The organism is Herbaspirillum sp. FG34, assembly GCF_057809315.1.
The window spans coordinates 56,844-389,626 of sequence record NZ_JBMDJS010000004.1 but is presented as its reverse complement, the minus strand read 5'-3'; the positions used below and the strand labels follow the sequence as shown (position 1 = coordinate 389,626).

The window sequence follows — 332,783 nt, the reverse complement described above, 5'->3', positions numbered from 1 at the left end:
ACTACCTTGACATGGTAGGGGTCGTTGGTTCGAGTCCAATCGTGCCTACCAATTCTTCCGGTTCCGTTCGGGATGGTGGGGTTGGGCGAAGCAAAGAAAAGGAGGCGCGTTCTCGGCTTCCTTTTTTGTTTTATCAAGTTCTGTAATCTTCGATAGGCGCGTAGCTCAGCTGGTTAGAGCACTACCTTGACATGGTAGGGGTCGTTGGTTCGAGTCCAATCGTGCCTACCAATTCGTTTGCTTCCTGATGGAGCAAGAGGGTTGGGTGAAGCAAACCGCAGAAATTCACAAAAGGAAGCGCATTGGCGGCTTCCTTTTTGTTTTTCTGCGCCGGCTTTTTCATTGTTTCATTTCTTCCCGTTCCTTCCGTTGCTCTTGCCGCCGCCCCATGGCGTTGCTGCGGGTCAAATGCCGCCGCAAAAATGCGCCCTGACTGAAGCAATGGGGCAGATGTTTCGCGGAAGCATCTCAAAATGCTTTACACTTGCGTCGAATTTTTTCGGCAGCAACATCTCCAATCCTCATTTTTACGGTTCAGCGAATTTTCCTATGGCAGCAGATGATCAGTATTTCCTCGTGGTTGACGACTTTTCGACGATGCGTCGCATTGTCAGTGGCCTGCTGAAGGAGCTTGAGTACACCAAGATGGTGGAAGCCGATGATGGCTCTTCGGCACTGAAAATCCTGGAGGCGGGCGCCTTGCCGGTGACCTTCGTGCTGACCGACTGGAACATGCCGGGCATGGATGGCTTGACCCTGCTCAAGAAGATCCGCGCCACGCCCTCGCTGGCGCATCTGCCGGTGTTGATGATCACGGCCGAGGCCAAGAAGGAAAACATCGTCGTGGCCGCACAGTCGGGTGCTGATGGCTATATCGTCAAGCCCTTTACGGCCGCTACCCTGAAAGAAAAGATCGAGAAGATCCTGGCACGGCGTGCCTCGATGGCAAATGCCTGAGGAGCGGGCGAGTCCGCTTGCTTGAGCTTGGCTGCGGCATGCCCGGATGCCGTTTCGGTTTTTGGCGTTGGACTTCATCTCGATGTTGCTCGAAGTGAAGAAGCTTGTTGATCATCGCTGTTTGCGCCTGGCACGTTGGCCTGACAGCGCCGCGTAGTCCGGGATGCAGGATGGTGCTGTACGGGACGCCTGCCGATGTTCGGGCAAAGTTTGCTATAATGCGGGCCTTTGGTCTGGTCTGTCCTTGCTGGCAGCGATCCCGAGACTGCATACCCCTCATCTGTAAGAGCGAGAAAGGCAAACCGGTTATGACACCGCGAACTACCACCGAGGTTTTCACGCGACGCTAGTCGGGTTCTTTTTCGTCCATTGAAAAAGCGCGGCTGGTCCGCGTTTTTTTTCGTCCGTCTTTTCGACATTACCCTCAACAGGCAAGGCAGCAAGGCTGCCGACATGGAGTGCACAATGGTTTCAGTTCGTCTTCCCGATGGTTCGCAACGCCAGTTCGACAACCCGGTCACCGTGGCACAGGTTGCCGCCAACATCGGCACCGGCCTGGCCAAGGCGGCCCTGGCTGGTCGCGTCGATGGCAAGCTGGTCGATACCTCTTATCTGATCGACAAGGATGCTGACCTCGCCATCATCACCGACAAGGATCCGGACGGCCTGGAAGTGATTCGCCACTCCACCGCCCACTTGCTGGCCTACGCGGTCAAAGAGCTGTTCCCGGAGGCGCAAGTGACCATCGGTCCGGTCATCGACAACGGCTTTTATTACGACTTCTCGTACAAGCGCCCCTTCACCCCCGAAGACCTGCAAGCCATCGAGAAGAAGATGGCCGAGCTGGCCAAGAAGGATGAGCTGGTCACCCGCAAGGTGCTGCCGCGTGATGAGGCCGTGGCGTACTTCAAGTCCATCGGCGAAGACTACAAGGCCGAGATCATCGCCTCCATTCCGCAGAACGAGGACGTCTCGCTCTACACTGAAGGAAACTTCACCGACCTCTGCCGTGGCCCGCACGTGCCCTCGACCGGCAAGCTGAAGGTGTTCAAGCTGATGAAGCTGGCTGGCGCCTACTGGCGTGGCGATTCCAACAACGAGATGCTGCAGCGTGTCTACGGTACTGCCTGGGCCAAGAAGGAAGATCAGGAAGCCTACCTGCACATGCTGGAAGAGGCCGAAAAGCGCGACCACCGCAAGCTGGGTCGCGCGCTGGACTTGTTCCACTTCCAGGACGAGGCGCCGGGTCTGATCTTCTGGCATCCCAAGGGCTGGACCATCTGGCAGCAGGTGGAGCAGTACATGCGCCGCGTCTACCAGGACAACGGCTACCAGGAGGTGAAGGCGCCGCAGATCCTGGATCGCTCGCTGTGGGAAAAGACCGGCCACTGGGAAAACTATCGTGAAAATATGTTCACGACCGAGTCGGAAAACCGCGCCTATGCGTTGAAGCCCATGAACTGCCCGGGCCACATCCAGATCTTCAATTCCGGCCTGCACAGCTACCGCGACCTGCCGCTGCGCTACGGCGAATTCGGCCAGTGCCACCGTAACGAGCCCTCCGGTGCGCTCCACGGAATGATGCGCGTGCGCGGCTTTACCCAGGATGACGGCCACATCTTCTGTACCGAAGACCAGATCCAGGAAGAAGTCGCCGCCTTCAACCGCGTGGTGCGTGAAGTCTATGACTGCTTCGGCTTCAAGGACGTGGCCGTGAAGCTGGCCCTGCGTCCGGAAAAACGCATCGGCGCCGAGGAAGTCTGGGACAAGGCCGAGAACGCCCTGCGCGAAGCCATCCGCGCCTCCGGTTCGGAATGGGAAGAGCTGCCGGGCGAGGGCGCCTTCTATGGCCCGAAGATCGAATACCACCTGAAGGATTCCATCGGCCGTTCCTGGCAGTGCGGCACCATGCAGGTGGACTTCTCCATGCCGGCGCGCCTGGGCGCGGAATATGTCACGGAAGACAACAACCGCAAGGTGCCCGTGATGTTGCACCGGGCCATCGTCGGCTCGCTGGAGCGCTTCATCGCCATCCTGATCGAAAACCACGCCGGCGCGATGCCGCTTTGGTTGGCGCCAACGCAAGTTGTCATCCTGAATATTTCCGACGCACAGGCGGATTATGTGCAGAACGTTGCACAAACGCTGAAAAAACAAGGGTTTAGGGTCGAGACCGATTTGCGCAACGAGAAGATTACCTATAAAATACGGCAGCATTCCATTCAGAAGCCGCCCTATATCCTGGTTGTCGGCGATAAAGAACGGGATGCCAACACTGTGGCCGTGCGTGCGCGGGGCAATGTCGATCTGGGCGTCATGTCCATCGACACCTTGGTGGAACGCCTCAAGGATGAGGTGGCCGCCAAAGCCTGAGATGGGGAAGCCTGGGGCTTCCTCCCAGCGCAAGAGCACGGCTTAATTCATTGGATTTTAAAAGGAAACTGCAATAGCTACTGACAAGTCGCATCGCCTCAACCGCGAGATCACTGCGCCGGAAGTGCGCCTTTCGGGTGTTGAAAACGAGCCTCTGGGCATCGTCAGCCTGGCTGAAGCCTTACGTCTTTCTGAAGAGGCTGAAGTCGATCTGGTCGAGATTGCGCCCACCGCGCAACCTCCTGTCTGCCGTCTGATGGATTACGGCAAGTTCAAGTACCAGGAGCAGAAGAAGGCGCACGAGGCCAAGCTCAAGCAGAAGGTCATCCAGGTCAAGGAAGTCAAGTTCCGCCCGGGTACCGATGATGGCGATTACAACATCAAGCTGCGCAACCTGACGAAGTTCCTGGAAGAGGGTGACAAGACCAAGATCACGTTGCGTTTCCGCGGTCGTGAAATGGCTCACCAGGAAATCGGCATGCGCGTGCTGGAGCGCCTGAAGGCTGATCTGGAACCGTATGGCCAGGTCGAGCAGTTTCCCAAGATGGAAGGTCGCCAGATGATCATGGTGCTGGCGCCCAAGAAAAAGAAATAAATCGTTTATATCTTTTTCGGTTTTCCTGGTTTCAAGCAGTTAGCCGTATCGGGACGACATCTCCCCGGTGTCGTCCATGCCGCAGTCATTGCGGCAGCGTAGGGCCGACAAAGGATTTGCAGGGTGCAGGCGACTGTGCCAGGCAAAAGCAGCGGGTTCACCCGCTGTCAAATAAGTGAGAGCAGGCATCCAAGAGCAGCGAGCGTGCTGCCACCTGCAATCATCAAAAAATGGAGCTGTCCGAAAGGACAGAGTTGCTATGCCTAAGATGAAATCGAAGAGCAGCGCGAAGAAGCGTTTTCGCGTCCGCCCGGGCGGTACCGTCAAGCGCGGTCAAGCCTTCAAGCGTCACATCCTGACCAAGAAGACCACCAAGAACAAGCGTCAACTGCGCGGTACCGAGGGCGTCCATGAGACGAACCTGAATTCCGTTCGCGCGATGCTGCCGTTCGCTTAACCTCACCAATACACTAAGGAGCTACTATGCCTAGAGTCAAACGTGGGGTAACAGCACGTGCCCGCCACAAGAAAGTCCTCGCACTCGCCAAGGGTTACCGCGGCCGTCGTAAAAACGTCTACCGTATCGCCAAGCAAGCAGTCATGCGCGCTGGTCAGTACGCGTACCGTGACCGTCGTAACAAGAAGCGCGTGTTCCGCGCACTGTGGATCGCCCGTATCAACGCCGCTGCGCGTTCGCACGGCGTGACCTACAGCGTGTTCATGAACGGCCTGAAGAAGGCTGCGATCGAACTGGATCGTAAGGTCCTGGCCGATATGGCTGTCACCGACAAGGCTGCTTTCGCTGCCATCGTCAACCAGGTGAAGGCCAACATCGCTGCCGCCTAAATCGACAGCGTGTTTGCGGTAGCCGGCCGCAACATCGGACGCAAGTCAGACGAGCAGCCGGCGCTGCAAAATCCTGCGGGGCAGAGGTGATACACCGATGCCCCGTATGTTTTTGATCCACGGTTTCGTGGATTTTTTTGGTTCACCTTCCGTGAATCCCTTCTTTTCGACTTCGTCGTCGGATTTTCGATTGGAGCGAGACTTACCGCATGAATCCCCTAGACCAACTCCTGGGCCAACTGGTCACGCAGGCGCAGGCTGATTTCGCCGCCGCGCCCGACGCCGCCGCACTGGAAAACGCCAAGGCCAAGTACCTCGGCAAGACCGGTCAGATCACCGAGCAGATGAAGGGACTGGGCAAGCTGGCGCCGGAAGAGCGCAAGGTACAAGGGGCGATCATCAACGTCGCCAAGGAACAGATCGAAACCGCGCTGACCGCCCGTCGCGATGCTTTGGCCCACGCCCAGATGCAGGCGCGCCTGAATGCGGAAGCCATCGATGTCACCTTGCCGGGCCGTGGCCGTGGCGTGGGCGGCATCCATCCCGTGATGCGCTCGTGGCAGCGCGTCGAGGAAATCTTCCGCTCCATCGGATTTGATGTCGCCGACGGTCCCGAGATCGAGACCGACTGGACCAATTTCACTGCATTGAACAGCCCCGAGAACCACCCGGCGCGCTCGATGCAGGACACCTTCTACATCGAAGGCAACGACACCCAGGGCAAGCCGCTGCTGCTGCGTACCCACACCAGTCCGATGCAGGTGCGCTACGCCCGCATGAACAAGCCGCCCATCAAGGTCATCGCCCCGGGCCGCACCTATCGCGTCGACAGCGATGCCACCCACTCGCCGATGTTCCATCAGGTCGAAGGCCTGTGGATCGCCGAGGACATCAGCTTCGCCGACCTGAAGGGCGTGTACCTCAACTTCGTCAAGGCCTTCTTCGAGACCGACGACCTGCAGGTGCGCTTCCGTCCCTCGTATTTCCCCTTCACCGAACCTTCGGCCGAGATCGATATCGCCTTCGGTAGCGGTCCGCTCAAGGGCCGCTGGCTGGAAGTCTCCGGCGCCGGCCAGGTGCATCCGACCGTGGTGCGCAACATGGGCCTGGACCCCGAGCAGTACATCGGTTTCGCCTTCGGCTCGGGCCTGGAGCGCCTGACCATGCTGCGCTATGGCATCAATGACCTGCGCCTTTTCTACGAAGGCGACCTGCGCTTCCTGAAGCAATTCAATTAATTCGATCACGCGGGGCGCCGCGCCGTCGCGGCGCGCCTCTGGCTCATCGCCGATAGCTGAAAGTCTGAATCATGCAATTCTCTGAAAACTGGCTGCGTACCATGGTCAATCCGACCATGACCTCGGATGAACTGTCGCACCTGCTGACCATGTCCGGCCTGGAAGTCGAGGAAGTCGAACCGGTCGCGCCTCCCTTCACCAACGTGGTCGTGGGTGAGGTGCTGGAAGTGACCAAGCATCCGGATGCGGACCGCCTGAACGTCTGCCGCGTGAATGTTCATACCGGCACCATCCTCAACATCGTCTGCGGCGCGCCCAATGTGCGCGCGGGCCTGAAGGTGCCTTGCGCCATGGTCGGTGCGGTGCTGCCGCCGGGGGCCGATGGCAAGCCTTTCGAGATCAAGGTCGGCAAGCTGCGTGGTGTGGAATCGCAGGGCATGCTGTGCTCGGCACGCGAACTGAAGCTGTCGGAAGATCACGGTGGCCTGCTGGAACTGCCCGATGATGCACCGGTAGGCCAGAATTTCCGCGACTACTTGCAATTGAATGACCTGAAGTTCACCATCAAGCTCACTCCCAACAAGGCCGACTGCCTGTCGGTGCTGGGCGTGGCGCGCGAAGTCTCGGCGCTGACCGGTGCACCGCTGAAGGCTCCGGTCTATCAAGCCGCTGCCGTCAACCTGGACGAGAAACTGCCCGTACGCATTTCCGCGCCTGATCTGTGCGGCCGCTTTGCCGGCCGCGTGATCCGTGGCCTCAACGCCAAGGCCGCCACCCCGCAATGGATGAAGCAGCGCCTGGAGCGCAGCGGCCAGCGCTCGATCTCGGCCTTGGTGGACATCTCCAATTACGTGATGCTGGAGCTGGGCCGTCCCTCGCACGTGTTCGACCTCGACAAGATCCATGGTGGCCTCGACGTACGCTGGGGCCGCAAGGGTGAATCGCTGAAGCTCCTCAACGGCAACACCGTGGAAGTCGATGAATGGGTCGGCGTGATCTCCGACGACAAGGAAATCGAATCCCTGGCCGGCATCATGGGTGGCGATGCGACTGCGGTCTCGCTGGAGACCACCAACATCTACCTGGAAGCTGCCTTCTGGTTCCCGCAGGCGATCCAGGGGCGTGCGCGCCGCTACAACTTCTCGACCGATGCCGCGCATCGTTTCGAACGTGGTGTGGACTTCGCCACCGTGGTCGATCACATCGAACGCATCACCGCGCTGCTGCTGGAAATCTGCGGCACGCCCGAGACCCGTGTCGGTCCCGTGGACGACCAGATCGTCAACCTGCCCAAGCGCGAACCGGTCTCGCTGCGCACCGCTCGTGCAGCCAAGGTGATTGGTGTGGAGATCACCGACGAGATGGTGTCGGACATCTTCAAGCGTCTCGGCCTGTCCTTCGACTACCAGCCTGGCCTGTTCTCGGTGACCCCTCCGTCTTATCGCTTCGACATCGAGATCGAGGAAGACCTGATCGAGGAAGTTGCGCGCGTCTACGGTTTCGAGAACATCCCGGCGCTGCCCCCGGTGGCCGCCAATGCGATGCGCATCGCGCCCGAGAATACCCGTTCGCTGTTCGCCATCCGCCGCCTGCTGGCTGATCAGGACTACCAGGAAGTGGTCAACTTCAGCTTCGTGGAGAGCGCCTGGGAAGCCGACTTCGCTGGCAATGCCGATCCCATCAAGCTGTTGAACCCCATCGCCAGCCAGATGAGCGTGATGCGCTCCTCGCTGATCGCCGGCCTGGTGGCCAATGCCCGCTACAACGTCAACCGCAAGGCGGCGCGCATTCGCGTCTTCGAGGTGGGTGCCGTGTTCAGCAAGAACGCTGCCATCGCTGATGGCCCGCTGGCCGTGGCCGGTTTCGAACAACCCAAGCGCATCGCCGCGCTGGCCTACGGCCCGGTGGCCGAAGAACAGTGGGGCCAGACCACCCGCAATGTCGATTACTTCGACGTCAAGGCCGATCTGGAAGCCCTGTTCGCCCCGCGGGCGCTGCGTTTTGTCAAGGCCGAACATCCGGCCCTGCATCCGGGACGCACTGCGCACGTACTGCTGGGCGAGAAGATCGTCGGCGTGATTGGTGAACTGCATCCCAAGTGGCAGCAGAAGTACGACCTGCCGCTGGCTCCCGTGGTCTTCGAGGTGGACGCCGAGGCACTGCAGCAGCGTGACCTGCCGTCCTACATGGAAATCTCCAAGTTCCCGGCAGTCAGCCGTGATATCGCGCTGGTGGTGAAGCAGTCGGTCGGCGCCCAGCAATTGCTGGACGTTTTCGCGGCTGAAAAGCAGGCCAATCCGGACTGCACCATCTTGCAAGCCCTTGTTTTATTTGATGAATATCAAGGAAAGGGATTGGAAGCGGACGAAAAAAGCCTTGCGTTCCGCTGCACCTTGCAAGATACTCAAAACACCCTTCAGGATGACAAGGTTGACCTTGCGGTGAATGCACTGGTGGCCGCTGCGAGCGCCAAGCTCGGCGCCAGACTGCGTGCCTGATGTGATGTCCGAGAGCGAAAATAATTACAGACCGGAATCGGTTGAGGCCCAGTCATTCATCGCCATGAACAACGTGAATTCGAACGAATTTCAATCCGTGCTGGACGCCGACCTGCATCGTGCCGTGCTGGAGTCGCAGGCACGTTCGCAGGCCGACAAGAACCTGCCCACGCTGACCAAGGCCGAGCTGGCCGAACTTTTGTTCGAGCAGGTCGGTCTGAACAAGCGCGAAGCCAAGGACATGGTAGAAACCTTCTTCGACGAGATTCGCAACGCGCTCGAACGTGGCGAGGCCGTCAAGCTGTCCGGCTTCGGTAACTTCCAGCTGCGCGACAAGCCGCAACGGCCTGGTCGCAATCCCAAGACTGGCGAGGAGATCCCGATCACCGCGCGGCGCGTCGTGACCTTCCATGCCAGCCAGAAATTGAAGGAAATGGTGGAACTCTCCAGCGGCAGCCCCGTTGAAATGTCCGTCTAATTTATGAACGATCGTGTCAACAAACCGGCGGCCATCGTCTTGCCGCCCATCCCGGCCAAGCGTTATTTCACCATCGGTGAGGTCAGTGAACTGTGTGGCGTGAAGCCGCATGTGCTGCGCTACTGGGAGCAGGAATTCACCCAGCTCAAACCGGTCAAGCGACGCGGTAACCGGCGCTATTACCAGCACCACGAAGTCCTGCTGATCCGCCGCATCCGCGAGCTGCTGTATGAGCAGGGCTTCACTATCAGCGGTGCCCGCAACAAGCTCGATGGAACGCATGAAGCTGAACAACCGCAGGAGCCGCAGCGTCCCCTCATCAGCCTGGATGAGGCGGCCATCGATGCACTGCGTGCGGAGTTGCAGGCGGTACTGGAAACCCTGAAGCCGGGGGCGACCGCCTGATCGACATGCACGGATAGTTGCCGGGCCGGGGTCGCTGGATCTCACCGGGTTCACCAAGGCTGCCAGTCTGGCATCGATCCCGCTGTTTCATTATTTACGCGCCACACGCTGGCCCTCATGGGTCGCCGTGTGGCGTTTTCATTTCAGAGTCCCATCAGCAAGGAGAACTCCATGAGTCATTACCAATGGCGCCCCATGCGCGCGACTGATCTGCCTCGCGTGATGGTGATTGCCGCCGATGTTCACGTCGGCTACTTCGAAGCAGAAGAAGTTTTTGCGGAACGGCTGGCCCTGTTTGCGCCCGGCTGTCTGATTGCCGTGCGTAGCGCCCTGGCGGGCGAGGGCGAGGAAGTCATCGGCTATGCCTTCATGCACCCTGGCCGTCATGGCGTTCCTCCCGCGCTCAACACCCTGTTGCAAGCCCTGGATCCGGCCGCTGATTGTCTGCATCTGCACGACGTTGCGCTGCTGCCCTCTGCGCGCGGCTCGGGCTTGGGGCGTGCGCTGGTGGAACAATTGCTGCAACTGTGCAGACGGGCAGGATTGCCCAGGGCTACCCTGGTCGCGGTGCATGCCTCCAGCACCTATTGGCAGTCGGCCGGATTTGTCGAGGACACCCAGGCGCTGCTGCACGGGCAGGACAGCCTGGCGAGCTATGGCGGCGATGCACGCTACATGTCCAGGCGACTGCCGTGATCGCAACGCGCGTGGACAGAAGCTTGATTATTATCAATGTGGCAAAAAAATGACGTTCGTGAATTGACGAGATTTTTACTTGATCAATCGACAACTGTTAGCATAAAATTAATAAAAACTTTACAACAATTTGTGTCGATTTGCGTCTGTTGGCGCCATCAATTCACTGCTGCCCCCTGACCCGACGTACAGGCGGCATCCGTTATAGGGGTAACTTTCCATGTCACGTCTTTCGAAGTCGGTCCTGGCTGGTTTTGCGGTCCTGCCTTTCCTGTCGCTCGGTGTCAGCGCTGCCGCTCAGGCGGCGACGGTGTCGCTCACCGGTGCCGAGGCGCTGCAGCAGTTCAATCTGGTGGTGCTGGGCGACGCCAGCTCCAACTCCCACGTGGATGGTCGGGCCTGGATCGGAGGATCGCTCACGGGCGGGGATTACGTGCAGCATGTCGGCAGTACGCCGGCCTCGAGCTATGCCGGCCTGACCGTGATGGGCAGTGCGAGCAACGTGCATGTAAACGGACTGGGCTCCTATATCGGTGGCTCCTTCACCAATTCGACCGTCAACAGCGGATCGAGCTATATCGCCGGTGCGGTGAGCAACAGCAATCTCAATGGATCGGCCTATGTGACGGGCAGCACCAGCGGGACCAACTTCAACGGTGGCCGCCCCTCCACGCCCAGCACGCTGATGCAGACCAATGCGGATGCCGCGACGTCGACCAATTTCGGCAGCACGCTCGGTACCTTGTCCAATACGCTCAAGAGTGCCACCGCCAACAGCACGGTGTCGATCACCGGCAACAAGGCCACCTTCACGGCTGTGGCCAACAGCAACGGGGTAGCGGTATTCAATCTGGATAACACCACCAGCGCCTCGGTGTTTTCGGCGGGCGAGTTTTCTTTTGCCGCCAACGGTGCCAGCACCATCATCATCAATTCCAGCGTCAGTTCTGCGGTCATCGGTGCCAACTTCCTGGGCGGACAGGCACAGTCGCTGGGCAGCTCCATCCTCTGGAACTTCTACAACGCGACCAGCCTGACCATCAACAACCAGTTTGGCGGCTCCATTCTCGCGACCCACGCCAGCCTGACCAACAACCAGAACATCGAAGGCGGCGTCTTCGTCAGCAGCCTCACCCAGAATGGCGAACTGCACCTGCAGTCCTTCACCGGCAACCTCTCTGCCGTGGCTCCCGTGCCCGAGCCAGAAGAGTATCTATTGATGGTGGCCGGCCTGATCGTGGTGGTGGGAGTAGCCGCGTTGCGCCGTCGTCGCCTTGCTGCGCCGGCCATGCTGGCCGCTTGAGCCAGGGAGCGCTCGCGCGGGCGTGACCGAGAATGCCGTTCAGCGCCAAGCTGAACGGCATTTTTCATGGAAGCGGAAAAGGGAATCAGAGCGCTTCATGGCGCATGTAGACCTCGGCGCGGCCGGAGAGCTGCTTGGCCAGTTCCTGCAGGAAGCTCTGGGTCGGCGCCGGCTTGTTGAAGCCGGTCATCATCAGGGCCGCCGCCAGGCCCAGGGGCAACAGCAGATGGCGCAAGGGTGGCGCCGACTGCCGTAGTGACAGGCCAAAGCCCCAGGCTGCGCCGGCGCCGACCAGCAGGCCGAGCAGGACTTCGGATTCGGAGTGGACCTTGATCATCAGACGTGACAGTCCCACCGAGGTGACCAGGAGCGCGGTCAGTGTCAGTACCAGGGCGCGACGCAGGCCAGTGGTGTCCTGGGTGAGCAGCAGGGCAATCGACAGATAAAGAGCGCTGGAAGAGGCGGTATGGCCGCTCAAGCCGGTGAAGTTGAGCATCGGCAAGCTGATATCCCAGCCCATGAAAAGCAGCTTGCTGATGACGACGATCATCATCGCGGTGCCGAAAGCGAGCAGCCAGGCGAACATCTGACGCCACATGCGATTGACCCCCAGCCAGAGTGCCAGGATGCAGGCACCCGGAATGGTCATGGTGCTGTCGCCGAGGAAGGTGAGGGTGTGCCAGTTCATTGAATCAGATGAAAGAAGAGAGAGGGGCGCAAGAGATCCCGGCAGGCCATATTAGCGGCTCGGGAGGCGTGGAGAAAGCGCTGTGACTCTTGTCGCAAGATAAACGTTCAGTTTTTGTTGCAATGCGATATAAATAGTTTATGTGATTTTGCGATTTTGTTGCCAAATTACAAATTTGCCGTTTGTCCTACAAGGCCATGCTCGCTTGTCTGATTGCCGCGAATTCAGGGGCGCGTATCCTTGTCGCATTCTTTTCTGGGTGGCAATGTTGTACATATTTTTTTGCCTAAATTTCAAAAATGCTGCATGATTACTAGTAAATTTTCGTGTGTTGCGGTGCAGCAATACAGACGCCAAACATTGCCATTGTTTCAAAAGTAAAACTAAAAAAGAAAGGGCTCTGATTCGTGATGCCACGGCAGTTTCGCAATAGCAGCAAGCGCAAGGCCCGGGTGCGAATATGCGCTCTGATGGTGTCGGCAGCTTGCCCTCTTGCATACGCGGCAGACCCCGGTCAGGTGGTTGTTCCGTATGTGCAGTATTCGTATTTGCATGATGATAATTTGTTGCGCTTGAGTGGTCCGGATGCTGCGCGCACGGCGTTGGGATCGCCCCAGCTGTCGGACAACGTGCAGAGTCGGCAGGGCGGAATTCGTATCGACAAAATGCTCAGTCAGCAGCATATCCAGTTGGATGCAAGCGCGACCAAGAATACCTTTGATCATTTCAGTCAGTTCAACAATGACTCGCGTGATCTGAAAGCCGATTGGGGCTGGGTGCTTGGAGAGCGCCTCTCCGGCAATCTCGGTTATGTCTATTCGAGATCGCTGACGCCCTTCCAGAATTTCCGGTCGCTTGAGCCCAACATCCGAACGATGAGTACCAAGTATTTCAACCTGGCCTGGCAACTGCATCCTGACTGGACGGTGCGCGCACAGGCATCGAGGTTCGGGCTCGGGTATGACTTGCAGACGCAGCAGTCCAATAACTTCACGCAGAACATCGCGGAGCTTGGTCTCGATTACACCCCCCGCAGCGGCAGTATTGCTGGCGTACAGGTGCGCAGGACGACGGGCAACTATCCGTTTGATTCCGTGATCGGCACCAGTACGATCAACAACTCCTTCACCCAGGAGGACTACAAGGCCAAGATCGTCTGGTTGTACAGCGCCAAGACCAAGTTGCAATTTCTCGGTGGTGTCACCCAGCGTGAACGCAATTCGGCGGCGAGCGGGTCTGGTTATCGCGGGTTCAATGCTCGCCTCATCGGTGACTGGGCGGCAACCGCCAAGACTGGTTTCAAAGCGAACCTGTGGCGTGAAATCGGTGGCGTCAATGATGTCGATGCCAATTTTGCGTTGACCACTGGCGCCAGTCTGGCCGCCACTTATTTGCCGACGGCGAAGCTACGCGTAGACGGGCTGGTGGACTACGAGCGTCGCAACTACAACGGTGCAGCGATCATCACTGGCGTGACGCCTTCCAATCGTCGCGATACCTACGAAAAGGCCAGCCTGAGCTTGACCTATTCGCCTACGACCTCCTTGTCTCTGATGCTGGCGGTCTATCGCGAGAATCTGCAGTCCAATCTGAACAGCTTTAGTTATTTGTCCAACGGTATTTCTCTGACATCGCGCTATGAATTCTGAGGCACCGAAAATGAGCGACCTGCATGATGGCTTGCCATTGGCCAACGTCAAGCCCAATGCCATGACCATGGTATTCAAGCGCTTTGTCGAGCCGGCGTTGATCGTGGCTTATTTATGGGTGCTGGTCCGGTTGAGTGGTCATTTCTTCAGTGGAGACTACTGGGTGCTGGCCATCATGGCCTTTTTCCTGTCTTCCTATTTCTTTACGGAATTCCACGAGCGTCGTCTGCGCCGCAATCCGAAAGGCGTATCGGCTTTCGCGCCGGTACTGGACTGGATTGCCGTGGCCGCGGTGCTGGTCGTGGTGGCCTACATCTGCGAGTTCTACCAGCACTTTTCCCTGCGTGCGATTTTTTTCTGGGTCGTCACCACGCCTGTTGGCCTGATCATTTCCCAGCATGTGCAGTCGCGCGTGATGCGTGACCTGCATACCAAGGGTGAAGTGCGCAAGGCCATCATCATCGGTGTCAACCCGGCCGCATTGAAACTGGCCGATCGCATGGAGAAGTATCCCTCCCTGATGATCAAGCTGATGGGGTTCTTCGATGACCGCGAGCTCAATCGTCAGCCGCCTGGCACCTACACGCCCTTGCACGGCAAGATGTCGGAAGTGGCGGCCTACGTGCGTGAGAACAACATCAACATGGTCTACATCAGCATGCCGATCTCCGCGCAGCCTCGCGTGCTGCAGATGATCGACGAGTTGCAGGACACCACTGCCTCGATCTACTTCATCCCGGACATCTACATCTTCAATCTGATCCAGGCTCGCTTTGATTACGTTGGCGGCATGGCCGTGATGGCCATCTGCGAGACCCCCTTTACCGGGACCAACAATGTCGTCAAGCGCGTCAGTGACCTGATTCTGGCGTCCTGCATCCTCCTGATGTTGCTGCCGGTGATGATGGTCATTGCCATCTGCGTCAAGCTGACCTCTCCTGGTCCGATCATCTTCAAGCAGCGCCGCTACGGTCTGGATGGCGAAGAGATCGTGGTCTACAAATTCCGCTCGATGACTGTCATGGAAGACGGTGGCAAGGTCACTCAGGCTACCAAGGGCGATATGCGGCTGACCAAGATCGGTGGTTTCCTGCGATCCAGTTCCCTGGATGAATTGCCACAGTTCTTCAATGTGCTGCAGGGACGCATGAGCATCGTCGGCCCGCGTCCGCACGCGGTGGCTCACAACGAGCTCTATCGCAAGCAGATCAAGGGTTACATGCTGCGCCACAAGGTCAAACCGGGTATTACTGGTTGGGCGCAGGTCAATGGTCTGCGTGGCGAGACCGAGACCCTCGACAAGATGAAAGCCCGTATCGAATTCGACCTGGAATATCTGCGCCGCTGGTCGCTGGTCTTTGATCTGTGGATCATCTTCCAGACCGTGCGCATGGTGATCAAGCGCGACAACGCTTACTGACGGTTCTGCCCTGCACCAGGGTAAAGGCCACGCGAACCAGCCATTGCCGCTGGCAACAAGGGACACAGAAAAAGAAAGCTTGCACAAATGAAAATCGGGAAGGAAGCAGTTCGGCGGCATCATCCAATGGCAGCAAAGGCGCTCGTATCGGCCATGCTGCTGCTGACGCTGGTGGCGTGTGGCGAGAAGAAGTCAGCCTCCTCCAGCCAGGTGGTGGCCAATGTGGACGGGCAGGAAATTACCATTCACCAGGTCAACAACGAACTGGCGAAGACAGGTGGCAGCCAGGTCACCAAGCAGTTGCTCGAGGGCCTGGTGGCACGACAATTGCTGGTCAATGCTGCCAAGAAGGACAAGCTGGATACCGATCCGGCAGTGCTGGCCGATATGGAGCGAGCACGTAACCTGGTACTGGCGCAGAGCTATGTGGCGAGCAAGGTGAAGGCGCCCACTCGGCCGCTGGATCAGGAGATCGAGGATCTCTACCGCAAGAACCCGGACTGGTTTGCGCAGCGCAAGCAATATGAATTTGGTCAACTGGTCATCGCGCGCAACAATCTGACGCCCGAGCTCAATGCGCTGATGAATCAACCGGGCAAGCGCATGGATGAGGTCGCAGCGTGGCTGGATTCGCATCGCATCCAGTACGCGCGGCAACAGGTGGTCAAGACTTCGGCCGATCTGCCGCCGCAGATGAATACCAGTCTCAAGACGATGGACCGTGGTGCCCTGTTCGTCGTGCTGGAAGGTCAGACGGCGATCCTGACGTCCCTGCAGGATGTGAAGAATGCACCCTTGTCTCTGGCGGTGGCAACGCCCCAGATCATCCAGTACCTGGTGACCCAGAAGCAGAATCAGGCATCTGAGCAGCTGGTGGAGCGTCTCAAGGGTGAGGCCAAGATCGAATACTCGGAGCAGGCCAAGTCCTTCGCGGATCTTTCTGCACCGACCAATGGCGCAGAGGCCTCTACTGGGAAAGACCAGGCCAAGGATCCCGAGAGTGTGAACAAGGGCGTGATCTCGCGTGGTGTAGCTGGATTCAAATAAACAAGTCTGAACGAACAACGGGCGTCTTCACGCCTGAACCAAGAACCTGATGTGATGCGGAGTAATGACAATGACGAGAAAAATTGTGTTCCTGTTGATTGGCCTGATGCTTGCCAGCTGGAGTTTGTATGCCAAGGCCGATGACATCCTGCTGGGCGCCGGTGACGTGATTCGCGTCAAGGTGTATGGCAGCGATGACTTGACTCTGGAAACCCGTATCAGTGAGGCGGGTGTGATCAGTTATCCGCTGGTGGGCGAGGTCAAGATCGGCGGGCTCTCTACTGCCCAGGCGGAGAGCAAGATCGCAGGTCTGCTCAAGAATGGCGGTTACCTGAACAATCCGCAGGTCAACATTCTGGTTACTGTTCCGCAAAGTCAGATGGTCTCGGTGCTGGGGCAGGTGACCAAGCCTGGACGCTATTCGCTGGACGGACGGCGCAATGTCGCCGATGTCATTGCCCTGGCGGGAGGCGTTACCCCCGATGGTGGTGACGCCGTCACCATCGTGCACAACGATGGCAAGGGAGGCGTGACCAAGCAACTGGTCGACATCTATGCCATCACGCACAACGGCGATACCACGACCCTGCCCGAAGTCGTCGCCAACGACGTTGTCTATGTTGAGCGCGCCCTGCGTTTTTACATTTACGGCGAAGTGCAGCGTCCCGGTGTCTACAAGCTGGAACGCGGTACGACCGTTCTGCAGGCATTGTCGGTGGGCGGTGGTCTGACGCAGCGTGGTACCGAGCGCGGCCTCACGGTCAAGCGCCGCGATGCGGATGGCAACCTGCAGGAAATCCCGGTCAAGAAAGATGATCTGCTGCAGGCCGATGACATCGTCTACGTCAAGGAAAGCTGGTTCTGACATTGTCGGCCGCGGTAACGGCGGCCCCGTGATTTTTATTTTAGCTAGCGTACAACGCCAACCAGGAGGCGTGACCCCATGAATCTATCTCAATTTATTCTGATCCTTCAGGCGCATCGCAAGATCATCTTGCTCATTCTCTCGATTACGGTGGCAGTGGCGCTCGTGGTCAGTCTGGTGTTGCCCAAGCAATACCGGGCAACGTCCTCCGTCGTGCTCAACTACAAGGCATCGGATCCGGTCACCGGCCTGGTCGTTTCACCGCAGGCATTGCCCGGATTCATGCCGACGCAGGTAGCCATCATCAATAGCCCGTCGGTGGCTCTGGCCGTTGTCGACAGCCTCAAACTGGCTGACCAGCAAGAAGTCAAGGATGCCTACAATGCCGATAATCATGGCGACCTCGATATTCGCAACTGGCTCGCCGGAATTTTGCTGCACAAGCTCGATGCCGTTGCATCCAAGGAAAGCAGTGTCATCGATATCACCTTCAAGGCCGAAGATCCGCAATTTGCCGCACTGGTTGCCAACGCCTTTGCAGCGGCTTACCAGAAGGTGAGCATGCAGCTCAAGCTCGATCCCACGCGCAAGGCATCTTCCTACTTCAATGATCAGGTAAAGGTCTTGCGCGACGCCTATGAGCAGGCACAGGTCAAGCTGTCGAAGTATCAGGAAGAGCATGGCATCACCAACATCGATAATCGTACCGATGTGGAGACCAATCGCCTCAACGATCTGTCGACGCAACTGGTGATGGCCCAAGCGGCGCTGTCTGAAGCCGAATCGCGTCGCCGTCAGGCCGCTGGTGGCGGAGCGGGCGAGTCGCCCGATGTCAATGCCAATGCGCTCATTCAGACGCTCAAGTCCAATCTGGCCGCCTCTGAAGCTCGCTTCGAACAAGCCGCCAAGCGTTTGGGCGTGAACCACCCGGATTATCAGGCAGCCAAGGCCGAGCGAGATGGCTTGCGTGCGCAACTGGCCGCTGCGACCAGTTCCATTTCGGCGTCAGTGGGCAGCAATGCAACGATTCTGGCAAAACGCGAAGCAGAGATCCGTGCTGAATTTGAAGCGCAAAAGCGCAAAGTGCTGGAGATGAATCGTACGCGCGATGAACTCGCGGTGCTGAGCCGTGAGCTGGAGAGTGCCCAGCGCGCCTACGAGCTCACTAGCCAGCGTTTCGCCCAGACCAACCTGGAAGGACAGTCGAACCAGTCGGACATTTCACTGCTGTCGGCTGCCGTGCCGCCGCCATATCCCTCCAGCCCGCGCATCCTGGTCAATCTGGTTTTGGCGATCTTCGTCGGCACCATTCTGGGTGTGATGGCGGCACTGGGTCTGGAGCTGACCAATCGTCGCGTGCGTTCCGAACATGATCTGGTGGAGGAGCTGGGACTGCCGGTACTGGGTGCCATTTCCGGGCCTGCCACAGCAAGCAGTCGTCGACGCTTCGGTTTCGGACGTTCCAAGCCGGCCTGATGCCACTCAGCTTCTACCGTCAATAAAAATATGATTTCCCGGGAATAACATGACTACTGCAACGTTGACCTTCAATGAAGGTGCATCCCTGCCGAACCGTTCCATCGGTGCGATTCTGGTGGATAGCGGCAAGCTCTCCCCCGAGAACGCCGAGCGCATTCTGCGCTTGCAGCGCGAGCGTGGTCTGCGCTTCGGAGATGCTGCAATCCAGTTGGGCTTGCTGAGCCAGTCCGATATTGACCAGGCACTGTCACGCCAATTCGACTATCCCTACCTGCTCAAGGGGGAAAGCAAGGTCAGTGAGAAGGTGGTCGCTGCCTACAATCCCTTCAGCAAGCAGGTTGAGGCACTGCGCGCGCTGCGCAGCCAGTTGATGGTGCGCTGGTTCGATGTCGATGCCAAGCACAAGGCATTGGCTATCGTCAGCCCGGAGAGCGGGGAAGGGCGCAGCTTCATCGCTTCCAACCTGGCGGTGGTGTTCTCGCAGCTCGGTGAGCGTACCCTGCTGATCGATGCCGATATGCGCAAGCCTTGCCAGCATGAGCTGTTCGGTCTGGATAATCGCAACGGATTGTCCGGCGTAATTGCCGGTCGTTGCACCGTGGCCGATGCCTTGCAGCGTGTGCCGGACCTGCTCGACCTGACGGTCTTGCCCGCTGGCCCGACGCCGCCCAACCCACAAGAACTGCTGGGGCGCCCCAATTTTACGCAGATGCTCACGGACTTCGCTCAGGATTTCGATGTCATCCTGATAGATACCCCGTCCGGCACCCAATACGCCGACGGCAACATGATTTCCGCACGCGCTGGCGCCAGCCTGATGGTAGTGCGTACTCACGTCACCCATATTTCGGCAGTACGTACCCTGGCCGAACATATGACCAGTGCGCATGTCGCAGTTGTCGGCAGTGTCGTCAACGAGTTCTGAGCCTTCTTGAACCGCCAGAAAGAGTCCGATGACCGCCGATACCTTCCGTCCGACGTCTGAGCAACGTTTCTCCGGCATACCTTGGATCGTCATGGCGGCGGGCCTGGCGGCGATGTACATCCCCAGTTTCATCGACCTCTTTCACGGTGCGTGGGGGACCGAACGTAACGCACACGGTCCTATTGTCCTGGCCGTGGCCTGCTGCTACATGTTCGTGCGCGTCAGGCAATTGCTGGAGGAGGGGCTCATCGAGCGCCGACCGGCGCCGGTGCCCGGGATTTTCTTCTTGGCGCTGGGCCTGCTGTGCTTTGTGCTGGGTCGCTCTCAGACCGTGCTGTTCATGGAGGCCGGTTCGCTCATTCCGATCCTGATGGGGATCGTGCTGCTGCAGTTCGGGGTTCGTACCTGCAGCCGTCTGTGGTTTGCATTCTTCTTCATGCTCTTCATGGTGCCTCTGCCGGCATCGGTCGTGGACCTGCTCACGCAGCCACTCAAGATTGGCGTGTCCTACGTGTCGGAGCATGTGTTGCGCCTGCTGGGATACCCGGTCGCCCGCAGTGGCGTCATTCTCTACATCGGGCCGTATCAGCTGCTGGTTGCCGATGCTTGTGCTGGGCTGAATTCACTATTCACCCTGGAGGCGCTGGGCCTGCTTTACATGAATCTGGTGCGCCATCAATCACTGCTGCGCAATGTGCTGCTGGCAGTGCTGATCGTTCCCATTTCCTTTACCGCCAACACGGTGCGGGTGATGGTGCTCGCGCTCATTACCTTCTACATGGGCGATGCCGCCGGACAGGGATTCCTCCACGGTTTTGCCGGCATGCTGCTGTTTCTGGTAGCGCTGGGCCTGATCATCGCGCTGGATGGATTGCTCCGCTGGATCGCGGTACGTTATGCCAACTTCCGAGGGCATGCAGTCCCGGTTGCGGTACAGCGGGCCCGCTCGGCCACGCACAACAGTGGCCGCGAAAAATTCACCATGAATATCCGGCTGGCCATTCCGGTAGCAATTGTCATGGCTTTGTCTGTGGTGGTGGCAGGGATGCTGGTTCCGCATATGACGCCGGTAGTGAAGACTGCCAAGTTCTCGTTGATCGTGCCGACGCAGTTCGGCCAGTGGCGCGAGGTGCCGTCGCCGTTCTTGCAGGTCAATGTCGGGTTGGACGATGGAACTGGACGCAATGCGGATCAGCCCTACGATGATGTGCTTGGTCGGACCTACGTCAACCGGCAAGGCGAAATGGTCATGCTGGCACTGGCCTATGCCGCCGAGCAGAGTCAGGACGTCAAGATCCACCTGCCGGAGGTGTGCTACGTGGCCCAGGGTTTCACCCTGACAGATGGGCGTCCGATGACCATGCAGACACGCGCTGACGGGCCGCAGATCGTCGGTTCACGTTTTGTTGCCAGCAACAAGGGGCGGCAAGAGGCGGTCAGTTACTGGGTGCGCATTGGTGATGGTTTTCCCAGCGGTGGACTGGCCGCACGGTGGAAGATATTCAAGGACGGCATGAGCGGACGCGTATCGGATGGCATTCTGGTCCGTGCATCAAGCCTCTTGCAGGATCCGGACGACCAGGCGCATGCCTTTGCGTTGCAAGAACAATTCTTGAAGGATCTGGACCGCGTCATGCACGACACGCATCCGGGATTGCTGACTCCCACGTAAGCCCAAGCCAGCGTATATCGATGATTCGCGGTGGTGCGGGATGGGCTTGTATCGAATGGACAGGGGCGAAACACCGTCTGTCTTGATCGCCCAAGCTACGCCGTGCTCACCGAGCAGGGATATTGCGGCTGTTTGAAAGGTGAAAATTGCGGTCATACTGACCGAGGAAAAATGATGAGAAGAATCAACCTGCAATCTTCACAGATCGTACTTTTGCTCGTCGCCTGCGCAATCGCGGTGGTATTCGGTTTGGTGCTCCCGGTACTGGCAGCTGCGCTCGATGGCAGCTTTGCCAAGTTGGCGGCGTTGCCGGTATTGCTGCTGCTGGGAGGACTGTTCCTGTTCAACAAACGCTTGTTGCTGCTGTGCGTACTGTTGTTGCGCGCCTCTGGTGATATTGTTCTCGAGTCCACACGGGTAGGATCTGGCGGTGGATTTTCCCTGGGCCTGGGCGGTGCGATCAACGCCTTGATCATACTGATCGCCTTTCTCTTCGTGGTTGAAAAGCCCAAACTTCTTCCTCGCAAGGCGTGGATGCCTTGGCTGATATTGCTGGGCATCGCAACAATTGGAATGGTGGTCTCACCTGACAGAGGCGCGGCACTGAAGATCGTCCTGGGCCTGTGCTCGTATTTCGCAGTCTTTGTGTGTGCTTTCTATGTGGTACGCACACCAGAGCAATTCCGCTCCATGATTCTGCTGGTGGTTGCATCGTCACTCATTCCTGCCACCTACGGAATCATAAGCACAGTCTTGAATGCGCGCGGTGGCCTCAGCGGTTTCCGACTGCAAAGTACATTTGGTCATCCAAACATCTTCGCGTTCTATCTGACGCTGGTCATCGCGCTTGGACTCTATGTCATCAAGAGTGCTCAATTTAAGTTGGACCAATTCCAGCGCTTTACGCTGGCGGGTTATCTTGGCGTTTTATTTGTATTGCTCCTGCTGACCCAGACGCGTAGTGCTTGGGTGGCCTGTTTCCTGATCTTCCTGCTGTATGGGATCAAGTATGAACGGCGCTATCTGGTCTACATGCTGGTACTGGCGACGCTCGCGATGTTGGTCCCCAGCGTGCAGGAGCGTATCCTGCAGCTCGACAGCGGTAATACCGTAACCACTTATGCCAAGCTCAATTCCTTTGCATGGCGGACCTATCTCTGGAGTTCCGGGCTGAACTGGATGAGCCCCTCACGCTATCTGTTCGGCTACGGTGTTGAAGCATTTCCTTTCTATTCGCCGTTATTCTTCCCGCTGGCTGGCGGGGTCAATTGGGGCGCACACAGCGTGTTCGTTCAGTGGTTCTTTGATACCGGGGTGGTAGGCATGGTGGCCTACCTTGCCATCTTCTACCAGGTGTTGCGGGTATTGATCCGCTATCAGAAACATGACTCTCTGGGCGGCGTCATTCTCATCTGTACCCTGATCGAATATCTCGTCGTTTCAGCCTCTGACAACATGCTGTCCTATCTGGCCTTCAACTGGTATTTCTGGCTGGTGATGGGGATGGGCTGGTCGCTCTATCTCAATAGTGAAGAGGGTCGACAGGAATCTATCGTGAAAAAGAATCAGCGTCGGGAATCGTCGTCACTTTCCCGCTCGACGTCAGCCTGAAACGGCCGTATCGAGGATAGCTCCATCGTCTTCTTCCCGCAGACAAGGCGGGAAGGATATTGCTCACCCAACGCAGCCATGACAAAAAAAATCGCCTACTTCATCAATCAGTATCCGAAAGTCAGTCACAGCTTCATCCGCCGCGAAATCGCGGCGGTCGAAGCGCAAGGCTTTGACATTGATCGCATCGCGCTGCGCGGATGGGATGCCGAGATTGTCGATGACGACGACCGCAGCGAACGCGACCGCACCCGCTACATCCTCAAGAAGGGCGTTGGCGGCTTGCTGGCACCCCTGATCCGCCAGATGGTGATCAATCCCAAGGGCTTTCTCTCCGCCTTGGGGTTGGCCTTCAAGATGGCTCGGCGCGGTGAACGCGGCCTGATCTATCACCTGGTCTACCTCATGGAGGCCGCACAGGTGGTGGAATGGACACGTGCATTTGGCGCTACCCATATCCACGCGCACTTCGGAACCAATTCCACCGAGATCGTCATGCTGGCCCACTGCCTGGGGGGGGCTCCCTACAGTTTTACGGTGCACGGTCCCGAGGAGTTTGACAAGCCGTTGGCCTTGGGGCTGGATGAAAAGATCCGCCGTTCCGCATTTACGGTTGCCATTACCTCCTTCTGTCAAAGCCAGTTGTATCGCTGGGTGGAACAGAGCGCCTGGTCCAAGGTGGCGATCGTGCATTGCGGCCTGGATCGCGGCTTCTATGCGGATGCGCCGCTGCAGCCACAGTCGGCAGCGCGTCTGGTCTGCGTGGGCCGCCTCTGCGAGCAGAAAGGACAACTGCTGCTGGTAGAGGCTGCAGCCGAGTTGTCACGCAAGGGTATCGAATTTGAACTGGTGCTGGCTGGCGACGGTGAGATGCGCGCGCAGATCGAAGAGCGTATTGCGCATTACGGCTTGCAGGGCAAGATCCGCATCACAGGTTGGATCAGCAGTCGCCAGGTCCGGGAGGAATTGCTGGCGGCACGTGCCATGGTCTTGCCCAGCTTTGCAGAAGGTCTGCCGGTGGTTGTGATGGAGGCCATGGCGCTGCGCCGTCCGGTATTGACCACCTTCATCGCCGGCATCCCTGAACTGGTTCTGGATGGGCAGAATGGCTGGCTCTTTCCCGCCGGCGACATCGGGCGTCTGGTGGAGTCAATGCAAGCCTGCCTGAGCGCCACGCCTGAACAACTGCAGCGTATGGGAGAGAACGCACATGTGCGAGCGGTAGCAAGACACTCCATTGATACCGAGGCGACCAAGCTGGCTCAACTATTCTCAGTTCCGACGAGCGCGCATCGCCCCGCATCGGAGACCGCAGTATGAGCATGGTGCATACCAAGCACCAGGATATCGCCTCCCTGGATGGCTGGCGGGCAGTCGCGATCCTGATCGTAGCAGCCAGCCACGCGGGGATGGGCAAGCTCGTGCCGGGTGGCCTGGGCGTGACCATCTTTTTCTTCCTGAGCGGCTATCTCATCACCACCTTGCTGCTGCGCGAATATGCCAGTACCGCCACCATCAACATCAGGCACTTCTATCTGCGTCGCCTGCTGCGCTTGACGCCGCCGTTGTTGCTTGTGTTGGTTGCCACCTATGGGTTGACCCATCTAGGCATCTTCAAAGGCTATGCCACTTGGCCAGGTTTCCTCGCGCAGCTATTTTATTTTGCCAATTACTATGGACTGTTCTTCGACGCCGCCCATACGGTGCCGCAGGGGACTGGTGTATTTTGGTCGCTGGCGGTAGAGGAGCATTTCTACTTCTTCTTCCCGGCCTTGCTGCTGCTGTCACTGCGCAAGGCGCAGCGGCAGCGCTTGCCGTTGTACCTGGGCCTGGCATGCCTGGTGTTTCTGGCATGGCGCTGTTATCTGGTGCTGAGCGTCGGCGTGGGCACAGAGCGTACTTACTATGCCACTGATACACGCATCGATTCCATGCTCTATGGATGTATTCTGGCGACCTTGCCGCAGACGTCGCAATGGCATCGGAAGCTGCAAAGCCCGAGCTTGCGTATTACCGCGATCTTGGCAGGCGGGCTGCTGTTGTTGAGTACCCTGGTCGTGCGCGGCGAGATATTCCGCGAGACCTTGCGTTATTCGCTGCAAGGCGTCGCACTCATGCCGCTGTTCTATTACTCCGTGACCAATCCGGAACTCTGGCCATTTCGTTGGCTCAATGTAGCCTGGATCAGGCGCATCGGCATTTATTCCTATTCCATTTATCTCGCCCACTACGTGATGCTGAACAATGTGGATGGGCTAACCCCGTATGCGCCGCTCAATATCCTGATGGCACTGGTCGTTTCCTGGTGCTTTGCCGTGTTGGTGGATCGACTCATTGATACGCCCTTGCGGGTGGTCAGGGCGCGACTCCGCTAGCAAGGCGCTTGCTCGAAAAATTCTGAAAATGGCCCCAATCCAGAAACATATCCTCCCTGCGAACGGCGCACCTGGTGTTTCGCCGCTTGCACCTGCGGCCGGCCCGGACGTTCCCCAGCTGCATCCAAAATATCGTCCCGATATTGACGGCCTGCGCTCGATCGCAGTCGGTTCGGTGGTGATTTTTCATGCCTTCCCGGAGTGGTTCAAAGGCGGCTTCATCGGCGTCGACATCTTTTTTGTCATCTCTGGGTTCCTGATTTCGCTGATCATTTTCAACAACCTCGAGCATGAGCGGTTCAGCATCCTCGATTTCTATGTTCGCCGGGTCAAGCGTATTTTCCCTGCCCTGATGACGGTGATGATCGTATGCGCCGTGGCTGGTGGCGTCATTCTCTTTGCCGATGAGTATGGGCAGCTGGGCAAGCATTTGCTGGGTGGTTCTACGTTCATTTCCAATATCCTGTTCTGGCGTGAAAGCGGTTACTTCGATAACTCCGCCGAGACCAAGCCCTTGCTGCATCTCTGGAGCCTGGCCATCGAAGAGCAGTTCTATCTTTTTTGGCCGCTGCTGCTGGCCTTCGTGTGGAAGCGCAAGTGGGGCTTCCTGCGCATTGTCGGCATGATTGCGCTGGTGTCCTTCGTCATCAATCTGCACTTGGTCGACCATGACCAGACCGCTGCTTTCTATTCCCCTTTCGCACGATTCTGGGAGCTGATGGTGGGCGGGACGCTGGCCTACATCAATCTGCACCGTCCTGATCTCAATGCGCGCGGCAAGCAGTTGCAGTCCTGGATGGGCTTGGCCTTGCTGGTGACCGGGTTCGTACTGCTCAACGGCGACCGCAGTTTCCCCGGATGGTGGGCACTGCTGCCTTGTGTCGGGACATTTCTGCTGTTGTCTGCAGGGCCGGGTGCCTGGTTCAATCGCAAGGTGCTGGCCAGCAAGCCCATGGTCGGCATCGGGCTGATCAGCTATCCGCTGTATCTTTGGCACTGGCCGCTACTGTCATTTGCGACCATCATTGCCGGGCAGACTGCACCCCAGCAATGGCGTCTGCTGGCGGTCGTGGTGGCAGTGTTGCTGGCGTGGGGCACCTTCCTGTTCATCGAGCGTCCCCTGCGTCACGCCCGTGGCGTACGCATCGTGTGGACGCTGCTGGTGGTCAATGTCGTCGTGGGACTGGCCGGTGGTGTCATCTATCACAACGGAGGATTCCCGCAACGTCCCATCAACGAGAAGCTGGATTACCTGGCCCGTTCTGATGTATTCAATGGCTCACGCAATTCCGATGGCAGCTGCACTCGTCTCAACCACCTCGATCCGGTCAACGAAGAGGTCTGCCTTTCCAATTCGGCAACACCGCAGATTCTGTTCGTGGGCGATAGCCATGTGATGGCGCTGCATTCGGCGATCTTCAGCCGGCAGCTGGCACTGCCTTCCATCATGGTGGCCGGTCATGCCTGCCGTGTCTATCCCAATCTACCCTACAAGCCGGCCAATGTGCGGCGCTGGTCGAACAACTGTACCGCGATTGCCCAACAGGCGATTGCTGTCGGCCAGCAGTTCCCGTCTATCCGTATCGTAGTGATTAGCGGTGCGTATCCACGGGGCAATCTCGATCTGCCTTCCCAGTACAAGGTCAACGACCATGCCTTGAGTCAGCGCGAGGCATTCTTGTCGGGCTATGGGGCCCTGATCGAGAGTTTTCTTGCACAAGGCAAGCAGGTGGTGTTCGTCGCCGATGTACCGTTCTTGAAGCTGGATCCGCATGCCTGTGTCAATCGCTTCGGCGCAGGTCCGATGCGAGAGTGTGCCTTCAGTCGGGCAGAGCATGATGAGATTCGTAAAGCCTATGATGCCGCCGTGAATGAACTGCGTCAGCTGCATCCGAAGGCGACGGTATTTGATCCGGTTGAGCTGTTTTGTTCGGCAACTCAGTGCCAGGCCAAGATCGACGGTGCATATCTGTACAACGACGATCAGCACATTAGCCTGGCGGCTTCGAAATACCTCTTGCAGTCGATGCAGCGAGACGGATTGCTGCCGTTCCGTTCGGGGCAATAAAAAAGCCGCAGTCCAAGACTGCGGCTTGTTCGCGGCCCGACGGTGTCAGTCAGCCTTGAGCAATTCTCCGCCAACTGCAGACTTGCTGCCCACGCCGCTTTGCGCGTAGAGCACAAGGCGAGGCGAACTGGCGCTCCAGGTAAAAGTCTTGCTTTCGCCATTGCCCAGGTAGCCGCTGTCGAACACTACCTTGCCGACCAACTGGTCGTAGATGCTCATGCGTAGTTTGCCGCCGTTGGTGGTGCGGGCGGTCAGTTTGTAGGTGGCACCGTTGACCGGCTTGGCCCAGGTCACCGCGTTCATGCCGCGGTTGCTGTAATTGACCACTTCGGAAGTCGAGCTGGTCGCGGGGAACACGACGGCCTGGTCCCACGAGCTGAACTGGCCCAGCACGCTGCCGGATTGCTGGGTCCAGTTGCCCCGCATGGAGAGCAGGTTCAGGTTCTGGTTGGGCGTAAAGGTCTTGCCATTGCCGTCAATCCAGCTTTGCGCGCTGACAACCCGGCGCAGTGCTGCGCGGATCGACTGCATTTCGTTGGCGACCGTATTGTTCCATCCGCCGGGTGAAGGGTTGGCATCTGCACCGATCTCGGCATAGATGACGAAGGGCGTGCCGATATTGGCATCGACGATATATGCGCCATAGCGCTTGAGTGTCTCGGCAATGCGGCGAACCTCTGCATTGGTGATCTTGCTGGTATCGAAGTCCGGAGGCAGCATCACCAGGCTTCCTTCGGGAATGCGGCCCTTGTTGCGAATGGCGGCTTCGGTATCTGCAGAGGTAGCGGGGAACACGTAGGCCGGGTTGGGACTCAAGCCGGAATAGGTCAGTGACATCGCCAGCGCGTGCGGATAGTACTGGGGCTTCTGTGCAGCCTCATGGATTCGGATGATGCCCGCTGCCGCCGGTACGCCGGTAGCGCGTGCGCCCTGATAGTAGTGGCCCGGGTCTGGCCAGCCGCGGCCATCGATCTTGGTCCAGGCATACATGGCGGCGGTCCACTTCGTGCCTTCCTGCTTGAGCTTGAAGAGCGAGTGAACGATGCCGGTGGTCGGATCGACGATGTCGGCGTGGCCGTCCGTACCGGGCGCTGCGTGTGCTGCTGCGGGCCAGTGAGGAATGGTGATGTCGTGGTAATTCTCGTCATCGGTGTGGAACAGGCCCTTGCTCCCAGTCAGTCCGGTGATGGTCACCGGCGGATCCTCTGGCGAGGCCAGGAAGATACCGGTTGAATAGGTGTTGTTGGTCACCGTCGGGAAATAGCTGTCGGTAGGGATGACGAAGGAATCAAACACCGGATTGACCGGGCGACTGTTCCAGAGCGAATCGGCAGCAAAGGGCTTGAGATACGTACCCCATTCCTGGGCCCAGCCGGGCGCCGCAGAAAGCAGTGCGGTCAATCCCAGGGTCAGTTGAAAGCGTCGTAGTGTGGTGGGGGGCCGTAGCATGAGCAACTCCTGTTGGTGTGGATTAGCGATGATCGGGGCAGACGGATTAAGTTCTACGCATCACCGAGAATGTAAGTAATTTTTTTGAGCTTGCGGAAAGTATATCGATCATTGTGCGCTGGTACGGGTCTCATGGATCAAATAGGGACGCTCGTCTCCGTCAAGCTTGTTCATAGAGGCGAGCTGTGGGGTGAGAAATATTGTTGATGCGACGCAGCATCTGGCATTGGGACTGTCGCATAATGGAGGATGGCAGGGCGTAGTGCACGGCAAGCGGTATGTATGCTGCGCTCCCGCATACTCATCAAAGGAGGCGGCAGCGTTAGCCTTGGTGGCGCGAGTGCCGGACAGAAATCTTGCGACAGGGCATTATTAAATGCGAGTAGTGGAGTGGAGTCTGGCTGCGGTGGCAGTCAAAAGGAAATGAATATGGCGATGATCATCTCGGTTGTGCAAGTGGTATTGCTGCTGGGTCTGGCGCTGCTGGCGGTGCCGGTGCTGGTGCTTCTGGTGCAGGTGGTTTCGGCACGTCGGCGTGTTTCCAGCGTGATTGACCTGAGCCCGCAACGGCCCAGAATCGCGGTGCTAGTGCCGGCTCATAACGAAGCGGGCGGCATCAGCGAAGTCGTTCATGGCATTGTCCGGCAGTTGGGCAGTGCCGACCGGGTGTTGGTGGTGGCAGACAATTGTTCAGATGAGACGGCCAAGATCGCACGGGCTGCCGGTGCAGAGGTCACAGAACGCTTTCATGATGAATTGCGTGGCAAAGGCTATGCGCTCGACCACGGGGTAGCCCATCTGGCCGCCGATGCGCCGGAAGTGGTCATCATTGTGGATGCCGATTGCTATCTCGGTGAACAGGCACTCGACACTTTGGCGCGCCGGTGTGCCTGGACCGGCCGTCCGGTACAGGCGCTCTATCTGATGCACACGCCTGAGGGTGCCGGTCCGATGCGCAAGATCGCCGAGTTCGCCTGGCTGGTGAAGAACTGGGTACGACCGCTGGGATTTCATCAACTCGGTCTGCCCTGTCAGTTGATGGGTACCGGCATGGCCTTTACCTGGCAGCAGATCGGCCGTGCCGATCTGGCCACCGGGCACATCGTCGAAGACATGAAGCTGGGTGTGGATCTTGCTGAAGCAGGGGAGCCCGCGCTGTTTTGTCCGCAAGCGATGGTCTACAGTTACTTTCCTTCCAGCGATAGCGGTATCGAGACACAGAGAACGCGTTGGGAGCATGGCCATTTGAGTGTCATCCAGTCTTACGTGCCGCGTTTGCTTGGTGGCGCCCTCCGCCGTGGCAGTGCGGCGCTGGCCGGATTGGCACTGGACCTGAGCGTACCCCCGCTGGCATTGCTGGTGATGTTGGTGGCCTCGGCATGGTTGCTCACGGCCCTGTTCTGGGTAGGGCTGGGCACGGTGCTGCCAGTGCTGGTCGCCAGCGTGCTGGTGGCGTGTATCGCAGGCGCGGTGTTGCTGGCATGGAGCGGATATGGTCGCGAGGTCATCACATTGGGTGAGCTGATGGGTGCCTTCGGCTATGTTGCGCGCAAGCTGCCGCTGTATTTCAAATTCTTGTTCAATCGCCAAGTGGCGTGGGTAAGGTCAAAACGTGATTCAGAATAATGCTCACCAACTCTCTTCGGCAGCCCTTGCCGTCGCGCAGGAGCCAACGGTATCCATGCTTCCCGACTTCAGCCGCGAGGTATTCTGCATTCTCGGTTTGCCGTTCGACCGGGTCAGCCTGGCCGAGGCTGTCCAACGTACACGGCACGCCGCCGCTCAGGGTCAACGCTGCTTTCTTTCCACGCCCAACCTGAACTTTGCCATCGCCTGCCTTGACGACCCGCAGTTCCGCTTGTCGGTGATCCAGAGTGACCTTTCCATTGCCGATGGTATGCCGCTGATTTGGGTTGCGCGGGCGACGGGCCTGCCAGTCAACGAGCGTGTGGCCGGCTCCAGCCTCTTCCAGGCCTTGCGCCAGGCTGTCCAGCCGACTCACAGCAAGCCTTTGCGCGTGTATTTTTTTGGTGGTCCTCCGGGTGTGGCACAACGCGCCAGCGAACAGCTCAATGCTTCGCCATCGGGCATGTGTGCAGTGGGTTTCGATAGCCCGGGCTTTGGCAGCATCGAAGAAATGAGCGAGGAGTCCACCCTGGAACGCATCAATGCCAGTGGCGCCGACTTCCTGGTGGTGGCGCTGGGCGCCAAGAAGGGCCAGGCATGGATCCAGCATAACCTGCCACGCCTGCGTGTGCCGTTGGTCAGCCACCTTGGCGCCGTCGTCAATTTCGTGGCGGGAACCGTGTCGCGTGCGCCCGTGTGGGCCCAGAAGACTGGTATGGAATGGCTGTGGCGCATCAAGGAGGAGCCCAAGCTTTGGCGGCGCTATTGGCAGGACGGTATCGGCCTGCTGGATTTGCTGCTCCATCGGGTCATGCCACTTGTGCTGGCGCAGCGGCGGGCCGGACCTGCTGCAATCGAGTTCGACAAGGCGATCATGGATGTCCGGGAGCAGGAGGGTGACTGCATCCTGACTCTCACCGGGGCCATTGGATTGCCCAATATCGGGCTTCTGCGTACGCGCCTGCCGGCGGCGGCCGGTTCGCCACATTCATTGTTGGTGGACTGCTCCGGATTGGTTCATATCGACAGCGCGGCTCTGGCATCCCTGATGCTGTTGTACGGCGCATGTCACGCCGCCGGTCGCCCGTGGGCGATGCTGGGTGTCTCGGCTGCGCTGCGCCGGCAGTTCGAGCTGCACTGCGCACAATATTTGCTTGATCCCCTGGCTTGAATGCGGCAGTGACCTGATCTTCAGGGGAAGCAATTTCCGTTCAAACATCGACGATAGAAGAGGTACTCATGAAAGCAATGATTCTGGCAGCGGGCAAGGGGACCCGCGTACGGCCCCTGACTTATGCGCTGCCCAAGCCGATGATTCCCATCCTGGGCAAGCCGGTGATGGAGTACCTGATCGAACACCTGGTCAAGTTCGGCATTCAGGACATCATGGTCAACGTCAGCTATCTGCACGACCGCATCGAGAATTACTTCGGCGAAGGTCAGCGCTTTGGCGCGCGCATCGGTTATTCCTTCGAAGGCTACGTGGATGATGATGGACAGGTCTTCCCCGACCCGATCGGCTCGGCCGGCGGCATGAAGAAGATCCAGGAATTCGGCGGCTTCTTCGATGAGACCACGCTGGTCATCTGCGGTGATGCCCTGATTGATCTGGACATTCATTCGGCCTTGTTCGAACATCGTCGCAAGGGCGCGCTGGTGAGCGTGATCACCAAGGAAGTGCCGATGGAGCAGGTCTCCAGCTACGGCATCGTGGTCGCCGAGAAGGATGGCAAGGTCAAGTCCTTCCAGGAAAAACCCAAGCAGGAAGAAGCACTCTCCAACCTCGCCAGCACCGGCATCTACATCATGGAGCCGGCGGCACTGGAGCTGATTCCCAAGGACAAATTCTTCGACATCGGTGCCGACCTGTTCCCGTTGCTGGTGGAAAAACAATTGCCGTTCTATGCCCAGAAGCGCTTCTTCAACTGGATCGACATCGGCAATGTCACCGATTTCTGGTCGGTCCTGCAAAGCGTGCTCAAGGGCGAAGTAGCACAGATGTACGTGCCGGGCACCCAGATCCAGGAGGGCGTATGGGTGGGCCTGAATACCCGCATCGAATGGGAAGGTACCACCATCGAAGGTCCGGTCTATATCGGCGCCGGCTCCCACGTGGCAGCAGGCTCCACCATCGTTGGCCCGGCCTGGATTGGCCATGGCAGCCATATCTGCAGCGGTGCAAAGGTGATTCGCAGCGTACTATTCGAATATACTCGCGTGGCCAGTGGGACGACCTTTGAAAACAGTGTTGTCTATGGCGCCTACAGCGTCACCCATGAGGGTGAAATGAAACATACGTCCGATCAGCCGGACGAGCAATGGAACGATGCACGGGATCGCCGTCTCAAACCGCGCAGTGCGATTCAGTAAACCAGGAGTGCTTAATGTCTAGTCCCAAAATCTATCCCGTCATCCTCTCCGGTGGTTCGGGCACCCGCTTGTGGCCGCTTTCGCGTGCGGCCTATCCGAAGCAGTTTCTTCCGCTGGTCAGCGAGCAGACCATGCTGCAGGAAACCGTTGCGCGGGTGAGCACTTGGCCGGAAGTGCAGGCACCGCTGGTAGTGTGCGGCAATGAACACCGCTTCATGATCGCCGAGCAGATGCGCGAGATCGGTGTGCGCCCGCTGGGCATCATGCTCGAACCCCAAGGGCGCAATACCGCGCCCGCCGTGGCCGCTGCTGCCTTGCACCTGCAACGACTGGATCCGGAAGCGGTGATGCTGGTGTTGCCTGCCGATCACGTCATCACCGATGTGTTGTCTTTCCATGCAGCGGTGCGTCGTGCGCTGGCCTCTGTGGAAAAAGGTGCGCTGGCCACTTTCGGTATCGAGCCGAACCAGCCCGAGACCGGCTACGGCTATATCCTGCGCGGTGCTGCCGATAGCGCCGGAAGCGGCAACTTCCTGGTCGAGCGATTTGTCGAGAAGCCGGACCTGGCCACGGCCACGGGCTTCCTGCAGCAGGGCGGTTACTACTGGAACAGCGGCATGTTCCTCTTCAAGGCGCGTGACTACCTGAACGAGCTGGAGACACACCGTCCGCTGATCGGTGCGGCGGTCAAGGAAGCCGTGGCCAAGGCCTACAACGATCTCGATTTCTGCCGTCTGGATGAGACCGCCTTTGCAGCCTCGCCGTCGGAGTCGATCGACTATGCCGTCATGGAGAACACGACCCGCGCCGTCGTCGTGCCAGCCAGCATCGGCTGGAGCGATGTGGGCTCATGGAGCGCGCTGCATGAAGTGCTGCCGGCCGATGCCGATGGCAACGTGGTACGTGGCGACGTGCACCTGAACCAGGTGAAGAACACCATGGTGCGTGCGGAGAGTCGTCTGGTCGCGGTGCTGGGCGTGGAAGATCTGGTGGTGGTGGAAACGGATGATGCCGTGCTGGTGGCTCATCGCGACAAGGTCCAGGACGTCAAGGTCTTCGTCGACAAGTTGAAGCAAGCCAAGCGAACCGAACACGTTCATCACAAACGCGTCTTCCGTCCCTGGGGCAGCTACGAGAGTGTCGACGCGGGCGAGCGCTTCCAGGTCAAGCGCATCATCGTCAAGCCGGGCGAGAAGCTGTCGCTGCAGATGCACTACCATCGGGCAGAGCACTGGGTGGTGGTCAGCGGCTCGGCCCTGGTCACGCGTGGCGAGGAGGTGACCTTGTTGAGCGAGAACGAATCGATCTATCTGCCCATCGGGGTCACCCATCGCCTGGAGAATCCGGGCAAGTTGCCGCTGCATTTGATCGAGGTACAGTCGGGCAGCTATCTCGGCGAGGATGACATCGTGCGCTTTGACGACGTCTACAAGCGCGCCTGAGACTGCGAAGTCTCCATGAAAAAAGGAAGGAGAGCTTGCAGGCTCTCCTTTTTTTTATTGCCGGGGCCGCTGTCTCAGACGTTGCCAATGCGCTGATGCGACGTTGCGTGCGCCGTGATGGCTGCCTTGCTGCTGCGGGCGTGCAATGCCAGCAGTCTTTCTGCCAGCGCCGGTCCGGCCTGGAGGCAGGCGGGATGCTTCCAGGTGCCTTTGACGAAAAGAGTCCGGTCCAGGGCATCAAGAAAATCGTCGATACGTGCGGACATCTGCTCATCCACACCTGCTGCCGCGCGCTGCACGGTTGCATCGAGCTGGTCCAGGCGCTTGACCACGAAGGCGATCTCCGGCTTGGAGTAGAACGATTCACCCAGTACCACCGTCGGCTTCTTGCGGCGAATCGCTTGCAGGCCCACCGATGAATTGATGACGAAGACCATGGTGGCGCGATCCAGCAGGAGTTCGACGTCGAACTTGCGCAGCCACAGGACATCCGGATATTTCTGGCGCAACTGGCTGTAGTCGTAGCGGCCCAGGTCTTCAGGGTGCTCCTTGACGATGATGGGGTAGTCCGGTCCGCAGGTGCGGCGGATCGCGGCATGGACGGTTTCGAAGAACTCTTCCACCGAGTGCACCAGCTTCGAATTGAGCAGCACCTGGGTATCGTCGTGCACCTGGAGCGGGATGAAGGCAAACTGCGCCGGCAGCGTAGCCTCATCGTTGGCGATGGCGGCGCGCTGGCGCTTGATCTTCCAGGTCTTGATCCGGCTGAAGCCCCGTTGCTCGGGATATTGCGCGTAGTAGGACAGGTTGGCGCGGTGCGCCAGCGCGATCGCAGCCAGTTGCGTACGGGTCAGGGGACGCAGGTGCAAGGAGGGCGCCGCCTTCTCTGCCGCCACGGCAGCTGTTTGCGATCGCGCCTGTGCCAGCACCGCGTCGAAGTCCATGGAGGCCAGTGTGGCCGAAGCGTTGACCCCGCCCAGGTCGGCCTGCAAGGTGTTGGCGAAGTAGCCGTTCTCCAGATAGACCACGGTAATGCCACGGCGACGGCACAAGACGGTGATGATCTGTCCGATATGGTCCTGCCCGTTCCAGACCACGAACAGCTCGGGCTGTTGCTCTTCAAGGAAGCGATGTACATAGCGCGCCACCGTATTGACGCGACCATGCCATTCATTGAGGCTCCCGCCGTGCTTGGTCTGCATGAAGCCGACCATTTCCTTCACTTCGTCCGGGGAGAACAGGGTGCTGGCCTCCTCTTTGCTGCCATCGAGCGTTTCCAGATTGCGCGGGTAGAGCTGGTCGGTATTGCTGGCCAGCAGCTTGTGATCGTGGGGCAGGAAGTTCAGGTAGCGTACCTGATGACCATGGTGCTGCTCCAGGCAACTGCCGGTACTGAGCATGAGCGGCACGAACATGTCGGCCAGGACGAAGATGGCGATTTTCATGGAGAGGTCGCTTAGTAATACTTGGAGTTGATGTCCGGTTTCTTGAAGCGTGCCTTGCACAGTCCCATCGCAACCCTGAAGCGATGTCCGGCCTTGGCCTTGTCACCGCGGAAGCAGATCGACCAGATCGACTTGAGCAGCCACGTCAGAATGGCCGGTAGCCCTTTGCGGCGGGTATCGACGAAGCTGGCCAAGGCCATTTCTTCATTGTATTTTTTCTTGTAGCTGAAATGCTTGTTGAGATAGTCGATCTGGCCGGTTTCGACGACGGTCAGGCTACCAGCCTTGATGGCCAGGAAGCGCTTGGTCCATTCCTGATCTTCCGAAGCGAACACCTCTTCCCGGAACGGCAATTCACGCAGCAAGGCCGTCGGCGCGAAGCTGCACGAATTGGTCAGTCCGTTGACGCCGGTGAAGCTGGCATTGTTCACCTGGCGCACCAGCCAGGCCTGGGACTTGTTGGAAATGACCGACCCGACACGATCGCCCTTGCTGGCCAGCTCGGCGAAGAAGCGCTCCATGACGTCCTGCTCACGCAACACCACGTGAGAGGAAATGATCAGTACGTTCTCCAGCGTGGCAGCCTGTACTCCCAAGTTGATTGAGCGAGAGTAGTTGAAAGCTTGGCCCGATACATCCAGCCAGACATCTACCAGCGCACGCAGCGCCTGTGCCTGCCCCGGATCGGAGCCGCTATCGACAGCCATGATGGCCGTTGGCGGGCAGGTCTGCATGCGCAGGCAGCCAATGACTTCTTCGACCAGGGGAAGACTGTTGAACGTGCGGATCAGCGCAAGGTATTCCATAGGTTTTCTGTCGCCGGACGACTTCATTTTTTGAGGCGACGGAAGGCAAGCTGGATGAACTCGCCCGCTTCCCGCCGTTGGAAAAGTCCCACCGTGAGAGCCCAGAACAGGATGCCCCCGCCCACCAGCATGGCGAAGAGCAGATGGCCCGAATACTGCGGCAACTGCTTGCGGGCAAGCTGCAGCAACAGCGCCATGGCCAGTCCGCTGAGCGCCGATGGCATCAGGCTACGGAAGAAATCCCTAAACCTGATCGACAAGGCCTTGCCTGCCAGATAGAAGCCCGGTAGCGCCATCATGATGGCAGCCACCAGATAGGCTATCGCCAGGCCCCGGGCACCATCGATCCAGGCGCCGGTGACATAGGCGACGATGTGCAGTGGGGTACCCACCATGGACATGCGGAACAGCCAGTCGGATTTGCCCAGTGCCATCAGCACCGGGCTGGCGATGCTGGAAATGACCTGCACGTAGCCGACCATCGCAAGGAAGGTGAGGATGCCGCCCACCAGATACCACTTGGGACCCAGGAAGCTGTCGACGAACAGATCCGAGACGCCGGCCACGCCGAACATGATCGGGGCCGAAATGAACGAAACCAGTTTCAGGGAGCGTAGCGTCAGCGCGGCCATGTAGGGCTTGTCATCCTGTCGTCGGCTCATCACGGGGAACAGCGAGCGTACCGCGACCCAGGAAATGTTCTGGACCGGAAACAGCATGAGCTTGTAGGCCAGCGAATAGTTGCCCAGTACGGTGATGCCGAGCATCTTGCCAACGATGAAGCTGTCTGCATTGCGGAAGAGGTAGCTGGCCAACTGATGACCGGCCATGGAACCGCTGAACTTGAAGACGCCGCGCAGTGCCTCCCTGTCAAATACCGCCTTGGGACGGAAGGGCGAGAACCACCACATCAGCACCGTGGTGCAAGCCGCCATCAGCAGCGCCTGCGCGATCAGGCTCCATACCCCCAGGCCACGGTAGGCCAGCACCAGGGCGATCACCAGGGCCATCAACGAGGAGGCGGACTCAATTCCGGCGACCAGCCGGAAGCGCGAAACGCGTTCCAGCAGCGCCTGGTGCACGGTCGAACTGGCCGCAATCGGGAACGACAACGACAGTATCCACAGCACTTCGGTCAGACGTGGTTCGTGGAACGTTCCTGCCAGCAAGGGGGCAGTGGCTAACAGCAAAACCATCAGCAGAGTTCCGCCAGCCACGTTCAGCCAGAACACCGAGGAGGTATCGGCCTCGCTGATTTCGGCTTTCTGGATGATGGCCGCAGCGGTGCCCATGTCGCGCAGCACGAAGGCCAGGTTGGTCGCCACCCCGGCCATGGCCATGAGACCATATTCGGAAGGGGCGATCAGCCGGGTCAACACAAACATGTTGACCAGCTGGGATACGATCTTGACGACCTGCGTCAGGGCGATCCAGCGGGCGTTGGCGGCGGCGCTCACGGGCGTCCTCGCAGTGCGGTCGGGTGCGTCTGGGTCGATGTGGCCATGCTCAATGCGTATCCAGCTCAGGCAGGCTCTTGACCAGGTCATCGACGGCCTTGACCTGTTCCAGGAACGCCTTGAGCTGCGACAGCCGCAATGCACTCGGACCATCGCACAAGGCCTTGGTCGGATCCGGGTGCGCCTCCAGGAACAGACCGGCCAGACCCAGTGCCATGCCGGCACGGGCCAGTTCGGTCACCTGGCCGCGACGTCCACCCGATGCGGCGGCACCGGATTCGCGCTGTTGCAGCGCGTGCGTCACATCAAAGATCACCGGCTTGTTGCCGCTGACCTGCTTCATCACGCCAAAGCCCAGCATGTCCACCACCAGGTTGTCATAGCCGAACTGCGCGCCACGGTCACACAGCATCACATTGGTGTTGCCGCCTTCTTCGAATTTCTCGACGATGTTCTTCATCTGCGGCGGGCTGACGAATTGCGGCTTCTTGATGTTGATGACCTTGCCGGTCTTGGCCAGTGCGATCACCAGGTCGGTCTGGCGCGCCAGGAAGGCGGGCAGTTGCAGCACGTCGCAGACGCTGGCCACTTCGGCGGCCTGGTAGGGCTCGTGCACGTCGGTCAGCACCGGCACGCCGTGGGCTTTCTTGACGGCTTCAAAGATCTTCAGGCCGGCTTCCAGACCGGGACCCCGGTAGCTCTTGATGGAAGAACGGTTGGCCTTGTCGAAGGACGCCTTGAAGACATAGGGAATGCCCAGTTCCTTGGTGATGCGCACGTATTCACCGCAGACATCCACGGCGAATTGTTCGGATTCCAGGACGTTGATGCCGCCGAAAAGGACGAAGGGCAGTTCGTTACCAACCTGAATCTCATTGATCTTGATCATGTTCCGTTTCCTCATGCAGGAGGTTATTTTCAAATTCCGGCGCCTGTGCATCGGCGCCCGGAGGGGAGAATACGTGGTTTTGCGCCGCAATCACAGCCGCTTGGCATCCAGCAGCTTGAGTACGCCCACCACATGCTGCTGTTCGTTCAGCGCGACCAGGGCGGTGATGTTCAATTCCAGCATCTTGGCTTCGGCATCGACGAACATCTCGTTTTCCGACACGGTCTTGGGCGAGCTGTTCATCAGGTCGGCAGCGGTGATGTGATAGATGTCCTTGCGCGCGGCCAGGGCACGGCGCAAATCGCCGTCGGTGATCACACCGCACAGCGCCTGGCGGTTGCCATCGGCGCTCACCAGCGCCATGCCCAGGCCGCCTTCGGTCATCTGGCTGATCACGTCGACGATGGCGGTATCGCGCATGACCCACGGCAACTGGGTGTGCATCACATCCTTGACGCGGGTGAGCAGGCGCTTGCCCAGGCTGCCACCGGGATGGAAACGGGCGAAGTCGTTGGGCTTGAAATCGCGCTTTTCGATCAGCGCCACGGCCAGCGCATCACCCATCACCAGCGTGGCGGTAGTGGAAGTGGTGGGCGCCAGGTTGTTGGGGCAGGCTTCGCGCGGCACCGAGACATCCAGCACCACGTCGGCGTTCTTGCCCAGCGTGGAAGCGCGCTTGCCGACGATGGCGATGATGCGCAGTCCGAAATGCTTCAGGGAGGGGATCAGGCGGATGACCTCTTCGGTCTCGCCGCTGTAGGAGATCAGGATGGCCGTATCGGCCTCGGTGAACATGCCCAGGTCGCCGTGATAGGCCTCGCCCGGATGCACGAAGAAGGAGGACGTCCCCGTGGAGGCGAGGGTGGCCGCGATCTTGCTGCCGATGATGCCGGACTTGCCCATGCCGGAGACGATCACGCGCCCCCGGGTGTGGTACATCAAGTCGACGGCCTGCTCGAATTCATTGGCCAGGCGTTCGGCGATCATGTTCAAGGCTTGCGCCTGTTCGTGGAAGACCCGGATTCCGGTTGTTCTCATGCTGTGCTCACTTTGTTGTAGGGCAGTTCACTGCGTCATGCGGCTCATGGCCTGGGCATAACCAGCGACGCTGTCATAGATGGCAGAACGGTTCTGCGCGTTCAATACGCTGTCGGAAAATTCACGGAAGGCACCGTGGCCGCCGGCCTTGGCCAGCACCACGCGAGCGTGACGTTTGACGTAATCCGGTGCGTCACCCACGGCCACCGGCCAGCCGCAGGCGGCAAAGCCGGGCAGGTCGATGCTGTCGTCGCCGATCATGGCGGTGGCGTGCGGGCTGACCTGATAGTGCTCCATGATGGCCCGGCAAGCTGCTGCCTTGTCCTTGGCACCCAGGTGGAACACGGTAATGCCCAGGTCCGCCAGACGGCGGCGCAGGGTGGCCGAGTCGCGCCCGGAAATGACGGCGACGTTGACACCGGCTTCCTGCAGCATCTTGATGCCCATGCCATCGCGCACATGGAAACGCTTCAGACACTCGCCGCTGTCGTCGTACCAGATGCCGCCATCGGTAAGCACGCCATCGATGTCGGTGATGACCAGCCTGACATCGGCCAGGCTGCCGGCCTCGAGCGCCGGATCGGGCTGCCCGGACATGAGCGCGCGCACCCGCTCCAGGCAAGCCGGGGTATCGACGCCGGGAGCAGCGTGATCGACTTCGATCACCCGGATCTGCCAGCCGGCATCCATGATGCGCAGCTGTTCCAGCATCTCGGCACCTTCCAGTTCGCTCGGCGGCAGGCCGGGGAAGGCGGCCAGCAGTTCGGCGCGATAGGCGTAGACGCCAATGTGCTTGAAATAGCGCGTCCTGCCGGTGGACTCGCGTTCGAACGGGATACGGGCACGGCTGAAATACAGGGCGTCGCCGGCGCGATTGCGCACCACCTTGACGGTATTGGGGTTCTCGGCCTCGCTTGCACTGATCGGGTGGCACAGCGTGCCAGCCTGTACCTGTGGTGCTGCCAGCATGGCCTGGAGCAGGCTGCGCAGGTGGGCCGGATTGACCAGCGGCTCGTCGCCCTGGACGTTCAGATAAAGGTCTGCCGGATGATGCTGCATGACCTCGCGCAGACGGTCGGTGCCCGAAGGGTGATCGGGCGAGGTCAGCAGGGCCTTGCCACCAAAGGAGCTCACGGCCGCCACAATACGCTCATCATCGGTGGCCACCACCACATCGGCCAGTTCATCGATGCTTTTGACGCGCTCGTAGACGTGCTGGATCATGGGTTTGCCCAGGATGTCGGCCAGCGGTTTGCCCGGCAGGCGGCTGGAGCCGAATCGGGCGGGAATGACGGCGATACAGCGCATGGCGGGGCTCACGCGCAGATACCGCAATGCGCAGAGGCAATGCGGCCTGTCTGGGCAGCATCAAGCGCGCGACAAGGGGCAAGAAGACCAAGAGGAAGAAGAGCGCGAACTAGCGCGGCGATGAAGGCAATGCAGGTGATGCTCAGGAAGAGGGATGTCTCGGGCCAGTTCGATACCGTGGTCATGGAAGCGCTTTCAGATGAGAGGGAATGCCTTGCGGAAGCACCGGTCGCCGCCTTCATCGGGATTGCCGATGATGCCGGCCGGCCACCCGGATTCGATTGTTCAGGTCTCAGCCGCCTTCGTAACAACGCTCAAAGAACCCATGGGCCAAGCTCCCTGCATCGTTCTTCTGGTCCGGCGTGACGGCATTTGCTCTTATCATGAATCGAAGTCGGAGCCGCTTCCTCAGCGTGCCATCCCTGGGGTGCCACAGTGAGGAATTGTGATGCTTCGTGAAGCCAGCTGCACGGATCAGAAGCTGAACGAAAAGTTCCGTGACGATTTTCCGATCGGAAATTTTTCGCCGCAATTACTCGCAGTTGCTGGCTTGTTCGGCAAATTTATCATATTGTTGCGCTGCACAGTCGTCTTTTGACGCAAAAAACCGTTGTGAAGCGCTGCGAAGTTTTTGTTGTCTGTATGTGAAGTTTTTGACCTTCATGATGACAAGGCGACAAGATCGCGGCTGATGCTGATAAAAGCTTGATCAATGACCGATTTTGAAAGGAACATGGATGTCGCGGGATCCTGACTGGAGGGCTGATCTGGAGCGCTACAACCTGCGCCGCCCGTTCTTGAAAGAACAATCGATCTGGGCCATCTGGGTCTATCGCTGGGGGCGGCGCATCGAGGCCCGACCGGCCGGATGGGTGCGCAAGTTGCACAATGTATTTTATTGGCCGGTATTTCGCCTCACTGAAACCGCATTCGGCATCAGCCTGCCGCGGGGGGCCAGGATTGGCCCCGGACTGCGGATCTGGCACTTCGGCAATATCTTCGTCAATGAACAGGCGGTCATCGGTGCACGTTGCACGCTGCGGCAGGGGGTGACCATCGGCAATCGCCATGCGGACGGGCCTTCGCCGGTCATTGGCGATGATGTCGAACTGGGAGCCTATGCCCAGGTGCTCGGGGGGATTCATCTAGGAGATGGTTGCAAGATCGGGGCAATGTCGGTGGTATTGCACGACGTTCCCGCCGGAGCCACGGCAGTGGGGGCGCCTGCCAGGATCGTGGCAATGCCGTCGGCGGATTCGCCGGCATAAGCGGTTTTTGGAATAAAGCTTCACCTGTCCGCAAGGGGGTGTAATTGTGCAGGGGCAGTGGCTGCACATCCGGTAGCGCTACGCTGCCGGTCCCGCCTCTATATCGCGGACGTAAAAAAGCCCGAGCACTTTGTGCCCGGGCTTTTTTATTCATATCGGCCGAATGGCGGCTCAGGCGGCAGTCATGCCCATGGGCATCGACAGCTTCTGTTCGCCACGGCGACGACGCCACGCCATCATGCCCACGAAGACCAGGCCGCCCAGCATCATGGCGGTGGTGGAGACTTCGGGGACCGACGAGGTCAGGGTCAGGTTGCCGCCGTAGGTGCCCTTGCCGGTGATGTTGAGCGAGTAGTTGCCGGCGCTCAGGCGCGAGGCGTCCACGCTGAAGGTGATGATGGTGTTCTTGCCCGCCGTGGAGCTCGACGACACGCCCGTGGCGATGGTCGCGTTGGTGGTGGTGTTGACCAGGTTATAGCTGGTCAGGCCGCCGCCATTGGTGGAAACGAAGGTCGCCGTCACCGCCGACGAGATGTCGGTCAGGCTGGAGATGGTGAAGGTGTAGCTATCGGTAAAAGACTGGTTGGCCAGGTACTTGGGCGAGCTGATGGACGCGGTGCCACCCGTGGTGTCCAGTACGAAGGAGGTGGCGTGGGCCGCAGTGCCGGCCATCGACAGTGCCAGGGCAACTGCGGAAGTGGCGAGAAGTTTTTTCATGGGATCAATCCTTAAGTTTGTAACTATGTGTGATGAGGATTGCGCGTGGCGCTCTCCATTCAAAAGCAGATCAACTCACTTTGCTGCCGGATTGCCCTCGGACACTTGCGTCGTGGCCAATCTTTTTATTGCCTGAAATCAATCGATTCCTGACAAATTCTGACGAATGTTACAAAAAATGTGCTGATGTCGGAACTATAACATTCTGACCCCAGCTGAGCAATGAAATTTGGGCTGAAAATTCACTTTTCCTGATTTTTTTCATCGGGCGGAAACCCGCTCCAGTAAAGGATTTCAACAATTTCTGCCGGGCACTAATGCAGAATTGTGCACTGCGGAAACTAAGAAATCCGTATGGCAATTATTTTGTCCTATTGATAACGATTTTAGCAGATTTAGTTAATTAAATAACATCTAAAATTGCATTTTAAATAATGTCTAAATGAAAACTAAATAGAGGCGATCTTTACCAGTATCAGGATTGTCAGAATGACATCCAAATTGCATTGAGAGAGGCGGGGTGTTGTTTTATTGATAAAGCATCCGTACGTCGATTTCTCCGCTGGCATTCAGCGCAGAAGAGCGGGCTTAGATCGTCGGGCCGGAAGATGCGAACGCATTCCCGATGGAGGCAGGGAGCGTTGAGGTGAGGAGGGGGAGGTGGGCGGTACCAGGGCAGACCGGTCGGTCTGCCCTGGTACCGCCAGAGCGGCTCAAGCTTATTGGTCGGCGCTGGCGTGCCACAGGCGCGCCAGTTGTTCGCCGCTGTCCTTGAGCAGGTCAGGCGCCTGTGCAATGGCTTCTTGCAGGCTCATGGGACCGAAGGCAATCGAAAAGCAGCCGGAGAAGCTGGTCTGCAGTTTTTCCAGTGACTTGCGGTCGATCCCGCCGGAGAGCAGAGTCGTTGGAACTCCGGCGCGGCGCGCTCGCTGGCTGGCAATGAAGGGGGCCTTGCCGTGCAGGGTTTGGGCGTCGCTGCGGCCTTCGCCGGTAATGAGCCAGTCTGCACCGGCCAGGGCCTGATCCAGTCCGATGTGGTCGGCCACGGTCTCTGCACCTGAGCGGAATTGCGCGCCCAGCATCAGCAAGGCGTAGCCCAGGCCGCCTGCAGCCCCGGCACCCGGCCGGGTGGCCGCCTGGTGGCCCAGTGCAGCCTCCAGCACGCGGGCGAAATGGGCGAGGGCGCGGTCGATCACGGGCACCTGTTCCGGCTGTACGCCTTTTTGCGGACCAAACACGGCGGTCGCACCTTCTTCACCGCAGAGGGGATTGTCGACATCCGACATGGCCACGAATTGCGCCTGCTTCACCCGCGGATCCAGCAAGGAAGCATCTACCCGGGCAATGCGCTGTAGCTGTGCCGGAACCGGAGGCACAGGCTCGCCGGCAGCATCCAGGAATTTCACGCCGAGCGCTGCCAGCAAGCCGGCGCCACCATCATTGGTGCTGCTCCCGCCCAGGGCCACCAGGAAATGACGGGCACCGCGATCGAGCAGGCTGAGGATGGCATCCCCCACCCCCAGGGTGGTGCGCTCATCGACGGCCAGCGCGGTGCCGGCCGCATCGGTCAGGCCGACGATGGCCGCCGATTCCACGACTGCACTGCCATTGTTGAGGATGCCCACTGGCGCCGTGAAGGGGTCTCCTGCCGCATTGCGGCAGGTTACGGTCAGGCGCTCGCCACCGGCGTGCATGAGCGCATCCAGCGTGCCTTCGCCGCCATCGGCAATCGGGCATAGCCGGACCTCGGCATCAGGGATGGCGCGCTTGATGCCCGCGCCGATGGCGGCGGCCACCTCTTGAGCCGAGAGTGAACCTTTGAACGAATCGGGAGCGATGACGACAACGGGGGCGCGGTGGGAGGAGGCTGGCATGGTCATGTTGAGCGGCTTGTTCTGAAGCGCGGCACCGTGCAGGGCAAGGCGCGCGGAGGTCTCGTTTTATGATGGCGCCGCACTGGCGTGCGGCATGGCTTGTTGCTGCGCCATTATATAAGTTGCGTGATCCTGCATTATGGTTGCGCGGGTATAGGCAGTAAAAACACCTGGTGAAGATCCGTTTGCCTGCCGACATGTTCATATACCGACAGGTAGAGCGCGTAACAAAGGGTAAGCGTGATGGCTGCGCCGGGGCCGCTGGGCGATAGTGTCACGTTGGCGCTGCAGCGCCTGAGGAGCCATTCATATGAAGCATCTTTCGCGTCTTGCGCTCTTGTCGTGTGCATTGCCGACGGTTCTGCTGCTCGGTGGTTGCGTGGCAGTCCCTGCAAGCCCGTACAGCGGTGCGGCGATTTATCCGGCGCAGCCGGTCTATTCTCCTTATTACGGCTATCCCGCTTATCCTGCCTACCCGGCTTACAGTTATCCCTCTTCGTCCTTCTATTTTGGGTACAGCAGTGGTTGGGGTGGTCACCGACGCTGGCGTTAGGGAGGGCGAGGTGCTTGTTCGCAATGTTGTCCGGTTCCCATGACAAAACCGGCTAAAATGGCGCCTTTGCCGATGGGCATGCAGGACAGGGCAAGAGCGGGACGAGGCGCATGGGGCGTTCGTATCCGAGCTCTGCGGCACTGATTGCAGGCCGTTGCGCCGCAGCCGTCTTCACACCGTATGAGTTTTTCCGTTTCGTCGACCCGAACAGAGGTGATTTCCCGATCCCGGCGCCGCACTGCGCTGGGCATTGCCTCGTCGGTGCTGGTCCACGCAGCACTGTTCATGTTCGTGCGCGCCAAGCTGAATGAAGCGCCCCCGAGATTTGATGCGCCCGGCCGACCGGATGCGCCATTGCAGGTCACGTTCGTCAGGCCTGCGGCTCCGGTGGTCCAGCCTGAGCCTCCCAAGCCTGTGCCGGAGCCGAAAAAGCCCGAGCCGGTCCACAAGAAGCCGGTTTCCAGGCCGGCTCCGCGCCACAGCGCGCCAGCGGTGCGCCATTCTGTGCCGCAGCGTACGCCGCTGCCGGTGAAGCAGGCGCCCGGCAGTCAAGCCGCGGCAGCGCCTGCAGCGCCGGCGGAAGACTTCATGACGTCGATCAACCGCAATCGTCAGAAGCGCGAGGAGGCCGAGCAGGCCGCTGCCCAGGAAAATGCAGCCGCGCGGGCGGCGGAAAACCCGTCTGCCAACGATATTGCGCGCGCCAACATCGCCTTCCAGGATCGGCGTGGTCGCGGCACCAATGGCGTTTTCCAGATCATCAGCATGGGCCCGCGCGTGGCGCAATACAGCTTCCGTGGCTGGACGACCGACCAGCGGCGCAGCCAGAACCAGTTGATCGAGGTGGACGCCGGTTTTGGCGGTAACGTGCAGCTGGCGGTGGTCAACAGCATGATCGCGTTGATCCGTCGGTACTATCAGGGTGATTTCAATTTCGATTCACAGAAGCTGGGGCGGGTGGTGACCTTGTCGGCCAGACTGGAAGATACCAAGGGATTGCAGAATTTCCTGCTCAATGAATTCTTTGGCGAGCGGTGAGTATTTGAGTCTTGTGGAAGGGGAGAGCGTGCGGACAGATGCGCGCGAGTCCTCCCGGTAAATGATTAAAAATGTTTTGCAGAAACAGTTGATTTAATAACACAGGCGCTCTATAATCTTTATCTTCAGTCGGGGCGTAGCGCAGCCTGGTAGCGTACTTGCATGGGGTGCAAGGGGTCGTGTGTTCGAATCACACCGTCCCGACCAACAGATGAAATGGCGTCAGCAATATCGGCGCACAAAAAAGCGGCATCACGAATTTCGTGGTGCCGCTTTTTTTTTGCGATCGCACTGCTCGCTCTGCTTATTTCAGCTGTGCGCTGGAAGGGGTCGCCGACCATGCTCGCGCGCGTTCTCCGATGACCTTGCGAACGGGCGCGTCATAGAAGTAATGCAGCACCCATGCGATCCCGATCAGGAGGGCAAGAAACATGATCCCAGCCCACGGGGCAAATTCGGACACCTGGCGACCGCTCGCGAAGATCGGGAAGGCGTGTCTGATCAGTTCGGCCAGTGGACTATGGATGATATAGATCGGATAGGAAATCACGCCGAGGAACTGGCAGATCCGGGCCAGACTGCCCGATGGCTGGTACCGCATTCCCGCATAGACCAGGAGCGGGAAGATGAGGCACACCGCCACCACATCGTAGAAGGGGACAATACCAGCGGAGGGTGATGCCATCAGCGTCAAGGTCACCGCGATAATGGCCAGGCCCGCTCTGCCATTGCCGAGCACGGCGCGATGGTTGACGCGTACAAGCCAGCGGTACAGCAGAACGCCCGCCGCAAAAGAAAATCCCACACGTAACAGGCTGACATGGTAAGTGCGTCGATGGAAGCCGGCGTCCAGGCTATGTTGTGAAGACATGGCCACAAAAAGAATCATTCCGGCCAAGCAAGTCAGCATCAGTGCCGCCAAGGCGCGGTCGTTGAGCCGGCGCACTTTCCAGCCATAGATGAAGTTGGCGATCATTTCCGAGGACAGCGACCAGGCCGGGCCATTCAGTGGAAAGAGCAGGCTGGAGTACAGTGCTGGCAGCATGAGCAGGCCCGCCATGGCCGCAATCGGCAGTTTCCCCTGGAAGGCTGACAAACCGGTCAGTACCGCCAAGATGCCGATGCAGATTCCGAGAAAGTACAGCGGATAGAGCCGTAGCAGGCGAATCCACATGAACCGGGGCAGATTCATGTCAGTCTTGAGGCGCTGCTCATAGGAGCGCGCCACCACTGCGCCACTGAGCAAAAAGAAAAGATCGACGGCCAGATAGCTTGAAAAGAATGGGTTGTCACCGAAATACGCAGTGGTATGACGGAGAACCACGAGAATGGCAGCAATGCCCCGGAAACCGTCCAGGGTGAGGAAGTGATCTTTGTGGGTCATGCTCAGCTCGCGGTTCTTGTTCAATTGCCCTGACTTGACTGCGCGGCGCTGAGCCGGGCGTCGAAGCTGCTGGCAATTTGAGCAATGCTGGCCGAGTAGTTCCCTGATGAGCTCGGGTATATTTTTACGGCGTTGCTTGACGCGTTACACAAACACACAATTTGGCGTCCTCTGCCGAATGCTTGAGCTCGTTACCTGATCACCACCCCCAAGTGGTTCCGGCGCCTTCGGGCGCCGGCCCTTTCCGCCAAACAAAATCAGGAGCAAGCCCATGAAATCCCTCGTATTGATACCGGCGTTGGCCGCGGCCTTCGGCCTGAGCGGCTGCGTCGTGGCCCCGCCCACGGTGCGACCGGCCTATGTGGCCGAGCCGGCTTACGTGGCACCGCCCGGCGTAGTGTACGTGCAGCCCACCTATGCCTCGCCCGGTCCCGGCTGGGTCTGGGAATATCACGCCCACTATGGCTGGGGCTGGCATCATCCGCGCTACGGCTGGCATCGCGGCTGGCGCTGAACCTGAGCCCAACGGATGGGCCAGACGCAACAACAGCGGCCTCGGCCGCTGTTTTTTCTTGATCCCTCCCGGCACCCGGTGCCACCTGTTTATCGGGCTTGATGCAGTTCCAGTGTCAGGTGGCGCAGCTCGGTCACGGTCGCCAGTTTCTGGCGCAGTTGCGCCTCCGTCATGACCTGCCTGGCCGATACGCTGACAATGGCCGCCCGCGCCGCAGGACCGATGCGCCAGACATGCAGGTCCTCGATCTGCACCGGCGCATCGGCCAGCGCCCGCTCGATCCGCGTCGCCACCTGCGCATCGGTCACGTCCAGCAGCACTGCCGCACTGGAGCGCAACAGGCTCCACGACCAACGTGCAATCACCACCGCGCCCACCACCCCCATCAACGGATCCAGCCAGGTCCAGCCCAGATAGAGCCCCGCCAGCAGAGCGGCAATGGCCAGCACCGAAGTGAGGGCGTCGGCCACCACGTGCAGATAGGCCGAACGCAGGTTGTTGTCCTGCCCTTCGTGATGATGGCCGTGATGATCGTGCCCATGCCCGTGGTGATCCTCGTGAGCGGGATGTGCATGCGCCGCTTCATGAGCATGCGCATGATCGTGCCCATGCCCCTGCATCAGCAACAGGGCACTGACGATGTTGACGATCAGGCCGACGACCGCAATCGGAATCGCCTCGCCAAAATCCACCACGCTGGGACTGGCCAGTCGCCACAGCGATTCGCCGCCGATACCGATGGCGATGACCGCCAGTACCAGCGCCGAAGCAAAGCCGGCCAGGTCGCCGACCTTGCCGGTGCCAAAGCTGAATCGCTCGTCGTGCGCATGTCGACGGGCAAACACGTAGGCGCCGGCGGCAATGGCCAGCGCCCCCGTGTGGGTGGCCATGTGGAAGCCATCAGCCAGCAGGGCCATGGAGCCGGTCAGGTAGCCCACTGCGATTTCGGCCACCATCATTACCGCCGTCAGGGCGACCACCCACAGCGTGCGGCGGGTGTTGCGGTCATGGTTGGCGCCCAGATAGTTGTGGTCGTGGCGGTAAGTGGCGTGGCTGTTCATGCTGTCTCCTTTGATCTCATTTGGCATAGCGGCGGATCGCTTCCAGGAGCTCTTCCAGCCCCTGTTGGCGTTCTTCGTCGCTCAGACCCGATCGGGCCACGTGTTCGCGAGCATGCGATTCGATCAGTTCATCCATCAGGCCGTGCACGGCACCGCGAATGGCCGCCGCCAGGTGCAAGGTCCTGGCGCAGTCGGCTTGACCTTCCAGCGCGCGCTCCAGCGCCTGCAACTGACCACCGATGCGACGCACACGATTGAGCAGGGCATCCGTGTGCTGTGTCAGATGAGCCATATACCATACCCCCCTATCCTATAAAGTGAGGCGATTATAGTCGTACCGGAGAAAAAGTGTTGGGTGCCGGGTGCGCGAGGTATCGGGCCTGTTATGATGTGGCAATATGGGATATGAAGATTTGTTCGTTCAGTTAGGCGTAAGCTGGCCGCTATAGCCTCTGGAAACTGCGGTGTATTTGGTCCGCACCCAAACCTGTGTGGGAACAGGTGAAGAAAAGCGGAAAAATCCGCGAGGAGACAAGAATGGGGAAGATCACGGAGACCGGCGCATCCGCCCGGACATGGAGCGGCGCATTGCCCTGGATGGCGGGCCTGGTGCTGGGCGGCGCAACGGCGCTGGCGCTGCATGCTGCCGGTGCGGCGCAGTGGCTGAGCGCGCCAGGCTGCAGCGGCGTAGCTGTCCTGCTGGGCCTGTTGGCGTTTTCGCTGGCGCAGCGGCGCGGGCAGACCGGGGATGGGCAACTGGTGGACAAGATCGGTGGGGAGATCGATCACATCATGATCGGGGCGGCCGAGACGTCCTTCTTTGTCGATACCATCAAGACCAAGATCAGCAAGGACGTGGTCGCTGCCGACCGCATCACGGCCAGTGCCGAGCAGAACGCGACCACCACCGAACAGATTGCGGCCAATGCCGAGCGCGCCTCGGCCATTGCGGCAGAAGTCCGTACCGAAAGCGTCAGCGGCCGTTCCGAGGTCGACCGAGGGCTGGAGCAGATTGGGCAGGCGCGTACGGATGCCTTGTCGGCGTCGTCGATGATGGCGCAGTTGCAGGAAAAGTCGCGACGCATCCATGGCATCACCGAAGTGATCAGCGAGATTGCCGCCCGCACCAACCTGCTGGCCTTGAACGCGGCCATCGAAGCGGCCCGTGCCGGCGAGCAGGGGCGCGGGTTTGCCGTGGTGGCCGGGGAGGTGCGCCAGCTGGCCCAGCGCACCAAGGAAGCCACCGACGACATCGGCGTGATGGTGCGCGCCATCACCGAAGAAGCCGAGCGTGCCGCCACGGGCATGAATTCGCTCAGCAGCCGCGTGCTGGAGGCGGCGCAGAACGTGGAAAAGGTGCATGGGCTGCTCAACAGCATCGAACGTTCCGCCAGCCAGTCGCAGGAACAGATCGAGGAAATCGCGGTAGCCTCGCGCGAACACGTGCAGACTACCCAGGAGATCGCCGAGGCCATCACCGACATTCGCAACGGCATGCTGCAGACTGATCACGAACTGCCGCGCGTGGCGGCGTCGGCCATGCTGCTCTCGGAGCGGGCCGAGGCCGTGTTCGAGGCCATCATCGATGGCGGCGCGCGCAGCGGACACGACGCCATTCGTCTGGCAGCAAGCGGTGCCGCGCAGGCGGTGGGCAAGCTCTTCGAGGCCTCGATCCGGTCCGGTCAGATCAGCGAAGCAGCCCTGTTCGACCGCAGCTACAAGCCCATTCCCAACACCTCGCCACAAAAGCATTCCAGCCAGTTCGACGGTTTTACCGACCGCGTCCTGCCGGCGATCCAGGAAGCACTGCTGGCCAGCATGCCGCAACTGGCCTATGCGGGTGCCGTCGACAATAACGGTTACTTTCCAACCCACAACAAGAAGTTCTCCCAGCCCCTGACCGGTGACTACGACACCGACCTGGTCAACAACCGCACCAAGCGCATCTTCAGCGACCGCACCGGCAAGCGCTGCGGGGCCAACACCAGACCCTTCCTGTTGCAGACCTATAGACGCGATACCGGCGAGGTGATGCACGACCTGTCGGTGCCGATCTACGTCAACGGCAAGCACTGGGGCGGGTTCCGGGTAGGGTATCGGTCCAGCCATACTCCGGCGCAGTCTTCCGCACCGGCTCCAGAGGCTGCGGCTCCGGTCAGCAAGGCCGCAGCACGCTCGCCGGGGAGTGGGCGTCCCGCGCGGCCGGTGAGGATTTCCAAGATTTGAGAAGCCTATGCACGTCGGCCCCTGATTGACTTGCCGCAATAGGGGGGTAAAACCGTTTCATTTCCACGGCTGATTCGCTTGACCCCGCCAGACGGCTGATAGATTATGCGCCAAGGGGGTGTCCGTCCTGATAGGGCGGGCGATAGACAGCAAGCAGCGTCTCAAGGGGCGCTGCGCCAGGGAAGGAAAGACAGTGAAGCCGACGGTACCAGGCAAGGGCGAATCATCCGGCAAGGAGTTCGATTTCAACAGCCGTGATTTCGAGCGTGTGCGTGGCCTCATCTACCAGCGGGCCGGCATCGCGCTGGCCGACAGCAAGCAGGAAATGGTTTACAGCCGCCTGGCGCGGCGCCTGCGGGCCACCGGCATCACCTCCTTCCAGCAATACCTGGACATGCTGGAGCGCACCCACGACTCCGACGAGTGGGAAGCCTTCACCAATGCGCTGACCACCAATCTGACCTCGTTCTTCCGCGAGGCGCATCACTTCCCGATCCTGGCCGATTTCCTCAAGACCCTGAAGGAACCCGCGACCATCTGGTGTTCGGCGGCCTCCACCGGAGAAGAGCCCTATACCATCGCCATGACCGCCTGCGAAGCCTATGGCTCGATGACGCCACCGGTACAGATCGTGGCCACCGACATCGATACCAATGTGCTGGCCACCGGCGCCAATGGCGTCTACCCCATGGAGCGCATCGAGAAGATGTCGCCCGAGCGGGTCAAGAAATTCTTCCTGCGCGGCAAGGGTAGCCATGAGGGCTACGTACGCGTACGTCCTGAACTGCGCAAGCTGATTACCTTCAAGCAGCTCAATCTGCTGGGCGACGGCTGGCCCCTGAGCGGTCAGTTCGACGTGATCTTCTGCCGCAACGTGATGATCTATTTCGATAAACCGACCCAGAGCAAGATCCTGTCCCGATTCGTCCCCTTGATGAAGCCTCATGCCCTGCTGTTCGCCGGCCATTCGGAGAACTTCCTGTATGTCTCCGATGCCCTCAAGCTCAAGGGCAAGACGGTCTATGAACTCAATGCCACGCAGCGCGTCGCAAGGACCAAGCCATGAGCCAGGCCTCGGAGCAGATTGCCACCAATCTCTATTACGATCGCACCTTCGATTGCGATGCGGCCAAGATCTTGCCGGGCGAGTACTACTTCACCACCAAGGACATGATGATCGTCACCGTGCTGGGCTCCTGCGTGTCGGCCTGCATCCGTGATCGCGTCTCCGGCATCGGCGGCATGAACCACTTCATGCTGCCCGACGGCGGCGGCGACGACGGCAGCCCGGTCTCGGCCTCGGCACGTTACGGTACCTATGCCATGGAAGTGCTGATCAACGACGTGCTCAAGTCCGGCGCGCGACGCGAGAACCTGGAAGCCAAGGTATTTGGTGGCGGCAATGTGCTGCGGGGCTTCTCGGCCATCAATGTGGGCGAGCGCAATGCCGAATTCGTGCGGCGCTACCTCAAAGCGGAAAACATCCGCGTGGTCGCGGAAGATCTCAACGACATCTATCCGCGCAAAGTCTATTTTTTCCCGCGGACCGGCAAGGTGCTGGTCAAGAAACTGAAACAGATGCACAACGACACGCTGGTCAATCGCGAAAAAGCCTACGCCAGCAAGCTGGTCACCAAGCCGGTCGGTGGCGAGGTGGATCTGTTCTGACGGGGTGGGGCGGGCACTGCCCGGCCGTAACCGGGGCAACCTGCAATATTGAGTTTGAGTGACTGAGTGATGAAAATTAAAGTTCTTATCGTCGACGATTCGGCACTGATCCGCAGTGTCATGCGCGAAATCATCGGCAGCCAGCCGGACATGGAAGTGGTCGGCGTGGCGCCGGACCCGATCATTGCGCGCGAGCTGATCAAGCAGACCAATCCGGACGTGCTCACGCTGGACGTGGAAATGCCGCGCATGGATGGCCTGGATTTCCTGGAAAAGCTCATGCGTCTGCGCCCCATGCCGGTGGTGATGGTGTCTTCGCTGACCGAGCGCGGCTCCGAAATCACCCTGCGCGCGCTGGAGCTGGGGGCGATCGATTTCGTGACCAAGCCCAAGATCTCGATCCAGAGCGGCATGCAGGAGTATGCCGACATGATCGCCGAGAAGATCCGCGCCGCCGCCAAGGCGCGCGTACGCGCCCGTCCGTCGCGCGCGGCCGAGCAGGCCGCCACGCCCGGCGAGGCCTTGCCGCAGATTCGCAATCCGCTCACCAGTAGCGAAAAGTTGATCATCATTGGCGCCTCCACCGGCGGCACCGAAGCCATCAAGGAATTCCTGATCCGCATGCCCTCCGACTGCCCGGGTATCCTCATCACCCAGCATATGCCGGAGGGTTTTACGCGTTCCTTCGCCCAGCGTCTGAACAACCTGTGCAAGATCTCGGTGGTGGAGTCGGCCGGCAATGAACGCGTGCTGCCCGGCCATGCCTATATCGCACCGGGCCACTCGCACCTCAAGCTGGTGCGCAGCGGCGCCAACTACATGACCCAGCTCGATCAGGGACCGCCGGTGAACCGTCATCGCCCCTCGGTGGACGTGCTGTTCCAGTCGGCCGCCACCTGTGCCGGCAAGAATGCGGTGGGCGTGATCCTGACCGGCATGGGCAAGGATGGTGCCCAGGGCATGCTGGAGATGCGCAATGCCGGTGCCTACAACTTTGCCCAGGATGAAGCGTCCTGTGTGGTCTTCGGCATGCCGCGCGAAGCCATCGCCATCGGTGCCGCGCACGAAGTCCTGTCGCTGCAGGCCATGCCGGGCAGGGTGCTGGCGTGGCTGGCGGAACACGGAAGTCGCGCACTGCGCGTCTGAAGCGGGTTTCGGCGCGGATTGTTCTGCCGATTTTGTTTTGCTGCACTACAATGCGAGGCAGATGAGGGGCAGCACGGGCGCTCAGCCCGTGCTGAGGTGAAAAGAGGTATCGGTTCAAGTTGGCTCATGCACTTGCCGATAACCAAGAATTCAATTGTTCAGATGGAGTCTTAGCATGTCGGGTCCCAATACCAAGTTCTTAGTCGTCGACGATTTTTCGACCATGCGCCGCATCGTGCGCAACCTGCTCAAGGAATTGGGCTATACCAACGTGGATGAGGCCGAAGATGGCGTGCAGGCGTTGCAGAAGCTGCGCAGCGACCAGTTCGACTTCGTCGTCTCCGACTGGAACATGCCCAACATGGACGGCCTGACCATGCTGCAGGAAATCCGCAAGGATCCGGCCCTCTCCAAGCTGCCCGTGCTGATGGTGACCGCCGAAGCCAAGAAGGAGAACATCGTCGCCGCCGCCCAGGCCGGTGCCAACGGCTACGTGGTCAAGCCTTTCACCGCCGCCACGCTGGATGAAAAGCTGGGCAAGATCTTCGAAAAGATGGCCGCAGGTGGCTGAGGTGGACAACGCTGCCAATCCTGCCCGTACCGCTTCCGGCGAGGGTGCCGGGGTCAACGACGAGGTGCTGGTCCGCATCGGCCACATGACGCGCAACCTGCACGACAGCTTGCGCGGTCTGGGTTTTGACCGGCTTCTGGAGAAGGCCGCCAGCGACATGCCCGACGCGCGTGACCGCTTGGAATACGTGGCCCGCATGACCGAGCAGGCGGCCCAGCGCGTGCTCAATGCCACCGAACTGGCCAGTCCGCTGCAGGAGCGCATCAATGAGGGTGCCAGCGAACTCAAGGCGCAATGGGATGCAGCGGTCACCGGCAGCTTTGCCGAAGCCGATGTCCGCGCCCTGGCGGCAAAGACTTCGGCCTTCCTGGCCCAGACCAGCGAGGACAGCAGCCTCACCAAGCAGCAACTGCTGGACATCATGATGGCCCAGGACTTCCAGGACCTGACCGGCCAGGTCATCAAGCGCGTCACCAAGCTGGCGCATGACTTGGAGTCGCAACTGGTGCAACTGCTGGTGGACTATGCCCCGTCCGAGACCAAGCGCGAAGATACCGGCCTGCTCAACGGTCCGCAGATCGATCCGGCCGGCAAGGATGTCATCGCCAACCAGGGCCAGGTGGACGACCTGTTGGAGAGCCTGGGCTTCTGAAGTCGTTCTCTTCCTGCCGTTTTACCCGCAAACGCTCCGTGACTTGCCATTGAGGCAACTTCGGAGCGTTTTGTCTTGATGTGGCCTGTACGCCACGCGGGACCTGCCTTCCGGGCCGGGCAGGTGGCCGCGAGGGCCCGTCCGGCTTGACTTTCTTCATCTATTGCTGAATCGATACGCAGCGTTTTGTCGCAGGCAGACCCTTGGGTTTTTGCCTAGTCCGAAATGGGGCAGCTTTTCGCCCTTATTCCCCTGATGCTCGGGGCGCTTGCTCGCCAATAATCCTAGCCTATTGTTCTAGAAATCCGTCCAGCGCGTGCAGTGCTGGAGGAAAAGCGGTTTAGCAGGGGGATACGGCGGATGGCCGAAGACAGCGACATGGAGCGGACCGAACCCGCCACGGGCAAACGCATTGAGCGTGCCCGTGAGCAGGGGGATGTCCCGCGTTCGCGTGAATTGGCCACGACCTTGATGCTGCTGGTTGGTGGCAGCTGTGTCTGGCTCTTCAGTGGTTCGGTGGTCACCAGCCTGGATCGCGTGCTGGTGGCGACCATGAGTTTTGAGCGGGCGGCCGCTTTCGATCCGGTGGTGATGTTCGACATGCTCGCCGCGCACCTGCTGGATGTGGCCATCGCGCTCATTCCCATCGCCTTCATGATGGTGCTGGCGACCATCGCGGCCCCGCTGATGCTGGGGGGCTGGCTGTTCAATGTCGAGTCGCTGGCGCCCAAATTCAGCAAGCTCAACCCCATCAGCGGCCTGTCCAACATGTTTTCGGTCAATTCGCTGGTGGAGCTGGGCAAGGCCGTGCTCAAGACTCTCTTGGTGGGAATCGTGGCCTGGATGGCCATTCGCAGCCAGCTCGATGCCGTGCTGGGGCTGGGGGTGGAGTCGCTCAAGACCGCCGGCGCGCATTCGGCGCAGTTGCTGTGGTTCAGCTTCATCACCATGGTCTCGGCGCTGATCCTCATCGCCGTGCTGGATGTGCCTTACCAGATCTGGAATTACGGCCGCAAGCTGCGCATGACGCGCGAAGAGGTCAAGCAGGAGCACAAGGAATCCGAAGGCGACCCGCACATCAAGGGCAAGATCCGCGCGATGCAGCGCGCCATGGCCCGTCGCCGCATGATGGCTGAAGTGCCCACTGCCGACGTGGTGGTCACCAACCCGACCCATTATGCGGTGGCCCTGAAGTACGCCGAAGGCAAGATGGGCGCCCCCAAGGTCGTGGCCAAAGGTGCCGATGACATCGCCGCCAAGATCCGCGAACTGGCCCGCGAGCACAAGGTCCCGCTGCTGGAAGCGCCGCCCCTGGCGCGTGCGCTGCACACTCATACCGAGATCGGCGACGAGATCCCCGAGGCGCTCTACACCGCCGTGGCAGAAGTGCTGGCCTATGTCTTCCAGCTGCGTACCTATGGGCAGTTCGGCGGCAATCGTCCGGTCGAACCGACCGATCTGGCCGTGCCCAGAGAGCTCGATCCGGCGACCGCGCCCAAGAAACCGCGCGGACCCAAGAATAGAAACAGACGGTAACAATGGCAACCAAACTCAACACCATGAAAATCCCGGCCTGGGTCCCGATCAAGAATGGTCGGGCGCTGGCGGCGCCCATCCTCATCATCATGATGCTGGCGATGATGGTGCTGCCCTTGCCGGCCTTCATGCTGGATCTGCTGTTCAGCTTCAACATCTCGCTGTCGGTGATCGTGCTGATGACTGCGCTCTACACCGTCAAGCCACTGGACTTCATCGCCTTCCCGGCGGTGCTGCTGGTGTCGACCATGCTGCGCCTGTCGCTCAACGTGGCCTCCACCCGTATCGTGCTCACCGAAGGACATACCGGCCCGGATGCGGCCGGCAAGGTGATCGAGGCCTTCGGTCACTTCCTCATCGGTGGCAATTACACCGTCGGTATCGTGGTGTTCGTGATCCTGACCATCATCAACTTCATGGTGGTGACCAAGGGTGCCGGTCGTATCGCCGAAGTGGGCGCACGCTTCACCCTGGACGCCATGCCCGGCAAGCAGATGGCCATCGACGCCGACCTCAACGCCGGCCTCATCGGTGAGCCCGAGGCGCGCGCCCGCCGCAAGGAAGTGGCGCAGGAGTCCGAGTTCTACGGCGCCATGGACGGTGCCTCCAAGTATGTGCGCGGTGACGCCATCGCCGGCATCATCGTGACCGTGGTCAACATCGTCGGCGGCCTGGTGGTGGGCATGGTGCAGCATGACCTGGCCTTCGATGCAGCCCTGAAGAACTACACGTTGCTGGCCATCGGTGACGGCCTGGTGGCGCAGATTCCCTCGCTGATCATCTCGACGGCCGCCGGTGTGGTGGTCTCGCGCGTGGCCAACGATCAGGACGTGGGCGGACAGCTGATCAATCAGCTCTTCGCCAAGCCGGAGGTACTCTACATCACCGCCATCATCATCGGCGGCATGGGCATGATCCCGGGCATGCCGCACATTGCCTTCCTGCTGCTGGCGGCGGCCATGGGGGGCGGCGCTTATGCCATCGGCAAGCGTACCGAAAAGGCCAAGACCGAGGCTGCTGCGTCGGCGCCCCAGGCAGCGGCTTCGGCCGCCGCGCCCTCCGAGGCCGAGGAGGCCACCTGGAACGACGTCATGCCGGTCGATACCCTGGGCCTGGAAGTGGGTTATCGCCTCATTCCGCTGGTGGACAAGGGGCAGGGCGGGGAACTGCTCAAGCGCATCAAGGGTATCCGCAAGAAGTTCGCCCAGGAGGTCGGTTTCCTGTCGCCGCCGATTCATATCCGCGACAACCTGGAACTAAAACCCTCGGCCTATCGCATCACCTTGAAGGGCGTGGAAGTGGGCAATGGCGAGGCGCATGCCGGCCAGTACCTGGCCATCAATCCCGGCATGGTGACCGGTCCGCTGCCGGGCATGATGACCTCGGACCCGGCCTTCGGCCTGCCGGCCGTGTGGATCGACAGCGGCCTGCGCGAACAGGCTTCCACCATGGGTTATACCGTGGTCGATGCCGGCACCGTGGTGGCGACCCACCTCAATCACCTCATCACCACCCATGCCGCCGAGCTGCTGGGCCGCCAGGAAGTGCAGAGCCTGCTGGACCACCTGGCCAAGGAAGCCCCCAAGCTGGTGGAAGACCTGGTGCCCAAGATGCTGCCGCTGGGCACCCTGCAGAAGGTCTTGCAAAACCTCTTGCTGGAAGGGGTGCATATCCGCGATATGCGCACTATCATCGAAACATTGGCCGAGCATGCCGCGCGCATTCAGGACCCGACCGACCTCACGGCGATTGTGCGGATTGCCTTGGGCCGGGCCATCGTGCAACAGATTTTCCCGGGCGAGAACGAGCTGGCCGTCATGGCCCTCGATTCCAAGCTCGAACGCCTGCTCATGCAGGCACTGCAAGCCAGCGGCGAGACCGGCGGTATCGAGCCGGGCCTGGCCGATTCGCTGGTACAGCAGACCGAGATGGCCGCGCAACGCCAGGAACAGATGGGCCTGGCGCCGGTGCTGCTGGTCGGCGCACCGCTGCGGACCTTGCTGGCGCGCTTCTTGCGCCGCGCCATGCCGCAGTTGCGCGTGCTGTCGCACGCTGAAGTCCCCGAGTCGAAAACGATTAAAGTTACCAGCCTAGTTGGAGGGCAAGCATGAACGTCAAGAAATTTATCGCCAATTCTTCTCGCGAGGCCTGGCGCCAGGTTCGCGAGGCGCTTGGTCCGGATGCCGTCATTCTCTCCAACCGCAACATTCCTGACGGGGTGGAGATCCTGGCCATGGCCAACGAGGACATGACCACCCTGGTGGCGCCGACCGGCGCGCGCGATCCGAACGGACGTGCCCAGGCGGCTTCGCTGCAGCAGCAGTCGGGCTTGCCCAGCGCCCAGCAGCCGCGGCGTCCGGCCCTGCTGTCCTCCCCGGTGGCGCAGCAGCCCACTCGCGCAGCACGCCCCGAGAACGCGCCACTACTGGATCAGCCCGCCCAGGCGCGTACCCCGGCGCGCGCGGCAGAACCTGCATCGGCCAGCGACGCCCGCGTCTGGCGCAGCCGCCGCGCCGAGCAGGCCGCTGGCGGCCGGGCAGCGACCTCGGCGCAGCAGGCGCAGGAGTCCGGCGAGCAGGATATGCGCCCGCGCTCGGCGCTGCCCGAATTCGATGGCAAGGACTATGATGAAATCCTGTCCGAGGTCATGAGTGAAATCCGCTCCATGCGCGGTGTACTGGAAACCCAGTTGGCCGAGATTTCCTGGGGCGGCACGCAGAAGCGCGACCCGCTCAAGGGTGTGGTCCTCAAGGAAATGCTGGCGGCCGGTTTTTCGGCCAGCCTGTCGCGTCTGATTACCGAAAACCTGCCCGCCAACTCGAAGTCGCAGGACATCATGTTCTGGGTCAAGTCGGTGCTGGCACGCAATCTCAACACCCTGGCCAACGAAAACGAGCTGCTCGAAAACGGCGGCGTCTTCGCCCTGGTCGGCCCCACCGGCGTGGGCAAGACCACCACCACCGCCAAGCTGGCGGCGCGCTGCGTGATGCGCCACGGCTCCGGCAAGCTGGCCCTGATCACCACCGACGGCTACCGCATCGGCGGTTACGAACAACTGCGCATCTACGGCAAGATCCTGGGCGTGATGGTCCACTCGGTCAAGGATGAGACCGACCTGCGCATCGCTCTGGAAGAGTTGAAAGGCAAGCACACCGTGCTGATCGACACCGCCGGCGTGGGCCAGCGCGATCAGATGGTGGCCGAGCAGGACGCCATGCTGGCCGGTGCCGGCGTGGACATCAAGCGCCTGCTGTGCCTGAACGCCACCGCCACCGGCGGGACCCTGAACGAAGTAGTGCATGCCTATTCCAGCTCCGGTCTGGCCGGCTGCATCATCACCAAACTCGATGAAGCCGCCACCATCGGCAATGTGCTCGATGTGGTGATCCGCCACAAGCTCAACCTGCATTACGTGGCCAATGGCCAGCGCGTGCCGGAAGACCTGCACGTGGCCAACAAGCTGTATCTGGCCGACCGCGCCTTCAAGCAGAAGCGCGAAACCGCGCCCTTCGAGTTCCAGGAGGGCGAGTTGCCGGGCGTGATCGGGCCGACCGCGATGTCGATGAATGACAAGGGCCTGCGCGAGGTGAGCTTTGGCTAGTTACGACATCGACCAGGCAGCAGGACTGCGCCGGATGCTGGAAAGGCCGGTGCCGCGACTGTTTACCTTCTTCTCCGTCCTCGGCGAGGAAGAGAAGAGCGCCATGCTCATCAACCTGGCGGCCTCGCTGTCCCAGGCCAAGCACAGTGTGCTGGTCGTGGATGGCGACGTGGCCAGTACCGGACTGTTGACGCGCATCGGCTTGCGCCATGACGTGGCCACGCTGCAGGAGGTGGCGCGCATGGAGCGTCCCTTGATCGAGGCTACTCGTCTGCTGCCGGAAGGATTTTCGATGGCGCGCATCGCCCGCCGCAGCGTTCCTTCGGCCACCGACCCGCACGCAGGACGGCTGGCCGAGATCTTCGACAGCCTGATCGGCCAGGCCGAGATCACCCTGGTCAATGGCGTGCTGGCGCGCGACCTGTCGCTGCCGGTGCCGACCATGGAAATGGGTGAGATCGTGATTCAGGTGTCGACCACGGCCTCGTCGATCAAATCGGCCTATGTGCTCCTGAAGAGCCTGAGCGACCGTATCGGTCGCCGTCCCTTCAGTCTCATCGTCAACGATGCCACCGAAGCCGAAGCCCGCACCGTCTATGCCAACATGGCCCAGGCTGCCAGCCGCTACCTGGCGGCGCAATTGAATTTCATGGGGTCGATTCCGGCCGATGACCATATCCGCCGGGCCACCGGGCAGGGCCGGGCAGTGATGGACGTGTTTCCCTTCGCCGGGGCGGCGCTGGCGTTCCAGCGCCTCTCCAAGCGCTTTACGGCGACCCCGGACGCGACCGGCAGCAGCTACCGCATGGCCACCGACGGTGCCAGCCTGGGAGTGTGACGTGCATGTATAACGTCAAGGGAAAAAAGGGCAAGAACGACGTGCTGGAGCAGCATGCGCCGCTGGTCAGGAAGCTGGCGCATCAGCTCAAGGCCAAGCTGCCCCCCAGCGTAGAGGTGGACGACCTGATCCAGGCCGGCATGATGGGCCTGCTCGACGCCGTCAACCGCTATGAGGAAACCCATGGCGCGCAGTTTGAGACCTATGCCGTGCAGCGTATCCGTGGCGCCATGCTCGACGAACTGCGCAGCAGCGACTGGCTGCCGCGCAGCATCCGCCAGAATGCGCGCAAGGTGGAAGAGGCCATGCAGACCCTGCTGCAGCAACTGGGCCGCCAGCCGCAGGAGGCGGAAGTGGCGCAGCACATGAAGATCAGTCTGAGCGATTACCAGGCCCTGCTGACCGACTGTGGTGGCCATCAACTGATTTATTACGAGGACTTTCACGACGACGAGGGCGGTCATGAGCACTTCCTGGACCGCTATCAGACCGGCGAGGGTGAGGATGATCCGCTGCAGAGCCTGATCAACGGCGGTTTCCGTGAAGCAGTGGTGGATTCCATCAAGGCCCTGCCCGAGCGTGAGCAGCTCCTCATGGCGCTGTACTACGAGCAGGAAATGAACCTCAAGGAAATCGGTGCGGTCATGGGTGTCTCCGAATCGCGCGTATGCCAGCTGCACAGCCAGGCGATTTCGCGCATGCGTACCTATCTGCGCGAGCATTCCTGGAGCGGGGTGGCCTGAGTCCGCAGTACGACAATGAGCAGCATGCCGTATTTGCCGATGCCACATTTGCAGACACGTTAACGACAAAGCCCGGCCATGCCGGGCTTTTTGCTGGTCACCGCGCCTGAGCGGGAAGCGTTACACCACACCCAGTCGACGGCCCGAGGATTTGATGCTGTTCTGACCGTCGGGGCCATAGAAATTGCCAGTGCCGGTCTTGCCTTGCAGAATCGTGAGTGCGCTCTGGTTGATGGAGAGCTTCTTGCCGATCAGCAGGCCATTGACGCGGTTCAGTTCCTTGGCATCCTGGGCCAGTTCGAAGAGGCCGGCCCAGAGATCGCGGTCGGCCTCGCTGGCCTGTTCATTCATCCACTTCTGCATGCCGGCTTCATCTGCGCTGTAGCCCAGCGTACCCAGCAAGGCATGACGGTTGCCAGCCAGGGTGGACATTTCAGCAACGATGGCAGCTTTTTCGGAAATGATGTCGGTCAGCCCTTCCGCAGTGGCTTCGGCCAGCAGAGCCTGTTCCTGGGTCAGTTTTTCCACCAGGCGCGACATGGCAGCGTGTTCCTGGGACAGTTTGCTGGCCGGATTCATGCGAAAGATCCTCTGCAAAAACGAAAGGTGATCAGGCCGGGCGGGCGCTGATGAGGGTCTTGACGGTATCGATCAGGCCATTGGCGACCTTCTCGGGATCGATCTGGAAGGTGCCATTGGCAATGGCGGCCTTGATCTCGGCCACTTTCTTGGCGTCAAAGCTGCTGCTCTTGCTGTCGCCCTTGGTTTCCAGCGCCTGGTAGGTGCTGGACAGGCGCACGCTGTCCGAGGTGGCGGCGGTGGCAGCCGCGCCGTTGCCGGCGGCAGCGCCGCCCTGGGCGGTGGTGCGGGCTTGCGTCTGCGTCTGCTCGGTGTTGAGGGCAGCGGATTTGAGGGCGTCGTTAACGTTCACGGCAGTATTCCTTGTAGGGTGGGGGCGCAGCGCACCCGCCTGTCGTATGGATTATCGACCAGTTCTGGGCAAACTTTAACATTCCCGCACCTGAAATCAGCGCATTTCGGGTACTTTTCTTCACATTCCTGCCAGGGCGATCCGCTGCGTTCCGCCTGGGCGTTGCTCTCCGGGAAATTGCTTCATATCAATAAAGAAACCGGCCTGGCCGGCTCAATAATTGATTTCCAGGATCCCGCCGGCCTTGGCAATGCCGCTGACGACCTGGCCGGTTGCCGTGCGGGCCTGGGCCATCTGGCCTTCGTTGGCATTGGTCAGGGCGCGTGCTTCGGTGGAGATCTGGAAACCCGGTCCCGTCGAAACCACACGCACCGCCTGGCCCTGCTGCACTACGCGCTGGTTGCGGATGGCATCCAGGCGCAGGGGCGTGCCGGCGCGCAGAGACATGTTGGCCACCCGGCCGACCACTTGCGATTCTTCGGTGACGACCCCGCTGGGCAGGGTCGACATGTCACCGTGGATGCGGGTGACGTCACTGGCGCTGATGGTCTGGCCCTGGGCCAGCGGTACGGCGGCGACCAGGTAATCCGAGATCACCTGGACGTTGGCGCGCAGGTAAATGGTCCAAGGGGAGGGCGCCACGCACTTGACGCCGACCGTGGTGCGGCCGAACAGGCGGCCGCCATTGGGCATGAAGGCTTGCGGTTCGAGGCAGGCCGCCAGTGTGAGGCGTGTATCGACCGGGTCGATGGTGACCGTGACGCTGCCGGGCAGGCCCGAGGTCTGGCCTTTCAGGAATTCTTCTGCCACTTGTTGCAAGGCTGATAAGTCCTGCTTTTGCGGCGTATTGGGAGTATTGGCCGTGCTGGCGCCGTTGGCGCTGATCTGGGCGTGTGCGGGCGCAAGCGTCGCCAGGCCGGCTGCCAGCAGGGCCAGGGCGGCGAAGGTGCGGCGCAGGGCGCGCAAGGGGTGGTTCAGGTGTTTCATGTTGTGCAACTTGCCGGCAGGGCGTAGGCGAATCTTGGCAGTGATGTTACTTCGCGCGCGCGAGGTCAAAAGCGCAAACAGGGGAGGCTTTTCTCTCTTTATCGCCCCTTAGAGTCCGGGGACCGAACGTATGATCAAGCCTACGTAATTCCATCATCGGCGCAGTCCGCAAGCGGCCAGGCAAGGGCAGGCGAGAGCGGCGCAGCGACGGTATTTCCGGAGGACCCGATGGTCTCTAAGCTCGACGATTTTTTCCGTTTCAACGAGATGGCGCTGAACCTGCGGGCCCAGCGCCAGCAAGTGCTGGCGTCCAACATCGCCAATGCGGACACGCCCAACTACAAGGCGCGTGACGTCAACTTTGCCGATGCGCTCAAGAATGCGCTGGATAGCAAGAGCACCACCCTGCCGCCCCTGCAGCTGGAGCGCACTGCCGCGGCCCACGTGGCCGGTACCGCGCCCGACAATGGCCCGGGCAGCATCGGCGGTTCGCCCTTGCAGTACCGTACGCCGGCCCAGGGCAGCGTGGACGGCAACACGGTCGATCTGGACGTGGAACGCAATGAATTCGTCGACAACGGCCTTCGCTACGAAGCCGGCGTCACTGCCGTGAACGGCCAGATCAAGGCCATGTTGAACGCCATCCAACCGGGTTGATAAACCATGTCTCTTTCCAACATCTTCAACGTGGCCGGCTCGGCCATGAGCGCCCAGGCCCAGCGGCTCAATGCCACGGCCAGCAACATCGCCAACGCCGACAGTGCCACCAGCCCCGACGGAACGCCCTACAAGGCCAAGCAGGTGGTGTTCGAAGCCATTCCCGTGGGCGGGGTCAAGGACAGCGGCGTGAAGGTCGCGGCCGTGGTCGAGGACCAGGCCCCGCCCAAGCTGGTCTATGACCCCAAGCATCCCATGGCCGATGGCAATGGCTACGTGGCCATGCCCAACGTCAATCCGGTCGAGGAAATGGTCAACATGATCTCGGCTTCGCGCTCTTACCAGACCAATGTGGAAACGATGAACACGGCCAAGGCCATGCTCGTCAAGACCCTTACCATCGGCCAATAACCAGGACCTGAATCATGGCAATCGTCTCCAGTGACCTGCTCACCGCAATGAATGGTACGAGCAGCAGCTCGTCCACCACCACCAGCTCTTCCAGTCTGGACGACAACAGCCCGGACGCGATCCAGAATCGCTTCCTGACGCTGCTGATCGCGCAGATGAAGAACCAGGATCCCAGCAACCCGATGGACAACTCGCAGCTCACCACCCAGATGGCGCAGCTCTCGACCGTCTCGGGTATCAGCCAGTTGAACAACTCGCTGTCCACGCTGATGGGCAATCTCAATTCCTCGCAGGCACTGTCCACGGCCAACATGATCGGTCACAGCGTGCTGGCCCCGGGCAACAGCATCCAGCTGACCTCCGATACCACCAAGGACAGCAGCGGCAATGATGTCACCAGCCAGAAGGCCGTCTTCGGCGTGAACCTCTCCGGTACCGCTTCCTCGGTGGTGGTGACCATCAAGGATTCCACCGGCGCCGTGGTGCATACCACCGATCTCGGTACCCAGGCGGCCGGCGTGGTGCCGGTGATCTGGGATGGCACCAACAACACCGGCGGCAAGGTGGCCGATGGCAACTACACCTTCACGGTCAGCGCCTCCAACAACGGTACGGCGGTGAGTGCCTCGACCTTGTCCTTCGGCACCGTATCAAGCGTCTCGACTGCGTCGGACGGCGTCAAGCTCAACGTCTCCAACATCGGCACCATCAAGCCGACCGACGTCGTGCAAATTCTTTAATCGTCATTACCGACAACATTCGGAACAAGGGGATATCTCATGAGTTTTCAACAAGGTCTGAGCGGACTGAACGGCGCAGCCAAGAGCCTGGACGTCATCGGTAATAACGTGGCCAACGCCAGCACGGTGGGTTTCAAGCAGTCGCAGACGCAGTTTGCCGATATGTATGCCAATTCGATGAACCGTTCCGGCAATTCGCCGGTGGGCATCGGCGTGACCGTCGCCAACGTGGCACAACAGTTCACCCAGGGCAACATCAGTTCGTCCAACAATCCGCTGGATATCGCCATCAATGGCGACGGCTTCTTCCAGGTGGCTCCCTCGCTGACCGACCTGTCGCCGATGTACGGCCGCAACGGCCAGTTCCAGCTGGACAAGAATGGCTACATCGTCAATCCCAGCATGAACGGCGCTTACCTGATGGGCTGGGCGGCCGGTACCTCGGGAGGGGACCCGGTTGCGCTGCAGATCGATACCTCGGCCATTCCGGCCACCACGACGACTTCCATCACCACCAAGGTGAACCTGGATTCGCGCCTCGATACGCCGACCACCACGCCGTTCAATGCGGCCGATCCGACGACCTACAACAATTCCACGGGCGTGACCATCTACGACAGCCTGGGTAATCCGTACAGCGTCCAGACCTACTACGTCAAGCACGACCCGGACACCACCGTGACGCCGCCCACCACCAGCTGGGACGTCTACGCCAAGGTGGGTGACAAGACCCTGGTGACCACCAGCGGCGGTTCGGTCCCGCTGTCCCTGGGCACGATGACATTCGATTCCACCGGTGCGCTCATCAGCGGCGGCACGATGAGCATCGACCTCACCGCGACCGGCGCGAACTCCGATGTGGCTGCCGGCGGCGGCAACTTTGCCAGCGCCATCTCGCTCAGCTATACCGGCTCGACCCAGACCGGTTCGGCCTTCGTGAACCTGGCGCAGAGCCAGAACGGCATGCCGCCCGGCACCCTGTCCAGTTTCTCGATCGACAAGGACGGTTCCATCGTCGGCTCCTACAGCAATCAGCAGACCAAGAACCTGGGTACCGTGGTGCTGGTGAACTTCGCCAACCCGAACGGCCTGCAACCGCTGGGCAACAACCTGTACCAGGCTACCGGCGCAGCCGGCAGCGCGCTGGTGGGCAAGCCGACCACCGGTACCTTCGGCACTCTGCAGGCGCGTGCGGTGGAAGACTCCAACGTCGACCTGACCGCCGAGCTGGTCAACATGATCGTGGCCCAGCGCGTCTACCAGGCCAACTCGCAGACCATCAAGGTGCAGGACACCGTGCTGCAGACCCTGGTCAGCCTGCGCTGATAAGTTTCACAGGATGTACCCGGCGCGCCGTGCGGCGCGCCTGCTTCAAGGCTGCCGGCGTCGTCGGTGGCCGGTTTGAACCGATGGCGCCAGGGATGGACGCCATTACTAAGGGGTGATATGGATCGTCTGATCTATACAGCGATGTCGGGTGCCAAGCACACGCTTGAGCAGCAAGCCAGCGCCAGCAACAACCTGGCCAATGCCACGACCACGGGTTTTCGCGCCCAATTGAATACCTTCCGTTCGGCGCCGGTGGTGGGCCCGGGCCTGCCCACGCGCGCCTTCGTGGTGGATTCCACGGCCGGCAACGATTTTTCCCAGGGGCCGATTCAGGATACTGGCCGTGCTCTGGATGTGGCGGTGCAGGGCCGTGGCTGGATCGCGGTGCAGACCGCTGACGGTGGCGAAGCCTACACCCGCAACGGCAGCTTCAAGATCAACGAGAACGGCATCCTGCAGACCCAGAACGGTCAGTCCGTACAGGGTGACGCCGGTCCGATCACGATTCCGCCGGATACCACCGTGGCCATTGCTGCCGACGGCACGGTGTCCTCGATCCCGACCAACGGCATTCCCAATGCGGTCAACGTGCTGGGTCGTATCAAGCTGGTCAACCCGGACGACAAGAATCTCCAGCGTGGTGATGACGGCCTGTTTCGCACCATCACCGGTGCCGCCCAGCCCGACGCCAACGTGCGCCTGGCCAGCGGTGCGCTGGAGGGCAGCAACGTGAACGTGGTGGAAGCGATGGTCAACATGATCAACCTGTCGCGCCAGTTCGAAATGAACATGAAAGTGATCCAGACCGCCGAGAGCGATGCGACCAAGGCGACCTCGATCCTGACGCTGTCCTGATGCTGGTCACGCACTTGACCTCAATGATGTACCCGCAGCGCAAGCGCTGATTACCGGAGAAACAAATGATTCGTTCCCTGTGGATTTCCAAGACCGGCCTGGATGCGCAACAGACGCAGCTGGACGTGATTTCCAACAACCTGGCCAACGTCAGCACCAATGGTTTCAAGCGTTCGCGCGCCGTCTTCGAAGATCTGCTGTACCAGACCGTGCGCCAGCCCGGTGCCCAGTCTTCGCAGCAGACGCAATTGCCCTCGGGCCTGCAGATCGGTACCGGTGTGCGTCCGGTGGCCACCGAGCGCATCTTCACCCAGGGTAACGTCAACCAGACCAACAATGACAAGGACCTGGCGATCCAGGGCAATGGCTTCTTCCAGATCCTGCTGCCCGACGGCACCACCGCCTACACCCGCGATGGCTCCTTCCAGACCGACAGCCAGGGCCAGATGGTGACCTCCAGCGGCTACACCCTGCAGCCGCCGATCACCATTCCGCTCAACACCACCAAGCTGACCGTGGGCCGTGACGGTACCGTCTCGATCATGCAGGCCGGTTCCACCGCTACCACGCAGATCGGTACCATCCAGGTCGCCACCTTCATCAACCCGGCTGGCCTGGAAAGCCGTGGCGAGAACCTGTACGTCGAAACCGCCGCTTCCGGTACGCCCAACCCGAACACCCCGGGGACCAACGGTGCCGGTGCCCTGTGGCAGGGTTACGTGGAAACTTCCAACGTGAACGTGGTGGAAGAGCTGGTCAACATGATCCAGACACAGCGCGCCTATGAAATCAACAGCAAGGCCATCACCACGTCCGACCAGATGCTGGCCAAGCTTTCGCAGCTGTAAGGCTTCGCGCAGTGGATGTTGAACAAGGTAGTCGGTAGCAGAAGAAGGACGAGGCAGAGATGAAGAGCATGCTGAAATTGGTCACCATGGCGGGCGTGTTGAGCGTGAGTGCTTGCACCACCGTTCCCGACAGTATCGTGACAGGCCCCAAGACGGCGCGTCCGCAGCCGGCGTCCTACGCGCCGCCGACCTCGGGTGCGATTTTCCAGTCGGCGGTCTATCGCCCCTTGCTGGAAGACCGTCGCGCGCGTTTGGTCGGTGACACGCTCACCATCATCATCAACGAGAAGACCAGTGCCGCCAAGTCCGCCGCGAGTTCGGCCAGCAAGACCGGCGAAGTGGCCTCGCCCGCACCGACCATCTTCGGCACCTCGATCAAGGAATTGTCGGCCTCCGGCAGTTCCTCCTCCAAGTTCGATGACAAGGGCGCCACGACCGCCAGCAATACCTTCACCGGTACCATCGGCGTGACGGTGGTGGAGGTGCTGCCCAACGGCAACCTGGTGGTCTCGGGCGAAAAGCAGGTGTCACTGGACAAGGGCGTGGAATACGTGCGCTTCTCCGGCACCGTCAGCCCCGACAACATCCAGACCGGCAACACCGTTTCCTCCACGCTGGTGGCGGATGCGAAAGTCGAATACCGTACCAACACCCGCGTGGACATGGCTGACTTCATGTCTTCGCTGGGCCGATTCTTCTTCAGCGTTTCTCCTTTCTGATGTGGAGTAGTGCAATGACCCGGAAAGGATTTTTCGCCATGGACATGATCAGGATGGGCAGCAAGCTGCTTTCGGCGGCAGCCGTTGCAGCGCTGTGCCTGGCAGCGGCCATGCCGGCCCATGCCGAGCGTCTCAAGGACCTGGCCAGCATCCAGGGCGTGCGCCAGAACCAGCTGGTCGGTTATGGCCTGGTCGTGGGTCTGGATGGCAGTGGCGACCAGACCACGCAGACGCCGTTTACGGTGCAGAGCGTCATCAGCATGCTGCAGCAGCTGGGCGTGAACGTGCCCTCCGGCACCAGCAGCAACATGCAGTTGAAGAACGTGGCTGCCGCCATGGTCACGGCCACCTTGCCAGCCTTCGCCCAGCCGGGCCAGTTGATCGACGTGACGGTGTCCTCCATCGGCAATGCCAAGAGCCTGCGTGGCGGCACGCTGCTGATGGCCCCCCTGAAGGGTGCTGACGGCCAGATCTACGCCATCGCCCAGGGCAACATCGTCATCGGCGGTGCGGGCGGTTCGGCTGCCGGCAGCAGCACCATCGTCAACCAGCTGTCGGCAGGCCGCATTTCCGGCGGAGCGACCGTGGAACGGGCCGTGCCCAGTTCGCTCGGCGGCGGCGACGCAGTCGTGCTGGAGCTCAATGACTATGATTTCTCGACTGCCAGCCGGGTGGTCGATGCGCTCAACAAGCGTTTCGGCAGCGATACCGCCGTGGCTCAGGATGGCCGTGTGATCCGCGTGCGCGCGCCCATTTCCAGTGGCGACCGGGTAGCCTTCCTCGGTGCCCTGGAAAACGTGGATGTCACCCCCGGCAAGCTGGCGGCCAAGGTGATCTTGAATGCCCGTACCGGCTCGGTGGTGATGAACCAGAGCGTGATGCTGGAGACCTGCGCGGTCTCGCACGGCAACCTGTCGGTAGTGATCCAGGCCGACAATGCGGTCAGCCAGCCCAATGCCCTGGCCGGTGGCCAGACGGCGGGGGTGCAGAATGCCCAGGTCTCCATCAACAAGGAGCCGGGCAAGGTCATGCTGTTGAAGGGCGGTGCTTCGCTGTCGGACGTGGTCAAGGCGCTCAACGCCATCGGCGCCACGCCCCAGGACTTGCTGGCGATCCTGCAGGCCATGAAGGCGGCCGGCTCCTTGCGCGCCGAACTCGAAGTGATCTGACGCTGCGGGTCGATCCAACATCCAACGCTTTCCACCAAGGTCATCCATGCTCAACAAGATCAACCCATCCAATCCGACCGAGAGTCTTGCCGTCGATGCGAATGGGCTGAATGGCCTGCGCGAGGCCGCCAAGCAGAATTCACCGGAATCCATCAAGGGCGCCGCCAAGCAGTTCGAGGCCATGTTCCTGAACATGGTGATGAAGAGCATGCGGGATGCCACGCCGCAGGATGGGCCGTTCGACAACGAGCAGACCAAGATGTTTACCTCCATGCTGGACCAGCAACTGAGCCAGAGCCTGGCCCAGCGTGGGGTCGGGCTGGCCGATGTGCTCACGCGCCAGCTCTCGGCCTCGCTGCCCAAGAAGCTGCCTGATGCCCAGGATCTGGACGGCAATACCGCTGCGGGCGATGATGGCCTGCCGATGGGCATCCCGCTGGTCAAGGAAATGAGCGATGCCGACCGCGCCAAGTTCATCCAGAGCTTCGCCAGCCAGCAGACCGCCGAGAGGACGGACCAGGACGGTCGCAACAAGCAGCGCCGCAGTTCCAACAAGCCGGCCCATGTGGAAGCCTTCCAGAACCGTTTGCAGGCCGATGCCGAACTGGCCAGCAAGATGACCGGCATCCCGGCCAAGTTCATGCTGGCGCAGGCGGCGCTGGAAACCGGCTGGGGCAAGAAGGAAATCGTCACCCGCGACGGTCGTTCCGCCCACAACCTGTTCGGTATCAAGGCGACCGGCAACTGGACCGGCAAGGTGGTCGAGGCCACCACCATCGAATACATCAACGGCAAGCCGCAGAAACGCGTGGAAAAATTCCGCGCCTATGATTCCTATGCGGATGCCTTCAAGGATTACGCCAACTTGCTGCGCAGCAATCCGCGCTACGAGAAGGTCCTGGCCAGCGCCCAGGATGCCCACGGTTTCGCATACGGCCTGCAGCGCGCCGGTTATGCCACCGATCCGCACTATGCGGAAAAGCTCTCGCGCATCATCCGTACCTCACTGTCGGCCTGATCCCGCGCCGCCGCAGGGCATGATCGCGCGGCAAGCTCATCGGTTCCGACCGGAAACAAATTCGGGCCGGAGCCGCTAAAGTTTTGGTCAATCCTGCCGTTGACTTGGTTATTCCGCTAAAAGCTTTCAGGGACGACAACCTAGCATGGCAACTAACATCTTCAGTATCGGGCAAAGCGCGTTGCAGGCGGCCATGGCGGCGCAGGCCACCACCAGCCACAACATCTCCAACGCCACCACTCCCGGCTACAACCGCCAGGAAGTCGTGCAAAGCTCGGCCGGCGGCATCAACTATGGCTACGGCTTCGTCGGCCAGGGTGCCCAGGTCACCCAGATCAAGCGCATCTACAACGATTTCCTGACCAAGCAGGCACTGGCCTCGCAGAGCTCGGCGAGCTCGCTGGATTCGTATTACTCGGAGATCTCGCAGATCAACAACACGGTGGCCGACACCAAGGCCGGTCTGTCGCCGGCCCTGCAGGATTTCTTTGCGGCCGTGCAGAATCTGGCCTCCAACCCGAATACCCAGGCCTCGCGCCAGTCGGTGCTGTCGCAGGCGTCGACCCTGGTGGCGCGCGTGTCCAGCATCAACGACCAGCTCGCCCAGAGCAGCGCCAGCGTCAACAGTCAGATCACCTCGACGGTGACCACCATCAACTCCTACGCGCAACAGCTCGCCCAGTTGAACCAGGCCATCGTCAATGCCGTGGGGACCGGCGGCGGGCAGCAGCCCAACGATCTGCTGGATCAGCGCGACCAGTTGGTGGCGGAGCTCAACAAGTACGTCAAGATCACCACCGTGCCGCAGGATACCGGGGCGGTGAGCGTGTTCATCGGCACCGGCCAGTCGCTGGTGACCGGTGACCAGGTGACCCAGCTGGCGGTGACCAATTCGCCCACCGATGTCTCTCGTCTGCAGGTCGGCCAGGTGCTGCCCGGTGGCGGCACGGCGACCATTCCCGACAGCTTCTTCTATGACGGTGGCAGTCTGGGTGGCCTGCTGAAGTACCGTACGGAAACCCTGGATCCGACCCAGAACGCCCTGGGCCGCATCGCCATCGCCATGGGGACCGCGTTCAATGAACAGCAAAAGCTGGGGCTGGACCAGAACGGTAACGCGGGCACCGACATGTTCAACGTCAGTTCGCCCAACCTGATCGGCTATCCGACCAATACCGGCACCACCAACCTGACGACGACCATCAGCGATCCCTCGGCGCTGAGCACGAGTGACTACACGCTGACCTACGACGGCACCAACTACACCTTTACGCGTCTGTCGGACAACACCAAGACCGTCAAGGCCGCCGGCGACTTTCCGGTCACGCTCGACGGCGTGACCTACTCCGACGGTGGCTCCCCGGCGGGCGCGCCGACCATGGCCAGCGGCAATATCTACAAGATCCAGCCGACGGCCAACGGTGCTGCGGCCTTCTCGCTGCTGCTGAGCAATACCCAACTGCTGGCCACGGCCGCGCCGATCTCGACCTCGATCAACGCGACCAACAACGTCAACGCCAGTACCGGCGCCAGCAACACCGGCAACGCGATCATTTCCAACACCTCGCTGGATCCGAGCTCGTTCAAGCAGGGTTCGTCGGTATCGTTCAGCACTACACTCGATACCACGGTGACGCCGAACCAGCTCCAGCTGGCCGCCACCTGGACCAACAATACGCCTGCGCCGGACGTGACCTATACCAACCCGGACGGGACCACCGGTACGGCCACGGGCGGGGCCGCGTTCAATTACACGCCGGGCATGACCATCAGCAGCGGCGGCGTGACCTATACGCTGACCGGTACGCCCAGCACCGGTGACACGTTCAATTTTGCCCCGGTGGCGGCCAACAAGGGCACGGCGACCATCAGTACCGGTTCGGTGACGGCGGACTACCTGACCACGACCACGCCGCTGACCAAGCCCACCACGCTGAGCTACGACAGCACGGCCACGCCCCCGGTGTTCGTCATGTCGCCGGCAGCGCCAGGTACAGGCACCATTACCCATCTGGACGGCACGACCACCACGATCAATGCGGGTGATACCAACATCCCGTACAAGGCCGGCGATACCTACGAGATCAGCGGTGTGAAGTTCCAGATCTCCGGCCAGCCCTCCAATGGCGACCAGTTCACCATCTCGGCCAACACCAATGCGGCGTCGGACAATCGCAATGCGCTGGCCATGGCCAACCTGCAGACGGCCAACACCATCAATGGCACCAGCTTCCAGGGTTCCTACTCGCAGCTGGTGGCCACCATCGGCAACAAGACCAACGAGATCAACGTCACCAATACGGCCGAGAAATCGCGCCTGACGGCGATCCAGACCCAGCAGCAGTCCGAGTCCGGCGTCAACCAGGACGAGGAACTGGCCAACATGATCCGCAACCAGCAGCAGTACCAGGCTGCGGCCAAGATCATCCAGGCCGCCAGCGACATGATCAATGTCCTGCTCACCCTGGGCAGCTAATCAGTTAAAGGAAGATGACCATGCGTATCAGCACCCAGATGCTCTATCAGTCGAGCAACAATGACCTGACCAGCATGCAGGGCCAGATCCTGAAGCTGACCCAGCAGGTGACGGCGCAGCAGAAGGTCTTGCTGCCCTCGGACGACCCGGTGGCCGCCGCCCGCGCCCTGGACATGACCCAGACCTCGGCCCTGAACGACCAGTACAAGACCAATCGCCAGAACGCCAACAGCGCCCTGTCGACCGTGCAGGGGACCCTGGACAGCCTGACCAACATGCTGACCAAGCTCAAGTCCAATGTCATCACTGCAGGCAATGCCTCGTATTCGAATGCCGAGCGCATCAACATGGCTTCCGAGATCAAGGGCAACCTCAACGAAGTGCTGGGCTATGCCAATGCCCAGGACGGCCAGGGCAATTACATCTTCGCCGGTTTCAAGAGCACCACCCAGCCCTTCACCCTGGACGGCACCGGCGGCGTGGTCTACAACGGCGACCAGGGCGCCATGACGCTGCAGGTCGACTCGACCCGCCAGATGGATATCAGCGCCTCGGGCCAGACGGTGTTCCAGGGCAATGGTCAGGATATCTTCAAGACCATGACCAACATGATCAATGTGCTGTCCGTGCCGGTGACCGAAGCGGCCAACACTGCCGACGAGACCGCTGCCAACAATTTCGTGTATCCGGCCGGCTCCGGCCAGACCCCGATTGCCGCCTACAAGACGGCACAATCTGAACTGGATGCCCTCAAGCCGGACGATCCGACCTATCAGGCCAAGTTCACCGAAACGGCAGCGCTCAAGCTGCAGGCCGATGCTGCCGATGCGGCGCGTACGCCGGTGGCGGGCAGCCAGGCAGCGCTGTCGCGCAACCTGGCCAAGTTCAATACCCAGATTGACTCGATTGCCAGCAGCGTCTCCACCGTCAAGGCGTCCATCGGTGCCCGCCAGAACGAGCTGGACAACCTGGATGCGGCCGGTGAGGTCAACAAGGAAAACTACACCCAGACCATCAACAACCTGCTGGGCCGCAATCTTTCCGATACCAGCGAGCTGATCAGCGACCTCACGCTCAAGCAGACCTATCTGTCGGCAGCCCAGAAGGTCTTCGTCACCACCAGTGGCCTGACTTTGCTGAATTACCTCAAATAATGAAGTTACCTTCACAGCGACGGCGTTGCAGGCCGATCGCAGTGAAGGAAAATGCAAAAAGGCGAACCCGCGGGTTCGCCTTTTTGCTTGGGGCCATCGCGTTTCACCGGGGAGGAGTCGCGCGGGCATCGCCACCCAGGGCCTGGTATAGCGTCATCTGGTTCTTCAACTGGTTCAGCCGCACCTGGGCCAGGGTGTCCTCGGCGCTGCGGCGCTTGTCCTGCTGGTCCAGCCAGGCTTGCAAGGTGGCCGAGCCGGCCCGGTAACGCAGCGCGTAGAGCTGCTCGGCCGCGCGTGCCACCTCGACGTTGCGGGCCTGCAGCGCCTGCTGCCGGGCATATTGCTCGCGCGCCGACAGGGCGTTTTCGACATCGCTGAAGGCGGCGTACAGGGTCTGGCGGAACTGCGTGAGGGCACTGTCGTAGTCGGCCTGGGAGACGCCGACCTTGAGCTTCATCTGGGTCTGTTGCAGGAAGGGCAGGGTCAGTTGCGCGGCCAGCGAAGCCACCGGATTCTGCACCAGACGCAGCAGGGCATCGCTGCTGGTGCCGAGCGAGCCGGTCAGGCTCAGCTGCGGATAAAAGCCGGTCCGTGTCAGGTCGACATTGGCCAGGGCTTCGCGCAGTCGCAATTCGGCTGCCCGCAGATCCGGACGTCGTCCCAGCAGTTCGGCCGGCAGGCCCGCCGCCAGGGACGGCAAGGGCTGCTCCGGCAGGGCCGGCGGTAGTTGGCGACGCTGGCCGGGCGGACTGTCGAACAGGATGGCCAGGGCATTGTCATTTTCTACCCGCTGCTGCACCAGTTCGGTATAGCTGGATTGCTGGCTCAGCAGGTTTTGTCGGGCCGTGAGCACCTCCAGGGATGACACCGCACCGGCACGGTACTGGGTATTGACCAGGTCCAGCGTCTTTTGCGCGTAGGCGATGCTTTGTTCGGCGTTCTGGATGCGCTGGTTCAGGTAGGCGCCGGTCCAGTAGAGGTTGGCGGTGGTGCCGACCAGGGCCAGGGCAGTGGCGGCGCGGTCCTGCTCGGTGGCCAGGGCTTCCCAGCGGGCCACGTCGTAGTTGGCGCCCAGGCGGCCCCACAGGTCGACTTCATAGGACAGACTCACCGAATTCTGGCTGGCGCGGGTGGTCTGGCCGTTGCCATCGAGCGCTTTGCCGGCACTGCTGCCGAGCTGGGCGCTGAGGGCCGGGACGAAGGCATCGTTGGCGATCCCGGCCTGCAATTGGGCGCGCCTGAGCTTGATGGTCGCCACCGCCAGGTCGTTGTTCTTGCGCAGGGCCTCATCGATGAGGCCGTTGAGGGTCTGGTCGCCGAAGGCTTGCCACCATTGGCTGGCGTTGACGCCAGCGGCCGGGTCACCCTGTTGCCAGGCCGCAGGGGTCCGGGTCGCCGGTGCGGTGTAGGGAGTGCGCACCAGGCTGCTGCAGCCGCCCAGCAGGGCCAGTGCCAGCAACAGCGTCAGGCGGGAAAGTGAAGGGAAATTCGGGAGCTTGGACATGGCGTGCAATTTCATTCGCGGGCGAGGGCGTCCACCGGATTGAGGCGCGCGGCATTGCGCGCCGGCAGGAAACCGAACACCACGCCGATCAGGGTGGAGCAGGCAAAGGCGCTGACGATGGAGACAGTCGAATAGATCAGGTGGAAACTGCTGACGAAGTGGGCAAACACCGCGCCAAAGGACAGCGCCACCAGCACGCCCAGCAGTCCGCCGGCCAGGCAGACCAGCACCGCTTCGATGAGGAACTGCTGCATGATGTCGCCCTGGCGCGCGCCCACGGCCATGCGCACGCCGATCTCGCGGGTACGCTCGGTCACCGAGACCAGCATGATGTTCATCACGCCAATGCCGCCCACCACCAGCGAGATCAGCGCAATCATGGACACCAGCAGGGTCAGCGTGGCGGTGGCCTTCTCGATGGTCTGGCGGATGCTGTCGGTGTTGAAGATGTAGAAGTCCTTGGTGCGATGGCGCAGCGTCATCAGTTGCGTAATGCCCTGCTCGGCGGCCGCGCTGGGGACCTTGTCGCTGACCCGCACGGTGATGCCGCTCAGGTAACGCTGGCCGATCACGCGGGTCATGGCGGTGGTGTAGGGCACCCAGACATTGAGGGCGCTGTTGTTGCCGAAGCCGTTCTCGCGCTTCTGCGTCACGCCGATCACGCGGCATGGCACGCTGCCCAGGAAGATCACTTCGCCCAGTGCATTGCCGCCGTTGGGGAAGAGCTTCTTGTAGGTATTGGCATCGATCACCACTTCCTGCGCCTGGCGGCGGATGCCGTCGTTGTCGAAGCTCATGCCCTGCGCCATCTTCAGCCCGCGTACGCGGAAATATTGCTCGCCCACGCCGTTGATGGTGGCGCTGACCGAGATGTTGCCATAGCGTGCGGAGGAGGCCGTGGACACGCTGGGTGTGACACTGTCGACATAGTTCTGCTCGGCCAGGGCGGCGGCATCTGCGGGCGTGAGGGTGCGGATGGCGGCTGATTTCATGTCGCCGAAATCGGTGCCGGGGAAGATGTCGATGGTATTGGTGCCCATGGCGCTGATGTCCGACAGGATCTGCGCGCGCGAACCGCTGCCCAGGGCGACCACCGATACCACCGAGGCGATGCCGATGATGATGCCCAGCATGGTCAGGAAGCTGCGCAGGCGGTGCGCATTCATGGCCAGCAAGGACATGCGCAGCGCTTCCTTGAAGCGATCCAGTCCGGCGCGCCAGGCGCTGGCCTGTCGGCTCTGCTGGCCTTGCTGCTTGTGCGCGCTGCTCACCGCTGCCGCTGCGGGTACCTGGTTGCGGCGATCCGCAACGATCACGCCGTCCTTGATCTCGATGATGCGCTGGGCATTGCCGGCCACCTGCATGTCATGCGTGACGATGATGATGGTGTGGCCTTCGGCATGCAGTTCCTTGAGGATGTTCATCACCTCGTGACCGCTGTGGCTGTCCAGCGCGCCGGTCGGTTCGTCGGCCAGGATCACGTCGCCGCCATTCATCAGCGCGCGCGCAATCGAGACGCGCTGCTGCTGCCCGCCCGAGAGCTGGCCCGGCTTGTGGTGGCCGCGCTCGGCCAGGCCCAGTCGCGCCAGCAGTTGCGCGGCGCGCTGGCGGCGCTGGGCCGGTTCCTGACCGGCATAGACCGCCGGTACTTCCACGTTGGCCGTGGCATCCAGGTCCGAGAGCAGGTGGTAGCGCTGGAAGATGAAGCCGAAATGCTCGCGCCGCAATTGCGCCAGTTCGTCCGGCTCCAGCTTGCCGGTCTCGCGTCCGGCGACCAGGTAGCTGCCGGCACTGGGCTTGTCCAGGCAGCCGAGGATATTCATCAGAGTCGACTTGCCCGAGCCGGAAGCGCCGACGATGGCGACCATCTCGCCGGCAGCGATGTCGAGGTTGATGTCGTTGAGCACGGTGATGGTGTCATCACCGGCGGGAAAGTCGCGGCGCAGTCCGCGCAGTTGCAACAGGGGCGTCGTCATGGCCGCCTTACATGCGCGGCGGCGGGCCACGGCGCTCGCTGCTGCTGTCGGCGCTGCCCGCCAGGGCGGTGCCGGTCACCACGCGCTCACCGGCCTTGAGTCCTTCGATGATCTGTACCTGGGCATTGGTGTTGATGCCGATGCGCACTTGGCGCTCCTGTGCCTGGCCTTGCGCATCCAGCACTCGCACGGTGTAACGGCCCTGCGCATCCTTGGCCCCCAGTGCGGTGGAGGGCACCACCAGCGCATCCTTGGCCTCGGCCAGCACGATGTTGACCTGCGTGGTCATGGAGATGCGCAGCTTGCCATCCGGGTTGGGCAGGTCCAGCAGGCCGTTGTAGTAGATCGCCGTGGAGCTGGAACTGCTGCTGGTACTGGTGGTGGTGCTGGTACTGGTGTCGTCCTGCAGGATCGAATCCGGGGCCGGCTCGATGGCGCGCAGGGTGGTGCGATAGCGGTGGTCGGGGTCGCCCAGGATGGTGAAGTACACCGGCAGGCCAGGCTTGACGCGGACTACGTCCGCTTCCGAGATCTGCGCCTTGACCGTCACGGTATCCATGCGGGCCACCTTGATGATGGTCGGAGTGGACTGGTTGGCGTTCACGGTCTGGCCTTCCTGCGCCACGATGGCCACCACTTCGCCGTCGATGGGGGCGGTGATGCGGGTATAGCCCAGGTTCAGGCGGGCGGTATCGACCTTGATGGCGCCGTCCCTGATCTGCGCCTGCAGGGCGGCGATGTCGGCGCGGGTGGAGTTCAGGGTCGCCTCGGCGCTCTCGAAGTTCTCGCGCGAGCTGGCCTCACCGGCCAGCATCATCTGCTGGCGCGCATAGGCCAGTTGCGCCTGCTTCAAGGTGGCTTGCTTGGAACGCAACTGGGCCTGCAGGTTCTGCAGCGAGTATTCGGCGCTGGCCAGCGCATTGGCCTGGGTCAGGGAATCGATCTCGGCCACCAGTTGGCCCTTCTTGACGTGGTCTCCGAGCGCGACCTTGAGTGACTTGATCTGGCCCGACACCTGGGCTCCCACGCTGACCTGCTTGTAGGCCTTGACGGTACCGCTGGCCAGGACCACGTCCTGGATGTCGGCGATGGCCGCGGTGGCGGTAAGGTAGGCGGGCGGCGGCGGCGGGGTGAAGGCCCGGTACCCCAGATAGCCTGCGAGCAGCAGGATGGCAAGCGCGGCGAAGATGATCTTGGGACGGCGGAAATAGGCGATGTTCATGCGTCAGAAGGCAGTGCGAAGGAAGGCCCTGCGGACCTGGCCGCAGAGGCGACAGTGTGAGGCAATTCGGCCGGAGTGCACGTCAGGAGACGTAAATTTTGTGCAAGCGGAGGTTGCCGGCCTCAGGGCCTGGGCAAGGCATTGACCGGCGGTACGCTGCCCAGCAGCCGCACCATCTCCACGCCCTCGACCAGGAAGCGCTGCAAGGGGGTGAGCATGTAGGGCAGGGCCAAGGCGATCAGGACGAAGCCAGCCAGCATGGTAATCGAAAACCCGATGCCGAACAGATTCAGTTGGGGAGCCGCACGGGTAAGGATACCCAGGGCAAAGTTGGTGATGAGCAGGGCGATGAGCAGCGGTAGCGACAATTGCACCCCCATGCTGAATACCTTGGCGCCCCACAGGCCCAGTTGATGGAAGCCTTCGGTGGTGATCGGTACGCCGGTGATGGGCAGGGTGTGAAAGCTTTCGGCCATCACCTGCAGCAACACCAGGTGGCCATTCAGGCTCAGGAAGACCATGGTCGCCAGCAGCGAGAAAACCTGGCCAATGACGGCTGTACGCCCCTGTGTCTGGGGATCGAAGAAGGCCGCGAAGGACAAGCCCATGGTCGAGCTGGTCAGCTCCCCGGCGGCCTCCACGGCGGCAAAGACGATACGCATGGCAAAGCCCATGGACAGACCGATCAGCAGTTGCTGCAACAGGATCAGCAGGCCCGTCATCGACATCGGATCGATGGCCGGCGGCACCGGCACATCCGGTGCCAGCACCGCGCCGATGGCAATGCCCAGCAGCACCTTCACCAGCATGGGGACACTGGTGCTGCCGAAAGGCGGCGCAATGGAGAGCAATCCTAGGATGCGCGTGGTCGGCCAGATGAACATGGCGACCCAGGCATAGAGCTGCTGGCTGGAGAAGGTGAGCATGGTCGGCAAGCGCAGGGCGGCGGCCCCGCGCGCGGGCGTGCTACTGGACCATGGCGGGGATGCCGCTGAACATGGTGTGCATGTAATCGAGGATGATGGTCAGCATCCAGGGACCGGCGATGATCATGGCCAGGAACACGCCGACCAGCTTGGGGATGAAGGCCAGGGTCTGCTCGTTGATCTGGGTCGCGGCCTGGAAGATGCTCACCAGCAGTCCGATGAACAGGGCAGTGAGCAGCATCGGGGCCGCGACCAGGAGGGTGACTTCGATGGCCTGGCGGCCCATGGTCATGACGCTTTCGGGTGTCATAGTGATCCTTGCCTTGGTCGGCGACTAGTAGAAACTCTGGGCCAGGGAGCCGATCAGCAACTGCCATCCGTCCACCAGCACGAACAGCATCAGCTTGAAGGGCAGCGAGACGATGGCCGGGGACATCATCATCATGCCCATCGACATCAGGATGCTGGCCACCACCATGTCGATGATGAGGAAGGGAATGAAGATGGCAAAGCCGATCTGGAAAGCGGTCTTCAGTTCACTGGTAACGAAGGCCGGTACCAGCAGGCGCAGCGGCACGTCTTCCGGGCCTTGCAGGGCCGGTCCGCGCGAGAGCTTCACATACAGTGCCAGGTCGGCCTGGCGGGTCTGCTTGAGCATGAATTCCTTGAGCGGTGCGGCCCCCTTGTCGAGCGCTTCCATCATCTGGATCTTGTTTTCCGAGAAGGGCTGGTAGGCCTCGGTGTAGATGCGGTCGAACACCGGACTCATCACGAAGAAGGTCAGGAACAGCGACAACCCGACCAGCACCTGCGTGGGTGGCGTGGACTGGGTGCCCAGTGCCTGGCGCAGCAAGGACAGCACGATCACGATGCGGGTGAACGAGGTCATCATCAGCATCGCCGCCGGAATGAACGACAGCGAAGTGAGCAACAGCATGGTCTGGATCGGCAGCGAATAATTCGTGCCGCCGCCTGGGGCGGGCATGCTGTTGAGCGCGGGCAGGCCCTGCTGGGCCGAGGCCGCCAGCGGCAGGCACAGCAGCGCCAGCCACCAGTAGGGGCTGCGCAGCAACGCGGCGGTGCGGTGGCGCAGGAAAGAGAGTGTGCCTCGCGGCTTAGGATGTGCTGCCATCATTACCCGGACGGTCGCCGTTGCCGGTACCGCCATTTCGTTTGTCCATGGTGTGCTTGAGCCAGGTGGCAAAGGCCGGTCCGGCCGTGACCGGTTGGGCCGCCACGCCTTCCTGGCGCGGCAGGGTGGCCAGGGCATTGACCCGACCGGGAGCCACACCGACCACGATCCACTGGTCGCCGACTTCGACCACCATCACCCGCTCGCGGGTACCCACCGACACGCCGCCGACGACCTTGGCCACGGCGTTGCCGCTCATGCCGCTGGCCAGGCCGAAGCGCTTGAACAGCCAGGCGACTGCGGCCATCACGGCCAGTACCGCGACCAGCCCCAAGAGCATGGTCAAGACACTGCCGGTGGAGGAGGGAAGAGCGCCGGCTGCTGCCGGTGCCGGGACAGCGACGCTGCCGGCGGTGGTGTTGTCGGCCCGGCTTTGGGCCGTGACAGCCAGACTGCCGCCCAGAAAGATCAGGGCGGACACCAGGTCCGCCCGGGACTGACGCAAGGCTTGTCTCATCGATGCTGCGTAAATACGTCTCATGAAACGGAAGTCATTGCGCTCAGCGGTTGAGCTTGCGAATGCGTTCGGCCGGCGTGATGATGTCGGTCAGGCGGATACCGAACTTGTCGTTGACCACCACCACTTCGCCTTGTGCGATCAGGCAGCCGTTGACCAGTACGTCCATCGGTTCACCGGCCATGCCATCGAGTTCCACCACCGAGCCCTGCGCCAGTTGCAGCAGGTTCTTGATGGCGATCTTGGTGCGGCCCAGTTCCACGGTGAGTTGTACCGGGATATCGAGGATGAAGTCGATGTCGTTGGGGGTATTGGTCTTGATATCGGCCGCACTCAGGTCCTTGAAGACGGTGGCCATCGCAGGGGCTGCGGTGATGCCTTTCTCGTCTTCCATCTCGCCTTTTTTCTGCGCCTCTTCGGCCTCGCTCTGCTCGGCCATGGCCGCGCCCCACGGATCGTCTTCCGCTGCGCCTGCGCCTGCTACGTTCTCATCAGCCATTGCTAATCTCCTTGAAAGCTTTCCGGTGTTTCTTGATGGGTGATGGACAGCAGTTTCTCCACGCGCAGGGCGTATTGACCATTGGACTGGCCATAGCTGCATTCCATCACCGGTACGCCGTCAACCTGTGCCTCGACGGTCGTATTGGTCTGCAGCGCGATGACGTCGCCGACCTGCATGTTCAGCAGATCGGTGAAATTGACTCGGGCAGTACCGAAATTGACGATCAGTTCGACCTCGGCGGTCTGGATCTGCTGCTTCATCAGGCGGATCCAGCGCTTGTCCACTTCCAGCGCTTCGCCCTGCATGCTGCTGGTGAGACGGTCACGCACCGGCTCGATCATCGAGTAGGGCGTGCAGATGTGGATCTCGCCCGACACCGGCCCCAGCTCGACGGTGAAGGTGGTCGAGACCACCACTTCGTTGGGCGTGGCGATGTTGGCGAACTGGGTATTCATTTCCGAGCGGATGAATTCGAATTCGATCGGATAGATCGGTTCCCACGACTTGGCGTAGGTCTCGAAGGTGATCTCCAGCACGCGCATGATGATGCGCTGCTCGGTGGGCGTGAATTCGCGGCCTTCGATGCGGGTATGGAAGCGACCATCGCCGCCGAACATGTTGTCCACCAGCATGAACACGAACTGCGGGTCGAACACCACCAGCCCGATGCCACGGAAGGGCTTGATGTGGACCAGGTTCAGGTTGGTCGGGACCACCAGGTTGCGGATGAATTCACTGTACTTGGACACCTTCACCGGACCGACCGAGATCTCGGCGGTACGGTGAATGAAGTTGAACAAGCCGATGCGGAACAGACGCGCGAAACGCTCGTTGATGATTTCCAGCGTGGGCATGCGCCCACGCACGATGCGTTCCTGCGTGGCCAGGTTGTAGGTACGTACCGTACCAGGAGCTTCTTCGACGATTTTTTCTTCGTCTTCATCTCCCGTCACGCCCTTCAAAAGGGCATCGACTTCTTCCTGTGATAGAAAATGCTCGGCCATGGTCGACGATCTCTGACTTCGATACGGTGTTACTGCTGTTGGATCACGAACGAGGTGTAGAACACGTCGGTGATCTGCGGTCCCTTGCCCTTGCCCGAGAACGGCTCGCCCAGTTGGTCGATGATCTCGTCGGTCAGACGGCGCTTGCCTTCGCTGGTGAGCAGTTCGGACGCCTTCTTGCTGGAGAGCACCATCAGCAGGCGGCTGCGCACCTGGGGCATGTACAGCTTGAGGGCTTCGGCGGTCTGGCTGTCGGGCACCTGCAGGGTCATGGCCACTTGCAGGTACTGGTCGCCGGTTTCCTGCTGCAGGTTCACCACAAAGGGTTCGATCACCACGAAGGTCGGCGCCTTGGCCTCGACCTTTTCTTCGGCATGATCCTCACCCTTCTTGCCCTTGCCACCCATCATGAAGAAAGCTGCTGCACCACCGATCACCAGTACCAGCACGACACCGATGATGATGAAGAGCATCTTCTTGCTGGATTTTGCCGGTGCTGCTTCTGCTTCAGCTCCCTTGGCCGGGGCTTTTCCTTTTGTTGCCATCTACTATTCCTTTCAGTTCGTCAGCGCGGGTTGAGGGCTTATCTGCTTATCGGCAGCCAAATCGCATTGTTGAGTCCCGCACGGACGAAAATTGCATGTTTTTTAAGGTTTCCGGTCTCGGCGCTTACACGAAGGTATCGACCAGGCCCAGTCCACTGGAGGTTGCGGCTGCCGTGACGCTGCCGCTGAGGGCGACGTCGCCCTCCTGTTCCTTGCCGAAGCTGGAGGAGGACCCGCTGCGCGCCTGCTGCTGGCCATTGCCTGCCCCCTGATGCTGGTTGGGCATGCCGGTCTGGACATTGGCCTGGCCGAGCTGGATGCCGGCCTGGTCCATCATTTCGCGCAGCTTGGGCAGGGCCGCTTCCAGCGCCTGCTTCACTTCCGGCTGGGCGGTGATGAAGGTGGCATCGGCTTGTTGGTTGTGCACGTTCAGGACCACCTGCATCGGGCCCAGGTCCGGCGGGTTCAGGCTCAGCGAGGCACTCTGCATGCCGGCGGTGGCCATCCAGGTGATCTTGGTGCCCAGGGCCTGGTTCCAGCCGGCGCTGCCGACGTTGGACTGGATCTTGTCGCTGTAGGCCGGGGCGAACACGGCCTGCGTCTGGTTGGCCGCAGCGGTTTGCTGCATGACGGGCAGGGCCAGCGGCTGCGGGGCCGCCTGGGCCTGGTCCTGTCGGGCAGGCGCTGCCATCTCGGGCGCGGTCTTGTTCAGCTGGGCACGTGCGGCCAGGGCGCTGGCATCTTCCTTGGGCTCGGCCTTGGCGGCGGCGCTGAGGTCGATGGCTGGCTTGCCGTCCTTGCCGTGGCCGTTTTGCTGGGGCGGGTTGGCCTCGGCGTTGCTCTTGCCGGCCAGTTCGCCGGCGGCGGCACCCTGCTTGCCTCTGGCGGCAGCCAGGGCATCCTGCAGGGCGGTCGGATCGAGCTTGCCTTGCTTGTCTTCGGCCAGGGCTTGCTGCTGATCCGCCAGGGACAGCTTGCCACCGCCGCGCTTGGCCTGGGCCAGCAGGTCGGCCTCGCTGCTCTCGCCCTTGGCCTTGCCATCGCCGGGCTTGACGGCGTTCTGGGCGATGTTGGCCACCAGGGCCAGCAGTTCGGCCGAGGCCTGGGTGGTGGTGTCGCTGCCGTCTTCGTCCTTGTCCTTGTCGCTGACCTGGCTGCTCTCGTCACTGCCGTCGCTCTTGCCGGCGTGACTGGCGCTGTTGGCGGCGTTGGGGGATTGCTGGCTGGCAGCCGATTGACTGGCGGCCGCCTGTTTGGCCGCAGCCTGGGCATTGGCGGCCTGGTTGTCGGCGTTCTGCTGGGCCTGGCGCGCCTGGGCCTGGTTGTCCTGCACGCGCGTGCTGACCTGGCTGTTGAGCACCTGGTTGAAGGGGACATCGGCCGAGAAGCTGTCGGCAGGATTGCCCGAGCGCGCGCCTGTGGCGGCCTGGGAGCCGGTAATCACGTTCAACAACGGCAGGGAAGTGTTCATGATGGTGGGCCTGTCGGTAAGTGCTGTCTGCTGCTCTAGGATGCGGGTTGTGGTGCGTTGCGTACGGTTTCGGTATTGCGTGGCCGGGCGTTTGAGCGCTCAGCGCTTGTAGAAACTGATGCGGGCGGCATGCTCGTCCATGGACTTCTGGTCGCGCTTGTTTTCCTTGCGCTGCTCCTGGTCCCGGGCGCGGGTGGCCAGGGTGTCATAGGACATGCGCTTGCGCTCGCAGGCCTGCCATGCTGCACGGGCTTCGGCCACACGCTGCTGGCTGCTTTGTACCACGTTGACCTGGCCGTCGATGGCGTTGTCGATCTTTTCCAGGAACAACTGGAAATTGCGATAGGCCAGCGCAGTCAGGCCATTGGTCAGTGTTTCCTGGAAGCGCGCGGCGTAATCGTCGCGGTATTGCTGCAGGATGCCCAGCTTCTGCTGTGCTTCTTCACTCACGCGAATAGCCCGACCGAGGCGCTTGGTCGCTTCGTCGGTCTCTTTGGTCGCCAATTCAATCAGCGTATCAAGTGCGGAGGGAGTAGCCATGATCGCTCTGATTATATTTTTGAGGATGCGCGCTCAATCACCCGAATAGAGCGGTAAGTTGCCTCAAGCTCTCTGATACATCGGCTTGCTCATGGATGCCTTGCTGCAAAAAGGCTTCCATTCTTGGCAACAAGGCAATGGCTTCATCCAGGATCGGATCGCTGCCGGCGGCATAGGCGCCCACGCTGATGAGGTCGCGGTTGCGCTGGAAACGTGAATACAATTGCTTCAGATGGCGTGAACGGCGCTGATGGTCGGCGTCGGTAATGCTGTGCATGGCACGGCTGATGGATTGCTCGATGTCGATGGCCGGATAGTGGCCGGCTTCGGCCAGCTGGCGGTTGAGCACGATGTGGCCGTCCAGGATGGCGCGGGCGGCATCGGCGATCGGGTCCTGCTGGTCGTCGCCTTCGGTCAGCACGGTGTAGAAGGCGGTGATGGAGCCGCCTCCCTCATCGCCATTGCCGGCGCGTTCCACCAGGGCCGGCAGCTTGGCGAAGACCGAGGGCGGGTAGCCCTTGGTGGCCGGCGGCTCGCCGATGGCCAGGGCAATTTCGCGCTGCGCCATGGCGTAACGGGTCAGCGAATCCATGATCAGCAGCACATCCTTGCCCTGGTCGCGGAAATACTCGGCAATGGAAGTGCAATACGCGGCGCCCTGCAGGCGCATGAGCGGCGGGGTGTCGGCCGGTGCAGCCACCACCACCGAGCGTGCCAGGCCCTCGGCACCGAGGATCTGTTCGATGAATTCCTTCACTTCGCGGCCGCGCTCACCGATCAGCCCGACCACGATCACATCGGCGCTGGTATAGCGCGCCATCATGCCCAGCAGCACGCTCTTGCCTACGCCGGAGCCGGCGAACAGGCCCATGCGCTGGCCCCGTCCCACGGTAAGCATGGTGTTGATGGCGCGAATGCCGGTGTCCAGGATGTCGCGGATCGGTGCGCGTCCCAGCGGGTTGGCGGCGCGCACGGCCAGCGGGGCCGAGCGTTCGGTATGCAGGGGGCCCAGATTGTCCAGCGGCCGACCGGCACCGTCGAGCACGCGGCCCAGCAGTTCGTCACCGACCGGCAGGCGGCGGCTGTGCTCGTCGGCGCGGCGCGGGGTGAAGCTGATGGGGCCGGTGCGCGGCGGTGGACGCACCGGTTCGACGGGATAGACGCGGGTGCCGGGAACGATGCCTTCGACATCGCTCTGCGGCATCAGGAACAAACGTTCATCTTGAAAACCGACGACTTCGGCTTCGATCATCGTGCCGTTGGGCAGCGGCACATTGCAGGGGCTGCCCACAGGAAGCTTCAGTCCGACCGCTTCCATCACCAGTCCGGCCACGCGCGTGATGCGCCCGGCTGTGCGGGTAGGCTCGGCCATGGCCACCAGGCTGCGACAGTTGTGCAGATAGGCTTGCCACAGGCTGCTATGGGATGGCATCGGGGAGTTCATGCGGGTCTCCCGTTCAGGTCGGTATCACGGCGGACACCTCATTCCAGCCAGTCGAGCTGCTTGGACAGCGACTCGCCCAGACGCTGCCAGCGCGTCTGGGTGGTGGCATCGATCTGGTTGGTGCGGGTTTCGACACGGCAGCCGCCGCGGTCGAGCAGGGCGTCTTCCTCGATCTTCCAGCCTTGCTGGGCCAGTTCTTCGCCCAGGTGCTTGCGCACCAGCGCGGCATCGTCCGGGTGCAGTGTCAGGCTGGCCGGCAGTTGCAGCACGGGCAGGGCGTGGATGGCGGCACTCACCGTCGGCAGGATCAGTTCGGGGCGCACGTTCAAGGCCGTCTTCAACATGGACTTGGCCAGGTCCAGTGCCAGGTCCAGCAGTTCGGGGGCCATCTTTTCGCTGCACTGGGAGACTTCGGTGCTGAAGTTGACGGCGATCTGGCGGAAGTGCTGGATGACTTCGTTGACTTCCTGCTGGCCTTGCTGCAATCCGGCCATATAGCCCTCCGAGCGGCCGGCCTGCAGGCCGTGCCCGCGGCCTTCGGCAAAGCCCTCCTGGCGTGCGGCCTCGCGGATGGCGTCGAGCTGCTCGGCCGTCAGTTGGGGGACTGGCGGCGGTTCTTCCAGAAACTCTTCCTCTTCCGGCAGCGGTTCCGGCTCCGGTTCGGGCTCTTCGTTGAAGGACGCCAGCTCCCAGCGCTGGTAGGGCGTCATCTCTTCCTTGGGTATGATCTTTGCACGCATGGCTTCTTTGACTCCTCAGGCCGGCATGCCGACAGCATCCTGCATGGACCGCTTCAAGTGCATCAGATGAACGCGTCCTCGCCCTTGGCACCCAGCACGATCTGGCCTTCGTCGGCCAGGCGGCGCACGATCTGCAGAATGGCCTTCTGTTGCGCATCTACTTCGGACAGGCGCACCGGTCCCTTGGACTCCAGGTCTTCCTTCATCATCTCGGCCGCACGCTGCGACATGTTGGCGAAGATCTTGTCGCGCAGGCCTTGCGAGGCACCCTTGAGGGCCACGATCAGCGACTCGGACTGGACTTCGCGCAGCAGCAGCTGGATGCCGCGGCCGTCGATATCGATGATGTTCTCGAAGACGAACATCTCGTCCATGATCTTCTGCGCCATGTCCTCGTCGTAGGAGCGCAGGTTGTTCATCACCGAGGTCTCGTTCTCGCCCGACATGAAGTTGAGGATCTCGGCCGCAGTACGGATGCCGCCCATCTGTTGCTTCTTGAGGCTTTCGTTGCCGGTCAGCAGCTTGGTCAACACGTCATTGAGTTCGCGCAACGCGGCCGGCTGCACGCCGTCCAGAGTTGCAATACGAAGGATGACGTCGTTGCGCAAACGTTCCGTGAAATTGTTGATGATGCCGCAGGCATGGTCGCGCTCCAGGTGGACCAGGATGGTGGCGATGATCTGCGGGTGTTCGTTGCGGATGAGCTCGGCCACCGACTGCGCGTCCATCCACTTGAGGCTTTCGATGCCGGACGCATCGCGTCCGCCCAGGATGCGGTTGAGCAGGGAGGTGGCCTTGTCGTCGCCCAGGGCCTTGGTCAGCACGCTACGGATGTATTCGTCCGAATCCAGTCCCAGCGAGGAGGCCTGGCCGGTCTCGGCGACGAAGGCTTCCAGCACTTCGTTGATTTCTTCGAAGCTGACATTGCGCAGGGCCGACATGGCCGCGCCCAGCTTCTGGACCTCTTTCGGACCCAGATATTTCATGACTTCGGCGGCCTCATCCTCGCCCAGGGCGAGCATCAGGATGGCGCCTTTTTGAACGCCGTCGTTACTCATTGTTCACCCATGACTTGATGATGCTTGCCACCAGTTTCGGATCATTCTTGGCCCACTGCTTGGCGGTTTCCAGATTGGCCTTGTACTGGGCACGTTCGTCCACTGCCGGCTCGCCGGAGAGGTTGACGATGGCGTCCGGATCGTCCGGATCGAAGCCGGCGGCAACCGCTGCGGCAGCGGCGGCGGCTTCGGCCTCGGCCTTTTCCTTGGCCAGACGTTCGCGTTCTTCGCGGCCCGACAGCTTCCAGACGATGGGGCGCAGCACGCGGAAGTAGAGGAACAGCAGGACCGCGGCCACCAGCACGTACTTGCCGATTTCCTTGGCCAGTTCGATCATGCCCGGCTGCTTCCACAGCGGCACTTCCGGTTCCATGTCGGTGCTGAACTGGGTGTTGACCACGTTGAGCGAGTCGCCGCGATCCTTGTTGTAACCCATCGCCTCCTTGACCAGATCGGTGATCTGGTTGCGCTCGGCTTCGGTCAGCGGGCGCATGACGATCTTGCCGGTGTTGTCCAGGGTGCGCTTGTAGTTCACCACCACGGCCACCGTCAGGCGACGCACGCCACCCATGGGTTGCTGGGTGTAGCGCACCGTCTTGTCGACCTCGTAGTTGATGGTCTCATCTTTGCGCGAATTGCCGCTGGCCGCAGGAGTCGGTGCTGCGCCATTGGGCGTGGCCGCAGTATTCTGGTTGGCTGCACCATTGGCGGCCGCCGGATTGACGATCTGGGCGGTGGCCGGGGCAGGGGGCTGGTTGGTCAGCGCGCCGGGTACGCCCGACGTGCCGGAGGTGGCGCTGTTGGACTCGCTGCTCTGCTTGCTGCGAACGGCGGCGGTGTCGCGGGTCTGATTGGGCTTGTAGGCTTCGGAAGCCTGCTCGGAGCGGGAGAAGTCCACATCGGCCGTGGCCTCGGCACGCACGTTGCCGTTACCGACGATGGGTGCAATGATGGATTCGACGCGCTTGACGATGTCCTGCTGCAGATCCTGGACATACTTCAGCTGGGTCGGATCGAGGGTGTTGGTCTGGCCTTGCTTGGTGGTGTCGGAGAGCAGATTGCCGTTCTGGTCGACGATGGTCACGGCCTTGGGCGAGAGCTCGGGGACGCTGCTGGCGACCAGGTGCACGACGGCACTGACCTGTTGCTGATCGAGGTAGCGGCCCGGATAGAGGCTCAGGATCACCGAGGCGGTCGGCTTTTGCTGGTCGCGCACGAACACCGAGGCTTTGGGCAGGGCCAGGTGCACACGGGCGGTCTGGACCGGCGCCAGGGATTCTACCGAGCGCGCCAGTTCGCCTTCCAGGGCGCGCTGGAAATTGACTTGTTCCAGGAACTGGGAAATGCCCAGCTTCTGGTTCTCCATCAGCTCGAAGCCGACATTGCCACCCTTGGGCAGGCCCTGGGCGGCCAGTTTCAGGCGCGCGTCATGCACCATGTTTTCGGGCACCAGGATGGCCGTGCCGCCTTCGGAATACTTGTAGGGCACGTTCATCTGCTGCAACGAGGCCACGATGGCGCCACCGTCGCGGTCATTGAAGTTGGCGAACAGGACGCGATACTCGACCTTCTGGCTCCACAGCCAGATGCCGGCCATCAGCGCCAGAGTCGCGGCGGCGGCAATGATGAGCAGAATACGCTTGCCCTGGGGCGAACGGGCGTAGCCCATCATGCCGCCCTGGGCGGACTGCCCCTGGGGCATGCCCTCGTTGTTGCCGAGTTCGCCCGAATTGTTGGTCTCGCCGGTCATCGTGCCGTCGGCTGCTACCGCCATGATTTCCCCTCTGGCGTTCCCTCGATTGCCAGCTTGATGAATACTTTGATCACTGCCTACCTTTGTGAGGTTTTTTGCTCAGTGTGGATTGTCCGTTGGTAGCGGGAATTTGATCGGCCGAACAGAATGGCAAATTCCCCGCTTATTGGTGCGATTTGTCAATGCAGCAGTGTTAAGGTGCTGCTGTAGATGGCGAAGGTGCGCGTGGTACTTTTGCCAGGCGGCAAAATGAACTCAAGAGGTGGGAAATGGCAATTGACAGCGTGATCGACACCAGCAAGATCGAAGCAATGGTAGCCCAGCTGAAGGCGGCAGCGGCCCGCGCCCAAGGGGGTGTGGACCCGGTTCAGAGCAGCGTGGCAGCCGAAAAACCGGCCCAGCGGGTGGATTTTGCCGACGTGCTCAAGGGCGCGATCGACCAGGTCAACGATTCTCAGCAGAAGGCGGCCAAGATGTCGCAGGCCTTCGCCATGGGGGATGACAACGTGAACCTGTCGGATGTGATGATCGCTTCGCAGAAAGCCAACATTTCCTTCCAGACCAGTATCCAGGTGCGCAACAAGCTGGTCTCGGCTTACCGTGACATCATGACCATGCAGGTGTGAAGTTTTCTGCTTGAGGTCGCCCCTGGCAAGGGGCGGTCGTGCATGACAAAACACCCCAGAACCGGTGATCCGGTTGCTGGGGTGTTTTGTCACTGGCGCGCCCGGCGGGGCGCACCGGCTTACATCATGCCTGAGGCCTTGGCGTTCTGTTCGCGTTCCAGCTTGGTGATGAAGCGCTGGATCGCGGCCAGTACCGTACGCGGGATGTCGATGAACTGCAGACCGAAGCGATTGACCACCTTGCCATTGGTCATCTTGAATTCCTTGCAGTCGCGCACCTGCAGCTTGACCGATACCAGGGTGTTGTCACCCAGTTCCAGTTGGCAATCTTCGTAGGTCACGCCCGGAGTGGTGGGGAGCAGCTTCTTTTCGTCGGTGATGCCCACGCCGCCGGCGCTGATATTGTTGAGCAGCGTAACGACCGTGATGAAGGAGCCATCCGGCTGGGTGATGCGGAAAGTGCAGCGCAGCGGCTTGGCGATCGGCGTGGGGATGCGGAAATACTCGCGGCGCTGCAGGCGCACCAGGCTTTCGGGGATATCGACCCGCAACGCCGGGCGGCTCTGGTATTCGACCTGGCGTGCGCCGTCGACGGCAAAGGTAATGCGGATGCTGTTGTAGAGCGCCTCGAAATTGATGCGCTTGCTCGATACGATGCTCTCGTTGAGCATGGCGCTGGGGGCGGCGTCGATGATGAGCGAGTCGTCATCGTCATCGACTTCCAGAATGGAAGTGATCACGGACTCGGATCCGCCCTTGATCAGCAGGCTCAGGAGCTGGTTCTTCTCCATCATGCTGGTCAGCAGGGCAATGATCTCCCTCCGTGAATGAACCCGGTATGGGCTGTCGTCGTCGATCTCGTCGTGGTTAGCCATCTGTGCGTCTTGTACGTGTGAATTCAGCGAGTGGGATCGCTTTCCCCTGAGGATTTGTTGGAATAATTTAACCCCGTATCATACATCACTGACCCGCTTAATTGCATATTTTCAATACGATATAGCCAGGCCAGCAATTCCGCCACGGTGCGGTACAGGGCAGGGGGGATCTGCTGGTCCAGTTCGACCTGCATCAGCAGTGAGACCAGCTCCTTGGATTCATGGACATAGACGCCCGCATCGCGCGCCCGCGCAATGATGGCTTCGGCCACCAGGCCGCGGCCCTTGGCCACCACCTGCGGGGCTGCCTGGCTGGCGTTGTAGGCCAGGGCCACGGCGTTTTGCAGGGGGATATTAGGTTTCTCCATCGGCTTGCTTGACAATCAGTGAGTCCAGGGAGGTGCCGGCAGCCGCCATGGCACCGGAAAACAGCGCGCTGTTGCCGCGCAGGGCAGCGGCGGCGGCTTCGTTGTCGGCTTTCACCTGTACGTGGATCTGCTGACCAATCAACCGGATCGAGGCCGAGACGCTGCCCAGGTGGGCAAAGTTGAAGCGCACCACGCTATGCCAGGTGGGCGTGTTCTCGTCCTCGGCGCCGGCTTGTTCGCGGCTGTTCTGGCCCTGTTCCTGATTGATTTCCCATTCCATCTTCTGGCCGGGCCAGACTTCGCCGTGCCAGACCACGCGCTGCTGTTCCAGGGCGTTGAGCTGGAGGTTGATGATTTGTCCCAGCTGATTCTGGGAGGGATCGCTGTCGCTGAGCAGATTGATGTCGCCACCCTGTCGCGCAGCGACCTGGGCTTGCGGTTCCTTCATCAGGTCTGCGGCCGGACGCTGGCCGGCGGCCCAGGCGGCCACGTGCGACTCGTAGAAGACGCCGCTGTTGGCAATGGCATCCTTCAAGGCTGCGGCCATCTGTTCGGGGGCGACCCCGGCCTTGGGCAGCAAGGGGGTGGCCGCATTGATGTGATCGGCCACGTCGCCCTGTTGGGATGCGTGCAACAGCGTGTCGATCAGACGGCCGGCATGGCTGAGCGTGGTGGTGGTACTGGCGGGAGCGCCCGATTGCCCCTGGCGTGGGCCCTTGGCCTGGGCATCGGCAGCGATATCCTCGTTCTGCGCGATCTGTCCCGCACCGCTTTCGTCGCGGGTAACGAACTGCAGCGACTTCAGATCCTTCTGCATCGCGCGCCCGGCACTGCTCAAGGCCACGGAGGCGCTTTCCTCGTCAGGGTGGATGCTGCCTTCGTTGACCGAGAAAGTCGGGCGGGGATCCTTCGAGACCAGCGTCAGGGTCAGGGTATCGCCTACCTTGGCGCTGTTGGGCAGCACCATGCGCGCGGCCGTATTGGCGATGCGCACCAGGAAGGTGCCGTCGTTGAAATTGGAGAGGATGCGGCCCGACATCTGCTGGCCCACCGCAATCTGGGCCAGGCGACTGAAGGCTTCCTGCCGCGCATCGGCAACCGAAACGACGGCGGTCGCCGCTTCGACAGGATTGACGGGCTGGACGGCGCTGGCAATATCGGCCCGCGGCAACATGGTCAACTACCCATGCCGTAGGTATTGAGGAGCTTCTGTTCGGTCTGGTTGCTCTGGATCATTGCCGACAGTTTGCGCAATCCCGGTTCGGTGAGGTTGCGGATGTCGCGGTCGTCTTCGAGGATCTTCTTGATGATGTCGACCTTGCGATGGCGCAGCGGCTCGGGCAGGGCGACATGTTCCTCGCTGTCGCGCAGGCTGGCGATGTGCTTGCCGCACTGGGCTTCGAGTGCGGCCAGCAAGTCCCAGTCACCGGCACGGGCGGCCGACAGCATCTCGTTGGTCAGCTTCGAGATGGACTCGTAGAGCGCGATGACGTCGTCACCGTTCATGTCAGTCATGCCTTTGCAAAGCTGGAGAGAGGGACGTCTTGCACCATGGCCATCGGCGCAGCGGGCTGCGCTGCATTCGGACCGATCTGTTCCCACGCGGAACGGATATCCTCAAGCAGTCCGTGGATCTCGTCGAGGATGGCCGGGTTGTTGGTCGCGTTGGCCTCGAACAGGCGGCGGCTCATGTATTCATAGAGCGAATCGAGATTGAGCGCCAGTTCGCCGCCGACTTCCTTGTTCAGGCTGGCGCGCAGGCCGTTGTCGATGATCAGGATGGCCTTGGTGATGGATTCGCCCTTGTCCTTGATGTTGCCCTCGCCCATGGACTTCCTGCCCAGTGCGATGGCCACCAGTGCCCCGTCGAAGAGCATGGTGATGAGCTTGTGCGGGCTGGCCGCAACCACCCCGGTTTCCACGCCGATATTTGCGTAGGCGTTGGCCCCGCGTTTCATGGTTCCGAACATGACGTTCTCCTATGTTCGCGGTGTCACTTCAACCGCTCTTGGCCAGGCTGGCCAATTGCTGGGTCAGGTAGCTCTGGGTGGACTGCATGCTGGCCAGCGTGACGTTGAGGCGGTTGAACTGATTGGTATAGTCGTCTTTGAGGTTCGACAGACGGGTCTGCACCGCGGTCTGGCGATCCTGGTTGATCTTCAGACTGGCTTGCAGTCCGTTGGTCTTGGAGGCAATGATGCCGGTATCGCTGAGCAGATTGGTCATCAACGTCTGCAACTTGGTGACGATACCATTTTTGGACGATGTGGTGTTGGTCGGATCCGGATCAGTGGCAGTGAACAGATTGGCAATGCCCGCGAAGTTGTTGGTGGTCGCCGTCGACAGCTTGGTCGCATCCAGTGCCAGTGTGCCGTCCTTCTGGAAGGCGATACCGATGTCGGAGAGGGTGCTGATGCCGTTGCCGCCATCCACGCTGGAGAACAGGGTGTTGCGCAACTGGCTCATGATGGTCTGCACCGATGACTCGCTGGCCAGCGGTGCAGACGTATTGGCCTCGCCCAGGGTGGTCGAGGGTGTCTGCGAGGTCATGCTGGCCACGGCCTTGGCCAGGGTGTTGTAGGCCGATACGAAACTGTTGGCCGCCGTGGTGATGCCGGAGGTGTCGTTGCTGATGTTGAGCGTGAAGCTGTCGGACGAGGTGGTGACCTTGGACAGGTTCAGCGTCACGCCCGAAATGACGTTTTCGACCTTGTTGCTGGTGCTGGTCACGGTCACGCCGTCGATGGACAGCTTGGCATCCTGTGCCTTGAGCAATTGGCCCATGCCGCTCATGGTCAGCCCGGAATAATCACCGGTCCCGGTCAGTGAAACAGCCGCCGTCGCGCTGCTGCCGGTGGGTGTGAGCACCAGGTGGTCGTTGCTGCCATCGTTGCTGATGGAGGCGGTCACGCCCGCGCTGGCGCTGTTGATGGCGCTCATGACCTGGTTCAGGTCGATGTTGCCGCTGCCGTTGGCAGTGGGGTTGATGGCCACGGTGGTGTCGCCCACCTTCAGGTTCAGCGTGCCGGAACTGTAGGTCTGGCTGGTGCTGACGTTGGGTGAGATCACCGTGCCGCTGGGGTCCGAGCTGAACACCGAATAATTGCCGGTGCCGGTGATCTTGATGGTGTTGGCCGCACCGCTGTCCTTGGCCGTGATGACCAGGTGGTCGTTGGTACCGTCGCTGACAATGGTGGCGTTCACGCCGGCATCGCTGCTGTTGATGGCATCACGCACGCCGGTCAGGCTATTGGTGGCAGGCTGGATGATGGTAGTCGAGCCGGTGCCGGTCTTGATGGCCAGGATGCCACTGTCGAAGGTGGTGCCGGGGGCGATGCTGGCCGAACTCAGCTTTTGAGTTTGTGCCAGCTGCGACACGCTGACCGAATAAGTGCCCGAGGCCGCCTTGGTGGCGTCACGCGGCGCCTGGGTCTGGGTCATGGTGCTCGGTGTCGAGCTGGACGGGTCGTAAGCGAAGGCGGACAGGCTGTTGTTGGCGCTCACCTTGATGGTGTTGGCCGTGCCGCCGGTGTTGGACTCCAGCACCAGGTGATCGCCGCTGCCATCGGTGACGACGGAGGCGGTCACGCCAGCCTTGGCGGCATTGATCGCGTCGCGTACGCCGGCCAGGGTGGCGTTGGCCTTGAGGGTGATGAAGGTCGGTGAACCCGTGCCGATCTTGATCGCAATCGAATCCCCGGCATTGTAGGTGGTGCCGCTGCTCACGCCGGCCGACTGGATCTTCTGCGCCAGGATCTTGGTGGAGTCGTCGCCGTTGATATCGGCGGTGAACGGATCGGTGGTCAGAGTGGACCCGGTACCGGCGTTGTTGACTGTGCTTTTCTGCGAACTGAAGCTGGCCGACGTGAGCGACTTGATCGCCGACTGGTAGCTCGACAATGCACTCTTGAGGCTTCCATACGCGGAGATGAGCGTGTTGTAGCTGCTCGCCTGGGTGGTCAGCGGGGTCAGTTGCGATTGACTCTCGGCCGAAACCAGCTGGCTTACGAGAGTGGCTACATCAAGCGGGCCTGCCGATGTGGAAATGGTGCCGGTGGAAGTCGCCACGGTTCAACTCCTGATACTTTGCGTGAAGCACAGCGCTGTGCAGTTTCCAGCGCGGTCAAGAGGAGACGGGCTCTCGAGTACGGCGTCGGGGAAAGAGGGACGCTGTGCGGGATGACTATCTGAATCCGTTATGAACTAGAGTAGTCGAATCCGACATGCGCAATGAACGAGCATTGACGCATGCGGTTATTCGAGCCACTGCAGTTCGTACCAGACTCGAGCTGACACTCAAGCCTTGTCCTTGATCAACAGGCCTTGCATCTTGTCGATGGACTTTGCGATGGCAATCGCTTCTTCGCTGGGAATCTGGCGAATCACGGTGTCAGTGGCAGTATCAACGACCTTGATGATGGTCTTGCCGGTATCCTGGTCCTTGGAGAAATTCAAGGCGGCGGCATTGGCGGCGGCAAAATCGTTGAGTTTGCCGACGGCATCATTGACTTCGCTTTCGGTTGCGCGGCGGGCTTCCGGAGTGGCCGCCGGTGCGACCGTCGATACCACGGGATTGGGCTTGTCGGCAGCCTTCGGTGCTGCATATGCAGTACCGGAGTCGCCAGCAGCAGTGATGTTAAGTGGGGCAATCGACATGGTACTACTCCCTTCCTTAAAGGAACGTGCGGAGAATAAGGTCTATCCCCCGCACGTCATCCTACCTAGCTATCAGGCTTATTTCAACAGCGACAGCACTTGCTGGGGTGCCGAGTTCGCCTGCGACAGCATGGCGGTACCAGCTTGTTGCAGGATCTGCGCACGGGTCAGGTTCGCGGTTTCCTGCGCGTAGTCGGTATCCATGATACGGCTGCGCGACGAGGTGATGTTCTCGCTCGACACTTGCAGGTTGCTGATGACGGCGCTGAAGCGGTTCTGCACTGCACCGAACTCTGCACGCTTGGAGGAGATCAGGCTGATGGCCTTGTCCAGGTTCTTGATCGCCTTCTGGGCATCGCTCTGTGCCGACGGAGCAGCCACTGCCTTGTCCAGGGACAGCTTGGCGCTGTCCACGGCCTTCTGCAGGGTCACAGCCGAAGCAGCCAGGGCGCTGGCCGACAGCGAGGAGCCGGTGGCGAACAGGTTGTCCAGGGCAGCCTTGGCCGAGGTGTAGGTGGTTTGAGCAGCGCTCACGCCGGAGGTGTCGCCCAGACCGATCAGACCCTTGGCGCTGGTGCCGATGACGTCGGCCATGGTGCCGTTGTTGGACAGGTCATCCAGAGTGATGGTGATCTGGTCGTTGAGCTTGTTGTCCGACACGTTGGCGCCGACCTGGAAGGACAGGGTCAGCGAAGCCTTGACGTTGGCCGACGAAGAGCCCACGCCAGCCGAAGCACCTTGACCGACACCGGTGAACAGGTTCTGGCCGTTGAAGCTGGTGCCGTTCAGAACGCGGAACACTTCCTGCGACAGCTGGGTGTATTCGTCGTTGAGGGTCTTGCGGTCTTGTGCGCTGTTGGTGCCGTTGGCAGCCTGCACAGCCAACTCACGCATACGTTGCAGGTTGTCGCCGACGGTCGACAGAGCGCCTTCAGCGGTCTGCGCCATCGAGATGCCGTCGTTGGCGTTACGCTGTGCAACTGCCAGGCCCTTGATCTGGGCGTTCATGCGGTCGGCAATGGCCAGACCGGCGGCGTCGTCCTTGGCGCTGTTGACGCGCAGGCCCGACGACAGACGTTGGATCGAGGTGTTCAGCGACGCTTGCGACGAATTCAGATTGCGCTGGGTGTTGAGCGACGCAATGTTGGTATTAATGACTGCTGCCATGTTAATTCTCCTAAGATTTGAGACCGATGATCCGAGTTTCAGTGCTTAACTTTGGTCTTCTACCCATGAGCCCCAGGCGTTTCAACCGCTGTTGATTGCTTTATCGGGCAGTCTTGGAAAAAGTTTAGGGTTTGCTGCAAAAAAATCTTTTTCAAGGCTTTCCGACCTAAAACTACGTGCTTTGAAACTCCAAGCACATGTTTTTCGACGGCACTTCAGAAAACTTTAGCGATTTTTTGTTGAAACTGAGAAATTTTGTCCGCCGCTGACAAAAAGCCCCGCTGGTGCTGCGCACAAAGCGGGGCGGTCTCTGGAGAGGGGCGTCTTATCCCTGCATTTTTTTCTGTTGCAAGATGACCAATTCGTCGGCAAGCCGGGTCAGGACCGAGTCCCAGTCGCTGATGGCGGGCTGGCGGAACAGGCGCATGCTCGGATACCAAGGGGAGTCGTCGCGATTCTGGAGCCAGCGCCAATCCGGTACATGTGGCACCAGGGCCCAGGTCGGATGGCCCAGGGCACCGGCCAGGTGAACCACGGAGGTGTCGACGCTGATCATCAGGTCCATATTGTGGATGGCTGCGGCGGTATCGGCGAAGTCCGTGCACAGATCGCCCAGGTTGTGAACCTTCTGTTCTGGCGGCAGGGTGCGCAGCCCTTCGGTGGGCTTGCCTTTCTGTAAAGAGTAGAACTCGATGTTCGGCAGGCTGAACAATCTGGCAAATTTGTTCAGGCTGATGGAGCGATGGCGGTCGTTGCCGTGTTCCGGATTGCCGGCCCAGACTACGCCCACACGCAGCTTGCCGGGTGCCGCGCCGCCCATGGCGGCGATGCGCTCGCGCCAGACCTCGACCAGGGTCGGATCGGCTGCCAGATAGCTCGGGAATGCCGGGATGTCTTCCACCGTATCGGTTCCCAGTGCGTAGGGCAGGCTCATGAGCACATAGGCGCAGTCGCAGGGTGGCAGCGGATCGCTTTCGCGGATGAGCGTGATTTCCGGGGTGAAGGACTGGAACAACCGGTACAGAGGATTCTTGACGTGCAGCGCTACCCGCGCGCCCTGTGCGACCAGCAGCCGGACATAACGGAGGAACTGGATGCTGTCGCCGAAGCCTTGCTCGTGCATCAGGAGGATGTACTTCCCGGCCAGCGAGGACTTTCCATCCCATTTCGGGATGATGCCGAAGAGCTTGTGGATCAACTTGTAGACATGGGCGCGCTCGCGCGTGATCAGACGGCTTTCGTGGCAGGCCCAGCCTTCCTTGAGTTCGCCGTGCAGCAACAGGCTCAAGGCCAGGTTGTGTTGCGCCGTCGGATAGTTGGGGCGCAGCGTCAATGCCTTGCGGAAGTTGGCTACGGCCTCATGGGTGTCGCCGTGATCATGCAGGACCGCGCCCATGTTGTTGTAAGTCAGCGCCTGCCTGGGATCCAGTTCGAGGGCCTTGTTGAAGAGCTGCATGGCATCCTCGAAGCGGTCCTGGGTCGCAAAGAGGCTGGAAGCAAGGCGGATGTAGCTGTTGGGATCCCTGGGGGCAATCTCGATGATGCGTTGCAGGTGCTCGTGCGCTTCGCTGATTTTCTCCAGTTTCAGATAGGCATCGGCGATCTTGATCTGGGCATAGGTGTCTTGAGGGTCGAGCAGGATGGCCGTCTTGAGCGATTCCAGTGCTTCCTTGTACATCTCCATGCCGTAAAACGCCTCGCCCAAGGCGGTATGTCCGGGTGCGAAACTGATGTCCAGTTCCAGCGATTTGAGAATCGTGGCCACCGCCTCCTGGTAGCGTTTGGCCTCGACCAGGGCGCGACCGAGGTGGGACAGGGGGCCGGGAGCATCCGGCTCCCGTTTGACTGCGTCCTCGAAGTAGGCAATGGAGGCTTCCGGGTCATTCTTTTCGTGCAGCGCATTGGCCAGGCCGATGCGTGCTGCCCGGTTTTCCCGGTCTAGCGAAATGGCCTGCTCGTACAGCTTGATGGCCTCGTCCACCCGGTCCTGTGCCAGCACGGCGGCGGCCAGGTTGCTGAGGTATTCGGCATTGGCGGGATCGGCCGCAAAGGCCTTGCGCAAATAGTGCTCAGCCTCCGGGTGCAGTCCCTCCTGGGTGGCGATCAGGCCGCGCGCGTGATTGGCGAAAACCAGTTCCGGGTCGCGTTTGAGAACGGCCACGCAGATGGCCTTGGCTTGTTCGGTCTGGCGACTGTCCAGCAGATCGAGACTCTTGCGGACATCCAGCAGATCCTGCAGGTTGGCCTTGGCGGCGGCCGGGGCCGGAACGGGTTTGCCGTGCTTGTTGCTGCTCTTGCGCGTCGACATCGAAAGGGGTCCTCTTGGTTGGGCGCATCGCTGGCGCCGGACATAGCTATCCAGCAGGCATGATATGCGCAACCCGTCACTTGCGAAGAGCTGAATAGAAAGCAAAAAACCTCCGTTTTAGGCGGAGGTTGATGCAGCAAGAGACGGCGCGCAGCCTGCTGGAGCGGCTTGCGGCCTGCTCGCCTGGTGCGGGGCGGTGGGCTGCCCCGGGGATCAGTTCCAGCTGCGCAGCAATCCGACGGCCAGTCCTTCGAGGGCGAACTGGTCTTCTTCCGGCTTGACGATGATGGGTTCGAATTCCGGATTCTCGGGGAAGAGGGTGATGACGCTGCCGGTCTTCTGATAGCGCTTGACCGTGACTTCATCGGCCAGGCGGGCCACCACGATCTGGCCGTTGCGCGCCTGATCGGCGCGGCGCACTGCCAGCAGATCGCCGTCGAGGATGCCGGCGTCGCGCATGGACATGCCGCGCACCTTGAGCAGGTAATCCGGCTTGGCCGGGAACATGGCCGGGTCGACCTGGTAGGTCTTTTCCACATGTTCCTGGGCGAGGATGGGCGAACCCGCCGCCACCCGTCCGATCAGTGGCAGGCTCAGCTGCATCAGCGCCGGATGGGGCAGGGCCATTTGTCGCGCTGCCACGGATCCTGGGAGCGCGCCGGACTCGCGCAGGCGGATGCCGCGCGAGGTGCCGGGAGAAATCTCGATGGCCCCCTTGCGGGCCAGGGCCTGCAGATGCTCTTCGGCCGCATTGGCGGAGCGAAAGCCCAATTCGGCGGCGATCTCTGCGCGCGTGGGAGGGAAGCCGGTGTTCTCGATGGCGTTCTTGATCAGGTTCAGGATCTGTTCCTGGCGCGCAGTCAGTTTGAGCATGGGGGTGGCCTTTCTCGGAGGGAAGGCTGTCTGGATGAACAGTCTGTATTTTTATACAGGTACAATCCTTGTGTCAACGGCAACATGCACTTTGCGAGGCGGAAAAGGCAATCTTTCTCCTGCATATATATAGGCAGACACATGAGATTTGATGCCGCCAAGTCGGAAAGTGTGGCGCGCTGACCGCTCGATCTCACCGCCGGGGCGGCGTTTGTGGGCTCAGACATTGCCCTGGTGGGCGAAAGCTAGTATGATCTCGGGTTTTCCTCTTCCCACACCCGTCTTGACGCCGGGGTGGGCGTCTTCAATAAGTCCATAAGGAGTCTACATGCGTCATTATGAAATCGTATTTATCGTCCACCCGGACCAAAGCGAGCAAGTGCCGGCGATGATCGAGCGTTACAAGGGCATCGTCACCACCCGCGGCGGCAAGGTCCACCGTGTCGAAGATTGGGGCCGTCGTCAACTGGCCTACCAGATCCAGAAGCTGGCCAAGGCTCACTACGTCTGCCTGAACATCGAAGTCGACAGCGAAACGCTGGCTGAAATCGAAACCGGCTTCAAGTTCAACGACGCCGTCCTGCGCCACCTGACCGTCAAGATGAAGAAGGCCGAAACCGGTCCTTCCCCCATCCTGAAGGCAGTGCAGAAGGAAGACGCGGCCAAGAGCCGTACCGAAGCACCGGCAGCTTAAGCGCTGCGAACATCGCGGAGAGTGAACCAGTTTCAAGTCATCGCCAGCCTGGCAGAACGTGATGTTTTACGTTACACGCCGGCCGGTATCCCGATTGTCACTGCCAGGTTGCAGCATCAGTCGGAACAGATGGAAGCTGGCATGCAGCGTCAGGTCGAATTCGAGATCGCAGCGCTGGCAGCAGGGGAAATCTCCGGTGCCCTCAACAAGGCGGCACTGGGGGAAGTCTTCCGGTTCACCGGCTTTCTGGCCCGCAGGAATCGCAACAGCAAGAGTGTCGTGTTTCATATCGTTGATTTTGGCCCGGTCGCGTCGGATTGAAGACGCAAGGTAGCCAAACAGACCTTACCCAATTTTTAGATACAGGAGCCAACCATGGCATTCGGTAAAAAGTTCGATAAAAGCAAGCTGAAAAACAAGCGTCAACAGCAAAACCCGCTGTTCAAGCGCAAGAAATTCTGCCGTTTCACCGCCGCTGGCGTTGAACAGGTCGATTACAAGGACGTGGACACCCTGAAGGACTTCGTCCAGGAAAACGGCAAGATCATGCCGGCACGCCTGACCGGTACCAAGGCCCACTACCAGCGTCAAGTTGACACCGCCATCAAGCGCGCGCGTTACCTGGCCCTGCTGCCGTACACCGATCTGCACAACGCCTAATCAGCGTCGAGAAATAGGAGAAAAACATGCAAGTCATTCTGTTGGAAAAAATCGTGAATCTCGGCGGTCTGGGTGATGTCGTGCGCGTCAAGGACGGTTTCGCACGCAACTTCCTGATCCCGCAACGCAAGGCCCGCCGCGCTACCGATGCAGCCATCGCTGAATTCGAAGCCAAGCGCGCCGAGCTGGAAAAGGCCGCTGCCGAGAAGCTGGCCGCCGCTCAAGCCCAAGGCGAAAAGCTGGCTGGCGCCACCGTGGAAGTCGCTCAGAAGGCCGGTGTTGACGGTCGTCTGTTCGGTTCCGTGACCAACTTCGACATCGCTGAAGCGCTGGGCAAGAAGGGCTTCGCCGTCGAAAAGTCGCAAGTGCGTCTGCCCAACGGCCCGCTGAAGATCGTTGGCGAACACCCGGTGTCGGTGGCTCTGCACACCGACGTGGTGGTCGACGTCACCATCGCAGTCAAGGGCGAGCAAGCGTAATACGCCTGTTTGCTGCAATTCGTTTTGCAATGGAAAAGCCGGGTTCGCCTGGCTTTTTTATTGTCTTTGCCTCCGGCGTCCCGCTGGCGGTCGTCGCGATCCGCCGGGATGTCGGGGGCTTCATATGGCATTCGTTCATATGAAGTGGCAGGTCGTGCAAAAACGTTCGGCCTGACCTACGGCTTCACATCAGCAGGTTATAATGCGCGCCATGAAAGAATCGTCCCGCGGCAATCCAGAATTTTTCCGTGGCCAGAAGGAGTCCTCCGATCCCCAGATCGATGCGCTCCGCGTGCCGCCACACTCCATCGAGGCCGAGCAGTCGGTGCTGGGCGGCCTGCTGCTGGACAACGCAGCCTGGGACCGCATTGCCGATTTCGTCAGCGCTGACGACTTCTATCGCTACGACCATCGCATCATCTTCGAGCACATCGTCAAGCTCATCAACAGCACCAAGCCGGCTGACGTCATCACCGTCTATGAAGCCATGTCCACCAGCGGCAAGGCCGAAGAGGTGGGTGGCCTGGTGTATCTGAATGCGCTGGCGCAAAACACCCCTTCTGCTGCCAACATCCGCCGCTATGCCGAGATCGTCCGTGATCGCGGTATCCTGCGCAAGCTCATCACGGTGGCCGACGAAATTTCCGGTAACGCCTTCAATCCGCAGGGCAAGGATGTGAAGTCCATGCTGGACGAGGCCGAATCCAAGATCTTCGCCATCGCCGAAGAAGGTTCGCGTGGCTCCCAGGGTTTCATGGAAATCCAGCCGCTGTTGACGCAGGTGGTCGAACGCATCGACGAACTCTACAACCGCGACAGCTCCAGCGACATCACCGGCGTACCCACCGGCTTCATGGACCTGGACAAGATGACTTCCGGCCTGCAGCCGGGTGACCTGATCATCGTCGCGGGTCGTCCTTCCATGGGTAAAACCGCTTTCTCGATCAATATCGGCGAACATGTGGCCATCGAGTCGGGTCTGCCGGTGGCCGTGTTTTCCATGGAAATGGGCGGGGCCCAGCTGGCCATGCGTATGCTGGGTTCGGTCGGTCGGCTGGATCAGCACCGCCTGCGTACCGGCCGCCTGCTCGACGAGGACTGGCCGCGGCTGACGCACGCCATCCAGAAGATGAACGATGCTCAGTTCTACATCGATGAAACCCCGGCGCTGTCGCCCATCGAATTGCGCGCACGTTCGCGCCGCCTGGCGCGTCAATGCGGCAAGCTGGGCCTGATCATCATCGACTACCTGCAGCTCATGTCCGGCAACGGCGGCAGCTCTTCCGAAAACCGCGCCTCCGAAATCTCGGAAATCTCGCGTAGCCTGAAGGGCCTGGCCAAGGAACTCAATTGTCCGGTGATCGCCCTGTCGCAGCTGAACCGCTCGCTGGAGCAGCGTCCCAACAAGCGTCCCGTGATGTCCGACTTGCGCGAATCGGGTGCCATCGAGCAGGATGCGGACGTCATTTTGTTCATTTACCGCGATGAAGTTTACAATCCGGACTCGCCCGACAAGGGCACGGCGGAAATCATCATCGGCAAGCAGCGTAATGGCCCCATCGGCAGCATTCGCCTGTCCTTCCTGGGGATGTATACCAAGTACGACAACTATATCGGCAATCTGGCGCAGCCTTACGGCGGCGACTGAGGCCATGGGCGACGCGCCGGTCAGGTGCGTCGCCGGAGGATCACGGGCAGCCTTTGGGCGCCCGTGGCATGCAAGGCGGACGGCTCCCAAGGCCGTTCGTGCAGGACCGGCAGGGCGGGATACCGGCTTCCATGGGGGCAGCCGCAGGCCGGTTCGAAACGGCGCTTGAACCGGGCGCTAACCATTGATGAGAGAGAAAAATGTTTGGACGATTGATGCCGACTGAAGGCAAATTCTTTGACCTTTTCAATCAGCATGCAGAGCTGGCGGTCAAGTGTGCGAAGGAAATGGTAGCGCTGATGACCAATTTCGATGACCTCGAAATCCGTGTGCATGCCATTGAAGCCGTCGAGAAGGAAGCCGACAAGATCACGCACAATGCCATCGAACTGCTGCACAAGACTTTCATCACGCCGCTGGACCGTGATGACATCCACCAGCTGATCACGCGCATGGACGATATCCTGGACCTGCTGGAAGACGCTGCCCAGACCATTTCGCTGTACGACATCAAGTCCATCACGCCGGAGGCCAAGCGCCTGGCCGAGCTGTGCCTGTCCTGCGCCGAGAAGGTGCAGGCGGCCGTGGGCCTGCTGTCGAACATGGACAATTCGCGCCAGATCCTGGCGATCTGCCAGGAAATCGACCGCCTGGAATCCGATGCCGACCACGTCATGCGTGCGGCCATGTCCAAGCTGTTCCGCGATGAACCTGATGTACGCACCCTGATCAAGCTCAAGGCCATCTACGAAATCCTGGAAACCGTCACCGACCGCTGCGAAGACGTGGCCAACATCATCGAAGGCATCATCGTCGAAAACGCCTGATCTGTCGGCGTAGCGGCGATTCCCTCGATTTCCGACGGGGACGCCGCTGGTTTCACACAACGGTTTCCCCATGCAAACAATCCAAATCAGCTTACATATTCTCGCGTTGTTGATCGTCCTGGCCTTGCTGTTCGATTTCATGAACGGTTTCCACGATGCCGCCAACGCGATCGCTACCGTGGTCTCGACCGGCGTGCTGCGCCCGCAGACCGCCGTGGCCATGGCGGCCTTCTTCAATCTGGCCGCCGTGTTCGTGTTTCACCAGCTGCACGTGGCGGCCTCGGTGGGCAAGGGCACCATCGAGCCAGCCATCGTTGACCAGTACGTCATCTTCGGAGCCCTCATCGGTGCCATCTTCTGGAACCTGGTGACCTGGTACTACGGTATTCCGTCCTCGTCCTCGCATGCTCTGATCGGCGGCCTGGTCGGTGCGGCCGTGGCCAAGGCCGGTACCGGGGCGCTGATCTCGGCGGGTCTGTTGAAGACGATTCTCTTCATCGTGCTGTCTCCCTTGCTGGGCCTGGTGTTCGGCTCGCTGATGATGCTTGCGGTATCGTGGATCTTCTACCGCTCCACGCCGCGCAAGATCGACGGCTGGTTCCGGCGCCTGCAATTGCTGTCGGCCTCCATGTACAGCCTGGGCCACGGCGGCAATGATGCGCAGAAGACCATCGGCATCATCTGGATGCTGCTGATCGCCTCCGGCTATTCCTCGCCGGATGCACCGCCGATGTGGGTCATCATTGCCTGCTACTGCGCCATCAGCCTGGGTACGCTCTTCGGTGGCTGGCGCATCGTCAAGACCATGGGCCAGAAAATCACCAAATTGAAGCCGGTCGGTGGTTTCTGCGCCGAAACCGGTGGCGCGATCACCCTGTTCATCGCCACGGCGCTGGGCATTCCGGTCTCGACCACGCACACCATCACCGGCGCCATCGTCGGCGTGGGGGCAGCACAGAAGATGTCGGCCGTGCGTTGGGGCGTGGCCAGCAACATCGTCTGGGCGTGGATCTTCACCATCCCGGCCTCGGCCTTCGTGGCGGCGATCGCGTGGTGGATCGGCGTGCACGTGCTGTAAGTCGTTCCCGTTGGCGCGGCACTCGCCGCGCCGTGCAAAAGCAAAAAGCCACGTTTTCACGTGGCCTTTTGCATTGATGCTGAAGAAAAATGATTACAACACGTCGCTGGCGTGATCGGCCAGGCGCGAGCGTTCGCCCCGCGCCAGGGTGACATGCCCGCTGTGCGCCCAGCCCTTGAAGCGGTCGACCACATAGGTCAGGCCGCTGGAGCCTTCGGTCAGGTAGGGCGTGTCGATCTGGGCAATGTTGCCCAGGCAGACGATCTTGGTGCCGGGACCGGCGCGCGTGACCAGGGTCTTCATCTGCTTGGGCGTCAGGTTCTGGGCCTCGTCGATGATCAAGAACTTGTTCACGAAAGTGCGGCCGCGCATGAAGTTGAGCGACTTGATCTTGATGCGCGAGCGGATCAGATCCTGGGTTGCAGCGCGACCCCATTCACCGGCATCGCCATCGGACTTGTTGAGCACTTCGAGGTTGTCATCGAAGGCGCCCATCCAGGGCCCCATCTTCTCTTCTTCCGTTCCCGGCAGGAAACCGATGTCTTCACCGACCGGCACCGTCACGCGGGTGACGATGATTTCGTTGTAGAGCTTGGTCTCCAGCACCTGCGCCAGGCCCGAGGCCAGTGCCAGCAGGGTCTTGCCGGTACCGGCCTGGCCCAGCAGGGTGACGAAATCACACTCCGGGTTCATCAGCAGGTTCAGCGCGAAGTTCTGCTCGCGGTTGCGCGCAGTGATGCCCCAGACACTGTTCTTGGCATGGCCAAAGTCGCGCAGGGTCTGCAACACGGCGGTCTTGCCGTTGATCTGGCTGACCTGACCGTAGAAGGCCGGCTCGCCATTCTTGGGTTCGATGAAGACGAACTGGTTGACCAGCAGCGACGGCACGTAGGGGCCGGTCACACGGTAGTAGGTATAGCTGCTGCCGTGGCGGCTTTCCTGCCAGGACTCCATGCCCTTGCCGTGCTTGTTCCAGAAGTCATCCGGCAACTGCTGGATACCCGAATACAGCAGGTCGGTATCTTCCAGCACATGGTCATTGAAGTAATCTTCGGCGGGCAGACCGATGGCACGCGCCTTCAGACGCATGTTGATGTCCTTGGAGACCAGCACTACCGGACGTTCCGGATACTGCTGGTCCAGTGCGCGCACCACACCCAGGATCTGGTTGTCGGCCTTGCCCTCGGGCAGGCCTTCGGGCAGGGCGGCGTTCTGCAGCTTGGTCTGGAAGTACAGACGGCCCTTGGCATCCTTGTTGCCCAGCTTGGACAAGGGAATGCCCAGGTCGATCGCATCTTCGGCAATATCCGACACCAGCGCATCCAGCGAACGCGAAATCTGGCGCGCATTGCGGGCCACTTCGGACATGCCCTTCTTGTGGTTGTCCAGTTCTTCCAGCGTGACCATGGGCAGGTAGATGTCGTGTTCCTCGAAGCGGAACAGCGAGGTCGGATCGTGCATCAGCACGTTGGTATCCAGCACGAACAGCTTGGACTTGCCCAGCTTGTCGGCCACGCGGCTGGTGGGCGACTTGGGACGGACTTCGGTGCTCTTGGGAGCGACCTTGGGTTTCTCGGCCACGGCGGCAGTCTTGCCGGTGATGCGCGCACGGGGCGCTGCGACCTTGGTGTCGGAGACGTCGGCAACGGCAACTGCAACTTCTTGTGGTGCAACTACGGCAGCGGAGGTTTCAACGAGAGTGATGTTCGGTTTGACGGGCTTGTTGCGATCGGCCTTGGGATAGTCCTCGGGAGACAGCATCGAAGCTGGTTTGCTCGGCATTTTGGGCAGGGGCATCAGGACCTCGGAAGTGGATGAAGAAAACACCGCTTTGTCAGAGCGAACAGGTGAAGCAATACATCAGACAGCAAAGGGAGGGATCTTGCTGCGGGGCCGGGCATGCCAATGAAATCCTTGCACCTGTCGTGCAGCGTGCCGGACGGGTCCGGACGGTATGCCGACAGGCAATGGGCGAGGGCTTGATTGGCCTGGACGGCGAGGGTGGCAAAGTAAAAAGTAAAAAAGCCGTTTCGGCAGGCCTCGGGCCTTAACCTGAAACGGCTTCCAGCAAACGTTTTTCTGTTTGAATTCAATGGCTTGTATCGTTTGACCGCATGGTTGGAACACGTCGCAGGCACTTGCCAGGTACCGGCGCCGCGGCCTGAATCGAAGTCTGCTTCCGGCGGCTGGACGCAGCAGCCTGATGGGCTATTGCGATGCAGCAACCGGACCGCCTGTTCAGGTATGAAACTTCATTCAGGCCAGGGTTTTGATGAAGGACAGCACCTCATCCACGTGTGCAGGAACCTTCACTCCACGCCATTCTTTCACCACTTTGCCTGCGGCGTCAATCACAAACGTGCTGCGCTCCACGCCGCGCACCTGCTTGCCATACATGTTTTTCATCTTCATGACATCGAACATGGTGCACAGGCTTTCGTCGGGATCGGAGATCAGCTCGAAGGGCATGCCCAGCTTGCCCTTGAAGTTTTCGTGGGACTTCAGGCTGTCGCGGCTGATGCCGAAGATTTCGGTATTGGCGGCCTGGAACTCGGGATGCAGGTCGCGGAACTGCATGCCCTCGGTGGTGCAGCCGGGGGTGTTGTCCTTGGGATAGAAGTACAGGACCAGGTTCTTGCCGCGATAGTCGGCCAGGTTGAAGGTCTTGCCACTGGTCATGGCGGCCGAGAAGTCCGGCACGGTCTTGTTCAGGAGGGATGGTCGGTCTGTCAAAGTGGCGCCCCGTAGGTGAAATCTTGTTGGTGGAGGGTTGGCTGGCGGGATTACATGGCCTGCACGATCATCTCGCCTGAACGGCCGGGCAACTCGCCCCAGGCGATCGGCAGGATGGGCAGGACATCATTCTTGATGCTCTGGTAGTAGTCGCCCATGGACACCAGTTCATAGCCTTGGGCACGCCAGCCGGTGAGCAGTCGTTCGAAAATGGGGCCGAGTTTCTGTCCTTCAAGTTCCGCGTGCAGGGTGAAAACGTGATCACGTGGTTCTTTGGTCAACTGAAGCAAAAACTCAGCGGCATTGCCCGCATCGATCATCTTGCCGCCGATCTCGCGGCCCAGGATTTCGTCCAGCGTGGGCAGCGTGGTCGGCAACTGCACGCAGGACAGCGGTTTGCCGAAGGCCGAGAGGCGATGCGGGCCCGCATCGGCATCGGCCAGGCGGCCATCCTCGCGCAACTGCGCGCGACCGTCCGAAGAATAGGCCATGCCGAACTGGTCCAGTTGGACGAAGGCGTGATCATTCATCTGCCAGCCGGCTGCACCGTGGGTACGCGGCGCCTGGCCGAAGATCTCGCGGTAGCGGGCATGGGAACGGTGCATGGTTTCGACCGTCCATTGGGCCGGGGCGGTGCGCACGTCGTCCTGCCAGACGCGGTGGTCCCAGGTATGGATGCCGCATTCGAAGCCGGCATCCCGGGCTGCGCGCATGAATTGCGCGCAGGTCTTGCCGATATCGGGGGCCGGCAGCAGGGTGCCGTACATCAGGGTCTTCAGGCCGTAGTGTTCCACCACCGAGGTGCGCGAGACCTTGCTGAAGAAACCGGGGCGGAAGATCTGTTTGAGTGCCCAGCCGGTATGGTCCGGGCCCAGCGAAAAGAGGAACGTGGCGCCCGCACCATGGCGACGCAGCTGATTGATCAGGTTGGGGACGCCCACGCGGGTGCCGCGGTAGGTATCGGCGTCGATCTTGAGAGTGAGTTTGGGCAATTCGCTGGACCGGAAAAGAAGGTAATCGGCGGTGGTCCGCCATGTTCTGGGCGTGGCGCCAGGCGTTGGTCTGCGGTGACGGACGACAAGTTGCGAGACTAGCATCCTGCGCGGGATAGAACAATATGCAGCGGCGCAGCATTGAGGGGCAATGCAGTGTCAGCTAAGGGATCTGTTCTGCATTCAAGCCGGCCGGGAAATGAGCAAAAAAGCAAAACCGCGCCGAAGCGCGGTTTGCCTTGGTCCATCTGACAAGCAGACGATCAGTCCATCAGCGCACGAGCCTGAGCCACCTGGCTGCGGTAGGCGTCGAAGATATTGCGCAGGGTGTCGGCCATGGTGGTCTTGGGCGCCCAGTTCAGTTCTTCGCAGGTGTTGGTGATCTTGGGCACGCGGTTCTGCACGTCCTGGTAACCCTTGCCGTAGTAGGCAGCGGAGGTGGTCTCGACCAGTTGCACCTGCTTGGCGGTCTCGGCGTACTCAGGATACTCGGCGGCCAGCTTCAACATCATGTCAGCCAGATCCTTGATGGAGTAGTTGTTGGTCGGGTTGCCGATGTTGTAGATCTTGCCGGAGGCTACGCCGCCTTCGTTGGCGATGATCTTCATCAGGGCATCGATGCCGTCATCGATGTAGGTGAAGGCGCGCTTCTGCTGGCCGCCGTCGACCAGGGAGATGTTCTCGCCACGGACGATGTGGCCGAAGAACTGGGTCACCACGCGCGACGAACCTTCCTTGGGGGTGTGGATCGAGTCCAGGCCGGCGCCGATCCAGTTGAACGGACGGAACAGGGTGAAGTTCAGGCCCGATTCCATGCCATAGCCCCAGATCACGCGGTCCATCAGCTGCTTGGCGCAGGAGTATATCCAGCGCGGCTTGTTGATGGGGCCGCAGATCAGTTCGGATTCTTCCGGATCGAACTCCTCGTCATGGCACATGCCATAGACTTCCGAGGTCGAGGGGAAGACCAGGTGCTTCTTGTACTTGGCCGCCGAACGCACGATCGGCAGGTTGGCTTCGAAGTCCAGCTCGAAGACGCGCAGCGGGGCATTCACGTAGGTCGACGGGGTGGCGATGGCCACCAGCGGCAGGATCACGTCGCACTTCTTGACGTGATATTCCACCCATTCCTGATTGATGGTGATGTCGCCCTCGAAGAAGTGCATGCGCGACTTGTAGGCCTCGTTTTCCAGAATGTCGGTGATGCGGTCGGTCATCATGTCCATGCCATAGACGTGCCAGTCCGTGGTTTCCAGGATGCGCTTGGACAGGTGATGGCCGATGAAGCCGTTGACGCCGAGAATGAGGACTTTTTTCATAATGTTGAGAGCTAGTGAATGGCCGGACTTCAGGAGGCCATGTATTTCAGGTAATTGTTGAGTGAAGCATCCTGATCATTGATCTGGATGCCCAGAATCTGCAGGAAGTTGCCATCGCCACAACGGGCGTACAACTTGCCACCTTCGAAGAACTTGTCCTGCGTACCGTGGGCCCGCTGCAGCGCGGGATGGGCCGCTGGCGGAACCAGCCGGGTTCTCGTGACCGTAATTTTATCACCCGCGATTTCTTCGAAGGCGCCAGGATAGGGCGGGGCCACCGCGCGCACCAGATTATGGACCTCGCCGGCGGTACGACGCCAGTCGATGCGGCCATCTTCGGGCTTGCGGCCGCTGAAGTAGCTGCCTTGCGAGAGCTCATTGGGCAGGTTGGGGGTCTGGCCGGCCAGCATGGCCGGCAGCACGTTCCAGAGCGTCATTTCGGCGGCCACGACGACCTTGCCGAAGACTTCATGGGCGGTGTCGTCGGGCAGGATGGGCACGGCCGTCTGCGCCACGATGGCGCCGGCGTCCGGCTTGACCGTCATTTCATGCAGGGTGGCGCCGGTCTCGGTTTCGCCGTGCAGCACCGCCCAGTTGATGGGCACGCGCCCGCGATACTTGGGCAGCAGCGAGCCGTGCATGTTGTAGGCACCGCGCCTGGCGCAGGCCAGTACTTCCACCGGCAGCATATGGCGGTAATAGAAACTGAAGATAAAGTCCGGCTGTGCGGCCTGCAGCTGGGCCAGCAACTGCGGCGAGCGCGCATCGGCGGGGGTGATGCAGGCAATGCCGTGCTCGCGGCACAGGCCGGCCACCGAACCGAACCAGATGTTCTCGGCAGCGTTGTCCTCATGGGTGACCACCAGGGACACCTGCACGCCGCGGGCGAGCAAGACCTTCAGGCAGCGTACACCCACATCATGGTAGGCAAAGACGACGGCGTTCATAGGGCTTGCTTGTCTTCTGAAGTAGCTTGCTCAAGGATGGCCTGCACCACATAGCGCGGGCGCGAGCGCACCTGCATGTAGATGCGGCCGATGTATTCGCCCAGCAGGCCGATGGAGAACAGGATCACGCCCATCAGGAAGAAGGTGATGGCGAACAGCGTGAACACCCCGCCCACTTCGGCACCGATGAGCAGGCGGCGCAGCACGATGAGGATGAACAGCGCGGCCGAAGCGAACGACAGGGCAATACCCAGCAGCGAGAAGAATTGCAGCGGCACCAGCGAGAAGCCGGTCACCAGGTCGAAGTTCAGGCGGATCAGGCTGTAGAAGGAATATTTCGATTCCCCGGCCGAGCGTTCTTCATGTTCCACCACGATCTCGGTCGGATTGCGCGCGAAGGTGTAGGCCAGCGCCGGTACGAAGGTATTGACCTCGCGGCACTGATTGACCAGGTCAATGACATTGCGACCGTAGGCGCGCAGCATGTTGCCCTGGTCGGTCATCTTGATGCGGGTGATCTTTTCACGCAAGCGGTTCATGGCCTTGGAGGCATAGGTGCGCCAGGCCGAATCCTGGCGCTTGCGGCGGATCGAGCCGACGTAGTCGTAGCCTTCGCGCATCTTGGCCACCAGGTTGCCGATTTCTTCGGGCGGATTCTGCAGGTCGGCGTCCAGGGTCACCACGACTTCGCCACGGGTGGCTTCGAAGCCGGCCATGATGGCCATGTGTTGACCATAGTTGCCATTGAAGAGCACCACACGCGTCACATCCGGGCGGATGCGGTATTGCTCGGCCAGGATGCCGGCGGAGCGGTCGCGACTGCCATCGTTGACGAAGATGACTTCATAGCGGTATCCCAGGGCGTCCAGCGCCGGGTAGAGGCGCTCGAACAGTTTGGAGAGCCCGGATTCCTCGTTGTATACCGGGATGACGACGGACAGTTCTGGTTTCATCAAATATCGTAAATTGCTGGAATTGCGTGGTGTCGGCACGGACGGAGCCGTATCGACGTCCATAAATCAAAGGCCCGATGCGCCACGATCAGCTTCATCGCGGCGTTCAGGCCAGGGAGTGTGCTGCTGCGACATTGCAGGAATGCAAATAAATCGAATTATGCCGAATTTCTTCGCATCAACCGCAAAAATCAGCCAAGCACCAATTTTACCGTTTCAACTGCGCGCTCAACGTCTTCTTTACTCATTGCATTGAACATGGGCAGCGAGACGATGCGCTGGCCGACGCGCTCGGCCACCGGGAACATGCCTTCCTTGAAGCCGCGTTCACGATAGAGCTTCAGCAAATGAATGGCCGGGTAGTGATAGCCGATGCCGATCTGCTTTTCCATCATCTTTTCCATGAAGGCGGCGCGGGTGATGCGTTCCGGCAGGACCAGCTGGAACATGTGCCAGTTGGAGTTCTCGAAGTCGGCCACCGGCAGCTGGGCGCCGTAGTTGGCTTCGAAGTCGCTGCCGAAGCAGGCGAAATAGTGGCGTGCCAGCGCCTTGCGATGGGCGGTAATGGTGTCAATATGGGCGAACTGCCCCAGGCCGATGGCGGCGGCCACATCGGTCATGTTGAACTTGCCACCCAGGACGTCCACTTCCAGGCCGTCGAAGCCGCTGCGGGTGACGCCCTGCAGGCGGTATTTCTCGGCCAGGCGGGCTTCCTCGGCATTGTTGAGCACCAGGAAACCGCCTTCGGAGCTGGTGATGTTCTTGTTGGCTTGCAGACTGAAGGAGACGAAGTCGCCGAAGGCGCCGATGCGCTTGCCATTCCAGGTCGAACCCAGCGCCTGGGCGGCGTCTTCCACCACGCGCAACTTGTGCTTGGCGGCAATGGCGTAGAGGCGGTCCATGTCCACCGGCAGGCCCGACAGGTAGACCGGGATGACGGCCTTGGTACGCGGAGTGATGGCCGCCTCCAGCTGATCCAGGTCGATGTTGCGGGTGACCGGATCAATGTCGGCAAAGACCGGGGTGGCGCCGGTCTCCAGGATCACGTTGGCGGTGGCGACCCAGGAGATCGGGGTGGTGATGACTTCATCGCCCGGCCCGATGCCGGCGATGCGCAGGGCGATTTCCATCGTGCAGGTGCCGGAATTGAAGGTGCGCACGATGCGCCCGTCCAGGTACTCCGACAAGGCCTTTTCGAAGGCCTGCACCTTGGGGCCGCTGGTGATCCAGCCCGATCGCAGCACGTCGCCGACGGCGGCGATGGTGGCTTCATCGATGGTGGGTTTGGCAAACGGCAGAAAGGGCAGGCTCATGGTGAAATCCGGTCAGACGATATTCAGTGGGGGGGGAGGGCCGCGCCAGGCGGCAGGGCTGTTGCCGGCGCGCCGGGCGCACGGCAACGCGGTATTGTAAATCAGCTTCTGGTCAGCAAGACCACACCCACGATGATCACGCCAATGGCCAGCAGGCGCTGCGGGGAGACCGCCTCGCCCAGGAAGTACCAGGCACCGATGGCATTGATGATGTAGCCCAGGGAAAGCAGCGGGTAGGCGATGGTCACATCCACGCGCGACAGGCCGATGATCCACACGCCGACCGAAATCACGTAGCAGGACAGGCCACCGATGATGGGCAGCTGGGTGGCCAGCTTGAGCCCGGTTGAAAACCAGTTGTCCGCCGTCAGGTGGATCGCGCCGACCGCATTGGTGCCGGCCTTGAGCAGCAATTGTGCAACTGCGTTCAGGCAGATGCCGACAAAGATGAAGCCAAATGTCGTCAGGTTCATTTCGCGGCCTTCTTCTCGCCAGCGGCCGGAACGGCGGGGGCCGGATCATTGGCCACGATCACCCGGCGCGGGTCCTGGCCGATCAGGCGCATGGGCAGCTTGCGCTCGACCAGCTGCTTGTAGATGGTCGGATCGATGATGGCGATATCCTTCTTGCCGGCGGTATGGTCGGCCACCCACTGTGCCACGAAGGCATCGACGGTCGGCAGCCACAGCTGCGGTTCCTGCTTGAGGCCGAACTCCATCTCATCGGCATGCTCCACCAGGATCATGGTGCGGCGCAGATAGAAGGGCAGGGCCTGTTCATAGCGGCCGACCAGATAGATCGGGGTTTCCGGCTTCAGTTCGGCCTGCAGGACAGGTACGTAGTCCACGCCTGCGGAATAGCGGCCTTGCGGGTCATGGCCCAGCATCAGCAACTGGCCGGCCAGGAAGGCGGTGGTCGCCAGTGAGGTCACGGCCCAGTCCTTGTGCTGACGCGCCAGACGGATGGCGGCGATGCCGCCGACGAAGAAGATCAGGGCGCCCGCATACAGGTAGGGCACGTGGGCTTCGATCAGCGGCAGGGAATAGGCGTTCTTGGCCAGCGAGGGTACGCGCGGGATGAAGGCCAGCGCCACCGCCGAGGGCAGGGCCACCAGCGAGCCGGCCCAGGCCAGCGCCTTGTAGTCGGCTTCTTCCAGATAGCAGGCGATCAGCAATGCCAGCGCCGGGAAGATCGGCAGGATGTAGGAGGGTAGCTTGGAGTCCGAGATGCTGAAGAACACGAAGATGAATACCGCCCACACCAGCAGCAGTCGCTTGGGCTGGAAGCGTCCGCCGTTGAGACTGTTGTAGCCGGCCGTATCGCGCTGTTCGCGGGTGCCTTTCCACAGGCTCTGGAAGAACACGCCCAGCCAGGGAATGATGCCCAGTACCAGAATGGGGATGAAGTAGTACCACGGACCGGTGCGGCTATGAATCTTGGTGGTGAAGCGCTGGAAGTGTTCGTGGATGAAGAAGAACTGCGGGAACTCCGGATTGCGCAGCGACACCGCCAGGAACCAGGGGGTGCAGATCGCAAAGAACAGGATCAGGCCCTTGATCAGGTGCAGCCGCTTCCAGATCGCCCAGTCGCGCGCGAAGACTGAATAGAGTACCAACACCGCGCCCGGCAGGACGATACCGATCAGACCCTTGGACAGCACCGCCAGCGCCATGCCGGCCCAGCACAGCAGCATCCAGTTGCGCTGGCTCTCGCGGGAGGCGCCGTCGCGCTGCGCCATCAGGAGCGAACAGAGGGCGATGGTCATCATCCCCGACAGCCCCATGTCCAGTGTATTGATGTGGCCCATGCCCGCCCAGAAGAAGCTGGAGGCCAGCACCAGTGCCGCATAGAAGCCCACGCGGCCATTGAAGATGCGGGTGCCGGTATAGCTCGCCAGGCCGATGCCGAGCAGGCCGCACAGGCCCGTCCACAGGCGCGCCTGCCATTCACCCAGGCCAAACAGCTCGAAGGTGATGGCATTCATCCAGGTTTGCAGGGGCGGCTTCTCGAAGTACTTGATGCCGTTCAGGCGGGTGGTGATCCAGTCTTGCGTGGCCACCATCTCGCGCGCCATTTCGGCATAGCGGCCCTCGTCGGTGGGCACCAGCACGCGGGCGCCCAGCATCCAGAACCAGACCAGCAGGAAGAGAATGATCAGCGTCCAGACGAACGCCTTGGATTTGTACAGGTCGCGCATTGACAGTGGTTCCTTGTTGCGTGTTCTTCGGTTTCTTGTCGCGGCAAGTGCCGGCGTCAGGCTTGGGGCGCGATGATCAGCGCCAGGGCCACCTTGCGCCCTTCGGCCATGAGAATGTTGTAGGTGCGGCAGGCCGCCTGGTTATCCATGCACTCCACGCCGATGCGACGCGCGGTCAGCGCCGTGGTCAGCCTGGGATGCACGAAGCGCTGGCGCTCGCCAGTGCCCAGGATGACCACATCGGGCGCGGTAGCATCGATCTGGCCGAAATGCTCGGTGGTGAGTGCCTCGAAGCGCTCTACCGGCCACGGCACCGGTTCACTTTCGGGCAGTACCAGCAGGCTGTTGGTGAACCGGATGGCATTGAGCTCGACACCGTCTTCGTCGTAGGCGGTGACGGTCTGGTATTGCTTGGTTTCGGTCGAATGGAGCTTCATCGCAGATGGGCAGGATGGGTTGCAGGCGGCCCCGCGGGGCGAACGTCCAGGCCATGATGTCAGGTCGACATACATCGCGGCAACGTGGTCGTAAAGTGCGCCATTGTAGCCGTTTCCGACCCTGGCGCACGCCTATTTGATTGATAAAATGCTTAGCTTTGGGCAAAATGGCCGGTTCCCGGCAAGCCCATGGGGCGCCGCCGCAGGCCTCTTTGCAAGTGCTTTACACTGCACTGCAGCAGGCAAAAACATGCAGGAAAATGACGGCAAGCGTGGTAATGGAGAGAACCGCGAGGTAAAGGTTCCGGTCCGGCGCATGCGGCCGATGAAGCAGGGCAGGCCCGGCCGGCAGCCGGTGCGGCCTGGCGCGAAACGAATAGAGGAAGAGCTGTGCGACCGATTCAGAAATCCAAGAAGCTGGCAGATGTGTGTTACGACATTCGGGGTCCCGTGCTGGAAAAAGCGCGTCAGATGGAGGAAGAGGGCCACAAGATCATCAAGCTCAATATCGGCAACCTGGCCGCCTTCGGCTTCGATGCGCCCGACGAGATCGTGCAGGACATGATCCGCAACATGGGCAATGCCTCCGGCTATACCGATTCCAAGGGCCTGTTCGCCCCGCGCAAGTCGGTCATGCACTACACCCAGCAAAAGAAGATCGAGGGTGTCACCATCGATGACATCTATCTCGGCAATGGCGCCTCCGAACTGATCGTCATGAGCGTGAACGCGCTGCTCAACACCGGTGACGAAGTGCTGGTCCCTTCGCCCGACTATCCGTTGTGGACGGCGGCGGTGAGCCTGTCGGGCGGTACTCCGGTCCATTACGTCTGCGACGAGCAGCAAGGCTGGCAGCCCGACATCGCCGATATCAAGAAGAAGATCACGCCCAACACCAAGGCCATCGTCGTCATCAATCCCAACAACCCGACCGGCGCGCTCTATTCGGTGGACGTGCTCAAGGAAATCATCGAACTGGCGCGTCAGCACCAGTTGATCATTCTGGCCGACGAGATCTACGACAAGGTGCTCTACGACGGCAACACCCATACCTCGCTGGCCTCGCTGGCCGATGACGTGCTGTTCATCACCTTCAACGGCCTGTCCAAGAACTATCGTTCCTGCGGCTACCGCGCCGGCTGGATGGTGGTGTCGGGGGAGAAGAAGCATGCCCGCGACTACATCGAAGGCTTGAACATGCTGGCCTCCATGCGCCTGTGCGCCAATGCGCCTGGCCAGTTCGCCATCCAGACCGCCTTGGGCGGCTATCAGAGCATCAACGACCTGGTGGCGCCCAATGGTCGCCTCACCAAGCAGCGCGACCTGGCACACCGGCTCCTGACCGATATCCCCGGCGTGACCTGCGTGAAGCCCAAATCGGCGCTGTACATGTTCCCGCGCCTGGATCCGGAGATCTATCCGATCAAGGACGATCAGGAATTCGCCTACGAGCTGCTGGCCGAGGAAAAGGTGTTGATCGTGCAGGGCACCGGCTTCAATTGCCCCACGCCGGACCACTTCCGCGTGGTGTTCCTGCCCAACACCGACGACCTGACCGAGTCCATGGGGCGCATTGCGCACTTCCTGGAAGGCTACCGCCGTCGTCACGGTACGGCCTGATCCGTTTCTGCAGTCCCCGTCATGTTGCGGCCAGCGGCGTGACGGTCATTTTTCATCAACCACGAAGACAATATGAAATCCATCAAAGTAGGTTTGCTCGGCATCGGCACCGTGGGTTCCGGTACTTTCAATGTTCTCCAGCGCAACCAGCAAGAGATTGCGCGCCGTGCTGGCCGGGGCATTGAAATTACCATGGTCGCCGCTCGCAATACTGCCCGCGCGACCGAACTGACCCAGGGAAAAGTCAAGGTCGTCAACGACGGCAACCTGGTGGTGAACGATCCCGAGATCGATATCGTCGTGGAACTGATCGGCGGTGATGACATCGCCCGCGACCTGGTGCTCAAGGCCATCGCCAACGGCAAGCACGTGGTCACGGCCAACAAGGCCCTGATCGCCAAGCACGGCAATGAAATTTTCAAGGCGGCGCAGGAAAAGGGCGTCATGGTGGCCTTCGAGGCCGCCGTGGCCGGTGGCATCCCTATCATCAAGGCGCTGCGCGAAGGTCTCACCGCCAACCGCATCCAGTGGGTCGCCGGCATCATCAACGGCACCACCAACTTCATCCTCTCCGAGATGCGCGACAAGGGACTGGACTTCGACGTGGTGCTCAAGGAAGCGCAACGCCTGGGCTATGCCGAAGCCGACCCGACCTTCGACATCGAAGGCGTGGACGCGGCCCACAAGCTGACCATCATGGCCTCGATCGCGTTCGGCATCCCGGTGCAGTTCGACAAGGCCCATGTGGAAGGCATCACCAAGCTGCAGGCCAGCGACATCACCTACGCCGAGAAGCTGGGCTATCGCATCAAGCTCCTGGGCATTACCCGCCAGACCGAGAAGGGCATCGAGCTGCGCGTACACCCGACGCTGATCCCGGCCTCGCGCCTGATCGCCAATGTCGAGGGCGCGATGAATGCCGTGGTGGTGCGCGGCGACGCCGTGGGCGAAGCGTTGTACTACGGCAAGGGTGCCGGTTCCGAGCCGACCGCCTCAGCGGTCATCGCCGACCTGGTCGACATTACCCGCCTGGCGACCGCCGATCCGGAGCACCACGTGCCTTCGCTGGCCTTCCAGCTCAATGCCATGGCCGATACCCCGGTGCTGCCGATGAGCGAAGTGGTGACCAGCTACTACCTGCGCATCCGCGTGGCCGACCAGGCTGGCGTGCTGGCCGATGTGACGCGCATCCTGGCTGATTCGACCATTTCCATCGATGCTATGCTGCAGAAGGAGCCGGCCGAAGGCGAGCAGCAGACCGACATCATCATGCTGACCCACCAGACCCAGGAAAAGAACATCGAGGCCGCCATCGCCAGGATCGAATCCCTGGCGACCGTGGTTGGTCAGGTCACCAAGATCCGCCTGGAAGAACTGGGCTGATCAGCGCTCAAGGCAGCAATGAAAAACGGAGCCCGCGGGCTCCGTTTTTCATTAAATCGGGAAAGGGGGTGGTCAAGGCCCCCTATGATCATTTCTTCAGTTCGAAATTGCAGACCGCCTGCAGCATGGCGTCGCCCACTGACATCGGTTTGGGCTTGTTGAACTCTTGTCCCTTCAGGGCATCGCTGTGGTCACGCTTGTCGCCCTTGCCATCGTTCTCGGCGAAGATGATTTCACGCACCAGCTTCATGGAGCCGGCCTTGCAGTTGTACTGATGCAAGTCCTTGTAGGACTTCAGGGTCGGGAAGCTCTGGTCGCCGTTGTTGGGGCGGGCTTGCTTGAAGTTCCACATCGACCAGGCCTCGCGGATGCCGCCGGATTCGATGATGGAGTCGGTGTCCACCAGCAGCTCGGAGCTATCCGTGCCGCCCAGCGATTGCCAGTTCTCGGCATGCGCCGGCAGGCTCGCCAGCAGGGCGCCGAACAGGCCGGCCGTGGCCAGCAGGGTCTTGATCTTGTGGTTCATGCCGTTTTCCATCCTTTTGAGTGTGAAATGCGTCTTTGATGTGGCCAGCGCGCAAACATTCCCGCCATCCCGGCGGTGCTGCACGAAGTGGCGCAGCATAGCCCGGCCATGCGCGGCTTTCAAGGGCGGTAACGTTTTATTTCAGCTGCCCTCCATGTCATGATGATTCGGTGCAACATTGGCCGCGCACGACCAGCATCGTTGGCCATGGCACGGCATCCCGGTGCAGCTTTCTTCCATGCCGCGCTTTTGTGCAGCGCCCGCTGGCCGTATAATCGAGGACTTTCCTCCCACTCCACGCTCTCGCCGCCTGCCGGCGCATCCTATCGACATGCACTACGTTTCCACCCGCGGTCACGCTGCAACTCCTTCCTTTTCTGACATCCTGCTGGGCGGCCTGGCCCCTGACGGCGGCCTGTACCTGCCGGCAGCGTATCCGCAGGTCAGCGGCGCCGAACTGGATCAGTGGCGCACGCTGTCGTATGCCGACCTGGCCTTCGAAGTCCTCAAGAAATTCGCCACCGACATTCCGGAAGCGGACCTCAAGGCGCTGGCCCACAAGACCTATACCGCCGACGTCTACCGCAACGCCCGCGTCGGCGAAGATGCCAGCCAGATCACCCCGCTGCGTACCCTGCAGGACGAGCAAGGCAAGAAGCTGGTGCTGCAAAGCCTGTCCAACGGCCCCACGCTGGCCTTCAAGGACATGGCGATGCAATTGCTGGGCAATCTGTTCGAATATGCGCTGGCCAAAAAGGGCGCGGAATTGAACATCGTCGGTGCCACCTCCGGCGACACCGGCAGCGCTGCCGAATACGCCATGCGTGGCAAGAAGGGCATCCGCGTCTTCATGCTGTCGCCGCACAAGAAGATGAGCGCCTTCCAGACCGCCCAGATGTTCAGCCTGCAAGACCCCAACATCTTCAACCTGGCGGTCGAAGGCGTCTTCGACGACTGCCAGGACATCGTCAAAGCCATCTCCAACGACCTGGAGTACAAGGCCACCAAGAAGATCGGTACCGTCAACTCGATCAACTGGGCACGCGTGGTGGCCCAGGTGGTGTACTACTTCCGGGGCTACCTGGCCGCGACCACCAGCAATGAGCAGAAGGTGTCCTTCACCGTCCCTTCGGGCAACTTCGGCAACATCTGCGCCGGCCACATCGCCCGCATGATGGGCTTGCCCATCGACAAGCTGGTGGTGGCCACCAACGAGAACGACGTGCTGGACGAATTCTTCCGCACCGGCCACTACCGCGTGCGCAAGTCGGCCGAGACCTACCACACCAGCAGCCCCAGCATGGACATCAGCAAGGCCTCCAACTTCGAGCGCTTCGTCTATGATTTGCTGGGCCGCGACAGCGCCCGCGTGAAAGCCCTGTTCCACAAGGTCGAGACCGAGGGCGGCTTTGACCTCAGCGGCCAGGCCGGCAGCGACGGCAATGAATTCGCCAGCGTCATGCAGTACGGTTTTGCCTCCGGCAAGTCGACCCACGCCGACCGTCTGGAGACCATCCGCTTCGCCGAGAAGGCCTATGGCATTACCGTCGACACCCACACTGCCGACGGCATCAAGGTGGCCCGCGAACATCTGGTACCAGGCGTGACCATGATCGTGCTGGAAACCGCCTTGCCGGCCAAGTTCAATGAAACCATCCGCGAAGCCCTGGGCCGCGATGCCAACCGTCCGGCGGGCTTCGAGAACATCGAGGCACTGCCGCAGCGCTTCGAGGTGATGCCGGCCGATGCCGCCCGCGTGAAGGCTTACGTGGCCGAGCATACCGGCCTGTAAGCCGCGTAGTCGTCATTGCAACGCCGTCCGCGCCCAGCGCCCGGACGGCGTTTTTCATGGAGCGCGGCGGGGCGCTGATTGCATTAGAATGTCGGGTCGCTGTATCGACCAGAAAACAACGCTCACCCGTCATCCGATCTTCTCCCTCAGGCTTGCCATGTCCGCCACGTCCACTCCCACCGTCGCCCCCTCATCCGACCAGCCGCCCCGTGCTCCCATGCAGGACGTCAGCCAGGCGCTCGACACCTTGCTGGCGGCTGCCGTGCCGGTGCTGGAACACGAGAGCGTTGATGTCCTGGAGGCTGGTGGCCGCGTGCTGGCCGAGCCGGTCACGGCCTGCATCGACGTGCCCGGCATGGACAATTCACAAATGGATGGCTACGCCGTGCGTGCGGCCGATTGCGCATCGGGCCAGGCCCGCCTGCGCGTGTCGCAGCGCATTCCGGCGGGCCACGTGGGCCAGCCGCTGGAACCGGCTACGGCGGCGCGCATCTTTACCGGTGCGATGATGCCGCAGGGCGCTGACGCCGTCGTCATGCAGGAAGCCTGCGAGACCGAGGGCGACTACGTGGTGATCCGCCATGTCCCCAAGAGCGGTGAATGGGTGCGCATGATCGGTGAAGACATCCGCCAGGGCAGCACCATCCTCGCGGCCGGCACCCGCCTGCGCCCGCAGGAACTGGGGTTGGCGGCCTCCATCGGTCAGGCGCGGCTGCAGGTGCTGCGGCCGGTGCGTGTGGCGGTGTTCTTCACTGGCGATGAACTGACCATGCCCGGCCAGCCATTGAAGCCGGGCGGCATCTACAATTCCAATCGCTTTCTGCTGCGTGGCCTGTTGCAGAAACTGGGCTGCCAGGTGAGCGACTTCGGCATCGTGCCCGACAGTCTGGAGGCGACCCGCCTGACCCTGCGCGAGGCCGCTCGCGAGCACGACCTCATCATCACCAGCGGCGGCGTCTCGGTGGGGGAAGAAGACCATGTGAAGCCCGCTGTCGAAGCTGAGGGCCGTATCAACATGTGGCAGATCGCCATGAAGCCTGGCAAGCCGCTGGCCTTTGGCCAGGTGCGGCGCGGAACAGAGGTGGGTGAAGAGGGAAGTGAAGCTTTCTTCCTGGGATTGCCGGGCAATCCGGTGTCGTCCTTTGTGACCTTCCTGCTGTTCGTACGGCCCTTCATCCTGCGTCTGCAAGGGCTGTCGCAGGAGGCCGTGCTGCCGCGACCGGTGGTCATGCGGGCCGACTTCGACTGGCCGCGCGCCGACCGCCGCCGGGAATTCCTGCGGGTACGTCGCAACGCTCAGGGCGGGCTGGATCTTTTCCCCAGTCAGGGGTCGGCGGTGCTGACCTCGACCGTCTGGGCCGATGGTCTGATCGACAATCCGCCCGGACAAACCATCGCTGCCGGCGATACGGTGCAGTTCCTGGCGTTCGATGCGCTGCTGAACTGAAGCCAACGGAGCTCCGATGAGACTGGCTGACATCGATCACTACCTGAGCAGCAGCATTCCCAGCGAGGCCACCGGCTGGCGTCGCTTCGTGCTGGAATTTCTCATGTTCGGCATCAAGGAAGCGCGCTGTTGCCTGTTTGCGGGCCTCTTCTTCGCCGCCGTTTTCCTGATGCCGCGCGCTGGACTGCTCGGCCTTCCCCGCTATGATGCCTTGCTGCTCTTCGCCTTGCTGGTGCAGGCATGGATGGTCTCGACCCGGATCGAAACCATGGCCGAACTCAAGGCCATCAGCGTCTTCCACGTGGTCGGTTTTGCGCTGGAGGTGTTCAAGACCTCGGGGGCGATCCAGTCCTGGAGTTATCCTGACTTCGCCTATACCAAGCTGTTCGGGGTGCCGCTGTTTTCCGGATTCATGTATGCCGCCGTGGGCAGCTACATCATCCAGGCCTGGCGCCTGTTCGACCTGCGCATCCAGCATCATCCCCCGTACTGGATGGCGACCCTGATCGCCTTGCTGATTTACGTCAATTTCTTCACGCATCATTACATCGGCGACTACCGCTGGTATCTGGCGGCTTGCGCACTGGGTCTGTATGCCCGCTCCACGGTGCTGTTCCGCCCGCTGGACCGGGACCGCAAGATGCCGCTGCTGCTGGCGTTCCTGCTGATCGGGTTCTTCATCTGGCTGGCCGAGAACATCAGTACCTTCTTCGGCATCTGGCGCTATCCCAACCAGATGGGGGCCTGGTCCACCGTGCACCTGGGCAAATGGAGTGCCTGGTCGTTGCTGGTGATGATGACCTTTACCATCGTGGTTCATCTCAAGCATATCCGCAGCAAGATTCATATCGCCCACTGAGGGTCTGCTGCCATCATCAAGGACATCCCATGAAAATCGAACTCCGTTTCTTCGCCAGCGTGCGCGAAGCCCTGCAGACCTCGCAGGAAATCATCGAGCTGCCCGACAGCGTCAAGACCGTCGGCGACGTGCGCGCCTTCCTGATGGGCCGGGGCGGCATCTGGGCCGAAGTGCTGGGACCGGAAAAGAACCTGCGCATGGCCTACGACCATGAAATGACTGAGGCCGATACCGAGATCGTCGATGGTGGCGAGGTGGCCTTCTTCCCGCCCGTCACCGGGGGCTGACATGAGCACCGGTCGCGATCCGGTAGTGGGCACGATTGCGCACTACAGCAGCAACGCGCAAAGTTTCCGCGAGGGGACCTGGGATCATGACGTCAGCCAGAACATGGCGGCCCTGCTCGATGCCCTGCACGCCAGGTCGGGGCCAGCCGGGCAGGGGCCGTTCACGATCCTGGACCTCGGCTGTGGTCCGGGACGAGACCTGATCGAATTCACCCGGCGTGGCCATGTGGCCGTGGGGCTGGACGGCACGGCCGAATTCGTCGAGATGGCGCGCGCGGCCAGCGGCTGTGAAGTCCTGCATCAGGATTTCCTGCAGCTGGATCTGCCGCTGGCACGCTTTGACGGCATCTTTGCCAATGCCTCGCTGTTTCACGTGCCGTCCACCGAGCTGCCGCGCGTGCTGGGACAGCTGCATGCCAGCCTGAAGCCGGGTGGCATCCTCTTCAGTTCCAATCCGCGCGGCAATGATCTGGAAGGCTGGAGCGGTCCGCGCTATGGGGTCTGGCATAGCCTGGAAGGCTGGCGGCGCTATGTGGTGCCAGCGGGCTTCGTTGAATTGCGGCATTATTACCGCCCCGACGGCTTGCCGCGCGAGCAGCAGCCGTGGCTGGCCAGCGTCTGGCAGAAGACCGAAGACTCCGGCGCTGCGGGCTGATCTCCAACTGCTCAGGCCATACTTAGGCGACCTGGTCAGTGATCCAGACGCTGGTAGAATCGCAGCCTGCATTCATTTCCTCTGCCGCCATGCCCGTCCGTGTCCAGACTGCCGATTTCGATCTTTCCACTGAAGTGGCGCAGCTGCGCCTGTCCAATCCGCGCGTCGGTGCCGTGGTCAGTTTCGTAGGCACGGTGCGTGATCTCAACGACGGTGCGGCGGTGTCCGAAATGGAGCTGGAACATTATCCGGCCATGACCGAGCGCGCCCTGGAACAGATCGTGGAGCAAGCCAAGGCACGCTGGCCGATCTTCGATGCGCTGGTGATCCATCGCGTCGGTCCCATGCAGCCGCGCGAGCAGATCGTGCTGGTGGCGGTTACTTCACCGCATCGCGGCGAAGCCTTTGCCGCCTGCGAATTCATCATGGATTACCTCAAGACCCAGGCCCCGTTCTGGAAGAAAGAACAGACGCCGGACGGCGCACGCTGGGTCGACGCCCGCGAGAGCGACGACACGGCGCTGGCCAAGTGGGCGCAATAAGGCAGCATCGCCCGGGACGTTGATCCCGGCGACGCCATCAACGGCACAAAAGGGGATTTTCGTCTTGCCATTCACTTTCCGCTTTCCCCGCATCCCGGGTTTGCCCACGACGGCCACGGCTCCGTTCTGCCCTTCCGAAGTCGCCGGTACCGTCAACGTACCGCGCGGTGCTTCGGTCTGGCAGAAGCTGCGCATCTACGTGGGGCCGGGCCTGCTGGTCTCGATCGGCTACATGGACCCCGGCAACTGGGCGACATCGATCCAGGCAGGTTCACAGTTCGGTTACCAGCTGCTGTTCGTGGTGATGCTCTCCAGCCTGGCCGCCATCGTGCTGCAATGCCTGTGCGCGCGGCTGGGCATCGCTACCGGCAAGGACCTGGCAGTGCATTCGCGCGAGCACTATCCGCCGGCCGTGGGCAAGGGCATGTGGGTGCTGGCCGAGCTCTCCATCATCGCCTGCGATCTGGCCGAGGTGCTGGGCTGCGCGCTGGCCTTCAACCTGCTGTTGGGAGTGTCGCTGCCGGTGGGCGTGCTGCTGACGGCGCTGGACACGCTCATCGTGCTGGGGTTGAAGGGCAGGGGATTCCGCCAGGTCGAGGCCATCATCCTGGGCCTGGTCATCACCATCGCCGCCTGCCTGCTGGCGCAGTTGGCCTTCGTCAAGGCGGACTGGCATGAGGTGATGCAGGGCTTCGTCCCCTCGCTGCAGGCCATCTCCAGCCGCGAACCGCTGTACCTGGCCATCGGCATCATCGGTGCCACGGTGATGCCGCACAATCTCTACCTGCATTCCTCCATCGTTCAGACCCGCAGCGTGCAGCGTGATCCGGCCTCGCTGCTGGAGGCGGTACGCTACACGCGGGTCGATACCACGGTCTCGCTGTTGATCGCCATGGTCATCAACGCCACTATTCTGATCCTGGCGGCAGCGGCCTTCCACAAGAGCGGCAATACGCAGGTCGCCGAGCTGGATGAGGCCTATCACCTGCTGGACCCCATCACCGGGTCGGCCATGGCCGCCATTCTGTTTGGCGTAGGCTTGTTCGCTTCCGGACAGAGTTCGACCTTCACCGGCACCATTGCCGGGCAGGTCATCATGGAGGGCTTTCTCAAGCTCAAGATTCCCTGCTGGCAGCGCCGCGTCATCACCCGCGCGCTGGCCCTGGTGCCGGCGCTGATCGGCGTGCTCACCCTGGGACCGCATTCGGTAGGCAAGCTGCTGGTCGCCAGCCAGGTCGTGCTGTCGCTGCAGCTGCCCTTTGCCATGTATCCGCTGATCCGCCTCACCAGCCGTCGCGACCTGATGGGCGACCTGGTCAATCGCTGGTGGGTGAGCGCGGTGGCCTGGCTGCTCTTTGTGACCATTTCGGCGGCCAATGTGTGGTTGGTGTGGCAGGTGTTTGCGGAGTAGTAAAAAGCCATTTGTACATCAAACTATTACGATTAGCATGGCTTTTCGGATCAATAATGATAGTATGATGTGTATATGAAGACTTCCTGCACACTTCAAGTTCATATCGACGGGGCCTGGCGGCAGGCCGGTGCGTTGTCGTTGACTGCGCCGGCCGAGCTGGGCATGGCGGCCTCGACTTACTTCAGCTATGACGCCGTGCACGCCATCGATTACATGGGCAGGCGCGATGCTGCGGCCTTGTCGGTGAACGTGCCGGTGGGGTTGGAGAGCCTTGGTGAGGCGCGCTGGCCAGCTTGCCTGATCGATCTGCTGCCGCAAGGTTACGGTCGTGGCGAACTGTTGCGCCAGCTGGGGCTGGATGAGCGCGCCGAAGCCAGCGCCGACTGGCCGCTGCTGTGTGCTGGCGCAGGCAATCCCATCGGCAACCTGCGCGTGCAGGAAGCCTGGGAGTGGGCGCAGGCGCGCAGCGGACCGCAGCTGCGCGGCTTTGCGATGGAGGACATCGCTGCACGCTCCGAAGACTTCAATGAATACCTCGCCCAGCATGGCCTGTTCCTGGCGGGCTCGTCGGGGGTACAGGGCGAATGGCCCAAGATCCTGCTCACACGTGCCCGTGATGGCTTGTTCTACCTCGACCACGCCTTGCCCGATGAGCAAGCCGAGCGCCATTACATCGTCAAGTTCGGACGCGGGCCCGACCCGGATCTGGCGCACATCCTGCGTCTGGAGGCACCCTACATGCAGCTGGCGATGCACTTGGGCCTGAAGGTCCACGGCGCGCTGGAACTGCATGGCAAGGCCTTGTTCATCCCCCGTTTTGACCGCGAAGTGCGCGGGACCGCAGTCGTGCGCCACGCCCAGGAAAGCATTGCTTCCCTGTGCGGCGTGACGGGCTTTGCGGCCATCCCGTCACACAATGTTGTCTGCGCCAGGCTGGGTGAAGTCGCCACCGATCCGCTCCCCGAGATCATCGAATACCTGAAGCGCGACATCGCCAACATCGTCCTGCGCAACAAGGACAATCACGCCCGCAATACCGCCATCCGGCGCGATGCGCAGGGGCGGATCGGCCTCACGCCGCTGTTCGACTTTGCCCCGATGTGGCTGCATCCGGATGGCATTGCACGGCGCATGCGCTGGGAGCGTGACGATGGGGGCTCGCCGCAGTGGGCCAGCGTCATCACGCAGGCCTGCGAAGCCGCGCAGATCGAACAGTTACCGGTCAGGTCGGCCGTGCGTGAGATGGCATTGCCGTTGGCGAACTTGCTGCAATATGGCCGCAGCCTGGGGATCGAAGGCACTTTCCTCGATCCGCTGGCGGCCACCGTGGACCAGGTACGGGCACAGTTGGAGGCGCTCTGAATGGACAAGCGCTTCAAACCCCTGAGCGCCATCGAGCAGATGGAAGAGCGCCGCGCACTCTTCGATGAACTGGCCGCCGATCCCACCTTGCCGGTACCGGCAGTGGTTCGCAAGATTCGCACCACCTTGCGCCTGACCATCGCCGAATATGCCAAGGTGTGCGGCGTATCGGCCCGTACCCTGCAGGACATTGAACGCGGTGAATCCAGTCCCACCCTGGCCACGGCCGACAAGCTGCTCAAGCCGGTCGGCATGTGCGTCGGGGCCGTGATGCGCAAGCGCCCATGAAAAAGGCGACCCGTCGCCAGGTCGCCTCATCGGTTCATCTCACTGCAAGGTCATCAATTCTTCGCTACCGGCTGCTGCTTGCCGCTGCCCGGCTCCAGCACCACCGTGCAGGTCAGTCCCGAGGCCAGCAAGACGTTTTCAGGCACCTTGTCCAGGTGAATGCGCACCGGGATGCGCTGGGCCAGGCGGACCCAGTTGAAGGTCGGGTTGACGTCGGCCGTCAGTTCGCGGCTCTGCGGGTTGTCGCGGTCATAGATGCCGCGGGCGATGCTGTCCACGTGGCCTTCCATGGAGGCGCCGTTGATCAGCTGGATCTTCGCACGGTCACCGATGGACAGCAGTGGCAGCTTGGTTTCCTCGAAGTAGGCATAGACCCAGAAGGAATGGCTGTCGATCAGCGCGATCTTGGCCGCACCGGCGGCGGCATAGTCCCCCCGCCGCACGTTCAGGTTGGTGATGTAGCCATCCACCGGTGAGAAGACCTTGGTGCGCTCCAGGTTCAGCTTGGCGGTATCGCGTTGCGACAAGGCTGCCTGGTATTGCGCCTGGGCACCTTGCAGCTGGGCCTGGGCCGCTTCCAGCTGGGCTTGCGAGGCGGTGACCTGACTGCCGGCATCCTCGCGGGCTTCACGCGAGACCACCAGGGCGTCCACATCGGCGCGGCGGCGGGCTTGCGCACGGCGCATGTTGAGCTCGGCGCGGCGAGCGTCCACTTCTGCCTTGCGTACCTCCAGCTCGGCCTTGCGGGCGGTGACGGCGGCGTCGGCCTGCTGCAGCGCCAGCGTGTAGCGAGCCGGGTCGATCTCCATCAGCAGGTCACCTTTCTTGACCAACTGGTTGTCACGGACCGGCAATGCCACGATCTGGCCGGAGACATCCGGAGCGACGTTGACGACCTCGGCACGGACGCGACCGTCGCGCGTCCAGGGCGAGTGCATGTAATGCTGCCACAGGCTCCAGGCCAGCAGGATGGCCAGCAGGAAGATGGCCGAGGTGATGAGAACGCGGAAAATCGATTTGACCGACATGGTGAACTACTCCTGTTTGTTTCTTTATCTTTTCGTAAGGGATGCGTGCGTCAGGGGCGCCTGGCTAGCGGTATACCGCCAGCCCCAGCAAGGCCGCCAGGCAGACGAACAGGCTCACCCGGAACAGCGCCGGATGCCAGGTCAGCTCGTAGAAGCCCAGGCGCACCAGCACGCGGTCGGCCAGCATGGCCAGCACGGCGGCCACCACGGCCAGCAGCAGGACGGTCGGAATGTAGGCGTCGAAGAAGGAAATCTCACGTGGCATGGCGGGCTCCCGTTGTATTGTGCGCAGCCCCGGCGCGCATGGTGTGCAGCGGCGATTGCTCGTCGAGCAGGGCGGTACGGATGAAATGCAGATAACTCAAGGTGCGTTGCAGACGATGGCGTTGGCTGCGTTCGCGGTAATGCGGGCCAATGGCGGCCTGGACTTCGGCGATGGTGGCATCGTTGGCGGCCAGGGCGGTGGCCAGGCTCGCCGCCGAGGGCCGGGCGAACAGCGCCGGGATGGCTTCGCGCAGGCGGTTCAGGGCAGCATAGGCAGAGGCCGGCAGCAGATCCGGTGCTTCCGTACGAATGCCTTGCAGCTCGTTACGCAGTTCGATGATGGCGTGGCCCACTTCCAGCGTAGCGAACATCCAGCCCAGCGCCTTCTGGCGCAGCAGCGGACGGCTGCTGGTGAACATGGTGATCTGGTGCATCAGGTCGCGGGTGCCGCTCTCGAACTTCAGGGCCAGATGAGCGAGCTTGCCGAAGCAGGCATCGACCACCTGCTTGCGCAACTGTCTCTCCAGCACGCGCACGGTCCAGTCAGTGGTCGGCGGCAGCAGCACCATGAAGGCCGCGGCCGTGACCAGCAGGGAGATCACCAGCGCCACCGATTCGTTCAGATAAGCCGCCGCATTGAAGTGCGCAAAGTTGTCCGGCACCGCCAGGAAGGGGAAGAAAATGCAGATCCCCAGGCCGTAACCTGCATAAGCGGGACGGGTGGTCAGGTAGACGGCCAGCATCAGTACCGGCATCAAGGCGCTGGCCAGCATCCAGTACCCATCCAGGCGCGGCAGGATATGGAAGGTGTAGACGTAACCGGCCACGGCGGCAAACAGCACACCGATGGCAACCGTCCGGGTGGCCTTGGCCGGATCGGGCGCAGCCGATGTGATGGCGCAGAAGGCGGCGGCGTTGAGCACGGCCACGTCACCGCTGGGCCAGCCGCTGGCGATCCAGAATCCGGCCAGGGCCAGCATCACGATGGCCGCACGGGCACCGGCAATGAGGGCGGTGGTCATGCTGGTCTTGGGGGCATACGAATGTTCCCACTGCTCGCGCTCGTGGTGGCGCTGGGTCAGGGAGGCATAGGTCAGCGTGTAGGCGTGCAGTTCCTCGATGACGCGATAGAGCAGCTCGGAGGCCGTATCGAAGTCCAGCATGGCGCTGTCGCTCTGGCACTGTTCGGACAGCGTGTTGCGGGTGGCACGCACGCGGCGCGGCAGCTCGCGCTTGTAGGCGTCCAGCTTCAGGGCCGCATCGGCGGCGTCCAGCGCACTCATGACCGGCTCCCCGCTGCCGCGGGTGAGCAGGGGCTGTACTTCGCGGTAGTAGGGAGAGAGGGCGTCGATCACCACCTGTGCGCCGGGTGCCGGGTTGGCGTGCAAGCGGTTCATCAACTGGTGCAATGCGTGCATGCGGGTGGACAGGGCCATGAACTCGCTGTTCATGCGTGTGAGACGGCCACTGCGCAGACGTACTTCGGGATCCTCGAAGATGGCCGAACTGCGCATGGCCTCCAGCCCGATGATGTCGCCCACGAAGCGGGCATTGGCGGCTTCGAGCTGCTTGCGGTCAGCGCTGCCGCCGAGCGTGGCGCTGATCAGATCGACGAAGGCCGTGAAGCGGCCACGGATGACGCGTACCAGCCCCGGTGCGCTGGCCTGCGGGAACACCAGTGCGCTGACCAGGCCGACACAGACGATGCCGACCATGATCTCGCTGACGCGCGTCATCACCGAATCGAAAGTGATGGCCGGATGCAGGGCCGAGGGCAGGCCGATCAGGGCGACCGTATAGCCCGAGAGCACGAAGCCATATGAACGAAAATTCCGGTTATGGGCCGAGCCCACGGTACACAGACCGATCCACAGCGCCGAGGCCAGCAGGAACAGTTCCGGTGTCTGTGCAAACAGATCGACGAAGACCACGATGGCTGCCGAGCCGACCAGGGTGCCGATGACCCGATAAAAGCTCTTGGCCAGGATCATGCCGCTTTGCGGCTGCATGACGATGAACACGGTGATGAGCGCCGAGCGCGGCGATTCCAGGTCCAGCCCATAGCCGATGCCCAGTGCCAGCAGGCCGGCGAAGACCATCTTGAAGACATAGACCCAGGTTGCTGCATCGCTGCGCCACCAGTCGGTGGCAGCCTCGCGCAACTGGGCCTTCAGGGAAAGGGCAGGGGTATTCATTGCGCCGCCACCCTGGCTGGTGCTTCATCGTCGATGCCGCCCCCCAGCGCCGTCTGCAGGGCCGCAAAGGCGGCCAGTCGCTGTGCCTGCAATTGCTGCACGATCTGCTGCTGACGCAGCCATTGGGTTTGCGCATGCAGCACGTTGAGGTAGTCGGTCAGGCCGCGCTGGTAGGCACGGGTGGCGATGTCCACGTTCTTCTGTGCGGCCCGCACTGATTCCTGCGCCTGCTTGTGCTGGCGCACTACCGATTGCAGGGTCACGACCTGGTCGGAGATCCCTTTCAAGGCCTGCGACAGCAGGCCGTTGTAGTGCTCCACCGCAATGTCATACCCGGCACTGGCGGCGCCGAGCTGGCCGCGCAGGCGCCCGCCCTCGAAGATCGGCAGCGAGATGGCCGGGCCGTAGGTGGTCTGCAGATTGGGCGCGGAGAGGAAGGAGAACAGCCCGCCGCCCGCCGCCGCCGGGCCGATGCCGGCCAGCAGGTTGATATTGGGATAGAAGGCCGCCTTGGCCACCGAGATGCCCTTGGCCGCCGCCTCCACGCGCCAGCGGGCGGCACTGATGTCCGGACGGCGACCCACCAGATCAGCCGGCAGCACGCTGGGCAGGCCGAGGGCGCTGTGCAACTGCAGGGTCGGACGGGTGATGCCGTCGGCGGCACCGGGGCCGGCGCCCAGCAGCGCGGCCAGTTGATTGCGGATCAGGGCGATGTTTTCCTGCAGGGCTTCGATCTGACGACGGGTTTCCGGCAGCGGCGCTTCGGCCTGGGTGATCTCCAGCTGGGTGCCAAGGCCACCCGTGAAGCGGCGCCGGGCCAGGTCGAGGATATTCTGCTCTTGCTTGAGCATGGCTTCGGTGTTCTCCAGCAGCCCGTATTGCAGTGCCAGTTGCACATAGGTGCGCACCACATTGCCTTCCAGGTCCAACTGGGCGGCGCGTGCATCAGCGGCCACGGCGTGCATTTCATCCTGGGCGCGCAGGGTGGTGTTCTTGTTGCGGTCCCACAGGTCGACGTTGTAGGACAGGCCCAGGGTCGCCGTGTTGTTCCAGGTCAGCTTGTCGCGGAAGGCTGCACCGTAATAGACGTTGTCGGACCAGTCCTTGCGGCCGACCGCCACATCCAGTTGGGCGCCGGGCAGTTCACCGGCATGCGCCACCACGGCCATCGACTGCGCCTGGCGCACACGGGCTGCGGCCACCGCCATGCCGGGATTGCCCGCCACCGCGCGGAGCACCAGCGCATCGAGTTGCGCATCGCCGTAGGCCTGCCACCAGGCGCGCTGCGGCCAACCGGCCTCGCTGGCGGCCCGGCTGATGGCCTGGCCGACATCGAGCACGGCCACGTCCCGCACCTGGGCCTGTGGCTGGATGCCGCCCTGGTCGGCACAGCCGGCCATTGTCAGCGAAAGCGCAATGACGCTCAGCGCGGGCAGCTTGGAGAAGGCGATACGTGTCATGGAATTATCCAAAAATATGCAAATATCAGAAGTTACGTATTCTATTTTGTAAATATCTCAGAAAAAATCCGCTATTTGGCAAAGGTTTATATCGAATACAGCAATAATGATTGCTCCATTCTGAGTAACAATGCTGCCGTGGCGTAGTGCGTCTTTTTGCCGGCAGTGTTGTGTCTGTGCATGCCTGCGCCTTGTACAGTGATAGGAAAACGATGGATACCCTGCAAAACATGCGCGTGTTCGCGCGCGTGGTCGAGGCTGGCAGCTTCACCCAGGCGGCCCAGCAGATGGGCTTGACTACGGCCCATGTCTCGCGGGCGGTGGCCGATCTGGAGCGTCATCTGCGCACGCGCCTGATGAACCGAACCACCCGGCGCATCGCCCTGACCGAAGCGGGCGAACGCTATCTGCTGCGCTGCCAGCAGATCATGGCCTATGTCGACGAAGCCGAGGCCGAGGCCAGTGCGGCCTACGTCAAGCCCTCCGGGCGCCTGCGCATCCATGCCATGACCAGCTTCGGGCAGCGCTACGTGATCCCGTCGATCTCGGGCTACCACAAACGCTATCCGGACGTGGCGGTAGAACTGACGCTGGCCCAGCGCATTCCGGACATGCTCGAAGAGGGCTATGACGTCTCGCTGGTGCTGGCGCGCGAATTGCCCGATTCCGGCCTGATTTACCGCCAGCTTGGTACCACCTTCAGCATGCTGTGCGCTGCACCGGCCTATCTGGATAAATACGGTGTGCCGCAGCAGCCGGCCGATCTGCTCAATCATGCCTGCCTGCAACTGGTGAGCCCCATCTCGCCGCTGGACGAGTGGGTGCTGGAAGGGCCGGAAGGCGGGGCGGTGATTGCCGTCAAGAGCAATTTCCAGGTCAACGTGGCCGAGGCCATGCTCACCGCCATCCGCGAAGGCATGGGCATTGGCGTGCTGCCCATCTATTCGGCGGTGGACGCCCTGCGCGCCGGCACCATCGTACGGGTGCTGCCGCAGCATCGCCTGCAGGACATGGGCGTCTATGCACTGTATCCTTCCCGTCAGTATCTGGATGCCAAGATCAGCACCTGGGTGGACTGGATGCACGAAACGGTGGACAAGACCTTGCAGGAAGATCATCAGGCCCTGGAACGCCTGGGCAGCCTGCGCGAGGAAATGCAGGGCCTGGCGCTGCGCGGCGGCCAGCTGGCCTGATCAATCAAGGGAGAGCGCCATGGGATGGCTGGCAGTGGGAATGGGAGCGGCATTGGGCGCCTGGCTGCGCTGGCGTATTTCGGTCGTCTGGAACGTCGACGGTCACTTCGTGCCGCTGGGCACGCTGGCGGCCAACTGGATTGGCGCCTACGTGATCGGCTTCCTGGTGGCCTATTTCGAGCAGCATCCGGCGCTGGCGCCCGAATGGCGGCTATTTGCCGTCACCGGGGTGCTGGGCGGACTGACCACCTTCTCGACCTTCACGGCCGAATCCATGATCCTGTTGCAGCGCGGTGATTACCTGTGGGCCATCGGCCACTCCGGACTGCATCTGCTGGGTTCCATCGTGCTCTGTGTTGCCGGGTTTGCAAGCTATCGTGCATTGGCCGGATGATCACTCCGCGCGACCTGATGCAGATCAAAACGGACGGCACGATCATTGCTTGAAAATCGCAGGCGCAGGCCCAACTTTCATCTCATTGAAAAATTGGAGCGAACCATGCGTCTCGACAAACTCACCACCAAATTGCAGGAAGCGCTGGCCGATGCGCAATCCCAGGCAGTCGGCCACGACAATCAATACATCGAACCCGTTCACCTCATCCTGGCACTGCTGAACCAGGATGACGGCGGCGCCCGCTCGCTGCTGCAGCGCGCCGGGGTGAACGTCAATGGCCTGACCACGGCCTTGCAGGCGGCCGTCAAGCGCCTGCCGCAGGTGTCCGGAAACGGCGGCGAAGTGCAGGTCGGCCGCGAGCTGGTGGCCTTGCTCAACCTGGCCGACAAGGAAGCGCAAAAGCATGGCGACCAGTTCGTCGCCAGCGAAATGGTGCTGCTGGGCCTGGCGGACGACAAGTCCGAGGCCGGCCGTGCCGCCCGCGAGAACGGCCTGACCCGCAAGTCGCTGGAAGCCGCCATCAAGGCCGTGCGCGGCGGTGCCTCGGTGTCCTCGCAACAGGACGAAGGCCAGCGCGAAGCTCTCAAGAAGTACACCCTGGACCTGACCGAGCGCGCCCGCGCCGGCAAGCTCGACCCGGTGATCGGTCGCGACGATGAAATCCGCCGCGCCATCCAGGTGCTGCAACGGCGCAGCAAGAACAATCCGGTACTCATCGGCGAACCCGGCGTGGGCAAGACCGCCATCGTCGAGGGCCTGGCCCAGCGCATCGTCAATGGCGAGGTGCCGGACAGCCTCAAGTCCAAGCGCGTGCTGTCGCTGGACATGGCGGCCCTGCTGGCCGGCGCCAAGTATCGTGGCGAATTCGAAGAGCGTCTGAAGGCGGTCCTGAAGGAAATCGCCCAGGACGAAGGTCAGACCATCGTCTTCATCGATGAGCTGCACACCATGGTCGGTGCCGGCAAGGCCGAAGGCGCCATGGATGCCGGCAACATGTTGAAGCCTGCCCTGGCGCGCGGCGAACTGCACTGCGTAGGCGCCACCACCCTGGATGAATACCGCCAGTACATCGAGAAGGATGCCGCGCTGGAACGCCGCTTCCAGAAGATCCTGGTGGACGAGCCCAGCGTGGAAGCCACCATCGCCATCCTGCGCGGCCTGCAGGAAAAGTACGAAGTGCACCATGGCGTGGACATCACCGACCCGGCCATCGTGGCGGCCGCCGAGCTGTCGCATCGCTACATCACCGACCGCTTCCTGCCGGACAAGGCCATCGACCTGATCGACGAAGCCGCTTCCAAGATCAAGATCGAAATCGACTCCAAGCCGGAAGTCATGGACAAGCTCGACCGTCGCCTGATCCAGCTGAAGATCGAGCGCGAAGCCGTCAAGCGCGAGAAGGACGAAGCCTCGCAGAAGCGCCTGCAACTGATCGAGGAAGAGATCGAGAAGCTCGAGCGCGAATATGCCGACCTGGAAGAAATCTGGAAGGCCGAGAAATCGACTGCCCAGGGCGGCCAGCAACTGAAGGAAGAAATCGAGAAGGTGCGCCTGCAGATGGAAGAGGCCACCCGCAAGAGCGACTGGCAGAAGGTCTCCGAACTGAAGTACGGCAAGCTGGCCGAGCTGGAAGCCGCCCTGGAAGTGCAGAACAAGAAGGATGCGGCAGGCGTCAAGAACGAGAAGCCCAAGCTGGTCCGTACGCAAGTGGGCGCCGAAGAAATCGCCGAGATCGTCGCGCGCGCCACCGGTATTCCGGTCTCACGCATGATGCAGGGCGAACGTGAAAAATTGCTGCATATGGAAGACGTGCTGCATGAACGCGTGGTCGGCCAGGATGAGGCCATCGTGGCCGTCTCCGACGCCATTCGCCGTTCCCGCGCGGGTCTGGGCGATCCCAGCAAGCCCTACGGTTCCTTCATGTTCCTGGGCCCCACCGGCGTGGGCAAGACCGAGCTGTGCAAGGCGCTGGCGTCCTATCTCTTCGATACCGAGGAAGCCATGATCCGCATCGACATGAGCGAATTCATGGAGAAGCATTCCGTGGCCCGTCTCATCGGCGCGCCGCCTGGCTATGTCGGCTACGAGGAGGGCGGCTACCTGACCGAAGCGGTGCGGCGCAAGCCCTACAGCGTGATCCTGCTCGATGAAATCGAGAAGGCGCACCCGGATGTCTTCAACGTGCTGCTGCAGGTGCTCGATGATGGCCGCATGACCGATGGCCAGGGCCGCACCGTGGACTTCAAGAACACCGTGATCGTCATGACTTCCAACCTGGGTTCGCACAAGATCCAGAGCATGGAAGACAGCGATCCGGCGCTGGTCAAGCTGGCAGTGATGGCCGAGGTGCGCACGCACTTCCGTCCGGAATTCATCAACCGGGTGGACGAGATCGTGGTCTTCCACGCCCTGGACGCCAAGAATATCGGCGCCATCGCCAAGATCCAGCTGCGCATCCTGGAGCAGCGCCTGGCCAAGCTGGAGATCGGCCTGGAGATCAGCGAGGCCGGCCTGCAGAAGATCGCCGAGGCCGGCTTCGATCCGGTCTACGGTGCCCGACCGCTCAAGCGCGCCATTCAGCAGGAGATCGAGAACCCGCTGTCCAAGCAGATCCTGGCCGGCCAGTTCGGTCCCAAGGACGTGGTCCACGTGGCGGTGCAAAACGGCCAGTTGGTCTTCAGCAAGGCTTGAAGGAGCAGGCCCGGGCCTGCGTCATCGAGGTGAAGGCCCCTGCGCCGGCAGGGGCAGAAGCGGCGGGTACATGTTCATGTCCCGCCGCTTTTTTATGACGCTTGTGGCAATAAAGGTGCAAGGACAAGTCCTGGTGTTGGACAGGCGTTCCCGAAAGTTGTAATACATTTAGAATGCCAGGTGAATTTCCATTCCTCCGCGCCCAGTGCGGGTCCTGGCGAGGTTGACGGTCGTGCTTTATTACGCCGCATTGCAAAAAAACCTCCCCGAGCGAGGGGGAATGTGATATTTACTTCACTCTTAGGGGGACGCGCCTGAATTATCGAGACCGGTGCGCCATCGATGAAAGATGCAAGCCAGCGCGGCTGCGGCCGGGTCGGTTTGCCATGCTGGCAGCAAGGAATTCATGGTCATATCCGTCAATTGCGGTCACGTCAGCAGCACCGGCGTATGGGGGCGATTCTGAAGCGATCGTCCCTGCAGCGGCTGTTCATCTTGCCGTTCATCTTCCTGATGGTCTGCCTGATGCTGACCATCGGCTGGTTTCTGTATCGGGCCGGCGATGACGCCACCGAGGTCCTGGCGCGCAATGCGCTCACCGAAGTGATGGGGCGCGTGAGCCAGGCCATCACCCGGCAGACCATGGGTGCCCGCGAAACCCTCAACGTGATCGCACCGCCGCCGGTACCGCCGGCCGAGGCCGGGCAGGCGCCCGCTGCGCTGCCTTTCCCCAAGAGTCGCAAGGAGCTGGAAGACCGCCTGTGGTTGGCCAATTCGCTCTTCGACGCGCCCAGCTACGTCTATTTCGGCGGCGCCGACGGGAGTTTCCTGGGGATCAAGCAGGAGCAGCCTTCGCTGTTCATGTACAGCGTGCGCGAGCCGGGCGAGAAGAATTTCGTGTATTACCTGCGTGGTCCCGGCACCGAGATGAAGCTCACCGCCGTGCAGGACTACGAACCACGCAAGCGGCCCTGGTATCTGCAGGCAGTGCAGCAAGGGCGGGAGACCTGGTCACCGGTCTATGTGGATTACCGTAACAAGGCCATTGTCGGCATCAACCTGTCCAAGCCGATCTACGCCGAGGACGGCAGCCTGCTGGGCGTGGCCAACAGCAGCATCGGCCTGCAGCAGCTGACCGATCTGTTGCGCCAGGTACCGCTGAGCGCGCAGGGGGTCGCCTTTGTCACCGAGTTGAAGGGAGATATGGTGGCCACCTCCCTGGATGAACCGATCTACCAGGCCGGCGAGGGTGGCGGCGAACCCTTGCGGCTCAATGCCAGCCAGAGCAGCTCGCTGCTGGTTCGGCAAGCCTATGAGGAGGTGCGGCGCTACCTGAGCGTGCACCCGGGCGAGCCCGACAGGCTGGTCCTGCTGGGCGCACGTAGCCAGGGCAGCAAGATCGAGGTGGCGTTCCGCCTGGTGCGCGATCCGGCCGGGCTGGCATGGCTTGCCATCAGCGCGGCACCGCGCTCGGACTTCCTGGGATCGGTGACCAGCGGTGTCTATCAGACCCTGGTCCTGGGCCTGATGGCGGTCTGCCTGACCTTCGTGATCGGTTTCCTGCTCCTGCGCTGGGTGCTGCGCGACATCCGCAAGCTGACCCTGGCGGCCAAGAGCATCGGCAACGGCAGCCCCTTCCCGGCGCTCAATATCGACCGCAACGATGAAATCGGCCAGCTCGCCCAAAGCTTCGTGGAAATGGAGCGCAACCTGCGCACCGACCGCCTCACCAACGTCCTCAATCGCGATTCGCTGATCGCCCAGATCGATTTCCGCCGTCGCAACAGCTCGCAGGCCGTACCACTGCATTTCGCCTTGCTCTTCATCGATCTCGACCGCTTCAAGGCGGTCAACGATGAATACGGCCACGACGAGGGCGACAAGGTCCTCATCGCCATCGCCGATCGTTTGCAGCATAGCCTGCGCCATGATGATTCGGTGGCGCGCTTCGGCGGTGATGAATTCGTCGTCTACCTGCATGGCGTGACCGAGATGGAAGTGGCGCGCAGCATTGCCGACAAGATCCGCCACGCCGTCAACAAGCCCATCGAGGGACGCGATGGCCAGCGCTACACCGTGGACGCGTCGGTGGGCGTGTCGCTCTACCCGGACGACGGCCTGGATGTGGAAACCTTGCTGCGGGTGGCCGATTCACGTATGTTCGACCAGAAGCGCCTGCATCGCATCCTGTCGGTGTAACCGCAGCCGCAGCTCCCGACCATCCCATCCATCCCATCGAACGTTCCGGAGAAATTCATGACCCTTGCCAGCTTTGCCACCTGCGACCTGTGCGACGCCAACGAAGACAAGCTGGCCGCCGGGACGCTGCACGTATTGCCACCGATCTTTGCCTCCTTCGGCCGCAGGCAGGTCTTCGCCGGTCCGGCCAGGACGCTCAAGGTCTTCGAGGACAACGTGCTGGTGCGCAAAACCCTGGAGACCCCGGGCAATGGTCAGGTGCTGGTGGTCGATGGCGGCGGCAGTCTGCGCTGCGCGCTGGTCGGTGGCAACCTGGCGCAACTGGCCCAGGACAACGGTTGGGCCGGCATCCTGGTCAATGGCTGTGTGCGCGATGCGGCTGAACTCAATGCCTGCGAGGTCGGTATCCGGGCACTGGCCACCCATCCGCAGCGCAGTTTCCGCAAGGGGGCAGGGGATGCCGATATCAAGGTCGGCATTGCCGGCGTGGCCGTGCATCCCGGCGACTGGATCTATGCCGATGTGGATGGAGTGCTGGTGTCGCGCAGCCAACTTTGAGCGTTTTTCTTCAGTTTCCCTGGTACACCCGCAAGCCCGCCACGCGCGGGCCTTTGTTCCTGCCCGCGCAGCCGCTCAGTCCGGCGCCTTGCGCAGTACCTGATCGATGGCCGCAGTCTGGCTGACAATTTCCTTCAGATCCTGATTCAGCAGGCTGGTACGGCGGCGCAGGTTGTCCCAGCCTGACCAGGCGCTGGCTTCGACCGGCACCGGTTCCGGCGCGACCGGGCCGATCAGTTCGATCTTGCCCGACAGGGCCTTGTCCTCGGCGGCCTCGGGCGCCACCACCACGGCACCGCCGCGCTTTCTCGGCTGGGGTGCCAGCAGGCGCTGGGCTTCGGCCAGGTGCTGGCTGGCTTCGAGGTAGGTTTCTTCGATCAGCCGGGTCACTGCGCTGTGCGGCATGTTCTCCTGATGACGCCGCAGCATCAGGCGCAAGGCGGCGATGTGGGCCGCCACCAGGTAGTTCTGCACGATGAAGCGGTTCAGTTCGCGTACGGCGCGCTGTTTGGTGGCCGGTTCGTCCATCATGCGCACCAGGGCCGAGATGAGCGCGGCCAGGCTGTCCATGAAGCCCTTGCGGCAGACCCGGTAGAAGAAGTCATCCTTGACCTTGCCTTCCAGCAGGTCGCGGCTGGCCGTCAGATAGCGCTGGCTGGCCTTGAGCACGTTGCGCAGCAGCTTGGGCAGGTCGCGGTACTCCCAGGCCGGCAGCACGTAGCTGAAGACCGTGGCGATGAGCACCCCGATGATGGTATCGATGAGCCGCTCGCCGATGACGCCCTGATGCCCGGCCGGCACCAGCAGGTTGAGCAGCATCAGAATCTGCACCGAGGCGGCAATGGCGGTGTAACGGTACTTGATGTAGGTGAAAGCGGGCGCGGCCACGCTGGCGGCAAACAGGACCGCCAGCTGGCCCAGCGGATTGTGCACGAAGCGCAGGATCAGCATGGTGATCAGGCAGCCGATGATGGTGCCGATCAGGCGGTCCGACATGCGCTGCTTGGTGGCGCTGAAATTGGGTTTGAGGATGATGACGATGGTCAGTACGATCCAGTAGCCGTGCGACATGTAGGGCAGGTGGTCGGCGATCCACAGGCCCGTGGTCACCGCCAGCGCCACGCGGATGGCAAAGCGGAAGATCGGCGACTGCCAGCGCAGGTTCACCAGCAGCATGTTGAACTTGAATTTCTGCTGGGTCAGGAAGGGCGTCATGTCCGAGCCCGGCAGGATGGGCAAGGGATCCACCGGGTTCTGCGTGGCCTGGTGCAACTGGCCGATGAATTCAATGATGTCGCCGATCTTGTTGTAGGTCACCCGCAGCAGGGTCAGGGCTTCCCGGGATGCCTGGCGCGGCCCGGGCTGGGCCAGTTCCTGCATCTCGAACTGCACGGCGCGCAGTTCGGCCTTGTAGTTCACGCTGGGTTCGGAAGCTTTCTTGCGGGTAATCGCATAGGCGATCGATTCGATATCCTGCGCCGCCTTGGTCGCCAGGTCGCGCAGGAAGATCATCACGTCGGACTCGCCGAAGTGCTGGCGCAGCAAGGCATAGTCGGCGTGGGTCGAGAGCACCTGTTCATAGAGCTCCAGCATCGACAGGTGCACCTGCACCAGCAGGCCATCCTGCTTGGTATGCAGGTCGCGCAGAATGAGGTCGCGCGAGGCTTGCTGCTTGTCGGCCACCACGATCTGCTGGCGCACCAGCTGGTTGAACTGGCTGGCCAGGTCATGCCTGACATCGTAGAAGTCGGCCTTGATGCGCAGGTAGCGCGCCAGCTCGAAGAGCGCCTCGGCCAGTACCTGCTGCTTGATGCGGCGGCGCAGGAACCACGACACCGTCATCGAATAGGCCAGGTAACCCAGCCCGCCGCCCAGAAACAGGGCCGCATGCAGGAAGGCATCGGTGATGGGTACCTGGTTTTCCATCGACAGGGTCATCACCATGAGCGCGGCGAACTGCAGCGGCATGGTCTTCTTGCCGTAGACCACCATCATGCTGGCGAAGAAGCTCACCACCACCATCATGGCGCTGACCAGCCAGGGCACCGGCGCGCACAGGCTGATGACCAGCATGACCACGGTACAGAGCAGCACCCCGGCCAGCATTTCGTTGAACTTGTGGCGCAGCGGGCTGGGCAGGTCCATCAGGCTGGTACAGAGTGCACCGAGGAAGACCGTCATCGTGGTCGGCATGTCGGCCACGTTGAACACCAGCAGGGTCAGGCCGACCACCCCGATCGCGATCCGCACACCCGTATAGAAATAATGACTGAAGAGGAAGGTGCGAATGTCCAGGGCGTAGTGCATGTAGACAGGGCGGCGTTGCATCGCCGTTTCTAGAATGAGTCAGGGGCTTATTCTCTGCCTTCTTTTCCAATTAGACAACCCGAGTGCATCGGGTGAAGAAAGACAGTTAAACAAGCGGAAAGATGAACAAAAAAGCTGATTTCGTACCGCCTTGGCGGCCCGGATCGGTAAAAAGCATCATCAATGATCGCGTTGCTATGAACAATACGCGTGCAAGAGGTTTCATATCGGCGTCTTTTTTACGATACGAAATCGCCATTTCGTATTGTGAAAAGCTCGAGTGCGCTGCATCAAAATTCTTTTTCATTCTCCGGATTTTCGTTTCGTATCGCAAAATAGAGCGTTTAAGTCATTGATTTAATTGGTATAAAAATTTTACAGATATCTTATATAAGACATTGTTGCTCCGCGCCGCCAGGCCTACTATGAAGTCATGGAATCAACGATTTCATCCGGTTTCAAGCCACTTCATATTGACCAACAAGGAGATCCACATGAGCACACGTGAACAGCAAATCCAGGCCCTGGAACGCGATTGGGCAGAGAACCCGCGCTGGAAGGGCATCAAGCGCAACTACAGCGCAGCCGACGTGGTCCGCCTGCGCGGCTCGCTGCAAATCGAGCACACCCTGGCCAAGCGCGGTGCCGACAAGCTCTGGAACCTGGTTCACAACGAACCCTTCGTCAACGCCCTGGGCGCGCTGACCGGCAACCAGGCCATGCAGCAGGTGAAGGCCGGTCTGAAGGCGATCTACCTGTCTGGCTGGCAAGTGGCCGGCGACGCCAACCTGGCCGGTGAAATGTATCCCGACCAGTCGCTGTACCCGGCCAACTCGGTGCCGATGGTGGTCAAGCGCATCAATAATACTTTCGCCCGCGCCGACCAGATCCAGTGGTCCGAAGGCCGTGACGACATCGACTTCTTCGCGCCCATCGTGGCCGATGCCGAAGCCGGTTTCGGTGGCGTGTTGAATGCCTTCGAACTGATGAAGTCCATGATCGAAGCCGGTGCCGCTGGCGTGCACTTCGAAGACCAACTTGCTTCGGTCAAGAAGTGCGGCCACATGGGTGGCAAGGTGCTGGTGCCGACCCGCGAAGCCTGTGAAAAGCTCAACGCCGCCCGTCTGGCCGCTGACGTCATGGGCACCAGGACCCTGGTGATCGCCCGTACCGATGCCGAAGCCGCCGACCTGCTGACCTCCGACGTGGATGCCAACGACAAGCCCTTCCTGTCGGGCGAGCGCACCGTCGAAGGTTTCTTCAAGACCCATCCGGGCATTGATCAGGCGATCTCGCGTGGCCTGGCTTATGCCGAGTATGCGGACATGGTCTGGTGTGAAACCGGCAAGCCCGACCTGGCTTTCGCCAAGACCTTCGCTGAAGCCATCCATGCCAAGTTCCCGGGCAAGCTGCTGGCCTACAACTGCTCGCCGTCCTTCAACTGGAAGAAGAACCTGGACGATGCCACCATCGCCAAGTTCCAGCGCGAGCTGGGCGCCATGGGCTACAAGTTCCAGTTCATCACGCTGGCCGGTTTCCATGCGCTGAACTACTCTATGTTCAATCTGGCCCATGGCTATGCCCGCAACCAGATGTCGGCCTTCGTGGAACTGCAGGAAGCCGAATTCGCTGCCGCCTCCAAGGGCTTTACCGCGGTGAAGCACCAGCGCGAAGTCGGCACCGGCTACTTCGATGCCGTGACCCAGGCCATCCAGCAAGGCCAGTCGTCGACCACGGCGCTGCACGGTTCGACCGAAGATGAACAATTCTTCGATGACAAGGCCAAGAAGGCGGCCTGAAGCGAGACAGTTCCGAGTCCTGAGTGAATGTGTGTGAGGAAAACCGGCCCGCATCCTTGCGCGGGCCGGTGGGGCGATCCCCGAACTTGATGCCGTACTCCACAAGAGTGCGGCTTTTTTTCGTCCCTGTTGGGGCGATCAGCCGTGATGCAGGCGACCGTCGCGCAGTTCGAAGACGGTCTGCCCCAGTGCTTGTACATCGGCCGGATCGTGCGTGATCAGCAGCATCGGCACCTGCAGCCGGGTTTGCAGCTCGGCCAGCTCGCTGCGCATGCGCTGGCGCAGCGACAGATCCAGGGCCGAGAAGGGTTCGTCCAGCAGCAGCATGTCCGGTTCGGCCACCAGCGCCCGCGCCAGCGCCACCCGCTGGCGCTGGCCGCCGGAGATCTGGGCCGGGCGGCTGTGGGCGATGGCTTCCAGTTCAAACGCCTGCAGCCACTGGCGTACCTTGGGATGTTGCGCCGGGTGGAGCAGGTTGAAACTGCCGCGCGCCAGGCCGAAGGCGATGTTCTGCGCCACCGTCAGATGCGGGAAGAGGGCGTAATCCTGGAACAGATAGGCGACGTTGCGCTCCTGCACCGGTACATCGATGCCTTGCGCGCTGTCGAAGAGCGAGCGTCCCTGCACGCGGATGTGGCCGCTGTCAGGCCGCATGAGTCCGGCGATGGCCTTGAGCGTGAGGCTCTTGCCCGAGCCCGAGGGACCGTAGAGCACGATGCGCTGACTGTCCGAGGCGAGGGTGATATCGAGCGAAAAGACCCGGTCGGCGGCGCGCAGTTGCTTCTGGAGGTGGAGGTCGACGCTCACGTGATCGTTCAGGTAACAGGAGAAAAGAGGAAGAATCTTAACGGAGCGGCAGCCGCGCGCGGTCCGGCATCAGACGCCCGGCCAGCATCAACAGCACGATGCTGGTGAGCGAGGTCACCACGACCAGGAAGGTGGCCGTGCCGTCGTCACCGGCCTGCACGGCTTCGTAGATGGCGACCGACAGGGTTTGCGTGCGCCCCGGCAGGTTGCCCGCCACCATCAGCGTGGCACCGAACTCGCCCAGCGCGCGCGCGAAGGCCAGCAGCACGCCGGCCGTGATGCCGCGCGCAGCCAGCGGCAGGCTGACGCGGAAAAACACGCCCGCTTCGGACACGCCCAGTACGCGGGCGGCATCCTCCAGTTGGTGATCCACGCTCTCGAAGGCCGCCCGCGCCGCCTTGAGTACCAGCGGAAAGGCCACGACGGTGGAGGCCAGCACCGCCCCCTGCCAGGTGAAGACCAGCTCGATGCCCCATTGCTCCAGCCAGGCGCCCAGCGCGCCACGGCGGCCGAACAGCACCAGCAGGTAATAGCCCAGTACGGTCGGCGGCAGCACCAGCGGCAGGGTCAATACCGAATCGATGAAGTCGCGCAGCGGCGAACGCCAGCGCGAGAGGCCGAAGGCCGCCGCCACGCCCAGCACCAGATTGAGCAGGGTGGCCAGTCCCGCGACCTTCAGCGAGAGCAGCAGGGGTATCCAGACCGGGTGCATCAGGCGCGCCGCGTCGGGGCTTCAGGGTTTCTGGAAACCGTAGCGCATCAGCACCGCCTGTCCGTTGGCCGACAGCACATGGGCCACGAACTGTGCCGCCAGCGCCTGTTGCCGGCTACCAGAGGTCACGGCGATGGGGTAGGTGGCCGGGGTGGTGGACGGGATGCGCAGGGCGACCTTGACCTTGTCGGGCATGATGGCCGCATCGGTGGCAAAGACGAAGCCGGCATCGACCTCGCCACGCGCCACGTAGTCCAGGCTGGTGCGCACGTTTTCGGCCAGCACACCCTTGGCCTGTACTTGCGTCCACAGTCCGGCCTGCTCCAGCGCTGCCTTGGTGTAGCGGCCGAAGGGGACGGAGGCCGGATTGCCCAGGGCAATGCGCTGGTAGGCCGTGCCGGTCAGGTCGGCCAGCGTGGCCGGTTGCTCCCTGGCGTCGTGCGGGACGATGAGCACGATCTGGTTGGCGGCAAAGGTCTTGCGCGTGGCCGGGTCCACGGCCTTTGCGGCAACGGCCTTGTCCATGGCGGTCTGGTCGGCCGAGGCGAAGACGTCAGCCGGAGCGCCGCGCACGATCTGCTGCATGAGGATGTCGGAGGCGCCGAAGTTGGTAATGACCTTCACGCCGGGATGCTGCTGTTCGAAGCTCTGTGCCAGTTCCTTGAAGGCATTGGTCAGGCTGGCTGCCGCCGACACCACCAGGTCGGTGGCGTGCGCGCTGGTAGTAGCCAGCAGCAGCGTGGCGGCGCAGGCGGCGCCCAGGGCGGCCTTGAGGCGGGCGGTTTTCAACATGATGCAGTCCTTGGTCGTGACAACTGAAGAAAAAGGCAGAAAAGCGAAGCAAGTCAAGTCGGCGAAATATACGCAAGGATATAACGAACGTCAATTGCGTGCAGCTGCCTCGCCGCTTTGTCTGCCCGCTAGTACAATCACGCGCATGAATGATTCCAAGACCCTAAGAGTGCGCGTGATGCAGGGGCAGACCATTGCCTTCGGCCCGGGGAAGGCCGACCTGCTGCAGGCGATCGCGCAGACCGGTTCGATTTCCGCGGCGGCGCGCGAGATGCAGATGTCCTATCGGCGTGCCTGGCTGCTGGTGGAGGAGATGAACCGCTGTTTTGCCAGTGCGCTGGTGGCCACCGCCACCGGGGGCGCACGCGGGGGCGGGGCGGCGGTGACCGAGCTGGGGCAGGAAGTGCTGGCGCGCTATCGCCGCATGCAGAAAAAGGCCGCGGCCAGCATTGCCGCCGATCTCGCGCATCTGCAGGGGCTCATGCGCGCCCCTGACGACGCCGGCCATGCAGCGCGCGATGAAGAGGGTGACGGTCACGATGCGTGAACTCTGGATCAAGTCCCGGCTACGCGTCTTGAATGCCTGCCGCGTGTCAGAAAACCATTCCATGCTGCTGTGGGGCGCGCTGGCCGGCTTCGTCGGTGCGCTGGCCACGATTGCCTTCCGCGAATGTATTGCGCTGCTGCAGATCTGGCTGACCGGTCACGATGGCAGCTTCGTCGATATCGCCAAGAGTTTGTCCTGGCCGGTGCGCCTGCTGCTGCCGGCCTGTGGCGGGGTGGTCGCCGGCTTGTTCCTGGTCTGGGCCAAGCGCACGCCAGCCGGTAACGGCGGCGACTACATGGAAGCGGTGGCCATCGGCGATGGCGCCATCCCCGTGCGCAATACGCTCTTGCGCAGCATTTCCTCGCTGGCCTCGATTGCCTCGGGCGGCTCCATCGGTCGCGAAGGTCCCATGGTGCAACTGTCGGCACTGTGTGCATCGCTGATGGGCAAGTTTTCGCATTTTCCTTCATCTCGCCTGCGCCTGCTGGTGGCCTGCGGGGCCGCAGCGGGCATTACCTCGGCCTATAACGCGCCCATCGCGGGCGCTTTCTTCATTACGGAGATTGTGCTCGGTTCGCTGGTCATGGAAAGCTTCGGCCCTGTCGTGGTGGCCTCGGTGGTGGCCAACATCACCATGCGCGAACTGCCCGGCTACCGCGCCAGCTACCAGATGCCGTATTTCCCCGAGATCGGCGGCTGGGAAGTGCTGCTGTTTCTGGTGCTGGGCGTGCTGGCCGGGATTCTGGCGCCGCAGTTCCTGCGCGTGCTCGAACTGGGCAAGCAGGGTTTCGCCAGGTTCAGGCTGCCGCTGCCGGTGCGACTGGGCGTGGGTGGCCTGCTGGTGGGGCTGATCTCCGTTGAGGTGCCGGAGGTCTGGGGCAATGGCTACAGCCTGGTCAATTCGCTGCTGCATACCACCTGGCTGTGGCAGGCAGTGCTGGTGGTGCTGGTGGTCAAGGTGCTGGCCACGGCCATCACGGTCGGATCGGGGGCGGTCGGCGGTATCTTTACGCCCACGCTCTTCGTCGGTGCGGCGGTGGGCTACCTGTTCGGCGATGCCGCGCAGGCCTTGCTGCCCTTCCACATGTCGCAGCCCTTCGCCTATGCCATGGTGGGCATGGGAGCCTTCCTGGCGGCGGCGTCCTATGCGCCGCTGATGGCCATCCTGATGATCTTCGAGATGACCCTGAGCTATCAGGTCGTGCTGCCGCTCATGCTGTCCTGCGTGGTGGCCTATGTGGTGGCGCGCAGCGTCGATGGTCGCTCGATGTACGAGATCACCCTCAAGCGCCACCATGACAACGAGGAGCGACTGCGCCTGCGCGGCACCCAGATGAGCGAGCTGATCCGGCCGGCCGAGACGGTACTGCCCGAGACGGCCAGTCTGCAAGAGCTCAGCGCGCTGTTCCTGAAGTATCCGGTCAAGTATGTCTACATCGTCGATGCGCAAGAGCGCTACCAGGGTGTGGTGGCCTTGCAGGACATCACCTCCTGGCTGCTGGACAAGAAGGAAGCGACAGGCCGCGTGGCGCGCGATTTCCTGCGGCCGCATTTCCTGCATGAGGTCACGCCTGACATGTCCCTGGGCGAAGCGCTGCAGTTGTTCCTCGATCACCAGGGCGAGCGCCTGCCGGTGATCGCCAGCGCCGACGATCCGCGCCTGCTGGGCGTGGTCTTCAAGACCTCGCTGCTGGATGCCTATTTCCGCCTTGATCGCGCCGGCAACTGAGGATGTCGGCGCGCATCCGCAGCGACCCGCACCAGTGCAGGGCGGAGCGCTGCGGCAGGCGTTGTTTGTAACAATGACAGAGTAGTCCGACAACTGCTCACTTATCCTTGATAAAATGCGAAACGTTTCCGCCTTATCGGTGGTCTTGGCGCAAACTGCATTCGCATCCGTGCGTCATCCGATTTCAACCCCCATCCTAGAAGTGAATTTTCCATGCTGAGTTATCGCCACGCTTTTCACGCCGGCAACCATGCCGATGTCCTGAAGCATATGGTGATCATCCAGTTGATGCGCTATCTCGGGCAGAAAGACACTGCCTACATGGTCATCGACACCCATGCCGGCGCGGGCGTCTACGCGCTCGATGGAGATTACGCCAGCAAGAACGCCGAATATGAAACCGGCATCGCCAAGCTGTGGGAGCGCAAGGACCTGCCGGCGGTGGTGAAGGAATATGTCGATCTGGTCAGGTCGCTCAATCCCAGCGGCAAGATGCGTTATTACCCCGGTTCGCCCTACTGCGCCGAGAAGACCATGCGCGAGCAGGATCGCCTGCGCCTGTTCGAAATGCACCCCAGCGAAGTGAAGGTGCTGGAAGACAACTTCCGCAAGCTCGAAGCCCACGCCGCCGCCCAGGGCCAGCGTCCGTCCGCGCGCGGCAAGCGGGTGATGGTGCATCGGGGAGACGGTTTCCAGGGGCTCAAGGCGCTCTTGCCGCCGCCCTCGCGGCGCGGCCTGGTGCTCATCGACCCGCCCTATGAAGACAAGCGTGACTACACCCATGTGGCCCAGGTACTGGCCGATGCGCTCACCCGCTTCCCCACCGGCACCTACGCGGTCTGGTACCCGGTCCTGCAACGCAATGAATCACGTCAGTTGCCCGAGCGTCTCAAGCGCCTGGGCGCCAAAAGCTGGCTCAATGTCACCCTGGCCATCCATGGCCCGGCGCCGGATGGCTTCGGCCTGCACAACAGCGGCATGTTCATCCTCAACCCGCCCTGGACCCTGGAGGCGCAGTTGAAGGAAGTCATGCCCTACCTGATCGAGGTGCTGGGCGTGGACGACAGCGCAGAGTATCTGCTCGAATCGGGCGAAAACTGAGCCATGCAGGTCTGGCGTGTGAATATTCGTGATTTTTTCACCGGGACTGGCGGCAATGTCGCTGAAACCATGCCAAATCGGCATACAATAAGCGGATTGCTGCACGTCAAGATAGATCGCAACACCAGGGGCCCGTAGAAGAACAACCATGTCAGACCAGTCCGCCGACCCAACCGCATCGCCCCTTCCCGCACACCAGGCCCTGGATTTCTTCCTGGCGCGCCAGCCCATCCTGAGCCGTGAGCAAGACCTGATCGGCTACGAACTGCTGTTTCGCAGTGCCGCCTTCGGTCCGGCCAATGTGAAGGATGACGTCACGGCCACCGCAGCCGTGATTGCCCATGCGTCCGAGCTGGGGCTGTCCAACGTGATCGGCAATCTGCACGGCTTCATCAATGTCGATGCAGCTGTGCTGATGAGCGACTTCATCTATTTCCTGCCGGCCGACAAGGTGGTGCTGGAGATCCTGGAGACAGTGCGCGTGACGCCCGAGCTGGTGATGCGGGTGCGTGAACTGGTGGCGGCCGGTTACGTCTTTGCGCTGGACGACGTGGTGGCCGAATCGCAGGAGATCGAAGAGCTGCTGCCGCTGGTGAAGATCATCAAGATCGATGTCATGGAAGTTGATCCCAGCAAGCTGCTCAAGCTGTCGGTGCACTTCAAGCGGGCGCAGAAGGAACTGCTGGCCGAGAAGGTCGAGAGCCTGCAAGTGTTCAATGACTGCATGACCTTCGGTTTCGACTACTTCCAGGGATACTACTTCGCCAAGCCGATGATCCTCCAGGGCAAGAAGCTGGAAGCCTCGAAGATGATCATCATGCACCTCTTGACCCTTCTGGTGCGCAATGTCGACAATGCCGAGATCGTGCGTTACATCAAGCGCGACGTGGCCTTGTCGCTGACGCTGCTGCGGCTGGTGAACACGCCCGTCTACGGTTTTCAGAAATTCATCGATTCGTTGGGCCAGGCGCTGATCGTGCTGGGTCGCCGACAGCTCAAGCGCTGGCTGCAGATCCTGCTGTTTGCCAATACCGACAAGGATCGCGCCCATGCCATGTCGCCGCTGATGATCCTGGCGGCCACGCGCGGCAAGATGCTCGAACTGATCACCGCCAGGATTCGCCCGGGTCGTCGCAAGATGTCGGAGATGGCCTTCACGGTCGGCATCATGTCACTGGTCGATGCACTCTTCGGCATGAGCATGGAGGCCGTGCTGCGCCAGATTACCGTCAGCACCGAGATCCGTGAAGCGCTGCTGCGCCGCACCGGCTTCTATGGCACCGTGCTGCGCCTGGTGGAGTGCACCGAGCTGCGCGCCCCCGACCAGGCCGAGATGCAGCGCCTGCTGGAAGAGCTGCATCTGTCGGCGGACGATTTCTTTGCCGCCGAAAAACAGGCCTTTGAGTGGGGCAACAGTATCGCCAACAACAACATCGGTCAGCATGCCACCATGCAGATGGCTGCCCCTCCGGAAGGCTACATCGATGACGATGACGACGATGACTGAGCCCGCCGTTGCCGACGGAGAACCCATATCGCCATGAAAATCCGGGCTGCATTTTTGCAGCCCGCTTCATTTCTGCGATCAGAAACCTGAATCTACTTGCTACGCATGCGGGCCACCAGCCGGCGCAGCAGCCGCAACAGCCGGGCTGACGGCGCTGTAGGCGCGGTGGTCATGCGGGCCGCCAGTGTGTGTCTGAGGGTGGCGATGGAGGTCTTCACCGCCCGCAGCAGGCGCTGCACCCGCTGCCACAGCGCCGTGGCTTGCAATTGCGCCGTGAGCCTGGCTTTGAGCGCGAGCAGTCGGTCGTGATAGCGCTGGAACCATGCCAGCGACAACAGGCTGCGCTTTGTCAGTGCATAGATGCGCGCCACCAGGGCTGTGCCCAGCACCTTGGCGGCCAGCACGATGATCAGGCCCAGGGTAGGGTGGCCGTGCGTGATCGACAGCAGTGCCAGGATCTTCACCGGCAGCAGCAGCAAGGTCGGCGCCAGGAAGACCGCCAGTGCCGCATAGGGTGAGCGCCGTTCCACCCAGCGCTGCAGGCGGACCAGCCAGGGCCAGTCGGGGATACGCGCCAGTACGGCCTCGGTAGCCTCCCATAGCCATTCTTCCAGCATCAGCAACAGGGCCGCCGTGTAGATCAAGGGGGCCAGCAGGCGTCGGCGCCAGCGGGAGGGCCGACGCGGCGGCGCAGTGGCGTCAGTCATCCGGCAATCAGACGGCGCGCGCCTTGATGAGCGAGAGCCAGCGGTCCCCCCATTTCACGTCGCTCATGCAGGAGGCGTAGCCGGTGACGGTGCGGGCGGCGCGTTCCAGCAGCTGGATATCGGCTTCGTGCTGGCGGGCTACGTGCGGGTCTTCGAGGAACAGTACGCGGCGGCACTGACGTTCGAGGATCAGTTCGGCGATCTGGGCATCGCCTCCAAGGGGGCCGGAGAGGAAGGGCTTGACCCAGTGGCGGCCCGCTTCACCCTTCTTCTTCATGGCCAACTGGTTGAGCAGGCCGCCGGTGGTGCCGGTGGCGCAGCGGAAGGCGAACTGGTCGAGCACCTCGAAGTGCTTTTCGGCCAGTTCCAACATGCGCGTCTTCATGGCGTCGTGGGCGATGAGGGCAATCCCTTCGTCTTGCAGATGGAAGCGATCATCCAGGAAACTGTCCGGTGCCGCACCGTTGGCCAGGGCTTCCAGCTCGAACCATTCCTGGGCGCCCGCCAGGGTCGAGAGGAAGGGCTTGCCGTGGATCACGCACTGGCGCTTCAGGGCCACCGCTTCCGGGAAGGTGGAGGAGGGATCGACCGGGTCGATCAGGTAGATCACGGCATCGAGGGTGCGCTCCGGATCGGGATCGACGGTGCGCGAGACCAGCTTCATCAGGCCGCCATGACGACCATAGGGAAAGCGTACCAGGTGTTCGTAGCCGGGCAGCAGATTCATCTGGCCGATGGCATCGAGCGTGCGGCCGACCACGATCAGTTCAGGTTGCAGGCTTTCGATGCGATGGCGCGAGCCGGTCAGCAACTGGACCAGGGCGGAATCGGAAGCGTCCTGATGGGCGCGGTTGGCAATGAGACCGATGCGATAGCGGGGAGCGATGGAAGACATGGGCGCAAGCAGGCGAGTTGGAGGACCTGGCATGGAGAGCATGCGCAGGCGCGAGTGCAGATTATCGCCGAGTGCGCCGCAAAGGGCGAGCCTGACACAGTGCTACGCGCATTAATGGACGCAACTGTACCGTTGCACGCCCCCGCATGCGGCTACAATAAGCGCAAACCTGCATACCAACTCCACTCCAGCATGAACAAGGCTTTTGTAAAAGAATCCGACGGTGCCGACGACGATGACGAGATCGCCTTGCCGGCCATTCCGCCCGGCAGCAAGAATTACATGACCCCGCAGGGGCATCAGCGCATCAAGGATGAACTGCTGCACCTGATCGATGAAGAGCGGCCGGAAGTGGTACGTGTGGTGTCCTGGGCTGCCTCCAATGGCGACCGTTCCGAAAACGGCGACTACCTCTACGGCAAGAAGCGGCTGCGCGAGATCGACCGTCGCATCCGCTTCCTGACCAAGCGGCTGGACAATGCCGAGGTGGTCGATCCTTCGGTGCACCATGGCAGCGACCAGATCTTCTTCGGTGCCACCGTGACCTACGAAAATCAGCGCGGCGAAGAGCACACCGTGACCATCGTCGGCATCGATGAACTCGATCCCCTGAAGGGGCGCATCAGCTGGATCTCGCCGGTGGCGCGGGCACTGACCAAGGCGCGCGAGGGCGACGAGGTGGTCTTGCAGACCCCGTCCGGCGTGGAGCAACTGAGCATCCTGGAAGTATCCTACCCGGCGCCGCAGTAGCATCGGTGCCCGCTGCATGGGGCAGGCCGCTGCCGTCAGCGATGCTCCCGGCGCCGGGGACACCCCATTTCAATCCTCCACGAGAATCTTCATGTCCATCGTCTTTGCCAGCCTGAATCACCCGCAGCGCGTCGTCCTGGCCGCCGAGGTGCATTCGCGCCCCTTTCTGCAGCTCACGCGCTCGGAAACCCTCACGCACCTGGCCGTCTACGTGCGCGAGGACGGTAACAGCGGCCGTCACGCCAGTGCCCAGCATGCCCTGCTGGACGAGCTGTGCGCACATTTCGGCGTGGTGGCGCCGGGTGGCGAGGCCAAGCACTTCTATCACGATTTCGGGCGGTTTCGCCTGAAATGGGAATGTCACACCGAGTTCGCCACCTATACCTTCGCCCAGGCCCATGAAGAAGACCTGGGCACCGATGAGGCCTTCGCCCGCGCGCCGCTGGCGCATATTCCGCAGCATTGGTTGCTGGGACTCAAGGGCAAGCTGATGGTGGCCGCCCACGTGGTGGTCGAGCCGGGCGCCGATGATACGGCTGCGACCGCGCGCCAGATGCAGCGCATCTTCGAGGGCAAGCTGATGAGTTCCAGCAAGGTCTTGCAGGGTGGCGAGATCTGGACCGATTTCCAGATCCAGTCGGATGGTTTCTCGCGTTTCGTGGTACGTGACATCGGCCTGCGTGAACTGCAGGGTGGACGTCTGGCACAACGCATCCTGGAGATCGAGACCTACCGCATGATGGCGCTCCTGGGCTTGCCGCATGCCCAGCAGTCCGGTCCCTTGCTCAACGAGATCGAAGGTGATCTGGCCGCCCTGACGGCCGCCATGGTGCAGTCCGAGCAATCCACCAGCGGCACGCCCGAGGAGATGGCCGAAGATGAGCGCATCCTGCGCAGGATCACCGGGCTGGCTGCGCGGATCGAAAAGCTGTCGCTGGAAAACAGCTATCGCTTCTCGGCCTCGCAGGCCTATTTCCGTCTGGTGCAGGCGCGTATCGAGGAATTGCGCGAGCAGCGCATCGAAGGGGTGCCCACCATCGGCGAATTCATGGAGCGTCGCCTGGCCCCGGCCATGAACACCTGCCAGGCCATCGCCCGTCGCCAGGAAGCACTGGCCGAGCGCATCGCCCATACCAACGACCTGCTGCGTACCCGCATTGGCATCGTGCAGGAGCGCCAGAACCGCCAGATCCTCGAATCCATGAATGCCCGGGCCGCCCAGCAACTGAAGCTGCAGCAGGCGGTGGAGGGCCTGTCGGTGGCGGCAATCTCGTATTACGTGATCGGCCTGCTGGGTTATGCCGGCAAGGCGGCCAAGGCGGCGGGGCTGCCCATCAATCCCGACCTGGCCACGGGCCTGGTGGTGCCGGTGGTGGCGGCCTGCGTCTGGTTGGGCTTGCGGCGCATGCACAAGGACCTGGGCAACCATTGAAGACGCTCCAAAGCCAACGGGGCGCACCGCGTTGGCGGCGCGCCCCGTTGCAGGGAATTGTTCAGGCGAGGATCAGACCGCAGCGTTGATCTTGGCTTGCGCGTCGGCCACGGCTGCCTTGGCGGCTTCTTCACCCATGGATACGCCTTCTGCGACCACCAGTTCCACATCGGTGATGCCGATGAAGCCCAGCGCGCCCTTGAGGTACTTGCCCTGGAAGTCCAGCGCTTCCATCGGGCCTTCGGAATACTTGCCGCCGCGCGAGAGGATGATGACGGCCTTCTTGCCGGTGGCCAGGCCGACCGGGCCGGTCTCGGTGTACTTGAAGGTACGGCCGGCGCGGAAGACGTGATCGATCCAGGCCTTCAGGGTCGACGGCGGGGCGAAGTTGTACATCGGTACGCCGATGACGATGGTGTCGGCGGCCAGCAACTCGTCCACCAGGGCGTCGGACTGCTTGATCACTTCTGCCTGCTCGGCGCTGCGAGCGTCAGCCGGGGTGAAATAGGCACCCAGCAGCGATTCGCTCAGGTGTGGCAGGGCATTGGCCGCCAGGTCACGGTGCACCACCTTGCCGCCGGGGTTCTTGGCTTGCCATTGCTGGGCGAAGGAAGCGGTCAGTTGACGGGAGATGGAACCGCCGCTGCGAGCGCTGGAATCGATGTGCAGGAGAGTGCTCATGGTATGTCCTTTCGTTGTTCGGTGGGCAACGCCTCCAATGAGGGCGTTTGCATTGGGGTCAACGATACCCAGTTTTCATTTCTTCCAATAGATGCGAGAATCGCATTTCACTGATCCATTTTTGGTGGGAATCGACTATCGCCATGCTAGACCTCAACGACATCTGGCTGTTCGTCCATGTGGTGCGCGCCGGCAGCTTTGCAGCGGCCGGGCGCAAGCTGTCCATGCCGCCCAATACCATCAGTCGCCGCTTGCAGGCGCTGGAGGCGGCCATGGGCGTGCGGCTGCTGCAACGTTCCACGCGCCAGCTCAACATGACCGCGGCGGGACGCGAATTCTTCGCGCGCTGCGCGCCGGGTCTGGAAGACATCGAACACGCCAGCGTCAGCCTGACCGAAAGCCAGGGCGAGCCCTCCGGCAGCCTGCGGGTGGCGGCGCCGGTGGATTTCTTCGACAATTTTTCCATCGAGTGGATGCACGAGTTCATGTATCTGTATCCCAAGGTGCAGTTGGAGTTCGTGCTCAACGATGGTCGTGCCGATCTGATTGCCGAGGGTATCGATCTGGCCTTTCGCGGCGGTGTCCTGCCTGATTCCAGCCTGGTGGCGAGGAAGCTGGTGCAAAGTCACATGGCCCTGATTGCCAGCCCGCGTTATCTGGAACGCAGGGGCACGCCGCAGACCCTGGCCGATCTGGTCGGACATGCCTGCCTGGCGACCTCGCAGGCCCCGCAGCATACGGTGTGGAAGCTGGAAGGGCCGCACGGTCCGGAAAGCGTGCGGGTGGTGCCGCGCCTGTGCATCAATACGGCACAGGGGCAATTGCGGGCCGCGCGCTCCGGCCTGGGGATTGCGCTGCTGCCGACCATGCTGGCCTCCGAAGATCTGCGCAGCGGCAGCCTGGTCAACATCCTGCCGGATTACCAGCGCGACACCATGGGCTTTTATGCGGTGTACGTGCACCGGCGCCAGTTGCCCAGCGCGGTGAGCGCACTCATCGAATTCTTCGCCGACAAGCTCGAGCGCGGCATCGCCGACAAAGGTGCGCAGGCTTGCCAGAAAATTCTGGAAGACGAGGGCAAGGGCATTTCGGTGCCGGTCAAGGCGGTGGCCTGAACGAGCGCCTGGCCCGGCTCAATGACAAACGCCCGCAGTCAGCGGGCGTTTGTCATGGCGGGCAGGCAAGACGGCTCAGCCGCGTTCGCGCAGGATACGCGCCACGCTGTCAATCTTGCGGATGCCGCGCATGAGGCGCGCCAGATGGACGCGATCATCAACCTGGATGGTGAAGCGCAGATACTTCATCGAGGCATTGCCCCCTTCGTCATCCATGGCCACCGACACGATGTTGGCGTCCGATTCGCCGATTTCGGCGGCAATGCGCGCCAGCGTACCGCGCTCGTTGTGGATCAGGATGGTGATGCGGCAATCGAAGCGACGGTTCAGGTCGTGGCCCCAGACCAGATCGATCCAGCGGTCGGGTTCCTTCTCGTGCAGGCGCTTGGCGGTGTCGCATTCCTGGGTATGTACGATCAGGGTCTGGTCCGGCTTGAGGTAGCCGGTCAGGCGATCACCCGGGATCGGCATGCAGCAGGAGGACAGTTGTGCCGAGGCTCCCTCGCTGCCGGTGATGACCACCGGATCGGGCTTGTTGGGCAGCATGTGACCTTCCGGATCGAGCTGCGGCACGCTCACGCCGGTATCCATCATGGTCATGATGTGGCGCGCCACCAGCGGCGCCATGCGGGTGCCGATGCCGATCTCGGCATACAGGTCATCCATGGTCTTGGCGCTGGATTCGTTGAGCAGTCGCTCGACGATATGGGAAGGAAGTTCAGGTTCAATGCCCAGCGTATGAAGAGCGTTGCCCAACAAGCGGCGTCCGACGGCTTGTGACTCGACGCGATTGGCCGTGCGCAGGCGGTGGCGGATGGCCGAACGCGCCTTGCCGGTGCGTACATAGCCCAGCCAGTTGGGGCTGGGGCGCGAGGTCGGCGAGGTGATGATCTCGACGATGTCGCCGTTGTGCAGCTCCGAGCGCAGCGCGGCCGGTTCGTGGTTGATGATGGCCGAGGTGGTCTGGTCGCCGATGTCGGTGTGGATGCTGTAGGCGAAATCGAGCGCCGTGGCGCCACGGGGCAGGGCGATGATCTTCGATTTGGGCGTGAAGACGTAGACCGAATCGGGGAACAGGTCGACCTTGACGTGCTCCAGGAACTCGGCCGAATCGCCGGTCTGCTTCTGGATGTCCAGCAGCGACTGCAGCCAGGCATGGGTGCGCTGCTGCAGGTCGGTGAGGCTGCCCTCGTCGTCCTTGTAGAGCCAGTGGGCGGCCACGCCGGACTCGGCCACGCGGTGCATGTCGGTGGTGCGGATCTGGAACTCGACCGGCGTGCCGTAGGGGCCGATCAGGGTGGTGTGCAGCGACTGGTAGCCATTGAGCTTGGGAATGGCGATGTAGTCCTTGAACTTGCCCGGCATGGGCTTGAACAGCGAGTGCAGGGTACCCAGCGCCACATAGCAGTTGGCGAAGCTGTCCACCACCACGCGGAAACCGTAGACGTCCAGCACCTGCGAGAAACTCAGGTGCTTGTTGCGCATCTTGCGGTAGATGCCGTAGAGGGTCTTTTCGCGGCCATCGACCTGGGCCGGGATGCCGGCGGCGATCAGGGTGCTGGTGACCGATTCCATGATCTTGGTCACCACTTCGCGGCGGTTGCCGCGCGCGGCCTTGACTGCCTTGGACAGGGTGCGGTGGCGCAGCGGATACAGGTGCGAGAAGGACAGCTCCTGCAACTCGCGATAGATGTTGTTCAGGCCCAGACGGTGCGCGATGGGCACGTAGACTTCCATGGTCTCGCGCGAGATACGGCGCTTCTTCTCGGGAGGCATGGAGCCCAGCGTGCGCATGTTGTGCAGGCGGTCGGCCAGCTTGACCAGGATCACCCGTACGTCGCGCGCCATGGCCAGGAGCATCTTGCGGAAGTTCTCCGCCTGCGCTTCGACCTGGCTCTGGAATTCGATCTTGTCCAGCTTGGACAGGCCATCCACCAGCGAAGCGACCGAGGCGCCGAAGCGTTCGATCAGCTCTTCCTTCTTGACGCCCTGGTCTTCCATGACGTCGTGCAGGAAGGCGGCCATCATGGCCTGGGCGTCCAGCTTCCATTCAGCGCAGATCTCGGCCACCGCCAGCGGATGCGAGATATAGGGCTCGCCGGACTTGCGCATCTGGCCCAGGTGCATCTCATCGGCGAAGCGATAGGCTTCCTTGACCTTCTTCAGTTCGGAAGGGGTCAGGTACTCTTCAAGCTTGGGGATCAGATGCGCAAAAGTCGCCACGCCGCTGTGGGCGGTCGGGGCGACTTCAGGGAGAGATGCGGTGCGGCCGGAACCGGCGGCACGTTTGGAGCTAGCAGCGGCTGATAAGGTGGAGTCGGTAGTGGTGAGGCTCATACTGGTCCGTTATCAGCTTCATGGACGGAGCAGGATCAGGCCGGAACCTTCTTGAGCATCTCGATGCCGACCTTGCCGGCGGCGATTTCGCGCAGGGCGGTCACGGTCGGCTTGTCCTTGGCTTCCACCTTGGGGGTGTGGCCTTGCAGCAGCTGGCGGGCGCGGTAGGTGGCCGACAGGGTCAACTGGAAACGGTTGGGGATCTGCTTGAGGCAATCTTCGATGGTAATGCGGGCCATGTGATACTCCTGAATGACGGTCTTGCTTGTGGATTGATGGGTCCGGCGCCGGTGGCTGGTTCGCCTCGTGCCGCTCAGCTCGCGTGGATGCCCAGCTGGGTGAAGAGGTAGGCATTGCGGGCGGCTTGCTGCGGGAAGCGGCAGCGGGCGGCCTGGACAATTGCCGTCAGTTCGGACAAAGCAACGGCAAATTCTTGATTGATAATAACATATTCGAACTCCGGCGAGTGAGCGATTTCGCCGCCCGCGGCCAGGATGCGGCGCGTGATGACGTGGGGTTCATCCTGTCCGCGCTTCTTGAGGCGCTCTTCCAGCGCCGCAATGGAAGGCGGCAGGATGAAGATGCCGATCGCATTGGAAAACTGTTTCTTGACCTGCTGCGCACCCTGCCAGTCGATTTCCAGCAGCACATCGGTGCCGTTGGCGATCTGGTCGGCAATCATCAGGCGCGAAGTGCCATAGTAATTGCCGTGCACCTCGGCCCATTCGAGGAATTCGCCTTCTGCTTGACGCTTCAGGAAATCTTCGGCATCAGTGAAATAATATTCACGACCATGTTCCTCGCCCGGGCGCGGTGGGCGGGTGGTGTAGGAGATTGACAGCTTGATGGCCGGTTCCTGCTTGAGCAGGGCGTTGACCAGGGTGGATTTGCCGGCGCCGGATGGGGCGACCACCATGAAGAGGCTACCGGAAGTGGGTTTTTGGACGGGCATGGGGTCCTCGCTGAAAATGTCTTTTAACTGATCAAGGTCGGGGCGGAATGGGGCCGTGGCAGCGTCATTCCAGATTCTGCACCTGCTCGCGCATCTGGTCGATGAGCAGCTTCAGTTCCATGGAGGCATCGGCCAGTTCCTTGACGGCGGCCTTGGAACCCACCGTGTTGGCCTCGCGGTTCAGTTCCTGCATCATGAAATCGAGGCGCTTGCCGACCTGGCCGCCCTTGTTGAGGATGTGGCGGGTTTCGCCCAGGTGGGCCGACAGACGCGCCAGCTCTTCGGCGATGTCGATGCGGATGCCGTAGAGGGTGACTTCCTGGCGGATGCGTTCCAGCGACTCTTCACGGGTGGCCACCGGGGCGGCGCCGTTCTGGGTCTGCAAGGCCAGACCCAGGGCTTCGGTCATGCGTTCGGTAGCCTTCTGCTGGAATTGCTCTACCAGCTGCGGCACCAGCGGGGTGATGCGGGCCACGATGGCTTCCATCGCATCCACCCGCGCCAGTATCACGGCTTGCAGGGCAGCACCTTCACGGGCGCGCGATTCGACGAAGGCGTCCAGCGTCTGCTGCATGGTGGACAGGATGTCGGCTTGCAGGGTGTCCTGGCTGATTTCGGCTTCTTCCATCACGCCGGGCCAGCGCAGCAGCTCATTGATCGACAGCGGCGCGGCATCGGGGAACTGGGCGCGCAGCTGGTCTTGCAGGCTGGCCAGCTGGCCTATCAAGGTGTGGTTCAGGGCCTGGCTGTTGCCACTGGCGACCTTGCGGCCGAAAGACAGACGGCATTCCACCTTGCCACGCACCAGGCGGCCCATGATGGCTTCGCGCAGCATGGGTTCGACTGCGCGCAGGTCATCGTTGATGCGGAATTGCAGGTCGAGGAAGCGCGAATTGACGCTCTTCATTTCCAGAGTGACCGTGCCGGCAGTGGTTTCACGGGTGGTGACGGCATAGCCGGTCATGCTGTAGATGGTCAAGGTCGGGACTCCATAAAGCGGGCGGACGGCGCAGCCAGGGCGCGCCGGCGGATCGTGTTGCGGGTGGGGTGGGCGAGGGGCAGGGACTATGTTCGATGACCGATGCCGCGACGGCAGGCATCGTGTTCCTTTACAATGCCGGACTTGAATGTTCCGGCGCTGCTTGCGGCCTGCCCGGGTGCCACCCGGTCGGAGCCCGCATTTTAATGAAGTTTGGCGGCGCCGCGCTATCAAAAACATCAATCGGCCGGATTTTGGCGGCGATTGGCCCCCGACAAGCCGCATTGTGCGCCCGTGGGCCGGCCCGCCACCGGACCAGCCACGCTCAGACCAAGACAAGGAATACCATGACCACTTCCCACCGCCCCAGCGGCCGCAGCGTTTCGCAATTGCGCGACGTGCGCCTGACCCGCCAGTACACCAAGCACGCCGAAGGCTCGGTGCTGGTGGAGTTCGGTGATACGCGCGTGCTGTGCACCGCCTCCATCGAGGAAAAGGTCCCCGGCTTCCTCAAGGGCAAGGGACAAGGCTGGCTGACCGCCGAGTACGGCATGCTGCCGCGCTCCACCCATACCCGCATGGACCGCGAAGCCGCCAAGGGCAAGCAGTCCGGTCGCACCCAGGAAATCCAGCGCCTGATCGGCCGCGCCCTGCGCGCCGCCTTCGACCTGGAAGCTTTTGGCGAGCGCACCCTGCAACTGGACTGTGACGTGCTGCAAGCCGATGGCGGTACCCGCACCGCCGCCATCACCGGTGCCATGGTGGCAGCCTATGACGCTTTCAACGTGCTCAAGTCGCGCGGCCTGATCGAGACCATTCCGGTCAAGCAATTCGTGGCGGCGATCTCGGTGGGCGTCTACCAGGGCGTGCCGGTGCTGGATCTGGACTACCTGGAAGACTCGGATTGCGATACCGACATGAATGTGGTCATGACCGATGGCGGCCACTTCGTCGAAGTGCAGGGCACCGCCGAAGGTGCGGCGTTCGATCGCGCCACCTTGAACAGCCTGCTGGACCTGGCCCAGCAGGGCATCACCACGCTCAACGGCTTGCAGAAGCAGGCCCTGGGGCTGTAAGCCCCGGCCACGTCCCGGCGCAAATCGCCGTACAATGCGGTTGAGAAGCGATATGAACAAAAACGCCATGTGCCACACCGACATGGCGTTTTTCATTGGAGACGCGGTGGCGAAGATGCCCATCCCGCGCGCTCCGTAGAGATCAGGACCAGACATGCAGCCCAAGCAAAAGATCGTGATGGCGTCCAACAACGCCGGCAAACTGAAGGAATTCGCCAGTCTCCTGGGCGAGATCGGACTGGACGTCCGCCCCCAGGGCGAGTTCGACGTGCCCGAGGCGGAGGAGCCCTTCGGCACCTTCGTCGAGAACGCGCTGGCCAAGGCCCGCCATGCCGCCCGCCTGACCGGCCTGCCGGCGCTGGCCGATGATTCCGGGGTCTGCGTCAATGCCCTGGGCGGTGCGCCGGGCGTATACTCCGCCCGCTATGCCGGCGAGCCCAAGTCGGACGCCAACAACAACGCCAGGCTCATCGCCGAGCTGGCAGCGCATGCCGACAAGTCCGCCTATTACTATTGTGTGCTGGTCTATGTGCGTCATGCCGACGATCCGCAGCCGGTCATCGCCGATGGCCTCTGGAAGGGCGAGATCATCGATCAGCCGCGCGGGCAGGGCGGTTTTGGCTATGACCCGTACTTCCTGCTGCCTGCGTTGGGCAAGACCGCTGCCGAACTCACGGCGGCCGAGAAAAATGCCGTCTCCCATCGTGGGCAAGCCCTGCGTGCCCTGGTCGGGAAGCTGGCATGATCCCGATCAAGCCGGTACCGGCCGATATCCCGGCCAGCCGCGCGGCCAGCGGCCCGGCCCAGGCCGCGCTGGCCTTTTTGAAGCCGGGCAGCCTGCAGCTGACGGCCTTGCCGCCTTTGTCGCTTTACGTGCATTTCCCCTGGTGCGTGCGCAAGTGCCCTTATTGCGACTTCAATTCCCATGAAGTGAAGGGCAGTTTCCCGGAAGAGGCTTATCTGGATGCGCTGCGCAGTGATCTGGAGCAGTCACTGCCGCTGATCTGGGGACGCAAGATCCACACCATCTTCATCGGTGGTGGCACCCCCAGCCTGCTGTCGGCGGCCGGCCTGGACCGCCTGCTGTCCGATCTGCGCACCTTGCTGCCCTTCGATAACGACATCGAGATCACCATGGAAGCCAATCCGGGGACCTTCGAGGCTGACAAGTTCCGCTCCTATCGGGACAGCGGCGTCAATCGCCTCTCCATTGGCATCCAGAGCTTCAACAGCCGGCATCTGCATGCCCTGGGGCGCATCCATGATGGCGATCAGGCGCGCAAGGCGGTGGAGATCGCGCACGCCAACTTCGACAATTTCAACCTCGACCTGATGTACGCGCTGCCGCAGCAGACCCTGGAAGAGGCCCGCACCGACATCGCCACGGCCATCGGCTTTGCACCGCCGCATCTGTCGCTGTACCACCTGACGCTGGAGCCCAACACGCTCTTTGCCAAGTATCCGCCGCCGGTGCCGGATGACGACACCAGCGCCGACATGCAGGACATGATCGCCGAGCTGACCAATGCTGCCGGCTACGCCAACTATGAAGTCTCGGCCTACGCCCAGCCCAAGCGCCGCGCCCGGCACAATCTGAATTACTGGCAGTTCGGCGACTACCTCGGCATCGGTGCGGGGGCGCATTCCAAGCTATCCTTCCCGCATCGCATCGTGCGCCAGATGCGGTACAAGCATCCCCAGGCCTATCTGGACCATGTCCGGGCCGGTACCCACATTCAGGAGGAAGCCGAAATCGGTCGTGATGCCCTGGGCTTCGAATTCATGCTCAATGCCTTGCGCCTGACCGAAGGATTCTCACCGAATCTCTTTGCCGAGCGTACCGGCATGAGCTTGAACCAGATCGGGAAAGCGCTCGACCTGGCCGAGCAGAAAGGCATGTTGTATCGCGATCACGCTTTGATCCGGCCAAGCGATCTCGGACGTCGTTTTCTGAATGATTTGCAGGAAATTTTCTTGTCAGAGTAAAGCCATGTTGCAAGGTGGCTTTTATCAGGTATATTTAGAAAAAATTTAATTTTAATTAAGTATTCTGCTGGGAAACTTGTTAATATTCTTTTAACATTGCAGAGCGTCTCAGCAAATCGATGCGGCGCGCCACGATAAAAATATGGCTGTTCAGGATAAAAGCGTTCCATTTCCACTCGTGTTTTTGCAACCCGTTGCGGACGTTCATCACGTCTGGACCGCGTTGTCGCTGCACATTTCACCTGCGGTGGAAGACGACAATGCCTTGCTGTCTCGCTTGTTCAATGAATTTGACCTGCATGACGCACTGGGCGGCCTGAGCTGCATCATCCCGGTGCGTGATCCGGCCGTCTTCGCGCCGGAATTCCAGCACGAGATTCCGCAAGGTCAGCTCGCATTGCGCGTGCCGGTCGAACATTGCGTCGATCCCGGCAAGATCGATGCCCTGGACTGGCTCTACAGCCGGGGTTTTGCCATCATCGCTGATGGCTTGCCGGCACAGGGGGCCAGTGTCTTCCCCTTCGTCGAATCGATGGCGCTGGACGCCGGTGTCGGCCACCTGCCTGAAACGGGTCAATGGCTGCAACGCCTGCGCGGTCCGCATCTGGCCGAGAACGTGGGCGATGCGATTCAGTTCGATGCCTGCCGGGTGGAAGGTTTTCGCTGGTTCTCGGGCGACTACGCCCTGCATCCCGACAGCCGCCTGTCGCAAAAGAATTCCATTTCCCGTGCGCGCCTGCTCAAGCTGCTTGAGCTGGTGGCGCGCGATGCCGACGCCAATGAACTGGAATCCCTGTTGAAGCAGGATCCGGCCTTGTCCTATCAGCTTTTCAAGCTGGTCAGCTCGGCCGCCTTCGGCTTCTCGGCGCATATCACCAATTTCACCCAGGCCATCAACCTGCTGGGCCGTCGCCAGCTGCAGCGCTGGCTGCAATTGCTGCTGTATGCGCGCTTCCCCGGCGACGAGTCGGCCAATCCGCTGCTGCCGCGCGCGGCAGCCCGTGCGGCGATGATGGAGGCGATGGCACAGAAGGTCACCTGCACCCAGGAAGAACTGGATCGGGCCTTCATCACCGGCATGTTCTCGCTGCTGGACATCCTGCTGGGCATGCCGCTCAACGACATCATCGAGCCGCTCAAGCTGCCGGTGGATATCGTCAATGCGCTGGTGCATCGCAGCGGTCGACTGGGCAAGCTGCTGGACGTGGTCGAGCGCTCCGAAGATGGCCGCATTCCGCTGCGCCACGTGGATCTGGATGCGGCCGGTCTTGATGCCGAGGTGTATTGCCGTTGTCTGATCCAGGCCTTCAATTGGGCTACACGCGTCAGTACTGAGGCGTGATGACGATGATTTCCTCCGTGGGCACTGACGATCTGGCATGCTGTTCGGCACTGCTGGACGCCATGCAGAGCCTGCAGGGCATGGCCCTGCATGCCGCACTCGGAGGGATTGCGTCGGGTTTTCTCAAGCGTCCCGGTGGACGCTATGTCCTCAGCCCGCCAATGGAAGCGCCCAACGGGCTGTGCCAGGCGGTGGAGCATGAGGGCGCCCAGTTCGGTTACTTCGTCTTCCCGGCCCTGACCCGTCCTTACACCGAGCTGGAGCGCACCCGCCTGACCATGCTGGCGGCCTTCCTGGGCCGACTGATGCAGCGTCGCGCCGAGACCGACAAGCGCGCCCGTTCGCTGGACCAGATCGAGGCCAAGCTGGAGCAGCAGGCGCAGATCCTCAATCAGATGCACGAGTCCGTCATCACCATGGACCCGGCTGGTTTCATCACCAGCTGGAACCGGGGCGCCGAGCAGCTCTTCGGTTACAGTGCGCTGGAGGCCATCGGTCGCAATGTGCTGTTCCTCTATGAGAACGAAGAGCAAGAGGATTGCCTGCACGACCTGTTCCTGGAGCAGGGCGGCCGCGAAATGGAAGTGCGTCGCCGCAAGAAGTCCGGCGAGGTGTTCTGGGCCAGTCTGTCTCTGTCGGTCATGCGCGACCAGAATGGCCATCCGATCGGTCTGATCGGTTATCTCAACGACATCACCGAACGCAAGAATGCCGAAAAGCTGATTCATCACCTGGCCTATTACGACGCTCTGACCGGACTGCCCAACCGCACCTTGCTCACGCGCACGGTCGACCAGGCGCTCACGGAAGCGCGTCATGAAGACATGCACGGCTGCGTGATGTTCATCGACCTGAACCGTTTCAAGCCCATCAACGACACCTTGGGTCACGTCGCCGGCGACATGCTGCTGGTGGAAGTGGCCATTCGCCTGCGTCGTGCCTTGCGCGAGCAGGACGTGGTGGCGCGCCTGGGGGCTGATGAATTCGCGGTGGCGCTGTTCGACATCGACAAGGACTATCACCCCGGCTTCGTCGCCCAGAAACTGCTGGCCGTATTTGATGATCCCTTCTTCATCGACGGCCATGAGCTGCGCGTGGGCGCCAGCATTGGCGTGAGCATGTATCCGGAAGACGCCACCGATACCGAAACCCTGCTGCGACTGGCCGACATCGCCATGTATCGTGCCAAGCAGGGCGGCGATAACAATGAAGGCGGCTACGTCTACTACAGCGAAGAGATGAACCGCAACACGCTGGACCTGTTGCGCATCGAAACCGGCCTGCTGCATGCCTTCGAATACAACGAACTGCTGCTGTATTACCAGCCCAAGGTGGATATGAACACCCTGGCCATCACCGGTGGCGAAGCCCTGGTGCGCTGGCAGCATCCGGAGCGCGGGCTGCTGCTGCCGGGCGAATTCATCCCGATTGCTGAAGAAACGGGTCTGATCGTCCAGCTCAGTGACTGGGTACTGGATGCCGTGTGCCGACAGGCGCGTTCATGGCGGGATGCCGGCCTGGCGCCGATCCGCATCGCCCTGAACGTGACGGCGCGTGAATTCACCCGCTCGCTGCCTGATCGCGTGCGTGCCGCCCTGAACCGCCATTCGCTCAGCGGCGACTGGCTGGAGCTGGAAATCACCGAAAGCATGCTGATGCACAGCACCGATCGCGTCATTTCCATCATGGAAAAGATCTGTAGCCTGGGTATCACGATTTCGCTGGATGATTTCGGCACCGGCTATTCCAGTCTGTCCTATCTGAAGCGTTTCCCCATCAATACGCTCAAGATTGACCGTTCCTTCACCATGGGCATTCCGGACGATACCAATGACTGCGCCATTGCCAGCGCCATCATCGGCATCGCCAAGCAATTGCGCCACAAGGTCATTGCTGAAGGCGTGGAGACTGAAAAACAGTTCAACTTCCTGCGCGAGGCCGGTTGCAATGAATTGCAGGGCTTCCTGTTCTCGCGCCCGATTCCTGCTGCGGACTTCCATGCCATGCTGCTGGAGGGGCGCAAGCTCAACGTCGCACCGGATACGATCCCGCCTGCCACCGGTCTTCCTGACCAATGATGCCAATGATGCCAGTGAGCGGGCAGCGCCTTCTCGCTGGTCGGCTTCCTGCTGTCTTCCTCAACTGACGATTTGTCCTCTGCCTGGGCCTGGGCCTGGTCCGGGAGCGCGGGAGCGTGTTGCCGGAAACTTGATACCTTCGGGCATTCTCTAGAACTTTTTCGGTCTGAGGGGAGAATGTTGTCCAGATTTCATCGCGGATTTCGCCGGTTTTCCGTGTGCTGCCGTGTCAGTGCTTATTCTTCACCTTTCAACCAACGAAGGAGAATGACCATGAAACAACGTATAGCATTGCTGGCCCTGTTGGCCGGCGCATCTGCGGCTTCGGCCGCCATGGCTGCCGGTGAGTCTGTCAAGGTGGCGCTGAACCTGGTCAATGGCCAGGGGGTGGTCTCCCCGGCGGGGGAGGTGACCATCAGCCAGACGCCTTATGGATTGGTATTCCAGCCGACGTTGTCGGGCTTGCCTGCCGGTGTGCACGGCTTCCATCTGCATCAGAACGCTTCCTGCGCGCCGCAGGAAAAGGATGGAAAGATGGAGGCGGCACTGGCTGCGGGTGGTCACTGGGATCCGCAGCAGACCGGTCAGCATGAAGGTCCGTACGGCCAGGGGCATCTGGGCGATTTGCCGGCGCTTTACGTTACGGCTGACGGCAAGGCCAACTATCCGGTGCTGGCACCGCGCCTGAAGACCCTGGATCAGGTCCGTGGGCATGCGCTGATGGTGCATGTGGGCGGGGATAATCACGCGGATCATCCGGCGGCGTTGGGTGGTGGGGGTGCGCGACTGGCGTGTGGTGTGATCCAGTAGGGATGTGGCCTTCCGGGCCTGAGTATGGGGCCGGGAGCAGGTGGAGCGTCGCCATCAATCTTCAAGATAACTAGCTGTAGTTTCCGATGACTGGCTATGCGGCAATTGCTTTGGGCGGCTTGATCAAGCTTTCTGCAGGAATGCCGAGTCCTTGGTTTGGCTTCCAGATCAAGCGATGGCGAAAATAATAGACGCCGTGGCGAGATTGATGGATTCCGCTGGGGATTCGCATGGGCCTTTTACTGAAAAAGGGAGGGGGCCTGCGGGCGACTCCACATCCGAAAACCAAATAAAAAAGCCCCTGTAAAAACAGGGGCTTAGTAATGCTTGGCGGAGACGGAGGGATTCGAACCCTCGATACAGGTTTAAGCCCGTATGCTTCCTTAGCAGGGAAGTGCCTTCGACCACTCGGCCACGTCTCCACACTGAAGGCGGTTATCGCATTGCTGCGTTGCCTCAGCGAAGACCGAGATAATATCTTCTCATTTGCATCCGGTCAACAGTGGTCTTGCAAATAATCACCGTTTTTTCACCGCTACGGTCTTCGCCTTGAACGGCGCTTGATTTACTTGGCGCTGTCCAGGTCGAAAGCCTTGTGCAGAGCGCGCACGGCCAGCTCCATGTACTTCTCGTCGATCAGTACCGAGATCTTGATTTCCGAGGTGGAGATCATCTGGATGTTCACGCCTTCTTCGGACAGGGTGCGGAACATCTGCGAAGCGATACCCACATGGCTGCGCATGCCCACGCCCACCACCGAGACCTTGGAGACCTTGGTGTCGCCATTGATGGCTGCCGCACCGATGTGCGCCTTGACGCTGCTGTTCAACACTTCCACGGCCTTGGCGTATTCGGCGCGCGGGACCGTGAAGGTGAAGTCGGTCTTGCCTTCCACCGACTGGTTCTGGATGATCATGTCCACTTCGATGTTGGCATCGGCCACCGGGCCCAGGATCTGGTAGGCGATGCCCGGACGGTCGGGCACGCCCAGCACGGTGATCTTGGCTTCGTCGCGGCTGAAGGCGATGCCGGTGATGGTTGCTTGTTCCATGTTCTTGTCTTCCTCAAACGAAATCAGGGTGCCGGAGGCGGCTTCTTCGGCCAGCGGCGTGAGCGGGTCGGTCAGCGACGACAGCACCCGGGTCGGCATCTTGTAGTTGCCGGCAAATTCCACGGAGCGGATCTGCAGGACCTTGGAACCCAGGGAGGCCATTTCCAGCATCTCCTCGAAGGTCACGGTCTTCAGACGGCGGGCGTCGCTCACCACGCGCGGGTCGGTGGTGTAGACACCATCCACGTCGGTGTAGATCAGGCATTCGGCAGCCTTCATGGCTGCGGCCACGGCTACGGCCGAGGTGTCCGAGCCGCCACGGCCCAGGGTGGTGATGTTGCCGTCGGCGTCCACCCCCTGGAAGCCAGTGATGATGACGACCTTGCCGGCGTTCAGATCCTTGCGCACCTTGGCGTCATCAATGGAGCGGATACGCGCCTTGGTGAAGGCCGAGTCCGTCTTGATGGGCACTTGCCAGCCGGCATAGGAGACAGCCTGCTTGCCCAGCGCCTGCAGGGCAATGGCCAAGAGCGCCACCGAGACCTGTTCGCCGGTCGAGGCCAGCATGTCCAGCTCGCGGCCGTCGGGCTGGGCCATGATTTCCTTGGCCATGCCCAGGAGGCGGTTGGTTTCACCAGACATCGCCGAAGGCACGACAACGATCTGATGGCCGGCGTCGTGCCATTTGGCAACGCGCTTTGCGACATTCTGGATGCGCTCGATCGAGCCCATCGAGGTGCCGCCGTATTTGTGAACGTATAAAGCCATAGGGGATAAAAAAAGGTGGCCCGACTTTGACAAGAAAACCCTGAGCTAGGCCGGAAGGAACAAACCCTTGACTTTACATGCGGTGCGCCAAAATCTCAAGGAAAAGCGCGATTGCACACGGTTTTGCAGGGATTTTTGCATGACGCGTTGCAGCAAGAAAAGTGCATCGACACACTGCGGCGCGCATGATTGCGCTTGCGCACACGGCAACAATGCACGTCAGGTGCGTCAAGGGCGTGTCAGGTGAAGAAAAGCGGGAGGGGCAGGATGAAGGAGGAGGTCTGGTGCACCAGCTGTCATGCGCCCGTTCAAGGCTGGCGGCATGGCAGATGGTGCTGCGGTACGGAGACTGCGGTACTGCTGGTGATGCTTTGCTGGGCTGTCACGTCATCCTGGCACGGCGGTTCGGACGCAGGCGGCTGGCACTCGTTCGCGTTCATTCAGGTACAACGCGGGGGATGCGCCGGTGCGGAACACTGCCCTGACGGAATCGGTTCATCCGGATAGCGGATGCGGATCGCTTCGATCAGGCGCCGTTGTACAGATTTTGGGCTGCGCTGCTGGCCTGTTGCACCTGGCTTGCGACATCCTGGCGGCTCAGTTGCGAGGGAGCCTGGCGGATGACAGGGTATTCATTGCGCAGGGCAATCTCGTGACTGGCTTGGGCACGTTGCAGCTCGGCCTTGACGTCGGCGCGGGTCCGGGTCGAGTGGAACGGGGTTTCCGGCGGATACGGGGCTTCAGCCATGGCGGCGCCGGCGGCGGCGAGCAGGGAGGCGGCAACGACGATGTTCTTGATGTTCATGATAATGTCCTCTGTCTGGATAAGTGGTGGTTGTTCTTCTCCAAAGGCCGACGAGTCGTGGGAACGAGCCATGCTCTCCTTGTGGGAAAGCCCACTCGTGGGCGATCTGGTGAAGTCGGCTGGCGCTGGGCTTGTTGCTTTGCTGCGTTGCGCCAACCGATGACTGAAGTGTAAATATTGCGAAGACGAAGAAAAATAGGTTTAATCGGAATTGACTATTTCTCTTTGTGGAACAATCGGGGACTTGAAAAATGGATCGGTTGCAATCAATGCGGGTGTTTGCGAAGGTGGTCGAGCAGGGTAGTTTCGTGCGGGCGGCCGAGTTGCTGGACATCTCCAATGCCGTGGCGACCCGTTTCATTGCAGATCTTGAGGCGCACCTGGGTACGCGCCTGCTCAACCGCTCCACGCGCCGGCTGTCCCTGACCGAGGCCGGACAAGCCTATCTGGAGCGGGTCCGCATGATCCTGTCCGAGGTCGATGATGCCGAGGCCCTGGTATCGATGGAAACCAAGCGCCCGGCCGGCACCTTGGCGATCTACTCCAATGCCGGTTTCGGGCAATCGCAATTGGGCGAGATGCTGGCTGCCTACAGCGGCAGCTATCCCGATGTGGGGCTGGACATCTATCTGTCAGACCGCTCCATCGACCTGGTGGAGGAGGGCATCGACATCGGATTCTTCAGCAGCTTGCAAAAGTTCGACGCCAGCATGATCGTGCGACAACTGGGTGTGGCCAAGGTGATCCTTTGTGCTTCACCTGCTTACCTGGCCCGCGCCGGTGCGCCCGAACAGCCCGAAGATCTGTCGCGTCACAGCTGCCTGAACTTCTCGCATGAATATTTGCGCCATCACTGGCATGTCAATACCGAGGCCGGCGTGATGGATGTGCCCATCGTCAGCAAGGTGGTCTCCAACAGCGGCGTGTTGCTGCGCGACCTGGCGCTGGCGGGCATGGGCATCGTGATGCGCCCTTCCTACTCGCTGGGTGATGATCTGCGTTGCGGCAAGCTGGTGCAGGTGCTGCCGGACTTCGACATGGGGCAGGTGGTCATTTCGATGGTGTATCCGAGCCGCCGGCTGCTCTCGGCCAAGGTGCGCAGTTTTGCCGATTTCATCAGCGCCCGTTTCCCGCATCCCGAAACCGATCCCTGGCTGACCTGACGCCCCGATGCCGAGCGCTCCAGGCAACACAAGTGCTTAGCCGATCACATCGGCCAGCTTGCCCAGCAGGCTGCAGTCTTGCTGCCAGCTGCGTCGTTCGGCGGAGCTGGCGGCTTCGCGCTGCAGATCGGCGTCGCTCCTGTCGACCTGGGCCAGCAGGATACGCTCGGCCAGCCGGGTATCTGGCTCCATGGGGCCGAAGAAGGCCACCGTGGCGCCACGTTCGATGAGCAGGGTGGGGAAGTTGTCGATGTCGAGATCACCGACCAGGTCGGCCTGGTCCTCGATATCGATCCAGACGAAATGATGTTGCGGATAGCGCGCCGCCCAGGCCTGGAAAGCAGCTTCATATTCACGGCAGCTGCCACACCAGTTCGCACACAGGCAAGCCACGACCCAGGTGTCGTTGCGAAGCGCCTCGGCGAGGTGGCGGCGGTTGGTTTGGTCTAATTTCTGGTAGGACATGGCGCGCCTATTTTACCCCCTTCGCGGCGCAGGGTTTTGCGCTGCCGCACAAAGGCTCACGATGGATGCGAACGAACCGAACAATTGCGCGCCGCACGGTAAAATAGCGGGATGTCCACGATTCTTGCCATTGAAACCTCCACCGAGCTGGCCTCGGCGGCCTTGCTCTACCGGGGCGAACTGATTGCGCGTCAATCCTCCGGCGCCCAGACCCATTCCGATGCCATTCTCCCCATGATCCAGCAATTGCTGGCCGATGCCGGCCTGGCGCTGTCGCAATGCGATGCGCTGGCCTTTGGCGTCGGGCCGGGCTCCTTCACCGGCGTGCGCACCGCGTGCGGTGTGGTGCAGGGCTTGTCCTTTGGTTGCGACCGTCCGGTGGTGCCGGTGCTCACCCTGGAAGCGGCGGCCCAGGCCTGCCGCGATGAAACACCGGAGGCCGCCGATGTGCTGGCCATCCTCGATGCCCGCATGGGGGAGGTCTATTGGGCCCGCTACCGGGCCCGCGCCGATGGCGGCTGGGATGTCCTGGCCGCGCCGGCCTTGTCATCGGCCGCCCAGGTGCCGGTGGAGGGTCGGCCCCATGCCTGCGGCAACGGCTTGTCGGTGCATGCCACGCATTTCAGTACCGGTTTCTGCGAGGCCGCCTTTGCCAGCGTGCATCCGCTGGCCATGCCGCATGCGCGCCAGGTGGCGACCCTGGGCCAGGTCCATTTCAGCGCGGGCGTCGCCTTGCCGGCGCAGCAGGCGCAGCCGCTCTACCTGCGCAACAAGGTCGCCCTGACCACGGCCGAACGCGAGGTGCGCGATGCCGCCAAGGGGGCGGCATGATGCCGGAGGACCCGGCGTTGCCCCGGTCCGTATCGCATCCGCGCTATGGACGCCTGCAATTTGCGGCCATGGGCGCCAGCGACCTGGATGCGGTGGTGCGTATCGAAGAGGCCGTCTATTCGCACCCCTGGACGCGTGGCAACTTTCAGGATTCGCTCTACAGTGGCTACCAGGCGCAGACCTTGCGAGACGTGCACGGCGAATTGCTGGGTTATTTTCTGGTCATGCTGGCCGTCGATGAGGCCCACCTGCTCAACATCAGCGTGGCGGCCCTGCATCAGCATCAGGGCCTGGGCCGCCTGCTGCTGGACCAGGCCAGCGCCACGGCACGCCAGCGCCACATGCGCACCATGCTGCTGGAAGTGCGCGAGTCCAACCAGCATGCCGCCAAGGTCTATCGCCAGTACGGCTTTACTGAAATCGGCCGACGCAAGAACTACTATCCCGCTGCCAACCAGACCCGAGAAGGGGCTATCGTCATGAGCCTGCCCTTATGAGTGAAGAATTGAAACAAGAGCCCGGTTTCGGCTCCTCCCTGGCCCTGCTGGATGCGCTGGGTATCGGCCCGGTCTGGGTGCGGCGTGAACTGGCGGTGGAAGAAGTGCAGGGCGCAGCCGCCACGCAAGAAACCCTTGCCCCGACCCCTGCCGCTCCGGTCGAATCGCCCAACGTCAGCGCACCGCAGCCGGTCGCAGCAGAAGCCAAGGCAGCCGTCGTGACGCATGCGCGACCATCTCCACCTTTGCCCGTCGCGCCTGCTCCCGCGGCTGCGCCGGTGGAGCAAGAGGGCGGCCCACCCTCCTGGCTGGACGATATGGACTTCGGCACCGCACTGGAGCCCGTGCTCATTCCGGACGGCGACGAGGAGCAAGACGCGCCGTCCGTCGATCCCCTGATCGCCCGCCTCAAGACCATGGACTGGCCGCAGTTGAAGCAGCAGGTCGCCGGGTGCCGCCGTTGCGGCCTGTGTCAGGGGCGCAAGAATACGGTCTTTGGCGTAGGCGATGAAAAGGCCCGGTGGCTCTTCATCGGCGAAGGTCCGGGCCGCAATGAGGACCAGCAGGGCGAACCCTTCGTCGGCCCCGCCGGCAAGCTGCTGGACAACATGCTGCTGTCCATGGGCGTCAAGCGCGGCGAGAATGCCTACATCGCCAATATCGTCAAATGCCGTCCCACCGACGACAACGGCCGCGACCGTCCGCCTTCCCCCCAGGAAGTGGCCGCTTGCCTGCCTTATCTGCAGCGCCAGATCGAGCTGATCCAGCCCACGGTGCTGGTGGCGCTGGGCAAGACGGCGGCCATTTCGCTGCTGGGCATGGATCCGGCGACGCCGGTCTCGCGCCTGCGTGGCACGGTGCATCGCTACCAGGACCGTCCGCTGGTGGTGACCTACCACCCGGCCTATCTGTTGCGCACGCTCACCGACAAAAGCAAGGCCTGGGCCGACCTGTGCCTGGCCATGAGTACCTACCAGGCGCAGTCGCGCTGAAGCGATGCCGGGCATGGACCTGACCACGCACCAGGCGCGTTTTCACCAGCGTTGGCCGGAGTTGCGCGATCCCCACGTACGCGCGCTGGCCTGGCTGCTGTATGCCCCCGATCTGCTGGCACCGCATGCGGCCTGCTGGGAGGGCCGCATTGCCACGCTGGGCCAGCTTTCGTCCGAGGTGGCTGACTGGCTGCACGAGTTGCAATTCGATCCCGCTGGCAACGCGGCGCTGCACGCGCACATGGCGCAGCAGCCCTCGGGCCGCCTGGGCCGCTACGCCGAAAAGCTGCTCGGCTTCTATCTGCGTCATCAGGACTGTCTGGTCGCGGCCAATCTGCAGGTGCGCAATCAGGAGGGCGCGCGGGAAACCCTGGGCGAGTTCGATTTCCTGATCCGCTCCCCCGAGGCCGAGACCGATGGCGGACTCGTCCACTGGGAGTTCGCCACCAAGTTCTACTTGCTGCAGGCGCGGCAGCTTTCCGGGTCGGCCGGGGCGGAGGCCTTCGTCGGTCCCAATCTGGCCGATTCGCTCGGGCGCAAGATGCGCAAGATCCTGCAGCAGCAGTTGCGGCTGTCCGCGCATCCCTCTGCCCAGGCTGTCTTGCCTGCGCCGGTGGTGGCAGCGCGCGCCCTGGTCAAGGGATGGTTGTTCTATCCGCTGGGCGCAGCGCTGGCGTTGCCAGTTTCCATGGGCATTGCCGACGATCATTGCCGGGGATTCTGGTGCGATGCGGCCTGGCTGCCGGCCATCGACGAGCAGCCGATGCGCTACGCCTTGTTGCCGCGCCTGTCCTGGCTGGCGCCAGCCCGTCTGCCTGCCGCGCAGGGGCTGTCGCTGGGGCAATTGATGGACAGGCTGGAGGAGATGTTCTGCGCTGACGACAGCCCGGTGATGGTGGCGCAGTGTCGTCCGCAGGAGGGCACAGAGCCGGAACTGCTGGAAGTGATGCGGGGTTTCGTGGTGCCGCCACAGTGGGAAGCGCGTGCCGCCACGACCGTGCAGCACGCCATCGTCCAGGTCTGAACCGGCGGTCCGGACCTTTCAATGCAGCGGGGAATCAGTGGTGGGGATGCTTGTCCTCGCCGATCAGCGCCAGCGAGTCGTGCTCGCGCTGGTTGGCGGCATGGCGGCGCATGATCAGATACATGATGCCGGCCACGAAGGAACCGAAGATGATGATGACGGTATTGACATCCAGGTTCATGCGCACCATGAAGGCATACAGCACCAGCATGGTCAGCACCGAGAGGTTTTCGTTGAAGTTCTGCACGGCAATCGAGTGGCCGGCGCTCATGAGCACGTGACCACGGTGCTGCAGCAGGGCATTCATCGGTACCACGAAGTACCCCGACAGGGCGCCCACGATCACCAGCAGCGGATAGGCCACCCACACCGAGGTGGTGGTGGTCATCAGCATCACCACGATGCCCATGATGATGCCCAGCGGCATGACGGTCAGCGATTTCTTCAGCGGCACGAAGCGCGCTGCGGCCACCGCGCCCAGCGCCACGCCCAGGGCGACGATGCCCTGCAGGATGGCGGCCTTGTCCAGCGGCATGTGCAGTGACTTCTCGGCCCACTTCAGGACGATGAACTGCAGCGTCGCCCCGGCGCCCCAGAAGAGCGTGGTCACGGCCAGCGAGATCTGGCCCAGCTTGTCCTTCCACAGGGTGGTGAAGCAGCCGGCGAAATCGACGATGAGACGGATGGGATTGCGTTCCTGGTGCTCGTAGCGGGCACCGGTATCAGGGATGTAGAAGTTGAACAGCGCGGCGATGATGTAGATGCAGGAGATGATGCACAGGGCCGCTTCGGTAGGGGTGTTGATGGGCAGGTCGATCATCGGGAAATCGAAGCTGAGGATCACGGCCGACACCTTGGGATTGACCAGTGCCCCGCCCAGGACCGTTCCCATGATGATCGAGCCCACCGTCAGCCCCTCGATCCAGCCGTTGGCGGCGACCAGTTTTTCCGGCGGCAGCAGTTCGGTGAGGATCCCGTACTTGGCCGGCGAATAGGCCGCCGCGCCGAAGCCGACCACCGCATAGGCCAGCAGCGGGTGCACGGTGAAGAACATGAGGGAACAGCCGCCGATCTTGATCATGTTGGTGATCAACATGACCTTGCCCTTGGGGAAGGCGTCGGCGAAGGCGCCCACGAAGGCCGCCAGTAGCACATAGGAAAGCACGAAGAACAGCTTCAGCAGCGGGGTCATCCACGCTGGCGAGTGCATTTCGGCAAGTAGGGCGATGGCGGCGATCAGCAGCGCGTTATCGGCGAGCGACGAAAAGAACTGCGCCGCCATGATGGTATAGAAACCGCGATTCATCCCTGTCCAAGATGTATAACAAATGATGTCCGGGTAGCTTTATACCATGAAACCATGCACGCTCCGTCATAAGTCCAACCAGAAAGATGTTCGTCCGGTAAAATGCCCGCTTGTTCCCCGCAGGGCAAAAACTGCCGGGCGAACCGCGACAGGCAGGCCCGTGGCGACCTTCTCATTGGCCGTGCACATTGCCGGTTCCCGCCGATCTCTGTCTGTCAGCCATCCGCTCCGTTACCGCTACTGGATATCATGCCAAGACCCATCGTCGCTTCCATCAGCATTTCTGCTCTTCAACACAACCTCTCGGTGGCCCGCGCCCATGCACCCAATGCCCGCCTCTGGGGCGTGCTCAAGGCCAACGGCTACGGTCACGGACTGGAGCGCGCCATGCGCGGCCTGGCCGACGCCGACGGCCTGGCGCTGGTCGAGCCGGACTATGCGGTGCGCCTGCGGGAGTTGGGCTGGACCAAGCCGATCCTGCTGCTGGAAGGTTTCTTCGATGCCGATGACCTGCCGGTGCTGGCCCGTCACGATATCCAGTTCGCCGTGCATTGCGACGAGCAGATTGCGCTGCTGGAACAATTCGTCACTGATGCCGCCTTCCATGTGCATCTGAAGATGAACAGCGGCATGAACCGCCTGGGTTTCAAGCCCGAGGCCTTCCACGCCGCCCATGCGCGGGTGAGCAAGATCGCCAGCGTGCGCAGCATCACCATGATGACCCACTTCGCCAACGCCGATGATGCCGGCAACCCGGCCCTGCCGCTGGCCGAGCAGGTGCGCCGTTTCGAGGCCGGCACGCAAGGGCTGGCCGGCCCGAAGAGCCTGTGCAATTCAGCCGCCGACCTCATGCACGGCCAACTGGCCCATGACTGGGTACGTCCGGGCATCATGCTCTATGGTGGGACGCCCGGCGGCGGCACTGCGGCTGATTTCGGCCTGCGGGCGGCCATGACATTGGAAAGCCAGATCATCGGCGTACAAGAGATCGGACCGGGCGAAGCCATCGGCTATGGCAGCCGTTTCGTGGCCGACAAGCCCATGCGCGTGGGCGTGGTGGCCTGCGGCTATGCCGACGGCTATCCGCGCCACGCACCGACCGGCACGCCGGTACTGGTCGATGGCGCCAGAACCGGCACCGTCGGCCGGGTCTCGATGGATATGTTGTGCGTGGACCTGACCGCAATCCCCGGCGCTGCTGTGGGCAGCCGCGTCCAGTTGTGGGGCCAGCAGTTGCCCATCGATGAGGTCGCTTCTGCGGCGGGTACGATCGGATATGAATTGATGTGCGCGCTGGCCCCACGGGTGGCGGTGCGTGAAGTGGCCTGATCTGAAGAAGATGAACTTCCTGGCAGATTTACGGGACGTTTCAGCAGGCATACCAGCATAGAGCAGAGAGCGGCAAGGCGACGATGGCGAAGGTCAAGACCAATTACACCTGTACCGAATGCGGCGGGGTCAGCAACAAATGGGCCGGCCAGTGCCCGGCCTGCGGGCAGTGGAATACCCTGGTCGAGACGCTGGTGGAGAGCGGCGGCAATCGCTACTCGTCCACTCCGCAAAGCCTGGCGCAGACCGCACCGGTGTTGAGCCTGGCCGATATCGAAGCAATCGATGTGCCGCGCTTTGGCACCGGCATCGAGGAATTCGACCGGGTGCTGGGCGGTGGCCTGGTGCCGGGTGGGGTGGCGCTCATCGGTGGCGACCCCGGCATCGGCAAGTCGACGTTGTTGTTGCAGGCGCTGGCCAATATTTCCAGGCTCAAGAAGGTGCTCTACGTGAGCGGTGAAGAATCCGGTTCGCAGATCGCCCTGCGCGCCAAGCGTCTGGCGGTGGATGCGCGCGCGCTGCAATTGCAGGCCGAGATCCAGCTGGAAAAGATCCTCGCCACCCTGGCCGAGCACAAGCCCGAAGTGGCCGTGATCGACTCCATCCAGACCATTTATTCCGATGCACTGAGCTCGGCGCCCGGTTCGGTGGCGCAGGTGCGCGAATGCGCGGCGCAACTGACGCGGGTGGCCAAGACTTCCGGCATCACCATCATCATGGTCGGCCACGTAACCAAGGAAGGCGCGCTGGCCGGCCCGCGCGTACTGGAGCACATCGTCGATACGGTGCTTTACTTCGAGGGCGATACCCATTCCAGCTTCCGCCTGGTGCGCGCTTTCAAGAACCGTTTCGGCGCCGTCAACGAGCTGGGCGTGTTTGCCATGACCGAGAAGGGCTTGAAGGGGGTATCCAATCCCTCGGCCCTGTTCCTCTCGCAGCACGAAAACCAGGTGCCCGGCTCCTGCGTCATGGTGACCCAGGAGGGGACGCGGCCCCTGCTGGTGGAAATCCAGGCGCTGGTGGACAGTTCGCACGTACCCAATGCGCGCCGTCTCTCGGTCGGTCTGGAGCAGAACCGCCTGGCCATGCTGCTGGCCGTGCTGCACCGGCATGCGGGCGTGGCGGCTTTCGATCAGGATGTGTTCATCAATGCGGTAGGCGGGGTGAAGATTACCGAGCCCGCCGCCGACCTGGCGGTGCTGCTGGCGATCAATTCCTCCATGCGCAACAAACCCTTGCCACGTGGACTGGTGGTGTTCGGGGAAGTGGGGCTGGCCGGCGAGATCCGTCCGGCACCGCGCGGTCAGGAACGCTTGCGGGAGGCGGCCAAGCTCGGTTTCTCCATCGCGGTGATCCCCAAGGCCAATGCGCCCAAGCAGCCCATCGAGGGGCTGCGAGTCATTGCGGTGGAGCGCATCGATGATGCCTTGCAGAAAGCGCGCGAGATCGACGATTACGCTGCCTGAATCCCCGTCGGCAGTGGAGCCCTTCAGCCGGGCGTGTCGAAGGTGACGATGACCTGGTTGATCTCGCCCTTGATGGGGGGCTCGCCTGTGCGTGCCGTGCCGCGCAGGCTGTAATGCAGCTGGAACGGCTGGCGGGCATCGCGCCCGTTGAAGAAATCGGTACTGCCGGCACTGGTCTGACTCACGTCCCAGCACACGCCCGCATCCTTCCAGCACAGCCTGGCCTCGAAGCCGGGGGGCTTGCTGGCCAGGGTATAGCGCCAGCTGACCTTGCGAATGGTCGCGCCCGGCGGTACCTGTCCCACCACCGTGAATTGCGTGATGTAGTCGGCGTTGCGGGCGCGGATATCCGGACCGGGTACGTCAGAGGCATAGGCGCCGGACGGTCCGCCATGGGCCGGCGTGATATTGAGCGGCGAGGGACCGCTTGGCGTTACCGGCGAGAGGATCACGATGGGGCGCTTGCTGCCGTCGCTGCCGGCGGCGGGAATGCTCAGGTTGCGGTCTGCATAGGTCTGCGCCCACGCCAGGGCGGGCAGGGCAGCCGCCAGAAGCCAGGGCAGCAGGCGCCGGATGAATGCCCGCTCAGGCATGACGCCGATGCCCCTTCAAGGGCAGCGAAATCTGCACCAGCAGGCCGCCGTGGCTTTCTTCATGGCCCTTCAGGACCAGCTTGCCATTGTGCTTGAGCACGATGCGGTTGACGATGGCCAGCCCCAGGCCGGAGCCATTGGCCTGACCGCGCGCGCTGTCGAGGCGGGTGAAGGGGCGCAGCAGACGTTCACACTCGTTCTCGGGCACCCCCGGGCCATGGTCGAACACTTCCACCAGGACATGATGCCCTTCGATGCGGCTGCGCAGATGAATCTCGGCGCAGTCGGTACCGGGCGTCTTGCCGTAGCGGCGCGCATTTTCCACCAGGTTGCTGAACACCCGCGCCAGTTCGGTTGCATTGCCCGCAACCTCGGTGGCGGGCGTGATCTCGGTAGTGAGCTTGACGTCGGACAGGCGCGCCGACTTGGCGGCCACATCGTCGAGCACGTCGGCCAGGTTGATGCTTTCCAGGCTGTTGGTATCGAAGGGCTTGGCGTAGTCGAGGAACTGGCCGATGATGCTGTCCATCTGCGCCAGGTCCGAGTGCATGCCGTCGCGCGATTCGTCCGACAGGTTGGCCATCTCCACTTCCAGCTGCATGCGCGCCAGCGGTGTGCGCAGGTCATGCGAGATGCCGGCCAGGATCAGGGCGCGGTCTGATTCGATGCGATTGAGGTCGGCCACCATCTGGTTGAAGCTGCGATTGGCTTCCTCGATCTCGGTCGGGCCGGATTCGGGCAGCGGTTCCGGCTGGCGTCCCTTGGCGATGGCGCGGGCCGCTGCCGTCAGCCGGGCCAGCGGCTGGTTGATGAGGGTGGAGATGAAGACTGCCCCGATCAGTGACAGGAACAGCGCAATCGAACCCCATCCCAGCCATTGCAGACCCGAGGTGCGGTCCAGGCGGCCGCGGTCGAGCATGAGCCAGTACTGGTCATCGTCGATGTTGAAACTGATCCAGAAACCTTCCACCTCGTTGACGCTGGAGGCGAAGATGGTGTTCTCGTCCAGCGACTGGCGCACGTAGTACTCCAGCTCAGGCACGATCGGGGAGTCCTCGGGCGGTACGATGCGGTCGCTCTTTTCCAGCGGATAGATGCGGATGCCTTCATTGCTGGCCAGATCGAACAGCAGTTCGCGCCGCATCTCGGGCGCCGAGTGCGTCAGCGCAGCACGCGTGATGGTGACCACCGAGACGATCTGTGCGGCCAGCTGCTCGGCTCGCGGGCCGCGTTCGACCATGCGAAAGCTGGCCACCCAGGCCACCATGCTGGCGGTGATCAGGAAGGTCAGGAGGAAGAAGGTACGCCAGAACAGGCCGTTGCTGAACCATCCGGTTTGAGGGCGGGTTTTCATCGGCAAGCGGCCTGCGGGTGAGGGGTGAAACGGGCGATCAGCGCGGTTTCCCTTCCGGGATGAAGACATAACCCAGGCCCCACACGGTCTGGATGTAGAGCGGATTGGCCGGGTCCGGTTCGATCAGCTTGCGCAGGCGCGAAATCTGCACGTCCAGGCTGCGGTCGAATACTTCATATTCGCGGCCACGGGCCATTTCCATCAGTTTTTCGCGCGACAGCGGCTGGCGCGCATTGCGTGCAAAGACCTTCAGTACCGAGAATTCACCGGTGGTCAGGGAAATGGTTTCGCCGCTCTTTTTCAGAGTGCGGGTGCCCAGGTCCAGGATGAAATCGCCGAATTCGAAGGTTTCCGGGGTTTCGGACGGTGCACCCGGCAGTTCATCGGGGCCCTTGCGGCGCAGCACCGCGTTGATGCGGGCGACCAGTTCGCGCGGGTTGAAGGGCTTGGGCAGGTAATCGTCGGCGCCCATTTCCAGGCCGATGATGCGGTCCACGTCCTCACCCTTGGCAGTGAGCATGATGATGGGCGTCTGGTCACCGGCACCGCGCAGGCGGCGGCAGATGGCCAGGCCGTCCTCACCGGGAAGCATCAGGTCCAGCACCAGCAGATCGTAGCGCTCGCGGATCCACAGCTTGTTCATGGCCTGGGCGTTTTCGGCCGTGACCACATTGAAACCTTGCTCGGTCAGGTAGCGGCGCAGCAGGTCGCGCAGACGGATGTCGTCATCCACCACCAACACTTTGAATTGATTGGCGGATGTTGTCGTATTAGTATTGTTGCCGTTGGTTGTATTCATGGTGCCTATGGTAGCGTCTTGGCGATTTTGAGCAAGTCGGGGCTGTTGATCCATTACAAACTGTTACATACCTTACCTTAATCATCTTATACCATCGCGGCCTGCGCCCTAAACTGGAATCACGTCGGGAAAGCACGGTGGTCAGCGCTTTCTCTTCCTGATTCTCTGTCTCCGGAAAAATCGCATTATGAAGATTGCAGTCATCAACAAGCTATGTCTGGCAGCGATGCTGGCGCTCGGTGTGGGAGCGGCCGCGCTGGCTGGCCCACCCCAGGGCGGCCGGCCGATGCCGGGTCAGCCGGGTGACTTCAGGCAACGCGGTGGTGATTTTGCCCCGCCGGATCATCGCAGCCAGATCGCCAGTGATCAGGAGCAACGCCGTGGCGGCAGACTCAGTGCCGATGAGCGGCGTGAGCTGCGTCGCCAGATCAATGAAGTCGGCCAGGATATCTACCGCGTCAAGCGTTGAGTTCGGCCACCGGGAAAGATTCCCTTTTCTCCCAATAAAAAGCCCGGGTGCATCGCATCCGGGCTTTTTCCTTGTGGCTGGCAGGCATCAGTTCTCATGCGCTTTGCCCAGCCGCTTTTCCAATCGGTGCTGGACGGCTTCGAAACACAGGCTCAGGAGCCAGTAGATGCCGGCAGCGGCCAGGTAAAGCGGGAGCGGACGGAAGGTCACCGCAATGACTTCCTTGGTCGCCAGCATCAATTCCGTCACGGTGATGACCGAGACCAGCGAGGTATCCTTGATGAGGCTGATCAGGGTATTGCTCATCGAGGGCACGGCGATGCGCACCGCCTGCGGCACGATGATGTAGCGCAAGGTCTGGAAATAGGTCAGCCCGACGCTGTAGGAAGCATTCCACTGGCCACGCGTTACCCCCAAGATGGCACCGCGCAGGCTTTCCGACAGGTAGGCCCCGGCATTGAGACTGAGCGTGAGCACGCCCGCCGTCAGCGGCGAGAATTCGATACCGATCCCCGGCAGGCCGTAATAGACCACGAAAATCTGCACCAGCAGCGGTGTGCCGCGCATCATGCTGACGTAGACCGCCGCTGGCCAGTGAATCGGGCGCCAGGGCAGGATGCGCGCCACCGCCAGCACGAAACCCAGCACCAGTCCGCCGACCATCGAAGCCAGCGCGAAGAGCAGGGTATAGCCCACGCCCTTGATCAGGGTAGGGGCGGCTTGCTGCAGCAGTTCGAGGATTTCCATAAGCATTCGGATAAAAAAATTATCCCCGCAATGCGGGGATAAGTCGTTCCGCCCGGACCAAGCCGGGCGGCGGGGAGCCCAGGATCAGGTGCGCCTTATTGTGCTTTCGGCGGCTGGCTCACGTCAATGCCGAACCACTTCTCGGAGGCGGCCTTGAAGCTGCCATCGGCCTTGATGTCGGCCAGGGCCTTGTTCAGCGCAGCCTTGAATTCCGGATTGCCCTTGCGGAAGGGAATGCCGATCTTGTCGACGGTGCCGATGGGGCTGCCGGCCTTCAAGGGCAGGTTGGTCGACTTCAGGATGTAGCCCACCAGCAAGCTGTCGTTGAGCGCAGCGTCGATGCGGCCAGCCGCCAGGTCAGCCAGATACTCGGGCGAGCCCGGATAGGTGCGTACGTCGATACCCGGCACGGCCTTGGCCTTCTGCTCGAAGTTGGTGCCCTGGCCCAGGCCGAGCTTCTTGCCCTTCAGATCGTCCAGGCTCTTGAATTCGCGCTTTTCATCCTTGCGCACGATCAGCTGGGCGCTGGAGAGGGTGTAGGGATCGGAGAAATCGAAGGCCTTCTGACGCTCATCGGTGATGCCGACCTGGTTGATGATGACGTCATACTTGCCCGCACCCAGACCGGCCAGGATGCCGCTCCACTCGGTGGTGGTGAACACTGGCTTGACGCCCAGCTTGGCCGCCAGCAGCTTGGCCACGTCAACTTCGAAACCGGTCAGCTCGCCCGTCTTGGCATCCTTGAAGTTGAACGGCGGATAGTTGCCTTCCAGCGCCACCTTCAGCGTGCCGCTGCTCTTGACCGATTGCAGCAGGTCCGCTGCCGAGACGCTCAGGGAGGAGGCCAGCAGCGCCGCGCCGACGCCGGCCAGCAGCCATTGCTTGATGTTCTTGTTCATATGTCGATGTCCTTATAAAAACTTTCGCCACAAAAACTGCGGCCAGGGCGCAATGATGCCCTCGTTTTGCCCAACTGCAAGGGCTGGCTTAAGACATTGATGTAGAAAGCTTATGCCAGCCGCCGTTCCGCCGGCTCAAGCCTGCAATTGCTCCAGCGCTTCCTGCTGTTCCAGCCATTCGTTTTCCAGCTGGTCCAGTTCCTTGCTGCAATAGGCCTGATCGGTGATGAGGGTCTTCAGTTCTTCCTTGTTGGCGGCATCATAGATGTCGGGGCTGGCCAAACGCGCATCGATCTCGGCCTTGCGGACGTTGAGCTTGGCGATCTGCTCGTCGAGGCGCTTGATGCGGGCCTCGATGGGCTTTTTCAGGGCCGACATCTTCTGGCGCTGCTCGGCTTCCAGGCGCTTCTGTTCCTTGCGGTCCACCAGCGATGCCGGGGCCTCAGCCACCGGCTGGCTGGCTGCGGGCAAAGGCGCGGCAGCGGCCGCATCGTTGCGGGCGGCCAGCTTGGTCTTGAAGAGCCAGTCCTTGTAGTCGTCGAGGTCGCCATCGAAAGCTTGCAGCTTGCCTTCGGCCACGATCAGGAACTGGTCGGTCGTGGCGCGCAATAGGTGACGATCGTGGGAGACCAGCACGAGGGTGCCCTCGAACTGCGCCAGCGCCATTGTCAGCGCTTCGCGGGTTTCCAGGTCGAGGTGGTTGGTCGGTTCATCGAGCAACAGCAGGTTGGGGCGCTGCCAGACGATCAGGGCCAGCGCCAGGCGCGCCTTTTCGCCACCCGAGAAGGGCGCGATGGACGACGTGGCCATGGTGCCGTTGAAGTTGAAGCTGCCCAGGAAATTGCGCAACTCCTGCTCGCGCACATCGGGCGCCAGGCGAGTCAGATGCCACAGCGGCGATTCGTCATGGCGCAGCATTTCCACCTGGTGCTGGGCGAAGTAACCGATCACCAGGCCCTTGCCTAGCCGCGCCGTGCCGGACAGTGGATCGATCTCGCCGGCCACGGTCTTGATGAGCGTCGATTTACCTGCACCGTTGACACCCAGCAGGCCAATACGCTGGCCATTCTGCAACGAGAAATCGATGCCATGCACGATGATCTTGTCTTCATCCGGCGCACCGTTCTTGCCCTCGATGTGATAGCCGGCGTTGACCTTTTCCATCACCAAGAGCGGATTGGGCGCGGACAAGGGCTCGCGGAATTCAAACGAGAATTCAGCCGCCGCCCGCAGCGGTGCCAGCTCTTCCATCTTGGACAAAGCCTTCATGCGGCTCTGCGCCTGGCGCGCCTTGGTCGCCTTGGCCTTGAAGCGGTCGATGAAGGATTGCAGGTGCGCGCGCTGGCGCTGCTGCTTCTCGATCATCCCCGCCATCAGTTCCAGCTGGGCCGAGCGCTGGCGTTCGAACGCGCTGTAGTTGCCGGAATAACGCTTCAGCTTGCGATCATCGATATGAACGATCACGTTCACCACGCCATCCAGGAAATCGCGGTCGTGGGAAATGATGAGCAGGGTGCCCTCGTAGCGCTTCAACCAGTCTTCCAGCCAGATGATGGCATCCAGGTCCAGGTGGTTGGTCGGTTCGTCCAGCAGCAGCAGGTCGGACGGGCACATCAGTGCCTGCGCCAGGTTCAGGCGCATGCGCCAGCCACCGGAGAAGCTGGCCACCGGCCGCGCCATCTGTTCCAGCGAAAATCCCAGGCCCAGCAGCAATTGCTCGGCGCGGGAGCGCACGGTATAGGCATCCGCATCGGCCAGGGCAGTATGCAGTTCGGCGATGTGATTGCCGTCGTGCTTGTCGTCCGGCTGGGCTTCGGCACGCGCCAGTTCGGCTTCCAGCTGGCGCAGATGGGCATCGCCATCGATGGCGTACTCGATGGCCGGACGGTCCAGCGCCGGGGTTTCCTGCGCCACGTAGGCCATGCGCCAGCGCGCCGGGTAGTCGATATTGCCTAAGTCGGCGTGCAGCTCGCCACGCAGCATGGCGAACAGGCTGGACTTGCCGGCGCCGTTGGCGCCGATCAGGCCGATCTTGTCGCCCGGGTTGAGCGTCAGGTCGACATTCTCCAGCAGCGGCTTGACGCCGCGCTGGAGGGAAACTTGCTGGAAACGGATCATCGGTGATTCAGACTCAAAGGGGCGCTCAGGCTCAGGCCAGTTGCAGTTGTTCGGCCGTCACCAGGAATACCATGTCGTCCCCGGCGCTGGTGGTCAGCCAGGTCAGCTCCAGTTCCGGGAAGGCCGCTTCGGCGAAGGCGCGTTCGTTGCCGATCTCGACCACCAGTACGCCCTCGGGCGTGAGGCGCTCGGCGGCGCCGGCGACGATCTTGCGCACCAGGTCCATGCCATCCTCGCCCCCGGCCAGCGCCAGTTGCGGCTCGCGCAGGTATTCCTGGGGCAGCTTGGCCATGGAACCGGAATTCACATAGGGCGGATTGCTGATGATCAGATCGTACTTGCGCAGCGGCAGTTGCGTGTACAGGTCGGATTCGACCAGCTTGATGCGGTCTTGCAGCTGGTAGTCATCCACGTTCTTGCGCGCCACGGCCAGCGCATCGGCGGAGATGTCCACGGCATCGATCTGCGCATTCGGGAAGGCATCGGCCAGGAGAACAGGCAGGCAGCCGGAACCGGTGCACAGGTCCAGCGCGTTTTCGATGGCTTCCGGGTCCTGGATCCAGGGCGAGAAATGCTGCGGAATCAGTTCGGCGATGAAGGAACGCGGCACGATCACGCGCTCATCGACGTAGAAGCGGTAAGCGCCCAGCCAGGCTTCATTGGTGATGTAGGCGGCCGGCACGCGGTCCTTGCTGCGGCGTTCGATCACGCGCATGAGCGAGGCGATTTCTTCGGGCAAGAGGCGCGCATCGAGGAAGGGATCGAGCTGGTCCAGCGGCAGTTTGAGCGTATGCAGGATCAGGTAGGCCGCTTCATCGAGCGCATTGCTGCTGCCGTGGCCGAAGAACAGTTGTTCGGTGTTGAAGCGGGTCACGGCGTAGCGCAGCAGGTCGCGCACGGTGGAGAAATTGTTGGGGGTCATAAGCTTCTCTTCAATGCGGCGGCGTTCAGGCCAGCAGGTTTTCCAGCGTCTTGCGGTAGATGTTCTTGAGGGGATCGATGTAGCGCACTTCGATGTGCTCATCGATCTTGTGGATGCTGTCATTGGGCGGGCCGAACTCGATCACCTGCGGGCAGATCTGGGCGATGAAGCGTCCGTCCGACGTGCCGCCGGTGGTCGACAGCTCGGTGTCCAGCCCGGTCTCGTCCTTGATCGCCCTGGACAGCGCATCCGAGAGGTCGCCGCGCGGGGTCAGGAAGGGCAGGCCGCCGACGGTCCACTTCAGGTCGTATTCCAGGCCATGCTTGTCGAGGATGGCGTGTACGCGCTGCTGCAAACCTTCCACGGTACTGGCGGTGGAGAATCGGAAGTTGAAGTCGATCACGACTTCACCCGGGATCACGTTGGATGCCCCCGTGCCGCCATGGATATTGGAGATCTGCCAGGAGGTCGGCAGGTAGTATTCATTGCCCGCATCCCACTGTTCGGCCACCAGTTCGGCCAGTGCCGGCGCAGCCTGGTGGATGGGATTGCGCGCCAGTTGCGGGTAGGCGATATGGCCCTGGATGCCCTTGACGGTCAGCTTGCCCGACATGGTGCCGCGGCGGCCGTTCTTGATCATGTCGCCCAGGGTCTTGGCCGAGGTCGGTTCGCCCACGATGCAGTAATCCAGTTGTTCGCCGCGCGCCTTCAGGGCATTGCAGACGACCACCGTACCATCGATGGCCGGGCCTTCCTCATCGCTGGTGATGAGAAAACCGATCGAACCCTTGTGCTCCGGATGGGCTGCCGTGAACTCTTCGCAAGCCACCACCATGGCGGCAATCGAGGTCTTCATGTCGGAGGCGCCGCGACCATACAGGCGGCCATCGCGCAGGGTCGGCTGGAAGGGATGCGACTGCCATTTCTCCAACGGGCCGGTCGGTACCACGTCGGTGTGGCCGGCGAAGACCACCAGCGGCTGGGCCGTGCCCTTGCGCGCCCACAGGTTGGTGACCTCGCCGGACTGAATGGTCTCGCAGACGAAGCCCAGCGGCGCGAGCAATTCCGCCAGCCTGGCCTGGCAGCCTTTGTCTTCGGGGGTGACGGAAGAAAGGGACATCAATTCCTGGGTCAGGGCCAGCGTCTTGCTCATGATCATTTCTCGAAAATGTGTTGATACTGATCGGCCTTGAAGCCGACGTGATACTGCTTGCCATCGAAGAGCACCGGGCGCTTCACCACCGAGGGGTTCTCCACCATCAGGGCGACGGCAGCGGCGTCATCGGTGATGGCCGCCTTGCGTTCGTCCGGCAGGGCGCGCCAGGTCGTTCCTTTGCGGTTGACCAGCACGTCGCGCTCCACGTCCTTGAGCCAGGCTTGTGCCTGTGCAGCGGTGAGGCCGGCCTTCTTGAAATCGTGGAAGTGATAGGCGATCCCTTGCTCGTCCAGCCACACGCGGGCTTTCTTGACGGTATCGCAGTTGGGGATGCCATAGAGGGTGATCTTGTCGCTCATGCGGGTTCTCACAAAACGGGCCACTAGAACACGACGCCGCGCCGGACAGGACGACCGGCGCGGCGCGTGGGTGCTTCAGGACTTCAGGCAAGCCGCAGGGCGGGATTACTCGCCGCGCAGCAGTTCGTTGATGGACGTCTTGGAGCGGGTCTGGGCATCGACCTTCTTGACGATGATCGCAGCGTACAGGCTGTACTTGCCGTCCTTGGAGGGCAGGTTGCCCGGCACCACCACCGAGCCCGCCGGCACGCGGCCGTAGTGCACTTCGCCGGTTTCGCGGTCATAGATCTTGGTCGACTGGCCGATGTAGACGCCCATGGACAGCACCGAGTTTTCTTCGATGATGACGCCTTCGACCACTTCCGAACGGGCACCGATGAAGCAGTTGTCTTCGATGATGACGGGGCCGGCCTGGACCGGCTCCAGCACGCCGCCGATGCCGACACCGCCAGACAAGTGAACATTCTTGCCGATCTGGGCAGCCGAACCGACGGTGGCCCAGGTGTCGACCATCGTGCCTTCATCGACGTAGGCGCCGATGTTGACGTAGGAGGGCATCAGCACCACGTTGCGGCCGATGAAGGAACCATGGCGGGCCACGGCAGGCGGCACCACGCGGAAGCCACCCTTGGCGAAATCTTCAGCCGTGTAGTTGGCGAACTTGGTGGGCACCTTGTCGTAGAACTGCGGGTAGCCGGTACCGGCCGACATCGGCACGTTGTCTTCCAGGCGGAAGGACAGCAGGATGGCTTTCTTCACCCATTGGTTGACTTCCCACTGGCCGACGCCTTGACGGTTGGCGACGCGCAGGGTGCCATCGTTCAGGCCTGCGATCACTTCGGCCACCGCATTGCGGATGTCGGCCGGAGCGCTCTTGGGGGACAGGCTGGCGCGGTCTTCCCACGCCTGATCGATGATTTGCTGAATGGACTGTGTCATGTTGGTATCTATGAACGGTTGGGTGAAAGGGGGGGAATCTGGCTGCGCTGACAGGGCTTATGCCTGGCCGGCCAGTTTCTTGGTGAAGGCGACGATGCGTTGCGCCGCCTCCAGGCATTCTTCGACTTCGGCCACCAGCGCCATGCGGATGCGACCGGCGCCCGGATTGACGCCATGCGCCTCGCGCGCCAGGTAGCTGCCGGGCAGTACCGTGACATTATATTCGGCGTACAGACGTTGGGCGAATTCGGTGTCGCTGATATTGACCAGCTTGTCGACCTTGGCCCACAGGTAGAAGGCGGCATCGGGCAAGGCGACGTCCATCACTTCTTGCAGCAAAGGGGTGACCTGCGAGAACTTGGTGACGTACTTGGCGATGTTGTCCTGGACGTGGGTCTCGTCCTGCCAGGCCAGCACGGAAGCGGCCTGGATCACCGGGCTCATGGCCGCGCCGTGATAGGTGCGGTAGAGCAGGAATTTCTTGAGGATGGCGGCGTCGCCTGCCACGAAGCCCGAGCGCATGCCCGGCACGTTGGAGCGCTTGGACAGGCTGGAGAAGGAAATCAGGTTGCGATAGTCGCGGCCCAGGAGGCGGGCGGCCTGCATGCCGCCCAGCGGCGGGTCCTGCTTGAAGTAGATCTCGGAATAGCATTCGTCGGAGGCGATCACGAAGCCATAGCGATCCGACAGGGCGAACAGTTCCTTCCAGTCCTCCAGCGTCAGCACGGCACCCGTGGGGTTGCCCGGCGAGCAGACGAACAGCAGCTGCACGCGTTCCCATACCTCCTGCGGCACCTGGCTGAAATCCGGCGCAAAGTTGCGCGCCGGGTCCGAATTGACGAAGTAGGGCTCGGCGCCGGCCAGGTAGGCCGAGCCTTCATAGATCTGGTAGAACGGGTTGGGGCACATCACCAGCGCGCCCGGACGGGTCGGATCGACCACGGTCTGGGTCAGCGAGAACAGCGCCTCGCGCGAACCGATCACCGGCAGGATCTCGGTGGCAGGGTCCGGGCGGGGAATGTCGTAACGCTTCTGCAGCCAATCCGCAATCGCACCGCGCAGGGCGTCGCTGCCCAGCGTGGCCGGATACGAGGCCAGGCCGGACAGGTTGTCCGTCAGCGCCTGCTGGATGAAGGCGGGCGTGGGGTGCTTGGGCTCGCCGATGCCCAGGCTGATGGGGCGATAGGCCGGGTCGGGCGTGATGCCGGCGAAGAGCTTCTTGAGCTTTTCGAAGGGATAGGGCTGCAGTTTGTCGAGTAGGGGATTCACGTCGCTGGACTGGAGTAAAGCTTTCCGGGCCAGCGTCTCGCGAGGGCGTCAGCGAGATCGGGCGGCCACGGCAAAGGGCTGGGAAAGCTTGCGATTATACCGTCATTTGACGGCATTGCCGTGCTCTGGCGGCGCGAGCTGGCCTGTTCAAGGTGGAGGGCCCGCTGGCGCCACCGGCAAGCCTGCCGCCCCCGCCAGGCTTGCCTGTGCGGGCAGGTCATCGCCCGCACAGGCTGATGCTGAGCGTGAAGTTTCTGATTCCATCACATCGAAATGAAGAAATGGACTTTCCACCGGGGGTGCCCGGCATGGCCTTTTCACGGGCGGTGAGTGCATCGACCAAAGGGGCGGGAACAGGCAATCTGGCGCGGTTTTTGGTCTTGCCGGGGCCGCGCGATGTTATGATACCGCCCGTTCCGGAAGCAAAAATCCTGCTTCCTCCTAACTGATTCAATTTGTCGATAACGTGCGTCTAACTTCCATCAAATTATCCGGATTCAAGTCCTTCGTCGAGCCTACGCATTTCCAGGTTCCGGGGCAGCTGGTCGGGGTGGTCGGGCCCAATGGCTGCGGCAAATCCAACATCATCGATGCGGTGCGCTGGGTCCTGGGCGAATCCAAGGCCTCCGAGCTGCGCGGCGAGTCGATGCAGGACGTCATCTTCAACGGCTCCACCCACCGCAAACCGGCCGGGCGCGCCTCGGTCGAACTGGTGTTCGACAATTCCGCCGGCAAGGCCGCCGGACAGTGGGGCCAGTACGCCGAAATCGCCGTCAAGCGCACGCTGACCCGCGATGGCACGTCCTCCTACTACATCAACAACCAGTCGGTACGTCGTCGCGACATCCAGGACATCTTCCTCGGCACCGGCCTGGGCCCGCGCGCCTACGCCATCATCGGGCAGGGCATGATCTCGCGCATCATCGAGGCGCGTCCTGAAGAGCTGCGCATCTTCCTGGAAGAAGCGGCGGGTGTCTCGAAGTACAAGGAGCGCCGCCGCGAGACCGAGAACCGCCTGCACGACACCACCGAAAACCTGACGCGCCTGGAAGACATCCTGCGCGAACTGAACGCCAATCTGGAAAAACTGGAAGCCCAGGCCGCCGTGGCCAAGAAATTCCACGAGTTGCAGAACGACCAGGAAGAAAAGCAGAAACTGCTCTGGCTGCTGCGCAAGAATGAGGCCAAAGCCGAGCAGGAGCGCTTCTTCAAGGAAATCGAGCGCGCCCAGATCGACCTGGAAGAGCAGACCGCCAAGCTGCGCCACGTCGAAACCGAACTGGAACACATGCGCCAGGCGCACTACGCCGCCGGCGACCGCCTGCACCAGGCGCAAGGCCACCTGTACCAGACCAATTCCGAGATCGGCAGCCTGGAAGCGCAGATCAAGTTCGTCATCGAATCGCGCAATCGCCTGCAAGCGCAGCTGAACTCGCTGGGCGCGCAGCGCGACCAGTGGCAGCGCCAGGGCACGCAGCAGCAGGAAGAACTGGCTGAAGCGGAAATCCAGCTGGAAGAATTCGGCATGCGCGTGGAGCAGGCCCAGCACGCCGTGCAGGACACCAGCGACCGCCTGCCTTCGCTGGAGGCGGCCTGGCGCGAGTCGCAGCTCAAGACCACCGAATCGCGCGGCAAGATCATGCAGGTGCAGCAGCAGATCGAACTGCAATCGACGCACCAGCGCAATGCTTCCAACATCCTCTCCGGCCTGGCCGCGCGCCGCGAACGCCTGATGCAGGAAAAGAACGGCATGGCCCTGCCCGACGAGACGCACCTGTCCAACCTGCGCATGCAGCTGGAAGAAAAGCAGGCTTCGCTGGAAGAGGCCAGCATGTACCTGGAAGAGGCGCAGGAGCAGTTGCCGCGCCTGGAAGAAGAGCGCCGCACCGCTCAGGAACTGGTCAGCAAGGAAACCTCGGCCAATGCCCAGCTGGACGCCCGTCTGACGGCCCTGAAGCAATTGCAGGAAAGCGTGCAGGCCCAAGGCAAGGTGCAGCCCTGGCTGGAAAAGCACGGCCTGGCTGAACTGCCGCGCCTGTGGCAGAAGCTGCACATCGAATCCGGCTGGGAAACCGCGCTGGAAGCGGTGCTGCGCGAGCGCATGTCGGCCCTGGAAATGTCCAACCTGGACTGGGCCAAGGCTTTCTTCAGCGATGCCCCCCCGGCCAAGCTGGCGCTGTACGCGCCCAACGCCGGCCTGGCCCAGCCTGAAGCCCAGCCGGTGGCGGGCCTGAAGCCCTTCGTGACGCTGCTGCAGTTGAACGATCCGGGCCTGCGCGCCCTGATGAACGACTGGCTCAACCACATCTACATCGCCGACGACACCGCCACCGCCTTTGCCGAGCGTGCCAAGCTGCCGCTGGGTGGGCTCTTCGTGACGCGCCAGGGCCATGTGGTCAGCAATTCCAGCGTGCGTTTCTATGCCTCCGACTCGGAGCAGGATGGCATGCTGGCGCGCCAGCAGGAAATCGAGAACATCACCAAGCAGCAACGCGCACAAGCGATGCTGGCCGAGGAAGCCAAGGGCCGCGCCGTGCGCGCCGAGGCAGCCTTGTCGGGCGCATCGCAGCGCCTGCAGGAACTGCGCCAGCGCGTCAATTCGCTCACGCAATCGGCCCACAGCCTGCAGATCGAGGTCATGAAGCTGGCCGAGGTGCAGGAGCGCTTCAACCAGCGCAGTACCCAGATCGCCACCGATCTGGAAGAAATCGGCATGCAGGAAGCCGAGCAGCAGCAGGTGCAGGCCGAATCCGAGGCCCGCTTTGAAGAACTGGACATCGAACTGGCCGAACTGCAGGAGCAGCACGAGAATGGCCAGACCGATTACCTCAACAAGGAACAGCAGCTCAACGACGCCCGCACCCGCCTGCGCGAGCTGGAGCGCGCCGCCCAGGAAACCGAGTTCGCCGAGAAGTCGCATCGCAACAAGATCGAGGAATTGAAGCGCGGTATCGCCACTGCACTGGAACAGGCGGCGCAACTGTTTGCCAGCATGCAGCAAGGCTCGCTGGAACTGGAAAGCCTGGATGACCAGGCGGCCCAGGCCGGTCTGCAGGAACTGCTGGATCGCCGCAGCGAACAGGAACGCGCCCTGGCCGATGCCCGTCACGAGCTCGATCAACTGTCGCAGCAACTTCGTTCACATGAAGAATCGCGCATGCAGGCGGAGCGCAGCCTGCAGCCCCAGCGTGACCGCATCACCGAACTGCAACTGAAGGAACAGGCCGCGCGCCTGAACCAGGAACAGTTCTCGGAAGCCCTGGCTCAGACGCAGGCCGACGAGGCTGCCCTGTCGGAAAAACTGACCAGTGACATGCGCCCGTCCTACCTGCAAGGCGAAGTGACCCGCCTGACCAACGCCATCGCGGCGCTGGGCGCGGTCAACCTGGCTGCGCTGGACGAACTGGCGACCGCATCCGAGCGCAAGCACTTCCTCGATGCCCAGCACGCCGACCTGAACGAAGCCATTACCACGCTGCAAGATGCGATCCACAAGATCGACATGGAAACCCGCGACCTGCTGCAGGACACCTTCGACAAGGTGAATCACCACTTCTCCGAACTGTTCCCGGTGCTCTTCGGCGGTGGCCAGGCCAAGCTCATCATGACCGGCGACGAGATCCTGGACTCTGGCGTGCAGGTCATGGCGCAGCCGCCGGGCAAGAAGAACGCCACCATTCACCTGCTCTCCGGTGGCGAAAAGGCGCTCACTGCAACGGCGCTGGTGTTCTCCATGTTCCAGTTGAACCCGGCACCCTTCTGCTTGCTCGACGAAGTGGACGCGCCGCTGGATGACGCCAACACCGAGCGCTTCGCCAACATGGTCAAGCGCATGTCGGATCACACCCAGTTCCTCTTCATCTCCCACAACAAGATCGCCATGGAAATGGCGCAGCAGTTGATCGGGGTGACCATGCAGGAACAGGGCGTCTCCCGCATCGTGGCGGTGGACATGGAGTCGGCCGCCAACTTCTCCAGCGCCGAGCAGGCCGCCTGATGACTTGTGCAGCAGTGGCCCGGGGCTTTGTCGGCTTGACAAGCAGGGGGTGTGACCGTACCCTGAAAACCTTGCCGGCCAGCCCGGAGCGGGCGCAGGCCACAGCTGGAACCGTACTGATTCGGCCCCCACGGGCCATGGAAAAATAACAATATCTTGACCGCGCACTTGCCGTACCCGATCCGTTCGATTCACCTGCATGGCTCCCGTGGAGCCGGGGCCGGTGCAGGTGCCTGCCAGCGCTGCGGCAGCACCGACGGATGGCCGCCAGAGCGGCCCGCGCGGTTCAGGCTTTCTTGGATTGATAGGAATCGGATTTCTTCGATGAGCAGCTCTTCCCAGCCGACCATGCCACGCGGCGCCCATGATGGCGCCCTCCAGCCCGCCAGCCCGAAAGGTCGTGCAGCATGATGATGGATCTCCAGACCAGCCTGATCATTCTTGGCGGCGTCTTCGTCGCCGGGGTCATCACCTACAACAAGTGGCAGGAGCACAAGGCGCGCAAGACCGTGGAGCGCGCCTTTTCTTCGTCGCACGATGACGTGCTGATGTCGCCGGATGAACCCGCTACCACTGAGCCAGTCTTCGTACCGCCGGTGGGCGAGCGCACCGCACCTGCTGCGCGCATGGCCGAGCCAAGCCTCGAACCCGATGCCGAGCGTGCCGAACCTTCGCTGTATGAGCTGCCCGAGCGCAAACCGGTCCCTGCGCCCGTGAAGGCCTACCAGGAACAGGCCGGGTTCGAGCCGCGTGAACCCTTCCTGGGAGATCCGCCGGCGCCCACCCCGGCCGCCGCCGCCGCCGATGACGCTGTGCTCGGCGACGCCCTGGCGCAGGCACCGCAATCGACGGTGGCCCAGATCATCGCCGGGGCCGAAGAGCAGGGCGAGGTCGTTCCGGCCTTCACGCCGCCGCCCGAAATGCAGGCGCGCCTGGCGCCCAAGCGCGAGCTGCCGGTGGACGAACTGATCGACTGCAACATCCCCATCGGCCTGGACAACCCGCTGCGCGGCGAAAAGCTGCTGCCGATGCTGCAGGGCCTGCGCCATGTCGGCAACAAGCCGGTGCACTTCATCGGCCGCACCACCGAGGGGGAATGGGAAGCCATCACCCATGGCAGCATCTACAACGCCTTGCTGGCCGGTGCGCAACTGGCCAATCGCAGCAATGCCATCAACGAACTCGAATATTCGGAACTGGTCATGCGCCTGCGTGACCTGACCGATTCGCTGTCGGGCGAGCCGGAATTGCCGGACATGCCCGACGTCATCCGTACCGCCCAGGCGCTGCACCAGTTCATCATCGACCATGATGCGCAGTTGTCGGTGAACGTGCGCTCGCAAGGGGCCCCGTGGAGTCTGGCGACCCTGCTGGCGGCATTGACCCGTCAGGGCTTCGATCGCCGCACCGAAGGCTATCTGGTGATGCAGGATGGCGAAGGTGAAGTGCTCTTCGCGCTCTCCACCAATGCCACTCCGACCGACGAAACCACCGACCGCCTCACGCTGTTGCTGGACGTGCCCCGCGTGGCGCCGTCGCGCGATGGCTACGGTGCCTTGGTGGCCTGCGCCAGGTCGCTATCGGCGCGTCTGGGCGGCGTCATCGTCGATGACAGCGATCAGCCGCTGACCGATGAAGCGCTTTCCGATATCGCCGAACAGGTGGCCGCGTTCTACAGCGCCATGGAATCGGCCGAGATTCCGGCCGGCTCCACGCGTGCATTACGTCTTTTTAGCTGAGTAAGTTTTAAGAATGTCTGCTGACCTATTTCATGATTCCCCCGAAGACGAATCATGGGCACAAAGAGTACTTGAATTAAGAAAAAAGCTTCAGGTTTACACGTACGCCTACAACACTCTGGATCTATCGTTGGTTTCGGATGCCGAGTACGATACGTTGTTTCGAGAACTACAGGTTCTTGAACAGAAATATCCTGATCTAATTCCGCCCGATTCTCCGACTCAAAGGGCTGGTGCGGCTCCCATTGGGCAATTTAAGCCGGTGTATCACCAAATACCCATGCTCTCGTTGGGCAACGGCTTTGCCGACGAAGACATTGAAGCCTTCGACAAGCGCGTGCGCGACGGCCTGGAAACCCTGCAGGAAGTGCGCTACGCCACCGAGCTGAAATTCGACGGCCTGGCCATCAGCCTGCGCTACGAGAACGGCGTACTGGTGCAGGCCGCCACGCGCGGCGATGGCACCACGGGCGAGAACGTCACGGCCAACATCCGCACGGTGCGCGCCATTCCCTTGCGTCTGCATGGTGACAACCTGCCGCAGGTAATCGATGTGCGCGGCGAAGTGCTGATGTACAAGGAGGATTTTGCGCGCCTGAACCAGCGCCAGCGCGATGCCGGCCAGAAGGAGTTCGCCAATCCCCGCAATGCCGCCGCCGGCAGCCTGCGCCAGCTCGATTCGCGCATCACCGCGCAACGTACGCTGCGTTTCTTCGCCTATGGCATTGGTGTGCTGGAAGGGGCCGAGATGCCGCCTTCGCACTCGGCCCTGCTGGACTGGTACCAGGAACTGGGTCTGCCGGTCTGCAAGGAGCGCGCCGTGGTCAGCGGTGCGGCCGGCTTGCTGGACTTCTTCCGCAGTATCGGCGCCAAGCGAGAGAGCCTGCCCTACGAGATCGATGGCGTGGTCTACAAGGTCGACCGGCTGGACCAGCAGAAGCACCTCGGTTTCGTCTCGCGCGCCCCGCGCTTTGCGCTGGCCCACAAGTTCCCGGCCCAGGAAGCCCTGACCGTGGTGCAGGACATCGAAGTGCAGGTCGGCCGCACCGGGGCCATTACGCCGGTGGCGCGCCTCAATCCCGTCTTCGTCGGCGGCGTCACGGTGACCAATGCCACCCTGCACAACGAAGATGAAGTCCGCCGCAAGGATATCCGGATCGGCGATACCGTCATCGTCCGCCGCGCCGGTGACGTGATCCCGGAAGTGGTCGCCTTCGTCCCCGAGAAGCGCCCTGAGGATGCGCGCGCCTTCGTCATGCCGGTGGCCTGTCCGGTGTGCGGCTCGCCCATCGTGCGGGCCGAGGAGGAAGCGGTGGCGCGCTGCTCGGGTGGCTGGCTGAAATGTTCAGCGCAGCGCAAGGGGGGACTGCAGCATTTTGCTTCACGTCGCGCCATGGATATTGAAGGCCTGGGCGAACAGCTGGTAGAGCAGCTGGTGGATCGCCAGGTGGTCAACACGCCGGCTGACCTGTATCGCCTCGGTTTGTCGGCCCTGGCCGAGCTGGATCGCATGGCCGAGAAATCGGCGCAGAACGTACTGGACGCCCTGCAAAAGTCCAAGACCACCACGCTGGCGCGCTTCATCTATGCGCTGGGCATCCGCCACGTGGGCGAGGCTACGGCCAAGGAGTTGGCACGCCATTTCGGCGGTATCGACAAGCTGCTCGCCGCCAGTGAAGAACAACTGCTGGAAGTGGCCGATATCGGTCCGGTAGTCGCATCCTCGATCCGCGCCTTCTTCAATGATCCGATCAATGTCGAGCTGGTGGAGCAATTGCGCGCGGTCGGCGTGCACTGGCCCGAGAGCGAAGGTGTCGATGCCGGTGCCAAGCACCTGGCCGGCAAGACCTTCGTGTTGACCGGCACCTTGCCCAACCTGTCCCGCGATGACGCCTCGCAAATGATCGAGGCCGCCGGTGGCAAGGTCTCCGGTTCAGTCTCAAAGAAAACCAGTTACGTGGTCGCCGGCGCCGAAGCCGGCAGCAAGCTGGCCAAGGCCGAGGAACTGGGCGTGGCCATCCTCGACGAGGACGCACTGAAGGCGCTTTGCGCGGGTCAGGATGTGTCAGGAACGTAATTGCCTTGTCTTTTTATTCATATACAATGCCGCCCGTATGCAGTCCCGCACGCGGGGACTGCGGTGCGGGTTAGTCAGCATAACAATATAACAACACAACAAGACCCATCTTTACCTCGGAGTCATGATGATCAAGAAGATCAAGAAAGCCGTTTTCCCCGTCGCCGGTCTCGGTAGCCGCTTCCTGCCTGCCACCAAGGCCCAGCCCAAGGAAATGCTGCCTATCGTCGACAAGCCGCTGATCCATTACGCAGTGGAAGAGGCGGTTGCTGCCGGCATCACCGAGATGGTCTTCATCACCGGTCGCAACAAGCGCGCCATCGAAGATCACTTCGACAAGGCCTACGAGCTGGAGTCCGAACTGGAAGCCGCGGGCAAGAAGAAGCTGTTGGAGATCGTGCAGAACGTGGTGCCCAAGAGTGTCAACTGCATCTTCATCCGCCAGTCCGAACCGCTGGGCCTGGGTCATGCCGTGCTGTGCGCCCGTCCGGTGGTGGGGGAAGAGCCCTTCGCCATCCTGCTGGCCGACGATTTCATGGATACCGATCCTGGCGTCAAGCCGGTGCTGGCGCAGATGACTGACATCTACGCCCGTGAAGGCATGAGCATGCTGGCCGTGCAGGAAGTGCCCAAGAGCGATACCCGCCAGTACGGTATCGTCAGCGCCACCCCTTACCAGCCGGACCTGGAACGCATCAATGCCATCGTCGAAAAGCCGGCGCCGGAAGAAGCCCCGTCCACGCTGGCCGTGGTGGGCCGCTATGTGCTCAACAGCCGCATCTTCCACTATCTGGAAAACATCCCGCGCGGAGCCGGTGGCGAGATCCAGCTCACCGATGGCATCGCCAAGCTGATGCAGGCCGAGTCAGTGCTGGCATACCGTTACCAGGGCCAGCGTTATGATTGCGGTTCCAAGCTGGGCTACTTGAAGGCCATGGTGGCCATGGGTCTGAAACATCATGAAACCGGCCCGGCGTTCTCGGAATATCTGCAGGAAGTGGCCAACAAGGCGCGCTGAGCAGGGATACCCGGCGCCATCAGGGCGCACTGCTGCACAATGACGCCCGGTTCCTGCCGGGCGTGTTTCATGGAGAGAGGCAATGGCCATACGCGAGATACTCAAGATGGGCGACCCGCGCCTGCTGCGCCAGGCGCAAGCGGTGACGCAGTTCGGTACGCCCGAACTGGAACAACTGGTCGAGGACATGTTCGAGACCATGCGCGCCGTCAATGGCGCCGGTCTGGCCGCACCCCAGATCGGGGTGGATCTGCAACTGGTGATCTTCGGCTTCGGCCACAACCAGCGCTATCCGGATGCGCCGGCCGTGCCGGAGACGGTGCTCATCAATCCCGTGCTGACACCCTTGTCCGAGCAGGAAGAAGACGGCTGGGAAGGCTGCCTGTCCGTGCCCGGCATGCGCGGCGTAGTGCCGCGCTGGACACGGTTGCGCTACCAGGGCGTGGACCAGTATGGCAAGGTGATTGACCGTACCGTCGATGGCTTCCATGCGCGCGTGGTGCAGCATGAGTGCGATCACCTGCAGGGCATTCTCTATCCGATGCGCATCCGGGATTTCCGTCAGTTCGGCTTTACGGAAGTGCTGTTCCCCGAGCTCGACCCCAACCAGGACGACTGAGAAAAACTCTCCAGTCCGTTGGCGAAGCCCAAAAAAAACATCCCGGCGCAAGGCCGGGATGTTCGTTTCAAGGCGCGGTGAAGCGTACACCTGAAATCAGGCGCTTTCCTTCACACGCTGGTCGATATGGGCCAGCGCCTCTTCCACCTGGTCGATCAGGATCAGGCACAGGTCGCCTGGCTGCAGGGTAGCGAGGGCCGTATCGATGGCCAGGAATTCGCCGTTGATTTCCTTCACATCGCTGGTACGCGAGGCCTTTTCCAGTCCCTGACGCAACAGAGCAATCACTTCCCCGTCTTCTCGGCCACGCTGGCACTGGTCCTGATACAGCACGACTTCATCGAAGGCATCGCCCAGCAGTTCGGTCTGGCGGGTGATGTCGACGTCGCGGCGGTCACCGGCACCGCTGATGACCACCGAGCGGCGCTTGGCGGGCAGGCTGTCGACGGCCTTGATCAGCGCCTGGATCGCATCCGGATTGTGGCCGTAGTCGGCGATCAGGGTCGCACCCTTGTAGTCGAACAGGTTGAAGCGGCCTGGTGCGGTGCCGCTGTCGCTGATGAAGCTGGCCAGGGCGCCGGTGATCTGTTCCCAGTCCAGGTTCAGCGCCCAGGCCGCACCCACGGAAGCCATCACGTTCTCGACCTGGAAGCCGATGGCGCCGCTGCGGGTCAGCGGAATGCCGGACAGCTTCAGGCGTTTTTCGAACGTGCCCTGCGCGGCCACGATGGCGTCGCCGTCTTGATAGACGATGCGGTGGCCCTGTGCGCGGTGGGTGGCCATGATGGGATGGGTCGGATCCAGCGCGAAGAAGGTCACCGAGCCGGGGCAGGAAGAAGCCATCTTCGAAACCATGGGGTCGGCCGCATTGAGCACCGCAGTGCCGGTTGGCGCCACGTTCTCGACGATGACACGCTTGACCACGGCCAGGTCTTCCACGGTGCTGATGTAGGACAGACCCAGGTGGTCGCCCATGCCGATGTTGGTGACCACCGCCACGGCGCAGCGATCAAAGCCCAGACCTTCGCGCAGCACGCCGCCACGGGCGGTTTCCAGCACGGCTGCATCCACGTCGGGATGGAACAGCACGTTGCGGGCGCTGCGCGGGCCGCTGCAGTCGCCCGTGTCGGTGCGCTGGCCGTCGATGTAGACGCCATCGGTATTGGTCATGCCCACGCGCAGGCCGGTCTTGGCCAGCAGATGGGTGATCAGGCGCACGGTAGTGGTCTTGCCGTTGGTGCCGGCCACGGCCACCACGGGGATACGGCCATCGTCGCCATCCTCGTACATGGTCGAGATGATGGCTTCGCCGACGTCACGCGCCTTGCCGTAAGAGGGCGAGAGGTGCATGCGCAGGCCGGGCGCAGCGTTGACTTCGACGATGCCGCCGCCTTGTTCTTCCAGCGACATGTGGACCGAATTGCAGACCACGTCCACGCCGCAGATGTCCAGCCCGACCATTTGTGCGGCTGCGATGGCGCGCGCGGCCACGTCCGGATGCACGTCATCGGTGACATCGGTGGCGGTGCCGCCGGTGGAAAGGTTGGCATTGTTGCGCAGGACCACGCGTACGCCCTGGGCGGGGATGGATTCCGGGTCCAGGTTCTGGCCGGACAGCACTGACAGGGCGATGTCGTCCAGGCGTACCTTGGTCAGCGAGGTGGCGTGACCGTCACCGCGCAGCGGGTCGGCGTTGACCTGGTCGATCAGTTGACGGATGGTGTGCACGCCATCGCCGATGACTTGCGGCGGATCGCGGCGGGCGGCAGCCACCAGGGTCTTGCCGATCACCAGCAGGCGGAAGTCGTGGCCGGGCAGGTAGCGCTCGACAATGACTTCGTCGCTGATCAGGGCCGCATTGTTGAAGGCGCGGGTGATCTGTTCAGGGGTGCTGATGTTGACGGCCACCCCCTTGCCCTGGTTGCCGTCCAGCGGCTTGATGACCACGGCCGAGCCGATTTCCTCGGCGGCCTTGAGGGCATCTTCCACGGTCTCGACCACGCGACCGTTGGGCACCGGTACGCCGGCTGCGTGCAGCAGCATCTTGGTCAGGTCCTTGTCCTGGGCGATGGATTCGGCAATGGCGCTGGTGTTGCTGGTTTCTGCGGCCTGGATGCGCTTCTGGCGGCTGCCCCAGCCGAATTGCACCATGCTGCCCTGGGTCAGGCGGCGATAGGGGATGCCGCGCTTGATGGCGGCATTGACGATGGAGCCGGTCGAGGGGCCCAGGCGCACGTCCTCATCCAGTTCGCGGATGCGGGCCAGCGCGCCGGTCAGGTCGAAGGGCGCATCGGCCTGGGCGGCGCGCACCAGTTCCAGCGCCAGATCGAAGGCCAGGCGGCCGACTTCTTCTTCGCTGTATTCCACCACCACTTGATAGATGCCGGTCTCGACGGTGGAGACGGTGCGGCTGAAGGTCACCGGGCAGCCGGCCTGGCTTTGCAGCGCCAGGGCCGCGGCGGCCAGGGCATGGGCCATGGAGACGACCTGCTTGCCGCCATCGGGCTCGAGGAAGCCGATCTGCGGGAAGCGGGCGCGCAGGCGCAGTTCGAAGCCGGGCATGTCATCGATGACGCGCTCGTTTTCCGGGCAGGAAACGATGGCTTCGACGGCAGTGTGTCTGCTCCAGAGATTGGGGCCGCGCAGGGCGCGAATGCGGGATACGTCCATGGACAATTTTTCCTAGGTGTCTCTTGATCTTGAATCGGTCGGTCTTGCCGGGCTCAGGCGGCCTGGCTCTTGAACTTCAGCCCTTGTTCCTCGGCGCGTTCGGTGCCGAAGAGCTCGATGCCGGCACGGATCACCTCGGGGCCGATGCCCAGCGCCCAGGCGGCACCGACGGCGGCCAGCACGTTCTCGACCTGGTAGGCGACGGCACCGTTTTCGGTCAGCGGGATGGCATCGACCGAGCTGACCTTGCACTGGCGCTCGCCGTCGGCCTGGATCAGGTCGCCATCGCGCAGGAACACGGCGCGGCCGCCTTCCTTGAGGTGGCTGGCCAGCAGTTCGGACGCGGGATCGGTGCTGAAGAAGATCACTTCACCATCGCACAGCTGGGCCATGTCGGCCACCAGCGGGTCGTCGGCATTGAGCACGGCGGCGCCATCCGGCAGTACCAGGTCGACCTGGGTACGTTTGACCTTGGTGGCGATCTGCTCGGCGTTTTCGATGTAGAACTCGGGCAGGCTGTCGGTGGGGTCGATGTTGGCGACCACGCCGACCAGGCAGCGGTCATAGGCCAGACCTTCAGCGAGGATGGCGGCGCTGCCGTTCTCGAAGACGGCGGCTTCGACCGCGCGGTTCAACAGCACGCGATGGGCGGCATCCCAGGTGGCGCGGTTGCCGCGCTCGATCTGGCGTTCGCCGAAGTAGAGGCCCTCGCCGCAGGCCAGCCCCACATGCTTGCCCGACAGATGCACGATGCGCGCGATCAGGCGCGAAATGGTGGTCTTGCCGTGGGTGCCGGTGACGCCGACGATGGGGATGCGGCCGTTTTCTTCCGGGCCGAACAGGTTGTCGACGATGGCTTCGCCAACCGGACGCGGCTTGCCATCCGACGGCTTCAGGTGCATCAGCAGGCCGGGGCCGGCGTTGACCTCGACGATGGCACCGCCCTGGTCTTGCAACGGACGCGAGATGTCTTCGGCCACGATGTCCACGCCGGCGATATCGAGGCCGACGATGCGCGCGGCCAGCGAGGCAGCGGCGGCGACGCTGGGATGGACCAGGTCGGTGATGTCGGAGGAGACGTTGCCATTGCGCAGCAGCAGGATGCGGCGGCCGGCGGCGGGGACCGATTCGGTGGTCAGATTCTGGCGCTGCAGTTCCAGCACGGCGGCCGGTTCGCGGTCCAGCAGCACCGGGTCCAGCAGGTGTTCTTCCAGCAGGCCGCGGCGCGGATCGCGGTTCAGTTCGTCCAGCAGCTCCTGCACGGTGGACTTGCCATCGCCGACGATGAAGATGGGTTCGCCGCGGGCGGCGGCGGCCAGCTTGCCGCCGACGATCAGCAGGCGGTGTTCCAGGCCCGGCACGAAGCGTTCGACCAGCACACCGCTACCTTCTTCCAGCGCGACCTTGTAGGCGGTCTCGATTTCTTCCCGGGTATTCAGGTCGATGAAGACGCCACGACCGTGGTTGGCGTCGCAAGGCTTGACCACCACCGGCAGGCCGATGTCCTGGGCGGCATCCCAGGCGTCTTCGGGACTATCCACCAGGCGGCCTTCGGGGACCGGTACGCCGCAGGTTTGCAGCAGCGACTTGGTGAGATCCTTGTCGCGGGAGATGCCTTCGGCAATCGCGCCGGTCTGGTCGGATTCGGCGGTCCAGATGCGGCGCGACTTGCAGCCGTGGCCCAGTTGCACCAGGTTGCCTTCGGAGAGACGGATGGTCGGGATGCGGCGCTCGTCGGCGGCATCGACGATACAGGCGGTGCTGGGGCCCAGGCACAGGCGGTCGACCATGCGGCGCAGCTTGCGCAGGGTGGTATCGAGGTCGAACGGACGGTCTTCGATGGCGGCCATCACCAGGTCGCGGGCGGCAAAGAGGGCGGCACGGGTGACCGTTTCATGGCGGGCGCGCACCACCACCTTGTAGACGCCGCGCACATTGGTCTCGCGCGCCTTGCCGAAGCCGCCGGGCAGGCCGGCCAGGTTCTGCAGTTCCAGGGTCACGTGTTCGAGGATGTGGCCGGGCCAGGTGCCTTCGTGCAGGCGGCGCACGAAGCCGCCGCGCTCTTCATAGCTGCAGCGGTGTTCGATCAGGGTCGGCAGCCAGGTGGTCAGGCGCTCGGGAAAGCCGGGGATGGTATTGGAGGGAAAATCTTCCAGTTCGCCGATATCGATCCACACTTCGAGGGCAGAGCGGTAGGTCCAGATGTTGGGGCCCTTGAGATTCAGGAAACGGAGGAATTCGATGTTTTTCATGTGTGGTGGATGGTCCGCGGTAGTTGCCCAAGCCAAGTTCGCCCAAGTTGCCCGACAGGGCTGCCCGATGTTGGCCGCATCGGACATGCTGCAGCGCCACCCGGCAGGCCGGTCAGCGCTCTGTCAGAATAACGCATGGTTCACTAACGCGCAGGGCGGCTTTTGGTTTACTGCATTTGCCAGAGGGAATAACTGAATGAAAACGAAAGTTGCCTTGATGGTATCAAGGTCGGCCCCTGCGTGGGGACATGCGGGCAGGGCAAACCAGGCGAGCTGCGACGTTCATGCGGGAAGGCTGGAGGTGGATGTGAACGATATTGTCGCAGACTGTCCCGCTGCCGTGGCAACACGGGCGGAAAAAACAGGCGATGCCTGTACTGACTGAAGGCTTGTGTCGATCAGCCGTTCGCATCTTGCGAGAAAGATCATCCCGGCGTCTCTTCCAGTGAACATGCCGGTGCACCGTTTGACGGCTTCTCGCGTTATCGAAGGGCTGCTGCGGAATGGACGGGCAGCGGGTGCAGATTGCGCATGGGCAGTCGGGGCCGCTGCGCTATAATCCCGCGCTGCCCGCTGGCACATCACTGCAGGCATCAAGACAACAGGTCCGGCGAGACCTGCACCTCCTAAAACAATAGCCACACTGCTCACTTCGGGCCTCAACGCTGCCGTTACATGACTACTGACTCAATTCCTTCCGCGACCGCCAGCCTGCCCGAGCGCTGGCAGACGGAGACCGCTGCCCGCCTGGCCCCGGGTGAATCCGTACTGGCCTGGCTGGAACTGGACCTGGACGCCCAACTGCACTTCAAGTCGTCGCTGGTGCTGGCGACCGACCGTCGCCTGCTGGCCGCGGCACCGGACGGCCAGCCGTGGCAGGACTGGGCCTATCGCTCCGATCTGCAACTCAAGCATGTCGACCACGCCGGCGTGGGGACGCTGGAGCTGTGCGACGACGCCGGTCGCCAGGGAGCCTGGCGCTATACGCTGGCCCAGAATCCGCAGGCACTGCGCCTGATCAAGCTGTTCGAGCAACAACGCGATCTGCTGGCCTCGGGCGTACAGGTCGAGGAAGAGGGCGACGTCTGCCCGACCTGCAAGGCCGTGCTGCCGGAAGGCCAGGAAACCTGTGCCATCTGTCCCGAGACCAAGGAAGCGCCGCCTTCCACCTGGGCGCTGTTCCGCCTGTCGCGCTTTGCCAAGCCCTACAAGGGCTCGCTGCTGCTGGGCTTTCTGCTGACGCTGGCCTCCACCGCTGCCACGCTGGTGCCGCCCTACATGACCATGCCGCTGATGGACAATGTGCTGATCCCGTTCCAGAACGGCACCCCCATCAACACCCACCTGGCCACGCTCTACCTGTCGGGCCTCCTGGGCGCGGCATTGCTGGCCTGGGGCCTGGGCTGGGCGCGCACTTACATCCTGGCGCTGGTGTCCGAGCGCATCGGCGCGGACCTGCGTACCACCACCTATGCGCACCTGTTGCGTCTGTCGCAGGAATATTTCGGTGGCAAGCGCACCGGTGACCTGATGGCGCGCATCGGCTCGGAAACTGACCGCATCTGCGTGTTCCTGTCGCTGCACCTGCTGGACTTCGCCATCGATGTGCTGATGATCATCATGACGGCGGCCATCCTGATCTCCATCAATCCCTGGCTGGCGCTGGTGACGCTGCTGCCGCTGCCGTTCATCGCCTGGATGATCCACGTGGTGCGCGACCGCCTGCGACACGGCTTCGAAAAGATCGACCGCATCTGGTCGGAAGTGACCAACGTGCTGGCCGATACGATTCCCGGCATCCGCGTGGTGAAGGCTTTTGCGCAGGAAAAGCGTGAGGTGGCGCGTTTCCGCGAGGCCAACCGGCACAACCTGATGGTCAATGACCGCGTCAACAAGATCTGGTCACTCTTTACGCCCACGGTCACTTTCCTGACCGAAGTGGGCTTGCTGGTGGTGTGGGTGTTCGGGATCTGGCAGGTCTCCAGCAACCAGATCACGGTCGGTGTGCTGACCGCCTTCCTGGCCTACATCAGCCGTTTCTATACGCGCCTGGATTCGATGAGCCGCATCGTTTCGGTCACGCAGAAGGCCGCGGCCGGCGCCAAGCGCATCTTCGACATCCTGGACCACGTCTCCAGCGTGCCGGAGCCGGCCAATCCGGTGCATCTGGAAAAGGTGCAGGGCGCCATCGAAGTGCGCAACATTGGCTTCCGCTACGGCAACCGCGCGGTGATCCGCAACATGAGCCTGTCCATTGCGCCGGGCGAGATGATCGGCCTGGTCGGCCACAGCGGTTCCGGCAAGTCCACCATGGTGAATCTGATCTGCCGCTTCTACGATGTCTCGGAAGGCGCGATTCGCATCGACGGCGTGGACATTCGTTCGCTGCCGATTTCCGAATATCGCCGCAACATCGGTCTGGTGCTGCAGGAACCCTTCCTGTTCTTTGGCACGATTGCCGAGAACATCGCCTACGGCAAGCCGGAAGCCACGCGTGAAGAAATCATCGCCGCCGCCCGTGCCGCTCATGCGCATGAATTCATTCTGCGCCTGCCGCAAGGCTACGATTCGCTGGTCGGCGAGCGCGGCCAGGCGCTGTCGGGCGGGGAACGCCAGCGCATCTCGATTGCGCGTGCGCTGCTGATTGATCCGCGCATCCTGATCCTGGACGAAGCTACTTCCTCGGTCGATACCACCACCGAAAAGGAAATCCAGAAGGCGCTGGACAACCTGGTGCAAGGCCGTACCACGATTGCCATCGCGCACCGCCTGTCGACGCTGCGCAAGGCTGATCGCCTGGTCGTGCTGGATCGCGGCCAGGTGGTCGAGGTCGGCAACCACGAAGAACTGATGGCCCGTGAAGGGCATTACTACAAGCTCTACCAGGCCCAGGCGCGCAATCCTGATGGCGAGGCCGAGGTCTCGGTGAGCGAAGAAGAGAAGGGCGAATAAGGCCATGAGCACCACGATGAATTTTGCCCAAACCTTCACATTGGCACGCAATCCTTTCGGGCGCCTGGTGCTCACCGACGCCCAGGGCGGTGTGCACGAGCACGTGATTCCGGTGCGTGCATTTCCGATCACATCGCCTGAAAGCGGGCTATCTCTGGTCAGCAGCGATGGTCATGAGCTGGCCTGGATCGACACGCTGGATCAAGTGGATGCCGCGACGCGCCGCCTGATCGAGGAAGAACTCGCCAGCCGCGAATTCATGCCGGAGATCCAGCGCATCGTCAGTGTCTCCACCTTCGCCACGCCCAGCGACTGGACCGTGCAGACCACGCGTGGCACCACCACCTTCACGCTCAAGGGCGAGGAAGACATCCGTCGCCTGGCGGCGCCGGCACTGCTGATTGCGGACAGTCACGGCATCCAGTTCCTGATCCGCGACCAGAAGGCGCTGGACAAGCACAGCCGCAAGATTCTGGATCGCTTCCTCTGATCCCTTTTGCCTGCTGCAAAAGAGAACGGCCCTGATGGTGAGTCAGGGCCGTTTTTTCATCCAGGGGATCGCGTTCAGAACTTCTCGTCCGGTCGCAGATAGCGCCACTGGCCGGTCGGCAGTTCACCCAGCTTCACCCCGCCGATACGCACGCGCTTCAAGCCGATCACCTTCAGCCCCACCATGTCGCACATGCGGCGGATCTGGCGCTTCTTGCCTTCGCGCAGGATGAAGCGCAGCTGATCTTCGTTCTGCCACATCACCTTGGCCGGACGCAGCGGCTTGCCGTCCATGATGAGGCCGTGGTTCAGGCGCTTGAGATCGGATTCGGGCAGCTTGCCGGGGCGGGTGTATTGCACGCGCACCAGGTATTCCTTGTCGACCGCCGAATCCTCGCCGATCAACTGCTTGGCGATGCGGCCATCCTGGGTCAGTACCAGGAGGCCCACCGAATCGATGTCCAGCCGTCCGGCCGGCACCAGGCTCTTCAACTGGCGCGGGTGGAAGCGCATCTCGGTCTGGTCTTCGGCCCAGCGCGACTGTTCATTGACCAGCACCACGGCCGGCTTGTAGCCATCCTCGGCCTGACCGCTGACGTAGCCCATGGGCTTGTTGATGAGGATGGTCACGCGCTGGGCCTGTTCGGCGCTGGCCTGACGTTCCACGGTGACCTTCTGGTGCGGCAGCACCTTGCTGCCCAGCACCGACACCACCTGGCCATCCACGCGCACCCAGCCTTTCTCGATCCACTCGTCGGCTTCGCGGCGCGAGCACAGGCCGAGTTCGGACATGCGTTTGGAAAGTCGTACAGGTTCAGTCATGGGGATTGCCTTGCGAAAAACGGAGGGCCGGCCAGCGGCGAGGGTGAGATTGTACGGCCAGCCGCGCCGCCGCGCCAGACCGGGCGGCAGCGCGGACAGGGTGAGGCGGGTCAGATGCGCAGGGTCTGGAGCAGCTCGGTTTCCAGCATGATCTGGTTGCGCGGCTGGGACAGGCCCGGGCCGTCGATGAGGAACACGTCTTCCACGCGCTCGCCCAGCGTCATGACCTTGGCCGTGTGCAGGTTGATCCGATACTTGGCCAGCACGTTGGAGATCGAATACAGCAGTCCGGCGCGGTCATTGGCCGAGACCGACAGCAGGAAATACTGGCCGCGTTCATCCGGGCGCAGGTCCACCGAGGGATTGACCGGGAAGGTGCGTGACAGGCGCGACAGGCGCGCCTTGGACGGTGCCGGCAGCGGCTCCTCCGACAGCAGCAGGGCGCCGAGCTCGTGCTCGATCAGGTTGATGATGTCGCGGTAGTTCTTGGCGAACACCGGCGCATTGATGAGGAAGGCATCCAGCGCGTAGTTGTTGCGGGTGGTGTGGATCTTGGCGTCGAAGATGCTGAAGCTTTTTTCATCGAAATAGCTGCAGATGCGCGCAAACAGGTCGGGGCGGTCGGGTGTGTAGACCGCCACCTGCACCCCTTCGCCAATGGGCGCCAGGCGGCAGCGCACCAGCGGTACGCCGGTCTCCACCTTGTCGTAGAAGCAGCGCGTCTGCCAGGCGATGTCGGAGGCGTCGTGGCGCAGGAAGTAGGCCACGTCCAGCTGCTTCCACAGCTTTTCGTGGGCATCGGCCGGCAGGCCGTAGAGGCGCAGGGTCTTGATGGCTTCCTGCTGGGTGTTCTTCAGTTCGCGGTCGGCCGAGGGGGCTTCTCCGCCCAGCACGCGCAGGGTCATGCGGTAGAGGTCTTCGAGCAGCTTGCCCTTCCAGGCGTTCCAGACCTTGGGGCTGGTACCGCGGATGTCGGCCACCGTCAGCAGGTAGAGTGCGGTCAGATGGCGCTCATCCTTGACCAGCTGGGCGAAGGCGGTGATGACGTCGGGGTCCGACATGTCCTGTTTCTGCGCCACGTGCGACATGGCCAGATGCTGCTCGACCAGAAACACGATCAGCTCGGTATTGTCCGGCGAGATGCCGTGCTGCTCGCAGAAGGCGCGGGCGTCGGCCATGCCCAGCTTGGAGTGGTCGCCACCCCGGCCCTTGGCGATGTCGTGAAACAGTGCTGCAACATACAGCACCCAGGGCTGGCCGAAGTTGGCCATCAACTGGCTGCAGAAGGGGTATTCATGCGCGTGTTCGCTCATGGTGAAGCGGCGTACGTTGCGCACCACCATCAGGATGTGCTGGTCCACCGTGTAGACGTGGAACAGGTCATGCTGCATCTGCCCGACGATCTGGCGGAAGTTCGGCAGATAGCGGCCCAGCACGCTGGTGGAGTTCATCCCGCGCAGGGCATGGGTGATGCCGCGCTTGCTCTGGATGATCTGCATGAACAGGCGGTGATTCTCCGGATTGGCGCGGAAGGCGTTGTCGATCTTGAAGCGCGCGTGCCACAGCGCACGCAGGGTGCGCGCGGACATGTCCTTGAGTTCCGGATGCTCGGACAGTACCAGAAACACTTCCAGCATGGCCGAAGGCGTCTCCTCGAAGACCTTGTCATGGGCGATGTCGACGAATCCGTTGACTTCATTGAAGCGCTCGTTGAGCGGGCGCGGCACGGCCTGCTGCGGGAACAGGTGCGCTTCGATGTTCTGCAGCAGGATGGTGTTCAACTGGGTGACCGCCTTGGCGGCCCAGTAGTAGCGCTGCATCAGGTATTCGCTGGCGCGCCGGGTGTCGGTGGTCTTGAAGCCGAAGGTCTCGGCAATCGGGGTCTGGATGTCGAATACCAGGCGGTCTTCACGGCGATCCGTGACGATGTGCAGGCGGATGCGGATGTCCTTGAAGGCGCGTTCCTTCTGACGCAACTGGCGCGCCTCGGTGGAGGTCAGCATGCCGTGCTCGGCCAGTTCGCCCCAGGAATTGCCCAGGCCCGCTGCCTTGGCTACCCACAGGATCACCTGCAGGTCACGCAGGCCGCCGGGACTTTCCTTGCAGTTGGGTTCCAGACTGTAGGGGGTATCTTCATATTTGATGTGGCGCTGGCGCATTTCCAGGGTCTTGGCCTGGAAGAAGGCCAGCGGGTCCAGTGCGGCCAGGTAGCGTTCCTGCAATTGCTTGAAAAGAGCGCGGTTGCCGGTCACCAGGCGGGCTTCCAGCAGACTGGTCTGTACCGTGATGTCGGCGGCGGATTCATCCAGACACTCGTCGATGGTACGGATGCTGTGGCCAATTTCCAGACCGATGTCCCAGAACAACTGCACCAGGGACTCCAGTTTTTCCTTCTTGGCGGCATCCGGGGTCTGGTCCAGCAGGATCAGCACGTCCACATCCGAATGCGGGAACAGCTCGCCCCGACCATAGCCGCCCACGGCCACCAGGGCGGCGTTGCCGGACATGCCCAGTTCCTCCCAGGCGGTGGTGAGGGCCTCATCCACGTTGCGGCGCAACTGCGCCAGCAACTGCTCGGTCTTGTGGTTGGACTGGAACACCTCGATGGCTTGCTGGCGCGCGGCCTTGAGCTGTTTCTTGAGCGTGATGGCGAGTGTGGGCATCGTGGTAGGCAATCAGACAATCAGTGCTGGCAAGGCGGCGGGGCGGCGCCAAACGTGAACGAAGCCGCATCCCCATGCGGCTTCGGGCCCCAAGCAGGTTTCGTGCCGGAAACTGTGCGCAGCGTGGATGGGCACATGGTTCCGGCGGCCAGGATCACGCCGGGGTGGCGACCTGGTTCTGGATGAAGGCGGGCGGCGCCGGCATGCCGGGCGACACCGTCAGTACCTCGAAACCGGTCTCGGTGACCAGCACGGTGTGTTCCCACTGGGCCGACAGGCTGCGATCCTTGGTCTTGATGGTCCAGCCATCGCCCATTTCGCGGATTTCACGGCGGCCGGCGTTGATCATCGGTTCGACCGTGAAGATCATGCCGGCTTCCAGCTTTTCCAGCGTGCCGGGGCGACCGTAGTGCAGCACCTGCGGCTCTTCATGGAAGACCTTGCCGATGCCGTGGCCGCAGAATTCGCGCACCACGCTGTAGCCGGCCTTTTCGGCATGCTGCTGGATGACATGGCCGATGTCGCCCAGGTGGGCGCCGGGCTTGATCTTGGAGATACCCAGCCACATGCACTCATACGTGATTTCGGTCAGGCGGCGCGGCAGGATGGAGGGTTCGCCCAGGAAGAACATGCGGCTGGTGTCGCCGTGGTAACCGTCCTTGATGATGGTGACGTCGATGTTGAGCACGTCACCGTTCTTCATCACCTTGTCGCCCGGGATGCCATGGCAGATCACGTCGTTGAGGGACGTGCAGATCGCCTTGGGGTAGGGCGTGTAGCCCGGCGGACAGTAGTTCAGCGGGGCCGGGATGCTGCCTTGCACATTGGTCATGTACTCGTGGCAGAGGCGGTCGATCTCGCCGGTGGTCACGCCCGGTTTCACGAAGGGGGTGATGTAGTCCAGCACCTCGGCGGCCAGCCGGCCGGCCACGCGCATGCCTTCGATGTCTTCGGCGGTCTTGATGGTGATGTTGCCCATGATGAATCGCAATTCGCTAGAAAATCGTCAAGTCAGGATTATAGACGACGGGGGTGGTTTCTGTTTTGTGCGCTCGGGGCGACCTGGCTTCATGTGCTACTTGAACAAAAGGGCAGGGTCGAGTAGAATGCCGGGCTGATCTGAAACCACAGATTGGTTGTCGAATGTGATGTGCGGAATGGATTCTTCATGTGGCTTTGACAATATGTTGTAAAAACTGTCGTAAAAATCTTTTGAAACGCGAATCCGTTCGCTAAAAGGGTGTCCGGCTGCATGAGCCGGATGACCGAGCGGATTCCAGACCTAACCCTGGAGAAATTCATGTCCGTTACCATGCGCGAAATGCTGGAAGCCGGTGTCCACTTCGGTCACCAAACCCGCTTCTGGAACCCCAAGATGGCCCCCTTCATTTTCGGCCATCGCAACAAGATTCACATCGTCAACCTGGAAAAGACCCTGGGCATGTACCAGGAAGCCGTCAAGTACGTGCGCCAGCTGTCGGCCAATCGCGGCACCATCCTGTTCGTCGGCACCAAGCGTCAAGCCCGCGACATCCTGGCCGCTGAAGCGCAACGCGCTGGCGTGCCCTACGTTGACCAGCGCTGGCTGGGCGGCATGCTGACCAACTTCAAGACCATCAAGACCTCCATCAAGCGTCTGAAGGACATGGAAGCTGCCATCGAAGACGGTTCGGTCGAGAAGCTGTCGAAGAAGGAAGCCCTGCTGTTCACCCGTGAACAGGAAAAGCTGCAGAAGGCCATCGGCGGCATCAAGGACATGGGCGGCATTCCTGACGCCATCTTCGTCATCGACGTCGGCTACCACAAGGGCGCCATCACCGAAGCCGCCAAGCTGGGCATTCCGGTCATCGGCGTGGTCGATACCAACCACTCGCCCGAAGGTGTCACCTACGTGATCCCGGGCAACGACGACTCCGCCAAGGCGATCGCTCTGTACGCTCGCGGCATGGCTGACGCCGTGCTGGAAGGCCGCGCCAACGCCGTCAACGACGTCGTCGAAGCAGTCAAGGGCGATGAATTCGTCGAGGTCGAGCAGGCTTGATTCTGCTCTTCCGGTAGTACGGTAGTCCAAAAAGGGGTGACAGCGGGTAGTGACGCAGTGGCCCCTTTTTTTTGATTCAATTTTCGAGTTTCAGGCATGCCGCAAATGCGGGATGCCTCCAAGTCAGGAGAAAAGTATGGCGGCAATTACCGCAGCAATGGTGGGCGATCTGCGTGCGAAGACCGACGCGCCGATGATGGAATGCAAGAAGGCGCTGACCGAAGCCGATGGCGACATGGCCAAGGCCGAAGAGATTCTGCGCGTCAAGCTGGGCAGCAAGGCTTCCAAGGCCTCTTCCCGCATCACCGCAGAAGGCGTGATCTCGACCTACATCGCTGGCAAGGTCGGCGCGCTGGTCGAAGTGAACTGCGAAACCGACTTCGTGACCAAGAACGACGAGTTCATCGGTCTGGTCGAAGCCGCTGCCAAGCTGGTGGTCGAGCAGAACCCGGCTGACGTGGCTGCTCTGGGCGCCTGCAAGCTGGCCGACGGCAAGACCCTGGAAGAACTGCGCACCGAACTGATCGGCCGCATCGGCGAGAACATGTCGTTCCGTCGCTTCCAGCGTTTCGAAACCACCGGCAAGCTGGCTTCCTACCTGCACGGCACCCGCATCGGCGTGATCGTCGAGTTCGACGGCGCCGAAGAGCAGGTCGGCAAGGACGTGGCCATGCACATCGCCGCCATGAAGCCGGTCGCTCTGTCGGCCGAGCAAGTGCCGGCCGACCTGATCGAGAAGGAACGCTCGGTTGCGGCCCTGAAGGCTGCTGAATCCGGCAAGCCGGCTGAGATCGTCGCCAAGATGGTGGACGGTTCGGTGCAGAAGTACCTGAAGGAAGTGTCCCTGTTCAACCAGGCTTTCGTGAAGAACGACAAGCAAAGCGTCGAACAGATGTTGAAGGCGGCCAATACCACCGTCAAGTCGTTCGCCATGTACGTGGTCGGCGAAGGCATCGAGAAGAAGCAGGACGACTTCGCAGCTGAAGTCGCAGCGCAAGTGGCTGCAGCGAAACAAGCTCAGTAAGCGTCGCAGGAAAAACGGGCCGAGAGGCCCGTTTTTTTAAGCCGGCCACCGGGAACTTTCGCGGCCGTCCGCATCTACAGTCAGGGTCAGCAATTGGCTGGCGTTGATGAGGGCAGGGCAAGGCAGGCGGAATCTGCAGTACCAGCAGCAAGCAGCAAGCAGCAATACAGGCAATACAGGCAGTACATCAAGGCGCAGCAGCACAATCCCCTCATGCGTTCGGACGATCCCTGATGACGAAAATGCGCCATTTCGTCGGGCTACAGCGAGTGCCGGCGCGTCAATACGTAATTCAACCTCGGAAAGAACACGGAGCCCTGCAATGACAACACCAGCTTACAAGCGCGTACTCCTCAAACTCTCCGGCGAAGCACTCATGGGCGACGACGCCTACGGTATCAATCGCGCGACCATCGAACGCATGGTCGCGGATGTAGCAGAAATCAGCAAACTGGGCGTGGAACTGGCCATCGTGATCGGTGGCGGCAACATTTTCCGCGGCGTGGCGCCGGGCGCCCAGGGCATGGATCGTGCGACCGCCGACTACATGGGCATGCTGGCCACCGTCATGAACTCGCTGGCCCTGGCCGACGCCATGCGCCAGGCCGGCCTGACGGCCCGCGTGATGTCGGCCATCGGCATCGAGCAGGTGGTCGAGCCCTACGTGCGCCCCAAGGCGCTGCAATACCTGGAAGAAGGCAAGATCGTGGTCTTCGCTGCCGGCACCGGCAACCCCTTCTTCACCACCGACACCGCGGCCGCCCTGCGTGGTTCGGAAATCGGTGCCCAGATCGTGCTGAAGGCCACCAAGGTCGATGGCGTCTACACCGCCGACCCCAAGAAGGACCCGACAGCGACCCGCTACCAGTCGATTTCCTTCGACGAAGCCATCGCCAAGCACCTGCAGGTGATGGATGCGACCGCCTTTGCGCTGTGCCGCGACCAGAAGCTGCCGATCAAGGTGTTTTCCATCGTCAAGCCGGGCGCGTTGAAGAGCGTGGTCATGGGTGACGACGAAGGGACCCTGGTCCACGTCTGATCATATCTGAACGATATTGCAGTGCAGAAACCGGCCGCAGGCCGGGATTCCCGTTTACAATGCCCGTCTTTCAGGCATTTGCCATCAAGACAAGCCAAGTTATTGCACCAAAGTTAGGAGAGCAGCATGAGTGTCGCTGACGTCAAGAAAAATACCGAGCAGAAGATGGCCAAGTCCATCGAAACCCTCAAGACCAATCTGGCCAAGGTCCGTACCGGCCGTGCCCACACCGGCCTGCTGGACCAGGTCATGGTCGAATACTATGGTTCGCCGACCGGCCTGTCGCAGGTCGCCAACCTGACCCTGATCGATGCCCGCACCATCGGTGTGCAGCCCTTCGAGAAGAAGATGGCCGCCGTCATCGAAAAGGCCATTCGCGAAGCCGACCTGGGCCTCAATCCGGCCACCCATGGCGACCTGATCCGCGTGCCGATGCCCGCGCTGACCGAAGAACGCCGCAAGGAAATGGTCAAGCTGGTCAAGAGCGAAGCCGAAGATGCCAAGATCGCCGTGCGCAACATCCGCCGCGAAGGCAACGAAGGTCTGAAGAAGCTGGTCAAGGACAAGATCGCCTCGGAAGATGAAGAGCGCCGTGGCCAGGACGAGATCCAGAAGCTGACCGACAAGTTCGTCGCCGACATCGACAAGATGGTCTCCGAGAAGGAAAAGGAAGTCATGACGGTGTAAGCCGTCCTTGCAGGGCCCACGCGCGGCTGCTCTGGCGACCGCGCTGCACGACCAGTCGAAGACAGAAAAAGTGCAGGCGGGGAGCGGGGAAGGCGGTAGGGGCAGAACTGGCCGGTTTGTCAAAGAGGCCCCGCCCCATTACCATGAGTCGCTTCCCTCCCTTGCACGGAAAAGCAATAAATCATTTACATGAAGCATCAAAGCTCAACTCTGGCGGTTCCGGAGACCTCCGCGGTACCGCGCCATGTTGCCATCATCATGGACGGCAATGGTCGTTGGGCGACCAAACGTTTCCTGCCGCGTGTGGCGGGCCATGCCAAGGGGGTGGACGCGGTGCGCTCCATCGTCGAGGCCGCCGCCGAGCGCGGTATCGAATTTCTCACCCTGTTTGCCTTCAGCTCCGAGAACTGGCGCCGTCCTGCCGACGAAGTGTCGGTCCTGATGCGTCTGTTCATGACGGTGCTGGAGCGCGAAGTGGGCAAGATGGCCAACAATGGCATCCGCCTGCGCATCGTCGGCGATATGAGTCGCTTCGATCCCAAACTGCAGGAAATGGCGGCCAAGGCCGAAGCCCAGACGGCCGCCAACAGGCGCCTGACGCTGACCGTGTGTGCCAACTATGGCGGCCGCTGGGATGTGATGCAGGCTGTCTCCAGGATGGTCAAGGACAAGCCGGGTGCTACCGACTACACCGAAGAAGAGCTGGCCCCTTACCTGGCCATGGCCTACGCTCCCGAGCCTGACCTGTTCATCCGCACCGGCGGCGAGCAGCGTATCTCCAATTTCCTGTTGTGGCAGCTGGCCTATAGCGAGCTGTATTTCACCGAGACTTTCTGGCCTGATTTCGATGCCAAGGCGCTGGACCAGGCGATCGGTTCCTATCAACAACGCGAGCGCCGCTTCGGGCGCACCAGCGCCCAGGTGCTGGACCAGAAAAAGGTTTCCTGATGCTCAAGACGCGTGTCATCACGGCGTTGATCCTGCTGGCAATCCTGTTGCCGATCCTGTATTTCGCTTATTTCCCGGCCTTTGCCATGGCGGTGCTGGTATTTTTTGCCGCCGGTTCTTGGGAATGCTTCCGACTCTTCAAGAGCCCGCGGCCGACCCTGTGGGCGGCCGTATGGACGCTGGTCTTCAGCGTGATCCTGTTCTTCTCGGGCCTGCCCAGCGTGCGCGCCCTGTACGTGTTGTGCGTCCTGTTGTGGGTCTTGCGCTTCGTACCGGCATTGGGGCTGGGGCTGCCCGGGATCGAGGCCTTCAGCAATCGCCTGCTCAACGCTACCTACATGCTGTCCATCCTCGGTTGCTTCGTGGCCATCGTGGACCTGTTCCAGCATTCGCCGCTGTATCTGCTCTCGGTGATGGCGGTGGTGTGGGTGGCCGATATCGGCGCTTATTTCTCGGGCAAGGGGTTCGGCCGCCACAAGCTGGCGCCCACCATTTCCCCGGGCAAGTCCTGGGAAGGTGCCATCGGCGGCTGGCTGGCCGTGCTGGTGATATCGGCGGCGGTGGCCATGTCCATGGGCGGGGGCGAGACCTTCCAGTATCAGCTCTTCAATCGCTGGGGCTGGGGCGGCTTTGTCGGCGTGTTGAGCCTCATGGTGGCCGCCAGCGTGGTCGGTGACCTGTTCGAGTCGCAGCTCAAGCGCCGCGCCGGCATGAAGGACAGCAGCAACCTGCTGCCCGGCCATGGCGGTGTGCTCGACCGTATCGATGCGCTCATCCCGGTGCTGCCGCTGGCAGCGTTGGTCGATCTGTGGCTGGCGGCTGCCTGAGCCGCCACTTTCCTCCTGGAAATTCCATGCAGTCCATCAGCATTCTCGGCGCTACCGGCTCCATCGGCGTATCCACGCTGGACGTGGTGGCCCGTCATCCCGACCGATATCGCGTCTTTGCGTTGAGCGCCCACTCCCGGGTGGCCGAGCTGGCAGAGCAGTGCCGGCGTTTCCGTCCGCAAGTGGCGGTGGTCGGCTCGGCCGATGCGGCAGCCCAATTGCAGGCCCTGCTGCGTGCCGCCGACCTGTCCACCGAGGTGCTGCACGGCCCACAGGCACTGTGCGATATCGCCGCGGCCGACGGCTGCGACATGGTCATGGCGGCCATCGTCGGTGCCGCCGGGCTGGCCTCTACCCTGGCTGCGGCGCGTGCCGGCAAGAAGATCCTGCTGGCCAACAAGGAGGCGCTGGTCATCTCCGGCCAGCTGCTCATGGATGCGGTACAAGCCCATGGCGCCAGCCTGCTGCCTATCGACAGCGAGCACAACGCCATCTTCCAGTGCCTGCCTGCGGGCTATACCCGCTCGATGGCGGCGCACGGGGTCGAGAAGATCCTGTTGACGGCTTCCGGCGGCCCGTTCCTGCAGCGCGACGTGAATACGCTGGACCAGGTCACGGTAGAGGAGGCGGTGGCCCATCCCAAGTGGGTGATGGGGCGCAAGATCTCGGTGGATTCGGCCACCATGATGAACAAGGGCCTGGAAGTCATCGAGGCGCACTGGCTCTTCGGGGCGCCGGCCGAGAAGATCGAGGTGGTCATTCACCCGCAGAGCGTCATCCATTCCATGGTCTCCTATGCCGATGGCTCGGTGCTGGCGCAGCTGGGCAATCCCGACATGCGCACGCCCATCGCCAATGCGCTGGCCTATCCGGAGCGTATCGCCTCGGGCGTGGCGCCGCTGGAACTGGCGCAGATTGCGCAATTGTCCTTCCTTGCGCCGGACTATCAGCGCTTCCCCTGCCTGAAACTGGCGTATGATGCCCTGCGAGCCGGTGGTACGCTGGCGGCCATCCTCAACGCCGCCAACGAAGTCGCCGTGCAAGCCTTCCTTGATCGCCGCATCGGCTTCGGGAAGATCGCCCCCCTGATCCAAGAGGTCATGTCCGCCATTCCCAACCGGCAAGCCGACGACATCACGGCCCTGCTGGATCAGGACCGGCAGGCGCGTGACCTTGCCTGCGCCCTGATTTCACGATGACCTTGCTGCATACCCTGATCGCTTTCTTCGTGGCCCTGGGCACCCTGGTGGTGGTCCATGAGCTGGGGCATTACCTGGTGGCGCGATGGTGTGGTGTGAAGGTATTGCGCTTTTCGGTCGGTATGGGCCGGGTGATCTGGTCCCGCCGCTTCGGCCGCGACCAGACCGAGTGGGCCATCTCCATCCTGCCGCTGGGCGGCTATGTGAAGATGCTGGATGCCCGCGAACAGCCGCTGGAAGACATCCCGGAAGCCGATCTCAAGCGCGAATTCACCCGCCAATCCGTCTGGCGTCGCATCGCCATCGTGGCCGCCGGTCCGATCGCCAATTTCCTGCTGGCCATTGTCCTGTTTGCAGGTCTTTACATGCACGGCGTGCCGGAGCCGGTGCCCGTACTGCGCGCGGCGGCCGAACAGACGGCAGCCTACCAGGCCGGCCTGCGGGCAGGTGACCGCATCACCGCCATCAATGGTGCGCCGGTGCAGGTATGGTCAGAGGTGCGCTGGAAACTGATGCAGCTGGTGCTGGAAAAGGCCGATGCCCGCATCGACGTCGAGCGCCCCAATCGCGACGGCAGCGGCAAGCTGCTCGACACCGTCACCCTGCGCCTGGGCGGCATCGACAGCAATGACCTGGAAGGCGACTTCCTGGCCAAGCTGGGCCTGGCACTGGCACGTCCACCCGCTGTGCTGGGCAAGATCATGGAGGGCCCGGCCAAGGCGGCGGGTCTGCGAAGCGGCGACCGCATCACGGCCATCGATGGCATGCCGGTACAGGATGGCCTGGCCTTCGTGGAAAAGATCCGCGAGTCCGCCGGCAAGCCATTGCTGTTGCAGGGGCTGCGCGGTAGCGCAGCGCTTGAGGTGCGGGTCACCCCGGACACGGTGGAAGAGGCCCAGAGCGGCAAGCGCATCGGTCGCATCAAGGTTGAAATACCGCTGGCACCCGAGATGGCGACCATCAGTGACGGGCCGCTGACGGCAGTGGCCAAGGGCGCCCGGCGTACCTGGGATACCAGCGTGATGACCATCAAGATGATCGGCAAGATGGTCATCGGCCAGGTCTCGCTGAAGAACATCACCGGCCCCATCACCATTGCCGACTATGCCGGACAGACCGCCCGCGTGGGTCTGGTGAGCTACCTGAGTTTCCTGGCCTTCATCAGTATCAGCCTGGGGGTGATGAATCTGTTGCCAATCCCGGTTTTAGACGGCGGTCATTTGCTGTATTATGCGCTGGAGATTTTGACAGGGCGGCCCGTTTCCGAGCGGTTTGGGGAAATCGCGCAGCGCGCCGGCCTGGGATTACTGATGGCGCTGATGCTCGTTGCCGCATTCAACGATATCGTGCGACTGATGTTCCAAGGATGAATCCGGCCTGATGCCGCCCCCGCCGTGCAGTCGAGCAATCGAATGACGGCAGGGCAGCGAGAAAGACCGGATTTTTTACATTTGCCGGCCAACCCCGATGGCAGTTGTTAAGCAATTGGCAATGGATCAGGAATCCGTTTTCAATTGCTTACCAGCATCATGTCAGGCAGTGCCGCGGCGAAAAACTGTAGATGAACGATAGATGAAATTACACCCTGCGCAACATCCCATTCCGACTCTCTCCCGTCGCCTGATTGCCGCTGCCGCCTTTGCCCTGTGCTCCAGCCAGGCCATGGCCATCACGCCGTTCGTGGTCAAGGATATCCGCGTCGAAGGCATTCAGCGTACCGAGGCCGGCACCGTCTTCAGCTACCTGCCGGTGCGCGTAGGCGATACCTTCAATGATGAAAAGGCCACGGCCGCCATCAAGGCGCTGTATGCCACCGGTTTCTTCCGCGACGTGCGCATCGAGGCCGAAGGCGACGTGCTGGTGGTGCAGGTGGTCGAGCGTCCGGCCATCGCCAGCGTTGACTTCTCCGGCATCAAGGAATTCGACAAGGAACAGCTGACCAAGGCCCTGAAGGAAATCGGCGTAGCCGAGTCGCGCATTTTCGACCGTTCGCAGGTCGATCGCGCCGAACAGGAACTCAAGCGTCAGTACCTCTCGCGCGGCCTGTATGGCGCCAAGGTCACCACCACCGTCACTCCGGTGGAGCGCAATCGCGTGGCCATCACCTTCTCGGTGGACGAGGGTGAAGTCTCCCGCATCAAGCAGATCAACTTCGTCGGCAACAAGGTCTTCTCCGACAGCACCCTGCGTGACCAGATCAAGCTGACCACGCCGGGCTGGTTCACCTGGTACACCAAGGCCGACCAGTACTCCAAGGAAAAGCTGCAGGGCGACATCGAAACCCTGCGCTCCTACTACCTGGACCGTGGCTATCTGGAAATGCAGGTCGAATCGACCCAGGTGTCGATCACGCCCGACAAGAAAGACATCTACATCACGGTCAACATCAAGGAAGGCGAGAAGTACACCGTCTCCGACATCAAGCTGGAAGGCGAGATGTTCGGCATGGAGCCGGAACTGGCCAAGCTGGTGCAGCTGAAGAAGGGCGACGTCTATTCCGGCGCCAAGCTCACCGAGAGCACCAAGAAGATCGGCGAACGTCTGGGCAACTTCGGTTACGCCTTCGCCAACGTCAACGCCAACCCCAATGTGGACCGCGAGAAGAAGCAAGTCGCCTTCACCATCATGGTCGATCCGGGCAAGCGCGTCTACGTGCGTCACGTCAACATTGCCGGCAACACCAAGACCCGCGATGAAGTGATCCGCCGCGAATTCCGCCAGTTCGAGGATTCCTGGTATGACGGCGAGAAGATCAAGCTCTCGCGCGACCGTGTGGACCGTCTGGGCTACTTCAAGGAAGTCACCATCGATACGCCGGAAGTGCCGGGCACCAGCGACCAGGTCGATGTGAACATGAAGGTCGAGGAAAAGCCGACCGGCAACATCATGGTCGGTGCCGGCTTCTCGCAATCGGACAAGCTCAGCCTGACCGGCTCGATCTCGCAGGAAAACGCCTTCGGCAGCGGCAATACCGTCGGGATCGACATCAACACCAGCTCGCGCTATCGCACGATCTCGGTCTCGACCACCAATCCCTACTTCACCGATGACGGCATCAGCCGCACCTACGAAGTCTACCTGCGCACGATTCGTCCTTCGGTCTACGCGACCGGTGACTACCGCGTCAAGACGCTGGGTGGCAGCATCAAGTTCGGCGTGCCGTTCTCCGAACTGGACCGCGTGTTCTTTGGTATCGGCCTGGAAAATACCCAGGTCAGCACCGACAGCACCAGCCCCTCGCTGTATCGCCAGTATGTGCGTGACTTCGGCGGTGCCGGCGGTGCCGGTTGCGACGTGACCGACGTTTCCTCGACGGCTACCTGCGGCATCGGCAGCGCCCGTACCACCAGCATCCCGCTGACCGTCGCCTGGCAGCGTGACGGTCGTGACTCGGCCCTGGTGCCGACCACGGGTCGCTACCAGCGAGCCAACCTGGAAGTTTCCTATCTGGGTTCGCTGAAGTACTACCGTGCCAGCTACCAGCACCAGTACTTCCAGCCGTTCTTCAGCAAGGCCGTCACGCTGGCCTTGAACGGCGAGGTCGACTATGGTCGCGGCATCGGCGGTAAACCCTATCCGGTGTTCAAGAACTACTATGCCGGCGGTATCGGCACCGTCCGCGGCTATGAAGCTTCGTCCCTGGGTAGCCTGAAAGACCAGTACGGCGACTCCATGGGTGGCGCCTCGCGTCTGTACGGCAACGCCGAATTGCAGTTCCCGTTCCCGGGCTCGGGCCAGGACCGCACGCTGCGCTGGTTCACCTTCTTTGACGGCGGCAACGTCTTCGCCGACGGCCAGAACATCAAGTTCAACGACCTGCGCTATTCGGCCGGTGTCGGTATCAGCTGGGTATCGCCGATCGGCCCGCTGAAGCTCAGCTTCGGCAAGCCATTGAACCTGAAGACGGGTGACAAGTCTCAAACCTTCCAGTTCCAACTGGGTACCGGCTTCTAAAGCGGTCATCATTGATTCGTAATACGGAGAGTAATCTTGAAGTTCATGACCAAATCGTTCCTGTCCCTGCAGACCATCGTGATGGCTGCCTGCCTGTTGAGCTTTGCCCCCGCCCATGCGCAGGAAGGCTCCAAAATCGCTTTCGTGAGCACCGAGCGCATCTTCCGCGAGGCAGCCCCTGCCAAGGCAGCGCAGGCCAAGCTGGAAGCCGAGTTCGCCAAGCGTGACCGTGACCTGCAAGACATGGCTGCGCGCCTGAAAGCCCAGTCCGACAAGCTGGACAAGGATGCCGCCGTGCTGTCGGACTCCGACCGCGCCAAGCGCCAGCGTGACCTGTCCGACCTGGACAAGGAATTCCAGCGCAAGCAACGTGAATTCCGCGAAGACCTGAACCAGCGTCGCAACGAGGAACTGGCCGTGGTCCTGGAGCGCACCAACAAGGTGATCCGCCAGATCGCCGATGCCGAGAAGTACGACATCGTCTTCCAGGAAGCCGTCTACGCTTCCAAGCGCATCGACATCACCGACAAGGTCCTGAAGGAACTGGCCAAGTAATCGCTGTGATACCGTGCGGGCGCGGGGTGGCGACACCCTGGCGCCCGCACGTCGCTTCAGGGGCTGCCATGATGGCGGCCTTTGTTCTACCGTAACGCCAAGCAAGACCTATCATTCGGAAAAGCCAAGATGAGTATTCGACTGCAGCAACTGGTCGAGCGCCTGGGCGGCCAGTTGAAGGGGGATGCGACCATCGCCGTCCAGGGCATCGCGCCGCTGGATGCCGCAGGTGCCAGCCACATCACCTTCCTTTCCAATCCCAAGTTCCGCGCGCAGGCCGACCAGACCCAGGCGGCGGCGCTGATCCTGTCCGAGGCTGACGACGCCCAGGTGCAGGGCTACGCCGGTGCCCGTATCGTCACCCGCAACCCCTACGCCTATTTCGCCCGCGCCGCCCAGTTGTTCCAGGCCGAGGCCGAAGTGCGCGCACCGGCGGGGATCCACCCCAGTGCCGTGGTCGATCCATCGGCCCAGGTGGCTGCGGATGCCGTGATCGGCCCGCTGGTGGTGATCGAGGCCGGTGCCGTCATCGGCGCCCGCGCCCGCATCGACGCCGGCAGCTTCATCGGCCACCATGCCCGGGTGGGCGAGGACACCCATTTCCACGCCCGTGCCACGCTGCATCACGCCTGCGAGATCGGTGCCCGCGGCATCGTCCATTCGGGTGCCGTCATCGGGGCCGATGGCTTCGGCTTTGCCAATGAAGCCGGACAATGGATCAAGATTCCCCAGGTAGGTCGTGTCATGATCGGTGACGACGTCGAAGTCGGCGCCAATACCACCATCGACCGCGGCGCCCTGGCCGATACCGTGATCGAGGAGGGTGTCAAGCTCGACAACCAGATCCAGATCGCCCATAACTGCCACATCGGCGCCCACACCGCCATTGCCGCCTGCGCCGGTATCGCAGGCAGCGCGAAAATCGGCAAATACTGCTCCATCGGCGGCGCGGCCATGATCCACGGTCACATCACCATCGTGGACAAGGTGCACGTCTCGGCCGGTACGCTGGCCTTGCGTTCCATCCTGGAGCCGGGGCAGTACACCGGCTTCTATCCCATCACCGAACACCGCGACTGGGAAAAATCCGCTGCATTGGTGCGCAATCTGGGCACGATGCGTGAGAAAATCCGGGCGTTGGAAAAATCGCTTAAGACGTTGACACAAGAACAAGCAGGCCAAGCCCTGCTTTCAGAGAATCAAGAAGAGAATGAATAGCCTCGACATCAATCAAATCAAACAGTACCTGCCGCACCGCTATCCGCTGCTGCTGGTCGATCGCGTGCTGAACTGGGAGAGCGGCAAGACGATCACCGCGATCAAGAACGTGACCGTGAATGAAGAATTCTTCAACGGCCACTTCCCGCACAAGCCGGTGATGCCGGGCGTGCTGATGATCGAGGCACTGGCCCAGACGGCTGCGCTTCTGTCCTTCCTGACCGAAGGCCGCAAGCCCGATGAAAATACCGTGGTCTACTTCGTCGGCATCGACAATGCCCGCTTCAAGCGTCCGGTGGAGCCGGGCGACCAGTTGAAGATGGAAGTGGAAATCACCCGCCGTGCCCGTGGCATCTGGAAATATCGCGCCGTGGCCACCGTGGACGGCCAGGTGGCCGTGGAAGGCGACCTGATGTGCACCATGCGCAGCGCCGCCGACGCCAGCCAGAGCGCCTGACCACAGGCCACCCTGCAAGGCTTGACGCATCAAGCCAGGCCCGGCGGTGATCGGCAAGATCGCGCCGGGCCTGATTCATTGTACAGATTGCTTCATTGCAAGATGTGCAACTCGTGAACCCATCGAAGCACAGGACATGTCCAAGATCCATCCCAGCGCAGTGATCGCTCCCGGAGCGCAGATCGACGAATCGGTCGAGATCGGCGCCTACGCCGTCATCGGCCCCGACGTGCGCATCGGTGCCGGCACGCGCATCGGTCCTCACGTGGTCATCGAAGGCCACACCACGATTGGCCGCGACAACGAGATTTTCCAGTTCGCCTCCATCGGCGCGGCCCCGCAGGACAAGAAGTACGCAGGCGAGCCGACCACCATGGAGATCGGCGACCGCAACACCATCCGCGAATTCGTCACCTTCAACCGGGGCACCGTCCAGGATGCCGGTGCCACCCGCATCGGCAGCGACAACTGGATCATGGCCTACGTCCATCTGGCGCATGATTGCCAGCTGGGCAGCCATATCATCCTGGCCAACAATGCCACCCTGGCCGGCCACGTGCATCTGGGTGACCACGTGTTCCTGGGCGGTTTCACCACCGTGCACCAGTTCTGCCATATCGGTGCCCACGCCATGACCGCCTTTACGGCGGCCGTGAGCCAGGACGTGCCGCCCTTCGTGACGGCCGCCGGCAACCGTGCGGTGCCGGCCGGCATCAACAGCGAGGGCCTGAAGCGGCGTGGCTTCAGCAGCGAGCAGATCATGGAGATCAAGCGCGCCTACAAGGTGATCTACCGCGCCGGCCTGCCGCTGGAAGAAGCCAAGCAGCAACTGGCGGACATGGAAGCCAAGTCCGCCCACAGCGCCGAACACATCCGCCTGCTGCGCGAGTTCATCGAGGCTTCGGCCCGTGGCATCATCCGCTGACATCACGCGCCGCCAGTCGATCGCACTGGTGGCCGGCGAAAGCTCGGGCGACCTGCTGGGCAGCCGCCTGCTGGCCGGGGTGCGCGAGCGCCTGCCGGAAGTGCGCCTGCATGGCATTGGCGGCGAGCACATGATGGCCCAGGGTTTTGCCAGCGACTGGCCGATGGACAAGCTGACCGTGCGTGGCCTGTTCGAGGTGATTCCGCGTTACCGCGAGATCAAGGGCATCCAGGAGTCGCTGCGCGACAAGCTGCTGGCGGACCGGCCTGACGTCTTCGTGGGTGTCGATTACCCCGGTTTCAACCTGGGCCTGGAAGAGCAACTCAAGAAGGCCGGTATCCCGACCATCCACTTCATCGGCCCGCAGATCTGGGCCTGGCGCGGCTGGCGCATCAAAAAGATCCAGCGCGCCGTGTCGCACATGCTGGTGATCTTTCCCTTCGAGGAAAACCTGTATCGCCAGGCGGGGGTCCCGGTCACCTATGTGGGCCACCCGCTGGCCGAGGTGATCCCGCTGCAACCCGATACCGAGGGTGCACGCCAGCGTCTGGGCCTGACCGGGCCGGGCAGGGTGGTGGCCATCCTGCCGGGTAGCCGCATGAGCGAACTGAAGCAGAATGGCGAAGGTTTCCTCGCAGCAGCACGGTTGTTGCGGCAGCGTGATGCACAATTGCAGTTCGTCACGCCCATGGCGGGCGAGCGCCAGATGGCCTTTTTTGAAGAACAGATTCGCCAGGGCGGATATGAAGATCTTGGCATCAGCGTGATCCGTGGCCAGTCGCACAGCGCCATGGAGGCTTCGGACGCCGTGCTGGTGGCCTCCGGTACGGCCTCGCTGGAAGTGGCGCTGTACAAGAAGCCGATGGTGATCTCCTACAAGGTCAACTGGGCCTCGTACCAGATCATGCGGCACATGGCCTACCAACCCTGGGTGGGCCTGCCCAACATCCTGGCGCGCGATTTCCTGGTGCCGGAACTGTTGCAGCACCAGGCCACGCCCCAGGCGCTGGCCGATGCCATGTGGCACCAGCTGGAAGACCATGCGCACCAGCAGCGTCTGGTGCGGCGTTTTGCCGATATACATCAGTCCCTGTTGCGCGATACCAGCCGTGAAGCCGCCAATGCGGTCTGTGAAGTCATGGGTGCGCGGCGCCGCTGATCGGCGGATCTACCGGGAAGAAGGATCGCTGCGGCGATCCGTTTGAGAGTTTGATGAAGGAATTTGCTATGCCCAAGGCGGCCCCCCAGACCCTGGCTTTGTTTGACGACCATACCGGCGAGATCCTCTGCGGGGTCGATGAGGCCGGCCGCGGTCCGCTGGCCGGGCCGGTGTTTGCGGCGGCCGTGATCCTTGATCCGGCACGTCCGATCAAGGGCCTGCGCGACTCCAAGAAGCTCTCCGAAGCCGCGCGCGACAGCCTGGCGCTGGAAATCAAGGAATCGGCCCTGGCCTGGGCCATTGCCTCCTGCAACGAGCAGGAGATCGACGAACTCAACATCCTGCATGCCAGCATGCTGGCCATGCGGCGCGCGGTGGAAGCGCTCTCCACGCCGCCCACGCTGGCCCTGATCGACGGCAACCGCTGCCCGGTCATGAGCATTCGCTGCGAAGCCATCGTCAAGGGCGACGACAAGGTGCCCGCCATCTCGGCCGCCTCCATCCTGGCCAAGACGGCGCGCGATGCGGCGCTGATGGTCTTGCATGACACTTATCCGCATTACGGTTTTGATCGCCACAAGGGCTATCCCACCCCGCTGCACCTGGAGATGCTGCGCCTGCATGGCGTCTCGCCGGTGCATCGTCGTTCCTACGCGCCGGTCAGGGCCTTGCTGTCGAGCCAGGCCGCAAGGATGGCGTGAACGTGATGAGCACGAAACTGATCACCTCCAAGGACAATCCGGTCTTCAAGGACTTGAAGCAACTGGCCACCAGCAGCCAGGCCCGCCGCCGTGCCGGCCAGAGCCTGCTGGATGGCGTGCATCTGGCGCAAGCCTGGTTGCAGCATCGCGGCGCGCCACAGGTCTGTGTGGTGGCCGAGAGTGCCCGGTATCACCCTGAAGTGGCACCCATTCTGACGCAATGTGAAGCATTGCGCGCGCAATGCCTGGTGCTGGCCGACAAGCTCTATGACGCCATCAGTACGGTGGAAAACGGCGTGGGCTTGCTGCTGTTGGTGACGACGCCGGAGCCTGCTGCCCCCACGTCCTTGAAGGAGTCGGCCGTCTTGCTGGACGGCCTGCAGGATCCGGGCAATCTCGGCTCCATCCTGCGCAGTGCGGCCGCTGCGGGCGTGAAACAGGTGTTTTGCTCGCCGGGTACGGCGGCCGCCTGGTCGCCCAAGGTCTTGCGGGCCGGCATGGGCGCGCACTTCGTGCTGGATATCTTCGAGAATGCCGATCTGGTGGCCCTGTGCGCCGCCAGCCGCATCTCCTTGCTGGCCACCAGTTCGCATGCGGCCCAGACCATCTATGACTGTGACCTGTCCGGTCCGGTCGCCTGGCTGCTGGGGCATGAAGGGCAGGGCGTGTCGCCAGCCTTGCAGGATGCGGCCACGCATGAAGTGGTGATTCCGCATCTGGGCCAGATGGAGTCGCTCAACGTGGCTGCCGCCGCCGCCGTCTGCCTGTTCGAACAACTGCGTCAGCGCACCGTCGGGCGTTGACAGCGGTGCCGGCCATGGCTGTCTTTCCGCCAAAGGACATGGCCGCCATGGCCGACTATTTCCGCGGAGAGTGGCTCTTCACCCGGTCCATCTGGGAGGGCAGCGCGTCCCCCCAGGCGACGGCCACGGGTGAATTGAGCTTCACCACGGGCGCGCTGCCCGGCCAACTGATCTATCGCGAGCAGGGGCAGTTGCGCATGGTAGCCGCGCCGGCTCGTCTGATCCCCTTCACCCGCGTCTTTGACTATCGTTTCAGCGCTGATCGCCTGGCAGTGCTGTTTGCCGACGGCGAGCGCATCGGTCAGCCTTACCAGGACTACCTGCTGCAAGGACAGGCGCTCATGCCGGCCGCCGATCACCTGTGTGGCCCGGATTGCTATACGGCGGCGTATACAGCCCATAGTGAAAATTCCTTCACCATGGACACGTCCATCCAGGGCCCCAGGAAGTGCACCCGCGTGCTTACTGAATTTTCACGCCGATTTTCGCTCAGCGCGTCTCCAGCTTGATCTCCTGCAGGATGGTGGCGGCGATTTCCTCGATGGACTTGGTGGTGGAGGACATCCAGCGGATGCCTTCGCGCCGCATCATCTTCTCGGCCTCATTGATCTCATAGCGGCAATTCTCCAGCGAGGCGTACTTGCTGCCGGGGCGGCGCTCATTGCGCACTTCCGACAGGCGTTCAGCCGCAATGGTCAGCCCGAAAATCTTCTTCTTGTGCAGCACCAGGCCGCTGGGCAGCTTCTCGCGCTCGAAGTCTTCCGGAATGAGCGGATAGTTGGCGCATTTGATGCCGAACTGCATGGCCAGGTACAGGCTGGTCGGGGTCTTGCCCGAGCGCGACACGCCCACCAGGATCACGTCGGCTTCGGACAGGTTCTTGTTGGATTGCCCGTCATCGTGCGCCAGCGAGAAATTGATGGCCTCGATGCGGTTGCGGTATTCCTCCGAATCGGTGGTGTTGTGGCTGCGGCCGATGGTGTGGGTGGACTTCATCTCCAGTTCCTGCTCCAGCGGCTCCACGAAGGTCTGGAACAGGTCCATGTGCATGGCCTTGGCGCGGCGGATCACCGAGGACAGTTCCGACTTCACCAGCGTAGAAAAGACGATGGGCAGCTTGCCATCCACCGCATAGGCTTCATTGATCTTGCGGGTGGCATCGTGGGCCTTTTCCAGGGTATCGATGAAGGGCAGGCGGATCTGCTTGAAACGCAGCTCGAACTGGCTCAGCACCGAATGCCCGAAGGTCTCCGCCGTGATGCCGGTGCCGTCGGAGACGAAGAACACGGTGCGGTTGGCGGCCAGAACGGGGGAAGGGTGCGGGATCGGCATGGGGTCGAGCATTTAGTTGTCTTTTGGAAAATAGAAAAAGTATTAGGTGCTACGAACAAAAATGATTTCACGCGGTACAATGCTTGGCAACACTTTCGAGAAGCCCATCTTGATGACCGTCATGCACCTGCGCAATTGGCCCGAGTTCCTGATGATGTTTGCACTGGCAAACGTCCTCGGTGCGGCTGCGCGCCTGATGCTGTCCATGGGCTGGTCCTCGACGCCGCACCTGCTGCCGCAACCGTCGCAGAATAACAAAAATAAACCGACCCATGCCGCGCCCGCGAAGATTTCTTATCATCAAGCTAGGGGTTGTCATGTCCAACGCAGTAAACACCCAGGGGGCGGTATACGTAGCCTCCTTTGAAACTCTTCGCATGACGGACGTCGAGTCCGTCGGTGGCAAAAACGCATCGCTGGGTGAAATGATCTCCCAGCTGGCCGGCGCGGGCGTTCGCGTGCCGGGCGGTTTTGCCACGACTGCGCAAGCTTTCCGCGATTTCCTGGAGCACAGCGCCGATGGCGGCCCGACCCTGGCCGCCCGTATCGCCAAACGTCTCGAAGGTCTGGATATCGATGACGTGCGCTCGCTGGCGCAAGCCGGTGCCGAGATCCGTCAATGGATCGTCGAAACCCCGTTCCAGCCGCGCCTGGATCAGGAAATCCGTGCCTTCTACGACAAGCTGGTGGCCGATTCGACCGCCGAGATGTCCTTCGCCGTGCGCTCCTCCGCCACCGCAGAAGACCTGCCCGACGCGTCCTTCGCCGGTCAGCAGGAAACCTTCCTGAACGTGGTCGGTATCGACAACGTGCTCGAAGCCATGAAGCACGTCTTCGCCTCGCTCTACAACGATCGCGCGATTTCCTATCGCGTCCACAAGGGCTTCACCCACGCGGAAGTGGCCCTGTCGGCTGGCGTGCAGCGCATGGTCCGTTCGGACGTGGGCGCGGCGGGCGTGATGTTCACCATCGATACCGAATCCGGCTTCAAGGATGTGGTCTTCATCACCTCCAGCTATGGCCTGGGTGAAACCGTGGTGCAGGGCGCCGTCAACCCGGACGAATACTACGTCCACAAGCCCATGCTGGAACTGGGCAAGCAGCCGGTGATCCGCCGCAACCTGGGTTCCAAGCTGATCAAGATGGAATTCACGGGCGAAGCCAAGGCCGGCCGTTCGGTCAAGACCGTGGATGTGCCGGTGGAACTGCGCAACCGCTATTCCCTGACCGACGCCGAAGTGGTGGAACTGGCCAAGTACGCCACCATCATCGAGAAGCACTACCAGCGTCCGATGGACATCGAATGGGGCAAGGACGGCCGCGACGGCAAGCTCTACATCCTGCAGGCCCGTCCGGAAACGGTGAAGTCGCAGCAGAAGGCGACCGATGCACAACAGCGCTTCAAGCTCAAGAGCTCGGGCACCGTGCTGGCCACCGGCCGTGCGATCGGCCAGAAGATCGGCGCCGGTCCGGTGCGCGTCATCAGCGATCCGGCTGAAATGGAACGCGTGCAGCCCGGCGACGTGCTGGTGGCCGACATGACCGACCCCAACTGGGAACCGGTCATGAAGCGTGCCTCGGCCATCGTCACCAACCGTGGCGGCCGTACCTGCCACGCCGCCATCATCGCGCGTGAACTGGGCGTGCCGGCGGTCGTGGGTTGTGGTGATGCCACCGAAGTGCTCAAGGATGGCACCCTGGTGACGGTCTCCTGCGCCGAAGGCGACGAAGGCAAGATCTACGATGGCCTGCTGGAAACCGAAGTGACCGAAGTGGCCCGTGGCGAACTGCCGCCGATCCCGCTGAAGGTGATGATGAATGTGGGCAATCCGCAGCTGGCCTTCGACTTCCAGTCGATTCCCAACGGCGGTGTCGGCCTGGCGCGTCTGGAATTCATCATCAACAACAACATCGGCGTGCACCCCAAGGCCATCCTGGAATACCCCAACATCGACGCTGACCTGAAGAAGGCGGTCGAATCGGTGGCCCGTGGCCACGCCTCGCCCAAGGCCTTCTACGTCGACAAGCTGGCCGAAGGCATCGCCACCATCGCCGCCGCCTTCTGGCCCAAGCCGGTGATCGTGCGCCTGTCGGACTTCAAGTCCAACGAGTACAAGAAGCTCATCGGCGGTTCGCGCTACGAGCCGGACGAAGAAAACCCGATGCTGGGCTTCCGTGGCGCCGCGCGCTACCTGGCCGACGACTTCGCCGAAGCCTTCCAGATGGAATGCCTGGCCATGAAGCGCGTGCGTGAAGACATGGGCCTGACCAACGTCGAGGTGATGGTGCCCTTCGTGCGTACCCTGGGCCAGGCCGAGAAGGTCATTGGTCTGTTGGGCAAGTATGGTCTCAAGCGTGGCGAGAACGGCCTGCGCGTCATCATGATGTGCGAAGTGCCGTCCAACGCGATTCTGGCCGAGCAGTTCCTGGAGCACTTCGATGGCTTCTCCATCGGTTCCAACGACCTGACCCAGCTGACCCTGGGCCTGGACCGCGATTCCGGCATGGAACTGCTGGCCGCTGACTTCGACGAGCGTGATCCGGCCGTGCAGGCCTTGCTGACCAAGGTCATTGCTACCTGCCGCGAAAAGGGCAAGTACGTCGGCATCTGTGGTCAGGGTCCGTCGGATCATCCGGACTTCGCCGAATGGCTGATGGAGCAGGGCATCGAGTCCATCTCGCTGAACCCGGATACCGTCATCGACACCTGGCAGCACCTGGCCAAGAAGTGATGAAGCTTTAAGCGTCACTGACGACGGTCTTCAAAAGAAGTGGAAGGCGCGGGCAGAAATGTCCGCGCCTTTGTTTTTGGTTTCCCAAGCTGCGGTAGACTTGCCGTGTTTGCAGTTTTCTTCATGGGGGTTCAACGATGACGGACTGGGCTATCTGGCTGGTGCTGGCTGGCGGGCTGCTGGGTGCAGAACTCTTCACAGGCACCTTTTACCTGCTCATGATCGCGCTGGGCATGGCGGCCGGTGCTATCGCCGCGTGGTGCGGGCTGGTGCTGGAGTGGCAGTTGCTGGTGGCCGCCGTGGTGGGTGTGGCTGCCGTGCTGGGCTTGCGCCGCAGTCCTTATGGCCGGCTGCGCCGCAGCAGCGCCAACGATGATCCCAATCTGCTGCTGGATATCGGCCAGAGCGTCGAGGTTGCGGCCTGGCAGGTGCACGGCAACCAGTTCATGGCGCGCGTGCCTTATCGCGGCGCGCAGTGGGATGTGGAGCTGCTGCCCGGCCATCATGCCAGCCCCGGCAGCTTCGTCATCCGCGAAATCCGTGGCAGCCGCTTGCTGGTTGCGCCACGTTGATCGGTATCTTCATTTCTTCCCCCCTCTCGTTTTCAGGAGAATTCCATGCTGGGTAGCGTTACTCTGGTCATTTTCTTCCTTGCCATCGTCTTCGTCGTGCAGACGGTCAAGGTGGTCCCGCAGCAGCACGCCTGGGTGGTCGAACGCCTGGGCAAGTACCACGCCACGCTGGCCCCGGGCCTGAATATCGTGGTGCCCTTCATCGACCGCGTGGCCTACAAGCACATCCTCAAGGAAATCCCGCTGGATGTGCCACCGCAGGTCTGCATCACCAAGGACAACACCCAATTGCAGGTCGACGGCATCCTGTATTTCCAGATCACCGATCCGATGCGCGCCTCTTATGGCTCCTCCAACTACATCGCCGCCATCACGCAGCTGGCCCAGACCACGCTGCGTTCGGTGATCGGCAAGATGGAACTGGACAAGACCTTTGAAGAACGCGACCACATCAACACCGCCATCGTCAGCGCCATCGATGAATCGGCCGAGAACTGGGGCGTGAAGGTGCTGCGCTACGAGATCAAGGACCTGACCCCGCCCAAGGAAATCCTGCATGCCATGCAGGCCCAGATTACCGCTGAACGCGAAAAGCGCGCCCTGATCGCCGCCTCCGAAGGCCGCAAGCAGGAGCAGATCAACATTGCCACCGGCGAGCGTGAAGCCGCCATCGCCCGCTCCGAAGGCGAAAAGCAGGCTTCCATCAACCGCGCCCAAGGTCAGGCCGCCGCCATCCTTGCGATTGCCGAAGCCAGTGCCGAGGCCATCCGCAAGACCGCCGCCGCCATCGAGCAGCCGGGCGGCTCGGACGCCGTCAACCTGAAGGTGGCCGAGCAGTACGTGGAAGCCTTCGGCAAGCTGGCCAAGACCAACAATTCCATCATCGTGCCGGCCAACCTGTCGGACATGAGCGGGCTGATCGCTTCGGCCCTGCAAGTGGTGAAACAACAGAAATAAGTCATGCGTCCACGTTTTACGTCCGTTCTCATGGTCAGGCTGCTGGCGGCTGGCCTGGTGTGCATTTCCGTTGGCGCCACCGCGCAGGAGGTCGACCAGGCCGCCCTGGCCGAACGCGTTGACCAGCAGATGACGCAATTGCTGGCGCAATACCCGGTGCCGGGGGCCAGCATCGCGATTGCCTATCAGGGCAAGCCGGTCTACCAGCGCGGCTATGGCATGGCGGTGACCGAAACCAACACGCCGGTCACGCCCATCACACGTTTTCGTATCGGCAGCATCTCCAAGGCGGTAACGGCTGTGGCGGTGCTCAAGCTGTTCGAGAAGGAATTGCCGCAGGCGCTGGATCGCCCCGTGTTCGGCCCGGAGGGCTTGTTGCCGGACTCGGCCTATCCCGATTTCGCCCAGCCGCTGGATCAGCGGGTGTTGAAGATCACCCTGCGCGAACTCCTGCAGCACACCAGCGGCTGGGGTGGCAGCGACTATGATCCGCAATACGATCTGGTCAACATCGCCAGGGCGCGTCAGGTGCCGGCCCCGGCCTCGGCGTACGATGTGATGGCCTACGTGCTCAAGCAACGCTTGCTGGATGCAGCGCCCGGAAGTGAATATTTCTACAGCAATTTCGCCTACAACGTCCTGGGCCGCATCATCGAGCAGAAGTCCGGCATGTCCTACGAGCAGGCGGTACAGTCGCTGGTGTTCCAGCCTTCCAGGGTGGAGGACGCCGCCATCGCCGGCGACCGCCGCATCGAGCGCGCGGCCAATGAGACTGTCTACTACGATGACCCGCGCTGGCCCGCGGTCGCCGATCGTGACGGCAGCGGCGCCACCGGTCCGGAGTCCTACTCGGGGCTGCACTTCCGGAGCATGGATGCCACCGCTGGCTGGATCGCCACGGCCACCGATCTGGTGCGCTTTGCCGATGCCACGCAAGGACGCGGCATGCCGGCCTTGCTGCAGCCGCAGACGCTGGCGCTGATGCAGCAGCGCAATCCCGCCCAGGCCGAGAACAACTACGGGCTGGGCTGGGTCGTCACCCGCAGCCATGGCGTGGAGATCCTCTCCCACAGCGGTGCACTGACTACCGGCACCTATGCCTACCTGCAATGGCGCGCCGATGGCTGGACCTGGGCCGTGCTGATGAACCGCTTGCCGATTCCCTATCCGCCCGAGCAAGGCGTGACCGAGCTGCAGGCTTTCCAGGTGGCGGTGCAGCGCGGGCTGATGAATGCCATCATCAATCTGGCTGCGCCCTGACCCAGGGATCAGCCGCACATTGAAAAGCCCCGTCCGGCGTGAAGCGGGACGGGGCTTGATGTGATGGATGCTGACCGCGGCGTTCAGCTCTCCAGCGTTTCTCCGCGTGCCGGCTCGTCGGCCATGAAGGGCAGGGTAATGTCCACCCGCAGCCCGCCATCACGCCGGTTGGCGGCACGGATGAAGCCCTGGTGCGCCTCCACGATGCGGCGGGCAATCGATAGTCCCAGTCCATGTCCGGCACTGTTGCTCTTGGTACGGCTGCTGCGGAAGAACAGTTCGAAGATGCTGTCCATTTCTTCCTCCGGCACGCCCGGCCCGCGATCCAGGATGGACAGGTGCAGCAGCTTGTTGTCTTCGTCGATCTCGGTCACGACCTGTACCGCCGTCTCGGGCGCGGTGTGCTTGATGGCGTTGCGCAGCACGTTTTCGATGGCGCGGTAGAGCAGTTCCGGATTGCCCTTGACCTGCACCCTGCAATCGATGCTGCTTTCCACCGCCTTGCCCAGCGCCTCGGCCTCGAAACTGGCGTCATTGGTCATGTCGGCCAGCAAGGGCTGGATGGCGATGGCTTCTTCCATGGAGCCGGGCACATTGGCTTCCAGGCGCGAGAGGGTCAGCAATTCACCCACCAGCTTGTCCATGCGCACGCTCTCGCGTTCGATGCGTTCCAGGGTCAGTTCCAGCTTGTCCTTGTCTTGCACGCGCGCCAGGCCGATGGCCATCTGCAGGCGCGCAATGGGCGAGCGCAGCTCGTGCGAGACGTCGTGCAACAGGCGGCGCTGGCTTTCCATCAGGGTGCGCAGCTTGCTCGTCATGACGTCGAAGTCGCGGCCCAGGTCGGCCAGTTCATCGTTGCGGGCGCTCATGACCGGCTCCAGCTCAAGATCCAGATTGCCATTGGCAGCCTGGTTGAGGGCGTTCTTGAGATGCCGGATCGGATGCGAGAAGTACCAGGCCAGCAGCAGCGCAAACACCAGACTGGCCAGCAGTGCCACGACGATGGGCATGGTCGGGAAGAACAGCGGCTTGGGACCGTGCTCCTTCATGAAGCGCGGCTCGGGACCCGGCATGCCCCCCGGCGGCGGACCGAACTCGTCGTTGGGCGTGGGAATGAACATCAGGTAGCTGTGGCCGTTGGCGGCCTTGACCAGCTCCACCACCCGGCGATCACGCTCGGTGGTCAGCACCCGGCGTGCCTGCGCTACCAGATGCGCAGACACCTCGCGGCCCATCAGGTCCTGATTGTTTTCGTCGACCGCATACAGTTGCAGGCGATGCGGCCGACCTTCGTTGATCAGGCTGCGCAGGGCTTCCGGGCCGCCGAACTGCAGGGTGGCGGCGGCCGAGCGGATCATGAAGGAAGCCGGCGGACTGAGGTCGATCTCCGAATTGCGGTTGCTGCGTTCCAGGTTCTCGATCCAGAACAGCACGCCCACGCCGAAGGTGGCAGTGATCTGGGCGATCGCGATGAAGAAGAAGAACTTCCAGAAAAGCCGGCCCACTTTATTCCTTGATGAACTGATAGCCCAGGCGGTAGACGGTCTGAATGCAGCTCTTGTCGCTGCCCAGCGCGGCGATCTTCTGACGGATGCTGGAGAGGTGCACGTCGATGTTGCGGTCGAAGCGCGCCAGCGGACGGCCCAGGCCCTGTTCGGACAGGGTCTGCTTGCTGACCGGCTTGCCGGCGTTGCGGGCCAGGACTTCGAGCAGGTTGAATTCGCTGCTGGTCAGTTCCAGCGGGCGGCCGTTCCAGGTGGCGCGACGCTGTTCCGGCCACATCGACAGGGCACCCACAGCCAGCGGGGAATAGGGCGCCTGCTCACTGTTCTCGGCCGAGGCGCGGCGCAGGATGGCACGGATGCGTGCGGCAATCTCGCGCGGGGTGCAGGGCTTGGGGACGTAGTCGTCGGCACCCAGTTCCAGGCCGATGATGCGGTCGGTGTCGTCGCCCTTGGCGGTTAGCATCACCACCGGCATGTTGCTCTTGGCGCGGATGCGGCGCAGGGTGTCGACGCCGTTCAGGCGCGGCATCATCACATCCAGCACGGCGATGGCGTACTGCCCGGTAAGCGCCTCGGCGGCACCGGCTTCACCGTCATGGGCGACGTTGACTTCGAATTTTTCCTGCTCCAGGTATTCCTTGAGCATCTCGACGAGTTCCACGTCATCGTCGATCAAAAGCACTTTAGACATTGCTGCATTCCATTCTCGAATTGCCCTGCCTCCAGGCCGCAGGGCGTCGGCAGCCCGTAATATGCCGTAAAAGGTTTTGCAGAAGTGTTTCAGTCCTTCTTTACAATTGCATCTTTACATTCATTTACCGCGCTTGGCGACCTGCCCGAAGAGCGGGTGAGCTCGCATTTCGCTTCCCGGATATTCACCAGTGCCAGGCGGCAACCCGCATCGCGCCTGGCCTGGAGCGGGATGGCGAGGAACCGGGCTTAACAAGACTTTACTCGGCTTTACGCAGCAGGCGTGAACTTAACACGTCTTGATGACCGATACTTTTGGCATGTACAAGGGAGCGATGCACGGGGCATCGCGCACAATAAAAGGAGTCCGTCATGGCCATGAGCAGCGTGTCGTCCAGCAATTTCAGTCTCGCCAATCTGTCGGCGTTGTCCGGTAGCAGCGGCTTTTCCACCAGCGCCACCGCGCGCACCGATGTGCCGCCACCGCCGCCGCCACCGCGCGCAGAGAAGGGCGGCGGCCTGATCGGTGCGCTCAAGGATATCCTGTCCTCGCTGGGCGTGGAGCTCGACAGCACCGCCACCAGTGCCACTTCGGCCAGTTCGGCGACCTCGACTTCCTCTTCCAGCAGCATTTCGTCCTCCAATGTCGATTCCAAGCTCGATGCCTTCCTGCAGGAGCTGATGGCGGCGTTGCAGGGCCAGAACAATCCGCCCCCGGGTCCGCCGCCGTCCGGCGCGACCTCTTCCACGGACAGCGCCAGCAGCACCGACAGCGTGGCGGCGACCAGCGATACCAGCAGCACTGCCAGCACCAGTAGCACGGCCAGCACCGACACTACCGTGCGTTCCTACACGCCTGGCGGCCGCCCGCCGCCGCCCGGGGGTGGTCTGGAGACCGATCTCCAGAGCCTCATTTCCAGTCTTTCCGGCAGCAGCAGCGGGACCGATGCCGGTTCCAGCGATGGCACCGTGTCTTCGCTGGAGAGCGCCTTCAGCAATCTGCTCAGTTCGCTGGGCGCGTCCTCGAGCACGACGTCTCTCTCCAGCTTCCTGCAGAACCTGCAAAGCAAGCTGGCCGCAGGCAAGACCACCGGCAACCTGATCGACACGACCGCGTGAGGGGACGGGTGCTTCGGTCGACGGCGGCCGTGCTAAGCTGCCGGCCATGAATGCTCCCGACCCCGCCACCCTGGCCGGCATCATGGGCCTGATGTGCGAGGCCATCGCCCTGCGCGGTGCCGGCCAGCCTGGCGCGGCCCTGGCCGCACTGGATCAGGCCCTGCTGCTCGACGCCGGCTTTCTGCCCGTGCACATGCAGCGCGCTGCCCTGCTGCTGGAGCGCGCCGATCTGGCCGGCGCAGCCGCCGCCTACGAAGCTTGTCTCGATCTGGTTCCTGACTACGACGAAGCCCGCGTGGCGCATCGCGCCGTCCTGCTGCAATGGATCGATGCCCTGGAAGCCCGGCGCGTCCAGCAAGACCTGTCGCGCACCGACAGGCTGGTTTTGCTGGCGCGCCTGCATTACCGGCTCGACCAGCCGCAGCAGGCGCTGGCGGCCATCGAAGCCGCCTGCCCGCTGCCCAGGCTCGACCAGCAGACCCTGTACGCCGACATCCTGCTGCGGCTCAATCGACATGAGCAAGCGCTGGATTGCTATCCCCCCGACGCAGAGGAGGGCGAGACGCGCGCCCTGATCGCCTTCAACCGTGCCGACATCCTGCGCCGCATGGGCCGCATCGAGGCGGCGCTGGCCGGATATGAAGAAGCCTTGCGTTGCTACCCCGACTTCCCGCAAGCCCAGGTGGGGCGCGCCCATATGCTGCTCACGCGCGGGGACTATGTCCAGGGATGGCGCGCACATGAAGTTCGCTTCCAGATTCCGGAGCTGGCGCGGCGGGCCATGGTCAGCCCCAGTGCGCGCTGGCAGCCGGGCGAGGCGCTCGGCGGCAAGCACGTACTGTTGTGGTCCGAGCAGGGGCAGGGCGATTGTCTGCAATTTGTCCGCTATCTGCCTTTGGTGGCGCAGCAGGCGGCCCGGGTCACGCTGTGTGCACCGGCGGGCTTGCTGGCCGTTGTGGCCCCGTCCTTTCCGCAGGTGCGCTGCGTGGCGCATGTCGACGAGGCCGGAGCGCACGATTGCCATGCTTCCCTGCTCAGCCTGCCCCTGCTGCTGGAGCGGCCGCATCCGCGCCAGGCGCCGTCCCCTCCCTATCTGCTGGCGGACCCGGCACGCGTGCAGGACTGGCAACGGCGTCTCTGCGAGGGAGCCGGTGCCGCAAGCCCGGTCCGCCTTCCCCGTATCGGGCTGGCCTGGGCCGGACGCCAGTACGCCACCCCGCATCCCAGCCGTGATGTGCCGCTGGCCGATCTGCTGCCGCTGTTTGATCTGCCGGTGGAAGTGGTCAGCCTGCAGAGGGAGATCCCGCTGGCCGATCAGGCGCTCCATCAGACCCTGGCCGCCAGGCTCACGACTCTGCCTCTTGCAGACTGGGGTGATACCGCTGCGCTGGCCTGTGCGCTGGACCTGATCATCAGCGTCGATACCGCCGTGGTGCATCTGGCCGGTGCGCTGGGCTTGCCCTGTTTTCTGCCGCAGCGGCTGGAGGGGGAGTGGCGCTGGGGTAGGGAGGGGGAGCAGAGTGTCTGGTATCCCTCGGTGAAGCTGTTCCGGCAGCAAGAGCGCGGGCAGTGGGGCAGTGTCGTCGACGAGATCATTGCCGCTTGTCGTGCGCGTTTTGCCGACTGGGCATGAGCAGGCCAACCGTGCCGACATGAAAACGGCTGCCCGAGGCAGCCGTGGTCGCAGTGAAGGGGAATGCAGGTCGGGATCAGCGGCGGTGCTGCTTCATCGCCGTCTGGATTTCACGCTGGCTGTCGCGCTGCTTTTCGGTCTCGCGCTTGTCGTGCTGCTTCTTGCCCTTGGCCAGGCCGATGTCGCATTTGACGCGCCCTTTGCTGTAGTGCAGGTTCAGCGGCACCAACGTGTAGCCGGAACGTTCCACCTTGCCGATCAGCTTGCTGATTTCGGCGGCATTCAAGAGTAGCTTGCGGGTGCGCGTGGTTTCCGGATGCACGTGCGTGGAGGTGCTGGTCAGCGCACTGATGTGGCAGCCGAACAGATAGACCTCGCCATTGCGCACGATCACGTAGGCTTCCTTGAGTTGCACGCGGCCGGCGCGGATCGATTTGACTTCCCAACCTTGCAAGACGAGGCCTGCTTCGAATCGCTCTTCGATGAAGTAATCGAAAAAGGCCTTTTTGTTATCAATAATGCTCATCTAAATAAAAATTCGTCTCGTCGGTTAAAATTGTGCCTTTGCGATTTTATCAAACGGATCACCCTCGATGGCAGTCGTACACAAAACCGTTCTGATCAACTATAGCGCGCAGCAGATGTTCAACCTGGTCGACAAGGTTGAGGACTACCCTGAATTCCTGCCCTGGTGTGGCGGTGTCGAGGTGTCTGAACGCAGTGAGCAGAGTCTCACGGCCAAGATCAAGATCAATTATCACGGCTTGAAGCAATCCTTCAGCACCCAGAATACCAACGTGCCCCCCACCAGCATGACCATGCGCCTGGTGGAAGGCCCGTTCAAGCATTTCGAAGGCCGCTGGACCTTCAAACCGCTGCGCGAGGATGCCTGCAAGATCGAATTCGACATGGAATATGAATTTTCCAGCCGCATCCTGGAGGGAGTGATCGGGCCGGTCTTCAGCATGATCGCCAACAGCTTCGTCGATTCCTTCTGCAAACGCGCCGAACAGATATATGGCTGACGATGCCTTTTTGCAAGTCCAGCTCTGCTACGCCGCGCCCGGACTGCAGATTCTGAAAGACTTGCGGGTGGCGCCGGGTTGCACGATCCAGCAAGCCATCCTGGAGAGCGGCCTGCTGCGCGAGCAGCCGGCCATCGACCTGGCAGTGTGCAAGGTCGGTATCTTCGGCAAGCTCAAGACCATGGATACGCCCCTGCGCGCACGCGACCGCATCGAGATCTACCGGCCGCTGATTGCGGACCCCAAGCAGTCGCGCCGCCGCCGTGCCGCGCACCGGGAGCAAGCCGACCGCCCATGAGCGGCGCCTGTGTCGTCCTGGCCCCAATTCCAGCCTTCCGGCATTTTTACGACGCCCGGAGGGCAAAACGCAAGTAGAGCAAGACGCGCGATCAGCTTTTCTGTATAATTCGCTTTTGCGCCTATAGGAAACACTATGCGTCTTCTCCAAAAAGCACTCACGTTCGATGATGTGCTGCTCGTTCCGGCTTTCTCGGACATCCTCCCCAAAGACACTTCCCTGACCACGCGCCTGACGCGCAACATTTCGCTGAACATTCCGCTGGTCTCGGCGGCGATGGACACCGTCACTGAAGCTCGCCTGGCCATTGCGATGGCGCAAGAGGGCGGCATCGGCATCATCCACAAGAACCTGACGCCCAAGGAACAGGCGCGCGAGGTTTCCAAGGTCAAGCGTTTCGAATCCGGCGTGGTCCGCGATCCGATCACCATCCCCCCCACCATGAAGATCCGTGACGTCATCGCGCTGTCCAAGCAGCATGGCATCTCCGGTTTCCCGGTGGTGGAAGGCAAGGCGCTGGTGGGCATCATCACCAACCGCGACCTGCGTTTCGAAGAAGAACTGGACGCGGAAGTCCGCGCCAAGATGACCCCGCGCGAGAAGCTGGTCTACGTCAAGGAAAACGGCTCCAGCGCCGATCCCGAAGAAGCCAAGCGCCTGATGAACAAGCACCGCCTGGAGCGCGTGATGGTGGTCAACGATGCGTTTGAGCTGCGCGGCCTGATCACCGTCAAGGACATCGAGAAATCCACCGAACACCCCTTCGCCTGCAAGGACGAACACGGCAAGCTGCGCGTGGGCGCTGCCGTCGGCGTGGGCCCGGACAATGACGAGCGCATCGAGCTGCTGGTCGCCGCCGGTGTGGACGTGATCGTGGTCGATACTGCCCACGGCCACTCCGCTGGCGTGCTCAACCGCGTCAAGTGGGTCAAGACCAAGTTCCCGCACGTGGAAGTCATCGGCGGCAACATCGCTACCGCCGCCGCTGCCAAGGCCCTGGTCGAGCATGGTGCCGATGCCGTCAAGGTCGGTATCGGCCCCGGCTCCATCTGCACCACCCGTATCGTCGCCGGTGTCGGCGTGCCGCAGATCTCGGCCATCGCCAACGTCGCCGAAGCCTTGAAGGGCACTGGCGTGCCGGTGATCGCTGACGGCGGCATCCGCTTCTCGGGCGACGTCGCCAAGGCGCTGGCCGCCGGCGCTTCGGCCGTGATGATGGGCAGCATGTTCGCCGGTACCGAAGAGGCCCCGGGCGAAGTGATCCTGTACCAGGGCCGCAGCTACAAGTCGTATCGCGGCATGGGTTCTCTGGGTGCGATGGCCGACGGTTCGGCCGATCGCTACTTCCAGGACGGCGACAACACCGCCGACAAGTTCGTGCCGGAAGGCATTGAAGGCCGCGTCGCCTACAAGGGCTCGGTGGTCGCGATCCTGTATCAACTGGTGGGCGGTGTGCGCTCCTCCATGGGTTACTGCGGTTGTGGCTCCATCGACGACTTCCGCGAGCGCGCCGAGTTCGTCGAGATCACCGCGGCCGGCATGCGTGAATCGCATGTCCATGACGTGCAGATCACCAAGGAAGCCCCGAACTACCGCGCCGAGTAATTTTCGATGCGGCCACAGCCCGACAGTCCACCGGCCCCGTGCCAGGCTGTCGGGCTGTTGATCTTTTCAGAAGTCCATTTTTAACGTAGCCAGACCTCACTGCCCATGTCCACGCATTCGCATTCGAAAATCCTGATCCTCGACTTCGGTTCCCAGGTGACCCAGCTCATCGCTCGCCGCGTGCGCGAAGCCGGTGTGTTTTCCGAGGTATTCCCGCATGACGTGACCGACGAGTTCGTGCGCAACTACGGCGCGGCCGGCGTCATCCTCTCCGGCGGCCCCAACAGCGTTACCGAAGGCGACACCCCGCGTGCGCCGCAAGCGGTCTTCGAACTGGGCGTGCCGGTGCTGGGCATCTGCTACGGCATGCAGACCATGGCCGAGCAACTGGGCGGCAAGGTCGAGAACGGCCACCTGCGCGAATTCGGTTACGCCGAAGTGCGCGCCCACGGCCACACCAAGCTGCTGGACAACATCAGTGACTTCACCAATGCGCAAGGTCACGGCATGCTGAAGGTCTGGATGAGCCATGGCGACAAGGTCAATGACATGCCGGCCGGCTTCAAGCTGATGGCTTCCACCGGCAACTGTCCGATCGCCGGCATGGCCGACGAGGAGCGTCGTTTCTACGGTGTGCAGTTCCACCCGGAAGTGACCCACACCGTGCAGGGCAAGGCGATGCTGGCCCGCTTCGTGCACGAGATCTGCGGCTGCCAGTCGGACTGGAACATGCCGGACTACATCGCCGAAGCCGTCGAGATGATCCGCCAGCAGGTGGGCAGCGATGAAGTCATCCTGGGCCTGTCTGGCGGTGTGGACAGCAGCGTGGCGGCAGCGCTGATCCATCGCGCCATCGGTGACCAACTGACCTGTGTGTTCGTCGACCACGGCCTGCTGCGCCTGGACGAAGGCAAGATGGTCATGGAGATGTTTGCCAAGAACCTGGGCGTGAAGGTGATCCATGTGGACGCCACCGCACAGTTCATGGGCCATCTGGCGGGCGTGACCGATCCGGAAGCCAAGCGCAAGATCATCGGCCGCGAGTTCGTGGAAGTGTTCCAGGCCGAATCGGCCAAGCTGACCAGCGCCAAGTGGCTGGCCCAGGGCACTATCTATCCGGACGTGATCGAAAGCGCCGGCAAGGGCAAGAAGACCGCCCACACCATCAAGAGCCACCACAATGTCGGCGGCCTGCCGGAAACGCTGAACCTGAAGCTGCTGGAACCGCTGCGCGAACTGTTCAAGGACGAAGTACGCGAACTGGGCGTGGCGCTGGGTCTGCCGCCGGAGATGGTGTATCGCCATCCGTTCCCCGGCCCTGGCCTGGGCGTGCGTATCCTGGGTGAAGTGAAGAAGGAATACGCCGACCTGCTGCGTCGTGCCGATGCGATCTTCATCGAAGAACTGCGCAATACGAAGGATGAGGATGGCCAGACCTGGTACGAGAAGACCAGCCAGGCCTTTGCCGTGTTCCTGCCGGTGAAGTCGGTTGGGGTCATGGGTGATGGTCGTACCTACGAATACGTGGTGGCCTTGCGTGCCGTACAGACCCAGGACTTCATGACCGCGCACTGGGCGCATCTGCCGCATGAGCTGCTGGGCCGCGTGTCCAACCGCATCATCAATGAGGTGCGGGGCTTGAACCGGGTGGTCTATGACATTTCGGGGAAGCCACCGGCGACCATTGAGTGGGAGTGACCTGATGTCTGGAAACTGCCGGCATTGATCGGCAGAAAACAACACCCAAGCCTGTGATTTCACGGGCTTTTTCTTGTTCGGTCTGGCATTCAATGAGATGGGCTGGCTGGCGCTGGCAGCGGCAAGCAAGACTTTTCACGGCAGGTCAGCATGCGCGTCAATGCAGACCGTGCGGGCGAATCTTACAAGGAGTACGGGGTTGGTAAACAAATACGAAGGCGAGGTCACCACCGTCTTTCATGGCGACTGCCTTGAGGCTCTGGACAGCATTCCAGATGCGTCGGTCGACCTCATTTTTGCTGATCCGCCCTACAACATCGGCAAGAAGTTCGGTGAGTTCAGGGACGCCTGGCCTTCTGACCTCGCCTATGCCGAGTGGTGCTATCGGTGGCTTGAAGCCTGCATCCGCAAGCTCAAGCCCAGCGGGAGCCTGTATGTCATGAGCAGCACACAGGCGATGCCCTATCTTGACCTGTGGCTGCGTCAACGGATGAGCATACTGTCTCGCATCGTCTGGCATTACGACAGCTCAGGAGTGCAGGCGAAGAAATTTTTCGGCTCGCTCTATGAGCCGATTCTTTATTGCGTCAAGGATGCGAAATCCTACACGTTCAATGCGGCCGACATTGAAGTCGAAGCGCGGACAGGGGCAGTGCGAAAGCTCATGGACTATCGCAAAGAGGTCCCAAGCCCCTACAAGACGACGAAAGTGCCAGGCAATACATGGTACCTGCCGCGTGTGCGGTACCGTATGCCGGAATACGAAGAGCACCCGAGCCAGAAGCCGGAGGCGCTCCTTGAACGCATCATCAAGGCCAGCTCCAACCCTGGCGACATGGTTCTCGACCCGTTCGGCGGGACGTTTACAACATGCGCCGTCGCGCAACGTCTGGGCCGGCGCTCCGTTGGTATCGAGCTGCAGACCGATTACGTGAAGATCGGCCTGCGCAGGCTTGGCATAGCGACCCAGCTCAATGGAGAAACCTTGGCGGCTCCGGACAAGACCTACGTTCGCAAGAACGGCAACGGGGCAAGAGGCGGGGCAGGTGCGCAGGAGCAGGGGGGGCTATTCGATGCCAAGCTTTGACAGTGCCCATCACGCTTTCACCCCGACCCTCCTCGCCGTGCTGAAGAAGCACTTTGGAGACTATGCCCTCGATGTTTTCATGAGCAGCCCAATTCTGGGCTATCTGAACAACAAGACCAGGGCAGCCAACCGCGGATCGAAGGCCAGAGGCGCGTTCGCCAATCACTATGCGCTCTACGTCGTCGTTGAAGATTACATCCAGAAGGGCTACGCCAAGGAAAATGCTGGCCTGTCCTACGCGAAGTACGAGGGAGCTCGCTTTTCTGATTTGTTCCGGCGCCAGCGCGAGTTGCCTTTCGGCGCCAAGCTGCAGAATCATGCACTCAATTCGCGCCTGAATGACGAGTTCAAGAAATTCTACCCTTCTGTCGGCAAGCCTCCTATCGTTCGGGACGTGGCGACCCAGCGCTACTGGATCCAGGAAGACTTGCTGCAAGTCGCTGTCCGCCATAAAGATGGCAAGGACCACATCTACAACATTGCCCCAGCGGTGATCGAGATCATCAATGCCTACGTGGAGGCCAAGCGTGCCGCCTTTGAAGGGTTCCTGGAAACCTGCCGGCAAATCGCGGAGCTGGGCAAGCAGGCCCCGGAGAAGGCCATCGCATTCGTTGTGCAGCAGCTTGCGTCGAACGTTGATGCGCGCGTCTTTGAGATAGTCAGCTACGCAATTCTCAAAGCCAAGTACGGGCAGGAAACCATTTGGATTGGTGAGACAGAGGAGACGGTTGCCAAGACCGCTCTCGTGCTCTACAAGACGGGTCGCACCAATGCCAATGACGGCGGAATTGACTTCGTCATGAAGCCCCTGGGACGATTCTTTCAGGTGACGGAAACCATCGATGTCAACAAATACTTCCTCGATATCGACAAGGTGCAGCGCTTCCCGATCAGCTTCGTCGTGAAGTCGGTCGAGAGCGCCGAGCAGATTCGAACAGCTATTCGCCAGCAGGCCTTGGCCAAATACAGGATCGAGGCGATCGTGGAGACCTACATGAAGGCCGTGGAAGAGATCATCAACGTCAAAGACCTGATGACAGCTTTTGATGCCGTGGTGGAGTCGGGCGGGCTTCAGAGTGTCATGGATGAAATCGTCGTGCAGAGCAAGGTCGAGTTCAATTACAACGACGATGACGAGGAACAAGACGACGAGGGCGGCGCTACGCTGTCTCTTCTGGAAGGCTAATTTTTTACATGCGCATGCGCTGAGCCCCGCACAGCGCCCCACCCGTCAGCAATAAAAAACCGGACGCAATCTTCATTGCGTCCGGCCGTCTTGCCTATCCTGCGACGTCCCTCAGCCAGGTCGGCCAAAGGGACGCGCATCAGATCATCATTGCATCATTGGTGAATGTTGTTGTGCACGGTTTCCTTCACGAACAGCAGGCCGATCACCACGGTGATGACCGAGATCACGATCGGATACCACAGACCGTAGTAGATGTCGCCCTTGAAGGCCACCAGCGCGAAGGAGGTGGTGGGCAGCAGGCCGCCGAACCAGCCGTTGCCGATGTGGTAGGGCATGGACATGGAGGTGTAGCGGATGCGGGTCGGGAACATCTCCACCAGGCAAGCCGCGATCGGGCCGTACACCATGGTCACGTAGAGCACCAGGATGAACAGCAGCAGCAGGACCATGGGCTTGTTCATCTGCTCCGGATCGGCCTTGGCCGGGTAGCCGGCGGCCTTGATGTCATCGGCCAGTTCCTTGGACAGTTGCTTGTCCTTGGCAGCCGCTTCTTCCTTGGACAGGCCAGCCGCATCATATGAAGTGATGATGCGCTCGCCGATCTTGACGGTGGCCACCGAACCCGGTGCGCCGGCCACGTTCTGGTAGTTCACCGAAGCCGCCGACAGCTTGGCCTTGACGATGTCGCAGGAGGAGGTGAACTTCTTGGTGCCGGTCGGGTTGAACTGGAACTGGCAGCTGGCCGGGTCAGCGGTGACGATCACCGGGGACTTTTGCAGTGCGGCTTCCAGCGCCGGGTTGGCGAAGTGGGTCAGGCCGTTGAAGATCGGGAAGTAGGTCACCGCGGCGATCAGGCAGCCACCCAGGATGATGGGCTTGCGGCCGATCTTGTCCGACAGCGAACCGAAGAACAGGAAGAAGGGCGTGGCCAGCAGCAGAGCCACGGCAATCAGGATATTGGCCGTCGGGCCATCCACCTTCAGGGTCTGGGTCAGGAAGAACAGGGCATAGAACTGGCCGGTGTACCACACCACGGCTTGACCGGCGGTCAGGCCGACCAGTGCCAGGATGACCAGCTTCAGGTTCTTCCACTGGCCGAAGGCTTCGGTCAGCGGTGCCTTGGAGGTCTTGCCCTCGGCCTTCATCTTCAGGAAGGCCGGCGACTCGTTCATGGACATGCGGATCCACACCGAGATGGCCAACAGCAGGATGGAAACCAGGAAGGGAATGCGCCAGCCCCAGTCGGCGAAGGCGGCTTCACCCACCGCGGTACGCACGCCCAGGATCACCAGCAGCGACAGGAACAGGCCCATCGTGGCAGTGGTCTGGATCCAGGCGGTAAAGGCGCCGCGGCGGCCTTCCGGTGCGTGCTCGGCCACATAGGTGGCCGCACCGCCGTATTCGCCACCCAGCGCCAGGCCCTGCAGGATGCGCAGGATGATCAGGATGATCGGGGCGGTGATGCCGATGGAGTTGTAGTTGGGCAGCACACCGACGATGAAGGTCGAGGCACCCATGATCAGGATGGTCACCAGGAAGGTGTACTTGCGGCCGACCAGGTCACCCAGGCGACCGAACACCAGCGCGCCGAACGGACGCACGATGAAACCGGCGGCGAAGGCCAGCAGGGCGAAGATGAAGGCAGTGTTGGGATCGGTGCCGGCGAAGAATTGCTTGGCGATGATGGCCGCCAGCGAACCGTACAGGTAAAAGTCATACCATTCGAAAACGGTGCCTAGCGAGGAGGCGAAGATGACTTTCTTCTCCTCCGGGGTGATGCCGCGCGCAGTCGTGTTGACTGATGCTGTGGTCATGTTTGTCTCCTTGGTTTTAATGAGTGTGCTACTACATGGAATGCAGCCAGGTACTCGGGGCAACAATGCAGCAGATGGCCGAATGGGGCGTTATGCAGGAACGCACCGGAGAACAGAGCATGCAGAGCATGAAGAATCGCCTCCCCTCGCTTCCCCGTCTAACACAAACCGCGATATTGACTTCGCATTGCCTGCGTAAGGACCCACTTGTCCATGCGGCGAGTGTGCGACGCCAAACTTACGCAGGACTTGCTCCAAACTTACACAAGCTTACAGCGCAGCAAGCCGGTTTCTAGTTGCGATGCAGCAGCGCAAAGCCCTTCCGGCAAGACCTTGCGGGGTGTCAGGGGATATTGCGTCGCAGCGATTGCGGTCGGGGGCTCGCCTTTTGGGGAGGGGTGGTCAAAAAAGATTTTCTGTCAGCAATGAGTAAGAGAAAGTGAAGCATCTTGCCAGGCATGCGGGTCAGCGGCATGCCTGACCGGCCAGAAAGCCGGTCGTGACGGCGGTGACAGGGCGCTGCAGATGCAAATCGCCCTGTCAGCCGGGGACAGCGACGTCAGGCCGGTGCGGTGGCCGGCGTGGCTTGCGCGCTCGGCGAGGGCAGGGCCTCACCTTCCAGCAGCGCCTTGACCACACGCTCGCCCAGTCCCAGTCCCACGCTCATGCCGATACCGGTGTGCATCAGCACCACCGAGGTGTGGTCGTCGATGGCCAGCGCCGAGAAGGGGCCAGGCCCCTTGCTGCCATAGACACCCTGCCAGCGCTCGATCACCTTCACGCGGGTGGCCAGGGTGTGCTCCACCAGACCCAGCAGCAGTTCATCGACTTCTTCGCTGTTGAAGGGGGGAGCATCGGTGCCGTAGTGGTGCGAATCGCCGACGATGAGCTCCTGGTAGGGCGTCGGGCTGACCAGCAGGTGGATGCCGTGCTTGTTGAGCAGCGGGGCGTTGGCCTCGATCTCGGCATGCACCGCGCGCGCGCTCGGCAGGTCCGAGAAGGCGCCATAGTGCGTGCAGGACAGGCCGGTCAGCACCGCATGGGTCAGCGGCAGCGGCTCCTCGGTCTTCAGACGCAGCATCTGCAGACGGCACTGCTTCAGGTTCATCGGCTGCAGGCGGTCGGCGAAGAGGGTCTGGTAATCGTGGCCCGAGCACACCACCACGCGTTCGGCGTGAAACTCCCCGGCGGTGGTCGACAGACGTCCGTCGGCGGTGCCATGGACCAGCGTATTGAAGCGGAAATGCACGCCCTGCGAGTGCAGGTAGGCCACCAGCGCCGGCATGGCTTCACGCGAATAGAGTTGCAGGTCTTCGGTGCCATGCAGGGCCGAGCGGTGATGGCGGAAGCGCCCGTTGTAGAGGGTGTTGAGTTTGTCGCCTTCGAGCAGGCTGGCACGGTAATCGTACTGGCGCGCTCGCACGGTCATGAATTCCAGTAGCACGTCATGCTCGGCCTGGCTGCGGGCAAACAGCAGGGTGCCGGCTTCACGGGCGCTGAAATGGGCGCGGGTGGACAGATGCAGCCACAGGGCGCGGCTTTCGCGGGCCAGGTCCAGCATGATGCCCGGCGGCTGGCCGGTCACCAGGCCCATGCCGAAATTGCGCACGGAAGCGCCCAGGGGCGTACCGGTGCGTTCGAAGACGGCCACCTTGAGTCCGCGCTTGACGGCGGCGTAGGCGTGGGCCAGGCCGAGGATGCCCGAGCCGACCACGGCCAGGTCGAAGTGCTGCGGATCGTGTTCTGAGAGGGAATTGGTCATGGGAGATTGCTCCATCGGAGTCAGTTGCGAGATGTCGTGTTGCCTGTTGTGCGGGGACACTCTGGCGGCGTCCTGCGATCCTCTCCTGGCACCGTCACGGTGACGCGCGAACGCGCCACCGTGACGGTGAGGTGTTGCCGACTGGCTCTGGTCTTACTGCTTCTTCTCGGACTTGCTTTCGTAACGCTTGCTCCACTCGGTCAGGATGCGGTCGCGGTTGGTGCTGGCCCAGGTGAAGTCGTTCTTGATCAGGCGCTTCTCATAGTCGGCCGGCAGCAGTGCATCCGGCTTGGCCACGCCGGGAACGGCGACCACGGCGAAGTTCTTTTCATACTGAGCCATGGCATCCTTGCTGGCCGAGAAGTCGGCCAGCTTCTTGGCCGCTTCCAGGTTCTTGGTACCCTTGACGATGGCGGTGGCTTCGATATCCCAGCCCAGACCTTCGGAGGGCAGGATCACGTCGATCGGGGCGCCTTCCTTCTTGGTCTTGACGGCGCGGTACTCGAAGGCGATACCGATGGGGAATTCACCTGTCGCGGCCTGCTTGCAGGGCTTGGAGCCGGAGTGGGTGTACTGGCCGATGTTCTTGTGCAGGGCGTCCATGTAGGCCCAGCCTTTTTCTTCACCCATCATCTGCAGCCAGGCCGAGACATCCAGGTAGCCGGTCCCCGAAGAAGCCGGATTGGGCATCACGATCTTGCCGGCATAGACCGGCTTGGTCAGGTCAGCCCAGGAGGTCGGCTTGGGCAAGCCCTGCTTTTGCGCTTCCACGGTATTGAAGCAGATCGCCGAAGCCCACACGTCCATGCCGACCCAGGCCGGCGGATTGGCGGCGCTGCGGTACTTGGCATCGATGGCCGAGAGGCCGTGCGGGGCGTAGGGCGTCAACATGCCTTCCTTGTCCAGCAGGGCCAGGCTGGTGGCGGCCAGGCCCCAGATCACGTCGGCCTGCGGGTTGGCCTTCTCGGCCAGCAGCTTGGCCGTGACGATGCCGGTGGAGTCGCGCACCCACTTGATCTCGATGTCCGGATTGGCCTTCTGGAACGCGGCCTGGTAAGCCTTGATCTGGTCGGCTTCGAGGGCGGTGTAGACGGTCAGCGTGGTGGCGGCGTGGGCCTGGGCCGAGAACAGCATGCCGGCGCCGATCAGCGATGCGAGCAGGGAAAACAGCTTGGTTTTTTTCATGATGGCCTTCGTCTGTGAATGGCTGGGTTGAAAACGCGTCGGGGACGCTAGGTGGGGAAATCGTGGCGTAGTCAGTCCGGTTCAGTGGGCGCGGCCCCGGCGCCAGGCCTGGGCCCGCGCCAGCCAGCCGCTGCCGGCCAGGTGCATGAGCAGCGAGGCCAGCGCCGAGCTCAGCAGGATGAGCGTGGACATGGCCGCCGCCGGACCGACGTCGCCGGCATCATCCATGTTGAGTACCGCCACCGAGGCCAGCACCGTATCGGGGCGATACAGGAAGATCACCGCCGATACCGTGGTCATCGAGGACACGAACAGGTAGCGGAAGATCTCCAGCATCTGCGGCAGGCACAGCGGTACGGTCACGCGCAGGAAGGTCTGCAGCAGTGGCACCTTCAGCGACAGCGAGGCGGCCTCGAATTCCGGATCGAGCTGCTTGAGGGCGGTGACGGCGCTCAGGTGCGCCGTGGTGTAAAAGTGCACGATGCAGCACAGCACCAGCAGTGTCATCGTCCCGTAGAGGAAGTTGAACGGATTGGCCGGATGGTTGAAGAAGAGCAGGCTGCCCAGGCCCAGCACCAGGCCGGGCACGGCCATGGGCAGGAAGCACAGCATGCGCAGCAGGGGCGAGAGCCAGCGCTGGCCGCGCGTCTTTTCCATCAGCCAGGCACCGGTGAAGATGACCACGGTGCCAGCCACGCTGGTGCCGCAGGCCAGTCTCAGACTGTTCCAGTAGGCCAGCCAGCCGCCGCCATCCATGTTGTCGAAGTCGTAGTGCTGCCAGGTCAGCTGCAGGTTGTAGGGCCACAGCTTGACCACCGACGCACCCATGGCGACCACGATCATCATCAGGATGGCCGCAGCGATGAGCGCCACCGCCAGCAGGTTCAGGCCATCGCGGCGCCAGTCGGGACGCGGTATGTAGGCTTCCGAGCGGCTGCTCATGGTGGCGCGCTGGCGGCGCTGCAGCCAGGCGTCCAGGGCGAAGGTCAACAGGGCCGGCACCAGCAGCAGCAAGCCGATCAGCGCACCGCGCCCGAACTGCTGCTGCCCGACCACGGCCTTGTAGGCTTCCACGGCCAGCACGCTGTAGGCGCCACCGGTGATCTTGGGCACGCCGAAGTCGGTGATGGTGAGCGTGAAGACCAGACACAGCGCACCAAAGATGCCATAGCGCGTGGTCGGCAGGGTGACCGTGGTGAAGACGCGCCAGCGCGAGGCGCCCATGGCATGGGCCGCATCGTAGAGGCGACCGTCGGCCTGCGACAGCGCCGACAGCAGGATCATCATGGCATGCGGGAAGGTGTAGAACACTTCACCCAGCAGGATGCCCCAGAAGCCGTAGATGCTGCCATCCATCCATTCCTTGAACAGTCCCTGATTACCGAACAGGTAGATCAGCGCGATGCCCGGCAACAGCGACGGCGCCAGCAGCGGCAACAGGCCGATGCCGCGCCACAGGCCCTTGCAGGGAATGCAGCTGCGCTGCAGGGCGTAGGCGAACACATAGGCCAGCGGCACCGTGACCACGGCAGTGACTGCCGAGACCCACAGGCTGCGTCCCAGCAGCGGCAGGAAATTGATATTGGCAAACAGGGCCACGAAGGGCTGGATACCGGCCCAGTTGCCCTCGGGCGTAAGGACAGCCTGTGCCAGGATGAACAACAGGGGGCCGCCCAGACCAAGCGACAGCAGCACCAGCAAGAGCCATTTCAGTGCGCCCGGCAGCCACTGGCTGCGGTCGGTGCCGGCGCGGCCGGGCTGTGCCGTGGCGGGCTGGGTCTGGTCGAGCGCCATGGCAGTCAGTGAGCGGGCAGGGGGCAGGGAGGATTGCATCGTCATGAATGTTGCGGCTCAGGCAAAGACCCGCAGTGCCTGGCGCGGCAAGGCCACCCACAGACCGTCGTGTGCCGACAGGGCGGTCAGGCGCTCGTGCGAATCGCCGCTGACGTCGGCCAGCAGGGTCTGGCCCGGCAGCGCATCCGCTGACAAGGCCAGGCGGTAGCGGTGCCCGAGATAGATGCGATCGACCACACGCGCCCGGAAGCGGTTGGCACAGTCTTCGGTGGCGAACAGTTCCACGGCCTCGGGGCGGCAGAACAGGCGGCCGCTTTGCAGCTCCGCTTCTTCGGGACGCACTTCGAGGCGCAAGGCCCCCACGGTGACCTGCGACCCCGAGATGCGCGAAAACGGCAGCCAGTTGGCATGACCGATGAAGTCCGCCACGAAAGGTGTGGCCGGACGGCGGTAGATCTCGGCGGGCGTGCCGAACTGCTCGATGCGCCCGTGCTGCATGACGGCGATGCGGTCGGCCATGACCATCGCTTCTTCCTGGTCATGCGTGACCATGAGGGTGGTGATGCGGAACTGCTTTTGCAGGCGGCGGATTTCCAGTTGCAGGTGTTCGCGTACCTGCGCATCCAGTGCCGAAAGCGGTTCATCGAGCAACAGCAGTGAAGGCGACGGCGCCAGCGCACGCGCCAGAGCCACGCGCTGCTGCTGGCCGCCGGATAGCTGGCCGGGATACTTGGACTGACTGCCGTCCAGGCCGACCATGGCCAGCATCTCCGTGACGCGCGCCTGGCGTGCCTGGCGCTTCATATTGCGTAGGCCATAGGCGACGTTGTCGGCCACGGTCAGATTCGGAAACAGGGCATAGGACTGGAACAGAATGCCGTAATCGCGCGATTGTGGCGGCAGACCGGAAATGTCCCGACCGGCGGCCACGAGCTGGCCGGCGTCCTGGCGCTCCAGCCCGGCGATGGTGCGCAGCAGGGTGGTCTTGCCGCAGCCCGACGGGCCCAGCAGGCAGACCATCTCTCCCCGGTGCACTTCCAGCGACACCCCGTCCAGCGCGGTAAAGGCCCCGAAGCGTTTTTCGATACCGCGTACCGACAGGAAACGCTCGCCGGCATCGGCATCATCAGGCGGACAAACCGGCATCGCGAGGGCGGCGGCGCAAGAGGGTGTGGGCATCATCTCGGAAGGTATCTGGCTGGCTCGTGGGTTTGCCCAAACGCAGCGCCCATGCGGGCTTGCGCCTGACGGGCCGACCCGTTCAAAGGCAAGCGGATGGTACGGGCCTAATATGACTGCTGGATGACACCCCCTGCTGTGATAGCGGACTGGAATCCTTGCTATAGATTGAAGCTATGGATCGGCCTTCGGGCTCTCGCGGCGGGGGAATCCGCGGCGGAAATGACTGTCCAAATTTCGTCAGATCCTTCATTGACGCCATACGGCGGGTGAAGCAAGATTATTCAGTCCTTTGGAGGAGCAAATGAACAAAAACGGCAAGCCCGGGCGGCGACCCGGGATGCGGCTGGCGATGTCAGGCGTGGGCGTGGCCGCCATGCTGGCGGCCTGCTCGGCGCCGGAGAGCACCCAGCAGGAGCGTGACGCACTGGCACGCGCCCTGATCGAGCAGAAGAAGACCACTGAAGACGCTACCTCCACCGCCACCACCGTGGAGGGCTACAAGGTCGACCTGGCCAGGCGCATTTCCCAGGTCAATTTCACCAGTGTCTACATAGAGCGCCCGCAAGCCTTGCTGCGCTCGGTGATCGTCATCAAGTACGTGGTGGATGGTGAGGGAAACCTGGTCAGGAGCGAGATCCTGCGCAGCAACCGCGACAAGCACGCCGAGGCCAGCGCCCTGGGCAGCCTGAAAACCGCGGCGCCCTTTCCCAAGCCGCCACCGGCGCTGCTCAAGCAGGGCCGTATCGAACTCTCGGAGAGCTGGCTGTTCAACAACGATGGCCGTTTCCAGTTGCGCAGCGTGGCGCTGGCCCAGATGGACCGATAGCGGTTCCCGGCAAAGATGCCTGCCGGCATTGGCATGTGTATAATGTCGCGCGAGCATGACGGTGTGCGTTGTGTCTCCCGGGCCTGACGGGCCTGCGCCGGATCAGGGCGAACGCGAGTTCGCCTTTTTTCTTATCGGCGCGCGCCAGCGGCAGTCTTCGCTGATCCCCGCTGTCCTTCATTGACCAGATCGTTTATTGATTGGCTATACATGTTTGATTTCATTCGTACTCACCAGCGCCTGATGCAGTTCCTGCTGCTGCTGTTCATCTTCCCGTCGTTCGCCTTCTTCGGCCTGGAGGGTTACAGCCGCCTGACCGACGACAGCGGCGTGGCCAAGGTGGCCGGCCAGACCATCACCAAGGAAGAGTGGGATGCCGCGCATCGCCAGCAGCTCGAACGCATGCGCCAGGTGTATGGCAATCAGTTCGACAGCAAGATCTTCGATAGCCCGCAGGCGCGCCGCGCCATCCTCGACAACCTGATCGCCCAGCGCGCCCTGGGCGCCGAGGTGGTGGCCAGCAAGCTGGTGGTGCCGGACCAGGTACTGCAGCAAAGCATCCTGCAGATTCCCGGCCTGACCAAACCGGACGGGACCTTCGACAATGAGCAGTACCGCGTGCTGCTGGCCGCGCAGGGCATGACCCAGAAGTCCTACGAAGCCGGCCTGCGCCGCGAAATGGCCGTGCAGCAGTTGAATGCCGCCATCCAGAGCACCGCTTTCGCGCCCAGGACCGTGGCCGAGAACCTGTCCAACCTGAACGATCAGGAACGTACCGTCCAGATGCTCAACTTCAAGCCGGACAGCTACGCCAGCCAGGTCAAGGTGACCGACGACATGCTCAAGGCCTACTACGACAAGAACACCGCCCGTTTCGAGACCCCGGAACAGGCCGACATCGAGTACGTGGTCCTGGATGCGGCGGCCGTGGCTGCCCAGGCCACTGTCACCGATGACGATATCAAGTCCTACTACGAGCAGAACCAGAAGCAGTACGCCACCGAAGAACAGCGTCGCGCCAGCCACATCCTGATCACCGTCAAGAAGGATGCCTCGGCGGCCGACAAGGCTGCCGCCAAGAGCAAGGCCGATGCTCTGGTGGCGCAGCTGCGCAAGAATCCGGGTGACTTTGCCAAGCTGGCCAAGGCCAATTCGCAGGACCCCGGCTCGGCCGCCAACGGTGGCGACCTCGGTTACTTCAGCCGCGACGCCATGGTCAAACCCTTCGCCGATGCCGCCTTCAGCCTGAAGCAGGGCGAGATCAGCGATCCGGTGGAGTCCGACTTCGGCTATCACGTCATCGAGGTGACCGGCATCAAGCCGGCGTCGGTCAAGCCGCTGGAATCGGTCAAGGCCGAGATCGGTGCCGACATCAAGAAGCAGATCGCCGCCAAGAAGTATTCGGACATGGCCGACCAGTTCAACAACCTGGTCTATGAAAACGCCGACAGCCTCAAAGCCGTCTCCGACAAGCTCAAGCTGAAAATCCAGACCGCCTCCGGCGTGACTCGCCTGCCCAACCCGGCAGCCGGTGCGGCACCCTACAACAATGCCAAGTTCCTTACCGCACTGTTCACCGACGACGTGATCAAGGGCAAGCACAACACTGAAGCCGTGCAGACCGCTCCCAACACCCTGGTGGCCGCGCGCATGACCAGCTACAAGCCGGTGTCCAAGCGCCCGTTCGAGGAAGTCAAGGCGGAGGTGCAGAAGGACGTGGTGGCTGCCGAAGAGCAATCCCTGGCAGTGAAGGCGGGCCAGGAACGCCTGGCCCAGCTGCAGGCCAAGGATGATGCCAGCGGCTTCAGCGAGCCCAAGGTGGTGTCCCGCGTGAAGTCCGACGGCTGGACCCAGGAAGCCTTCAACGCCGTCATGAAGGCCGATACCGCCAAGCTGCCGGTCTACGTGGGCGCCGAGACGCGCGGCCTGGGCTACCAGATCTACCGTATCAGCAAGGTGGAACAGCCCAAGACCGTCGACACCGCACGTCGCAAGGCCGAACAGGAGCAGATCACCGCCGCCTTGTCGCAGCAGGATGCCCTGGGCTACCTGGACTACCTGCGCGAGAAGGCCAAGACCAAGCTGCTCAAGGGGGCTGCTGCGGTGAGCGCGGATGATGCTGCCAAGTGAGCGCCAAGTGAGCTAATCGCACGGCCCGCCGTGGGGCAGTCAGTGCAAGGAGCGCACCGGGATCGTGAATCGGTGCGCTGTGCTGCCCCGGCACGGGGAGTTGTCGGCATGACCGCCACAATTTGCTAAAAAATTTACACAGGCCGCTTTTCCAGCGGCCTTTTTTGTTTCATCATGGACACCGGCGCTGCATTCGAGCGGGATGCAACAGGGAGCCGGCACCGGGGAATCCGCTTCAATTCTTCCATCGTCCGTTGGCGTTTCGTCAGCTTTCCACCGTGTGGGAACATGCAGCTTTTGTGCTGTCGAGATGAAATTCCTGTCATCCGCACGTCATGTTGCGCCGTTTCGGAAACAAACGGCTGCCGTACAAGTTGTCGCTTTCTCCAGTCGACATTCGAAAAGCATCGCAGGGGGTATTTCCACGAGGAGTGCTTCCGATGCGAGACTTGCCCTGAATACGACCCAGTTTTTATGCCTGCCCCAGTCCTGATCATTCGCACCGGAGATGCCAATCCTTCCCTCAAGACCAACTATGGTGGCTATGTCGACCAGATAGGCTGCGCTGCCGGTCTGTGCCGTACCGAGATCGAAGTGGTGACCGTCTATGAAGGCGAGCGCCCGTCCTGCCCGCGCAGTTACCGCGCGGTTTTCATTACCGGTTCACCGGCCATGGTGACTGACAAGGAAGACTGGAGCGAGCGCACTGCCGAATGGATTCGCGACGCTGCCGAACTGGACACGCCCATGTTCGGCATCTGTTATGGCCACCAGTTGCTGACCCATGCCTTTGGCGGCGAAGTCGGCTACAACCCGGCCGGCCGCGCCGCCGGCACCATGCACGTGAGGACGCTGGAATGCTGTCGCCAGGATGAGTTGCTGGGCGTGCTGCCGGACGAATTCCCGGCCCACATGCTGCACATGCAGTCGGTGCTGCGTCCGCCCAAGGACGCCATCGTCATGGCCCGCTCGCCGATGGACCCGCACCACGTCATCAAGCACAAGCACAACGTCTATTCGACGCAGTTCCATCCCGAGTTCTCGCCCGAGTTCGTGCGCGCCCATCTGCATTACTACGCCGATATCTACCGTGGCTGCGGCATCGATGCACAGGCGCTGTGCGAGAAGGTCAGCGAGACGCCGCAATCGGCCGGGCTGCTGCGACGCTTCCTGGCGTTGTACGCGCGGCATTGAAACACCTTCGCCATCAGGAAAAGAGCCTCTGATGCCCGCGACGGCACTGGGGCTTTGTGGCCGGACGATCGCGCTTACTTCAGCCCGACCAGCGGCTTGAGAGGCGGCCAGACATTGTCCAGCAGCCTGGGCTGCGCCTGTTCATTGGGATGAATGCGATCAGCCTGGAACTGTGAGAGATCGGCCGCGATCCCCTCGAAGAAGAACGGCACCAGCGCCACCTTGTTGCTCTTGGCCAGCTCCTGGTACATCGCCGCGAAACGGTGCGTGTAGTCGGGGCCGTAATTGGGCGGAATCTGCATGCCCACCAGCAGTACCTTGGCCTTTTGCTGGTGCGCCAGATCGATCATGGCTTGCAGGTTGTCCTGGCTGGTCTTGAGCGGCAGGCCGCGCAGGGCGTCGTTGGCGCCCAGTTCGATCACCACGACGGCTGGCTTGTGCTGCGCCATCAGCGGTGCCAGGCGGTTGCGCCCGCCGATGGTGGTGTCGCCGCTGATGCTGGCATTGACCACCTGGTAATCCAGCTTGTTCTGCTGCAGCCGCTTCTGCAGCAGGCCGGTCCAGCCGGTGCCGCGCTGCAGGCCATATTCGGCAGACAGGCTGTCACCGAGCACGAGCAGGTTTTTTGGGGCAGAATAAGCGCTCGTCGCCGCTACCATCAGCACGACGCCCGCCAGCAGACGCAACACCGCGCCCACCAGCCCGTTGCGCCGCGCACCTGTCCCGGACCCTCTTGCCCGATTGCCCTGCATGCCCGCTTCCGCTCCCGCCAGTTCTGCCGTCATTGCCGCCATTGAAGTCCTTCAGTTGTCCAAACATGTTGCCGATGTGGCCGCTCCATCCGGTCGCCTGACCATCCTGAGCGACATCGATTTTACCGTGGCCGCCGCAACCACGGTGGCCATCGTCGGCGCTTCCGGTTCCGGCAAGTCGACCCTGCTGGGCCTGCTGGCTGGACTGGATACGCCCAGCGCAGGTTCCGTACGCCTCGATGGCGAAGACATCTACGCCCTCGATGAAGATGGCCGGGCGCTGTTGAGGAAGCGCAAACTGGGCTTCGTGTTTCAGTCCTTCCAACTGCTAGGACACCTCAATGCCCTGGAAAACGTGATGCTGCCGCTGGAACTGCGCGGTGACAACCAGGCGCGGGCCAAGGCGCAAGAGATGCTGGGTCGCGTGGGCCTGGGCAGCCGCCTGAAGCATTATCCCAAATACCTCTCCGGCGGCGAGCAGCAGCGCGTGGCGCTGGCACGCGCCTTTGTGACCGAACCGCCCCTGCTGTTTGCCGATGAACCGACCGGCAGCCTCGATGCGGCTACCGGCGAATCGGTCATCCAGCTGATGTTTGAACTGAACCGCGAGCGCGGCTCCACGCTGGTGCTGGTGACCCATGACCCCGGCATTGCCGCCCGTTGCGAGCGCACCCTGACCATTGCCGCCGGGCGGCTGGTGCAGGACTGATTAGACGGACTCCATCGGATCGGCTGGCGGCAGCGGGTGCGCGCGCTTGTGTTCGATGTAGGCGATACCGATCCCGCTGGCGCAGATGATGGCGATGCCCAGGACCGTGATCTGGTCCGGGAATTGCCCGAAGACCAGCCACCCCATGCCGCAGGCCGAGATGATCTGGGCATAGAAGAAGGGCGTCAGCACCGAGGCTTCGGCATGCCGGTAGGCCGAGTTCTGCAGGAAGTGGCCGATGGTGCTGGTGATGCCGGTGGAGACCAGGATCGCCAGTTCCACCATCGTGGGCGCATGACTGGTCCAGAAGAAGGGCACCAGCAGCGTCGAGACGATGCTGCCCACCAGCGCGCCATAAAACAGCGTCACCATCGGGTTATCGGCCTGGCTGGCCTTGCGGTTGAGGATGGACAGCATGGCCTGGGTGAAGGCCGAGACCAGGCCCAGCGCCACGCCATAGGGCGGGATGTCGCCACTGGGGCGAATCACGATGAGCATGCCCGTAAATCCGATCAATACCGCAATCCAGCGCGACAGATAGCTGCGTTCGCCCAGCAGCCACGGCGAGATGGCCAGCACGATCAGCGGTGCGCAAAAATTCATGGCCGTGCCTTCGGCCAATGGCACGATCTTCAGTACCGAAAAGAAAATCAGCGTCGACGCCAGTAGCAGCGCACCCCGTCCCAATTGCAGTCCGAGCCGGTTGGACTGCAGGATGCTGCGCCCGTGACGGCGCCGGTACAAGGGCGCCAGCGTGGCCGCCATGAAGAACAGATTGATGGTGTAGCGCATCCAGGCAATCATCACCACGTGATACCCCGCCAGGGCCAGCAGCTTGCCGGCGGTATCGAGCAGTGACAGCGTCCACAGCCCCGAAATCAGGAACAGGATACCCAGCTTATGGCTGGGGGCGATGCGTGGGTAGGGCAGGACGGCGCTGGACATGGTCTCGGAGAATCTGGTTGAAGACGGCACGGATGGCCGGGATGAATTCACTGGCGGTCAGCCCCACCGGCCCCTGTCCTGCCGCCACCAACTGGTCGGCGGCGGCGCCGTGGATCCAGGTGGCGGCCAGGGCGGCCGACGCGGTCGGCCAGCCCTGCGCCAGCAAGGCCCCGCACAATCCCGAGAGCACGTCGCCGGTACCGGCGGTGGACAGCGCCGGATTGCCGCTGGGGTTGATGGCGATCTCGCCATCGGGGAAGGCGATGACCGTGCCCGCCCCCTTGAGCACGGTGATGGCATTGAACTGCCGGGCCAGCAGCCGCGCCGCCTGCGGGCGGTCCTGCTGGATCTGCTGGGTGGTGCTGTCGAGCAGGCGGGCGGCCTCCAGTGGATGGGGCGTGATGATGCTGCACGGCTGCGTACCGCGCTGGCTGCGGCGGTGCAGCTTGTGCTGCAGCGTGGGTTCGGCCGAGATCAGATTGAGGGCATCGGCATCGACGACGATATCGGCTTCGCTGTCGAGGGCGCGCGCCAGGATGTCATGCGCATGGCGCGAGGTGCCCATGCCGGGGCCGACTACCAGGGCCGCGCTGGCGCCGAATTCCACCCGGTCGGCCAGGCGGAACATCAGTTCGGGGTGCTTGTCGTCATAGGCCGGTCCCTCGTCCACGAAGGCCACATAGACCCGTCCGGCCCCGCCAAAAGCTGCCGTGCGCGCCGCCAGTACCGGCGCACCGGCCATGCCGCGCGCACCGCCCACCACGATCACATCGCCATAGCTGCCTTTGTGGCTGTTGTTGGCGCGCGGCTTGAGCGCGGTGGCAAAACTTTGCGGACCATTGAGGAAGGCGCGCGCCGGGGGTAGCAGCGCCGCGTCGATGTCCAGTGGCTCGACCACGATCTGGCCGCTGTGGTCACTGCCGTCACAGGTATGCAGACCGGGCTTGTCGCCGATGAAGCTCAGGGTATGCGTGGCCTGGACGGCCACACCCTCGCGGCCGCCCACGATGCTGCCGGTGTCGGCATTGAGTCCGCTGGGGACATCGATGGACAGCACCGGGCAGCGCAAGCTGTTGACGTACTCGATGATGGGGCGCAAGGCTGGTCCGGGCGGACGCGCCAGGCCGATGCCGAACAGCCCGTCGATCACCAGGGCCCAGGAGTGCGCCCGCAGCGGCGCATCGCCATGGCCTTCGATGAACTGGATTTCCGCTTCGCGGGCACGCGCCAACGCCCGGCGCGCATCGGCGGGCTGGCGGCTTTCGTCGGCATGCAGCTGCACGCTCACTTCGATGCCGGCTTCTTCGAGCAGGCAGGCCGCTTCCAGCGCATCGCCGCCATTGTTGCCGGGCCCGGCCAGGATCAGCACCGCCGGCGAAGAGGCCGTGGCCGAACACAGCAAGTGCTGGGCTTGCTCGGCAATGGCGGCGCCGGCGCGCTGCATCAGGGTGTAAGGGGGCAGGGCGGACAGGGCCGCTTGTTCAACCTGGCGGATCTCGGCAACGGTATGGAGCGCGCTCATGATCGGGGGGGCGGGGACGTTGAGTGGATGGGCGTCAGTGCAGCGAGAAGACCGCTGGAACACCGCGCAAGGTCGGCGCTGGAGAGCCAAGTGCAGAAAAATTCACACGCTCAGGCGCTGGTCACGCGGGTGCTTGATTTTAAGTGAATTGTTCTGTCCGTGCAGGCCCTTGCGCGATCTTTATCGATGAAAAGAAGGCACGCGACCAGGGTCGCAGCAGACGGCAGAGACAGCCTGCTCAGGCCAGTACGTCGCGCGGCAGCAAGCCCTCGGCGGAAATTTCGGTCTGGTCGCCGCTGACCAGGTCAGCCAGCAGGCGCGCCGAACCCACGCTGGCGGCCCAGCCGGTGGCACCATGGCCGACGTTGACGAAGACATTGCCATGCCGGGTCGGCCCGACCACGGGCAGGCCGTGCGGCAAGAGCGCCATGGTATTGCTCCAGAAATGCGCCTGGTTGTAGTTGGCCGCATTGGGGTAGTAGTCGCCGGCGATCTTGAGCAGGTTGCGCAGGGCCTTGGGCGGCAGGGTCTGACCCGGCGGCACGAAGCCCAGCAGGCCGCTGATGCGGATGCGTCCGCCCAGGCGTGTCATGGCGACCTTGTAGCTGTCGTCATAGAGCGCCATGCTGGGGGCATCATCCGGATTCTTGACCGGCACCAGCGCCGAATAGCTTTGTATCGCCTGCAGCGGCAGCGCGGTATCAAGCGGGCGCAAGAGCTCGGCACTGGACATGCCGGCGGCCACCACCACGGCATCGACCCGCATCTGCGAGGCCAGATGGGGCGAGTTCACGCTCAGCGCCAGGCGGCCACCGAATTCGGCGTCGATGGCCGTCACGGTGGAGTCGAAATGGAAACTCACCCCCAGCTCCTGGGCCGCATTGCGCATCTGCTTGGCAAAGAGCACGCAGTTGCCGGCCATGTCCTCAGGATAGTAGAGCGCGCCGGAGAGTGTCGCTTCCGAGGAAAAGGCCGGTTCCAGCGCGCGGATGCCGGCGGCGTCCAGCGCCTGGTGCTTGAACTCGCATTGTTGCGCGGCTTGCTGCAAATGCGTCATGCGCGCCGCCTCGGAGGGATGGCGGAAGAGGTGGAAGACGCCCTGGCCGTTTTCATTGTCCAGGTTGTGGTGGGCCTGCAATTGCAGCACCAGGCTCTGGCCGTAGGCCGACAGGCGCGTCAGGCGCAGCTTGTTCTGGGCAAAGTAGTGCTGCTGGGCCTGGCGCGTGACGCGCATCCAGCGCCGACGACCGAAATCGGCACCGGGGGCCAGCAGCACGCGTGGCTCATCCCGGAAGCGGCAGGCGAAGGTTGCCATGGCACCCGGCAAGGTCAGCGGCATGGCCGCGCCCGGGGCCAGCAGGCCGGCGTCACCGAAGGTGGCTTCCTCGGCCACATGCGCACGGCGCTCGATGACGGCCACTTCATAGCCCTTGGCGGCCAGGAAGTAGGCGCTGCAAATCCCTGAAAGTCCCCCGCCGATGATGGCGATCTGTCGTTGTGTACTGTTCACTCTATTCGTCTTGGAAGCGGTCTGGCCGCTGTGGTCATGGGCATCGGGCAGTGGCTCGGGCGCCTCTTGCACCTGCTCTGGCAGGGTCCGATGCGGGCCGAATGATACCGCGAAATATCGCTGTCGTTTGGATATTGCCGCAGTGCTACATATCGGCCTGCCACCGACTGAAGCGATCTGCTCTCCAGAGGGACAACGCTCGGCGCTGCGGCTGCGATGACAACAGGCCCCGGTCAAGTGCGTCAATCCCCACCAAAGGGCAGGCCAGGCCATCCATCTTGCCGCTACAGGCCGCCACAGGCAGGCTTGCGGGCCGGCTCGCTTTGCACGGGACTTGGCGCGGTGTCCACGGTATAATGCCGGCTTTGCCAGCAAACGCGCGCACGATCCATCATCTCGCCAGTCTCCGACCTGCACGATTTTTCCTTGTGCAATGCGTCATTCGGGGCGGCCGGTGTCGGTGGACCGGTCCCTGCCGCGATGCTGCGACGGTTTTCCCGATTCAAGCTAACTGCCTCGACCTCGCCATGCTGATCCTGCCGGGCTCCAATGCCCTTTCCGCTTTCCGTACCCAACGCCTTCTGAGCCAATTGCAAGCCGTGGATGCCGCCATCACCGGCGTGTGCGGCCGCTACCTGCATTTCGTCGACGCCAAGGCCCTGACGCAAGAGGATGAGGCCCGCCTCAACGGCCTGCTGACCTATGGCGACCCCTTCAACGGCAGCGACGAGGGCGATGCCTTCGTGGTGATTCCGCGTTTCGGCACCATCTCGCCCTGGGCCAGCAAGGCCACCGACATCGTGCGCAATTGCGGTATGGGTCACATCCACCGCGTGGAGCGCGGCATCATCTTCCGCGTGCAGGTCAAGACGGGCTTGCTGGGCGGCGCCAAGAAGCTCAACGAAGCCAGCATCCCGGCCGTGGCCGCACTGTTGCACGACCGCATGACCGAGACCGTGCTGCGTGATCCGCAGGACGCTGCCGGCTTGTTCACGGAGCTGCAAGCCAGGCCGCTGGAGTCGGTCGACGTGATCGGCGGCGGCCGTGCCGCGCTGGAACGCGCCAACACCGAACTGGGCCTGGCCCTGTCGGATGATGAGATCGATTACCTGGTGGACGCCTTCACCAAGGCCCAGCGCAACCCCACCGACGTCGAACTGATGATGTTCGCCCAGGCCAACAGCGAACACTGCCGCCACAAGATCTTCAACGCCGACTGGACCATCGATGGTGAGAAGCAGGACAAGTCGCTCTTCGGCATGATCAAGAACACCCACCAACTGGCGCCCAAGGGCACCGTGGTGGCCTATTCGGACAATTCCTCCATCATCGAGGGAGCCACCGTCTCGCGCTTCTACCAGCGCGGCGCTACCAAGGGCAACGTCTATGAAGCCTCCGACGAGCTGACCCACATCCTGATGAAGGTGGAAACCCACAATCACCCGACCGCGATTTCCCCCTTCCCGGGCGCTTCCACCGGCGCTGGCGGCGAGATCCGCGATGAAGGCGCGACCGGCCGTGGCTCCAAGCCCAAGGCCGGCCTGACTGGCTTCACCGTCTCCAACCTGATGGTCACCCACGCCGTGCAACCCTGGGAAAACGCCCGTGACGTGGCCCAGCCGGTGGCGCAGCGCGATGAGCACGCCCAGGGCGGCATCTACGGCAAGCCCGAGCGCATTGCCTCGCCCTTGCAGATCATGATCGACGGCCCGCTCGGTGGCGCGGCCTTCAACAATGAATTCGGTCGTCCAAACCTGGGCGGTTACTTCCGGACCTACGAGCAGAATGTGGGCGGCCAGGTCATGGGCTATCACAAGCCCATCATGATTGCCGGCGGCATGGGCAACATCTCGGCCAAGCACACCAAGAAGAACGACCTGCCGGTGGGCAGCCTGCTGATCCAGCTGGGCGGCCCCGGCATGCGCATCGGCATGGGCGGCGGCGCTGCCTCGTCGATGGCCACCGGCGTGAACACGGCTGACCTGGACTTCGATTCGGTCCAGCGCGGCAACCCGGAAATGGAACGCCGCGCCCAGGAAGTCATCAACGCCTGCTGGGCGCTGGGTGACGACAACCCCATCCAGTCCATCCACGACGTGGGTGCGGGCGGGCTCTCCAATGCCTTCCCGGAAATCACCAACGACGCCAAGCGCGGCGCCATCTTCGATTTGCGCCGTGTGCCGCTGGAAGAAAGCGGCCTGGCCCCGCGCGAGATCTGGAGCAATGAATCCCAGGAGCGCTACGTGCTGGCCATCCTGCCGGAACACCTGGAACTGTTCCAGTACCTGTGCGAACGCGAGCGCGCACCCTTCGCCGTGGTCGGTACCGCCACTGAAGAACGCCAGCTGAAGGTGATCGATCCCGAGCACAACAACAACCCGGTCGACATGCCCATGGACGTGCTGCTGGGCAAGCCGCCCAAGATGCACCGTGACGTGCAGCACGTGCCAAAGCAGTTGCCGCCGGTGGACCTGACCGGCATGGACCTGGTGGACGTGGCCCAGCGCGTGCTGCGCCTGCCGGCCGTGGCCGACAAGTCCTTCCTGATTACCATCGGTGACCGTAGCGTCGGCGCCATGACCGTGCGCGACCAGATGGTCGGTCCCTGGCAGGTGCCGGTGGCTGACGTGGCCGTGACCGCCATGGGCCTGGAAGGCTATCTGGGCGAAGCCATGGCCATGGGCGAGCGCACCCCGCTGGCCGTGATCGACGCGCCGGCCTCGGGCCGCATGGCCGTCGGTGAAGCCATCACCAACATTGCTGCCGCGCCGATTGCCGAGATCGGCGACATCAAGCTCTCGGCCAACTGGATGGCGGCCTGCGGCCAGCCCGGCCAGGACGCCGCGCTGTTCGATACCGTCAAGGCCGTGGGCATGGAACTGTGCCCGGCGCTGGGCATCTCGATCCCGGTGGGCAAGGATTCGCTGTCCATGCGCAGCACCTGGAGCGATGAAGAGGGTGCCAAGTCGGTGACCTCGCCGGTCTCGCTGATCGTTTCCGGTTTCGCACCGGTGACCGACGTGCGCCGCGTGCTGACGCCGCAACTGCGCAAGGACAAGGGCGACACCGTCCTGATCCTGATCGACCTGGGCCGTGGCAAGAACCGCATGGGTGCCTCGGCGCTCACGCAAGTGATGCAGCAGATCGGCAACGAGACCCCCGATGTGGATAGCGCCGAAGACCTGAAGGCCTTCTTCAACGCCATTCAGCAACTCAACACCGAAGACCGCCTGCTGGCCTACCATGACCGCTCCGATGGTGGCCTGTATGCGACCCTGGCCGAAATGGCCTTTGCAGGTCATACCGGCATCTCGGTCAACCTCGACATCCTGACCATGGAAGCCGAGCACGCCGCAGACTGGGGCGATTCCAAGAACTGGACCACGCAAGTGGCCGAGCGCCGCAATGAACTGACTCTGCGCGCGCTGTTCAGCGAAGAACTGGGTGCGGTCATCCAGGTCCCGGCCGAGCAGAAGTCGGAGGTCATGAACGTGCTGCGCAGCTACAACCTGGGCGCGTGCAGCCACATCATCGGCAAGCCCAACGACCGCGACGTGATCGAATTCATGCGCGATGCCAAGAACATCTACGGCCAGCCGCGCGCCGAGCTGCACCGCGTCTGGAGCGAGACCAGCTGGCGCATCGCCCGCCTGCGCGACAACCCGGCCTGCGCCGATGCCGAATACGAACGCCTGCTGGACGCGGCCGATCCCGGCATGACGCCCAAGCTGAGCTTCGATCCGCAGGAAGACATCGCCGCACCCTACCTGTCGCTGGGCGCAGCGGCGCGTCCCAAGGTCGCCATCCTGCGCGAGCAGGGCGTGAACTCGCACATCGAGACTGCCTACGCCATGCACAAGGCCGGCTTCACCGCCGTGGACGTGCACATGAGCGACCTGATCGCCAATCGCGCCAAGCTGGATGACTTCAAGGGCTTCATCGCCGTGGGCGGTTTCTCCTACGGTGACGTGCTGGGCGCCGGCGAAGGCTGGGCCAAGACGATTCTCTTCAATGCGCAGCTGGCCGAGCAGTTCTCGCGCTTCTTCCAGCGCCAGGACACCTTCTCGCTGGGCATCTGCAACGGCTGCCAGATGATGAGCAACCTGAAGTCCATGATCCCGGGCGCCGAAGCCTGGCCCAAGTTCACCCGCAACAAGTCCGAGCAGTTCGAGGCGCGTTTCGTGATGGTGGAAGTGGCCGATTCGCCGTCCATCTTCATGCAGGGCATGGCCGGTACCCAGGCACCGATTGCCACCGCCCACGGTGAAGGTTTTGCCGACTTCTCCCAGACCGGTGACATCGACCGTGCCATCATCGCCATGCGTTACGTCGATCATCGCGGCGCGGCCACCGAAGCCTATCCGTTCAACCCCAACGGTTCGCCCCAGGGCATCACCTCGGTGACCACCCCGGACGGCCGCTTCACGGTCCTGATGCCGCACGCCGAACGCGTCTTCCGCACCGTGACCCAGTCCTGGCACCCGGAATCGTGGGGCGAGGATTCGCCGTGGATGCGCATGTTCCGCAATGCCCGCAAGTGGGTGGGTTGAGCCTGAAATGGCTTGAGATGAAGTTTCCTGTTTCGATTGCCCGCTACGGCGGGTACTCGGGCAGGGGCTGAAAAAGCCAGGTGAAAAAAAACGCAGTTCCTTTCGGAACTGCGTTTTTTGTTTCTGCAGTCGTTCCGGACTCGCTCAGCGCCAGCCAAAAAACAACATGCCCGGTCAGGAAACCTGGCCGGGCATGCGGGAGAGCGGGCCAAGAGGAGTGCCGTGCGGGCCTTCCTCTTCGACGATCCGGGCGCGAGGCTTACTGCACCTTGGCCTTGGCGCGCAGTTGTTCCTGGTAGGCCTGCAGCTTCTTCTGTTGCAGGGCTTCAGCGATCTGCGGCTTGACTTCTTCCAGGGTCGGGACCTTGGCCGGACGCACGTCTTCCAGCTGGATCACGTGCCAGCCGAACTGGGTCTGCACCGGCGTCTGGGTGATTTCACCCTTCTTCAGGGCGACCATGGCGTCGGAGAAAGGCTTGACGAAGGAAGCCGGGGTAGCCCAGTCCAGATCGCCGCCGTTGGCTGCCGAACCGGTGTCCTTGGATTGCTTGGCCAGGTCTTCGAACTTGGTACCGGCCTTGAGCTTGGCGATGATGGCTTCGGCGTCTTCCTTCTTGTCCACCAGGATGTGGCGGGCGTGGTATTCCTTGTCACCGGCCTGGGCCTTGAACTTGTCGTATTCAGCCTTGATGTCGGCGTCCGAGACCGGGTTCTTCTTCAGGTAGTCGGCGATCAGGGCGCGGATCACGATGGACTGGCGGGCCAGTTCCAGCTGGTTCTTGACGTCGGTGCTGTTGGACAGGCCCTGCTTGTCGGCTTCCTGCATCAGGATTTCACGGTTGATCAGCTCTTCCTTGATGGCACCGCGCAGCTGCGGGCTGTCGGGCTGGCCTTGCGCAGTCATCTGCTTGACCATCAGATCGGCGCGGGAAGAGGGGATCGCCTTGCCGTTCACGACGGCGAGGTTTTGTGCGAAGGCCGGGATGGAAGCGATAGCGAACAGCAGCACCAGCAGACGAGCGGGTTTGAATGTCATTGTTGAATCCTAGAAAATAAAGGAAAGAATCAAAACGGAGAAGAAAAACAGGAGGGGCTGGATAAGCAGGTGTCGGTCTTTGTTCTTGGTCTCAGTTCGTTGCCTCTGACGGGGAGAGCGCCACTATGGCCAGCGCATGAATCTCCTGCTGCATCAGGTCGGACAGGCAATCATACACCAGCCGATGACGGTTCAAACGATTTTTGCCTTCGAACAGATTGGAAACCAGGCGGATCCTGTAATGTCCTCCGCCAGAGGCGGCACCGGCATGCCCTGCATGCAGCGCCGACTCATCCTCCACCAGACAGACCGAGGGCGAGAAAGTTGCAGTCAGGCGCTCGGTCATGCGCGCCACACGGGTATCGGCGGCGCTCATTGCTCATCCTTCATGTACTTGGAGAGAAACAGGCTCTGGCCGATGATGAAGGCAAACATCAGGCCCATGCTGCCAAACATCTTGAAGTTGACCCAGGTATCGAGCGAGTAATTGAAGGCGATATACAGGTTCAGCACGCCCATGACCGCAAAGAAGACCATCCAGGCCAGGTTCAGGCGCGGCCAGATGGGTTCGGGCAGGGTGACCTGCTTTTCCATCATGACGCGGATCAGGTTCTTCTTCATGAACAGCTGCGACACCAGCAAGGCCAGGCCGAAGGCCCAGTAGAGGATGGTCGGCTTCCACTTGATGAAGGTGTCGTCACGGAAATAGATGGTGGCCCCGCCAAAGACCACGATGATGGCCAGGGACACCCACAACATGCCATCGACCTTGCGCCGGCGCAACAGCAGCCAGCCGATCTGGCCCAGCGAGGCGACGATGGCCACCGCCGTCGACAGCAGGATGGGCGCCTGGGTGGCGGTGACGGCGCCGGCCGACATGGCCCCGCCGAGGTATTGCATCACCAGATCCTGGGCAGCCGAGGGATGGCCTTCGGCCCATTTGAAGACGCCGAAAAACAGGATGACGGGGAACAGGTCGAACAGGAACTTCATCGCTTGGGCTTCTTCAGTATGTCAAAAAATCGTTGGAGGGCCGGCTTACGCCGGGTCGAAGCGCAGCGAAGCCGAATTGATACAGTAGCGCAGTCCGGTCGGCGGCGGGCCGTCGGGGAAGACATGGCCCAGATGGGCGTCGCAGACGTTGCAGATGATCTCGGTGCGAATCATGCCATAACTGCGGTCCACTTTCTCGCGTACGTTGGCCGGATCGATGGGTTCGAAGTAGCTGGGCCAGCCGCAGCCGGAGTCGAACTTGGCATCCGAGGTGAAGAGCGGGGTGTCGCAACAGACGCAGGTATAGATGCCGGCTTCATGGTGATCCCAGTAGCGGCCGGTGAAGGCGCGCTCGGTGGCGGCTTCGCGGGTGACCTGATATTCCATCGGGTCCAGTTGGTCGCGCCATTGCGCTTCGGTCTTTTCTACACGTTTGTTCATGCTTGACTCCTTGTGGATGACGGACGGCGAGCAACGGCGGCCCGCTCAGGAAGAAAGTTTCAGAAGTGCCAAAAGTCAGGCCGGTCTCAGGAAGAGCAACTCACCTCCAGATGGCTGGCCCAGTCCGGCGGCAGGTCGGCATAGCGGTCGAATTCGGGTTGCTCGTCGAAGGGATGGCGCAGGATCTGCTGCAGGCGCGCCACTTCGCTGAAGTCTTTCTGTTGCGCCTTGTCGATGGCGACCTGGGCGAGATAATTGCGTAGCACGTATTTGGGGTTGACCGCCTGCATTGCAAGCCGGCGGGCCTCGTCGTCGCTATCCTCGGCGCGCAGGCGCTGGCGGTATTGCGCGGCCCAGGCATCAAAGGCGGGGCGGTCGAGGATGAGATCGCGCAGCGGCTCGTCCTGCTCGGGATTGCCGATGCGCAAGTCGCCCAGGCGACGGAAGAACAGGGTGAAATCGACGTGGTTGGCTTGCAGGATGGCAAACAGGGCCTGGATCAGTTGATCGTCCTCGGGCTGGCGTGTGTTCAGGCCCAGCTTGGCATGCAGCAGCGCGTCGTGGCGGGCCTGGAAGATCGCCTCGTAATCGGCCAGCGCCGCCTCGGTCTGCTCCACCGAGCCGATCAGCGGCAGCATGGCCTGGCCCAGCGCGAAGCAGTTCCACTGGCCGATGCGCGGCTGCATCTGGTAGCTGTAGCGGCCCTGGCTGTCGGTATGGTTGCAGATGTGGCGTGCGTCGAAGGCTTCCATGAAGCCGAAGGGGCCGTAATCCAGCGTCAGGCCGAGGATGGACATGTTGTCCGTATTCATTACGCCGTGCATGAAGCCCACCGCCTGCCATTGCGCCATCAGGGTGGCGGTGCGGCGGGTGACTTCCCTGAGCAGGGCCTGATACGGGTTCGCTTCGGTCAGCAGCTGCGGATAGAACTGTTCCAGCACGGTATCGGCCAGGATCTTCAAGTCATCGAAGCGCTGGTTGTAGTACCAGTGTTCGAAGGAGCCGAAGCGGATGAAGCTGGGCGCCATGCGGGTGACGACGGCGGCGGTTTCCGGCGTTTCGCGCAGCACGCGCTGGTCCGAGCCGATCACGGTCAGGGCGCGGGTGGTCGGGATGCCGAGCGCGGCCATGGCCTCCGAGCAGAGGAACTCACGGATCGAGGAGCGCAGCACGGCGCGGCCATCGCCCATGCGCGAATAGGGCGTCTGGCCGGCCCCCTTGAGTTGCAGCTCGATGCGGCCCTGGCCGTCGGCCGCCGGCAGGTCGCCCAGGGTGATGGCACGGCCATCTCCCAGCTGGCCCGCCCAGACACCGAACTGATGCCCGGAATAGACCGCCGACAGCGGCAAGGAACCCGGTGCGATCCGGTTGCCGGCAAAGACGTCGAGGAAGCTGTCATCCTCGTGGGCCGGTCGCGACAGTCCCACAGTGGCCGCTGCGGCCTCGCTGAAGCCGACCAGGTAGGGCGCGGGCAAGGGGGTGGGCTGCAGCCGGGTATGGAAAGCCGGCGGCAGTGCGGCGAAACGGTTCTCGAAGACGGGAAGCGGATAGGGTTGCGTCATGGTCAGCCTGTGGCGCGCGGCCCGAACCGGGCCGCAATCCGCTATTTTGACAGAGAAGCGCGAATCCCATAGGATCGCTCCACTTTTGCGTGCGGCCGGGCTTGGCCGGGCGCGGCAAGCTTTTCTTCCTCTTTGACACGGCATCCCGGCAAGGCTGGTACTTTGGAATTCGCGCTGATCACCTTCCTCAACGGCCTGGGCTACGGCTTTTTGCTGTTCCTGCTGTCCTCGGGCCTGACCCTCATCTACAGCATGATGGGCGTGCCCAACTTCGCCCACGCCAGTTTCTACATGCTGGGCGCCTACGTGGCCTATGCGCTGGCCGGGGTCCTGGGATTCTGGTGGGCGCTGCTGCTGGCGCCGCTGCTCGTGGGCGTGGCCGGGGCGCTGGTGGAGCATTACGGCCTGCGCATCGTGCATCGCTACGGGCATGTGCCGGAATTGTTGTTCACCTTCGGCCTGTCCTATCTGGTGGTGGAACTGGTGCAGCTGGTGTGGGGACGCTCACCCGTGCCTTATCGCATTCCGCCCGAGCTGGACGGCACGCTCTTTACGCTCTATTCGACTGCCTTCCCGGTCTATCGCGGCTTCATGCTGCTGGTGGCGGCGCTCATGCTGCTGGCCTTGTGGCTGTTGCTGCGCCATACCCGCATCGGACTGGTGATCCAGGCCGCGCTGACCCATCCGCAGATGGTCGAGGCGCTGGGCCACAACGTGCCGCGCGTGTTCATGCTGGTCTTTGGCGGTGGCTGCGCACTGGCCGCGCTGGCCGGCGTCATCGGCGGCAATGCTTTCGTCACCGAACCGGGCATGGCTGCCTCGGTGGGCAGCATCATCTTCGTGGTGGTGGTGGTCGGCGGCCTGGGCTCGCTGGCCGGAGCATTCATCACTTCGCTGCTGATCGGCATGATGCAGACCTTTGCGGTGGCGCTGGATATTTCCCTGGCCAGCCTGGGCGTGCAGGTGCCGGCGGGCAGTGCCCTGGCACCGCTGGTGCGGCTGACGCTGGCACAGATGGCGCCGGTGCTGCCCTATCTGCTGCTGGTGGCCATGCTGATCGTGCGGCCCAAGGGTCTCATGGGCCGGCGGGAGGGCTGAACGATGCGATCAAGCCTGCTTGCCTGGCTTTTGTTTGCCCTGGTGCTGCTGGCCGCCCCCCTGGTGTTCCCGCAGAGCGCGGCCTTGTCGCTGCTGTCGCAGATGGGCACGATGGTGCTGCTCTGTCTGTCCTGCAACATGCTCCTCGGTGAGGGCGGCATGCTCTCCTTTGGTCATGCGGTGTATTCCGGGCTCGGCGCCTTCGGCGCCATTGACCTCATGAATCGCATGGACGCTGGCGCGCTGGCCTTCCCGGTGACGCTGGTGCCGCTCGCAGGCGGCCTGACCGGGGCGCTCTGTGCGGTGGTTCTGGGTTATCTCACCACGCGTCGCGCCGGTACCACCTTCGCCATGATCACGCTGGGGCTGGTGGAGCTGGTCTCGGCCAGCGTACTGATGTTGCCGGAGGTCTTTGGCGGCGAGGGCGGGATTTCGGGAAACCGTGTCATCGGCCAGCCCGTGCTGGGCATCAGCTACGGACCCCAAATCCAGGTGTATTACCTGATCGCCGGCTGGCTGCTGGTCTGCACCATTGCCATCTACGCACTGCGTCATACGCCCCTGGGCCGCATCCTCAACGCCGTGCGCGACAATCCCGAGCGCGCCGCCTTCCTCGGCTACGATCCGCAGCGGGTGCGCTACCTGGCGTTGATCCTGTCGGCCTTCTTTGCGGGTGTCTCGGGCGGGCTCTCGGCCATCAACTTTGAAATCGTCAGTGCCGAATACGTGGGCGCGCTGCGTTCGGGCACCATCCTGCTGTTCACCTTCATTGGCGGCACCGCCTATTTCTACGGCCCCATCCTGGGGGGCGTGGTGGGGGTGCTGTTTTCTTCCTGGCTGTCGACCTTCACGCAGGCCTGGCAGTTCTACCTCGGCGCTTTCTTCATCCTGATCGTGATGACGGCGCCGGGCGGACTGGCCAGCCTGATCGACCGCAGCTGGCGCCTGCTGCGCGGCGGTAGCCTGGATGCCCGGCAGGCGTGGCGCCTGGGCTTGTGGCTGGCTGCAGCACTGTGCACGCTGGCCGGCGTGATCCTGGCTACCGAGATGGCTTACCAGGCCAGCCTGGGCAGTCTGGCCGACACAGGCGAGGGCGCTGCACCGCTGCTGCTCTGGGGCTGCGCCATCGACGTGCATGCGGCCCGACCCTGGATCATCGCCATGGCACTGATCGGCGTGGGCAGCGCGGGCTTGCTGGCCTGGCATCGCAAGGGGAGGACATGATGACGACATCTTCCCCGCTGGTGCTGCAGGGCATCCATAAAGCCTTTGGCCGCAGCGAGATTCTGCGCGGTGTCGACCTGCAATTGCAGCCCGGCGAGCGCTGCGCCCTGATCGGTCCCAATGGCGCGGGCAAGTCCAGTCTCTTTCATGTCATCTCGGGCCGCTATCGGGCCGATAGCGGCCGTGTACTGCTGCACGGGCGCGACGTCACGCGCGAGCCGCCCCAGCGCATCCACCGCCTGGGGCTGGCACGCAGCTTCCAGATCACCAGTCTGTTCCCGCGCCTGAGCGCCTTTGAGAACGTGCGCTGTGCGCTGCTGTGGACGCTGGGTTACCGCTATGCCTTCTGGCGCCGCATCGGCCAGTTGCGCGATGCCAGCGCGCGCGCGCTGGCGGTGCTGGAACAGGTTGGTCTGGCAGCGCGCGCCGAGGTGGCGGCGGGCGAATTGAGCTACGCCGAACAGCGCGCGCTGGAACTGGCCGTGACCATGGCTGCGGATGCCTCCGTCATCCTGCTCGACGAACCCACCGCCGGCATGAGCCGCGCCGAGAGCGCGGCCATGGTGGCGCTGATCCGCGAAGTCACCGTCGGCAAGACCCTGCTGATGGTGGAACACGACATGCAGGTCGTCTTCGGCCTGGCCGACCGCATCGCCGTCATGGACAACGGTCGCGTGATCGCCTGTGACAGTGCCGAGCGCATCCGCGCCAATGCCGACGTCCAGGCGCTGTACCTGGACCGGAGGCGCCATGGATAAGCGCCATCCCCTGCTCGCAGTGACAGGTTTGCAGGCCTGGTATGGCCAGAGCCATGTATTGCAGGCCATTTCGCTGGAGGTGCAGGCGGGCGAGATCGTCAGCATCCTGGGCCGCAACGGCGCGGGCCGCTCCACCTTGCTCAAGGCCTTGATGGGCCAGGTGCGCAGCAGCGGCGAGATCCTTTTCGAAGGACGTCCGCTGGCCGGACTGCCCACCCATGCCATCGCACGACGCGGCATCGCTTATGTACCGGAAAGTCGTGATGTCTTTCCCACCCTTACCGTGCAGCAGAACCTGCTACTGGGGCGCAAGGGCGGTCGGCCACCGGCCGATGGCTGGCGCGAGCAAGAGGTGCTGGCGCTGTTCCCGGCCCTGGCGCGGCGCCACAAGGTGGCCGCCGGCGCGCTCTCGGGTGGCGAGCAGCAGATGCTGGCGCTGGGCCGGGCGCTCATGGGTAATCCCTTGCTGCTGCTGATCGACGAACCCACCGAAGGGCTGGCGCCGCAGATGGTCGAGCAGGTGGCGCATTGCCTGGAACGGCTGCGCCAGCGCCAGGTGGCGGTGCTGCTGATCGAGCAGAAGCAGGCGCTGGCGCTGGAGATGTCGCAGCGGCTCTATGTGATGGGGCGCGGCGAGATGGTCTTCCATGGCACCCCGGCGCAACTGGCGGCGGACCAGGCGCTGCAGCAGGAATGGCTGGCGCTCTGAGGCCAGCGTCGGCAAAACCAGGCAATTCTCGTGCAGTCGCGATGGTCGGGCCGGCGCGGGGCGGACACAATCTGCGCTTGACCTCTTCGGGAGACCGTCATGCTGCTCTGGCCCCTGTTGATTTGCCTCGCCATCCTGGCCGTCTACGCGGCTGACCGGGCCTGGTTGCGTCATGTGCAGCGCCAGGACCTGCCCCTGTACGATCCGCAGGGCTATCTGGAAATGACCGCCCGCATGACCGAACTCTGCCACGGCGACCGTACCCGGGTCGACCAGTTGATCGCGCGCCAGCGGCAGCGCTTTGCGCAGGCCGCGCATGCCGAGCTGGTGCGGCTGGCCATGCGGCAACTGCTGGAGCCGCAAGCGGCGCGGCAATCCTGATCCCGATGGAAGAAAAAAACGGCGGCGCGCTTGCAGCGGGCCGCCGTTGTCGCTGATGCCTTGATGCTTACTTGTTGACCAGTTTGGCCGGCAGCGTGAGCGTCAGCAGGCCGCCGACGACCAGCGAGGCCGCCAGCACATACATGCCGGCATTGGTGCTCTGGGTGGTGTCCTTGAGCCAGCCCACCAGGAAGGGGCTGACGAAGCCGGCCAGGTTGCCCAGCGAGTTGATCAGCGCGATCCCGGCCGCGGCGGCCGTACCCGACAGGAAGGCCGTCGGCAGGCTCCAGAACAGCGGCAGGGTGGTCAGGATGCCGACGCTGGCCAGGGTCAGCGAGGCCATGGCCAGCGCGGTGTTGTGGCCGTACAGGGTCGACAGCAGCAGGCCGATGCAGCCCGCGAAGGCCGGAATGGCCACGTGCCAGCGACGTTCGCGGCGGGCGTCGGCGCTGCGGGCGATGAGCACCATGGCGGCGGCCGAGAAGGCGTAAGGGATGGCCGTGAGCAAGCCCACGTTGAGAGGATCGCTCACGCCGGTAGCCTTGATGATGGTGGGCAGCCAGAAGCTCACGCCATACAGGCCCATGACGAAGCAGAAGTAGATCAGCGCGCCCAGCCAGACCCGGCCATTGGCGAACATGGCACCCAGAGACAGGTGCTCCTTCTGGCTTTCTTCGTGGCTGATGTTGGTTTCCAGCAGGCGTTTTTCCTCCTCGGTGAGCCATTCGGCATCACGGATGCGATCCTTCATGTAGAGGATGATCAGCACGCCCAGAATCAGCGAAGGTATGGCTTCCAGGATAAACATCCACTGCCAGCCGGTATGACCCCACACGCCCGGCATGGCGTGCATGATCCAGCCCGAGAGCGGGCCACCGATCACGCCCGAGAGTGCGATGCCGGTCATGAACAGTGCGGTGATCTTGCCGCGCCGGGCAGCCGGATACCAGTAGGTCAGATAGAGAATCACGCCAGGGAAGAAGCCGGCCTCGGCCACCCCCAGCAGGAAACGCATGATGTAGAACATCTCCGGCGTGGTGACATAGGCCATGGCGCCGGAGATGATGCCCCAGGTGATCATGATGCGGGCGATCCACAGGCGTGCTCCCACCTTGTGCAGGATCATGTTGCTGGGCACTTCGAAGATGAAGTAGCCCAGGAAGAAAATGCCCGCGCCCAGGCCGTAGACGGTATCGCTGAACTTGAGGTCCTGCAGCATCTGCAGTTTGGCAAAGCCAACGTTGACCCGGTCCAGGTAGGACGCCACATAGCACAGGAACAGCAGCGGCAGCAGCCGCCAGGTGACCTTGCTGTAGGTCGCGTCTTCAAAGGATGTGCCCACGCCATCGGCGGCGGCACCTGCTTGGTAGCTCATGTCTCTCTCCAGAGGTTGTTTGACGTATCGTTGTTGTACGTTGCCGGCTCTTGGTGGCCGGTACACGGTGCCCCGCATTGTAGTGGCGGTGAGGGCATTGTCAAATCATTATCCTCACCGCTGGCATGAAGTTTTTTACACTGCCGACTTACACGCAGCGTCCTCCGTCGACTTCGATGCAGACGCCAGTGACGAATTGCGCTTCATCCGAGCCCAGGTAGAGGCAGGCATTGGCGATGTCCTCGGGGGTGGAGAAGCGGCCCATGGGAATGGTGGCGACGAACTTCTTGCGGTTTTCCGGGGTATCGGGCACGCCCATGAATTCGGCGAGCAGGCCGGTGGCCGAGATGACCGGGTTGACGCAGTTCACGCGGATCTTGTCGGGACCCAGTTCGGCGGCCATCGACTTGCTGGTGGTAATGACCGCACCCTTGCTGCCGTTGTACCAGGTCAGTCCCGGACGCGGACGAATGCCGGCGGTGGAGGCGATATTGACGAAGGCGCCGCCGCCGACCTGGCGGAAATACGGCACGAAGGTCTTGGCCGAAAGGAAGATGCTTTTCACGTTGACGGCATAGACGCGGTCGAATTCGTCTTCTTCCACTTCCAGCATGGGGCGGTTGCGGTGGGTGGTGCCGGCATTGTTGACCACGATGTCGAGCTTGCCGAAGTGTTCCAGGGCACTGGCCAGCAACTGATCCATGTCGGCGCGTTTGGAGACGTCGGCCCTGGCAAAGACGGCGCGGCCACCGGCGGCCTTGATTTCTTCCACTACCCGCAGGCCACCGGCCTCACCGATGTCGGCCACCACCACGGCGGCGCCTTCACGGGCGTAGACCTTGGCGATGCCTTCTCCGAAACCCGAACCGCCACCGGTGACGATGGCTACCTTGTCTTGCAAACGCATGATGTGTCTCCTTGAAAATTGCGTGTTGGATGAAGGGAAGGGGGATCAGCCGTGGCGGATGGCAATGGTCTTGAGGACCGTGAAGCCATAGAGTGCCTCGAAGCCCTTCTCGCGTCCGTGCCCGCTGGCCTTCACGCCGCCGAAGGGCAGTTCCACGCCGCCGCCGGCGCCATAGTTGTTGATGAAGACCTGGCCGCTGCGAATGGCGCGCGCCAGCCGCAGTTGGCGGCCACCGTCACGCGTCCAGACGCTGGCCACCAGGCCGTAGTCGGTGCCGTTGGCCAGGGCAATGGCCTCGGCTTCATCCTCGAAGGGCATGGCCGCAAGCACCGGACCGAAGACTTCTTCCTGCGCCAGGCGATGGCGCGGCGGGACATCACGCAGCAGGGCCGGGGCCTGGTAGAAGCCGCCGGCCGGGGCAGCGGCGGCGATCTCGCCTTGCGCCACCAGCGCAATGCCGTCGCGCCGCGCATCCGAGAGGAAACCGGCCACGCGCTCCTGCTGGGTCTTGCGGATCAGCGGGCCACAGTCCAGGTCCATCTGCGAAGAGCCGACCTTGAGCGCAGAGAACAGTCCCGACAGACGTTCCAGCACCTGCTCATAAGCCCCGCGCTGCACCAGCAGGCGGCTGCCCGCCGAGCAGGTCTGACCGGCGTTCTGCACGATGGCATTGACCACCACCGGCAGCAGGGCCTCCATATCGGCATCCTCGAATACCACCTGCGGCGACTTGCCGCCCAGTTCCAGCGTCACGGGTGTGTGATGCTCGGCGGCCCCGCGCACGACCAGCTTGCCGACGTTGGGCGAGCCGGTGAAGGACACGTGATCCACATCCGGATGCTTGACCAGCAAGTCGCCGGCCTCGTGGCCATAACCGGTGACGATGTTCAACGTGCCCGCCGGGAAGCCGACCTCGGCGGCCAGTTCGGCCACCCGCAGAATGGACAGGCAGGCATCCTCGGCCGGCTTGACCACGCAGGTGTTGCCGGCGGCCAGTGCCCCGCCCACGCAGCGCCCGAAGATCTGCATCGGGTAGTTCCAGGGCACGATGTGAGCGGTCACGCCATGCGGCTCGCGCAAGGTCAGGACCGTATATCCGGCCTGGTAGGGAATGGTGTGGCCATGCAGCTTGTCGGCGGCACCGGCGTAGAACTCGAAGTAGCGCACGATGGCTGCGGCATCGGCGCGCGCCTGCTTCATGGGCTTGCCGCAGTCGCGGCCTTCAAGTCGGGCCAGTTCTTCCTGGTGATCTTGCAGCTTGTAGGCCAGCTTCATCAGCAGGCGGCTGCGTTCGGCGGCCGAGAGTCGCCCCCAGGCGCCTTCATAGGCAAGGCGGGCGGCTTGCACGGCCTGGTCGATATCGGCCGCATTGCCGCGGGCGATGGCCTCGAAGGTCTGGCCGTCGGAGGGATCGATGACAGGGATGCTCTCGCCGGAGGCGGGAGCGACCCAGCGATTGTCGATGAAGTGCTGCTGCATGGCGGTGGGGTCCTTGGGGTGCGGTTCACTGAAAGGGCAGGGCAACGCAGGCGGCAGGGCGGCATGCAAGGCGAGCGCAGAGAGCGCCGGACCAGTGGTCCGGGCATGGCCTGGCAGGGGCGTGTCTCCTGATGTCTTGTGTTGAACTGCTGTTTTGGTGGTGACCGAATCTAAGCCGGTACGCGGAAGATGTCAAATGAATTTACTGCTTTGCTGACTGCCTGTAGCCTGCCGCTGGCGGTGAGGATGACAAATCCGCTACCATGCGCCATGTCGTTTCTGTTACCTTGCGACTGTCCTGGAGGGTCGATGCCTTTATCGAGCAAGTCTGCGCGCCCCGGCGCTTCCAATGAAATCCTGAGCCTGGCTGCGGCCGGCCTGGGACCGGTGCGTCCGGAACGCTTCGCTGAACGGGTCTATGAAACCTTGTTCCATGCCATCGTCGAAGGCCGCATCGCCGTCGGTAGCAAGCTGCCCTCGGAAAATGACCTGGCCACGCTGTTCGAGGTCTCGCGCCCGGTGGTGCGGCAGGCGCTGGACCGGCTGCGTGAGGATCAACTGGTGGAGTCCCTGCGCGGCTCGGGGACCTATGTGAAGGAAAAGGCGGGACTGGCCCCGGCGCGACCGGACGGCGAACCCGAGACCCGCATCGGCCACATCATGAATGGCCTGGAACTGCGCCTGGTGCTGGAACCGGAATGCGCCTACATGGCCGCCCTGCGGCGCAACAAGCAGGATCTGGAAAAACTGGATACCTTGCTGCTCGGCTTCGAGGAAGCCAACCGCGTGGGCGGCATTGCCCACCATTACGATTTCGGTTTCCATGAAGCCATCGCCCAGGCCACCGGCAACCTGCGCTTCGTGCAGGTGATGAAGACCCTGGAATACGACGTCAGCCACGCCGTCAACATGTTGCGCCACCTGATGCACATCCCGCCCTGGAAGCGCTCGCAGGATGCCATGGACGAGCACCGCCAGATCTTCGAGCTGATCCGCCAGCAGGATGCCGAGGGCGCCCGGCGGGCCATGCGCGGCCACATCGAGAACGCCCGTACGCGCATGTTCAACAGCCGGCCTGGCTTGTAGGCCTGGTTGTCATCAAAGCTGTTAATTTAATTAACTACTCAACACTCTGGCTGGAAAAACTCATCGCATGGAATTACGTCAACTGCGCTACTTCGTGGCCATCGTCGATCACGGTTCGCTCTCGCGCGCGGCGCGGGTGCTGCACATCGCCCAGCCGGCGCTGACCCAGCAGATCCGCCAGCTGGAAGACGAGATGGCGGCGCAGCTGCTGCACCGCTCGGCCCAGGGCGTGATTGCCACCGATGCCGGCAAGGTCTTCTATGAGCATGCACTGGCGATCCTCAAGCAGGTGCAGGACGCCAAGCAGGCCGTGGCGCAATCCACCGACAAACCCTCGGGCACGGTGGCGCTGGGCATTCCGCAGAGCGTGTCCAATGCGCTGGCCTTGCCGCTGTTGAACGCGGTACGCTCGATCTATCCCGAGATCACCCTGCAACTGACCGAGGAATTGACTGGCAACCTCATCACCCAGCTGAAATCAGGACGCCTGAACCTGGCCGTGCTGTTCGATGATGGCCAGCTCTCTTCCTTCGCGGCCACACCCATGATCGAGGAAGAGATGATGTACATCACCCGCGCCCGATCGCAGTACGGTGTCAAGGGCCGCAAGGGGGTGCCGCTGGCCCAGGCCATCCAGGCCCCGCTGATCCTGCCGGGACTGGCCCATGGCGTGCGACCGCGCATCGAAAACCTGGTGCGTAGCCAGGGCATGAGCCTGGATAACGTCATCGAGATCAACTCGGTGGCCATCCTCAAGTCAGCCATCCTGGCCGATATCGGGGCCACCATCCTGCCGGTGGCCCCGCTCTTGGCCGACATCGAGCGCGGCGAGATGGTGGCGCATCGCATCGCCGGAGAACAGATCTCGCGCACCCTGGTGTTGTGCGCTTCCCGCAATATCCCCCTCACCACCGCCGCCGCTGCGGTAGAAAAGCTGGTGCTGGATGTGACGGACGCACTGTGCCGCTCAGGCCAGTGGGGGCATACGCGGGTGCTGGAACGTGAATAAAACTGAATGAGGTCCCCGGTTTTTCGGTATGAAAATTCAGATTTTTTGATGAATTGCTGAAAATAACTGCCGAGCTGGCGGCATCGGTTACACTGGTGGCGACCCCGGTTGTCCTTGAGCCCCCCGCCTACAGAGGACGCCGCCGATGCGCTTGGGGGCGCATCCTCTGCATCGCTTGCCGCGATGTCATCAACACCAGCCCGCAGGGGCGAGCGAATCCGCATGAATCCTTTCACCGCCAGCATCGCGCTGGCCATCGTTCAGTTTTGCAGTGGCGTGATCATGACCGGCCTGTTCATCAGCACGCCGTCAGAACGCTTCACGCGGCTGTGGGCGTTGTCGGGGGTATTTTCGGCGCTGGGTATCTGCATCACCGTCGGGGTGTACGCGGGGCTGGTGGGCAACCTGCATTTGCTCGGTCTGCTGGTGGGCAACACGCTGGTCTTTTCGTCGGGCATCGTGGCCTGGTGCGGCCTGCGCAGTTTCTACCAGCGCCAGTCGGGTAGCTGGCCGCATTGGCTCATCATCGTCTATGTTCTGCTCTTCGTCGCACTGCTCATCGGCGGCGCCGACTTCACCCATCGTTCCTACCTCGCCGTGGGCGGGCTGCAGCTGGTGTTCTGCCTGGTGCTGCATGAATTCTTCAAGGGTCTGTCCGGCCCGCTGGCACGGCGCTATCCGCGCTGGACCTTTGGCCGCTGGATCGGTATGGCTGCCTTGCTCATTCTCAGCGCCACTCATGTGAGCCGGCTGCTGCTTTCGCTGTCGCATCCGGAACTGTTCATGCCGCCCCAGATGCGCATGCTGGGCGTGGCCCTGATCTACCTGATTCCCATCAGTGGCACGTTGCTGCTGTCGGTGTCGCTGATGATGATCTACTTCGAACGCCTGCTGGCCGACAAGCAGCGCCTGGCCACCGAAGATGAACTGACCGGCACCCTCAACCGCCGCGAGCTGGTGCGCTGCGGCGAACAGGCCCTGGCCCAGGCGGTGCAGGGCGGGCGGGTGCTGACGCTGGCCTTCATCGACGTGGACCATTTCAAGCGCATCAACGACACCCACGGCCACCTGGTCGGCGATCGCGTACTGGCCGACATCGGTGCCTTGCTGCGTGAGCACTGTGGCCAGAGGGGCATGGTCGGGCGCTACGGCGGCGAGGAATTCTGCGCGGTCTTCCCGGACGGGGCCGAGGAAGAAGGGCGCCGGATCGCCCAGCACCTGCTGGAAACCGTGTGCAGTCACGACTTCGGCCATGGACAGACGGTCACCATCAGCGTCGGGCTGGCCGTCTTGCGGCCGGGTTGTGCCAAGAGCTGGGATGCCCTGGTGCACGAAGCCGACCAGGCCCTGTATCGCGCCAAGAGTGAAGGGCGCAATGCCTTCCGCATGGCGCTGGCGGCCTGATTTTATCGACAAAAATGCTGAGTCACGAACACAGCGAATCAGCACAACTTGCTTGACTTGGCGCCACACGAATTGCTAGTCTTCAACCTCCCATCTACATGGGATCGGGTTTGGCGACTCGAATTCACCCAAAGCGGACATCCGCCCAATGGCGGTTTTTTTACGTCCGTTGCCTTCGCACGTCGATACCATGGCGGGCCTGGGCAGGGATACCTTCGGGTATGCCGGTGGCTTTGGGTGCCGGTTCGCCAACCCTGTCTTGTGCCTGCCACCTTCATTTGGCGATGAAGTGACAGGTTTTCCAAAGCGACCCAAGGAGGCAACATGCCTGATACTCGTCATCCCGAAGTGTCCCCGATACCCTTATTCCAAGCTTTTTCGTGGCACAACACTGAAGTCCCTCCCTCCAATAACAAGAAGTTTTTTGAGTACGCATACGACGTCAGCAATGGCGTGGCCATCCTGCTTTCACTGATCGAATTCAGCGAAAGTGAGAAAGAAGATGGCAGGCCGCTGCTTTGCGAGCCAGATAAAGGTGCGTTAATGCGCTTGGCGATTACTGCAAGTCGGATGCTTGCCAACGTCGCGGAGAAACGGATCGACTCAGCGAATAACGCATATCCACACTAGTAGGTCTCTGCCTTGGGAGGTGTTATATCGCCTCCCAAGTTCGCTTCAGAGCGCATTCAGAAGAAATCCCGGCTGCGCGGTTGCAGCTCGCCCAGCAGATGGGTCCAGTCTTCCAGACGTCCGGCCACCAGATGGCGCACCTCGCCCTGGCACTGCCAGCTGCCATACACCCCCAGCAAGCGCGCATTCAAGACCTCGCTGCGCTGCCGCTCCAGCACGGCAGGCCAGATGATCACATTGGCCGAGCCGGTTTCATCCTCCAGCGTCATGAAGATCACACCCTTGGCCGTGCCCGGGCGCTGGCGCACCGTGACGATGCCGCAGCAGCAGGCGAACTGGCGATTCTGCAAGCCGTTGAGATCGGCCACGCTCATGAAGCGGCGCCGCCGCAGGGTCTCGCGCAGCAGCGCCAGCGGATGGCGGCGCAGGGTCAGGTTCATGGCGCGGTAGTCGTCGATGATCTGGTCGCCTTCGCCGGGCGCTTCCAATTGAACTGCATCATCTCCGCGTGGCGCCGTGCGCAGCAGGTCACGATCAGGTACTGCGCCCACGGCATGCCACAGCGCGGCGCGCCGGTGGCCGGCCAGTTCACGCAAGGCGTCGCCTGCCGCCAGGGCCTGCAGGGCGTGGCGGTCCAGCGCAGCGCGCCGGGCCAGGTCATCGACATCGGCAAAGGGTCGTTCTCTGCGGGCTTCTTCGATGCGCTGCGCCGCCTGTTCCGGCATGCCGCGCAACAGGCTCATGCCCAGCCGCACCGCAGGCCGCGCATGCCCTGTGGAATCCAGCTCCAGGATGGATTCCCAGCGACTGCGCAAGACATTGACGGGCAGCACTTTCACCCCATGCCGACGCGCATCCTGGATCAACTGCGAGGGCGAGTAGAAGCCCATGGGCTGGCTGTTGAGCAGGCCGCACAGGAAGGCTTCCGGCTCATGGCATTTGAGCCAGCTGCTGAAATAGGTCAGCAGGGCAAAGCTGGCGGCATGGCTCTCGGGGAAACCGTATTCGCCGAAACCCTCGATCTGGTTGAAGATGCTTTCGGCGAATTCGCGGGAATACCCATTGTCTGTCATGCCCAGCACCAGCCGTTCATGGTGCGGACCCATGCCGCCCTTGCGCTTCCAGGCGGCCATGGAGCGGCGCAGGTCATCGGCTTCGCTGGGCGAATAGCCGGCCGCCTCGATGGCCACATCCATCACCTGTTCCTGGAAGATCGGGATGCCCAGGGTGCGCTCCAGCACCTTCTTGATCTTGCCGCTCTTGCGGGTGTTGTCCGGGTAGTCGAAGCTGCCGCCCTCGCGCACCAGTTCACGCCGCCGCAGATAGGGGTGAACCATGCCGCCCTGGATCGGACCGGGCCGCACGATGGCCACCTGCACCACCAGGTCGTACTGGGTGCGCGGCTGCATGCGCGGCAGCATGCTCATCTGGGCCCGGCTCTCGATCTGGAATACGCCGATGGTATCGGCCTTGCAGATCATCTCGAAGGTGGCCGGGTCTTCGCGGGGGATGTCGTGCATCTGCATCACCTGCGGCAAGCCGCGCCGCAGGCTCACCAGTTCCAGCGAACGGCGCAGGGCGGTCAGCATGCCCAGTGCCAGCACGTCGACCTTGAGCAGTCTGAGCGACTCCAGGTCATCCTTGTCCCATTCGATGACGGAACGGTCTTGCATGGCTGCCTTCTGGATCGGCACCAGCCGTGACAACTGCCCGCGCGCGATCACGAAACCGCCGGTGTGCTGCGACAGATGGCGCGGGAAGCGCAGCAGTTTGCCGGTAATGCTGGCCCACAGCCCGATCTGCGGCAATTCGGGGTCCAGCCCGGCTTCGGCAAAGCGGGCCAGCAATTCTTCGCGGCTGTCGAACCAGTGCTGCGACTTGGCCACCATATCGACGATGGCCGCATCCACCCCCAATGCCTTGCCGACCTCGCGCAAGGCCCCGCGTGGCCGGTAGCTGTGCACGGCGGCGGCCAGCGCGGCGCGGCGACGGCCGTACTTGCGGTAGATGTGCTGGATGACTTCTTCGCGGCGCTGGTGCTCGAAGTCGACATCGATGTCGGGCGGTTCCTCGCGCTTTTCGCTGATGAAGCGGGCAAACAGCAGCCGGGTGGAAGTCGGATCGACCTCGGTCACCCCCAGGCAGTAGCACACCGCCGAGTTGGCCGCCGAGCCGCGTCCCTGGCAGAGGATGCCGCGTGAACGGGCGAACTTGACCAGGTCGTAGACGGTCAGGAAATAAGCTTCATATTCCTTTTTGGCGATCAGGGACAGTTCCATCTCGATCTGCTCGCGCACCTCGCCAGGAATCCCCTGTGGATAGCGTTTGACGGCACCGGCCAGGGTTTCCTGACGCAGGTAGTCGGCCGGGCTCATGCCCAGCGGCACCAGTTCGTCAGGATATTCATAGCGCAATTCCGCCAGGCTGAAATGGCAACCGGCCGCCACCGTCAGGGTCTGGGCCAGCGTCGCCGGGCTATGCACCAGCGAGAGCCGCATGCGCGGGCGCAGGTGTTGTTCGGCATTGGGGGCCAGGGCCAGTCCGCATTCCTGCACCGGCTTGCCCAGGCGGATGGCGGTGACCACGTCCTGCAGGTATTTGCGCGACCGCTGGTGCATCTGCACGTCGCCCACCGCTACCAGCGGCAGGCCATGCCGGCGCGCCGCTGCGTCCAGCGCGGCGCGGTGCAGGTCGTCCAGAGGGCGATACAGCCGCGTCATGCCGACCCAGGAACGACCGGGTGCCAGGGTGGAGAACCAGCGCAGTTGGGCATCCAGCGTCTCTTCGTTGGCCGGATAGTCCGGCACCAGGATCAACTGGCAATCGGGCAGGGCACGCAGGTGCGACAAGGCTGGCGGGGGCTGGCTCAGATCCTCCGGTGACAGCAGGTAGCGGCCTTTCTCGGCGCGGGTGCGGGCCAGGGTGATGAGTTCGCAGAGGTTGCCATAGCCTTCGCGGTTCCTGGCCAGCGCCACCAGGGTCATGGCGGCCAGGGGATGGGCCGGATTTTCCTGGAGGGCCGTGAAACGAAAGCTGCTGCCGATGAGCAGCTTGAGATCCTTGGCCTTGCCGCGTTCGAACTGCTCAATCCAGGCGGCATGGGCGCGCACCACACCCGCCATGCTGCATTCATCGGTGATGGCCAGGGCACGGTAGCCCAGCTCGATGGCGCGTTCTACCAGTTCCTGCGCATGCGAGGCGCCGTGCAGGAAGCTGAAGTTGGTGCGGCAATACAGTTCGGCATAGTCGGGCAGAGCGGTTTGCATGCGTTTCTCCTAGCCAAACAAGCCGTGCAGGAACCACTGCGGTTCTTCATCGGACCACTCGCCGCCACGCCACTGGCGGAAGATCCAGTAATAGGCGTGGCCGGCATCGCGCGCCGTGAAGTAGTCGCGCGTCAGGGGGCGGCCTTCCCACCAGCCGGCTTCGATGCGCTCGGGCGGCGAGGTGAATTCCAGTGCACTCCGATAGAAGGGCTTGTGCTGCTGTACCCGCAGCGGCAGGGGTTCCTGCAGCAGCCACAGCGGGCGTGGCGGCAGCCGTGCCGGATCGCTGCCCAAGGGCGCGGGCAGGCTGGCAGCGGACTGCATCACGCTGCACCAGCGGTTGGCGATCTCGGGCCGGTGATCGGCGCGTGGCGCGGCCTGCTGTACCTTGTCCGCGCCCAGCCGCGCTACCAGCAGCTCCAGCAGGCGCTGGTGATCCTCGGCACTGCCGCCGGGCTCGGGGAAGAGCATCTCGCTGGCGGCTTGTCGGCTTTCCAGTTCATCGGCGGCCAGACCCAGGGCGATGGCCGGGGCGGGCAGTAAAGAGCGGGCCAGTTTTTCCTTGACCAGGGTGTGCAGATGGTCTTCCTGCCAGGCCGGTACCGATAGCGCCACCTGCAATTCGGTAGGAGGGACCGCCTGGCGTCCGCGTTCATGTTCCAGCCACAGACGCAGTTTCTTGATGGCCAGCTGACGCGCGGCCAGCCAGCCGGCCAGTTGCGCCAGCAAACCCTGGGCATAGGCGACCAGGACGTCGGTCTGCTCGATGCGGTCCGGCAGCTCCACCCGGGCCTGGAAGCTGGGTGGCGCCACGATCCAGTCATGGACTTCGGGGGCAGCGCCATAGGCCCGGTCCAGCATGAGCAGCAGGTCCTTGCCGCAGCGGCGCTGCAATCCGGCGCGGGGCAGGCGCCGCACCTGGCCGAGCTGGCGGCAGCCCAGTCCGTGCAGCCATTCCAGATGGGGGCGCGCAGCGCTGAGCAGTACTACCGGCAGCCGGTCCAGGCGCCGTTGCAGGGATGTCGGGCCCAGGGTGCGCACGTAGCCGTAGCGTGCCAGCAGCCAGGCCCCGGTCGCCGTGACGGCGCAGGACAGGATGGCCGACAGGCCCAGCCGGGCGATGGTCACGCGGATCTTGCGGCACAAGGCGCGGATGCCGCCGAACAGGCGCAGGCTGGCGCCCACCTCCAGCAGGATGCACGCCTCTGCGGCCAGCGTGACCTGCGGCGTGTATTGCAGCAGGGCCAGGGCGGCCTGCTGCAGCGTGGTGTCTTCGCGCAAGGTGTCGCGCTCGTGCAGATGGGCCTCGGGAGCCAGCAATTGCACGCCGCCGCGCCGCATCCCTTCCTGCACGCCCAGCCCCCGCGCCGGCGCTGTCAGCGCGGTCACGCGGTCGCGCTCGAAGACCACGGCGGGGGCCTCATCCAGCCAGTTCGGACGGAAGACTTCCAGCGGCAGCAGTGGCAGGTGTACGGCGATCCACAGGGGAGACATGGCGTTGCAGATTCGGTGAAGGCAGCAAAGGGAGAAACAGGCTCTGTTCGCGCAGGGGGCCGCGACGCTTGAGAAAACCGATCTCCAGTCCGTCACGCGCCGACTTGAGCGTCAGCCGCAGGGGCGCGGGTGAAGGTTCGCGGGCGCAGGACAGGGGCCGCAGCATGAAGAACAGGGTCTGCCCGGCCTGGGCCGCCCCATGCAGGCGCCGCAGCAGGTCGTGGTCACCCTTGCGCAGGCGCGGCTGCCACATCAGCAGGACCTGGCAACTGTCGGCCCGCAGCACCTGCTCGGCGGCCCAGCAGGCATCGGCCGCATGAGCGGCCTGCAACTGCAGCAGTCGTGCGGCCTCCACCCCCATCTGCGCCCAGCCGGGCGCATTGATCGGGTGCGGCGCCTGCAGCAGCACAATGCGCTGCGCGCGCGTCCGGTGCTGGTCACTGGTCGGTGGACGCGCCAGCACCGGGCGCAACAGGCGCAGTTCGCCGATGCCGTCCTGCGGCAACAGCAATTCGATCAATACGCCGGGTGGCCAGCCACGTTCGGGCAGTTCGGCATCGAGCGCTTCAAAACCGCTGGCGATCCCGCGCGCACCTCCTCTTGCCAGCTGGGAGGCCAGCCAGAGCGAAGGGTGGATGATTTCCGGAGTGCGAACCGGAGAGGCGGATGTCAACATGAAATGAACGGGAGGACGCTGAATGCAGGAAAAACAAATGACTGTATAAATATACAGTAAAATTTTTGAGGTGTGACAAAAACTGTCTTCACGTCATGAGCCATGAGCCATCAGGAAAATGAAATTTGCTTCAGGCAATCTCTGCAAATGTCATCAATCCCGAAGATCGATATCCAAAACACAAGCTCATCTTCAAGTTTTCCTACATGTCTGACGGCCATTGCTGACATGGGCTGGGGAGCTCTTCCGATAGTGAGTATCGGTGAGGCTTTTTACACTGCAGACGTGGACAAGAAGTTGGGTTGCCACCCACATGCTCGCGCAGGGCAGTAGGGCGGGTGGATGGCAAATGTCTGCTCCATTCGATCCATTCGATCATCCAAGACAAGGAGTCACACATGGCAAATTCAGAGAATCCGGGCAACAGCAATCGCGGCTTTGCCGCCATGGACAAGGAGAAACAGCGTCAGATCGCCAGCATGGGAGGCAAGGCTGCCCATGCCAAGGGGGCGGCGCATGAGTTCAGCTCGGCCGAAGCCCGGGAAGCCGGACGCAAGGGTGGCCTGAACAGCCATGGTCGCAAGAACGCTGCAGCGGCAGCGGCGGCAGCGCAGAATGGCAGTAGCGGCAACGGCGCCGCGAGCTCTGCTCCAGCGCAGATGCACCAGAGCACACCGCAAGAGGGCAATGGCGCCCTCCAGCAACCCCAGCAGTCGGACAGCACCCCGCAGCAGCAAGGCTGAAAGGAAAGAACCCGGCCGCCTCAGGCAGCGGGCGCAGTACGGTGCAGAACATCAAAAAATATCAAAAAATATCAAGAACAGGGCCCAGGCTCGTACCGTCAGTGCAAGAAGCTGATAACAAGAAAACGAAAGGCGCGGACAGCGCCTTTTTTGTTGTTTCTGCCCGCAGAGGGCCGGTTGCGCCTCAGTGCCGCGCCAGATCATCCATCATCGGCACCAGCGCCAGCAGGAACAGCCCGGCCGCCAGCGGCATGGTCGCCACGAAACCCAGGGCCTTGAAACCGAAGGCCCCGGTCACGCCCCCCAGGAAGAACATCAACAGCAACGAGGACAGCAGCATGAACTTGCGTCGTGCGCCGGGCACGGGATCTTCCGCCATCGCTTCGCCGGGCTGGCGCGGCGCCAGGGTCCAGTAGCACATCTTGCCGATCTCGATGCCGATGTCGGTCACCAGCCCCGTGACGTGGGTGGTGCGAATCTCCGAGCGGGAGATCTTGCTGATCATGGCATTTTGCAGGCCCATCACGAAACACAACAGGGCCGCCGTGACCGGCACGAACAGCAAGCGGTGATTCTCCAGGTTGGAACCCAGGATGCCGAAGCACAGCAACAGCATCGCCTCCAGCATCAGCGGCATGGCATATTCGCTGTGCAGGCCACGGCGCCTTGCCCAGTTGATCATGATCGCCGAACAGGCCGCCCCCAGCAGGAAGGACAGCAAGGCACTGGCGCCGGCCACCAGCAGCAGGGTTTCCCCCAGCACCAGGTTGTCGGCCAGCGAGGAGACAATGCCCGACATGTGAGACGTGTATTGGCCCACCGCGAGAAAGCCCCCGGCATTGACGGCGCCGGCGATGAAGGCCAGCGAGCGCCCCAGGTGGCGGTTGGAGAGGTCGGTGCGCGCCGGGCTGGTGAGGCGGCGCAGGTAATCGATGGGCATGACGGATCCAGACGTAGAGGCAAGCACACCAGGCGGCAGCATCCCCAGGTCGCCGGTTCGTCGCGCTCACGCTGGAGAGGGAGTCGCTTGTCTTCGCCCATTCCTGCGCAGATCGACGGTGGCGTCTTGCTGCCTTTGCCTTCAGTGTTTCTTATGCTGACAAGAATACTTCTTCCTGGCCCGATGCGGTGAAGGATGCAGCAATGCCTGACCTGTGTCAGGGGGGGCGGGTGTTGTTGTCGGGGGCGATGAACAAAAAAAAGACCGCCTGGGGGAGGCGGCCTGAGGGGGAGGGATATAAGACGCCGAGGATCGGGGGAATCTTCGGAGAATTTCTGCTTATGAAAACGACTCGTGGGGATAAACCGATGGGGGATGGACTGTATTCATGACATGACGGAGGGGGACGTTCATGTCGGAATGTGAGGTCCTCGGTTTCGAGTACGTTGAAGACATGGTAGCGGTGCGCTGCAAAAAAGAGCATCGGACAGTGCCCAATTAATGCGTAGGAAAACGCCTACACCGCAAGCGCTCCCATGCCGCCCAAAGCCGCACCGGCTCTAGTCATGGCCGATATTGACCTGGTGCATGTCGGCATTGCGCACCTCCGGCAGTTCGTAGTCGCCAGATGGCGACACTTGCGGCGCCGGACGCACCGGCGCTGCCGGCAGCGAAGCATGATCGGCGTATCCGCCCATGAGGATGCGGTCAAGCTGTTCCAGAAGTCCTCCAAGCAAGCGCAAGACCCGGATGTGAAGAACTTCGCCACCAAGACCCTCCCGGGACTGCAGGAACACCTGAAAATGGGCCGCGAACTGAAGCTGAGTATGGATGCCGCCAAGAAACAAGCGAATGAATGAGTGACATCTTCTTCAGTCAACCGTGCGTCGCAAATGAAATAAAACTTCCTTTGCGACGCTGATCGACTAAGCTGAAGGCAGCCCTGCTTCCGTCCCTTCGTCATGACGTCCCCCACGCCCCGTGCGCCCTGGAGACTTGCCATGAAACACTTCGCCAGATCTGTCCAACAGCAGCAAGCCGGTCATTTCATGCCGCGTGTCGCCAAGCTGGACAAGCACAAATATGTCGCCTACATCGATACCCGGATCGATGAACTCTGGCACATGGATCTGCACGACCTGGGCACACAACCAGTGCGCATCTGCAAGAAGCGCAAGGCGGCAGAGAAGGCCGCCCTGGCCTTGCTGGCCGAGGCCATGCACAGGTACCAGGGAGAACAGACAAGGTAGCTCGCCCACGCGGACCAGCCTGCGGGCAGGCATTCCAGATGGTCTTGGTGCCGTCCGGCTCGAACCGGGCGGCCTTGCTGTTTCTACGGCATCCGGATTTCAGCCAATTCCTTCACGCTGCATGGTCTGGCTTCATGCGAAATCCGGCGCCAGCCCAAAAAAATCGAGGGGAGCGCCCCTCGATTCCTCATTTTCCTTCATATCGCCTTGAATCCACCCTTAGCCATCGCTTTGCGCCGATTCTCCGTGGGCCACGGCAAAGGCTTCATTTTCATGATCGGGCGGCGCGGCGGGAGCACGGCCCTTGTCGGACAGTTGCGGCTTGCCGCTTGCCGTTGAGGCAGAAGCGTCCGTGGCACTGCCGACGGGCTGCTGGCGCTGTTCACGGCGCTGCTGCTCATCCAGCAGTTTCATGAATTCATTGTTGAAGGCCGCAATATCGGCGGGTTTGCGCGAGGAGACGAAGTTTTCGTCCCGCACCACCTCCTGGTCGACCCATTGGCCGCCGGCATTCTTGAAGTCGTCCTGCAGGCTGGGCCAACTGGTGACCGTGCGGCCCTTGGCGATACCAGCCGAAATCAGCAGCCAGCCGCCGTGGCAGATGGAGGCGATGGGCTTTTCCGCGTCGTTGGCGGCGCGCACGAAATTACGCGCCTCGGGCAAGAGGCGCATGGCGTCGCCGTTGACCACGCCACCGGGCAGGAGCACGGCAGAATAATCGGCCGGGTTGGCCGCATCCAGGCGCCCATCGACACTGACGACCTCGCCCTTGTCGACATGCTTGAAGCCTTGCACGCTGTCACTCTTGTCGGAGAGGATGTGGACGGTGGCACCGGCAGCCTCCAGGGCCTTCTTCGGTTCCAGCAGTTCGGCCTGCTCGAAGCCGTCGGTCACCAGGACGGCGACTTTCAACTGGTTGTAGCGATTGCTCATCATGCTTCTCCCTTCAAAAAAGAAAGGCGGCCGGCATGCACCGGCCGCCCCTGCAAATGGGACGGGCGGACAGGAATCAGCCCGCTTTGGGTGTGTTCTGCTTGACCCGGTGGCTGTTCTGATGGTCGTCCCTGGCCTTTTCCATCTCGGGGGCCTTCTCGATGCGGGTGATGTTGGAGGTGGCTACCGGATCACTGCCAGGAAAGCTCATCTCATTGGCTTCATCCAGGGCCACTTCGGACGGGGTGTCGTACTGGTTGGGACGATGATTCTTGTCGGATTTGCTTGCGCTCATGCTGTTCTCCTTCTGTTCTGATGGACAGGGCCGAGCTCTGCATCAGTGGGTGCGGCCCGTGAAAGACAGCTTACTGCGTGCGCCTTTGCCTCCCTATAAGCGGGCGGCGCAACCGTACGTAAGAATGCGCGAGGCGGCCGGGACTCAGGGCCAGGGCGCCGGGGTGACCTCTTCGAATTGCCCCGGCTGTGCACTGGCTGCGGGAATGCCGTCGGGTTTGCGGCCCGGGTGCAGCATGCTGCCGGTAATCAGTTCCAGCTCGCGTTCGGCGGCGATGAAGGCACTGTCCTGCAGCGGCTGATCGGTCACCGGCCAGTGCGCCATGGCCCAGCGCTTGTAGTCCTCGAAGCGGGCGCGTAGTTGCGCTGCGTATTGCTCTCGTTGCTGTTCGATGGCGTTCATGCTCATCCTCCCTGCATGGCAATGAGGCTTTCCTTGACCTTGGCCAGGCCGAACCGCCAGATTTGCTCCATCTTGATGTGCGGCATGACCGGCAGTTCTGACGGATCAATGAACACATCCAGTACTGCCGGGCCGGGCGCGGCCAGCAATTGCTGCAGGCTTTCCTGCAACTGCTCGGGCGTGCGGGCGGTAAAGCCCTGGCCGCCGCAGGCGCGGGCGAAGGCGGCGAAGTCGGCATTGGGGAATTCTGAACCTTCGAAGGCGGGCAGGCCGGCTTCTTCCATCTCCAGATGCACCAGGCCCCATTCGCGGTTGTTGAAGACGATCACCTTCACCGGCAATCTGTGCTCCACGCTGGTCATGAATTCGCCCAGCAGCATGGTGAAGCCGCCATCACCCACGGCCACGATCACCTGCCGTTCACGGTCCAGGGCCTGGATGCCGTTGGCCTGGCCCAGGGAAGTGCCGACCGCTGCATTGTTGAACGAGGCCAGCAGGCGTTGCTGGCCACGCTGGCGGATCCAGTTGCCGCACCAGAGCGTGACCACGCCGGTATCGATGACGAAGCGGGCATCGTCCTCGGCCAGGTCGCTCACGGCACGGGCCACGCTTTGCGGTTTGATCTTCTTGTGATGGCGCTTGATCTCGGCGGCGTTATCGAGCTTGCTGTTCCAGCGTTCGCGGTCGGCATTGGTCTTTTGCAGGAAACTGCCATCGGTCTTGCCCTCGACCTGCTCCAGCAAGGCCTGCACGGCCGGACCGACCGAGCCGGTGATGCCCAGCGTGACCGGGGCGCGGCGACCCAGCACGAAACTGCGTTCGTCGATCTGGATTACCTTGGAGCGGGTGGGCAGGAATTCCGAATAGGGATAGTCCGAGCCCAGCATCAGCATCACCTCGGCCGCATGCAGGGCATCGGTGCCGGGCGCGCCACCGATGAGGCCGACGCCTCCGATCCAGTGCGGATGGTCGTACGCCACCAGGTCCTTGCCCCGGAAAGTGTGCATGACCGGCGCCTGCAACTTGCTCGCCAGCGCCAGCACCTGGTCGATGGCACCCCGGCAGCCATGGCCGGCAAAGATGGCGACCGATCCGGCGGCATTGATCAGTTCAGCGGCGGCGGCAATGTCGGCGGGCGGCGGTGCCAGTTCACTGCGCTCGCGCAGCGTAGCAATACTGGGCACGGTGCCGCTGAGCCTGGCGCCGATGATGTCTGCAGGAATGTTCAGGTGTGCTACGCCGCGTTGCGCATAAGCCTGGGCAATGGCCTGATGGAACACGGCTGGCGCCTGTTCTGCACTGGTGACGACCTGGCTGTAGGCGGCGACGTCACGGAACAGCATGTCGGGTGAATTTTCCTGCAGATAATCGGTACCGCGCCGCGCTGCCGGCACGCCTCCCGAGATGGCCAGTACCGGCGCGTGGTCCTTGCGGGCTTCGTAAAGTCCGGCGACCAGATGGTTGGCACCGGGGCCGGTGGTGCCGCAGCAGACGGCCAGGCGACCGGTCAGTTTGGCCTGTCCGGCGGCGGCCAGGGCGGCACCTTCCTCGTGGCGAACACCGATCCATTCGATACGCTTGTCGCGACGGATGGCGTCGGTCAGAGGATTCAAGGCATCACCGACAACACCGAAGATCTGGCGTACGCCGATGTCGTAGAGGGTGTCGATGAGGATGTCTGCAACGGTGGCGGGCATGGCGACTCCATGATGAGGAAAGAGGACGGAATCGCCCAAGAGTAAGTCCAGGCAGGCCCCGCCCAGTATCGGCAAGAGCGGTAAATCCTTGTAGGAGAAGATCCGTGGCGGCGCTGCCAGGCGGCAATGTCCTACACGATCTTCATCTTCCTGCCGACTGTGGCGGCAGAGGGTCGACTTCATAATCCACTTCAACTTGAGGGGCCGGCCGATCCGGACCGTCTGCAACCTGACAGAGTACGCCCCGCCCGCCGTGACATGAACAACAAGAAGGATTTGGCCAGTGCCATGAATACCATCCGCCACCGCACCTCACTGACCCAGCTGTTGACCCACCCCCTGCAGGCCGCGATGCCGGCCCTGATGCCGCAGGCGCCGGCCGCTCAGCCGCGCAAGCTGCCTGCCGCCCTGGTGGAGCGCCTGCTGGAGCAGGAAGGGCAGCGCGGCCTGCACCATCTCGATCTGCCCTGTGCCACTTTCAACGCCCCTCAGCCGGCAGCGCATCGCGCGGCCACCTTCAGCTATCCGCTGCACATCGACCGTGCCAGCATTGACGCCTTGCCCGCCGCCTGCGGTGTCTACATCCTGCGCGGTGTGGATGACGAGGCCCTGTACGTGGGACGCAGCGTCAATCTGCGCAGCCGCGTGCTGGCTCATCTGCGCAGTCACGAGGAACAGTACCTGATCGGCCGCACGCGCCGTATCGAATGCCGTCGTACAGCCGGTGAGCTGGGCGCGGCCCTGCTGGAGAACTGCCTGCTGCACGATCTGCGTCCTTCCCACAACAAGAAGCCGCGCACCAGGCGTGGCCTGTTCACGCTGCGGCTCAGTCCTGCGGGCCAGCCCCGGGTGGCGCAGGTGGATGAGCGCCACTTCAGTCGGGCCGAGAACCTCTTCGGCATCTATACCAGCGAGCGCGCCGCCCGGGAAGCGTTGAACAAGCTGGTCGAGCGCCACGGTCTGTGCTCCATCGTGACGGGGCTGGAACAGGCCGATGGCATCGGCATGGCCTGCTTCGGTCGTCAGATCCGTCGCTGCCGGGGCGCCTGCACCGGGGAGGAATCCCATGAACAGCACCAGCATCGCCTGATGCAGGCGCTGGAAGACTTGCGCATCCTGCCCTGGCCTTACGCCGGTCCGATGGGACTGGTGGAGCAGGGCGATGGCTGGCAGCAGCTGCATGTCATCGATCATTGGCGTTATCTTGGGTCGCTGGACCGTGACCATCGGCAACTGATCCGCCGTCCGGCCGCCAGCCTCAAGGGTTTTGACCTGGAAAGCTACAAGCTGGTCATTCAGCCTTACCTGCTGGGGCAGCTGGAATTGCGTCCGCTGCCGGGCCTGCCGCTGGCGCAGAGTTGAAGCAGGTCTGTGCCGGGCCGGGTGTCTCCGGCGGGCGGGCCTGGTCGGCTGTTCTGGACCCCGTCTGTTTGAATTCCACCGTTTTTCTGCGTTTTCTCCATTCGATCTGATGCAACGACGACTTCCTCATCCTGTAGCGGCTATCCTGCTGCTTGCTCCTCTTGGCTTGAACCTGGCCCATGCAGCCGATACCGGCTTCTGCAACGCTGAGCAGACGCTGGACAAGGACCGGCTCGCCGCCACCCTGATCCGTACCTATCCGGTGAGCACGGCCTATTTATCGGTTGGCCAGGATCCGGCCCCGTTGAACTCGCCGCGTGCCCTGGTGGCCTGGTTGTTGCAAAAGCGCGCCATGGAGAAGTCTGGGGGGCAGGGCTGCCAGGGCGACAGCTGCAACGTTGACCATATGGCTGCGGATGTACAGGCGCTGCTCGACGGCAAGGATGCGCGCTTCCAGCCCAGTGGTCGCAGTGATGTGGTGGCTTTTTTCCGGGACAACAGCCGCGTGGCGCTGCGTTGTGAAGGGACGGGTGCGGCACCGACGCTGGCGCATGCAGAGACGGCCTTGCGCATGGGCGTAGCGCCGGTGGCGGTGCCTACCCCGGCGGCTGGTCCTGCAACGCCACCGGCTAACGGGACTGCCGGTCCGGCACAGCCGGCCGGCTGGATGGATCGTGTGCGGATTCGGGGCAATCCTGACCAGCTTTCCATCGACCATCGGGACAAGGCTGGCTTCTCCTCGGTCGACCGCGCGCGGGTGGCGCTGGCCAATGACGATGTAGCGCAATCACGCACCAATGACGTGGTGGTTTTTGCCGGCTATGCGCTGGACAAGCGCCCTCTGGGGACGCCCGGCAGCACCTATGAGGCGGTGCCTTATGTCGGGTTCAAGCAGAACCGGGTGACCAACTATGACAGTGGCAGTGCCGAGATCACCACGACGCGCACCAGCCAGGTAGGGATGCTGTCGGCCTTCCACTTTGCCCATGCTGATACGGCCAATACCGAGGACCTGACGGCGCGTCCCGATTACCTGGTCAACAGTACCGACGGCAGCCGGCTGCTGACGGTCAACTTCACGTTGACACCGGTGCGTCCCGGCGTGCTCAACGATTTCCTGCGCTGGAACAATGGGTTGGCCTTCAAGCCCATCCTGATTGGTCAGAGCCGCAATGGTATCTACATCAACCGGGGCGATGCGGATGTGGTTGACCAGCATCGCGACTTCATTCGCCTGGGGGCGCAGGCGGGGTTCACGCTGTCTTCCACCAATCCGGCCTTGCCGTTTGATTTCACCACGACCTATACCGGGTTGAAGGCCTTGCAGGGCAATCGCAGCATTCATTACTGGAAGTCGGTGCTGACTTACAACTTCAACCAGAACGTGGGCCTGAGCCTGGATTATTCGAATGGCTTGCTGCCCGATAGCGGGGATGCGGAGCGCAAGTGGGGGTTGGGGGTGTCGAGCAAGTTCTGATTAGCGGAGGCAGCAGTGACGGGGGCGGCGCGCTGTCGCGTTGCTTAATCGCATCCTGCACCAAGCCCGTAGAGCATCCATCTTCCTTGGTCGAGTCGGAGACTGCGGCTTTGCACGCAGGCTTCGTTGACGAAGAACATCACCTCAATTTGCTCATCGGTGACGGTTGTGGTGACTTGCCAGGCTTCACCGGCTTTCATCAGGTGATCGAGCAGTTCGTCGTCAACTTGAAGTACTTCTTGTAGGTCCTCTTGGCCGCTTCCACTGTATTCGGCGTTGACGTTGGGCGTGACATGCTGCTTGAGATAGGCCTTGCGGGCGGGAGTTTTTCTTGCGCAGAGCAAGGTCTCGATCAATTCATGCGCCTCGTGCGGTAGTTCGCGGCGCAGCTCGGAACGCTCAGGCGCTGTGCAGGCATTTTGATACGTTGTGCCTTGCACTTCCAGCGGTGGGAATGACTGTTCGACTTTTGTTGCGCTTGCAAGGAGCAGGGCCGTGGCGATGCCTAAAACCGTAGCCATGATCAGTAGAGCAGTTCTTTTCATGAAGGAAAGGCTGATTCAAAACATGGATTGATCAACGTTCCCGGCATTCGCTTGAAGGCCGAGAACCACAGCTGTGTGCTTAGGTCATTTTGACGCCACAAATTCACTGAGTACCTCTTTGATTTCGTCCTTGGTCAGATACCCCGTGCTGAGGATCGTATCGAGGTCCTTTCTGGTAAGGGGATGATTCCTGAGAAGTTTCAGCAGCGCTTCCTGACGGAAAGGAGCTGCTTCTAACGGGGCGATCATGGTCGGATCCGGCAGGTTCTCCAGCGGCAGCGGCATGCGGTCGATGTTGACATAGATCTTGTAGCGGGACACCCCTTCAGCTAAGGACGTGTCGTAATAGAGCGTTGCTCCGCTCGGCAGCACACCATTGGAGGCCTGATAGGAACGCAGCTGCAGAGGGGCGGAGAGGCGGTGGATTTTGGCGGTGGTGAATTCCCATACGAGATATCCAACCATGAACAGGCTCGCGGTCATCATCCCGGCGAGAAAAATAATTGCCTTGCTTTTCATATTGGTGGTCCGCAGACGCGGCTTTGGTGTGACACAGAATCGAAGGTGTTGCTATGCGCGAACGAGGCTTCCAGTTGCTCGGCCAAACACCTCAAGCAGCTTGTCGGTTGTTCGTCACTTCGGGCAGACAGAGACTTCGGCCTCTGTTCAAATGGACTAAGCAACCGGCTTGCTGGAGCGGAAGTTTTGCCAAAGCCCCACCATCAGCCGCTTTCGGAATCAGGTTTTTCGCGTCGTGAAGAGAGAGGCGATCTGATACGTGACTGTCGGCATTCTTGCCAGACAATAGAGATGTTCTGGCATGCTGGCGTCATTTTCCGTCCGTGAATTCGGAAAGGACTTCCTTAATTTCGTCTTTTGAGAGATAGCTAAAATTGACGATCGCCCGGAGGTCATTTTTGGTAAGGGGATGATTCCTGAGTAGTTTGAGCAGAGCTCCCTGACTGAAAGCGATCGCGTCTACCGGATCGATCATGGTGGGGTCCCGAAGCGTCTCTAGCTCCAGCGACATCCGATTGATGTTGACGTAAATTTTATAGCGGGAAAATCCTTCAGGGAAAGACGTATCGTAATAGAGGGTTGTACCGACTGGCAGCAGACCATTTGATGCCTGTTCGGTACTGAGTTGCAAAGGTGTGGTGAGGCGGTGGATTTTTACGGTAGCGGGCTTCCAGACAAGGTAGCCGCAGAACAGCAAACTTGTGGCAGTGGCCCCGCCAAGGAAAGAAAGTATCGTGCCTGGTATTTTCATGATTCGTAAATTGCAGAGCTTGAGCCTTTTGCACCTCGACATCATGAGGGCAGCAGGAGTCAGTAATTGTTAGCCTGACTGCTTTCCGGGGAAAGGCGAGCAGGTCTCATCATCAAGCTTCATGTCGTAGATATACCCGACCACCTTTCCTTTGGCCAGGTCGACGACTTCGTCATCGACGATCGCCATTGTCTGATCCTTGCTGAAACGGGCTTCATAAGGGCCACGCGTGCGCGTGAAGTGACCGACAGGCTTGCCCCGCCGGAGATCGATGATGTAGATCTTGTTGAATGGCGGGATGCCCCGAGGTAGCTTGCGCTGGTCGATTCCCCAGACGATGGCGTGGGTCCGGGCGCAGTTGACGGCCCATTGGTTCACCGGAATGTCCAGTTGGACGGCGACAGTGCGTCTGCCCGCTTCAAAAGCGAATTGGTTGCCGACAGCGCGGAAGTCGCTGCGATGCCTGGGAGTTTCGGCTCCAGCCTTCGCAGGACAGGTGAAGAGTGCGAAAAGAAAGAGAGCTAGTGAGTAGTTTGACGTCAGTAACAGGGGCATGGTTGGAGGTTTTGATTGGCACTCCCAGAGATTGATTCTGGGCGTTCATAAGTGGCATAAGTCACATTGTCTGACTGCGTGCAGTTTGTGAGCGTTAAGCTCTTATCCTTTATTTTTACCTGCTGATATCGTGAGAATGTCTGATTCGATGGCGTGGTTTCGCTTGCGTTTGCTTTGGTGACAGCAAGGGTGATCAGGATCAGGGTGCAGCCCAGAAATCGAGGGTCTTCTTACCAATCCATTGGCCTTGTAGCTCGTCGCCCTTGATCGTGGCCCGAATCATCGGTTTGGGTGTATCGCTGCTTTCGGACTCTGTGAACTCAACGACGCCGCCATTTACCTTGCCGCTCAGCGGGATCGGCTTGCGGTACTTATCGTAGAAGTAGCTTCCGGACAGCGAACCGTCGTCATAGAGTTCGGACAATTCTAGTGTGATGGCCGCCTGCCCCACTCGGCCTTTCAGAATCTGCCGATACGGTTCGGCACGCGGAGCAGCTTGCGGGCCGCTCATGAACAAGTACTTTCCGTAAGCAGTGAAATACTGCGTCAGATCGATGATTTTGTAAGTGACCTTCTGTTCGCCCACGTCGTCCAGCGCCCGCTCAGCGTGGTTACTGCAGCGGTCATACAGAAAGGTGATGGATTCACGGTCGATTTGCAGCGAGATATCATCTAATTTGTAATACTTGCCATAGTCGGGTGAGCGCATTGACTCCAGGCAGGATTCGTACATGCTGATGGTCAACGCGATGCGCTCTTCTTCCTCGTCTGGTTTGCTGTCGGGCATAGACTGCGGCCACGGTATTGTGATGCCCTGCTTCTTGCGGTTGGCTAAGGCCTCCTTGTTCAGGTCTGCAATGGCTTTCCTGTACTCGGCTTGCCGCTTCGCGAGATTCTGCTTCAGCAGCGCCGCACCTCCTCCTGGCGTGAAGATGTCCGAAACTGCAATCTTTCGTCCGGTAGCCGCATCGAAGTTGTAATGCGCCCAGTAATGCTCGCAATAGGCACCGCAGCCCTCGCTATCAACCTCGAGTGCCAGCATCCGATCATCGTTGCGCAACACCAGGAAACCAAAATCCGAGCTGCCTTGGAATCCGATCTGCTCCTTGGGCTTCTTGATGCCGTCGGAATATCTGGCGGGAGCTGGCTGCCCGATCAAATCGAGGAAGATGCGATGGTTAATGCGGGCGTCACGCTTGGCGTCGCCGGATTCGACATAAGGCAGCGAGCCGTTGTACGTAATTGGCTTCACTTCGATCCGTGCTGATGTGGCGGAAAGGGCAAGCGTTGCCGATGCCGTGGCAGCACACGCGATGATTAAGCGAGTGAACATTGAGATCATTTGAGGTGATTGGGAATTTATGCGCTGACAGAGCTGAAGTCGTACTAGTTCGACTGCTTTCCGGGAAATGCGGGACAAGTTTCCAAATCAAGATTCATGTCGTAAATCACGTCGACCACCTTTCCTGTCGTCAGGTCCACGATATCGTGATCCACTATCGCTGTTTTGTGATTCCTGCTGAAGGCCGCTTCGTAGGGGCCCCTCGTTCTCGTGAAATGATTAATCGGCTTTCTCTTTGTTAGATCAATGACGTAAACCTTATTAACGGGCGGGGCACCTATCCGTGCTTTACTTAGGTCTTGTCCCCATGCAATGGCACGGGTTCTTGAACAGTTGACGGCCCAGTCGCTCACTCGGATACCGAGCGGAATTGAAACTGTACGTGTTCCTGCTTTGAACGCGAATCCATTTGCTCCGCCGCGGAACGAATTGCGAAGTTCAATGTTCGAGGCGCTGATCGGATCTGGAAATAAGAAAAACATTGAGAGAAATAGTGACAGAGGGTATTTAGATTCCATCGCCGAGGGTGATGTAGGACAACATCGTATAGGTTGATCGTGTCGGTTTTGCTGGGAGTTCATGAGGATTAATTAGCCGACTTACGGCTGCGGAAGCCTTTGCGTTAGCCCCTCCGTCAGCTGCTTTCAGAATAACGTTTTTTGCACAATAGAAGCCTGCGGTATCTACAGCGTTATAAGGAATATCCGCCACGATCTGCGGATCCCTGATGGTTGGCCCTTTCCCCCCGTTTCTAAACCAGCCAGCATCGAAAGAATTGCGATCAAGCCAACCGCGAAATACCCAGTACTCTGAATAATTGAAACGTCCCGTCAACTGTTTCAGGCCTCTGCCGCGAAATTTCATTCCGTCTCCGAGGTCTGTATTAGCCAAATCGATGCGTCCTTCGTAGTAACCTTTTTTACTTGGGTCAGCAAAGTGGAGTAGTTGACTCTTATTATTCTCTGTAATCTGAAGATATCCATTACCTTCTCGCTGGATCGAAATATGGTTTTCCTTGATTGCTTTGTGGACCACAATGGCCGCCTCACGGGTCAGCAACAAGAAAAAGCTTTCTTGTGCAGCCTGTCCAAAGAAATGGGCCATCCTGACGGGCGTATTGAGAAGATATTTCCGAAAGACGAGATTGAGACTGAGGCGGAATCTTTCTTTGACGGTTTCCCCCGACTGACCAACATCTCTATAGAGGCTCTCCTTGTCCGCATAAATGCGCTTCATTTCCCCAATGCTTAGCCAGCCGCATTTCCTGAAGTGTTCAATGAATTTTCTCGGATGAAAGTGCCAATGTGCGGCGTCGATACCGTCGAGCACAGCATGTTCCCAGAATGCCAATGCCTCCACATGACGCTGAAAAGCAGGGAAGTCGGCGAGTGACAGGTAAGTACTTTTCGTCAGGCTTGGCGTTTTGCTACCTTCGGTGCTCGGGCCTTCCTTGGTCAGCCAATTCCACCGCTGCACGACGCCCGCTCGTTGCCATTCAGTCGGAAATTTACACACCATCCCTCGCATGAGCCGTTGGATCTCTATGTCTTTCATGCGGCGTTCCGCCTCGGCCCAGGTCGTGATCATGTCACCGTTTTCGTCCAGCATTTTGCGAAGCACGTCAAGATCGCAACGGCTGTTCTGGTCGTCGTAGTCCTTCAGCAGTTGCCAGCCCGCCCACTGGGGCGCATCGGCATCGCTGTACTTGAAAACACCTGTGGCGTTCAGATTCACCCATCCTTTTGCATCCGCTGTGGAGATCTGCCGCCAGTGTGGCGTGTCACTTGGCATCAGGGGATCCGGTCCCAAGATCCGTCCGAATCGCAGCAACTCGTAGACTGCGCTGTGTGACGGTACTTGGCTGGCTCGTGCGGCTCTGTACGCCTGAACGATTTTTCCAGCCTGGCGGTAAAGTTCGTATTCAGCTTCATTTTCCTTCAGTACTGCGCCTACTCGGGTGCCGTCCGTGCGATAGGTGCTGACATGACCATGTCCACCTCCGAAACGAAGTCCCACGAGTAGGACTTCGGTCAATACAGTTCCGCCGACGCCAGCTTTCTCATTCAGGGGAGGACGCTGTGAGTAGAGTAGGGTATTGGCTGGCAACCTGAAGTAAATTTCACCAAAGACCGCATCGGTACGACCGTTTGTCGTGATGTTGAGGTCACCCGTATTGCGGCCGAGCAGTCTTTTAAGGTTGTCGTCGTCGCAGATGATCTCAAAGTGGATGATGTTGGCGTGCCCCTCAAATGAGCCTGCACTGCCCAACTCGGCCTTGCGATAAATTGTTTGGCCGACCTTGATACCGCGTATCGTCTGCAGATGCATGTAGATGGAGTAGAAACGTACTGGCGTTTCTGCATCGTTCTGGGCTCCGATCGTAGAATCGTGGCGAATGATGATGCAGCCGTCATCTGTCCATCCCATATAGCCGAGTACATGCTTTTCATCTTCAGTAGCGGTGGAAGGGCGCGCCGTTGGTTGTCGAACGTAAGCGACGATGCCATCGGCAATGGCCCGAACAGGTTCTCGACCGTTATTACGAGCTGGGGCTTCCAAATGCAAGCCTCCGTGCCACGAGAGTTTATGGCTGACCGGGAAATTCCCATGTTCCGGGCTACGCATGGCCCTCTGCAGATAGCCATCATCGTCCTGATCAAGATGCGGAGGAAGAAAAGGCGGGCTGATGAGCATATGGAATCCTTACCGCGAGAACGAGAATTTCCGTGAATCTTTTGCATCCACGGTGCTTTTCGGTAAAGGAGACAGGCTTGCCGCTGCACTCGCTCCTCCGGGAAAAGCATGCGCTCCCCCCTTCACCGAAAACGTCCCCGGACAGGCAAACGTGATATTCCCACCCTCCAGCGTCACCGAAGCCTGCCCCGCCTGCAGCACGATCTTCTGGCGTGCCTTGATCTCGATGCCTTCATTGACGCTGATGACGCTCACCTCCTTGTCAGCCAGGATCTCCAGCGCATCGGTATGCGCCTGCAAGGAAACCGGACCATTGCCGGCGAAGGCCTGTATGCCGCCGTCGTGCGCAAAGAGCGTGGCCGCCTTGCCGGCCGCAAGGCTGGCGGTATCGGCGGCAGTCCAGTGCGTATCCCCCTGCGTGGTCCAGTGCAGGCTTTCGCCAGCGTAGAGCACGGTGGAAGCCGCACTGGTCCAGTTGATGTTGGTCGGGGACTCCATCAGCACAGCGGCTTTCGCGAACATCTCGACTGGTCGCGCACGGTCGTTCTCGCGTGACTCCGGCTGGCTCTTGAAGGCCTCCTGGCCGTTCACACTGCCCGGATGCTTGCCTTGGTCCGCCGGATCGATGATGGAGATGAACTCGCTCTTGGCCTTGAATGCCGCCGCACTATGCAGCACCTGCTGCTGTGCGGCGGCCTCGCCCATGATCTGCGCCAGTTGCTGCGCACCCTTCAATTGCGCCACGGCTTCGTGGGCATCCATCTGCGTGCTGGTGACGCTGGCACCGGCAACCGGACGCGCCGTCGAGGAAATCAGCAAGCCCTGCGCGCCGCGCACCACGCCCCAGGCATCACTACGCAATTCAAAACCCTGGCCGCGATAGCTGCCGCGCCGGGCACCGGTGTCGGCCTGTTCGATCAGATGGCCGAGATTGAGCTGGGACTTGGCCTGGCTGGACGCCAGCCGCATGCGCAACTGCAACTGCGTGTCGTCCACCACCCATTGATTGAAGCCGCTGCCATCATGCGCCGTGCTGTGCCAGCCCGAGAGCGTGCCGGCGTGATTGGCCCCGGAATCAGCGCCAGCCGGAAAGGGCGGCACGTCGCTGCCGTTGTAGAGCTGCGCGACCACTACCGGACGATCTATGTCGCCCTCCATGAAATCGATCAACACTTCACTGCCGACGCGCGGCGTGAACTGGCTGCCCCAATTGGGGCCGGACTGCGCTTCGGCCACGCGCACCCACGTACCGGAGGCATCGTTGCCGGGGGCGTTGCCGTTCTTGTCACCGAGGTTCCCGGTGTCGCGCAAGCCGCCCGGATTGGGCGACTTCCCGCGCTGCCAGTGAAACTGGACCTTGACGCGGTGATTGCGGTCCGTGGTGACGGCCACGTCCGGCAGGCCGGTCACCAGCGCAGTCTGGGGGCCGCGTGCAGTCGGTTTCAGGCGTTGCGTGATGGCGATGGGGACAATGGGGACCACGTCGCGCAAGGCCACGAAGCTGTTGCGGTAGGTGCCAGTCTTGAGGTCGTCCTCCGATGCGCTGTCCGATGCGGGCGTCTTGCCGAACAGATTTCCCAGCGAGGCGGGGAGCACCTGGTCGAGGATCTGGGCAATGTTGCTGTCGAAATTATTGCGTGCACTGTGACTGACCGAGAGCAGCTTGAAGCGGTTTTCACCGTCGGGATAGCGCTCGTGCTGGCTCAGCGTGAACTGCATGCCAGCACCGAGCTGGCGCGCCGCGCCTGTGCCTTCAAAGTGCTTGTTCTGCATTTCCAGGGCCTGCAGCATCAACCGTGCATGGGTCGCGGCCGCTTGCTGGTCCGCAAAGTCCTGCTGGCCGGTACCGTCGTAGACCGGCAGGGCAGGGAGTTCACCGGCATCCAGGCTGGAGCTCTCCTCGGCCGAAGGTGAAGAAATCTTCTCGGGATGCCAACTGGCCAGGGCCACCGCATTGGAACGCACGCTGCGCACGGCGCCAAAGTCGGTGATGGCGTCACTGGCCTCGGTGGCCGCGACCCGGTGAAAGCGGATGCGCGTATCGTCGCCCGGCAGATCCGGTGCCTTGGCCTCGCGGTCAAAGATGACCAGCTTGTGCCTCGCCTGTTGCTGGCCATGAGCGTGGCCTTGCTCACCTTCCTGCTGATGCTCGAAGCGAAAGTTCAGCCCCTCGCTGGCCAGGATGCGGCGCAGGAAGGCGAAATCACTTTCGCGATATTGCGTGCAGATGTCGCGCTTGCTGAGAGGCTGGGTGACCTCCAATGCGAAATTGGCTTGCGGGTATTCCTTCAGGACCGCGCTGGCGATGTCGGTCACGCTCATGTCCTGGAACAGGAAACTGTCGCGACGGCGGTCGAGGAAGGCAAGAAAGGATTCCAGCCGAAGCCGGTAGCGCGCCAGCCCGCCATCGGCACCCAGCCATGAAGCCTGCGTGCAGTAGCCATGCCAGGCGCGCCGGCTGCCGTCAGCCTGAAGCAGCCGCAGGGTCAGCTCGGTGCCGATGAATTGCTTGAGATCGAGATCGGTGGAAATCGAAAGGGCGTCGATGTCGAACTGGAAGTTGTCATTGACGCTCTCCTGGCCGTGGAAGCGCTCCACGACCAAGGATTCAGGCAAGCCGGCTTCCTGGGCGCTGGCCAGCGTGATCAGGCGCGCGTGTTGCGACAGGCCAGGGCCGAACAGCGTAGAGGGGAAACCAGAAAGGAGCGTGGAAAGCAAGCGCGGTGCAACAGGCGCGCTGTGCTGCCGGCGGGGCGGTGCTGCATCTTGCGTCACGGGATAGCCTCATCTTGATGGTCCGCCATTCGCTGTGCTGCGAACGAACGTGTGTTGGTTTTCAACACCACGCTGGCATCAAGTTGTCCCCGTGCTACCCCCTGTCATCGACTGCTGCATGGCAGCGGCGCTCAGTAATCAGGCCGCTCATTTTTGTGCCGTGCATTTTGCCAGTCCGGGCTGGCTACCTCCATCGAAAAATTTCGCTAATTCATGACTGAAATATGGGTGAAAAATAAAGCTTCATGACGCAGCATCGCGGCATGAAGCTTCAAACAGATTTGCTGCTTACTGGAACGTGCTGGCCATCTTCGCCGGGAGCGGCACATTGAGCCACTTCTGCACGATGGCATTGAGTTCGCCGTTCTTCTTGGCCGAGGTCAGCACCTCGTTGACCTTGCCGAGCAAGGCGGTTTCGCCCTTGTTCAAGCCGACGCTGCAGGCTGATTCATGGATGATGTACTTGAGCACCGGCTTGTTGCCGGGTGCCTTTTCGGCCAGCGCATAGGCGACAAAGTCCCCCGTACCCACCAGTTGCACCTGGCCTGAGACATAGGCCGAGATCATGGCATTGTTGTCCTCGTAGCGCTTGATGGTGGCGCTCTTGGGCGCCGTGTCGGTCAGTTGCAGGTCCTGGAAGGTACCGCGCGCCACGCCCACGGTCTTGCCGGCCAGGTCGGCAGGGCCGCTCACCGCCACACTGGCCACGCCGAACACGCTGTTGTTGTAGGGCGCATAGGGCTGGGAAAAATCGATCACCTTTTCACGCTCGGCATTCTTGCCCAGGGTGGAGATGACCAGGTCGGCCTTGTGGGTCTGCAGGTAGGCGATGCGGTTGGCGCTGGCCACCGGCACCAGTTGCACTTTGAGGCCCATTTTCTGGGCGATCAGCTTGGCCACGTCGATGTCCAGCCCCTGCAATTGCAGGTCCGTATTGACTGAACCGAAAGGCGCAAAGTCCTGCGGTACGCCGATGCGGACCACGCCAGCCTTCTGGATGTCGGCCAGCGCATCTGCCTGTGCCGGCGCGTTAGCGAGAACGCCCAGGCCGAGTGCAATCGAAAGGGCCAGCAGGCGGTGTTTGCATGTCATTGTCTTTGTCTCCTCGTATGAATATCAGCGCGTCGATGATACCCCTTATTGCGTGGCGGCTCAGCCCGGCAGCGGCAAGACACAATCCTCGGCCGCCAAATAGATGCGCTGTCCCGGCAAGGCATCGACACGATGGCCGCCCGTGAACGCGCCAAATGCCGGCAGCATCGCCCAGCGCCCGTCCACCACGAAGCAGGGCAGCCGCAAGCTGTCGCCCGCCGAGGACAGGCGATACACCGGATGCACATGGCCCACAATGGCAAAGGCACCGTCCACTGTCTGCGGATGATGGCAGAACGCCAGCGGGCCGACCCGCCAGGGCTCATCGACCAGTTCCATGCCCAGGACTTCGGGCGGATCACCCGCATGATGGTCGTGATTGCCACGCACCAGCGTGAGCGTCAGTCCCGCGTTGCGGCCACGCCATTGCGCCAGTGCCGAGAGCGTTCCAGCAGCACGTCCCGCGCGGGCATGCAGGAAATCCCCCAGGAACACGATGTGACGCACTGCATGCTGCTGTACCAGCGCATCGATGGCCTCCAGGTTGGCCCGCGTGGTGCCGTGCGGCACCGGAATGCCGCCGGCCCGAAAGGCCGCTGCCTTGCCGAAATGCACATCGGCCAGGATCAGCATGGCACGCTGGCGCCACAGCAGCGCGCGTTCGGGCAGCATGGTCAGGATGGCGCCATCGGCGTCGAAGCTGGGGTAGGGCATCATGCGGCAGTCTTGGGCTTGGCCTTGCGCCGGGTGGCGGGCTTGGGTTGTTCACGCGAGGCGGTCTTGTCGGCGGCACCTTCCAGCTCGCGCAGCATGCGCGCCACGCGGTCGGCCAGTTTCTCGGTCGAGAGCTTCTCGCGGAAGCGTTCCACCATCAGCGGCAGTGCAAACGGGGTAGGGCGCTCCAGCTGCACCAGCCTCAGAGTGCGTGCGCGCAGCTCGGCCAGGGTGCTGCGCAGGCGCTCCAGTTCCAGCTCCTGTTCCAGCACCTCGCGCTGGGCCTGGGTGAGCAGCAGATTGCCGGCATCATGCTTGCGGAAGACCTCGAAGAACAGCGCCGACGAAGCCTGCAACTGGCGCGCGCTCTTGTGCTGGCCGGGATAGCCCTGGCTGACCAGCCCGGCAATGCGAGCGATCTCGCGGAAACGTCGCTGCGACAGTTCGGTGGCGTTCAGGCTGCAGAGTATGTCGTCCAGCAAGTGCTCCTCGCTGAAGAGCGCTTGTGCCTGGTCCGGGGCCAGGCGCGCCCACTCCACTTGCTCCGCCGCCAGCAGTTCGATACCGTAATCGTTGACGGCCATCGAGAACGTGGCTGCCCGCGTGCTGGCCAGGCGCCAGGCCAGCAGAGACGCCAGTCCCAGGTGGACCAGGCGGCCGGCGAAGGGATAGAAGAACAGGTGATGGCCCTCCCGGCTCTTGAGTGCTTCCACCACCAGCCGCTGACCGGTGGGCAGTGCCGACCAGGCATCCTGCAGCGCCAGCAGTGGCCGCACCGCCTGCATTTCCGGGCCGTCGAAATGCTGTTGTTCGGCTTGTTGCAGGCGCTCCAGCACGGCCTGCGCCAAGGTCGAGGACAAGGGCATGCGCCCGCCTTGCCAGCGCGGGACGGCGCCGCTGCCAGCAGTACTGCGGCGCACCCAGGCCGTCATCTCATGGACCCGGACGAACTCCAGTACGCGCCCGCCAAAGAGAAAACGATCACCCGGACGCAGGCGCGCGATGAATCCTTCTTCAATCGTGCCAATGCGTCCGCCTTTCAGGTACTGCACGTGCAGGCTGGCGTCGGCGACAATGGTGCCGATGTTCATCCGGTGCCGCCGCGCAATGGCCGGCACGTCAACGCGGTAGACCCCGTCTTGTCCCAGGGCGACCCGGTGGTATTCCGGATAGGCGCTCAGGCTCCGGCCGCCGCGCGCCACGAAGTCCAGCGCCCATTGCCACTGGTCCTCGCGCAAGTCGCGATAGGACCAGGCCTGGCGCACTTCCTGCAACAGCTCATCGGCGCGGAAACCGCCTCCCAGGGCGATGGTCACCAGATGCTGGACCAGTACGTCCAGCGGTGTCCCGGGTACCGCACGTTCTTCGACGCGGCCGGCCGCTACCGCATCCTGGGCGGCGATGGCTTCCACCAGCTCCAGGCTGTTGGTCGGCACCAGCGTGGCGCGCGAGCTGCGCCCCGGTGAGTGGCCGGAGCGCCCGGCGCGCTGCAGCAGCCGGGCCACGCCACGTGGGCTGCCGATCTGCAACACCCGCTCCACCGGGGTGAAATCCACGCCCAGGTCCAGGCTGGAGGTACAGACCACGGCCTTGAGTCGGCCATCACGCAGGCCGTGTTCGACCCAGTCCCGCACTTCACGGTCCAGGGAGCCATGATGCAGGGCGATGATGCCCGCCCAGTCGGGCCGGGCGTCCAACAGATTCTGGTACCAGAGTTCAGCTTGGGAACGTGTGTTGGTGAAGACCAGCGAACTGCCGCTAGCCTCAATCTCCTGCACCACGGCCGGCAGCATCTGCATGCCGAGGTGGCCAGCCCAGGCAAAGCGGGTCGGCTGCGGTGGCAACAGGGTATCGATGACGATGCGCTTGCGTTGCTCGCCCCGTACCAGCACGCCCTGTCCGGCAGCCGCAGGACCGAGCAGGACTTGCAGCGATTGCTCAAGATTGCCCAGCGTGGCCGACAGCCCCCACACCACCATCCCTGGCCGCCAGCGTCTCAGGCGCGCCAGGGCAAGCTGCACCTGTACGCCACGTTTGTTGCCCATCAGTTCATGCCACTCATCCACGATCACGACATCGAGCTTCGCAAAGCGTTGTTGGGCATCGGCTTGCGACAGCAGCAGCGACAGGCTTTCCGGGGTCGTCACCAGGGCCTGGGGCAGGGATTTCATCTGGCGCGCACGCTCGCCAGCGGCGGTGTCTCCGGTGCGCATGCCAGCCTGCCAGTGCGGCAGCAGGTCGGCCAGCGGCGCTTGCAGGGCGCGCAAAGTGTCGGTGGCCAGGGCGCGCATGGGGGTGATCCACAAGACCCGCAGGCCGCTCACATGGGTGGGCAGGTCCGGCTGCCCCAGCCTGGGTTCGGCGTGCAGCAGGGCGGCGAACCAGACCGCATAGGTCTTGCCCGAGCCCGTGCCGGAATGCAGCAGGCCGCTCTTGCCCAAGGTGGCGGCCTGCCAGACGGCGCGCTGGAAATCGAAAACCTCCCAGCCGCGCTGGCTGAACCATTGTTCAGCCTGAGACAGGGCGATCTTCCCGCTGGAACGGGAATTAGTCGTCTTGCGTGGCACGATGCAGTTCTTTCTGTTTTTCCTCGGAGGGCAGGCTGGCGGTGGGCCCCAGCAGCTCCCGCAGACTGGCCAGGGTATCGGCCTGTTCGACCGTCTTGTCCGGGCGCTGGCGCAGGATGCGCGGGAAGCGCACGGCGATGCCCGCCTTGTGGCGGGACGACAGGGCGATGCCCTCAAAGCCGATCTCGAACACCATGCTCGGCCTGACACTGCGCACTGGACCGAATTTCTCGATGGTGGTCTTGCGGATGACCTGGTCGACCACCGCGATCTCGGCATCGGTGAGGCCGGAATAGGCCTTGGCGAAGGGCACCAACCGACGCTCGCCGTGTTCGTCCGGAGCGTCCCACACCGCAAACGTGTAGTCGGTGTACAGCGAGGCACGCCGCCCATGACCTGCCTGGGCGTAGATCAGCACGGCATCGATGGAATAGGGATCGACCTTCCACTTCCACCAGGTTCCGACATCGCGGGTGCGCCCAATGCCATAGTGTGCCTCCCGCTGCTTCAACATCATGCCTTCCACGCCACGCTCGCGCGCGCTGCTGCGCAGCTGCGCCAGGCTGCTCCAGTCAGAGGCGACGATGCGGGGCGCCAGCATCAGGGCGGGCGCGGCATGGGCCTGCACCAGGGTTTCCAGTCGGTGGCGGCGTTCATGCTGGGGCAGACTGCGCAGATCCTGGCCGTCCTGTTCCAGCAGATCGTAGGCGATCAGACCGGCGGGCAGGTCAGCCAGCAGGCGGGCGGTGAGGTTCTTGCGACCGATGCGTTTTTGCAGGTCGGCGAAAGGCGCCACGCGATCAGCTTGCGGGCCGCAATCGACCAGGCGGATAACGATCTCGCCATCGATGACGGTGCCATCGGGCAGGGCCAGCCTGGCCAGTTCGGGAAAACGGTCGGTGATCAGTTCTTCTCCGCGCGACCACAGCCAGTTGCTCCCCTGTCGGCGCACCAGCTGGGCGCGGATGCCATCGTATTTCCATTCGACTTGCCAGTCCGAGAGCGGTCCCAGAGTGTCTGGCACCTCCATCAGCGGATGGGCCAGGAAGAAGGGATAGGGCTGCCCACCCTGCAACTGCGTATCCTGACCCGCGGCCGGCGCAATCAGTGCGGCAAAGCGCAGGGCATCGGGCCGGGTGCGGCCATCGGTCCAGCCAACCATGCGTTGTGCGACCAGCTTGGGATCGAGCCGGGCAACGCCAGCCAGCGCCCGTGTGACCAGCAGGCGCGACACGCCCACGCGAAAACCGCCGCCGATCAGTTTGGACAGCAGGAAGCGTCCCTGCCAGTCCAGTTCATCCCAGGCGGCGAACAGGGCGCTGCGGATGACGGCCGGATCGGCGCCGCGCAAGGGCGCGATGCGCTCCTCCATCCAGCGCGCCAGCCCGAGGTCGCTGGCGCCGGAGGGCGGCGGCAGGACGTGGGCGATGGTCTCGGCCAGGTCGCCCACGCTGTGATAGCACTCTTCGAACAGCCATTCATCGATCTGCGCGTATTGCATCGCGCATTGCTTGAGCAAGCTGGTAGGAACCGTCTGGCGCGGCTTGCCCCCGGCCAGGAAGTACACTGCCCAGGCCGCATCGGCGGCTTGAGCACGATCAAAGTAGTCCTGCAGGGCGGCCAGCTTGCGGGTGGTGGAGGTGGTGGCGTCCAGTTCGGCATAGAGCCGCGAAAATTCACGCACGGCCGCTTTCCTGCGCTGCTACGGGCGCAGCCGGGGTAGTGCTGTCTTGCGTTTCTTCATCTCCGTATTCGGTGGCAAAGGCGCCGGCATCGAGCCCTTGCTGCCGCAGCCAGCGCACCATGGTGGCGACCTGACCATGGGTCACGATGACCCGCTCGGCGCCGGTGGCGCGGATCGCCTCGTGCAGGGCCGGCCAGTCCGCATGGTCGGAGAGGACGAAGCCACGGTCGACCCCGCGCCGCCGACGTGTCCCTCGCAAGCGCATCCAGCCGCTGGCGAAGGCATCGCTGTAGTCGCCAAACCGGCGTATCCAGGGCGAACCTGCCGCCGACGGCGGCGCGATCACCAGGCTGCCGGCGTAGACGGTGGCCTTGCTGCGTTTGTCGGCCTCCGCTTGGCCTACGGTGAGCGTCTCCGGCAGGGCGATGCCGGCTTCGCGATAGAGCAGGTTGAGCGGCTCCACTGCGCCATGGCAGATGATGGGACCGATGCTGGCGTCGATGCCATGCAGAATGCGCTGCGCCTTGCCAAAGGAATAGCAGAACAGCACGCTGGCGCGCCCTTGCGCGGCATTGCTGCGCCACCAACGGTTGATCTCGTCGAAGATCTCCTGCTGCGCTTGCCAGCGATAGATCGGCATGCCGAAGGTGGATTCGGTGATGAAGGCGTGGCATCGCACCGGCTCGAAGGGCGCGCAGGTACCGTCAGGTTCCAGCTTGTAGTCACCCGAGGCCACCCAGATACGGCCTTCGTGCTCCATGCGCAGTTGCGCCGAGCCCAGCACGTGTCCAGCGGGGTGCAGCGACAGCCGTACGCCATTGTGGTTGATGCGCTCGCCATAAGGCAACGTTTGCAGGGGGATATCCGCACCCAGGCGCGCCCGCAGGATGCCCGCGCCCGGTGCCGCCGCCAGATAGTGCCCATGGCCCACACGGGCATGGTCGGCGTGGGCGTGCGTAATGACCGCGTGCGCCACCGGGCGCCAGGGATCGATGTAGAAATCGCCGGGGACGCAATACAGCCCTTCCTTGCGCACCACTACCATGTCTTCCATGCGGGAGTTGTCCTTGCTCTGCCTTGAAAAAATCGTGCGGCTCCGTTTTGCCGTGTCCGGCCCGCTTTGTCCATGCCTGCAGCGGTCTTGTCGCGGCTTTGTCGCAAGTTATATGAAGCTTTTTGCAGAGTTGCCGATGCCGCTTCCACTTGTCAGCTTAACGGCAAGCACGGCACGCCACTGTCAGTGCCCGCCCTGCCTTCCTGTCAGTGAGCAGGCCGACGTGTCCTGATGAAACTTGATTTCCGTTTGCATTGCCGCAACGCACAATGCACATTATTTGGGTATGCTTGTGGTGAACTCAAATTGGCATTGCGCCAAGCATCGAACTCAAAAGAATCACACGAATCCTCATGTCTCATTACGTCGATCCCCTGGTTTTCCGTGAACTGCAAGACTCTGAAGTCTTGCCTGCGCCTTCGGGTGTGCGTCTGAAGATCATGCAGATGTGCCAGCAGGAAGACATTGCGCTGCCGGAGCTGGTGGCGCAGGTGCAGGGTGATCCGGTGCTGGCCGGTCGCCTGATCCAGATTGCCAACATCCCCAACATCAACAAGGGGCGCATGGTGGCCGCCGTCAATATCGAGCTGTTGCTGATGGTCGGTCTGCATGCGGTGCGTCAGATGGCGCTGGCGATCTCGCTGACCGAATCGGCGCGGCGCGGGGATTGCGAGCAGTTCGACTATGACCTGTTCTGGAGCCGTTGCACGGCCATGGCCTGCGCTGGTCAGGCCCTGGGCGACCTGCTCCAGGTGGCGCCGCCGGCAGAAATGTTCACCATCGGTCTGCTGGCCGATATCGGCCGGCTGGGGCTGGCCTCGGCGCGTCCCAAACGTTACGGCGAGCTGCTGCGCACCGGCGTGCAGGGCGCCTCGTTGCGACAGGAAGAAAAGGCACTGTTCGGATTCAACCATCTGGAACTGGCCGCAGCGATGATGCAGGACTGGCTGTTCCCCAAGCTCTTCTGCGAAAGCGTCCTGTATCACGGCCAGGCCGACAACACCGGCATGGATGAGCAAGACCGTCAGCAGCGCCTGATCCGCCTGCTGGAACTGGCTGCCTGCGTGGCCGACGTCTGCGTGGCCAGCGATGCCCAGCGGCCGGCCCTGCTGCCGCGTCTGCTGGAACTGGGGGAACGTTTCGAGTTGCCGCTCTCCAGTCTGCAATACCTGTGCGGCCGCGTGTCCTGGGACTGGAGTGAATGGGGAGCATTGCTCAAGGTGCCGACCCGCGTGCTGCGCGAGATCGGCCCGGAGCTGCTCGCTGCGGCGCAACGGCCCGAGTGAATGGATTGCAGTCAGCGTCAGATTTAGTCATGAAAAATCGAAGTTTTTCGTTGCTGATTTGTCAGGTGCCGATGGTACTATCCCCCTCGCTCTGGAAGTGAAGCGCCTCTGTTGATCGTCAGGAACGTTGCAGGAACCGCCCGTGGCCCGCATCTCCCCGTCATCATCAGACTCTGTCCTGACTTCGCTTCCGGCGGCTCGCAAGGCTCGATGAACCCAGCCAGATTGATGTTCCTTCCGTAAAAGCCACGGCATTTACCGCAGCCACCAACGAGGACATATTCATCAATAGGGCCTTGCCTGCGCCTTTCCTGTCCGGAATGCCTGGCAATTTCCTTTGCTAATGTGTCCCCGGCATGGCAGCGGCGCGATTTCCCTTCGGTTCGCTCCGACCACAATGTTGTCTCCGTCGCCTGCGACGTGCTCCGTCACGTCTGCGGCAGGCACGGGTGTGTCATCGTGGCCACGCGAATGCCGTACCGATCAAAATAAAGTGCAAGAAAGTGGGGTCTTTCATGAAAAACAAAACCATCCGAGTGTCCTGCCTGACCGCACTGCTGCTGGCCGCCAGTCATCCGGCCTTTGCCGCTCATCCGCTGGTCACCGATGATGCCGGCGTACAAGGCAGTGGCGGCATGCAGCTGGAAATGAATACCGACTGGAGCAGGCAGGACGGCAACGCCGCTCATGTGGGCGGATTGACCTTCACCTACGGCGTGACGGACAAGCTGGACATGTTCTTCAACCTGCCGCAGACCTTCCAGGCTCCAAGCGGCACCGGGGTGGGGGATGTGTCAGTGGGCGCCAAATGGCGTTTCCATGAAGCCGATGGCCTGGCGCTGGCGCTCAAGCCAGAATTGTTCATGCCCAGCGGCGACGAAGAGAAGGGCCTGGGCACCGGCAGAAACAGCATGGCCCTCACCGGCATCGCCTCCTACGAGACCGGCCCGTGGGCGCTGCATGGCAACCTGGGCCTGCGCTACAACCGCTTCAAGCTGGAAAGTGACCGGGAGGGGCAACGCAAGACCCTGTGGCGCGCTTCGGTAGCCGTCGCATATGGCCTCAATGAGCAGTGGCGCCTGGTGGCCGATACCGGCCTGGCACAGAACCCCGACGCTTCCAGCCGCAAGTTGCCTTCCTATGCCCTGGTGGGTGCGATCTGGTCACCCAACAAGACGGTGGATCTGGATGCCGGTGCCAAATTCGGTCTGAACAAGGCTGAGGTGACGCGGCAGTTCGGTGTCGGCGTGACCTTGCATTTCTGATCGGGGAGCCTCGGAGCAGCGCACGGAACTTCATCTCTGTGCGCTGCAACATGCAATGCGCTGGAAAGCCGCGCCAAATCTGCTATCGTTGACCTTGGCGCAAGGCCACGACTAAGGAGACGACATATGGATCTGGTGGAAAAATTCGATGCCAAGGGCAAGACCGGCGCACCTTACCACGTAGAGGTGTACCAGACGCAACAGGACGAGGCTGACCAGGCTGACCAGGCCTTCAGCCGCAGCTACAAGCTCACCGATGGCCGCGCGCTGGATCCCCTGACCAACGAGAAATTCAGGATCGTTCAGACCGGGGAAAAGATCTACCGCGTCTGAGTCCGCCCTGGACCCGCAACCAGCCGATCAGGCCGGCACCGCAAGGTGGCCGGCCTTTTTGTTGCCTGCGCGGACGGTACAAAGCTTCATATGCAGGTATAAGCACCGTCTGCATTGACAATGGCGCCGGTCATGAGACTGGCGGCGTCCGAGGCCAGGAAGCTCACGATCCCGGCAATTTCCTCCGGCCTGCCCATGCGCCTCTGCGGGGTCATCTCCATCCAACGGGCGATCAGCGCCGGTTCCTTTTCCAGTTCCTGCAACAGCGGTGTGGCGATGTAGGTCGGCGCCACCGCATTGACGCGCACCCCGCGTGCGGCCCATTCCACCGCCAGCGAGCGCGTCAGGTGGTGGACCGCTGCCTTGGAGGCGTTGTAGTGACACTGCGGTTGCGGCACGTTGACGATCATCCCCGACATCGAACCGATATTGACGATGGACCCGCGACCGCGTTCCAGCATGCGTCGCCCGAAGGCACGGCAGGTCTTGAAGACCCCGCCCAGGTTGACGTCGAGTACCTTGTCCCATTCTTCATCACTCATCTCCTCGGCCGGCGTATTGCTGACGATGCCGGCATTGCACACCAGGATGTCCAGCGGCGGCAGGCGGGCAGCCAGGCTGTTCAGGGCGGCGCTGTCGGTGACATCGAGCGCCAGGGACTGGGCCGACCCGCCCAGTGCGCTGGCCGTCCTGGCCGCGCTGGCACCCTGCAGGTCGGTGCAGATGACCGTGGCGCCCTGGCGCGCCAGTGCCTCGGCGCAGGCTGCGCCTATGCCTTGGCCGGCGCCGGTCACCAGTGCCAGTCGGTCATGAAGGTCACGCGAAGTAGTGGTTGCCATGCTGTCTCCTGAATCAAGTCATTTAAGTAGTAATGCTATATATTTCAGTAATCGCCTTGGTAATTTTGCTAGATATCGGCCATTGTTCTCGGGGAAAACGCAAATATTTCGAGCAAACAGGTTTGCTTGGCGCTCTTTTATCTAGTTATACTATATTCACCGTCGCTCAAGGAGATTCATGATGCAGGGGATGCCAGAGATGTTGGCCCGTTTGTCGGGCAAGCAGTTTGTGCAGGGCCGGTTCATTGCAGGGGAGGGAGGCCAACTGGCCGTTCGCAATCCCGCACGTGACGAGGTGATCGGACACATCGCCGTGGCCACCCCCGCCGAGATCGCATCGACGGTCGCCGCCGCCCTTGCCGCCTGGCGTCCTTGGGCGAGTCAACCCGCGCGGGTACGCGCTGAAGCCCTGCACGCGCTGGGGCGCCTGATCGAGACGGATGCCGCCGCCATGGCGCAGGTGATGACCCTGGAACAGGGCAAGCCCTTCAACGAAGCCCTGGGCGAGATCCGCAAACTGGCCGAAGCCTGCCACTTCTATGCCGAGGAAGCCGTGCGGGTACACGGCGAAATCATTCCCAACGACCAGCCCGGCTATCAGAGCCTGATCCTGCGCGAAGCCATCGGCGTGGTCGCCGCCATCACGCCCTGGAACTACCCGGCCGAGCTGGTCGGTTGGAAGCTTTGTGCTGCGCTGGCGGCGGGCTGCCCCATCATCATCAAGCCTTCTGAATTCACTCCCTTCACTGCCCTGATGATCGCGGAAAAGACGCAGCAGGCGGGCATCCCGGCGGGAGTGGTGAGCGTGCTCAACGGCGACGGCGCCAGTGTCGGCCAGGCCTTGGTCGATCACCCGGACATTCCCAAGATCGCCTTCACCGGGTCCTCCCGCACCGGCTTGCGCATCCAGCAATCCTGTCCCGCCATCAAGCGACTCTCGCTGGAACTGGGCGGCAACTGTCCGCTGCTGGTCACGCGCCACGCGGACCTGCCACAGGCCGTGCAGGGCGCAGTGCGGCGCTCGTTCCGCAACATGGGGCAGATCTGCATTGCCATCAATCGCATCTATGTCGAGCGCACCGTCTATGCCGATTTTCTGGACCAGTTTGCCGCAGCCACGCGCAAGCTGATCATCGGTGACGGGCTGCTGAATCCGGCGGCGGATCTGGGTGCCATGGCGCAGGTCGCCCCCTTGCAGAAAACCCGCCAGCATTTGCAGGACGCACTGGACAAGGGCGCGCGGTTGGTCACGGGGGGCGCTGCACCGGAAGGTGAAGCTTTTGGCAAGGGACTGTTCTTCCAGCCCAGTATCGTGGCCGATTGCACGCATGAGATGCTGGTGATGCGTGCAGAAACTTTCGGCCCGCTGGTTGGCGTGGCGCCTTTCGATCGGCTCGATGACGCCATCGCCCTGGCCAACGACACCCCTTACGGACTGGCAGCCTATGCCTACACCCAAAACCTGCAGGAAATCCACCGCTGCGCCGCCGAGCTCGATGTCGGCAACGTGGCCATCAACCATGTCGACGCCGGCATCATGAATGCGCCCTATGGCGGTCGCAAGCAAAGCGGCGTGGGTGTCGAACACGGGCGCGAAGGCTTGCTGGAATACTTCCAGTTCAAGCACGTCCGCCTGCGTCACGGGGTGGGGGCATGACGACGCGCGCCGCTCTGTTGGGCATCGATATCGGCACCTCGGCCAGCAAGGCTTTGCTGCTCTCTACCGACGGTCAGGTGCTGGCCAGCGCCAGTGCCGGCTATCCGGTCTCGCAACCGCGTGAAGGCTGGGTCGAGCAAGACCCGGCCTGGTGGATTGCAGCCGCGCGTCAGGCAGTTGCATCGGCCTTGCAATCGGCGGGGCCGAGCGAGCTGCTGGGCATCGGCCTGTCAGGGCAGATGCACGGCTTGACGCCGCTGGATGCGCAGTATCGGCCCTTGCGTCCCGCCATCCTCTGGAATGACCAGCGCAACCAGCTCCAGGCGGACCAGATCACCGAGGCCACCGGCGGCTTGCCTGCCTTGCTGGCACGCACCGGCAATCGCATGCTGGTCGGCTACACCGGCGGCAAGCTGCTATGGATGCAGCAGCAGGAACCGCAGCACTATGCGCGCCTGCACATGGCACTCAATCCCAAGGATTACCTGCGCTACGTGCTCACGGGCGAACTGGCGACCGAAGTCTCCGACGCCTCCGGCACGGGACTGTTCGATGTGCGCGAACGGCGCTGGGCCACGGGTGTGATGCAGGCTGCGGGACTGGATCCGGCGCATTTTCCGACGTGTCATGAATCACAAGTCATCACCGGACAGGTCCACGCGCAGGCGGCGACCCTGTTCGGCATCGCGCCCGGCATCCCGGTCATCGGCGGAGGCGGCGACAGCGTGATCCAGTCGCTGGGCGCCGGAGTGGTGGCGCCCGGTGCCTTGCAGACCACCATCGGGACCGCCGGCATTCTGGCGGCGGCACTGGATCGCCCGCTGCCATCGCCGGATGGCCGCATCCAGCTGTTCTGCAACGTAGCGCCCGAGCGCTGGCATGCCATGGGCGTCTCGCTCAATGCGGGCGGCGCGCTGGCGTGGTTCCGCGATGCGATGCAGGCAAATGCTGGCGCAGCCAGTTTTGAGGCAATCCTCGAAGCCGCTGCGCAGAGCCAGCCGGGCGCGCGCGGGCTGCTGTTCCTGCCGTATCTCTACGGTGAACGCTGTCCGCATCCCGATCCCTCGGCGCGTGCGGCCTTCGTCGGCCTGTCGGCGCGTCATGGCTTCGGTGATCTGGCGCGCAGCGTGCTGGAAGGCGTGGTGCATTCGCTGTGCGACATGCAGAACCTGATGCGCGCCATGGGCGTCACGTCCGACTGGGTCAGCAGCTCCGGCGGCGGTGCCCGGTCTGCACTGTGGCGCCAGATGCAGGCCGATATGCTGGGCTGCGATGTCCTCACCCGTCAGGGGGCGGCAGAAGGCGCCGCATTGGGGGCGGCCTTGCTGGCGGGCGTCGGCCTGCAGGTGTGGCCGGATATCGATCACGCCGCCGGTCTCATGCCGGAACTGACGCGCGAGCATCCCGACCCCGCACGCAGCGCGCGGTATCGGCAAGCGCATGCGATCTATCAGAATCTCTACGCCACGCTCTCGGACAGCTTCAAACGCCTCGGCGTGATCGCGGCCCAAGAGGAGGGCGCATGAGCCAAGACCGTGCGAGCCGCTACCAGGCCTTCATCTTCGACCTCGATGGCACCCTGATCGACAGCGCGCCGGACATTGCCGCTGCGGTCAACGCCTATCTGCAGGAGCAGGGCCATGCCGCGCTGGAGGTGGCCTATGTCGAACGCTTCATCGGCAACGGCCCGCGCCGCCTGATCCGGGACATCCTGCTAGACCAGGGCATCGTTCTGGAGGACGCGGCTTTGGACGATGCCGTGCAAGCTTATATCGGCCACTATCGCCGCCATCCGGCCAGCCACACGCGCTTCTTCCCGCATGTGAAGGAAGATCTGGAGAACCTCCACGCTGCCGGTTTCCGACTCGGCATCTGCACCAACAAACCGCATGCACTGACGCGCCAGATCCTCGACCTGCTTGCCTTGTCGCCGCTGGTGGAAGTGGCGCTCGGTGCAGATGCCGTTCCCGCCTGCAAGCCCGACCCCGGTCACCTGCGCGCCGTGGCGCGACACATGGCGCTGCCCGAGGGGGCGTGGGCCTACATCGGCGATACCCCGGTTGACCAGGCTACCGCCGAGGCGGCCGGTGTGCCGTTCTTCGTGGTGCCGTGGGGCGGCGGTGGCGAGGTGCAGGTACGACCGTCCCAGCGCCTGCGGCGCCTGCGCGACCTGCTGTCTTATAAAATCGCGCCTTTGGCCACCCCGCCATCGACAACAACATAAAGGACAGCCATGAGCAACAGCCTGCTGCAGCAGATCGTGCGCGAGCAAGAGGAAATGAAACCGGCCGAGTTGCGCATCGCGCAGTTCGTCAGCCAGGCACCGGGCGAGGTGATCCACATGAGCATGGCTTCTCTGGCCGAGCGCTGCGCCGTGAGTGACCCGACCATCGTGCGCTTCTGCCGCCGCTTCGGCTTCAATGGCTATCAGGATTTCAAGCTGAGCCTGGCGCAGAGTCTGGTCCCGAGCGCACCTTTCGTCTACGAACAGATCACCAAGGACGACGATATCGGCCAGATCGTGCGCAAGACCTGCCGCAATTCGCTCTCCGCCATCCAGCGTGCATTGGACGACCTGGTGCCGCAACAGGTCGAAGACGCGGCGGCGCTGCTGCAATCGGCCACCTGGATCGGCATTTATGCCAGCGGTATTTCGGAAATCACCGCGCTGGATGCCGAGCACAAGTTTCAGCGCCTGGGCCTGCGCTGTGCCGCGGTGATGGAGGAAAAGAAGCAATGGATGCACGCCGAGAAATCGCGGCCCAATGAAGTGGCCTTGATCTTCTCGCAATCCGGACATACCAGGCGCATGGTGGAGCTGGCCATGGCGGCGCGGGCGCGTGGCGCGCGCGTGGTGTCGGTGACGGCCGCGGACAGCCCGCTGGCCCAGGTCACCGACGCGCTCATCGCCGTGCTGCCGTATGACCAGACCGAATTCATGACGCCGCTGGCCTCGCGCCTGAACCATCACCTGGTGGTCAACATGCTGGTCACCGCCATTGCAGTGGCAAGCAACAGTGAATTCCCCGATCAGTTGCCGGCGTTGGATTCGTGGATGACCGACAAGATATAGCTCAACCGCGCATCGGCGCCCTACGCCAGCGGCCAGGGACAAATGCTTTTTTAAGGAGAGACCATGCAGTTGAACCAGAACGAAGCAAAGAAACTGGCCGGTCGCCGTGCCATCGACGAATTCGTGCGCGGCGGCATGCGCCTGGGCCTGGGCTCGGGGACGACCTCGCACTTCTTCGTGCGGGAACTGGCCAAGCACATCGCCGACGGCCTCGAGGTCACCTGTACGGCCACCTCGCGCTCGACCATCGATGTCGCACGCGAAGTCGGCATCCCCATCATGGATCCCAACGAGATCGGCCAGCTCGACCTGACCATCGACGGGCCGGACGAGATCGACCGCGATTTCCAGATGATCAAGGGCGGTGGTGCCTGCCTGCTGTGGGAAAAGATCATCGCCCACGCCTCCACCCGCATGATCACCATTTGTGACGAGAGCAAGATCGTCGATCGTCTGGGTGCCTTTCCGCTGCCGGTGGAAGTGGTGCAGTTCGCCTGGAAACAGACCGAACGCATGATCACCGACCTGCTGCGCGCACAGGGCATCGAGCCACGCATCGTCCGCCGTCACCGCGATGAGCGTCCGGTGGTCACCGACAGCGGCCATTTCATCCTTGACTGTCATTGCCACGCCATCGCCGACGCACCGCTGCTGGAAAGAGAGCTCAACCGCATTCCCGGCGTGGTGGAGAACGGGCTGTTCACCCGAGAGGCGGCGGGCATGGTGGTGGGCTGTTTCGATGGTTCGGTCCATGTTTCCTGGCGTCCGGCGAGCTAGTAAAACTCCGTACACGCCGGGCGGATCGTGTGCAAGCTGAAGATGAAGTTTCGTTCCTGACTGTTGTTCCCCGAGGATGTCCGCCGTATACCGGGTGAAGCTTTCTTCTCGAACCCGATGGTCGGCGGGCCTGATAGCAAAACTATATAAATCAATTGGAGGTAGACATGAAATCGCATCCTGTATCGACGCGCCGCCAGCTTCTGCTGGGCGGAATGGCCATGGGCGGCTTGAGTGCCCTGGGCCTGCCCGGCTGGTCCGGTGCGCAGCAAAAGTTGCTCATCCCGTTCAGCAACAAGAGCCTCGATTATTACTTCTTCGTGATCGAAGAGGCCGCCGTCAAGCGCGCCGTGGAGGCTCATCAGGGCAGCTTCCAGGCCACCAACGCCAGCTTCGACAATACCCGCCAGCTGGAACAATGGCAGTCGCTGATGCTGTCGCGTCCGGCCGCATTGGTATCGGATCCCATCGACAGCCAGGCCATCGTCAGCGGCTTGCGTCGCTACAACCAGCAAAAGATTCCGGTGGCCATCATCGACACCCCGGCTGAAAGTGGCAACGTCGCCATCACCGTCAGCTTCGACAATTACCTGGGCGGCGTGATGGCCGCCAGGGAAATCATCAATCGGCTGGTCAAAAAACATGGCAGTGCCAAGGGCAAGGTGCTCAACTGCTATGGCGCGCTGGCCAGCGTGGCCTGGCGGCAGCGCAAGGAGGGCATGGACGCCGAGTTCGCCAAGCACCCGGGCATCACCTACATCAGTCGCCCGACCGAAGGCAAGCTGGACCAGATGCTGGCCGTGACCCTGGCCACGCTGTCCGAACATCCCGACCTCGACGCCGTGCACGCACCCAGCGATTCGCCCGCGCGCGGCATCGCCACGGCCTTGCAGCAGAAGAACCGCTGGAAGAAGGTGGATGAAAAGGATCACGTCATCTTTGTCACCATCGATGGCGAACCGGTGGCGCTGCGCTGGATTCAGGACGGTTACATGGATGCCTGCGTCTCGCAGGATCCGATTGCCTATGGGGAAGTCGCGGTGGAGATGCTGGTGAAATACGCGATCCCCGGCAAGGAAGTGCCCATCGGCCCGTATGAAAACAAGAAGTACTTCTGGGAAAAGGGCCAGATCGTCAAAGGCAAGACCGGCCCGACGCTCATCATCCCGCCCTTCGTGATCGACCGCAGCAATGCGGCCGACAAGCGCCACTGGGGTTATGTGGCCGAGAAGGTGTGGGGCATCGCCTATACCTGATCGCAGGCCTTGGGCAAGGAGACGCCATGACGACTGACAATTACTCCGCAGGCCGCACCGACCTGGCGCTGCGCGTGGACAAGCTGGGCAAGCGCTACGGCGCCTTTGACGCCCTGCGCGACATCACGCTGGGCATCCGGCGCGGCACCATCCACGGCCTGTTGGGCGAGAACGGTGCCGGCAAGAGCACGCTGGTCGGCCTGATCTCGGGCCAGCGTACGCCCAGCGAGGGCCGCATCTTCCTGGGTGAGCAGGAGATGCAGGGGGCCGACGTCAAGCGCATGGAAGCCGCCGGCGTCTTCCTGGTGCCGCAGGAGCCGATGATCATCGAGCACATGTCGGTGATGGACAACCTCATGCTGGGCCTGTGGCCGGTCTCGCGCGGCTTCATCTCGTTGCGGCGCATGCGCGAGAATGCCGCGCGCATGCTGGCCGGCAGCGGCATCGTGGCCGAGCGCATGGCGGGTTCGCTGGACGCGGTGGCGCGGCGCAAGCTCAACATCCTGCGCGCGATGTTCTCCGGCGGCAGCATCATCATCCTCGATGAGCCGACGGCCGCGCTGACCGTGCCGGACCGGCTTCAGCTGTTCGACTTCATGCGCCAGTTGCGGGCCTCGGGCGTGACGTTCATCTTCATTTCGCACTACAACGATGAAATCCTCGACATCTGCGACGCCGTCACCGTGCTGCGCGACGGGCGCCTGGTGGCTACCAGCGAGGAGGTCCGGCGTCTTAGCTCGTCGCAGCTCTCGCAATTCGTGCTGGGGCGGGAGCTGGACTTGTTCCAGCGTGAACGTGGCCACACGCCTGATGGCGGTGCCTGGCCCGATCCGATCTGCATCGACGAGATCGTGGGCG

Annotated in this window: 295 protein-coding genes, 3 tRNA genes and 1 pseudogene (1 of these 299 only partly in view); 167 read left to right on the top strand and 132 right to left on the bottom strand. The window is 62.2% G+C overall.

From position 1 onward, the window contains the following. The first annotated feature begins 154 nt into the window (after window positions 1–154). From ACODSZ_RS07935 to ACODSZ_RS07880, 12 genes are all read left to right on the top strand, one after another. Window positions 155–231, top strand: a tRNA-Val gene (locus ACODSZ_RS07935). A 318-nt stretch (window positions 232–549) separates the two neighbouring features. Next, window positions 550–957: a response regulator gene (locus tag ACODSZ_RS07930; protein ID WP_008328027.1), complete on the top strand. Its 408-nt coding sequence runs from the start codon at window positions 550–552 to the stop codon at window positions 955–957. A gap of 465 nt (window positions 958–1,422) precedes the next feature. Continuing rightward, a complete protein-coding gene (gene thrS, locus ACODSZ_RS07925) occupies window positions 1,423–3,330 on the top strand; it encodes a threonine--tRNA ligase (protein WP_175342413.1) in 1,908 nt (635 codons plus the stop codon). 73 nt (window positions 3,331–3,403) lie between these two features. Next, window positions 3,404–3,925: a translation initiation factor IF-3 gene (infC, locus tag ACODSZ_RS07920; RefSeq protein WP_075258054.1), complete on the top strand. Its 522-nt coding sequence runs from the start codon at window positions 3,404–3,406 to the stop codon at window positions 3,923–3,925. Window positions 3,926–4,184: 259 nt separating this feature from the next. After that, window positions 4,185–4,382, top strand: a complete 198-nt coding sequence (gene rpmI / locus ACODSZ_RS07915; protein WP_006712688.1) for a 50S ribosomal protein L35 — start codon at window positions 4,185–4,187, stop codon at window positions 4,380–4,382. A 26-nt stretch (window positions 4,383–4,408) separates the two neighbouring features. Beyond that, window positions 4,409–4,771 (top strand): 50S ribosomal protein L20, encoded by a 363-nt coding sequence (rplT, locus tag ACODSZ_RS07910; RefSeq protein ID WP_006712690.1) that lies wholly within the window; start codon window positions 4,409–4,411, stop codon window positions 4,769–4,771. Between the two features lie 209 nt (window positions 4,772–4,980). Next, on the top strand, window positions 4,981–6,009 hold the full coding sequence (gene pheS / locus ACODSZ_RS07905; protein ID WP_008328031.1) for a phenylalanine--tRNA ligase subunit alpha: 1,029 nt from the start codon (window positions 4,981–4,983) through the stop codon (window positions 6,007–6,009). 71 nt (window positions 6,010–6,080) lie between these two features. Next, window positions 6,081–8,507 carry a phenylalanine--tRNA ligase subunit beta gene (gene pheT / locus ACODSZ_RS07900; protein WP_488927357.1) on the top strand — a complete coding sequence of 809 codons (2,427 nt, stop codon included), beginning with the start codon at window positions 6,081–6,083 and terminating at the stop codon, window positions 8,505–8,507. 64 nt (window positions 8,508–8,571) lie between these two features. Continuing rightward, window positions 8,572–8,985, top strand: a complete 414-nt coding sequence (locus tag ACODSZ_RS07895; protein ID WP_026051953.1) for an integration host factor subunit alpha — start codon at window positions 8,572–8,574, stop codon at window positions 8,983–8,985. A gap of 3 nt (window positions 8,986–8,988) precedes the next feature. Continuing rightward, window positions 8,989–9,390, top strand: coding sequence for a MerR family transcriptional regulator (locus ACODSZ_RS07890; protein WP_008328037.1), 402 nt, complete (start codon window positions 8,989–8,991; stop codon window positions 9,388–9,390). A 171-nt stretch (window positions 9,391–9,561) separates the two neighbouring features. Continuing rightward, on the top strand, window positions 9,562–10,086 hold the full coding sequence (locus ACODSZ_RS07885) for a GNAT family N-acetyltransferase (RefSeq protein WP_488927356.1): 525 nt from the start codon (window positions 9,562–9,564) through the stop codon (window positions 10,084–10,086). A gap of 220 nt (window positions 10,087–10,306) precedes the next feature. Continuing rightward, entirely contained in the window at window positions 10,307–11,389 is a 1,083-nt protein-coding gene (locus tag ACODSZ_RS07880; protein WP_488927355.1) for a choice-of-anchor A family protein, read from the top strand. 85 nt (window positions 11,390–11,474) lie between these two features. On the opposite strand, the gene ACODSZ_RS07875 is transcribed toward ACODSZ_RS07880, so the two are convergent. After that, window positions 11,475–12,077 (bottom strand): phosphatase PAP2 family protein, encoded by a 603-nt coding sequence (locus ACODSZ_RS07875; protein ID WP_175342417.1) that lies wholly within the window; start codon window positions 12,075–12,077, stop codon window positions 11,475–11,477. Window positions 12,078–12,487: 410 nt separating this feature from the next. Here ACODSZ_RS07875 and epsL point away from each other — a divergent pair, with 410 nt between their 5' ends. From epsL to ACODSZ_RS07820, 11 genes are all read left to right on the top strand, one after another. Then, window positions 12,488–13,726 (top strand): XrtB/PEP-CTERM-associated polysaccharide biosynthesis outer membrane protein EpsL, encoded by a 1,239-nt coding sequence (epsL, locus tag ACODSZ_RS07870; protein ID WP_217509775.1) that lies wholly within the window; start codon window positions 12,488–12,490, stop codon window positions 13,724–13,726. A 10-nt stretch (window positions 13,727–13,736) separates the two neighbouring features. Then, window positions 13,737–15,146, top strand: a complete 1,410-nt coding sequence (locus ACODSZ_RS07865; RefSeq protein ID WP_008328048.1) for an undecaprenyl-phosphate glucose phosphotransferase — start codon at window positions 13,737–13,739, stop codon at window positions 15,144–15,146. A gap of 126 nt (window positions 15,147–15,272) precedes the next feature. After that, the gene (locus ACODSZ_RS07860) at window positions 15,273–16,193 is read left to right on the top strand and encodes an EpsD family peptidyl-prolyl cis-trans isomerase (RefSeq protein WP_488927354.1); all 921 of its coding nucleotides are present in this window, start codon (window positions 15,273–15,275) and stop codon (window positions 16,191–16,193) included. 70 nt (window positions 16,194–16,263) lie between these two features. Further along, entirely contained in the window at window positions 16,264–17,058 is a 795-nt protein-coding gene (gene epsE, locus ACODSZ_RS07855; protein WP_008328050.1) for a polysaccharide export protein EpsE, read from the top strand. A 78-nt stretch (window positions 17,059–17,136) separates the two neighbouring features. Next, entirely contained in the window at window positions 17,137–18,534 is a 1,398-nt protein-coding gene (gene epsF / locus ACODSZ_RS07850) for a chain length determinant protein EpsF (RefSeq protein ID WP_008328051.1), read from the top strand. A 49-nt stretch (window positions 18,535–18,583) separates the two neighbouring features. Further along, window positions 18,584–19,462 carry a chain length determinant protein tyrosine kinase EpsG gene (epsG, locus tag ACODSZ_RS07845; protein ID WP_008328052.1) on the top strand — a complete coding sequence of 293 codons (879 nt, stop codon included), beginning with the start codon at window positions 18,584–18,586 and terminating at the stop codon, window positions 19,460–19,462. Between the two features lie 28 nt (window positions 19,463–19,490). Beyond that, window positions 19,491–21,134: an exosortase B gene (xrtB, locus tag ACODSZ_RS07840; protein ID WP_175342419.1), complete on the top strand. Its 1,644-nt coding sequence runs from the start codon at window positions 19,491–19,493 to the stop codon at window positions 21,132–21,134. Between the two features lie 174 nt (window positions 21,135–21,308). Then, complete coding sequence (locus ACODSZ_RS07835) at window positions 21,309–22,745, top strand: O-antigen ligase family protein (RefSeq protein ID WP_488927353.1); 1,437 nt, start codon at window positions 21,309–21,311, stop codon at window positions 22,743–22,745. Window positions 22,746–22,823: 78 nt separating this feature from the next. Next, window positions 22,824–24,065: a glycosyltransferase family 4 protein gene (locus tag ACODSZ_RS07830; protein WP_175342421.1), complete on the top strand. Its 1,242-nt coding sequence runs from the start codon at window positions 22,824–22,826 to the stop codon at window positions 24,063–24,065. Window positions 24,066–24,067: 2 nt separating this feature from the next. After that, the gene (locus ACODSZ_RS07825; RefSeq protein WP_249776897.1) at window positions 24,068–25,120 is read left to right on the top strand and encodes an acyltransferase family protein; all 1,053 of its coding nucleotides are present in this window, start codon (window positions 24,068–24,070) and stop codon (window positions 25,118–25,120) included. Window positions 25,121–25,148: 28 nt separating this feature from the next. Further along, window positions 25,149–27,188: an acyltransferase family protein gene (locus ACODSZ_RS07820; RefSeq protein WP_249776898.1), complete on the top strand. Its 2,040-nt coding sequence runs from the start codon at window positions 25,149–25,151 to the stop codon at window positions 27,186–27,188. A 45-nt stretch (window positions 27,189–27,233) separates the two neighbouring features. Here the strand turns inward: ACODSZ_RS07820 and ACODSZ_RS07815 are convergent, their stop codons facing one another. Continuing rightward, a complete protein-coding gene (locus ACODSZ_RS07815) occupies window positions 27,234–28,637 on the bottom strand; it encodes an Atrophin-1 multi-domain protein (protein ID WP_249776899.1) in 1,404 nt (467 codons plus the stop codon). A gap of 429 nt (window positions 28,638–29,066) precedes the next feature. Here ACODSZ_RS07815 and ACODSZ_RS07810 point away from each other — a divergent pair, with 429 nt between their 5' ends. From ACODSZ_RS07810 to ACODSZ_RS07795, 4 genes are all read left to right on the top strand, one after another. Further along, on the top strand, window positions 29,067–30,263 hold the full coding sequence (locus ACODSZ_RS07810; protein ID WP_488927352.1) for a glycosyltransferase family 2 protein: 1,197 nt from the start codon (window positions 29,067–29,069) through the stop codon (window positions 30,261–30,263). A gap of 55 nt (window positions 30,264–30,318) precedes the next feature. Further along, window positions 30,319–31,434 carry a WecB/TagA/CpsF family glycosyltransferase gene (locus ACODSZ_RS07805; RefSeq protein ID WP_175342423.1) on the top strand — a complete coding sequence of 372 codons (1,116 nt, stop codon included), beginning with the start codon at window positions 30,319–30,321 and terminating at the stop codon, window positions 31,432–31,434. Window positions 31,435–31,511: 77 nt separating this feature from the next. Then, window positions 31,512–32,633 carry a nucleotidyltransferase family protein gene (locus ACODSZ_RS07800; RefSeq protein ID WP_175342604.1) on the top strand — a complete coding sequence of 374 codons (1,122 nt, stop codon included), beginning with the start codon at window positions 31,512–31,514 and terminating at the stop codon, window positions 32,631–32,633. A gap of 14 nt (window positions 32,634–32,647) precedes the next feature. Continuing rightward, entirely contained in the window at window positions 32,648–34,075 is a 1,428-nt protein-coding gene (locus ACODSZ_RS07795; RefSeq protein WP_175342424.1) for a mannose-1-phosphate guanylyltransferase/mannose-6-phosphate isomerase, read from the top strand. A gap of 74 nt (window positions 34,076–34,149) precedes the next feature. Here the strand turns inward: ACODSZ_RS07795 and ACODSZ_RS07790 are convergent, their stop codons facing one another. The 6 genes from ACODSZ_RS07790 to kdsB all read right to left on the bottom strand — a co-directional run bounded on the left by ACODSZ_RS07790 (window position 34,150) and on the right by kdsB (window position 41,018). Further along, window positions 34,150–35,520 carry a capsular polysaccharide export protein, LipB/KpsS family gene (locus ACODSZ_RS07790; protein ID WP_175342425.1) on the bottom strand — a complete coding sequence of 457 codons (1,371 nt, stop codon included), beginning with the start codon at window positions 35,518–35,520 and terminating at the stop codon, window positions 34,150–34,152. 11 nt (window positions 35,521–35,531) lie between these two features. After that, window positions 35,532–36,326: a glycosyltransferase family 2 protein gene (locus tag ACODSZ_RS07785; RefSeq protein ID WP_175342426.1), complete on the bottom strand. Its 795-nt coding sequence runs from the start codon at window positions 36,324–36,326 to the stop codon at window positions 35,532–35,534. 23 nt (window positions 36,327–36,349) lie between these two features. Beyond that, entirely contained in the window at window positions 36,350–37,783 is a 1,434-nt protein-coding gene (locus tag ACODSZ_RS07780; protein ID WP_488927351.1) for an MOP flippase family protein, read from the bottom strand. A gap of 49 nt (window positions 37,784–37,832) precedes the next feature. Next, the gene (gene kdsA, locus ACODSZ_RS07775) at window positions 37,833–38,672 is read right to left on the bottom strand and encodes a 3-deoxy-8-phosphooctulonate synthase (RefSeq protein WP_008328078.1); all 840 of its coding nucleotides are present in this window, start codon (window positions 38,670–38,672) and stop codon (window positions 37,833–37,835) included. 90 nt (window positions 38,673–38,762) lie between these two features. Then, window positions 38,763–39,710, bottom strand: a complete 948-nt coding sequence (locus ACODSZ_RS07770; protein WP_008328080.1) for a KpsF/GutQ family sugar-phosphate isomerase — start codon at window positions 39,708–39,710, stop codon at window positions 38,763–38,765. Window positions 39,711–39,737: 27 nt separating this feature from the next. Beyond that, a complete protein-coding gene (gene kdsB / locus ACODSZ_RS07765) occupies window positions 39,738–41,018 on the bottom strand; it encodes a 3-deoxy-manno-octulosonate cytidylyltransferase (protein ID WP_488927350.1) in 1,281 nt (426 codons plus the stop codon). A 448-nt stretch (window positions 41,019–41,466) separates the two neighbouring features. On the opposite strand from kdsB, the gene ACODSZ_RS07760 reads away from it, so the two are divergent. Both ACODSZ_RS07760 and ACODSZ_RS07755 read left to right on the top strand, forming a co-directional pair. Further along, a complete protein-coding gene (locus tag ACODSZ_RS07760; RefSeq protein ID WP_241821511.1) occupies window positions 41,467–41,616 on the top strand; it encodes a hypothetical protein in 150 nt (49 codons plus the stop codon). 139 nt (window positions 41,617–41,755) lie between these two features. Continuing rightward, complete coding sequence (locus tag ACODSZ_RS07755; RefSeq protein WP_175342429.1) at window positions 41,756–42,286, top strand: serine O-acetyltransferase; 531 nt, start codon at window positions 41,756–41,758, stop codon at window positions 42,284–42,286. 171 nt (window positions 42,287–42,457) lie between these two features. On the opposite strand, the gene ACODSZ_RS07750 is transcribed toward ACODSZ_RS07755, so the two are convergent. Next, complete coding sequence (locus tag ACODSZ_RS07750) at window positions 42,458–43,003, bottom strand: FxDxF family PEP-CTERM protein (RefSeq protein ID WP_008328086.1); 546 nt, start codon at window positions 43,001–43,003, stop codon at window positions 42,458–42,460. 719 nt (window positions 43,004–43,722) lie between these two features. Next, window positions 43,723–44,877 (bottom strand): glycerate kinase, encoded by a 1,155-nt coding sequence (locus tag ACODSZ_RS07745; RefSeq protein WP_488927360.1) that lies wholly within the window; start codon window positions 44,875–44,877, stop codon window positions 43,723–43,725. A gap of 1,141 nt (window positions 44,878–46,018) precedes the next feature. On the opposite strand from ACODSZ_RS07745, the gene ACODSZ_RS07740 reads away from it, so the two are divergent. After that, window positions 46,019–46,468, top strand: a complete 450-nt coding sequence (locus tag ACODSZ_RS07740) for a hypothetical protein (RefSeq protein ID WP_241821513.1) — start codon at window positions 46,019–46,021, stop codon at window positions 46,466–46,468. A 130-nt stretch (window positions 46,469–46,598) separates the two neighbouring features. After that, window positions 46,599–46,675: transfer RNA gene (locus ACODSZ_RS07735), tRNA-Pro, on the top strand. Between the two features lie 97 nt (window positions 46,676–46,772). Here ACODSZ_RS07735 and ACODSZ_RS07730 read toward each other — a convergent pair. Further along, complete coding sequence (locus tag ACODSZ_RS07730; protein ID WP_488927349.1) at window positions 46,773–47,852, bottom strand: acyltransferase family protein; 1,080 nt, start codon at window positions 47,850–47,852, stop codon at window positions 46,773–46,775. 271 nt (window positions 47,853–48,123) lie between these two features. Here ACODSZ_RS07730 and ACODSZ_RS07725 point away from each other — a divergent pair, with 271 nt between their 5' ends. Continuing rightward, entirely contained in the window at window positions 48,124–48,366 is a 243-nt protein-coding gene (locus ACODSZ_RS07725; protein ID WP_034350226.1) for a hypothetical protein, read from the top strand. Between the two features lie 89 nt (window positions 48,367–48,455). On the opposite strand, the gene dmeF is transcribed toward ACODSZ_RS07725, so the two are convergent. After that, window positions 48,456–49,427: a CDF family Co(II)/Ni(II) efflux transporter DmeF gene (gene dmeF / locus ACODSZ_RS07720; RefSeq protein ID WP_488927348.1), complete on the bottom strand. Its 972-nt coding sequence runs from the start codon at window positions 49,425–49,427 to the stop codon at window positions 48,456–48,458. Between the two features lie 16 nt (window positions 49,428–49,443). Then, window positions 49,444–49,719, bottom strand: coding sequence for a metal/formaldehyde-sensitive transcriptional repressor (locus tag ACODSZ_RS07715; protein ID WP_008328095.1), 276 nt, complete (start codon window positions 49,717–49,719; stop codon window positions 49,444–49,446). A 245-nt stretch (window positions 49,720–49,964) separates the two neighbouring features. Between ACODSZ_RS07715 and ACODSZ_RS07710 the strand changes: the two genes are divergently transcribed. From ACODSZ_RS07710 to ACODSZ_RS07660, 11 genes are all read left to right on the top strand, one after another. Further along, window positions 49,965–51,653, top strand: a complete 1,689-nt coding sequence (locus ACODSZ_RS07710; protein ID WP_488927347.1) for a methyl-accepting chemotaxis protein — start codon at window positions 49,965–49,967, stop codon at window positions 51,651–51,653. A 193-nt stretch (window positions 51,654–51,846) separates the two neighbouring features. Continuing rightward, complete coding sequence (locus ACODSZ_RS07705) at window positions 51,847–52,719, top strand: CheR family methyltransferase (protein ID WP_008328105.1); 873 nt, start codon at window positions 51,847–51,849, stop codon at window positions 52,717–52,719. After that, window positions 52,716–53,321: a chemoreceptor glutamine deamidase CheD gene (gene cheD, locus ACODSZ_RS07700; protein ID WP_008328106.1), complete on the top strand. Its 606-nt coding sequence runs from the start codon at window positions 52,716–52,718 to the stop codon at window positions 53,319–53,321. Before ACODSZ_RS07705 ends, cheD begins: the two co-directional genes overlap by 4 nt. Before the next feature lie 69 nt (window positions 53,322–53,390). Next, window positions 53,391–54,467: a protein-glutamate methylesterase/protein-glutamine glutaminase gene (locus tag ACODSZ_RS07695; RefSeq protein ID WP_034350229.1), complete on the top strand. Its 1,077-nt coding sequence runs from the start codon at window positions 53,391–53,393 to the stop codon at window positions 54,465–54,467. A gap of 175 nt (window positions 54,468–54,642) precedes the next feature. Next, the gene (gene cheY / locus ACODSZ_RS07690; protein ID WP_006712751.1) at window positions 54,643–55,038 is read left to right on the top strand and encodes a chemotaxis response regulator CheY; all 396 of its coding nucleotides are present in this window, start codon (window positions 54,643–54,645) and stop codon (window positions 55,036–55,038) included. After that, entirely contained in the window at window positions 55,031–55,690 is a 660-nt protein-coding gene (gene cheZ, locus ACODSZ_RS07685; protein WP_488927346.1) for a protein phosphatase CheZ, read from the top strand. Before cheY ends, cheZ begins: the two co-directional genes overlap by 8 nt. Before the next feature lie 360 nt (window positions 55,691–56,050). Then, entirely contained in the window at window positions 56,051–57,226 is a 1,176-nt protein-coding gene (gene flhB / locus ACODSZ_RS07680) for a flagellar biosynthesis protein FlhB (protein WP_008328122.1), read from the top strand. Window positions 57,227–57,228: 2 nt separating this feature from the next. After that, window positions 57,229–59,337, top strand: a complete 2,109-nt coding sequence (gene flhA / locus ACODSZ_RS07675; protein WP_175342434.1) for a flagellar biosynthesis protein FlhA — start codon at window positions 57,229–57,231, stop codon at window positions 59,335–59,337. After that, window positions 59,334–60,827 (top strand): flagellar biosynthesis GTPase FlhF, encoded by a 1,494-nt coding sequence (gene flhF / locus ACODSZ_RS07670; protein WP_008328127.1) that lies wholly within the window; start codon window positions 59,334–59,336, stop codon window positions 60,825–60,827. The genes flhA and flhF overlap by 4 nt, the downstream gene beginning before the upstream one ends. Before the next feature lie 34 nt (window positions 60,828–60,861). Further along, window positions 60,862–61,665: a MinD/ParA family ATP-binding protein gene (locus tag ACODSZ_RS07665; protein ID WP_008328129.1), complete on the top strand. Its 804-nt coding sequence runs from the start codon at window positions 60,862–60,864 to the stop codon at window positions 61,663–61,665. A 5-nt stretch (window positions 61,666–61,670) separates the two neighbouring features. Next, window positions 61,671–62,408 (top strand): RNA polymerase sigma factor FliA, encoded by a 738-nt coding sequence (locus tag ACODSZ_RS07660; protein ID WP_175342435.1) that lies wholly within the window; start codon window positions 61,671–61,673, stop codon window positions 62,406–62,408. Window positions 62,409–62,528: 120 nt separating this feature from the next. Here ACODSZ_RS07660 and ACODSZ_RS07655 read toward each other — a convergent pair whose 3' ends face one another. The 3 genes from ACODSZ_RS07655 to flgA form a co-directional block, all read right to left on the bottom strand. After that, on the bottom strand, window positions 62,529–62,987 hold the full coding sequence (locus tag ACODSZ_RS07655) for a flagella synthesis protein FlgN (RefSeq protein ID WP_175342436.1): 459 nt from the start codon (window positions 62,985–62,987) through the stop codon (window positions 62,529–62,531). Between the two features lie 31 nt (window positions 62,988–63,018). Then, window positions 63,019–63,339 (bottom strand): flagellar biosynthesis anti-sigma factor FlgM, encoded by a 321-nt coding sequence (flgM, locus tag ACODSZ_RS07650; RefSeq protein ID WP_175342437.1) that lies wholly within the window; start codon window positions 63,337–63,339, stop codon window positions 63,019–63,021. Window positions 63,340–63,552: 213 nt separating this feature from the next. Further along, a complete protein-coding gene (gene flgA / locus ACODSZ_RS07645) occupies window positions 63,553–64,326 on the bottom strand; it encodes a flagellar basal body P-ring formation chaperone FlgA (RefSeq protein ID WP_175342438.1) in 774 nt (257 codons plus the stop codon). Window positions 64,327–64,554: 228 nt separating this feature from the next. Between flgA and flgB the strand changes: the two genes are divergently transcribed. The 11 genes from flgB to flgL all read left to right on the top strand — a co-directional run bounded on the left by flgB (window position 64,555) and on the right by flgL (window position 75,702). Beyond that, window positions 64,555–64,983, top strand: coding sequence for a flagellar basal body rod protein FlgB (flgB, locus tag ACODSZ_RS07640; RefSeq protein WP_008328136.1), 429 nt, complete (start codon window positions 64,555–64,557; stop codon window positions 64,981–64,983). Between the two features lie 6 nt (window positions 64,984–64,989). Further along, window positions 64,990–65,394: a flagellar basal body rod protein FlgC gene (flgC, locus tag ACODSZ_RS07635; RefSeq protein ID WP_008328139.1), complete on the top strand. Its 405-nt coding sequence runs from the start codon at window positions 64,990–64,992 to the stop codon at window positions 65,392–65,394. A 14-nt stretch (window positions 65,395–65,408) separates the two neighbouring features. Further along, a complete protein-coding gene (locus ACODSZ_RS07630) occupies window positions 65,409–66,134 on the top strand; it encodes a flagellar hook assembly protein FlgD (protein ID WP_008328141.1) in 726 nt (241 codons plus the stop codon). A 39-nt stretch (window positions 66,135–66,173) separates the two neighbouring features. Further along, the gene (gene flgE, locus ACODSZ_RS07625; RefSeq protein WP_008328143.1) at window positions 66,174–67,460 is read left to right on the top strand and encodes a flagellar hook protein FlgE; all 1,287 of its coding nucleotides are present in this window, start codon (window positions 66,174–66,176) and stop codon (window positions 67,458–67,460) included. Between the two features lie 120 nt (window positions 67,461–67,580). Next, window positions 67,581–68,318, top strand: a complete 738-nt coding sequence (gene flgF, locus ACODSZ_RS07620; protein WP_008328146.1) for a flagellar basal-body rod protein FlgF — start codon at window positions 67,581–67,583, stop codon at window positions 68,316–68,318. Between the two features lie 65 nt (window positions 68,319–68,383). Next, on the top strand, window positions 68,384–69,166 hold the full coding sequence (flgG, locus tag ACODSZ_RS07615; protein WP_008328148.1) for a flagellar basal-body rod protein FlgG: 783 nt from the start codon (window positions 68,384–68,386) through the stop codon (window positions 69,164–69,166). A 59-nt stretch (window positions 69,167–69,225) separates the two neighbouring features. After that, window positions 69,226–69,885: a flagellar basal body L-ring protein FlgH gene (locus ACODSZ_RS07610; RefSeq protein WP_008328151.1), complete on the top strand. Its 660-nt coding sequence runs from the start codon at window positions 69,226–69,228 to the stop codon at window positions 69,883–69,885. Window positions 69,886–69,923: 38 nt separating this feature from the next. Beyond that, window positions 69,924–71,054 carry a flagellar basal body P-ring protein FlgI gene (locus tag ACODSZ_RS07605; RefSeq protein WP_008328152.1) on the top strand — a complete coding sequence of 377 codons (1,131 nt, stop codon included), beginning with the start codon at window positions 69,924–69,926 and terminating at the stop codon, window positions 71,052–71,054. A 46-nt stretch (window positions 71,055–71,100) separates the two neighbouring features. Beyond that, a complete protein-coding gene (gene flgJ / locus ACODSZ_RS07600; RefSeq protein ID WP_488927345.1) occupies window positions 71,101–72,072 on the top strand; it encodes a flagellar assembly peptidoglycan hydrolase FlgJ in 972 nt (323 codons plus the stop codon). Window positions 72,073–72,217: 145 nt separating this feature from the next. Further along, window positions 72,218–74,548: a flagellar hook-associated protein FlgK gene (flgK, locus tag ACODSZ_RS07595; protein WP_008328156.1), complete on the top strand. Its 2,331-nt coding sequence runs from the start codon at window positions 72,218–72,220 to the stop codon at window positions 74,546–74,548. Window positions 74,549–74,568: 20 nt separating this feature from the next. Continuing rightward, window positions 74,569–75,702, top strand: coding sequence for a flagellar hook-associated protein FlgL (gene flgL / locus ACODSZ_RS07590; RefSeq protein ID WP_175342441.1), 1,134 nt, complete (start codon window positions 74,569–74,571; stop codon window positions 75,700–75,702). 103 nt (window positions 75,703–75,805) lie between these two features. Here flgL and ACODSZ_RS07585 read toward each other — a convergent pair whose 3' ends face one another. The 16 genes from ACODSZ_RS07585 to fliF all read right to left on the bottom strand — a co-directional run bounded on the left by ACODSZ_RS07585 (window position 75,806) and on the right by fliF (window position 92,057). Further along, window positions 75,806–77,206 (bottom strand): efflux transporter outer membrane subunit, encoded by a 1,401-nt coding sequence (locus ACODSZ_RS07585; RefSeq protein WP_008328162.1) that lies wholly within the window; start codon window positions 77,204–77,206, stop codon window positions 75,806–75,808. Window positions 77,207–77,217: 11 nt separating this feature from the next. Beyond that, the gene (locus ACODSZ_RS07580) at window positions 77,218–79,182 is read right to left on the bottom strand and encodes a MacB family efflux pump subunit (RefSeq protein ID WP_175342442.1); all 1,965 of its coding nucleotides are present in this window, start codon (window positions 79,180–79,182) and stop codon (window positions 77,218–77,220) included. 7 nt (window positions 79,183–79,189) lie between these two features. Next, a complete protein-coding gene (locus ACODSZ_RS07575; RefSeq protein WP_175342443.1) occupies window positions 79,190–80,404 on the bottom strand; it encodes an efflux RND transporter periplasmic adaptor subunit in 1,215 nt (404 codons plus the stop codon). Between the two features lie 122 nt (window positions 80,405–80,526). Continuing rightward, on the bottom strand, window positions 80,527–81,330 hold the full coding sequence (gene fliR / locus ACODSZ_RS07570) for a flagellar biosynthetic protein FliR (RefSeq protein ID WP_175342444.1): 804 nt from the start codon (window positions 81,328–81,330) through the stop codon (window positions 80,527–80,529). Window positions 81,331–81,370: 40 nt separating this feature from the next. Further along, window positions 81,371–81,640 (bottom strand): flagellar biosynthesis protein FliQ, encoded by a 270-nt coding sequence (gene fliQ / locus ACODSZ_RS07565; protein ID WP_008328172.1) that lies wholly within the window; start codon window positions 81,638–81,640, stop codon window positions 81,371–81,373. A 24-nt stretch (window positions 81,641–81,664) separates the two neighbouring features. Beyond that, window positions 81,665–82,462 carry a flagellar type III secretion system pore protein FliP gene (gene fliP / locus ACODSZ_RS07560; protein ID WP_369770097.1) on the bottom strand — a complete coding sequence of 266 codons (798 nt, stop codon included), beginning with the start codon at window positions 82,460–82,462 and terminating at the stop codon, window positions 81,665–81,667. Continuing rightward, window positions 82,446–83,003, bottom strand: a complete 558-nt coding sequence (gene fliO / locus ACODSZ_RS07555; RefSeq protein ID WP_008328176.1) for a flagellar biosynthetic protein FliO — start codon at window positions 83,001–83,003, stop codon at window positions 82,446–82,448. Before fliO ends, fliP begins: the two co-directional genes overlap by 17 nt. 19 nt (window positions 83,004–83,022) lie before the next feature. Further along, on the bottom strand, window positions 83,023–83,478 hold the full coding sequence (gene fliN / locus ACODSZ_RS07550) for a flagellar motor switch protein FliN (RefSeq protein ID WP_008328178.1): 456 nt from the start codon (window positions 83,476–83,478) through the stop codon (window positions 83,023–83,025). 2 nt (window positions 83,479–83,480) lie between these two features. After that, window positions 83,481–84,485, bottom strand: coding sequence for a flagellar motor switch protein FliM (gene fliM, locus ACODSZ_RS07545; protein ID WP_008328180.1), 1,005 nt, complete (start codon window positions 84,483–84,485; stop codon window positions 83,481–83,483). A 29-nt stretch (window positions 84,486–84,514) separates the two neighbouring features. After that, window positions 84,515–85,030 carry a flagellar basal body-associated protein FliL gene (gene fliL, locus ACODSZ_RS07540; RefSeq protein WP_008328183.1) on the bottom strand — a complete coding sequence of 172 codons (516 nt, stop codon included), beginning with the start codon at window positions 85,028–85,030 and terminating at the stop codon, window positions 84,515–84,517. Between the two features lie 124 nt (window positions 85,031–85,154). Beyond that, window positions 85,155–86,501 (bottom strand): flagellar hook-length control protein FliK, encoded by a 1,347-nt coding sequence (locus ACODSZ_RS07535; RefSeq protein WP_175342445.1) that lies wholly within the window; start codon window positions 86,499–86,501, stop codon window positions 85,155–85,157. 99 nt (window positions 86,502–86,600) lie between these two features. Next, the gene (gene fliJ / locus ACODSZ_RS07530) at window positions 86,601–87,041 is read right to left on the bottom strand and encodes a flagellar export protein FliJ (protein ID WP_034350233.1); all 441 of its coding nucleotides are present in this window, start codon (window positions 87,039–87,041) and stop codon (window positions 86,601–86,603) included. 37 nt (window positions 87,042–87,078) lie between these two features. After that, entirely contained in the window at window positions 87,079–88,485 is a 1,407-nt protein-coding gene (fliI, locus tag ACODSZ_RS07525) for a flagellar protein export ATPase FliI (protein ID WP_034350235.1), read from the bottom strand. Window positions 88,486–88,523: 38 nt separating this feature from the next. Continuing rightward, window positions 88,524–89,225, bottom strand: a complete 702-nt coding sequence (gene fliH, locus ACODSZ_RS07520; protein ID WP_008328191.1) for a flagellar assembly protein FliH — start codon at window positions 89,223–89,225, stop codon at window positions 88,524–88,526. Window positions 89,226–89,287: 62 nt separating this feature from the next. Next, a complete protein-coding gene (gene fliG, locus ACODSZ_RS07515) occupies window positions 89,288–90,283 on the bottom strand; it encodes a flagellar motor switch protein FliG (protein WP_006462657.1) in 996 nt (331 codons plus the stop codon). After that, complete coding sequence (gene fliF / locus ACODSZ_RS07510) at window positions 90,276–92,057, bottom strand: flagellar basal-body MS-ring/collar protein FliF (protein WP_008328195.1); 1,782 nt, start codon at window positions 92,055–92,057, stop codon at window positions 90,276–90,278. The genes fliG and fliF overlap by 8 nt, the downstream gene beginning before the upstream one ends. Before the next feature lie 248 nt (window positions 92,058–92,305). Here fliF and fliE point away from each other — a divergent pair, with 248 nt between their 5' ends. Then, the gene (gene fliE / locus ACODSZ_RS07505) at window positions 92,306–92,662 is read left to right on the top strand and encodes a flagellar hook-basal body complex protein FliE (RefSeq protein ID WP_008328197.1); all 357 of its coding nucleotides are present in this window, start codon (window positions 92,306–92,308) and stop codon (window positions 92,660–92,662) included. Window positions 92,663–92,781: 119 nt separating this feature from the next. On the opposite strand, the gene ACODSZ_RS07500 is transcribed toward fliE, so the two are convergent. The 10 genes from ACODSZ_RS07500 to lexA form a co-directional block, all read right to left on the bottom strand. Beyond that, complete coding sequence (locus tag ACODSZ_RS07500) at window positions 92,782–93,537, bottom strand: flagellar brake protein (RefSeq protein WP_008328199.1); 756 nt, start codon at window positions 93,535–93,537, stop codon at window positions 92,782–92,784. A 23-nt stretch (window positions 93,538–93,560) separates the two neighbouring features. Continuing rightward, window positions 93,561–93,905, bottom strand: coding sequence for an EscU/YscU/HrcU family type III secretion system export apparatus switch protein (locus ACODSZ_RS07495; protein ID WP_034350237.1), 345 nt, complete (start codon window positions 93,903–93,905; stop codon window positions 93,561–93,563). Further along, complete coding sequence (gene fliK, locus ACODSZ_RS07490) at window positions 93,892–95,079, bottom strand: flagellar hook-length control protein FliK (RefSeq protein ID WP_241821527.1); 1,188 nt, start codon at window positions 95,077–95,079, stop codon at window positions 93,892–93,894. The genes ACODSZ_RS07495 and fliK overlap by 14 nt, the downstream gene beginning before the upstream one ends. Window positions 95,080–95,081: 2 nt before the next feature. Continuing rightward, window positions 95,082–95,411: a flagellar protein FliT gene (locus tag ACODSZ_RS07485; RefSeq protein WP_175342608.1), complete on the bottom strand. Its 330-nt coding sequence runs from the start codon at window positions 95,409–95,411 to the stop codon at window positions 95,082–95,084. 5 nt (window positions 95,412–95,416) lie between these two features. Next, on the bottom strand, window positions 95,417–95,875 hold the full coding sequence (fliS, locus tag ACODSZ_RS07480) for a flagellar export chaperone FliS (RefSeq protein WP_175342448.1): 459 nt from the start codon (window positions 95,873–95,875) through the stop codon (window positions 95,417–95,419). Window positions 95,876–95,903: 28 nt separating this feature from the next. Beyond that, complete coding sequence (gene fliD / locus ACODSZ_RS07475) at window positions 95,904–97,973, bottom strand: flagellar filament capping protein FliD (RefSeq protein ID WP_488927344.1); 2,070 nt, start codon at window positions 97,971–97,973, stop codon at window positions 95,904–95,906. Window positions 97,974–98,201: 228 nt separating this feature from the next. Further along, window positions 98,202–98,561 carry a flagellar protein FlaG gene (locus tag ACODSZ_RS07470; protein ID WP_008328211.1) on the bottom strand — a complete coding sequence of 120 codons (360 nt, stop codon included), beginning with the start codon at window positions 98,559–98,561 and terminating at the stop codon, window positions 98,202–98,204. Between the two features lie 78 nt (window positions 98,562–98,639). Next, window positions 98,640–99,728 carry a flagellin N-terminal helical domain-containing protein gene (locus tag ACODSZ_RS07465; protein WP_008328213.1) on the bottom strand — a complete coding sequence of 363 codons (1,089 nt, stop codon included), beginning with the start codon at window positions 99,726–99,728 and terminating at the stop codon, window positions 98,640–98,642. 325 nt (window positions 99,729–100,053) lie between these two features. Further along, window positions 100,054–102,036, bottom strand: a complete 1,983-nt coding sequence (locus ACODSZ_RS07460) for a tetratricopeptide repeat protein (RefSeq protein ID WP_488927343.1) — start codon at window positions 102,034–102,036, stop codon at window positions 100,054–100,056. 213 nt (window positions 102,037–102,249) lie between these two features. After that, entirely contained in the window at window positions 102,250–102,909 is a 660-nt protein-coding gene (lexA, locus tag ACODSZ_RS07455) for a transcriptional repressor LexA (RefSeq protein ID WP_241821529.1), read from the bottom strand. 328 nt (window positions 102,910–103,237) lie between these two features. Between lexA and rpsF the strand changes: the two genes are divergently transcribed. The 7 genes from rpsF to ACODSZ_RS07420 all read left to right on the top strand — a co-directional run bounded on the left by rpsF (window position 103,238) and on the right by ACODSZ_RS07420 (window position 108,295). After that, window positions 103,238–103,603, top strand: coding sequence for a 30S ribosomal protein S6 (gene rpsF / locus ACODSZ_RS07450; protein WP_006462645.1), 366 nt, complete (start codon window positions 103,238–103,240; stop codon window positions 103,601–103,603). 21 nt (window positions 103,604–103,624) lie between these two features. Further along, window positions 103,625–103,924: a primosomal replication protein N gene (gene priB, locus ACODSZ_RS07445; protein WP_008328228.1), complete on the top strand. Its 300-nt coding sequence runs from the start codon at window positions 103,625–103,627 to the stop codon at window positions 103,922–103,924. A 54-nt stretch (window positions 103,925–103,978) separates the two neighbouring features. After that, entirely contained in the window at window positions 103,979–104,263 is a 285-nt protein-coding gene (gene rpsR / locus ACODSZ_RS07440) for a 30S ribosomal protein S18 (RefSeq protein WP_006462643.1), read from the top strand. Between the two features lie 26 nt (window positions 104,264–104,289). Next, entirely contained in the window at window positions 104,290–104,742 is a 453-nt protein-coding gene (gene rplI / locus ACODSZ_RS07435; protein WP_008328229.1) for a 50S ribosomal protein L9, read from the top strand. 202 nt (window positions 104,743–104,944) lie between these two features. Continuing rightward, window positions 104,945–106,390 carry a replicative DNA helicase gene (locus tag ACODSZ_RS07430; protein ID WP_008328230.1) on the top strand — a complete coding sequence of 482 codons (1,446 nt, stop codon included), beginning with the start codon at window positions 104,945–104,947 and terminating at the stop codon, window positions 106,388–106,390. Between the two features lie 200 nt (window positions 106,391–106,590). Beyond that, on the top strand, window positions 106,591–107,217 hold the full coding sequence (locus ACODSZ_RS07425) for a DUF47 domain-containing protein (RefSeq protein WP_008328231.1): 627 nt from the start codon (window positions 106,591–106,593) through the stop codon (window positions 107,215–107,217). Between the two features lie 70 nt (window positions 107,218–107,287). Further along, complete coding sequence (locus ACODSZ_RS07420; RefSeq protein ID WP_034350240.1) at window positions 107,288–108,295, top strand: inorganic phosphate transporter; 1,008 nt, start codon at window positions 107,288–107,290, stop codon at window positions 108,293–108,295. Window positions 108,296–108,388: 93 nt separating this feature from the next. Here ACODSZ_RS07420 and ACODSZ_RS07415 read toward each other — a convergent pair whose 3' ends face one another. The 10 genes from ACODSZ_RS07415 to ACODSZ_RS07370 form a co-directional block, all read right to left on the bottom strand. Beyond that, window positions 108,389–110,092, bottom strand: coding sequence for a PhoH family protein (locus ACODSZ_RS07415; protein ID WP_175342452.1), 1,704 nt, complete (start codon window positions 110,090–110,092; stop codon window positions 108,389–108,391). Window positions 110,093–110,551: 459 nt separating this feature from the next. After that, window positions 110,552–111,028 carry a peroxiredoxin gene (locus tag ACODSZ_RS07410; RefSeq protein WP_081486042.1) on the bottom strand — a complete coding sequence of 159 codons (477 nt, stop codon included), beginning with the start codon at window positions 111,026–111,028 and terminating at the stop codon, window positions 110,552–110,554. A gap of 50 nt (window positions 111,029–111,078) precedes the next feature. Next, window positions 111,079–112,020, bottom strand: coding sequence for a polysaccharide deacetylase family protein (locus ACODSZ_RS07405; protein WP_175342453.1), 942 nt, complete (start codon window positions 112,018–112,020; stop codon window positions 111,079–111,081). 263 nt (window positions 112,021–112,283) lie between these two features. After that, window positions 112,284–113,339: a bifunctional UDP-4-keto-pentose/UDP-xylose synthase gene (locus ACODSZ_RS07400; RefSeq protein WP_008328236.1), complete on the bottom strand. Its 1,056-nt coding sequence runs from the start codon at window positions 113,337–113,339 to the stop codon at window positions 112,284–112,286. A gap of 29 nt (window positions 113,340–113,368) precedes the next feature. Beyond that, a complete protein-coding gene (locus ACODSZ_RS07395) occupies window positions 113,369–114,286 on the bottom strand; it encodes a formyltransferase (protein WP_008328237.1) in 918 nt (305 codons plus the stop codon). Beyond that, complete coding sequence (locus tag ACODSZ_RS07390; RefSeq protein ID WP_034350243.1) at window positions 114,283–115,239, bottom strand: glycosyltransferase; 957 nt, start codon at window positions 115,237–115,239, stop codon at window positions 114,283–114,285. The genes ACODSZ_RS07395 and ACODSZ_RS07390 overlap by 4 nt, the downstream gene beginning before the upstream one ends. A 191-nt stretch (window positions 115,240–115,430) precedes the next feature. Then, window positions 115,431–116,552 carry a DegT/DnrJ/EryC1/StrS family aminotransferase gene (locus ACODSZ_RS07385; protein ID WP_175342454.1) on the bottom strand — a complete coding sequence of 374 codons (1,122 nt, stop codon included), beginning with the start codon at window positions 116,550–116,552 and terminating at the stop codon, window positions 115,431–115,433. Window positions 116,553–116,653: 101 nt separating this feature from the next. After that, window positions 116,654–117,025: a DMT family transporter gene (locus ACODSZ_RS07380; RefSeq protein WP_175342455.1), complete on the bottom strand. Its 372-nt coding sequence runs from the start codon at window positions 117,023–117,025 to the stop codon at window positions 116,654–116,656. Further along, a complete protein-coding gene (locus tag ACODSZ_RS07375; protein ID WP_175342456.1) occupies window positions 117,022–118,749 on the bottom strand; it encodes a glycosyltransferase family 39 protein in 1,728 nt (575 codons plus the stop codon). Before ACODSZ_RS07375 ends, ACODSZ_RS07380 begins: the two co-directional genes overlap by 4 nt. Before the next feature lie 56 nt (window positions 118,750–118,805). Beyond that, the gene (locus ACODSZ_RS07370; RefSeq protein WP_175342457.1) at window positions 118,806–119,186 is read right to left on the bottom strand and encodes an Mth938-like domain-containing protein; all 381 of its coding nucleotides are present in this window, start codon (window positions 119,184–119,186) and stop codon (window positions 118,806–118,808) included. 390 nt (window positions 119,187–119,576) lie between these two features. Here ACODSZ_RS07370 and ACODSZ_RS07365 point away from each other — a divergent pair, with 390 nt between their 5' ends. Together ACODSZ_RS07365 and ACODSZ_RS07360 are read left to right on the top strand one after the other, a co-directional pair. Next, the gene (locus ACODSZ_RS07365) at window positions 119,577–120,806 is read left to right on the top strand and encodes a pyridoxal phosphate-dependent aminotransferase (RefSeq protein ID WP_034350244.1); all 1,230 of its coding nucleotides are present in this window, start codon (window positions 119,577–119,579) and stop codon (window positions 120,804–120,806) included. Window positions 120,807–120,878: 72 nt separating this feature from the next. Next, entirely contained in the window at window positions 120,879–122,189 is a 1,311-nt protein-coding gene (locus ACODSZ_RS07360; protein WP_488927342.1) for a homoserine dehydrogenase, read from the top strand. 88 nt (window positions 122,190–122,277) lie between these two features. On the opposite strand, the gene ACODSZ_RS07355 is transcribed toward ACODSZ_RS07360, so the two are convergent. Beyond that, window positions 122,278–122,715, bottom strand: coding sequence for a surface-adhesin E family protein (locus ACODSZ_RS07355; protein WP_488927341.1), 438 nt, complete (start codon window positions 122,713–122,715; stop codon window positions 122,278–122,280). 331 nt (window positions 122,716–123,046) lie between these two features. On the opposite strand from ACODSZ_RS07355, the gene thrC reads away from it, so the two are divergent. The 9 genes from thrC to ACODSZ_RS07310 all read left to right on the top strand — a co-directional run bounded on the left by thrC (window position 123,047) and on the right by ACODSZ_RS07310 (window position 131,361). Beyond that, window positions 123,047–124,507 carry a threonine synthase gene (thrC, locus tag ACODSZ_RS07350; RefSeq protein WP_488927340.1) on the top strand — a complete coding sequence of 487 codons (1,461 nt, stop codon included), beginning with the start codon at window positions 123,047–123,049 and terminating at the stop codon, window positions 124,505–124,507. Window positions 124,508–124,664: 157 nt separating this feature from the next. Next, complete coding sequence (locus tag ACODSZ_RS07345) at window positions 124,665–125,954, top strand: molybdopterin molybdotransferase MoeA (protein WP_488927339.1); 1,290 nt, start codon at window positions 124,665–124,667, stop codon at window positions 125,952–125,954. A gap of 16 nt (window positions 125,955–125,970) precedes the next feature. Then, window positions 125,971–126,813 (top strand): DUF817 domain-containing protein, encoded by an 843-nt coding sequence (locus ACODSZ_RS07340; protein ID WP_175342462.1) that lies wholly within the window; start codon window positions 125,971–125,973, stop codon window positions 126,811–126,813. Between the two features lie 29 nt (window positions 126,814–126,842). Further along, on the top strand, window positions 126,843–127,100 hold the full coding sequence (gene moaD, locus ACODSZ_RS07335; RefSeq protein WP_008328251.1) for a molybdopterin converting factor subunit 1: 258 nt from the start codon (window positions 126,843–126,845) through the stop codon (window positions 127,098–127,100). A 1-nt stretch (window position 127,101) separates the two neighbouring features. Continuing rightward, window positions 127,102–127,755 carry a class I SAM-dependent methyltransferase gene (locus ACODSZ_RS07330; protein WP_175342463.1) on the top strand — a complete coding sequence of 218 codons (654 nt, stop codon included), beginning with the start codon at window positions 127,102–127,104 and terminating at the stop codon, window positions 127,753–127,755. A gap of 89 nt (window positions 127,756–127,844) precedes the next feature. Further along, window positions 127,845–128,297, top strand: a complete 453-nt coding sequence (moaE, locus tag ACODSZ_RS07325) for a molybdopterin synthase catalytic subunit MoaE (RefSeq protein ID WP_175342464.1) — start codon at window positions 127,845–127,847, stop codon at window positions 128,295–128,297. 64 nt (window positions 128,298–128,361) lie between these two features. Beyond that, window positions 128,362–129,708: an Nramp family divalent metal transporter gene (locus ACODSZ_RS07320; protein ID WP_008328255.1), complete on the top strand. Its 1,347-nt coding sequence runs from the start codon at window positions 128,362–128,364 to the stop codon at window positions 129,706–129,708. A 75-nt stretch (window positions 129,709–129,783) separates the two neighbouring features. Then, window positions 129,784–131,073 (top strand): type II toxin-antitoxin system HipA family toxin, encoded by a 1,290-nt coding sequence (locus ACODSZ_RS07315; protein ID WP_488927338.1) that lies wholly within the window; start codon window positions 129,784–129,786, stop codon window positions 131,071–131,073. Further along, window positions 131,074–131,361, top strand: coding sequence for a helix-turn-helix domain-containing protein (locus tag ACODSZ_RS07310; protein ID WP_008328257.1), 288 nt, complete (start codon window positions 131,074–131,076; stop codon window positions 131,359–131,361). Window positions 131,362–131,414: 53 nt separating this feature from the next. On the opposite strand, the gene ACODSZ_RS07305 is transcribed toward ACODSZ_RS07310, so the two are convergent. The 4 genes from ACODSZ_RS07305 to ACODSZ_RS07290 all read right to left on the bottom strand — a co-directional run bounded on the left by ACODSZ_RS07305 (window position 131,415) and on the right by ACODSZ_RS07290 (window position 136,308). Further along, window positions 131,415–132,389 carry an HlyD family secretion protein gene (locus tag ACODSZ_RS07305; protein ID WP_488927337.1) on the bottom strand — a complete coding sequence of 325 codons (975 nt, stop codon included), beginning with the start codon at window positions 132,387–132,389 and terminating at the stop codon, window positions 131,415–131,417. 64 nt (window positions 132,390–132,453) lie between these two features. Next, window positions 132,454–132,654: a DUF1656 domain-containing protein gene (locus tag ACODSZ_RS07300; protein ID WP_008328259.1), complete on the bottom strand. Its 201-nt coding sequence runs from the start codon at window positions 132,652–132,654 to the stop codon at window positions 132,454–132,456. Beyond that, window positions 132,644–134,848 carry an FUSC family protein gene (locus ACODSZ_RS07295; RefSeq protein WP_488927336.1) on the bottom strand — a complete coding sequence of 735 codons (2,205 nt, stop codon included), beginning with the start codon at window positions 134,846–134,848 and terminating at the stop codon, window positions 132,644–132,646. The genes ACODSZ_RS07300 and ACODSZ_RS07295 overlap by 11 nt, the downstream gene beginning before the upstream one ends. Next, complete coding sequence (locus tag ACODSZ_RS07290; protein WP_488927335.1) at window positions 134,845–136,308, bottom strand: efflux transporter outer membrane subunit; 1,464 nt, start codon at window positions 136,306–136,308, stop codon at window positions 134,845–134,847. The genes ACODSZ_RS07295 and ACODSZ_RS07290 overlap by 4 nt, the downstream gene beginning before the upstream one ends. 212 nt (window positions 136,309–136,520) lie before the next feature. Between ACODSZ_RS07290 and ACODSZ_RS07285 the strand changes: the two genes are divergently transcribed. The 5 genes from ACODSZ_RS07285 (at window position 136,521) to rraA (ending at window position 143,346) form a co-directional block, all read left to right on the top strand. Next, window positions 136,521–137,501 carry a LysR family transcriptional regulator gene (locus ACODSZ_RS07285; RefSeq protein ID WP_008328262.1) on the top strand — a complete coding sequence of 327 codons (981 nt, stop codon included), beginning with the start codon at window positions 136,521–136,523 and terminating at the stop codon, window positions 137,499–137,501. A gap of 19 nt (window positions 137,502–137,520) precedes the next feature. Next, entirely contained in the window at window positions 137,521–137,895 is a 375-nt protein-coding gene (gene crcB, locus ACODSZ_RS07280; RefSeq protein WP_008328263.1) for a fluoride efflux transporter CrcB, read from the top strand. A gap of 105 nt (window positions 137,896–138,000) precedes the next feature. Beyond that, the gene (gene clpB, locus ACODSZ_RS07275; protein ID WP_175342469.1) at window positions 138,001–140,589 is read left to right on the top strand and encodes an ATP-dependent chaperone ClpB; all 2,589 of its coding nucleotides are present in this window, start codon (window positions 138,001–138,003) and stop codon (window positions 140,587–140,589) included. A 450-nt stretch (window positions 140,590–141,039) separates the two neighbouring features. Continuing rightward, entirely contained in the window at window positions 141,040–142,788 is a 1,749-nt protein-coding gene (locus tag ACODSZ_RS07270; RefSeq protein WP_175342470.1) for a sensor domain-containing diguanylate cyclase, read from the top strand. A 57-nt stretch (window positions 142,789–142,845) separates the two neighbouring features. Then, window positions 142,846–143,346 carry a ribonuclease E activity regulator RraA gene (gene rraA, locus ACODSZ_RS07265; RefSeq protein ID WP_008328267.1) on the top strand — a complete coding sequence of 167 codons (501 nt, stop codon included), beginning with the start codon at window positions 142,846–142,848 and terminating at the stop codon, window positions 143,344–143,346. 75 nt (window positions 143,347–143,421) lie between these two features. On the opposite strand, the gene ACODSZ_RS07260 is transcribed toward rraA, so the two are convergent. Both ACODSZ_RS07260 and ACODSZ_RS07255 read right to left on the bottom strand, forming a co-directional pair. Further along, window positions 143,422–145,653 (bottom strand): FUSC family membrane protein, encoded by a 2,232-nt coding sequence (locus ACODSZ_RS07260; protein WP_008328268.1) that lies wholly within the window; start codon window positions 145,651–145,653, stop codon window positions 143,422–143,424. 106 nt (window positions 145,654–145,759) lie between these two features. Next, complete coding sequence (locus ACODSZ_RS07255; protein WP_488927334.1) at window positions 145,760–145,960, bottom strand: hypothetical protein; 201 nt, start codon at window positions 145,958–145,960, stop codon at window positions 145,760–145,762. A gap of 187 nt (window positions 145,961–146,147) precedes the next feature. Between ACODSZ_RS07255 and aceA the strand changes: the two genes are divergently transcribed. Then, window positions 146,148–147,452, top strand: a complete 1,305-nt coding sequence (aceA, locus tag ACODSZ_RS07250; protein ID WP_259434944.1) for an isocitrate lyase — start codon at window positions 146,148–146,150, stop codon at window positions 147,450–147,452. 138 nt (window positions 147,453–147,590) lie between these two features. On the opposite strand, the gene ACODSZ_RS07245 is transcribed toward aceA, so the two are convergent. Genes ACODSZ_RS07245 through modA form a run of 3 tightly spaced genes read right to left on the bottom strand, consistent with a single transcriptional unit; the run spans window position 147,591 to window position 149,763 of the window. After that, window positions 147,591–148,259: a sulfate/molybdate ABC transporter ATP-binding protein gene (locus ACODSZ_RS07245; RefSeq protein WP_299539661.1), complete on the bottom strand. Its 669-nt coding sequence runs from the start codon at window positions 148,257–148,259 to the stop codon at window positions 147,591–147,593. 37 nt (window positions 148,260–148,296) lie between these two features. Further along, window positions 148,297–148,971 carry a molybdate ABC transporter permease subunit gene (modB, locus tag ACODSZ_RS07240; RefSeq protein ID WP_488927333.1) on the bottom strand — a complete coding sequence of 225 codons (675 nt, stop codon included), beginning with the start codon at window positions 148,969–148,971 and terminating at the stop codon, window positions 148,297–148,299. Window positions 148,972–148,992: 21 nt separating this feature from the next. Next, entirely contained in the window at window positions 148,993–149,763 is a 771-nt protein-coding gene (gene modA / locus ACODSZ_RS07235; RefSeq protein ID WP_488927332.1) for a molybdate ABC transporter substrate-binding protein, read from the bottom strand. A gap of 145 nt (window positions 149,764–149,908) precedes the next feature. Between modA and ACODSZ_RS07230 the strand changes: the two genes are divergently transcribed. The 4 genes from ACODSZ_RS07230 (at window position 149,909) to ACODSZ_RS07215 (ending at window position 154,647) form a co-directional block, all read left to right on the top strand. Continuing rightward, the gene (locus ACODSZ_RS07230) at window positions 149,909–150,310 is read left to right on the top strand and encodes a winged helix-turn-helix domain-containing protein (protein WP_175342475.1); all 402 of its coding nucleotides are present in this window, start codon (window positions 149,909–149,911) and stop codon (window positions 150,308–150,310) included. Beyond that, window positions 150,303–152,039: a ClcB-like voltage-gated chloride channel protein gene (locus ACODSZ_RS07225; protein ID WP_175342476.1), complete on the top strand. Its 1,737-nt coding sequence runs from the start codon at window positions 150,303–150,305 to the stop codon at window positions 152,037–152,039. The genes ACODSZ_RS07230 and ACODSZ_RS07225 overlap by 8 nt, the downstream gene beginning before the upstream one ends. A 213-nt stretch (window positions 152,040–152,252) precedes the next feature. After that, window positions 152,253–153,140 carry a 23S rRNA (adenine(2030)-N(6))-methyltransferase RlmJ gene (locus ACODSZ_RS07220; RefSeq protein WP_488927331.1) on the top strand — a complete coding sequence of 296 codons (888 nt, stop codon included), beginning with the start codon at window positions 152,253–152,255 and terminating at the stop codon, window positions 153,138–153,140. Between the two features lie 148 nt (window positions 153,141–153,288). Next, on the top strand, window positions 153,289–154,647 hold the full coding sequence (locus tag ACODSZ_RS07215; RefSeq protein ID WP_175342477.1) for an EAL and HDOD domain-containing protein: 1,359 nt from the start codon (window positions 153,289–153,291) through the stop codon (window positions 154,645–154,647). Window positions 154,648–154,739: 92 nt separating this feature from the next. Here ACODSZ_RS07215 and ACODSZ_RS07210 read toward each other — a convergent pair whose 3' ends face one another. Next, entirely contained in the window at window positions 154,740–155,354 is a 615-nt protein-coding gene (locus tag ACODSZ_RS07210) for a hypothetical protein (RefSeq protein WP_175342478.1), read from the bottom strand. A gap of 7 nt (window positions 155,355–155,361) precedes the next feature. Continuing rightward, a complete protein-coding gene (locus ACODSZ_RS07205; protein ID WP_008328288.1) occupies window positions 155,362–156,249 on the bottom strand; it encodes a methylglyoxal synthase in 888 nt (295 codons plus the stop codon). A gap of 192 nt (window positions 156,250–156,441) precedes the next feature. Between ACODSZ_RS07205 and greB the strand changes: the two genes are divergently transcribed. Both greB and ACODSZ_RS07195 read left to right on the top strand, forming a co-directional pair. After that, window positions 156,442–156,999, top strand: coding sequence for a transcription elongation factor GreB (gene greB, locus ACODSZ_RS07200; RefSeq protein ID WP_175342479.1), 558 nt, complete (start codon window positions 156,442–156,444; stop codon window positions 156,997–156,999). A gap of 91 nt (window positions 157,000–157,090) precedes the next feature. Beyond that, window positions 157,091–158,431: a DUF3422 family protein gene (locus ACODSZ_RS07195; protein ID WP_008328292.1), complete on the top strand. Its 1,341-nt coding sequence runs from the start codon at window positions 157,091–157,093 to the stop codon at window positions 158,429–158,431. A 72-nt stretch (window positions 158,432–158,503) separates the two neighbouring features. On the opposite strand, the gene ACODSZ_RS07190 is transcribed toward ACODSZ_RS07195, so the two are convergent. Continuing rightward, window positions 158,504–159,112 (bottom strand): FMN-dependent NADH-azoreductase, encoded by a 609-nt coding sequence (locus tag ACODSZ_RS07190; protein WP_008328294.1) that lies wholly within the window; start codon window positions 159,110–159,112, stop codon window positions 158,504–158,506. Between the two features lie 143 nt (window positions 159,113–159,255). On the opposite strand from ACODSZ_RS07190, the gene ACODSZ_RS07185 reads away from it, so the two are divergent. Then, complete coding sequence (locus tag ACODSZ_RS07185) at window positions 159,256–160,227, top strand: LysR family transcriptional regulator (RefSeq protein WP_008328295.1); 972 nt, start codon at window positions 159,256–159,258, stop codon at window positions 160,225–160,227. A gap of 75 nt (window positions 160,228–160,302) precedes the next feature. On the opposite strand, the gene ACODSZ_RS07180 is transcribed toward ACODSZ_RS07185, so the two are convergent. From ACODSZ_RS07180 to ACODSZ_RS07165, 4 genes are all read right to left on the bottom strand, one after another. Beyond that, window positions 160,303–162,564, bottom strand: a complete 2,262-nt coding sequence (locus ACODSZ_RS07180; RefSeq protein ID WP_488927330.1) for a RelA/SpoT family protein — start codon at window positions 162,562–162,564, stop codon at window positions 160,303–160,305. A 35-nt stretch (window positions 162,565–162,599) separates the two neighbouring features. Beyond that, window positions 162,600–162,803: a DNA-directed RNA polymerase subunit omega gene (gene rpoZ / locus ACODSZ_RS07175; RefSeq protein ID WP_008328299.1), complete on the bottom strand. Its 204-nt coding sequence runs from the start codon at window positions 162,801–162,803 to the stop codon at window positions 162,600–162,602. Window positions 162,804–162,877: 74 nt separating this feature from the next. Further along, window positions 162,878–163,516, bottom strand: coding sequence for a guanylate kinase (gene gmk, locus ACODSZ_RS07170; protein WP_008328301.1), 639 nt, complete (start codon window positions 163,514–163,516; stop codon window positions 162,878–162,880). A 64-nt stretch (window positions 163,517–163,580) separates the two neighbouring features. Continuing rightward, window positions 163,581–164,495 carry a YicC/YloC family endoribonuclease gene (locus ACODSZ_RS07165; protein WP_488927329.1) on the bottom strand — a complete coding sequence of 305 codons (915 nt, stop codon included), beginning with the start codon at window positions 164,493–164,495 and terminating at the stop codon, window positions 163,581–163,583. Between the two features lie 347 nt (window positions 164,496–164,842). Here ACODSZ_RS07165 and rph point away from each other — a divergent pair, with 347 nt between their 5' ends. From rph to sodC, 6 genes are all read left to right on the top strand, one after another. Further along, complete coding sequence (rph, locus tag ACODSZ_RS07160) at window positions 164,843–165,571, top strand: ribonuclease PH (protein ID WP_008328305.1); 729 nt, start codon at window positions 164,843–164,845, stop codon at window positions 165,569–165,571. Between the two features lie 154 nt (window positions 165,572–165,725). Beyond that, entirely contained in the window at window positions 165,726–166,316 is a 591-nt protein-coding gene (gene rdgB / locus ACODSZ_RS07155) for an RdgB/HAM1 family non-canonical purine NTP pyrophosphatase (RefSeq protein WP_008328307.1), read from the top strand. Further along, the gene (hemW, locus tag ACODSZ_RS07150) at window positions 166,313–167,557 is read left to right on the top strand and encodes a radical SAM family heme chaperone HemW (protein WP_175342484.1); all 1,245 of its coding nucleotides are present in this window, start codon (window positions 166,313–166,315) and stop codon (window positions 167,555–167,557) included. The genes rdgB and hemW overlap by 4 nt, the downstream gene beginning before the upstream one ends. 142 nt (window positions 167,558–167,699) lie before the next feature. Continuing rightward, entirely contained in the window at window positions 167,700–168,899 is a 1,200-nt protein-coding gene (locus ACODSZ_RS07145) for an EAL and HDOD domain-containing protein (protein ID WP_034350257.1), read from the top strand. Between the two features lie 5 nt (window positions 168,900–168,904). Beyond that, complete coding sequence (locus tag ACODSZ_RS07140; protein ID WP_034350580.1) at window positions 168,905–170,977, top strand: putative bifunctional diguanylate cyclase/phosphodiesterase; 2,073 nt, start codon at window positions 168,905–168,907, stop codon at window positions 170,975–170,977. A gap of 273 nt (window positions 170,978–171,250) precedes the next feature. Continuing rightward, window positions 171,251–171,787 carry a superoxide dismutase [Cu-Zn] SodC gene (gene sodC / locus ACODSZ_RS07135; RefSeq protein ID WP_488927328.1) on the top strand — a complete coding sequence of 179 codons (537 nt, stop codon included), beginning with the start codon at window positions 171,251–171,253 and terminating at the stop codon, window positions 171,785–171,787. A gap of 328 nt (window positions 171,788–172,115) precedes the next feature. On the opposite strand, the gene ACODSZ_RS07130 is transcribed toward sodC, so the two are convergent. From ACODSZ_RS07130 to ACODSZ_RS07120, 3 genes are all read right to left on the bottom strand, one after another. Further along, window positions 172,116–172,209, bottom strand: a tRNA-Ser gene (locus ACODSZ_RS07130). A 143-nt stretch (window positions 172,210–172,352) separates the two neighbouring features. Beyond that, a complete protein-coding gene (locus tag ACODSZ_RS07125) occupies window positions 172,353–173,606 on the bottom strand; it encodes an aspartate kinase (RefSeq protein ID WP_034350259.1) in 1,254 nt (417 codons plus the stop codon). Window positions 173,607–174,132: 526 nt separating this feature from the next. Beyond that, complete coding sequence (locus tag ACODSZ_RS07120) at window positions 174,133–174,411, bottom strand: DUF4148 domain-containing protein (protein WP_175342486.1); 279 nt, start codon at window positions 174,409–174,411, stop codon at window positions 174,133–174,135. Window positions 174,412–174,662: 251 nt separating this feature from the next. Here ACODSZ_RS07120 and ACODSZ_RS07115 point away from each other — a divergent pair, with 251 nt between their 5' ends. Continuing rightward, the gene (locus ACODSZ_RS07115; RefSeq protein ID WP_034350261.1) at window positions 174,663–175,574 is read left to right on the top strand and encodes a LysR family transcriptional regulator; all 912 of its coding nucleotides are present in this window, start codon (window positions 174,663–174,665) and stop codon (window positions 175,572–175,574) included. Between the two features lie 36 nt (window positions 175,575–175,610). Here the strand turns inward: ACODSZ_RS07115 and ACODSZ_RS07110 are convergent, their stop codons facing one another. Next, on the bottom strand, window positions 175,611–176,039 hold the full coding sequence (locus tag ACODSZ_RS07110) for a thioredoxin family protein (RefSeq protein ID WP_488927327.1): 429 nt from the start codon (window positions 176,037–176,039) through the stop codon (window positions 175,611–175,613). 111 nt (window positions 176,040–176,150) lie between these two features. Between ACODSZ_RS07110 and tsaB the strand changes: the two genes are divergently transcribed. The 4 genes from tsaB to ACODSZ_RS07090 are packed head-to-tail and all read left to right on the top strand — an operon-like array spanning window position 176,151 to window position 179,383. After that, on the top strand, window positions 176,151–176,870 hold the full coding sequence (gene tsaB, locus ACODSZ_RS07105) for a tRNA (adenosine(37)-N6)-threonylcarbamoyltransferase complex dimerization subunit type 1 TsaB (RefSeq protein ID WP_008328322.1): 720 nt from the start codon (window positions 176,151–176,153) through the stop codon (window positions 176,868–176,870). Next, entirely contained in the window at window positions 176,867–177,367 is a 501-nt protein-coding gene (rimI, locus tag ACODSZ_RS07100) for a ribosomal protein S18-alanine N-acetyltransferase (protein WP_299539719.1), read from the top strand. The genes tsaB and rimI overlap by 4 nt, the downstream gene beginning before the upstream one ends. Further along, on the top strand, window positions 177,364–178,359 hold the full coding sequence (locus tag ACODSZ_RS07095; RefSeq protein WP_008328346.1) for a uracil-DNA glycosylase: 996 nt from the start codon (window positions 177,364–177,366) through the stop codon (window positions 178,357–178,359). The genes rimI and ACODSZ_RS07095 overlap by 4 nt, the downstream gene beginning before the upstream one ends. 13 nt (window positions 178,360–178,372) lie before the next feature. Continuing rightward, window positions 178,373–179,383, top strand: a complete 1,011-nt coding sequence (locus tag ACODSZ_RS07090) for a DUF1853 family protein (protein WP_488927326.1) — start codon at window positions 178,373–178,375, stop codon at window positions 179,381–179,383. A gap of 34 nt (window positions 179,384–179,417) precedes the next feature. Here ACODSZ_RS07090 and lplT read toward each other — a convergent pair whose 3' ends face one another. Then, the gene (lplT, locus tag ACODSZ_RS07085; protein ID WP_175342490.1) at window positions 179,418–180,689 is read right to left on the bottom strand and encodes a lysophospholipid transporter LplT; all 1,272 of its coding nucleotides are present in this window, start codon (window positions 180,687–180,689) and stop codon (window positions 179,418–179,420) included. A gap of 249 nt (window positions 180,690–180,938) precedes the next feature. Here lplT and alr point away from each other — a divergent pair, with 249 nt between their 5' ends. Together alr and radA are read left to right on the top strand one after the other, a co-directional pair. Then, window positions 180,939–182,018: an alanine racemase gene (gene alr / locus ACODSZ_RS07080; protein WP_488927325.1), complete on the top strand. Its 1,080-nt coding sequence runs from the start codon at window positions 180,939–180,941 to the stop codon at window positions 182,016–182,018. Window positions 182,019–182,101: 83 nt separating this feature from the next. Beyond that, a complete protein-coding gene (gene radA / locus ACODSZ_RS07075; protein WP_175342492.1) occupies window positions 182,102–183,484 on the top strand; it encodes a DNA repair protein RadA in 1,383 nt (460 codons plus the stop codon). Between the two features lie 23 nt (window positions 183,485–183,507). Here the strand turns inward: radA and ACODSZ_RS07070 are convergent, their stop codons facing one another. From ACODSZ_RS07070 to ompR, 3 genes are read right to left on the bottom strand one after another with little or no spacing between them, the layout of a single operon-like run. After that, window positions 183,508–184,077: a flagellar protein FlhE gene (locus tag ACODSZ_RS07070; protein ID WP_008328351.1), complete on the bottom strand. Its 570-nt coding sequence runs from the start codon at window positions 184,075–184,077 to the stop codon at window positions 183,508–183,510. After that, a complete protein-coding gene (locus ACODSZ_RS07065; protein ID WP_008328353.1) occupies window positions 184,070–185,431 on the bottom strand; it encodes a sensor histidine kinase in 1,362 nt (453 codons plus the stop codon). The genes ACODSZ_RS07070 and ACODSZ_RS07065 overlap by 8 nt, the downstream gene beginning before the upstream one ends. A gap of 37 nt (window positions 185,432–185,468) precedes the next feature. Continuing rightward, on the bottom strand, window positions 185,469–186,230 hold the full coding sequence (gene ompR, locus ACODSZ_RS07060) for an osmolarity response regulator transcription factor OmpR (protein WP_008328356.1): 762 nt from the start codon (window positions 186,228–186,230) through the stop codon (window positions 185,469–185,471). Between the two features lie 187 nt (window positions 186,231–186,417). Here ompR and ACODSZ_RS07055 point away from each other — a divergent pair, with 187 nt between their 5' ends. Beyond that, on the top strand, window positions 186,418–186,699 hold the full coding sequence (locus ACODSZ_RS07055) for a hypothetical protein (RefSeq protein WP_488927324.1): 282 nt from the start codon (window positions 186,418–186,420) through the stop codon (window positions 186,697–186,699). Window positions 186,700–186,786: 87 nt separating this feature from the next. Here ACODSZ_RS07055 and ACODSZ_RS07050 read toward each other — a convergent pair whose 3' ends face one another. The 8 genes from ACODSZ_RS07050 to dapC all read right to left on the bottom strand — a co-directional run bounded on the left by ACODSZ_RS07050 (window position 186,787) and on the right by dapC (window position 195,108). Continuing rightward, a complete protein-coding gene (locus ACODSZ_RS07050) occupies window positions 186,787–187,446 on the bottom strand; it encodes an amino acid ABC transporter permease (RefSeq protein WP_488927323.1) in 660 nt (219 codons plus the stop codon). A 95-nt stretch (window positions 187,447–187,541) separates the two neighbouring features. Further along, complete coding sequence (locus ACODSZ_RS07045; protein WP_006462562.1) at window positions 187,542–188,345, bottom strand: cystine ABC transporter substrate-binding protein; 804 nt, start codon at window positions 188,343–188,345, stop codon at window positions 187,542–187,544. Between the two features lie 135 nt (window positions 188,346–188,480). Beyond that, on the bottom strand, window positions 188,481–190,463 hold the full coding sequence (locus ACODSZ_RS07040; RefSeq protein ID WP_008328366.1) for an ATP-binding cassette domain-containing protein: 1,983 nt from the start codon (window positions 190,461–190,463) through the stop codon (window positions 188,481–188,483). 31 nt (window positions 190,464–190,494) lie between these two features. Then, window positions 190,495–191,385 carry a 50S ribosomal protein L3 N(5)-glutamine methyltransferase gene (gene prmB / locus ACODSZ_RS07035; RefSeq protein WP_175342496.1) on the bottom strand — a complete coding sequence of 297 codons (891 nt, stop codon included), beginning with the start codon at window positions 191,383–191,385 and terminating at the stop codon, window positions 190,495–190,497. Window positions 191,386–191,410: 25 nt separating this feature from the next. Next, window positions 191,411–192,538 (bottom strand): succinyl-diaminopimelate desuccinylase, encoded by a 1,128-nt coding sequence (dapE, locus tag ACODSZ_RS07030; RefSeq protein ID WP_488927322.1) that lies wholly within the window; start codon window positions 192,536–192,538, stop codon window positions 191,411–191,413. A gap of 2 nt (window positions 192,539–192,540) precedes the next feature. Continuing rightward, the gene (locus tag ACODSZ_RS07025; protein ID WP_488927321.1) at window positions 192,541–192,900 is read right to left on the bottom strand and encodes an ArsC family reductase; all 360 of its coding nucleotides are present in this window, start codon (window positions 192,898–192,900) and stop codon (window positions 192,541–192,543) included. Between the two features lie 105 nt (window positions 192,901–193,005). Further along, window positions 193,006–193,839, bottom strand: coding sequence for a 2,3,4,5-tetrahydropyridine-2,6-dicarboxylate N-succinyltransferase (dapD, locus tag ACODSZ_RS07020; RefSeq protein WP_006462557.1), 834 nt, complete (start codon window positions 193,837–193,839; stop codon window positions 193,006–193,008). A gap of 57 nt (window positions 193,840–193,896) precedes the next feature. Then, on the bottom strand, window positions 193,897–195,108 hold the full coding sequence (gene dapC / locus ACODSZ_RS07015) for a succinyldiaminopimelate transaminase (RefSeq protein ID WP_008328375.1): 1,212 nt from the start codon (window positions 195,106–195,108) through the stop codon (window positions 193,897–193,899). A gap of 236 nt (window positions 195,109–195,344) precedes the next feature. Between dapC and ACODSZ_RS07010 the strand changes: the two genes are divergently transcribed. The 6 genes from ACODSZ_RS07010 (at window position 195,345) to def (ending at window position 204,558) form a co-directional block, all read left to right on the top strand. Continuing rightward, window positions 195,345–195,557: a hypothetical protein gene (locus ACODSZ_RS07010; RefSeq protein WP_157174205.1), complete on the top strand. Its 213-nt coding sequence runs from the start codon at window positions 195,345–195,347 to the stop codon at window positions 195,555–195,557. Window positions 195,558–195,574: 17 nt separating this feature from the next. After that, window positions 195,575–199,105, top strand: a complete 3,531-nt coding sequence (gene smc, locus ACODSZ_RS07005; RefSeq protein ID WP_175342501.1) for a chromosome segregation protein SMC — start codon at window positions 195,575–195,577, stop codon at window positions 199,103–199,105. 407 nt (window positions 199,106–199,512) lie between these two features. Beyond that, complete coding sequence (locus ACODSZ_RS07000) at window positions 199,513–200,844, top strand: cell division protein ZipA C-terminal FtsZ-binding domain-containing protein (RefSeq protein WP_488927320.1); 1,332 nt, start codon at window positions 199,513–199,515, stop codon at window positions 200,842–200,844. 13 nt (window positions 200,845–200,857) lie between these two features. Continuing rightward, the gene (gene ligA, locus ACODSZ_RS06995; protein WP_488927319.1) at window positions 200,858–202,921 is read left to right on the top strand and encodes an NAD-dependent DNA ligase LigA; all 2,064 of its coding nucleotides are present in this window, start codon (window positions 200,858–200,860) and stop codon (window positions 202,919–202,921) included. A 127-nt stretch (window positions 202,922–203,048) separates the two neighbouring features. Next, window positions 203,049–203,939, top strand: a complete 891-nt coding sequence (gene galU / locus ACODSZ_RS06990; RefSeq protein WP_008328393.1) for a UTP--glucose-1-phosphate uridylyltransferase GalU — start codon at window positions 203,049–203,051, stop codon at window positions 203,937–203,939. An 82-nt stretch (window positions 203,940–204,021) separates the two neighbouring features. Beyond that, window positions 204,022–204,558 (top strand): peptide deformylase, encoded by a 537-nt coding sequence (gene def / locus ACODSZ_RS06985; RefSeq protein ID WP_008328395.1) that lies wholly within the window; start codon window positions 204,022–204,024, stop codon window positions 204,556–204,558. A gap of 96 nt (window positions 204,559–204,654) precedes the next feature. Here def and cphA read toward each other — a convergent pair whose 3' ends face one another. Both cphA and ACODSZ_RS06975 read right to left on the bottom strand, forming a co-directional pair. Continuing rightward, complete coding sequence (gene cphA, locus ACODSZ_RS06980; RefSeq protein ID WP_175342504.1) at window positions 204,655–207,228, bottom strand: cyanophycin synthetase; 2,574 nt, start codon at window positions 207,226–207,228, stop codon at window positions 204,655–204,657. Window positions 207,229–207,281: 53 nt separating this feature from the next. Then, complete coding sequence (locus tag ACODSZ_RS06975) at window positions 207,282–209,480, bottom strand: cyanophycin synthetase (protein ID WP_175342505.1); 2,199 nt, start codon at window positions 209,478–209,480, stop codon at window positions 207,282–207,284. A 675-nt stretch (window positions 209,481–210,155) separates the two neighbouring features. Between ACODSZ_RS06975 and ACODSZ_RS06970 the strand changes: the two genes are divergently transcribed. Then, window positions 210,156–212,432 (top strand): cyanophycin metabolism-associated ABC transporter, encoded by a 2,277-nt coding sequence (locus ACODSZ_RS06970; RefSeq protein WP_488927318.1) that lies wholly within the window; start codon window positions 210,156–210,158, stop codon window positions 212,430–212,432. A 4-nt stretch (window positions 212,433–212,436) separates the two neighbouring features. After that, window positions 212,437–212,922, top strand: a complete 486-nt coding sequence (locus tag ACODSZ_RS06965) for a cyanophycin metabolism-associated DUF1854 family protein (RefSeq protein ID WP_175342507.1) — start codon at window positions 212,437–212,439, stop codon at window positions 212,920–212,922. A gap of 74 nt (window positions 212,923–212,996) precedes the next feature. Here ACODSZ_RS06965 and ACODSZ_RS06960 read toward each other — a convergent pair whose 3' ends face one another. The 3 genes from ACODSZ_RS06960 to map form a co-directional block, all read right to left on the bottom strand. Beyond that, complete coding sequence (locus ACODSZ_RS06960; RefSeq protein ID WP_175342508.1) at window positions 212,997–213,743, bottom strand: pseudouridine synthase; 747 nt, start codon at window positions 213,741–213,743, stop codon at window positions 212,997–212,999. Between the two features lie 110 nt (window positions 213,744–213,853). Continuing rightward, window positions 213,854–216,406 carry a [protein-PII] uridylyltransferase gene (locus ACODSZ_RS06955; RefSeq protein WP_488927317.1) on the bottom strand — a complete coding sequence of 851 codons (2,553 nt, stop codon included), beginning with the start codon at window positions 216,404–216,406 and terminating at the stop codon, window positions 213,854–213,856. 154 nt (window positions 216,407–216,560) lie between these two features. Beyond that, window positions 216,561–217,385 carry a type I methionyl aminopeptidase gene (map, locus tag ACODSZ_RS06950; RefSeq protein WP_488927316.1) on the bottom strand — a complete coding sequence of 275 codons (825 nt, stop codon included), beginning with the start codon at window positions 217,383–217,385 and terminating at the stop codon, window positions 216,561–216,563. Between the two features lie 321 nt (window positions 217,386–217,706). On the opposite strand from map, the gene rpsB reads away from it, so the two are divergent. The 17 genes from rpsB (at window position 217,707) to ACODSZ_RS06865 (ending at window position 234,452) form a co-directional block, all read left to right on the top strand. After that, window positions 217,707–218,447 (top strand): 30S ribosomal protein S2, encoded by a 741-nt coding sequence (rpsB, locus tag ACODSZ_RS06945; protein ID WP_175342511.1) that lies wholly within the window; start codon window positions 217,707–217,709, stop codon window positions 218,445–218,447. A 136-nt stretch (window positions 218,448–218,583) separates the two neighbouring features. Next, window positions 218,584–219,471: a translation elongation factor Ts gene (gene tsf / locus ACODSZ_RS06940; protein WP_488927315.1), complete on the top strand. Its 888-nt coding sequence runs from the start codon at window positions 218,584–218,586 to the stop codon at window positions 219,469–219,471. Window positions 219,472–219,793: 322 nt separating this feature from the next. After that, on the top strand, window positions 219,794–220,510 hold the full coding sequence (gene pyrH, locus ACODSZ_RS06935) for a UMP kinase (RefSeq protein WP_008328425.1): 717 nt from the start codon (window positions 219,794–219,796) through the stop codon (window positions 220,508–220,510). Between the two features lie 126 nt (window positions 220,511–220,636). Continuing rightward, complete coding sequence (gene frr / locus ACODSZ_RS06930; RefSeq protein WP_175342513.1) at window positions 220,637–221,197, top strand: ribosome recycling factor; 561 nt, start codon at window positions 220,637–220,639, stop codon at window positions 221,195–221,197. Window positions 221,198–221,386: 189 nt separating this feature from the next. Further along, window positions 221,387–222,145 (top strand): polyprenyl diphosphate synthase, encoded by a 759-nt coding sequence (gene uppS, locus ACODSZ_RS06925; RefSeq protein WP_175342514.1) that lies wholly within the window; start codon window positions 221,387–221,389, stop codon window positions 222,143–222,145. After that, window positions 222,145–222,972, top strand: coding sequence for a phosphatidate cytidylyltransferase (locus ACODSZ_RS06920; protein WP_008328431.1), 828 nt, complete (start codon window positions 222,145–222,147; stop codon window positions 222,970–222,972). The genes uppS and ACODSZ_RS06920 overlap by 1 nt, the downstream gene beginning before the upstream one ends. A gap of 26 nt (window positions 222,973–222,998) precedes the next feature. Then, window positions 222,999–224,171: a 1-deoxy-D-xylulose-5-phosphate reductoisomerase gene (gene ispC, locus ACODSZ_RS06915; RefSeq protein WP_008328433.1), complete on the top strand. Its 1,173-nt coding sequence runs from the start codon at window positions 222,999–223,001 to the stop codon at window positions 224,169–224,171. Further along, the gene (gene rseP / locus ACODSZ_RS06910) at window positions 224,168–225,541 is read left to right on the top strand and encodes an RIP metalloprotease RseP (RefSeq protein ID WP_488927314.1); all 1,374 of its coding nucleotides are present in this window, start codon (window positions 224,168–224,170) and stop codon (window positions 225,539–225,541) included. Before ispC ends, rseP begins: the two co-directional genes overlap by 4 nt. 202 nt (window positions 225,542–225,743) lie before the next feature. Next, a complete protein-coding gene (gene bamA / locus ACODSZ_RS06905) occupies window positions 225,744–228,125 on the top strand; it encodes an outer membrane protein assembly factor BamA (protein WP_008328437.1) in 2,382 nt (793 codons plus the stop codon). 45 nt (window positions 228,126–228,170) lie between these two features. Continuing rightward, complete coding sequence (locus tag ACODSZ_RS06900) at window positions 228,171–228,680, top strand: OmpH/Skp family outer membrane protein (protein ID WP_237713536.1); 510 nt, start codon at window positions 228,171–228,173, stop codon at window positions 228,678–228,680. 129 nt (window positions 228,681–228,809) lie between these two features. Continuing rightward, a complete protein-coding gene (gene lpxD, locus ACODSZ_RS06895) occupies window positions 228,810–229,898 on the top strand; it encodes a UDP-3-O-(3-hydroxymyristoyl)glucosamine N-acyltransferase (RefSeq protein ID WP_241821566.1) in 1,089 nt (362 codons plus the stop codon). Continuing rightward, window positions 229,891–230,355: a 3-hydroxyacyl-ACP dehydratase FabZ gene (fabZ, locus tag ACODSZ_RS06890; RefSeq protein ID WP_006462531.1), complete on the top strand. Its 465-nt coding sequence runs from the start codon at window positions 229,891–229,893 to the stop codon at window positions 230,353–230,355. The genes lpxD and fabZ overlap by 8 nt, the downstream gene beginning before the upstream one ends. Before the next feature lie 136 nt (window positions 230,356–230,491). Next, window positions 230,492–231,280, top strand: a complete 789-nt coding sequence (gene lpxA, locus ACODSZ_RS06885) for an acyl-ACP--UDP-N-acetylglucosamine O-acyltransferase (RefSeq protein WP_488927313.1) — start codon at window positions 230,492–230,494, stop codon at window positions 231,278–231,280. Next, the gene (lpxB, locus tag ACODSZ_RS06880; protein ID WP_175342519.1) at window positions 231,264–232,439 is read left to right on the top strand and encodes a lipid-A-disaccharide synthase; all 1,176 of its coding nucleotides are present in this window, start codon (window positions 231,264–231,266) and stop codon (window positions 232,437–232,439) included. Before lpxA ends, lpxB begins: the two co-directional genes overlap by 17 nt. 68 nt (window positions 232,440–232,507) lie before the next feature. Beyond that, complete coding sequence (gene rnhB / locus ACODSZ_RS06875) at window positions 232,508–233,140, top strand: ribonuclease HII (RefSeq protein WP_008328460.1); 633 nt, start codon at window positions 232,508–232,510, stop codon at window positions 233,138–233,140. Between the two features lie 5 nt (window positions 233,141–233,145). Further along, window positions 233,146–233,943 carry a TrmH family RNA methyltransferase gene (locus ACODSZ_RS06870; protein ID WP_488927312.1) on the top strand — a complete coding sequence of 266 codons (798 nt, stop codon included), beginning with the start codon at window positions 233,146–233,148 and terminating at the stop codon, window positions 233,941–233,943. A 47-nt stretch (window positions 233,944–233,990) separates the two neighbouring features. Further along, window positions 233,991–234,452 carry a DUF6314 family protein gene (locus ACODSZ_RS06865; RefSeq protein WP_488927311.1) on the top strand — a complete coding sequence of 154 codons (462 nt, stop codon included), beginning with the start codon at window positions 233,991–233,993 and terminating at the stop codon, window positions 234,450–234,452. On the opposite strand, the gene ppsR is transcribed toward ACODSZ_RS06865, so the two are convergent. Next, entirely contained in the window at window positions 234,433–235,287 is an 855-nt protein-coding gene (ppsR, locus tag ACODSZ_RS06860; protein ID WP_034350275.1) for a posphoenolpyruvate synthetase regulatory kinase/phosphorylase PpsR, read from the bottom strand. The genes ACODSZ_RS06865 and ppsR overlap by 20 nt on opposite strands. Before the next feature lie 67 nt (window positions 235,288–235,354). On the opposite strand from ppsR, the gene ACODSZ_RS06855 reads away from it, so the two are divergent. The 5 genes from ACODSZ_RS06855 to ACODSZ_RS06835 all read left to right on the top strand — a co-directional run bounded on the left by ACODSZ_RS06855 (window position 235,355) and on the right by ACODSZ_RS06835 (window position 240,796). Further along, a complete protein-coding gene (locus ACODSZ_RS06855) occupies window positions 235,355–235,642 on the top strand; it encodes a hypothetical protein (RefSeq protein ID WP_249776905.1) in 288 nt (95 codons plus the stop codon). Between the two features lie 10 nt (window positions 235,643–235,652). Then, window positions 235,653–238,007 (top strand): phosphoenolpyruvate synthase, encoded by a 2,355-nt coding sequence (gene ppsA, locus ACODSZ_RS06850; RefSeq protein ID WP_249776906.1) that lies wholly within the window; start codon window positions 235,653–235,655, stop codon window positions 238,005–238,007. Between the two features lie 137 nt (window positions 238,008–238,144). After that, on the top strand, window positions 238,145–238,579 hold the full coding sequence (locus tag ACODSZ_RS06845; protein ID WP_175342524.1) for an NfeD family protein: 435 nt from the start codon (window positions 238,145–238,147) through the stop codon (window positions 238,577–238,579). Between the two features lie 45 nt (window positions 238,580–238,624). After that, a complete protein-coding gene (locus ACODSZ_RS06840) occupies window positions 238,625–239,536 on the top strand; it encodes an SPFH domain-containing protein (RefSeq protein ID WP_175342525.1) in 912 nt (303 codons plus the stop codon). Window positions 239,537–239,539: 3 nt separating this feature from the next. Further along, entirely contained in the window at window positions 239,540–240,796 is a 1,257-nt protein-coding gene (locus tag ACODSZ_RS06835; RefSeq protein ID WP_488927310.1) for a serine hydrolase domain-containing protein, read from the top strand. 83 nt (window positions 240,797–240,879) lie between these two features. Here the strand turns inward: ACODSZ_RS06835 and ACODSZ_RS06830 are convergent, their stop codons facing one another. Together ACODSZ_RS06830 and ACODSZ_RS06825 are read right to left on the bottom strand one after the other, a co-directional pair. Beyond that, entirely contained in the window at window positions 240,880–242,301 is a 1,422-nt protein-coding gene (locus ACODSZ_RS06830; protein WP_175342526.1) for an ATP-binding protein, read from the bottom strand. A gap of 1 nt (window position 242,302) precedes the next feature. Continuing rightward, window positions 242,303–242,992 (bottom strand): response regulator transcription factor, encoded by a 690-nt coding sequence (locus ACODSZ_RS06825; RefSeq protein ID WP_008328501.1) that lies wholly within the window; start codon window positions 242,990–242,992, stop codon window positions 242,303–242,305. Window positions 242,993–243,363: 371 nt separating this feature from the next. Here ACODSZ_RS06825 and ACODSZ_RS06820 point away from each other — a divergent pair, with 371 nt between their 5' ends. Further along, window positions 243,364–244,110 carry a hypothetical protein gene (locus ACODSZ_RS06820; RefSeq protein ID WP_241821569.1) on the top strand — a complete coding sequence of 249 codons (747 nt, stop codon included), beginning with the start codon at window positions 243,364–243,366 and terminating at the stop codon, window positions 244,108–244,110. A 46-nt stretch (window positions 244,111–244,156) separates the two neighbouring features. Further along, entirely contained in the window at window positions 244,157–245,743 is a 1,587-nt protein-coding gene (locus ACODSZ_RS06815) for a glycosyltransferase family protein (RefSeq protein WP_488927309.1), read from the top strand. A gap of 76 nt (window positions 245,744–245,819) precedes the next feature. Here the strand turns inward: ACODSZ_RS06815 and smpB are convergent, their stop codons facing one another. After that, entirely contained in the window at window positions 245,820–246,269 is a 450-nt protein-coding gene (smpB, locus tag ACODSZ_RS06810; protein ID WP_008328521.1) for an SsrA-binding protein SmpB, read from the bottom strand. A gap of 67 nt (window positions 246,270–246,336) precedes the next feature. On the opposite strand from smpB, the gene ACODSZ_RS06805 reads away from it, so the two are divergent. The 6 genes from ACODSZ_RS06805 (at window position 246,337) to ACODSZ_RS06780 (ending at window position 252,642) form a co-directional block, all read left to right on the top strand. Then, a complete protein-coding gene (locus ACODSZ_RS06805; protein ID WP_488927308.1) occupies window positions 246,337–246,768 on the top strand; it encodes a type II toxin-antitoxin system RatA family toxin in 432 nt (143 codons plus the stop codon). Continuing rightward, window positions 246,761–247,066: an RnfH family protein gene (locus tag ACODSZ_RS06800; RefSeq protein WP_175342529.1), complete on the top strand. Its 306-nt coding sequence runs from the start codon at window positions 246,761–246,763 to the stop codon at window positions 247,064–247,066. Before ACODSZ_RS06805 ends, ACODSZ_RS06800 begins: the two co-directional genes overlap by 8 nt. 135 nt (window positions 247,067–247,201) lie before the next feature. Further along, window positions 247,202–248,671 (top strand): IMP dehydrogenase, encoded by a 1,470-nt coding sequence (guaB, locus tag ACODSZ_RS06795; RefSeq protein WP_008328526.1) that lies wholly within the window; start codon window positions 247,202–247,204, stop codon window positions 248,669–248,671. A gap of 105 nt (window positions 248,672–248,776) precedes the next feature. After that, a complete protein-coding gene (guaA, locus tag ACODSZ_RS06790; protein WP_008328528.1) occupies window positions 248,777–250,369 on the top strand; it encodes a glutamine-hydrolyzing GMP synthase in 1,593 nt (530 codons plus the stop codon). Window positions 250,370–250,442: 73 nt separating this feature from the next. Further along, window positions 250,443–251,456: an adenine-specific DNA-methyltransferase gene (gene yhdJ / locus ACODSZ_RS06785; RefSeq protein WP_237713539.1), complete on the top strand. Its 1,014-nt coding sequence runs from the start codon at window positions 250,443–250,445 to the stop codon at window positions 251,454–251,456. Continuing rightward, on the top strand, window positions 251,443–252,642 hold the full coding sequence (locus tag ACODSZ_RS06780) for a restriction endonuclease (RefSeq protein WP_488927307.1): 1,200 nt from the start codon (window positions 251,443–251,445) through the stop codon (window positions 252,640–252,642). Before yhdJ ends, ACODSZ_RS06780 begins: the two co-directional genes overlap by 14 nt. A gap of 155 nt (window positions 252,643–252,797) precedes the next feature. Here the strand turns inward: ACODSZ_RS06780 and ACODSZ_RS06775 are convergent, their stop codons facing one another. The 5 genes from ACODSZ_RS06775 to ACODSZ_RS06755 all read right to left on the bottom strand — a co-directional run bounded on the left by ACODSZ_RS06775 (window position 252,798) and on the right by ACODSZ_RS06755 (window position 260,346). Further along, complete coding sequence (locus ACODSZ_RS06775) at window positions 252,798–254,459, bottom strand: MFS transporter (protein ID WP_175342533.1); 1,662 nt, start codon at window positions 254,457–254,459, stop codon at window positions 252,798–252,800. 559 nt (window positions 254,460–255,018) lie between these two features. After that, entirely contained in the window at window positions 255,019–256,221 is a 1,203-nt protein-coding gene (locus ACODSZ_RS06770; protein WP_008328543.1) for a TIGR03364 family FAD-dependent oxidoreductase, read from the bottom strand. Between the two features lie 153 nt (window positions 256,222–256,374). Continuing rightward, the gene (locus tag ACODSZ_RS06765) at window positions 256,375–257,406 is read right to left on the bottom strand and encodes a putative 2-aminoethylphosphonate ABC transporter substrate-binding protein (protein ID WP_488927306.1); all 1,032 of its coding nucleotides are present in this window, start codon (window positions 257,404–257,406) and stop codon (window positions 256,375–256,377) included. An 81-nt stretch (window positions 257,407–257,487) separates the two neighbouring features. Next, the gene (locus ACODSZ_RS06760; RefSeq protein ID WP_488927305.1) at window positions 257,488–259,245 is read right to left on the bottom strand and encodes a putative 2-aminoethylphosphonate ABC transporter permease subunit; all 1,758 of its coding nucleotides are present in this window, start codon (window positions 259,243–259,245) and stop codon (window positions 257,488–257,490) included. Window positions 259,246–259,257: 12 nt separating this feature from the next. Then, entirely contained in the window at window positions 259,258–260,346 is a 1,089-nt protein-coding gene (locus tag ACODSZ_RS06755; protein ID WP_175342612.1) for a putative 2-aminoethylphosphonate ABC transporter ATP-binding protein, read from the bottom strand. A 373-nt stretch (window positions 260,347–260,719) separates the two neighbouring features. Between ACODSZ_RS06755 and ACODSZ_RS06750 the strand changes: the two genes are divergently transcribed. From ACODSZ_RS06750 to ACODSZ_RS06740, 3 genes are all read left to right on the top strand, one after another. Beyond that, the gene (locus ACODSZ_RS06750; protein ID WP_008328549.1) at window positions 260,720–261,208 is read left to right on the top strand and encodes a hypothetical protein; all 489 of its coding nucleotides are present in this window, start codon (window positions 260,720–260,722) and stop codon (window positions 261,206–261,208) included. 210 nt (window positions 261,209–261,418) lie between these two features. Continuing rightward, window positions 261,419–263,338, top strand: a complete 1,920-nt coding sequence (locus ACODSZ_RS06745; protein WP_488927304.1) for a SurA N-terminal domain-containing protein — start codon at window positions 261,419–261,421, stop codon at window positions 263,336–263,338. A 474-nt stretch (window positions 263,339–263,812) separates the two neighbouring features. Next, window positions 263,813–264,532, top strand: coding sequence for a glutamine amidotransferase (locus ACODSZ_RS06740; protein ID WP_008328552.1), 720 nt, complete (start codon window positions 263,813–263,815; stop codon window positions 264,530–264,532). Between the two features lie 74 nt (window positions 264,533–264,606). Here the strand turns inward: ACODSZ_RS06740 and ACODSZ_RS06735 are convergent, their stop codons facing one another. Beyond that, complete coding sequence (locus ACODSZ_RS06735; protein WP_488927303.1) at window positions 264,607–265,326, bottom strand: arylesterase; 720 nt, start codon at window positions 265,324–265,326, stop codon at window positions 264,607–264,609. Between ACODSZ_RS06735 and ACODSZ_RS06730 the strand changes: the two genes are divergently transcribed. Next, window positions 265,283–265,993 (top strand): ABC transporter ATP-binding protein, encoded by a 711-nt coding sequence (locus ACODSZ_RS06730; RefSeq protein WP_034350281.1) that lies wholly within the window; start codon window positions 265,283–265,285, stop codon window positions 265,991–265,993. The two genes, ACODSZ_RS06735 and ACODSZ_RS06730, sit on opposite strands and share 44 nt — an antisense overlap. Here the strand turns inward: ACODSZ_RS06730 and ACODSZ_RS06725 are convergent, their stop codons facing one another. The 3 genes from ACODSZ_RS06725 to ACODSZ_RS06715 form a co-directional block, all read right to left on the bottom strand. After that, complete coding sequence (locus ACODSZ_RS06725) at window positions 265,994–266,938, bottom strand: DMT family transporter (RefSeq protein WP_008328555.1); 945 nt, start codon at window positions 266,936–266,938, stop codon at window positions 265,994–265,996. After that, window positions 266,892–268,460, bottom strand: coding sequence for an NAD(P)H-hydrate dehydratase (locus ACODSZ_RS06720; RefSeq protein WP_488927302.1), 1,569 nt, complete (start codon window positions 268,458–268,460; stop codon window positions 266,892–266,894). Before ACODSZ_RS06720 ends, ACODSZ_RS06725 begins: the two co-directional genes overlap by 47 nt. A gap of 238 nt (window positions 268,461–268,698) precedes the next feature. Further along, on the bottom strand, window positions 268,699–269,970 hold the full coding sequence (locus tag ACODSZ_RS06715; RefSeq protein ID WP_175342537.1) for an FAD-dependent oxidoreductase: 1,272 nt from the start codon (window positions 269,968–269,970) through the stop codon (window positions 268,699–268,701). A 527-nt stretch (window positions 269,971–270,497) separates the two neighbouring features. Between ACODSZ_RS06715 and purL the strand changes: the two genes are divergently transcribed. Further along, a complete protein-coding gene (gene purL / locus ACODSZ_RS06710; RefSeq protein ID WP_488927301.1) occupies window positions 270,498–274,520 on the top strand; it encodes a phosphoribosylformylglycinamidine synthase in 4,023 nt (1,340 codons plus the stop codon). A 259-nt stretch (window positions 274,521–274,779) separates the two neighbouring features. Here the strand turns inward: purL and ACODSZ_RS06705 are convergent, their stop codons facing one another. The 5 genes from ACODSZ_RS06705 to ACODSZ_RS06685 form a co-directional block, all read right to left on the bottom strand. After that, entirely contained in the window at window positions 274,780–275,556 is a 777-nt protein-coding gene (locus ACODSZ_RS06705; RefSeq protein WP_008328562.1) for a peptidylprolyl isomerase, read from the bottom strand. Between the two features lie 91 nt (window positions 275,557–275,647). After that, window positions 275,648–275,932 (bottom strand): BolA family protein, encoded by a 285-nt coding sequence (locus ACODSZ_RS06700; RefSeq protein WP_008328564.1) that lies wholly within the window; start codon window positions 275,930–275,932, stop codon window positions 275,648–275,650. Continuing rightward, a complete protein-coding gene (locus tag ACODSZ_RS06695; RefSeq protein WP_008328574.1) occupies window positions 275,929–276,549 on the bottom strand; it encodes a septation protein A in 621 nt (206 codons plus the stop codon). The genes ACODSZ_RS06700 and ACODSZ_RS06695 overlap by 4 nt, the downstream gene beginning before the upstream one ends. A gap of 45 nt (window positions 276,550–276,594) precedes the next feature. Continuing rightward, window positions 276,595–276,990: a peptide-methionine (R)-S-oxide reductase MsrB gene (msrB, locus tag ACODSZ_RS06690; protein WP_008328575.1), complete on the bottom strand. Its 396-nt coding sequence runs from the start codon at window positions 276,988–276,990 to the stop codon at window positions 276,595–276,597. Between the two features lie 86 nt (window positions 276,991–277,076). After that, a complete protein-coding gene (locus ACODSZ_RS06685) occupies window positions 277,077–278,552 on the bottom strand; it encodes a protein adenylyltransferase SelO (RefSeq protein ID WP_488927300.1) in 1,476 nt (491 codons plus the stop codon). Between the two features lie 162 nt (window positions 278,553–278,714). Between ACODSZ_RS06685 and ACODSZ_RS06680 the strand changes: the two genes are divergently transcribed. The 5 genes from ACODSZ_RS06680 (at window position 278,715) to ACODSZ_RS06660 (ending at window position 282,722) form a co-directional block, all read left to right on the top strand. After that, window positions 278,715–279,650, top strand: coding sequence for a branched-chain amino acid ABC transporter permease (locus ACODSZ_RS06680; RefSeq protein ID WP_488927299.1), 936 nt, complete (start codon window positions 278,715–278,717; stop codon window positions 279,648–279,650). Window positions 279,651–279,653: 3 nt separating this feature from the next. Continuing rightward, complete coding sequence (locus tag ACODSZ_RS06675) at window positions 279,654–280,874, top strand: branched-chain amino acid ABC transporter permease (protein ID WP_175342541.1); 1,221 nt, start codon at window positions 279,654–279,656, stop codon at window positions 280,872–280,874. Further along, complete coding sequence (locus ACODSZ_RS06670; protein ID WP_008328579.1) at window positions 280,874–281,632, top strand: ABC transporter ATP-binding protein; 759 nt, start codon at window positions 280,874–280,876, stop codon at window positions 281,630–281,632. Before ACODSZ_RS06675 ends, ACODSZ_RS06670 begins: the two co-directional genes overlap by 1 nt. Next, complete coding sequence (locus ACODSZ_RS06665; protein WP_008328581.1) at window positions 281,625–282,341, top strand: ABC transporter ATP-binding protein; 717 nt, start codon at window positions 281,625–281,627, stop codon at window positions 282,339–282,341. The genes ACODSZ_RS06670 and ACODSZ_RS06665 overlap by 8 nt, the downstream gene beginning before the upstream one ends. 99 nt (window positions 282,342–282,440) lie before the next feature. Beyond that, window positions 282,441–282,722 carry a hypothetical protein gene (locus ACODSZ_RS06660; protein ID WP_008328583.1) on the top strand — a complete coding sequence of 94 codons (282 nt, stop codon included), beginning with the start codon at window positions 282,441–282,443 and terminating at the stop codon, window positions 282,720–282,722. Window positions 282,723–282,789: 67 nt separating this feature from the next. Here ACODSZ_RS06660 and ACODSZ_RS06655 read toward each other — a convergent pair whose 3' ends face one another. The 3 genes from ACODSZ_RS06655 to ACODSZ_RS06645 all read right to left on the bottom strand — a co-directional run bounded on the left by ACODSZ_RS06655 (window position 282,790) and on the right by ACODSZ_RS06645 (window position 286,483). Further along, window positions 282,790–284,097, bottom strand: a complete 1,308-nt coding sequence (locus tag ACODSZ_RS06655) for an MFS transporter (protein WP_008328587.1) — start codon at window positions 284,095–284,097, stop codon at window positions 282,790–282,792. Window positions 284,098–284,245: 148 nt separating this feature from the next. Further along, a complete protein-coding gene (locus ACODSZ_RS06650) occupies window positions 284,246–285,004 on the bottom strand; it encodes an SDR family oxidoreductase (protein WP_008328589.1) in 759 nt (252 codons plus the stop codon). A gap of 45 nt (window positions 285,005–285,049) precedes the next feature. Beyond that, window positions 285,050–286,483 carry an aldehyde dehydrogenase family protein gene (locus ACODSZ_RS06645; protein ID WP_488927298.1) on the bottom strand — a complete coding sequence of 478 codons (1,434 nt, stop codon included), beginning with the start codon at window positions 286,481–286,483 and terminating at the stop codon, window positions 285,050–285,052. 309 nt (window positions 286,484–286,792) lie between these two features. Between ACODSZ_RS06645 and ACODSZ_RS06640 the strand changes: the two genes are divergently transcribed. The 4 genes from ACODSZ_RS06640 (at window position 286,793) to ACODSZ_RS06625 (ending at window position 290,612) form a co-directional block, all read left to right on the top strand. Next, on the top strand, window positions 286,793–287,569 hold the full coding sequence (locus tag ACODSZ_RS06640) for a FadR/GntR family transcriptional regulator (protein WP_008328596.1): 777 nt from the start codon (window positions 286,793–286,795) through the stop codon (window positions 287,567–287,569). A gap of 67 nt (window positions 287,570–287,636) precedes the next feature. Continuing rightward, a complete protein-coding gene (locus ACODSZ_RS06635; protein ID WP_008328597.1) occupies window positions 287,637–288,578 on the top strand; it encodes a LysR substrate-binding domain-containing protein in 942 nt (313 codons plus the stop codon). A gap of 222 nt (window positions 288,579–288,800) precedes the next feature. Beyond that, complete coding sequence (locus tag ACODSZ_RS06630; RefSeq protein ID WP_175342543.1) at window positions 288,801–289,982, top strand: GGDEF domain-containing protein; 1,182 nt, start codon at window positions 288,801–288,803, stop codon at window positions 289,980–289,982. A 324-nt stretch (window positions 289,983–290,306) separates the two neighbouring features. Next, window positions 290,307–290,612 carry a hypothetical protein gene (locus tag ACODSZ_RS06625; protein ID WP_175342544.1) on the top strand — a complete coding sequence of 102 codons (306 nt, stop codon included), beginning with the start codon at window positions 290,307–290,309 and terminating at the stop codon, window positions 290,610–290,612. Between the two features lie 56 nt (window positions 290,613–290,668). Here ACODSZ_RS06625 and ACODSZ_RS06620 read toward each other — a convergent pair whose 3' ends face one another. The 3 genes from ACODSZ_RS06620 to imuA are packed head-to-tail and all read right to left on the bottom strand — an operon-like array spanning window position 290,669 to window position 296,048. Continuing rightward, a complete protein-coding gene (locus ACODSZ_RS06620) occupies window positions 290,669–293,878 on the bottom strand; it encodes an error-prone DNA polymerase (RefSeq protein WP_488927297.1) in 3,210 nt (1,069 codons plus the stop codon). 9 nt (window positions 293,879–293,887) lie between these two features. Continuing rightward, a complete protein-coding gene (locus ACODSZ_RS06615) occupies window positions 293,888–295,372 on the bottom strand; it encodes a Y-family DNA polymerase (RefSeq protein WP_488927296.1) in 1,485 nt (494 codons plus the stop codon). Then, window positions 295,299–296,048, bottom strand: coding sequence for a translesion DNA synthesis-associated protein ImuA (gene imuA, locus ACODSZ_RS06610; RefSeq protein ID WP_008328604.1), 750 nt, complete (start codon window positions 296,046–296,048; stop codon window positions 295,299–295,301). Before imuA ends, ACODSZ_RS06615 begins: the two co-directional genes overlap by 74 nt. Window positions 296,049–296,446: 398 nt before the next feature. On the opposite strand from imuA, the gene ACODSZ_RS06605 reads away from it, so the two are divergent. Continuing rightward, complete coding sequence (locus ACODSZ_RS06605) at window positions 296,447–296,791, top strand: KGG domain-containing protein (RefSeq protein ID WP_175342547.1); 345 nt, start codon at window positions 296,447–296,449, stop codon at window positions 296,789–296,791. 184 nt (window positions 296,792–296,975) lie between these two features. Here ACODSZ_RS06605 and ACODSZ_RS06600 read toward each other — a convergent pair whose 3' ends face one another. Further along, window positions 296,976–297,731, bottom strand: coding sequence for a YoaK family protein (locus ACODSZ_RS06600; RefSeq protein ID WP_008328606.1), 756 nt, complete (start codon window positions 297,729–297,731; stop codon window positions 296,976–296,978). A gap of 665 nt (window positions 297,732–298,396) precedes the next feature. On the opposite strand from ACODSZ_RS06600, the pseudogene ACODSZ_RS06595 reads away from it, so the two are divergent. Further along, a pseudogene (locus tag ACODSZ_RS06595) lies at window positions 298,397–298,591 on the top strand (DUF4142 domain-containing protein); the annotation flags it as partial. A 141-nt stretch (window positions 298,592–298,732) separates the two neighbouring features. Beyond that, complete coding sequence (locus ACODSZ_RS06590; RefSeq protein WP_008328609.1) at window positions 298,733–298,981, top strand: hypothetical protein; 249 nt, start codon at window positions 298,733–298,735, stop codon at window positions 298,979–298,981. A gap of 219 nt (window positions 298,982–299,200) precedes the next feature. Here ACODSZ_RS06590 and ACODSZ_RS06585 read toward each other — a convergent pair whose 3' ends face one another. The 4 genes from ACODSZ_RS06585 to ACODSZ_RS06570 form a co-directional block, all read right to left on the bottom strand. Next, entirely contained in the window at window positions 299,201–299,917 is a 717-nt protein-coding gene (locus tag ACODSZ_RS06585) for a type 1 glutamine amidotransferase domain-containing protein (RefSeq protein ID WP_008328611.1), read from the bottom strand. 73 nt (window positions 299,918–299,990) lie between these two features. After that, on the bottom strand, window positions 299,991–300,209 hold the full coding sequence (locus ACODSZ_RS06580; RefSeq protein WP_008328613.1) for a hypothetical protein: 219 nt from the start codon (window positions 300,207–300,209) through the stop codon (window positions 299,991–299,993). 144 nt (window positions 300,210–300,353) lie between these two features. After that, entirely contained in the window at window positions 300,354–300,611 is a 258-nt protein-coding gene (locus ACODSZ_RS06575) for a hypothetical protein (RefSeq protein ID WP_008328615.1), read from the bottom strand. Window positions 300,612–300,613: 2 nt separating this feature from the next. After that, window positions 300,614–302,308 (bottom strand): thiamine pyrophosphate-binding protein, encoded by a 1,695-nt coding sequence (locus tag ACODSZ_RS06570; RefSeq protein ID WP_175342549.1) that lies wholly within the window; start codon window positions 302,306–302,308, stop codon window positions 300,614–300,616. A 288-nt stretch (window positions 302,309–302,596) separates the two neighbouring features. Between ACODSZ_RS06570 and ACODSZ_RS06565 the strand changes: the two genes are divergently transcribed. Both ACODSZ_RS06565 and ACODSZ_RS06560 read left to right on the top strand, forming a co-directional pair. After that, a complete protein-coding gene (locus ACODSZ_RS06565; protein WP_488927295.1) occupies window positions 302,597–303,670 on the top strand; it encodes a nucleotide excision repair endonuclease in 1,074 nt (357 codons plus the stop codon). A gap of 166 nt (window positions 303,671–303,836) precedes the next feature. Next, window positions 303,837–305,147: a hypothetical protein gene (locus ACODSZ_RS06560; protein WP_249776910.1), complete on the top strand. Its 1,311-nt coding sequence runs from the start codon at window positions 303,837–303,839 to the stop codon at window positions 305,145–305,147. Window positions 305,148–305,191: 44 nt separating this feature from the next. On the opposite strand, the gene ACODSZ_RS06555 is transcribed toward ACODSZ_RS06560, so the two are convergent. The 12 genes from ACODSZ_RS06555 to ACODSZ_RS06500 form a co-directional block, all read right to left on the bottom strand. Further along, entirely contained in the window at window positions 305,192–305,692 is a 501-nt protein-coding gene (locus ACODSZ_RS06555) for a hypothetical protein (protein WP_488927294.1), read from the bottom strand. 84 nt (window positions 305,693–305,776) lie between these two features. Further along, a complete protein-coding gene (locus tag ACODSZ_RS06550) occupies window positions 305,777–306,211 on the bottom strand; it encodes a hypothetical protein (RefSeq protein ID WP_175342553.1) in 435 nt (144 codons plus the stop codon). A gap of 310 nt (window positions 306,212–306,521) precedes the next feature. Continuing rightward, window positions 306,522–306,962, bottom strand: coding sequence for a hypothetical protein (locus ACODSZ_RS06545; RefSeq protein ID WP_488927293.1), 441 nt, complete (start codon window positions 306,960–306,962; stop codon window positions 306,522–306,524). Between the two features lie 69 nt (window positions 306,963–307,031). Continuing rightward, a complete protein-coding gene (locus ACODSZ_RS06540; protein ID WP_488927292.1) occupies window positions 307,032–307,517 on the bottom strand; it encodes a YncE family protein in 486 nt (161 codons plus the stop codon). Between the two features lie 199 nt (window positions 307,518–307,716). Further along, a complete protein-coding gene (locus ACODSZ_RS06535; protein WP_488927291.1) occupies window positions 307,717–308,850 on the bottom strand; it encodes a hypothetical protein in 1,134 nt (377 codons plus the stop codon). A 516-nt stretch (window positions 308,851–309,366) separates the two neighbouring features. Continuing rightward, window positions 309,367–311,553, bottom strand: coding sequence for a M23 family metallopeptidase (locus tag ACODSZ_RS06530; RefSeq protein ID WP_488927290.1), 2,187 nt, complete (start codon window positions 311,551–311,553; stop codon window positions 309,367–309,369). Window positions 311,554–311,562: 9 nt separating this feature from the next. Further along, window positions 311,563–314,328: a type VI secretion system Vgr family protein gene (locus ACODSZ_RS06525; protein WP_488927289.1), complete on the bottom strand. Its 2,766-nt coding sequence runs from the start codon at window positions 314,326–314,328 to the stop codon at window positions 311,563–311,565. Window positions 314,329–314,616: 288 nt separating this feature from the next. Next, a complete protein-coding gene (locus tag ACODSZ_RS06520) occupies window positions 314,617–315,420 on the bottom strand; it encodes a transporter substrate-binding domain-containing protein (protein ID WP_488927288.1) in 804 nt (267 codons plus the stop codon). Window positions 315,421–315,480: 60 nt separating this feature from the next. Continuing rightward, window positions 315,481–316,137 carry a ligase-associated DNA damage response endonuclease PdeM gene (pdeM, locus tag ACODSZ_RS06515; protein ID WP_241822839.1) on the bottom strand — a complete coding sequence of 219 codons (657 nt, stop codon included), beginning with the start codon at window positions 316,135–316,137 and terminating at the stop codon, window positions 315,481–315,483. Beyond that, window positions 316,134–318,701, bottom strand: a complete 2,568-nt coding sequence (locus ACODSZ_RS06510; RefSeq protein WP_488927287.1) for a ligase-associated DNA damage response DEXH box helicase — start codon at window positions 318,699–318,701, stop codon at window positions 316,134–316,136. Before ACODSZ_RS06510 ends, pdeM begins: the two co-directional genes overlap by 4 nt. Next, window positions 318,682–320,385, bottom strand: a complete 1,704-nt coding sequence (locus ACODSZ_RS06505; protein ID WP_175342560.1) for an ATP-dependent DNA ligase — start codon at window positions 320,383–320,385, stop codon at window positions 318,682–318,684. The genes ACODSZ_RS06510 and ACODSZ_RS06505 overlap by 20 nt, the downstream gene beginning before the upstream one ends. Continuing rightward, on the bottom strand, window positions 320,378–321,439 hold the full coding sequence (locus tag ACODSZ_RS06500; protein ID WP_488927286.1) for a ligase-associated DNA damage response exonuclease: 1,062 nt from the start codon (window positions 321,437–321,439) through the stop codon (window positions 320,378–320,380). Before ACODSZ_RS06500 ends, ACODSZ_RS06505 begins: the two co-directional genes overlap by 8 nt. Window positions 321,440–321,792: 353 nt before the next feature. Here ACODSZ_RS06500 and ACODSZ_RS06495 point away from each other — a divergent pair, with 353 nt between their 5' ends. From ACODSZ_RS06495 to ACODSZ_RS06485, 3 genes are all read left to right on the top strand, one after another. Beyond that, on the top strand, window positions 321,793–322,725 hold the full coding sequence (locus tag ACODSZ_RS06495) for an HDOD domain-containing protein (RefSeq protein WP_008328626.1): 933 nt from the start codon (window positions 321,793–321,795) through the stop codon (window positions 322,723–322,725). A gap of 515 nt (window positions 322,726–323,240) precedes the next feature. Continuing rightward, on the top strand, window positions 323,241–323,990 hold the full coding sequence (locus tag ACODSZ_RS06490) for a transporter (protein WP_008328627.1): 750 nt from the start codon (window positions 323,241–323,243) through the stop codon (window positions 323,988–323,990). A 126-nt stretch (window positions 323,991–324,116) separates the two neighbouring features. Continuing rightward, entirely contained in the window at window positions 324,117–324,323 is a 207-nt protein-coding gene (locus tag ACODSZ_RS06485; RefSeq protein WP_175342562.1) for a hypothetical protein, read from the top strand. Window positions 324,324–324,409: 86 nt separating this feature from the next. Here the strand turns inward: ACODSZ_RS06485 and ACODSZ_RS06480 are convergent, their stop codons facing one another. After that, the gene (locus tag ACODSZ_RS06480; RefSeq protein WP_175342563.1) at window positions 324,410–325,162 is read right to left on the bottom strand and encodes an SDR family NAD(P)-dependent oxidoreductase; all 753 of its coding nucleotides are present in this window, start codon (window positions 325,160–325,162) and stop codon (window positions 324,410–324,412) included. A 190-nt stretch (window positions 325,163–325,352) separates the two neighbouring features. On the opposite strand from ACODSZ_RS06480, the gene ACODSZ_RS06475 reads away from it, so the two are divergent. The 7 genes from ACODSZ_RS06475 to ACODSZ_RS06445 form a co-directional block, all read left to right on the top strand. Further along, entirely contained in the window at window positions 325,353–326,819 is a 1,467-nt protein-coding gene (locus tag ACODSZ_RS06475; protein ID WP_488927285.1) for an aldehyde dehydrogenase family protein, read from the top strand. Beyond that, the gene (xylB, locus tag ACODSZ_RS06470; protein ID WP_488927284.1) at window positions 326,816–328,345 is read left to right on the top strand and encodes a xylulokinase; all 1,530 of its coding nucleotides are present in this window, start codon (window positions 326,816–326,818) and stop codon (window positions 328,343–328,345) included. Before ACODSZ_RS06475 ends, xylB begins: the two co-directional genes overlap by 4 nt. Then, the gene (locus ACODSZ_RS06465; protein ID WP_488927283.1) at window positions 328,342–329,043 is read left to right on the top strand and encodes an HAD-IA family hydrolase; all 702 of its coding nucleotides are present in this window, start codon (window positions 328,342–328,344) and stop codon (window positions 329,041–329,043) included. Before xylB ends, ACODSZ_RS06465 begins: the two co-directional genes overlap by 4 nt. A 9-nt stretch (window positions 329,044–329,052) precedes the next feature. Next, a complete protein-coding gene (locus ACODSZ_RS06460; protein WP_175342566.1) occupies window positions 329,053–329,892 on the top strand; it encodes a MurR/RpiR family transcriptional regulator in 840 nt (279 codons plus the stop codon). A 63-nt stretch (window positions 329,893–329,955) separates the two neighbouring features. Next, window positions 329,956–330,669 carry a ribose-5-phosphate isomerase RpiA gene (gene rpiA / locus ACODSZ_RS06455; RefSeq protein WP_488927282.1) on the top strand — a complete coding sequence of 238 codons (714 nt, stop codon included), beginning with the start codon at window positions 329,956–329,958 and terminating at the stop codon, window positions 330,667–330,669. 167 nt (window positions 330,670–330,836) lie between these two features. Beyond that, window positions 330,837–331,925: a sugar ABC transporter substrate-binding protein gene (locus ACODSZ_RS06450; RefSeq protein WP_175342568.1), complete on the top strand. Its 1,089-nt coding sequence runs from the start codon at window positions 330,837–330,839 to the stop codon at window positions 331,923–331,925. 26 nt (window positions 331,926–331,951) lie between these two features. Further along, window positions 331,952–332,783, top strand: partial view of a sugar ABC transporter ATP-binding protein gene (locus tag ACODSZ_RS06445; protein WP_488927281.1) — the 5' portion only. Its footprint extends 686 nt past the window's final position; 832 of the gene's 1,518 nt are visible here — the first part of the coding sequence; its start codon is at window positions 331,952–331,954; its stop codon lies off the right edge, out of view.

Coding starts and splice junctions, on each gene's coding strand:
- radA (WP_175342492.1), top strand. CDS start 182,102: ATGGCGAAGGTCAAGACCAATTACACCTGTACCGAATGCGGCGGGGTC.
- ACODSZ_RS07400 (WP_008328236.1), bottom strand. CDS start 113,339: ATGAAAAAAGTCCTCATTCTCGGCGTCAACGGCTTCATCGGCCATCAC.
- ACODSZ_RS06965 (WP_175342507.1), top strand. CDS start 212,437: ATGAGCACCACGATGAATTTTGCCCAAACCTTCACATTGGCACGCAAT.
- tsaB (WP_008328322.1), top strand. CDS start 176,151: ATGTCCACGATTCTTGCCATTGAAACCTCCACCGAGCTGGCCTCGGCG.
- ACODSZ_RS06920 (WP_008328431.1), top strand. CDS start 222,145: ATGCTCAAGACGCGTGTCATCACGGCGTTGATCCTGCTGGCAATCCTG.
- flgG (WP_008328148.1), top strand. CDS start 68,384: ATGATTCGTTCCCTGTGGATTTCCAAGACCGGCCTGGATGCGCAACAG.
- cheD (WP_008328106.1), top strand. CDS start 52,716: ATGAGCCAGGCCTCGGAGCAGATTGCCACCAATCTCTATTACGATCGC.
- ACODSZ_RS07355 (WP_488927341.1), bottom strand. CDS start 122,715: ATGAACCACAAGATCAAGACCCTGCTGGCCACGGCCGGCCTGTTCGGC.
- ACODSZ_RS07715 (WP_008328095.1), bottom strand. CDS start 49,719: ATGGCTCATCTGACACAGCACACGGATGCCCTGCTCAATCGTGTGCGT.
- ACODSZ_RS07485 (WP_175342608.1), bottom strand. CDS start 95,411: ATGAACGGTGACGACGTCATCGCGCTCTACGAGTCCATCTCGAAGCTG.
- tsf (WP_488927315.1), top strand. CDS start 218,584: ATGGCGGCAATTACCGCAGCAATGGTGGGCGATCTGCGTGCGAAGACC.
- ACODSZ_RS07425 (WP_008328231.1), top strand. CDS start 106,591: ATGTTTGGACGATTGATGCCGACTGAAGGCAAATTCTTTGACCTTTTC.
- ACODSZ_RS06670 (WP_008328579.1), top strand. CDS start 280,874: ATGACGACATCTTCCCCGCTGGTGCTGCAGGGCATCCATAAAGCCTTT.
- ACODSZ_RS07285 (WP_008328262.1), top strand. CDS start 136,521: ATGGATACCCTGCAAAACATGCGCGTGTTCGCGCGCGTGGTCGAGGCT.
- ACODSZ_RS07805 (WP_175342423.1), top strand. CDS start 30,319: ATGCTTCCCGACTTCAGCCGCGAGGTATTCTGCATTCTCGGTTTGCCG.
- uppS (WP_175342514.1), top strand. CDS start 221,387: ATGAAGCATCAAAGCTCAACTCTGGCGGTTCCGGAGACCTCCGCGGTA.
- ACODSZ_RS06730 (WP_034350281.1), top strand. CDS start 265,283: ATGCCCGCTTCCGCTCCCGCCAGTTCTGCCGTCATTGCCGCCATTGAA.
- ACODSZ_RS07430 (WP_008328230.1), top strand. CDS start 104,945: ATGCGCGCCATGAAAGAATCGTCCCGCGGCAATCCAGAATTTTTCCGT.
- modB (WP_488927333.1), bottom strand. CDS start 148,971: ATGCACCCGGTCTGGATACCCCTGCTGCTCTCGCTGAAGGTCGCGGGA.
- prmB (WP_175342496.1), bottom strand. CDS start 191,385: ATGACCCCCAACAATTTCTCCACCGTGCGCGACCTGCTGCGCTACGCC.
- guaA (WP_008328528.1), top strand. CDS start 248,777: ATGTCCACGCATTCGCATTCGAAAATCCTGATCCTCGACTTCGGTTCC.
- ACODSZ_RS07120 (WP_175342486.1), bottom strand. CDS start 174,411: ATGAACATCAAGAACATCGTCGTTGCCGCCTCCCTGCTCGCCGCCGCC.
- lexA (WP_241821529.1), bottom strand. CDS start 102,909: ATGCTCAAACTGACTGCGCGCCAGGAACAGATCCTGAACCTGATCAAG.
- ACODSZ_RS07880 (WP_488927355.1), top strand. CDS start 10,307: ATGTCACGTCTTTCGAAGTCGGTCCTGGCTGGTTTTGCGGTCCTGCCT.
- rseP (WP_488927314.1), top strand. CDS start 224,168: ATGACCTTGCTGCATACCCTGATCGCTTTCTTCGTGGCCCTGGGCACC.
- ACODSZ_RS07660 (WP_175342435.1), top strand. CDS start 61,671: ATGTATAACGTCAAGGGAAAAAAGGGCAAGAACGACGTGCTGGAGCAG.
- ACODSZ_RS06465 (WP_488927283.1), top strand. CDS start 328,342: ATGAGCCAAGACCGTGCGAGCCGCTACCAGGCCTTCATCTTCGACCTC.
- cheY (WP_006712751.1), top strand. CDS start 54,643: ATGTCGGGTCCCAATACCAAGTTCTTAGTCGTCGACGATTTTTCGACC.
- ACODSZ_RS07185 (WP_008328295.1), top strand. CDS start 159,256: ATGCTAGACCTCAACGACATCTGGCTGTTCGTCCATGTGGTGCGCGCC.
- fliF (WP_008328195.1), bottom strand. CDS start 92,057: ATGGCGGTAGCAGCCGACGGCACGATGACCGGCGAGACCAACAATTCG.
- ACODSZ_RS06750 (WP_008328549.1), top strand. CDS start 260,720: ATGCGGCTGGCGATGTCAGGCGTGGGCGTGGCCGCCATGCTGGCGGCC.
- ACODSZ_RS07730 (WP_488927349.1), bottom strand. CDS start 47,852: ATGACCCACAAAGATCACTTCCTCACCCTGGACGGTTTCCGGGGCATT.
- ACODSZ_RS07585 (WP_008328162.1), bottom strand. CDS start 77,206: ATGTCCAAGCTCCCGAATTTCCCTTCACTTTCCCGCCTGACGCTGTTG.
- flgC (WP_008328139.1), top strand. CDS start 64,990: ATGTCTCTTTCCAACATCTTCAACGTGGCCGGCTCGGCCATGAGCGCC.
- ACODSZ_RS07000 (WP_488927320.1), top strand. CDS start 199,513: ATGATGATGGATCTCCAGACCAGCCTGATCATTCTTGGCGGCGTCTTC.
- ACODSZ_RS07115 (WP_034350261.1), top strand. CDS start 174,663: ATGGATCGGTTGCAATCAATGCGGGTGTTTGCGAAGGTGGTCGAGCAG.
- ACODSZ_RS07825 (WP_249776897.1), top strand. CDS start 24,068: ATGGTGCATACCAAGCACCAGGATATCGCCTCCCTGGATGGCTGGCGG.
- ACODSZ_RS07260 (WP_008328268.1), bottom strand. CDS start 145,653: ATGCACTACGCCCTGGACATTCGCACCTTCCTCTTCAGTCATTATTTC.
- ACODSZ_RS06585 (WP_008328611.1), bottom strand. CDS start 299,917: ATGATGAGCAATCGCTACAACCAGTTGAAAGTCGCCGTCCTGGTGACC.
- ligA (WP_488927319.1), top strand. CDS start 200,858: ATGTCTGCTGACCTATTTCATGATTCCCCCGAAGACGAATCATGGGCA.
- ACODSZ_RS07295 (WP_488927336.1), bottom strand. CDS start 134,848: ATGAATACCCCTGCCCTTTCCCTGAAGGCCCAGTTGCGCGAGGCTGCC.
- ACODSZ_RS07385 (WP_175342454.1), bottom strand. CDS start 116,552: ATGAGCCTGCCCTTTCTGCCGTTTGCCAAACCCACCATCGATGAAGCC.
- ACODSZ_RS06485 (WP_175342562.1), top strand. CDS start 324,117: ATGGATCTGGTGGAAAAATTCGATGCCAAGGGCAAGACCGGCGCACCT.
- ACODSZ_RS07055 (WP_488927324.1), top strand. CDS start 186,418: ATGAAGATTGCAGTCATCAACAAGCTATGTCTGGCAGCGATGCTGGCG.
- fabZ (WP_006462531.1), top strand. CDS start 229,891: ATGAATAGCCTCGACATCAATCAAATCAAACAGTACCTGCCGCACCGC.
- ACODSZ_RS07205 (WP_008328288.1), bottom strand. CDS start 156,249: ATGTCTTCCATCGCTCCCCGCTATCGCATCGGTCTCATTGCCAACCGC.
- fliL (WP_008328183.1), bottom strand. CDS start 85,030: ATGGCAACAAAAGGAAAAGCCCCGGCCAAGGGAGCTGAAGCAGAAGCA.
- ACODSZ_RS07190 (WP_008328294.1), bottom strand. CDS start 159,112: ATGAGCACTCTCCTGCACATCGATTCCAGCGCTCGCAGCGGCGGTTCC.
- rimI (WP_299539719.1), top strand. CDS start 176,867: ATGATGCCGGAGGACCCGGCGTTGCCCCGGTCCGTATCGCATCCGCGC.
- alr (WP_488927325.1), top strand. CDS start 180,939: ATGCCAAGACCCATCGTCGCTTCCATCAGCATTTCTGCTCTTCAACAC.
- fliM (WP_008328180.1), bottom strand. CDS start 84,485: ATGGCCGAGCATTTTCTATCACAGGAAGAAGTCGATGCCCTTTTGAAG.
- ACODSZ_RS07305 (WP_488927337.1), bottom strand. CDS start 132,389: ATGTCGGTCAAATCGATTTTCCGCGTTCTCATCACCTCGGCCATCTTC.
- flgF (WP_008328146.1), top strand. CDS start 67,581: ATGGATCGTCTGATCTATACAGCGATGTCGGGTGCCAAGCACACGCTT.
- ACODSZ_RS06645 (WP_488927298.1), bottom strand. CDS start 286,483: ATGCAGCAGCACTTCATCGACAATCGCTGGGTCGCTCCCGCCTCCGGC.
- ACODSZ_RS07770 (WP_008328080.1), bottom strand. CDS start 39,710: ATGAGAACAACCGGAATCCGGGTCTTCCACGAACAGGCGCAAGCCTTG.
- ACODSZ_RS07045 (WP_006462562.1), bottom strand. CDS start 188,345: ATGAACAAGAACATCAAGCAATGGCTGCTGGCCGGCGTCGGCGCGGCG.
- thrS (WP_175342413.1), top strand. CDS start 1,423: ATGGTTTCAGTTCGTCTTCCCGATGGTTCGCAACGCCAGTTCGACAAC.
- ACODSZ_RS07390 (WP_034350243.1), bottom strand. CDS start 115,239: ATGAAACCAGAACTGTCCGTCGTCATCCCGGTATACAACGAGGAATCC.
- ACODSZ_RS07070 (WP_008328351.1), bottom strand. CDS start 184,077: ATGCCTGAGCGGGCATTCATCCGGCGCCTGCTGCCCTGGCTTCTGGCG.
- ACODSZ_RS07795 (WP_175342424.1), top strand. CDS start 32,648: ATGTCTAGTCCCAAAATCTATCCCGTCATCCTCTCCGGTGGTTCGGGC.
- ACODSZ_RS07745 (WP_488927360.1), bottom strand. CDS start 44,877: ATGCCAGCCTCCTCCCACCGCGCCCCCGTTGTCGTCATCGCTCCCGAT.
- purL (WP_488927301.1), top strand. CDS start 270,498: ATGCTGATCCTGCCGGGCTCCAATGCCCTTTCCGCTTTCCGTACCCAA.
- frr (WP_175342513.1), top strand. CDS start 220,637: ATGAGTGTCGCTGACGTCAAGAAAAATACCGAGCAGAAGATGGCCAAG.
- ACODSZ_RS07655 (WP_175342436.1), bottom strand. CDS start 62,987: ATGAATCCGGCCAGCAAACTGTCCCAGGAACACGCTGCCATGTCGCGC.
- moaE (WP_175342464.1), top strand. CDS start 127,845: ATGCCCGTCCGTGTCCAGACTGCCGATTTCGATCTTTCCACTGAAGTG.
- ACODSZ_RS06655 (WP_008328587.1), bottom strand. CDS start 284,097: ATGAGCTACCAAGCAGGTGCCGCCGCCGATGGCGTGGGCACATCCTTT.
- def (WP_008328395.1), top strand. CDS start 204,022: ATGGCCATACGCGAGATACTCAAGATGGGCGACCCGCGCCTGCTGCGC.
- flhA (WP_175342434.1), top strand. CDS start 57,229: ATGGCAACCAAACTCAACACCATGAAAATCCCGGCCTGGGTCCCGATC.
- ACODSZ_RS07330 (WP_175342463.1), top strand. CDS start 127,102: ATGAGCACCGGTCGCGATCCGGTAGTGGGCACGATTGCGCACTACAGC.
- fliQ (WP_008328172.1), bottom strand. CDS start 81,640: ATGACACCCGAAAGCGTCATGACCATGGGCCGCCAGGCCATCGAAGTC.
- fliE (WP_008328197.1), top strand. CDS start 92,306: ATGGCAATTGACAGCGTGATCGACACCAGCAAGATCGAAGCAATGGTA.
- ACODSZ_RS07290 (WP_488927335.1), bottom strand. CDS start 136,308: ATGACACGTATCGCCTTCTCCAAGCTGCCCGCGCTGAGCGTCATTGCG.
- ACODSZ_RS06450 (WP_175342568.1), top strand. CDS start 330,837: ATGAAATCGCATCCTGTATCGACGCGCCGCCAGCTTCTGCTGGGCGGA.
- flhF (WP_008328127.1), top strand. CDS start 59,334: ATGAACGTCAAGAAATTTATCGCCAATTCTTCTCGCGAGGCCTGGCGC.
- ACODSZ_RS06975 (WP_175342505.1), bottom strand. CDS start 209,480: ATGAAAAACATCGAATTCCTCCGTTTCCTGAATCTCAAGGGCCCCAAC.
- ACODSZ_RS07345 (WP_488927339.1), top strand. CDS start 124,665: ATGTCCGCCACGTCCACTCCCACCGTCGCCCCCTCATCCGACCAGCCG.
- ACODSZ_RS07790 (WP_175342425.1), bottom strand. CDS start 35,520: ATGAAAATCGCCATCTTCGTCCTGGCCGACATGTTCGTGCCGCTCATG.
- ACODSZ_RS07605 (WP_008328152.1), top strand. CDS start 69,924: ATGGACATGATCAGGATGGGCAGCAAGCTGCTTTCGGCGGCAGCCGTT.
- ACODSZ_RS07885 (WP_488927356.1), top strand. CDS start 9,562: ATGAGTCATTACCAATGGCGCCCCATGCGCGCGACTGATCTGCCTCGC.
- ACODSZ_RS06835 (WP_488927310.1), top strand. CDS start 239,540: ATGCGTCCACGTTTTACGTCCGTTCTCATGGTCAGGCTGCTGGCGGCT.
- ACODSZ_RS06520 (WP_488927288.1), bottom strand. CDS start 315,420: ATGACATGCAAACACCGCCTGCTGGCCCTTTCGATTGCACTCGGCCTG.
- fliI (WP_034350235.1), bottom strand. CDS start 88,485: ATGAACTCCCCGATGCCATCCCATAGCAGCCTGTGGCAAGCCTATCTG.
- rplT (WP_006712690.1), top strand. CDS start 4,409: ATGCCTAGAGTCAAACGTGGGGTAACAGCACGTGCCCGCCACAAGAAA.
- ACODSZ_RS06630 (WP_175342543.1), top strand. CDS start 288,801: ATGAATCCTTTCACCGCCAGCATCGCGCTGGCCATCGTTCAGTTTTGC.
- ACODSZ_RS06720 (WP_488927302.1), bottom strand. CDS start 268,460: ATGAGCGCGCTCCATACCGTTGCCGAGATCCGCCAGGTTGAACAAGCG.
- kdsA (WP_008328078.1), bottom strand. CDS start 38,672: ATGATCAAGATCAATGAGATTCAGGTTGGTAACGAACTGCCCTTCGTC.
- ACODSZ_RS07145 (WP_034350257.1), top strand. CDS start 167,700: ATGGCTGTTCAGGATAAAAGCGTTCCATTTCCACTCGTGTTTTTGCAA.
- fliO (WP_008328176.1), bottom strand. CDS start 83,003: ATGAGACGTATTTACGCAGCATCGATGAGACAAGCCTTGCGTCAGTCC.
- rplI (WP_008328229.1), top strand. CDS start 104,290: ATGCAAGTCATTCTGTTGGAAAAAATCGTGAATCTCGGCGGTCTGGGT.
- ACODSZ_RS06570 (WP_175342549.1), bottom strand. CDS start 302,308: ATGCCCGCCACCGTTGCAGACATCCTCATCGACACCCTCTACGACATC.
- ACODSZ_RS06540 (WP_488927292.1), bottom strand. CDS start 307,517: ATGCCCCTGTTACTGACGTCAAACTACTCACTAGCTCTCTTTCTTTTC.
- ACODSZ_RS07380 (WP_175342455.1), bottom strand. CDS start 117,025: ATGAACCTGACGACATTTGGCTTCATCTTTGTCGGCATCTGCCTGAAC.
- greB (WP_175342479.1), top strand. CDS start 156,442: ATGAACAAGGCTTTTGTAAAAGAATCCGACGGTGCCGACGACGATGAC.
- epsG (WP_008328052.1), top strand. CDS start 18,584: ATGACTACTGCAACGTTGACCTTCAATGAAGGTGCATCCCTGCCGAAC.
- ACODSZ_RS07895 (WP_026051953.1), top strand. CDS start 8,572: ATGAACAACGTGAATTCGAACGAATTTCAATCCGTGCTGGACGCCGAC.
- ACODSZ_RS07500 (WP_008328199.1), bottom strand. CDS start 93,537: ATGGCTAACCACGACGAGATCGACGACGACAGCCCATACCGGGTTCAT.
- ACODSZ_RS07810 (WP_488927352.1), top strand. CDS start 29,067: ATGGCGATGATCATCTCGGTTGTGCAAGTGGTATTGCTGCTGGGTCTG.
- ACODSZ_RS07255 (WP_488927334.1), bottom strand. CDS start 145,960: ATGAAAAAGAATTTTGATGCAGCGCACTCGAGCTTTTCACAATACGAA.
- rpiA (WP_488927282.1), top strand. CDS start 329,956: ATGCAGTTGAACCAGAACGAAGCAAAGAAACTGGCCGGTCGCCGTGCC.
- ACODSZ_RS07785 (WP_175342426.1), bottom strand. CDS start 36,326: ATGGAATACCTTGCGCTGATCCGCACGTTCAACAGTCTTCCCCTGGTC.
- ACODSZ_RS06840 (WP_175342525.1), top strand. CDS start 238,625: ATGCTGGGTAGCGTTACTCTGGTCATTTTCTTCCTTGCCATCGTCTTC.
- ACODSZ_RS06960 (WP_175342508.1), bottom strand. CDS start 213,743: ATGACTGAACCTGTACGACTTTCCAAACGCATGTCCGAACTCGGCCTG.
- lplT (WP_175342490.1), bottom strand. CDS start 180,689: ATGAATCGCGGTTTCTATACCATCATGGCGGCGCAGTTCTTTTCGTCG.
- ACODSZ_RS06780 (WP_488927307.1), top strand. CDS start 251,443: ATGCCAAGCTTTGACAGTGCCCATCACGCTTTCACCCCGACCCTCCTC.
- ACODSZ_RS07740 (WP_241821513.1), top strand. CDS start 46,019: ATGACGTCGATCAACCGCAATCGTCAGAAGCGCGAGGAGGCCGAGCAG.
- dapE (WP_488927322.1), bottom strand. CDS start 192,538: ATGAGCAAGACGCTGGCCCTGACCCAGGAATTGATGTCCCTTTCTTCC.
- ACODSZ_RS07180 (WP_488927330.1), bottom strand. CDS start 162,564: ATGAGCCTCACCACTACCGACTCCACCTTATCAGCCGCTGCTAGCTCC.
- ACODSZ_RS07215 (WP_175342477.1), top strand. CDS start 153,289: ATGTCAGACCAGTCCGCCGACCCAACCGCATCGCCCCTTCCCGCACAC.
- ACODSZ_RS06530 (WP_488927290.1), bottom strand. CDS start 311,553: ATGCTCATCAGCCCGCCTTTTCTTCCTCCGCATCTTGATCAGGACGAT.
- flgA (WP_175342438.1), bottom strand. CDS start 64,326: ATGAAACACCTGAACCACCCCTTGCGCGCCCTGCGCCGCACCTTCGCC.
- ACODSZ_RS07865 (WP_008328048.1), top strand. CDS start 13,737: ATGAGCGACCTGCATGATGGCTTGCCATTGGCCAACGTCAAGCCCAAT.
- aceA (WP_259434944.1), top strand. CDS start 146,148: ATGAGCACACGTGAACAGCAAATCCAGGCCCTGGAACGCGATTGGGCA.
- ACODSZ_RS07415 (WP_175342452.1), bottom strand. CDS start 110,092: ATGCCCCTGCCCAAAATGCCGAGCAAACCAGCTTCGATGCTGTCTCCC.
- ACODSZ_RS07860 (WP_488927354.1), top strand. CDS start 15,273: ATGGCAGCAAAGGCGCTCGTATCGGCCATGCTGCTGCTGACGCTGGTG.
- rpsB (WP_175342511.1), top strand. CDS start 217,707: ATGTCCGTTACCATGCGCGAAATGCTGGAAGCCGGTGTCCACTTCGGT.
- moaD (WP_008328251.1), top strand. CDS start 126,843: ATGAAAATCGAACTCCGTTTCTTCGCCAGCGTGCGCGAAGCCCTGCAG.
- ACODSZ_RS06500 (WP_488927286.1), bottom strand. CDS start 321,439: ATGGAAGACATGGTAGTGGTGCGCAAGGAAGGGCTGTATTGCGTCCCC.
- ACODSZ_RS06970 (WP_488927318.1), top strand. CDS start 210,156: ATGACTACTGACTCAATTCCTTCCGCGACCGCCAGCCTGCCCGAGCGC.
- ACODSZ_RS06600 (WP_008328606.1), bottom strand. CDS start 297,731: ATGCCCATCGATTACCTGCGCCGCCTCACCAGCCCGGCGCGCACCGAC.
- ACODSZ_RS07800 (WP_175342604.1), top strand. CDS start 31,512: ATGATTCTGGCAGCGGGCAAGGGGACCCGCGTACGGCCCCTGACTTAT.
- ACODSZ_RS07110 (WP_488927327.1), bottom strand. CDS start 176,039: ATGTCCTACCAGAAATTAGACCAAACCAACCGCCGCCACCTCGCCGAG.
- kdsB (WP_488927350.1), bottom strand. CDS start 41,018: ATGCGCTGTATCGCCGTCATTCCCGCCCGATTCGGCTCCAGCCGCCTG.
- ACODSZ_RS06820 (WP_241821569.1), top strand. CDS start 243,364: ATGGCCATGAGCAGCGTGTCGTCCAGCAATTTCAGTCTCGCCAATCTG.
- ispC (WP_008328433.1), top strand. CDS start 222,999: ATGCAGTCCATCAGCATTCTCGGCGCTACCGGCTCCATCGGCGTATCC.
- ACODSZ_RS06735 (WP_488927303.1), bottom strand. CDS start 265,326: ATGGCGGCAATGACGGCAGAACTGGCGGGAGCGGAAGCGGGCATGCAG.
- imuA (WP_008328604.1), bottom strand. CDS start 296,048: ATGTTGACATCCGCCTCTCCGGTTCGCACTCCGGAAATCATCCACCCT.
- ACODSZ_RS06955 (WP_488927317.1), bottom strand. CDS start 216,406: ATGCCCACACTCGCCATCACGCTCAAGAAACAGCTCAAGGCCGCGCGC.
- ACODSZ_RS06770 (WP_008328543.1), bottom strand. CDS start 256,221: ATGACCAATTCCCTCTCAGAACACGATCCGCAGCACTTCGACCTGGCC.
- flgE (WP_008328143.1), top strand. CDS start 66,174: ATGAGTTTTCAACAAGGTCTGAGCGGACTGAACGGCGCAGCCAAGAGC.
- guaB (WP_008328526.1), top strand. CDS start 247,202: ATGCGTCTTCTCCAAAAAGCACTCACGTTCGATGATGTGCTGCTCGTT.
- ACODSZ_RS07010 (WP_157174205.1), top strand. CDS start 195,345: ATGCTGAGCGTGAAGTTTCTGATTCCATCACATCGAAATGAAGAAATG.
- flhB (WP_008328122.1), top strand. CDS start 56,051: ATGGCCGAAGACAGCGACATGGAGCGGACCGAACCCGCCACGGGCAAA.
- fliJ (WP_034350233.1), bottom strand. CDS start 87,041: ATGGCTACTCCCTCCGCACTTGATACGCTGATTGAATTGGCGACCAAA.
- ACODSZ_RS07125 (WP_034350259.1), bottom strand. CDS start 173,606: ATGGCTTTATACGTTCACAAATACGGCGGCACCTCGATGGGCTCGATC.
- ACODSZ_RS06665 (WP_008328581.1), top strand. CDS start 281,625: ATGGATAAGCGCCATCCCCTGCTCGCAGTGACAGGTTTGCAGGCCTGG.
- ACODSZ_RS07610 (WP_008328151.1), top strand. CDS start 69,226: ATGAAGAGCATGCTGAAATTGGTCACCATGGCGGGCGTGTTGAGCGTG.
- ACODSZ_RS06675 (WP_175342541.1), top strand. CDS start 279,654: ATGCGATCAAGCCTGCTTGCCTGGCTTTTGTTTGCCCTGGTGCTGCTG.
- flgL (WP_175342441.1), top strand. CDS start 74,569: ATGCGTATCAGCACCCAGATGCTCTATCAGTCGAGCAACAATGACCTG.
- ACODSZ_RS07695 (WP_034350229.1), top strand. CDS start 53,391: ATGAAAATTAAAGTTCTTATCGTCGACGATTCGGCACTGATCCGCAGT.
- ACODSZ_RS06565 (WP_488927295.1), top strand. CDS start 302,597: ATGAATACCATCCGCCACCGCACCTCACTGACCCAGCTGTTGACCCAC.
- ppsR (WP_034350275.1), bottom strand. CDS start 235,287: ATGCTCGACCCCATGCCGATCCCGCACCCTTCCCCCGTTCTGGCCGCC.
- ACODSZ_RS06775 (WP_175342533.1), bottom strand. CDS start 254,459: ATGACCACAGCATCAGTCAACACGACTGCGCGCGGCATCACCCCGGAG.
- fliK (WP_241821527.1), bottom strand. CDS start 95,079: ATGTTGCCGCGGGCCGATATTGCCAGCGCCGTCCAGCCCGTCAATCCT.
- sodC (WP_488927328.1), top strand. CDS start 171,251: ATGAAACAACGTATAGCATTGCTGGCCCTGTTGGCCGGCGCATCTGCG.
- rpoZ (WP_008328299.1), bottom strand. CDS start 162,803: ATGGCCCGCATTACCATCGAAGATTGCCTCAAGCAGATCCCCAACCGT.
- ompR (WP_008328356.1), bottom strand. CDS start 186,230: ATGAATACAACCAACGGCAACAATACTAATACGACAACATCCGCCAAT.
- clpB (WP_175342469.1), top strand. CDS start 138,001: ATGCGTCTCGACAAACTCACCACCAAATTGCAGGAAGCGCTGGCCGAT.
- ACODSZ_RS07575 (WP_175342443.1), bottom strand. CDS start 80,404: ATGAACATCGCCTATTTCCGCCGTCCCAAGATCATCTTCGCCGCGCTT.
- ACODSZ_RS07310 (WP_008328257.1), top strand. CDS start 131,074: ATGGACAAGCGCTTCAAACCCCTGAGCGCCATCGAGCAGATGGAAGAG.
- rraA (WP_008328267.1), top strand. CDS start 142,846: ATGACCCTTGCCAGCTTTGCCACCTGCGACCTGTGCGACGCCAACGAA.
- ACODSZ_RS06615 (WP_488927296.1), bottom strand. CDS start 295,372: ATGTCTCCCCTGTGGATCGCCGTACACCTGCCACTGCTGCCGCTGGAA.
- ACODSZ_RS06685 (WP_488927300.1), bottom strand. CDS start 278,552: ATGACGCAACCCTATCCGCTTCCCGTCTTCGAGAACCGTTTCGCCGCA.
- thrC (WP_488927340.1), top strand. CDS start 123,047: ATGCACTACGTTTCCACCCGCGGTCACGCTGCAACTCCTTCCTTTTCT.
- ACODSZ_RS06550 (WP_175342553.1), bottom strand. CDS start 306,211: ATGAAAAGCAAGGCAATTATTTTTCTCGCCGGGATGATGACCGCGAGC.
- ACODSZ_RS06535 (WP_488927291.1), bottom strand. CDS start 308,850: ATGTTCACTCGCTTAATCATCGCGTGTGCTGCCACGGCATCGGCAACG.
- ACODSZ_RS07140 (WP_034350580.1), top strand. CDS start 168,905: ATGATTTCCTCCGTGGGCACTGACGATCTGGCATGCTGTTCGGCACTG.
- ACODSZ_RS06760 (WP_488927305.1), bottom strand. CDS start 259,245: ATGACGATGCAATCCTCCCTGCCCCCTGCCCGCTCACTGACTGCCATG.
- ACODSZ_RS06740 (WP_008328552.1), top strand. CDS start 263,813: ATGCCTGCCCCAGTCCTGATCATTCGCACCGGAGATGCCAATCCTTCC.
- rpsF (WP_006462645.1), top strand. CDS start 103,238: ATGCGTCATTATGAAATCGTATTTATCGTCCACCCGGACCAAAGCGAG.
- ACODSZ_RS07095 (WP_008328346.1), top strand. CDS start 177,364: ATGAGTGAAGAATTGAAACAAGAGCCCGGTTTCGGCTCCTCCCTGGCC.
- rdgB (WP_008328307.1), top strand. CDS start 165,726: ATGCAGCCCAAGCAAAAGATCGTGATGGCGTCCAACAACGCCGGCAAA.
- fliS (WP_175342448.1), bottom strand. CDS start 95,875: ATGTTCGGAACCATGAAACGCGGGGCCAACGCCTACGCAAATATCGGC.
- cphA (WP_175342504.1), bottom strand. CDS start 207,228: ATGGACGTATCCCGCATTCGCGCCCTGCGCGGCCCCAATCTCTGGAGC.
- pdeM (WP_241822839.1), bottom strand. CDS start 316,137: ATGATGCCCTACCCCAGCTTCGACGCCGATGGCGCCATCCTGACCATG.
- ACODSZ_RS06855 (WP_249776905.1), top strand. CDS start 235,355: ATGCTTGGCAACACTTTCGAGAAGCCCATCTTGATGACCGTCATGCAC.
- pheT (WP_488927357.1), top strand. CDS start 6,081: ATGCAATTCTCTGAAAACTGGCTGCGTACCATGGTCAATCCGACCATG.
- xrtB (WP_175342419.1), top strand. CDS start 19,491: ATGACCGCCGATACCTTCCGTCCGACGTCTGAGCAACGTTTCTCCGGC.
- ACODSZ_RS07195 (WP_008328292.1), top strand. CDS start 157,091: ATGTCCATCGTCTTTGCCAGCCTGAATCACCCGCAGCGCGTCGTCCTG.
- ACODSZ_RS06755 (WP_175342612.1), bottom strand. CDS start 260,346: ATGCCGGTTTGTCCGCCTGATGATGCCGATGCCGGCGAGCGTTTCCTG.
- ACODSZ_RS07040 (WP_008328366.1), bottom strand. CDS start 190,463: ATGATCCGTTTCCAGCAAGTTTCCCTCCAGCGCGGCGTCAAGCCGCTG.
- epsF (WP_008328051.1), top strand. CDS start 17,137: ATGAATCTATCTCAATTTATTCTGATCCTTCAGGCGCATCGCAAGATC.
- pheS (WP_008328031.1), top strand. CDS start 4,981: ATGAATCCCCTAGACCAACTCCTGGGCCAACTGGTCACGCAGGCGCAG.
- gmk (WP_008328301.1), bottom strand. CDS start 163,516: ATGCCCGTCCAAAAACCCACTTCCGGTAGCCTCTTCATGGTGGTCGCC.
- ACODSZ_RS06495 (WP_008328626.1), top strand. CDS start 321,793: ATGTCTCATTACGTCGATCCCCTGGTTTTCCGTGAACTGCAAGACTCT.
- dmeF (WP_488927348.1), bottom strand. CDS start 49,427: ATGAACAGCCACGCCACTTACCGCCACGACCACAACTATCTGGGCGCC.
- ACODSZ_RS07395 (WP_008328237.1), bottom strand. CDS start 114,286: ATGAACGCCGTCGTCTTTGCCTACCATGATGTGGGTGTACGCTGCCTG.
- ACODSZ_RS06660 (WP_008328583.1), top strand. CDS start 282,441: ATGCTGCTCTGGCCCCTGTTGATTTGCCTCGCCATCCTGGCCGTCTAC.
- ACODSZ_RS07755 (WP_175342429.1), top strand. CDS start 41,756: ATGTCGCGGGATCCTGACTGGAGGGCTGATCTGGAGCGCTACAACCTG.
- ACODSZ_RS06545 (WP_488927293.1), bottom strand. CDS start 306,962: ATGAAAATACCAGGCACGATACTTTCTTTCCTTGGCGGGGCCACTGCC.
- ACODSZ_RS07065 (WP_008328353.1), bottom strand. CDS start 185,431: ATGAAAACCCGCCCTCAAACCGGATGGTTCAGCAACGGCCTGTTCTGG.
- smpB (WP_008328521.1), bottom strand. CDS start 246,269: ATGAGCATTATTGATAACAAAAAGGCCTTTTTCGATTACTTCATCGAA.
- ACODSZ_RS07875 (WP_175342417.1), bottom strand. CDS start 12,077: ATGAACTGGCACACCCTCACCTTCCTCGGCGACAGCACCATGACCATT.
- fliN (WP_008328178.1), bottom strand. CDS start 83,478: ATGGCTGATGAGAACGTAGCAGGCGCAGGCGCAGCGGAAGACGATCCG.
- ACODSZ_RS06815 (WP_488927309.1), top strand. CDS start 244,157: ATGAATGCTCCCGACCCCGCCACCCTGGCCGGCATCATGGGCCTGATG.
- ACODSZ_RS07760 (WP_241821511.1), top strand. CDS start 41,467: ATGCTTCGTGAAGCCAGCTGCACGGATCAGAAGCTGAACGAAAAGTTC.
- ACODSZ_RS06870 (WP_488927312.1), top strand. CDS start 233,146: ATGAGCACGAAACTGATCACCTCCAAGGACAATCCGGTCTTCAAGGAC.
- xylB (WP_488927284.1), top strand. CDS start 326,816: ATGACGACGCGCGCCGCTCTGTTGGGCATCGATATCGGCACCTCGGCC.
- ACODSZ_RS06555 (WP_488927294.1), bottom strand. CDS start 305,692: ATGAAAAGAACTGCTCTACTGATCATGGCTACGGTTTTAGGCATCGCC.
- ACODSZ_RS07835 (WP_488927353.1), top strand. CDS start 21,309: ATGAGAAGAATCAACCTGCAATCTTCACAGATCGTACTTTTGCTCGTC.
- ACODSZ_RS07210 (WP_175342478.1), bottom strand. CDS start 155,354: ATGACTGACGCCACTGCGCCGCCGCGTCGGCCCTCCCGCTGGCGCCGA.
- ppsA (WP_249776906.1), top strand. CDS start 235,653: ATGACGGACGTCGAGTCCGTCGGTGGCAAAAACGCATCGCTGGGTGAA.
- ACODSZ_RS06580 (WP_008328613.1), bottom strand. CDS start 300,209: ATGAGCGCAAGCAAATCCGACAAGAATCATCGTCCCAACCAGTACGAC.
- lpxD (WP_241821566.1), top strand. CDS start 228,810: ATGAGTATTCGACTGCAGCAACTGGTCGAGCGCCTGGGCGGCCAGTTG.
- ACODSZ_RS07820 (WP_249776898.1), top strand. CDS start 25,149: ATGGCCCCAATCCAGAAACATATCCTCCCTGCGAACGGCGCACCTGGT.
- pyrH (WP_008328425.1), top strand. CDS start 219,794: ATGACAACACCAGCTTACAAGCGCGTACTCCTCAAACTCTCCGGCGAA.
- ACODSZ_RS06705 (WP_008328562.1), bottom strand. CDS start 275,556: ATGACATTCAAACCCGCTCGTCTGCTGGTGCTGCTGTTCGCTATCGCT.
- ACODSZ_RS06700 (WP_008328564.1), bottom strand. CDS start 275,932: ATGAGCGCCGCCGATACCCGTGTGGCGCGCATGACCGAGCGCCTGACT.
- ACODSZ_RS06620 (WP_488927297.1), bottom strand. CDS start 293,878: ATGCAAACCGCTCTGCCCGACTATGCCGAACTGTATTGCCGCACCAAC.
- map (WP_488927316.1), bottom strand. CDS start 217,385: ATGGGCAACATCACCATCAAGACCGCCGAAGACATCGAAGGCATGCGC.
- ACODSZ_RS06590 (WP_008328609.1), top strand. CDS start 298,733: ATGAAACACTTCGCCAGATCTGTCCAACAGCAGCAAGCCGGTCATTTC.
- ACODSZ_RS06575 (WP_008328615.1), bottom strand. CDS start 300,611: ATGAACGCCATCGAACAGCAACGAGAGCAATACGCAGCGCAACTACGC.
- ACODSZ_RS07025 (WP_488927321.1), bottom strand. CDS start 192,900: ATGAGCGACAAGATCACCCTCTATGGCATCCCCAACTGCGATACCGTC.
- bamA (WP_008328437.1), top strand. CDS start 225,744: ATGAAATTACACCCTGCGCAACATCCCATTCCGACTCTCTCCCGTCGC.
- ACODSZ_RS07890 (WP_008328037.1), top strand. CDS start 8,989: ATGAACGATCGTGTCAACAAACCGGCGGCCATCGTCTTGCCGCCCATC.
- ACODSZ_RS07230 (WP_175342475.1), top strand. CDS start 149,909: ATGAATGATTCCAAGACCCTAAGAGTGCGCGTGATGCAGGGGCAGACC.
- ACODSZ_RS06865 (WP_488927311.1), top strand. CDS start 233,991: ATGGCCGACTATTTCCGCGGAGAGTGGCTCTTCACCCGGTCCATCTGG.
- rph (WP_008328305.1), top strand. CDS start 164,843: ATGACCACTTCCCACCGCCCCAGCGGCCGCAGCGTTTCGCAATTGCGC.
- ACODSZ_RS07460 (WP_488927343.1), bottom strand. CDS start 102,036: ATGTCGACGCGCAAGAGCAGCAACAAGCACGGCAAACCCGTTCCGGCC.
- fliR (WP_175342444.1), bottom strand. CDS start 81,330: ATGCTCACCTTCTCCAGCCAGCAGCTCTATGCCTGGGTCGCCATGTTC.
- rpmI (WP_006712688.1), top strand. CDS start 4,185: ATGCCTAAGATGAAATCGAAGAGCAGCGCGAAGAAGCGTTTTCGCGTC.
- ACODSZ_RS06480 (WP_175342563.1), bottom strand. CDS start 325,162: ATGGCAACCACTACTTCGCGTGACCTTCATGACCGACTGGCACTGGTG.
- rpsR (WP_006462643.1), top strand. CDS start 103,979: ATGGCATTCGGTAAAAAGTTCGATAAAAGCAAGCTGAAAAACAAGCGT.
- ACODSZ_RS06650 (WP_008328589.1), bottom strand. CDS start 285,004: ATGCGTTTGCAAGACAAGGTAGCCATCGTCACCGGTGGCGGTTCGGGT.
- ACODSZ_RS07340 (WP_175342462.1), top strand. CDS start 125,971: ATGAGACTGGCTGACATCGATCACTACCTGAGCAGCAGCATTCCCAGC.
- ACODSZ_RS07930 (WP_008328027.1), top strand. CDS start 550: ATGGCAGCAGATGATCAGTATTTCCTCGTGGTTGACGACTTTTCGACG.
- fliP (WP_369770097.1), bottom strand. CDS start 82,462: ATGGCAGCACATCCTAAGCCGCGAGGCACACTCTCTTTCCTGCGCCAC.
- lpxA (WP_488927313.1), top strand. CDS start 230,492: ATGTCCAAGATCCATCCCAGCGCAGTGATCGCTCCCGGAGCGCAGATC.
- ACODSZ_RS07725 (WP_034350226.1), top strand. CDS start 48,124: ATGAAATCCCTCGTATTGATACCGGCGTTGGCCGCGGCCTTCGGCCTG.
- ACODSZ_RS07710 (WP_488927347.1), top strand. CDS start 49,965: ATGGGGAAGATCACGGAGACCGGCGCATCCGCCCGGACATGGAGCGGC.
- ACODSZ_RS07580 (WP_175342442.1), bottom strand. CDS start 79,182: ATGACGACGCCCCTGTTGCAACTGCGCGGACTGCGCCGCGACTTTCCC.
- ACODSZ_RS06475 (WP_488927285.1), top strand. CDS start 325,353: ATGCCAGAGATGTTGGCCCGTTTGTCGGGCAAGCAGTTTGTGCAGGGC.
- ACODSZ_RS06460 (WP_175342566.1), top strand. CDS start 329,053: ATGAGCAACAGCCTGCTGCAGCAGATCGTGCGCGAGCAAGAGGAAATG.
- ACODSZ_RS07225 (WP_175342476.1), top strand. CDS start 150,303: ATGCGTGAACTCTGGATCAAGTCCCGGCTACGCGTCTTGAATGCCTGC.
- flgB (WP_008328136.1), top strand. CDS start 64,555: ATGGTCTCTAAGCTCGACGATTTTTTCCGTTTCAACGAGATGGCGCTG.
- galU (WP_008328393.1), top strand. CDS start 203,049: ATGATCAAGAAGATCAAGAAAGCCGTTTTCCCCGTCGCCGGTCTCGGT.
- msrB (WP_008328575.1), bottom strand. CDS start 276,990: ATGAACAAACGTGTAGAAAAGACCGAAGCGCAATGGCGCGACCAACTG.
- ACODSZ_RS06805 (WP_488927308.1), top strand. CDS start 246,337: ATGGCAGTCGTACACAAAACCGTTCTGATCAACTATAGCGCGCAGCAG.
- fliG (WP_006462657.1), bottom strand. CDS start 90,283: ATGAGTAACGACGGCGTTCAAAAAGGCGCCATCCTGATGCTCGCCCTG.
- epsL (WP_217509775.1), top strand. CDS start 12,488: ATGCCACGGCAGTTTCGCAATAGCAGCAAGCGCAAGGCCCGGGTGCGA.
- ACODSZ_RS07050 (WP_488927323.1), bottom strand. CDS start 187,446: ATGGAAATCCTCGAACTGCTGCAGCAAGCCGCCCCTACCCTGATCAAG.
- rnhB (WP_008328460.1), top strand. CDS start 232,508: ATGCCCAAGGCGGCCCCCCAGACCCTGGCTTTGTTTGACGACCATACC.
- ACODSZ_RS07495 (WP_034350237.1), bottom strand. CDS start 93,905: ATGGAGAAACCTAATATCCCCCTGCAAAACGCCGTGGCCCTGGCCTAC.
- ACODSZ_RS07470 (WP_008328211.1), bottom strand. CDS start 98,561: ATGTCGATTGCCCCACTTAACATCACTGCTGCTGGCGACTCCGGTACT.
- crcB (WP_008328263.1), top strand. CDS start 137,521: ATGGGATGGCTGGCAGTGGGAATGGGAGCGGCATTGGGCGCCTGGCTG.
- ACODSZ_RS06800 (WP_175342529.1), top strand. CDS start 246,761: ATGGCTGACGATGCCTTTTTGCAAGTCCAGCTCTGCTACGCCGCGCCC.
- ACODSZ_RS07815 (WP_249776899.1), bottom strand. CDS start 28,637: ATGCTACGGCCCCCCACCACACTACGACGCTTTCAACTGACCCTGGGA.
- fliH (WP_008328191.1), bottom strand. CDS start 89,225: ATGCGTGCAAAGATCATACCCAAGGAAGAGATGACGCCCTACCAGCGC.
- ACODSZ_RS07630 (WP_008328141.1), top strand. CDS start 65,409: ATGGCAATCGTCTCCAGTGACCTGCTCACCGCAATGAATGGTACGAGC.
- modA (WP_488927332.1), bottom strand. CDS start 149,763: ATGTTGAAAACCGCCCGCCTCAAGGCCGCCCTGGGCGCCGCCTGCGCC.
- ACODSZ_RS06640 (WP_008328596.1), top strand. CDS start 286,793: ATGCCTTTATCGAGCAAGTCTGCGCGCCCCGGCGCTTCCAATGAAATC.
- ACODSZ_RS07370 (WP_175342457.1), bottom strand. CDS start 119,186: ATGAAGCTCCATTCGACCGAAACCAAGCAATACCAGACCGTCACCGCC.
- ACODSZ_RS06745 (WP_488927304.1), top strand. CDS start 261,419: ATGTTTGATTTCATTCGTACTCACCAGCGCCTGATGCAGTTCCTGCTG.
- ACODSZ_RS06635 (WP_008328597.1), top strand. CDS start 287,637: ATGGAATTACGTCAACTGCGCTACTTCGTGGCCATCGTCGATCACGGT.
- ACODSZ_RS07360 (WP_488927342.1), top strand. CDS start 120,879: ATGAAATCCATCAAAGTAGGTTTGCTCGGCATCGGCACCGTGGGTTCC.
- flgJ (WP_488927345.1), top strand. CDS start 71,101: ATGCTCAACAAGATCAACCCATCCAATCCGACCGAGAGTCTTGCCGTC.
- ACODSZ_RS07270 (WP_175342470.1), top strand. CDS start 141,040: ATGGGGGCGATTCTGAAGCGATCGTCCCTGCAGCGGCTGTTCATCTTG.
- ACODSZ_RS06825 (WP_008328501.1), bottom strand. CDS start 242,992: ATGTCTAAAGTGCTTTTGATCGACGATGACGTGGAACTCGTCGAGATG.
- ACODSZ_RS06695 (WP_008328574.1), bottom strand. CDS start 276,549: ATGAAGTTCCTGTTCGACCTGTTCCCCGTCATCCTGTTTTTCGGCGTC.
- ACODSZ_RS07665 (WP_008328129.1), top strand. CDS start 60,862: ATGCTGGAAAGGCCGGTGCCGCGACTGTTTACCTTCTTCTCCGTCCTC.
- ACODSZ_RS07830 (WP_175342421.1), top strand. CDS start 22,824: ATGACAAAAAAAATCGCCTACTTCATCAATCAGTATCCGAAAGTCAGT.
- ACODSZ_RS06490 (WP_008328627.1), top strand. CDS start 323,241: ATGAAAAACAAAACCATCCGAGTGTCCTGCCTGACCGCACTGCTGCTG.
- ACODSZ_RS07465 (WP_008328213.1), bottom strand. CDS start 99,728: ATGGCAGCAGTCATTAATACCAACATTGCGTCGCTCAACACCCAGCGC.
- ACODSZ_RS06725 (WP_008328555.1), bottom strand. CDS start 266,938: ATGTCCAGCGCCGTCCTGCCCTACCCACGCATCGCCCCCAGCCATAAG.
- ACODSZ_RS07300 (WP_008328259.1), bottom strand. CDS start 132,654: ATGCCACGTGAGATTTCCTTCTTCGACGCCTACATTCCGACCGTCCTG.
- hemW (WP_175342484.1), top strand. CDS start 166,313: ATGATCCCGATCAAGCCGGTACCGGCCGATATCCCGGCCAGCCGCGCG.
- ACODSZ_RS07375 (WP_175342456.1), bottom strand. CDS start 118,749: ATGCGCGACCTGTACAAATCCAAGGCGTTCGTCTGGACGCTGATCATT.
- ACODSZ_RS07315 (WP_488927338.1), top strand. CDS start 129,784: ATGAAGACTTCCTGCACACTTCAAGTTCATATCGACGGGGCCTGGCGG.
- epsE (WP_008328050.1), top strand. CDS start 16,264: ATGACGAGAAAAATTGTGTTCCTGTTGATTGGCCTGATGCTTGCCAGC.
- flgK (WP_008328156.1), top strand. CDS start 72,218: ATGGCAACTAACATCTTCAGTATCGGGCAAAGCGCGTTGCAGGCGGCC.
- ACODSZ_RS06605 (WP_175342547.1), top strand. CDS start 296,447: ATGGCAAATTCAGAGAATCCGGGCAACAGCAATCGCGGCTTTGCCGCC.
- ACODSZ_RS07535 (WP_175342445.1), bottom strand. CDS start 86,501: ATGAACACTTCCCTGCCGTTGTTGAACGTGATTACCGGCTCCCAGGCC.
- ACODSZ_RS07420 (WP_034350240.1), top strand. CDS start 107,288: ATGCAAACAATCCAAATCAGCTTACATATTCTCGCGTTGTTGATCGTC.
- ACODSZ_RS06625 (WP_175342544.1), top strand. CDS start 290,307: ATGCCTGATACTCGTCATCCCGAAGTGTCCCCGATACCCTTATTCCAA.
- ACODSZ_RS06900 (WP_237713536.1), top strand. CDS start 228,171: ATGACCAAATCGTTCCTGTCCCTGCAGACCATCGTGATGGCTGCCTGC.
- ACODSZ_RS06765 (WP_488927306.1), bottom strand. CDS start 257,406: ATGAAAAAAACCAAGCTGTTTTCCCTGCTCGCATCGCTGATCGGCGCC.
- ACODSZ_RS07750 (WP_008328086.1), bottom strand. CDS start 43,003: ATGAAAAAACTTCTCGCCACTTCCGCAGTTGCCCTGGCACTGTCGATG.
- ACODSZ_RS06845 (WP_175342524.1), top strand. CDS start 238,145: ATGACGGACTGGGCTATCTGGCTGGTGCTGGCTGGCGGGCTGCTGGGT.
- dapD (WP_006462557.1), bottom strand. CDS start 193,839: ATGACACAGTCCATTCAGCAAATCATCGATCAGGCGTGGGAAGACCGC.
- ACODSZ_RS07090 (WP_488927326.1), top strand. CDS start 178,373: ATGGACCTGACCACGCACCAGGCGCGTTTTCACCAGCGTTGGCCGGAG.
- ACODSZ_RS07220 (WP_488927331.1), top strand. CDS start 152,253: ATGCTGAGTTATCGCCACGCTTTTCACGCCGGCAACCATGCCGATGTC.